This window comes from Prochlorococcus sp. MIT 1318, from assembly GCF_047304505.1.
Classification (GTDB): domain Bacteria; phylum Cyanobacteriota; class Cyanobacteriia; order PCC-6307; family Cyanobiaceae; genus Prochlorococcus; species Prochlorococcus marinus_D.
The window spans coordinates 1,588,963-2,050,335 of record NZ_CP138958.1 but is presented as its reverse complement, the minus strand read 5'-3'; the positions used below and the strand labels follow the sequence as shown (position 1 = coordinate 2,050,335).

Genomic DNA, 461,373 nt, shown 5'->3' with positions numbered 1-461,373 from the left:
GTTATATAAGCCATTCTCTTAATAGTCTTAAGATTTATATGGTAAGCCTTTTTATTTGCCTTTTACTCTCTCTTACGCATCATTTTTCATATTATAAACTTTTCACTTCATTCCAGAAGGTATGAAGCTCTTATCCGAAAGCCATATGTCTTCTATCCATGAAGCTTTACCTGCTTATCCATGCGATAATATCCTAAGGATACCTTTCTATTTAATTTAATTTGTATTTGAATAAGCTATTCTTTCCACATAGAATGTTCGAAAATAAAGTCAACTAATGAAACAAACTGTTTTCTATCGCCTCATTACTCTGATCACATTCTTCCTTTCTTGTTATTCATGGTGGCTTCTTTATAATCAACAGTCTTTATGGTGGATCTTGCTAGGGTTAATGTTGCTTATTACAATACTTACTTTTGTTTATGGTTTAAAGTCTGTTCGTAGGATTCTAGCCGTTCCTGGCCTTAGTCTCCCAATATCAGATTTCCTACTCACGGCTTCTGCCATTGGATATTTTGCTTCAGCTTTGGTTGGATTTATGATTGTAATTTTCCAACTCCCATTTCAGGATAAAAGCTTTATGATCTTCCCCCTAATTATCGCTATTTTAATATTTGGAGGTGCAACCCTTGGCCTTTACCACGATCAAATTTGATTGCCTTTGATCTTTTTATTCCTATTTCTAAGTTTACTTATACTCTGCTGTCCTCATCTGTTTAAATATTCTATCCAGTTTGCTATTGTGATCTTATCTCAAGCATCACTCCCTCTGCGACTTAAGTTTACTCCATGCAAACTGTTGATCCCAATCAACCTGTTTTAATCCTAGGCGGTTTCTTGATCACAGATGAGGCCTATGCCTCTTTGGCTAGCTGGATTCAGAATAATCAAGGTTCGATTGTAAAGGTCGTACCTTCTTCTAAATATGATTGGCTGCTCACTTCATGGGCCATTGGTTGGCGCAGACTGCTTGATCGAGTGGATGCAATCGTTCAAGACCTTCAGTCTCGATCCCATACAGGAAAGGTGACACTTATAGGTCATAGTTCCGGTGGTGTAATGCTTCGCCTTTATCTCGGAGAACATCCCTTTTCTGGTCGTGTTTATAGTGGATATAAATCTTGCAATCGACTCATAACACTAGGTAGTCCGCATCAAGCTGTTCGTGCCAGCCCTCTGCGGTCCCAGGTTAATACTCTCTATCCAGCTTGTTTTTATGCTGATCATGTAGATTATTTTTCTACTGCTGCTCGATTATCACTCGATAGTCCAAACGCCAGCCAGTTTGCCAGGTATACCGCAGCTAACTCCTATCGCAGCATCTCAGATGATCCTCTATTAGAGGGAGACGGCTTAGTCCCTGTCAGCTCCGCACTTCTTCCTCAATCTCGAAATCTTGTTCTCAATGACACAGCCCACGGAGGCCTCTTTGGCGCTACTTGGTATGGCTCAATAGAGCGAATAGAACAATGGTGGCCTTCCGCTATGGGATATGCCTAAGGCATAAAGGTATTAGTTTCCGTACTATTTTGCTGACTACTTGAACAGCTAAACTTATTGTCTCCTTTTATTTCGCAGTATTGGCTAATTTTTTCCATACTATCTTAAAAAGAACAAGAATTATTTCTGAATGTCCCTCTTGTTGTGTTGATCCTCAGCTTCACCGTGAACAATTAATGTTCACTAGATTCCTGTGTTTCTTTCATGCTTAGCATGCGTTGAATAGGAATAAAAGCCTTTTGACGTATCCCCTCTTCGATTTCTATTGATGGCTTCATTGTGCTTAAGCAGCTCCATAGTTTTTCTAATGTATTCAATCGCATATATGGGCATTCATTGCAACTGCATCCGTCAATACCTGGAACATCCATAAATTCTTTCTTTGGGTTCCTCAATTTCATCTGGTGTAGGATTCCTGGCTCTGTTAGTACGATAAACTTTGTGCATGAGCTTATCTCGGTAAATTCAAGTAATTTGCTCGTTGAGCCAATATAATCCGCCAACTCTAGTAAATTTTCTAGGCACTCCGGATGGGCTATTACCTTTGCTTCGGGGTGCATGATTTTTAATTTTAGTAGAGCTTCTTCGCTGAATGTTTCATGCACCATGCAGCGTCCAGGCCAGATCGTCAGTTTTCTTCCGCTCTGCTTTTGAACCCATCTGCCCAAGTTTTGATCTGGAGCAAAAAGGATTGGTTGATCCTTCGGTAATTGATTTACAAGTGCTACAGCGTTGCTACTTGTACATATCAGATCGCTTTGGGCCTTAACAGCAGCTGTGCAGTTGATATAGCTCACCACAATGTGATCTGGGTGCTTGTTTCTGAATGCAGCAAACTCATCGGCTGGGCAGTCATCAGCAAGGGAGCACCCCGCTTCGAGATCTGGTAGCAATACAATCTTTTCCGGGCTGAGAATCTTTGCTGTTTCAGCCATGAAGTGCACCCCGCAGAACACGATTACATCAGCATTTGTGCTAGCAGCTCTACGTGATAGTTCCAGGGAGTCCCCAATGAAATCGGCGATGTCTTGGATCTCTGGATCCTGGTAGTAGTGAGCCAGGATCACGGCATTGAGTTTTTTACGTAGCTCAGCAATGGCACCCTTTAATTCTTTCCTAGTTGATGGCACTGGAGAGACCGTCTTGGCGGTGCAAACAGCGGTCATTCGGACCATCTAGGGCAGTATGGCCATAGCCTAGACATTTGCCACGTCACACCAGAGCCTCGCCATCGTTGGAGACCTCCATGGTGTTTGGACACCTGATGATCAGTACTTACTGACTGAACTTCAGCCAGATGCTGTGTTGTTTGTAGGTGATCTCAGCGATGGTGATCTCAAGTTGGTCAAATCAATACAACAGCTTGCTCTGCCGACAGCTGTCATTCTTGGTAATCATGACCACGGACGTGATCACAGCGGCGCAGTCCTCAGACGTCAATTGACCTTATTGGGCGACCGTCATTGCGGTTGGAGTTTGCGCCAATGGCAGTTTCCACCGATTGCTGTCGTTGGGGCCCGCCCTTGTAGTGCTGGTGGTGGCTTTCACCTTGCCAAAGCCGTTCAGGCGGTTTTTGGCCCGATGTCGGTGAGTGAATCTGCTGACCGGATTGAGGCCGCTGCAAAGCAGGCACCATCCCAATGGCCCTTAGTGATATTGGCTCATTCCGGTCCGACGGGCCTCGGCTCCGATGCTCAGAGCCCTTGTGGTCGCGATTGGAAAGTTCCCGCTCTCGATTGGGGCGATCAGGATCTTGCGATGGCCCTTGATCGGATCCGTAAGGATCGTTTGCCAGATCTGGTTGTCTTTGGCCACATGCATCATGAACTCAAACGCGGAACAGGTTTGCGGCAATCATGTGTTCAGGATCGCTTTGGCACTGTCTTTCTCAATGCTGCTTGTGTACCGCGGCGTGGAAGTGATTCCTCTGGTCGTCAGTTGTGTCACTTGTCCTGGGTCGAGTTCCTTGATCGACAGCTAAGCCAGGTGAGCCACCGTTGGTTTCTTCCAGATTCATCCTTGGCCTATGAACAGATTCTTTTTGAAAGAGCAACACCATTGGTGACACAGTGCTGATTTACCTCTGCGTGAGCAGCCATGGCTATGGCCATGCAGCACGCCAGGCAGCTGTTCTTATAGAACTGCATCGTCTTCAGCCGCAATGGCGATTCGTAGTGAGTACGGATGTGGACTTCCAATTCCTCAACCTTGCGCTGCAAGGTGTCCCATTCGAACACCGCAAACTGCGCTGGGATGTGGGCATGGTTCAGGCGAATGCCTTAGCCATTGACCAAATGGCCACTCTCAAGGCTTTGCAGGAACTTGAACAACACATTCCTGCCCAAATTGCGGCTGAGGTCTCTTGGATCCAGTCTCAAGAGATGTCGGTGCTTGTACTTGCTGACATTCCACCTGCTGCTGCTGAGTTAGCTGATCAGCTTGGTGTTCCTTTGGTATGGATGGGCAACTTTGGTTGGGATGAGATCTACGCCCCTCTAGGAGATTCTTTTCTTACCCATGCTGAAGCTGCGTCAGCTGAATACTCACGTGGGAAGAAGTTGTTACGTTGCCCATTCTCACTTGCAATGGACTGGGGGCTACCTGAACAGAGCCTGGGCATAACTGCGTCTTCACCTCTTTCACTACCGCTAGCACTCCAGCAGAAACTTGAATCTTTTCAAGGTCCAATCGTGATGGTGGGGTTTGGCGGGCTGGGCTTGGCACTCGACTCAGAGTTGTTCCAACGCTGGCCTGATCACCTCTTTTTAATGCCCAAACCACGATCTGTTCACACTTGTCTGAGCATGCAATCACCTGACAATGTTTTGTATCTACCCAGGTCAATTCGAGTTGTCGATGCTCTTCCTTACTGCTCTAGGCACCTTGGGAAGCCTGGTTACAGCAGTTTCTGTGAAGCCATCAGCTTGGGTGTCGGTCTTCATGTGGTTCTTCGAGAAGGCTTTGCAGAGTCGGTGGCACTGATCAACGGCTTGCAAAGCCATGCAGCCCATCGGCTGCTTGAGCGCGACTCCCTCGAGCTTGGAGAATGGGAGTTAGATCAACCCTTGATACCAGCTTCTCAGCAACCGCTGGCTGTCGATGGATCCGTGGCGGCAGCAAGTGCTGTAGTTGAACTGGTCGCTTAATCAGAATTACTAATAAAAAAGCTTAGATCGTTGAATATGCACAACGCTGATTCTTCAACTTGGATTTCAGTGATCTTTGGGCCCAACTGAACCATTGCCGCATGTGGACGGTCTCAGTACCGGCATACGAGGGCTGTTTCTTTGGGCTTGCTTCGTCAAAGTCAACGCGATTGTTAAATTATTTGGTTTAATAATCACCCTTGGATGATCAGCACCTCCCATTCGCTTCTGGGATTTGCTCGAACCTTTTCTCTCCACTCCATGGGTTCTTGTTCTCTGAATGCAACGAATGATCGCTCCCGCATCGACTGTCTATCGTCTTCTCTCAGCAGTCGCAGCTGGTTTTCTCCCTTTCTCCATAGCAGCTGGAGCAGCGCAAGCAACTGCAACTGGAGCAGCGCAAACAATCAATATCCCTCTCCCTCCCCCTATTTCAATTCCCTCTCTTGAGCTAACAGCACGTTCCCAGTCGCTAAGTAATCCAGAACAGGTTCCCTCAGCGGCATTGCCTTATGTGATCACCCCGGAGCGTCGGGCCCTTCTCAACACCATTCGCTTTGCCGAAGGTACTTGGAAGAATGGGCATGACCTTGGTTATCGAGTGATGTTTGGTGGAGGTCTCATGGCCTCATTAGATCGTCATCCCAATCGAGTCATTTACTCCTCTCGATATGCAAGTGCTGCTGCAGGGGCTTATCAATTCATGCCTTTTACCTGGGACATGGTGACCCGCAGTCTTGGTTTGCGTGGTTTTGGTCCAGAAGTTCAGGATCAGGGAGCGCTCTTTCTTGTTCAACGTCGCAAGGCTTTAGGTCTTACCGATTCAGGGTTTATGACCCCTCTATTAGCAGCAAAACTTGCGCCTGAATGGGCTTCATTCCCCACTCTGAGCGGGAGGAGTTACTACGGCCAGCCTGTGAAACGCTTTTCCAGCTTGCTTGGTTTCTACAAGTTCAACTTGGCGCAGCTCAGGTCGATCAGGGATCAGCGCCGTCAAGATCTTGCTGCACCTGGTAATGACGCAGCTAGGAGACCTGTCTGCAAACCCCCCACAATTCTTTGCAGCATTCAAAGTCGCTGATATCAATTGAAGCTAAGGCTCTGACTCTCGATTTTGCCTACCCCCCAATGTTGCTTGAGCAATAACGTATGCCGCTACAGCTCCTCCCAAAAAGCCCAGCCCGTTGCGAAGGAGTGGCAGAAGATCGCTAGTTCGCGATACGACAGGGGCAATCCCGAAGATTCCAAACAACATGATCCATAGCGGGGAAGCGAGCAATAACCAAGGCCAAGCGATCAGTTCACCTTCTTTCCTGGGGTAGGAAGCAAAGCCAGCAACCAAACCACCAAGTAGCGATGTGGTGAATGTCAACAACCATTGCTCCAATGGCAGCCCAGGTACAAATTGACAACCACCTCGATCCAAACAGGTTTCTACGGCATTGAGTGAATCGAGGATTGCGATGTCCTCGCCATGATCCTTCACGTAAAACTGGTTTCCATAGCGGGTTTGCAGCTCTACCCAGTAGGTACGAGGCATCAGTGCATATAACGCATCACCAACGTTGAAGTTGAGCAGATTTCCACCGCGTGGGTCGGCGACAATCAGCAAACTACGTTCATCAAGCCCCCAGTACTCTCGAACTGCAAGCCCAGGAGTTCGTTCGTACTGGGTCAGTACACGTAATTTCCAGCCTGTTCTCGTTTCATAGTCGTCTAGTGATTTTTCCAGGTTGGTGAGTTGCTTTTCGCTGAAGACCTTCGCCAGATCAACCACTGGTGTTTGCTGCTGGGGAAGGAGTTCAGGATTGTCGTAGGCGTAAACCGATCCTGCGCAACAAAGCAAGCAAAATAACCATGCCAACAGGCTTTTCAAGATTTTTCGCCTCTGATGTGCTCCCATGGGCCTGTCTCAGTGACAGGCATTCTCTCGAATGGATCTCTGCTCTGTGCCTTGCCCAGCTTGGTTGGTCAACCGAATAGTTCAGGCTGGAGGGAGCATCAGCTTCCATCAATACATGGACTGGGCCTTGCATGACCAAGTCTATGGGGCCTATGCCTCCGGTCAGCTGCGTATTGGTCGTCAGGGTGATTTCGCGACTTCTCCTTCCTTAGGAGCTGACTTTGCCCAACTTTTGGCCATACAACTGGTTGATTGGTTCCAGCAACTTCAGCAGCGCGTTGATAAGGGAAGGTCTTTATCGTTGATAGAGGTGGGTCCTGGTGAAGGCGATTTAAGTGCTGATCTGATCTCAGCCCTGGAGGATCTGTGCCCAGCGCTGATACCAAGGCTGGAGCTGGTTTTGGTGGAGAGCAATAAGGCCATGGCCTTACGACAACGAGAGCGACTTAAATCTGTCACCAGTGTGCCGATTCACTGGCGAAGTCTTAATGAGTTGGCTCAAGCTCCCGCTATCGGCGTGATGCTTGCTCATGAAATGTTGGATGCTCTGCCGGTGGAGCGGTTGGTGTGGCGCGATCAACGTCTATGGCGGCAGGGTGTTTGTCTTGAGAACGTCGATTCGGTTGCTCATCTTCGCTTCACTGAGCTTTCTCTTACAGACGCTTTGAATTCAGCTTTAACTGAGGCCCGAATGTGTTTGGGCATTCAGATCCCTCCTCCTGATGCTGCTGATGGTTGGTGCAGTGAATGGCATGGTGAACTGAAATCGTGGTTGAGTCAGGCAGCCTCTGCTCTGCTTTGCGGCCCCTTACTTGTCATCGACTATGCCCTCGAGGCCCGTCGTTATTACAGCGTGATGAGACCCTGCGGAACTCTGATGGCTTATCGCCAGCAGAGAGCTAGTGGTGCATTGCTTCAAGATCCCGGTCGGTGGGATCTCACTGCACATCTTTGTCTCGAAACTCTTCAACACCAGGCCGAACAGCAGGGTTGGACCTTTCTCGGTGAGTCTCGACAGGGGCAAGCACTCTTGGCACTTGGCTTGGCAGAGAGGCTTCATGCTCTCCAAAGTCTTCCTACCAGTCAGCTCTCTGCTGCCCTCAATAGAAGGGAAGCACTGTTGCGTCTTGTTGATCCAGTCGGCTTGGGAGAGTTTCGTTGGTTGGCTTTTGAGTTGAGGCCCAAAGCATCTCTTGATGCTGAGGTCGGTGAACTTCGCTGCCGGTTCCTAGAGGACCCAGTTAGCTGAGCTCTGATAGGCATTTTCGGATTTCTTCTCTGCTTACGTCATTTTTGATTTCGACGTTGCCAATGCCGGTGGGAATCACAAAGCGAAGCTTTCCATCTTTGACCTTCTTATCCCCTTGCAGGGTATACAGCACCTCCTCTGGATCTAGCTTGGGCCAAGCAATCGGCAGCCCTGCCTTTGCGATAAGCGACTTTTGCCTGTTGGCATCATCCCTGCTCCAGCTCTGTCGCAACACCGCCAGCTCCCCAACCGCCACCATGCCGATGGCGACAGCTTCACCATGCAGCCAGGTTCCATAGCCACAGAGGGTTTCCACTACATGCCCGAAGGTGTGCCCGTAGTTAAGGATGGCGCGCAGCCCACCCTCTCGTTCATCTGAGCTCACCACTCTCGACTTCGCGAGTGCTGAACGTTCGAGAATTTTCTCCAGAAGGTCTTGATGGAGTTGTGATGGTGTGTCTAGTTCTTGAATACCTTCTAGGAGTTGAAAAAGTGCTGAATCACCGATCACCCCGTATTTGATCACTTCGGCCATCCCTGCACGGAATTCACGTTCTGGCAATGTTTTCAGAGTTGAGGGATCGATTAATACAAGCCTTGGTTGGTGAAATGCTCCGATCAGATTTTTCCCGCCAGGGTGATTGACGCCTGTCTTGCCACCAATCGCGGCATCCACCATTGCCAGAAGGGTTGTAGGAAGTTGCACCACCGAGATACCTCTTAGCCAAGTAGCTGCTGCAAATCCAGTCATGTCGCCCACGACCCCTCCGCCAAGAGCAACCATCAAGGATCCTCTTTCTAGCTTTGCTTCATAGGCTGCATCGTGAATTAACGCCACGCTCACTGGCGTCTTTTGATCCTCTCCGGCCTCGATCACCAGCAGAGTGGGCCTGAAACCGCTCTCCTTAAGGCTTTGGAGGCAAAGATCACCATATAGCTCAGCAACATCAGCATTGCTTACAACCAATACCTTGATTCCCTCTTTCAGCCCAGCACGGCGAAGCTCCTTACCAACACCCCGCAAGCCTTCACCCCCAATGACCACCTCGTAGGGCTGGTGGCTCAGTGCTACTGGGATGCGTTGGGCGTCGATATTCACGAAAGCGGACATGAAAGAGCAAGTCTGCTGATCTCAGTTTGCCGGGTGGCATCAAACGCTTCCACGTAATCTCCTGTCAGTACAGGCATTGTGGTGATGGCTGGCCCTCTGTTTCGGGGATTAAGACAGTCTTGGAGGACCACTCTCGTGGCATGGGGATTCCTCTTGCCTGCGCTCGTCCTGCTCAGCTTGTCGGTGCTGATACCAGCGCTGATGGCTCTTGTGATGAGCTTCACCAAAACAGGTCTCGACGTTACAGAACCCCTTGTCTTTGTGGGTTTGGCCAACCTGCGACGTCTTGCTGGTGATCCGATGTTTTTTAAGGTGCTGATCAATACTTTGATCTACCTGGTTGGGGTGGTTCCACCGATTGTTTTGGGTTCTCTTGCATTGGCGGTGTTGTTGAACCGTTCCTTACCAGGTATTCATTTTTTACGCGGTGTGTTCTACACACCCGTGCTCGTGTCGATTGTGGTTGCGGCCATCGCATTCCGTTGGCTTTATGCAGAGAACGGTCTTATCAATGGCTGGCTTTCCGCCTTTGTTGGCACAGATTTCGTGCCGATTGGCTTTCTCACGAATCCATTCTTGGCACTCCCGGCAGTGATGCTTGTAACCCTGTGGAAGGGGCTTGGCTATTACATGGTGATATTTCTTGCTGGCCTCCAAGGAATTCCTAAAGAGCTTTATGAGGCAGCCGAACTTGATGGCAGTGATGGCTTGCGCAAACACATCGACATCACACTGCCGTTGTTGCGTCCTTACGTAACCTTGGTTGCGGTGGTCTCATCGATTGCGGCCACAAAAGTGTTCGAAGAAGTGTTCTTGATGACTCAGGGGGGACCCGCCGACACCACTCGAACCCTTGTCTACTACGTTTACGACCAGGCTTTTGCTGAGCTTGAGATCAGTTATGCCTGCACGGTGGGCTTGGCGCTTTTCCTTTTGGTCCTGTTGCTCACTGCTGTGCGTTTGGCCTTTGCTGGTGATCAGGGCTTGCTCTGAAATCTCAATTTTGTTGGGATGCAATGCTTGCAGGATTGCGTGGTTGATTTTCTCTGCATGAGCAGCGTTAAAAGCCCAATGATTGGGGTCGTCGGTGGTGGTCAGTTGGCTCAGATGTTGGCGCAAGCAGCAAAAAGCCGCGCTGTGGATGTTGTCGTGCAGTCTGGATCGGCAATCGATCCCGCTGCTCTTGAAGCAACTCGACTTGTCTTGGCCGACCCAGTGGATGTAGAAGCTACTAGCAAGCTCGTGCAGGGCTGTTGTGGCGTCACTTTTGAGAACGAATGGGTCGATATTGAAGCTCTGATTCCCCTTGAACAACAAGGGGTGTGTTTTTCTCCGTCTCTTACTGCGCTTGCTCCATTGGTCGACAAAATCTCGCAGCGTCAGTTGCTTGGTGAGCTAGATCTTCCTAGCCCTGATTGGACTTTGCTGAGTTCGATTTCTTTTGCTCAGCCAGAGCTTCCTAGGGAGTGGAACTTTCCGGTGATGGCCAAGTCAAGCCGGTGGGGATATGACGGAAAAGGAACCAAGGTTCTCAAGAGTGTCGAGGATTTATCGCAACTTCTGCGCTCAGTGGATCCAACTCAATGGCTGCTTGAGAGCTGGGTACCGTTCGAAAAGGAATTAGCCATTGTTGTTAGTCGAGATGCTCAGGGCCGTGTTCGTAGCCTGCCTCTTGCTGAGACTCATCAGTTCCAACAGGTGTGTGATTGGGTGATTGCACCTGCGAGTGTTGATCATGCTGTGGAAATGATGGCCTACAACATGGCAGCGTCTCTTCTAACAGAGCTCAATTACGTGGGCGTGCTTGCTGTTGAATTTTTCTACGGACCAGAGGGACTACAGGTCAATGAAGTTGCACCTCGCACTCATAATTCCGCACATTTTTCGATCGAAGCCTGCAGCAGTAGCCAGTTTGATCAACAACTTTGTATCGCGGCGGGCTTGCCAGTGCCTGCAACCCATCTCAATGCACCTGGCGCCTTAATGGTGAATCTTCTAGGTTTGCAAAAATGGGCTGCGTCCTCTCTAGATGAGCGTCTAGCGAAGCTGCGCAGTTGTGATCGCTTCCATTTGCACTGGTATGGAAAAGATTGTGAAACTCCAGGACGCAAGCTCGGTCATGTGACCGTGCTGCTTAATGGTGTTGATGCGCCCAGCCGTCAGCTCGAAGCGGAATCTGCCTTAAAGCATATTCGCTCAATTTGGCCGACGCAGGACACCGTTTGCGCTTAAATTCTGCTTGAACTGCTGTGTTGGTGACGGCCTTTTTCTAGTGCTCTGATCTGACTCTCTTTCGATTTGGGGAGGCTGTCGTGAAGGTGACGTAGACCGGACTTGCTTCCGGAAACGAAGCCCCACTTTGCTTCCCCTTCTGGTTCTTCCAGGTCGAACACTGGGGCTCGCACGGCATGGCGGTTCACCTCTTCTGAACGCCTGGACGACTGTTATTAAGTCGTTTTAATAATGAAGCTTCGTCCAATTTTGTGACAACAAAAACCTCCTGAGCTGAGCTGCCAAGTCTGGCAACCAGTTTGAAACCACCCTTGATCGGCGTTGTAATTCTCAGGCGAAGTTCTGGACAATGACCTTTGACGCGTCGGATGACGGCTGGTGTAATCGTTTGAATGTTCTTCTCCTCTGCAAGGACCTTCAACCATGGAATTAGACCCTCTACGTAGGTGCTGTGCGTGATTACAACTCGGCCCATCGCAACTTTTTCGCTGTAATTGATCGAAACTAGCCAAAGTCTCAAGGTGAAAGCAGCTCTGTCTAAGAGGCGATATTTAAATCCTTTATTTTTGCTTGCGGCGGTTTCGACCCCAAGCAGTCTACTTTTGCTCCCAGGTCAAGGCCTCCCTGCAAGGTTCATGACGAAGAGATTCACGCGTTGTCTATCCACCCTTTCGAGGTTGTGTTCAATGTGCCTGAGAGGGGTCTAACCCTTTTAATCGAGCCTATAGGTAAATTTTATTTTTCTCAATCTTGCTAGGATCTTCATTCATAATTTCAGATATGTTCTTGGTGCATTGTTAACCCAAAAGACAAGGATTGTTCTTCTTTGAGCAATCCCTCAATAACTATATTGCGAATTAGTTTGTAGGCTAGATTCAACTTTTGCTTGCCAAAGTAAGTATATTGAGATCAGATAGTATTGTTTGTTTGACTATTTTTGATAACTATCGAGCATGAGTCGTGTGGCCATTAGAGCGTTGTAATATTGAGATTTTTACAAATGAGTCTTTGCTGATTTTCTTTGTATTTGTTGATGGAAGTTGAACTATCTATGTTCATTAGGTTGTCGATCCTTTTCATTTTATGGCAGGATCTGTTCCTTTTAAGTTGATTAATCGTGATTCTTTTTATATTAACGCTTCAACGATTTTGTTCAATGCACATTCACCTAGGCATTGAGCGCTGAATGTTTTTGCCGTTGCTGCTCGAAAAGCCTTTTGTCAGTCTTGCAAAAAGCAACAAGTTCATTGTGCTGTATTGAAGGTTGATCAGCTTTGCCTTGTTTCAGCACCGTTCAAGTGGTGCCATTGTTAGCCCCTCCCCAGACAGTTGCTGGTGGTAGAGCTCAGCCTGCTCAAGTGGACCACACCAGACCTCTGCTGAACCTTGACCGTCGATTTGATGCGCAAGATTCCAGGCTCTCTCCTCGCTCATGCCTGGAATGATCCTTCGCAGACAATCAACGACGTGCTGAAAGGTATTTACATCATCGTTGAGCACGATCACTCGAGCTTGTGGATACCTCTGAGTTTGCTTGGCACGTTCAAGAAGTGGCGTAGTACCAGGAGTCGCGAACGTCATGACTGATGAAGGCTTTGACGTGTAAAATGGTTGAAGCCTTACCAGGCTAAGTCAATCTGATTTGCGTCTTCTATGTTGTTCACTCTCGCCTGGGCCTCACTGGCGGCTGTGTTCAGTTTCTCTATCGCCATGGTCGTGTGGGGACGTAATGGCGACGGTACGCTGAACTTCTGAGGTGCCTGAGGCTTTCCAAAGCCTAGGGAGCAATCAGCTTCTCGCCGGAGCAGCTGTCATCCTTTTGGCCTTTGTGACCATTTCGGTTATTTATCTTTCAGTCGTTGATCGGCTAGATCGTCGTCGTCGCAAAAAGACAAATGAGAAAGTTTGATCCCCAGCTGCCATAGGTAAAGGGCGATTGGATGTCTCAGCATTCCCTAGGCCTCTTAAGGCTGAAGAAGATTGTCTACATCCCTTGTCGCTTTCCTGTCAGTTCGGCTGGAATTTGCTCGCTGCTTTTAATCCCAACGATCGTTCTCCTGCTTTTAAAGGGGCATTTGTCATCTAGCCGCACAGAACGGTTAGGGACACTTGCTCGCTTGATGACAGAGATGACCTTGATCCAGAGTTTTCGAGGAGATCCGCAAGGCCAAGCCCCGCGTCTATGGCAGGACCGTCTTGGCATGAACCTGGCCAAGGACCTTTGGCGACGTCAGGGTCGGGGTCTCTGGTGGCAGGCGTGGGCAAATGATGGCGAGGCTTATTTGCTTTTGCCAGAGATCCTTTGGCCAATGAGTGTTAATTCAAGCATTGCTTTTAAGCGTCTTGATGATGTGGTTGTCATCGCTTCAGATGGCTTGCATCGTCAACAGCTACTTCAAAGCCTTGGTGAAGAGTTTGTTCATTCTTCTGCAGCTCAATCGTCTTTACAGCGTTTTTGCAATTCTGTTCTACAACATGGGCCAGCGGTGAGCTGGAGTCCCGATGGCTTGGCTTCAGTGAGTGGAGCAATGGCACCTCTTTTGCAGATTTCACGCTATGGATGTTTGTCCCTGCGATTGGATCTTAATCAACTCAAATGGCAAGGAGTTGTTGGTTATCACCCTTTTGGTTTGGCTCCAGTTGGCATTGATGCGAGCCCTTTTCAGTATCGCCCTATGGCGATCAAATCGCCAGGTAGACCTGATACAGATCAGGCTCTCCTGAATATGCAAGTGAAGAGTATGGACATCCTTTTTGGCAGTTTACTTTCTAAGCAGATTATTCAGGATTCCCTTGATAAGAACTATGGCATTAATCAGCAATTAGGGTTGAGACTCGCATCATTACCACTTGATCTTAGCTTAGCCAAGCAGCGTAAAGGGCCTTTTCAAGCCAGCATTCAAATGCAACTTGATCTACCAGAGGGCTCCTCACGATTGCAACCAGTTATCGATACTGTTAGTCAACGTCTGGAAGAACGAAACTTCATTAAAGAAGATAACTCTGTTGTCAAAAATGATCAAAATACTGACGCTGACTTCTCTGGACTTACGCTCTGGAGACAACCTTACTCAGATGGTAAGAGAGTTGTTGGTGGATGGGTTTGGCAAAAACAAAATGGAAAACCTATTCGTTTTGGTATTGCTATTGGCGACTCACCAATGCTCACTGAGATCTATAATAATACTATCAACCTAGTCCATCCTGATGTTATGAAAATGTCCGCTGATACAGCTGGATTGTATCGTTTAGGTTTACTTAATGGATCCTGGCCAGCCCCAGTTAAACAGGCTAAGTTGTTAACGATGAACCTAAGTTATTTACGGGGTTCCAAACTCAAAAAAACAGACTGGTGGTGGTTGTCAGGTCAGCTGATATTGGAACAAGCTTCAACCCCCTGAGACATTTGCTCTGATGATCCAGTGTTGAGTTTTGCAGATTCATTTTGTTCCCGTTTGCGACGTTCAGATTCTAGAATTTGTTCAGTTAGTTCTACAGCCTGGGCCATCTTCTCGAGGTTGGACTTGTAGAGGTTCAGATCTTTTTCAACTCTGGCTTTGGATAATCCAACTGATTCACTTAGTTCATGGGCGATTTGGCTTAGTTTTTCGGGATCAGAGGATTCATCACCTTGGGCAGATGCGAGAAGGCTGAGCAACCCCACCGCCATTAGGCGTGAGTAATGAAAAGTGGTGCTGCCAGTATTACGCAATGCCTTGGCGAGAGGTTCAGGAGCCCCTTTGCCTTGTTGTTGGATCCAGCCTTGGACCTCCTCAAGATCGTGACCCCGGACCGACTCAAGAGTTTGTTGGGCCTGCTTGCGCAAAGCATTTGGGTCGAAGCCGCAGCTTCGACATAGTGCATCGAACAAGGTCTTGATGTGAGCTTCTGGTCGGTAACCACGCGTGAAGACATCAAAAACTTGGCTAAGGCCAATAGCAAAGAGTGCGTCTGGGTGGAAATGCTTCTGGTGGCTCAGGAGATGCAGCTCGACAAGAAGTTCATCGGTTGTACGTCTGTACAGCGAGGGGATGACATGAGGGAAATCATGATTAAACGCACGTTTGCTGTCAGCAATGGTCTTTCGGTCACTCAAGTTCTTGGCCCGACCTTTTCGCACCTGACCATAGCGCTGCTACGGCGCCGTTAAGATCGTGAAAACCGAGCAGAGCAGCATGATCCCGATTGTGATTGAAGAGTCGGGCCGCGGGGAAAGGGCCTTCGATATTTATTCGCGCCTTTTGCGTGAACGGATCATCTTTCTTGGCGAGCCTGTGACAAGTGATTCGGCAAATCGAATTGTCGCTCAGATGTTGTTCTTGGAGGCGGAAGATCCTGAAAAAGATATCTATTTATATATCAATTCACCAGGAGGTTCAGTATATGATGGCCTCGGAATATTTGACACAATGCAGCATGTCAAGCCAGATGTTCAAACCGTATGTGTAGGGCTTGCAGCAAGTATGGGAGCGTTCCTCCTCTGCGCTGGGGCAATGGGTAAACGCAGCAGTTTGCAACATTCCAGAATTATGATTCATCAGCCGCTTGGTGGTGCCAGAGGGCAAGCGAGTGATATTCGTATTCAGGCTGATGAGATTCTCTTCCTAAAGGATCGATTGAACCGAGTATTAGCAGATCGTACAGGTCAACCTCTAGAGAGAATTCAAGAAGATACCGATCGAGATTTTTTCATGTCTCCCGCAGAAGCTGTTGGTTATGGACTTGTCGATAGTGTGATCGATAAGCGTCCGGTTCATTCAGTCAATTGACAAGGCTGCCTTGTGATAGGTAAGCATTGCAAGGCAAAAGAGTTTCTAATAGATATTTGTCAATCCATTAATCCTGAAGGAACTGATTGACTTGTTTGTAATTACGAAAACATTTATCCAGCTTCATCTTGGTGTTAAAATTGTTTTTATTCTAAAATTAAAGATTACATCTTAAAGCGAATGGGGATGCATTGTCAAGATTCATTCGCTGATGGTTGATTCCCTGGATGATTATTATTTAACTGCTAGTTCTATTAGCTCTGGAGGATAGGTATGCTTCTTTGCTTCTCTGGAACAGATGTAAACTCTGCTACTACTGAAACGAATTCTTCTCCGTCTATGGTTTCCTTTTCGATGAGGATTTCAACGAGTCTATCCATAGCTTCCCGATGTTGCTTGACGATTTTTACAGTTTCGCTATAGCAATGCTTCACCATTTCCCGAACTGCCTCATCTATTTGGCGGGATATTGCATCTGAAATCTCGCTTCGAGTCATCAGGTCTCGTCCAATAAATACTTCTTGATTTCCGCTCTCCAGAGAGACTGGTCCTAAATCGCTCATGCCAAAACGTGTCACCATTTGGCGTGCCATGGATGCTACTTGCTGGATGTCTCCACCTGCACCTGTTGTGATCTCTGCATCGCCAAAAACAACATCTTCTGCTGCTCTGCCTCCTAGTGCTCCCATGATTCGAGCCTTGAGTTGGGCTCGAGTCACCAGCATTTGCTCTTCATCTGGAGCAAACCATGTAAGCCCCTGAGCCTGACCTCGTGGTATCAGAGTCACTTTTTGGACAGGGTCATGATCTTTAACTAATGTTCCTATTAGCGCATGTCCAACTTCGTGGTAAGCGATCAATCTCTTGCTACGTCCATCAGTGAGTGGGCGCCCTTCCATGCCTGCGATGATTCTGTCAACGGCATCGTCAATTTCATCAAGGCTGATAGCCTTTTTACGACGTCTAGCTGTGAGGATTGCCGCCTCATTAAGTAGGTTGGCAAGGTCTGCCCCGGTAAATCCAGGTGTCCTTCGGGCTACATTCTTTAAGGAAAGATCTTCTTCAAGTTTCTTGTCACGTGCGTGCACTTCAAGAATTGCAAGTCGTCCTTTGATGTCTGGTGCATCCACACTGACTTGCCTGTCAAAACGCCCTGGTCGCATCAGCGCAGAATCCAGTACATCAGGACGGTTTGTTGCTGCAATAATGATGATTCCGCTATTACCTTCAAATCCGTCCATTTCTGTTAACAGTTGGTTTAGAGTTTGTTCTCGCTCATCATTCCCGCCACCTATTCCGGCACCACGTTGTCGGCCTACGGCATCAATTTCATCAATAAAGATTAGGCAGGGTGTGTTCTCTTTTGCCCGTTTGAATAAATCTCGGACTCGACTCGCGCCGACACCAACGAACATCTCTACAAATTCCGAACCAGAAAGTGAGAAGAAGGGAACACCTGCTTCTCCTGCAATTGCTTTGGCAAGCAGTGTTTTGCCAGTGCCTGGAGGCCCTACCAGCAGAACACCTCTTGGAATTTGAGCACCTACCGAGGTGAAGCGTTCTGGTTTCTTCAGGAATGTCACCACTTCCTCAAGATCCTGTTTTGCTTCAGTTACACCTGCAACATCATCGAATTTGACTCCAGTTTCAGCTTCCATTGCGAAGCGGGCTTTTGTCTTGCCGAACTGCATTGCCTGCCCTGGGCCTCCAGGCATTGAGCTGGATCGACGGGCCAGCAGAATTAGGCCGCCAATGAGGAGTAGCGGGAAGAGGAGATTGCCTAATAAGCCAAGCGCCGGCGGAGTGGTACGAGCAGGATGAATATCGAAACTGATCCCCTCGCTCTTGAGTGTGTTGATTAACTCCGGAGCAAGACCGGGGAGATCAACTCTTAGCCGTTGTACGCGATTGTCGAGTTCGGGATCTACGGCTTCCACTACTGCATTCCGTCCACCGTCGTAAATATCCACGGCGGTGACTCTTCCTGCTTCCACATAGTCGAGGAAGCGGCCGTAGCTCATCCGAGTTACCGCAGCATTACGCGAAGCCAGAGTTGTGCTAGTTGGCTGCTCTCCTGTGAGCTTGCCATTTCCTAAAATTTGCCAGGCGAGTAGCAAGGCAACACCGATGGGCAGCAGCCAGAGAGCAATGAGACGCCAGCGTTGATTCATCTGCTAGAGGATGGTTCACTGACTGTAACGGTGTCGATGGTTAGATCGTTGGCTGCTAGATCCTCTTCTGGCACCATCTTTCTGAGCTTTTGATCTCAGATTCCCACTTGCGCTTTTAGATGCTGCTTTGAGCAATCAGCATCTTTGAGCCAAAAACCGTTTTGTTTTTTACAGAAAGAACGCGTTGGCTGATTGAGTCATGAATCCCAAGCAATCCGCTTTGCTTGCGTTGGGAGCTTGACCTCATTGTTTTCGCTGCTGGGGAGTTGTGATTGCTACCCCTTTTTTGATTTGCCTATTCTCTGAAAATCAAAAAGGATTTACAGGCGCCGGAGGGCAACGATTGGGTCAAGTCTTGCTGCACGTCTGGCAGGCAAAACACCAAAGATCAAACCAATTGATCCAGAGAGACTAACGGTGATTAGAACGACGCTTATTCCGATTGCTGCCGGGAGAGGGGTCAAAACTCCGATTGTTGTGACGGCGCCAACACCTACAGCTGTGCCAATGACGCCACCAAAGCTTGCAAGAACGAGTGACTCGATTAGGAATTGGCTCAATACATCGCTATTGCGAGCTCCTAGGGCCTTTCTTAGTCCGATTTCCTCAGTGCGTTCACTGACCGCTACCAGCATGATATTCATGATTCCGATTCCTCCTACTAGCAGCGATATCCCTCCGATTGCTGCCAACATGAGGGTTAGTCCTCCGGTGATTGTGTTGACGATGCTGAGGGCATCTTTCTGTGATCGAACTGCAAAGTCGTCATCTCTCAGGATTCGATGTCGTTGACGGAGCAGGTTGGTGATCTGGAATTTTGCTGCCCCCGTGCTTTCTTCATTCTTGGCTTCCACACTGATAAAACTAAGGCTGACGCCATAGGTTGGATCTCTGCCTGTGAGCCGGCTAACCATTGTTGTGAGTGGAATGTACGCGTTTTCATCTTGATTGTTTCCAAACACCGCTCCTTTAGGAGCCATTACACCGATTACTTCAAATGATTGATCCTTAATTCGTAGAGTCTTACCGACTGCAGCACTCGTTGGAAAGAGTTTGTTGACAAGGTCGGGACCAATCACAACCACATTGCGTGCGCTACGAAGATCTAGATCACTAATAAATCTTCCACGGGCTACTTCGAAGTTGCGCACTGGAAGAAACGATGGGGTCACCCCAGAGATTGAACTCGTAGCACTTTGGGCACCCGCTTGAATCACCTCGCTTGAGCTAATCTGTGGTGCAACTTCTTTCACGCTTGGAACTTGCTCAGCGATTGCATCTGAATCTTCGATGACGAGATTTCGCGGGAAGGCCACACCGCGACGACGAGTGTCGTTGTTGCCAGGCACAACAAACAACACATTGGCGCCTAGGTTGCTTAGTTGAGCCTCAGCCAGATTCTGAGCCCCCCTGCCAACCCCTACCAGGGTGATGACAGAAGCATTGCCGATCACAATGCCGAGCATTGTCAGGAGACTACGTAGGCGATTGGCTTTAAGGGTTGAGAACGCCATGCTCACCGTTTCGATGAGCGGAAGTGAGCTATTCATGAGCCCTCAGTCCATTGAGTCGAGCTTCATTGGCAGCTTGGCTCCTGTGCCGCGATGAACTTTGCCATTACTGAGCTGCATTGTTACCACCTCTCCTTCAAGCAGGTTTCTCGTGGCATGTGCTATCCCAATGATGAACGGAATCCCTAGGCGTTTTGAGATCATTTCTGCGTGGTATTCCTCTCCTTCTTGTTCTGTAATCACTCCTGCAGACTTTCTGATTGCATCGAGATAGTCATCGCTTGTTTCATGAATGACCAGAATCTCACCTGGTTCAATTTTTGTTGAGTCGTTTGGGGAGAAAGCAAATCTGACCTTGCCGCTAACGGTTCCATTGCCAATACCGATCCCTTGGCCAAGTACTGCACTGACAATTCCTACTTTGACAAGATCTGTGGACCCGCTCACGCCAGCAAGGGTTCCTGCAGTTTGAATTGTTAGATCTCCTTCTTTGAGAAGACCCAATTCCTGGGCAACAGCAATTGCAGCACTGAAGGTTGCAGTGGTACTTTTTTGGGTTGGGACAAGCAGTGGGGTAACACCCCATGCCAATTGAAGTTTTCTTGCTACAGCCAATTCGTTGGTTACGGCCAAAATTGGTGCTGCTGGGCGGAATTTACTGACGTTGTGTGCAGTTGCACCACTTTCAGTTAGTGGCACGATTGCTGCCGCGTTGAGATGACTGGCGATGCTGCTTACGGCTGAACTAATCGCGTTGGAAATGGTGCTGGCCAGATAAGTTTCGATTGGACGCTGTGGATAGTCCCGTTCAATCCGTCTGGCAATGGTGGCCATCGTTTGAACCGCCTCCACTGGATAGTCTCCTACAGCGGTTTCGTTCGAGAGCATCACTGCATCAGTACCATCAAGGATCGCATTTGCTACATCACTGACTTCTGCTCTGGTGGGCCTCGGGCTTGAGGCCATCGAGTCGAGCATCTGGGTGGCTGTGATGATTGGAATTCCAAGGCTGTTGGCCTTGCGAATCAAATCCTTTTGCAGTAGAGGCACTTCTTCGGCTGGCATCTCAACGCCTAAGTCCCCCCTTGCAACCATGACTCCATCACAGAGAGGAAGGATTGAATCGATTTGATCAATCGCCTCAAATTTCTCGATCTTCGCGATCACTGGGGTGCTGTGCCCATGATCGCGGATGAGTTTGCGGATCTCTTTCATGTCCGAAGGGTTTCGCACAAAGCTCAGTGCGACCCAGTCCACCCCTTGCTGGAGGCCAAAGGCGAGATCTTCGCGATCTTTCTCTGTGAGGGCGCGAACCGAAAGCTGTACATCAGGGAAATTCACTCCCTTGTTATTTGAGAGCACCCCTCCCACCGTGACGATGCAGTGCAAGGTTTGTTCGCTTTGATCGATTTTTAAGACTTTCATCTCCACTCGACCGTCATCAAGCAAGATTCGACTGCCGGTCGTGACTTCGTCTGCAAGCTTGTCGTAAGTGACGGTTGCCACTGACTGATTGCATTGAACTTGTTTGGAGGTCAGTGCGAAGGAGTCGCCATTGACCAGAGTGATAGGCCCCTTATCAAAACGACCCAGGCGAATTTTGGGGCCTTGCAAGTCTTGAAGAATGCCGATGTGCATTCCCAATTCATCAGAAACCTGACGGATGGTGGAGATGCGCTTGGCGTGCTCGTCATGGTCGCCGTGTGAGAAATTCAGCCGGAAGGTGGTAGCACCTACCTGAACGAGTTCTCGGATTCGTTCGGCGCTCTCGGTTGCCGGACCTATGGTGGCAACAATTTTGGTCCGTCGTGTCAGATCAATCTGGGCCATCAACGGGACCTGAAACATCGCGGAAACTACCATCCAGGCCTCAAAACGTAGTTATTGACAGCGTTGCCAATGATTTTCTATGGACATTAATCATTACCAGCATGAAGCTCGAGCTACGGCCCGCTATCCGAATGTGGGTCAGAACCCGATTTATCCAACCCTTGGGCTCACAGGTGAGGCAGGTGAAGTCGCGGACAAGGTCAAGAAGGTCCTTCGCGATCAACAAGGTGTTTTTGACCTGGATACGCGCCAAGCAATCAAGCTTGAGTTGGGAGATGTGCTTTGGTATGTAGCCCAGTTGGCTAGTGAGCTGGGCTTTGATTTAGAAGATGTGGCTCAAGCCAATCTCGATAAGCTTGCTAGCAGGGCATCACGTGGCCAGATCTCAGGAAGTGGTGATCAACGATGAAGGAGAATTTTTTGCAAGGCTCCATCTTGAAGGTAGTGCTCACTGCAGTTTTACTGGTTTTTAATCTGGTTTTCAGTGATCAAGCCTTAGCGGCAACCCTCAGTGTGGATCAGTTGAGTATCGATGCTTGTGATCAAAAGGATCCAGGTGCGCAGCCCAGTCTGACTAGGCCTATCGGCGCCAGTTGCTATGTGCTTTCAGGTGAGGTGACCAATCCAGGCAACTCTGCCGTGATTGATAGCGATGTTTTTGCTCAGATCTTGGATCCAAGTGGTGAACCTGTTTTGCCAAACCGCGCTCGGGTTGGTTCTATTGGCGACGTGCAACCCGGGTCAAGTATTTTTGCAGTGCGGTTGGCGATTCCGGCAGGAACTCCAGAGCCTTTACAAGTGAAGGGGGCAAAGGTAAAGGGATTCAAGGCTCCTGTTCGTACTCGTGCTGGAGACGATGATGAGCTGCTTCCGCTTGAACAGGCTGTAGACCCAGGTCTTTTATGGGGAACCAAGGCAGTGATCCCTTCGGAACACCCGCTAGATCAGCTGTAATAACTCATACCAGCATTAAAAGCGAGTTGAGAAGTGTTTGTAAGCAATCCCTGCATGATTTGCAGGGCAAATATTGCCAGGATCGCAGAGAGATCTATGCCACCTATGGGAGGAATCAAACCTCGAAAGATATTGAGGTATGGGTCAGTGATTGAGCTGATGCTGCTCAGTATTGGATTTGACCAGTCGACATTGGGAAACCAGGTCAGCAGTATGCGCACGATCAGTACGAACGAATAAATCCCAATTGCCTGGACGAGCACTTGTATAACCTCGGACAGGATTTCCAGCGCGTTCATGGAGTCACTCAAGCTTCTATAGACTCTATGCAACCTGCGAAGGTTCGGCTGTACCTAAATCAGGAAGTACTGAGAAGGTCCGATGGAACTTTTCAGAGAGCGTGAGCCAATAAGACCTGCCCTCGCTCTGTCGCTTGCGTTCGATGAAGTTCTGAGCAACGAGTTCTTTGATGTGGTCGTAGGCGCCGGATCCGCGTAGATCCACCAGCTCTGATTGGAGAATCCTTTTTTTCAAGGCAATGGTGGCAAGGGTTCTGAGTGTTGCTATGGAAAGATCAACTGGTAATAGGTTGTGGACCAGCTCGCCAAGGCCTGGACACAATTGAAGGCTATATCGACCATTGTTCTCTTGGATCTCTAAGGCTGTATCTCGCTGTGCATAGCCTGCCATCAGCGCAAGTAGAGCTTGCTCAATCAGATCTTCAGTCTCATTGGCTAGCTCTGCCATCTCTTTGAGCGTTACAGGGCGACCCTTCAAGTAAAGAATGGCCTCTAAACGTGCTGGTAAGGAGAAGCTGGAGACCTCATCCCTCTTTTGAGCTGGGGAATCGGTGGCGATGGCAGGCCCTGCTATGGAATATGCCAAGTTACCGCGATCAAACGGTCTGTGCACCCAGAAATAAGCAGTAGGCGGGGTTGTTTGTTTCTTCCCAGTTTGGGTAGCCCAGATCTTCAAGAAAGCGCTGCCAATCACCCATTTCGTTGTCTTGAACCAACACACCTACAACGATCCTGCCGACATCTGCTCCGTGATTGCGGTAGTGGAAGATGCTGATACTCCATTCAGGGTGAAGGGCACTAACAAAGGTCATAAGAGCTCCTGGGCGCTCAGGGAACTCAAAGCGATAGAGCAGTTCGCGACATCCATCTCGGCAAAGGGTTTTGGCTGAGGCAGGAAGCCGACCACCCACCATGTGACGAAGGTGCCCTTTGGTGAGCTCGTCGTTGCTGAGATCAAGGCATGGGAACCCTGACGACTGCAGTCGCGTTAAAAGCTTGGTTCGATCATTGAGGTCTAAAACCTGTACCCCGATGAATATTTGAGCTCTATCCCCTTCTGCCATTCGGTAACTGAATTCGGTGAGATTTTTCCCTGCTAGGACATTGCAGAGCTTTCGCAGGCTGCCTGCCTGCTCTGGGATTTCCACAGCGAGTATTGCTTCCCTTTCTTCCCCTAGCTCTGCTCTTTCGGCGACAAAACGAAGCCGTTCAAAGTTCATGTTTGCGCCACAGGCCACGGCCACAAGAGTGCGGTCTTGAAGATCACGTTTGGCGATATCTGCCTTCATGCCAGCAATTGCCAGTGCGCCAGCTGGTTCAAGAATTGAGCGGGTATCTTCAAAAACATCTTTGATCGCTGCACAGATTTCATCAGTGCTTACCGTCACCATCGCGTCTACGTGCATCTGGGCTAATGAGAAGGTGAGTTTGCCTACTTGACGTACAGCGACTCCGTCGGCAAATAGGCCAACATTGGGCAGCTGAATACGTTCACCAGCCTCAAGAGAGAGCTTCATTGCTGCAGCGTCGTAGGGCTCGACACCGATAATTTCGACTTGCGGCCACAAGCTTTTGACATAGGTGGCAATCCCTCCGATCAGTCCGCCACCGCCAACTGCGACATAGATTGCATCTGGTGGATCTTGGATCTGGCGCAGGATTTCTAGAGCAATCGTCCCTTGCCCAGCAATCACCTCTGGATCATCAAACGGGTGGATAAACGTGAGTCCATCTTTTTCACTGCGACGCATGGCCTCTTGATAGGCCTCGTCGTAGGTCTCTCCATGAAGTGCGACTTCAGCGCCAAGACCACGGACTGCCCGTACCTTCATTTCGGGTGTGGTAATAGGCATCACAATCACAGCTCTGCAATTGAGATAAGAGGCGCTCAGTGCCACTCCCTGAGCGTGGTTTCCAGCACTTGAAGCAATCACGCCACGCTGCAACTCTTCTTTGCTGAGAAGGGACATGCGGTTATACGCACCACGCAGCTTGAATGAGAAGACTGGCTGTAGGTCCTCACGTTTCAACCAGATCTTGTTCTGAAAACGGCGACTGAGGTTTTTGGCCAGTTCCAGGGGGGTTTCATGGGCTACGTCATAGACACGTGCCCTCAGAATCCTCTGTAGATAATCGTCCATCACGACAGTCTTGCAATATTCAGATCCGTCAACTGTTTGCACTTGCCAGGGTTGCTTTCGTCGTTCTATAGCTGAGAAGACCTAGATTGAATGGGTTGGAGTGGGACAGGAACGCGAATGCGTCTGAGCGAGTTAACCCATCCGAATCAGCTTCATGGCTTGAGCATTGCCGAGCTTGAGGATGTAGCACGTCAGATACGGGAACGCCATCTTGAGGTGGTGTCCACTAGTGGAGGTCATTTGGGGCCTGGGCTCGGTGTTGTTGAACTCACCCTTGCTCTTTATCAAACTCTTGATCTAGATCATGATCGAGTTGTATGGGACGTTGGCCATCAGGCTTATCCACACAAGCTGATTACTGGTCGATATGGCGACTTCAATACCTTGCGTCAGCAGGGTGGTGTAGCTGGCTATCTGAAGCGTTGTGAAAGTTCTTTCGATCATTTTGGTGCCGGCCATGCCAGCACCTCGATATCAGCGGCACTCGGCATGGCCGTTGCTCGTGAGCGTCGTGGTGAATCGTTCAAATGTGTAGCTGTAATTGGTGATGGGGCTCTTACTGGCGGCATAGCACTAGAAGCGATTAATCATGCCGGCCATATGCCCAATACACCTTTTCTGGTTGTTCTCAACGACAACGACATGTCGATTTCTCCGCCAGTCGGAGCGTTGTCGACCCATCTAAACCGCATGCGCCACAGCGCGCCTGTGCAGTTCATCTCGGATAGCGTCGAGGAGAGGGTCAAGAGTCTGCCTTTCATGGGAGGGGAACTGCCTGCCGAACTCGACCTGCTCAAGGGCAGTATGCGCCGATTATCCGTGCCGAAGGTAGGGGCTGTTTTTGAGGAGCTTGGCTTCACCTACATGGGCCCTATTGATGGCCATGACATTGAACGCATGGTTCGAACCTTTGAGACGGCTCACAAGGTTGGTGGCCCTGTACTCGTTCATGTTGTTACGACCAAAGGCAAGGGCTATCCCTATGCCGAAGCAGATCAAGTTGGCTATCACGCTCAATCTGCGTTTGATCTAAGTACTGGGAAAGCTCTTCCCTCAAAAGGAAAGAAACCACCGAGTTACAGCAAGGTGTTTGGTGAGACGCTCATCAAGCTTTGTCAGCAGGACAGCACTGTCGTTGGGATCACAGCCGCGATGGCCACAGGTACTGGCCTTGACCTCCTGCAAAAGGCTGTTCCTGAGCAATACATCGATGTAGGTATCGCTGAACAGCATGCTGTAACTCTTGCTGCTGGGATGGCTTGTGAGGGGCTCAAGCCTGTGCTGGCGATTTACAGCACATTCCTGCAGCGCGCCTTCGACCAATTGATCCACGACGTGGGGATTCAGAACCTGCCAGTGACCTTTGTGATGGATCGCGCAGGCATTGTTGGCGCTGATGGACCGACCCATCAGGGTCAGTACGACATCAGTTATTTCCGGGCCATTCCTAATTTCACAGTGATGGCGCCCAAGGATGAGGCTGAACTTCAACGCATGTTGGTGACATGTCTTCAACATCAAGGCCCTGCAGCTCTCCGTATTCCAAGAGGATCAGGCGAGGGAGTACCTCTGCTTGATGAAGGCTGGGAGCCTTTGGCAATTGGTCGAGGCGAAGTGCTTTGTGAAGGTGATGATCTTTTAATCGTTGCTTATGGAGTGATGGTGCCTGCTGCGATGATCACAGCTCAGTTGTTGCAGGAAGCAGGTATCAAGGCCACTGTGATCAATGCTCGCTTCCTAAGACCACTTGATCAAGCCTTGATTCATCCGTTAGCCCGTCGTATCGGTCGTGTCGTCACGATGGAGGAGGGTGCTCTTGCTGGTGGTTTTGGTGCCGCTGTAGTTGAGTCCCTTAGTGATCAAGATGTCTTGGTTCCAACGTTCCGAATTGGAATCCCTGATCAATTGGTAGACCATGCCAGTCCCCAACAGAGCCGGGAAGCGCTGGGGCTCACACCAACACAGATGTCTGAACGAATTCAAGAACACTTTTGCTTGAATTCGAAGCCTTCTCTTGTAGGGCAGGAAGCACCGCAGGCCCTGTCAACCTGATCAATTGACTGTTTTGGTGGCAGGTGCAGGGCCAGCAGGAGCTCGGCTTGCACAAGGACTTGCTAGCCAGGGGATTGCGGTAACTCTTGTTGAACGCTTAAGAGAAGCCAATCAGAATGCTTTTTCTAGTGCTGCCATCCCTATCCAGGCGGTGTCTGATCTCTGCATTCCTGGTGAAGCAATTGCAAGCCATTGGAAAGGGTGGCAATTGGTGGATCCAGATGGAATTCAACATCAATGGTGGTCTCAAGATGACCTTGGTGTGGTTCTCAACTTCGGCTCGCTACGTCACCAGCTCTGGCAGCAAGCGATAGAAGCAGGTGTTGAATTTTTATTGGGTTGGCGTGTTCACTCCGTTTTTACGGACAATGACGGCGCAAACGTTGAATTGATTGGTCCAAATGGCTTGTGTCAGACAAGGAGAGTGAGCTGGGTGGTAGATGCCACAGGTCATCGCCGCCTTTTATTGGGTTCAACTGCAGGATCCAAGCCTTCTGATACCGATTGCATGCTTGAAGGGGCTGGCGTTGAGTGGATCCTGCAGGGTGATCAAAAAACAACAGCTCACTGGCGTGACCGGGTTTGTTTTTTTTTGGGATGCCAGTGGATTCAACATGGTTATGGCTGGATTTTTCCCATGGCTGGTAATCAGTTGAAGGTAGGAGTTTGCCGTCTGCCTCCTCCACTGAAGGAGTGCCTCGAACCGATGAGCAGCATCTTGAACCGCCTGCTTATCAAGAACCAGCTTGATCAGCTACCAGTTATCGATAGACATGGCGGAATCTTGCGGAGCAGCTTAAGGCGCAGTGAAGCTCACGTTGTTGGCAGGATTGTTGGAGTTGGCGACGCTATTAGTACTGCCAATTTGCTTGGCGGAGAAGGCATCCGTCATGCTCTCGTTAGTGCAGAGGTGCTTACTCCTTTGCTTGTTGAAGCCTGCTGTCATCCATCCAGCTCAAATCAAGACAAAGACAACAAGGTCTTGATGCAATTTGAACGGCTCCTGCGTCTTCGTTTGGGTTGGCGCTGGAATCTTTCAGGTCGCTTGGCAAAGCGAACATGGTGGGGTTTGTGCGATCAAAAAGGCGATCGACGCTTGGCACGATTGATTAATGGGCTGTCAATGCGAGCCAGCGCTGAAGATCTGAGCCGATTGTTGTTCGAATACCGCTTTGAGCGCTACGGACTCCGTCTTCTTCCTTATTTAATGGGCTGGCGATGAATTCGCCAGCCCTAGTGCTGTTCAGAGAACGCCGCGTGAAGCTAATCCGAGGATTGTGCCCATGCCAAGGATGTGGCCTAAGCATTGGGATCCGACAACGGAGGCGTGGCTCATGCCTCCATAGAATTTGTTATTAGGCATGTCGAAACCTTCATTTTGGTGTTCGATGTTGGCCTTAGCAATGACAAATGCGAGCACGTTGCAAGCGATCATCACCATGCCCACCGCAGGCGACCAGGTGAATGTGGAAGGAGCAGCTGCAGCCAGGAGGTGCGTGAACATTTAGACCGTGGAAGCGACGCCTTATTGTCCGACATTGATCGCAGTTCTTGGCATAGAAGCCATACCTCTTAAGAGTTTTTCACCACCTGTTGCTGGCCAGCACGGATAAATCCCAAAACCACGAGGGCATCGCTTACCACCAGAAAGGCTTCTGCTGCCCCGTGATAAGCATCAACTTCTACCAGTTCAAGTCCATAAATTTGATCAGCCAGGATCGCAAAAATGATTGTCATAAACACAAAAAGAAGAGTGAGCCGGAATCCCCAGATGGATAGTCTTGGCAAGCTCTTGCTCTGTTGAGCCCACCACAGGAAACCGAGATAGGGAATTAAAGAAAGGCCATATAGAGGACCTGGGTCCATCTCAATGAGGGAGTTCAAAATCTCAGTAGAACTGGCAAAAATCATGATTGCTGTCGTTCTGAACGCACCAAATTCCAGGTGGCAGCGGCCAAACAGCAGTTGCCAATCAGCGTCAGCCAAGCTTGGAGCACAACAATTCCGCTAAGGGCTTTGCTGTTGTCAAAAATATGCCAGGTGATGGCTGTCATGGCACTCACCAAGTTGGGGAGCATTGCTAGAGCCAACCATGACATTGCCCTGCTTTGGTTCTTTTTCCCCCATTGCACCACCAGCACAATCGCAAGCATCCATTCGAACAAGGATGCGAGGTGGATCCACCAGGTGCCTAGAGATAGGGCGTGCACGTGATTCGCTCGATGGCAGCAGCCTAGGGAGGCTTGGTCGCCGTTAATGTTTGATGCAGCTATTGCTTGGCTATGGCAGTTCAGGCAAAGCAATGCAAGGCAGTGCTGTTATGCGGCTACTACGGCGAGCACAACCTTGGCGATGATGCTCTTTTGCAGGTTTTACTTCAGGAGCTTCCCTCACATTTGCAGCCTTGGGTCACGGCAAATGATTCAAATGTGATTAAGGGCTTAGCTCCGAAGGCTCAACTCATTAACCGACGCTCATTGCTGGAGACCATTAGGGCACTTTTTCAAGTTCAGGGTTTGATTCTTGGTGGCGGCAGCTTGCTGCAGGACAGCACGAGTTTTAAGAGCCTGATCTACTACCTGATCTTGATTGTGATCGCCCAACAACGTGGTCTTCCTGTTGTGCTTTGGGGCCAGGGCCTGGGGCCATTCCGTCATCGCTTGAGTCGATGGATGGTTAGGAGAGTCCTACGTAGGGTGCAGGCGATCAGCTGGAGAGATCCAGAGTCTTTTGAGCTTGCTCAGCAATGGTGCCTACCCTCTCCGATGCTGATGGCACCAGATCCAGTTTGGCAGCTTCCCTCTAGGAGCTGGGAGGGTGGCCAAGCAGTTGTGCTCTGTTGGCGTTCCACCTCAATGCTTGATCGCTTTGGCTGGCAGCATTTGCTCCAAGCCCTTGAGATGATCCTTAGAGATATTGATGCTCCAGTTCATTGGCTTGCTATTCATCAACGTCAGGATGAAGAGCTATTCCGAACACTAGATAGACAAGGATTGATTAGTTCCAGCTTGAGATCAAGAAGTCATTCCTTTGCATTTGATTCACTAACAGAGGTTATGAATCAGTTCACGATGGCCAGATTGGTTCTCCCCATGCGACTGCATGCACTCATCCTGGCCCAATTGGCTGGTAGTCCCACAGTGGCACTCAGCTACGACCCGAAGGTGTCATCTGCAGCTGTGATGGCAAATGTGCCCTTTACTGATTTGCAATCGTTGCCTGACATTCGCTTGCTTGCTGGACTATGGAGGCAGGCCTTAGATGTTTCTCCTGACCTTGGAAAGATCGAAGCAATCCGCAAACAAGCTTCTCAACACAGTAAGATAATAGACAAGGTCTTTGATTAACGTTTACGTTTCCTTCTTTGATTATTGTTAGCCATAGCAATAACATATGAACTTTATTGATCAACACAATTCGCGATATTCTTTGCTAATTAGATCTTGTAAACTATTGTCAGCATCTTTCTCCTGAGCTGGAATCGAATTGATGTTCTTTTTCTGGGGACCAATTGAGCTTTATGGTCTCAGGAATTGCGATCTCGCTAGTGCAAAGCATCCTTAGTGGACCTCTGTTGCTCTCAAGAATGAGCAACTGGGATGTTCCCAGCCACTCCCTGTAGATAAGACGGCAAGCAATACCTTCTGAACTTAGTTGAAGATGTTCTGGTCGAATTGCTTTGATAATGCCTGATTCTGCTGGTAGAAGGTTGATCTGGGGGCGTCCTATAAAGCTGGCCACAAAGAGTGATAATGGATTATGGTAGAGCTCTTGGGGAGTACCGATTTGCTCTATCTTTCCATCTCGCATTACGGCAATTCGATGAGCCATGGCCATGGCTTCATGTTGATCGTGTGTGACGTAGATAACGGGCTGACTGCCTTGAAGAATCAAATTGCGTAGCTGAGGTCGCAGATCTTCGCGCAGTTGAGCATCCAAATTGCTCATTGGCTCATCAAGTAGATACACCAGAGGATCTCTGAGCAGAGCTCTGGCGAGGGCCACTCTTTGACGCTGACCACCTGAGAGTTCTGCCGGATGTCGCTCTGCAAGATCCTCTAATTGCATTAATGCCAGAACAGATGCCACTCGTTGTTTGCGATCACTGGCGGCTATCCCACGAACCTGAAGACCAAGTGCAAGATTGGCAAAAACTGTGAGATGGGGAAATAATGCATAGCTCTGAAACACCATGCCGATGCGTCGGTCAACAGGGGACACCTTCGTGACATCCTCGCCAGCGATAGTGATCGAACCTTCGTTGGGCTGGTCGAGTCCAGCTATCAGCCTGAGAGTGGTGCTCTTGCCACATCCACTTGGTCCAAGTAGGGCAAGGCATTCACCCTCGCCCACTTCAAGGTCTAGATGATGAACAATCCAGTTTCTACCGAAACGGCGACCGATGTTTTGTAGAACAAGATTCATCATTTAATTGCTCCCTGTGTCAAACCGGAAACGATCTGTCGCTGAAAGATGAGCACGAGTAACAAGAGTGGCAGAGCACCTAGAACGGTGGCAGCTGCATAAGCGCCATAGGGAATTGAGTAGACCGATGAACCTGCAATTCGTGCTATGGCAACTGGAAGTGTGAGGAGATCAGCTCGACTAATCCATGTCAATGCGATTGGATATTCATTCCAGGAGAAGAGAAAGACCAAGATGGCAGTGCTTGCGGTTGCAGGGCCTATTAGGGGAATTAATACCCAGCGCAATCTCTGCCATAAGTCAAAACCTTCAAGCCTCGCGGCTTCTTCTAGTTCAGAAGGTAGATCGCGGAAGGCTGATAAAAGCAGCAACACAGCCAAGGGCATCGACAAGCCAGCATAGGGAAAACTGAGCGCAAGCAAATTGTTTCCGAGGTTGAAACTCCTTGCAAGTTCTAATAACGCCAAAAAAAGCAGAACATATGGAAATAGAGCTGCACCAAGCAGTATAAGTTTGGCAACTCTGGCAACATTTTGCGAGACTCTTGAAAGACAATAGGCGGCTGGAATCGCTATAAGTAAGGTTAATCCTGTTGAGCTAATACCAACGATGACACTGTTCAATAGATAACGCCAGAACGGAGGGTTGGCTGTCAATACCTGGCGATAGTTGTCAAGTGTCCACCGCTGATTATGCTCAGCCAATGGATGTAGAAGAGCTTCATGGGTGCAAAAAGATGTATAGAGCTGCCAAAGCAGTGGCGCTAAAGACCAAAGCAGGAGAATAGTGATCCAAAGATTTCGCTGACGAATCATTTCATTGCCTCTCGCCAATGGCAGGCCCGGTTGATGATCAGCCAAACAAGCAGACAGGCAATAACAAGTAGAAGAAACCCGCTGAGCATTACGGTGGCGCTATAGCCAAAATCGAGGAATCGCATTGCGTTTAAATAAGCATATAAAGCAAGGCTTTCCGTGCTTCCTGCAGGCCCCCCACCAGTCATCACCTGAATCAAGTCGAAAACGCCGAAGGCCTGCGCAAGGCGAAATAAAAGACTAAGGAGTAAATAAGGTTGCAAGAGCGGCAAGGTGATCTGAAATAGTGCGGCTCGTGGATGGCCACCTTCGAGATAGAAAGCTTCGTAGAGATCATTGGGAATAGTTTGCAAGCCAGCCAAAAGAATCAGAGCAGCAAATGGCGTGGTCTTCCATACATCACCAACAACCGTGGCAAGCCAGGTGATATTTGGATTCGAAAGGATGTTCAGAGGTTGTAGTCCAATCAGTTCTGTGAACTGCTCAATAGGTCCGTAAGGTGTATTAAAGATCCAACGCCAGCCAAGAGCCATCACAGTAGTTGGCAGAGCCCATGGGAGCAAACTGATGGCCCTTACAACACCCCGACCACGCCAACGCTGATCGAGTAAGAGGGCTATCGCTATAGCAAGTAATAGTTCTAGGCTGACAGAAACGGTTGCGAAGCGGGCTGTCTGATAGGTGTCTTGCCAGAAGCGTTGGTCATGCAGTAGGCGAAGCCAATTCGCACCATGATTGGGAATAGCAACTAAGCCTGTGAGGACTGAATCAGCATGGAAGCTCAACCAGGAATAACGAAGTAGAGGTATAACAAAGACCAAGGCAATTAATAGAGCTGCCGGCAATAGAAGCAATTGGATCATTTAGTTTCTCTTGCCGCCATAAGAATCTTCTCGGTGTTTGCTTGGGCGTTGGCCATTGCATCGCTAACACTGGATTGGCCTGTTAAAATCGAACTAAGATTTCGTTGTAATACATCACTAATCTGTGCATAAAGAGGAGTTGCTGGACGTTGATCAGTGCTTTCTAGGGCTTTAGCAAGCTCCGGAAGAATTTGTGACTTTGAGAGCAGCTCTGGGTCTTTGAATAGTTCAGCTTTGGTTGGCGTATAACTTTCGTTCAAGAATAGTGTTTTTTGTGCAGATGTTGAAGTGAGGAAGGCAATTGCCTCTGCTGCTGCTTGAGGGTTCGATGAGCCCTTGAGGATCGAGAAGCCCCAGCTGCCTAGGGTTGATGTGGATCGATTGCCAGCGGAAGCAACCATCGTGGTTACGCCAACATTGCCTCTAACATCGCTGTTAGGCTTCTGAAGTTCTCCCCAGGCATAAGGCCAGTTACGCATTAGCGCAACATCTCCAGCCTTAAAGGCTTGAAGAGCTTCATTTTCTGCATAGTTGATCACTGCTTCGGGGCTCACTCCACTGCCAATCAGTTCACGCAACCAACTTGCAGCCTTAAGACTTGCGGAGCTGTCGAGGCCAACATTATCGGATTCGGGTTCAAGCCATTGCCCTCCAAATCCGTCAAGAACTTCTAGAAATACACAACTTAGGCCTTCATATTGACGGCCTTGCCAGACATAGCCATTAGCAACACGGCCTTCTTTTTGGAGTTTAAGACTAACTTTAATGAGTTCCTCAGGGGTACGCGGTGGTTCACTCATCAAATCAGTCCGCCAATAAAGCAATCCCATGTCAGCCACAAGTGGCCATCGATACAGTTTCCCGTCGAAATGATTTCCAAGCATTGCCCCCGGAGCAATGGAATCAATCTGTTGTTGGTCGATCCATGGATCCAAGGGAATAAGCCATCCTGCTGCGGCGTATTTGGGCAACCAAGTTACATCAATTAAAAGTGCATCGAATGGACTTTTACCTAAAAGCAGACTGCTGATGGCTAAATCCGATACTGCTTCTGTTTCAAGTGGACCTCGAGTCACCTGAAGTTGGATCCTGCCGTGATGATCTTTGTTGAATTGTTGGACCAGATCAGTTGTTGACTCAGCAAATGGAGCTGGCATCAAGATGTTGATCTGAACAGGGCGAGTGTTCAGGGCCCAGCTTGCAAATAGTGCAACACTGGTCAAAGAGAACAGAAGAGATATTTTCCAAAATGTCCTGTTCTTCATGGTTGCGTAGCTTCTATTTTATCAACCAAGCTTTTCATTTGCTCTTCTGCCCAATCCTTGACTGTGTATGAGTCGACAGTAGCAATCGTTATCAGATGGTTATTTTCTGCCCTTCTATGCATGCTTAGCAATTTCAGACAAGTTAATGACATGCCCTAGCATCTTGCTGGTAACTAGTTTGCTGAATTATTTAGTGATTAGATCTTGTTCAGGTCAATCCCTAACGATTTGGCATAGACACCGAGACCCTTTTTTTGGATGGTTTTGAGTGCACGGGTGCTTACACGTAGTTTCAACCAACGGTTCCCTTCAGCCCACCAGAGGCGCCGCTGCTGCAGGTTGGCCTGTTGCAGCTTCTTTGTGCGGATGTGGGAATGGCTCACAGCCATGCCGTTGTTGGCGCGAGTTCCAGTGAGCTGACACACCCGGGACATGTCTTGATCCTCTACAGAGCTAGGGCGCTGAACCCAAAAATATATTTTATCAAATCCACCTTTCCTTTAAAAAGCTCGATCCATCAGCTGTCCCATTAACACAGCACTACGGCTTTGGAATCCAGCAAGTTCATTGGGCTCCAAACCTCCTACACCGAGGCGAGCCATGTCGTATAGGTGACGGGCTAAGCCTTGTGCCAAGGTTTCGGTTGGAGACACGCCTGAAGTGCTGACCAGCACGGATCCAGATTTGAGTTTCAAAAGTCCTTCGACAAGTGGATGACGACGATTGACAAGAAGGACATGATGCTCGGGAAGACCTGGCAGCCTTTGATCCATGAGAGCTCCAAGGTCGTTCATACGTCGCATCTGTTCTGGCAGCAAAATCATTGCTGGAGGTGCGTTGTCTCCCTTAAGTGCTTGTACTTGTATGGTCACCTTGTCGTTATTTAGGGCTTGCTTCATTAGAGTTCTCAGGCTTTCAGACTTGGTCTCTCCTTCCTGATCAGTTAGTTCAGGTTTGTCGTCTTTAAGAGTGTCATCCAGTTCGGCATCAACGCGCTGGAATCGGAGGTCGTTATGACGAGCTTCAAGCCATGGGAGGAATTGGCTGTCTATAAACGTCTCGGTTTTAAGAATTTCAGCACCCTGTGAAGTCCATAAGCTGAGGGCACTCGCTTGGGCCACTTCATCCGTGCAATAAAGAATGCGATTGTTTGCTTCTGTACTCAGACGACTTTGGTATCCACTCAGCGTAGTAAAGGCTTTTTCCCCACAAGGAATTGGATCTGGAGTGGCCCCATCTGTTTCTGTTGAAGCCAGAGCAGTCGTACCAAACATGATTAGATCGGCAACTTGATCAGCAAACTTCTCATCTTCCATTGATCCTATTTTGACGAAGGGTGCTAATGCATCCCATGCTTCAGCATAAAAAAGAGGTTGTTCCGCCTTTAATCCTCGCAGGCGATCGGCAACTTTCTTTGCAACAAAATTGCCAATAGATCTAACACGTCTGTCTGTTTGTAATGCGCTACGACTGACATTAAGTGGAATGTCAGGTGAGTCGATCACACCTCTTAAGGGAAGCAGGTAGTGTGGTACTACTTCTTTAATTGAATCACTGACAAATACTTGATTGCAGTAGAGTTTTATCTCACCTTTCTCCCAATCTGCGCGACCACCAATTCGAGGGAAATAGAGAATACCTTGAAGGTTATAGGGGTAATCAGTATTTAGGTGTACCCATAGAAGAGGATCACCTTGGAATGGATATAGATAATTATAGAGTTCGATATACTCTTGATCAGTGATTTCTCTTGGGTTGCGCCTCCAAAGTGGATTTCGCTTATTAATTGACTCGCCTTCGAGTTTTACCTCAATAGGCATAAAGTCACAGTATTTTGTGATCAGAGTACGGATTCGACTTGGCTCGATGTATTCCAACTCTTCATCCATTAGATGAAGGATGACATCGGTTCCTGCTTCTTTGCGTTCGGCCTCTTGGATGTTAAATCTTGGCGAGCCATCACAACTCCAACGAATAGCTTTACTCTCGGAACAAGCAGATTTAGTGACTAGCTCTACATGTTTCGACACCATGAAAGAAGAATAAAAACCTAGCCCAAAGTGACCAATAATTCCGTCACTTTCCTGCTTGTATTTTTCAAGGAAGTCTTCTGCACTTGAGAAGGCAACCTGGTTAATGTACTTCTTAACTTCATCGGTTGTCATGCCGATTCCGTTGTCAGAAATAGTGAGTGTCTTTGCTTCTCGGTCAATCTTGATATCAATCACTCCTTCTTCACCTTCACTGCAGTCACCTGCTATGGCTGCCATACGTCTTTTGCTTATTGCATCGACGCCATTGCTGACTAGCTCCCTCAAGAAAACCTCGTGGCCGGAATAAACGGCTTTCTTGATGATCGGGAAAATATTCTCGGTGTGAATCTGGATCTGACCTTCTTCCAGCACAGTCATTGGTTTCACTGTTTAGGATTTGACCTTAGGGAGTCTTTGCCTCAGGTCTCAAGCTGGTTTTAGGTGGGGTGACCGTACCTAGTGATTAACTCAGCTGCTTCGCTGTAGGTCACGTCGCTCCTCGGGAAGGACAGCTCCTTCTACGGGGCAGACCTGGAGGCAGATACCGCAATCAATGCAGATGTCGAAATTAATCAAATAGAAATTTCTTCCTTTGTCGTTTTTGCCTTGACCAGGCTGAATGCAGCCGACAGGGCATGCCTGCGCACAGTCAGCAACCCCTTCACAAATTTCTGTCACGATGCTGTGTGGCATGGCCTTGCAGATCGGACGACGAGACTCTCGAGATCCTAATGATCTAACCAGTCCAGTGTGCTACAGCCCCGATCTGATAGACGGCTGAAGGCATCTTCACGATCGCGACAGGCTTCAAGTTCAACAACGGCACGCTGGCCCTGCTTGTGCCAGTGATGCTGACGCTTGAGTGCATGTTCCAGCGTTGCTTGCTCGCCGTAGGCAACAAGGGTTGATTCCACAGCGTCAGACGCTTTGATCTCTTTTGTCAGCAGTTCACGAATATCGTCTATGGCGAAACTAAAGCCCACCCCTGCTGCTTGAAGCCCTTTGGCACCGCAACGAGCTACAAGGTTGTCGTAACGCCCCCCACGAGCAATCACGACAGGTGCAGCATCGCTTTGACATACCAACTGAAATACCAGCCCGGTGTAGAGCTCAAAATGGGGCTGAAAGGTTGGATCCAGTTGCAGGTCAATCCCCTGATCAGCGGCCAGTGGACCCATCTGCTCAAATAGCCTTTGCAGGTTATTGAGTGCTTGCTGAGTTCCAAATAGGCCTGACAAGCGTTCGAGCACGTCTAGGGGTTCACCACGACACTCCAAGTGATGGAGGAGGCGCTCGAATTGATCATTCGGCAGTTGCAGGTTTTCAAGAGCAAGGCGGTCGTAGTGGATCAATGCTGTTCTTATTTTTTCGCGGAGATCGTTTTGAAATGGCAGCATGATGAGATCCATTAATGCTGTGTGGCCAACGAGTAAACGTGGCTGGTGTCGTTTACTCAGTTTGAGAGTCTCCACTGCTGAAAAGAGCAGGGAAAGAAGTTCCATTTCCGCATTGATGGGTTCGACCCCGAAGAGCTCTACACCGCTTTGAAGGTTTTCTTCGATGCAAAGGCTTCCTTCATCAGCAGTACGGCTTTCAAAAATTGTTCCTGCAGCCCATAGCCTCAAGGGACGAGGTCTTTGTTTAAGCCTTGTACAAGCGGCGCGAGCGATTGATGCTGTCATCTCTGGTCGTAGACCAAGGGGTTCATCGGCCACCAATCGCACGATGTCCTGACTGGCAATAGCACCACCAGCTTTCAAGGTTTCGAGTCGCTCGACCCTTGGAGGAGAGACTTCGTCGTACCCCCATAGTCGATAAACCTCGGCAAGTCGCTGGCTAAGTTTTTGGTTTAGCTCGACCTGCTGGGGGTTTAGATCGCGAGCACCCGCTGCCGGTTGCAGGGCCATCCCTGATTTTCTCGGAGTGACTTCAGGATCCCATGCCCCTGAGTTCGGGAGCACCAAATGAATCTGCTTCAAGGGGTTTTACTTTGCTGAGTTGCTCAAGAAGAAGTTTCTGCATTCCAGGCGGACAGGCCAGCACCCTGCCACTGTTCAGATCAAATGTGTCACCGCGGTAATCAGTCACCGTCCCTCCAGCTAGCTCCACCAGGGCTACTCCAGCAGCAAGATCCCATGGAGCAAGACCGCGTTCCCAATAACCATCGAGTCGCCCAGCAGCCACAAAAGCCATGTCCACTGCTGCTGCACCACCACGTCGTACGCCACGTGTTCGGTGTGTCATCCAGCAGAATTCGGCGTAGTTGTTGTCTAAGCGGTTTTGCCTGTCATAGGCAAAACCGGTCACAAGCAAGGAATCAACCAGGCTTTTGCATGATGAAACCTTGATCGGTTTTTGATTGCAAAATGCACCCAGGCTTGGGGCTGCCCAGTAGATCTCATTAAGGAAAGGCACCGCTATGGCGCCAAGGATTGGTGTTTGCCGCCAAGTGAGGCCGATCGAGGTAGCGAAGAACGGATAGCCATGCGCGAAATTGGTTGTTCCATCTAGTGGGTCAACACACCAACAAAGCGAGCCTTGGCCAGAAAATGATCCGCTTTCTTCTGCGAGAAGGGCAATGTTAGGAGTTTCCTGCTGGAGAAATTCGAGCACACACTTCTCAGCAGCTAGATCTGCATTGGTAACAAGATCGCCAGTTCGCCCCTTGCTTTCGATGCTTTCAAGATGTCCATAGTGGTCCATCAAAATGGCACCACCACATTCAGAGGCCTTACGCGCTACCGCTGCAAGGCGAGCCAGATCTTCATTGTTCAAGCCAGCTTGCTCAGCAGCAAGGGAACAGTTCAGAGGTTTCAAGCTTCACTACCCATCAATTTGGTATCCCATCAGGAATTTGTAGATTGAATGATCGTTTGAACCTCAGTCCACAGTCCTTATATTGATCCTGTGTTTCCGTTTCCAGTGGAGTGATTGCTTTGTGCTCACAAAGTTAGGCCATCTCCTTTGTCGCTAGTGGACTGGGACTCTGTGTTTTGGTGTCATGTATGGGTCAACTGGAGAGCCCTGCTACATTCACGAGGGCCTGAAAGCCGCTGGAGAGGTGGCCGAGTGGTCGAAGGCGCAGCACTGGAAATGCTGTATAGGGGCAACTCTATCGAGGGTTCGAATCCCTCCCTCTCCGTTTCAAAGGAAGTCTGATACCGTCTGATTCGGTATGGGCTTCCTTTGGGAACGCTTTTATAGAAGTCGTTTTCGGGCATTTTCGGGCTGTCATCCGTCTGATGCAATTTCGTTGTGTATGACTGTTTTTTTGGTTTTTATGCGAAGCGTGTCGGTACGAAGACCAAGGCGTTTATGCACGGGCCGCCAAAATTAGGCAATCGATGTTGTGCACCTTTGGTATTAATGCCTTGTATTAAAGGATGCTTTGATATTATTTAGTTCTAGAGATTAACTTATAGCTATTACTCGCCACTACAAATCTAGCTATAAACGTTGCGTCTTTAATAAATACTATCATCCCTTCAACCAAAGCGGCCGGAAATATAATTCTGAGTGGCCTCCTGAGCAGGTGAATGGAAGATTTTCTCTGTTTCATTGAACTCAACAAGATAACCAACTTTTCCTGATCCACCTTCTTGCACCTCAGCATTGAAGAAAGCTGTGAAATCACTAACTCGAACAGCCTGTTGCATATTATGAGTGACAATTACAATCGTAAATCTATTTTTTAACTCATGCATTGTCTCTTCAATTTTAAGTGTAGAAATAGGATCAAGGGCTGAGCAGGGTTCATCCATTAAAATCACTTCTGGTTCAATAGCGATTGTCCTTGCTATGCATAGCCTTTGTTGCTGGCCACCCGATAGAGAACATCCACTTTCTTTAAGCTTATCCTTGCATTCATCCCATACAGCTGCTTGACGAAGCGAGCGTTCAACAAGCTCATTCATATCACCTTTGTATCCATTAATTCTTGCTCCAAATGCAATATTTTCATAGATACTTTTAGGGAATGGATTGGGTTGCTGAAATACCATCCCGATGCGTCGGCGAACCTCAACTGGATCGATATTTGGGGAATATAAGTCGTCTCCATCAAACATCACTCGACCTGTAAGAGAACATCCTTCTATTAAATCGTTCATGCGATTTAGAGATCGCAGAATTGTTGATTTACCACATCCAGATGGTCCGATTAAAGCTGTAATTTTGCCTCGGGGTATCTCGCAGTAAACATGTCGTACCGCTTCAAATTCATTGTAACTTATAGTGACGTTCTGAAGTGATATGCAGGGGTCAGTTGAAATCTGCTTTGGCCGAGGAGAGGAACTGGCTGTCATGGATCAGCACGCGATTAATAATGAAGGTAATTCACTCGTCAAGATAGAAATAGTCTTGTGTAAGTGACTCATTTTGAGGTTAAGTGGCCAATCCAGCGTGAAAGGATATTCATCGCTAGAATAAATACTATAAGAATAAATGATGCTGCCCAAGCCAATTCATTCTGAACTTGATAGGGTTGAGTTGAAAAATTATAAATCAAAACCGAAAGTGTCGCGATTGGATTGAAAAAAGCATCTGAACTACTAGGCCAAAAATATGAAAAGAGTGCTGTAAAAATCAATGGTGCTGTTTCACCAGCTGCTCGCGCAACTGAAAGAACGACTCCTGTAGCGATTGGAGTAAATGCCATTGGCAATGTGATGTGGGCAATGGTTACAAATTTAGAGGCGCCTACTCCAAGTGCACCTTTGCGAAGGTTGTCTGGTACCAGTTTTAGGCCTTCATCAGTGGTTTTTATCACTGTTGGCAACATCAGGATTGAGAGTGCTACTCCGCCAGCTATCGCACTGTATGAACTGTCAAGAATGAGCCGTGTAGAGACAATTATATCGTAGACAAAGACGCCAGTAATAATTGAAGGAACACCTGAAAGAACATTGGTGCCAAAACGTATAAATCTAGAGAATGGTCCTTCACGTGCATATTCGGCAAGGTAGATGCCTCCACCAACACCAACAGGTATAGCGATCATTCCGGCTATGCAGGTGACAATAATAGTTCCCAAGATGGCGTTGCCAACACCTCCGCCATCGAGTCCTGGGGGAGGCGGAAGCATGGTAAAAAGAGAGATACTTAATCTGGTTGCTCCTTTGAAAATTACATAGGTTAAAACTAGAATTAGTGGCAGAATGGCTACGAATGAAAATAATCCCGATAATATTGTACAGATTCTATTAATTCTATTACGCCTCAAGCCTGGCTTATAGTAAAGATTGGAGGATAGATCCCCACTTGTTGAAGTCGCTTCGCTAGTCATTGATTTCATGTTAGTATTTAAGACTTAGTCGTTTGACCATCCATTGTGAAACGATATTTACCGCAAGTGTTATCACCATAAGAATAAATGCTGCATAATAAAGTGATGAGACCTGAGTTCCATCTGCTTCTCCAAACTGATTGGCTAACATCGAAGCGATTGTGTTGCCTGGGCCAAGCAATGACCAGCTAAAATTATTGGAATTTCCTATAATCATTGTTACTGCCATTGTTTCACCCATGGCTCTTCCCAGAGCGAGTAGTACGCCTCCAGCAATGCCCGAAATTGCCGCTGGTAGAATGACATTAATGATCGTGCTCCAACGTGTAGCTCCAACCCCATAAGCTGCTTGACGCAAGCTAATTGGTACTTGATTTAGTGAGTCTCTTGAAATAGCTGTAATGATAGGAAGTATCATCACAACAAGTATCAAGATCGCTGGGGTCATTCCAGGCCCCATTGGCTGAGTACTAAAAAATGGAATCCAGCCAAAATATATATACAGGAAAGAGAGCAAGGGTCTTAGGAATGGCTCCATTACAAAGATTGCCCATAGGCCAAGTACCACAGATGGAATGGCCGCTAGTAGTTCAATCATTACTCCTATGATGTTTTTAGCTCTTGTAGGTATAAAGCTTTCGGTTATAAAAATTGCTGTTCCAATACCTAGAGGAATCGCAATTAATAGTGAAAGCAATGAGGTTACCGCTGTTCCATAGATGGCGGCTAACACACCGTACTCATCATCAACAGGGTTCCAATTTGATGTTACTAGAAATTTCCACCCGTAGCGCCCCATCGATTCAAGTGACCCCCAAAAGACAACGATCAGGATCGCTACAAGTATCAGTGCAACCATGGATGCCATTGATATGGCGATAGTTCTAAAGCTGCTGTCGACGAATTTTTCATAAGCTGGACGTCTTCTGAGCACGTACAGCTCTTTCTGCACACCAGTTGGCATACCACTGCAATACAGACATAAGAAACCTAATCCTGAGAGGGGTGCTTTTGCATTAACAGGCCATTAACAGTCCGCCATCCACATTGCTAAAAAGGCTTGGTTTAGGGTGCTTTTCGCCGTTACCTTGGAGCTTCAGTAAACGCGGCCATGGGGCGGATTGTTGGCATAGACCTAGGGACAACAAACTCCGTCGTGGCGGTGCTTGAGGCTGGTCGCCCTCAAGTGATCGCTAATGCGGAGGGCAGTCGCACCACACCCTCAGTGGTGGGTTACAGCAAAGAAGCAGAGCTACTTGTCGGTCAGTTGGCACGTCGCCAGTTGGTGCTCAATCCAAGAAATACCTTTGCCAATCTCAAGCGCTTCGTGGGACGAGGCTGGGATGAAATGGATGACAGCAGTCTCTCTGTTCCATACACCGTAAGGGCCAATGAACAGGGAAACGTGCGTGTCTCCTGTCAAGTGACGGAGCGTGAATATGCACCCGAAGAACTTGTGGCCAGCATCATTCGGAAGCTTGTGGATGATGCGGCGACATATCTAGGAGAGCCTGTTGAGGCTGCTGTAGTGACAGTACCTGCCTATTTCAATGATGCCCAACGTCAGGCGACTCGTGATGCCGGCAGGCTCGCTGGAATCACAGTGGAACGGATCCTCAACGAACCCACTGCTGCTGCATTGGCCTATGGCTTTGATCGCAGTGCCGCACGCCGTGTTCTTGTCTTCGATCTGGGGGGCGGGACGTTTGATGTCTCACTGATGCGTGTCGCTAATGGTGTTTTTGATGTCAAGGCCACTTGTGGTGATACACAACTAGGGGGCAATGATTTCGATCAACGCATTGTTGATTGGCTCGCTGAAGCTTTTAAGACTAAGCATGGCCTCGATTTACGCCGTGATCGCCAGGCCCTGCAACGCTTGATTGAAGCAGCAGAAAAAGCGAAGCAGGAACTCTCTGGTGTGCTTAGTACTCCGATTTCTTTGCCTTTCATCGCAACGGGGCCTGATGGCCCTCTTCATATCGAGACCAGCCTTGATCGCCCCACTTTTGAAGGCCTTTGCCCCGACCTTCTCGACCGTCTTCTGAATCCTGTGCAGACGGCTCTACGTGATTCTGGCTGGTCTGCTGATGATGTTGATGATGTTGTGCTTGTTGGGGGTGGCACCAGAATGCCGATGGTTCAGCAATTGCTGCGAACCTTCGTTGCCAGTGAACCTTGCCAATCAGTCAACCCTGACGAAGTCGTTGCTGTTGGCGGAGCTGTTCAGGCCGGAATCCTCACCGGTGAGCTTCGAGATCTAATGCTCAACGATGTCACTCCCCTTTCACTGGGGCTTGAAACCGTTGGTGGGTTGATGAAAGTGCTGATCCCACGAAATACACCAATACCAGTGCGCCAATCCGACGTGTTCAGCACCTCAGAGGCCAACCAATCGTCTGTTGAAATTCATGTCTGGCAGGGTGAACGTCAGTTGGCAGCAGATAACAAGTCTTTGGGTCGCTTTCGCCTGTCTGGCATTCCACCTGCACCAAGAGGTGTTCCCCAGGTGCAGGTGGCCTTTGATATCGATGCCAATGGTCTCTTGCAAGTGAGTGCAACTGATCGCACCACAGGTCGCAAGCAATCTGTGAATATTCAGGGAGGTTCCACCCTTAACGAAGAGGAATTGCAAGCCTTGCTCGCCGAAGCTGAAGCCAAGGCAGGAGAAGATCGTCGTCGTCGTGCATCAATTGATAGTCGTAATGGTGCACTCACACTTGTTGGTCAAGCTGAACGAAGACTTCGCGATGCAGCTTTGGAGCTGGGCCCCTATGGGGCTGAGCGGCAGCAGCGGGCTGTAGAGACAGCGATGCGCGATGTGCAAGACCTGCTTGAGCAGAACGATCTACAGGATCTTGAGCTTGCTGTTGCTTCACTTCAGGAAGCCCTTTTTGGCTTGAATCGACGCATTTCATCAGAACGGCGTACTGACGCCAATCCACTCCAGGGCCTACGTAACACTCTTGGCTCGTTGAAAGATGAGCTCTTCTCAGATGATGACTGGGATGAAGATCCTTGGAACAGCCCTGCCCGGTCGTCCGACGGCCGACGCAGCTACAGGGGACGTGAGCTAAATCCCTGGGACGATGACTTCTACCGCTAAACCGGATTACTGGTCTTTGCTAGGAGTCTCTCCAGACAGTGACGCCTCCCAGCTCAAAAGGGCATTTCGTCGCGAAGCTCGGCGATGGCATCCAGATCTCAATGGCAATGATAGCCACGCCGAGGAACGGTTCAAATTGGTTAATGAGGCCTATGCAGTTCTCAGTGATCCAAGACGTCGGGCTGCTTGGCAGGGATCGATGTCGACAGAGCAAGCCATTGCTGATCCTTTCGCAGTTGGTTTTCCAACTTTCGATGAGTATCTGGAAGTGGTGCTCGGTTTGGAGCGCACAGACGAACAGCCTGTTGACGTTGCTGATCCTTTCCCCTCAGAACAAGTCGACTGGCCTGCGACGTCTCCACCACCACCTCCTCCTCCCGTACAGGCCAGTGATGATCTCGAGACGTTGGTCGAGTTGACCCCTGAGCAAGCCCTGTATGGAACTTCAGTGGATCTTGAGCTCGACGACGGCACTCTTTTAGAGGTTGACACACCGCCTTTGGCTGGCGATGGCTGGCGGTTACGCCTTGTGGGCGTAGCCCCTGGTGGACGGGACCACTTCCTTCAGTTACGCGTTCAAACAGAAGACAGATTAAGGATTGACGGACTTCGTGTGCTTTATCGCCTTGAGTTGTTTCCACCTGATGCAGCTCTTGGCTGTGCTGTGGATGTCCCAACTCTGTCTGGTCCTGTCACACTCCAAGTGCCTCCAGCATCATCAAGTGGTCGTTTATTGCGCCTTCGCGGACGGGGACTTGAGCTTGATGGACGCAGAGGTGATCAATTGGTTGAAATTGTGGTGGTTATTCCTGCTGAACTTGCTGAAGCCGAACGTGCCCTCTACCGACGACTTCAAGAATTGGCTCTTGATCCGGATAATCTATAAAGCCGAATTAGATAATCGAGTGAGAGATCCCATCGGTCTGGCCTGATCCACATGCGCGTGTTCGTCCTTCTCTATGACGCCGGTAAAGACAACGAGGGTATTCATTCCCTCGAACTTGCTGGCAAGACAGCTGTGCTGATGTTCGAAAACGCTGATGATGCCGAGCGTTATGCCGGTCTTCTTGAGGCTCAAGACTTTCCTTTACCGACGGTTGAAGAAATTGGCCGTGATGAGATTGAAGATTTCTGCCGCCAGGCCGGATATGAAGCTCGTTTTGTGGAGGTTGGTTTTATGCCAAAAACTGATGAGGAGCGTCTTTTATTTGCTCCACCGGAATCAAATCGAGATGTGAGTCACTGGCAGGATGAGGATCGTTCCGTTGCAGACAGCAATGGATTGGATAAGGAAGTTGAATCAACAGATCTTGAAGAGATTCGTAAGCAGCTTGAGGGGTTGATTTAACCATGGCCAATGTATTTGCAGACCTCAATTTGCATCCTTCAGATAATCGAGGGCATCTGTTGACTGAACAGGTCAATCCCAAAAGTGAATGTTTGGATCAACTAACCACAGAGTCCTTAGTGACACTTTTCTGCGAAGAAGACCGAGAGCCACAGCGCGCCGTCGCAGCGGCTATACCCGAACTTATTGAGGCAGTTGAAGCGATTACGGACCGGCTTCAAAGCGGAGGCCGCCTTTTTTATTTGGGTGCTGGCACCTCCGGACGACTAGGTGTTCTTGACGCCGCAGAGTGCCCACCAACCTTTTGCAGCGATCCTGATCTTGTTCAGGGTGTTCTTGCTGGTGGGAGCGCAGCTTTGCTGAAAAGTTCCGAGGGACTTGAAGACATTGAACAGGCAGGGCAAAAGGATCTTGAGGAGCGTGACTTTAGCCCTGCTGATTGTCTTGTCGGTATTGCGGCCGGGGGAACGACTCCTTATGTCAAAGGAGGACTTGCCTACGCAAAGGAAATCAATGCTTTGGCGATTGCAATTTCATGTGTGCCTATAGAACAAGCTGAGTTGCCATGCAGTATCGATATTCGTCTTTTGACTGGCCCTGAATTACTCACAGGTTCCACGCGCTTGAAGGCCGGTACCGCAACAAAGATGGCTCTAAATATTCTTTCAACCTGTGCGATGGTTCGGCTTGGCAAAGTTTTTGGTAATCGAATGGTTGATGTTGCTGCTACCAATATCAAGCTGATGGATCGTGCCTTGCGAATCCTTCATGATTTAGCTGATGTTGATCGAGATCGTGGAACTGAGTTGCTTCAAGCAAGCGATGGCTCTGTAAAAGTGGCTTTGCTGATGCATACTTGTGGTTTAGATGCTGAGGCTGCCCAGACACTACTGATAGAGCAAAATAATCAATTACGAACAGCTTTGGCGAATTGTAAAAATTGCATTGCTTGACTTTAATTGTGTCTTTGCTAAAAGCAAGATAATAAGATCGTTCTACTCTGTAGGTTCACGATAGCAATCACAGATTCTAAACGATTTGAATGTCTTCAAATGGCATACACAGCTTTGCCATGAATCCTTCCATGCCTTGTTAAATGCTGTTTACATTATAATTGATTTTATTGCTTTGATTTAATTAATATTTCTAGAGATGTCGCGAAAGTTGGCTTCATTGACTAGAGTATTTTTTTGAGCATCCAACTGTGACCAAGGCCCTGATGGACACTGATGCTGGTTTGATTGAGTTGGACCTCTTTGATGATGATGCTCCCAACACGGTTGCCAATTTCACAAAGCTGGTTAAGGAGGGTTTTTATGACGGCCTGTCTTTCCATCGTGTGATCGATGGTTTCATGGCTCAGGGTGGCTGCCCAAATACTCGTGAGGGGGCAAAGGGAATGCCTGGAACCGGTGGACCTGGCTATACGATTAATTGTGAAATAAATAGCAAAAAGCATCTCGCCGGTTCTCTTTCTATGGCTCATGCAGGAAAAAACACTGGTGGAAGTCAATTCTTTCTTGTCCATGATGCTCAGCCTCATCTCGATGGTGTGCATACCGTTTTCGGTCAGGCTGCCAACATGGATGTGGTCTTAGCCTTAAAGAACGGCTCTAGGATCAATAAAGTAACCATTCAATAGGATTGAAAATATACATCTGGTCTCTTTCACGACCAAACGATCAGATTGGGAAAGCTCGAGCCATCCCAATCTCTTAGTGGGGAAAAATCATTATTAAATAGTGTTCCCAACGACCGCTCTTCTCTCTTTAGATCCTGAGGAGGATGCATTGCTTGTTCAGCACGGTCAGTACGCAGAAGACCAATCCGACGGGTCCCTGACCATTGAATCAACTCTTGAAGCAGTAACTCCAGCGATGCTTTTTTAAGTGGATCTGATAAAACCTCAGAAGAGGTTTTGACTCGTGGACATACACGCCATACAAAGAGGGGGCGATCCCATAGGGCAAGTAGACGGGGTGAGCTTTCTGCTATGAGCTCAAGTTCATTGCTTGTGGCCCAATCATGTGCACGGGTCCTCAGCTTAGCCAGCGTCTCTCCGTTCACCTCACCGTCCCAGGCAACCACAACAAAAGGCCCAACTTCTGGAGCTTGATTCTCTGATTTGCCAGCATCAATCAAGTGTCCAAGTTTTTCCCGCTTAACAGCTAAATAAGCGGCGTTGTGATCTCCAGGACAGATCACTAGGGGGACACGACTTTCGACTTGTAAGCCATATCCACCCAGTCCAGCAATTTTGCGTGGGTTGTTTGTAAGTAGACGTAAACGGTGGATGCCAAGGTCAGTGAGAATTTGAGCACCAACCCCGTAGTTTCGCAGATCTGCAGGGAAACCCAAACTTTCATTGGCTTCCACAGTGTCTAGACCGCCATCCTGAAGGCTATAGGCCTTTAATTTGTTAATTAGTCCAATGCCGCGACCTTCCTGGCGGAGATAAACAACCACGCCTTCACCTTCCTGTTCGATGCGAGCTAACGCTGCCTCAAGTTGGGGGCGACAATCGCAGCGCAGTGATCCAAAAGCATCTCCCGTAAGACATTCGGAGTGCATGCGCACTAAAACTGGTTCTTTCAGTTCTCGTGGATCGCCCTTGACAAGAGCAATGTGTTCCGATCCATCCAAACCATTTAAATAGCCGATTGCCTGAAAACTGCCAAAGAGACTTGGTAAATCGGCAGTGGCTTGACGGTATACAAAGCGTTCGTTCTCAAGACGGTAACGAATGAGATCGGCGATGTTGATGAGCTTGAGTCCCCAACGCCGCGCATAGTTTTGCAATTGCGGCAGTCTTGCCATTGATCCGTCTGAGTTTTGGATCTCGCAGATCACGCCAGCTGGAGCAAGCCCTGCCAGCTGTGACAAATCCACGGCGGATTCTGTATGTCCAGCCCTTTTGAGAACTCCTCCTTGACTCGCTCTAAGGGGGAAAATATGTCCTGGGCGGCGTAGATCTCTTGGACGAGTCTCCGGATGTAGGGCCACTTGAATCGTGCGCGCTCGATCCTCTGCTGAAATACCGGTAGAAACCCCTTTTTCAGGGCCTGCATCGATGCTTACGGTAAAAGCCGTTTGGTTGGCATCTGTGTTGCGATCAACCATCAGCGGCAGGTCAAGTTGATCTAGGCGACTGCCTTGCATCGCAAGGCAGATGAGACCACGAGCCTCTGTGGCCATGAAATTGATTTGCTCAGGCGTAGCGAACTGAGCAGCACAAATCAGGTCTCCCTCGTTTTCTCTGCGCTCATCATCAACAACCACAACGCATTCACCGTTTCGGATCGCGGCAAGTGCATCAGAAATGTCGTCGAAGCGGATCTCGACCGATTCAGCGGGTATAGGAGAAGTCCTCAGGGCCTTAGGGATGAACGTACTGGGTTCATTATCGACACCAGTACGATCAGCCGGCGTCCGATGAAGGCAATGGAAAGTCCCCCTCGCTCTCCAGCCTCTGACATTTCTCAGGTTCGAGGTAGCCGAGTAGCGGTTATCGGCGCTACGGGCTACGGCGGTCTTCAAACCATCAGATTGCTTGAGGATCATCCCCAGCTCCATGTCACCTACCTGGGCGGCGAACGAAGTGCCGGCAGGCGATGGAGTGAGCTTTGCCCTTTTTTACCCATCCTTGATGACCCTGAAGTTCAATCTCCCGATCCTGACAAGATCGCTGAATTCGCCGATTACGCAGTCCTCAGCCTTCCCAATGGACTTGCCTGCCAATTAGCACCGCAACTGCTGAAACGCAATGTTCGGGTTGTAGACCTCTCTGCTGACTTTCGCTATCGCTCACTGGAACAATGGAAACAAGTTTATGTCCATGAAGCTCAAAACCTCAATCGAGATGATGTTCAGCTTTGTAGAGAGGCTGTTTATGGGCTACCTGAATGGAAGGGACCTGAAATTGCAGTTGCAAATCTTGTAGCTGCACCAGGATGCTTCCCAACCGCAAGTCTGTTGCCCTTGTTGCCTTTCCTAAAACAGGGATTGATCGAAAACGATGGCTTGATTATCGATGCAAAGACTGGCACCTCTGGTGGAGGGAGGGTGGCCAAAGAACAATTTCTTTTGGCAGAGGCCTCGGAGTCGATCATGCCTTATGGCGTGGTAGGACATCGACATACATCAGAAATCGAACAACTTGCTAGTGAGGTTGCCGGACAACCGATTGAGCTTCAGTTCACACCCCATCTCGTACCGATGGTGCGTGGACTACTAGCGACGGTTTATGGACGCTTGAGAGATCCTGGATTGACCGCTGAGGATTGCACAACTGTGCTTAAAGCGGTCTATCGACATCATCCCTGCATCGATGTTCTTCCTGTGGGAACGTATCCAGCGACTAAGTGGGTGAAGTACTCCAATAAAGCTGTTCTTTCTGTTCAGGTCGACAATCGCAACAGCCGGCTTGTCTTGATGAGCGCTGTCGACAACCTGATTAAAGGCCAAGCTGGTCAAGGGGTTCAATGTCTAAACCTGATGGCTGGATTGCCGCCAACCAAAGGGATGTCTTTACTAACCTTCTACCCTTAATTTTGAGCTGCGTTTCTCCAATTCTGGCCTGCAAGAGCAACAGATAGTGGAAGCAGTTGATGCTCCATGCGCTGGATCCTTTTGCTGAGGCTCTGATGGTCGTCTGAGCTCAAAACTGGCACTGCAGCTTGCGCAAGCACCGGACCGTCATCTACTTGAGGTGTAACCAGGTGAACGGAACAACCACTGATAGGAACTCTCGCTTTAAGTGCTTGCCCAACCGCATCTAAACCGCGAAAGCTTGGAAGCAGAGATGGGTGAATATTAATAAGGCGATTCGGGAAAGCAGAAATCAGGATTGGGGTCACGATTCGCATCCAGCCGGCCATCACAACGCCTTCTACAGCATGGTTGGTGAATGTCATTACCAACGCCTTATCCAGTTCTTCTCGACTACTGAATTCGCGATGATCGTGGATGACACAAGGCACACCTAGCCGTTTGGCCCGGAGACTTGCTTCACAATTAGGGTTGTTAACCACCAATATGGAAATATAAGCATCAAGTTGAGAATTTTGAATGGCTTTAACAAGGGCTTCAAAATTGCTGCCATTCCCTGATGCCATCACGCCAAGATTTAAGCGGGGGTTGAATTTTGGGCTGGCCTGGAGGGGTGGCCAGATCAGCGATCGCTTCGCATCCTTTTCATAGCAACTGTTCTGACGAGGATTCGAAGCAGCACTGGTCAGACAAATCTCATTTTTATCTAAGTTGTTCATCTTGTTGACGATCGAGAAGACCAGCTACATGCTCTAAGCAAATCCAATTCACAACTTAATTCCTATGTGCAGCATCCAATTGGAACCCCAGCTGTGATACATGATCTTATTAGACAAAGTCAAGCCTTCAGATAGCTCAAAGCCATGATCAAGAACATCTTCCATCAAGATACCCTTTACCGGGGCCATTACAGTTGTTGCATAACGTCTGAGCTTGTTTTTGAGGTTGAGTGAGGTGGTCGAGGTTGTTGACGTCCATCTTGATCTGTGTGACAAGGCAAGTCAGACCTTTAAGGTCAGTTTGAAATGGAAGCCAAGAACACATCGTCAGAGCTGGTCTCTGCCGATATGGACCCCAGGCTCATACACCATTAGAGACCATGTTCAGTATCTCCACAGTCTGAGCCTTTCTCAAGCCTCAAATGATTGTCAAGTTCAACGGATCGGCCCAAGTGGTTGGAAGGCTGATCTCGACACTCTTGATCTTGTCACACTTGGCTATGTCATTGAGGCTCGACAGCTCACAGTGCGCACCTGCTACTTAGATCCGGAGTTTGCATCCCTTTGTCTTGCAGCAGCTGTGATGGAAATCGATGGTCAGCGTTGGACTCCTCATTGCCTCACCCTGGCCCTACCAGCGGGTTGGAATGTCTACGTTCCTCTTGCTGGAGAGGAAACACTCTGGGCTAAGGATTTTGATCATCTTGTTGATGCTCCTATTCATGCTGGCTGTTTCGTTTCTCAGCCCTTTGTTGTCAAAGAAAATTCTCATCAACTTCTCTGCATAGGCGATCCTCCTATGGGATGGCCAGCAAACCTTGTGAATGATGTCAGCGCTATTTGTAGAGCTACTTGTTCTCTAATGGATGAACCTCCACCAGCAGGAGATCTCTACCAATTAGTGATTCATATGTTAGAAACGGGTTATGGCGGTCTTGAACATGATTATGGAGCAGTTTTGCATTATTCCTGGCGGGCATTAACTGAACCTGATGGCTATCGGAAGCTCCTACAATTGATAGGGCATGAGTATTTGCATCAATGGAATGTGAGACGTCTTCGACCCAGGGAATATCGACCTTACGATTATTCTCAAGCTGTGATAAGTGATGGACTCTGGTTTGCCGAAGGAATCACTAGCTACCTTGACCTCACCCTGCCATTCCTTGCTGGGCTGAGCGATCGCTCAGCATTACTAAATGATTTATCTCTAGAGTTTTCACCTCTATTAATCAACCCAGGTCGTCAAGTACAGAGCCTGGCAGACAGTTCACGTGAAGCTTGGGTAAAATTATATAAAGCAACACCGGCAAGTGCCGATTCACAGGTCAGTTACTACAGGCTTGGTGCTGCGATGGCCTTTTGCCTGGATGTTCGACTACGTAAACAAAACTCGTCATTAACGCAAGTACTACGTGACCTTTGGCGGAAGTTTGGTGGTAGTCATCGAGGTTATTCCAGGTTAGACATCAAAGCTGCCATCGCCAAGTTCGATCCCAATACTGCGAATGAGGTTGATGCATGGCTTGATCATCCTGACTCTCTCCCGTTGACTTCGACAGTTAAAGATCTTGGACTGAGGCTTGAAGAGAGATATTCAAACAAAAGAGAAACAGGGCTTACTTTAGTTGAACGAGAGGGGCTTATTTACGTGTCAAGAGTTGCTCTATCTAGTCCAGCCCATCATGCAGGTGTTGTAGTTGGAGATGAATTGCTTGCCGTCGGCGGATTTCGATTGCGAAAGGTCGATGATTTATACAAACTTATCTCCAATGAAGAGCCTGTATCGATCACTTTTTCAAGGCGAGGACGAATTAGTGAAACAGCACTTTCGAGTGTTTTACCCCAAGTCGATCACTGGGAGATTGTTATTGATTCTGAGTCACCATCTGAGTTAAGTAATCTACGGAATCGATGGTTTAAGATTATTTAAATACTCTGACTATGTCTATTATGAGCAAAACTAAACGATTCCTAATTATAGGCATGTTTGCATTTAGTGGTTTGATAATATTCATCTGGTATACAAAGAAGAGCATTCCTGATGATCAGTCAAAATTAAATCAAAGTCTCCAAAGTCATATAGAACGACTTGGGCAACTCTCTGAAGAAGACAATCAAATGTCAAATGGCCTGCCATCAACAAGTCAACAAAAACCACCGCGAGCAATATCATGGTCATCTCCACTTTCAAAACAATGCTCTGATATCGATCAAGGACTTAAGAAACGTCTTAACCACCGTCAAGAGCAACTGGCAACTGAACGCAATTATGTAGTCATTGATTCATCGAATTATGGCAAAAGATATCGCTGGGATCTTTATGGCCGTCGAATTAATCCGACTCCTAGTGTCGTAATTCTACATGAGACTACCGATTCGTATCAATCTGCACTTTATACATTTAAAGATTATCATCGTAAGGATGAAGATCAAGTTAGCTACCACACATTGATTACATTGGATGGGCGAATCATTGATGTTGTAGACCCAATTAATAGAGCATATGGAGCAGGAAATTCTGCTTTTCTTGGTGAGTGGGTTGTGACAAATCCACGCTTTAAGGGATCCGTCAATAACTTCGCTTTGCATGTGAGCCTAGAGACACCATGGGATGGTCGCAATGGCTATCTAAATCATAGTGGTTATAGCGACAAACAATATGATTCTCTTGCTCTAGTCTTGGCAGATTGGATGGATCGCTTCAACATTCCCCCAGAAAATATCACTACTCATCAGCATGTAGATTTAGCAGGTGAGCGATCAGACCCCCGTAGTTTTGATTGGTCAAATCTACAGCGAAGACTAGCGGCGATTGGTTATCTTTGTGTAAGTAGCAGTCCCTCAGATTAAGGGCAGCTGGGCTGAAGAACGTTGGGAATAAATCAGACTATGTAGTTCAGTGTCTTGCATATAATGAAGAATTCTTGCGGGATAGTCAAGCTTGCCATTATGAAGATAAGCCAGTGTGGCGATCGCCTTGGCATGTTTATAAGAGCGACTAGCTTGGATTAAGGCATTAGAAGGTAAGCCTAAGTCATCCTTTAGACGTGCAATCTTTCCTGCAAGTAACTCAATATTAGATTCTGGATTGAGAAGCAAATTACGTGCAATTGAAATTTGTTCTGCCGTTGGATGCTGAGGCAAACGTTTTTGATGGATGAGTTCAGAGATGCCTAGTTGGGCTGGCCCATGGGTCTTCAATAGACCGGAATGAGCCACAAAAGGGATGTTTTCGCCTGGTTTTGAATGCTGAATTTCATCAAAAAGGATCGCTGTGACCAGCATTGGGTTGACGCGGTATCGCTTGGACTCGCGCACAATCACAGGTTTTAATTCATTCAGTCGATTGACTGTCTGAGCTCGCAGTGGCCGGAGGTGATCAATTCCTCGTGTGAACAATTGAGCTAAAGGCGTCTGAGGGCCATGTACCCCGAAACGTTTTTGAAGATATCTGAGCTCTTCTGCTGTGAAATCGGTTGGATCAAGGTGATTAACGGTTGCAATATTCAGCGGTGATGATTGACGTGTCTGGCTTGCCTGTCGGCCATGATTCTCTGTCATGAGAACCAAGAAAAGCGAAGCCAGGACTACAAAGTTGGTTAGTCGAAGACCCCTTTTGAGCGTTTGTAGGAGTCTGAAAAGAGTCTTGATCATCGCGCGAGGTTAGCCTGAGTGTCTGAGAAAATGGGCAAGCATTTTGATCGTGGATTGTTTCGAGCTGTGAGCGACGTGCATCAGCTGATTAGTTTCCCGGATTTCAGCGCCAGCGATCCCCAGGTTCAGTGGCAGCGCTTTAACAATTTGCTTTGGTATCACAACGATCTTGGAATTTGGCTGGACATCAGCCGAATGCATATCAATGCAGAAGATTTTGAACGGCTAGGGCCACGCTTTGATCAGGCTTTCAAGGCCATGCAGGCTTTGGAACAGGGAGCTATCGCTAATGCTGATGAACAACGGATGGTTGGTCACTACTGGCTGCGTCAGCCGCAACTGGCGCCTGATCAAGATGTCTGTGATCACATTGCCAAGGAAATTGACCTGATTGAGACCTTTGGCAGCAATGTGGTCAATGGCCTCATCAAAGCCCCCAATGGCAAAAAGTTCACCGATGTGCTTTGGATCGGGATTGGAGGCAGTGGCCTAGGTCCTTTATTAATGATTCGTGCTCTTCAGAATGCAGAGCAGGGATTGCGATTCCATTTTTTCGACAATGTGGATCCTGATGGCATGAGTCGCGTTCTTGGCAATCTTGGAGATGCCCTGAGCACGACTTTGGTGGTCACGGTCAGCAAATCTGGTGCGACTCCTGAACCACACCTCGGAATGGAGCAGGCTCGTCAACGCCTCGAAGCAATGGGAGGTCGTTGGGAGGGTCAGGCCGTTGCCGTGACGATGCTCAATAGCCAGTTAGATCAGCTTGCACAGAAGGAATCCTGGCTTAAGCGTTTTGACATGTTCGATTGGGTTGGCGGTAGAACAAGCATCACGAGTGCTGTTGGCCTTTTGCCGGCAGCTTTGATTGGTTGTGATACCCGCGATTTTCTTGCTGGTGCAGCCCAAATGGATGAGGCCACACGTGTGTCTGATCTGCACAGCAACCCAGCAGCTTTGATGGCCGCTGCTTGGTTTGTTGCAGGAGATGGGCTTGGGCGTCGTGACATGGTTGTTCTTCCATATAGAGATCGCCTTGAGGTCTTTAGTCGTTATCTGCAACAGCTGGTAATGGAGTCGCTAGGCAAGCGTCTAGATCGGGATGGCAATGTTGTTCATCAAGGCCTTGCTGTATATGGCAACAAGGGTTCAACTGATCAGCATGCTTATGTGCAGCAATTACGCGATGGTGTTGACAATTTCTTCGCCACATTTATTGAGGTGCTTGAGGATGTTGAGAACATACCGGCGATCAACAATGAGCATCCAGGTGATTTTCTCGATGGCTTCCTGCAAGGCACTCGCGCAGCGCTCAGCCAGGGAGGTCGTCAGAGCCTCAGTATTTCGATGCGTCGATTTGATCCTCGTCGACTCGGCGCATTAGTTGCTTTGTTTGAGAGGGCAGTTGGTTTATATGGTGAACTTGTCAATATTAATGCGTATCACCAGCCTGGAGTTGAATCAGGTAAGAAAGCAGCCGCTGCCATCCTTAACTTGCAGTCTCGAGTTGAAGACTTGCTTGCGGATGGTGTCGAACGTTCAGCTGGAGAGATCCATCAAGAGATTGGAGATGGGTCAGAAGAAGCCATCTTTTGGATCATGAGGCATCTAACTGCGAATAAGCGTGGTTATGTTGCTGATGGTGATTGGGGAATTCCGACTTCACTACGTTTCAGCAAAGGCTGATCATTTCTATGGCACTAGGTTCACCAATTTGCCTGGCACAATGATGATCCGTCTAGGCGATTGACCTTCTAACCATTTGACGGCGATGTCACTGTTTAAGGCCAATTCTTCTAATGTCTTTTTGTCTGCGTTAGCAGGAACCTGGATTTTTCCACGTACCTTCCCTTTGACTTGAATGACGAGCTCAATTGTTTCGAGTACAAGTGCGCTTGGGTCGATTACAGGCCAGGATTGTTGATGGATGCTTCCTTGCCCATGAAGCTTCAGCCAGAATTCTTCTGCAAGATGAGGAGCAAAGGGTGCCATCAATCGAACTAAAACTGAAACAGCCTCTGCACCCACTTCATTACGGACCTTGTCTAGTTTTCCACTCAAGGAGTTGGATAGCTTCATGAGTTCGGAGATGGCTGTATTCAATTGAATGTCACCACTTAAATCCTCAGTTATTGCTTCTATCGCCATGTGAGTAGCTCTTCTCATGTTGATCTCTTCTTCACTCAGATCAGCTGAATCTATGATCAAGTTTGCCGAAGAAATGGAGGCATTGTTACCATCAGTCTTAGGCCATATAAAACTATCAATCAGGCGAATAAGTCGTTGCAGAAAACGAAATTGGCCTTCAACATCTGCATCATCCCATTCCAGGTCTTTCTCTGGTGGCGCTTTAAAAAGTATGAACATTCTAGCGGTGTCAGCACCGTATCGATCAATTACAACGGCAGGATCAACGCCATTATATTTTGATTTAGACATCTTTTCAAACAGGACCTCTAGTCTGTCTCCAGACTCTGGGTCCCTGGGATCACTGTCATCACTAACAAGTTCAGGAGAAATATAACTGCCATTTTTAGTATTGCGGTAGGTAAGCCCTTGAACCATCCCTTGAGTAAGTAATCGATTAAATGGTTCTCTAAAACCAATCAGGTTTCTATCGTGGAGTACTTTGGTAAAAAAGCGTGCATATAGGAGATGGAGGATTGCATGTTCAATACCACCTACATATTGATCAACAGGCAACCATTCATCAACAATATCTTTATCAAATGGACGTTGACTATTGAGTGGATCAGCAAAACGTAGGTAATACCATGAAGAACACATAAAGGTGTCCATCGTATCTGTTTCCCTGTGAGCCTTTTCACCACAAATAGGACATTTAACCTCAATCCAATCCTGTTCTTGCGCTAAGGGGGATCCTCCTTTTCCTGAAAGATCTATGTCCCTAGGAAGGGTTACAGGTAGGTCCTCTTGCGGAACAGGAACTATTCCACAGCTTGCACAGTGAATGATTGGGATCGGGCAACCCCAGTAGCGCTGACGAGAAATGAGCCAATCGCGCAAACGGTATTGCACTTTGCTTTGAGCCCAACCCTCAGAAGCTCCATGGGTTGTAATCGCAACCTTCGCTTCCTCTGTGGAGAGACCATCAAAGGCTCCAGAATTTACAAGTACTCCGGCCCCGGTCCAGGCTTGTCCATCATTGTGATGCTCGTCTGTATCTGGCATCTGCACCACAATGCGTATCGGTAGTTCGTGGTTGCGAGCAAAGATGAAATCCCGCTCATCATGAGCGGGTACTCCCATGACGGCTCCTGAGCCATAGTCAGCCAATACGTAATCGGCAATCCAAACGGGTAGTGATTCACCATTCACTGGATTGATCACCTGTGCACCGATCGGGACCCCATGTTTTGGTTGGTCCTCAGCGGTGCGATCTTGGACGCTGAGTTGGCTTATAAGGTCACAGAAAGCAGTAACGGCAATACGTTGTTCCGGACTTGTTAGGGATTCCACCAAGGGGTGCTCAGGTGCCAAAACCACATAACTTGCACCGTGAAGTGTGTCTGGCCGTGTTGTGAAGACCGTGATGATTGAGTTGGCTACACCAGCGACTCTGAACTTGATCTCAGCACCATGAGAGCGACCAATCCAATTGGCTTGCATCGTGCGGACACGCTCGGGCCAACCAGTCAATTCATCAAGGTCATCAATTAACGCATCGGCATAGTCGGTGATTCGCAGGAACCATTGGTTGAGTTGTCGCTGTTCCACAAGAGCGCCTGATCGCCATGAACGACCCTCGCCATCTACTTGTTCATTAGCCAGAACAGTTTTATCGACGGGATCCCAGTTGACTGTCGCTTCTTTCTGATAAGCCAATCCACCAGCAAAAAGTTCAAGGAACAACCACTGGGTCCAGCGGTAATAGTCCTCATGGCAAGTCGCCTGTTGTCGGTCCCAGTCAATCGACAGACCCAGTCGATCTAGCTGGGCCCTCATTTGGGCAATATTTTGGTCTGTCCAATCACCTGGATCCACGTTTCTGGCGATGGCTGCATTCTCAGCTGGTAAGCCAAAGGCATCCCATCCCATTGGGTGAAGTACCGCATCACCTCGCATGCGCTGAACCCTGGCAATCACATCGGTAATCACGTAATTGCGTACGTGGCCCATGTGCAGTTTCCCTGATGGATAAGGGAACATCGACAGGGCGTAAAAGCGTTTCTGGTTAGGTTCAGCGACTGGCGTTCGGTCTAATCCTTGTCGTAACCACTCCTTTTGCCAACGCGTTTCAAGCTCAATAGGGTCATATCGAGCTGAGGATTGGCTGGAGGCAGACGTTGAGGGGAAAGACTCCGTCACGTACAAGTTTCACCAACTTTCGATCGTGCCATAACAAGATGACGCTAGGGAGTTGAGTTAGCCCAGTGGACGAATTATCAGTACAGCCCGACGGTTAATCAGTACAGGTTGACTCGATCCAGGCCGTTCCAGGGCAAGGAACTCCGGGTCCTGCCAAAGCAAGCGGCCTTCGAATCGGAGCCCATCAGCTAATTCAAGACTGAGAGGGATCTCGTCCCGAACCCAACTCTGAATCAGACGAATCCCTGGAAGGCTTGGATTGAGAGGGGGGGTCTCCATAGGATTAGGATCGTTAGATGTTGGTTATGTTGCAGTTCAGCAAATATCAGGGACTCGGCAATGACTTCCTCCTGATTGATGGGCGTGAGGATCAGCTGACTCAACAAGTAATCAATCCTGATCCAGCCTGGGTACGAAAAATCTGTGATCGACACTTCGGGATTGGAGCTGATGGGCTGATTCTTGCTTTACCACCTAGGGCTGATGGTGATCTGAGAATGCAAATATTCAATGCTGATGGCAGCCTGGCCGAGATGTGTGGCAATGGCATCCGTTGCTTAACACGTTTCTTGGCTGATATCGAAGGAGATTTGTGTGTTCAGCGGTGGAACATAGAAACCCTAGCAGGAATAATTTGTCCAATTTTGCAGGAAGATGGACAAATTTGCGTCGATATGGGATCTCCATTCTTAGATCCAGAATCGATACCTACCATTCTGACAATCGGTTCTGCTGGATTGCCCCAGGGCGAGTGCCACTTGGGTGGTACATCATTGAATGTTGCAGCTGTAGGAATGGGTAATCCCCACGTGATCGTGCCTGTTGAAGATCTTGAAAGTATTCCGTTTGAAAATTGGGGTCAAAGACTTGAAAAACATCATGCCTTCCCAGCCAAAACAAATGTTCATTTCTTGAAAATACATAGCCCAAATCAACTTGAAATTCGCGTTTGGGAGCGTGGGTCGGGACCAACCCTGGCTTGTGGTACAGGAGCCTGTGCCTCTCTTGTAGCAGCTTGTTTGCTAGGTCTTTCTGATGACCATGCGGAGGTTCTTTTACCAGGAGGTGTGTTACAGATCAGTTGGCCAGGGCGTAGGGGTTCTGTTTTTATGACGGGGCCCGCTGAACCTGTCTTTGACGGGGTTTTAACACCTCTTCTCACACCAAGTCATGCTGAGGTCTTACCTCAAGAGGATTAGTTTATTTGAAGACATCGAATAGTCTACAAACATTTATAGCTCTTGAATTTATAGAGACTCCTATCTTGGATAAGATAAAAACCCTGAGGTTTATTTCCTTAAAACGGTGAATGGTTGTTTAACTAGTATCTTGTTAGAGAGCATGATCACTCCTGCTTTTGATGCATTTGGGCATCACACTCGAATCGGTCTAGGAAAGGATGGACAGTTCTAGTTCGTGCCCATCTGAAATTTATCTGGATGCTTGTGCAACGACTCCGCCTCGACCAGAGGTGATTCAACGCATCTTGGAAGTTCAGGAGAGTGTCTGGGGTAACCCCTCGAGTCTTCATGGCCCAGGCCTGATCGCTGCTGAATTACTTGAACGCAGTCGTCAGAAGATTGCCTCATGCCTAATGGCTAGCTCAACCGAGCTGGTCTTGACCTCGGGAGCTACAGAATCTATTCATTTAGGCCTTTTGGGCATGGCTCGTTCCATGCAGTCGGGCCGTCTAGTGATTTCAGCGGTAGAACATCCTGCCGTTCTTGCTGCAGCTCAGGTCCTCAAGCGTGAGGGCTGGGAGGTGTGTTACTGGCCTGTTGATCCATTAGGTCGCGTCAAACTTGAGGATCTAGATCTGATGCTTGCTCCGCCAACACGATTGGTCTCAATCATCTGGGGGCAAAGTGAGGTCGGTACCATTCAACCAATTAAGACGATTGGCTTAGCTTGTAGGGAAAGGGGCATTGTTTTTCACACTGATGCCACTCAAGTTCTTAGTCAGGGACTACTGCATTGGGCTGATCTGCCAATAGACTTACTTAGCGCATCAGCACACAAGTTTCAGGGTCCTAAGGGAATTGGTTTGCTTCTATTAAGACCTGAGTTGATAGATGTTTTACAACCTTTGCAGGGTGGTGGTGGCCAAGAACAGGGGCTTCGGGCTGGTACTGAATCTGTCGCCTTAGCAGCAGGCATGGCGATGGCCCTCGAACAGTTGAAACTATCCAGGTCAGGGTGCGCTGATGTTGAGCTGGCCGATCAGGTGAAAGTTCAAAGAATGCGTGACGCGTTAAGAATCAACCTGCAGACCTTGCCTGGACTTCACTTCACCGGCGATCCAATCAATCGTTTGCCTCACCATATATCCATGCTTGTGGGATCAGGAGATGACCAGCCGATCTCTGGTAGAGCTGTTGTGCGAGAACTTTCACGACTTGGCGTGGCAACAAGTAGCGGTAGTGCCTGTATGGCAGGGAAACCAAAAAACAGTGCTGTCCTGCAGGCCATGCAGATCAAACCTGAGTGGCTTCAGTCAGGATTACGTTTCTCTCTGGGTTCATGGTTAGACGAAACACAGTTGGATCAGATCCCTGCTCTTCTGCAGCAGGCCATGATTGCAGCAGCCTCGCCTGAATGAACCTTACTTCTAATCCTTAAATCATCCACCCCAGCCTGTGATAAAAACTCTTCCCGCTGACCTTCTCGCTGCCGAGAAAATGGTTTTGGAGGCTCTACAAACCTCTTTAAAGGATCAACCCCTGGGGCGATGGGAGGTGAACTTGAAGTTTGAGGGCTTGAAATTGATGCCCGTGGCTCTACGCCTGATGCAGAATCTGCAAGAAGATGGGTTTGAGATTGTTCTTGTTTGGCCTGATATGGGTGGTGCAGCCCTGGCTAAACACAATGCTCCTGAACTTGCTAATCAGATCTCTTCAATCAATGATTTGCTCGGTGACCAGAATAGAAAAGATGATGATCGTATCTTTTTGGTTGTTGCACCACAACCCAGCGATTACGAGCAGTTTGAACTCCTCTGCAACAAACATTCAGGTGCTGTTGTCATGCTGAACGGCCGTTTGGAAGATAGTGCTGTAGGAATTGGAGGCGTTGCTAGACAACGTAGACGAGGATTTTTATCTTTATGGCGTAAGGCCTATTGGCTTGAACCACTGGAGTCTGGTGCGTTGATGCGTTCGCACCCAGGCGATTGGATCTTGTTTCGTGCTGATATTGATGGGTATCGAGAGACGACGACCTTCGACCAGCGTCCAGATGCTGAAGCCATCGACGCTGCTCTTGTTGGCACTTAGTACATCAAGCGGACATGAGGCAAACAATATTAATCAGTTCATTGTTTGCATCGCTTGAGAGACCAATGGTTGACTTGATCAATCGGATCGGTCTCCGTATGGTGCAGCTCTGAAGAGTTTTTATGAGTCGCCAAACCCTTTTGAAACAATTCACCCCTATTGATGGGATTGCCGCAATAGTGGCACTCATCGCTCTGGGGGGTGTGTTGTGGAGTCCGAAGTTAAGTCATTCATTGGCCAGGGCGACTGGCGTCATGAGGCCTGTGAAGGTTTCTGTCGATGTTCGCAACGTGCCTACAGCTGAGCCAAATGCACTGATCGAAGCTGCATTGGCCCAGGGCAGCACCAGTATCGTTATTCGCAATCAGCCTGCAGGTTCACTGAAACTTAAGGGCATCGAAGACCTCAGAAGCAAGCTCGTGGCGGTCCAGCCAGACGGCTCTGTCGTCATCGCAACAGATCCCAATTTGGCTGCCAACAGTATTCTTGATGCTCGCTTCATACTTGAAGGTGACGGCACAGTCTCCAAGACGGGAGTTGTGTTGGCTGGAACAAAACTTAAAATTGGCACACCAGTTGAGCTAGAGGGATCCACCTATCGAATCAACGGAACCGTGAGTGGTGTCAGTGTTAAATGAGGATTTTCGCTGCATTTTCCCAGATCGCCAAGAGAACCCATTCTCAATTGTTGATCCGAATTCTTGGAGCTGGGGGAATCCTGATCGGTTCAAATGCGTGTGCAGCGCCAACTGTTCTTTCACCACCCCCTCCAGTTGCCGTCCAAGGCTGGCCCTCTCTTCAATCTGAACGACTCTGCCCTTCCTTGCAAAGGAGTTTCAAATCCTTACTCGGCCAAGGCTCATCGGCATGGAGCGTGAGCGTCGTAGATCGTCATGGTCAGCTCCTTGCAGATATCAACGGAACTGTTGCCAAAGTTCCAGCCTCCAATCAGAAGTTGATTACAACTGCCTTTGCGCTCGATAAGCTCGGCCCTGATTTCAAGTTGCGCACCCAACTTTTACGACGCCCTGATGGGGTACTTGAAATCAGTGGTGAAGGAGATCCTGATCTAGGTATCACAGAGATACAACGCTTTGCGATGGCAGCTCTTGGTCAGGGTGGTTCGCGCACTTTTCGTTCCCATGACGATCTCCAATTACTGATCCGTGAGGAGCCTCAACAACGCTGGTGGCCTAGTGATTGGCACCCAGCTGACCGCATTTATGCCTATGGAGCACCGATCACCCGTCTTGCACTAACAAGCAATGCCCTTGATGTGGCTGTCACCAATCCAATTGGTCGTTTACAACGCTTGCTGGAGCGCGAAATACATCGGCAGGGGGGCAGCGCTTACTTAAGTTTTGTCAACCACGACCAGGTGAAGACAAGTTCTGCCCAGTCCGTTCTTCTTCATCAGGAAGATTCCGCACCGATGCATGCCTTGGTGAGTCTTGCTAATGCGGAGAGCCATAACTTCACAGCAGAGGTGCTGCTTCGACACGCCGCAGAAAGCTGGGATGTGAGGCTTGCCTCCAGGGAGGCTATGCGGTGGATGCAACGACAAAATCTTCCTCTGACAGGACTACGCATAGCCGACGGCAGCGGGCTCTCAAGGAACAACCGAATGAGCAGCCAAACTCTGGCGACTTTGTTGATGCGTATGGGACATCACCCTCTTGCTCCCTACTATCAAGCCTCAATGGCCATTGCCGGACAGCGTGGAACGTTGCGCAAACTGTTTAGAGGTACTTCACTAGAAGGGAAGTTCTGGGGAAAAACAGGCACTCTGAATGGAGTGCGTTCTATCTCAGGAATTCTTGAGACAGTAGATGGACCACGCTACGTGAGTGCAATAGCTAATGGCGCCAGCACACCAAATAGAACAATCGGCTTGTTGTTGAAGGCTACCCAACGCTTCAGCCCGTGTTCTTCATCGCTCTCAACTTCGAAGTAGCTCTACGCCCCCGGTTGATCGGCACGGCCTTGTCTGTGTGTTGGTCAGTTGAACCGCGACTGTCATGACTGCTGATAGTTTGAATTTTCACCAGCTCTTGGCGACCAGCAATGATGACTTGAGCGATTTCTTTGAGGCGCTGCTCAAGTTCTCCAAGGGTCTGTTCGGCATAACGGTTTGCACCGTCCTGGACACCAGCAGCTTCTTGACGACTGCGCTGAATAAGTGACTCACATTGCTGGTGAGTTTGCTGCCTGAACTGAAGAGCATCGTTATGTAGCCGTTCAGCTTCGTTCTGAGCTTCCTTCTGGAGTCGTGATCCCTCTGATCTGATCTGATCTAGTTCTTGAATTGCTTGTTGACGGTTTCGTTCGTGCTGTTCGGTCAGCTGCCTCTTGATATCTATGGCTTCACGATCCAGTTGTTGTCGACGCTCCAGGGCCTCCTGCTCAAGTTGCTGTCGACGGCTAGCGAACTGCTGCTCAAGCTGAACAAGTTTCGACTGCATCTCATGTTCCAGCTGAACAGATTGCTGCCTGGTTGCTTGTAGTAGCTGTTCGCATTGTTGGCGACTCTGATCACGAAGCTCGGCAACCTGTTTTTCTGCTTCTTGACGAATGGAAGCTGCATTGACCAATTGCTCGCGCTGTTGATTGGCCTGGTGAACAATCTCTTCGGCTTGTTTTCGCGCAGTTGTGATGAAATCATCACGTTTTTGGAGCAACTGATCGGCCTGGTTCACTTGCCCAGGGAGGGTCTCTCGAACTGCATCAAGCACTTCGATCGCTTCCTGTTCATTCACTAGGCGAGCGCCACTAAAGGGGATACGGCTGCCTTCCAGAACTATCTCTTCGAGTTGGTCGAGCTGTTCGAGAACGGTGAACCTAGGCTCGCTCATCACAGTTTTAGTTTTAAAGCTCAATTAAATAACCTGTGGAGGTCTTGTGCCACCACCTCAGGCACCATGTGATCAATATTGCCACCAAAACGGGCGACTTCCTTCACCATAGAACTACTGAGAAAGCTGTGATGAGCTGCAGTCGCAAGGAAGATTGTCTCAAAATCAGGAGCCAGGGAGCGGTTTGTATGAGCAATTTGGAGCTCATACTCAAAATCACTCATCGCCCGAAGACCACGCAGGATCAGATCAACCTGATTGTGACGAGCACAGCTCACTGTGAGGCCTTCAAAGCTGATCACGCTTACACCCTTGCAATGTGCTGTAGCCACATGAATCTGGTTAAACCTCTGTTGCAAGGTGAATGTTGAGGTTTTGGCAGGGTTGCTTAAAACCGCTACCACAACCTCGCCGAAGAGTGCGCAGCCACGCTCAATCAAATCCAGATGACCAAGTGTTAAAGGGTCAAAGCTGCCTGGGTAAAGGGCCCTCATGATCCAATCAAACCACTTCTGGATCCTATGCAGAGAGGTGCTGCTTAGAGTTGGTAGATCTGATGAGATGTTCAATGACACTGGATCTAGAAGCGAAAAAGGTTTTGCTTCGCAAAATCCCTCATGGTCTTTTTATTTGTGGAGTCCGCGAAGGTGATGAAATCAACGGCTTTACAGCAAGTTGGGTGACCCAAGGGTCGTTCGAACCTCCCCTTGTTGTTATGGCAGTTCGATCAGAGGGAAGTAGTCATGGAATCATTGAGCGAACGAAGCATTTCTCGCTCAATGTGCTTCGGGCTGATCAGAAAGAACTTGCGGCAGTTTTCTTCAAGCCCCAGTCGGCGATGGGAGGGCGCTTTGAGTCAGCCCCCTTTCGTTATGGCGAATTGGGTCTACCCCTACTAGAGGATGCTATTGGAGGGGTTGAGTGTGAACTTGTGGGCCAGGTCGTCCATGGTGATCACACTGTGTTCGTCGGAGAAGTGAGATCAGCCCAACTAAATCAGGATGGGGATGCGCTTAACCTCGCTTCAACGGGTTGGTCATACGGCGGTTGAAAATAATTTGACCAACGCTTCTCAGCGCACCATCCTTCTAAAGGATGAAAATAGACTTGAGCAAAGGCTTAAGGAGATTCCAGCTGAACCTGGTTGTTATCTCATGCGTGATGGAGAAGACAGGTTGTTATATGTGGGCAAATCAAAATGTTTGCGAAATCGAGTAAGAAGTTATTTCCGAAGTAGCAGTGATCATGGGCCTCGTATTCGGTTGATGGTGCGACAAATTGTTGAGATTGAATTTATCGTTACTGATAGCGAGGCTGAATCCTTAGTCCTGGAATCTAACCTGATCAAAAATCAACAACCACATTTCAATGTGTTGTTAAAAGATGACAAAAAATATCCATACCTTTGCATAACATGGAGTGAGGAATATCCACGTATCTTTATCACAAGAAGGCGACGTTTCCGAAATAAGAATGATCGATTCTATGGTCCATATGTAGATGTAGGGCTATTACGTAGAACCTTATTTCTAGTCAAACGTTGGTTCCCGCTGAGACAACGGCCACGGCCACTGCACCAGGATCGCACCTGCCTTAACTATTCAATTGGACGTTGCCCTGGCGTATGCCAGCAGAAGATCACACCAAAGGATTACCATCAAGTTCTTCGCAAAGTTGCGATGGTCTTTCAGGGCAGAAATCAAGAGCTTAAGGTTTTGCTTGAGAAGCAAATGGAACGCTATTCAGATCGAATGGACTATGAGTCAGCCGCTAATATAAGGGATCAGATTAAAGGGTTAGAACAACTTACAGAAGGACAGAAGATGAGCTTGCCAGATTCAAGCGTAAGCCGAGATGTACTAGCTATTGCAAGCGATCATAGGGTTGCGGCAGTTCAGCTTTTTCAGATGCGTGCAGGTAAACTTGTTAATCGTCTTGGCTTTACTGCTGATGCAGTTGATCAAACTCTTGGAAGTGTACTCCAGCGAGTTATCGAAGAACATTACAGTCAAGTAGATGCTGTAGAGGTGCCGCCAGAAGTTCTTGTTCAATACTCATTACCTCAGCAAGAATTGCTAGTTGATTGGCTCAGTGAGCACCGAGGTCGGCGTGTTCAAATCAGTTGTCCTCAACGCCAAGCGAAAGCAGAGTTGATAGAACTTGTTGAACGCAATGCAGTATTTGAACTATCTCGTGCGAAGAGTGCGCAGCAGCAACAGGAATTGGGAACAGAGGACCTTGCCCAGTTGCTTGAACTCACGACACAACCAAGAAGAATAGAAGGATATGATATTAGTCATATCCAAGGAAGTGATGCTGTTGCATCACAGGTTGTATTTATCGATGGGCTACCCGCTAAACAGCATTACCGAAAGTATAAAATTAAAAGTAGTAGTATCAAATCTGGCCATAGTGATGACTTCATGGCGATGGCTGAGATTATGCGCCGTCGCTTTCGTCGTTGGGCAAGGGTGAAGAAAGAAGGATCAAATTTTGAAAACCTGCAGCGCTGCAGTGGCAGCACCTTGCAGACAGATGGTCTCAATGATTGGCCTGATGTGGTGATGATTGATGGCGGTAAGGGTCAGCTTTCATCAGTCATGGAAGCATTACGAGAGCTTGACCTTCATGAGGATCTCGTCGTTTGTTCATTGGCTAAGAAGCATGAACAGATCTTTGTACCTGGACAAAGCAAACCATTGGATTCTGATCCTGATCAGTTGGGTGTTGTGCTTTTAAGGCGGCTTCGGGATGAAGCACATCGCTTTGCCGTGAGTTATCACCGCCATCAAAGAGGGGTAAGAATGAACCGATCGCGGCTTACAGACATCCCTGGACTTGGGCCTAGGCGTGTCCGTGACCTTCTTGCCCACTTTCAATCCATTGATGCTATTCAGTTGGCTAGCGTCCAGCAAATTAGTCAGGCACCAGGGCTTGGACCAGCACTTGCCTTACAGGTTTGGACCTATTTCCACCCTGAAGCCGATATGGCGTTTGAGGAGGTTGCCTGATCAAGACGGATCACTTTTTTTAACTCTCACTACTTGTTCATCTCAGCAGATTGCTAATTGTTATCCATGACTTTTCCGCCCGAGGCATACCTGTGGTTTAAAACCCTCCACATTGTTGGGGTTGTGGTTTGGTTCGCCGGCCTTTTTTATCTTGTGCGCTTATTTATCTATCACGTGGAAGCCGCTGACTTGGAACCAACTGTCAAAAAAGCATTTGAAGAGCAATACACGCTGATGGAGCGTCGATTGGCAAATATAATCACCACTCCAGGGATGATTCTTGCCGTTTCCATGGCTGTTGGATTGCTAATCACCCAACCGAGTTGGCTTAATCAAGCTTGGATGCAAGCAAAGCTTGCTTTGGTGGCTGGGCTAATCGCTTACCACATTTTCTGTTATCGGCTGATGGGTCAGTTGAATCGCGGGGAATGCAGCTGGAGCGGCCGTCAGCTTCGTGCCCTAAATGAACTTCCAACTTTATTCTTAGTGTTAGTAGTGATGCTGGTTGTCTTCAAAAACCAGTTTCCAACAGGTGCAGCTACTTGGTTGATCGTTGGCCTTGTACTATTTATGGCCGCTTCAATTCAGTTTTATGCACGATGGAGACGATTAAGACTTAGTCGACAATTGGAAAGCCCGCTAAATAATGGCTAATGTTTCTCATCCTCTAAGTGAAATCCTCTTGGGTGTTAGTTCTGAGAGTTGTCCAAATATTATGAATTTTCACTGTCATACTATTTGCAGTGATGGCAGCCTTGAGCCTGAGCTTTTAATTGCCCAAGCAAGCCAAAGAGGTTTGCAACATATAGCAATCACAGATCACCACAGCACTCAGGCCTATCATCCCATGACGGAATGGCTTGCTAGGCGAAGTAATCAAGGATTACCAGTTCCAAGACTTTGGAGTGGTTTAGAAATCAGTTGCTTGTTGAAAGGTTGTCTTGTCCATGTCCTGGCTCTTGGCTTTGAGGTTGGGCATCGTGCTCTTCATACCTATTGCCAAAACAACTCTGCAACCGGGGGATCATTACAGGCTAAAGCTGTAAAAGAGGCGATTCATGAGGCTGGAGGATTGGTAGTGCTAGCCCATCCAGCTCGATACCGCGTGAGGCATGAACTTCTTATAGATGCAGCCGCTGAACTTGGCTTCGATGCTGGTGAGGCATGGTATGACTATGACTTTAAGACTAATTGGCATCCAACACCATTCATATGTGAAGCAATCGATGATCAGTTGCAGGGTCTTGGGTTAATGCGTACATGTGGCACTGATACTCATGGATTTGACCTCAGCGGACGCTAAATCCCATCTAGCTCATTAACATGACTATAGCTTTCAGATTATGCTTGGAAATATTGATCGATCAATGGTCTTTTTGCATGCTTAGGATAAGAACACTTATTAAATAGAATCGCTGAAACATGATTACAAATAAGGCAACAAGTAGGTTTTACTTGATGGCATCAGTATGGCATTAATAACCCCAGACAACATCAAAAATAATTCAGGGCCTTTATTAATAATAAATCTCAATAGTTAGTCGATGGAATCAAAAGATAGGCTTTCATTTTCCAATGGGTACCAGGCCTTGCTTTGTAAATCTTTTTGTTACATGATGAGTTTCTTAAACCTTTTCGGCTGGATGCATTGCTTATCCAGAGCTTGAAATGATTACAGCCTTAGCAGTGAGCCGTCTAGCTAGGAAACAATAAGCTGCAAGGTATTTACACTTCTATTTATCCCTTGACAAATTGTTCTCACTGCTATCAATATTGACCCTTAAAGTTAAAAAAGTCAAGCGGTATTCGCATCGAATACAATGGCTAGAGAAAAAATCAGTATGATTATTATTATTCAGGGGATTATTTGACCGGCAAAAAGTCGTCTGGCTTTGATTCAATCTGAGCCTCACTGGTATAAACAAGTTGTTTGAGTATTGCTATCTTGTCGAGCGATGCTGACTCCCACATGCCACGATTTGCAGCTTCCAATAAGCGTTCGGCCATATCTCTAAGAACCCATGGATTATTGTCATGGAGGAAACGTTGAATATCTTTTTCTTCTAACCATTGCTCACATAGAGCGCTATAACACCAATCTGGAATACGATCAGTCGTTGCATCATAAGCGAAAAGATAATCCAAACTTGCGCCCATTTCAAAAGCTCCCTTGTATCCATGTTGTTTCATACCATCGATCCAACGTGGATTCAACAATCGGCTACGTACAACTTTGTCGATTTCCCGTTCAAGTCGACTTAGCCTTGGACGCTCCCGTCGAGAATGATCTCCGAACCAAAGTTCAGGACGTTGACCTGAGATCACTTCCACAGCAGTTGCTAATCCACCGTGAAATTGGTAGTAATCATCTGAATCGAGGAGATCATGCTCGCGATTGTCTTGGTTGTGAAGCACGACCTGGACATCCTGCAAGCTGCGCTCAAGACCCTCTCGATCAAGGCTTGGATTAGATGCACCGTCATATCGCCATTGGCTCCAGCTCAAATAGGCCTCGCCAAGATCGGAACGATCCTCCCAAGAGCCAGAGTCAATTAATGCTTGAAGCCCCGCGCCATATGCCCCTGGAGCAGAGCCATAGATTCTGCCTTGGGGTCCGTGCTTGCGCGTGGTTGCGGCCAAGGGATTAAATTTTTCATCTTCTTCTAGATTTGAGATGAGTTTTTGAGCCTGATGCACCCAACTCACAAGTTGGGGAAAAGCGTCACGAAAGAGACCTGAGATCCTTAGGACCACATCAACCCTTGGACGTCCAAGAAGGCTTAAGGGGATCACCTCTAGATCAATCATTCGCCTACTGGGACCATCCCAAACAGGTCGAACACCGATCAATGCCAGCAGTTGCGCAATGTCCTCGCCGCCATTTCGCATGGTTGCTGTTCCCCATACAGAAAGAGCTAGATGAGTTAGTGGCTCACCATGCTCAAGTAGATGTAAGTCCAACAACTGTTCAGCACTTCGCTGCCCTAGGTCCCAAGCTGCTTCTGTAGGTAGTCCACGCAGATCCACTGAATAAAAATTTCGGCCAGTAGGAAGAACTTCCGGGCGGCCACGAGTTGGTGCTCCAGAAGGGCCACTTTCTATACGACGTCCAGAAACAGCTTTGAGGAGTGCTTCATATTCTTTCCTCGGACTAGTGATAAGGCGAGGCCAGAGATCATCTTCGATTCGTGAAATTAGGGGGTCACTTTTAGCAGACTTAAGCCAATCTCGTAGTGGCTTTACAAGTAAGTCTTCATCATTGCCCTTCCTATTTTCAATCTTCTTTTTGTCTAGAAGAACATTTAAAAACATTAAAGCTTGTTCTTCTATCCAGGCCACTGCATCGCCTTTTCTTCGAGCCTTATCAAGGCCAAGGCTGATTAAAACTTTACTGTCATGGTTAGAAAGTAACTCACCTTCTTCATCACACCAGGGATCACAGTTCAATTCGAGACGCCTTGCGATGGCTTGTGTTAGTCCTGGCTGATCCGAAGAAGGTGACCGTGCTATTGCTAGAAGAAGTTCAATAGCACTCTTATCAGATGGTGCTTGACCAAAGCGATGCAAACCTGTGCGAATTTGAGACTCCTTAAGTTCACAAAGATAGGCCTCAGCTTGTTCAAAACTTGTGATAAGTAAATCACGGCAACTTTTTGATTTATCGAAGACTTCGGGAAGCCCAGGAAAATTATTTAAGCGCAAAAGATTCAATAGTTCTTCCTCTAGTTTGTGCACTCGTTTCGCACCCAGCTGTGTAGCCTCGACATATTCATCCAACAAAGACTCAAGCCTAAGTAAGTCTCCATGAAGACCGGCTCGACCAAGGGGTGGGGTGAGGTGATCAATGATCACAGCAGCTCCACGACGCTTGGCTTGAGATCCCTCTCCAGGGTCATTAACAATGAAGGGATAAGCATGTGGTACTGCTCCAAGAGCAAGGTTTGGATAGCAGGATTGACTAAGACCGACACCTTTACCTGGCAACCATTCGGCACTTCCATGTTTGCCAACGTGAATCAACAGATTGGTTGCATGTACCTCTCGCATCCAAAGATATTGAGCGAGATATCGATGAGGTGGTGGTAGATCAGGTGAATGAAGGTCAGCAATTTCATTGCTGTCGTAGCCACGACTCGGCTGAATCAATACCACGACCTGTCCAAAAAGCATGCCATGAATAGCAAAACCATCGGCTTCGAGATCCTCAGCTTGTTCAGGTAACCCCCAACGTTTAACAATCGGCTCACATGCTTCTACTGGTAAGGTTTTCCACCACTTCAAATACTGTGAAAGTGAGAGATATGAGAGTGGTTGTCGGTTTTGACTCTCTGGATCATTGGTACGCGATCTGAGTAGATATTTCATCAACTCCTTGCCATCGGCAGGAATCGGATTGCAACCGAGGTCATGTCCGCTCTCTTGTAACCACCCCAAAATGGACGCTGTGCTTGCAGGAGTATCCAGCCCCACTCCATTAGCCAGTCGCCCATCACGGACGGGGTAATTGGCCAGAACAAGGCTGATGCGTCGTTGGTTTGGCTGAGATTGTTGAAGCTTGATCCACGCCTTTACATGACTGACCGCCCATGCCAGTCCGTCATCATCAGGCTCCATGACCTGTACAGCTGTTGCGAGTGAGGCATTCGCCTGCACAGTTGAACGAAAAGCACCAGTCCGAGAAGTGATCCGCCCATCTAGTTCTGGCAGAACGACTTGCAATGAAAGATCTAGAGGGTCTAACCCTCTACTGCTGTTGATCCATTCATTGCGGGTGCGACCGCTGCTGAGTACTTGCACAACCGGTACATCCAAGGCCTCCCATAGATCTGAACCAAGCCCAGCTTCTTGAAACTGCACTGATGCAAACGAGGTGGTCGTCATCACTGCAGCGACGTTCTGTTGCTTAAGCAGGTGTTTTACGCCTTGCTGAACGGCAGGATCTCTAAGGCTGCTGACCCAGAGAGCACGCGGGACTAACCCTTGTGCACGAAGTTGCGTATTAAGGGCTTTTGGAAAAGCAAGATCTCCAGCCTGAGAAAGGGCGCGATACAGCACAACTCCCACCTTGGGCCCATCTTCATGTCGCCAATCCCAAGGTGAAGGGTCAACCATGGCCTTCAACACGATCTGATCAAGATCGATGGGAGTGCCTACGAGAAGTTGCTCAATGACTCGAAGAAACATCACCATGTTGTCCACACCACCTTCACGCATCAGCTCTGCGAGCCGATCAGCCAATGGGATGGGGTGGCTGCCGAGGGAATGAAGCTCAACATCCAAATCAGTAGTGCCAGAAAGAATCAGCAATTGACGAGGCGAGGCTCGTTGTTGCCAAATCCCAAGTTGTTCAAGCCCATAGCTCCAGTGACCCCGACCACCAAGAAGGCGAACAACGATGAGCTGGGCTTTAGATGCCGTCGTAGCGAGATAGTGATCAACCTGAGCTGGATGGGAAAGAGCGGCTAGAGGCAGCGCGCGAATACGACCCTTCCATGCCTGCTGTGATGGAAATTCAAGAACAGAGGCAAGAGTAGAAATATCTGTTCTCGCACTTGTCAGTAGAAGGATTTGTGCCTGTGGTTGTTCAACGAGGAGTACCTCCTCGGCTGGTCCTTCACCTGGCAGGCTTGCTAAACGATGCATTGGCTCATTCTTTGATGGAAAATGCCACGTATGAGACGAGGTAATGAGAAGATTTGGCCATTAGGGCCCTATCCAAGTAATGCATCAGTTCCTGCCTTATGCCTGGTTCCAGGGAGCTTGTGTTCCATTCGAAGAGGCCAAGATTTCTGTTGCCACACATGCTTTGCACTACGGCACAGGCGCTTTCGGAGGCATGCGTGCCATACCTGATCCCCAAAACAGCAACACCATGTTGCTCTTTAGGGCAGACCGTCATGCCAAAAGACTCAGTCAAAGTGCTCGATTGTTGCTGACGGAACTCAGCGAGACAAGAATTCTCTCAGCGCTTGAAGCAATGTTGCAGGCGAATCGACCAACCACTCCCATTTATCTACGACCTTTCGTCTACACGAGTGATCTAGGCATTGCGCCTCGACTCCACAATATTGAAACTGACTTCCTTATCTATGGTCTAGAACTTGGCGACTACCTATCTCCAGAAGGCGTGAGCTGCCGGATCAGTAGCTTTACGCGCCAAGAGGATCGCTCACTGCCGCTACGAGGCAAGATCAGTGGTGCTTACATCACAAGCTCTCTCGCGAAAACGGAAGCGGTCTTAAGTGGATTCGATGAAGCATTGTTGCTCAATAGCAGAGGCAAGATCAGTGAAGCAAGTGGCATGAACCTATTCCTGGTCAGGGATGGTCAGTTGATTACCCCCGGTGTTGATCAAGACATTTTGGAAGGGATCACGCGAGCCAGTGTCCTTGAACTGGCACGGGTGATGGGCCTATCTGTGCTTGAACGCCCTGTGGACAAAACGGAACTATTTATTGCTGATGAGGTGTTCCTTACCGGAACAGCTGCAAAAATCACGCCAATACGTCAGATTGAATCAACCATATTGGCTACAGAACGACCGATTATGAATGCTCTTCGAGACCGTCTAATCGAAATAACTCAAGGACGTGATAAGGATTATGAGCACTGGATAACACGTATTTGTATGACTAATGACTGATTCTTGAGAAGAGCAACCGATCTATCAGTAAGGGGCTATCTAGGATCGCATCAAAGCATGAGAGACAGGATGACAGCAGGACCATTGGATATCACCAGACCAGAATCAGCTTTTTTGGCACGCCTCCACTCGTCAGAACGTCCTGTTCTTGTATTTGATGGTGCCACGGGTACATCCCTGCAAAAACAGAATCTCAGTGCTGATGATTTTGGTGGTCCATTACTAGAAGGATGTAATGAGAATCTTGTCGTTACTCGACCAGACGCAGTGAAGGAGGTGCATCGCCAATTCCTTGAATCAGGTTGCGATGTCATTGAGACAAATTCCTTTGGTGCTGCTTCCATTGTTCTTGCGGAATATGGATTAGAAGACCAGGCATTTGAACTGAATAGACAAGCTGCACAGTTAGCAAAATCAATGGCAGTTCAATACAGCACAAAAGATCAACCTCGTTTTGTCGCAGGATCCATCGGACCAACAACAAAGTTGCCAACACTTGGACACATCGCATTTGACGCGATGCGTGACTCCTTCCAAGAACAAGCAGAGGGACTATTAGCAGGAGACGTTGACCTTTTTATTGTTGAGACTTGCCAAGACGTCCTACAAATCAAGGCCGCATTGCAAGGAATAGAATGTGCATTCTTAAAAGCTAATGAACGTCGCCCTATCATGGTTTCAGTGACAATGGAAACCACAGGAACGATGCTTTTGGGGTCAGACATCGCTTCTGTTGTGACAATTCTAGAACCATTCCCTATAGATATTCTTGGTCTTAATTGTGCTACTGGTCCTGAACAAATGAAGGAACATATACGCTATCTGTCAGAACACTCACCTTTTACAATTAGTTGCATCCCCAATGCAGGTCTACCAGAAAATATTGGCGGGGTTGCTCATTACAGATTAAAGCCACTGGAACTAAAAATGCAACTCATGCATTTTGTTGAGGATCTTGGTGTTCAAGTCATAGGGGGATGCTGCGGTACAACTCCAGAACACACTTCTGCATTAGCAGAACTTGCAAAAGAGATGCGTGCTGCTCAAAGGCCATGTCGACAAGGTGAAAACGAACAGCAACGCCAACTCTTCGGGTATGAACCATCAGCTGCTTCAATTTATGGAATTACTCCCTATCACCAAGACAATTCATTTTTGATCATTGGTGAACGTCTAAATGCAAGTGGTTCAAAGAAAGTTAGAGAGCTATTGAATAGTGAAGACTGGGATGGTCTTGTTGGTCTTGCACGAGGGCAGCTTAAAGAGAATGCTCATGTTCTTGATGTTAATGTCGACTACGTTGGGCGTGATGGTGAGAAAGATATGAATCAACTTGTTAGCCGACTCGTAACTAACATTAATCTTCCATTGATGCTCGATTCAACAGAATGGCAGAAAATGGAGGCAGGGCTAAAGGTTGCAGGTGGTAAATGTATACTTAATTCCACAAACTACGAGGATGGAGAGGAACGTTTCTTCAAGGTTTTAGATCTAGCGAAAAAATATGGTGCTGGATTAGTCATTGGCACAATCGATGAGAATGGTATGGCAAGAACAGCGATGCAAAAGGTCGCGATTGCAAAACGAGCTTATCGTGATGCAACTGAATATGGCATACCTGCTCATGAAATATTCTATGATCCACTTGCTCTGCCAATTTCAACTGGTATCGAAGAGGATAGGCGAAATGGCCTTGAGACAATAGAAGCAATACGAGTCATTCGAGAAGAGCTAGAGGCAGTACATGTTGTTCTAGGTGTCTCTAATGTAAGCTTCGGATTATCTCCAGCTGCCAGAATTACTCTAAACTCGGTATTTCTTCATGACTGTACTGATGCTGGAATGGATGCAGCTATAGTTTCACCTGCAAAAATTCTACCTCTCAATAAAGTAAGTGATGAACAACAAAAGATATGTCGTGACTTAATAAATGACCATAGACGTTTTGAAAATGAGATCTGTACCTACGATCCTTTAACAGAGCTAACGAGTCTATTTGAGGGGGTTAGCACTAAGGAAGCGCGTGCTTCAGGGCCTTCATTGGCTGATTTACCTGTTGAAGATCGACTCAAGCAACACATTATTGATGGAGAGAGAATTGGCCTGAATGAAGCCCTCGATGAAGGTTTGGAATCGTACAAGCCTCTACAACTTGTCAATACATTTCTTCTGGATGGAATGAAGGTTGTTGGAGAGCTTTTCGGTTCAGGAAAAATGCAACTCCCTTTTGTTCTTCAATCAGCTCAAACGATGAAGGCAGCCGTTGCTTACCTTGAACCGTATATGGAAAAATCAGCAGGAGATAAATCATCTAAAGCAAAATTCCTAATTGCTACAGTAAAAGGCGATGTACATGATATTGGCAAGAATCTAGTTGATATTATTTTAACAAATAATGGCTATGATGTGATTAACTTAGGGATTAAACAGGACGCGGCTTCAATTATAAATGCTCAAATGACACACCAGGCAGATTGTATTGCCATGAGTGGACTACTGGTAAAATCAACAGCATTCATGAAGAGCAATCTTCAGGAATTTAATGATTCTGGTATTACCGTTCCAGTGATATTAGGTGGTGCAGCTCTGACCCCTAGATTTGTAAACCACGATTGCAGCGAAGTCTATAAAGGGAAGCTTATTTATGGCAAGGATGCATTTACAGATCTAAGGTTTATGGACGCCTATGTCAAGGCACTTTCTAATGATCGTTGGGATGATTGTAGAGGGTTTCTTGACGGCACTCCTGATGGGTTGACACTAGGAGGGCAATCTACTGAATCTGATACACCTCACTCAAGCAATGACGAAGATCCTCAAGAGGAAAACCAAAAGAACATCCAAGATATTAATTTAGCAGTTAATACTAATCGTTCTGAAAAAGTCAGCCAAGAAGATGCAGTCACTCCTCCATTCCTTGGTTCAAAACATCTGAAACTAGACAAAATTCCTCTTGACGAGATCATTCAATATCTAGACCGAAACGCTTTATTTTCAGGGCAATGGCAAATACGCAAGAGAAAGGATCAATCTCGTGAGCAATATGATCAGTATATTAATGATGAAATAGAACCAATATTGCAACATTGGCTCCATAGAATTCGTAACGAGTCACTTTTACATCCTGGAGTCGCATATGGGTATTTCCCTTGTGGTCGGAAAGATAATGATCTTTTAGTTTTCAATAGTGAAGGCCAAAGTTTGCTTGGCAAGTTTAATCTTCCACGCCAAAAAGGTGGTAATAGATATTGTATTGCTGATTTCTATAGAGACCTTGAAGGCGGCTTGCCTAAGGATATTTTACCTATGCAAGCTGTAACAATGGGCGAGAATGCGAGTATTTTTGCGCAGAAGTTATTTGAATCAGATGCATATACTGACTATCTCTTTTTTCATGGACTTGCAGTTCAACTGGCTGAGGCTCTCGCCGAATGGACGCATTCTCGAATACGTTGTGAGTGTGGATTTAAATCAGACGAGCCTAAAACCTTGCAAGATGTACTTGCACAGCGCTACAGAGGCAGTCGCTTTTCATTCGGCTACCCTGCCTGCCCAAACGTTGGCGATTCTCGCCAACAATTGAATTGGTTAAAAGCCGACTTAATCGGTTTGACAATGGATCCAAATGATCAGCTACACCCTGAGCAGAGCACAACGGCTCTGGTTACTCTTCACAGCAAGGCTAGATATTTCAGTGCCTAAACTGCAAAGCCTTTATTCAGCAATTTGAAAAAAGAATCCTGCTTTTCAATTTCAGGACAATCATATATCCCATGAGAAGTGAGCTTTTTGCCTGGTCTAATCCTGGCAAAGCGCCTCCATTGTATCGATCACTTCCTGTTGAAAATCGTCTAGAGAACCTGAGTCGCTGAGGTCAAGTCCTTCGCCTGCAGCGTTTTGGGTCAGTTCATGGAAGTGAAAAGCACCTTCCCCATTAGCGAGGAACTCGATAGCCGACGATTCACCACTTTCGCGAAAGGCATCGCAAAGAGCAAGGAAGGCGGCGTCTTCTGTGAACTCCCAATCCATTGAGGAGGCATATCTGATTGACCTTTAACGCCTGCCCCCCGTCATCCGTCAACCATCTCGAAGAAAAATGTGCCACTACTTCGGCAGACTCCTATGCTCAAACAGAGGAGCTGTAGCTCGATAAAGTCAGTGATAGCAATTGATCTGCAAGGCGATGCGATCTTTCTGACACTGTTTGCCAAGGAATCTTTGGTGAAGCTTGGTCACATCGGATCAAGACGCATTCTTGGCTTTTGTTGCTTTAGCTGCGCTTGCGACCTCCCTGCAACACCTCATAGCCATTAAGCAAGATTGGCCCTGGGAGCCTCTAGGGAGGCTATTCAAGGGGTGGGTGCGGCAAATTCCCCATAGAGGCCTACTGACACGCTTGTGAAGGCCTTGGCGGCGCATCGATGACCATTGGCCTCATCGTTGATCACCATGGTTCTGGCCATTTGCTGAATGATTGGTTTAAGCACGTCTCACTAACCCCAAAAATATCTGTAAATAATCGATTTCGATCTGGCTTTTGGATGCAGCATTGTCTTTCGATCAATTTAAGTGCTGTACTAAAGACTTCAAAAGGCTTTCAGAAATAAAAAGATTTACTAGGCAAGCACTGCATAAGCAAAGTTTTTCTTTGCAGAGATATTCAATAAAGTCACTAACAATAGCGCAGCTTATGAATTACTCTAAACATAATCTGATATCCACTACGCATAGGCTTGCCATCATGATAAGTACTAAAAAAATATCTTTATTTATAAATTAAAGATATATGCAGTAATCCATAATCAAAAGAGGTTGTATTAGTGCTATAGTTTATTTGGTTCTAAGGAATATCAGACTAGACGCTCTTTAATGATTTCAAGCATCAGGTCTATGATAATTATTGAGTGGATCTAACAAAGCATTGATTTTGTCAGATGATATTTCAAAAATATATTCTTATCATAGTTTGAAACCATCTCTAAAATAGTTTTTTGCAATCAGTCAAAAACGCAAAGAATTGATTTGCAGTTAATCTACAATATAACTGCAATAGTGGCACAATTCTCAAATTCTAAGGCTTATGGAATTTATAATGTAATATTCAGGTTGTGTTCAATGCTTGACTTGTAATTCTTGTAATCAAACTCTGAAAAAGATTGACAGTTACGATTTTAACTGCAAAAATAATCGTATTCATTGACTTCAAATGCACCAATCAGCGCAAATCACTAAGATTTTAAATTTTCTGTGAAATTTCATCGTCATAATTTTTTGTACTTTTCACAAGCCATACTAGCTTGTGGGCTGATTGTGGCTATCGCTAATATCCTTCTAATTTCAATTAATAGTTTCCATCAAAGAACAGCAAGAAATCAACTTATGCAGCTCTTTCTGGAGGATAGACATGCCATAAAAGAAGGCAAAACACTTTCAAAGAATGCGAAGGACGTTTCTTCGCAACCGACACCACATTCTGCACTTCTCTCTTCTCGGGATGTCGATTCCTTGTCTTTAGAGTTAAAAGTTGGTCTGATTAGCCATAGTCAACCAATAGAAATAAAGATAAAGGATTCAGGGTTTTGTAAACTTCACTCTGGGAGGCTTATTAATGAGCATACTCTCAATCATATATTGAAGATAAGGTATAATCAGATTGCTGACATCAAATGTTTTACCACAGCCAGTAGCGGGATCCTAGTCAACAATCAGCCTTATAGATCTAAAGTTTATTTAGTTAACCGGGGCAATGGCTGGATTGCAGTTAACCAACTCTCGCTTGAGGATTATGTTGCTTCTGTTGTTGGTGCTGAAATGCCAAGTCTTTGGAATATGGAGGCTCTTAAAGCTCAGGCGGTTGCTGCACGGTCTTATGCCCTTGCCCATATCGCAAGACCTGCGAACAAGGATTTCCATCTGGGTGACACCACTCGTTGGCAGGTATATCAAGGGATATCAAGCCAAACATCACGCTCTACGCAAGCAACTCAAGCCACCAAGGGAATTGTTCTTCGCTACAAGGGAGGAATTGTTGAAAGCCTTTATGCGTCAACGGCAGACATCAGTTTGCAAGCTCATGGCCACCTAGGAGCGAGCATGAGCCAGCATGGGGCCCAGAAATTGGCACGGAGTGGTTTGAAGTTCAATGAAATTCTTGCTAGGTATTACACAGGTGCTTCCTTAGCCAAACTACAAAGCCGTGGCAATTGAGCATTACTGGGATCTGGCGCTTGAACGCAGCACTGCAGCACAACTAAATGGTGCACTGGTACCTCTCAGCACCGAGCTCACCAGAATTCCAGCACGACAAGGAGAACCCTTTGAACTGCGCAAACTAAAAGGCCCCCCTCCATCTCATCTCCTAGCCAGGGGGCCAAAACCTAACCCGTTCTTGCCTTGGGACCCAAGCTTGGAGGTTAGTCAAATTGGCATGAGACATGTGCTAATTCTCAACAAATATCCTGTTCAAAAGGGACACATGTTGTTGATCACACGTGAATGGGCCCCTCAGCATGGTTGGCTTAGTTGTGATGACTGGGAGGCACTGCTAAGTGTTGATCAGGACACCAAGGGGCTTTGGTTTTTTAATAGTTCTCCAACGGCTGGAGCTAGTCAACCTCACAGACACTTGCAATTGCTAAGACGATGCGACGACGATCGCAGTTGTCCTCGACAGGAATGGTTTCAATCATTAGTAAAGACCTCACCCAGGGAAAGCTGTCAACTTACTCAATGCTGTGCTGCAACAGCTAGAGCACAGCATCATGAAGCTCAATTTCATTATCAAGCTTATCTAACGCTTTGCGAAAAGATTGGACTTGGTAATCCGGCAGAGAATCAACATCCAAGACAACCATACAATTTGCTGCTCACGAAGGAATGGATGGCACTGATACTTCGAAGTCGAGAGGGAATTGCAGGCTTCAGCATTAATGCACTAGGATTTGCCGGTTACCTTCTAGCCACAGAAATATCTGATCTGGACTGGCTTAATCATCATGGGCCTGAGGCCTTGCTAGAAGGCGTGGTCAAGACGATTCAGTGATTTTACGGTTGTGCTGCAGGGCAATTACATGGATCTCTAGAGGGACAGGCGATCGCTAAACGACCGCTTTTTACTTCCGGTTCAAATGATGAATGACAAACTCAAACGTCGAAATAAGCAGATCGAAGAACATCTGCAACTCGTTAGGCCAATAGCACTCCACTACGCTTTTCGTTCTGGACAGGACAAAGAGGACCTCACTCAGGTCGGAATGTTAGGCCTTATCCGAGCAGCACAATTGTTTCAAACCAGTAAATTAGTGCCATTTTCTGCCTTTGCAAAACCGCATATACGTGGTGCCATCCTTCACTACCTCAGGGATAGTTTAGGACCAGTTAAATTACCTAGACGAGTTGAGGAGCGAGCTCAGGCACTTCTCAGAGATTCAACCTTGATGGACAGAGCCAATTTTTTTGAAAAGCTAAGTGCTGTCGATAGAACAGCCATAGAGAGCTACAAGCAGAAAGGACGCTGGTACCCTCTCGATCATCAATTCCTAACAGCTGATAAAGATCAGTGGAGTGAACTGGTCAACAGGGAACGCAAACGAATGCTTATGAATGCTCTAGAGAAGCTCGATTGCCAAGAGTCTGCGGTAGTTGATCACGTAGCACTAAGAGGAGAAAGCCTTCGCAGTACAGCTAGTTACCTGGGGATCAGCTGCATGACAGTACAAAGACGTGTGAAGCGAGCGCTTCGGCGCCTGGCTGTTGATTGCTCTGAATTGTCTCCTGAGGCTGATTCCCCTCTCAGGAAGCAGGATTTTGGTCCCTCTGGATCTGTTGCTCCAAGGTCTCTATAGCTGCTTTCACTGCAGACAGGCGACGCTCTAGACCATCACGCAGGAAAAGAAGCATTTCAAGCTTCCTGTTCTGATAGTGACGGCGACGGTCTGCCGAGTCAACATTTGAGCTGAGGCAAAAGGGAGAGAACATGCCGTTCCTACAGTTGGGTGAATCTTCGCGAAATTCTGCCAAGAGTGCGAAATTTCTTTCTTTGCGATGTTGGCTGGTGTGACTAGGTTTGAATTGACGAGTTGCTCTAGGCACTCTCTGATCAACTTAACAAATCCATCCAGCTTAAAGGTGTCACAGAAGATCTCATTACTAGTCTCATTAAGTCTCTCGACTCTTGCCTGTGAGATTGGTTTCGCAAAACCATCATGGTCATACGTGCCCTTAATGGCTGGACAGTCAGCACGTCCTCTCAATGGAAGCTTTAATAAAGTTCCCGTTCTCCACTCCAACCAGCCGGAGACAGTTGTTGGTTCAGGAATACTTGTTAATACAGCTCCGGGCTCAGCAGTAGTCGTCCGTACAGGGCAACAATTAAGAAATGCAGAATTTACCTTTGACGGCAAGTTCGGGATTCATATTCATCATAAGTATTATCCTCGCGACAGACGTAAACTTGGCAACATCCGACAACGTGGATTGCTTACTGTTGCAGCAATAGCAAACAATCCAACAGATTCATCAATTGAACTTAAATTTGATAGAGGTTCAGTTAAAAATAGTTTTGAGGCTCCTTATCATTCGAATAAACTTATGGGTGTGAAGCCCCTGGGACCTCGTCCCTGGAATACAGGTCCGGGGGATGCAACAGCTGTACAGATGCTGCGAGGTAAATTGGACAGAAGATTAGCAGATAATATTATCATTCCACCTCACACTAAAAAAATTGTATTCACAACACAAATACCTGCAAGAGGGATTGCCAACGGACTGCTTAGTGGAACTAGCAACGGGCCTTTTCAATTAGCTGTCGTTGCAGCAGAAGGGGCCACATCAGAAAAGAATCTGATCGCTATTCTTAATTCAAGGCGATTGGCGCCCGGTCGTACTTATCTCAATAGAATCAGTGAAATTGAAACGGGCAAGGTTTTTTCGCGTGTAGCAGGTGTAGCAATTGGTGATCACTATACAGCTAAACTAAATCATGACCTTAACCATGGTGCTCTTCACGTACCTCTTACCAGTACTCGAAGACATCATTTTGGCACAAGAGAGATCCAGGTCAACCCACTGGAAACTCGCATGATTGATTCTGCCGTAAATAATGTAGGCACTTACGGGGTACGATTTGATATCACCCTTAATCTAAAAGGCTCAGGCACTTATCAATTAGTTTTAAGCCACCCTGCAGCAACAGAAAAAAAGAAACCATTCACGGCATTTCGTGGTTCAATCGGAATCAAGACTGAGAATAAATACAAAGAAATTCATGTAGGGCTACGCTCAGGACAAAGTCTTCCTATATCTGACCTAGAGTTGACAGCAAAAAAGGATAATCCTGTTACTATTAGTTTAGTCTATCCTGCAGACAATACACCAGGGCATCTGCTAAGTGTTGTTCCAGTTGAACAGTATACTCAGGCCATGCAAAAAGAAGGAAAGGCAAAGAAAGTAAAGCTGCCTGTGACAGCAAGTAATAATTATCATGCCAACCCATTAACACCAAAGCGTATAGCGAAAACAAAGGTAGTTGAGATGAACAGGAATTCGATGAAACAAAGACATCAAGACAATTACAAATTGAGCACAAACAAAAAGCAACTATTAACGAATGAATCCATTGGTCACAATTCTCCGGTCAACATGCCACCAATACTCATTTCCAGTCCTAGTACAAACAATACTATGCCATCAGCAATTATCAATCCGCAAAGAGTCAATTCGAGCCTTAGAAAACACTACAACGGAGCCATAAAGGCACAACAGCAATGGTTGCATCAACTGCAAAACTAATAGGCTACCAACAGTTGATCGGGTTCAAGTGAAAGCGTCCGAAGACAATTCGAGGCGACGGATTACCGTTGAACTACCAAATCATCTAATCGCAAGACTTGATGAACTTAAAAGGGAATGGGGGTTAAGAGCTAGAGGGGATCTATTAGTACGTTTACTTGAAGAACTTTTTACCCCTCAAGAGAATGATCAAGATGATCAACAGTGTGGAGAACTATATCAAATAAATGAGCAAGCTCCGCTCGAAAATGTTGATAGTGGGTCATTGTCTAGATCTTTACCTACCGAATACGATGAGACAAAAGCACTGGTTTTAATAGGGCGGGGGGCGAATGATAGAGGTAGACCTGGCGTAAAGCCAGAGGGAAACAAAGTAGAAAGTAGTTATGAAGTTAAGACAACACATTCAGTTGGGATTGATTTACCAGGCTTTGTGCGTAAACAAACGGATAATCTTAGAGAAAGTCTTGGCAAAAACAAATCAGGTGAGAATTCGAGGGACTTGCCCTTAGTTACAACAGTTGCTGAGACTGATGTGATTGAAAGTCTTAATGCCGCAAATCGACACTGGATATCACTTTATGGAAATCCCCCAGGGGAGACAGTTGTTGAAGCTGCAATGATCTGGTTAGCAAGGGACATATGGCTTCATGTCGATGGCACTGATGGAAGGCCGTTCACATGGAGTGCAGCAAATCGTCTGATGACGGAACTCTGTTCAAGTTGGCAGGTTAAACCGGCGACCTTTGAGCTTGTGATGGTGGTTGCTGGGATTTTGGAGGATCCGTTTGCCTGCAAAAGCCTTTCAGAGAGAATGCCGACACTAATCCGCAGATTTGTCAATCGCTTTAAACGAAGTCGTCAGGTCACCTCGTTCCAAACACTTGAATCAACAATGACACTTCATGGAGCACTCAAACTACTCAAGCTGCCATCGCATGCTGGTGCACCAATGACACTTTCTACCATTCGAGAGGCCTACAAATTTCAGGCGATAACCATCCATCCGGACGCTGGAGGTTCAACAGAGGCAATGAGAAGGCTAAATGAAGCATATCAATTGCTTAAAGAGCTCTACCGCGAGAAACCCAACTAGTCTCAAAAGTCTGCTCTATGACTCAGTATTAGTCTAATAGCGAGACTATGTATATATATAGTAGATAGACGTGGAGAATCTTTTGTGGTTAAGCCAACATCAAACAACGAAAACAAAAATTGGGCTGAATTATCTCTATAGGGAAAAGTTCCATCTGCCAATGAGCTGCGGCAAAGCCATAAGCAAGCAACTCTCATATGTTTATTTAAAGACTAACAGCGAGACTACCAATAAGACTCATGCAAGATGAAGTAGAGAAGGGATGGGTTATTGCTGTTGTTATCAGTGAAAAAAATAATATTCTCAGATTCAATATTCGCTAATAACTCGAAGGGTGCGACGAGTTTATTGAAAAAACCCGGTTTACTTGTGCTCAAGGCGACCTTGTTCATCGGTCCACGCAGCGTCCAAAGACAGTACTACTCTTCATAAAAGCTTGCTATCAAAGACTTTGTAAGCCTGCGTAACTGCATTTTACACAGGTACGCAGGATTTCCTGTATTGCACTCCCGCCCATGGGGGAATGTGTGGTGGGGCGGAGGGGGGAAGGAAGCTAACCATGCAACGTTCGCGCAATAGCGGGGGCGGGTGGCACGAAACTACGCCTCTTTCTGATCACATATAGGTCTTGAAATGAGACTAGGAAAGAGTCGCATAATATACACGTAAGACATTGCGATGGGTCGCCTTTCCTTTTATAGACTTATTATAAGACTATAATCGAGTCTTATCTAAGACTTTAGAGTCGATGATCATAGTATAAATTCTCAGATCGATGCAGCACGTCATCAGGCTTGCTTGCCCTATTGAGTGGGATGCCAGGCCCGATCCACAATGTTTTCCCCAATTATCCAGCAAGTGGCGATATGCTCAAAAAGCAAAGTCTCAACTGAAATCGTGAACAATGCTTATCAAATCCATTATTTCAATGCCATAGTCCTGGCTAAACAAAACTCTTCGTTGTGAAGTGTCAGTTTTTTGCAATTAATTATCAAAAATAAGACTTGAGGGTCTTCTCCTGAATATTCCACCCTCGTTTCGGTTGAATTTATTAATTGGTGTTCAGACTTATAATCATTGAGCTCACTCTAAGCAATCTATAATGAATTTACATCCGAGCACTTGAAAGGCTCCTGGATCTGTCTAAGATTATATTTAACAAACCCAGTACCACAAATTTGGATACTTATGATTTATTTATAGCCAGCATTGACTTTATTGTTATGCCTAATAAATAGGAAGACTTGCTATGACTAGCTCTACAGACTCAAATTTGACATTAATACCTTCCCCAGGTGATAAGGTTGAGATCACATGCTTAGATTTAGATCGTCATGGTAATGGTCTGGCTCGATGGAACAATTGGGTTGTGATAGTCAATGACCTTCTACCTGGTGAACGTGCACAAATAGAGTTTGTAAGGCGCCATCGAAACCAGTTTTTAGCCCGCAAGGTTCAAACAATTGAGACAGTTGCAAGTCGCAGACCGCCCCCATGCAAAATCGCTAAGGAATGTGGAGGTTGCTCCATACAACATCTTAGTGATCATGGACAAACTTTATTAAAGCAAGGTCATCTGCGGGAAATACTTCTACGTTTAGGTCAAATAGATCATAAGATAGAACCAATCATGACTGATTATAATAGAGCTCTCGGGTATCGAAATAGAGCATTAATTCCTCTATATCGCAATAGTGAAGGACAGTTACATATGGGTTATTACCGACGAGGCAGTCACCAAATTATTGATCTCAATCGATGTCCGGTTTTGGATCGAGGAATCGATCAATATCTGGCCTCGATCAAGGATGATCTTCAACAGCAGAATTGGCCTGCAGATTCTGACCTATCTTCTGGCGAAGGACTCCGGCATCTAGGCATTCGTATTGGCCAAAAAACAAATCAAGTGCTGATCACACTGGTAAGTAGTACCACTCAACTCTCTGGCCTCCATCAACAAGCCAAAGAATGGTATAGTCGGTGGCCGGAAGTAAGAGGAATAACTTTAAACATCCAACGACAGAGGAACAATCTTGTTCTTGGTCAAGAAACTATATTGCTTGCTGGTGATCTTGAAATTGAGGAGTATTTTTACAATCTCTCCTTATTGCTGTCCACCACAACATTTTTTCAAGTAAACACTCTTCAGGCAGAACGGATTGTCTCAAAATTAATTGAATGGCTATCCACTGCTTCGCTCGACATCAATATAATTGACGCATATTGTGGAATTGGCACAATTTCTCTCCCCATTGCAGCAACTGGCTATCGTGTAATAGGTCTTGAAATTCATGCAGAAGCTATTACTCAAGCAAATAAAAATGCCTTACGGAATAGTCTTGATAATGTTTCGTTTTTATGTGGTGATGTTTCCTTATTATTGGCCAAGAAACTTCAACATAATGATGTGTTAGTGCTAGATCCACCGCGTAAAGGTTTAGATCAAATGGTGATTAAAACAATCCTTTCAATTCAACCTGAAAGAGTGGCATATCTTAGTTGTGATCCTGCCACATTAGCTCGTGACCTCAAGCAATTGATCGTACCAAATGGACCCTATCAAATTTATGAACTACAACCCATTGATTTCTTTCCACAAACAATGCATATCGAATGTCTGGCACTGTTAATTCGTATTAGCTCCTAAGCTCTGCAGAAAACTGCTTGACAAGTGCTTGACGTACCTTCTCGTGAATCGGGTTGACCTTGTCTTCACTAAGAGTCCTGTCTTTACTCCGATAGCGCAACCTAAACGCTTGACTGCAAGAGTAAGGATCAAGCTGTCCACCCTCAAAACGATCAATCAGCTCTACATGCTCTAGAAGCGGTTTACCAGCTTTTCTGATGGCCTGGATCAAATCTGAACAACTACATTCCTTTGAAACGATCACAGCTAAATCAAGTTCCATTGCTGGAACTGTCGGGAATGGTCGGAAGGTAGGGTTCCATCGATTAGATCGTGTCGCAGCTTGGATGATGCACTGCAAGTCCAAAGCGAATAGATAGGTTGCTTCAGGTAGATCAAGACGTTCCGATAGTGCTGGATGAAGCTGCCCAAAATCCCCGAGCAGTTTACCTTCGACAAATAACTCTGCAGACCGCCCAGGATGAAGTGAAGGATTGTCCTTGAGTGGACGGTCGTTAATGTCCAACTTCAACCCATGAAAGACTTGGGAAAGCTGACCGCGTGCCTGGTGATATGTCATTGACTTGATCTTGCCGCTTGTACTCCATAGTTCAAACCTTCGCTCTGCACAGATCACGCCACCAAGAACAGCGCGTTGGTTGATGAGCTCGTCAGTGACTGTATAGACATTGCCTATTTCATATAACCAACAACCAGGCTGCGATGACTGGAGGTTGCGTTGGCAAATACGTAGATGCTCCTCCCAAAGATTGGTACGCAGGTGGCTGGTCTCAGCCAATAAAGGGTTGCTAATTGCAATTCGTTGTGGTTCATCACTATCAGCACCAACTAACGACAAGGTCGTGACTTCCTGCAACCCTGCTCCGCACAACATCTGCCTCAATAGGCGTTCAGCTGTTTGAGCAGTCGTTAGCCCACCAGGTTCAAGCGGATCTGGCAGGTTGGCCTTAAAACGATCAAAGCCAACAAGGCGAGATACCTCTTCGATCAAATCAACCTCTCGCGAGAGATCTCTACGTCGTGATGGTGGAACTATGACCAACCATCCTTCGTTATAAGGAGACAACTCGCATCCGAGAGCGATCAGCGAAGTCTCGATAATGTCGTCTTCTAGGTACCTGTTGGCATTCTCATCAGCTATTGGTCCGAGTAAGCGATGGATAGCTTCGCGGCGAAGTTTTACAGGCTCAGCTGATTTTGGGGACTCACCATATACCCAACATCCATTTGATTTAACACCTAAATGTTCCTCCATTAGTGTCACAGCTCGACGGGCTGATGCCAAAGTCATTTCAACAGGCAACCCTTTCTCAAAGCGACTGCTTGCATCGGTCCTTAAGCCAACAGCTCGGCACGTAGTTCTCACGGCCGTTGGGGTAAACATTGCGGATTCCAGCCATACTCGCCTTGTCTTGGCAGACACACCGCTTTCAGCACTACCCATAACACCCGCAAGCGCTATTGGAATGTCATGGCAGGTGACGATCTGGCAATTTTCGTTAAGTTCAAGTTGATGTCCATCTAGGCCATTAAAAAGTTCATTATTTCTTGCTTGTCGAAGGCCAAAAGATTCTGCGGAAACTGTTTGACCTGTGATCATTTCAAGAGCATCAATATCAAAAGCATGCAATGGCTGACCTTGCTCCAACATCACCAGATTTGTAATATCAACGACACCATTCACTGATTTGCATCCTGAACGCTCCAAGCGTTGCTTTAACCAGGCTGGCGAAGTTAATTCACCATCCACATTCTCTAAGGCGGTTAAGCCATAAAGACCACCCTTCAGCATGGACGCAGAGCTGGTGGAATCAGGCTCAAAAGACTTATGGATTGGTGCCATATCAAGTTGCGGAAGCTGCAGGCTTGCGCCTGTTAAAGCAGCAACTTCCCTTGCGATACCAACCATCGACATTCCATCGGGGCGATTGGCTGTGATTGCCAACTCAAGCACTGTGTCATCGAGTCCGACCAGAGGGCCTACAGGCTGGCCGAGGTCTGGAACGTTTACAGCGATCTCTTCAAGGATGGCTATTCCATCACCACTTGATTCCAGCCCTAATTCCGCTAGTGAGCAGATCATTCCTTGACTTGGAACCCCCCGAAGCTCACTGGCCTTGATCTTGATTCCGACAGCAGGCAGGGTTGCTCCAACCATGGCAACAGGTACGTGTATACCAATCCGCACATTTGGAGCCCCACAGACGATCTGAAGACCTTCGCCCGACCCGACATCCACCTGACAGACACTGAGTTTATCGGCATTGGGGTGGGGTTGATGGTCTTTCACCAACCCAACGACCACGCCTTGTGCACGACTAGCTAAATCATCAATAGCCTCAACCTCAAATCCAGCCATCGATAGGCCTTCGGCGAGGATCTCGACGCTCTCATTCAGCTGTACTAGATCCTGCAGCCAGGAGAGAGGAACCCGCATGGATCAGCTAGATGCAGCCAAAGATCTTACGAAGCAAGTGAACGACGGCGTCAAGTCATGTGAGGCTGCCCTGTAGGATCTTAGTTCTTCACTACGCTTCGCATCTGCGGCGCAACGTCCTTTATGGCCAAAAACAAGGGCGTCCGGATCGTGATCACTCTTGAGTGCAACGAATGCCGGTCCAATCCCGCCATCGACAAGCGGTCTCACGGGGTGTCCCGATACACCACTGAAAAGAACCGTCGAAACACCACCGAACGGCTGGAAATCAAGAAATTCTGCCGTTACTGCAACAAGTCAACAACTCACAAGGAGATCAAATGACTTTGCAGTTTCGAAAAGCATCCCAGCGTTCTTAAATCATGTCCAGTTCCTTTTTTAAAAAGCGTCTTTCGCCAATTAAGCCAGGCGATCCCATCGACTACAAGGATGTTGATCTTCTCAAGAAGTTCATTACTGACCGTGGCAAGATCCTGCCTAGACGCCTTACAGGTCTAACGTCTAAGCAACAACGTGACCTCACTAATGCTGTAAAACGTGCACGTATTATTGCACTTTTGCCATTTGTTAATCCAGAAGGCTGATTGCAACAGCTTTGACACCTTCTCTAAAGCAAGGTGATTTAGTTGGCTTTATTTTAAAAGGTCAACCACAAATTGGACTGCTAACTTCACTGAAGGGCAGCCGAGCAATCCTAAGAGTTGCAGGAACACGGCGAGAACAACAGCTAGCCAGTCGAGAGCTGTGCGTTCTCAAGCAAAATCACAACATGGTAGAGGTGGAGACATCTCTACCCACCATCAGTGAAGTTCGCAAACTTAGTCTTAATTCACGCGATTTAATTGCTGGTTGGCGATTGCTCGAAGGCGAAAGGCGTAAAAGTAAGACTTCACCAACAGCACTCAAAATTACAGAACTAGCTGATTTACTACTTACTAATGATGATCCTATCCATCTCGCAGCATTTTGGTTTTGGCTTAATAGCGACCAACCTTTATTTCGAGTTCGACGTGACCACATGGTTGAAGCACGTCAACTTATTGACCTACGCCGCATCCGCCAGCTGCGCCGTAAGCAACAATCTCGAGCGCAGCAACGCCTAGAGTCTCTTGCATTACTAATAGCAGATTCACCTCTGAGCAAAGATCAGTGGCAGGATTTACCCTCGGATCTTCAGTTAACTATCAACCGTTTAATCGAACTGGCTGACGGTCCAGAGGATGCTTTTTTGGCAGATGAACAAGCTCTTGAGCTGATTAAAGATTTAAAATTGGGTAGATCGCTGAGCGACCTCCGTTATTGGTTGATCAAGAAAGGCTGGCGCGATCCACACGATCTAACAACTCTCAAAGGCAGTATCTGGACAAAATCTTTTGATGGGAGTGTACAAGCTCAAGCGGACCAATTACTCAACAAGTTTGAGCAACTATCCTTCGCAAGCGATGATAATCGTATTGATTTGAGTGATTTAAGGACCTACACCCTCGACGATCATCAAACTCAGGAAATTGATGATGCAATCTCTTTGCAGTGTGTTGATCAAGAAAACTGGATTTGGATCCATATCGCCGATCCGGCAAGACTTATTCCTGTGGACAGTCCCTTAGATCTTGAGGCTCGTGCAAGAGCAACCAGCCTCTACTTGGCTGATGGCCTAAGACCAATGCTGCAATTGAGTGTTGCAGCAGACGTTCTCAGTCTTAGAGCTGGCCGTCGCTGTGCAGCGTTGAGTGTTGCTGTGGTTCTAGACGAATCAGGGTGTATTGCCGGCACTCGTGTTTGTCGTACTTGGATTCGCCCCTGCTATCGGCTCACTTATGAAGATGGGGATGAATTGATAGAGCTTGCGCCTCCTGGTGATGAAGATCTTTCAACACTCGCAAGCCTGCTCACAAAACGCCAATTATGGCGTGAGCGACAAGGTGCACTGCTGCTTGAACAATCTGAAGGGCGATTCAAAGTCAAGGATGATCAGCCTGAACTTCATGTTGTTGAGTCAAGTCCAGCCAGACGGCTAGTCAGCGAAGCCATGATTCTGATGGGTACTGTTATTGCTGAATTTGGAAAGCGTCAAAACATTGCTCTGCCCTATCGCAGCCAACCTCCGACTCAACTACCCAGTGCAACTGACTTATCACAGTTGATTGAAGGACCTGTAAGACATGCTGCGATCAAGCGTTGCCTTAGCCGAGGTGTCCTTGGTACTCGTCCGATGGCCCATTTCAGTCTTGGCCTCTCTGCCTACGTACAAGCCAGTTCGCCGATCCGTCGCTATGCAGATTTACTTGCCCATCGACAGGTGGTGGCTCACTTGGGAGGCTCAGTTCCATTAAGCGAGCACGCTCTCATGGAGCAGTTGGATGTACTTGAAGACCCTCTTCGCCAAGCACAGCAAATTCAACGCGAAGACCAGCGACACTGGCAAAAGGTGTGGTTTTTAAAACATCGCCATGAACAATGGCCTGCCCTATTTCTGCGCTGGTTGAGGCCTCAAGACCAGATTGCACTTGTGCATGTGGAATGCCTGGCTATGGATCTTGCCTGCAAGATCCATGGTTTGATCGACCCTAGTCCAGGTCTTGCATTGATCATGAGAGTTCATGTTATTGATCCATTGACTGATCAGATTGAGCTGGTCGCCACGTAGCTTCTCAAATCATAGAAACAAACAAACTACCAAAAGCTGTTATTAATCTAAAACGCGAATCAACCTCAGCCATGGTCCCCATGGATTAGCAACTGCTAGAAGATGTACATTCTGATGGTCTTCACATGATTCTAGCCACCGCTTTAATGCCGGCTCCAGTGTTATTAATCGCCAGGATTTAAACTTGGTATCTAGAGAGAATGTCTGATCAGAATGAACACGAAGGGAACCTGAAAACTTTTTCACATGTTTATTGAGTGGTGTTTGATCTGGCAGTGGCATTTCTCCTACATTTGCTTTAAGATTAAAGCCTTCTATCACGCTATGGTTGCTGAGGCAATCTGGTTGCGCCAAAACAAATTTCTGAGCATTACGCCAGTGAGGATGCCATGCAGGCCAATCCCAAATCGGAACAATAGCGGCTGGGGCATAAATATCATGCAATAGTTCATGCTGTAGTTCTGAAATATCAACTTCTGCTGGTTGAAGCCTCTTTTTCAACGCTATAGCTGCTGCCATTCCAGCAGCCTGGCCAAGATTGAAAATCATTGGCTGTAATCGAGTTGCACCATTGGCTATATGACTCACACTAAAGGCCTTATCAGCTATCAGAATATTCTCCACTTCGCTACTAAGTAGAGCCCCGTAAGGAATGCAGAATGGAGTACCTGTCCATCTCCCACCCCATCTACAACTTTTTGAGGCTAACGGCCAATCTTTATCAGGATAATGATGATCATTAGCGTAAGTCCCTACAGCAATACTGGTGCAACGTCCCTGTTTATCTAAGGGGATTGGTCCTCGGGCTGTACCAGAGGCTAATGGCAGAAGATCTCTTTCCACTAATGTGTATTGACCTTTAAGGCGTCGACCTTCACGCCAGTAGGGCATCAATGCCAGGCTTTGATTGATCCCTGGAAACACCTTGCCAGGATTAAGCCAACCCTCACTAACTGTTTGAAGAGCCTGTAGGAATGACAAGCTATACAGCTGCATTTCAACAGCAAGCTGGTTTTTAATTTTGACGTCTGAGCTGCGAATACGCTCCAAGCCTTTATGCCAGTCGTTTCCATGAAGGGGCCAGTTGAGCATTACTAAACCGCCTGGAAGGCGGCCATAGGTAACGGTGCGCTCAAAACCAAACGCCTGAGTTGCAGCTTCGAATGGTCGAGGCAAGCACCCTGGTGATGAAGGTGATTGTGCATGTTGATCGAGTTGACCCATCACAACCCAAGTAGGGGATTGAACAGGCTGGCTGGCAAAGAATGGATCGCAATTCAATTGTTTTGCCGAAGGGGCGCTTGGCTCATTCCAGAGTTCTTGGGATTCCCAACCCCAGCGATGAGAAATGTCTGCGAGTGAAAAGCTGTCGCCTAAATCACTTCCATCAATGAATAAGTCAAAGCGCAGTTGATGCTGTCGCCCTTCAAGCTCCAGCTCAAGCAAAACAAGGCGATCTCCCTCACGTAACAGTGATTTGAGCTGAACGTCAGACCACCATTCGAGATTGGGGAGATCTACAATCCAGCTCCGCAAAACCTCTTCTGCGCGAGAGGGATTAAAACCAAAGCAACTCACCCAGTTCTGATCCAGTCCATCCTGTTCAACTTTGGCGATGTCTTGAAGGAAGGCCCCCCACAAGCCTGTCTGCCAGCAACTGAGTTCATGGCCGTCTGGAGCCGAAACGCCTGCTGCACTGACCATTCCACCAAGCCACGCGCCTGGTGTTAACAGCAGAGTTCTAATTCCTTGTCGAGCAGCTTGTACGGCTGAGGCGACGCCTCCTGTACCTCCACCCCAGACCACCAAGGGCACCTGCGTAGTGGAAAAAATTTTGTTCGCAGACACTGTCATCCCAAAACATAATCATCTTTGCCAAAAAGCAATTGAGCTTCATAACAAAGGTTGCTTAAACAACGCTGGCGAGGCGCAACAAATTGTTGATAGAGGCGATTTGACTTGATCATCGTCGAAATAAGAAAAATCTCCAGCCCAGCATTGTGCTGTCACTCTCAAAAGAACATTGCCCCACTCTCATGTGCACGATGAATTTGGCGATATAAGGGGGTCATCAGGATCAAATTATCAAGCCAGTGCCAGATGGAAGCTAAAGGTCGAAGGTCTTGATCACTTTCACCAGGCCAAGACTGAGAACATCTGAATATCAAGCGCTGCTGCCAAAACCTTAACCATAGTCAGTTCTTCTGTTCTGATATGGCCATATCTACCATTGGCTCCCACAATCGTTGTACGCAGAATCTCTGCGGAATGAATCGGTGCTGCCGCAAAGTGCTTGAGGAGTTTTTTGTATCGTGTGCTGCTTGAGAATCCCAGGCAAGGGGTGCCTCCGGCTGCATCTCAGCTAGGTTTTCAGCAAGTCGTTGAGGCTTGAGGAGGGCAAAATTTCCGTCGGCTTGCTCTAGCTGCTGATAAACACAACGCTAGGGAGGCGTGGCTTGGTCTCAGAGATGACGGCAGCCGATCAATAAGCTGAAATGAGTTGTTCTGGTTAGGATCCGGCCGCTCTGCGCAGCAGCAGAAACTCCCCACAATGATGACCTATACCATTACGACCCCTCTTTACTACGTCAATGACAAGCCCCATCTAGGCAGCCTGTACACGACCATGGCCAGTGATGCACTGGCTCGTTTCCAGAGACTAGAAGGTAAGCAGGTGATGTTTGTTACAGGTGTCGATGAACACGGCCAGAAAATTCAACGCACAGCAGAAGTCAATAACATCAGCCCCCAACAACATTGTGATCAGATCACAAGCAGTTATCAAAATCTATGGTCTCGCTGGGATATTTCAAATGATCGCTTTATTCGTACAACCAGCCACCGCCATCAGTTACTGGTCGAGGCCTTTTTTCAACGTGTCGAGACCTCCGGCGATGTGTATCTTGGTCGGCAGCAGGGTTGGTATTGCGTCGATTGTGAAGAATACAAGGACGAACCTCCGCAAGCCCAGTCACCCTCCTGCCCTATTCATCAGAAGCCTCTTGAATGGAGGGATGAGGAGAACCTTTTTTTCAGACTTTCTCGTTACCAATCCCAAATCGAAGATCTCATTTCACAGCCAGATTTCATCTGGCCAGTCAGTCGCCGGAATGAAATACAGAATTTTGTAGCTCAGGGTCTTAGAGATTTTTCAATTTCAAGAGTTGATGTTGATTGGGGCTTACCAGTACCTGGTTATCCAAAACACACCTTTTATGTCTGGTTTGATGCGCTTGTAGGCTATTTGAGTGCTCTTTTAGATGATGGTGGCCAGGTTCGAATAGAACGTCTTGAAGAGTGTGGGTGGCCTGCATCAGTACATTTAATTGGCAAGGATATCCTCCGTTTTCATGCAGTCTACTGGCCCGCAATGCTGATATCAGCTGGCTTACCCTTGCCAAAACAAGTTTTTGGCCACGGCTTTCTCACTCGTGAAGGTCAAAAGATGGGTAAATCACTAGGGAATGTACTTGATCCAGAGAAACTGCTTGAAGAGTGTGGTGAAGATGCTGTTCGATGGTATTTATTGCGTGACATCCAGTTCGGTCATGATGGTGATTTTCAGCAGAAAAGATTTATGGATTTAGTCAATAACGACTTAGCAAATACAATCGGAAATCTGCTGAACCGAACTTCGACTATGGCAAGAAAATGGTTTGAAGGATCTGTACCTTCACATTGCAATGAAATAGATTATGCTCATCCCTTAATGACCACTGCTGAAACAACTATTACCATCGTACGTCAATCAATGCCATCCATGGCTTTTCATGATGCAGCTGAGGCGATCCTTAAATTGGCTATTGCGGCCAACGTCTACCTCAATGAAACTGCTCCTTGGAGTCGAATGAAGACGCCTGGTAATGAAGCCGAAGTTGCTGATGATCTTTACTCAGTTTTGGAGGCATGCCGACTTGTAGGACTATTAATTAATCCTCTTCTACCTTCTCTAAGCGAACGCTTGCTCAACCAATTGGGACTAAGTATTGATGGCAACGATTGGTCTAAAGGTTTAGCTTGGGGACAATTGCAAAGTGGAGCTTTATTGCCACCATCTCAACCCGTAATGCAAAGACTAGAACTCTCTTCTTCCCTCTAATGCGATTCAACCTTCTACCATTACGTCATCTTGGCAGTCTGCTGCTGATCTTAACGATGGTGGGATGTCAGGAGTCCCCATCACCACAGAAGAAATCATCAGTTCCTTTCGTATTTAAATCTCTAGAGCTTCGCCACAAGCAAGCTGATGGATCACGAGACTGGGACCTAAACAGCCCCTTAGCTCGCTATGAATTAGGTAGCAGAGTTGTAAGGGCTCGCAACCCAGAGGGTGTTCTTTACAAAGAAAACAAACCATCATTTGAAGTTAGTGCTCAGGCCGCCACAGTTTTAAAAGATGGTGAGACAGTGCTGCTTGAAGGAAATGTAAAGGTTCAGCAGCTTAAAGGAGAAAAAGTGTTGATCACTGGTGATCGTTTGCGTTGGACACCTAATGAATCGAAGATGGTGATTGAGCAACGACCCCAAGCTCTTGATAATCTTTCAAGAATTAGTGCCAAGACAGTATTGTTTCAACAGCTAACCCAAGAAATAGAATTTAAAGGGCCAACAAAATTTGAACGTTGGAAAAAACAACGCAATGACAATCATGAACCCTCCATTGTGATCCGCGGACGCAATGGCCGTTGGAATTTAGACAGCGGCAAGCTTAATGCTATGGGGCCAATCCTTGGCCACCGAATTGTAAATAAAAGTGATATTCCACAGCAACTTACAGCCACAAGCTTGCAAGGAAACACGAAAAAAGGTTACCTCGATCTAATCACACCTGTTACGCTTACGATTCCAGAACAAAAAGCAAGTTTACTTGCACAGACAACGCGATGGAAATTCAATAGCGAAAAGATTGAAAGCAATCAACCATTCACCGCAACTCAGGAAAGATCAACCTATCGCGGAAACAGTTTCAAAGTTGATCTTGCCCGTACAGAAGTAGAAATCCCTCAGAAGTGTGAACTTAGTCAACCTGGCGAACAACTCAAGGCTGAAAAATGTATTTGGAATTGGAGCACGGAGGAGGTTCAGGCAATTGGAGATGTAATCTTAAAGCGAGAAGCAAATAATCATATTACTCGAAGTGATAAACTAGAAGGACGAATTGGAGAAGAGGGAACAGTGTCTTTCTCGTCATCTGATTCTAAAGTGAGATCTCAACTAACAATTGAAGGAGGCAAAGGAAAATCGATCCTTTCCTCTAAGTCCTCTCCTCCAATTCAGTTCTAAGACGTTGCGACCATCCAATCAACCAGAGTTCATCTGAACGACTAAAACATCGCTCGGAACATCCCCCCAGAACAACCCAACCATTAGATGCTAATGGATAGACCATAACAGCAGGCAAGTTCTCAACAATTGGATTAAATTCGATTCTCCCAGGAAACAATGATGTGTTAACTAATGAAATCAATTCGCCTCGATCTCTAGCCTGTCTACAGATTTCACCTGGAACGAATTTACCATTACCACTTATTCCTCGACGTAAAAGAACCTGATTATTCCAATACACTAGGATCACTGCCGCTGGGGTTGCTGTAAGTAATAAATGACTTCCCCAGGCAAGTTCTTTTTGTAATCCATCGTTCAATCCATCTACTAATTCGAATCTCTGATTTCCCTCAAGGATCTGCTTACTGGGAGCCATCGGGCTCGCTTGTGTCCACAACACTGCCATAAGCATCAACCCCACGGCGGCAACGCCAGCCAGGACCTCAGCACGCTGAAAGCTCGGCGTAACAAGGTCCACTGTCAAAGCATTAAATACTGCCAAAGACAGGGTCAACAGCCCAGCAATCAGGGAAATAAGCGCAACTGGTCGCATCGAACGAAACAAAAGCGATGTCAGATGCACGCACTCTTGCTCAAATGGGTTGTGTTGTTCCAGCTTTCATGACCGACGCTGAAGCCTTTGCAGCAGTGGCCCTCGCTGCCGTTTCTTGTGACGGGGTTCTCGGTCGCGACGAAGCCCATGCCCTTCGTCGCCTACTCGAATTCAGATACCCCTATCGGGAGAGCTCGGAAGCCGCTATGGGCGAGCTTTTTAATCAACTCCTAAGCCTGTTGCGCCAGGAGGGTGTAGATGGACTGATTAGCAAAGCCTTACCTGCCCTGTCTTTGCTTCAACAGGAAAGTGCCTTGGCAGTTGCCGCCCAACTAGTCCATTCTGATCGCGTGGTCTCAAAGGAGGAAGCTGCTTTCCTGGAGGATCTAGCTTGCAAACTTGACTTACCTTCTGATCGAGCAAGGATTGTGATTCAAGCAATTTCTGCTCTGAATCGAGACAGCTTGCTCAGCTGACGTCAGACTGCAATATGAGCTGTTGTTGAACCGATGCCTGTGCTGAGATCAAGCCGCTTTCTCGGTGTTCTGATCAGCATCCTCCTGGGTCTGATTCTCCTTGTACCAGGAGCCTTTGCCATAACAACAGAAGATTTTCCTGTTGCAAGGCCTGAAGGCCATGTTGTGGATTCTGCTGATGTCCTCAGCAGAGTGTCTCGTTCTCAGATTGAAGGACGTCTTGTTGAGCTCGGAAACGAAAGACTTGATGCTCGCTTGATTACACTTCGTAAACTTGATTATGGTGTTTCCCTTTCCAACTTCGGTAGTTCGCTGATCGATCGATGGTCCACAAACGCTGGTGAAAAAGAGCTGCCCCTGCTAGTGATGTTGATAGATGCACAAACCAAGCAAACTGTTGTCTTGGCAGATACAAGTTTAAGAAGCATATTACCGGACGCCCTTTTGCAGAGCACTGGCCGTACGACAATGAATAAGCCAGTGGTGGGAGGCGAGCGCTACCAGCAAGCATCCTTTGATGCAATTGCTCGCTTACAAGTTGTATTGGATGGAGGGGAGGACCCAGGACCTCCTATCGAAACGTTTAGTGCAATTAAGGAAACCAATATCCCATCACAAGAACAAACACAAAGCAGTAATGCAACACTAGTTGTCGTTGTCTTGATGGTTGTAGGCACCATCGTTCCGATGGCCACTTGGTGGGTGTTCTCTCGCTGACTCAATCACCATGACGCTTAGGGACTGGATGAGAACATTTGGGGAAGCTCGATCGATAGACATCAATAATGACCTTGAACGTGGTTACGAAGCAGCACTTCTGATCCAGACACTTGAGCTTGAATACTACGGCGATCGGCCTATAAGACCCAACCTGCAACTTTCTGTTCCTCGATCATTACAGTCAACCATATTGCGCAAATTTCATACTGCCGTAAATATCTGTCGTTTAACGTTTGAGGCTATTAAACCTAATGTCAGCCAACTTGACAGTCAGGAATATCGAAAATTTCAGTTAATTGAGACGATTGTTAATCGCTATGCCCCGAAGCGTTCTTCAAGATCAACATCTATAAGCAGGGCACCCGACCCTCTTCCCAGATCACTTCTTGGTTTAGTTGATAAGGTGCGACGACAGCTTGATCCAACATCCGAAGCGACATTGGTTGCAGGTTTTCGCCGCCGTCGCGATTCCACTCTGATCTCACTAAAGATCATCTTGCTGCTAATTCTGGTGCCGTTACTGGTGCAACAGATCAGCCGAACTTATCTCATCACCCCGGCGATTGACTACTTAGCCCCAGAGCTGCCATTTCTGAGTTATCCCAAACCCCAACTTGAAGAACAAGCTGTTGAAAAACTTAGAGTATTTAAGGCAGAGATAGAGTTTGATGCCCTACTCAAAGGTGATTCAATCCCAAGTCAAGACGAACTACATAAGGCTCTGGCAATAAAAGCAATTCAACTTAAGGATGAAGCTGATAAAGAAAGCACACATGCAATAAAAAATGTGCTAGCAGATCTCGCAGCACTTTTTGCTTTTGCTTTTGTTTGTATAATTAATCGGGAAGAGTTGAGAGTTCTCCGAGGGTTTCTAGACGAAGCAATTTACGGCTTAAGTGACTCTGCAAAGGCATTCGCAATCATTCTTTTTACAGATATGTTTGTGGGCTTCCACAGTCCCGAAGGATGGCAGGTATTATTGCAGGGGATTGCAAATCATTTTGGATTTCCAGCTCGAGAAAATTTCATACTTTTATTCATTGCAACCTTCCCTGTGATACTTGCAACCATCTTTAAGTACTGGATTTTCCGTTATCTCAATCGCGTCTCTCCCTCTTCTGTTGCAACCCTACGCGGAATGAATGGTAGTAGCTAACACTATTCCTATACTTAATGGCCTTACCCTAGTTTCAGGCCCAAGCAGAGGTGGAAAGAGTCGATGGGCTGAACACTTGGTCGAACAGTTCAAGTCTGTAACTTATATCGCCACCTCACCGAGAAGAGCTAGCGACCAGAATTGGGAGCAAAGGCTTGAAAAACATCGTAATCGTCGACCAAAGCACTGGTCAGTAATTGAATCTGGACCAGACCTTAAAAAGGCAATCATTCAAATTCCAAGATCAGATGTTGTTTTAATAGAAGCGTTGGGTGGTTTTGTCACATGGCACCTCGACCAACCTTCGAGCAATTGGAAAGCCCTGAAAAACGATCTTCTGCAAACGATTAAACAACATGATGCATCCATCGTGATTGTCATTGAGGAAACTGGTTGGGGTGTTGTACCCAGTACATCCAATGGAGCTCTTTTTAGAGATCGTCTTGGGAAGCTATCTCAGGAACTGGAACCGTTGGCATCAAACAGCTGGCTTGTCATACAGGGTCGAGCATTGAATCTCAAACAGCTTGGTATTGCGGTGCCATGAACGATCCAAATGAACGCTCATCATTACGCGTAGCTCTATACGAGCCACGTATTCCACCAAATACAGGAAATATCGCCAGGACCTGTGCAGCCTTCCGCATTCCACTAGCTCTGATTGAACCTCTTGGGTTCAGCCTTGATGATCGCTATCTACGTAGAGCAGGACTTGATTACTGGCCTCACGTCGATTTATCAGTTCATTCTGACCTGGATACATTTCGCAAGTGCCTGCCATTAAATCATCGACTGATCGGTTGCAGCAGATTTGGAGGAATCCCCCTCCGTTCGATGCGATTCCAAACCGGAGATGTTTTGCTTTTCGGCCGCGAGGACACAGGTCTTCCTAGCAAAGTCCGTCAGCAGTGTGATCAGATCACGACAATTCCCATGCCTGGAGCAGCAAGTGAACAGGGGCAGGGCGGAGTAAGGAGCCTAAACCTGTCTGTGGCTTGCGCCATCGTGAGCTTTGAGGCTGGCCGGCAACTGGGGCTGTGGTGAGTAAACCGAACCAAATTTGCTTCTGCCCCCCTTGCCTAATCGAGGGGAGATCAGCTAACTTCTCCCGGACTCCGGCCAAATTCGGCTTGATAGGGGTTTTGAACATCGACTTTATTGAATGAAGCCCCTGTTGTTGCTTATCTCTTCCTTTGCAGCACCAGTGCTTGCTTTAGGAAACCTTGGGTCCTTACCTGGCTATGCAGATAGTGCTGTACAGGAGAAGGTCAAGATCTCAAGCACAACCTCACAGCAACTGATATGGATAAAAGTTGCCCTGCCAATAACCATAGGGGAACTTGCAGGCAAGCTCGGACTGAAAGCGACTGAACTGTCAAAACTCAATAAAAATTCATCAGATACAGAACTGAACAAAGACAGTTGGGTTGTTTTGCCAAGATCTGTTCATGGCCGCTTGGGTCGAATCAGTTACCTGAATTCAGATGAGACACTGCTGCCTCCCCCACCTCCATTTGATGAAACCAAGAAAAAAAATACGTTCTACTCGTTCAATGATCTAAATAAGAATAAAAATCAAGTACAGATCCAAACAAAAATAAGTAGCAACAACATCCTTAAAAAGGAGTGTTCCCTTGAGTCTCCATGCAATTGCCCCACCTGCTTAGATGTTGAATCACCAGTGAACCCAGCAGATCTATTCACCAGAAGTAATCACATGCTCCAGCTAGGAAGCATTGCTTCTGATTCCTACATATGGCCTACTAAAGGTGTATTCACATCTGGTTTCGGATGGAGGTGGGGGAGAATGCATCAAGGCATTGATATCGCTAATAAAGTGGGCACTCCCGTTTTTGCAGCAAAAGACGGAATCGTCACCTATGCCGGATGGAGGGGGGCCTACGGCTACCTCGTAGAAATTGCACATGGTGGTGGCTCCACAACCCGCTATGCCCATAACAATCAAGTTTTGGTGCGGAGTGGTCAGTTCATACCGCAAGGAGCAACGATCTCGAAGATGGGCAGCACTGGTCGCAGCACTGGTCCACATCTCCATTTTGAGATCAGAAAGAAGGGTGGCTTAGCAATGAATCCAGTTACGTTGCTTCCATCGAATAAGGTCTGACCAAAGAAGGTCCATCGTTTATTGTTGTTTACGACAAGGCTCGGTAGCTCAGCTGGTTAGAGCGTGGGATTCATAACCCCAAGGTCGGGAGTTCAAGTCTCCCCCGAGCCATTTTATCTTCTCAAATAGTCAACCTTGTTCTAATTGATTTATTGTGTTATTGAATCTAAAAACTAAGTATAGCATTAGACGAAATCTCAAACGCAATAATTTCATCTAACACAAATCTAAACGGCTGACGAATAGGACATAATCCTTTTTCATAGAAACCAATGTTCCTTCACCAAAACAAATAAAACAGACCAAAAAAATTGACGGAATTTTATTCCACAAAGTCTATACGCAAATCAAGGGTAAGTAGAAAGTGAATCCAGATGAATATCAGCAAAATTGTCGAAATATCGTGATCGAACTGACATCGAGTGAAAAAAGATATCAAACGCCGGAAAGAAGTGATTGCCAAGGTTTGAGGCTCTTGGCCATTATGTCAGCCTCAACAAGAGATTCAGAAGCGCACTCACCTTAACCAAAACATCAAGGGCTTTATGCTGACAATGGAAAGCAGGCCAAAGCAACGACGACTGCCTGTGGGTAAAAACACCTACAAAGCTTTGATTCGCTCCAGGGGTTAATCGCATTTCGCTCAGTTTCACCCTTGCGGAAAATAACCAGCTTTCCTATGAGATCAAATCATGAATAGCTAATCAAGCACCCCTTGCGAATCACTAATTCAGACGTTAATTTTCGCGCGAACTCCTCAAGGCTGAAAGTCCAAGGAGTACATCACGTTGATTAGCCTCCATGAACTCTCTGCCGTTGCTGATCTCAACCATCGCCGCGCCAGTACTTGCACTCGGGACACTCAACCACCTGCCTGGTGAAGCCAGTAAATATCATCACCCCTCCTCCTATCCATTACCACCTCCTGTTCTCCCTCAGCCTGATGGACAGATATGGGTCAAAATCAACAAACCAGCAACGATTAAATTCATTGCTCATCAGCTTGGCATCTCTTGGCCTGAGATTTCAGCGCTCAATGATCAGCCATCAGCAAACAGGCTGATTGCCGGCAGTTGGATTGTCTTGCCTGTGTCAGCTATGGCTCGCTTGCAGCAGTCCAAGTCTTTAGACATAACGACAGTCAGCCATAACCAGCCGCCAGTGACAGCACCGGCTCCACCCGCAAGCCTGGTCAAAATACAAAGCGGAGACTCGATTGCATCAATTGCCAAGCAGCATGGACAATCACATGAGAGGATTCGTCAGCTAAATCCTGGTCTTGAATTCAATCAACTCACAGTGGGTAGGAATATTCGAGTTGCCAAGGCAACGCTTCCTCAGAAGACGACTCTAACTACAAGTCTTGGCAGTAAAAACCTTCAAAGCCTTTCTTTACTCAGTAATGGAGGTGGATGGATAGATTTAGATGACACGAACTCTTATATTTGGCCAACAAAGGGTGTAATCACTTCAGGGTATGGCTGGCGTTGGGGAAGAATGCATCAAGGTATTGATATTGCGAATAAGGTCAATACTCCTATCCTTTCGGCAAAAGGCGGCATTGTTTCCTATGCGGACTGGAAAGGAGCTTACGGATATCTTGTAGAAATAGCACATGTAAACGGGGAGTCAACTCGTTATGCTCACAACAATCGACTACTTGTTAAGAAGGGGCAGATCATACCCCAAGGAGTCACAATCGCAACAATGGGCAGCACAGGACGCAGCACTGGGCCACACCTACACTTTGAGATAAGGAAGAAGAGTGGTACGGCAATCAATCCAGCAACACTCCTACCCTCAAAAATAGTAACAACAACACCAAATTTTCACTATTGTTATCATCACAAATCCTTCCATGAACATCATGTATGATTAGATATAAAATGCTTTAATCAGCCCATATAGCCTATTTTTACCAGAAAGACATGTGGATATTAACAATTATAATCTCCTTGTCTCAAGTATGCATTCAAGCAACAGATAGGTTCACATCATTCGAATCAAAAAGTGATAACAGTCGTTTCACATGATTAGATTACTCGGCATTAATGAGTTGTTTTCTCACATTCTTTAATCAATCTTAAGAGCCATTGCAAATGCTAGCTCAAGCCATATTTTAAATGCTCAGAAAGGCATTTGAGTCTTCTCTGACGTGATCATGAATCAATCAATTTATATTGGTATTTATTACAGTGAATTCAAATAGTTCATAATCTAAACTCTAACGCATTTCAATTGCATTAAGCCTTTGTCGAAATGAACTCTGGTTCTCTTTCGCTTCTGCAACCTGTGTTTTATCGCTTTGTGATACCTCAGACGTGTAGGGGCGTCTATTGCCTCGGTTGCTTCCAGATCGAATCGGCATCGCCTGCAGGGTTAGCTTTCTAGTGTTGGGATCGCGAATTAGTGGTTGGACCTTAAGTTCAGTCCTAAGCTGATTGAGAAGTCGAAAATGGCCTGTACTACTGAACTTACGTAGCAAGGCTTGGTCCCAGGCTGTTGTTTGTTTGAGCATGTAAGTAGTTTAGATGATTCCCGTTTCAGCCATAATGATTACGATTAGCCCTAGCGATCAAAACAGACATGGCATGATAAATTTGAGTGGCCAACTAGAAGTCATGCCGACTTCACTTTAGCTCTGATTAAGCACATCTCTTGCAGAGCCATCAACTCTTAACTCTCCATCATGACGACCAACGAATGCCTACGGGTGGGTCAGCAGGCCCCAGACTTCAGCGCTACAGCTGTTGTTGATCAAGAGTTTAAGGAAATAAGCCTTTCCCAGTACAGGGGTAAGTATGTGGTTTTATTCTTTTATCCTCTAGATTTCACGTTTGTATGCCCAACAGAAATTACAGCATTTAGTGATCGGTACACTGATTTCTCAAGCCGAAACACAGAGGTATTAGGTGTTTCAGTTGACAGTCAATTCAGCCATCTTGCATGGATCCAGACATCACGTAAGGAGGGAGGGCTTGGTGACATCAACTATCCACTAATAGCTGATCTCAAGAAAGAGATATCTACAGCCTATAACGTTTTAGATGATGATGCTGGAGTAGCCCTACGTGGTTTGTTTATCATTGACCCAGATGGAGTAATAATGCATTCAACAATTAACAACCTACCGGTAGGAAGGAACGTGGATGAGACATTACGTGTACTGCAGGCCTTTCAGTATGTACAGTCACATCCAGATGAGGTATGCCCAGCTAATTGGACACCAGGAGAGAAAACAATGAAACCAGACCCAGTCGGAAGTAAGGAGTTCTTCGCCTCAATAAATTAATCATTAATCTATCAATACATCATTAATTTGATTGATCTGCTGCCTTAATCGGTGGCAGATCATTTCTATTTAAATACACTGCTTTTTTGCTTGATCCGTCAACCAAGGCCCTTAGGCCTTCGCCGAGATCCTCAGCCATGGCAATCCTTTTGCCATCACTAACAACTACCCTGGTAAGGGTTGGTAAACCACCTTGACGTGCCCTTAGGTAAACAGGTTCTACATATAGAAGGGCCTTCCCTAGGGGTACAACAAGAAGGTTCCCCTGCACAACCTCAGATCCAGCACGATCCCAAAGACCAAACTGTTGGCTGATCTGCGGGTCCTGATTGATAAGGGCCTGAATCTGTTCAGGACCGAAGATTGGTGTTTGACTTGGGAAACGTAGCAACACTAATTTTCCATAATGATCACCATCACTTCGGGCAGCCAGCCACGCAGAAAGATTGGGACGAGCAAGTGGTGTTAGTGGTTGTAATAATAGAAATTCTGAACTTTCTTGAGTACCTAATTGTGCAGTGATGTGATAGGGATCAACAGGAACCTGCCGCCTACCATAGAGTTCCTTTGGAACCTGCCAAACATCATCGCCGCTATAAAATATACGAGGATCAGTAACGTGGTATCTAAGTAATTGCTGCACCTGTACATTAAACAAATCAGTAGGCACCTTAAGATGCTCTCGTAAGCTTGAAGGCATCTCCTCAAGAGGTTTAAAAAGATCTGGAAACAATCGCTGCCAACCCAATATTATCGGATCCTGCGGTTCGCTCACATACAAGTGAATACGACCACTGTATGCATCAACAATAGCTTTGACTGAGTTACGTAAATATCGCAACGGGCGACCATCTGGTAGGTTTGCAGCGTAGGGATATGTTCGTGAGCTTGTATAAGCCTCAACAATCCAATATTGGTTTTGCTTAGCTTCATAATCAAGATCTCTAGAATCAACAGATGTAGAGACCAAATATGGATCACCAATGACTTCAAGGAATGGCGCTATTGCACTCACTCTTTGTCTCACTTCTCGCCTAATAAGAAGTTTGGAATTAATCGTAAGCGACCCTGTATTAAGAAGACGGGGTTCAAAAAGGTACATAGCTGCTGCTAATTGTTGCCAGGGATGACCAACCGGCACACCTCCTGTTCCTAAATAGTGATTGTAGATATTCTTATCACCTACTGGATAATCTAGCTCTTTTAGTTTGCTCGGAGCAAGAGCATAAGGAGAGGGAAGCATTCCAAAATAGAGAGCTGCTCGCCCAATAGGGACAGCCTCTTTGACATCTTCACGAGTAATGCCTAGCTCAGAACTGCCTTCAAGACGTGTTGAGGTTCCTAGATCACTGATAAAATAGTCAGGGAGACCATCGGGTGCTCTTGTATTGACTGGACTGAGAGTAAAGCCATATCCATGCGTGAAAACAAAATGACGATTCAACCAAGTACGTGAACGTTTTGGAAGTGCGGCCTGATCAAGTTCGCGTGCTGTGATCATCACCTGTTGCCGGTTCGCCTTGTCAGGCACAAAGCGATAACGATCTACAGCCGCATTTGAAAAGCGGTAGTAAACCCTCAATTGCTGTAATTGACGATTGGTTGCCAAGAGAGGCTGGCTGTCCCATAAACGAATATTCCTTAGGGTGCTTGCACCTTGTTCAAGATCAAGTTGAGTTAACTGAGGTTGAGGATTAATAAGTGTAGTCGTAATCGAGTCAAGCTGAAATGCTTTCCTTGTGGCATTAATTGCTCGATTGATGTAAGGGGTTTCTAGTTTCAGTTCTCTAGGTTTTACGACCATCCACTGGACAAAAGGAGCCAAAAGCACTTCAAGAATAATTGCGCCTACTCCAATAATTGAAGCGATTAATCTCCATAGACGCCTTTGTTGTATCCATGGAAATGGAATCACCAGAAATGCGAGAACCAAAATGGCCAAGCTCGCCAAACTTCGTAGAGGAAGTATCAGGTGAGCATCCAACCAACCAGCTCCGGCTACAGTACCGTTCTGCGTCCACAGAAGTTCATGACGTGACAACCATAAAAGTGCTGAAAGTGTTAAAAGTATGATGCCAATTAATGGCCTCATAACATCACACTGTCTAGGCGATAAACCTTTGAAAACCCAATCCGAAAGAGATTCCGGCTTGGCTAACTTCATCCATATAGTCGTACATGTTGTTAAGACTAGTTGGGCCAATAGAACAACCAAGGCAAAGGCAAGTGCTGGATATTGGCCGAGCCCAAAACTCACATCAGCACCCAGTAGTGGTTCTTTAATACCTGTAGGAGGGATAGCAAGGGCCAGTGACCATAGTCCCCAGCCTCTAGCGATGGAGATACTGAAGCAAAAACAACCCATTAAATGAGCAATCCTTCCCCCTCGGGCATTGCCAAGCATCACGCAAATTGAGATGAATACACAGGACAGCGGAATCACCAGCGCCCAAATGTCTTCAAAAGGTTCACTCCACCAATGCCCAAGCACAAATGGCTTAAAACAAGCTAACCACGCCAATCGACTCAGTAAAACAAGATCACCGACCACCACCACGAAGCAGCCAAGTAGCCCCAAGCCATAACGCCATCCATGCAGGGGAAGGAATGGCTCTGCCAAGTTGCTTGCACCTTCGAGTTTGATCCAGTTGCGCTGCCAAAGCTGACAAGTCGCGACAAGCAGAAGAGCGAGGAGAAGTCCTCCCAGTTGCCAGAGCCAACGGCGGAGAAGCATCCCTTGCCAATCAAATTGACCGAACCACAACCATTCGACTTGGACCCGCATCAATAACCAGAAAGCTGCGATAGAGAGCAAGAGCCAAAGCCATTGGCTCTTGAACCATTGCAAGGGTCGGGCGAAACCAGCCAAGCCCATCGACTCAATCAACACAGGCTAAGTCGTTCTAGTTACATGCCCACTTGCTGTGACTGATCAACAGTCAATCCAGCCAATTGCATAAAACGATCAGTATGGAGAGTTTCCTCTTGAATCAGTGCATCAACCAACAGATCCATCACTTCCCTTCTTGGCGAAAGCAAGTTAATTGCCTGCTCTAGGGCTTCAACCGCTAAAGCTCGTATCTGCTCGTCTATGACTTTGCCAGTCGATTCCGCGTAGCTCGGGCGTGTATGGATCAAATCACGTCCTAGGAAAACCTCTGAACCCTCTGTCTCCAAAGCGATAGGCCCAAGGCTCGAAAAGCCGAACCGCGTCACCATCTCTCGAGCCAGATGCGCAACGCTCTGCAAGTCACCACTTGCACCCTGGGTTATTTCATCGAGTCCAAAAACCACCAACTCTGCTGCCCGGCCGCCAAGGGCAACCACAAGCCTTGCGAAGAGATAACCCTTTGTGACCAAGCCTGAATCAAGGATTTCCTCATCTGGCCAGAAACGAGTAAATCCGCCAACACCTCCGCTACGAGGCAAAAGTGTGACCTTATCAATACGGTCGGCATGAGGGGTTAAAGCTGCAACCAGGGCATGTCCAATCTCGTGATAGGCAATCAACCTCTTTTTTGCACTGTCTTGTAGAGGTGCTGCAGAGAGTCCCATCGTGATCCTTTCAAGCGCCGCTTCAAGCTGTTCAGTGCCAATGCATGCTTTCTCCTGCCTTGCTGTGAGGATGGCAGCTTCGTTCAATAAGTTGGCAAGATCAGCCCCTGAGAAACCAGGCGTTCGACGTGCCCAATCCTGCAAACATACCTCCTCAGCAAGGGGTCGAGTTCGAGCATGAACAGCCAGGATTTCCTTACGGCCCCGACGATCAGGAAGGGAAACTTCAATACGACGATCAAAGCGTCCAGGCCGCATCAGTGCCGCATCAAGCACATCTGGCCGATTGGTAGCTGCAAGAAGAATGACGCCAGAATTATCTGCAAACCCATCCATTTCTGTCAGAAGCTGATTCAGAGTCTGTTCTCGTTCATCGTTTCCACCACCGATGCCAGCCCCTCGCTGTCGCCCCACAGCATCAATTTCATCTATAAACACGATGCATGGGGCTTTCTCTTTAGCTTTGCGGAATAGGTCCCTTACTCGACTAGCACCCACGCCAACAAATAATTCCACAAATTCAGAGGCGGCCATAGAGAAAAAAGGCACGTCTGCCTCACCAGCAATTGCCTTGGCCAAGAGGGTTTTCCCTGTTCCAGGAGCACCCACTAGAAGAACACCCCTTGGGATCAGGGCGCCAAGCTTGATGAAACTCTCAGGTTGCCGCAAGAAAGTAACCACCTCTTGCAGCTCCTCTTTCGCTTCTTTAATCCCCGCTACATCATCAAAGCGAATAGGTAAATCCTCTTGCGGTTTCAACCGAGGTTGACTACGTCCAAATCCCATTGCTCTGTTTGCCACTTGAGCAGAACGACGAAAAAGAAACGTCAAGCCAACAACAACCATCAAGATCAATACAAGATTGCCAGCCATTCCTGCAAATGCCTGTTCCTGACGAATGTCCTTCACCGTCAGAGAGGTATCAGCAGCCTCGGCGACTCGTAGGATTTGTTGGTAATTATCGAAGATCGCCACCTTCTCCTGGCGTCCATCCTTGAAAACCACCACGACTTCTCGCCGAGCTGGTATCAACTCCAACGACTTAACCTTTTTCTCTTTGATCTGATTGAGCAGCTGGCTATAGCTGATTGTGGGTTTCTGCTTGAAGGGCGCAAAGGATACAGCTTCAGATGAATGATGAGACTGATCTGCTTCCAGAGATGAACGCTTCAGAGATGGCGACCCCTGGAGTGCCGATGGACCTGAACTCACAGCAACGTTGCGGTGTTCAGAGCCTAGCTATTTGACGCAAGGCCTTACTAAAGGGGAGGATTATCGTTTGGCTGTTCCTGCCTGAGATGGCTGTACCGAAGAAAAAAACCTCCAAAGGCAAACGTAATCAGCGTCATGCCATCTGGAAAGCTAAAGCCGCCACAGCGGCTCAACGCGCTCTATCAATCGGTAAATCGGTTCTAAGTGGTCGAGCACAAGGATTTGTTTATCCAATGCAAGAGTCTGATGATGATGAGTCTTGATATCCCCTCTGACCGACCCACATCAACTGGCGTGCAGGCGTAAGGGTAGCGACAACATCAGCCTCTATCCCATCGAGACAAGTTAAGGGAATAGAGGCAAGGATCATGCGCACAAAACCCTCAAACGATTCTTGATCAAGGCAAACACCACGATTTAGTTGCATCAAGCTCTCCTGGTTAGCTTTCCAAATTCGTGTAGAGCTTGGGTCGATTGCTTTCAGGTGCCAGAGAGTATCTAAACGGTCCCATATCGGCACATAGCCGTTCAACGCCTCTTGGACAACAAGGCGATAATCATGCTCAAGCTTGTTCAGCGGTGGTACGAGCTGACCCGAAAATTGGCCTGCTTCTGCAAATTTGCAAGGCAAGCAACCAAGGATCCATCCTTCTATGACAAGTACCTTTGGATCAGAAAGGTGCCAGCCATCTCGATCACCTCGACCATGGCGGAGCGCTTTGTCGAACATCGGTGCTTTTAAGTGACCAGTTGACTGCCATGTGTCCAGCACACTGGCCAACAAATCGAGATCATGGCTGCCTGGAAGCGCTCTAGGCACTCTCCAGGGATTACCGCTCATGCTTCGATCAAGCTCAGGGAATGGCCAATAAAAATCATCCAATGAAATCACCTTGATCGGCCAACCAAGTTCTCCAGCAGCAGCTTCGAGCCAACAACCAAGGCTCGTCTTTCCGCAACCTGGGAGGCCTGTTATACCAATCAATGATCGATCGCTTTTGCCAAGACACCCTTCCACAAGTGTGAGTAACGGCAAACCAAGCCCCCAAATCCAATCGGTGCGGGTAGATGGATGCCAGAAAGGCCTTTTTAGCGAGATGCCGCCTCGCTTTTGCCAATGGATAAGCCAAGCTTGTGGATCAGGCCAACCCAATTGAACGAGTAACTGTTCAAGAGGTTGAATTGGAAAAAGAATCTGGGGGTCGGCAGGGTCAGACCAAGGCGTTAAAAATTTATTTTGATGAAGATCAAGAACCAAGCTTGAAGGCCTCGAGGACAACTGCATAAACCGCGCCAATCCTCAGGTTGTCCAAAGCCAACCAGTGCAACGGCCAAGGCTCAATCTCAACACGGCTGCGCAAGAAGACCAATAGCTCAATGATCAAAACCATCACAATGACAACAAGCGGTCTCATATCAATCTTCTGCAGGTAATAGACAGTGAGGTTGCTACCGAGATAAAAACCAAGCAACAAAGCGATCAGAGCAATGCTGCGCCGCCGCCATGATCCAAGCCAAGCTTGAGCAAAATGCCCCCACAGCTGACGCTGGAATCGTGCAAAGCGTGTGTTTTGTAGGCTCATGACGGAGCCATATCGATGAGTCTTTGTAAGTACTCCAGCTTGACCTGCTCTTGAAGACAAGGGGGGCCTACGAGCACTTTGCAGGGCAACCCTTTGTCACCAAGATGGTCGAACACCGCATTGGCTTGGTGGAACTGTGATTTCAGCTCCTGATCCCATGGGGATGGAGTGAGCAGGCATGGCAGATTTGCAGCTCTAGCGGCAGCAAGTCCAGCTGCAGAATCTTCGATCACTATCACCTCATTCTTGTTGAAACCACTGGTGCAAAGTGCATGCAGATAGCCCTCTGGATGTGGCTTGCCAAGGCAAACATCCTCAGCGGTGATGCATCCCTGGAATGGTGAATCACCATGAGGGAAATTCACCTCAAGCAAGGCGTTTACAGAGTCGCGACCGCTTGTGGTTACCACCCATTGCTCCACTCCATTCAGTTGGAGTTCCGTGAGAAGACGCCGCACACCCGGTCTCCAAGGGACGTATCCAGAACGTATTCTTTCGATGTAGTGGTGTTGTTTACGTCTACGCAACTGAGCCAAAAACTCTTCATTGAACTCTTCTCCCAGGCGCCCAGCATAGGTCTCAATACGTTGCCTACCACCTGGTATTCGTAGAAGTTCAGCGTATAGGTGGCGATCCCAAAACCAAGCAAGTTCCGCCTCGGCAAACGCTGCATTAAAGGCCACGCGATGACCTTCCATTTCTGTGTCAGCAAGGGTGCCATCAACGTCCCAGAACACTGAACAAAGCTTGTTCATGTCTAGCGGCGATACAACTCCCTGACAGCTTGAAGCAACGCTAAAAATGCAAAAGATTGCCTAGGACCATTGTCATCATCCGAACATCCCACCTGGAGCTGGCAGCTGCCGAGGCCCATCCCCTCTGATCCTCTGCCAGAAGTTCCTCTTCCTTTACCTCTAAGGGCCGTGCTGGTTCGCAGAGGCGTGCTGGATTCCTCTACAGCTACAACGATCCTGGAACCACCCAAACCACCAGATCCTTGCGATCATTTTCCTGATCTAGCGAAGGCCATTGTGCGTCTGCAGGGAGCCTGTCAAATAGCAGAATCAGTCGCCATCTGTGGCGACTACGACGCCGATGGGATGACCAGCACAGCCTTGCTAATGGTGACGTTGAAGTGTCTTGGCGCTCAACCAATAGCTGCCATCCCGAACCGAAAAAGTGAAGGCTACGGTCTCAATCGCGACATGGTGACAAGGCTTCATGAACAGGGAATTCGACTGATTGTCACCGTCGACAACGGTGTAACAGCCCAAGAGGCACTGCAACAGGCAGCAAACCTCTCTATGGAGGTGATCCTCACCGACCACCACACGCTCCCAGACTCACCTCTTAATGTGCTCTGCCTGCTACATCCATCAGTAACACCTCAAGTCTCACCCTACCGATGCCTGGCAGGCGTAGGTCTGGCATACCTGCTTGCTTCATCTCTTGCTGAAGCGATGGATTGCAAAGAAGCTATAGGGCCTGCAAGAGATTTATTCTGTATTGGAACAGTAGCGGATATGGCACCACTCACTGGTGCAAATCGAGCCTTCTTGAGAGAAGGTCTGAACAATCTGCATCGAACCCAATGTAAAGGCCTTAGAGCTCTCCAACGGCTGGCTGGTATAGAAGAACGTCCCCTTAAAGCCGAAGACATCGGCTTCCAGTTAGCCCCAAGGATCAATGCGGTAGGGCGTCTAGGTGATCCGCAGCTCGTGGTGAAACTTTTAACTGTCGATAACGAAGACGAGGCCATGACTCTTGCTCGTCAATGTGACCAGCTCAACCGGCAGCGCAAGGATCTCTGTAATGCCATTGAGGCAGAAGCTATTGCCCTGGTTGAGGCCGAGGGTGCAACACCTCCACCATTTTTGATGCTTGCTCAGAATCATTGGCACCATGGCGTGATCGGAATCGTGGCAGCTCGTCTAATGGAAAGATATTTTCGCCCAACTGCATTACTTGCTGGTGAGGGAGACGGACGTCTACGTGCCTCTGTACGTGCACCATCTGGGTTCGCTGTGAATGATTCTCTCAAGGCTTGTGCTGTTCATCTTGATCGCTTTGGTGGCCATTCAGCAGCAGGTGGTTTTACGATTCGAGCTGAAAAAGTAGGAGCACTGCATGAAGCATTAAATAAGCTGGCTAGCAATTGGCATGCAACTGTTGGTGGTGGGGTCTCTATTTCACCAGAAACACTTTTAAAGCTTCACGAGATCAACTTGGATCTATGGAATAGCCTTCAGAAACTAGAGCCCTTTGGCATTGGTCACCCAGCTCCACTGTTCTGGTCACGGAATTGTCTTGTTGTTGACCAGCACAGAATGCGTGGTGGTCACCTGCAACTAATTTTGGCCCAAGGTGACTGCCAGAGAAGGGCAATTGCGTGGCGATGGATAAGCGAAGCCCAAGTTCCTGAACGGATTGACTTAGCATTTAGAATCAACATGAACCACTGGCAAGGGGAGGATCGCCTGCAGATGGAGGTTGTCGCCCTACGGGCATATTGCCCTGAAATCAACCTTCATCGCAAAGATAAAACCTATCGCTGCCTTATCGACGAAGAAGGTGAAATGGTACTAGCTAATCCTAAAGGTGAGGTCCTAAGAGCCATCTTTTCAAGCAATGGAAAGCTTAAATGTACTGATAGTCGAGCTAGGCATCCTTACATTCATAATCTGATCGAAGAGGGATTAATAGGTCTGGGACTTCGCCCATGAGTTTTGATCTACGACGGCTCGAACAATTAATCCCAGGAGTGATTGAAAGAAAACAATCTGAGATTATTCGTCTCTTTCAACATCTTCTATGTCTTTTGATTATTGGCCTTCTAATCGGCCTTGCATGCTTGCCACTCAACCTGATTGATGGAATTCAAAAGTCTCTATTTCAGCAGTTACCAGCAACAACAGGAAGTGCCTGGCGGCCAATTGGTCTGATATTGGCACTTTTGCCGATAGGAGTGATGCCAATCCTCTTGTTACTGCAGCGTGGGCCATGGCGAGATGCAGCTGGCTCTGGAATACCCCAGACGATGAATGCTCTTGAAGATGACTCACAGCTAGCCCCTGCTCTCGCTACACCTAGAACAATTCAACGTGGCCTTCTCTGGACTATTGCAACGGTTGCTCTTTTCCCTCTTGGACGGGAAGGGCCAGTGGTGCATGTAGGAGCAGCTGTTGCACGTGCTATTCACAAACGTTTTAAGCGTTGGCTCCCTTCTCTGAATGAGCGTCAGATTGTCGCTATTGGTGGCGGTGCCGGACTTGCAGGAGGCTTCAATACGCCTCTACTAGCACCAATATTCATGATTGAGGAACTCACAACTGAATATTCCCTCACTTTGATTTGGCCTGCTCTTGTGATTGGAATCTCCGCGGCTTGGTTTAGCAGCGTTGGCGGAGAACAAATCTTCGGTCTTGGCATGATCAATGTGATGGCTCCAGAATCCGAGCAGCTCTTAATTGCTATTCCAATTGGGATTTTGGCTGGGCTTGTGGGGGGATTCTTTAATCGAGGCCTTGTCTGGTGCTCTTCATTTCTTGAACCATGGGTGCGTCAACGACCAATCCGCACTGGGCTTTTTCTTGGAATATGCCTAAGCGCCCTGGCTCTAACCAGCTGGGGGACAAGCACAGGTGATGGAGAGGGGATTCTGCAATTGCTGATTCAAAAAGGTATGCCGAACCATTTACCTGATGGTGGCTCTATTTCACAAGGACTAACGTCTATTTGGATTATCTTGGTTCGCGTCTTGGCTCCGATGATTGCACTTTCACCTGGTGTGCCTGGAGGCCTTATTGACCCTTCACTTGCGTTTGGAGGCCTCCTCGGTTACACATTCTGTGGATTGGTTGGTTCAAGCACTCATCTCGGCCTAGCGCTTGGTATGGCTGCTGGTTTAGCTGGTGCCACACAGCTTCCCCTTGTCTCGATTGTGTTCGCCTGGAGACTAGTTGGCGATCAGCAACTTTTTGCAGGTGTGATTCTTTGTTCAGTGCTGGCCGCCTACATAGGACGTTTGGTGGCACGTAAGCCCGTCTATCACGCTCTTGCCGAACTTCAAAGACCTAATCGGTTTTGATAAAAGCATAGAAATATAATTGCTGGACCGGCTAGGGCGACTGCGCCAAGTGGCCCAAAGATCTCGAGAATGCGGATGGCAGTGTCCATAGCGACTTAGAGATGATCCCTTTTGACTGGTAGAGAATACGAGATTGCGCTCACATAAAGTGTGACTGATTACCGACTCTGTGATGCCTTGTCACAGCATGAAGGATGAGCGATGCCTGGACGAAGTGGCAATGCATACAAAATTGCGGAGCCTGCTGCCGTCTAGATCCCACTGATCGAGGAGAAGCGATCGCAGTACTGAATGAAAGGCAGCAAGAGATTTATTTCGGGATGGTCAACCCCGACGGCTGGTGCAAGCATTACGACACTGGTGGACGTCGTTGTCGCATCTATAACTCCCGCCCTGATTTCTGCAGGGTTGGTTTACTGGCATCACTTTTCAATCTGCCGCAGGACAAATCAGAATCATTTGCAATCCACTGCTGCCGCCAGCAGATTCGATCTGTCTATGGCGGTAGAAGCCGAGAGCTACGAACCTTTGAACGTAGCCTGCGCCTGCCATTTCAAAAAGATGGTTAAGGCACCAACTTCTAAGGACACAATTCCAAAACCCGCTCCTGAGAACGGAGCAATGGGTTTCACAACGGTGTTGTTAACAACATTCACCACAGTCTTTTTGGCTGAACTTGGCGATAAAACCCAGCTAGCAACCCTATTGCTATCAGCTCAGTCAGGCCAACCATGGGTTGTGTTTCTAGGTGCTGCCCTAGCTCTCATCTCCTCCAGTTTGGTGGGCGTCTTGGTGGGTCGCTGGCTGGCTGGAATCCTGCCACCAGAACGCCTACAAAAAATGGCCGGGGTGCTGATGGTGGGCTTGGGGTTATGGCTTGGACTACAAGCAACACAGTCTCTGCTAATCGCAAGCCGATAATTAAGTCTATGGATTTCACCCTGCTGTTATCGACATTCATCACAGTGTTCCTTGCCGAACTCGGTGACAAGACACAGCTGGCAACCGTAGCCATCAGTGGAACAACAAACAGACCTTTTGCTGTTTTTCTTGGTTCTGCAAGTGCTTTGGTCTTTGCAAGCCTGTTGGGAGCCTTGGCCGGAGGATCGATGGCTGCTTTAATCCCTGAAAACCTTTTGCAATTGCTGGCTTCGTTAGGCTTTCTGATCATTGGCCTACGCCTTATGTTCTCAAACCTGAGTCTTTCTTCTGCAGAGGAGGAAGCCCCTGAGAAATAAATGCGATTAAATGTCTAGAATTAACTCACAGCCAATGTTGACTCTGCGCTGTCTTCGGATTCCTCTTTGGTGATGGCACCGCCGGTCATGAAGACTGGTCTTCTACCTTCCTATCTCAATGAAGTTCACGGTCGCTGACCTGCTTGACCAGTTACCCCCCACTGGTGGACTGGAGATCAAAAAACTCGAAAAAATTCTCAAGCTCACCACAAAGGCCGATCGCGACGGTCTTGAAACAGCCCTTCAGGCTCTCTTGAAGCTCGGCATTGTCAACAACGAAGAAGCCGGTGCAATAAAGCGTAGTGATGACGAGTCACTGATTGAAGCTCGTTTGCGCTGCAGCAGTAAAGGATTTTGCTTTGCCCTAAGAGATGATGGGGGAGACGATATCTATATTCGCGATCATCAGCTCAACCATGCCTGGAACGGAGATCGGGTACTAGTCCGCATCACAAGAGATGGAGGACGTCGAAGATCGCCAGAAGGTGGGGTGCAATGCATCCTCGAAAGGACCACCACCAGCTTGCTTGGTCATGTTGAACGCAAAGATCAAAATATCCTTGCAATACCTCTTGATGAGCGCATCCTTGCAACGATCCAACTGCCAGATGGTGATCAAGCCCATCTGAATGATGGGGAGCAGACAAGCGTGGTGGAGGTGAAGCTTGATCGCTATCCCATTGCCCAGTTCCCCGCTGAAGGGCATGTAGCACGGTCACTTCCCTTGAATGGAGGCCCCTCAAGTGATCGTGATCTTCTTCTTACCAAAGCCAACCTTCAAGATCGACCTGCTCCACCACGCAGCAGCCTAAAGACCCCAACGGCTAAACATCGGCAAGATCTGAGCTCGCAATCAGCTTTGCTACTGCGCAGCTGGCAGGTATCTGATGCGCCACCCCTACCAGCAGTCTATGTGGAGCCCCATGCAGGTGGCACACGTCTGTGGATTCATGCGCCTGCTGTAGCAGAACGTCTGAGTATTGGGAACAACCTGGATCTCTGGCTAAGAGATAGAGCGGAAGCTCTCTGCCTTGGAGAAGTTTGGCATCCCCTACTCGGCCAAATTCTTTCAAAAGCCTGTTCATTTAAAGTTGGGGAAATTAACGATGCAGTAAGCGTTGCTCTCGACATCTCGGCAGATGGTGAGGTAACTAATTGGCATTTCAGCCTTAGTTCAATCAAGCCAGTAGCCGAAATCGGACCTAAGACCCTCACAGCTCTTAGCAACAGGAAACCAAAGGCAAGAACAGTCCCTGCTGCTCTGAAGTCCGTTAAGGATCACTTAGCCCAACTCGAGACATTGATCTTTTGTGCTCGTACATTGCAAATGGGAGAACAGGCCAGTGGCTCTATAGAGCTGGATCTGGCTGTTCCAGAACTTCAATGTCTTGGCGACCTCCGCTGGGCAGACCCTGATTCATATCATCATCAATGGGCTCTTCCTCTTGATCAAACTGACCCCCAATCAGTTTTGAGCCCAATGATTAGAGCTGCTCATCGTGCCTGGGCGCAACATGCCCAGAACTTGCAACTCCCTGGCCTGGTGATTGAGGCTTCAGAAGCAGACAACAACACCTTGAACGACGTTGCTAAATCAGCATTAGCTCTTGATATTGCCTTGGAACTTGATGAAGAAGGTAGTCCTGCTGCCACAGAGCTTGCAAAAGCATTTTCGACAACAGCCTGTCGAAGAGTGCTGGATCAGCAACTACGCCATGCACTGCCAGAAACGGTTTTAAGACTGGGAATTAATGATAGTCAGAAAGAGAATGGAAACATTGAATCCGACCATGAAGACACAGAGACAAAGGATTCGAACCTACAATCACCTTGGTGCTGTCCAACTATCCATTACACCGATCTTGTTAATCAAGAGGTTATAGTGTCACTTTTAAGTAACGGTAAAGATCGTCCAAATGTCCGACAAAAGGAAAAAGTGGTTCTGGGGTCCCGTGAATGCTGGCAACAAATCAAATGGCCACTATTCAGCACAAGCCAAGCAAAGAACCTAGAAGAAATCTGCAGTAAAAGCCTCGTGCATCGCCTCAACACACTGCGCCGTCAAGCTGAAGAGCTTCGACAAGACCTGATCGCTATGGTTCAGGCACGTATCGTGGAACCCCTTGTTGGGGAAGAGCATCAGGGGGTGATAAGCGGAGTGCAGAGTTATGGGTTCTTTGTGGAAATTCCACCTTCTATGGCAGAGGGCCTTGTCCACGTCAGCTCTTTAAATGACGATTGGTACGAATATCGCTCACGTCAAAACCGATTGGTGGGTCGGAAGAATCGCAAGATCTATCAACTTGGTGATCAAGTAAACGTGAAGGTTGTCAAAGTTGACGCCTTAAGGAACCAAATTGACCTCGAAGTTAATGGATCAGCAATAACTGTTGAAGCCAATATGAATGTTAATTCTGATCTAACAAATCAAGAAACAACAACAAAAAGTGAGGTCAAGGGCAAAATCACCAAGAATAATGAACAACTAGTCAGCTCAAGTGAGGCATAATTTGTGGATCCCTATGTCCTTGCCGTTTCTGGAGCTTCAGCTCAACCTCTAGCTGAAAGATCGCTGCAGCTCTTGCTTGAAAACAACCGTGACGTCCATTTGATTTTCAGCCACGGGGCTCTACAGGTGTGGAAAGCCGAAAGAGGAATTGAAGTTCCAGTGGATCCTTCTGATCAGGAGAAATTCTGGCGCGATCATCTACAAGTAAAAAATGGCAATCTGACATGCCATCGCTGGAATGATCAATCTGCCAGCATCGCAAGCGGTAGTTTCCGCACCCGCGGGATGGCAATTGTGCCCTGCAGTATGGGCACAATTGGTCGAATTAATGCTGGTGTATCAATCGATCTAATCGAGCGTTGTGCAGACGTTCACCTCAAAGAGGGGCGGCCTCTGGTGATTGCGCCAAGGGACATGCCCTGGAGCATCATTCACCTTCGCAACCTCACATCACTTGCAGAAGCAGGAGCCAAAATTGCGCCACCAATTCCTGCCTGGTATACAAAACCAAACACAATTGATGAGATGGTTGATTTTCTTGTTGTGAGATTGTTCGACCTCTTTGATGAAAGGCTCGCCCCCATTAACCGCTGGAATGGTCCTTCACAATGACAAGACTGCAAAAGTACTTACTTTTGCCTTGCCTTAGTCCTCTGCTGGCTGTGGTTGTAGTAGCAGGTTTCAATCTCAACCAACCTGTCAACCTACGGATATTGAATTGGCGATCTCCAACCTGGACACTAGGTGGGTGGATGGTCCTTGGCAGCAGCGCAGGGGCAATTTTCGCCCTAACCACAAGTCTCTCCTTACCACTAAGCAGAGACCCCTTACATGATCATTTCCATCAAGGGGTAAGAGAGGCTTCGCCCAATACCAGCACCACGTGGCAACGAAATTGGCAGGTAGCCAACGATGAACCATCCCAATCAAGACCAAAGCATGATGAGAACCCAGAACGGGATTTAAGAGATCCATCTCCCACGGTGGCTGTGCCATTCCGAGTCGTACGAAGATCATCAGTAAGGCGGCAAACGCATGCTGAGAAATCGCCCCAGCGTCCACCTGTCGAAAGCAACGTTCCACATAGATATTCATCAACAGAAAATGATTCTTGGGGAGATTCACTCAGTGAGGACTGGTAAACCAATAGCGCATCGAACTCAACGGATCGTTGAGTTCGTCGCCAAGCTGTTTAAAGTTCATTCGTCTGTACTGATCCAGTGAACGACAACGACAACCGCGTAAATCCTAATGCTGATGGTCAAAAGCCAGCTGAACAAAAACCAACTCTAGAGAATCCAGTGAAAACCAACCCCACTGAAGATCAACAGGAGGGAGCAAAGCCCCAAACCGCCAAACCTCCAGCTGCAAAGGTAGAAGACAAACCTTTTGAGACCTTTATTCGTGATGACTTTCTTCCAAACATAAAACAAGCACTTACTGAAAGAGGTATGCCACCATCAACTCTTGAGCTGATTCAGGGAGATCGACCAGTTGTCGGTGATCCTTGCTGGATGGTCTGTGGTGAGATCCCCCTCGGTCGTCGCTTTTGGCTTTGCTTTGCAAGTGATTCAATCGCTTCTAAAAAGACTATTTCTCTAGCTGAGACTGGAACAGAACCAAGTCTCATAGAGCCATTCCTAATTGATGAAAAAAAGATGACATTGACTTTATTGCGCTCACGTCTGTTGCAGCGGCTCAATGGTCAGAAATGGTTGACTGCAAACTGAGAGACTTATTAGCCTGTTCAGGCTTTTAAACGTATTTTCGCCGTTTCCGAAGCCACGATGCAGAGAACGAAATAAGCATTTTTTTTGCGGTTCGCCTGGATCGGCGCTGTCCATCTACATATCTACGCAAATTCTCTCCATAATCAACGCAAGCTGCAGGAGAAATGGTTGGTCTCGACCTACACCCCAGATCAAAGCCTGGTGCATAAGGCAGAAGCCTTGAATAGGCACTGGCAACCACAACTGGAATTACTACTAGCGCGTGGTCGAACTGCCGGTGCTGATCTGGTGGAGGTCTACCTGGAGCAAATTGATCATCTCAGCGTCCTTGCTGAACAAGACACCATTACCAGTGTCACTCCATCCTTCGGCAGGGGTGCTGGGATCAGGGTGTTCCTGGGCAAACAAGATGGCTTTGTCAGTACCAATGATCTTTCAGATGCAGGCCTAAAGCATGCATTAGAGCAAGCTCTCAGCATGCTTGGGCTTGAGTTTAATGAGGCTGGTCGCTCATCATTTAATGGTCTGCCGAACCTTCGTGATTTCGCCATCGATAAGGCCGACTGGCTCAACCAATGCCCAGAGCTGTATGAAGCAAGTGATCGCCTTCTAAATGGAACTCAATTGCTTGATCAATATGGAACCCATCTGCAGGTGCGGCGAGGCAGTTATGCCCGCGACTGGCAGGAGGTTCTCGTGGCTGCAAGTGATGGCACCTTTGGACGCGACATCCGTTTGCATCAGTCCATAGGACTTAATGTCCTTGCTACAGATGGCGAGCACCGCTCAAGCATTGGTCGCCGTTATGGCACATCGGGACGTCCAGACGACCTTCGCAAGTGGGATGCCGAAACGAGCGCCAAGGAAGTTTGCGAAAGCGCAGGCACGATGCTTTATGCCGATTACGTGGACGCCGGTCAAATGCCAGCAGTACTCGCCAACCGCTTTGGTGGTGTGATTTTTCACGAAGCATGTGGGCATTTGCTCGAGACCACTCAGATCGAGCGCGGTACAACACCTTTCAGCGACAAGTTGAACCAATCGATCGCCCATGAAGCTGTAACGGCAATCGATGAGGGGATTACTGATGGGGCCTTCGGTTCCATGAGCATGGATGACGAAGGCATGGAAAGTCAGCGAACGGTATTAATTGAAAACGGTGTGCTCAAGCAATTCATCAGCGATAGAGCCGGTGAGCTCCGTACCGGTCACCAGCGCACAGGCAGCGGCCGACGTCAGTCCCACACATTCGCTGCAGCTAGCCGCATGCGCAACACTTATATCGCCGCCGGCCAGCACTCACCGGAACAACTCATCGCCTCGATCGACCGAGGCCTTTACTGCAAATCAATGGGTGGAGGCAGCGTTGGACCCACAGGTCAATTTAATTTTGCTGTAGAAGAGGGCTATCTGATCGAGAAAGGCAAGCTCGGCAAACCTGTTAAAGGAGCCACTCTGATTGGCGAAGCAAAAGATGTGATGCCAAGGATTTCGATGTGTGCCAAGGATCTTGAGCTGGCAGCCGGTTTCTGCGGGTCAATAAGCGGTAACATTTTTGTCACCGTAGGGCAGCCTCATATCAAAGTCGATTCAATCACCGTGGGAGGGCGTTGATGATGTCCGAAATACAAGCAGCAAATGCAATCGAACTCGACACTCATTCTCTACGGGATAAACTCAGTCAACTTGCTAGCCGCGAGAGTATCCACCAATGGGATTTAGGAGCAGCATGCAGCACAGATAGTTCTGTTCAAATTGATCGTGGCGAAGCCAAGCAAATGAAGGGTGCGCAACGCAGCTCAATCACAGTACGTGTATGGAACAACAAAGGGCTTGTAGGAATCACAAGCACGTCAGATCTTTCAGAAAAAGGAATAGAGAAAGCGCTTATTGGTGCTCGTCAGGCAAGTGACTTTGGCAACGCCGATGACGTTCCTGCCTTCTCAACACTCGCTAAATCTCCGTTACCAAAGCTAGAGCGACCTCTAAGACCAGCACAGGGAATTCAACGAATGCTTGAGGTTCTTAAAGAGGCCGAAGCTGATCTTCTTAGTCGACATCCTGCTATACAGAGCATTCCTTACAACGGTCTAGGAGAAGCAACCTACGAACGAGTTTATCTCAATAGCGATGGTGCGCTTCGTCAAATGAAGCGTAGTCAAGCCAGCCTTTACCTTTTTGCCCGCGCAGAAGAAAGTGGACGTAAACCACGCAGTGGTGGTGCAATTCGCCTTGCTCTAGGTAGTCACGATCTGGATATTGATGGATGTATTGATGAAGCAGCAGAACGAACAATCAGTCATCTTGACTATCAGCCGATCGACACTGGGTGTTATCTCGTCTGCTTTACACCAGAGGCTTTCCTAGACTTGATCGGTGCCTTCAGCAGCATGTTCAATGCCAGAGCAGTGCTCGATGGCGTCAGCCTCAGCCAACGAGAAACAATCGGCAAAAATATCGCCGTTCCATTCTTCTCCCTTCATGATAATGGCCTACATCCTGCACATGTAGGGGCCTCTAGTTTCGATGGTGAAGGCACACCTACTCAAAAACTTTGCTTAATCAACGGTGGAAGACTTGAGAGTTTCCTGCACTCGGAAGCTACCGCAAGGGCATTTGGTGTACCACCAACTGGCCATGCCGGACTGGGAGCAAAGGTATCAGTGGGACCCGATTGGTTTGAAGTGAGCAACACTGAAGGTCAAAACAGTGCAAATACTCATCTGCAACACAGCAGGAGCAAAGAAACCTTCGTGTTAATCGAAGGGTTAAATGCTCTACATGCTGGGGTTAAAGCAAGTCAGGGTTCATTCTCTCTGCCATTTAATGGTTGGTTGGTCATCAAAGGGGAAAGGGTGTCGATCGAAGCAGCGACAGTTGCTGGAGACATCCGTACGCTGTTGAATAGCATTGTGAATATGGAAGCTGAACAGGTGATCACACCTGGTGGGGTATCTCCTCATGTGTGGGTCGAAGGCTTATCAATTACTGGTGAAGCATGAGGGTGCTGTTCTGGGGTACCCCCAGCTATGCAGTGCCAACTCTGGATGCCTTAAATGACTCAGGCTATGAAATTGTTGGCGTGGTGAGCCAGCCTGATCGTCGTCGGGGGCGTGGTAATCAGCAAATGGCGTCACCCGTCAAACAACGAGCAATGGATCAGGGGTTGCGTGTATTCACCCCTGAACGGATTAGGGATGAGGGCAACATTCAAGCAGAATTAAAATCACTAAAGGCTGATATTTCTGTTGTAGTCGCCTTTGGGCAGCTTCTTCCTTCAACAGTTCTCAATCAACCTCCTCTCGGTTGCTGGAACGGTCACGCTTCACTGCTACCCCGCTGGCGAGGAGCAGGACCGATTCAATGGAGTTTGCTAAGTGGTGACAGCGTAACAGGCGTTGGAATCATGGCAATGGAAGAGGGGCTTGATACAGGCCCTGTTTTAGTCCAAGAAAGGGTTGCTATCGGCTTACTCGAAAATGCGAATCAGCTGTCTAATCGTTTGAGCTCTATAACAGCAAAATTGTTTTTAGAATCAATGCCAAGGATTGCAGCAGCAGGCCCTGGAGTCGAATCGGAACGTTGGAAACAATTGGAAGTCATCAAGCAGGAAGAGATTGAAGGTGACCCGACATATGCCCGAATGCTCTCGAAAAAAGACCACATTCTTGATTGGAATCAATCTGCAATGGATTTGCATCGCAGGGTTATGGGCCTTTATCCAAACGCATTCAGCAGCTGGAATAACAAAAGGCTGAAAGTACAAGCCACTGAGCCACTTGATGAGGAATTGAAATCCAAGCTTTCTGAAGAAGTAAGGCCACTGGTCGGACGCTGGCAAGATGGAGAACATGAACCAGGAAAGATCCTGGCCTGCGAATCCGATCTGGGCCTAGTCGTAAGTACAAAAACGTGCCCTTTACTCATTCGACAAGGCCAATTGGAAGGCAAAAGCAAGGCGCTTGGAGAGGTATTAATACAACAATTGCAAGCGACTGTTGGCCAGGATCTTGGAGTGGGGTTCAACATCTAACTCAAGGGTTATCATTGCCAGATATCCTCCTTTAGCGTGTTTCAAAAATTGTCATAGGTTCAAACCAGACTTGACCAATCCTGACAGGAGCATGCTTAGAAGACCAATGTCAAAAGGCGAAAGGAATAGAGAAATCACAAACAACGCAGTTATGAGTTGGCGTGGTCAATAATGCCAAGAAAGACTCGCTTTAGCCGTTGGTGATGCAGATCCAGGTAAAGTTGTGCCACACAGACCCAAATCGTTGCATTGTGCACGTTTCGGGTTGGGAAGGTGGTGAGCCTCTAGGAAGTGCCTTAGGAGAGGGACCGACAGCTGAGTCTGCAGAAGACCGAGCAATAGAAAGACTGATCCAACGACTAGCCAACAAGACAAGCCATCTCAATGATAGTGATTTAGTTGAGACTCAAGAAACTGATTCAGATTCAAGCACTAATAAAAGATTAATCAGCGTGCCATTCAAAAAAGATGAGCAGAATCATCAACCAAATAATATAGAACAATTATCAACATCAGAGCAACAAGTAGAGGCTCTAACAGATCCCGAAGACTGGAGTGATGAATTGGCAGCAATAGATCATGAGCTACAAAGAGTCGGATGGGATAGAGAACAAGAGACGCTTTACCTGCAGAAGTGCTTTGGTCACTCAAGTCGTCATCGCATCACTCGTTACAGTGAGTTAAATTCCTATCTTAATCTACTAAAAGGATTAAAGCCTGGAGAAGATCCTAATGAGGCTAGCCAACCATTACGCCGAACAGATCTTCTGAGCCAATGTGATCAATTGCTCGAGAAACTTAGATGGACACCAGAGCAAGGCAGAAGATACCTACAAGAGCAACTAAAAGCGAGAAGTCGACAACAATTAAATGATCAACAATTGCTGAGTTTCAACATGCTTCTAGAAGCAGAGCTGATATCAAATAGGCAATAATCGACATAAAAATATTGTCTGCATGATTCGTATATGTTGACTATTTGATAAAGAAAAAATTTAAAGTTAGCAATCATCGATACAGTCGATGATAAATATATCGTAAAGGCTGTATAAAAGCTATAGAGTGGCATCAATGTAGACCAATTAAGAATGGCTTTTAAGTTTGTTCGGAATTAATATACACAAACGCTAAAGGTTCATAAGATAAATTCAAGAGGTATCAATACGCTAGGTCAACATGAGCTTGATAGATAATCTGAATTGGAAGCCTGAAAGGAGGATTGGATGCCTATAAATAATGCTGTTGAGCATGCGGCAACAATTAGACCGAACTATCATGTTGCATCGGAAAGAATCAATGGCACAGAATCAGCCTCAGGGAATAGCATCTTGCACGATATTATGAATCTAAAACTCTTAAGCTGTCAAAAGATCCACAATAAGTTGTTGTCATCAGTGGCAGCTTAATTAGGAGGACGACATAAGAGTTAAACTGCCAATTGAAATCCAGGAAGAGATACTGCTAGTCTGTTCGCTGATTAGTTTGCGTTGGTATATTGCATAAATTGTTAGCGTTAAATAATTTTAGCCTGAATAATCAACTGAGTCGTCAAAATACGAAGATGCCGCAACCCGTGCCGTCAAGGCAGGAAAGATCTACCAGAAAGCGGTGAGCTAAGTGCTACGAAGGTCCTGTCAGGGGGGGGTGAGGCCCAGGGGTCACCGGTGTGATCGCCTGCAGCGCATGCGTTTATCAGTCTTAACGTCGCATCCAAGAGGCCAATGAGAAGCTCACCAGAATATCAATATTATTACGCCATAACTGCAGAATTTACAAACCAGTTGCCTGCACGATAAAATCGAATTAATAAAAAAAGACCAAGTTGACAGTTGAGTCTCCAATCGAGAAAGCCATACGTCCTTCAGTAGGCCTACTGGGTTGGTATTCCGTCTGTGCCAGTAAGTTATTAAAAGAAAATGAATTATATCATCTGTCCATGTTTAATGAGCCATTAGTGATATACAGAGACAAGAATAACAAGCCGAGGTGTATCAAAGATTCATGCCCGCATCGATCGGCATCTTTTCGTGGAGGAGAAAATCAAAACGGTGAAATTGTCTGTCCATATCATGGAGCTCGCTATACGACATCCTGCAATCAGGATGGATCAGATAGAATAACATGCAACCATATTATTGACTCTCATTATGATAACTTCGCGAAACATTTACACCTCAGGCAATATCCCTGTGTAGAACAAGGTGACTATATATATATTTATTATACAGGAGAAGCACAGCCTAGCCCAAAAGATTTTCAGATAAAATCTCACCTAGAGAATAGTCTTCCAGAGGCATATGGCTTTGACTTGAAAGATTACGAATATGAAGAAGTATTTATAGACTTTAAATGCGATTGGTCTCGCATCATAGAAAATCATTTGGACATCTTACATATCTTTTGGCTACATGGCAATACATTGCCAGGAAATGATGTTAACAGAAAAACAATTAAAAGCTTCAATCAGTTAATTAATAAAGACCAATATCATCTTCGAAGCGTCTATCATGAGAAAGAAAATAACAAGGAAGAATTTATTTCTCAAATCTTTATCCCTCCTGGCCGTGTGATTATTTTCAAGGGAGCAACTGAGAAGGCAAGATATGTACAAGTTTTAGATCATATCCCCTTGTCACATAATAGAGCACGAATCATTGTTCGTCATTATAGAAAGTTTCTCAGGAATAAGCTTCTGTGCAAATTACTTCTCTTTAAACAAAGGCAGCAAAAAGTTTTTTATAAAATTTTCTCTGAAGACTATCTCGTCTTACAAACTCAAACGTTTAATGAGCAAATGGGCTACTTGAACCAAGGTCAAGCCAAACTTTTAGCAGAAGATAAGATGATTAATCTTTTTTGGGATTGGCATCAACACTCACTTGAGAAAGAACACCCATGGGATATACACCCCACAACCGCACATACAAATACAATTCATCAAGATATGTTGATGCTATACCCTCCCGCAAACCCACAGCTATCTCATGATATTAAACGTATAATCGATCGTAAAGTAGCTGTTCGACTATTCTCTATAGTTCTGATCATATTCGCGTTCATTTTTGCGCCAGACTTAGTTCAACAAATAAAGTCTGGCAATGTTTCAATGCCCATGGTTGGAACTCAAGAATAAAGATCTAATTTCCTAGAGATTTTGATTTTTATTGATATGAGTTCTGTTCAAGAATTAGGCCTTGCCTAACAATTGAACAAAACACTTCACTTGGGCCTCACAAGCTATATTTATAACGTGTCAATTTTGATGATTATTTAGCAACCATGCCTCTGAGCTCATTAGTTCGTCAGCTTCAGAAGTCTACTCTCACTGGTGAGTTGGTGGATAGAAGTAATCGGAACGAGCGCTTACTGATGCGGGGAGCCGGGCGAGTCGGTCGCGCATTAATTGCAAGTGCAATAGCTCGTAAGCAGAGCCGTCCACTGGTTGTGATCGTACCGACACTAGAAGAGGCCAATCGCTGGTCTTCGCTGCTTGCAATGATGGGTTGGTCGCATAATCATCTCTACCCAACAAGTGAAGGATCACCATATGAGCCGTTTGACCCCACAACAGAAATCGTATGGGGGCAATTGCAGGTTCTAAGTGAACTTCTTGGAGAATCAACCCGAAGTTGCGATCGAGCCATTGTGGCCACAGAAAGAGCTTTGCAGCCACATCTACCTCCTGTTGATGCACTCGCATCACAGTGTGAAATACTCTGTCGTGGAGAGCATATAGACCTGGAAAGCTTAGCCAATACTCTTACCAAGCTTGGATATGATCGAGTTACAGCCGTTGATCAGGAAGCTACCTGGAGTCGTCGTGGTGACATCGTTGATATATTTCCAGTAAGCAGTGAATTACCAGTTCGCCTCGAGTTATTCGGCGATGAACTTGACAAATTAAGAGAATTCGACCCAGTCAGTCAACGTTCCCTGGATGAAGTTAATGAGCTTTGCCTAACCCCTTCAGGGTTTAGTCCTTTAATTGCTCATCAACTACGAGAGTCCATGCCCGATGGGCTTGACCGTCTTGTTAGTGAGGAGACTTTAGATCAACTCTTCGAAGGTTCTACTCCAGATGGTATAAGAAGGTTAATGGGTATTGCATGGAACAAACCTGCCTCGCTACTTGACTACATTCCTACCAACTCCTTTATCGCAATAGATGAGAAGCGTCATGGCTCTGCACATGGAAAACTATGGCTTGAACATGCAGAAGAGCATCACATTGATGTGGGTCAATCAATGGGCTTGTCAACTGATGAACAAAAAAAGTATTGGCCTCCATTGCTTCATCGCAGCATCGAAGAAAGCTATGCAACCACAGATGGCTTTGCTGGCATTGATCTTGCCGAACTCCATGAAGACGATGGTTATGCAAATAGTTTTGATCTTGCCAGTCGGCCAATTCCAGCCAACCCAAACCAGTTCGGGAGGTTAGGAGAGCAAATCAAAAATTATCAAAAAGAACATCATCCCGTTTGGCTTTTATCTGCACAACCAAGCCGTGCTGTGGCTCTTCTTGAGGAGCATGACTGCATCACACGCTTCGTCCCAAACGCTAAAGATCACCCAGCCATTGAACGTTTGCTCGAGCAAAACACCCCAGTAGCATTAAAGACTACCGGTGCTGTGGATTTAGAGGGGCTGATCTTACCAGCCTGGCGTGTTGTTTTGATGACTGACCGTGAATTTTTTGGTCAAAAAACCCTTGGCTCTACCGGTTATGTTCGACGACGACGACGGGCAGCGAGTCGTAGGGTTGACCCCAATAAAATGTGCACTGGTGACTTCGTCGTGCATCGCAATCACGGCATCGGTCGTTTTCTGAAATTAGAAAAACTGACCATAAGTGGTGAGGTCCGTGACTATTTGGTTATCGAGTATTTGGATGGAACACTCAGCGTGGCCGCCGATCAGCTCGGCAGCCTTGGTCGGTATCGATCAACAAGTGAATCGCCACCAAAACTTAATCGCATGGGAGGAACAGCGTGGCAAAAAGTTAAAGAGCGAACCCGAAAGTTAGTTCGCAAAGTTGCGATGGATCTGGTCAAGCTCTATGCAGAGCGACTCCAGGCCCCTGGATATGCCTTCCCACCAGATGGACCATGGCAGATTGAACTAGAAGAATCTTTTCCCTATGAACCAACACCTGATCAAGTCAAGGCAGTCGTTGATGTAAAACGCGATATGGAAGCAGCACAACCTATGGATCGGCTTGTGTGCGGAGATGTTGGTTTCGGAAAAACGGAAGTAGCAATACGAGCGATCTTCAAAGCAATTACGTCTGGACGCCAGATAGCCATGCTTGCCCCCACAACAGTGCTAGCCCAACAACACTGGAGAACACTTTCAGACCGCTTCGCTCCCTACCCAATCAAGGTCGCCTTACTGAACCGATTCAGAACAAGCTCAGAACGAAAATCAATACTTGATGGCCTCAAAGAAGGGACAATCGATGCAGTTGTTGGTACCCACCAGCTGCTCAGTAAAAATACAACATTCCAAAAACTAGGGTTGTTGGTTGTTGATGAGGAACAACGTTTTGGAGTCAATCAAAAGGAAAAGATCAAAGCTCTTCGTAAGGATGTAGATGTTTTGACCCTTTCAGCCACACCAATTCCGCGAACCTTATACATGAGCCTTTCAGGGGTAAGGGAAATGAGTCTGATCACAACCCCTCCTCCATTACGCCGGCCTATCAAAACCCACCTAGCCGCTTTTGATGAAGAAGCAGTTCGTAGTTCTATTCGCCAGGAACTTGATCGAGGCGGACAGGTGTTCTATGTCGTTCCTCGTGTTGAGGGTATTGAAGATGTAGCTCGTCAACTTCAACAGATGCTGCCCGATTTGAAGTTGTTGGTAGCCCATGGTCAGATGGCAGAAGGCGAACTTGAGAGCTCGATGGTCGCCTTTAATGCAGGGGAGGCCGACTTGATGCTATGCACCACGATCGTTGAAAGTGGCCTAGATATCCCACGTGTGAACACTATTCTCATTGAGGATGCTCATAAATTTGGACTAGCACAGCTCTACCAACTACGTGGACGTGTGGGTAGAAGCGGTGTTCAGGCTCATGCATGGTTGTTCTATCCGGGTGAAGCATCCCTCAGTGATGCCGCTAGACAACGCCTAAGAGCAATCCAGGAATTTGCACAGCTAGGAAGTGGCTATCAACTAGCGATGCGAGACATGGAAATCCGTGGTGTGGGCAACCTTCTCGGGGTTGAACAAAGCGGCCAAATGGAAACCATTGGTTTCGATCTTTACATGGAAATGTTGCAGGAATCACTTGCTGAAATCCAAGGACAGGGCATTCCATCTGTAGATGACACTCAAATCGATCTGCCGGTAACAGCATTCGTGCCAGCGGAATGGATTGTTGATGGTGACGAAAAGATCGCTGCCTACCGAGCTGCCGCAAATTGTGCTTCTCATGAATCACTGATTGAGTTGGCAGCTAGCTGGACAGACCGATACGGAGCCATTCCTGGTCCTGTGCAATCACTTCTTCAACTCATGGAGCTCAAACTCTTAGCTCGTCGCTGCGGGATCTCGAGAATTAAGCCAGAAAAGCCAAATATTGCGATGGAAACGCCGATGGAGGAGCCCGCCTTCCGGCTACTTAGGCAAGGTTTACCGCAACACCTGCACGGCCGACTGATTTACCAGACTGGAAGTGGAAATAAAGCCAAGGTGCTGGCACGAGGTCTAAGCGTCTTGCCTATGGAAAAACAGCTTGAACAACTGATGGAGTGGTTGCGTCTCATGGCCACACAGATTCCTTGCGAGGATGGATTAACTGCAATTCAGCAAAAGCAGCAAGCCATAGAGCGAGACGAGGCCGTCATTACCCCCTAAGCCCTTCCAGCGCAACTATATTAAGAAGTCTTTACAAAAGCGCAATTCTTCGTTACATTTGCGCAAATAGCGAAAAGTGCCTTGGGGGAATTCACTGAGATCGGGAGCAATCAGGGAATGATGGGATTGATGAGCGGATTGTTGAGTCTCGCCGCCATTGCCATTTTTGCTGTTCTTCAAAGCGAAGCAGAAAACGATGACGACGACTCGAATTCAGGTGGAGATGGTGGCTTAATGCAACCTGTTACTTAGAGATCAAACGGGTCGTAATTATTATGCGCTCGTACAAATCCTGCAAGGTCATACATTAATCATTATTTAACAGAAAGCCTAACTGTTTAGATATTATAGCGTTGATGGAATTGCTTGAGGAAGTTTAACTCCTACAGGCTTATACATTGGTCCATCAAGTATTTTGTTTAGGGCTTTAATTAGTGTTGTTTCGGCCACCTTGTATTGACTATCCTTCCCAGAGCCAAGATCCTCAAGCTTAAGATTATTGATTTCTTTTTCAGACATCACGGCCTTAATATCTGGCTTGATGCCATTTTTATGAATGTCCGATCCGCTTGGAGTGAGATACTTAGCGATCGTGACAGTAAGACCAGAGCCATCAGAAAGGCCTCGAACTGATTGAACCAAGCCCTTGCCAAAGGTCTTCTGTCCAACAAGTACACCACGATGATTGTCTTGTAGTGCTCCAGAGAGGATCTCACTTGCGCTTGCTGAGCCTTCATTCACCAAAACCACAACAGGGCGTTGGGTTAAGGCACTTCCATTCGCTCGGCGTACATCTTGAATGCCATCACGAGTTTTTGTTCGAACAATTGTACCTTCATCAAGCCATTGGCGTGCGATATCTACACTGGCTTCAAGCAAACCTCCAGGATTACTACGCAAGTCGAGTACATAGCCTTGCGCACCCTCTATTTCTAAATTCTTGATAGCACTTCGCATTCCTTTAGCTGCATGGGCATTAAACTGTTTCAGGCGGATATAACCAATCTTTGTACCATTTACTGTCGTATTTAACTGGATATCAACTGCCTGTATCTCAATGCGTGCACGTATCAACGGGACCTGGATAACTTCACCCCTGCGACGCAGACCAAGGGTGACCTCACTACCTTCTTTACCACGAATCAACTTAACAGCATCCGCTGTAGACATGCCCTTAGTGGATTGTCCATTAATGAAAACGATCACATCCTTAGGTTGGACACCAGCCTTAGATGCAGGAGTTCCTTCGATTGGTGAAACCACAACTAATTCTTTTGTATCCTTGTCTAGAGAAAGCTGGATGCCAACACCTGTTAATTCTCCTGAGGTGTCGATCTGCATTTCCTTAAATTCCTTTGGATCTAAGAATCGTGTATAGGGATCATCCAAGCTTGCTAACATGCCACGGATCGCTTCATAGGATTCTGAAGTGGCTGAATAGCTCTTGGCTAATAAGTCCTTGCGTAGTCCCTTCCAGACTTCAGGGTTATATTTACCTGTGGAATCCAGATAGTCACGATATACAATCTGCCAGACCTGATCAATCACCTCTTTGGGGCTATCACTAATAGCAGAAGAAGAACTGCTTGGCAAACCCAAACTTGGAGAGGCAAGTGCAATTGCAGTAGCTGCTCCTCCCGCGCCCAGAAGGACCAGCCATGAACTGCGCTGGCGGCCTAATGAGCGAAGACTTCTAGAGATAGGCATAGCGTCCAAATTGGACTGATCTCACACAATAACGACTTCATGGCGGATCCACCCATCGACCGTCATCCTTAATCAACTGGATCAACGCCTCTACACCCTCAGACTCAGAAACCTTACGAATCTCATCTCTGCCCCGATAGAGGGATATGACTCCTGGGCCTTTACCAACATAACCATAGTCAGCATCTGCCATCTCACCTGGGCCATTCACAATGCAACCCATTACCGCAATATCCAAACCAACAAGATGGGATGTGGAATCGCGCACTTTCTGAACAACCTCTTCAAGGTTGAACAATGTTCGGCCACAACTTGGGCAGCTGATGTACTCGACCATCGTTTTGCGCAGCCCGATGGATTGAAGAATCGAGTAACAAACTGGAATTTCTTTCTCAGGCGCCTCTGTCAATGAAACTCGGATGGTATCGCCTAGACCTTCTGCTAAAAGCGTTGCGATGCCCGCTGTACTTTTAATCCTTCCATAATCCCCATCACCAGCCTCGGTTACGCCCAAATGAAGGGGATAATTGAAACCCTCTTGATCCATTGTGTCAGCCATCAATCGATAAGCCGCCAACATCACAGGCGCTCTAGAGGCCTTCATCGAAATCACGATGTTATGAAAATCGAGCGAATCGCAAATTCGCACGAATTCCATTGCTGACTCAACCATGCCAAGAGGAGTATCTCCATAGGCAAAGAGCATTCGTTCAGCAAGCGAACCATGATTCACGCCAATACGAAGGGCTTTGTCTTGCTGCTTGAGACGAGTGACAAGCGGTTCAAAATTCTCGGCAATGCGTTCTCTGATAGAAGCAATCTCTTCGCCGCTGAACTCGGTTCGATCTGGATCAGCTTTATCAAACACAAAAAGGCCAGGATTGATCCTCACCTTGTCGACATGGTTTGCCACCTCAAGGGCAATTTTCATGCCGTTGTGATGGACATCAGCCACAAGGGGTACCGGTTGATAGGTCTCCCTAAGCCGTTGACAAATCTCGCCGACGGCCTTGGCATGGCCAAGAGATGGAACAGTTAGACGAACAATTTCACAACCAGCTTCATGCAAGCGTCGTATGCCTGCTGTTGAACCCTCCACGTCAAGGGTGTCCTCGTTGATCATCGACTGCACCCTGACAGGATGATCACTACCGATCAAGACACCTCCTACGTTGACAGTGCGCGTTACACGTCGGTGGATCTGGGTGTCGTATCTCCTGGATGTGCTGGATTGATACTCAGCCATGGTTGCACTCATGGCAGACGGCGCCTAGATGAATCCAACATTGGCACAACAGCGCACCTATTGACTTGTATGAGCCTTTGGCGGACCTCGAGCAGATCGCCTCTGGTGAGGGCAACAGGAGCACCATCTACTGGAGATGGATTGCGAAGGAGGTAGGCAGGATGCAAAAGCGGCATCAGTAAACGGCCTTGCCAATGCTGCCATTGACCACGAAGACGGGTAATTCCTCCCTTGATACCAAGGATGGCTTCGACTGCTGTCGAGCCAGCCAAGGCAATCACACAGGGATCAACCAACTCAATCTGTTGTTGCAACCAGGGACGGCAAGAAGCAATCTCAACAAGTGTCGGTCGCCGATTCTTAGGGGGCCGGCATTTCACAACATTGCAGATGTAGGCATCAGTTTGAGGGTCAAGGCCAACACTCTCCATCAAACGATCTATAAGTTGCCCAGAACGTCCTACAAAGGGCTTCCCTAGCTCATCCTCGCGAGCGCCTGGCGCTTCTCCGATCAGCATCAAAGAGGCATGTGGGTTTCCACGACTCACAACAACCTGAGGCTGGTTAACAGGCAAGTCACAGGAACCACAGCCATTAGTGCGCTCCATATGAGCCCCATAGACATGGGTCAATCCTTGTGAGTTTTATTTTAATTAATTGCGAACAGCTGCAACGTCTCTCTGATGGAAAGCATCGACTTGCGTTGAGGAGATCTAGGCGAATTCTGACTAAAAAACCGCGAAGAGTCTCCAAAAACAAGCTCTTGGCAAGATCGATTGACCTTCAAAGGACAGTGGTTGTGCGACCCAAGTCAACCATGAGCATTAAAAAGCCAATTAAAAGATGTTGGTTGTCCATGTCAGAGCATCAGGCAAGATGTGGTCCTTACGGGCATCCCGCAAGGGGATGCGGCACCAATGCCACTCCCGCCTCATCTTTCCGACCGAGTCGTTGCCCTTCAGCCCTCACTCACACTGGCAATCAGTGCTCGAGCAAAGGCCCTTCAGCAAGAAGGCCGCGACATCTGCAGCCTGAGTGCTGGTGAGCCAGATTTCAATACCCCTGAATTCATCATTGATGCCACGGTGAAGGCACTCCGTGATGGCATCACCCGTTATGGCCCTGCCGCCGGAGACCCCGAACTCCGTGAGGCAATAGCAACCAAGCTCAGCAAAGAAAACACTGTGCCAACCAATGCAGAGCAAGTGTTGGTGACAAATGGAGGCAAGCAAGCAATCTTTAACTTGTTTCAGGTGATCCTCAATCCGGGCGATGAGGTTTTAATCCCTGCTCCTTATTGGCTGAGTTATCCAGAAATGGCCCGCTTAGCTGGTGCAAAGGTGACAACACTTCCCTCCACTCCAGAAAACGGTTTCTGCCTAGATCTCAACAACCTAGAAGCCTCCATCGGCCCTAAAACCCGTCTTTTATTACTTAATTCCCCTGGCAATCCAACCGGCCGTGTGATGGCACGCAAGGAGCTGGAAACATTGGCTGATCTGCTGAGAGATCATCCCCAGATCCTGGTCATGAGTGATGAGATCTACGAGTTCATTCTTGAAGAAGGGCAACAGCATCACAGCTTCTCGGCCATAGCACCAGATCTTTCAAACAGAACCTTCATCGTTAACGGCTTTGCCAAGGGCTGGGCAATGACCGGTTGGCGTTTGGGTTATCTAGCCGGCCCCGCTGATGCTGTAAAAGCTGCTGCTGCCCTCCAAAGCCAGAGCACTAGCAATGTCTGCAGTTTCGCTCAGCGTGGAGCCTTGGCCGCGCTGCAAGGCTCAAGGGAGTGTGTGAAAAAGATGGTCAAGAGCTACAACACCCGCCGCGAACTCCTCAGCTCTGGCTTGCTTAGCCTTGAGGGAATGAGCCTGGTTCCTCCAAAAGGTGCCTTTTACGCCTTCCCAAAACTGCCACCTGAAAGCCTCGACTCAGTAAGTTTCTGTGAGCAAGCTCTTGAAAACCATGGGCTTGCGATGGTTCCAGGTGCAGCATTTGGAGACGACAGTTGCGTACGCCTCACCTGTGCGGTTTCACCAGAAACGATTTGCGATGGACTAGAACGTCTGCGCAAAGCTCTCAAAAAGAGCTGAACAACAAAGACAACATGCCTTCAAGACAGGGCGGGGCGTTGGTCCGCACTTCATTGATCTGCTTGATTGGGTTGCTGAGCTGCACTAATCAAACTGAGAAGACACTTCGTATTGGGGCAATTCCCGATCAGAATCCTGAGCGTTTGAACCGTTTATACGGCCTACTCTCGTCTGAACTGAGCAAAGAATTAAATGTGCCCGTTCGCTACAAAGCAGTCACGAACTATCCAGCCGCAGTCAGTGCATTCCGCACCGACAGCCTTGATCTTGTTTGGTTTGGAGGCCTAACAGGTGTACAAGCTAGGTTGCAAAAGCCAGGAGCAGAAGTTATCGCGCAAAGAGATATTGATGCCAAATTCACAAGTGTATTCATAGCCAATACAAAGAGCGGAATTAAGCCATTAAAAAGCCAATCTGGGCTTCAGCAACTTAATGGGAAGCGGTTCACTTTTGGCTCCGAAAGTTCAACCTCTGGAAGATTAATGCCTCAGCACTTCCTTCAGCAAGCAGGTGTGCAAATGAATGATTTTTCTGGAAGCAAACCAGGTTTCAGTGGCAGTCATGATGCAACAATTGCTTTGGTGCAAAGTGGTTCTTTTGATGCTGGCGCCCTGAACGAAAGTGTATGGGTGTCGGCTCAAAAAAATGGCCGCATCGATCCAGCCAAAGTGAAAGTGATTTGGAGAACGCCCCCATATGCAGACTATCACTGGCTAGCACAACCCAATCTCGACAAAAAGTTTGGCGATGGTTTCACTGATAAACTAAAGTCTACTCTAACTGGGTTAAAGAAAAGTTCAAAATCACAAGAAAAAATACTTGAACTTTTTGGGGCAAGTAGTTTTGTAGATGCAGACCAAAATCAATACATAACAATCGAGAAAATAGGCAGACAACTAGGAAAGATTCAGTGAGAAGATTGCTCGAAATAAAGGGCGTATTTGTTCACAGTAGTAGAGGGAATCGGCTTAATGATATCAACCTTAGCATTTCTTCTGGAGAGCGTGTTGCACTTGTAGGCAGCAATGGATCAGGAAAAAGTAGCTTATTAGCGGTTGCCAACGGAACTCTTATTCCTGATTCGGGGAAGGTGATTTGGCAAAATTATTCAACCTCAAACTTAGGGAAACGTCAACGAAAAAAAATAGGAACCCTATGGCAAGATCTTCGCCTTGTAGAAGAGCTCAACGTTGCACAAAACATCAACTGTGGTGCGTTAGCTAACAGAAATTTACTATGGGCTCTGGCTAATTTACTCAAGCCAATCGAATTAAATGCCTGCAGTGAATGTCTTAAAAAAGTAGGTCTTTCATCGAGCATCCTTTCTGCAATGGTAAGCGAACTCTCGGGGGGACAGCGACAGCGAGTGGCAATAGCACGCCTCTTACGTCAAAAACCAGAACTCATTCTCGCTGATGAACCTTTATTCAGTCTCGATCCAATCCTTGCAGAGGAAATCCTCCATCTTTTCTTGGACAACACGATGACTAGTGATATGGGCGAAGAAAGAACCCTTTTGATGAGCCTGCATCAACCATCCTTTTTTCGGCACTTTGACAGGGTAATCGCACTTAAGTCTGGGAGAGTTGTCTTTGATCAACCTGCTGAATGTCTTGATGAAGAAGCCTTAGCCTTGATCTACGGATCTGCATGAGTCGCCTCAGTCCAACTCCTCCAATCCTGAGCCTTTTGCCAGCACTGGCTTTATTGCCTGTACTTATTTCTATACTCATAAGTTTCCACAATGGTGGAGTCACTCTCCTATGGGAGTTTATTTGCGCTGCCGTTCATCCATCTATTCAAGCAGAGGTCGTTCAAAGTGCATTTAGAGGAATACAGATCACTTTGGCCACAGCTCTTCTTAGCTGGTCAATAAGTTCAATAGTTGGAATTTGTCTTGGCATAGCCAGCGCCAGGGTGGTATGGGAGACCTTTTTAGGGACAAACTGGCCAGCGATTGTGATTCGCAGACTTTTGGCAATCCCGCGCGCAATTCATGAACTCCTCTGGGGTTTGTTGTTACTTCAAATGGTTGGACTGAGCCCTTGGGTAGCAATTGTTGCAATCGTCATTCCTTACTCCTCACTTGTTGCTCGAGTCGTAAGTGATCAACTTGACACCCAGGATCGTCGAGCCCTAAGGGGCTTAAAACAGGCTGGGGCGGGCTCCTCTTCCGCCTTAATTACAGCTCTTGGCCCTGCGATGGGGCCTGTCTTATTGAGTTATGTCGGATATCGACTTGAATGTGCATTAAGAGGTGCAACCGTGTTGGGGGTTTTTGGATTGGGTGGTATTGGCACTGACCTTCAACTGGCACTTCAATCTCTTCAATTCCATGACGTATGGACAGCTTTATGGTTACTAGCAGCAGTAATATTTAGTCTTGAGCAGATATTAAGTTTGATACGTAGATATTTCAAATTATCGAAGAATGGGATTTGGCAAGTTGCCAGTATATTGATTGTCTTATTGATTCTATGCGCACTAAGTATTCCCTGGCTAAATGCAGTTGATATTGATCTAGGAGAACCTCTTCACTGGAGCCCCCTTCCATTACCAACCGTTGATGAGCTAATAATTGCTATTCACACTCTCCCATGGATCCAATTAATCAGCAGCACGATGTTGCTAACAGTGTTAGCAGCAGGAATCGCTATCGGAACACCGCCACTAGCAATGATGCTTTGGCCAAGCCGACTGGGAATAGCAATACAAAGAATCATCTGGGGCCTGCTAAGACTGATGCCAACCCCTCTTACTGCTCTATTTTTGCTGCTCTTCAGCAAACCGAGTGTGGCTGTTGCTGCTCTTGCACTTGGAGCCCACAACATTGGAGTGATGGGTCGCCTCTTAAAAGAAGGGCTTGACCAACAAAGCGACAACAACTTGAAAGCCTTAAGCGCGACTGGCGCTGGAGCACGATCGGCTTGGCTCTATGGATGCTTTAGCGGCCAAAGCCGTAGCTATTTAGCCTATGCCGCTTACAGAACGGACGTGATTTTGCGAGAAACCGTGGTAGTTGGCATGGTTGGAGGCACTGGACTGGGTTGGCAGTTAATCGAATCTCTTGGTTCGTTCAACTGGGCACAGGTCAGTGTCCTAATCGCGGTGTTCACAGCTCTGACCTTGATCGGAGAATCGATCACTGATCGCTTGCGATATCACTGGACTGGTTCAACTAAAAAGCTACCTATGGTTGTAGACCTACAAAGCTGATCAGGTTCCACTTCTCGATGTGATGGCCAATACATACAAGAGACTCGTTGTCATAGGTGACAGTGGTGTTTATGGATGGGGAGATCGAGAGGGTGGCGGATGGTGTGAACGTCTGCGATGCCAATGGATGAGCCTCCCTGATGCCCCAGTGGTCTACCAGCTTGGAATTCGTGGTGATGGACTGGAAAGTGTTGCCAAACGCTGGCAAAAGGAATGGCAAAGTCGAGGCGAACTCCGTCGTCAGGTTCCTGATGCAGTTCTTGTGGCGGTGGGCCTCAATGACACAGCACGTATTGGACGCCCCGATGGCCGGCCCCAACTCACGGCAGAGGCCTTTCGCTTTGGCCTGCAGCAAATGCTGACAGAGATGAAACACCTCACCAAGGTGATGGTGATGGGCCTCACTCCTGTCGATGAAGCTGTAATGCCATTTGCGCAATGCCTCTGGTATTCAAACCAATCGGGGTCGGTTTATGAAGCCCAGCTTGAGGAAGCATGTCTTGAGGTTGATGTGCCATTTCTGCCGTTGCACAACGCCATGCTCAATGAACCTGCCTGGCTCAGCTGGATCGAACCCGATGGTATCCATCTCAACTCAGAGGGACATGACTGGATCCACCAACGGGTGATGGCATGGACATCGATGCTGGAGTGGGCACAGCTCGAACCACTAACAAACTTCACTCCTACGGTTGGCTGAAATCACCCCTAAGGAATCCGATGTTCATCCTTTAGTTGGTTTACCAGTGCTGCAAAAAAGCAGAAAGTTAAGGATGTTAATAGAAAGTCAAGTCATGGCGCAAACTTCTTGCAAAACCTTGAGAAGAAAGAGAGCAGAGTGCTATGGGAATCAGCGTTCATTTTCATTGCCCAAATCGATACACAAACGCAATCAGGCTGTAGTTGAACACCTTGGATTGGCGCACCTTGCAGCAACTCGCCAAGCCACCCGTGGCGGAGAAGAACTGGATGATCTCATTCAAGAAGCAAGGCTGGGATTAATCATGGCGATGGAGAAATTCGATGCCAATCTTGGATTTAAAGTAAGTAGCTATGCAATGGCCCATGCCAACGGCCAGATCCTCCATTTCCGCAGAGACAGAAGCCAGATTGTGAGAGTGCCCTGGCGACTGAGAGACCTATATACCCGCGGCATGAGACTCCAGCAGAAGCAGCAGAATGATGGCTTAAAACCTTTCACCGAAGAGCAACTGGCTGCACAATTAAATGTAAGTTCAGACCGCTGGCATCAAGCTGCGGAAGCCATATGGCAGACACACCTTGTATCTCTGGATGCCAAAGTGACTTCAACAGGTGGCAATCATGTTGAGAAGAGAGTCCCATTATTGGAACGGCTCAAGTCACCAAAGCAGCAAGAACCGGATCTGCAATACCAATGGCTAAAAAAGGCTATTCAGCGTCTAACATCCCACCAGCAACACTTGCTTTACGCCCATTACATCGATGACATCAGCTTGAGACAGTTAGCAAAGCGCGAAAAGATTAAGGAGAACAAGCTGCGAAGAGTTTTGCGAGGTTTAATTAAACAACTTCAACTTTGGTCCACAAACAAATCTGATTAGCTGATTAAGCAGCCAAACCAAGCCAAGCGGCGATTGCGATGGCAAAAACAGCAGCAAAGCTTGTCTGTAAACCATTAACAAGTTCATTACTCAGCCAACTAATTTTGTTCTGAGCAATTGCGCCTAAAAGGCTCTCCATAAGAGTGGCCAATAAGCCAATCAAAGCAACCAAGATCGCCTGGAAACCAAAAGGCAACAGAGAGAGGGAGACCATCACGAAGGTCATCAAAAGACTGCCAAGGGCACTTGCGAGAGTGCCCTCGAGACTGATGGCTCCATCCGTACCAGCAGGTACAGAACGCAGCGTGGTGATGAGCACAGTGGTTCGGCCCCAACGTTTGCCTATCTCACTGCCGAAGGTGTCAGCAAGTTTCGCAGCAAAACTTGCTGCGAAACCGATCATCAGCAAAGACTGGGAACCAAGGCCCAGTTTGATCAGGATTGCCACTACAGCACCAGTGGCTGCAGATCCCCAGACATTTTCAGGCCCACGCCTGCCACCACGTCCCTCAGCAAGGCCAGCGAGTTTCTTCTGGGCCATGCCAAGACGGGTGACCATCGATCCCAGTACGAGATAAATCACTACCGCAAGCCACCCACGCCAGCCCAGACACCCCCAGAGAATGGTGCCTAGTGCCCCGGCATGAATCCATCCGGAGGAAGTGAGTAATGGCAGCCTCTGGGCCAGCGCAATCAATAGAGCATTGAGAGCAAAAGCCCAGAGCCATTGAACCAGAGTCGGATTAGAAAAAAGCATCAACTTTGATAGCACTGCCTTTGGCCAGATTGGACAAGAGACAGCAAGCGTGGGCTATTGCTTGACGCTGTCTGGCAGACCAGAGCATGAAGCAGAAAAAACAGCCTACGGTTTTGATCTTCTCAATCTCAGCATTGAGAAAATTATCACCTCAAAAGACTGTGCAGAAAATCACTGAAGAAGTCCAAGCCCTCGAGCCAAAGGAAGCCGCTATGAAATGAAGGTTTGCTTGAAAAAGACGCCGATAAGCGCTGACATTCGTGAGTAAAAATGCAGCCGCGGAGATCAAAAACAAGCCTGCAGGAATTCAATCAGATCTTGACTGATCTCTTGACAAGCTGATCCGTCGACTTGAAACCATTGTTTGAGCTGCTGCCACAGCAGCTGTGCAAGTGCGCAGGATTGAATCTCCCAACGCCACAGGCACCCAACCGGCGGCCTCAGCGGCACACTCTTCAAGTGGGCTCCAACCACCCTCAGGACCAATCGCAACTGTGACTTGGTTGATTTCTGGGGTCAATCCTTCCATCAAAAGTTGTAGATCAATCAGTCCCTGCCGACGAGTGGTGGCCAAAGCAAAAACTGCATGATCTGGTGGACTTTTCCACAAGGCTGAAGCTTCTGCTATGGGCAAAAGTTCTGGCTGCCAAAGCTGCTCAGATTGCTCAACTGCTTCCCTAAGGATCACCCTCCATCGCAATGGTCGCTCCTCCGCCTGAGGAGTACACCTATCAGAACGTAGAGGCTGAATCAGGTTGACGCCTAGTTCACAACTCATCCTCAAAACCTCCTCAAAGCCACGCTTTGGGAGAACAACAGCCAAACCGAGTTGTTGACGATGGCGAGGTTGTTGTAGAGAAGGAGACGAAGGTGACGTGTGTAGTTTTAAAAAATCACCTGCTTGTAGATGGGCCTCCCAGAAATGGCCAACACCATCAACAACCGCAACCGCTTGCCCATTGCGAAGGCGAAGCACTCTGCGCAGGTAATGGACTTCGTCTTGCTTGAGAGATAACAAATGGTCAGAAGCAGTGATTTCATCAAACCGCTGCGATTCAACCAAAAGGCGCCTGAGCTCAGCCAAGAGACTGCTTAGGCCTCCACAGGGAAGATGCTGTCGGGATGGGGCTCAACAGGCCAGTCATCATTGACACCACCAATTAACACTTCATCCAACTGCACCACATCGGAGTCAATTTGTTGGAGAGCATTGATCAAGACATCAAGTGCAACAGCATCACTTGTACCAAGATCAACCCAACAACGTGCCCAGCAGCCTTGATATTCCAACTGGCCCATGTTGTGCATCAGCGCAGGGATCACGGATCTGGCGTCTTCATTGTCGTAAGTGATCCAGCTGAGATCAGCACCTTCCTCATGGACTTGTAGGTTCTCAGCATTAAATCCACCCAAACGGCCAATCACGTACCAACTATCAAAGATGCCATCGACGTAATTTTGCTCACCCTGGCTTGGTACATCGGCAAAGTGAAGCCATAGCCAACAGTTGAATGGATCAACCTCGCGGAAACGAACGTCCATGAAAGCTCGACGATGGCTGCATCATCGCGGCATTCGACAAATCCGTCTGCATAAGCAAGCATTCATCAATCAAATTGGAGGATCATTAGCTGCTGTGAGCAGAGAAGTGAGGTGCTCATGCTGGAGCTGAAAGACATTCAATACCGTCCCTCAACATCTGAAGAACCTGTGCTGCAGGGAGTTGATCTCCTTGCTCATGCGAGCCAACCCGTTGTAATAGCTGGCGCTAGTGGAAGTGGCAAAACCAGTCTGCTAGAGGTGATCAGTGGACTTGCAAGTGCTCAACAAGGCGCCATTTACTGGGAACACAAACCCTTAAATCAGCGTCAACGACGCTGGATGTGTGGGGTCGTCTTTCAATTCCCAGAGCGGCACTTTCTTGGATTAACTGTTGCCCAGGAGCTGCGCTTAGGGCATCGGCGACTCACCAGTGTGGAACAAACACAAGCACTACAAAAGGTGGGACTGGCTCAAATCGACATGAAGCAAGCACCGGAACGTCTCAGTGGAGGTCAACAAAGACGGCTTGCCCTTGCTGTTCAGTTGCTGCGCAAGCCAACCATTTTGCTGCTTGATGAACCCACCGCCGGGCTTGATTGGTCAGTACGTGATGAGGTATTGGAACTGCTTTCCAAGCTTGCACGAGAACAGTTGTTAATCGTGGCCACTCATGAGCCAGAACTCTTTGTGGGCTTGTCAAGTGCAGCGTATCGGCTCGATTCAGGTCGGCTTCATAAGCTGCCTCAATAACTCTCAATCAACTTAGATAACTAGCTGCCTTCGCAATCGAAAGTCACAGAAAAGCAATTCACAATGGCCAACCATTGATAAGTAACGCTTCAAAAGCGAATTGGGTCAGCGATCTATAAATATGTCTTGATCTTTAAATCAATAGGTAGTTGTTGAAGTTAAAAAAATTACTTCCAAGACGGCTTGAGGGCCGACAAGTATTGCAGCACTAAGTCTTTTTGCTGAAGAACTCAAAAGCATTCTGCAGGAAGCTCGCAATATTGAATTAAACAACAATTCAAAAGGAATATTTAATTGCTAGCTAAAAGTAAAACAAGAGCTTTTTATCAGTTAATTATATAGTGAAAGCAAGCCATTGTTCACATGGGTCTTATCTAATCAAGCCAAAAGGAGTGCACCAGCCCAAAGCAATAACACTGTTGGCACCGCTTCAAGCTGGTCTCCTGTAATCGGCAGGGTAACGCTTGGTATAGCTGTCATGGCTTGCAGGAGGAGTCCCCCAAGAATCAAGCCGCTAGCAAGCAAGAGAACACTCCAGCCCAATGATGCAAGTGGGCGACGACCTCGTCTGATCTGACTGAGAAACAGAGCAATTGTTGATACAGCAAGGATAAGCTCCGTACTTCCAACAGGAGCAACAATCACAAGCAATAAGGCAAGTCCTCCCAAGACCAATCGAACCGTGAGGCCCTGTCCTTCAGGTAGAGAGAGATTCGGCCAGAATTCTCCTGATTTGTTGTTAGCAGCTGATGAATTGATATTGCGTAGGCGTGTAAGCAGAGCATTGCTTCCACCACTACGAGCAGCTGTCTCGACCTGCAGCTCCTCTCGCTGAGAGGCATTAACTGCAGCATTGCTCACTTTGCCAAGCTGACGTTCCTTGAGACTGGACATGAGAACAGCGTCATAAGACGCTTCAACCCTTGCCCTGGCTTGAAGGTCATCGCCTACCTCTAAAAGCCGCTTTTCCTTTGCTTGTTGCACAGATTCGAAGCTGGCTCCTGGTTCAAGACCAAGGATGGAGTAGGGATCCTGCGACCCTGGATTCGAACTGGAGCCGCTGCCCGAGGCCATGGATCTACGTGAACTACTCTGAGCGTATCGAGACCAGCTCAAAAGAGGGGTGAACCATAGCGATAGCCATGGCTGTTCTGGAGCTGTTTGCAACAAACCAAAGCCTCTTGCTGTCCCATCCACTGCCTACTCTTGAGCAACGGCATCTGTGGTGGAAGGTGGAAGCCAACAAGCATTTCAACCCTTTCAGGTTGATCATTGCAGCTTGCAGCACGAAAGCAAACGTACTCAGTGCCACCATCAACACAGGGGCGTATCAGCCATTGGTTGTCCACTACCACTGAAAACATTCTTTAACGATTCTGGCTAACTAGAGCAGTGAATCGCGAGTTATTTTCGTCAGGAAAGCAGATTTAAGGCCAACGCTCAAAGGCTGATCGGCTCTACACCACTAACCACAGGCGCAACAGCACTAAGTTCCAACGCAGGGTGATCATCAAGAAGCTGGTTAAGATTCCACTCGTTCTTGAACAAGAGAACAGGACGCTGCCAGGCATCCTGAACGGTCTTGCAATTAAAGATCCGTCCCATCTCATCTAGAGCAGGCCAACCATCACTGACCCACCGTGCCACCTGGAACCCCATAGGTTCAAGACGGGTCTGAACGCCATATTCGTTTTCTAAACGATGCTGAACAACATCAAGCTGCAACTGACCTACTGCAGCAAGAATCGGATCCCGCTTGCTCTGATCAGTATCGTAGAGAATTTGTACAGCACCTTCCTCTCTTAACTCATTAACTCCTTTGCGAAAATTTTTAAATGCTGAAGGATTCGGGTTACGTAACCAGCTAAATATCTCAGGACTAAAGCATGGTATACCCTCGTATTCAACTCTAGATCCTGTATACAGAGTATCACCAATCGCAAACATACCAGGATTATTTAGACCAATAACATCACCTGGATAGGCATCATCAACGACCGAACGTTCTTGGCCAAATAACTTCTGTGGGCGAGATAGACGTATGGATTTACCGGTTCGTGCTAGGCGCACTGTCATATCCTTTTCAAAACGTCCGCTGCAGACCCTTACAAAGGCGACACGATCACGATGGCGAGGATCCATATTGGCCTGTAATTTGAAAACAAAGCCACTAAAGGATGGTCGCAGAGGATCAACAGGGCCCTCACTTGTAGAACGAGCTACCGGACGCTGCGCCATCTCAAGAAAGGCATCAAGGAAAGGCCTTACACCAAAATTGGTCATTGCTGAACCAAAAAACACAGGTGTCAACTCGCCTGCATGGACTAATTCCAGATCAAGCTCTGCACCTGCTGCTTCCAAGAGCTCTAACTCTTCCAAAGCTTGGTCCAAAAGCTCCTGCTCGACAAGGCTTGGCAATTCCGGATCGTCAAGATGAAGGTGGCGTTCACTGGCTTGCCGGCCCCTTTCTGCTCTTGTAAAAAGAACAACATTTCTAGTTCGACGATCAATAACACCACGAAACAACTCCCCACTACCAATAGGCCAATTCACGGCCCAAGGTATTAGCTCCAACTCTGCTTCAATCTCATCCAACAGCAACAGAGGATCCCGCCCTGCACGATCCATCTTGTTTATGAAAGTAAAGATTGGAATGTTTCTCATGCGACATACCTCAAACAATTTTCTGGTCTGAGGTTCTAAACCCTTAGCTGCATCCTCCAACATCACTGCATTATCTGCAGCCGCCAGGGTGCGATAAGTGTCTTCGGAAAAATCCTGGTGTCCGGGGGTATCAAGAAGGTTAATTGTGTTATCTGCATAATCAAACTGCAGCACGGTGGAGGTGATCGATATACCCCGCTGCTTCTCCAACTCCATCCAATCGGAGGTCACCTTGCGCTGCTCACCACGGGCTTTAACAGCCCCTGCTTGCTGGATCGCACCTCCGTAAAGCAACAATTTTTCTGTAAGGGTGGTCTTCCCCGCATCTGGATGGGAAATGATCGCGAAATTGCGGCGACGGCTAATGGCCTCAGCCAACGAGGCCTCAAGGACTTGATCTATATCGATTGAAGAGGCCGAATCAATCGGCGGGCTCGTGGAATCGGGAAGAGAGGTCAAGCTGTGACGAAGATCTGGCGGGTGCAAGTGCATATTAAAGGTGCGATAAATGATCAAGCCTTTGACTGGGTCTAAGATTCATAAGACAAGGAATTCACTTCGCGGCAGGTGTAAAGGTGATATTTCAGCCTCTGTCAATGATTGATTGTGATCAGTTTTTCAATCTCAACTCATCTCAGTGAGAAATACTGCTTTGGCAAAGTGCTTAAGCGTACTCAATCATTCTGATCCATAGACGCAACCAAGATCATCGATTTCTAGTACTGAGCCCTACCTGAGGGCCATGGCAGCAACACCAACGTTGATCTCAATACTTTCTTCAGCGACAACTCAATTGTTGGGAAAAGACTTGCGCTCTCACTTGTGAAAACAGGCGAAAAGGCCTCATAAATGAAACTGACCCTATGCAGTTAGATCGTGCCGAATACGTCGAGATACCTGTCCTCAACTTCGATCACATGCAAATGATCTAGACCTGCATGAACAAGCTGTGACTGCACCTCTTCCAAGGTGAAGGCTGCGTGCAGAGACGCCAAATAATCACGAATCAAAATAGAAGGTGCTTCCTGCATGTGTTTTTGTTGAAGCGCAATAGCATGTTTCGTCGATAAGGGTCGACGCAAATCGCGATGAAAAACAAACGCACCTGGGGCTGCTAAATACTTAGTGACCTGCCATAAAAGATTGGGGTCATGAAGGTGGTGAAGCAAGCTATTACTAACAACGAGAGCAGCCGAACATTTCAAATCGACGCATTGGTTCACGAGTGATGAAAGATTGGAACAGCGATAGGTCAGTCGCTTAAGTTCAGCGGCCATCGTTTTTTGCCGTTGCAAAGCGTGATCAAGCATCGCTTGCGCACCATCGATGCCAAGCACCATCACTTCAGGCCAGAGCCGCTGGAGACGCTCGCAAATATTTCCAGGTCCACAACCAAGATCAACGATCATGCTGCCTGGAGAAGGAATCTTGCACAAGCTGATCAGATACTCCTGCAAGCGTTGGATTAATGCCTCATCACCACAAGAGAAATCTGCTTCGGCATAGGCCCTGGCCTGAAGCGGATCATCCATTAACTCCGGCTCAGGCAAACGCTTCACAAGATCTCAATCAGATTTCTCACTAGTCTCAACCAGGCACTGTCGATGGTGTTACTAAAGCTTGCAGACACCATGAGTGGCGGTAGCGTTCCCGTACTTATCGGCATAAGCCAACCTATGACCCTGACTTCGAGCAGACCTGAGATAGCAATGACAGCCTTAGAAGCCAGCGGACAGCGTGGTGATTTCCCTGCCACGGCTCCAGCGGCTAACCCGGTTTTTTATCGCACTTACAGCCGCCGCACCTCGTCGGGACGAGAAAGCTGGAACGAAGTCAGCACACGCAACCTCCAAGGACTGCAGCAACTCGGCAAACTCAGAGCTGAGGAAGTAGCGCTGATGTCGCGCATGCAAGCCGAGAAAAAGGCTCTCCCCTCTGGTCGTTGGCTATGGATCGGTGGAACTGATTGGATCGAAAGAGCAGAGAATTTCTCAGGTGCCTACAACTGCACATCCACCAACCTGGTGGACTGGGAAGCCTTTGGTCTAATGATGGACCTTGCGATGATGGGCTGCGGAACTGGTGCTGTCATTGAACCTCACTTGATTGATCAGCTTCCGGTGGTTCGCAACCCCATCAAAATCGTTGGCGTCACAGATATTGGCCTAACAGCAGCACATCAAAGACAAGAGCAGACAACGCACAGCATTGAAAACGACAACGTCTTGATCAAGGTTGGAGACACACGTCGTGGCTGGGTTGACAGCTATCAGTTATTACTCGAACTATGCAGCGATGAGCGCTTCGCTGGACGAACCATCAATGTGAGTATTGACCTTTCAGACGTAAGGCCAGTAGGCGAGACCCTCAAGGGCTTTGGTGGCATGGCCAATCCAGTGAAGCTGAAGGATCTTTATACCCGTGTCGCTCGACTGCTTGGTAAAGCAGTCGGCCGTCGCCTCACTTCAGTGGAGTGTTGCCTCTTAATCGACGAAGCAGCAGTAACGATCGTGGCAGGCAACATACGCCGCAGTGCTGGCATGCGTCAGTTCTCGGCGGAAGATCTTGCAGCTGCAGAGGCCAAAGAAAATCTCTGGCAACAAGATGCCGAAGGTAATTGGCGCATCGATCCCGAAAAAGATGCGCTACGCATGGCCAATCACACCAGGGTTTACCACAACAGACCGAGCCGATCGATTGTGGTTGAAGCCGTAAGAAAACAATTCCATTCTGGAGAGGGTGCCATTCAATTCGCACCAGAGGCCATTGCTCGCTCCAATGCAGACCTGCTCACCACACAAGAATTACGCCAGGAATTCATTGGGATCTACTGCGATCAGGGAAAAGACGAAGCAGGTCGCTGGTTGCAGACCAACCACGGTCCGATCGATGCCAGCGAACTAGAGCATCGACTAGGCCGCTATGGCCTAAACCCATGCGGGGAAATTCTTGGAGCCGACTTTCACTGCAATTTGGCCGAGATCCATCTCAACCAAATCGACCCTTGCGATGAAGACGGTCAAGCCGATGCTTTCAAAGCTGCTGCTCTATCTGTTGCCTGCCTACTAAACCATCGCTTTGAAGTTCCCAGATATCGCCAAAGCCGTGCCTGGGATCCAATTGTGGGCGTGAGTTTTACTGGTTTATTTGACTTCTTCGTCCATGCCTTCGGTACTGCCTGGCTCAGATGGTGGGAAAACGGTCGACCAGACACAGATGAAGGTCGCCAATTCAAGCAAAAGGAAGCATCTTTTTTGATCCGTTGGAAAAAAATAGTCAACGAAACTGTCTGGGACTATTGCGATCGCCACGAGTTGCGTCGCCCTAGCCGTTGCACCACAGTTCAACCAGCCGGAACGAAAAGTCTGCTTACAGGAGCAGCGCCGGGATGGCATCCTCCTAAGGCCCAGCGTTTCATTCGTCGGATTACCTTCCGCAAGAATGATCCAGTGGCGATGGCATGTATGGACTACGGATACACCGTTGTGCCGTCTCAGTCTGATAAAGATGAGCAGGGGCGCTTGCTGGATGATCCATTTGATCCACGCTGCAGCGAATGGTTGGTTGAAATCCCCACGGAAGTCAGCTGGGCCAACCTGCCTGGAGCCGATGCTGTCAATATCAATAACTTCTCAGCACTAGCTCAATTTGATTTCTACATGCAAGTGCAAAGCCATTACACGGCCCACAACACTTCAGCGACGATCGAACTGCGTGAGGATGAGATAGAGAGTCTGGGCGAAGCATTGCATCAGGCCATTGACAACAGTGAGGGCTACATCTCTGCTGCGCTGCTTGCTCGCTTCGATGCCCACAATGCAACCTTCCCACGCTTGCCGTTTGAACCGATCGATGCAAACACATTCGAGCGCCTGCAAGCAGAGGTGGTTAATCGGAGGGTGAGGAGCAACTTCTTCGAAGCTCTTCACTCCTATGACCAAGGTGAACTGATGGAGGCGGGGCCGGCAGGCTGTGACTCAGACAAATGCCTACTTCCACTTGCCAAACCTGGGAGCTGACAAAAACGCTGATGGGATCCGTGCTGGATGGTTCACCAGAACGGATCTCTAGGCAAGAGGCATAAAATTCTGACGAAACCAAATCAATTGGTTGGTAAAGACCATTGCAACCAAAAGCGATAGGTGGCTATTTATGGGGTGAGGCAAGTTCGATCTACACCTCCTTAAGCCAATGAGCACTGCCAAGATCAAGGTCAATGCGATGAGTAAAAGCACACGCGAAGCAATAGTCGACAAACTCAGGGCTTGTCAAACAGATGAGCAGTTACTTGCATACGATGCTCAATTCAATATTGAATCCAATACAGGCCCCTTATATCTGGTGATTTGTGAATTTCTACATAATCGCACCATCTCTCGTGCGATCGCCGCCAAGTGGCTAAGGACACTACTGGAAGACCGCGAAAATAAACTTCGAATGGTGAGTGTAAAAACCTAAAATATTGCCTTAGATACACGTAAACACGATGCTCATGAACCTGAAGAATGATAGATAGACCAACACATCAATAGTTAACAACTTTTCAACAGGCATGTGACAAGAAGTATGAAGCAGAGACTCCAAGAAGCGTGGAATTCATTCTGCATATTCATCACTGATATCTACGTAAGAAAACCTATCAATCACATGCCTCGAACAAACCAAAAAAACACGTTTAAAAAACTGATATTGCCTTAATCGACGGATAAATACATTAACCATCCTCCTATCTAATTAATTGATTAGTGTTTGGGATGGCTAGAGATAGGCAAGTGGCTTTAGGGTATTACTATTAACGTGAAGCCATACAAGCATGAAGCCCAAAATTGTTGATGGACCGAATCAATCGAAACGAGGAGAAGAGTTTTCCGCTTTAGCAAAGATTTTTGCTATTGGGATTGCTCCGCGTGGAATCATTACAATCGGCATCGTGCCGATGGGCCTTGTAAGTATTGGAGTGGTATCCATGGGTGTAGTGAGCATTGGCTGCTTAGGCATGGGAGCCGTTAGCGCTTGCCTGGTAGGCATGGGGATATGGGCTACGGGAATGAATTTTATGGCTGCTTGGTAAGCAATACTAATCAAAGTACATGGAATATTGGTTAATAGGCATCCTATTCAGATCTATTACAAGCCAAGCAGCCACCATTGATTCGATAAGGAGAAAGGTGACCATTGAGACAATAGGTGCCTCTGAAAAATTTCTTTACTCCGATTTCCCTGGCATGAGCATCAGTTAAGGGAAGTTTTAGCCATTGATCTGGAACCTTGCCTACAAGATACTTTCGATTAAATAGCGCCTGCTTTCTTCTTAAATTCTCCTCACGATCATTCTTATCACAAACAGCCTCAGTTGTGAGTTCACGAGAACATTCAATGCATTCGGTAATATTCTTTTTCTTTCTCAACCGATGAGATAAAGAGTCACTCGGAACTTCACGTTCATTGCCGCAGCTACAACGGCACCACCAATAGCAATTGCCTGCTGCGGTTCTGCGATCGGACGCACGAACAACAGTTAGGCGACCATAAACTTCTCCGAGCCGATCTCGAGGCTTACTAGGCATCAATAACTTCTCAAGTCATTCATTAGCAAACATAATTGGTCAAAGGATCTGAAAGCAATTCAATAGGCTGACATATCGACGGAGTATAGTCAATACACCCCTACAATATAAATGAGATATTGCTTTTACCAAGAAAGGAGAGGGTAAGAGATTAACCCAATCAAAGAACTAGGCACAAAAAGCTTGGGGGGGTGCATTCTCAAGCAAAGGTAAATGTCATGGTTTAAAATATCAAAGCTGACTTGATCGAGTCAGTGGAGGGAGAGGTGGTCGAGTGGTTGATGGCTCTGGTCTTGAAAACCAGCATGTCCGCAAGGGCATCGTGGGTTCGAATCCCACCCTCTCCGTTTTAGTTACCGTAATATCAGATAATTAGATTTCAAAACAGTTTCTATATTGATTGTGGTGAAAGCAAATAGAATATCTACAATTAAAATGGTCTAGTCAAACAGATTGTAGATTTGCTTCTGCAAGGGTGACTAACTTATTGGAGTCTGAGTCCCAAAGAATATAAGCAAAGCAATCTGGTATGTCTAAAATTCGTAATTTCTTTGCTCCATGCAGAAGTGCTTTATTATGTGTATGGCATGCCTTCAATCTATAATTAGGTATCCGCTCGCAAAGATGATGAATGCTGTGGAAAGAAATATCTGCAAAAAACCAATTAAGCCATAGTGGAATATCTAAATTGCTACTCCCTTCAATTGCTGCAGTAAAGTAGCTCCAGTCGTCATTGCCATGAGCATAGGAACCTTCGAAATTATGTTGAACAAAAAAGATGCAAATAAAGATTGCTGCCGAAGCTGTCATCACCAACGAGTAACAAGTCCAAAACAGACCGACTCCAAGCCATCGACTCATTAATAACCAACTTACTAGTACTAAGAGATTATTAGCCAGAAGATCAGCTAATTCTCCAGAGGTATACCAATAACTTGACTGATGCTTCAGTAATTGAGAACGAAAACTATTAATACTGTTCCAGCCATCATCTCGAAGACCTAAAACAAATTGACGGCACTTAGACCAAAAATATTCTATTAATCCCAGGATTAAGGCCAATCGAGGCTTGATTATGAGGTAAAAGAAACCACCAGGAAATAACATCAATGGATGCCGACTTATAAAATATATAAACTTGTTGATTTTAGATAGAGATTGATACTGAGCAAGAGTTAGTAAAGCTGAAGGGCCTCGATAAAGCTGCCAATTTCCATTGTGTTTATGATGATAAGCATGGCCTCGTGACCAAGGGTGCTGAGGTATCGCATTCAGCACTCCAAGAAAAAAACCGGCTGAACGGTTGAGCCATCGGGAGTGAAAAAGAGAACCGTGTCCGCAATCGTGCATTAAAGCAAAGCAACGAGACGACAGCAAAACCAACAGGACAAGAACAATGAAAAATTGAACGGCCTTCAGGCCAACTGGAGAGGATGCATGCCCAATCAATGCCACCATGAGCCATAATCCAGCGATCGGAACAAGAGTGGAGAACAACTGCCAACAAGCCCAAGGGTCACTGCGTTGCAAGTAGGGCTCAATGACGAAATCAGTCCTGTTTAGAGGCCTGTTCTCTGGTGGGATTGGTGGATCGTAGGATTGTGTTGGGATCTGGCTAACGTTTGAAGTGTCCCTCTAATATGCCACTTTTATCAGCAAACTGTGCCTTAGCATAGAGGTGGATGAAATCGCTAAGCGGGTTAAACACATATGGGGCAACTGCTCTGGTGATGTTGGCAAGGCAAGCAGCGCTTAAAAGGTATTGAGAACTTCATTGAGTAACAATACAGGAGAAGCAGAGATCCAAGCCAAATCCTCTTCAAATAAATATAATGACGACAAAGCATCATATTTAAAACTATAATAGATCAGGCAATAAATCGATTTTGATTCATATGCGAATCCGAATTAGAGTGTCAGCGAAAAATTCCAAGAAATTCATGCTGAGATAGGAAAATAATGCCATAAAGACATAATCATCAAGGCAAAGGCAAATCCTTACTGGCCTGCAATAGGCAAAATGCACATTGAAAATAATAGAATGGGGCGTGAAAAGACGATGAAAGAGAATCTTAGTATTTTTGCGGAGTTTTCTTTGTTTTAAAAGAATTCCAGACAGTCGTGAATAGTGTTGTTAAAGTAGAAAATGGAATCAAGCTAACACTTGCGAGAAAACAATGATTGCCGCAAAACATAGTCTATCTAAATTCTAACAAGAATGCAATCGATATATATATAGAACCTAGAGACTGGCTTGTTAAGTTTAAATTGATCAATTAAACTTTAAATAGTTAAAATTCTGCAGCAATAGATTGCAGAATATCTGATGATCTAAAAATGTGATGGCCAAAGCTCGCAAAATAAATCTGAAAGTAGCTTTAGCCGCCTAGGTCTACTGCTACTACTATACAATTTCTGCTGATCACGCAAAATATCTGCTGCGTTATCGCCAAGGGCTGCACAGATGAAATCATTGTCTTCAGCAATCCAACGAAAAACATCTTTATCCTCGACTTCTAGATGAAACTGGAGGCCATAAGCCAATGAGCCAATTCTGAACAATTGCTCACGGCAGCGAACACTACTGGCAAGAACGTTGGCAGTTTTAGGCAGAATTATCCTGTCGCCATGCCAATGCAAGACATCCAGTGGCTGGATTAAAGACCTGATGACTGACTGATTTCCTGCCTTGAGCGTTGATGTAATTGGTGCCCACCCGACTTCCGCAAGTGGTCGCGGTGGATCGCCGCCCAACAGCGGTTCAACGCCACCACCACAAGCATGTGCAAGTAACTGTGCACCAAGACACACACCAACAAAAGGGATCTGATGCTCCAAGGCTTGTTGAATTAAAAGAACCTCATCCTCTAACCATGGGCAGGCGGGGTTATGCAGATCGCCTACGCCCATCGGCCCTCCTAGGACCAGCAAACCATCTCCTTTAACCAAAGAAGGCAAAGGTTCCCCTAGGTCCACACGGATGACATGGACTGCCATGCCGTGTTGTTGTGCAAGGTCTTCAAACAAGCCAGGAGTTTCACGGTCTAAATGTTGAACAACAAAGAGGCGTGTCATTTGAATAGAAAATGAATTTGTCACACTAATATTGTTGAGGTTAACTGCTACAGCAGTAGCAACAGCCTGATTGATAAGGGTTGGCTGCTGAAACGAGCTCAATAAACAAATAAATGCAACTAAAGCAAGAAAAAAACAGTGGCTATAAAATAATACCTTTTGGTTATCAATGACATTTACAAAAGGCAGATTTGATTTATTATAGAATCACGAAAAGCAATAAGGTCATTGGACGAAAGCATTGCGCAAGCATTTCAACCATAAAAAGATATAAGCTGCTGATTACATAATAATTCAGCGTCTGTCTGGAGGATTTAATCAGCATCATGATGAGCATGACTGATCTTAGACCTGCAAAGTGAGAGAATCAAGCAGCCAATTGCAAATGAGCGAGTGCTTCGAGTGAAATTCACAGGGAAAATAAGGTATAGAGTCAGTAGGAGTTTTTTCTTCAATCTCGAGGCTCTGAAAGTAACATCTATTGGAAGATCATGAAGGCCAAATGATCTAAGTAAGCAATATCGAATAGAAAGATTATAGTTAATCAATCGATAAGATTCACAGCAGAAATCATTTTTTATCTTGCATCTATGATCGACAAGTTGCACTCGAATAAAAGCTTCTATAGAGATGCTGGTTTATATATAAAAATCGACCTCACCAAGTAGGTGAAAATCAATGTATAGTCAATGAACAATAGAGTTGATAGTGATAAAGTCTAAAACCGTAATCATAAATAATCGCAGAATATAATTGCTTAGCCGACCCATTACCAAGCCTTGAAGCTAACTGGCTGATATTTAGCAAACTCTAGGGTCCAGCCTCTGTCGGCTATTTTTTTTAAATCCAGAAGGAAGCTCGAGAAGTCTCCGTTTTGGATCCAGGCTGCCTTGATTGCGGGTAGATCCTCCGGTAAACGCTCCATTGGCAGTTCTACAAGTAGGAAGCTGTTTGTTCCAACAGCTCGGTTCAAGGGGCCGTCATCTGTACGTTGCCATATGCGCAGCAATAATTCCAACGCAAGGGCCTTGCCATCATCTGATGGCATGTCATGACGCGCCTGTTGACCACCAACGTCCGCATTGCTCGGTGGGAGAGACTGTGATTTACCTGAAAGTGGTAGTGCACGCTTACCATTTTGCTCAAGCAAGGCCAAGGCGATTAGATAGGGAGCATCTGCCATAAGGCATCATCGGATCCTCCATCATGACGGGTTAACAGGCCTGCAATGGCAAGAAAAGCAAAAAGGCTGTATTGAAATCACTCTAAGGAGACATTGCCAAATCCAGAGAGTGCATCAATTCCTTCATCCAGATTGAATAATGAGGGAATGCTGCCATGATTTGAATTAATCATGAGTACGAGGATGGACAACCCAGAACGCCCTGTATGGATGAACTGGGCATTCCTAGGTATATTTCTTTGGACCAGCTGGCAGTTAGCCGGATTTTGGATGGAACGCCTCAACGGATAAGCCATCAGCTGAGTTAAAGCACAAAGGTATAAAGATTGCTGCCTATAGAGCAAAGCTCAAAAGAATCCTTTAACAATAATCCCCACAACCAATGACAATCCTGATTTCGTTAACCATGAGACATGAATCGAATAATGTCAATACTAGCTTTATTGAAGCTAAATCATTAGAAATTAAATAAACCAAGCGATAGTGAATAAACGCTGTCAGCAGAGGTTGATAATATAAACAAGATGATTATTAATTTAAGAATAAATAGAAAGTCTTACTAACACATTCTGCCGAAGAAGTAAAATCATGGTGAAGGCATATAGAATATTGTTTTGAAGGAACATAAATCACTCATTTGATTCAAATCCTGCAGCTCTTTAAAGGCTAATCTAGCAAGAGCCTCATTCAATTAACAAGCCTCACTAATGATTCAGTTTGTTAAAGAGACAAGATTGAACAAATCATTGCCTGGTCTAACCCTAAATTTCATAAAAACCACATTTCCTTCATTGATAAAATGCCTGCAACAGAGCTTGCTTGCAAAGGAAAATCTTAGAGACGTCTAGAACAATCAATAATTTGTATAAATAAGCACGGCATTGAGTTAATAATGGACGACATTAATAAGCCTTGCTGCATTAAGACTGGTTTGCTTTTATTGAATCCATGGCTGTCGGCATCTACTTTGCAACAACAACAGGTAAAACTGAGGATATTGCTGATCGGCTTCATCCTCTCCTCAATGGCACTAATACACCTCAGGATTTAGCTGATCTACAGGACTTAAGCCCGCTAAACGATTTAGATGCGATTATCTGCGGTATTCCAACATGGAACACAGGTGCAGATAGTGAACGATCTGGTACAGCGTGGGATTCAATGCTCGAAGGCATCTCCAAGCTAAGCCTTAGTGGTAAACAAGTCGCAATCTATGGGCTCGGAGACTCATCGACTTATACCGAAAACTTCTGTGATGCTATTGAAGAGCTGCATCAATGCTTCAAAAATGCAGGAGCGACAATGGTGGGATATGTCTCAAAAGATGGTTATACATTCGAAGATTCAAAGAGTTTAATAGGGGACAAGTTCTGTGGTCTACCCCTCGATGAAGACAGCGAATCGGACATGACGGATGATCGACTGATGTCATGGGCAATTCAGCTCAAGCAAGAGATACCTGCGTTAAATTAATGATACTTACAAGATATCTCTATTAAACAAGAGATCACAATTGCAAACAACTCATCCACTCTTTTTTTTTACATCTCATCGATCGATTAATAGCCTGGTAATAATCGATGAAGAAATAACATATTTCATCACCACAGTAAAGATAAAATTATCAAATATATCTGATTCATGCTTTGCTCTGAGATTATTAGATTGTTCGCGAGCTTAATCAGGCCTGCTAGTTCCTTAAAGCGATAAGCAGGATAATCTATTAAACATTAAATTCGCTAGGTTCTATTACCGTGAAATGTGTAATGCCTATATGGATTAAACAAATAGTTGATCAAGTAAAAATTGCAAACGCCTTTTGCAATCTTCAATTACATATGATAGAGTGTAAAAAAGCTCTGGATTATCTTCAAACACAACTTTGAAATTTCAAGCTGTTGATGCAAGTCAAAGCTTGCTATCTAGAAGCTGAATGTCGTTCTCAATACACCACCAAACTGGTTGAGTGTTTCATCAGTATCCATAAGCCCTGAGGCAGGGCGGCTCAGATAGAGGGGGCCTGGGGTAACAACAATGTTGTCAGTCGCCTGGAACTTATACCAAAGCTCTGAAACATAGTTTCCATCATGAGGTGTGCCACCACCTTTAAGCCTTGTTGCGAATGGTGCCTGGCCGATCGCGAAACCACCAGCGTTACCTTCAACAAACAGATCATTCCATTCGAGACCAACCATCCAGGACTGCGACTGAGAAACTTCTCCCTTGTAAACATCATGGTCATCCTCAAAGCTGGTTGAATTGATGCCCCAGCCAAGGCTAACTGAAGGGATCCAACCATTCTCTTGAGGCATCCAGTATGCAGACAATGCGAAGGCATTTGTATAGCTATCGGTTTCAGAAGTGAATCCGTAGCTATCAGCTACATCCATACTAGAGTAAAGGACAAGATCATTATTTTGAAGATAGCTCTAGGTCGCAGCGACACCCCACTGCTCATCGATATATCCGATTTGAGCAGTTCCTGTTCCAGCTGAACAATTATTAGCTATGCCACCACAAAGATCATCATTGGAATTGGGATCACCGTTACGTCCATTGGCAGCAACATAATTGACACTGATTGCCCAACCATTGTTCTCCCACCAAATACCAGCGCCCTGACCCAGGTTTTTGTTGAAAGCACCAGCTGATGCACCAGGTAATGTGACGACATCCAAAACCGTTGAAGATCCATCACTTGCATAGGCCGTTGGCCAAATTGCAAGCATGTCTTCCTGGCCAACGATTGCGCCAAGAGTTGCGGTGAAGTTCTCACCAATCGGGAATTGGTAAAAAATCTTGTCGATATAAACGAGATCGGCACCAGTTTCTGACTCAGACGCAACTTCCAAGGTCGAGAGGTTTGTGGGTCCATCTCCTCCGAATACAGTCTTTCCGAAGTTACCTGCACGCAAAGTAGTAGACAGTGAGTCCTTACCTGTAAAGCTCGTGTTCAACACAAGCTCAAGGTCATAGTTGAAGCTGGTTGCACCCCACTCTTTGTTATAGATATCTCTTACGTCGGCAAGTGAGCCAGCAAAGCTATTTGCACCGATAACAAAGGAAGCCTGACCAACAAGCTTGGTGGTGGTGGAGAACTGAGTGGCTTCGAGTTCACCAACGCGGGCTTCTAGGCCATCAACACGGCCCTTGAGGATGGCGAGCTCCTGCTCGAATTCCTGCATCAAGCGACGTAGTTCGTCGGTGACTTCAGTGATGCGATCGAGGCAGGCATTCAATAGAGCAGCCGCTTCAAAGCGGGTCATTGCTCTGTTGCCCAGGTAGCTACCGCTTGGATAGCCAGCTACACAGCCGTAGCGCTCAATCAGGTTGCTTAGAGCCTGATAAGCCCAGTCGGTTGGGTAAACATCTTGGAATTGGGAGATGCTGGTGACCTGCTCGCTGGAGGCCGAATAATCGGACACACCTTTGATGTCTAGGTCTGCGGCATTAGCAGCCATAGGGGCCATCAGGCCCAAGGCAGCAGGTGCCACCAGCAATTGCTGGAAGAGTTTCATTTGGTTCCTCACACAGATAGGGGAGAAAGGCGGATGATAATGATCTGTTATTAGCATTAGCCTTTGAAAGACTATTAGTGCCTATACCGACAGAAATTGCGATAGTATCAAGATCAAGCATCGAATTCTGCATATAAAACTTGACATGCAATTGAAGGCGCTCTAATCAATGAATCTCTACGAAAGACCTGGCTTAATTATTGGTTAGACTTGAAAGCTAGCCTTGTAAAAATAAAACTGTCGACACATAGGCAACACCATTAAATTCGGCAAGATAGTATTGAGACTGAGGAGTACTGACTACTATGATAGAAACATTATTAATGGGAGGAGTCCAATAAGATCAATCATAAGGATAGGCATTGGGTACAAAAAACTGCTCATTAATTGGTGGGCGCTCATATTCACCCTGTTCAGGCCTAGCTGGAAGTTTGATGGCCGGCGGTGTCATGTCTTCCCAGGGGACCTTGCTGAGCAAATGCCGAATGCAATTTAGACGAGCTCTACGTTTATCATCAGCCTCTACGGTGAACCATGGAGCTTCAGGAATATTGGTGTGAGTAAACATCACATCCTTTGCTTTGGAAAATTCAACCCAACGATTACGAGCCTCAAGATCCATCTCGCTAAGCTTCCAACGACGCGTAAAATCGTTAATCCTTGACTGGAATCTGGCCTCCTGTTGTACGTCACTAACTGAAAACCAATACTTGAGTAAAAGAATGCCACTTTGTACGAGCATCCTTTCAAATTGAGGACAAGCTTGATAGAAGCGGTCTAGCTCATCTTGTGTACAAAAACCCATGACCCGTTCCACTCCAGCGCGGTTATACCAACTGCGATCAAACACGACAATTTCTCCAGCGCTAGGGAAATGATCAACGTATCGCTGGAAATACCACTGGGTCTTTTGTTGATCTGATGGAGTTCCCAAGGCCACAACACGGCAACCTCGGGGATTCAAAGGTTCTGTCAATCTTTTGATCGTGCCCCCTTTCCCAGCTGCATCACGGCCTTCAAACAGCACAATCATGCGAAAACCAGTGGCTTTTATCCAGTACTGCATCCTCACCAAATCAGACTGAAACTTCTTCAATTCAGACTCATATAGCTTCTTGTTGAGACGTTGAACACTTGAATGAAGACCATCTAAAAGTGCTGATGGATGTTGGATATCTTGATCAGTAGCATCCAGACTTTCCATATCCAGTTCACTGATTCTCTCTGATGACACAGAAGCCTTCTTCTGTTTCTTGTTCTTGTCTTTGCCCATTTCATCTTTCTAGCAAAGCAAACTTGTATTGCCTGCTAAAGTGACAAAAATAAAACATCAATCAAGTTTTCTCAATCCTTGAGCAATCTGACATAAACAATTGAAAATATCAACGGCGTTTTACGCCAATGACTAGTCAGGAGGATTAAAAGGCAATTGAAGCCTTACGGCAAATCGACCAGGTTGATCTTCAGTGGTTCCATCAGAAGCAACAAAACTAAGTTGGCCTGCATGTCGACTAACAACATGAGCAACGATCGCCAACCCGAGGCCGCTATGCCCCTGTTCCCGACGTGATTCATCCAAGCGTTGAAAAGGTTGTAAGGCTCGCTCCCACTGATCCATTGGCATGCCTTTCCCCTGGTCCCAAACTTCGATGTGATAGCTGTGTTCAAAGCCACGCAGCGACACAGTCACGGGGGCTAAACCGTAGGTAAATGCATTGTCGATGAGATTGACAACTGCTCGTCCCAAGGCAACAGGCCTCACCTTGGCCATAAGAGGTTGAAGATCAAGCCTCAGAAAGTCGGCAGAATGAGCAGCGCAGACCTCTGCCATCCACGCCTCTAGAGGCAACTCCACCAAGGCTTCGCTATCACCACCACCGGCAAAAAGAAGAAACTGGCCGGTAATTCGCTCAAGAGACTCTAAATCCCTTGAACATTGCTCACGATCCTTAGCACTGAGGGATGGCAAAGACAGCCGAAAACTGAGTCGAGTTATGGGGGCTCTGAGATCATGGGCGATGCCTGCAAGCATCGTTGCCCTTTCACGGCGGTTGGCCGATAAGCGTAAAAGCATTGCATTGAAACGTTGTGTGAGGCGTTGAACTTCAGGAGCTCCAACTGCTGCTACAGCCTCAGGATCAATACCATCGCCAACACGAGCGAGAGCCCTTTCCAGCCCCCTCAACGGTCGATCAACCTGAAAGAGAAGAAAAAGACCACCACAAATCACCACGGCACCAACCAAAGCCAGCCCAAACATGATTGGCTCCGGTGGCCAACCAAACGCGGAACGCAGTCCAACTCGGAGCCAAACGGGCTCTAAAGGGGAGATAAGTTCAATCCAAGCTCCACGTTGCGCAGCTTCAGCCGAGAAAGGAACCAAAATTGGACAATGGGAGAGTCGTTGGCATAGCTGCCTCTGAAGCGCATCTGTTTGCCGCTGAAGAGAATGATCAAATCGGGGCGGCTCTGGTGGTCGATCGATCACTGCTAGATCCAGCCCTGTTAGCTCAGAAACCAAAGCAGGGGGATACCGCTCAAGAGCTAACTCAGTAAGACGAACGTTGAGTGATAGATCACGACCAAGTTGAACGGTCTGAAGCATCTCTAACTGTCGGCCAAAGAGCACCTGCAAAACCAATAAACAAAGCGCCCAACTGCCAAGAACAACGCCACTCCAGCCCAAAGAAGTGAACACGATCGCCGACCTGCGTTGTGTCCGCGTCATCAGCGAGACCTGGGCTCACCATCAGGGACAAAAACATATCCATAGCCCCATACCGTCTGGATATAGCGAGGTCGACTGGAATCGGGTTCGACCAACCTTCTCACCCTCGAAACCTGAACATCCATGCTTCGACTATCTGTATCACAAGCTGGCCCACGTGCGAGTTCAATCAATCTTTCCCTAGAAAGAGGGCGATGAGGATGTTGTACAAAGGCGGACAACAAGCTGAATTCTCCACTCGTAATCACAACTGGAGAACCATTTTGGGTCAGGGTACGAGCAGAAAGATTCAACACATTCCCACCAAAAACCACATCGCCACCCTCGGCTAAAGGGGTGCCAGCGGGAAGCGCACAGCGCCGTCTCAAAACGGCTTCAATACGAGCAGAAAGCTCTCGTGGAAGGAATGGCTTGCCAAGGTAATCGTCTGCACCTTGCTCGAGACCGATGATCCGATCAACGGCCTCCCCCCTCGCGGTAAGCATCACAACAGGCAAATCATCCCCTGCATCACGCAAACGACGCAGAGCGGAAAGGCCATCATCACCCGGCAGCATCAAGTCAAGGACAACAAGATCAGGTCGTTGAAATTCCAACCGTGCTTCCAGTTGCTTGACATCGCTGAGACAGCGAACGTCATAACCCTGGTCAATCAGATAGGTACCCACCATCTGACGCAGTTCTGGGTCATCGTCCACAACCCAGATCATCGAGGAGCGTTCCATCACTATTGCGTGCTCTAGAAGCCACTGTTCCTCGATGGTATAGACAATCTCTATCGCTTTTTTTAAAGGGGTTGGAGCATGTCACAGCTCAAAGAGCTTTGGTAATAGTTCAGTCATCGACATTGCTGGACACGATCCATAGGCTGATTGCATGACAAATCAGCCAAGGCCCCCTCTTTGCTGGCCGAAATCATTGCAGTCAAAGGTTTTCAGGTTCATCACTGCAGGACTGATCAGCGCTGGAGCTCTGCTGAACCAAACCGCTGCCGAAGCACTACCAGATGGCATTGAGTATTACGGCCAGCGCATGGAAGCCATGTTCTTACGATTGGACCTCAACGGCGATGGTCGGCTGGATGCAAGCGAGGTTGGAGAAAAGACTTACCTGATAAGAAGGCTGAATAGAAACAATTCACGAGGTTATTTAGTTTTAGAGGACTTGCGACCTCCCGGCACTCATCCAAACGGTAAACGTCTCCAACGACGTTTCAAGCAAGCCGATATCGACGGCAATGGGAAACTCAATCGCGATGAAGCTCAGTCAATCCGCTGGCTGGCCAACAACTTCAACAAACTCGATTTAAACAACGATAGAGATATAACGATGGAGGAACTTTGGATGCTGCAAAGATCCCTGGCGCCGCATCCTTATCCTCGCAAGCACTAACGACGGTTATGGCGACGGATTGGCCTTCTGGAAACCTTCTTCGGCCTACTCCATAGTTGTGTAAAAAACCTCAACATCCGCCAGCTGCCACCAAGGAGAAGGGTTAGTCCAAGCATCACGAGTCCAGCCAACAAAATCACCGAACCAAGACCCAAAAGGGCCTCAATCAGATGAGTGATACCGCGAATCAGATCAGCGATTGCTTCGCTGACAATCACCACCCCATCGAGTCTTTGAGGAATCCAGTTCAAAAAAGCTAATAAACCGATGCCGCCAACCAACATCAGCATCGATTCAACACATTGACGCCAAAGAGGAAGCACCTTTCTTGGTCGAGATCTGCGGAAAACCTGACGTTGACGATCTGAGTTATTGAATTTTCGAAGAGGACTGCTCATGGGATAAGTCAGTAGGGGGTCCGCTTCAACAGGACACGATTAATTCGATCTTCAAGCCTGCATACCTGCAAATGGGAGGTATAAAAGTGTTTTCAATAGACCGTAATTCTGGCCTGCAAGATCTGTTCGTCAACGATCAGAACGTGATTGCAACTCTGGCGCATTAGAAGTGGCAGGGGACAGCGTTCCATCTGGATTGCGTGGAACAGGCAGCAACAGACCAAGACCTGCAATCAAAACCAATGCTGCGCCACCAATCAATGGAGCTCCTAAGCGTTGGCCAAGAGGGACTCGCTCGGCCAATTCCTGACGAGGCAATGGGTAATCAATTGGCAACTCCCAGTGAACCTGCACTCGTGAGTCAAGACGAAGTTCATCCAGACAACGCACGAGATCAGCAAGCTCTGCATCATCAAGGTTAAGAGTGAGAGGAGGGACATTCGGCTGACTACTACGCAAAAGCAGTTGATGTCTGTCCCCAACAGGAGAGATAACAACCACACTGGTTTCGTCACCAAAAGCTCGACTGACACCAGAAATGCGGTGGCGTGAATAGGGGAGCACAGCAGCCATCAAGGCCTGCAAATGTTCACGCTTGCCTTCTAGCTCTGGTGAACCAACCAACTGCAGCCGCCATCCCGACAGGATGCCTAGAACACCATCCCCGTGACCTGCGGAGGAATCTGGCAGGCCCTCCACCTGAAGGCGGACTGCCGTTTGGTCATAACGGAAAGAGAGGTTCAGCATCAGGGGGTCGGATCAAGCAGGCTGGCGCGCAGGCGATCGACTCCTCCATTACCAGCAGCAAGAGCAAGCGTAAGCACCAGCTCACGCTGAATAGGCTGAGATTGCTCTGGCCTCAACAGACGCTGAACAGCTCCTCGCCGAGGATTCATCCTCTCCTCGATCAGATCGCGCAGTCGCTGATCAAGCAAAGTCCAGCGCTGCAAATTGAGTTCTTCTGGTTCACGTGAAGAAAGCAGCTGATGAAGAAGGGGATAAAGACGGCTTGCCATAAAACAAAGCAGGCGAAGCAAAGCCTCAGTATCAATAGAACTGAGGTCACCTCGACGGGTAGCGCGTCTCAGTGGATTGTGACAACGTCGCTTCCAAAGCTCAACCCGGTTGGGGAACTGTTTCTGCAAACCCAACTGATTGGTTGCCCAGAGCATCGCCTCACCACCATTGAGATCAAGTGATTCGACCACAAGCAAGAGAAGGTCTAGACGCTCAAGTCCTCTCCTGCCAAGAACGGTGTTGTTCTGCAAGCCGCTCTGCTTTTGCTCAAAGGGTTTCTGTGGCTGAACAGTTGATGAAGGATCTGAAGTGGTTGTTGCATTGATCATGGCTGCGATGATGCCAGGCCTAAGGCCCCTGCGTCACCACTCTTTGGATCTTCGCCACCTCATTCAAGACGTACCAGACTTTCCAAAACCTGGAATTCTCTTTCGGGACATCAGTCCCCTGCTGCGTGATCCCGATGGCTGGGATGAAGTGATGCGACAACTAGGAGATCTCTGCACAGAACTCAAACCCGATTTAATTGTCGGAATCGAATCACGTGGATTCATTGTGGGAACAGCTTTAGCAACGAATCGGAAAATCGGCTTTGTTCCGGTTAGGAAGCCTGGCAAATTGCCTGGTGATGTTCTTGGCATCGACTATTCCCTGGAGTACGGCAGCGATCGGCTCGAGATCCATGCGGATGCTCTGCAAGGTCATCCCCGTGTCTTATTGGTGGACGACCTTCTGGCGACTGGAGGAACTGCAAGAGCCACAGTCGAGTTAATCGAGAAAGCTGGTGGCGATCTGGTGGGATGTGGTTTTGTGATCGAATTAGCCGCTCTGGGCGGGCGGCAGCAACTTCCAGTTGAGATACCAGTGAAGTCACTGATTATCTACTCCTGATCATTTTCCCAATCGAGAACCTGCTGATACTGAGCCAAGCTGAGTAAACCGAAACTCCAAAGCACGACCGGCAGAGGTGCTTGCTCAAGTTCTGCCTGACGCAAGCCCAAGTTCAGAGCGTTCTCGCTAAGGCCGAGTTTCTGTTGCAAAAACTGCAGTAACTGGGGTGAGAATGAGGGCTGCGGATGGCTACTGATCACCATTTAACCAACTGCAGTAGACGATCATTCTGGCAACAATCTGATGACTGTGATGGGTCCATCTGTCATGGCCTTCAAAAGCAACTGACGCAACAACGAGAGGCGAGCCAGAAGAAACATCAGCGGCAGTCGAACCATCAGCAACAGGATGTTTCGACTGGAGAAAAAGCGCACGATCAGATCAGTAAATAAACCAACCAACACGAGATCAAAAATGCGCTTGCGGGCATAGACCTGAGGCAACTTCTCAACAGGCAACTTGCCCTCATCTACATTCTTCACAAGCTTCATCAACGTGCTTACGTCACGCCAACAAAGATTCAACCCTTGTCCTCCGACAGGGTGACAGCGATGCCCCGATTCACCCACAAGGACGCCACGACCTCGCTGCAAACGAAAGGCAAAGGCGAGTTGGAGAGGGAATGCCGCAGGACGATCCAAGAGCACATCTGGCTGAAGGCCATCAGGTAACACCGCAGCAAGATGATCAAGAAAGCACGAAGGAGACAGACCAGCACGTTCTTGGCATCGTCTCAAAGGACCACTCCAAACCATCTGGAAGACCTCACCTCCCATTGGCAAGACAGCTAGAGGACCTTCAGCACGAAAAAGCTCATATGCCATCAAAGGATCAGCACCCCGAAGCAGCACCTTGGCGGTTAAACACCCATTTTGATAAGGATGGTTCCAAGTGTTGATACCCCATGCCTGCCGGGTAAGAGATCTCGGACCATCAGCCGCAACAACCAAATCGTGCCCATCGAGATGATGATCATCAAACCTCCCCAAATTCAAAAGCACCTTTGGAGATGTCTGAAGACGATCAATCAGCAATTCCATTAATGGTCGATGGTCAAGAATCCAGCCGACGGCACCGTGAAGCTGATTTTGGCTTGAAAGATCATCAACCTCAAAATAGGTATGACGATTCAGCTCCTGATCATCTAGCCGCAATCTTGTAAATGGAGCGAGATGAGGAATCAGTGAGGCCCATAGATCAAGTGATTGAAGCAATCGCCTTGATGAATGCGTAAGGGCATAGGCTCTACTTCGTGCTGGCAACTCTTCAACTGTTAAGGGGTCACAGAGGGTGACGCTGTTACCTAGCCGAGCAAGAGCAAGCGCCAAAAGGGTCCCAGTGGGACCAGCGCCAAGGATCTTCACTCGTATGTCAACTGGCAAAGACCCTTTTGCTGCAGAGTGGAACCGGTTCAAGTGGTCAACCAGAAAATGAGAAACAGATCACTAGTGATTTTGCTGCAAGATCGCCAATAGCTGTGAATTGATCAATCATGTTCTAAAGATCCTCAAAGCAGTTTCCCAACCATCTCTGCAAAAAGTGAAGGGCAATGCAATATCCCTGAGCATGGCGAAGCATCCACAGAGATTTTAACTGGCTGGCACCCCCCGGTATTTCAGTAGCAAATCCTAAAAGTGTTCAATCTTAAAAGTATTGATTGATCAACCATCCTCTTGTTGAGAACCTCACAGAGGAATCTACTAATTGTATAAGTCAAACGAACAATGCCATTTGCACTCATAAGACTCTTCAATCTAGTGGCAAGAAAAATCTCTTAGCGCGATTCAGCTGGTCTGGCGAGCAAAACGCAACTGGCACAGCTCCTCAAATGCAGGCCTTAGCAAAAAGGGATACTCCCCGACCCACAACCGCTGCCCTGGCAACCATGCATCAGTCAGTGCAGCGATACGGCTGAAATCCTTGCGATCGCTCAGCACAAGGCAACGAATGAGAGATCCAGCTCGGATGAACTGATGCTTCTTGGACATCGGAAAGCTCAATTGACCCAAATATCCATCTTCATCCTCTAACTCAAGAACAATCCAAGTACGTCTGTTCTCAACAAGCTCCAATTCTCCAAGCTTGTTCGCTTGCTCATGACGTTCCAGCACTCGTTCACGTGTGAACACATTGGCCACCTCACCTTCGAAGATGGCCGCCGCCGGATAACGACGAAGTACTGCATTTCGCTGACCCGCTTCAACGATTGGGCCCCAAAGCACATAGAGCAGAAGAGCCACTCCAACAACAAGCCAGACAGCACCCCATCGGCTCGCCAGCTGGCTCTGACTAATCAATAGTGTGATCACACCTCCAATGGCGGCGATCATGACCCTCTGCAGAATCTTGCGAGGGTTGCCAAGGGCCGCTGCGAATTGATTACTGGTGGCCACTGCAGGGATAAGCCTCTGAAGCTCTCCTTGACGCAAAGGGACCAACATCGACACGCAAATGAATTTCAGATGAGGCGTTCAAGGCCATAAACCAGACCTTGTAGCTGTCGCACCTTACGAACGGTTAGCAACACACCTGGCATGTAGGCCGAACGGTCAATGGTGTCGTGCCGGAGTGTATAGCTCTCTCCAGGAGCTCCGAACATCACTTCCTGATGGGCAACCAATCCAGGCAGACGAAGCGAATGGAGTCTTAAGCCACTAGCTCGTAAGCCACCACGGGAACCAGTCAGCGATTCATGCTCATCAACTTCAGGCGAATTAAAACTTTTACCGAGCTCCTCCATCATCTCTGCAGTTTTTATACATGTGCCACTCGGGGCATCAGCCTTACGGTTGTGATGCAACTCAGTCAGTTCTGCATTGTCATAAAAGCTTGCAGCCGCTGCTGCTGCCTGTTGCAGTAAGACCATGCCAACAGAGAAATTTGGGATCACAGCGCCTCCCATCGATGCTTTGGCTGCAAATTCACTGAGATCAACCAACTGCTGATGTGAGAGTCCTGTGGTGCCTATGACCGGATAAACCCCATAGGCAAACGCCGCCCTGGTGTGCTCATAAACCACTGAAGGATGTGTGAAATCAACAAGCACAGCGCCTTGTCCAGGGCCAGTCCGATGAAAAGACTGGCTGACAGAACAAAGACAAGCCTCAATGTCGGACGTCAAAGCAACATCAAGAACACCAATTCCAAGCTCCTCGCCTATCTCCACACCTTCCTTGCCTGGCGTTGTGTCCACTGCACCAACCAACTCACAATCAGAAGCGAGATGAACAGCTTTGATGACCTCAGCCCCCATGCGGCCTAGTGCGCCAGCAACCACAACAGGAATCAACTCTGGAGGGACTGAGGTCATGGGAGGGCGATCACTGAATAAAGCCTATGGGTCGACTCATTAACACACAGGCAGCGAACTTCACTCTGAGCCCCAGACAACCTAGGCTTCATCGAATTACTTTGCAGTACTCCAATGTTCACGCAGGTTCGCTCAGCCGATCGCCGAGTTGCTCCTGCTGAGGACCACAGCCATCAAGCTGTCATGAAAGCGGTGTATTTGGTACTCGAACCTCAGTACCAAAGTGCGCTTTCCCAGGCCGCAAACAGCCTCAATGCACAAAATGGAGCCATTGGCGTTGAACTGAGTGGTTACCTCATCGAAGAACTGCGCGATCCAAGCAACTTTGCAGACTTCCAAGCCGATGTAGCCGAAGCCGATGTTTTTATCGCCTCGCTGATTTTCATTGAAGACCTAGCTCAGAAAGTGGTGGACGCTGTCACCCCCCATCGCGAGCGGCTCAAAGCCATTGTTGTCTTTCCTTCCATGCCGGAGGTGATGCGGCTCAACAAGCTTGGCACCTTCACCATGGCCCAGCTGGGACAGAGCGATAGTGTTATCGCCAACTTCATGAAAAAGCGAAAGGAATCAAACGGTGCTGGATTCCAAGACGCAATGCTCAAACTATTAAATACACTCCCCAACGTTCTTAAATATCTGCCGGTTGATAAAGCACAAGATGCAAGAAGCTTCGTGCTCAGCTTTCAATACTGGCTAGGAGGTACGCCAGACAACCTGCGCAACTTCCTATTAATGCTGGCGGATAAGTATGTCTTTCCAGCGACAGAAGGGGAAGATCGTCCAAAACTAGACATCGTGGAGCCAGAGATCTTCCCGGACCTAGGTATCTGGCATCCGATGGCCCCGTCGATGTTTGAAGACCTCAAGGAGTACCTCAACTGGACGACCAGCCGCACGGATCTCTCAGAGAAAGCCCACAAAGGCCCAATGATCGGTCTTGTCCTGCAGCGAAGCCACATCGTCACTGGTGATGATGCCCACTATGTCGCTGTCATTCAAGAGCTTGAGTTCCGTGGTGCACGTGTCCTCCCCATTTTCTGCGGTGGGCTTGATTTCTCTAAGCCTGTCAATGCCTTCTTTTTCGACCCAATCAACCCTGACCAACCCCTAGTCGATGGGGTAGTTTCCCTCACTGGATTTGCCCTTGTGGGTGGCCCTGCCAGACAGGATCACCCCAAGGCTATCGAATCTCTCAAGCGCCTTAGCCGCCCTTATATGGTTGCGCTCCCGCTTGTCTTCCAAACAACTCAGGAATGGGAAGTTAGTGACTTAGGCCTGCATCCAGTTCAGGTTGCACTACAAATCGCCATCCCTGAATTAGACGGAGCCATCGAGCCAATCGTGCTCTCTGGTAGGGATGATGCCACCGGCAAAGCCCACACACTTCAAGACCGGGTTGATGCGATTGCTGAACGAGCAATCCGTTGGTCATCTCTAAGAATCAAGTCAAGAGCTGAGAAAAAATTAGCAATTACTATTTTTAGTTTCCCTCCAGATAAAGGAAATGTTGGCAGTGCTGCCTACCTCGATGTTTTTGGTTCCATCCATCGTGTTTTGGAGGAAATGAAGGCTCAGGGCTACGACATCCAAAACCTCCCCAAAGACTCCAAAGCACTGATGGAGGCGGTAATCAATGATCCTGAAGCACTAGAAGGAGCACCAGAACTGGCCATTGCACACCGTATGAGTGTGGCTGAGTACGAGCACCTGACACCTTATTCAGAGCGCCTTGAAGAAAACTGGGGCAAGCCGCCAGGAGAACTCAATAGTGATGGTCAAAACCTACTGATCTATGGACGTCACTTCGGCAACATCTTTGTAGGCGTTCAACCCACCTTCGGCTACGAAGGAGACCCAATGCGCTTGCTCTACTCAAGAAGCGCCAGTCCTCATCACGGCTTTGCTGCTTACTACACCTATCTCGAAAAGATCTGGAAAGCTGATGCTGTGCTCCATTTTGGCACCCACGGATCTCTCGAATTCATGCCAGGCAAGCAGATGGGCATGAGTGAAACCTGCTATCCAGATTCATTGATCGGAGGGCTGCCAAATCTTTATTACTACGCAGCAAACAATCCCTCCGAAGCAACGATTGCAAAAAGGCGTGGTTATGCCTCCACAATCAGCTACCTCACTCCTCCAGCAGAAAATGCAGGCCTATATAAAGGCCTCAAGGAACTGGGCGAACTGGTGGGGTCCTACCAACAACTGCGTGAAGGCGGTCGTGGTGTGCAAATCGTCAATACCATCATTGAAACCGCACGCCAATGCAATCTTGATCGCGACGTAGACCTGCCAGAACAAGACGCGGCAGAGCTAGATCTCGACCAACGGGATGCCGTTGTAGGCGCGGTGTATAGCCAATTGATGGAAATCGAGAGTCGCCTTCTGCCATGTGGACTTCACACGATCGGCAAACCACCCACGGCAGAAGAAGCGATAGCGACTCTAGTAAGCATCGCCGCCCTTGAACGTGAAGACGACGGTCTTCGCTCGCTTCCTGGGCTGTTAGCAGAAGCAATAGATCGCAAAATAGAAGATATTTACAAAGGAAATGATGACGGCATTCTTGCTGATGTAGAGCTCAATCGCACTATCACTGAGGCATCTCGTGTTGCCGTTAGGGCGATGGTGCAATCTCTCACTGGACGAGACGGACGCGTGAATATGAAAGATAATTCCAACTGGTATTTGGATTGGTTTTTTAATCTACTTCAGCGTTTTGGTGTAACACGCCCCAATGCATGGTTGCAAGCCTGTAGAAAAGCTGGATTCGGCAACATTGATTCCATTGAGCTTGACAAACTGTTTGCTTATTTGCGCGGTTGCCTTGAAAAGATATGCGCAGACATGGAAATGCAGAGCCTTCTGCGTGCCCTCGATGGAGAATATGTGCTTCCTGGTCCAGGTGGAGACCCAATTAGAAATCCAGGGGTTCTGCCAAGTGGCAAAAACATTCATGCTCTCGATCCACAGGCCATTCCAACCAGAGCTGCCGTTGCTGCAGCAAAAGGAGTCGTCGATAAATTAATTGAACGTCAACGCCAAGAACAGGGCGATTGGCCAGAAACAATTGCCTGTGTTCTTTGGGGTACAGATAACATCAAAACCTACGGCGAATCACTTGCGCAAATTCTCTGGTTTATTGGTGTAAATCCAGTACCAGACTCTGTAGGCCGTGTTAACAAGCTAAAACTCATTCCCCTTGAAGAGCTTGGTCGGCCAAGGATTGATGTGGTTGTGAACTGTTCAGGAGTATTTCGAGATCTGTTTATCAACCAAATGGCATTAATCGATCAAGGCGTCAAGATGGCAGCTGAGGCCGATGAACCACTTGATCAAAACTTCGTACGCAAACACTCCCTTGAACAAGCAAAGGAACAAGGCACAAGCCTTAGGGATGCCGCTTGCCGTGTATTTTCTAATTCAAGTGGAAGTTATAGCTCAAACGTAAATCTTGCAGTAGAGAACTCAACATGGGAAGAAGAGAATGAACTTCAAGAGATGTATCTTTCACGCAAGACATTTGCCTTTAATGCTGACAACCCAGGAGAGATGAACCAAAACAGAGAAGTATTTGAATCTGTTATGAAAACAGCAGATGTCACTTTCCAAAACCTTGATTCTGCTGAAATTTCTCTTACTGATGTCAGCCACTACTTCGACTCAGACCCCACAAATTTAATCAAGGGTCTTAGAGATGATGGCAAAGCTCCCGCGAGTTACATCGCAGATACAACAACAGCAAATGCGCAGGTCCGCTCACTGAGCGAAACGATTCGATTGGATTCCCGTACAAAGCTACTTAATCCAAAATGGTATGAAGGCATGGTCAACTCAGGCTATGAAGGCGTTCGCGAAGTCGCCAAGCGCCTGAACTTTACCCTCGGCTGGAGCGCAACTAGCGGACAGGTAGATAACTTTGTCTACGAAGAGTCAAACGAAACCTTCATCAATGATCCAGAGATGCGTAAGCGTCTCATGGAACTTAATCCACATAGTTTCCGTCGTATTGTTGGCACCTTATTAGAAGTTAATGGCAGAGGTTACTGGGAAACATCTGATGAGAATATTCAGCAATTGCAAGAGCTTTACCAGGAAATTGAAGATCGAATTGAAGGAGTAACAACGCCAGACAACCAATCGTCTGGCGAATGATTAAAAAGCAACTCAAACCCTAATTACCAGAGTCTGCTAGCCATTTGAAGGGTCTGATGGATTGGGCCCACATCATGCACTCTTACCATTGCCGCCTTCGCCTGCACACAACGGCAGGCCACGGCGGCAGTACCCCATAGACGAGCCTCTGGGTCCGGTTGGTGCAAAACATCTCCGATGAAGCGTTTCCTTGAGGGCCCAACCAAAACAGGGAAGCCTTCAGAGCAAATCCTCTCTAGATGCTTCAACAACATCAGATTTTGTTCAGTGGTTTTAGCAAAACCCAAGCCTGGGTCCCAAATCAACTGATCAGATCGAATACCAGCAGCCAAAGCTTGATCCGTTCGACGAAGTAGTCCAAGACGAACCTCTTCAATCACATCGCTATAAGTGGCGAGTTGATCCATGGATTGACTGTTGCCACGGCTATGCATCAACACATAGGGACATCCTGCTTCGGAAACAACCCTCAGCAACTCAGGGTCACGCCTGCCGCCGCTGACATCATTAATCCAATCTGCACCTGCTTGCAGAGCCGCCTCCGCCACCTCCACAAGGAATGTATCCACAGAGATCAACGCCTGCGGGTGAGCTGCACGTATTGCATGAAGAGCAGGCATCATTCTGTTCAACTCCTCGTGCCAGCCAACCTCCTCGGCCTTAGGCCTCGTGCTCTGAGCACCAAGATCTAGTACATCAGCCCCTTGCTGTATAAGAAGAGTTGCCTGTGCAAGGGCACTAGCAGGCTCTAGATAATTGCCACCATCGCTAAAAGAATCGGGCGTGATATTAATCACCCCCATCACCTTCGTTCGCTGTCCCCATTCCTGAGGCCAAGGAGATTTAACTGGTTTGATAATTGGCAATGCGAGCAAAACTCTCTGGGTCAAGGGAGGCACCACCCACCAACACTCCGTCGATATCACTCATTGACATCAACTCATCAATATTTCCTGGTTTGACCGAACCGCCGTACTGAATGATTAGTTCTGAAGCACCGACCCAACGACGAATGAGGCCACAGATACGATTCGCCTCCGATGCTTCGCACGTCTTGCCCGTGCCAATGGCCCAGATGGGCTCATAAGCAACCACAAGCTTGTCTGGATCGGTGTCTTCCAGTCCCTGTTCCACCTGTCGTCGAATCACACGCTCAGCCTCTCCTCGTTCACGCTGCTCATCACTTTCACCCACGCAGACAATCGGGATCAGACCATGCGCTTGGGCTGAACGAGCACGACGGTTGATCTGTTCATCACTCTCACTGAAGTATTTGCGTGGTTCACTATGCCCAACAATCGCGTATCGCACTTGATGCTCCAGAAGCATCGTTGGCGAAACCTCTGCGGTATAAGCACCATCATCCTCCCAATGCACATTCTGGCTTGACAATTCCAGACGAGTGCCGCCAACGGACTCTGCCAATGAGGAGATAGCGGTGAATGGTGGGGCAATCACTACATGACGGTCATTGGGAGTGGCTTCGATTAATGGCAGGAACATGGCCGTGTACTCCCTTGCCTGAGCACAGGTCATGTGCATCTTCCAGTTGCCAGCGATCACGGGTTTACGCACGCTCGGGTCCTCTGAAGTTCCGCAGGGGCTAACTTACGGCCCTGTCGAAGCATTGCCGACAAAGACCGCCTCATCTGTGCCCAATCGAACCCGGTTGCCTGAACTCAAATTGCGGCCACGCCTTGTTTCAACAGAGCCATTGACAAACACCTGCCCTGACTGGATCAGCTGTTTCGCCTCGCCTCCAGTGGCCACCCAGCCCTGCCATTTAAGAAATTGATCCAACTTCATTGAATAAGCAGAGCGTTCACGCAACTAGTGTGACTCGATGTTTTCCTCCTCCGAAGCCGGCTTCCGCAGACTGCTTCCCCTCTTACGCCCTCACCTGCGCAGGCTGATCTGGGGAGGTGTGTGCATACTGATTTACGTAGGATGCTGGCCGCTACTGGCATGGCTTGCTGGGCAGCTGATTCCAGCGATCGGGGCAGGCAAGCTGGCCCAGGTCGTCCAAGTGATTGCCATAGCACTCACTGTTTTTCTGGTTCAAAAACTGGCTCAATTCGGACAGGACACCATGCTTGCCGGGCCAGCATTGCGAGTGAGCCAAGACCTGCGTCGTGATTTGTTTGCACAGCTGCAACAAGTCGAACTAGGGGCCCTCGAGAAACTGTCTTCAGGAGATCTGACCTATCGGCTCACTGAGGATGCCGATCGGGTGGGAGAAGTGATTTACAAGACCATTCAAGACACCACACCAAGTGCTCTGCAATTGGTAGCGGTATTTGGCTATATGGTTTTTCTTGACTGGCAACTATCACTAGCCACCCTGCTGCTAGCGCCAATTGTGGCGATCTTGGTAAGCCAGTTTGGTGCCAGAGTCATGAGAGCTGCCGAACGCAGCCAGCGTCAGGTGAGCGATCTTGCAGGGCTACTTGGTGAAGCAATCCAAGGGTTGCCTTTGGTGAGAGCCTTTGCTGCAGAACCCTGGCTTCAGAAGCGCTTTGATGCCGAAGTTGATCTTCATCGTCAAGCGCGATACCAAACCCTGCGTCTGCTCGCTCTACAGCATCCTGTCGTGGGCTTTATCGAAGCCGCTGGCATCCTCACAATCTTGGCGATTGGTGCGGCTCGGATTCAAACCGGCGGAATGGATGGCCAAAGTTTCAGCAGCTATGTGGCTGCCTTGCTGATGCTGATCGATCCCATTAGCCACCTCACCACGAATTTCAATGAATTCCAGCAAGGCCAGGCCTCACTGCGACGCCTGCGAGAAATTGAACGCGAACCACAGGAACCTCCTGACATTGACCAAGCTGAACCACTGGGTCACTTAAAAGGTGATCTAGTGCTTCGTCACGTCAGTTTTGCCTATGTCAATGAGCAACAAGTGCTACACGATCTGTCTCTAGAAGTGAAGGCTGGCCAGATCGTTGCACTCGTGGGTCCATCTGGTGCTGGAAAGAGCACTCTGTTTTCATTACTTTTACGCTTCAACACTGCCCAGCAAGGAAAGATTCTTCTAGATGGTCATGAGCTCAGCCAGGTCAAAGCCCAGGAGCTAAGACATCAGGTGGCCTTGGTGCCGCAACGAACAACAGTCTTCTCTGGCAGCGTCGAAGAAGCCATTCTTTTCGGTCGAAGTGTGAGCCAAGAGAAGGTCAAAGAAGCAGCAATCCTTGCCAACGCTCACGATTTCATCATGTCCTTACCGGAAGGATATTCCACTCAATTGGAAGAACGCGGCACAAACCTTTCTGGTGGCCAACTGCAACGCATCGCCATTGCTAGAGCCGTGCTCGGCAATCCAGCCGTGCTGCTATTAGATGAAGCCACTAGTGCACTAGACGCAGAAGCGGAAGCAGCGATACAACTTGGACTACGTCGTGCCATGCAAGGACGAACCGTTCTAGTGATTGCCCATCGTCTAGCAACTGTTCAGGAAGCCGATCAGATTGTTGTCTTAGAACAAGGACGTATCAGTGATCGTGGCAGCCATGACGAACTAATGTCCCGTACGGGTCGCTATAGAGAGCTCTGCGAACGACAGTTCATTCGTGATTTGCAGAGTGTCTCAAAGAAAGACAAAGGAATTGAACGCATCCCATAGGATTAAGATCCAATCTTTGGTTCAATGCTAAAGGTAAAGCTCTGTTTCCCCTAACAATGGCTCCCAAATGGCCCTTAGGTAGGTCCAAAAGTACAAATGACACTCAAGAACAGAACTCAAACACAATGACTGACTCTGCAGCCAATAAATCTGACCCAGTGCTCACCTTCGAAGGCAAGCGCTACGACCTGAATTCACTACCAGATGAACTGAAGGAACTGATCCGTGGCATGCAAGTTGCTGATGCCCAACTACGCATGCACGAAGACACACTAAAAGTGCTGGCAGTAGGACGTCAGACTCTGGCAATGCAATTGAATGAAAAACTCAAAGACGTCAGTCCTATTCCAGACGAGTCTTGAAGTGACGTTTTGAGCCTCACGTCTACACCCATTCAAATCGGTAGGTTTTTCTTTATGCCAAAGAATATTCGCTATCGCACTCACTAGTAAGCCAGTCAGGCTTAGAACAACAATGAGCCCATAAGGGTATGAGCAACAGCCCAGACAAACCCTCGATCAGCAACCAGGACCCTCGATCAGCAACAGGTAGCCAACAGAGACTGACAGCAACAGGGATATGCAACAGGGATTGCACCAGAGAAACCTGAAATATATTGCCAGTGTCATGGCCCATGGCCATGATGGCCCAATGTGATCTCAGCAAAGTCAGCGAGCTATTGATCTAGCCTCATAAAAGCTAAAGCCGAATGACCTGCATGATGAACAGCAATAGCATTGGCGTATCAAGGACATAAAGCCTACCCCTAATATCATCAAGCTGGCTGTGAGCAAGATAAGGTTGACAATTGGTCAACCACAGATGAAATTTTCGTTCGAGTGAAATATTTTAATTACTTCTAAAAACAGATAGACTTAAAAGAATTGATTGGCTTTTCCAGCAGAATCAATGCTTTCAGCACTGACAATCAAGCAAAGGCTGCCTATATTAATCCCGAGTAAATTGACAACCATTATCACTTATTTTAAAGCTGCTCAAGCTCTACGAACTTAAACAACTGCCGTTCAGCAGCCATTCCAGCAAAAGCATCTTTTTCCACTAACCTTTCACTCAATACCCATAAGCCATCATCAGCCAAGGGCACAAAAGTATCAGTGAACTGACTTACTCCACTGGTAGGCTCATTTGTTTTTGGGTCGTGGTATTGACTGCTGTAAGTATGACTTAGGTAGCCACAACCTGTATCCGTCGTACTTTTTGTAAAAATGGTCACCACTGTTCCGTGAATATGGCGATGAACCATCGTCACCACATCATTTTTGATGCGATAACGATCACCAAGATTTTTACCTCCAACGATCACTTCTAAGCCAACTTCATCGTTGTCACCTGCGGTAAAAGTGTTTTCACCATGGGTCTTTTCAAAACTGCGTCGTACTCGATGTATGGCAACTTCCCATAGCTGGGAAGAGACAGCCTTAGCGATCAATTCATCTTCAATACCATCAATATGGGCCTTAAGATCCGCTCCCAACTCAAACTTCCCTTCCACGACAAGATCATCCTTGACCCAGAGACACCGACCCCGATAACCAGAAAAGACCGGATCCCAGGTGTAGCGATTCTCATAAGCCGCCTGAAATAGTTCTCGACAATCACTACCAGGAGCCAAAACAATAGGGGAAGCGTTAGCGATCACGGCAAGAATTTCAGTTGAGCAAGCCTAATGGGAGATCAAACATGGATGTCTTGAAGGGCCGCTACGGATAATGACTGTTGCTGGAGTGCCGTGATTCCCTCGACAGCGGCTCGTGCTCCAGCAATCGTCGTAAGGATAGGCACGGAGTAATCAAGAGCTGCTCGTCGCAAATATTTGTCGTCATGAGCGGCCTGACGGCCAATAGGTGTGTTGATCACCAACTGAATCTGACCAGAGCGAATCAAATCTTCGATATTGGGACGTCCCTCATGAACCTTGAGTACTGGCTGAACGTTCAATCCAGCCTGATTAAGGGCTTGAGCAGTTCCGGAGGTGGCCGTGAGATCAAAACCAAGTTCAATCAGCCTTTCAGCGACAAGTAGTAGCGCTGGCTTATCCCGGTCATGAGTAGAGAGAAAGACAGTTCCACGAATTGGGAGGGGATCACCAGCTGCAAGTTCAGACTTGGCAAACGCCATGCCAAAACTGGAGGCTGAACCCATCACTTCTCCAGTGGACCGCATCTCCGGGCCAAGCACCGAATCGGCTCCAGGGAAACGACGGAATGGCAAGACGGCTTCCTTGACAGACTGAAGAGGCGGTTGAGGCTCATGCGTAAGTCCAACAGCCGCCAAGGTCTCTCCTGCCATGAGCCTAGTTGCGATCCTGGCCAGGGGTACTCCTGTGGCTTTAGCCACAAAAGGAACGGTACGAGAAGCACGAGGATTGGCCTCGATGATGAACACTTGTTCCTCACCCGCTTCATCCCGCTGGACAGCGAACTGCAGATTGATCAACCCCTGAACTTTGAGCGCAAGGGCCAACGCTTCACTCCAGAGACGAATCGTGCGAAGGGCTTGCTCACCAAGAGAGATGGAGGGAAGGCAGCAAGCGGAATCACCAGAGTGAATTCCAGCAGGCTCAATGTGTTCCATCAAACCACCAATCACGACAACTCCATCAGAGTCACAGAGAGCATCAACATCAACTTCCACAGCATTTTCCAGATACTGATCGATGAGCACTGGATGATCAGGTTCGACCTGAACCGCTTCAGCCATATAGCGATTCAACTCTTGTTCATCAAACACCACCTCCATGGCTCGGCCTCCAAGCACATAAGAGGGACGAACAACAACGGGATAACCAATGCGAAGTGCTACGGCTCGGGCATCTTCTTCACTGCGAGCCAAGCCATTACGAGGCTGGCGAATTTGAAGCTGCCGCAGGATCGCCTCGAACTGTTCACGATCTTCAGCCCTATCAATTGATTCTGGTGATGTACCCCATATACGTGTGCCTGTTGACTTTCCGATCGAACTCTCTAGCCAACGAAGCAAGGGAATGGCCAACTTGAGTGGGGTCTGACCACCAAACTGAACGATGACACCATTAGGCCGTTCAGCCTCGATCACATTTAGTACATCCTCAAGAGTAAGAGGTTCGAAATAAAGTCTGTCACTAGTGTCATAGTCAGTAGAGACAGTTTCGGGATTACTGTTAACCATCACAGTGACAAATCGCTTGTCCTGCGCAGCAAATGAAGCATGGCAACAGCAATAGTCAAACTCAATTCCTTGGCCGATGCGATTAGGACCCCCGCCAAGAATCATCACTTTTGCGCGACTGTCTGTAACGACCTCACTTTCCGGCTCAAGTTTATACAATTGGTCATCAGAATCAAGACGGTACAGGGGTCGCTCATAAGTTGAATAATGATATGGAGTAGTAGATGAAAATTCGGCAGCGCAAGTATCGACTGTCTTAAAAATAGGTTTGATATTTAACAGTTCACGACGTGCACGTACAGCGAGCTCTTCAGAACCTGTCGCCCAAGCAATCTGACGATCGGAATAGCCAAGCTGCTTCAAGCAGAGTAGAGACTCCTGATCCAATTCATCTAATGTGCGGCCATGCAGATGCGTTGTCTCAATATTGATCAGGTGGCGTAATTTAGCTAAAAACCAAATATCAATTTTGCTCAAAGAGTAAATATCATTGTCACTGCGTCCGGCCAACATCGCTGTTCTCACTGCCATGATCCGCTCAGGAGAAGGCGTACGCAACAAACGCTCAATTTCTGTAGGCGTAAATTCTGGCTCTTGCCGATCACAACCCCAACCAGCCCGCCCAATTTCCAGAGAACGCATCGCTTTCTGAAAAGACTCTTCGAAACAGCGACCGATCGCCATTGCCTCTCCAACAGACTTCATTGCCGTAGAGAGAACAGCAGGGCTGCCCTTAAACTTCTCAAATGCAAATCGTGGGATCTTCGTGACGACATAATCAATTGTGGGTTCAAAACATGCTGGTGTCTTACCCGTGATGTCGTTGATAATTTCGTCAAGGGTATAACCAACAGCAAGACGAGCAGCAATCTTGGCAATTGGAAACCCCGTGGCCTTACTTGCCAGCGCTGATGATCGACTAACGCGCGGATTCATTTCAATAACAACCACCTGGCCATCATCTGGATTGATCGCGAACTGAATATTGCTACCCCCCGTAGCAACACCTATCTCACGAATAATGGCAATGGATTGATCTCTAAGCCTCTGATACTCACGATCGGTGAGAGTTTGCGCAGGAGCAACAGTGATTGAATCTCCTGTATGAACACCCATTGCATCGAGATTTTCAATGCTACAGACGATCACAACGTTATCCGCCAAATCACGCATCACCTCTAACTCGAATTCCTTCCAACCCAACAACGACTTTTCGATCAAGATCTGAGAAACCGGGCTGGCATCAAGACCGCTTTTGCAGATCGCTGCAAATTCTTCAGGGTTGTAAGCAATGCCACCACCACTGCCGCCAAGAGTGAAGGCCGGTCGGACGATACGCGGAAAACTATTAATCACTTCACCAACCTCTTCTGCCTCCTTGAGGCTGGAAGCAATCCCTGAAGGACAAACGTTGACTCCTATACGCTCCATCGCCTGCTTAAACAGCTGGCGATCTTCGGCCTTTCGAATTGCAGCTAGATCTGCACCTATCAACTCAACGCCAAAACGTTCGAGTGTGTGATTTTCAGCCAATGCCACCGCCAAATTAAGAGCCGTCTGGCCGCCCATGGTTGGCAGCAACGCATCAGGGCGCTCTAACTCAATGACGCGAGTCACCACCTCGGGTGTGAGCGGCTCGATATAGGTGCGATCAGCCATCTCCGGATCCGTCATGATTGAGGCCGGATTGGAATTCACCAACACCACCTCAAAACCTTCATCCCGCAAGGCCTTGCATGCTTGAGTGCCGGAATAATCAAATTCACAGGCCTGGCCAATCACGATCGGACCTGACCCCAGCAGCAGGATGCGACGCAGATCAGACCTACGGGGCATGGAATTTCGGGTGTTGGCCAAACGCGACTAGCTTCCCACGCAACGTCAGAGATAGCTCAGGGAAAACACCCAGGCGCCATGTAGTCGCTAGCTTGATGAGTACGGAGAGAGATCAAGACCATGAGCGAACTCCAGCGCCTTAAGGGGCAGCTGCCGCCAGAGATGCAGAGCTGGGTGTTCGTGGAGGCGGCAGCAGCGGTAGATCCACCGCTCATAACCCTCGAGGAAATCGGACGAGATGAGGTCGAGATCCAAATCGATCTCGAGCAATGGGACAATCTCGCAATCGACCATCGCAACTTGCTCTTTTGGCATGAAGTCGGTCGAGTCCAGAACGACACCATTCCACGCGATGGCTGGGAAATGGCTGCTCTAGCCATCGGCCTCGGCGGTGCAATTGGTGAACTCTGGGTTCAAGACGGATTGTTGCTATTAATGGCACTAGGTCTTTCGGGCTTCGCTGGATATCGGCTCTATTTAAAAAACAACTCTGAAAAGCGGCTTCAGGATGCAATCGCTGCCGATGAACGGGCCATCGATCTGGCCTGTCGTTTCAATTACAGCGTGCCGAATGCCTACAAGAGCCTCGGAGGTGCTCTAAAGGAGCTTGTGGAACAAACCCGCAAAAAGAAGAAGCGAAGCTTCTATGAAGATCGATTGGAAGCCCTTAGAAAAAGTGCTGAAAAAGCTCGAGCAGAGATGGCTGAACAGGAAGGATCTCGCCAATCCGTAAGCAGTGAGAACGTCTATGGATAGTGAACAGCTAGCAGAAATGGCCGCTGAAGCCTGCGACGATCGCAAAGCTACAGAAATTCAACTGATCCGAATCGATGAGGTCTCCAGCCTGGCGGACTGGATGGTGATTGCCGGAGGACTGTCTGAAGTCCAAGTACGAGCAATTGCCAAATCTGTGCAAGATCGCCTTGAGGTAGAAGCCGATCGATTGCCATTGCGAAGCGAAGGTCTTAATGAAGGTAAATGGGCTCTGCTCGATTACGGCGAATTAATCGTGCATGTTCTACAGCCAAGCGAACGAGGCTTTTACGATCTGGAAGCCTTCTGGAGTCATGGAAAGCATCACAGCTTCATAAGCTCGAATCTCTCTAAAGCATCCTGAGACTTAAAAACAACACTTTGAATTAGTAGCAATTAACACCAACTCGAAGTGCCATTGCTTGGTTATTTGGCACGAACCATGGACTTCATCAAAAGCTTCATCATCAAAGGGGGCGAGTCTCTGCCAGGCTCTATGAAGCCCAAAATTCTGCTTGAGCATGAATCTTCCAACCTGGTTCGGAAGCTCCCAGCGTTCGAGCACAACACCTCTTGAAGTAAGCCTTAAGCGTGGCTCCAGCGTGGAGTCGATCCATCGCGTGCATGCTGTGGTTTGCGATGGGCGAGGGCGCGTCTTGATGCGAGCGGGCTATGAAGACTTTGAAACTTTCATCCGTTCAGCCCTAAAGCCCTTTCAAGCACTGCCTTTTTTGAGTAGTGGTGCAGCAGAGCAAATGAACTGTGGGGAAAAAGGATTAGCAATCTGCTGTGGATCCCATTCAGGGACAGCCGCCCATGCCCGCGAAGCCTTCAGGTTGCTTTGGAATGCCGAGCTAGACCCAAGCCTGCTGCAATGCCCGATTCCAACAGGAGGCACGAGCCCGTTAGAGCACAACTGCTCCGGGAAACATGCTGGCTTTCTTGCGACGAGCAAGAAAATGGGTTGGCCCCTTGATTCATACCTGCAAGGCAACCATCCTCTGCAAGTCGAAGTGAATCGACGCATAGCCGAATTGCTTGGGCTACCTGCCGACGAGCTCGTAGCTGCCAGGGATGACTGTGGAGCACCAACCCTTCGCCTACGGCTAGACCAAATAGCTTTGCTCTATGCCCATCTCGGGGAATCACGTCAGGCAGAAATGGAACAAGTGATTAGGGCAATGTTGGCCCATCCTGAACTCGTAGCAGGTGAAGGTCGATTTGACACTGAGCTCATGCAACGAGCTCACGGACAAATCGTGAGCAAGGGTGGAGCAGAAGGTGTCCAATGTCTAAGCCGCGTTGGTGAAGGGATGGGTGTGGCGATCAAGGTAGAAGACGGATCAAAACGAGCAAAACACGCTGTAGCGCTCCACCTACTTCGCCAACTTGATTGGCTCACCCCAACCGGACTGCAAGAATTAGAGGAACAGGTGTTGCTAATTGCTCCAGGTGTGCAGCTGGAAGTGGCCGGCGCTCTTCGATACCAGGAAACCTAAACAAAGACCAGGTTGCACAAGCCTCAAAAGGTATGCTTTGAGGGTCAACGCGGGGTAGAGCAGTCTGGTAGCTCGTCGGGCTCATAACCCGAAGGTCGGGAGTTCAAATCTCCCCCCCGCCACTCTTTTCCAGCCCTGTCCACCAGGGCTTTTTTAGTGTCTGCGACTGGGTTTTCGAGAATCTAAAGGGAATAATTTCGCCCTTTACAAAGAGTCATAATTGCCCTTAAAGACCCCAGTTAGCACAGTTTGGAGTGACAGTGGTGTCACTGTAAAAAAGGCATTTTTGTGGCATGCTGAGCGCACAGAGGAGCACTGATAGGAGATCCTGATGGCTAAAGGAGGCGTCAAATCCGAGTCCGTTTGGGACAGATGTTCAACTGCGCATGGAAGAGGGCTCGAACTAACAGAAGGATTCCTCAGATCGTTAAGAACAGCAAGAGTATTTGCCTAGAAAAAGTATTTTATAAGCCAAAAATATTTAACTCTACTTAGACAAGAAACCTCAAAGACTTTCGTTTACCTCATCGTCGAGCGGTTTCTAAGAGCTTCTACCCAAAAGACAAAAGCCACTGCACAATCTCAAAAAAAGACTGAGTAGAATTGCCCAGAGCCCTTGCCAGCAAAAGCTTTCTAGATCTCAAGAGATTGGATCAAACAACAACCTGAAGGTAAAATAAACTTATAGGCCTTATCTACGGCTGATCCAAGCCCAAACTCCTTCCCCTGGCTGAGGAGGTCTTCATGGTCACCTCCAATCCCAATCAAAACGACCTAAACCTAGACGGTCAAAAAGCTGCTGACGGTGTCACAAAAGCTTGGACCCAGCTATTAGGTACAACTTCCGTTAACGGTGGTGACTGGCCCTATGCGCTAACAACAGGCAGCGACGGCTCGATCTATATCGCTGGTTATACATGGGGCGACCTTGATGGAGAGACGAATAGTGGTTCAAGGGATGCCTATTTAACTAAATATGACCCTGATGGCACGAAGGACTGGACCCAGCTATTAGGTACAACTTCATATGACGAAGCCAATGCACTAACAACAGGAAGCGACGGCTCGATCTATATCGCTGGTTTTACACAAGGCGACCTTGATGGAGAGACGAATAGTGGTAGCTCTGATGCCTTTTTAACTAAATATGATTCTGATGGCACGAAGGATTGGACCAAGCTATTAGGTACTACCTCAGGTGCCGAAGCCAATGCACTAACAACAGGCAGCGACGGATCGATCTATATCGCTGGTAAAACATCAGGCGACCTTGATGGAGAGACAAATAGTGGTAGCTCTGATGCCTTTCTAACCAAATATAATGTGGATGGCACCAAGGATTGGACCCAGCTATTAGGTACAAATGGAGTTGACGGTGCCCATGCACTAACAACAGGCAGCGATGGCTCGATCTATATCGCTGGTTTAACAACTGGTGATCTTGATGGAGAGACGAATAATGGAGGGAATGATGCCTTTTTAACTAAATATGATCCTGACGGCACCAAGGATTGGACCCGGCTATTAGGTTCAACTAAAATAAATGACAAAGTCAATGCGCTAACAACAGGCAGCGACGGCTCGATCTATATCGCTGGTCGTACACCTGGCGACCTTGATGGGAAGCCGAATAGTGGTGACGATGATGCCTTTTTAACTAAATACAAGACGGATGGCACGAAGGGTTGGACCCAGTTACTAGGTACACCATCACACGATGCTGCCTATGCACTAATAACAGGCAGCGACGGCTCGATCTATATCGCTGGTGTTACAGCGGGCGATCTTGATGGAGAGACGAATAAAGGAGGCAGTGATGCCTTTTTAACTAAATATGACCCTGATGGCACGAAGGATTGGACCCAGCTATTAGGTACAACTTCAACTGAAATTGCCAGAGCGCTAACAACAGGCAGCGACGGCTCGATCTATATCGCTGGTTTAACAAGAGGCGACCTTGATGGTGAGGCGAATAAAGGAGGCGGTGATGCCTTCCTAACTAAGTTTGTAGACCAAAGCATTTCTATAACACCCATTCCCAACTTTTCAGTCACCACATCAACTAACTCCCTCAACGAAGGAGAAACTTTAACAACAAATATTGAAACGACAGATCTAAGTCAAGGCTCGGAGGTATTCTGGGCACTGGAAGGGGAAAACATCACTCAAAAAGACCTGCGCAATGGACAAATCAAAGGATCTTATGAATTTACTGTAGAAGAAAAATCAATAATTGCGTCTACGGATATATCTTTTGCCGCCCTAAAGGGCGATGGTTCAGTCGTTACTTGGGGATATGCAGATATCCTGTCGGACCAATTGGACGAAGGGGTTGTCAACATCTACTCAAACTCAACAGCATTTGCTGCTTTAAAAGAGAACGGCTCAGTCGTCACATGGGGAGGGAGTAACTATCACCCAATTAGCGGTGAATATATAGGCATGAATTCGGCGAATGGCAGATATGGAGCTGTCGCACAGCACTACAACACCTCCACCGACGTAGGCGCTCAACTTCAAAGTGGTGTAAAAGAAATATTCTCTACTGACATATCATTTGCAGCCTTAAAAGACGATGGTTCAGTCGTTACTTGGGGATATGCAGATATCCTGTCGGACCAATTGGACGAAGGGGTTGTCAACATCTACTCAAACTCAACAGCATTTGCTGCTTTAAAAGAGAACGGCTCAGTCGTCACATGGGGAGGGAGTAACTATCACCCAATTAGCGGTGAATATATAGGCATGAATTCGGCGAATGGCAGATATGGAGCTGTCGCACAGCACTACAACACCTCCACCGACGTAGGCGCTCAACTTCAAAGTGGTGTAAAAGAAATATTCTCTACTGACATATCATTTGCAGCCTTAAAAGACGATGGTTCAGTCGTTACTTGGGGATATGCAGATATCCTGTCGGACCAATTGGACGAAGGGGTTGTCAACATCTACTCAAACTCAACAGCATTTGCTGCTTTAAAAGAGAACGGCTCAGTCGTCACATGGGGAGGGAGTAACGATCACCCAATTAGCGGTGAATATATAGGCATGAATTCGGCGAATGGCAGATATGGAGCTGTCGCACAGCACTACAACACCTCCACCGACGTAGGCGCTCAACTTCAAAGTGGTGTGAAAGAAATATTCTCTACTGACATATCATTTGCAGCCTTAAAAGACGATGGTTCAGTCGTTACTTGGGGATATGCAGATATCCTGTCGGACCAATTGGACGAAGGGGTTGTCAACATCTACTCAAACTCAACAGCATTTGCTGCTTTAAAAGAGAACGGCTCAGTCGTCACATGGGGAGGGAGTAACTATCACCCAATTAGCGGTGAATATATAGGCATGAATTCGGCGAATGGCAGATATGGAGCTGTCGCACAGCACTACAACACCTCCACCGACGTAGGCGCTCAACTTCAAAGTGGTGTGAAAGAAATATTCTCTACTGACATATCATTTGCAGCCTTAAAAGACGATGGATCAGTCGTTACTTGGGGATATGCAGATATCCTGTCGGACCAATTGGACGAAGGGGTTGTCAACATCTACTCAAACTCAACAGCATTTGCTGCTTTAAAAGAGAACGGCTCAGTCGTCACATGGGGAGGGAGTAACTATCACCCAATTAGCGGTGAATATATAGGCATGAATTCGGCAAATGGCAGATATGGAGCTGTCGCACAGCACTACAACACCTCCACCGACGTAGGCGCTCAACTTCAAAGTGGTTTCGCGATTGGGCAAACAGAAGACAATTTTTCCTTATCCCACTCATTTGCTCAAGATCTCACCACAGAAGGCCTTGAGAGCCTGATCGTCAAACTCTTCTCTGATCAAGCACGCCAGCAACTCGTTGCTCAATCAGCCGCCGTTGATATCAACGACACCTCAACCTTTCCACAGGGGGGTGACAAATTAGAAATCAGCTATGAACTGAGGAAAGCAAAGCGAAAAGATGGGAGCAGCTCAACTGAAACTGACGGCATAGCGCTTGAGACAGATGTAGATACAACAATTAGAGAAGATCCTTTAAAAAGCACTGCTATTAAGGGTATTGGAGCTACAGATAATGATGCCTATATTTTAGACATCCTAGCTAAGAATGTAGCGCAAGGATATACACTTGAATCCACTGATATCACTTTAAAATTCAACACAGATCTTTTCGGCTCAATTGATAAAGATCAAATCCAATTATCCTCTCTATTTCCTGTCGCCAATGCGATTCATATTGATAACACTAAAGGCGAAATACGTATCGCCGGTGCTGGTTTAAATCATATTAGTGGTGCAGGCGCCGGCATAGCATCAGGTGAAAACAAGGTATTCGCTTCAATTGCTCTAAATTTTGACGAGACTGCTTTAGCCAAATACACAACAGGAAGTGCTACTGCTGGCAAATTGCTCACCTATGACGGGACTGCATCCGGTGTGGATGCATTTGATGGAACATTAGAATTTGATCTTTCTGTTAATCGAGATTCCACTGTATTTTCCAAGAGCATTACAGAGACCAGCGGCCTTGAAAATGCAGAAATCAGTACCTTGCGAGATTTAGACGGTAGCGTCAAAGCAATCAAGGACTCTATAGCCCTCTATGAAGGCCAAGTTGACTTGAGTCAAACTGGTGACTTGACTTTCGCCTCCAATCGAACCATTGGCGTTGCATCAGGAGGAATTAAGACCAACTTGATACGAGCTGGTTCAACTGTTTACAGCGATGTCACTTGGAAAAATACTGGCAATGTAGCAGCTACAGATATCACAATCAAAAATCTTGCCACTGATCCTACTGCTGTTGGCAAGGTGATTTCGTCGAAATCTGGATTCTTAAAAACAGCTACCACCACATCAACAGACTACAGTAAAAATGGAATCCTTGATCAAACAGCACTCGATCAGATTGATGCCACTAATAATAAACTTAAAGGTGGCAGCTTTGTTACTACATCGGCAGAAGAAGTTAATGGGCTGAAAATAGGAGACTACGATCCAAATAAACAAGAAGAAAAGACAGTCAGGATTGCTGTAGAAATTGGAGACGATCAAGCAGGCAAAGTGTTTAATGCCGGTAAAAATCTATACAGAATGGAAGTCATTAGGAAAGACCAACATGGTAAGGATCAAACGGATGAATACGATGTTGGTACTAACGTTGGATCAAAAAACCTGATTACATTCCAGGGTGATCTCAACTTTGACGGCACTGTAGGAATGAAAGACCTTGCATTCCTCAATGCAGGAGCAGCGCGTCAGACCCTTAAAGATGTAACCTCTGGGATGAAAGATAATTTGGGCAATGATATAGGCACTCAGACCAAGCAAGCAGAAGCTAACACTTATGCCAGTGACGTTGATGCTGATTTCAATGGAGTCATCGATATCGCTGATCTCAAGATATTAGATAAAGATTGGGGCAAAACCCTTCATACAGGCGAGGAGGCTTTTCATGGAATTTCGAATGGAACAACTGTAGGGGACAATCAAATATCCTGGGCTGATCTAAATGGTCAAACTGGTATTAATGAGTCCTGGGATAATACATCCTTTGAGAAGCAGAATACCCTTGAAGCCAAAGCCTCATCTGGTGGATATGATGCTCCTCTAGAACATGTGCAAAATGCCAATACTTCCAATACAAATATAGATTCTGATAATGCAACCCGTTCCGATGTGGTTACAGGAGGAACAAATAACCCTGCCCCGTCAGTATCCGGCGGGGGTGGAAATTACACAGAGGACATTACAGGCATCGGCCTGAATGATGACATCATGGGGGGTTCTAGTACCTAAACACGCATAAAAACTGGACAAAGATATCATTAAATATATATAATCGACAATCTGAAAGGGAGCAACTCTAAAATTACCCAATGCCTACCTGAATTACAGCAATAAGAGTTCATATTAATGTACTATTTGTACGATTCTGATAAGCGTTGGTGGAATCGATCCTGGAGTGAAAAGGATGGAAGTGACGAGATTGTGGCAGTGGTCTCGTACATAGGAAAGACATGAACAAATACTTAGGTTCAAAAAGCAAGAGCAACCAAATAGCTAAGGCGGGGAGAGATGACCCCCGTGGATGATGGGGAGGGGGCTTTTCTACATCCCCAGTCAGGATCCCCACCTACATTTTTGAGGCCTTTGATACCAAGGGATTTGCCCTTATCCCTTCGGGCTCATAACCCGAAGGTCGGGAGTTCAAATCTCCCCCCCGCCAACACTTAAAAGCCCCTCTCTGTGAGGGGGTTTGTTGACAAGAATGCATCAGAACTTGGCCCTGAAAAATAGTTCTCACCATTGGGCTGAGGTGACCCTCCAACCTTCGCCTTGAAGTCTTTTCCATAACTCTCTTGCATCATCAACGTGGTGATAAATCGTCCTGGTTTTTAAGAGAGCTGGTACACCTTTGATCGGTCGACCTTTGATCACTTCAATGTGGCGTTCCAGGAAACTACGACCAAGGACATCTTTGAACTTTAGATACCAATAACCCTCAGGATCAGATAGCCAGTGCGTCTGGCCGTGTCGCGCAGCCCCAAGCATCGAACGTCATCGATCAGTACCTATGTTCTACAGTAATAGCTTCGGAATGGCCAAGGCAAGAGAGCTGATCCCCGGGCCAGAGTGGGGAGCGATAGTGACTATCTCCGTAAATAGCTTGAAAACCTGCCAAAGAGGCAACCAGACGAGAAACGGGGGGGGGATTAAATGTCGAAAGGAAGCAATTACTTCAGTATCATTTACCAGAGAATTTGTTTGATTCTGTTTAGCTGAAGGTCAATTAAATCAGAGATTGCCGTATCTCTATATAAATGAACAATATCAATGCATTAACGCGGTAAGGCTGTATGTTGTCCACAAAATGCAAATTCTGAAATGATTTTGCTTGCCCGGGCAGCCATTGAGATATCTAGAGGTAGTACGCCAAGCAATAAATCTACATAGAGATAATCCTTTGTATATAATAGGTTTAATACCAAAGCCGATTGGTTCTGATCCCAGCTCCATTACGCACTTCAGTCATTAAGCGAGGAATTTAGATGGCAAGCAATAGCAACGGGCTCACCAATGACTGGACCCAACTATTAGGTACAACCGCCAGTGAATTTGTCACTGCACTAACCACAGGCAGCGACGGCTCGATCTATATCGCTGGTTATACAAGTGGCAACCTTGATGGACAGACAAATAGTGGTAGCAATGATGCCTTTTTAACGAAATATAATGCGGATGGCGCCAAGGATTGGACCCAGCTATTAGGTACAAATTTATATGACAGTGCCTATGCTCTAACCACAGGCAGCGACGGCTCGATCTATATCGCTGGTAAAACAAATGGAGATCTTGAAAACCTTGATGGAAACCTAAATAGCGGTGGAGCTGATGCCTATTTAACGAAATACAATACGGATGGCACAAGGGACTGGACCAAGCTGATAGGTTCAGGACCACATCAAGTGGCCTTCGCTCTAACCACAGGCAGCGACGGCTCTATCTATATAGCTGGAAACACAAGTGGCGGGCTAGACGGGAAACAGAATATTGGCAGTTATGATGGCTTTTTATCTAAATATAAGACGGATGGCTCCAAGGATTGGACCCAGCTATTAGGTACAACTGGTACTGACACTGGCAATGCGCTAACCACAGGCAGCGATGGATCAATCTATATCGCTGGCACTACATTAGGCGACCTTGATGGGAATATAAATAGTGGTAGCTCTGATGGTTATTTAGCTAAATATGATGCGGATGGCACGAAGAATTGGACCCAGCTAATAGGTACAAGTGAATGGGATGGTGCCTTGGCGCTAACACCAGGTAACGATGGCTCAATCTATATCACTGGCTACACAGATGGTGACCTTGATGGGAAGCAGAATAATGGTAATAAAGATGTCTATTTAAGTAAATATAATTCTGATGGTACGAAAAGTTCGACCCAGCTCTTCGGTTCAGCCTCTAGTGACTATGCCACAGCTATCACGACAGCTAACGATGGATCGATCTATATCGCTGGTTATACATATGGAAACCTTGATGGACAGACAAATAGTGGCAACACTGATGCCTTTATAACTAGATATAACGCTAATGGCACGAGGGATTCCACACAGTTATTAGGTTCAGGTCCAACTGGATATGAAGAAGCTCATGCGATAACAGTAGGCAAAGACGGGTCGATCTATATCGCTGGTTGGACAACTGGCAATCTTGATGGAAAAACGAATAGTGGCGGAAGAGATATATTCCTATCTAGATTTATGAACAAAAAATTAGAACTGAGCTACGAACTGAGGAAAGCAAAGCGAAAAGATGGGAGCAACTCAACGGAAACTGACGGCATAGCGCTTGAGACAGATGTAGATACAACAATTAGAGAAGATCCTTTAAAAAGTACGGCCATCAAGGGTATTGGCGCTACAGACAATGATGCCTATATTTTAGACATTTTAGCGAAAAATGTAGCCCAAGGTTATACACTTGAGTCTACTGATATCACTTTAAAATTCAACACAGATCTTTTCGGCTCAATTGATAAAGATCAAATCCAATTATCCTCTCTATTTCCTGTCGCCAATGCGATTCATATTGATAATGATAAAGGCGAAATACGCATCGTTGGAGCTGGTTTAAATCATCTCACCGGTGCAGGCGCTGGCATAGCATCAGGTGAAAACAAGGTTTTCGCTTCAATTGCTCTAAATTTTGACGAGACTGCGTTAGCCAAATACACAACAGGAAGTGCCACTGCTGGCAAATTGCTCACCTATGACGGGGCTGAATCCGGTGTGGATGCATTTGATGGAACATTAGAATTTGATCTTTCTGTTAATCGAGATTCCACTGTCTTCTCAAAAGCGGTTACAGAAACTAGGTCTGATGGTACGACATGGGAAAAGAATGCAGAAATCAAAACCCTACGAGACTTAGGCGGTAGCGTCAAAGCAATCAAGGACTCGATAGCCCTCTATGAAGGCCAAGTTGACTTGAGTCAAACTGGTGACTTGACTTTCGCCTCCAATCGAACCATTGGCGTTGCATCAGGAGGAATTAAGACCAACTTGATACGAGCTGGTTCAACTGTTTACAGCGATGTCACTTGGAAAAATACTGGCAATGTAGCAGCTACAGATATCACAATCAAAAATCTTGCCACTGATCCTACTGCTGTTGGCAAGGTGATTTCGTCGAAATCTGGATTCTTAAAAACAGCTACCACCACATCAACAGACTACAGTAAAAATGGAATCCTTGATCAAACAGCACTCGATCAGATTGATGCCACTAATAATAAACTTAAAGGTGGCAGCTTTGTTACTACATCGGCAGAAGAAGTTAATGGGCTGAAAATAGGAGACTACGATCCAAATAAACAAGAAGAAAAGACAGTCAGGATTGCTGTAGAAATTGGAGACGATCAAGCAGGCAAAGTGTTTAATGCCGGTAAAAATCTATACAGAATGGAAGTCATTAGGAAAGACCAACATGGTAAGGATCAAACGGATGAATACGATGTTGGTACTAACGTTGGATCAAAAAACCTGATTACATTCCAGGGTGATCTCAACTTTGACGGCACTGTAGGAATGAAAGACCTTGCATTCCTCAATGCAGGAGCAGCGCGTCAGACCCTTAAAGATGTAACCTCTGGGATGAAAGATAATTTGGGCAATGATATAGGCACTCAGACCAAGCAAGCAGAAGCTAACACTTATGCCAGTGACGTTGATGCTGATTTCAATGGAGTCATCGATATCGCTGATCTCAAGATATTAGATAAAGATTGGGGCAAAACCCTTCATACAGGCGAGGAGGCTTTTCATGGAATTTCGAATGGAACAACTGTAGGGGACAATCAAATATCCTGGGCTGATCTAAATGGTCAAACTGGTATTAATGAGTCCTGGGATAATACATCCTTTGAGAAGCAGAATACCCTTGAAGCCAAAGCCTCATCTGGTGGATATGATGCTCCTCTAGAACATGTGCAAAATGCCAATACTTCCAATTCAAATATAGATTCTGATAATGCACCTCGGAACGAAGTGGTAACAGGAGGGACAGGTAACCCTAATCCTTCAGTATCACCCCCCGCTGTTGGTAGCTACACAGAGGACATTACAGGCATCGGCCTGAATGATGACATCATGGGTGGGTCTAGTACCTAAACACGCATAAAGACTGGATAAAGATATCATTAAATATATATAATCGACAATCTGAAAGGGAGCACCTCTAAAATTACCCAATGCTAACCTGAATTACAGCAATACGAGTTCATATTAATGTACAATTTGTACGATTCTGATAAGCGTTGGTGGAATCGATCCTGGAGTGAAAAGGATAGAAGTGACGAGATTGTGGCAGTGGTCTCGTACATAGGAAAGACATGGATCAGTACTTAGGTTCAAAAGCAAGAGCCACGAAATAGCTAAGGCGAGGAGAGCTGACCGCCGGGCCAGATTGGGGAGGGGGCTTTTCTACGTACCCACTCAGAGTACCCACCCAAAAATTTGCGTCAGTGACCCACTGGGATCTGCCCCTATCTATTCGGGCTCATAACCCGAAGGTCGGGAGTTCAAATCTCCCCCCCGCCACCAAATAAGACCCCTGTTCAGCAGGGGTTTTTTAATGTCTGCGACGGGGATCTGGGGAATCTAAAGAGAATAATTTCGTGACTTACAAACAGCCACAACTGCCCTTAAAAACCCTAGTAAGCACAATCTACGTACCCGGTACCGGGTACGTAAAAAAGGCATTTTATGGAATCCTGAGCACAGCTAAGAGCACTGACAGGAGATCCTGATGCCAAACGGGAACGTCAAGAGAGAGTCCGTTTGGGACAGATGCTCAATTGCGCATGGAAGAGGGCTCGAACTAATGGAAGGATTCCTCAGATCGTTAAGAACTGCAAGAGTATTTACCTAGAAAAAGTAATTTATAAGCCAAAAATATTTAACTCTACTTAGACAAGAAACCTCAAAGACTTTCGTTTACCTCATCGTCGAGCTGTTTTTTTAAGAGCTTCTACCCAAAAGACAAAAGCCACTGAACAATCTCAAAACAAGACTGAGTAGAATTGCCCAGAGCCCTTGCCAGCAAGTGCTTTCTAGATCTCAAGAGATTGGATCAAACAACAACCTGAAGGTAAAATAAACTTATAGGCCTTAGATACGGCTTAACCAAGCCCAAACTCCTTCCCCTAGCTGAGGAGGTCATCATGGTCGCCTCCAATCCAAATCAAAACGACCTGAACCTAGACGGGCAAAAAGCTGTTGACGGTGTCACTAAAGCTTGGACCCAGTTACTGGGTACACCTTCATCTGACTATCCCAAAGCACTAACAACAGGCAGCGACGGCTCGATCTATATCGCTGGTTCTACACATGGGAACCTTGATGGAGAGATCAATAGTGGAGGAGGGGATGCCTTCTTAACTAAATATGATTCTGATGGCACGAAGGATTGGACCCAGCTTTTGGGTACAACTTTAGGTGACTATGGCTATGCGTTGACAACAGGCAGCGACGGCTCGATCTATATCGCTGGTTCTACAACAGGCGACCTTGATGGAGAGACGAATAATGGAAGCATTGATGCATTTTTAACTAAATATGATTCTGATGGCACGAAGGACTGGACCCAGCTATTTGGTACAACTTCATATGACTATGCCACTGCGCTAACAACAGGCAGCGACGGCTCCATCTATATCTCTGGTTATACACATGGGAACCTTGATGGAGAGATCAATAGTGGAGGAGGCGATGCCTTCTTAACCAAATATGATCCTGATGGCACGAAGGATTGGACCCAGCTATTAGGTACAACTTCATATGACGATGCAAGAGCGCTAACAACAGGCAGCGACGGTTCCATCTATATCGCTGGCATCACAGGAGGTGATCTTGAGGGAGAGGTGAATATTGGAACAACAGGCACGCGAGATGGTGGCCTTGATGCCTTTTTAACGAAATATAATCCTGATGGCACGAAGGATTGGACGCAGCTATTAGGTTCATTACATCATGGTGATTGGCCAACTTCAGGTGACTATGCCTATGCGTTGACAACAGGCAGCGACGGCTCGATCTATATCGCTGGTGATACAAGTGGCGACCTTGATGAAGAGACGAATAATGGAAGCGTTGATGCCTTTTTAACTAAATATGATTCTGATGGCACGAAGGACTGGACCAATCTATTAGGAACAAGTTCAAGTGATTGGGCCACTGCGCTAACAACAGGCAGAGACGGCTCGATCTATATCGCTGGTTCTACAAGAGGCGATCTTGATGGAGAGGCGAATAGTGGTAGCTCTGATGCCTTTTTAACTAAATATGATCCTGATGGCACGAAGGATTGGACCCAGCTATTCGGCACAACTTCAGGTGACAATGCCTATGCGTTGACAACAGGCAGCGACGGCTCGATCTATATCGCTGGTAATACCAATGGCGACCTTGATGGAGAGACAAATAGTGGCAACGCTGATGCCTTCCTAACTAAGTTTGTTAACCAAAGCAAATTAGAAGTTAGCTATGAACTGAGGAAAGCAAAGCGAAAAGATGGGAGCAGCTCAACAGAAACTGACGGCATAGCGCTTGAGACAGATGTCGATACAACAATTAGAGAAGATCCTTTAAAAAGTACGGCCATCAAGGGTATTGGCGCTACAGATAATGATGCCTATATTTTAGACATCCTAGCTAAGAATGTAGCCCAAGGTTATACACTTGAGTCTACTGATATCACTTTAAAATTCAACACAGATCTTTTCGGCTCAATTGATAAAGATCAAATTCAATTATCCTCTCTATTCCCTGTCGCTAATGCGATACATATTGATAATGACAAAGGCGAAATACGCATCGTTGGAGCTGGTTTAAATCATATTAGTGGTGCAGGCGCTGGCATAGCATCAGGTGAAAACAAGGTATTCGCTTCAATTGCTCTAAATTTTGACGAGACTGCTTTAGCCAAATACACAACAGGAAGTGCCACTGCTGGCAAATTGCTCACCTATGACGGGACTGCATCCGGTGTGGATGCATTTGATGGAACATTAGAATTTGATCTTTCTGTTAATCGAGATTCCACTGTATTTTCCAAGAGCATTACAGAGACCAGCGGCCTTGAAAATGCAGAAATCAGTACCTTGCGAGACTTAAACGGTAGCGTCAAAGCAATCAAGGACTCGATAGCCCTCTATGAAGGCCAAGTTGACTTGAGTCAAACTGGTGACTTGACTTTCGCCTCCAATCGAACCATTGGCGTTGCATCAGGAGGAATTAAGACCAACTTGATACGAGCTGGTTCAACTATTTACAGCGATGTCACTTGGAAAAATACTGGCAATGTAGCAGCTACAGATATCACAATCAAAAATCTTGCTACTGATGCTACTGCTGTTGGCAAGGTGATTACATCGAAATCTGGATTCTTAAAAATAGATGCAACCACAGATGCAAACTACAGTAAAAATGGAATTCTTGATCAAACAGCACTCGATCAGATTGATGCCACTAATAATAAACTTAAAGGTGGCAGCTTTGTTACTACACAGGCAGAAGAAGTTAATGGGCTGAAAATAGGAGACTACGATCCAAATAAACAAGAAGAAAAGACAGTCAGGATTGCTGTAGAAATTGGAGACGATCAAGCAGGCAAAGTGTTTAATGCCGGTAAAAATCTATACAGGATGGAAGTCACTAGAAAAGACCAACATGGTAAGAATCAAACGGATGAATACGATGTTGGTACTAACGTTGGATCAAAAAACCTGATTACATTCCAGGGTGATCTCAACTTTGACGGCACTGTAGGAATGAAAGACCTTGCATTCCTCAATGCAGGAGCAGCGCGTCAGACCCTTAAAGATGTAACCTCTGGGATGAAAGATAATTTGGGCAATGATATAGGCACTCAGACCAAGCAAGCAGAAGCTAACACTTATGTCAGTGATGTCGATGCTGATTTCAATGGAGTCATCGATATCGCTGATCTCAAGATATTAGATAAAGATTGGGGCAGAACCCTTCATACAGGAGATAATGCTTTTCATGGAATCGCGACTACAGGGTCAACCGTGGGGGACAATGTAATGTCATGGACCGTGGGGGACAATCAAATGTCATGGACTGAGCTGAATGCACAAAATGGTATTAATGAGTCCTGGGATAATACATCCTTTGAGAAGCAGAATACCCTCGAAGCCAAAGCCTCATCTGGTGGATATGATGCTCCTCTAGAACATGTGCAAAATACGAATACTTCCAATTCAAATATAGATTCTGATAATGCAGCTCGGGACGAAGTCGTTACAGGAGGAACAAATAACCCTAATCCGTCAGTATCCGGCGGCGGCGGAAATTACACAGAGGACATTACAGGCACCGGCCTGAATGATGACATCATGGGTGGGTCAAGTACCTAAACACGCATAAAAACTGAATAAAGATATCATTGAATATATATAATCGACAATCTCAAAGGGAGCACCTCTAAAATTACCCAATGCTAACCTGAATTACAGCAATGCGAGTTTACATTAATGTACAATTTGTACGTTTCTGATAATCAATACTAGAGTCGACTGTGGAGTGAAAAGGATGGAAGTGACGAGATTGTGGCAGTGGTCTCTTACATAGGAAAGACATGGATCAGTACTTAGGTTCAAAACCAAGAGCCAAGAAATAGCTAAGGCGAGGAGAGCTGACCCCCGGGGCAGATTGGCGAGGGGCCTTTCTACTGAGCCGGTTAAAAGAGCCGGTCATTTTTTTGCGTCAGTGACCCACTGGGTTTTGCCCCTGTCTATTCGGGCTCATAACCCGAAGGTCGGGAGTTCAAATCTCCCCCCCGCCACCAAATAAGACCCCTGTCCAGCAGGGGTTTTTTAATGTCTACGACTGGGATCTGGGGAATCTAAAGAGAATAGTTTCGCGCTTTATAAGGAGTCATAGTTGCCCTTAAAAACCCTAGTAAGCACAATTAGGTGAGCCACCGGTGGCTCAGTAAAAAAGGCATTTTCGTGGCATGCTGAGCGCACAGAAGAACACGCATAGGAGATTTTGATGCCCAGCGGGAACGTCAAGAGAGAGTCCGTTTGAGACAGATGCTCAACTGCGCATGGAAAGCCGGACGATCTAAGGGAAGGATTCCTCAGATCGTTAAGTACAGCAAGAGTATTTGCCTAGAACAGAAGAACATTCTAAACCCACATTATTTACCTCAAATTACAAAAGAAAAGCTCAATGATTTGCTTTTAGCTCATCAACGAGCAGTGCTTTAGGGGTTTATTCCTAAAAGGCAAAAGCCACTCATGAATCTCAAAACAAGACTGAGTGGATTTGCTCAGAGCCCTTGCCAGCAAAAGCTTTCAAGATCACAAGAGATTGGTTAAAGCAGAAGCCTTAAGCTAAAATGAAAGCATAGATCTCTCCTGCGGCTGATCTAAGCCCATACTCCTTCCACTGGTTGAGGAGGTCTTGATGGTCACCTCCAATCCCAATCAAAACGACCTGAACCTAGACGGTCAAAAAACTGCTGGCGATCCCACTAAAGCTTGGACAGAGCTATTAAGTACAAATACAGATGAGGGTGCCGATGCACTAACAACAGGCAGCGACGGCTCGATCTATATCGCTGGTACTACATTAGGCAACCTTGATGGACAGGCGAATAGTGGTGGCAGTGATGCCTTTCTAACCAAATATAATGTGGATGGCACCAAGGATTGGACCCAGCTATTAGGTACAAATGCAGGTGACGGTGCCAGTGCAGTAACAACAGGAAGCGACGGCTCGATCTATATCGCTGGTATTACGCAAGGCGACCTTGATGGTGAAACGAATAATGGACTGAGTGATGCCTTTTTAACTAAATATGATCCTGATGGCACGAAGGATTGGACCCAGCTATTAGGTACAACTTCATGGGACGCTGCCCATGCGCTAACAACAGGCAGCGACGGCTCGATCTATATCGCTGGTATTACGCAAGGCGACCTTGATGGTGAAACGAATAATGGACGGGATGATGCCTTTCTAACCAAATATAATGCGGATGGCACCAAGGATTGGACCCAGATATTGGGTTCAACTTCAACTGACTATGGCAATGCTCTAACAACAGGCAGCGACGGCTCGATCTATATCGCTGGTTTTACAACAGGCAACCTTGATGGAGAGACGAATAGTGGTTCAAGGGATGCCTATTTAACTAAATATGACCCTGATGGCACCAAGGACTGGACCCAGCTATTAGGTACAACTTCAGTTGACGGTGCCGGTGCCAATGCACTAACAACAGGAAGCGACGGCTCGATCTATATGGCCGGTTATACCCGAGGAGAGCTTGATGGCAAAACGAATAGTGGTAGCGATGATGCCTTTTTAACGAAATATAATGCTGATGGCACCAAGAATTGGACCCAGCTATTAGGTTCAACTTCAGGTGACTATGGCAATGCTCTAACAACAGGCAGCGACGGCTCGATCTATATCGCTGGTCGTACAGCAGGCGACCTTGATGGAGAGACAAATAGTGGTATAGCTGATGCCTTTTTAACTAAATATGACCCTGATGGCACGAAGGAATGGACCCAGCTATTAGGTTCGACTTCAGGTGACTCGGCCAATGCCTTAACACCAGGCAGCGACGGTTCGATCTATATCGCTGGAACCGCATATGATGACCTTGATGGACAGTGGAATAGTGGTGGCCAGGATGCATTCCTGACAAAGTTTATTGACCACAGCATCAGCATTAACAATGAATCAAACGAGCCCAATATCATCAAGCTAGGTGATGGCGATGTATACCTTAGAGGCGATAGTCTATATACAATTGTCAATGGTGAGCAGTGGGAAGATGCAGAAGTCAATTCAGTAAAATTAGGAGGAAACCTAGTAACAATTAATGATGAAAGTGAAAATCAATGGTTGCACAAAGCCTTTGAAATAGAACCTAAAGTTGATAGCCAGGCCAATCCACTGACCGAACCAACATGGCTTTATACTGGATTTAATGATGTTGCTGTAGAAGGTGATTGGAAATGGTCAAGTGGTGAATCTGTTACATACACAAATTGGTGGGGGTCTGACTGGAATGCACCAGTAGAGGGCTGGCTATCAAATCCTGAGGAAAACTATATGCACCTGGGATTTATTTCACCTGACAAATGGAACGACACTTCTAATAACGGGACTGTTCAAAATAGAGGTGGAATTGCCGAAATCCCAGTCATCCGGAATGGAGATTCTGCTTATGTAGTTGTTGAAGGCCCTACCTGGGAAGAGGCAGAAGCTAATGCTCAAAAATTAGGAGGGAATTTAGTAACTATAAATAACTCTCAAGAGCAACAGTGGCTAAATGACAATTTTGCCGCAGTTAATCCTGGTCAGACTGGTGGTGCATACCATAGGCGTTACTACATAGGCTTGACGGATAGAAAGACAGAAGGTACTTATGAATGGACAAGCGGTGAGCCATTAACCTATACAAATTGGTTCAGTCCTGGAGAGCCAAATGGAGACACATATAACACTGAAGATGACTATACAGAATTTATGCCTGTTGATTGGGAAGGGTCACAACACGGAGCCTGGAATGATTTATCCAACAATATGCTGGAAACTGTTGGAAATTGGAATGCCAAAACCGGCATTGCAGAAATTAAAATACCGCAAGATAAAATTGAAATCAGCTATGAACTTAGGAAAGCAAAGCGAAAAGATGGGAGCAGCTCAACGGAAACTGACGGCATAGCGCTTGAGACAGATGTAGATACAACAATTAGAGAAGATCCTTTAAAAAGTACGGCCATCAAGGGTATTGGCGCTACAGATAATGATGCCTATATATTAGACATTTTAGCGAAAAATGTAGCCCAAGGTTATACACTTGAATCCACTGATATCACTTTAAAATTCAACACAGATCTTTTCGGCTCAATTGATAAAGATCAAATCCAATTATCCTCTCTATTTCCTGTCGCCAATGCGATACATATTGATAACACTAAAGGCGAAATACGTATCGCTGGTGCTGGTTTAAATCATCTCACCGATGCAGGCGCTGGCATAGCATCAGGTGAAAACAAGGTATTCGCTTCAATTGCTCTAAATTTTGACGAGACAGCTTTAGCCAAATACACAACAGGAAGTGCCACTGCTGGCAAATTGCTCACCTATGACGGGACTGCATCCGATGTGGATGCATTTGATGGAACATTAGAATTTGATCTTTCTGTTAATCGAGATTCCACTGTATTTTCCAAGAGCATTACAGAGACCAGCGGCCTTGAAAATGCAGAAATCAGTACCTTGCGAGACTTAAACGGTAGCGTCAAAGCAATCAAGGACTCGATAGCCCTCTATGAAGGCCAAGTTGACTTGAGTCAAACTGGTGACTTGACTTTCGCCTCCAATCGAACCATTGGCGTTGCATCAGGAGGAATTAAGACCAACTTGATACGAGCTGGTTCAACTGTTTACAGCGATGTCACTTGGAAAAATACTGGCAATGTAGCAGCTACAGATATCACAATCAAAAATCTTGCCACTGAGGATAGTGCTGTTGGCAAGGTGATTTCGTCGAAATCTGGATTCTTAAAAACAGCTACCACCACATCAACAGACTACAGTAAAAATGGAATCCTTGATCAAACAGCACTCGATCAGATTGATGCCACTAATAATAAACTTAAAGGTGGCAGCTTTGTTACTACATCGGCAGAAGAAGTTAATGGGCTGAAAATAGGAGACTACGATCCAAATAAACAAGAAGAAAAGACAGTCAGGATTGCTGTAGAAATTGGCGACGATCAAGCAGGGAAAGTGTTTAATGCCGGTAAAAATTTATACAGAATGGAAGTCATTAGGAAAGACCAACATGGTAAGGATCAAACGGATGAATACGATGTTGGTACTAACGTTGGATCAAAAAACCTGATTACATTCCAGGGTGATCTCAACTTTGACGGCACTGTAGGAATGAAAGACCTTGCATTCCTCAATGCAGGAGCAGCGCGTCAGACCCTTAAAGATGTAACCTCTGGGATGAAAGATAATTTGGGCAATGATATAGGCACTCAGACCAAGCAAGCAGAAGCTAACACTTATGCCAGTGATGTCGATGCTGATTTCAATGGAGTCATCGATATCGCTGATCTCAAGATATTAGATAAAGATTGGGGCAAAACCCTTCATACAGGCGAGGAGGCTTTTCATGGAATTTCGAATGGAACAACTGTAGGGGACAATCAAATATCCTGGGCTGATCTAAATGGTCAAACTGGTATTAATGAGTCCTGGGATAATACATCCTTTGAGAAGCAGAATACCCTCGAAGCCAAAGCCTCATCTGGTGGATATGATGCTCCTCTAGAACATGTGCAAAATACGAATACTTCCAATTCAAATATAGATTCTGATAATGCAGCTCGGGACGAAGTGGTTACAGGAGGAACAAATAACCCTAATCCGTCAGTATCCGGCGGGGGAGGAAATTACACAGAGGACATTACAGGCACCGGCCTGAATGATGACATCATGGGTGGGTCAAGTACCTAAACACGCATAAAAACTGGATAAAGATATCATTGAATATATATAATCGACAATCTCAAAGGGAGCACCTCTAAAATTACCCAATGCTAACCTGAATTACAGCAATGCGAGTTTACATTAATGTACAATTTGTACGATTCTGATAAGCGTTGGTGGAATCGATCCTGGAGTGAAAAGGATGAAAGTGACCAGATTGTGGCAGTGGTCTCTTACATAGGAAAGACATGGATCGGTAATTAGATTCAAAAACAAGAGCAACCAAATAGCTAACGAGAGGAGAGCTGACCGCCGTGGATGATGGGGAGGGGGGCTTTCTGCTGAGTCAGTTAGAAAAGTCAGTGAAAAATTTGCGTCAGTGACAAACTGGGTTCTGAGGGAATCTATTCGCCCTCATAACCCGAAGGTCGGGAGTTTAAATCCATCCCCAGAGATCAATCCACTGAGAAGAAATACTTCGCAGGGGGTGTGCATTTCAATCAGCATGGCTAGCGTTTTTCATCTAGCCAGGAGAATTAGAACTGATGCTAACTAGAACTAACATCATCAATGAATGCGTAAGGAAGCACAGCGCGTGACCTTGTAACTCTCGACTAAAAAGATCTGCAAAGATTAGACCGAGAAAAAGAAGGGTTCATTTGTATTTAGAACGACTCTAAGAGCCATTTGTTATAGCTTTTATGATGATGGCCATAGGAACTCGCTCAGATGAAATGGCTAATTAACCATCAAAACTCTATTGATTTGATAAAGTAGCATATGTGTATTCGAAGGATCCTTACCACTCAATAGCTGCCTAATTATGTAAATAGTCCACAATAGTAAAGGCCCTAAAGTACTGGTAGGATGAAGACAATAGAAGGGCAGCACCTTTTGCATACGTGCATCTGCTTTGTGCTTCCACGCTGATTGATCCCAATGGAAGACATCGATCTCAACTCATCAAGCTCTAGCGTCGTCACCAAAGCCTGGACCAAGCTTTGGGGAGGAAGTGCATATGATTTCGCCAATGCGCTAACAACAGGCAGCGACGGCTCGATCTACATCGCTGGACATACAAATGACCACATTCCTGGAGAGACAGCGGGCGGTGATGCCTTCTTAGCTAAATATGATCCTGATGGCACAAAGGATTGGACCCAGCTATTGGGATCTATGGGATGGGACGAGGCCCGTGCACTGACAACAGGTACCGATGGCTCGATCTATCTCGCTGGCATGACATATGGATCCATTGGTGGAGAGCCTCACAGCGGTAGCAGTGACGCCTTTTTAACTAAATACGATGCCGATGGTACGCAGGTTTGGACCCAGCTATTAGGTACAGCTTCATATGACGCTACCAATGCTCTAACAATAGGCAACGACGGCTCAATCTATATCGCTGGAAAAACAGATGACAACCTCGATGGAGAGACGAATAGTGGCGGCTCCAGTGCCTTCTTAACTAAATATAGTGCGGACGGCACAAAGGCTTGGACCCAGCTATTGGGTACAGGACCAAATCAAAAAGCCAATGCGTTAACAACAGGAAGCGAGGGCTCGATCTATATCGCTGGCTTAACAAGTAGCGGTCTTGGTGAAACGATTATTGGAGGATATGATGCCTATTTAACTAAATATGCTCCTGATGGCACTAGGGAATGGACACAGCTATTAGGTTCAACTTCACTTGACGAAGCCACTGCGCTAACAACAGGCAGCGACGGCTCGATCTATATCGCTGGCTATACACAAGGAGACTTTGATGCAAAGACAAATAGTGGTAGTAATGATGCCTTTTTAGCTAAATACAATGCCGATGGAACTAGGAATTGGACCAAGCTATTAGGAACAACTTCATCTGAGGATGCCCAAGCATTGACAACAGGCAGCGACGGCTCGATCTATATCTCTGGTTATACAGGTGGCAACCTTGATGGACAGACGAGAAGCGGTAAATATGATACCTATTTAGCTAAATATGATCCGGATGGCACGAAGGATTGGACCAAGCTATTAGGAACAACTTCAGATGACGAAACCTTTGCCAAAGCACTAACAACAGGTAGCGACGGGTCGATTTATATTGCTGGGAAAACATATGGCAACCTAGAGGGTAAGGCGAATAGTGGCTTAGGAGATGCTTTCCTAACTAAATTTTTAGCTCCAACGCAGACGGTAATCCCTCCTGAAGCTCCACAGGGGGGTGACAAATTAGAAATCAGCTATGAACTGAGGAAAGCAAAGCGAAAAGATGGGAGCAGCTCAACGGAAACTGACGGCATAGCGCTTGAGACAGATGTAGATACAACAATTAGAGAAGATCCTTTAAAAAGTACGGCCATCAAGGGTATTGGCGCTACAGATAATGATGCCTATATTTTAGATATTTTAGCGAAAAATGTAGCCCAAGGATATACACTTGAATCCACTGATATCACTTTAAAATTCAACACAGATCTTTTCGGCTCAATTGATAAAGATCAAATCCAGTTATCCTCTCTATTCCCTGTCGCTAATGCGATACATATTGATAATGACAAAGGCGAAATACGCATCGTTGGAGCTGGTTTAAATCATATTAGTGGTGCAGGCGCTGGCATAGCATCAGGTGAAAACAAGGTATTCGCATCAGTTGCTCTAAATTTTGACGAGACTGCGTTAGCCAAATACACAACAGGAAGTGCCACTGCTGGCAAATTGCTCACCTATGACGGGGCAGCTTCCGGTGTGGATGCATTTGATGGAACATTAGAATTTGATCTTTCTGTTAATCGAGATTCCACTGTATTTTCCAAGAGCATTACAGAGACCAGCGGCCTTGAAAATGCAGAAATCAGTACTTTGCGAGATTTAGACGGTAGCGTCAAAGCAATCAAGGACTCGATAGCCCTCTATGAAGGCCAAGTTGACTTGAGTCAAACTGGTGACTTGACTTTCGCCTCCAATCGAACCATTGGCGTTGCATCAGGAGGAATTAAGACAAACTTGATACGAGCTGGTTCAACTGTTTACAGCGATGTCACTTGGAAAAATACTGGCAATGTAGCAGCTACAGATATCACAATCAAAAATCTTGCTACTGATCCTACTGCTGTTGGCAAGGTGATTTCGTCGAAATCTGGATTCTTAAAAACAGATACCACCACATCCACAGACTACAGTAAAAATGGAATTCTTGATCAAACAGCACTCGATCAGATTGATGCCACTAATAATAAACTTAAAGGTGGCAGCTTTGTTACTACATCGGCAGAAGAAGTTAATGGGCTGAAAATAGGAGACTACGATCCAAATAAACAAGAAGAAAAGACAGTCAGGATTGCTGTAGAAATTGGCGACGATCAAGCAGGCAAAGTGTTTAATGCCGGTAAAAATCTATACAGGATGGAAGTCACTAGGAAAGACCAACATGGTAAGGATCAAACGGATGAATACGATGTTGGTACTAACGTTGGATCAAAAAACCTGATTACATTCCAGGGTGATCTCAACTTTGACGGCACTGTAGGAATGAAAGACCTTGCATTCCTCAATGCAGGAGCAGCACGTCAGACCCTTAAAGATGTAACTTCTGGGATGAAAGATAATTTGGGCAATGATATCGGCACTCAGACCAAGCAAGCAGAAGCTAACACTTATGCCAGTGATGTCGATGCTGATTTCAATGGAGTCATCGATATCGCTGATCTCAAGATATTAGATAAAGATTGGGGCAGAACCCTTCATCTAAGTGATAAAGATTTTCATGGAATATCGAATGGAACAACTGTAGGGGACAACCAAATGTCATGGACAGAGCTAAATGCACAAAATGGTATTAATGAGTCCTGGGATAATACATCATTTGAGAAGCAGAATACCCTCGAAGCCAAAGCCTCATCTGGTGGATATGATGCTCCTCTAGAACATGTGCAAAATACGAATACTTCCAATACAAATATAGATTCTGATAATGCAGCTCGGGACGAAGTGGTTACAGGAGGAACAAATAACCCTAATCCGTCAGTATCCGGCGGCGGCGGAAATTACACAGAGGACATTACAGGCATCGGCCTGAATGATGACATCATGGGTGGGTCTAGTACATAAACTATAAGGAGGAAGATGTTCCTAAGATAAATTGTCATATGGCTTGACTTATTGCTAGATAAGCATAATTTTCAATCAAGCTTCCATAGACCTCCCCAATTTTACCTCAACTTGATGCCAACCTTCTGGTAACTGATAGAGCTATAAATCAGAAGTAGAAACTTTAATTCTGCAAATTAGTGACATGTCATCAAACAGAAACATAGATATTAGTGCCGTAAGATATATTTAGTTTAGAAGGTTAGGCTGAGTGCTCTTGATGTACAATTCATCTTCGGCTCAATTAACCAAAACATACTAATGGCAAGTAACTAACTAACCTCTAATAAAGGCAAGCGGCTGAAAGTTCAACAACTACTAATACCTGAAATAGAAAAACTACGACAAAAGGAACTACAAGCGCAACGAAAGCTAGGTATAAATAAACCAATCAAGCAAGTACCAATGCAGAACATCAAGAAAGCTTTAAAGCTTCACCTAAGCCTAACCGCATAGAAGCTCCTTACGAGAAACCTACAGCTATGACTAAAGCTATGACTACAGCTAAGCCGACAGTTAAAGCTGAAACTAGAACACTAACCTTTGGCGACACAACTATCGAGCTACCAAGTGACCAACACAAGCTAGAAGCTATGAAGCAAGAGGCAGTAGGGTATTGGAGAAACTTACCCGAGATTAGTTAACATCTACCACCTCCGTCACTCCCCTCAGGGAAATCACCGCCAGATACTACCGTCAATGTTGCTTCATCCAGTTCAATAATAGCTTCAATACCATTCTCTGTGCTCTGAAGAAACAAGTTATAGCGCTAACCTTTCTTTTCTGTACTCAATGTCGTCTGTAACTCTTTAAAACATTCTAGAGTAACCATTGGCATAAATCTTCTGTAATTAGTATAGCAATCCTTCGAAGAAATTATCAGAAAAATAATTTCAAAACTGGTCTAGGACTTTTTCTCAAAAGCCGATATCTGGATAGATTCTAATTTTACTGGAAATTAAACTTTTTGGTGTGCACTACCTCTGCCCACCAGTCACACCTTTCAACTTATCATCAGACAGGTTTTGGCGATGAGTGTTTAGGTCTTTAGTGGTAATCGCGAACCCAGCAACTTTGGCAATAGCAACAACATCAGAACCATGTGACTTTAGCTATTCTTCGCTTATTAGTGATATTTAACAGTCTTAAGTATAGCCATGTTTTAGAGGAAGTACCAGATAAATATAAATTCAGACCGGGCTAAGCTTCAATAACACAAATGTCTGAATCGATATGACGTATGTAGACGGACCTAATTTGGCCCATAGCCCCCCTGCAACGCAGGGCTATTTCTTGGAGACGTGATCTGTTAGGGCGAACAAGGTTCGATGAGTCGTTAGCATCAGAGTAAAGCAAGAGGTGTAGCGCAGATTTTTAAGCGTTTGCCAGCTTCTGTGCGATTGACTCCTGGAGAGGTTGCTAGGCAGTTGTAAAAGTAAGGCTCGTTTGCTTATCGGGCGATTAATGAGTGAATCCAAAGCAACAGTCAATCTGAAAAGATGTTGAAAGATATAACGAAATCAATAAAATCAGCAAGTTGATTACTTGCCTAAGTATTAGGCGTACCTTGGAGATTGGAAAGAGTGGTCGTCAACTAGAATAGAATAGTTAGGTTATGTTTAGAGCACAAATAATCAATCGTAGAGCTGTCTGGATTGGAATCAGTGAGATTTCGCTGTCTACTTTAGAATTTTATTACACGAGATTCAAAGCATGGCTGTGGATCATAATAGCTTTTTATTCCGCTTCGTAAGCCTGACAGTAAAAGATCCCAACTTTCTAGTGCTTTTAGATTCTCGTCATAGCCTCCACATTTACTCCATAAAGAACGACGAATAATTGCACATGGATCGATTCTAATCGCTTTTACTAATTCCTCCTCATTCAATGGACCTGGTCTAAAGTATTGATTACTGGCTCCAAAATCGATTCTGTCTCCAAAATACAGGTCAATCTCAAGATGTTTACACATATAACCTAGCCCTTGATTTAGGTATGGTGCTAATAAACGATTGTTATCATTTAATGGGATGAAAAGTTCGGCGTTGCTAGCTTCGATGCCAGTGTTTAGCGACGCAGCTAAACCAGAGTTGTGGCTCCTAATCACCTTATATCCAATCATATCTAGTTTCTCTAGAATCTCAAGTGAGCTGGACTTAGTTGAAGCATTATCGATAATGGTGATCTCGATATCTCTATTAGGGTCCCTATAGCGCTCTACACTGGCTATGGCTTCTATAAGGTGATGGGAAGGGTTTGAGGTGGGAATAACTATGCATAAGACGTAATTTTTGACTTCGTTCATATTTAATAAAGGAATATAGTTGTCATTTTTAGAAGCATCAGTATTCAATAAATCTGCCTTATTTTGAAGTTGTAGCCAAAGCCTTGTTAAATCTGGATAAACTAAGCTATAAAGCGTTTCTATTGGATCAGGCAGCCTTATACTTAGTAACCGATTTTTTCTGATAGGTACTTTAGAATAATTCTCGCGAAACTGTTCATGAATTCGCCAGTCCCAACGGTTTTGGAGGATAGATAGCAGCTTTTCACTATGATTAGCAAGAGACTCAGCATGTAAAAGTACACTTCTAACTGGCTCAGCCTCTAAATACTCTAGAAGCCGTTGATTGTAGATTTTCCAGAGTGAATGGGTAATTTCAGGATGATCACGGAACTGTTGACCATGCGGCCGGCGAACACGTTGCAATGCATCGCTAATATCCCAAGGAGCTCTATAGATACCAATAAGATTCAATTCTGGCCTGAGATGTCGCCAAAATGGCAATAGCAAAGTGGTTCGTGGATCTTTCCATCCCCATTGATCATCGCCAGCGGAATTTTCCCGTATCTTTAATAATTCTTCTGCTTGCCCCTTCCACCTTGCTTTTCCAAGGCTGCTGATTGATTGATTTTGATTCCAGCCACCATCTAACCAACCATCCTCGTCATCTTCTAAAGATGACGCAAACCAATTCCTGTGTAGCTTTAAAAAAGCAATATCCTCTTGGTAACCCTCAGGATTGTCATAGTCCTGAGAAAGCAAATTTTTTCCAAATGAAACACCAAGACTAGTCAACATCCTTGCTAGTAAAGATGTGCCACTACGATGCATACCTGCTACAACGACAGGAGGGTTAGATCTCTTTGTTAAAGTAATTATCTCAGAATCAAGTGAATGGATTAATGCATAGTCTGAATCAAGTTGTCGTCGCTTTAAGGCTTCTCTAGCTGCCTTAAGAGCTTCCTGATGGGTTGCTTCCCTTTGTCTTTGGGACTCGCTATTTGAATGTAAACGATAATTATATAGTGGCTCTGGTAAATGCTTAGGCTCTCCAAGTTCAGCAAGCTTTAGGCATAGATCATAATCACCTGCAAAGTGAAACTCTTTGTCATATCCTCCAACTTCTAAATATGCTGTTCGCCTAATTAGTCGCATATGAAATGTTATAAATTGAACAAGGTCTGCGTCTTTATGCCAGGGAATAAGGGATCGTTGGTCAAGAGAAAGACGAGTTCCATTATTAGCGATCAGATTGCATTGCGTATAAACAAAAGGGCTGGCTTGATGCTTACTAATAACTTGGAATGCCTTGCCAAGTCCGTCGGGCTGGATTGTGTCATCTGCATCAAGTTGAACTAGGTAGTTTGCCTTTGCTTGATTAAATATAACCCGATAACTGCCAAAAGTACCTAAACGTTTCTCCCCCGCTAAGATATTTATTTGAGGATGCTGAGTAGCTAGACTCTTTAACCATATCTCTCCATCTCTCACTATAGCCTTTGGACCATCTAGGCGGATTAGAAGTTGCCAATTTCTATAGTCTTGAGCTTCAACAGATTCTACTGCTTCCTTAATCCATTCCAGAGGTTGCTGGTAGATAGACATCCCTATGCATATCTCAGCATGGAAAGGTCGGGATTCTGAGTTTTTTCTTGTGCTCATCTAATGAAAGAGGATGACATTTCTAGAGAGTTCAGTTTTTAATTATAACAAGTTTAATCTATAATGTCCTTATTGAAAAAAATGTCTTAGAGAAGCTAGCAGCTGATTCTCAGCATGTTTATGGGTATGCCTCTGAATATGGTTGATTAGCTGGGCAACTGACTGGGCATGCACCTTATCAAGAAAATAGTCTTTAGGGCCTATTAATTTCTCCCTCCTAACTTCAGGGAAAGACTACCTTGCCCGTTTCGCCCATCCATATCGATCAAATTCTATAGATACGTACTAATCAAGATCATGAAGGTAGTTGAATTTTTTCAATAACTCCTCTGTTAGCTAGTACTCAATGTGATTCTGAATTTCAATCGATCCCAATCTCTATCCAATGAAATCGCTTTTGAAAGGAAGGCAGAGGGTCAATCATGCAATGCATCTATTTGTTTCATTTTTGCTAGCACTTCATGCTTTAGAAAAGAAATATGATATGGAGCTTATACAAGGTCTTATGTCGAAGCACTCATGGCAAATGGATTTGGTTATGGAACTCCTACAACAACCTCTACCTCCCCGAGCACGTCATCTGGAAGTGGTTATGGAACTCCTACAACAACCTCTACCTCCCCAAGCACGTCATCTGGAGGTGGTTATGGAACTCCTACAACAACCTCTACCTCCCCGAGCACGTCATCTGGAAGTGGTTATGGAACTCCTACAACAACCTCTACCTCCCCGAGCACGTCATCTGGAAGTGGTTATGGAACTCCTACAACAACCTCTACCTCCCCGAGCACGTCATCTGGAAGTGGTTATGGAACTCCTACAACAACCTCTACCTCCCCAAGCACGTCATCTGGAGGTGGTTATGGAACTCCTACAACAACCTCTGGAAGTGGTTATGGAACTCCTACAACAACCTCTGGAAGTGGTTATGGAACTCCTACAACAACCTCTGGAAGTGGTTATGGAACTCCTACAACAACCTCTGGAAGTGGTTATGGAACTCCTACAACAACCTCTGGAGGAGATAGTAATTCTTCCAAGGACAAATTAGAAGTCAGCTATGAACTGAGGAAAGCAAAGCGAAAAGATGGGAGCAGCTCAACGGAAACTGACGGCATAGCGCTTGAGACAGATGTAGATACAACAATTAGAGAAGATCCTTTAAAAAGTACGGCCATCAAGGGTATTGGCGCTACAGATAATGATGCCTATATATTAGACATTTTAGCGAAAAATGTAGCCCAAGGTTATACACTTGAATCCACTGATATCACTTTAAAATTCAACACAGATCTTTTCGGCTCAATTGATAAAGATCAAATCCAATTATCCTCTCTATTTCCTGTCGCCAATGCGATACATATTGATAACACTAAAGGCGAAATACGTATCGCTGGTGCTGGTTTAAATCATCTCACCGATGCAGGCGCTGGCATAGCATCAGGTGAAAACAAGGTATTCGCTTCAATTGCTCTAAATTTTGACGAGACTGCGTTAGCCAAATACACAACAGGAAGTGCCACTGCTGGCAAATTGCTCACCTATGACGGGCTTGAATCCGGTGTGGATGCATTTGATGGAACATTAGAATTTGATCTTTCTGTTAATCGAGATTCCACTGTATTTTCCAAGAGCATTACAGAGACCAGCGGCCTTGAAAATGCAGAAATCAGTACCTTGCGAGACTTAAACGGTAGCGTCAAAGCAATCAAGGACTCGATAGCCCTCTATGAAGGCCAAGTTGACTTGAGTCAAACTGGTGACTTGACTTTCGCCTCCAATCGAACCATTGGCGTTGCATCAGGAGGAATTAAGACCAACTTGATACGAGCTGGTTCAACTGTTTACAGCGATGTCACTTGGAAAAATACTGGCAATGTAGCAGCTACAGATATCACAATCAAAAATCTTGCCACTGATGCTACTGCTGTTGGCAAGGTGATTTCGTCGAAATCTGGATTCTTAAAAACAGCTACCACCACATCAACAGACTACAGTAAAAATGGAATCCTTGATCAAACAGCACTCGATCAGATTGATGCCACTAATAATAAACTTAAAGGTGGCAGTTTTGTTACTACATCGGCAGAAGAAGTTAATGGGCTGAAAATAGGAGACTACGATCCAAATAAACAAGAAGAAAAGACAGTCAGGATTGCTGTAGAAATTGGAGACGATCAAGCAGGGAAAGTGTTTAATGCCGGTAAAAATCTATACAGGATGGAAGTCATTAGGAAAGACCAACATGGTCAGGATCAAACGGATGAATACGATGTTGGTACTAACGTTGGATCAAAAAACCTGATTACATTCCAGGGTGATCTCAACTTTGACGGCACTGTAGGAATGAAAGACCTTGCATTCCTCAATGCAGGAGCAGCACGTCAGACCCTTAAAGATGTAACTTCTGGGATGAAAGATAATTTGGGCAATGATATAGGTACTCAGACCAAGCAAGCAGAAGCTAACACTTATGCCAGTGACGTTGATGCTGATTTCAATGGAGTCATCGATATCGCTGATCTCAAGATATTAGATAAAGATTGGGGCAAAACCCTTCATACAGGCGAGGAGGCTTTTCATGGAATTTCGAATGGAACAACTGTAGGGGACAATCAAATATCCTGGGCTGATCTAAATGGTCAAACTGGTATTAATGAATCCTGGGATAATACATCCTTTGAGAAGCAGAATACCCTTGAAGCCAAAGCCTCATCTGGTGGATATGATGCTCCTCTAGAACATGTGCAAAATGCCAATACTTCCAATTCAAATATAGATTCTGATAATGCATCTCGGAACGAAGTGGTTACAGGAGGGACAGGTAACCCTAATCCTTCAGTATCACCCCCCGGTGTTGGTAGCTACACAGAGGACATTACAGGCATCGGCCTGAATGATGACATCATGGGTGGGTCTAGTACCTAAACACACATAAAAACTGGATAAAGGTATCATTAAATATATATAATCGACAATCTGAAAGGGAGCACTTCTAAAATTACCCAATGCCAACCTGAATTACAGCAATACGAGTTCATATTAATGTACTATTTGTACGATTCTGATAAGCGTTGGTGGAATCGATCCTGAAGTGAAAAGGATGAAAGTGACCAGATTGTGGCAGTGGTCTCTTACATAGGAAAGACATGGATCAGTACTTAGGTTCAAAAGCAAGAGCCAAGAAATAGCTAAGGCGGGGAGAGCTGACCGCCGGGCCAGATTGGCGAGGGGCTTTTCTACAGTGTAAGTATGGAATGTAAGTCAAAAATTTGCGTCAGTGACTCACTGGGATCTGCCCCTGTCTATTCGGGCTCATAACCCGAAGGTCGGGAGTTCAAATCTCCCCCCCGCCACTCTTTTCCAGCCCTGTCCACCAGGGCTTTTTTAATGTCTGCGACTGGGAAGTTCTAAAACTGTCAGGATTAAGGAATCTGTCGCTAATCGCACAGGATGCCCCCTAGTGATCTTGGTAGGTCTGGTGGTTGCAAACTCAAGACCAATCAATCCCGGTACAGTTAAGTGAGGACAGACAGCCATAAAAAGGTTTGCTTACGAAAACCTTTATGAGGGACTCCAGACATTTGCCACGAGCAACATCATTTCGTGATCGTTGTCACAACATAGGCCAAAAAAGTTTGGCTGAATAGGGTCATCCAAAGGAGAGTTATGAGCGTTGAGATGGGATCGGCGAACTGCCTGCATCTGATCGAATCCAAGAGACACATCGAAGCGGCAATGGTTAGTGTTGCTCACCTAGAAGACGCTGAGTCTCTAAGGCATCAATTGCGTTGCATCCATCGCCAGCTGGAAGGCATGCACGAGATGGAAAGAATCCACTCTGCGACTAGATAGCCCGTGGCTGAGGTACTGAAGCCCAGACCCATCCGCTGACACCACGCAGCCTCCAGCATCGAGATCCGCGATTCAGCAACTATCTTCTAAAGCAAAAAACCAGACTCAGATGTCTTCCCTGGTGAATCACCATCTTGTTTTTTTGTCCAGCGATACCAAGTAGGCTTTTGATTGATTTTTTCTTTGATTCTTTTTCTTATTAGTTCAATGTCTTTTGCATTAGGCTCCCAGTCATTATAAAAGTCACTTGGCCACTGTTCTTTTTTGAATTGACGTTCTGGATCTGGACGCATGCCTCTGCTCTTCATTTCATTTATGAGATCTAAATATCTTTTATGCAAATACTTCCCTTTGTTATAGAAGAACTTAACGTGTCCAATATTTAAAGTAAATTCTTTGGGTAGTTGTTCTTTCGTTCTCTCCCAGTTTTTCGACTTTAGTGAGCGTTGGAGTGCGGAGCCAACCATAAAAATTTCTCTATATTCCGCAACTAGATGTTGATCAGATAATTCACTTGGCTTGACCAAGTTGATTCTTGTCATACAAAATTCTATTCTGATATGGGGTTTCAGTTATTCAAAGTTCTCTGTTGGTTGGCCCTTAGCAGGATCGATGCTTTTCTTGCTGGTGGTGACTGGGGACTCAGACGTCTTCTCTGTTGAATCACCGTTATGATTGTGAGAGTGATCTCCAGAACATCCCATCGCGTGAACGGGAGTGCACAGCAATAGAGAGGCAAATACGGTAACTAGAGGATGGACCATTCTTTTGATTGTCAGTACCCCTTTTCTACTAGATCAATGACCGAACTGACTAAGAGCGCACCAAGGGACTGTTGCTTTCCATCGATCGACCATTGATGACTTCAATATGGCGATCCACTTAACTGCGACGTAAAACGTCATTGAACAGAGGAGCCAAAAATCTTCAGGGTCAGATAGCTAGTGCGCCTGGCCAAGTAGTTCAGCTTCCTCATGCACCAAAACAATAGCCATGATTACTGAAATACGTTGAACAGTGAATGACGGTCCAACGCTGCACCTCCTTCTCAGCATCACTGCTGGTGATCACCGCACTGATGCCCTGACCGGCTGCTGCGCAGATCGCCAATACACCGCGCCCAGATACCAGCGGTGATTTCGTTAGCGCCCATTTGCAGGGCACCCGTCAGAAATATCACCAGTTGCTGTAGCTTGTAGGCGCCCATGATCCTGACTGTCTCAACTGCCGATTAGCAGCCGATAACGAAGATGCTCCTGTGAGCCACGAATACGGAAACATTCTCGAGTCTTTTGTCACGAATCCAGCCGGTGATGCAATCGTGATTCACAGCGGAAAGCACTGGTTGAATACAACAGTGACGGACAGTCACATGGGTCGTCGCCAGATGGCATCACCGATCACGGTGCACGACAGACGGCCACCTTCACAGCGCAACAAGCCTCTCACCTGCGTTGTGAGGGCTAATGCGGCATTAATCGCGCCGAGCAACATGAGTTCCTTCCGCGAGCAGCAAGAGCGAGGTGTTTACTTCATCGCTGTGCCGCGATAAGACCATTCCACCAACTTTTGCTGCAAAAAAAAACTTTCAGCCAATGAACGACAACAACACCCAACTACTATCAGATCGAAGCAGATGTACAGAACCAGTCAGGTGAGCGAGTTAAAACTTAAGGCAGTAACTTCCTTGGATCTGGGCCAATACCTTCGAGCTCATATCCCAAAGGAAGGAAGTTCAAATCTCCATCCCGCTACGACTACTTAAAATCCAGGGGAAGAGGTTGATGTTGACCTACAAATGAGATCGGCAATTAACAGGAGAGGACAAACTTGCCGTCTTTATCATATTTACACCAACTTTTAGCAATAGTAACAACAATGACTGTTTTTGCGTTAAAGCCTAACAAGGTGCTCAAGTGTTCCACGGGGTTGGAGTTCATCGGCCACCTCCTTGAAGTAGATGCCGCAGGCGAAAGTGAAAGAAGCAATCAACGACAGGTTTGATCACTTCGGCTCAAAAGAATGTCCCCCGAAGTGCCAGAACTTCCTGATGACATTCAGGCAAACAGAAAAACTGAGCAACTAGGGAAGCTGATGGTCTAGTAGACCACTCCCGTCTTCTGCATGATTTTCGTCTAATGAAAGGTGAACTCAACCAATCCAGCCAGCCAGGTGGGTGGCAGCGTTGGAACGCACCAAACTGCGAGCAGCCGGCAATGCCGGTTCAAGGCAATGACTTGAAAAAGGCGGTAACGCACGACTGCGCAGCCAGGTTCCCCAGCGGAATTCGTGATAAGGGATCAATGGTTCAGGGCCTATCAGCCCTTCACTTTTGAGCTTCCAAGCCAGGCTTCGGTAGGGGTCGTCCTCAAGCTTTAACAAGCTCTTGGGTAAACCCTGCGGCAAAAGGGGGCCAAGGCCACGTCCGTTGTAGAGATACAACCAACCACGTTCGGCCAAAAGGTGAAGGCTGTCTAAATCATCCTCAGAAGGACAATTCTCGATCACATATCCGTAGGTGGTGGCGTCTTGGTCAAGATCCAATAGTGCTCGTAGACGGTGATGACGATCAATCATCCACATTGAGCCTGAACGATTACGTACAAGAGGGACGGGTTTGCCCTTCAAATACTGCTTGTTTTCCTTAGGGCTTTGTCCACGGAAATCGAGTTGACGACTCTTCACTTCCGCTAAGCCCACGCACCACTGGGTGGGCTGGAGTTGAGCCACGGAAACCTCAAAAAGTTCAAAGCCTTTATCAGCACTGGGTATCCGCTTATAGCTGGGCCGATGAGAGGACAAAAACCTAAGGCAGGTGCCTTCATCCTGACAAAGCCACAAAAATACGCCTCTGGACTTACTCAGCTAGGCAGGCCAGAAGCTCACAGACTGAGTTAAAGAGATGAAAGTGACATAAGCATTATGTCAGCACAAATGATTAAAACCGGTTGGTGGAATGATGCTTGGGATGGATTCATTGCCAATCCACTTCTACCTGATAATGCTTGTGTTCTCCTCACATAGTAGGAGTCTTATTGATTTTTAGCGGTGGAATTGAGCGTGTACAATAGAGATACAGAATATTAAAAATGATTAAAAAGTTCTTTCAGTTGAAAAAGCTACTATCCAAAGATAAGCCAAACTGTCAGTTTTTAGGATCTAGTCTAGAGCTCGAATGATTGCTCAGGAAGTCAAGCCTGGTTGACAAATTCAGCAATCTGGACTGTAGCAACTGCTGATCTATGCCCATTACTCACTGCACGGTAATGATCGTCAAGGGCCCAAGCAGTGGGATTAAGATCAAGCTGGAAGCGTGGGATTAGATGCAAATGCAAATGATGAGCGCCTTCTCCAAAGGCAATGGCATAAACCCTGTCGCACTTGGTAAGCCGTTGTACAAGCCCACTACCAATTTGCATTGCCTTCCACCAAGATGCTGCTTGATCGGGTTGGAAATCAATAGTGCCTGCCAAGTGAAGACGTAAATCGAGCAGTAGCCAACCAAGCAAAGGAGCTGGTGCTGGATGATGGAAAAACCTAATAAGTTGTGCGAACAATTTCATAGTCAAATTGATCACTAGCGCTGCGATGTTGGACACAGACTCCACAATTTTGAATAAGTTGAAAAAATACTATTTTTTAAATAAAACAGTTTTAATCGAGGCCTGATGAGATCAAACTACACTTGAATATATTTGTTTATTCACTAAGAATAATTCACAACAGAGAAAGGCATCCTGATAGTTTCTAAGCAATAGATGAGCACCATTGTGGATCAAATCCAAAACATAACCGTTATGAACTGAACCATCGGCGTGATCACATCAGATGAGTTTAGTGATGAAGGTGGGGAGGTATGACAACCAATAAAAGTCTGAGGTTATATGACTCTTGACTACAGCTCTGAGATCCACGCAAACAAACAAGTCAGTAGAAAGCACCTGTGAATCGATTAGGCCTGTGACTGATCTCTAGATCAATGGGGTGAGAGCATACTCAGCCAGTCGACAGGAGATTTCTAAGACAGTGATTTGGGATTGGCTATGTCGGAGGAGGGTCTCGTCACGGGCCAAACCTCGATAAAAAAAGTTGTAGAGTTGATCTGAGCTGAACAAAGTTGTGCGGGGGGTTGTGAAGTTAGAGCCCTGGATGAGCCGCTATTGCCCAAACCAAAGGAGCAGCTCCGGCAAGGATTGCGCTCAGAAGTTGGGCAAGGATCAGAACGACCTGCTTAGAACTCATGAAAGGGGCCTGGGGGTTCTGGGCAAATCCGGTTCACTGGGATCCGGGCACTCGCAGGTCTCGACTTCACCGCATCCAGAGCAATAAATCTCTGCGAAGATCTCCTCGTTGTTGCTCGTTTCGATTTCGCCAATATTGGTTTTGTCAATAGGTGGCGCAAAATCGAGGCCAGTAAGCAACTCCCGAACAATCAGACGAAGTTCTTCAGGGTCATCAGTAATGTCAACCCGAGCATGCGCTCCTTCTACTGCTAGAAGCCTCGTTGCAGAAAGTTGCTCAGATCGGTCTGAAATTGGGAGCCCCATTGCCTGAGGTAGAACTGGTAATCATTACTATTGATAGAGCCCTGAACAAGAACTTGTGTGGACTGTGAGCATCTGAACACTAGACACAGCCTTTTATAGACTTAATTAAGATAGATCGCGGAGATGGGTCGCTATCAGGAAAAATTGAGTGAGCTGCAATAAGAAGATAGTTAGATCATGCGTAGGAGAACTAAAAAAAGCAAATTTGAGTCGATTATATTAGATATAGGCACAGAAATAGGCATAAAAAATTGAATCCCATAGTTTAGTTTCGCTTTAGCCCAAACACCTCAACGATGACTGAGGGTCAATAAAAAGTTACTAATTGAACAGCTAGTCAGGCACTAATGAATAAACTTTGTTGCGCCGAGGGAAAAGCAATTAACTTGCGAAAAGTTTTTGCTGGCTTGGATACTAAAAAACAATAACTCGATGCGCTATGGACGAGGATTTGACAATGCAGGCTATAATGGTGTTATACTGTAACAATTGCCCTCTCTATGAGGGTGGTTGCATTTATCCATGTACTGAGTCATGACTGTAACCAAGTCCAGTCCAGCCAATAAAAACAGCATACGCAAAGTCCAGCTGATACCCAGAAGCTCGCATTCAGAACAGGTCAGACTTGTGAATACAAGCCTTCCGGGCATAAAAGTAATCGCAAGGAAGGATCTATGGAACGACTTTAGGAATCGATTGAAAATAAACAATTATGAAATTGGATTATTAGCAAACGACCTAAACAAACTTGCTCAAAGAATTCAACCAGTGATTATCAATGTAATTGATACAGTAGAAGGCATCATTACAAGTTTCAGAAAAGCACTTCATATGGATTCAAAATAGCACAAAGTTTTCTTGTTGCTGTGAACACAATAGATCTAAAAAATTAATTATGCATAAATAAATTCAGTCGGCAAGATCACTACAAACAACAGAAAATTGATACTTGATCACTTAAACTGAAATCAATTAGACTGAGTAGGTGAATACAATAAATAGATAGAAGCTAATCATTGCCCCTCAAGCATAAAGGGAATAACACCATTAATACAGGAAAGTTGACATCTTCATTCCATTTACAAGGCAACATAAATTAAATCGTCAAGACGTCAAATTGATTTGTTAAGGGATTAAATCAGCATACGAAAGCCACTGGAACAAGAGACATCGAGAGATATCGAAGGTGTACCCATGGAACTCAAGCACTAGTAGCCAATAGATGCAACTTATACCCTCGAAAGATCATCTGGGGAAAGATCTCAAATTTCCAACGCAAATATGATCGGCTTAATAACGTAAACTTTTTAAATATCTAGAATTTCGAAGTTTTGCAGGCTAATACATTATTGAAAACTCATATAAAACAAATGCTAGAAGGATAACCATAGTAAAAAATTCGCTATAAAGAGAACGGATTGGCCTAATGAAGAGGAGGAGAGGAATGATTGATGTGCACGAGATCTACAAGCAAAGGGATTTGGCTAGTCAAGACTTCTCGGAGAAAGAAAAACAACAGAATATTACTAATTACACAACTAATGAAGCATTGGGATAAAAACAACCAAGCAAATTAAGCCGTAGATAAGACCAGCCAACTTCACTGTTTAGCAGTTCTAATCAGATATAAAGTCAAGGCAACAAGCATTCGCCGACTAATACGTTATAATAATGAAAATTTGTTTTAATGATGGGTAAGACCAAGCAACATAAAAAGCTCGTAAGGTTGGCTGAAAAAGCCGAGCTATGCGCGACACGAGAAGAGGCTCAAAAGCTCATACGCAAAGCTGAAAAGGCGCACGCAAAGCTGAAATCTTAAAGCTGTTTGCTCTTGATTTCTAGCAGAGTTGCAAGTATTAAGGCAAATATCTCTAATCAAAAACCTGAAGTTAAATGGATTGCCTGAGACTGAATAACGAAGCAATTGAATGTCGCAGACAAAGAGTTCTCGACTAGGAAATAAATTTGAATAGAACAGATGCAAACCATTGCTTTGCAGAGACCATAAAATCAAGTTCCTTCAGGAAACCGGTCGGTGAATGTGTAAGTTAATCCTGGCATCGGTCTCAAGAATGACTCTGTAGAAATGTCGTTTCAAGGTACATTTTCAAAACTATCGCGTCTTGGGGGATAAGTGCTATCACTAGCCTTGAATGTTGCTAGATATAGCAAAGAAACTATCAATGAAATTGCTGCTGATGTTGCAATGAAATAAGCGAGCATCTGCATCAGATCAACGAATCTAGGTAGTGGGACGCTACATCCAAGCAGCCGCAAAAATCTTCATTCCGTTGTCTTTCTCATTGATATTAGGCATTTGATCATCGAAAAGTAGCTTTCAAACCACAATGATTATCAACGAGAGTCCAGGCGTGCAGCGAAAACCAGCAAAGGCCAGCACGAAACAATATATACACAGTAAAACATTAGAACTTGAGCTCGCCTATTCGAAATCAATCATGGTAATGAAAGTCGAGTAACCAGAATGAGATGTAAAAGCAGAAAATACGGAACGTTATCTACAAATCAACAAGATGGGTGAGTTTAGCTCATTGTAAAGAGCTTATAGAACAGGAAAATATCTTACCTACAAGCTCAGAAGTATCATAGACCTAATGATCAGTTCTGAAGGAATAGTAACACTTTAATGAACAGCTCAGTTCTTATAGAAAACAGATACTATCTTAGGAGTGACATATAATTGCTTGTATTTCAATCACAATAAGAGTATATACCATACAACTGAGAGAAATTGAATTAACAACAATAATGGAAAGTCATTCCACAATAGAAACCCAAAAGCACACACAACTGTAAGAAAGATAAAACCATTTGAATATTTTTTAATGAAAAGAGTCAAGGCAGATATTTCTTGTAAAGCAAAGCATAACTTATGGATAAATTTGATTGCTTATAAGGGATTTGGTAGTAAATTATCTGCGATAAATTAGAATACCATGCAATTGAGCTAACAGGGATACTATTCTGCACATCTCGAGATTTTCAAAAAGTTAATATCATTTGTTGGGGCCATTTATATGTACTAAAAGATTATTTCAGCAATATCCAGGCAAATCTAAAGAGCAACAACAATATCGTCTACACTAGTGTCAGAGGCTAACCCCATCGGCTTAAAACAATCCAAGCTTAACAAGCATACAACCAAGCACCCAAAATTTCTAGCACAATCCAATGACAGCTATTCACATTATCGACAATTTAGAGCCTTTTCTAAACTCTGTTGGGCGTATCTACGAGGTAGGCGGGGGGATTATTACTGTTTTAGCGATCCTTTGGATTATAAACTTCGTTGCAGGACTAATCCGTAACACCTATGCCGCTGGCTACTCATTGGGTAAATTTTACAGATCATATATCCATCGCTATTTAAAGACTATTGTTGTCGCACTTCTATCTCTAATAAAGAAGAAAGTATCAAATGCATCTGATTCTAAAAAAGAAAGTATCAAGGCGTAGGTATGAGTTAAGAAGTACGATAGGAAGCAAAGTAATTTTGCAATAGGTTTGAGTAATAGAAAAAATGGGGCAAACTAATTCAAAGGCCATTAGTGATAAAACTTTAGTCAGTTAATACAAAAATATTATTCTACACAACCACCAAGAAATGGAAAATGCTAGTAAATAAAGCCTTTGTGGTAGTCTATTTGTGGACTAAAATAAATAAAACTAATGCAAAAAATAGTGACTTGAACAAGGCAAGAAGAATTCGCTTGAGGGTGTTTCATCTAAATGCCATGGCTATCGCCACGAATAATCTATTAATTAAGAAACCTTTGATTCGAACAACTGGAAGCCAATTGTAATCAAAGAGTATCCAGATCTGGAAGAATAAACAAAACGAAAAAGTAATATTGGATCAAAATTGGACATTTGCTTTAATCCCTGCAAGAATGATTGGTATTCAAGCCATTTTTGTTGGTTAGACACGCGGCCATCAATGTTGTTTTCAGTCCTGGTCATACTCCACATCCTTGCAGCTACGGTTTGGACTGGAGGACAGTTGCTTTTAAATCTAAGGGTCCTGCCAGATGCTCTCAAAGAAAAGAGTGTGGCTCAAGTGCGCTCATTTGAAAAGATGTTCGAGCCCTTAAGGGTGACATCACTAGCAATTCAAGTCATTAGTGGTCTCTGGTTAACATGGATCTATCTACCAGGAGGCCGAGGACTTTTTACATTTCAGACACCGATTACATCCCTACTAACAACAAAGTTGATCTTGTTGGCTATCGCTTTTGCATTAGCTCTCCATGCACAAATAAGACTCATTCCTAATCTCAATGACGAAAATCTTATTGAATTATCTTGGCATATTCGTAGCATTACAACAGTATCAATTGCCTTTGTGATTGTCGGTGCAGGTATCAGATTAGGAGGATTCTGAGTTAACGAGATCCATAAATGGTTTCGTATATCAATTCTATTGGTTGGATATCTAATCAGACATTAAGACTAGTTAGTTAGCTGGCCGAGTGAAGGGCTAGAGTGAAGGGCTATGAGATTAGATATCCTACCTTCTGTTACAAGATCCTGGCTAGCTCTGAAAAAGCATTTGTTGATAGATTTGAAATAACCATTGGTCATGAACGAAAGGTACTGAAAAAGTACCTTTCCTTTACAACCCCAAAAGTGACGTCGCCCATGAATCTATTGACATTCTTGAAAATCAATTACTAACCCAACAACTACAAAGTTAAAGCCCATTACCTTATCCCTCCAGATGACTCAACAATTGCTTGATATGGAGCGTGCTGAGCTTTTCCCGTGGACAAGTCAAACCCGCTGGGTAGAAGGTCCTTCATGTATGTGTGAAGAGTGCATGCGGGCTCGCAGTCAAGTACGTCATAGTGAGGTTGGATGGGGTCTTCAAAACCAACTATTCGACCTGTAAGCAAGGATTAGACTAAGAGCATGAATCAATGTTAATACTTATTAATATGATGTATTTAGGCCCGCAAGTGATTCTTTGATTACACAACTTAAAAGATTGACTTCGCACCCATTGATATTTTTTCAAAACTTAGTCATGGCTATATTCTACAATAGATTTTCTGTGCTTATGTCTAATGAAGAGAAAGAAGTAAATTGAGGATTCCAACCAGTCAGAATTGGCTTGGAATAATGTCAAAGAGTTAATTATTAAAGGATTTAATTATTGATTACTATCATTCATTCTAATAATAAGGGTCGAACCGAAGGCTAAGTATGTATGGGATTTAAGCCTCGGCCAAGGCAAAGCAAACAAGTGTGGTATGTCACAGGTGAAGACTTCAAATAACCAACACCACCACAACGTAAGCAAACAGATGAACTCTTAGTATGAGAGGGTTTGAGCAAGCAAGGATCTGTCTTGTGGGAGGGCTTGAGTGTTGTCATAATTGTTCTTTGTATGAAACAGGTGTCCAAGGACCTTGACATTGACTTGCTCACCATCACAGGCCAAAGCCCTCTACACAACCCCCAATCGGGGGAATCTTCACCAATAGACTTGTATTAATCCTCAGCAGACAAGAGTCATTATTGCCTTAGGTATTTGGCAAAATCCTTTTTTTGCGGTGCAAATAGTGATAACATCGGCTAATGCCAATATATTGGTGCTATGCATATAAAGCAAAAAACAGTAAATGCCATTAAGATTATGCCACAGATCCCTTCACTATTGCCAAAAATAAACGACATGAAACTCCCAGCAAAAACTGCCCTAACAGCTGGACTTGCAACAGCTGTCATCATGATTCTGCCTTACATACTAAATCTGATATTTACAGTGCTTCCTGGGTTCCTAGGAGCACTTACCAGCGTTGTAACGCCTATTTTCACAGCAGCGGGGCTGGCCTGGTTGATCACCTACATCTGGACAAAGCAGTAAAAGAATATATCTCTAGGCAAGAATGCTTTCAAAAAATAATAAAATTGCAATAATGGTTAATTGCTTCATTGAATAGTTGCTCTGTATATATATTGAGCTTGCTTGCAAAAGCAAAGCAGGCTCACTTGATAAAGCACTGGTTTTGACAATACTCACACAATTAGACCTACAGATTCAGGCTTGAATAGTGATGTCGAAGCATCTCCACGACCCCAATCGATCAAATGAAATAAGTAAATGCAGATAATCGCTAGCTAATATACAAAGTAGAAAGGTAAGTAGTATTAAAACCAAGACTCGCAAATAGATTCAGTATTCTAAGCCGTAATATCCATAAGGTTATTAGCTGCAAATGCATTCGATAAAAGTATCGAGATTGCTACGTCTACTTCTCTCTAGGCACGATCTAAAAGACATGATCATCTTTCTTACGGATAACCTTAATCAATATCAATAATCACTCCCTGCAAACTAAATATCATGACTCAAACAAATAAATTGGCCAAAACCGTTCCAGGAAAGGCCCTAGCTCCAGCAGCCAAAATTGGTTCAAGCCTGGCAAAGACAAAAACACCTGCAGCAACTAAGGTTGTTGCATGAATGAGAGCCGAGGCAGGAACGGGTGTTTTCAATACATCAGGCCGCCAGATATACAATGGAAACTCTATTAATTTTGCAATTGGTCCCATAATCATAAGGAAGCAAAGGAGAAGAGTAGTTGGATTTGAAAGCTTACCGCTGATAATCGCTTCTTCGAGAAGGGGGCCACTTTCATCAAATCCAAAACTTCTGGTCACCCAGAACAAACCAAGACTACCAAGTAGAAATCCAACGTCACCAACAAGGTCTACCAGGAAAATCTTTTGGGTTGTTTTGGAAGAGCCATTGGTGTCGTACCAAAAACCAACTAGAAGGTAAGAAGATATACCAACCAGCAGCCAAAAGACAAACATCTCTAATAGGTTTGGACTTAGGGCTAGACCTAACAAGGCACTAGTTAAAAAGCCTAGATAAGTAAAAAAACTTACATAGTTTTTTTTGCCTGCCATATAAATATGTGCGGACAACATCAACAACATTCCTGCAGTACTAATCAGCGCAAGCATCTCGGCACCAATGCCATCTACAATAAAACCGATCTGTAAATTGAGATCAGTTAAACCTGGCAAGTCGAAGATCACCTTACTGGCAGCAGTTCCAGCCCTTTGTTCCGCCAGAAGGGCGTAACTGAGTACAACTGCTGCACCAACACAGCTAACTAAAAGGAATGAAACCGGCTTACTCAACCGGTTCATGGTGAGCTTGAAACTGATCAACAAAAATCCTACAAAGCATGCACCTGCCAAAGGCAGCACTGGAATTAACCAAGCGAGTTCTGAAGGTAAAGGCATTAGCCGAATTTAGTGATGTTAGAAGTTGCAAGTTTTTTTGTCAGTTCGTCAAGTCCAACCAAGCAAATTAAGCCGAAGACACCAAACATGGAAATTGGAAGAATTTCATCCATCACTAATAGGACGAGTTTCCCTGTTGGAGCAAAGCCTGAGCAAGTCGCCAAATAGATCCTTAGCGTTTGGACATGAGGGCAAGAATATGAAAAGGCACGTCGACTGCATAAGGATTCAGTCAAGCCTGAAGGGAATCATCCGAATTTCCAACAAGATTCTGAATCACAGTGAGTTAATCCAATCCAAAATACCCATCAAAAGCTGGTGAAACGAGGGTACCGTGCGATCCAGTATCAAGATCAGTACCACTAAAGCATTCAAAGCAAATACTGAGACAGAAACGGCTATGCCAAGCTTTTTCTCGCGTGGAGAGATCCGATCGTTGGCTTCTGAATTGTCCTTTGGCGTTGCATCCACCGCAATACTCAGATGATCTTTCAATGTCGATGCTAAAGCAGAGAACAGAAGCCGGCGGATAAATGTAGAGGCTTTTCATCCTTTCTGTATGTCTTGAAATGGAACTCCTATTAGCCGAAAATCAAGCCATATCAGCAAGCTGCCATAACAAGGAACAATTCAGAGCCCCTTAGGCAGGCGTTATCGGTGCAAAGAAAGCGGCATGAGATGGCAGGATGAGGACATGCGTAACTTTGCCGGCAATGATGATCAACAGAATGCGCGAAGCCATCGTGGATCAACTTCGTTCTTGCAGTACACCTGAGCAGCTTCTAGCGCTTGATGAGCAAATAAGAGTCGAGACCGATGCAGGCCCCCTTTATCGCTTGATCTGCAACTTCCTGCGAGATCGCACGGTTGCTCCCGTCGAAGCAGCGAGATGGCTTGACACCTTGATGGACCATCGAGAGAAGCAACTGGACGACTGTCTCAACCTCCACTGTCAGCTTTAAGAACAGGAACACTCTGCAGCAGTTCTTTAGGGGATAAAGCCAATAGCAGAGCACAGTGCTGGTGCCACCCCCCCCTGCAAAACGTTTACCATGCAAAGGATTTAACGCATAGAGGCTCTCGAATGACGATTGCCGAGGCAATCAACGACTTCACTCTCCTAAAACCCGGTTAAATCGACGACGAATCGCTCAACAAAAGAGACGACTGAAGCAACCCAGCGTCGAACAGCCAGCAAGCTGGGTATATTTACTCAGCGGTCAAAGCAGATAGGCCAAAAGCGCTGAGCCAGCTTCAGGCAAATCATTCCTAGTCAAGATTAGGGCTTGAGTCGCAATAATCGCTATGGATAGGCCAATTTGATCTGATTTTTGGTGCGCTTACTATCCTATCGCTAGCGCACACAAAAGCCCTTATCCCTTACGCCATTAAAAGCGTTGAATCCCCATGTGATCAACAACCCTATCCAAAGAAAACAACAAGAAGCTGTTCAGACTTCACGTCCAGACCATTGACTGCCACTGGCAGAAGGCTTGAGGAGAGATAGCCTTATCGCAGACAAGACTACGATGTTAATATTTGCTTAAGATGCATTTGCGCAAATAAGTATAGGCTTAGAAGCCACAGTTTCCCAAAAATTCTTTCTATGCGCCAATCTTTTGCTGGTACGACTGGTGCAGTACAGCCTTCGGCCACACCACGTATCCAATCAATCCGTGAAAAGATCAGCATACAGGAACTGGAGCTACGACTTACAAGGCTTGGTTTAGCAACAACGACCCAGGCTCCAAATCCTAGCTAGCAACAAAGTTATCTTGGAAATTTAGAAAAGACAGACAAAAGATTAAAAATTTATCACCCTAAAATGGATCTGCAGAGAACTATAATCTGTACAAATCTAACCAAAAAATTCTAAATTGCCAGCCACTCCACAGCCCTGGCAATAGTCTTTATCGTTCACTAAACAGTTATTAAGAAAACTCGATTAACAAGAAAGCCTCAAAAAACAGACTCCAACAGAACGACAAATAACGAATCAAGTGACTATGCAAATGCGAGCAATACATTCGTATGATTGGAGCAGGAGTGGAAATTAGGAACCGACAAGAGCTTCGATAACAACAAATTCACCTCTAAGTAGAGCAAAGAAATCGATGGAAGTATTATATAGATCGATAGAGAAATCGCTTGCACCACTACACTAACTGGCCGATCGTGCTCGACAGCGGGGCAATTTGGAGCAAAAGGGCTAACTAGAGAGAGAAGCGAAGGTTGAACGGCAAATACAAGTTGGAGCTATCAAGCCAGAATGACCAAACAACGGCCTGATCCTCAACGCTATGTTCCTTAACCGCCGAGACTTCCTAAGCCTTAGCGGAGCAGGAATGGCCAGCTTGTTTCTTCATAGGGCCCTTGCCGCAAACCTGGTAAGTGCTCCGTCAAAGTCTCTCTTGTCTGACCTGCCAAGGGGAGATCAGCGAATCGCACTGATCAGCGACCTCAACGCAAGTTACGGATCAACCAGCTACGTGTCTCAAGTTCATCGTGGCCTAGAGCTTTTAATCAAACTACAACCCGATCTTGTCCTTTGCGCAGGCGATATGGTTGCGGGACAGAAGCTCGGGCTCACTTCAAACCAGCTCGATGCAATGTGGTCTGCCTTTGATGAACAGATACTGCAGCCCCTAAGAACTGTAGAAGAGTCTTTCGCTCCAACCATGGGCAACCATGACGCATCAAACAGCCGCACACATTCGGGATATGTGTTTGAGCTCGATCGACTGCATGCTCAAAAGTTCTGGCGTGCACGCCAAGAATCACTTGGTCTCACATTTGTTGAAGCCCATCAATTCCCTTTCCGATACAGCATTCGTCATGAAGAAATCTTCTTGCTAGTTGTTGATGCCTCTTCGGCCAACATCTCATCAGATGACTGGGCCTGGGCCGAGAGCCAGCTAGATGGATCAGAAGCTCGCCAGGCAAAGTTGCGAATGATGATGGGCCATCTGCCGCCTTATGCGATTGCAAAGGGACGCGATCGTGCAGGCGAAGTGTTACACGAACCAGAACGTCTGCAGCAACTGCTTCAGCGCAAAAATGTACATCTATACATTAGTGGCCACCATCACGCCTGGTATCCGAGCCATGTGGGTTCCGCCAATCTGCTTAGTCTCGGTTGCATGGGTAGTGGACCGCGTCAAAGACTCAACGACTCACACCCACCACAACAAACCATCGCCTTGCTCGACCTTTTCAGTCAACAGGGCGAACTTGTAGAGACCACTATTGAACTCGATGGCCTGCAAGTCTTACCAGAACAACTACTGCCCAGTTCATTACAACCAAGCGTTGGCCCAAGGCTTTACTTGCGCTCAACCAGAATCAATCTCAACAACAAATCAACTGCCAACAAAACAAAGCTTTCGGTTAAACCTTAATTAGAAAAAGGATTAAAAGCATCGTCTAACCTGAGTAGTGGCCAACTGCACCTCGCGTTGAAAGAGAAGGGACGCTGCCATTAGGCATACCATCGCCATAACGAACAAAGGCACCACAAGTAAGGCAAGATCAAGTTGAGTGACCACACTGATAAAGACAACAGCTACAACCATTGCAACCAATAAAATCGTGACGGTGAGAAGTTCAATCGCTTTCATCACCAACGCCATGCGCCTCTTCAATGCTTGTAACTCTGTTTTGCTCTCACGCTCTGATGAGACAGGTGTATCCCGGCTTTGAGTCAAAGCTTGAAGCTCACGAGAACGGTCAATAATGCGAACCAATCGGCTATTGAGAACTACCAGCAAACCTCCAATACCTGCGAGCAAGAAAACTGGCGCAACAGACATCTGGATGGCCCTCGACAGGTTTTCAGCAGGTTGATGACCCAATTGGGAAACCAGATCAACAAGCCCCAAGACATAAATCATGAGCAAACGTATCGAGCAGTCAAGACAAGCTACCAAGACCCAATCAAAAACAGACGCTTGCCTGATAAACGCCAGCTAAAAGTATGAAAGGGAACTCACTTACTGCAAAGACTGGTGAATAGCTACCTACAGATTTAAGTTAAGAGATTCGTGGACATTGCAAAAGAGACTCTATAACTGGAGAAGCTGATGCCTGTAGGAACAGGCTGAAAGGGTAGACTGGTTCAAATGCAGAGAGATAGGTGAAATTGAATATAATTGATCAGTTAAATATTAATCAATCTAGCTTCAAGACTACAGCGATAATAGGGAGCAAAGTTAATATCATTAGTCAGCAAAAAGAAAGAATAGATCAAAATAACAACCTATTAAACCGAAAAAGAACACAAGGTCTGCAATACGAAAAAGAAGAATGGGGATACATGGTCTAATAAAACTAGAAAATGGGTCAAATATTATGATAAGTTTCTGGAAGATCAAATTTGAACAGGGATAACATAGTCTTAAAAACCAAGTTCGAGTTAATTACAAAATGAGCAAAAATCCCTTGCATCGCGCCTTCGACTTGCTAACAGGGCAATGGTCTATTTTTTTAGAACAACCTGTTCCAATTGAGGTGCTTGATGAGGAACGCATTGCCAACTCTTTACCTTCGTTTGGCTTTTTTGTATTACTTATCACATCAACAATAATCGCAACCTTTGGACTGATTGCCAACAACACTGCCGTTGTAATTGGAGCCATGATCGTGGCTCCATTAATGAATCCAATCTTGAGCATGGCGTATGGGATATCCATTGCAAGCAGCCTGTTGATCAGACGATCATTAGTGACCTTGATCATAGGTACGGGCATTGTTGTTATCACAGCAGCTTTAATAGCAACGTGCATGCCGGTAAGAGTCTTAGGCTCAGAAATACTGGCTAGAACATCACCAAATCTGATCGACCTGCTAGTGGCTTTTGCGGCCGGAATAGCTGGAGCATTTTCTCTAACCCGCAAGCGTATTGCGAGTTCTATAGCTGGGGTCGCAATCGCCGTTGCGCTTGTGCCTCCACTTTGCGTTAGTGGCATTGGGTTAACGCTTGATCCGGAGATCAGTGCCAGATTTTCTAGAGGGGTAATAAGGGGGCTAAACCATGAGGTTGCTACAGGGTCGTTCATACTTTTTCTGGCCAACCTTATAGGCATCACCTTTGCCGCTTCACTGACCTTTCTAAGTCAGTCATATGGATCGATCAAGCGCTCATGGCGTGCATTGTTAGCATGGTTAGCACTTATCATTATAATTTGCGTCCCTCTAAGTTCATCCTTAAGAAAGTTCTTACTTACAAAGAAGATTGAGATGGAACTCTCTGCGATCGGGGCAAATCAACAACAGCCAGGAGCAACAAATATAAAAATGCCAGGAATTAAACAAAAGATGCAGATCCGCTATATGTATGTGAATTTAAAAGAAGATCGTGCTGTTCTAGATCTAGTACTCAATGTCCCAGAAGGTACACTAACTGAGGGGAAAGTAGCCTCTATTAATAAAATACTGTTTGATTCAATAAAAGAGTTTGGAATTAGACAACTCGATGTAGACACAAGAATCGTTCCTTCACGAGTTCATCAGTACAGAGAGACTCTTAAGCAATAGGGTTCACAGCCTATAAATTAGGATTTAGCAATTAAACACTTAAGAAAAATCAGACCATAGGATATGCAAACGATACAACTAACTAACATTGCTTCGATGTGGAATTTATATAATTTGGCTAATGTCAATCTTTATTGACGAGAAAATATCACATTTTGAATAGGAGCACCAAGTGTAATTCCCTCCCGGTCAAAAGCTTCTTTAATCTGCAATCTAAACTCACGGCCTACACTCCACTGAGCCAAGGGTTGAGTTTTTATCCAAACACGGATTAAACAACCTGATGATTGCACCTGATCAATCCCAAGGATCTCGGGAGCATCAAGAAAATAATCACTCCATTGCTTATCATCTCTCATGTTATTGGCTACAAGCCGAACCACATCGAGCACATGGCGAAGGTTCTCGCGAGCTGATACCTTGATATCAAAATTAACTCGAGACCAATCCTTAGTAAGGTTCTCTACGGTTCGTATCTGGCTATTAGGCAGAGTTGTTAGTTGACCATCAGAACCACGAAGTTGAGTGTTGAATAAATTCATATTTTCAACAAAGCCACCAAAGGTGCCGATCGTAACGACATCACCTATTGCAAAACGATCACCAGCCAAGATAAGAACTCCGTTAAGAATATCCTCAAGCACATTACGAGAAAGAAAACCCACGGCAACAGCAATTACCCCAGCACTGGTAAAAACAGAACGGTCGACTCCTATTGTTGTTAAAGTCAAAACGATACCTAGAAAAATAGTGATTACGGTTGCTCCACCTTTAAGAAACTTAGAATATGTACTTGCCCTAAGGGTATAGCGCATCGAACTAACATCCCTGCTAGAAACACGCCTTATCCAATTATTAATATTAAAATCAATGATGATAACAACCAAAAGCCGCAAAATAAAAACACCTAGCCAAATAAAAGGAATCGCAATCGATTGCTGCAGAGCAATAAATGAGTATATACGCATTGAAGGATAAATAGCAGTAGCAGAAAGCAGGACTAAGACTGAAAATGCGATTCGAATAAAGTTACTTGCTAATAGAACGAGTTCTAAGAAGTTCTGGGTCTGGTTCAATAAAGCGTGAGTATATGCAGCCGATCGAGGAAGATTATCGATGGGTTGATTAGGGTGTTGAGTTGCAGACTCATTGACATTATCGACGACAGATGAATCCTTAGATTGATCGAGTGAATCGATATCATTAACATATCCGTCATTACTGGAAAGCGGCATAAGGTTGCCCGAATAAGCAGCCATGACATCGTCTTTAAAAGATTCTGCAAGTGATTCCTGTTTATGCAATAAACGACGATTTATAGAAAGCAATGAAGCTCGTATAGTCTTGAGAAGAAACAAACCTAAAATGGCTGTTAACAATAAGCCCACAGAAAGTAAAACACGTAATCCAGGAAAGGAGGAGGAAAATTCCAGGCCCCAAAGGCGATCACTAAAATTAACTCTTATTCTCTGTTGCCACTCTTGCGCCAACTGAGAGATCTCAATGCCTGCATGCTGAGCATCTGGAGCCGTTACAGTAATTACTGTCTGTTTAAAAAGACGATACTTTGGATTGTCTGGCAAATAGATAACTGTGGCTTTATTTTGGGTGCCGATCTCCACTGCAGGCGTAAGAGGATGAATAGGTTTCTGATGTAAGAACCACCAGAATCGTGGATCATAAATTCGTTGTAGACCGTAGTTAGAAGCCTTACCAGACAACTGGGTCTCTCGCCAAAAACTAACAAGGCGATTTTTGACAGATTTAACAGTTAACTGTACAGATTGCGCTCGCTGTTCAATGTTCTGAGCTGCCTGCTGTGGACTGATATTATTTGAAGCTTGCGCAGCGAGAGTGAGACGATTGTTCTGGCTAAGAATTCGAACAGGAAAAACAACTCTGCTGCAGTAAAGGCGACCACAACGCCAAGGTCTATTAAGGTCCCAGACAGGTCGGTTCATCGGATTACTGATGGGAGCTGCTGGTGATCCGAACGAGATCTGTGAAAAAGCAGGAAAAAAAAGCAGACTGATCAGTAAGCCACAAAAAAGACATACCAACCAACGCAAGGCTAATTTTTTTTTGGAAAGTAGCTGCATTACCAATTCTTATCCATCTAAGGATTGTAGCTAGATTAAATGAGCTGCTGATCGATATCCAGCAAAAACAAGAAAAGTTTGATCCATAAGCATTATCTGTTAAACAGGCATTAGATTTTTCCTGGCATATGTATTTCGCCTACAATTCTAGTAATAAAGAAAACTTAAAAGCAATATAAGAATCGGAGTCTGGCCATACTATTAACTAAAAGATGCTTAATATAGACAAACAATGCTACGTGAAAAAGATGAGTGCGCATATGTCAAAAGAGCAGGTTATAAGCTTTGGCAAAGAGAACTGATCTACAGAAGAGATCTAAAGACAGCGAAGGCAATGAGAATAAATGTTCATCACACTATTCGACATAAACACTAAATAATAAAAAAGATTATCAATACACTAAAGACTTAATAGCAATAACAAAGCAAGCAGTAGCAAGCTAATAGGAAATTTTAAATAATCAAAGTAAGCAAGGCTTAAACTTAAATCGTCATACTTTAAAATAACGAACTGTGAATAGGCAAGAATTAACCTACTCAGGCTTATAAATCAGCCTATGCGATGGATAATCTAAGAAGGGTTAAACAATGGAAGATACTCTGATACTTTCTAAAAGTGGATCTTTTCACAAGATGAATTACTGAATTCGTATATCTTATGCAGAAATGTATTGCCCAACAAAATGGATAAGGCAAACATTAACTTAAAGCTTACTATAACTATTGCAAGGCAGGATGATTACGTCTAGAAAGTTTCGTATTGGTCTAGTTCTATCGGAATTAGTTAAAAAAACAGCAAAAGATTTATCGAGTTAGGCCCCTGACTTTTTTACTGAGGGCTCTAAGCTTGCCAAATCTGCTGTTGCTTCAGCTATATTGTTGCTGAATTTACAAGTTCCCAGATAACAACCTAGAAAACGCTCTCCCTCTCCTTGCTTGGCAGTAAATTTATGGATAGTGCCACCTTGGGCAGTGGAATGAACAAGAATAGCTTGAAGAGCCATAATAGGATGTAAACACTTGCCTATCTTCACGCAATACACCAGCATTGCCATAGGTGGATGTACTGCCTTGAGAGACAGGATTCAATGTGCCAAACAAATTAATAAATTCTAACGGGTTAAGCTTCTAAAAATAATTCTCGGAAAAAAAAGAATCTGGACACAACTTGCTGGCAGACATAAATCAATGAGCATGAGGGTGTATTGGTTTCATCCCAAAAATGCTCGCAAGATTAATCAGTACAATCAAACAGAATAGAACTTTCATCTTTAGTTAAAGGTAAAGCTATAACTCGATAGGCACACAGTTAAATAGTGTGAACTCAAGAAAGGCGTTAATAGCAAATTCTAGTGATCATTGAACTTCGGGAATGTAAAGTGACGCTAGAGATTATCATTCTGATAGGCACTCCTTTACTAAGTTACTAATAGTTTTAAATTCGACTCTATCAGCTTGATGACACCACTCAAACATCACTGATTCTGTAGTTGTTAAAGTCACACCAACAGACTCCATACGTCTTAATGCAAACTCATAGTCAATTCTCCTACGACTACCAATTGCGTCGACAGCTACAAAAACCTGATAATCATTTGAGATAAGATCTAGTGCTGTTTGAAGCACGCAAACATGAGCTTCAATTCCACAGAGAAGAATCTTACTAATACCAGACTTCCTAAATTGTTGAAGGATTTCTGCACATCTAACACAACTAAATGACATTTTTGGGTAAGGCTTATGTACAATCCTTTTCGCAATTAGTTCTATTGTATGACCAAGACGTTGAGGATATTGTTCCGTTAATGCCATCTCTATACTCAGAACATTCGCGGCATCAATCAGACGCCTGACATTCCAAACGATCTGTTTCTGATCATCCACAGCCTGTATCAATCTCTCTTGCACATCAATAATCAAAAGGGCTGTGTCTTTAGATTGCATCAACATTGGGCTATGCAAAAGAGAATCAGTAAACGAAGTCGATAAATCCGAAAATAAGTTTTCGGAATAATCTGTGTTGATAGGGATGCTCAGGTGATACACCAAAAATGGTAGCCAATCAAGCAGAAGCGGTTCAGTGCATTAAGAAACCTAAACTAGTTGTATAAGAGTTTGATGAACTCAAAGCTCACGGCTCTCCAGTGCACTTGCTAAACGTTCAACCGCGTCGGCTAATTGCTGTTGGGTATTTGGACCTGCTGCGGTTTTAGCCTCTTGTTTGCGTTTGAAGCGCTCGATAGCCCTCACCACAATAAATACCACGAAGGCAATGACCAAGAAATTGATTATTGCAACCAGCAAGGATCCGCCGGGCAAGTCACTTAGTGTCTCTACCTTAAGTTTATGAAGTACAGGGTCCATCGCAGCGATAGTGACCAACTTGACAAGTGCATCCACCACCTTGGAGAAGGCACCACCTACGACAACAGCGACCGCTAGATCAACGACATTGCCGCGATTGATAAATTCAGTGAAGTCATGAAGGACGTTGGTTATTTTGCGACGGTATGCCATATGAAGCAATGACTAAGAAGACACCATAATGACCCTCTCAGTGAGATGACGCCACAATCCTAAAAAATTTAAACGATTTACCCCTTCTAAATCTTCAGGGCTTGGTCAGAAGAAATCTTATCAAATAACTAATGAATACATTTAACTGATTAATTCGTCAAAAGAATAAAAATCCCCTGGCCTCCACTGACCAAGGGATCGTTTATGCGTTCCTTGAATAGTATTGCGTATATCCATGAACTACTGAGTAGTCGAAGGCCCACATAGGTGTGCCGGATGTACCAAGCAGAGTAGTCAATCAATCTATTGAGATGGGGTAAGTGATTTAACATCATAGAATTATATGTATTTCTATGATATTAAATAGAACAACTTGTTGGTGGGGGGGGGTGCATTTGCAGGCAAACCTTAGAAACATCAAGCAAGCGATGGATCAGTTTCAGACAATGCCAAGGGGAAAGGTAAAAATAGTATTATAAATACTGGAATCAGAAAAGATTAAAATGAGATTACCATACGATATGTTTTGAAAAGTACAGATCAAGTACGCCAATATCTGGCCAAAATATTTAAATTACTAATAGATGAGTAAGCAAATCTGTCCGTGACATGAGAGAGCATATGTGTGGTCAAAATGATATTCTTATCCGATACATTTTATGTTAATACGTTGTTTTTTTCTCTGGTGCTAGTCTTAAGGAATATCAGCCTGCCAGTCATCAACATCAAAACGTACTTAGAGAGCTGATGATTAGACCTAATCAAAATTGCCTTGCATCCTTTTTGAAGAGGTGTACAAACCTGAATTTCACGAGTTGGATTGAAACGTCCATTTTAGTGATTGGCACCTTTGGTTTCGTTGCCCTGATGCATATAGCGCCTGTAAGGGCAACTCCACTCAAGCTCATGTGCTCTTACATCTATGAAGGCAAAGCATATAAGGAAATATACATTGTCGACCCCGAGAAATTATTAGTAGAGATAAGTTATCCATTTGCACCATCTGAAGAAGATAGAAATATCATCGAGAGACTTATCGTTGAATCAACCTCACCAGTTATTGTTGTTGCTAAACTTCAAACAAGCAACAGTCATTACTTCAAATATGAGATCAACAAAGTAAACCTTGAGATCAAAACATTTTCAGTAAGCCTTGTCGCCGGAGTTCAGACGATGACAACCCGTACTTGCAAGAGAATTAAAGATTTTACTAGCCATCAGATCAAGATTTAAAACTCTAATGGTGGCTTCAATTCACTTAGTTAAGGCTAGGCCAACCTAATTCAGAAAAGCTATACCCAATGAGTAAGTTTGCAGGATTATAATCAGCTTCAGGTATCGTTACCCAAAGATCATTAACAGCTTCATCTAAACTTATGATCACAACAATTAATCTAAATAGACAGAAAAATCAATTACATTTCATCAATTAGTACTCAATAAAATTTAAATATACGCGTAGTCTTGCTACTGACCTAATTTTTTCCATAAACGGAATCCCTGGCAGACCCGATTGGACGATCGACAGCCATAGGGAATGGCGAATTGTGCGATTTGGCTGGAAGGCGATTACAACCAGCGTGAACCAACAGAGCGCTAACGGCTACCTCGACGACATGGAACTTACAACGGCAACTGGGCCGAATAGCACCATGGCTACTAATGGCAGCCTTGCCGACATCAATTGGGAAAATCTTGATGGGGTGAGCTACTACACACAGACTCTCGCAGCACATGCCACAGACGAAGCATCTCACAACCTTTTAGGCAAACAGGGATCAGCACTCTTTGATCAACTTCAAGGTGCTAGCTGTCACGTGCCCAGCCAGCGGACAGGGAACAATCAACAGGCTGTGGCAAAAGTCATCAAGGACCAAACAATCTGGCCCTACACCGACCTTTTACTTCGCGAGATGGGGCCTAGCCGCGAAGAAGCGATCATCTTGCATGCAGGCGAGGCTACAACTGCCTAGTAGCGCTATCAGGCCTAGCCACAAAGGCAGAAGGATCAACTATTGGATTGGCTCAAACAACTTTAAAGAAACAACGCCATCGACCTTCAGAGGCTGCCTTACTTGCAGGAATCTCAAACCATCAATTGCGCCAATCACTCTCATTAGCGGTTACTGTTGAGAAATGCATTGCAGAGGTGGCCTTGCCTACTTCTTCGTCCCTGGCCCGTATCCATGGACAACTTGAGGTTGGCTTGCATCAGGGTGGTCGACGTTTAACGCCTCAAAGACGCCGCGTTCTTGATCTCTTTGAAAGTATTGGTTCTGGCATTCACCTCAGTGCTGAAGAAGTCCATCGGCAACTTCTAGAAGCAAACTCGAAGGTGTCTCTAGCAACGATCTACCGCACGCTGCGCTTGCTTGTCGACATGGGCTTTCTACACGAGTTGGAAATAAGCGATGGCGGACATCGCTTTGAATTAGCAAGTCACGACCATCCTGATCATCACCATTTGGTATGCGTGCGTTGTGGTCGTACTGAGGAGTTTGAGAGCAAGCCAGTACTGGAAGCTGGACGCTCTGCTGCTGAGCGAATCGGGTTCCAACTGATTGAGTCAACCTTGAATGTAAGGGCTCTATGTCCGTCTTGTCAGAGACCCTCTACAACCAATGTCCATTGATGGCTGATGACAAACATCAGTGCTGAGAATGCTGATCACACGGCATCCAATGGGTTCCCATCTGGTGAGCGCCTTTGCATCCCAACTCAAGTGCCTTCGCTTCGGCCTCCAATTGAGTGGGGTAGGCCATCAAGCGAGGGTGCATCTGCGACGCAGACTTGCCACTCACGGGAAGGTGATGCTGATGGGAATTTTCAATCTCCGACCCACCCAAAGACACCAAGCCCATGCTTAATGGACCTGCCGTCCACACTCCCATGGTGCTTACACCAACAGAAAGCAAGCCCATCCCAACGACAGAAGCATTGATCACCCCCATGGCCACAACGCCAATGGAAACAACACCCATGGGAACAACACCAATGCAAACCACTCCCATTGGCACAATACCGATCGAAATTGTGCCTAAGGGAGCTATCCCAATAGCCAGCTTTTTCGGTTTGCTCCCGCAGTGTGCTGATGCTTTGTCATCGCCAGTTTTATCAGCAATGTTCATGGATTGTGTTGAGACTCCATTTGAATGCCGTGCTTGTCACAGACCATCCACATCTGACCCATCTGATGGGCCCCCTTACAACCAAATTGTGGGGCGGCAGCTTCGGCCTCAGCTTGAGTTCTAAACATCGCCTGCTTCGGTTCAGTAGCTGATGTTTCAGCAGCGTTGATCCCGACTTCGCCCATTAAAACTGTCAATCCAGTCGTTGCAGCAATCAATAGTAGCGATCCACTTAATGTAGTTGAGGCTGATCGGCCCATGAGCTCCATTATTTCCACCATCCATGATGCATCCAGATTGAAGGTTGCACCACAAAATCCTCTCGCTCGCTTTTGGCTAGCGAGAGCTCTATCAGGCCCATCGACTGCACCAAAACTCCACAAGCGTCGAGGCTATGGACGCACCGTTTGCTGACTGGTGGCACGAGATCGTCGTGTTCAAACCATTGGTTTTTGAAGAGGTCTTTGAAGCGGTTTTGGCTGTCCGCGAGCAACGCACCGTTTTGCTCAACATCTGTCGGATGGAGCCGGAACATGCCCGGCGCACCATTGATTTTGTGATTGGAGCTGTGACTGCGCTTGATGGACAATATGTGCGCATTGACGAGAAAGTGTTCCTATTTGCACCTTCACTTGTCGCGATCAAGACGTTGCAAGGTTCCCTTATAAGAGATTCAAGCGGCAAATCTATCGAGCGCTAATGATCAGCTTTGATCACAGGTCCTTGAATGATTAACCGATCTCTCCCTCAGATTGAAGGGCGCCGCCACAACTGGATCCATTGCCTGCAGTGCAACCAAAACAATGAGGTCCAACAGTGATTGGTTGACCAGGCCATTGAATTTCGACATCCAGCAAGTCCCTGAGGTGTTGAACAGGCCCCTTAAGGTGAAGACTCAGTTGCTGGTTAAAATCACAGTCAAAAAGCTGGCCCTGCCAATTCACACTGATCAAGCTTCGGCACATGACCGTTTTTAGATTATCGGGATTATGAGCACCTTCTAAAAGCTGCTGATAACTCTCTCGCTGGCCGGACATGGTCAACTGTGTAGCGAAACGTTGAATCGGCATGTTCGCTATCGTGAATAACCTGGTGAATTCGATGCCATAACGTTGTTTTAGCTCTTTACGATAGGCCTCTTCTAGTTGAGCTTGAGGAGGAGGCAGCTGAGGACCCTGGGGGTTAAAAATCAAGTTGAGAATTAGTTGCTCATCGTTTTGCCCATAACCAAGTTGATTCAACTGACGTAATCCAATAAGGCTGCGTTCAAACACTCCTTTGCCACGTTGTTGGTCTACATTCTCCGCCTCGTAACAAGGCAGAGAAGCCACCACAGTGACACGATGTTTGGCGAGAAAAGCCGCCAAGTTTTCCTGGCCTGGCTCAGTGAGGATGGTTAGGTTGCAACGGTCGATAACCTCCACACCCAAACAGCTGGCCTGAATGACCAAATCCTTAAATCCTGGGTGAAGCTCGGGAGCGCCACCGGTGAGGTCAAGACATTCCAGCTGGTATTGATCCAACACCTTTGGTATCAAGGCCATGGTTTGGGGATCCATCATTTCCAGACGGGTCGGCCCTGCATTCACATGGCAGTGGGCACAGCTCTGGTTGCATCGGTAACCAAGGTTGACCTGCAAAGTACGTAGGTTGTCCCGATGCAGCTCCGGGAAAACCTCAGATCGAAACGCAGTTGCTGATGTGTCGTGAGAAGGCAACACAGAAATCATTTGAGTGCAATCATCCTGACGTGGCCAATGGCAAACAAACCACTTAGTTAGTTATTACTGCTGATGTCGAAACAAACTGATGATTCGTTGCAAACAGAACCCTTAGCGAGACGACTTAATAGAAGTGCAATACTTTACTTACGTTCAACGGAAGCTCTCTATTGAAGTTCTCATCCACTAGCACAAGAGCAAAGAGATAACAATAAAACATACACAAGACATCCTATGCTTGCTACATTTGGGCTCAAGTCTGTACAACATTTACTTTCCAACTCTTGCTTTATCGATCGAGAGAGATAAATAGCAAGACGATCAATCATGCTGCAGAGATGATGCAAAATACTCGAGGAGTAGGGCAAGTCTCAATGCCGTGCTTCCCAAGGGGCACCGACAGGCAGCAATGTATATTTACACTAAAAAATGATTAACCTTAAAAAGAATCTCTTTCTAAAAAAGACATGGTTAAAAACAATCATTCAAGGTGAAGGAACTCTATTGCTGATATCTATTCTCACCCTTGAGGCCCAATAGGGACTAAGGAATGGTCTCCTCTTAAGCCTCCCAAAGATTGCTAATTACAGCATTCAACGAGCTGAACGACGTTCAGCAAGTGACCTAAACCAAGCCACGTACGTGCTGGGGCCGCTAGGAACCAGTACATCAAAATGCAAGGGATCCTCAGGATCACTGATCCCTTGTAAACGTTCATCCGCCAAGCTGGGTCGGTATACTTCACCACCACTACTATCGACAAGAACCACTCGATTGGTTCGGTTATAAGTTGCACCTAAATCCTGTAGCAAGGTAAGAAAACCGCGGTCGCTTCCGCCACGTAACCATCCAGTTCCATCTGGAGATGGATTGGATGTAACCGTATCACCCACACCCATCAACAGTGGCATCTGATCAACAGGAATATGTTTGCGGCAGAGATCCAACAATCCCTGATGAGTCTTAGGTGCTGAACGCACATCAAAGTCTTTGCCGAGAGGAGCTGTGCCTTTGTGTTGAGCGATATGCTTGTTAATCAAAACCAATAGTCCGGCTTCCTTAACAGCACCTTTGAGCATGAACTGGATATCAGTAGTGCCTACATCGCCAGGGGCAGCAGGCTTGAGCCTCTCCCGTTGTCCATCACAGCCCATGTTGGGAGCAATATGCAGAAAAAACGAATTAGGCAAACCAGCACTTATTGCACTATTAATCAATTCATTCATCAACTCCTGCAGCATAATTTGCAGGGATTGCTGAATACCAACATCGTCAGGAGACAGGCTAAACAAGCCATTCAAGAGAATTGTGGGCGATAGCTCTGTATCAAGAACTGACATCTTTGCGAGGGTTTGGATCTCATCAGAGGTGATCTGGGGAAGCAATGCAGGGAGACGCTGTTCCAGCAAGGTCTGCATTCGGCTAGGCAGTGCAGCAAGAAAGGCAATTTCTGCATCACTAATGCCGGGATGACTAATCTCGCCATAACAATTCTGCAGTTGCACTCCGCCTGCGGCTAATCCCGGTAAGTAGAGGCCCTGCTTAGCCGGCAGCTGGGGATCACCCAAAGCCCTCTCGACTACACAATTGACTCCACGATGTCCGCCATGCTCTCCATTGGTCAGTACAGAAAAAGACCCCTCAAGCCTTTTGGCTGCCCATACGTAGGCAGGATCCAAAACTCTCGTCAGAGGATCCTTGACAAGAGGGATACAAACGCCGTCAAGATCCTGAACGATCAAGAGGTCTTCAGTACTGACCATCTCAGCCAAAAGCTGATCGAGGTCGATGTGGCCCATGTTTGGTTGCTATGGCCGGGTCTACACACCTTCCCACGTTGAGCACGATGGGCCAAGCCACTGACATGGAAACACTGTGGCTAGCACCTGCTGACTAATGAGCAGCTGTATTGGCGCGAGGTGAAAGTTCAGCTGTTTGTTGAGCAGATCCTGATTGAACTAAAGGCAACAAAAGCAGACCGATCTGAACAGAAGCTGCTCGATTTATCATAGAGATTAAACGTTTTAATATGGTGATATGCAAATTCCCATTTTCCTGAGATCAGCTGCATCCGTAGGGTTAAAGAAGACAACAACAAATCTGCATAGAAGCAAGGAGAAGTGATGAACAACAGTTTTTTCACCAAGTCCCTAAATCCGGAGTTGATTCAAAGCAGAATTAAAGCACTTGAAAAAGGCAATGTCGGGTTCTACAGCGTGGGGCTTTATCCAGCCTCACTGGCATACAACTGTGCGATGCAAACCGCTGGTGTCAGCTTATTGCTTGCCCCGCGTCCAGAACGAGAATTGCTGGGAGCCTTTCCAGAGGGTTCTTTGGATGGAATGGACGAGGCCCATGTTGCATCTGTTATCAAGATGGGCACACATGTAAAAGCTGGAGTTCGTGTCACAAACACACTGGCTGATCTAATTGAACGCTGTGAGCTCGTCGTTCTCAGTGCGAACAGCAACCATGTAGAGCTAGACCTTGAGGAAGCTTGTCGACTACGTGAGGAGATGAAACGAGAACAGGTTGTTCTAGCTTGTCTGGCCGGTTCCTTCTCTCATAACCAGATCAATAATGAATCATATGTCCTATGTGAAAAGCAACCAAATCTAGCTTTCTTCTCAGGATTTCACCGCCATGGAGCATTGCGAAATCCGTTTGATAGCTTCACGGCCAACTTCTGCCATCCAAATGCACTGACAGCGATGCTTGGAGCTCGAATGCTGGATCGATTGTCACCAAATATCCAGGTATCGTCAGGCGTTCACAATATTGAAGGGCAATATATCAAAGCAGCAAAAAATATGGCATCAATATTTGCTGGATTTGGTTATACATATCACCATGATAATCCAGGCGTACTTCCAACTCTACTGACCTTACTTTTAGATCAGTGTCTTGATCAAGCTGCCACAGTATCGATGTGTAGAAATGATCGTCATGGGCTCTACAATCAACAACCATTTTCATTAACTGAGCTTGGTTACGGAGTGCAGCGCATTGAAGCCGCATTGGCTCGAGATGGGGAGATGGAAAAGGTGCGAGATCACACCTTTGCACAACTTACTGCCATGGTTGCAGATGTTAGGGGCAGCATGATGCTTCCGGTTTGTGGCAAACCAACGCGTAACTTTCAAGCTGGGCAAGTACTCGCTAAAAAGATGAAGGAAGAAGAGCGCTGCCCTCATCAAATGGAAGAACTTGAAGAATGGTGTGAATCTGATGGGCTACAAAAGGGAGGGTTAGAAGGCTTGAAGTCTCTGCGTTATTGGCCACAGATTGTTCGTAATTACTCTATTCCTCTGCATGATTCATCGATGGTGAATCTTTTATACATGTCTATCTATGGAAATCAATCCAGCAAAGGAGTTGCTTATTCTGTGATGACAGAAAGCCGTGAACTCACTAATTACTGCCAGGAATCTGTCAGACCAACCCATAGCCGCAGATATGCCGAAGCTCTTCAAAATCTTGACAACCCAGAGGCCATAGATCTAATCGTTAACGCAGTGATTGCCGACAATGGGCGTCGTGCAATCCGAGATGATTCATTCCTTAATGATTCGGAGGCAGTAGACAAGACACCAGCTTATCTCAGAGCGATGAATGTAATCGAGACAAGCCTATAAGTAGGATTCCCCAGCAGATCACCAGTAATTTCAAAACATCTGCTGAATTAAAAGCAAATATCCATTGATTTGAATCATGAGCAAACTAGCTGATCTAGTTATCAGATTATAAGTCTAAGTCAATTAAGGACTTGGCAAGTAAATAGTCTTATCAGCAATTGTTTCGTAAGGGGTTGGGTCGCAACTGAGCACAATCACCTGAAGGCCACGCTTTACCGCCTGGGTCATCATCCTGAGCACTGTCTCGATGCGATCTGGATCAGTATTGGTAAAAGCATCATCAAACAGAATTGGCAAACAGTCGCCATGTCCTCCTTTGAGGGCATCTGCGATCGAAAGACGAAGAGCCCCATTGAGCTGTTCCTTCATGCCGCCACTTAAATCTCGAAATTGTACGTTTTGACCGTCACGTCGAAGGCCTAATTCTCGAAATCCATCATGAGGGTCGAAATTAAGGTGACAACGATCATTTTGGTTGCCAAGCAGGGGCTCTAAGTAAGAACAAATTGCCTGACTAAGTGGAGTCGTATATCGATTTGATAGTTCAGCTTGAGCTTGTTGAAATGATTTTAAGAGTCTTTGCTGTGCATGAGCAAGCATCAATTGTTCACGCTCCTCCAGCTTGGCCTGATTGAAGTTTACGCGGGCTTCCTCAAGAACAGCATAAGGTTCAAGGCTTCCAAGCCCTTCACAGCGTTCACGCAGAGCTCCTCGTTGTCCGCTAAGAAGCTGTAAATGTTCCTGCAAACGTTTTTCTTGGGCATCCAGCTCTGCAAGAGCTGACTTGATGGCTTGTAGAGTTTGTTTTCCGAGCTGTTGTTCTAAATCAGAAACTTTCTGTCCCAAATGAGTCAGTGATTGATTAAGTTTCAGTAGTTTTTCCTCAATCTCTGGCTCAGGACCATGTTCAGCCAAAAGAGATTTCATATGTTGTTTTCGTTCGATTTGTTTTGCACTTAACACCTCAAGCGAAAGTGTAAGCTTCTGTAAGTTCTTGTCTTGCTCATACTCTTCCCTATGCAGCTGCTGAAGTCGCAACTTGATCACCTTAATTGACTCACTAATGGTTCTGTAGCTCTGGCGATATCGCTTAAGCTCAACGCGGATGGTATCGAGATCAAGAAGTTGATTCAAGCTTCCATCATTAGAGAATAAACTATCATCTAGCTTGGAAAGTTCTGATTCTGAGGTCATCTCTTGTTCAATTTCTTGCTGACGATTTTCAAGTTGTTTTTTCTGTAGAGATAGGCTTATATTTCCATCATGTCCATCTTGACATCCATTGAGTTGTTCGTTGATAAGATTCAATTGCTGACTCAACTGATTCCTGTGATTAATCTTTTGTTCGGCTTCCTCCAAAGATTTCACTTGCCAAGCCTTCAGGGTCTCCGTGTACTTCAGAAGATGCCTCTCATGGTCACGTTTTAGTTCTTCAATTCCCGTACCTTGGCCAGGATTAATATGAAAGCGAACTCCATCACCAACATTCACGGTGAAACTTGATATAAGGCGTTTCTTCTCACCCTCCTTCAGGGGAAAACCATCGACAAGTACAGGCTGATCTGCACGTTCTAGATTGAATTCAGATGCCATCGTTTCAATGCGAATAGCACATCCTTTGACTTGGTCATAACAATCACGAAGACGCTGCAAGTTAGCCACACCAAGATCAGGCAGTGCATCGAGTTGAATTTGCAGTGTTTGGAATTGTTTGCGCAAGCGTTGTTGCTCGTTGTGCTGTCGTTGGAGGGATTCGCGTTGAAGCTTGAGCTGTGTGAGTTCTTCTAACCGTCTCATGTGCAGACCCCTTAATTCCCAGTCCGATCGTTGTTGATCCAGATCATCGAGCTCTTGCTGTGTGGTCTCAATCTGCTTTTTGGTCTCACTAAGGCTGTGCTTAAGCAGAGTCTGCTGCTCACTGCCATCCTCAAGATTCTTCTGGCAGAGGAGAAATTCATTGTGGATTTGATGATTGGCATGAAGGACGCTTTGCAGTTGTTTCTTTCGCAGTTGAAGAGGTTCGAGCTGCTGTCGATAAAGGAGCAGAGCAGCTTCGTCCTGGCGGGTCTGCTCCTGTTGCGTTTGCAACTCGAAACGTCGCTTCTTGAGGGCAGGTTTGCGGTCTGACGTGAGCAAGTCAAGCTCATGTTCAAGTTGATCCAACTCTGCACTGGTGGATTCAAAGCTGTCCCGTTGCAGTTCAGCAGTTTTAAGCGCATCTTCCGCTCTCTCTCGTTGTTGCTGACATTGCCAAAGAAGTGAGTTACGACGAACCCCTCGACTCGTGAAAGTGGCTTCCACAAGAGCCTCCAGCTCCGTACTCACCTTTTGATCAAGAGGTGATTGCAAAGACACTTCTGCCCGTTGCTCCAATTGCTGCATCAACCCATTGAGGTCGTAATGCTGGGGTCCTTGATCTAAAAGATTCTGGCCAGCGAGTCCCTGTAACACCCAGAGATGAGCCCATCGACTCGGAAGGACTCGCGCGGCCTGACGACTGCCAACGATCTCATCAACTCCGAGAAGTTTTGCTAGGAGCTCTTCTGCCGCAGAACCGCTGAGTGGAACTTCTTGCCCGGTTCCATCAAGCCTTACGCTGCCACTCTGACCACTAAAGCGTTTGCTCAACGACCAGATCGCACCTTTTGCTTCAAAAGAAAGTTCAATGAGGGGGTGACCTGGAAAAAGATTAGAGCGCAACGCTTCTACTAGCGATCCGCTAGCTGTGGCCTTGAGAAATAAGCCTCGATGCATCGCCTCCACAAGTGAGCTTTTCCCGCTTTCATTGGCTCCAGAAATCAACGTCAATCCGGGCGAGAAGTCGATATCCAAGAGCCGATGACGGCGAATATTTTCAAGATGGCAGTGCAATAAGCGCATAGGGCGATCAGTTATTTAAGGATGACTCACTGCAAAGCCGATGGAGTTCACAAAGAGCCAACTCGATCAGCTCGGCTTCGCTCTGCTGTTCAGTTGTAAGAGTTTTGGTAAGTTCAAGGTTTTCAAGTTCTCCCTGTAGTTGTAAGGCAATAGAACTAATCAAATGATCTTCACTGCGATCAGTCATAGCCCGAAGTTCTTCCTGACCTGGACGTCGATGGCAGGTTCCTTTGATGCGTACATGCAGCAATTGCGTCCTTAGCACCTCGATTAAGGCATCAAAGCGTTGATACTCACGAAGGCTCAGTTGTCCATTAATTTCAAGCCTCAATAGATCACGGCCTACTCGACTTCCAATGCGCTGCTGGAGAGTCCGCTCCAGTCGATCAAGATCGCTAGTGGTTCTGAGCTGTACCCGAAGATTGTGCCAGTGCAACCCAGCCGTTGATACAGACTTCGGGATGGGACATGTCCCTCGATCGATATCAAACACTAAAACCTGCCCACGCTGGTCCTGGTCTCCCTGATCAAAGCGATCCGGTTCAGGGGTTCCGCAATACCAAGCACGATCTCCTACTTGTTTGAGATTGTGCCAGTCGCCAAGAGCGATGTAATCAACCTGCCCATGTTGGATCATGTCAAGATCAATGCGGTTGATCCGCTCCGACTGACCAGCACTGTCATGGTTGTAATCAGTGCTCCCGAATCCGTGCACAGCTCCATGTGCAAGAACAATTCGAGGACAATCTTCAGCTAGATCCTGCCAATCCAGCTGACTGATCCAAGCTGAGGGGTCTTCGCTATTGCGCTGACGTAGCAGAGGGCAAGGCAAAACAAGCGCATGATCAATCAAAACCGGCTCCGGTTTAAGAAGCAACTGCATCAAAGGTGCTCGTTCCTTCAACTGCCTTTGAACATCCTGGCGTTGCCAAACACCTCCAGCTCCACCATGGTCATGATTGCCCGGGATCACCAGGACTGGACGATTCATAGAACCAATCACCTCCAAGACCTCCATCACCACAGCTGATGGGACGGTGCTGGAATCGAACAGATCGCCTGCCACCAGCACGGCATCTACGTTGTGCTCTTCGGCAACAGCAGCGATCCGTGAAACAGACAAGATCCGCTGCTGTTGCAGGCGAAAGCGCTTCTGAGGATCTGTGATATTCCTAAAGGGCTTGCCGATTTGCCAGTCAGCGGTGTGGAGAAATCGGGGCAAAGCTGCAACACACTCCGGGTCCCCATGCTGCCGTGAGTCTGCTCTTTCTGAAGCCCCCTCAGGGGAGATCAACTTGGCAAAGTGGCCCTAAAAGTATGTCAAGCACTGACCTCAAAGGTGTTCTGGGCTGGAGCCAGTCAGACTTGGTCATAATTCCCCGCAGAGATAGTCAGATTTAAAACTGTTCAGCTGCGCAGCATGGTTCTGCCACCCTTAGTGTTCGAAGTGAAATCATTAACGCCTCGGGAACGCTTTGTCCTCCGTCTGGTGTGTGACGGGTTCACCAACCGCGAGATTGGTCACCAGATGTTCATTGCAGAAACAACTGCTCGAGGGCATGTCAACTCAATCCTTCGCAAATTAGATGTCCGTAATCGTGCGGCCGCAGCTGCTGAGGGTATACGACGTCAATGGGTTGCCTAATCAAATCTTGTGTTGAAGAATCTTTGTTGAAATCCTCACTGCGTTCAGCTTGATTCAAGCGGATTGATTCTAAAGCCCAGGAATGATCTACAGAGACAAGGGCGCGCTAGCAAGTCCTGTAGATCACCACAGTTCTCGGTCACATAAGTTCGCTAGAACAAAGCAAAGTGCTTCTTGTATTGTCTCCAGATGTGTAGCGAGATGCCTTGCCTTGACAGATCAGTTGAGCGAGGAATAACAACTCTTTTGAAACGTTCGTAATAGAGGTCACTCCTGATGAATGAAGCTGCCATATTAAATATTTTAGCTTGCGCGCGAGACAAGAATCATATCTATAGACAAGGATTAGAATGTTAAGTTGGAGAAACTGTTGCTGTGAAAGAGCTGCAACAATATGCAGATCAAAAAGGTGGTCTATATGGTTACTCAACCAACCTAACAAGACCCAATGATATAGGCGGTCATAGATTGTCCATGCCTTGATCGACAGGAATAATAAAGCTCGATTAACTATAGATTACTTATCAAGCGATTGCCTGAAAGCCAGACACTGTGATCAATAGCAACCCGCAAACTTAGCCTGTTAACATAATAAATTTACTACGATTAGCATCAATCTCTAGATCTTGAACAAGGCTTGCCGCTCCAACTCAAAACATAACAATCATCCCAAGCATGATGCATGATGCATGATGCACTAAGCAACCATGTCCTAACCTAAAGAATTCAATCCGTGCAGAACTAGCGTGATGCCTGGAGCAAATCATCGAGTCTTAAAGTCAAGGCGAGAGCTGCGGAGATCCACCGCCTGCTTTTCCGCACACTGTTCTCTGGCAAAAGCCTTTAAAAGACATCATCGTTGCTAATAAAGACACAAGTAAGCAGTCTTGGCAAAATCCCCACTCGTGACCATCAATACTCTAATGAGTATTGCTGGTCAGTTTTGTGCTCAAGGAAATATATCAAGTATCGATGTACTGGGATCTGGCAACGTCAATGATACTTTTTTAGTGGCCTTGAGTGGTACTGAAACTCAGAGCTTTGTGCTTCAACGTCTCAACACCCATGTGTTTGATCGACCTGATCTCGTGATGAAAAATATGCTCAACCTTGTTGAACATGTGGAAAGAAAATTAGCCTCAAATCCATCAGAGCTAACCGGCAGGAGATGGGAGATCCCAAGAGTTCTACCAGTCCGTGGCTTAGATGAACATTGGATTGAACAAGATGGACAGTTCTGGCGTTCCATCACCTACATCAACTCCGCTACAACTGTTGAGGTACTCCGCGACTATGAACACGCTAAAGAAATCGGATATGCACTTGGCATGTTTCATTACCTCATCAGTGATCTCCCCAACGATGGATTAGCAGACACGCTTGAGAATTTTCACGTTACTCCTGCTTACTTACAACAGTTCGACATCGCCCAAGCCATAAGGTGCAGTGGTAGCGTTACAACTTTGAAGCGAGACTCACGCCTTAGCTCGGCGATGCATTTCATAGAGAGCCGTCGCGCTGGTGTCGATGTACTAGAAGCCGCACTTTGTCGTGGTGAACTAAAGAAACGTCCCATTCATGGTGATCCGAAGATCAACAATGTCATGATCGACAACCTCACAAGCCAGGCGGTGGGGTTGATTGACCTCGATACCGTCAAGCCTGGCCTGGTTCACTATGACATTGGTGATTGCCTTCGTTCCTGTTGTAATCCAGCAGGAGAGGAAGCTACCGATATCAGCCAGGTTCAATTTGATCTCTCACTATGTGAAGCCATCCTTGATGGATACCTATCTGTAGCAAGAGGCTTCTTGAGTGAAAGGGATTATCACTACATCCCCGAGTGCATCAAATTGATCCCATTTGAACTTGGTTTGCGCTTCCTTACTGATCACCTCAATGGCAACATCTACTTCAAAACGAAACATCCAAACCAAAACCTTGATCGCGCGGAGGTGCAGTTCCGCCTCATGGAAAGTATTGAAGCTCAGTGGACCTCTATTGTTGGCTTGGTAGAGCGCCTGAGGAGCCAAAGCTAAAGATGGCTCGCCATGCTGTCATGACACGCCAAGTATGCACTTTGGTTCCCTATGAACCAAGGCAGAAACCAAACTTACTAGTTAGTGCTGAGTTTGTATGGCATGAAGAAGGGATTCTTGAGCTCAGTTATGGGCTTCGAAGTCGAGGAGAAGCTGGGCTCAACGATCTTCAAATGCCAGCCACTGCAGTTTCACCACAGCGATGTGATGAGCTTTGGTCGAACACGTGCTTCGAGGCATTCCTCGCTCATCCTGGGCAAGAGAAATACTGGGAACTCAATGTTGCCCCTAGTGGTAATTGGAATCTTTACTCCCTTGAGAACTACCGCAACGGACTCAAACCAGAGCTCGGCGTACTCCTCCCAACCATCAGCATCCATGGTGGACCAAAAGATTTTCGCTGTGATGTGCTTCTCAATTTACAGCCCTGGTTTCCAGGTATTTCCTGCCCAGAGTTCTCTCTCACTGCGGTCATGAAACATGCCGATGCAAGTTATAGCTATTGGGCCATTCGCCACACAGGCCAAGGTCCAGACTTTCATGACCGCCGTAGTTTCATTCAACCCTAAATCGTGCACTCCTCCTGGGGACAATGCAGCAGCTCAAAAGCAAAACTATGCCAATGCTCTAGATCAGTCAGATTTAGCATTCGCAGAACTTCATTGAAACATTGAAGTTTCATGTCTAATAGATTCCGAAAGAATCAAGCAGCCGTCGGTTTCTTGATCATCATCACTATAGCCATCATGATTACAGCACGCAACATCAGTAAAAAACAGCTTTTAATGCGAGAAGCAGCCTTAGTCCATCAATGTCTACGAATGGCTGATCTCAGCGCTTGCACATCCATCGATATGGAACGAATCCATCCCAATACGCGTGAACTGATATGGCGGATGATCAAGGAACTGCAGAAGAGCTGGTCGTGAGATAGACAGAAAAGGTTCGCTTCTCTACAAAATAAATACCAACGACTCTGATCACCATGTTTAATAACATCGTTATCATTCAACTTGCAGCCATCCTTGCCGCTTGCTGACATGACAAAGATGAGGCAATTATTAAATGGGGGTGGACTGCTGGTTGCTGTCGTAACTTTGGTTGTCGGCTTTGGTGCAGAGCTGAGCACTAGACAAAAAACAGTCGTTAGCTTCTAGGCGGAAAGAACTCCTACCCAGCCTTTTTCTTGCCTAAAAAAGGAATTGTGGTTGGTCTGAACGCAAAGGATGGTGCAACGAATTCAATTCAGCTCGTAGCAGCCTTGAAGGCCATCCCCTAGAGCAAGGCAACAAGCACCATCTTCTGCATAGGGTGCAAACCATGACCAAAGCCCCCTCGTCAACAGTCCAAAGCCGCCGAATCCTGCTCACAGGAGCAAGTTCTGGAATCGGCTATCAAGCAGCAGTTCGAATGCATCGTGCTGGACATCAGCTAATTCTGCCTTGTCGAGATCGGTCTACAGCTACGGCAACGCTTAAAAAACTCTCAGAGGAGACAGTTCAACATCAGCAAGAGAGAAGCCCAGTTTCAGCTCCAGTCATGGACTTAGCTGATTTGGAAAGCATCAAACAGTGTGCTGATGAGCTATTGAGCATCGGCCAGCCAATCGATACCTTGATCCTCAATGCTGGCCTTCAATACACTGGTGCAGCAAAAGCGCAGCTCTCATCTCAGGGCTACGAACTCACCATCGCGGTGAATCATCTTGGTCATCAGGCCTTGAGCATCCGCCTATTACCGCTGTTAGATGCAGGGATGAGCCCACGTGTAGTGGTAACAGCTTCCGAGGTGCATGACTCCAATTCTCCTGGCGGACGCTTTGGCAAGCCTGCTGGCTTAGGTGATTTGACGGGTCTCAAAACCGGAGCCGGCTTTGAGATGATTGATGGCAGTTCAAGCTTTAATGCAGACAAGGCCTACAAAGACAGCAAGCTTTGCAACGTACTGTTCGCTCGGGAATTGGCAAGACGACTGAGTTTGCGTTCCATACAGATACCAGTGCTGGCATGGGCACCAGGGCTAGTGATACCTCGCAGCTCAGGAGGCTTCTTTCGCTACAGTCGGCGCTACAACGAATGGGGTCAGCGGGTCTTTTCACTAGTGGTGCGAGATCTGTTGCGCATTAGCGAATCAGCAGAAAATGCGGGGTCTCTACTGTCGAGAATTGCGACAGATCAATCGTTAAACACATCTCCATTTAGCTATCGAAGCAATCGGCTTGACGGTCCAGGGCAGCACCGTTTTGAAGAAGCAAATGTAAGCAAGGAAGCACAGGACAACAATCTGGCCAAGTCGCTGTGGGAAGTGAGCGCCGAGCTGATAGGACTACCTACTGAGCTACCACCTGCCTCAGTATCACAATGCTAAGCTTTGTTCAAGAGGACCTAATTAAGTGTATATATAGGCCCTGAATTATCAAAAAGCAGAAGCGACAACATGCAGCATGTATCTCAAATCCACATTCAAAGATTGACAAGTCTTGATCGTAAAACTATTGCGATTTCTTCTAAGCCAACAATAACACTACTGTAATGCCAAAACTCCCCCCTGAACATAAGTTTTGGGACCTGTCAGATTATGCACGTCCAGGGGCAATATGGCTGGTAAAGCGACTGCTGCCTACATCGATAGGCGCTATCACATTAACATGGCTATTTACCGCAGTAGGCCTAGTTAGTGTACTGCTAATTTTTAATCGTTATGCACTTACACTTGCAGGCTCACTGCTGATATTAAAAAGCTTGCTTGATGCGGCAGATGGTGAAATGGCTCGCGCAAGAAATCGACCATCACATACTGGTAGATACTTGGACTCAATAAATGATTTAATCCTGAACGGGCTTGTGTTGTTTGCAATTGGCATCCCGCTGATGATACCTGTTTGGAAAATTGCGCTTACCTGGATCTCATTTCAACTGCAAGGGACAATATTTAATTATTTTTATGTGATTAAAAGGCATCAGGCATCCGGGGATAAAACAAGCCGTATATCCGAAGTGACTTCTCCGGTTCCTTACCCTCAAGAGAACCCAAGAGTGTTATTTATGCTTCATAAGCTATATCTAATTTTTTACGGTTGGCAAGACTGGATTATCGACACAATGTTCAAGGGCAATCAAATAACCAACTCAAGATCTCGCCCAATCCCAAACTGGATTATGAGCCTAATCTCAATCTTTGGATTAGGATTCCAACTACTGATTATAGCGATACTTCTCTGCACCAATAGCCTAGAGCTAACCTTTCCTATCTTCTTGATCGTCTACAACATCATCGCGGCACTGGTTGTCTTTAGTGTTTTAATATTAGGGTCAAAAAAATCACAGAAAAGGGCCGCAAGGCTATAGCTTATACTTTATAGTCAATCTTTCTTGAAGGAGAGGTATTAACTGCAATCCACTAGTTCCAGATCAGCCAAATAACATTTACTGCAAAGAGCAAGTTCCCTAAATTGATTAATCACAGAATTCAAGAAACACCTACAAAAGATATCTCATCGTCAACAAGTTGTCAAACCAAATAACTTTAGATTGCCAAAGGTTATAGCGATACTCCATGTGCGGGGATTAAAAGCTATTGAGTATTCATGGCCTAATTCATACTATGTTAGCCATTGATCATCCTCCTGACAATTATGAATTGATCAAAGTGGTTATCTTGGGCTACTTGCTGGAAACTTCCTTAAATAGGTAGACACAGGAATTGGCTTGTTTTGATTATAACCAACAGGCAGCCATAAATCCCCAGCATCAATGTCAAAATGAATTTCCCAATGATAAAGGCCAGTGAATGCGCGCGGATCTTCCTTCAATAAGGCTGTGTATTCGAGCACGGCCCTTCCGTAATGGTCGCTATTGTTATATCCCCACAACCCTTTACGGATATCTTGCAGCCCGCCGCGGCGTACTAGATAGCGCGCGGCTGCCTGAATCGCGTCATGGGGGTCACGGATGTCCCCTTCTCCAATACCATTCTCTTGCCAAGTTGTTGGCAAAAACTGCATCGGTCCTTGAGCATTAGCTACAGAGACACCATCGATGCGGCCCATTCCTGTCTCAACAAGGTTCACTGCCGCCAAAACTTCCCAATCGATACCAGTTGAACTTTCTGCTTTGCGGTAATAGCTCAATAACTTCTCTGCAGGCTCGGGCGGAATGATTCTCCAGGCCGGCATTAAGCGAGGTCTAAAGGATCTCCTGTGCATCGCAAGAAACTCACGCCTTGCGACTAAATGCCGTTCAGCCACATGACGCCAACGGCTCGGCAAGTGAGCCAGCACCTTATTAGAAGTGGGTAGATCCTTAGACAACACCCGGTAGATGAGCTGTTGTTGATGGCCAAGGCTTGGGAGATCTTCTTCAGGTGTTGATGGTTGAAGCAGCGCTTCTTCTACCTCTTGAAGAAGATCCGCAAGCTTGATCGGATCATCTGGAACGATGGGGTAATGACGTCCATCAGCCATACGTGGCCGATCGGCATCGCTTGGCAGAATCGGACTTTTTGATGCGGATTGGCGTTCCGCCACAAAAACATTCGTGGTACTTAGTGACTTCAAAGCCAAGCCACCCATGAGGCTTAAAACCCCAGCGCTGAAAAGCATTAGAGCGAGGTGGCGTTTCCTCATGACAACCAACTCAAAGGCAAAGATGACGCTACCGGAACTAACCAACAAAGGCTCAATGGCACTGATCAGCCCCCCGCCGCTTACGCTGCCGTCCATTACATGAAACCCTCGCGTGGCCAAGGAATCCACTCACCGAGCTGATGAGCTCAAAGAACTTGGCTGGTCCAGCGAGGATGTAGCCCGCTATGCGGAGCTATGGGACTACCGGCAGCGTTGGGGTGCAATGAACTTGGAGCGAGAGGACCGCCAGTTCCTAAGAAAGGCTGAAGCCGCTCTGCCAGCAATCGTTACTGGCAAGGCTGCAGCCAAAAAAGCCACTGAGGACAAGTCTTATTACCGCAGGCTCCGCTTCTATCTCCAGGCCATGAATGAAGCAGAGTTAGCTCTCGCACTTGAAGAGAACGCTCGTGGCGCATGGCCGATCCTGCTGGAAGAAGAATTGCGAGCTCTCGACTATTACGAACCTGTTCTCGGCCTACCAGACACCCTGAAGGCCAAGAAGTTCGATGCTGTACGTGAATCGATTGCTAACCGTGCATCAAAGCTGGCTGATGAGCAGGGCCTTGTGGTGAGTTTTGATTTTCAGGCCCCCCTCAACGCTCTCAAAGCTCAAGAGCCGACAAAATGGCGCCAATTAAGAGAAGAAGACACTGCAGCCGATCAGAGCTATCCCATACTCAATGCCTCTGTGGTCGAAGGATTCCGCCAGGAAGTGAGGGCCGAATTGGTGCCCTTGATTCGCGAAACACTGCCATCCTTAGCAAAGACAGATAAAGCTGCTCCACCTGACGACTGGAACCGCGCCTGAGACTAAGTTGCTAGAAAGAAGGGACCTTCCTTTTTACGTGTAGTTGACTTCACATCGCTTCGAAACCCTCCAGCTTCATGCCGGCCAGGTAGCTGATCCTGTCACGAACTCACGGGCTGTACCCATTTATCAAACCAGTTCGTATGTCTTTAATGACGCTGAACATGGTGCCAACCTGTTTGGTCTTAAAGAATTCGGCAACATTTACACCCGTCTGATGAACCCCACGACGGATGTGTTTGAAAAGCGTGTTGCGGCTCTTGAGGGAGGGATTGCTGCTGTAGCGACAGCTTCCGGACAATCCGCCCAGTTCCTGGCAATTACAAACTGCATGCAGGCTGGTGACAATCTTGTCTCAACATCCTTCTTGTATGGAGGAACCTACAATCAATTCAAGGTGCAGTTTCCCCGCCTAGGCATTGATGTGAAGTTTGCAGATGGTGATGATGTTGATAGCTTTGCCACTCAAATAGATGCCAACACAAAAGCAATTTATGTGGAGTCGATGGGAAACCCTCGCTTCAATATCCCTGACTTTAAAGGCCTTTCAGGCTTAGCAAAAGACATGGGAATCCCATTAATTGTTGACAACACCCTTGGAGCAGCTGGTGCTTTGCTTCGGCCCATAGAGCATGGCGCTGATGTGGTGGTGGAAAGTGCCACCAAATGGATTGGAGGCCATGGCACCAGCCTTGGTGGAGTGCTTGTGGATGCTGGCACCTTTAACTGGGGCAATGGCAAGTTCCCACTGATGAGTGAGCCAAGCGCGGCATATCACGGTCTGGTGCACTGGGATGCTTTCGGGTTCGGCAGCGACATCTGCTCGATGCTCGGCGTTCCAAGCAATCGCAATGTGGCCTTTGCACTGCGAGCTCGAGTTGAGGGTCTGCGTGACTGGGGAGCAGCTCTTAGTCCATTCAATTCATTCCTACTTTTGCAAGGGCTCGAAACATTGAGTTTAAGAGTGGAACGCCATGCATCCAATGCCATGGCTCTTGCTACATGGCTGCAGGATCATCCCAAGGTTGCCAGTGTCAACTATCCCGGCCTGAAAAATGACCCATACCACGCACAAGCCAAAACATACCTAACGAATCGAGGCATGGGATGCATGCTGATGTTCTCCCTTAAAGGAGGCTTTGATGATGCCGTGAGCTTCATCAATGGTCTTGAATTAGCTAGCCATCTCGCCAATGTTGGTGATGCCAAGACCTTGGTGATTCATCCTGCATCCACCACCCATCAACAACTTTCTGCTCAAGAGCAGGAATCTGCAGGAGTCACTCCCACGATGGTTAGGGTATCTGTTGGCCTTGAACACATCGAAGACATCAAGGCTGATTTTGAACAGGCCCTAGCGGCCATCAGCTGAGACTGGAGGCATCGATGGCGCTGATCCTGCCACGCAGTTATCACAAGATCGCCGCGGTGGAGAAGAACCGGATCTCCTGGATCGAGCCGGAACTTGCAGAACGCCAGGACATCCGGCCATTAAGAATCGGAATCCTCAACATCATGCCCCTGGGTAAGCAGTATGAATTCAATCTGCTGCATCCCCTTGGGCTTTCACCTCTACAGATCGAACCGATCTGGATAAGGCTACGTAGCCATAGCTATAAAACATGGGACCTTGCTCATCTCGATAATCTCTATGTGGGCTGGGAGGAAGCGATGGAACCCAATCCTCTTGATGGTTTGATCATCACTGGAGCCCCAGTTGAACATCTGCCATTTGAGGAGGTGAACTACTGGCAAGAGCTAGTAAAAATCATCGAAGAGGCACGGCAGAACTGTGCAAACACGCTTGGCTTGTGCTGGGCTGGTTTTGCCATGGCCTATCTCCAAGGTGTCGATAAAAAATCATTTGCCAAAAAGTTATTCGGGGTGTTCCCAATGCGCAGCTTGGTCCCCGGCCATGCCCTGATGGGCACTCAAGACGATCGATTTGTGTGTCCGCAGAGTCGCCATGCTGGGTTGCCTGATAGCGCAATGGAAGCTGCACAACGACAGGGACGTCTACGTTTACTGGCCCATGGTGAGAAGGTTGGCTACACAATCTTTGAGACCACCGATCAACGCCAACTGGTGCATCTTGGCCATCCGGAGTACAACGCGGGGCGCCTGTTAACAGAGATGGAACGTGATCAAGCGCGAGGTGATGTTCAGCCCCCTGAAAACTTTGATCCAGACAACCCTCTAACTCTATGGCGATCACATCGCAATCTACTGTTTCAGCACTGGCTATGGTTCTGCTATCAAAGAGTAAGTTTGCGTGACTAAAATGCTGTCATCATGACTACGTATAGCAAAAAGAATAACCCAAAAAGCCAGGGAATCTCTATCAATCAACCTCAAAAGCACTATAGATCCAGGAACTTTCCCATTCACGGCTCATTTTTTTATCACATGTAAATACAATAAAGGCACAATGAATCATTGGCATTCAAGAAGCATTAGAGGCGTCAAAGAATGCATTTCCCTATAAAGCTATGATCCGCTAAAATGTAATAAAACAAAGCGTTCTATCACGAGATCCCCAATGATCAAAAAATATTTACGACCTGCCTGATCTTTTTGTATTGATTATACCTGGAGCAGTTATGTCAGAGCCTATCAATGAGCAATACGAGCAAAAGAACCAAACTGAATCAAACAGAGAGCGTAATATTGAAAGCAGCGATTTCTACACTTCGTTAGACTTGTCTATCGGCTTAACTAGCAATATATCTCTTTAGAGTACCAACGACCAAGCCCCTTAGATATCAGACGAATCTTATCAAATCAACAATACAATAGGTCCAAATATTGCTATAGGTTATATCTTCCCGGGTGCATGGCGTCTCGAGGGTGAATATTTAGATCTTTACCCAACAGCTACGAACAAATTCAAAATACCAGGAAGGAAAGCCTGGAGCGATGGAGATCAAGTCGCGACTAATTTAGTGCAACTCAATGTAATCAAGGACATTAAAAAAATTCTAAGTTTACTCCTTATATCGGCGGAGGATTAGGAATTGCCTTCAGTCAATACAATGTGATGAATGGTGTTCACAAAGGGTCAGCTTCAGGAACAACCTTTGCTAGCCAAGGCAAGGCTGGAATTTCCTATGAGCTTTCCAAGGGTACAAGTTTTTACTTGGGTTACCGCATTGTATGGATTAATGGAGGCAATACTATCGATGTATGGAGCGACAATCCTAAAACTCAGGACCATTTACAGCAGAGTGTAGAGGTCGGCATTCGCATCCGACTCTAGCAATTACTTTAAAAGTGATCTGCCGTAGAAAATTAAATAGTTAATATTGCCATCAAGCCTAATCCATCAGCTTCACAAGCATCTCATTGAAAAATACAACCAAAATCACCATCGACTGTTGCTATGATTACCTAGAGTTAGAGCACAGGCTCATTCCCACTAAAAGGAACCTAATCAGTGTTTGCTATTGCCAATAATTTATCATTATCGCTTCTAGAAGGATTGAGACTTGATGGCGTACCAACCTCATCAAGAACGTCCGCTTGGTCTTGGAAAGTCACAATTGTATGAATGTCTCCAAGGCGGTAATCAATAAATATCGCCTTACTTGTTTAAAAGGCAGTTCATCATTCAGATCATCGTGAAACCCTTCTGAATCTATCTAAAAATGTTAAAAAGACATTCTGTCGATAGAGCCGATCAAGTCGGTAATCAGGCAAGAGTGGTGAAGTCGCTGATGTTGAACTGCCCATCACCACCGAACACAACATCGAAACCAGGGCTACGTGCAATGACCAGATCAGGAGAGACCCCACCACGAAGAAGATCGGACGCAGCACCAATCAAGCTCTGCTCGCCAGAACTATCGCTGGATAATGCCCAGAACATCATTCCGCCCAGCTCAGCTGCATCGACGTAAGCAGCTTTGCCAGCAATTGTGCTTGGGGTCTCGATCGAACTCCAGATCTGCTCCTGGTCGTTGTAGAGATAGGCAGCCTTGGCATCGTCGTCCCAGGCAAGGTCATAGGAGCCATTATTGATGCCAGTAACGAGATCCTTCTGGTCATAATTGCCAGCCTCATAAGAACCGGGAGCAGAGTTTGCAACGCCCAGCTCTCCATAACCCAACTTTTCACCACTATCGACGCCACCCCATGCCCTCGTGTAAGTCGGTACTCCCAATACCACCTTCTCGGGGGCAATTCCAGCATTTCTAAACTGCTGAATGGCAGTCACGACGTCATAACCACCAGCATCCGCGGTCATCGCAGCCTGGTGTCCTGTAACAGACTCCCAGCCGCCATGGAAGTCATAGGTCATCACATTATAAAAATCGACGTAAGCATCAATTGCCGGCAGATTGAGATTAGCCAGCTTCTCTTGACCTCCCGCCGTAGCAATTGAGATCTCATAGTCCTCGCCGGTGCGAGTCTCGAGGAGATCCATCTTCTGACGCAAAACCTTCAGCGTCGCCGCGAAGTTTGCGCCGTCTTGATCACTGAAAGCATTACCGCTAAGACCACCTCCTCCTGGATACTCCCAGTCAAAATCAACGGTATTGAAGAAGTCGTAAGTCTCGAGGGTTGAAATGACGTTGTCAGTAAACCGCTCACGGCCGGCCACATCATCAAAGGCAAGGCTGAACTCGTCAGACAAGGTCCAACCACCAAGGGCCAGGCCAAGACTGATGTCGGGATTCAGCTGCTTCAAAAGGGCAAACTGACGTAGGTTGCCTGCAAGCTCACCGTTGACGTCCCAGCCCACTGGGACACCACTCACGCTCACGCTTCCATTCCCATTGATGAGAGTCGTAAATTCAGAACCAGATGTATAGCTGGAGCGACGTGAATCGTCCAGGGCGGCCCACTCGTCGGCACTAAAGGTACGGCTAACTTGTTCCTCGGCGCTGTAACGTTTGTCGGTGGCAGCCCAAGAATCAAAAAGGTTGACATCTCCATTGGCCTTAACATCGAAAAAGGAGTAGTTGATGTGGGTCAAGTCTTCGACATTGATGTCTTGCACCAAAAAGTCGCGGGAGTAGATGCCCCACTCTTCGAAATAGCCCACGATCCGCTTAGACCCATCTGCGATGTCCGTAGAAGACACCTCCAGCAGATACGCGTCGTCGTTGGTCCCCGTCTCAGGCACAAAATCAGTGGTCGTCGCGGTGCTAGACGTCTCAGACTCCTGAGGCTGCATAGGATCCGCCTCAACACTGATGCCGCCTGATGGAATCTGTGTCTGACCGTCTGCAAAGAACAGTTCGTTGTTCAAACTGCCACTATTTGGCAGACCCACGCTCTGAGCGTTGAAACTCACCTCGATACTCTGGCCAATAGCGATGCTCTGGTTCCAGGATGCAGGTGTCAATGTGATCCGGTTGGTACCATCCGCCAACGACTCAATCTGAGCATCTCCGGCCCAGCTCTGGAAGTTTGTATGCGGAGTCACGAAAGACACCGACCAGCCATCTAGATCTGTATTGCCGGAATTTGTGAGCGTGAGCTTTCCACTCATGCCTCCCCAATACAAGGAACCACTCACCTCAAGCGACAGCGGTCCATTGCTGGCCAACACGGCATCACCAGTAGACATATCAGACCCAATGGCGCTGTGGTCCAAGGCGTTGTGATGCGTGGCGCTGTGATGTGCGCTGTGATCAACCTCGTTGATGATTAGCGTTTCAGCCGCCTGAACCAACTGGCCAGAACGCACCTGGTAGCCATCGGTTGTTGCACCTCCAATTGACTGCGGTGTCAGCAATAACTCCCGACTAACCAGGCTGACGTCATCCTCAGCAACCCCAAAGGGTTCCTCAAGGTTGTCTTCCATGACCTGGTCAAAATGGAACTCCAGGTTGCCTGCATACAAATCAGTACGTTTCACTCCCACCAACAGCAAGCTCTGTGATGAGGGATCCACTGAAATCAGTAGGCCCGCGTCGGTGTCGGTCAATGACAAACGCTCACGCGTGCCTAGATATAGAAAGTTCAGCTTCTGGGTCTGGGGATCAAAGTTCTCGACCCGCTCATGGACGCCATATTCATGGGAACGTATGTAGACCGTGTCCGCATCACGCGGACCGATACCCAACTCCCAGGACATCACACCACCAATGTCCTCCCGCAAGTGTTCATTTCCAACCGGGGCGAAATTTTCAAGCGTTAACTGGTTCCAGCTAATTCCATTGCCGTTGTGATCAAGAATCCTTTGATAATCACTATCCTGCCAAGGATTAACGAGCACCGCCGTGCCATCGACAAGCTTGCCAAGGATTAGACCATGTACGGAGATATCGCCAAAATCAAGACGATCGCGAGATGGATCGAAGCCCGTGATGTCTGCCCCTGAGGCGTTAACCACAAAGGTCTTACCACCAAGTTGAAAAGCCATTGAAGTAAATCCTCCTACGCAAGAATTCTTGTCTTGAATACAGCGCAAGAGAACCCTACAAGTGAAGGGTTTTTCAATGATTCAGATGATTCTCAGAAGCATCTAAGAGTTGATTAAGCCAAGGGAAAGCACAGTCATAGCTATTTCCAAATGTGAATACTAAGAACAAACATACATGAAATAGAATGTCGTTATTATGAACGATATGCGAAATACCTTAAATCATCATTTTTACAAAAACAGAACAACAGAGAAGATCTACAAAAAAGATAAAAAGGTTTTTCTAATCACGAAATGTAGAGCCTGAGAAGGTTACCGAATCATAATGGTCAATGAGCCAAAAGATAAGCCAAGCAAATCATATTCTAGTTATTTTTTTTCTGTCTTAAACGTAGAGCCATACAAAAGCAGCAATCTATGGCCAAAGAATCTTCACCCTTTCTCACCGCAATAGAAGCAAAGTCATACTCTATGGCAAAAGCCAAGTGTATCGGATGCGCTAGGGATTCAGCAAAACACGCAAACGTTCTAGGCCAATGCTGATAGAAGTTTTTTCTGTAAACCTAACCGTCAGATCTTGCTCATAGGTGGTTAGAGGTTCAATCCACGCTTTCTGCAGTTCACGCACGCTTAAATCTGCCTCAGAGGGGTCAGTTCCAATCCCCATCCTTGTAGCGATACGCTGCTGAGCTGTGAAATCACTACATTCACAGGCCACGATGGCAATCGGGCATCCTTGCTGACGCGCCAATGCAAACATTCGCCGTCGTTCTCGTTCGCGTAAGAAGGTGGCATCAACAATTGTGGTGTAACCACTGCTCAAGCAACTTTGAGTTAATGCCGGTAGGCATTGATCAAACAACCACTGGGTGACCTCAGGTCGATAAGGGTCTCCATGAAAAAGTGGTGCAATGCCACCACTTGTCATCGTTCCTTTCTCAAAGCCAAGCAACTTGTGCAGCGGTCGGCGACCGAAAGCACGCTGACGTTCAACATCTGAACGCAATCGTACTGCTGGCAACTGCTGATAGAGCTGCTCACTCAAAAAGGATTTACCACTACCGCTTAGTCCATGCATCAGCACAATACCGGCTGATTTTGTTTGCTGGGCCTCTCTTGCCCGCTGAATGTAGAGGTTGAGATCCTTAAGCAGCCGTTGAAGATGTTGCTGATCAACAGAGTGATGCTGACTCTGGGAGCAGAGTTGCTGCCATTGCAGGCCACTCACTTTGGCGCGCACAAGCGCTCGGTAAGCCGAATACCAAGGCCAAAGATCAAGAGCCTTGTAATCGCCGGTGTGCTCAAGCCATTCGTTGAGTATCACCATGGCATCACCCTGATGATCGTGTACCTCAAAATCCATCACTAGAAATGCAATTTCACTAATCGGATCGATCCAACGAAGACTTGGATTAAAATCAATGGCATCAAAGACTTCTAAACGTTCATCGTTGTTTAAGTGTATATTGCCGACATGAAGATCGCCATGGCATTCGCGTATGGCTCCTGCGTTGAGTCGTTGTTTAAAACGAAAAGCCAGTTCTGGCTGAATCCTCTTAATCCAAACTCGATGCTGCTCAAGCCAAAGCTCTAATGGCTCAGGAAGTTTCAACTGATCCAATACACGCAAATTGGCATGAACAGGATTAATTACCGCATCAAACCCACCAAAATCACCATCTGCAACGGCCGTTTTGACACTGAGATGAAACTCTGCAAGATCGAAAGCAAGCCTTTTTAGTGATTCAGTCTTCAAAACCCCATCACTCAGATAAACACTGAGAAGACGAGAGGCAGGGAACTGACGCATCTTCACAGCAACCTCAACCACACCCTTTGTGGATGGATCATTCGATTCAAAGTTTTCATCGAGAACTTTGGCGCCATCAACTGATTCGAGAATCCTGGTCACACCTAGATAAAGGTCTGGAGCCAAGCGACGATTTAGGCGCAGCTCCTCTTGGCAAAAATGAAGGCGTTGTTTCAGCGTGGTGGCGTCTACAAAGTCAAAATGCACAGCTTTTTTGACTTTGTAGACATAGGAACCGGTCAGAAGCACCCAGGAAATGTGGGTCTCGACAAGCTCCACAACCTTCACCGGATGTGGATAAGCCTCTGGCTTCATTAATGCCTGAATCAAAGCGGGTTGGTTTTGCTTGGTCGTGGTCACCCGCGGAGTGTTTCAGCTATGACTCAACACTGGCATCTGTGACTATTCTCCGCCATCTATAAAGCCAACATGGTTCTGTTCAATGATGTTGGCTAGGAGCTCTATGGCACAGCCATCACAAAGACACGGTTGGGCAGAAGCTCGCCCTTGGACGTGGATGGCCAATTGGTTGAACTGCGCTGATGCTCGATCCTGGCTGCATCGACTACAAGACGGTGTGGCTTGGGAGCAACCGGTTGTTCGAGTCTACGGACGTCATCACGTTGTCCCACGACTGACGGCATTCATGGCAGCTGAGGGGGTCAACTATCACTACAGCGGTGTAAGCCATCGCGGCGAAGGATTGCCTGATTGGCTCTATCCCTTGCTCAGGCGAATGAATGCGGCCTGCAAGGAAAACTTCAACGGTTGTTTACTGAATCTCTATCGCAATGGCAACGACAGCATGGGTTGGCATGCGGATGATGAAGCTGAGATTGAACCAAACACACAGATCGCTTCCTTGTCACTGGGAGCAACAAGGGATTTCTGTTTAAAGCATCGCCATCAACCGTTGCGGGAAGTGCTTCATTTGCAGGGTGGCGATCTGTTGATCATGCACCCTCAATGTCAAAAAGAATGGCTACATGCATTGCCGAGACGAAAGAGAGTGCTTCAACCAAGAATCAACCTGACCTTCCGTTGCTTTATCAAAAGCCAAGGTCTATAGCTCATCAGAATGCTTATGGGTGATTAATTCTATTTGACAACCAAATCGGATGCAGTTAAATAATATCGATTGACATGGGTTTGAGATATTCATCTCAATAAAATACCAGAAAATTGGGATTTAATTGCAGTGCGATTTACCAAAACTAATGGAATTAAAGATGGCGATCAAGAGCGAGGTCTTTGGGGGTTCACTTTGAGTAGATAGATTTATTATCAGAGATAAGAATTGAAGGTATTGTTTTTGCTGCGCCTCAACTATCTGGAGTTTACTGACCAGCTCTGAAGTGGCCAAAGCCAGACAGAAAATAATATCAATCGAGCTAAGTATCGGATGGCGTTATAAGTAAATAGTACGGCAGTTAAAGAAATAAAAAACCTGTAGAAGAAGTAATTGGCAGGACTATATTGTAGAGGAGATTCCTACTGATGAACAGCGAATAGTGTTCAGGGCTTTACCGGCACGGCCGGCGCCTGTATACCGAAAGAGCCCCCCTTCCAGGCTCCGCCTTCGTCCACAGCAGCCAACAACCCCCACTAGCCACGTCTTCCAGTTCTTCATCAGAAAGGTTTTCGCTATCTGCTTCTAAGTCTTTTGTGTTGATCGAGCAACCAGTAGCTTTGGCAATGGCAACAGGGTCAGCTCCTTCTGCTTTGAGTTGCTCTTGTAGTGGGTTATCTTCTTGAACTTTGGCGATGAATGTCTTGAGTTACTCTTCTGACATAGATTGTTGATCTCTGAACATGTCATAGCAGTGAATCATCAAAAAGCCCCGCCATGCTGCGTGGCTTTTCTTATTTACTTTCTCCCCCTAGAGCGGTGGCGACTTTTTGTTTTCATCCTTCACCGCTATCCATAGATTCACTCAACCTCTTTAAAAACGCAGTGACCTGGATCAATGCCAACAGTGAGTTTGTTCACAAGCATCAATAACAGATGCGTTTTCTCTGCAAGTAGAACAAACAACTGACATGAAGATGGGCACCCGCGTTGGATGCCCTCAAGTCCAGGACAGGTTTTTAGGGTTTCTACGTCCTCGGACTCCTGATCTAGGTCTAAGCAAGCAACAACAAGGCGTCAGTAGGCAGAATTGCTCCTTTCCGCTTTTCCCACACAGTGGCTAGCAATGTCCTACTCCAGTGGTCATCGGCATCAGTGAACTTTTTGAGGCTTTGCGGGCTTCAGTTCCTTAAGCAGCTCCCGCAGCCCGACTAGTGCAAGCACAAAACTGATCCCCATGACAACCACAGCAGGTGAGTCCATGCCCTAAAAAGCAAAGCACTTCTCTAATAGCTACCCCTTTGCATGGTCGGGATGAGAGATTTTACTCATTATTGATTCTGAGTTGTACTTTACGTGGAGTAGAACAGAACGGCGACACTCCTCACACAGTTTTTCGTTGGGCGCTCCTCGATGAGGGCGCCCTTTTCTTATGCGCCTGTGATCAATGCTTGAAACAAGGGCAAAGAAGTAGCGGGAGTCCTGCCAATTACCTGCGTCGATAAATCAGGCGAGTTGCGCTTCCTTGAATGGGTTTTGGTATCTGAAGGCTTGGCCCAGCCTGTTGCGCTATTGGTTGGCAGTGGAGAGGATTTCAACGCAAAACTGTTAAGTCCATCGCCGCCCTAGTCGTTAGTAGCGGCGTATTTGGCTCTCTCCGCTCCGCACCTATCAAAGGGCTGTTCAACAGGGATATACCTTGATCCGTGAGGACATCGATCAGGCGAATATCCAAAGAACAGATCTTGTTGCTCAAGCCATTCATCTACTGATGGAGAGCGCAAGGGTTAATTTAAAGTAGAACAACCCCGTTGCTGTTGTTAGCGCTGTAGCTCAATTTGTCAAGTTATGTGGGTTAGGAGTAAGGAAATAGTTAGGAGCTTTAGTCCTGTCCCTCTTTTAATTTATTGATCTCATTGATCCAAGGAGTTCTTCTAAACAGAATGAATTTATCTTCATGACCTGAACTAGAAGTCACGGCTAGCGTGTTGGGAAAGATAGGGATAACGCCTAAGAATTTTGACCAATCCTTTCTTAGCCTATTGATTTCAGAAATTGAGACGATGGTTGCGCCTGTTTGAATGTTGAGCGAATGTGACTCAAAAATCAATCTTGCGGTGGTGAGGTAAAGCATCCCTCCAACGGTCTCAATACCTATTTGATGGTTTGCCAGCGATTTCTTGACAAGCTTTTCTCCAACCTCAAGAACAGTCTTCACGCAAGGAGCCATTTTAATTAAAACTTACACTAGCTTCAATTAAAGAAACTTCAATCCCTCTTTAGTTAAGTCCTAAGAAGTTGTTGCCTTACCGATCCACCCAAAAGATCACCGGCGAATGTTAAATACGCTCAGATATATCCATGCCAACCGAAAAGCGGCTGGGGTAAGAAAAGACTTTTTATGGCCCCTATTCCAATTATGGCCACTCCAGCAGATTGAAGGCAGACGGCATCAGTGAATGGAGCCCTGCCTTTTTAAAGCTCTCGGCCACTCTGAATGTTTGTACCAGGCGCTATGAGCGTTTCTGTCAGCACTATCGCCATCACAGCAAAGCTGCTCCCAAATGCCATTGGGGGAGTCGCTTACTCAAACGACTGGTGAGCAGTGCCAGACCCACTGGCGATCAAAGCACTCCTCCTAGCTGAAATCTCTGAATTTCTTGGGACCGGGACTATTCCAAGACACACAAGTGGTCCGTTGCTAACCAGAAGATGCTTTGCCTCAACTCAGTGCAGCATTACCTGATTGTCTGGACTTTCCCCACTGTTGAGGGGGCCTGGGAGTCGTGTCCTGGATTTGCGGACTACATCAACGCAGGAGGACCTGGCGACAAATTCGAGGGCTTTGAGGTGAAATATCGTGTCTGCGAACCCGTGAGTGGCAGTGGGGTTGCCATCGCAGTAGCTAGCGACATCGGCAAGGTTTGGGCACACCTCGGCCCTTGGATTAAGGGCTATGGCATCCAATTCGAGGTCACTGCTGTGGTGTCAGATGCAGAGTTCGCAGCAATGTGGCCTGGCGTGGAAGCTGTTGCTGCTGTCGAATAAAGACCCACATGCAGCAGACCGGCTGGCTGCTGATGGACGCCAACAAAAGACAGCTCAACCAGTGTCAGGAGCAATGGTTGAGCTAATGGCAGCAGCGATAGGGAAACAGCAAGTGCCGTTCTTCTGCGTGGCATCTCCTGGGTGGTGCTGCTTTAAGGGTAAGTGGGGGTATTGATTCGGTCTGGTGGGGATATTTCTTATCCCCTCATCGCATATTGCGGCACCAGGCACCATCTTCTCTGTTTAACCATTGTACTGTTGATTGACTTTCAAAAGATGCTGCTTTCTTGAAGTCATTACAAGCACTTTGATAATCTTTTAATTTCCACGTGGCATAACCACGATTATTATAGGTGAAGACATCCTGCGGATCAATCTTCATTGCCTCGCTGTAATCAGTAATTGCTCCTTGATTATCTGCTGGTTTACCCTTAACAGCACCTCGGTTGTTGTAGGCAACGGCATCCTTTGAATTAATTGCAATTGCCTTGTTGTAATAAGCAATAGCCCCTTGACAATCCTTTAAATCAAACTTGGCAAGAAATGCCTTGAGTTGCTCTTCTGACATCGATTGTTGATCTCTGAACATGTCATAGCAGTGAATCATCAAAAAGCCCCGCCATGCTGCGGGGCTTTTCTTATTTACTTTCTCCCCCTAGAGCGGTGGCGACTTTTTGTTTTCATCCTTCACCGCTATCCATAGATTCACTCAACCTCTTTAAAAATGCAGTGACCTGGCTCAATGCCACTGGTGAGCTTTAACACAAGCGGTGAATGTGATGCGTTCTCTTTGATGGCGACGCCAAAATCAGCGCATTAAGAAGGGCACCCGCGTTGGATGCCCTCAAGTCCAGGACAGGTTTTTAGGGTTTCTACGTCCTCGGACTCCTGATCTAGGTCTAAGCAAGCAACAACAAGGCGTCAGTAGGCAGAATTACTCCTTTCGATCAAGCGTCTCTAAACGCCCCCGCACTACCTTGCGCACCACTCAGGGGCTGGATCGCACAAGCATTTTTTGCTGCTAAGAGCACAAAAAAGAACGGCCCGAATCTGGATGGGGGATTCAGGTAGTCCTTGTCTTGTTAACGACGATCTCAATAGCCAGTTCTGTCCGTTGAAACCCTTGAGGTCACTTGTCAGCAACTACTAGCTCAGACAAGAGAAAGGGGCCCGCAGGCCCCGTAGAACGACTCGTTGTATCCCAGCAAATATCGGCAGAGGGGTCCCACTCCAGCTGCCGTTAGCGGTCACTCTTTGGTGGCCGCTAACTCTTTGTCTGGCTCAGCTGCTGGTAGGGCAGCTTGAAGTTCACTGATCTGCTCGTTAAGGCGCTCAATCACCTGCGAGTGATGCTCCTTGCGAGCTTCAAGTTTGGCAACTTGGCGCTCGTTTTCTTGCGCACGCAGCTTGTTGTACTGCGAATCAGGAATTACAACAACGCGATCACGAGGAATGCTGTAGCCGAATGGAACGTCAAAGACGGAATCGAATAGTGAATACATGATTGTTCTCTTCAAGACCCCTACAGTTTGACTCCACCAGAATGTTCAACCGAACCAAAAGGGTCGTGAGAACCAGGGCCGGTTGGAGATAGACATCTCTTCGTGAACGTCACAGGTACGGTTTTCTCGAATTAAAATCGATCGTCTCCTCAAGCACTAACCACAGCGTCTTCGCTTAACCAAGATTCAACGCTTACCTCTTCGACTCGCTGTTGTTCTCCTCTTCAGCAGGAGGAGCTTCGAGCCGTTTCTTTGCTCTTTGTACTGTTCGCTTCCTGTTCATGCCTCTTGTGGCCATGCTGAATACAGCAAACGTTTGTCAGTTCTCCGGTATGGAATTAAACGGTGGATATGTAGGCCTTGCGATCATTTGCCTCTATTTCGCTATCTGGCCGTTTTTTGGGATCGCCAAAGAACTGGGGTGGTTCAGAGCAACAAAGGAGGTCAGGCTTTCACAGGAAATCAGTCTAGACACTGAATCAGGACGCGATCACAGCCCAATCAGTCGGGATGATTCATTCAAAAGGGATCTGGAGAAGACCTTCGCGCATAGCCCTTCACAGGTCTCAGATAATTGGAGGCCATTACCAGGAGGGTGAAACGACCCTTCCCACTAGTGGGATGCCGTGGCCATCCAGCCCTCTTCTTGGTGTCTTTTTCGATAGCTCCCTGGCCTCATCCACTTGGAGGTAGATCCTCTTGGTTTTCAGGAGGGCCGGCACGCCTTTCATCGGCCGGCCTGTGATCACTTCAATCTGGCGATCTAGAGAGCTACAGCCGAGAACATCTTTAAAACGCAGATACCAATAACCCTTTGGGTCAGATCAACAGTGCGTCTTGCCATTCCTGACCGCCCTCAGCGTCGAGGCCTGCGCGTCAATATCTATTTACTACTAAAACCCAGTGCTAAAGATGCTCTGCGCTTCTACGGCCCTGACGTTTCTCAACAAAGGAGCTAAGACAAGAAGAGACTGGTCAGAACCTATGGAGGACAACCTTGTTCAGAAAGAATTGCTTTATTTATTCGGTGGGATCGTTGCTATTGGTGCTGCTGGCTTCCTGGCCTGGTTCCGTTCAGGCAGGAGAGGCGACGGCTGATGGTGAATCGGAGGAGATGGCACAGGCGCAGGCGCAGCGAAAAGTCCCTCAAGGTAAAACTGTCACTGACATGTCCTGCATAACAATTGCTGTCGCCATGAGCACTCGCTATAGGTGCACAGCGACGTGGGGTGATTGAACGACCAAAAGAAAACCCCTGGCACTTGGTGTGATCTCATCACTTGTTTTGGGCAGTCAATCACTGAAACCCTTTTGTGTTCTTGGGAACAAATTGTTTTTGCTTCGTTTTCTTGTCGGCTTTCTTGTCCCTTTGAAGCCAGACAGCTAGACCACTACCACCAATAACACCGAGTGCAACCAGCAGATAGCGCAAATTGTCGCCTGCTTGAACAGCATTGTCTTCCATAGTTTTCGAGGTGTCTCCTGATGTCCTAGCTCTTTTAGGAGCGGAGAAGCACTTAGAACACTTACCCAGTTACATCGAACCCATGAGGCCGAGCAAGTCTTTCGAGCTGAACACTGTGAGGTTGGGCCTTCAATCAGCCGTCGTCACCGTTCCCTCCAAAACGCCAAGGAAAGAAGGCAGCAGGACCAATAACAACGATCCCAATCTCAAATAGATAGAGCCTCAATAGTTCAGGTGGAATAGGTTTTTAGGCGGATTGTCTTGTCCTAACTCCTTTGTTGAGAAACGTCAGGGACATGTAAGAGGAGCACCCCTTGGCGAAGGGACACAATAAGACATACGTTACTAACAAAAAGCCTCTGATGGTGAGGGGGTGCGGTATGGCCAACTCTTAACAGATGAGCAAAAGCCGCATTGGGAACGCCAAGTTCACCTGCAATGCGTTCAGCTGTAACTGCTGCGGAGTGCTGGCAGAAGGGAGGGGAAACTCCTGGTGTGATGTTCCCTTCGATGAGCGGCGGGTTGCGGCACTGCTTAGCTCCTAGTCTGATTTCTAAGAAGCTACGGCAGGTTATTCGACCTCTCTATCTCAGCAAACTGATCTGGATCGGCTGGTCTCCAGAACCTTCAGATAAAGCTGCTCGTCAATTTCTCGGATGTCGTACTCCGTTGGCTTTACTCCGTGAGCATGCTCATGAACCACCATCCAGCAGCTGCGCTCCAACTCCCCGCCTGCACTTGCCGAAAGCTCTAAAGCCTTAGTGACAAGGGCGTCTAAAACTGCCGGGTCTGGTTCTGTCAATTCCAGCTCTCTATTGGCACGCATCATCATGCTTAGCAGGCAGAAATACACCAGGGCTTAGCGACTGCGAGAAGACTCCCTGGTATGAAAAAAGGCCGCGCCCTCAGGGCCTTGATCCAGTAACTCCCTAATGTTGACACGTCCAAGGAGTGCTTTGATCACATCCCGATGTGTAGTAAAAACCAGGCCGGCTGATTTTGATGGGCTGCCTCGACGGCCCGTGGCGGATCACAAGCACGTAAGAAAATGGCGGCCCCAACGAGTACCGCCCAACACTCCTGAGTGAGGAGTGTCTTAGCTCTGTGCAACTTCTCCCAAAGACCTTCCTTACAAGCAGAACAGGTACAAGCACTCATCCCTTACCAGTGATGGATGTTGCTAGAGAGTGTGTCGAAAGGACAGGGCCTCCTCCGGGGGGCTTTTTATTGGCCTTTTTTGGACAGGGCCATGTAGTTGGTCATGTTGGTGAGCTTGTGTTCCAGCCTTTGCTTGAGCGTGTCGTGAGCTGAAATGACATTCTTGAGCAGAACTCGCATCTGCTCAATGTCATCTAGTGAATCGACCTGAGAGCGTGCGCTCTCGATCGTGCCATGTGAGGCCTTCTCAAGCCCCACCCAATTCCTCAACACTGCGTCACCCCTTGATATATCAAATGTAGCTCTGAACACAAGGGGCAAGGGGTGAAACCTCGACCCGCAATGGCTGAAACCGCTCACCCTTTGGAGTCCGGCTTCGCACAAGAGGGCAGATCGCGACCCTCCCATGACACTCCAGAAACTTCAGGATCAGTCCTTAGCCTTTGCTCAGGACTCAAAATTAACCAGAATCCAAACCATCCATCGGCCTCACCATTGCGGTGATGGTCCATAAGGGCCACGTCTACAAGTCAGCCTTTGATGTTATTCACAGTGAAAACGCCTTCAGGGTTATGGCTGGCGAGATTGATGACGACAAGCGGCTCCGATTTCTGGTTTGACTAGTTTTAAAAAAGCGAAGATCTGCAGGCCCCACGCCAGGGCCTTTTTTATGGGGTTCCTAAAGAATCAACTGCAAAATCGGTGACAGATCCAAGGCACGTCGAGTTGCTGACTCAATAAGACAAAAAAAGTGTCCGGGATTGACAAAAAAAACTGGAAAATTCCTCGAAGGTTCCACAAGCCGCCACGGAAACGATGTCCAGAAGCGCTTGGCTCAAGCCCCCAACTCGCTGCTCGGCAGCCTCGACCTGGCGGTCCTTTTACCAACCTTCCAAACAGACGTCGCCCTCACCGTCCGTGATTACTTCAAAGGAGTCTTCGTCTATTCCCGAGGACAGCTCAACGTCTCCGAAGTAATCCAGTTCATATAGCCCCCAGACGAGTTTGGAACCGATTCCCTATTGAACCCACTTCAAAAAAGGTGGCAGACTTAGCGTCGCCGGATAGGCCAGGAGATGACATGCGCTTCCTATTGATCGCAGCTACAACCTTGATACTGACCCTGGCTCCTGGCATCAGGGCTTGGTCTTCTTCTGAAGAAGATCCCTGGATGCAGGGAACTGTTGCCTGGAGCAGCCCAATAAAAAAAACCCGCACGAGGCGGGGAATTGATAATTTTATCGGGGCATTGATCGCGCACAACACTTCGCGCCCTGCTTTCCCCATCGAGGGTGTTGTATAGATTTCAGCCGAAGCTTCAGGCTCCCCGACAAAAATTTCTAGCGACTGCGAACATATTGCCCAACAGTCCAATACTGTCCATCTACATAGTCTTGACACCTGGCAGACATAATTGGCTTGCCGGTTTGTTGATCAACTAAAAAGCCATTCCTTAGTCCTGTAAGGCAATCTGGAAGATTTGGATCAATAGGATTTATCTTTTGGCCAGCAGAGACAGAATTGATTAGGGATGCACTGAAAACAGCAGCAGAAGCAGCGGTAAAAGAAAAGAGTTTCATTGATCTGAAGGTGTTGTGAGGCTCTCGCCCCGTGATATCCCGCTCTTGGCGGGGATAATTAATGATTCTTGCGTTGGTGAGCACTGGCGCATAGCACCTTGCTGAGTAACTCTCGACACAGCAAGCAAAACTAATTCAGTAAATAATCCAGCAATTGATAGCTATCTAATGGAAACTACCGTCTGCACCTTCAAGCTGAGCGTCCCCTTTGCGCAGTGGCTCGCAATCTTTGACAGCGAGGACGTGAGCAAAATGCATGCAGCAGCAGGAGTGACGCCGCTTTATCGGGGGGTCAGCACTAAAGATCCCAGCAAGGTGGTGGTGATCCACCAGGCAGCCCCTGGCGTGGCCACAAAACTGATGGAAGACAACAAGGAGCTGATTGAAAGCAGCGGCCATATATGGAATAGCACTGAACTCAGTACCTACACCGCAGAGTGATCAATGCTCGAAACCATTCACTGCACCTTGGAGATCAGCAACTCCTTTGCAGAGTGGACGGAAAGTTAGACAATGCAGAAGCCGATGCACATGAAGCGAAAGTCATCAAGGTTTTGTACAGCACGTTGTTGTCCTAAGGCCCTAGACAAGCAGGTAATCGTTTTTAGAGCTTGGCCACACGCGACAACGTAGTGGCGGCTGCGATGACTGAATTCAGCTGAACTGTACGAAAGCCTTCCTTCATGTCGGCCTTCATCATGTGAACCATCTCAGCGACAACAATCTTGCGGTCATGGTTGACGTCATCAATGACAACCTGACGTGCTTCAAGCAGGTAGTTCCGTGCTTGGCATTCATCGACACCGCACTCTAGGCAGCGTCAGATCATGCGACAAAACCTTTGTGCGTTTCTCAATTGGGCAGTGGTCGAGATCATCTCAAGGCGACCTATTTACCACCTGCTGATGCACCAGAAATTCATAATCCAAAGTATGATGGCTATCCCTTATCTGATGCGCAAATCTTGTGGTTAGTAGAGAACAGCCCTGAGACCATAGGAGTGTCATCGCGAACACAAAATGAGAGTCATGCCTACTAGCGTTTTGCGATTCAGCTTTGTGCTGTCTATGGACTGAAGCCAGAGGAGCTGAGACACCTACTGATTAAGGATGGCCCAAGCGGACCAGAGTTGTGGAGCATCTATCGCAAATCCATGAGTGGTCGTAGAGGTCAGCGCACTGAGCCTCGCAAGCTTCATCCCCTGCCCGTTAAAGACGCAGACGGTAACTACATCGACTGGAATTTGCAGAGTCGTCTACAGATTGGCGAACAACTGCCGCCATTAAGCCAGCGAGGTAAAGCAGGCGAGGCCCTCGGTACTTACCTCAAACGCAGAACAGTATGTATCCAAATCAAAGAAGAGGCAAAGCATGCCGATAAAGTGTTGACTCCCTACTCCTTTCGTCACCGTTACGCCAAGGCGTCACATGCAGCGAATCTGCCTGTCGGCAATATCGCTGAAGGCATGGGCCACACGATTGAAGTGCATCTCGGTAGTTACGCCAGGTTCAAACCAGATGCAACAGCAGACCTCTATTTGCAGGTGAATGCAGTCAAATAAAAAGCCCCATCAGTATTCGAGGCTTTTGATATTCAGTCGTAAAAACTTCTCAGTCTCCTTTTAATGCAGTTGATATGGACTGACAGCTGCAACCCAAAAAATCCCAGATAATGAGTGACCTTTTAAGCGCTTAATCCCAGTGCAGCGTTCGATTCGTCTCTCTTTAACCCTTACCGGTGCGGCGGCTCTTGCCTTAGCCAACTCTCCCATCCATCCAGTCGCTGCTCAAGAAGAAAGCGGCAGTGCAGCAGATCTTGGCGTGATGGAGATCAACCTTAAAGACGCTGTGCAGTTCAACTGGGGTTTTCAAGGAGCCCTACAAGGAGCAGGAACACCAAATCAAGCTGGTATTGGAGCCTTTCTTCCCATTGCCGTTGGCGAGAACAGTGTCTTCTTCCTTGATGCCTTAGCTAACGCCAACTTCTCTGACTACGACGGCTACAGCAGCATCATTAATACCGATGTCGCGGGTACAACCATCTCCACCTCAACCCGCTTGGGTTATCGCTGGCTCAATGGTGATCGCAGCTGGATGTATGGGGTGAATGCTGGCTATGACAGCCGGCCAATGAATACAGGCAATGCTGATGCTTTTATCAGGGATGCCAAATCCGTTAGTGATCGCCGTGATGTCTTCTTCTCTCAAATAGCTGCAGGTTTAGAAGCTGTTTCCGATAGCTGGAACTTCAATGCTTATGGCCTCTTCCCTATTGGCGATACAGAGCATGTGCTTAACGACCATTACCGCGGTGGTGCTCTACGCACCTACGGCTTAGATGTTGGCTATGCCATCAGCCCGCAGTGGGATGCCTCGATTGGTTACTACTACCAGCATGGTGATGACCTGACAGCTAACGATGCCTCTGGTGTTCTTGCCCAACTCTCCTATGAAATCAGCAGTGGATTAACGCTTGGTGTTGATCTCTCTTATGACGAAGCCTTTGATACACGCGTTTCTGGCAATATTGAATATCGCTTTGGCAACAACAACGCACCAACAACAGAAAAGAAAGCCTGGAAAACTCCTGTAATCCAATCACTCACAGAATCAATCAAACATCGTGATGTAAGGGTTCATGATGGGGGCAAGCTTTCGGGCGAGAAGTGTACCGGTACAGGCAAATCAGCACACAAAAAAGATAATGGAAATAAATATCATTGTACAACTGATAAATATAAATACCGGTGGTTCAAGACTTAGAGAAACTGTAGGGAATAAATATCATTGTACAAAAAAACAATTGCAAAACTGTATCCGGAAAATACTCATATCATTGGTATGATCGGCAAGCTTCTGCCAAGAGTAGCGAGTAGTAAGTGGATTGATGAGTGGGTATAGACACATCATCGATGTAGAAGCAATCTGGCCATGAGTTTCCTGTATCCACCAGCAAAACCCATGCAATCACATGGTTTTTTATTTCTCCAATCATCCCATAAGGGCTTAAATCCCTATCCGATACCTGTCACCTTATTACTAACAAGTAACGTGTAAAGACGTAGAGCTGATAGCAGCCTGATCTGAGAATAGTTAAGTGCCACTAAAAATCAACCATCAACTTCTGGATTCTAATCAATACCTATATCTCCTCAGATAAATCCATAATCATCAGAATCTGAACTGAAGATCACCATCTCTGATGTCATTGGCTTTTCTAAATCGCACAGTAACTTGATGCCAATCTTCTGGAATTTGATTGAGGCGAACATCCCAATCCCATGGCAATCGTTGTTGACCTGGAGAAACCTTCTTTTTCTTGCCCGGCCTTCTTCAGTGCTGAAAAGCTTATGAGTAACGCGTTGCATTTGTAACGCTTTCCCTGCCTCTTAAGTCCGCCCAGGAACTCGGAATCAACGGCCCTCCACCTGAAATGCCAGGTAGGCTCGTACCCACCTTTAGTAACACTTGACCGTCAACGATCTGGCATGGCGTTCTATAGGGCGTCCACCATGGCCTCAAGCTTCCGCACGTCCGCTCTGGAGATAAGCCTCGTCTGCATCGATCATCGCTTCCGCATCGTCGTGGAACCAGCAGCCATACATCAAGTTGAGCACCCGATCCACATCAAGATCGCGATCGCTCACGTCCTGCCATAACCTCTGCGTCAGTTCAGCATCAGCCAGTTGAAACTGAGCGTTGGCCAAATTGCTTGCAGATGAGAAGTAAATTTCACGTTCACGTGCCGCAGGCGACGTATAAGTGAGAGGTTTGGTTTGGATCGCTTGCGAAAAAACCACCGTTGTCAAAACAGCTGGTTCTATCTTGAGTATCGATGAATACAAGTACAACCAGCATTAACGTTTGTTCAAGATGAACAGTAGGTCCTATCCAGGCCAAGCCTGGGCTTAGCCCCTCAGGCTTAAAGATCCTTCTCGATGATCATTGGTCTACTTGGCTTATACGTCTAGACGAAGCTGGTCTACGCGTATGAAGGGCTAAGACCCGGCGATGAAGGATATCTAAAGGCCATGTGCAAAGCCAAAGGCATCAAATACACCGAACAGCATTAGTAGCTATACGGGTAAGCAAAAAAAATACCCCACTCGTGAGAGCGGGGCGTTGCAATGTTTTGCCGGGGGTTTGATCAGTCCTCAATTCCATTAACTGCCCTGCTTTCCCTTTTCAGGTCTTGTATGGCTTTCAGCGGTTAAACATCAGGCTCCCCAGCAAAAGTGATTGATCAGATCAGATCAATCTGACTGAAGTTAATCAGACCTTCTGCGAAAAAGTCTTTAACTGTGATCGTGCCACCGCTGGAGTTGATAACAGCGTCGTCTCCTTGCTGAAGTGATCCTGTAAAGAATGCATCACCAACGAAATCTGCATCAATTCTGAGGACATCGCCTTCCTCAAAAGAGAAGTCTTCAATCCAGAGATCGCCTCTAGCTCGAGCATTGACAATATGAAAAGTGTCAGCACCTTCACCACCAATCAGCGTATCGCTGATTCGGCTTTGTGCAAAAAGTAGATCATCGCCAGCGCCAGCATCAATGTAATTCTTTCCACCACCAGCCTCAATGATATCGTCACCCTCGCCACTCCAGATCTTATCATTTCCCTTATCTCCATCGTACATTTCAATTACATCATCTCCACCTCCAGTATTAATTGTGTTGTTTCCTCCCCACGACCAAACAAAATCATTCCCGTCACCCGTCATGACCCAATCATCGCCTCTGGTGGAATAGATTTCGTTGTCACCACCAAAAGAGATAGCGATATTATCTCCTCCACTTCCAACAAAACTAATTATATCATCGCCATGACCAGTTAAGGCAAAGTTGTCTCCACCATTTGAGACGATTTCTTGGTTATCACCTAGCATTATAAATGTATCATTTCCATCCCGAGATTCGACGTAATTGTTATCTCCTGTGCTCAAGATAGTATTGTCTCCACCGTAAACATCAATGTATTGATTGCTGAAGGCAGTGATGACAAAGTCGTCGTCCCAAGTGCCTTCAAAATACTGTTGTTGCGATGTAAGGACGTTGGGTGTAGTCATGGCCAGAATTGAAATTGAGTGATTTTGTTCGTTGGGATCTCTCCCTCCGACACACACACCATCTCCGGCTTCAGCGTCTGACTCAATGACCTGCCTCAAGCAGGGCTGTGATGTTGCTCACACCCCTCAAAAGGCCCCCTGCTTACTGGGATCTGGACCGGTCCCTGCCTTCTACAGAGGGAAACAAAAAAAGAGCTCATGTCGGGGTGTTGATGGTTTTGTCGGGGGATTGATCGCACACAACACTTCGCGCCCTGCTTTCCCCATCGAGGGTTTTGTATAGCTTTCAGCCGAAGCTTCAGGCTCCCCGACTATTAAAGGCATCAGCAGTAGAGGCTGAGCGACATAGAAGAGCATCCCGAATTACTGTTGCTACGGGGAGCAAGTCTGTTCTGATAGAAGCTGTTTGAACCGGGGTTTCCGTAGCGAGGAGCACGGTTATTGCTTCCGAAATCTCCATATGAATTTGATCGTCCATTGTTGTATCCATAGCCCCCGCCGTAATACTGAGCAGAAGCAGGGGTTGAAGTTACGACAAGCGAAGCGCCGATAACAGCAGCAGCAGCGATAGAAGAGAAGAGTTTCATTGATATGAAAGTGCTGTGGAGGTCATCCCTCCTGGACCTCTTCACCATCTCTGAATCAGTCAGGAACTACATCACCTAAATAGGGGAAATCGTTCTGGGCTTATTCCCCCATCTGGGGGATGTTAAAAATGACTCTCCACGGGAAGCTGCGCTTGAACACTTAGTTTCAGCTGAACGATGGATGAGAAACAACAACTACTCAGCTACTTCGAGAAATTCAGAGCTGAAATTCTAGAAAAACTAAACTGCGATACCACAACGGAGATTTTGTCTGACGAACGCAAGGTATGCCTAGCCCACGCTTATCTAGACATCGTCTCAGAGGGCTGATGAAACTGACGTTGGTGAAAAGTCTTTGAGCCCTACTTACCCCACGAAGCGATGTCTGATCGCAAAGACTGCTGCTTGAGTTCGATCACGCACACCGAGCTTGCTGATGATTGTGCTCACATGGCTTTTGACGGTTTCAGTTGAGACAAACAGAAACTCTGAGATTTCCTTATTGGAAAGCCCTCCGACAATTGCATTGAGAACCTCTAGCTCCCTTTCTGTGAGCTGACAGTCGATAACAGGGGCGTTGTTGAGCTGTTTGGTTTCTCGCGCCAGATCACGCACATCAGCTGGGTAGTAGATCCCGCCTTTGAGTGTCGTCAGTAGCGATTGAATGAAGTCGCCATTACCACTCCCGACAGAAGAGACAAACATCACGCCATCAGCACCAGCATCTAAGGCTTCATCGACGACTTCCTTCGTTTCACGTCTAAGAAAGATCAGTGCCTTGATCTCAGTCGCGACAAGCTTTGCTTCTTTGACTAGGTCGATCCCATAACCCTGCTCTAAATCATCAGAGGTGAAAAGGATGTCAGGGCGATGCTTGCCTATGGCTTTTATGCCTTCTGCTTGTGTTGTCGATGCAGCGGCAATGGAGTCATAGATCGGCTTGACAAGGCAAAAGCTATTGAGCGCTAAGCGATCCCCCATGCAAGCAACAGAAGTTTTGCCGGCTAAGGCTTCACGGCACTTCCTGCGCGCAGCCTTTAAAGCTTCTGAATGGTGGTCGAATTCCATAGGGAAACGCTACAGGGCTATATGGATAACCCCCAAATGGGGGAGTGGCTCTTCAATGAAACCCCCTATTTAGGTGATGTAGTTCCTGACTGATTCAGAGATGGTGAAGAGGTCCGAGGGACCCCTCACAACCAAGGCATATGTAATGACTATTAAACAGCAATGGTTTGATTTCGATTATCACAAGTCATTTGAAGATGTAGGGATTAATATTGATGCAGCTTTTAGCAATGCCAGCAATCGAAATACTCACTTTTATCCAGATCCTTATAGAAAAGATAATGTTGGTTCAACTGCGAGGTCAACACAAAGAATCTTGTCAGATGTAACTCTCTCTAGTGAGCTAGCAGGTTTCTCGGACCAGAGTAAAATGCTTTCAGAAGGAGAGATTGGCTTAGTTAAAAATGATAATGGCTCGGTATGGGCAATCCAGATAATCGATAGCAAATCCAGAGTCCATGGAGATCCAGTCAATGGAGTTCTAGTCTCCTATAGGCAAATCTATGATGCTTATATTGAAAACCCACAGCGGAACTCCTCAACACCTACTGGATTGGCTGGAGGTAGCAATTCAAATATCATCAATGGCAACAACAATGTTATAGTTAATGGTGACCAGATAGTTGTAAACAATGTCCTCAGTTATCAGAACGTTAGCTTTAGAATATCTGGAACCGCTATGGCAGATGACTTAAAGGGTTCAGTAGAACAGGCACTAGCGGAATTTCTAGTAGGCGGCGATGGCAATGATGTTCTAACTGGCTTTAGAGGCGCAGATGTACTTTCCGGAGGCAACGGAGATGATGACCTTTACGGTAATCAAGGCTTCGACAAACTGATTGGTGCTGCAGGCGAAGATAAGTTATATGGAGGTAAAGATGCAGACATACTGTACGGAAATCTTGGATCCGATTACCTCTATGGGAACTTGGCAGATGACTCAATGTATGGCGGTAAAGATAATGACTGGATGCATGGCGGCCAAGGTGACGACGAGCTTTACGGCAATAAAGGAGTAGATGACATCTATGGAGGGAAGGGGAATGACTGGTTTCATGGTGGCCAAGGAGATGATGTTCTCTATGGCAATGCCGGTCGCGATTGCTTCTGCTTATCCGAAGGAACCGACAAAGTGATGGATTTCAATGCTTCCGATGGAGACTGGATATCCATGGCTGCTGGTACTAGTTACAACCTTAGTCAGCAGGGAGCTGATCTTTTAGTTAAAGCTGATTTAGGTAGTCTTCTACTCATGAACATCTCACAGGACAGTTTCGATTCAAGTGCGATTATCATTTAATGGACTCCAGTAGGCGATTGGTAGGAACTCTTTACATTTGAGTTTGAAACTTTTAACCCAAACATCTGAATCCAATTAACGATATAGAGGGGATTAATCTCCCCGTATACGCTCTATCCGATTTCCAAGTCGCTGCGGATAAAGATGAATTGTCGGGGAGCCTGAAGCTACGGTTGAAAGCTATACAAAACCCTCGATGGGGAAAGCAGGGCGCGAAGAGTTGTGCGCGATCAATCCCCCGACAAAACCATCAACGCCCCGCCTTGTGCGGGGTTTTTTTATTGGCTTGCTCCACTCAACAGTTCCCCGCATCCATGGGTCTTCTTCAGAAGAAGACCAAGCCCTGATGCCAGGACCCACCGTCAGGATCAACGTTGCAGCTGCGATCAAGAGGAAGCGCATATCAGGTCCTGGCCTATCCGGCGATGCTAAGTCTGTCACCGATTTTTGAAGTGGGTTCAATAGTGAATCGGTTCCCCACTGGGGTGGTGCCTGCAGATCTCCGCTTGTTTAATGCTCTCAGCAACGCTTGATGGATGCGCAAGGCGCTATGAGCGTTTCTGCCAGCACTATCGCCATAAGAGTAAAGGCGCTCCTAAGTGCCACTGGGGCAGCCGCATGCTTAAACGACTAGTCAGTCATTCAAGAACTACAAGTAAGAAGAAGAGGGTTTCACCAGGCCAACAAAGATTGCCATGGGATTGGGATCTAAGGCTCAATCAAATTCCAGAAGATTGGCATCAAGTTGTGGTGCGATTTAGAGAAGCCAATGGCATCCGCGATGGTGACACGAGAATGATGCTTTCATGAATTATTTTCGCGCAATAATAGATAGAGCAAATAAATATATTACTAGAGGAATTAAATGCCGAGGCAATGTTCACTATGCCTGAGTTTTAATGCAACTGTGATATTAAATAAATTGTCCCAAGCAACCTAGCTCTGTACTCAGATGGTGCCAGGTATTGAACAGTTAATTGGCTGCTTTTATGAGAGTTTTGATGAGACGTAACTCCCAGATGGGCCAGTACTCAAACGCGTTCCCAGCCGCCAGGCGTTGCATTAGGCGCGGCAGGGTCCGTACAATGAAATTCAACGAACCGTGGGATACCCCTAATTTCTGGAGCAGCGATGAACTCGATATGCGATGAATGGGGTGCCGATGTGAGCTGGTGGCCATTGTGTGGATCAAATAACTTGCACTTTTTCGTATCTTCTGCATCATGAACGCGGATATTTCTGTGCTTAACGGCTTCAGATAATGCTTTTATCGTTGGCGCCTCCCATGCTTTCTTCTCTCTGATTGATGCTGAACTATTACTACCAAATCGATATTCAATGTTTCCTGAAACCCTGGTTTCAAAGGCTTCGTCATAGGAAACATTGATGCCAGTGGTTAAACCATCAGCGATCTGATAATCCAGCTCGACCTGCACGCCAGAACCATCTGCTTCTCCTAGATCACCGCTTTGGTAGTAGTAACCAACAGAAGCATTGAGGTCAGACGTGATGAAATAACCAACATTTAAACCGTAGGTATCTAAAGCACCGCCTAAATAACGACTGTTAAGGCGCTGCTCTGTATCACCAACTGGAATTAAGGTATAGGCATTGAAGTTCCAAGTGTCTGAGACTGCTTCTAACCCTGCAGCAACCTGAGAGAAGAAGACATCACGCTTGTCAAAAACATTGACGTTGGTATCAACATCCCCAGAATTCATCGGCCTGCTGTCATAGCCGCCATTCAGCCCGTACATCCAGCTGCGATCACCATTCAGCCAGCGGTAGCCAAGCCTTGATGAGGTGCTGATCGTTGTGCCAGCAACCTCGGTGTTGATGATGCTGCTATAGCCGTCGTAGTCAGAGAAGTTGGCATTGGCTAAGGCATCAATAAACCAAACGCTGTTCTCACCAACGGCAATCGGCAGAAACGCTCCAATGCCTGCTTGATTGGGTGTGCCTGCTCCTTGTAGTGCACCTTGAAATCCCCAGTTGAACTGGACAACGTCTTTGAGGTTGATCTCCATCACCCCAAGATCATCTGCACTGCCATCTTCTTGAGCAACAAATGGCTGGATTGGAGAACTAGCTAAGGCAAGAGCAGCAGCACCAGTGAGCGACAGAGGAAGGCGGAAGGAGCGCAGCACTGGAATTGAACGTTTAAAAGGTCACTCATTATCTGGTTGATTGCTGGTTGTAGCCATCAGCCCACATCAACTGCAGTAAAAGGAGGCTGAGGAATCTTGAGGACTAACCATCAACCAAACCAAAAAATCTTGCTAGTAATGAATGCTATTCAAAGTAAAAATGCCAGGTTGGGATTTTGACCTGGTCTTTTGGATGCGTTGATGGTAGTGGAAGTGGGTTGAATGGCATATAAGTCTATTGCGGCAGCATTGAAGAACAACTATAATTCACAAATGAAGATTACCTACAAAGGAAGCACCTATCAAGAACTCCTTGATTTAACCGGTGACAAAGGTAAGACATCTTTTGAAGTTCCAGCAAGTGAAATTGAGTTAATTGAGTTTATCTATCAATCAGGCTATGTGGATAAGGATGACTGTAATTGGCGTGAAGATAAGTTATCCTTTGACATCCCTTCTTGGTGCAAGTTCTCACCCAACTCTTGGGAGATTGATGAAGATGGTTGGGGTGAAGGTGAGGATAAAGATTATTGGGATTGGAAAAAAACAGTTGAAACTCTCTACCCTCACAAACCTGAGCATTATGAAACTCTTATGTATTTAACTGCCTGTCAATGGGTAGAGGGTGACTGGGACGATGAAGAGATTAATTCTAAGAGGTGTAAAGAAGAGATTGAACCAATCCTTCCATTTGTAAAACAGCTATACAAATACAACAACGGCATTGATGTCTAAACCCATCACTCCTTGCGGCAGGCTTAGTGCTATTTCCTTTATTTCTATTTCTCGTAAATGATATTCCAGCATTATTCATTTCGTGATTACTTTTACATATCTTCCAAGCCAGTGACAGCAACGGCTTTGAAGACACATTCCAAACTCATTAGGGTGGGTTGGTTGATTTCTACTAAATCCCTCCCATTATTTTAACTTTCCTCTAACCCTGGTTTCACCCTCAAACACCAGTATGTGACCAAAGGTACCAACCTTTGTTGGTGATAAAGCATCCTCCTCAATCACCGTTCCCTGCTAAACCAACAGCCGCGGGGCAAGAAGAAGAGGGTTTCTCCATGTCAACAACAGCTGCCGTTTGCGTTCGATATTCGCCTCAACCAAATCCCAGACGAGTGGCATCAACTTGCCGGGAAATTTAGAAAAACAAATGGAATTAGAGATAGTGATATTTAGTTCACATTCTGAGAGTGAGTTGAGGAGATAGAGGTATTTCTTAGAACACAGAAGGTCATGGCTTGTTTTGTCGTGCCCAGTCAATATTACCAGAGTTAGCCTCGATCAACTGTACGCCAGCATGAGTATTTGATTCGCAAGAATGCGCCAGGTATCGGATGGCTAATTAGGCAGCCTTGGCGGTCTTGATGAAGATTGTAAGAGCTGCGTTTTTACTTAGGCGTTTTACTGGCGCCTTGCTAGGGTTTTGCCGGAACTTAGTTGAAAGGTGTGTTCTTCGTCCAATTCCTTTAGTCAGAATGGGTACGGTGACGTCCTCTGCCACGTGCTATTCCCTTGAGTGAGATTAGTGAAAGTATTATCATCTATTTGGTGGCCGTGTATAGTTTTTAGCCGTGTACAATGATAGTTATACCCATTAACGTGAATGCTAGTTGATAGTGTGATTGATTCTGAATGCCCGCATGGTTGGCTTTGTATCTTATTCGCATCATGAACTCTTACATCACGATGTTTGACTGATTCTGTGAGTGATTGAATCACTGGTGTCTTCCAAGCTTTCTTTTCTGTTGTTGGTGCTGAGTTGTTGCTGCCAAAGCGATATTCAATGTTTCCTGAAACTCTGGTTTCAAAAGCTTCGTCATAGGAGAGATTAACGCCAAGGGTTAAACCACTACTGATTTCATAAGAGAGCTGGGCAAGAACACCAGAGCCATCGTCTTCTGTGAGGTCATCACCATGCTGGTAGTAGTAACCAATCGAGGCATCCCACTCAGGGGTAATTGCATAACCAACATCCAAGCCGTAGGTGCTTAAGGCACCACCGCGGTAACGGTCATTCAGGACCTGCTCGGTATCGCCAACTGGAAACAAGCCATAGGCATTGAAATTCCAGCTCTCAGAGACTGCTTCTAAACCTGCAGCAACCTGCTGAAAGAAGACATCACGCTTACCAGTGACATCCAACCCGGTTTCAGCATTACCGGTATTCATCGGGCGGCTGTCATAACCAGCATTCAGCCCATACATCCAGTTGCGGTCGCTATTCAGCCAGCGATAACCAAGTCTTGAGGAGGTGCTGATCGTGGTACCAGCAACCTCTGTATTGATGATGCTGCTATTGCCGTCGTAATCAGCAAAGTTGGCGTTGAGCAGCACATCAGCAAAGAACACACTGTTCTCGCCTACAGCGATTGGAAGGAACGCTCCAATACCAGCTTGATTGGGTGTGCCTGCTCCTTGCAGTGCACCTTGAAAACCCCAGTTGAACTGCACAGCGTCTTTAAGGTTGATCTCCATCACGCCAAGATCTGCTGCACTGCCGTCTTCTTCTTGAGCAGCTACTGGTTGGATGGGAGAGTTGGCTAAGGCAAGAGCAGCAGCACCAGTCAGCGATAAGGAGAGACGAATCGAACGCTGCACTGGGATCAACTAAATGCTCAGCTCATAGTGCTTTGAAAACTTGCTTGCAGAGCAGTCCTTGAGGCAGTCGCTTGGTTGGCAGCGAAGGTTTCGGGAGGCGTTGATTCTCTGAAAAAAGAACAAGCCCCGCACGATGGCGGGGCAAAGGCCATCCATTTCTCAAAGAGTGGGTGTTGGAACAGGCGAGATCGAAATGCGCTCATTAGGCATCACTAATTAGGCATCAATGTCTACGTCAAAGTCCCATGGTTTCAATGGTTGATCTTTCTCTCCACGGATTCCACGAGTCCCTATAGGTCCAACAATAAACCCCTTTGTTGCCACCCTTCTGATATTCCTGATGAAATCAGGGTGAATAATGCCGCCAACAATGATCTGGAGTTGATCGAGAGTTAGTTCTTGATTGGTCATGGTTTTGAGGGGTTGAGGAGGTTGTTTCCTCCAATGCATTCACCATCTCTCGAATCAATGGCTGCTGTGTTGATCTAGTTCAAGAGCTGCTGTGAGATTGATCACACCTTTGGGAAATGTACTCAGGCCAAGTCTTTCAGTATCTTCAGGCAGCTTTGGTGATGCTGATAAGGAGAGACGAATCGAACGCTGCACTTGGATTGAACGCTAAAAGGTCACTCATTATCTGGGATGTGTTTGGTTGCAGCCATCAGCCCACATCAACTGCAGCACTCAATCTGAACCGGCACATACCGTTGAGTCTCAAACCCTTGGACAAGACCTGCCTCAACCTTGGACACAGATCCACATCCAGTCTCAGCTAATGAGATCCTGAGATCCTCTAATTAACAGGCCTAACTGTCACAGCTAAACCTGCGTATCTGCATATCCGTCAGTGACGCAGCTCATACATCTACGGCCTGTGATTGGTTCCAATCTTCTGCACTAAGCCTGCCTTGACTTTCACCTTGTTGGATGAAGTCCTTAACGACATTCACCTGAACTGCTTGCATTGATGCATCAGGTGACATCTGGTTATTCAGCTGTCTAGCCCGGCGATCGTGATGAGTAGAAAGCGCACGAAGCAAGGCAGGGTCAACACCTTTCTGATGCGTGACCTCAGTCGTTACTTTCCCGTATGGATCAGTCGTGGTCTTGGTAACGATCCGACCGTGCAAGAGCTGCTCGCTAATTGCATCACGCATTTCTTTCTCACTTAAGTTCCAGCGTTCTTCACTGATCGCCATCCGTTCATCTAGTGAGAGCTGATTAATTGGATGCGCCTTAGCAGCGTTCTTGATCAACTGGCTGACCCTGGCCTGCGTTACGCCAAGCGCATCAGCTATGTCCCATTGCTTGATGCCGTTGATGTGCATCTCCCATGCGCGATTGCGTTTGATCTCTTGATCTTTAGCTCGCGTAATCGAATTCATCTCGTTGTTGCTAACTCGTACCCTGGAAAAAATCATAAGAGCGTATAAGGAAAAACATACCCCAAGGAATGAGCAAGGTCCCTATATAGAGATAGGTCCCCTAGAAGGGTTGATTTGGTTGGTAAGTAGTGGTGGAGAGGGGTTAAGTAGGAGGTTCCAACGGTTGACAACGGTTGGCAACGGTTGGTGTCAACCAAGAGAGTCCAGTGGTGGAGGGGAATCAACCACAACCAACTCTTTTGGCCTAGCTCTCTCCATATAGGGAGACCACCTTTTTGCCCGGTTTTCCAACTATCAGAACGCAGGCATTGATTGGCTTCCAACCGCATCAACCTTCAATGCTCCGATAATTGAAACGAGTGATATTGGCTTTCTTTGTGGGACTTAACAGCTCTTTTTTCACCAGCGCATGGAGCTGCTTTCGGGTGTTCTCAATCTCCGACGGTGTTGGCCGCCGCGGATGAACCATTGCGCTGGCCACTTGACTGGTGGTTACGCCATCTGGCGCTTTCCACAAACCGATGGCAGTTCCAACCCATTCGAGGGTTTGTTTTTGTCCTTCAGTCAGGTCTTCAATTTTTGATACCTTGCGTTTATCGGCGGTGAGTTCACCAAGCTTCTGTTCAAACTTGCCGAGCACTTTGAATGTGCCTTGTTTCCAATCGCCTCGGATTAGAACGTCGATGAATGGACCACGGCCTTCATAAACCATGCGTCGATGTGGATTCTCTTTATCGGCAACCCACTTGCCAGATTGTGGGTCTTTCATTTCTAGGAAGTGCAGTGAAATGCAACCGGAGACGGCACCACCAGCTGATGAATGACCACGGATTGCGTTGATCCCTATAGGGCCGGTTTCCTTGGGTGAATGGAACAGGCAGACGTGTGTAGTTTCCGTCTGACTGAGAAAAGTCTGGACATCGATCAGTGCACCACCGGCTTCAGGTTCTTGATCGCTCCCATGAATCCGTTGAATTGAGTGAAAGAAGGAATCGGTGACGAGAACTGCGCCGGGGTGATCGGAGGTGTCTTGGATCAACTGATCCATGCCTTGGTCATCCCAGGCGAGGTCATCTTCTTCTGTGTAGAGCTTGATGATTTGCGGGTGAAGGGTTTTATCAGGAGTCATCAGGCCCCTGGCCATCAGATAGGTCTCTGAATCAGAACCCGGTTGATCTACCCACCACAGGATCAGCTTGTGGTGGCCAGGAGCAGGCATCCAATCGGGGTTACCCATAAATGGTGTCTGAAAGATCAGGGACGCCACTAACTCAGTAGCGAGCTTGGTCTTTCCGACTTTGTTGAAAGCAGCGATGCCGGTAAGACAACGCATAGGGATCAGGTTGTCGATCAGAAATTCCTTCGGCTTGAACTTGGCTTTCTCACCGCCACGGGTGCCTTTTTCTTGGGTGCCTTTAATCAGATTGCGCTGATGCTGCAGGAGTGTGGAGCGGATGTTTTGAGGGCTGGCGGCAATGCCGATTTCACGAGCTGCAGTTGCTGCTCTGATTTGACGACGGATACTGTTTTTCTCGAAAGAGGGATGGTTGGGATCGACAAGCCCTTTCAAGATCAGATCCCAATCATCAATAGGGGAATTGGGATGAAGTTCATAGACCTCGGCGATGTCAGGGTGACCGTTAGTGGGTATACGTGTCATCAGAAACGCTCCGCTATTTCATGAACAGCCGCCGGGCAAGAGGTAGCAAGTTCATTGATTTGGAAGTACCGGAAGTGTTCAGCGATATAGGCGAGGGACTTGAGCTGGCTATCTACGCGTAAGCGATGAAGTTGATCTAGGTCTGGATGATCACGCCAGATAGTTCTTAGGTGTGGCCTAAGGGCTGCTGCTTTGGCTTGTGCATCGTTGATGACTTCTTCAGCCGCTTTGAGTTGCTCGGGTGTGCAGCTGTAGAAGTCGGGGATATTCCACGCCGCATCAAAGGCAGCAAAGAATTGATCAAAGATGTCAGCCCATTGAGAACGTTTTGCCTGAAGTGAAAGCAGGTCTTGATTGGAATGACGCGGGAAGTAATCCTTTTTGCCCGGTCGTCTTGGTCTATGTGGCTTGAACACGGCTGCTCGACCTGAATGACCACCTTCAAGGCGAATCAGTGCCCATTGCGTTCCGTTGATGGTTGTGGTCTGACCAATCAGGAGATCAGTGCCTGAATGGCAAAGAATGAGGTCTTCATTCCACCGGCAATCTCCATCGCTGGATCTTTGACATGCCGGGCAAGGATTGCGATTGCTGGATGACTGCATCACCCCAACCCCCAAATAGTGAGTTGGGCAAGCAAGCTGATGCCCCGCTGATTAGCGATTCGTTTAACCGCGTAGATCAGAGCTTGGTCTTCAAGTTGTATCTGCTCGGTAATGCGTTGACGCCTGACAAGGGTTGGCTCTTTTACGCCACGCGTGGCTGAATGCTTTTGAAAGGCACCACGCCGGATAATGGGAGATGACATAATTCACTTGGTGAATTGACTTGTGAATTGACTCGTTGATTTGCAATGGCCCGGGGCTGCAACACTTCGGGTAACAAAAAGAGAGAGGGCAGGCGTGGTTGTTTCTTCGGGCCAGAAGAATCCACCCTCTCTCTCTTTTTTTTATGGAGAGATGAACGCGTTTTTGCCGCGCTTTTCCATGTATTCGACGATTGCGTGACGGATCACAGTTGCTTGGCCGACGCGATGTTCAGCAGCAATAGTTTCAAGATGGGCCCGCATGGGGATAGGCGCTCTGAAGCCCAAGGACAAAAGTTGTGGAGGTCCGTATTTGAGTTCATGGCTGGAGAACTCTTTGGGGTTCACGGAAGTCATTGTGGTGTTGGACAATCAGACATTAGTGATTGAAAGAATCCCCTCGAGACAGTCGTTACATGCACTACATTCACCCTGTAGGTGTTACGTAGGCGTAATAGTTATCGATTTAGCGAGATCCCTTTCGGCCCTCTCAATATCACCTGTCAAATGAGAGCGGTTCATGCTTCCCCCTCCGCATAGATCTCGACTTTTTCTTGCTTGTTTTTCAGTCGCGCCTCACGCCTCGCGTCTTCTTTTTGCGTCGCTTCAATCGTTTTCTGAACCAGCAGCTCAATGATGGAAGGCACGCTGTAAAGGACGCTGCCGTGCTTGCCGCCGGTTGAATAGATCCAATCGATGCCAGGGCGAATCGTGCGTCTTCGGCGCATTGCACGAAGAGTGACGGGTTTAATTGCGAGCTGTTCACCTGCAACAACCTCCGGCACCCATAAGGGTGATGGTGTGGTCATGAGTTAGTAGAGCTGCAAACCCAACAGAGGCCTTCCCTTGCCTTGTTGATGGATGCCTTTCTCGCTTCACCGCTGTGGCTTAATTCCTCGGGAGGCGACTACGCCATGCCTCCTTTGACTCACTGAGCTACACCACCTGCCTGATGCCAACGCCGGAGCAGTGAGTCTCTGCGCGTCGATGTATTTAGATCCAGCCAGCAAGGCAGGCGCTGGTGGAAGGGTCGAAGTATGCGGGGAGATTGACTTTGCTTCCTCGAACCTACAAAACCTGTGCCTGTATGGCAACAGGCGTCAGAGAAGTTGTGTGGTCAGCTCTCCCAGAATCAAGCTCTAACCACACTCTGACCACAGAGGCCCTTTTGCTATTCGCTGAGATTCAAGTCGGGGCGACAGGATTCGAACCTGCGACCTAGTGCTCCCAAAGCACCCGCGCTACCAAGCTGCGCCACGCCCCGCCAAGCAAGAATCCTAATCTCTGGGGTGCTTATCAGTAAAACCTTTGCGACCAATAGGTTGGACCTTTTTGTAGAGAATCACTCTGAGTTCGTCTGCGGCTTGGGCGTCACTCAGACGATCGGGCTGATTTTCCTCCCTTGATGCTCTGACAATGGCGGTGACAATCCCTATGGATTCAATTTGCGCAGACGTTTCAGCAAGAGTCGGCAGGAATCACCTAGGCCATTTTTTTTGATAGTCATGACTTTAAAATCGAGCGATTATCCATGATCATGATCACCCCATGCTGATAGGGCTATATCTCGCTGGGCTAAAAGTCCAGAAGCTAATGATGGAGATTGGTCGAGCAGAGATAAGTTTGTGGTTTGGCCAGTACTATTCAGGAACATACTGATGCAATATCCTCCACAAGAATTGATTCGCCGCTTGGAGCGAGTGCTGACTCCGAAAGAAATGGAAGCCTGGCTGGAAAGCTGGCAACAATCCTTGGCAGCTGGGGCAAAACCACCACCGATTCCAACATGGGGGTTGCCATCACCTAGCCCAAATAGGAGTCTCTAGCTTACTGAGAAGTTGCTGTTTTTCTTCTCTATTCTGATTGAATCAGTCCATGGTTGTTGGTGTTTTAGCAGCGATTTCTGGCTCTCTTGCTTGGACATTAAGCAGTAGTCTTTGGCGTTCAATCGAAACGTCTTTAACTGCCTGGCAATTAAATGGTCTTAAGATCGTCATTGCCACATTATTTTTGTGCCCTGTACTTCTATTCTTGCCATGGTCTGAGCAGACCAATGGCTTGATGTTGTTAATGGCCAGTGGCGCTTTAGGTATTGCATTAGGAGATAGCTTCTACTTCGCTGCACTGCGTCGACTAGGAACACGAAGAACATTGACGATTGAAGCGCTAGGACCTCTTTTGGCGAGCTTTTACGGAATGACATTTTTGGCTGAGATAATTAATTTGAAATCATGGTTTGGAGCAATCCTTGTTGCGGCATCAGTTGTGATTGCAGCCTTTCAGCAACCGCCGGAAAAGGGAGTGGCTTTCAATCGACAGTTCTCGTCTCAACGTTTGGGCCTGCTCTTTGCTCTCTCTGGCGTTATTTGCGGCGTTAGTGGTGCCGCACTGTCAAGGCAGGTACTCCTTTCAGGAGAGATCACACCTTTGCAAAGTGCTTCCATTCGCTTACTAGGTGGATTATTGCTTATTATTCCTTGGCTACGCAAATGCATTCGACCAATTCCTTATCCACGCCCGTCGCAAATCCGTTGGCCCAGGATTTTGTTTGCAACATTGTTGGGAACCAACCTTGGGATTATTTTGCAACAGCTAGCTCTGCAAAAGCTTCCCCTAGGAATTGGGGTGACATTACTGAGCAGCTCACCTGTAATGGCTTTAATTCTTTGCCGTTATGAAGGAGACAGACTAAGGCTTGGAGGAATAGCTGCATCTTTTATGGCAGTTTTTGGAATTTGGCTTGCAGTAACTAACTAAATAAAAAAACTTTAACTCTATTAAATAGAATCGTTTCATTTTGTCAGCCAACTCAGGCTCGCCATGGCATCAATCATTACTTAAGAGAAAGTATTTATCAAACATCTCAGAGTTCGCTTTGGTGTCTTAAAGATTGCTAGGATCAAAGCAACAAATTAGGCGTTAGAGAAGCAGATAATTTGATGAAGTTATTCTTGGGAATATTGATGGTAGCTGGCGAAAATCTGATGAGAAGAATCAAGTCTTGACTCTAGCTCTTAGGCTGACATTATTATTTACTAGGTAGCCATGTATAAACTCTGGATGTCATCAATGGACGCATCAGATATTGAGAAGCCTTAATAAAGCAAGGTCTCTCTTGTCGCTTGAAGACAGCCAGAGAATCTAAATCATCGAATTATCAATCAATGCCCATACTGCCCTGCTAATAGATGCTTATTGGGTTTTTACGTCGTTTGGCATCTGCCATAGCTAGGGCAAGAGCAACCTTCAGATGGAAGGTCGACAAATGAGCATTACTTTTTTATTTACTCTATCGCTGTCGATAAAGAGCTACTCAGTTTTGGCTTCAGTCATGTCCCTTATGGGTCGCACTGACTTCAGAGGGCGCATCGTGACCACCAGCCATTTGCTTAAGGGACTGACTAGCGCAGATCGTGCTTAGGGCAATTACAACCAAGGATCCAGTGCGCAGCACCTCCAGAACGATAGGGAGGTGAGCATTGATTCGGTCTCGAACAGTTGTCATCAGATCAATTGAGAACATCCAATTACAGCAAACAATCAACCAAGAAAAAACCCTTGGTGGAATTCTTGAAGGGAGACGTTGCTTGAAAGTCCTGTTTCGAGTATGGAAGGCACAGGCAAATCCTTTCTTCCAACCCTGAGACAGCTCCCATCTGGTCTTGCAATGATCTTGACCAGTCACACCCCAATACTGTTTTGCGCTAGAGGCCAGATGAAACAGAGATCCCACAAGCATCAATGTGTTCGTGAAGATCATGGGAACAACTGTCTACCCTTGCAGTCGACCCAGTTTTGCCTGGTTGAATTTTTGGAGCCCAGTGAAATTGGTTAAAGCTCTGTTCAGCAATAGGTTGGCGTAAGGCGATGGTCAATCACTACAGAGAAAAGCAAGACCTTGCCTGACCAGCCCTGAGAAGATCGCCAGACAAATGCTTACTATTTCAGGTTTGACTGCCAAATTTCATTACGTGGAAAGGGCTTTGCTTGTCTCAGCCAATAGTGTTGCTGAAATCGGGCAAACAACGGAGCCGTTCTCATCACTTGTGGATCGTCAACCCTGAGGCTCAGCAGCTTGGTTCTAGAAGCATTGCTGCGTAGAGCGGAGCAGAGCAGATCGACTCATATCAGAACAAGGAAACAGCCAGGGCTTTGTAGCAACGTAAGACATTCACTCCCCTTGGCGGGCAAGGAAACGGCGATACGAATGCTGTCCTCATTTGTTGTCTTGATGTTGCGATGACGTCAGGCCACTGCAATAGAGTCTGTAAGGCTTAGCCAAAAATTATCCTTATGGCTCAGGAGGCCCTGATGGACTCTCTCTCTTCTATGGATGTTTTGGGATTAATAGCTGGAACACTAACCACAATTGCTTTTGTTCCTCAATTAGTAAAGGTTTGGCGTTCTAAATCAGCAAAAGACATCTCTTACGTGATGTTCATTCTTTTTATCGCCGGCATCATCCTATGGGAAATATATGGCTGGGGGATACATTCCATGCCAGTAATCCTGTTTAACGTGATCACCTTTATACTAGGACTGGCAATCCTAATTCTTAAATTTGTCTTTGACAGGCCAGCTGGCGAGGCGACGGAGACATCAAAATAAAAATTGTGAATGACGAGTTCACTGATTAATTGATTTTTACTAGAAAGACAAACATAATAACATTTTAATGGCTTTAACCTGCTCGTAAAAGTGATTGGGTTGAGTAGCCATGCAGCATTAATTGACCTCAATACTTGGTGCAAAGTTTTTCAATTGCAACCAGTCTTGAAGTTTTTCACCATTGCCTGGGTTTACCTAATCCAAGTTATTCTCTTGCATTTACGGTTCATAGCCTTTGTATCGACGAATATTTGTGTGAGCAGAATCACAGCATACCTTGTCTTTAATCACTCCTGACAAGGCATTATTTGGAGAAACTATCAACATTCAGAGTTTTATGCTTTCTCACTTATTTTAGACAAATAAACAGCGAAACTAACAAAAAACAACAAAAGGCATACATTTTAAAACATGTTAAGCACATCTAACAAATCAAGGACTTCATTATGAAGCACAATTAGTGTTCTCTAAGCATTTGAGGTGAATCAAGACTTGACATGAATTGTCCAATCATTTGGAAGCTTAGAAATGCATGGATAATGAAAGGTTCATTTTTTTAACATTGCCTTGCCTATGGCCAATGAGTCAGTTATAAACAAGTTAAGAATACCAATAGAATTTTCGATTAACCCCATTGTTCAAATGTCAAATCAAAATCCAACCTCATGAGCAACCGAAAGCCAGCGCCGCTTGCCTTAACTAGTTTATCCCTTGCCATGATCCTTTGTAGTGGATGCTTAGGGAGCAGTGAGACTCAACTTTCGTCTAATGAAACGAGCTCTGAGAAGAGGGTAGAAGTTGAAAGAGATCAACAACAGGCGAAAGAAGAGAAGGAAAAGATTGCTAGAGAACCCATCCCAAGAAATGAGAAAGTTTTGGCTTTAGAAGAGCATGAAAATGGACTCGACGTAGCCCTTCTTAGGGTAAAACGATCAAGCGACAATACAGTTACTTTACAATGGCGCTATATTAATAACACAGACGAGGAAGTGACATTGTGTAACTCATATTGTTGGACAAATCTTAGAAGCAGTTGGCTCGCTGATTCATACATAGTTGATAATGATAACCAGAAGAAACATCTTGTCGTTAAAGCAGATGGAAACCCTATGACTACCAAAGTCAACCGTCCAACAAAGTTGAACCCCGGAAGCTCTTATAAAGTTTGGGCTAAGTTCCCTGCTCCGCCAGTTGAAGTAGAGAGTGTTTCGATCTATATCCCTGGCACAATACCTATAGAGGATGTACGGATAGAAGGTTGATCCAATGTCTTTACCAATTAGGTATCAACGTCTTTTCTATTTAATGTCCTTTTCTGTTGCTCTAATGCAATCAGGTAGTATAAAACCTATCCAGGCTTGGGTATATGATTTTCAGCAACCCATGCCTGTTATAGCAACTAGTAAATCCAGTAAGCTCGAAAACCCAACTTATAAAACCAAGCAAAAACTAAACAGTCTTTTGCATGAAACCCATGATTTGGTTTTTGACGTAAATACGATTGAGTACTCTATTGAAGATCTACACATTGTTATTGAGAAAGAACGTGAGATTCTTATTGAACTTGCTGCTGATGTTCTCTTCGATTTCGATAAAGCCAACCTCAAGCCATCAGCTGTTACTTCTCTTGAGACTGTAGCCAAACGTATCCATGAGTCTTCACGGGGGGATGTTCGCATCGAGGGTCATACTGACTCGAAGGGTTCGAATGAATACAATCAAACGCTTTCTGAGAAGCGTGCAATTTCTGTTCGAGACTGGTTTGTCTCTGATGGTGGCCTAAGCAATGTTCAATTCGTCACCAAGGGCTTTGGGGAATTGAAGCCGGTGGTCTCTAACACAACTGAAAAAGGAGGTGATGATCCAATAGGACGACAGCGCAATCGACGGGTGGAAATTATCATTAAGACCGTAGACTAATTTCTACTAGCGAGAAATTTCAATCCGATAATCTTTCTAGTTATTTAATTTTTCCTTGCCAAGCTTAGTCCCGAATCTGTATTCTGTTCTCTCTAATCAGCTAGTTTATTGCTTGACGGCCTTGCTGTTTAAGCCATCTATAGAATGTTCTTTCAAAAAGCAGAAATCAAACTCTAATTTGTGCATGGCTCAAAGTTTTCATTCAATGCTGGGCCACCATCTGCGGGCTGGATACAGCCCAATTGTTGAGTCTGTGGCTCTTCTTTCTTGATTCTATACTGTTGATCGTTGCTTCCATTAGAATTCATTTGCTCACTGATATCAGATAAGAGCATCTGGCCAACCAGCCCTAATTGGCTCCCGATAAATAACGAGATGAAGAAGCTGATCACCAACAAGGGCCAAGGTGCTGACTTGTCGGTCTTGAGTTTGGCCATGTCTAAATTTAGACGCTTAGGGTCTCTAATCAATTGATAGTCGTCATCTTTGACACCACTTAACGCATGCCATTCATTCCTTAGGCTTCCGTTCTCTGCAGCATCCTCGCAGCTTAGACATGGTTTAAAGAGCGTGATTGCCGCGAGACTACCCTGCTGGGTAGATCATAATCCCACTACAATCCCATAAATTTATTCAAGATAGCTCTAGGATTTTCATGGTTAAAGAACAGAACCTCCTGTCTTTGTTTCGTTACTAAAGCTATAGATTCTTTCTATCGACTCCGAATCCTTGGTACAAATGTAACTTCCGATTTTTGCATCGCCTTAGTTTACCTATGAACTGGCCACCCAACAAAGCTTGGACAAGTACAACTTCTCGGCTTGGTTTTCGCCATTTTGTTGCCATCAACTACGGTGGTAAGGGGTCAGATCGATGGGTGAATCTCGTTTCTGTACTTGATGGCCAAGCACGATTACGTGTGTCTTGGCAGGAAATGAAAGACTCCTCTATGTGGAACAGTGGCTGGCAACAGCTGCCTAAACTTGAAACAAAAACACCTGATGATCAGATAGTTAATCAACAAATAGATCAAAATATGCAAGAGGCTTGTCTGCATCCTTCTGAGGATTTTGATGATCGGCAGTGGTTTGATCAAGAAAACAGTTGAGCTGATTAGATGCCTGACTTTTCTTTTTCTATTGATTGATGATTAAATCAAAGACCATTCACTCCCCTTTCTATTTATTAACACCTACTTGTTCCTAGATTGGCCTCTTATCCACTCTTAACCGCTTACCACTTAGTGCTTGCATACTTTATAATTAGAGCTTTGATGTTCAATGAAAAGCAGCTTAATGGAACACAGCTGGCTTAAGTGTTAGTTCCAGAAATCCCTCGAGCTCTGAGATCGGTAGGATCTGTTTCACTGCCTCCCCGATAGGGATGATTAAGCCAGACGCTATCAGCAATGGCATGCGGTCAACTCTCATGCCCTTGCCTATCTTCTGAACGCAAAGTAGTTCTCTAACTCCATCTGAGTTGTTGCGCTCATAGAGCTTGGCATTGTTGATTTGGGCAAGAGCAGATGGAACGAATCCATGTTTTGCTACAACATTTGTGAGTTTCATAGTCCTAGCCTCTCTTTGATCAATGGGTCGAGGTCTTTCTTGAGGAAAGCGGCGTAGGCGAGAGCTAGGTTTAAATCACCTCGCTGCTCTGCATATTCGATTGCATCGAGCACTGCCAACTTGATCGTGTGGATGTTTGTCAGCCCACGCGTTACTGAAGGTCTCTTGATTGTGTTGTTCATTTACTGATTGCGATGGGGTTGTTTTAATGCCGGAGGTTGTCGGCATCCGAATCATCGAACCTATGCGCTGCAAAGTGCAACCCCTTGTGTGTAGGGATACCCCTATACTTCACTTTGGATCCCTTGTAGCTATTGTGTGTTGACTGATGTAGCTTCAGGGCAATGCCTGTCAATCTCACCATCACCAGGCGACTGGCTGTCAACCTTCCGCTTTCGCTTGCGGCAGAGGTGGAACGTTTGGCAAGGAATGAGCGTCGTTCTATTGCCTCATGGCTTCGGAACGCTATTGAGGATCAGGTCTTGCTCGAACTCAATCGCGAGCAGCACAGGTCTTGAATCGTCTCAAGCCATTTTTAATCAAGCTGATCACGTAACGGTCAGACCTTATCCCTATCGTCTCCTCTACAAGGCCCTTCGAGCAGACTGGTTTCCTACTCATTCAGTGAAGGAAACTCGTGTCGATAACGATCATTTGCGAACGGTTTTTTAGCCCTCTTTTGAGAGCTTGAATGCGAACTCTCTACATCAGTGAACAGTGCAAATCATCATGCTGAGATGACCAGGAGATGGTCAACCCAGCTCGCATGAAGAACTGGGTTTTGGTTCTGTCGATCATCTCCTTGCCATTTTTAGATTATGCGGCCTTGCTGGAATGATGCAGATCAAGACGCTGCCAGCAACCGCTTTGGAATTTCGGAAGTTGCCAGACTCTCTGGGCTTCCTTTTGTTGACTTCGAATCTGACAGCAATGCTCGCAAAGGCATGGCTCTAGCTCCACCCCAGTTGCCTGTAACAGTGTTGCCATTGTGCTTTGGCAGTTACCCAGGGATAGCAAAGAGGCACGCCATTCGCCAGTCCTCCTTTTTTCTAAGGCCACGAATCAGCCAAGGCTTTGTGCATGCCCTGCAACGATCATGGCCTAAGCGAGCGGCCCAGGCTTGTTACCAGTCCGATCGATAGCCAACAGCCCCATCGGCGTGACCATGCCGTACTGATGCATCCTTTTTCTATTGAGTGAATCAATCACCATGAATCTCTTGGAACCCCAGGATCTGCCAGATCTTCCCAAGCTGAAGTTGGCCGTTGTGGGCCACGTTGAATGGGTGACCTTCCTGTCTACAGATCAATTACCCCAGCCTGGGGTAATCAGCCATGCAGATCATTCTTTTGAAGAGCCCGCTGGCGGTGGAGCTGTCGTCGCGGTGCAATTGGCTCGGCTCGTTAAACAACCCGTTCAATTCATAACAGCTCTAGGTCGAGATTCATACGGTGAAAAGAGTTTTCAAAGACTCCAGCAGCTTGGCTTAAGCCTGACTGTGGCTTGGCGTGATCAACCCACTCGTCGGGCGATCAGCCTTGTTGATTCTCATGGGGAACGGGCAATTACAGTGATTGGTAAGCGTTTACAACCCAGAGCAAAAGATGCGCTGGGCTGGGGAGCCCTTGCTGGTTACGACGGTGTTTTTGTGACCGCTGCAGATGCCCCTGCACTGCATCATTGTCGTCATGCTGGTGTGATGGCAGCTACTCCTCGCGTGCGTCTTGAGACACTTGAGCAGGCGAATATTCAGCTTGATGCGCTGATTGGTAGTGGTCTTGATCCAGGCGAACACGTTCCAGATAAAGCTCTCTTTCCAACTCCCCGGCTGAGAATTGCAACTGAAGGAGCTTTAGGCGGTCAACTATGGCCTGGCGGACGCTATCAGGCTGTTTCACTGAAATCTCCAGTCGTGGATGCTTATGGCTGTGGCGATAGCTTTGCCGCTGGGGTAACTGCAGGTTTGGCTGCTGGTTGGACTGATGAACAGGCGATCAGCCTAGGGGCTCACTGCGGTGCAAGCTGTGCGACTCATTTTGGGCCTTACTCCAGTGATGAGTGAGTCTGAGAGTTGGGCGTTGATTCGACCTTCAGACTTGAAGGCAAGCCTGCCAATAACTTGTGAGCAGCTTGAAGTGAGGATCAACCTGATTCACTTAGGCAATCGCGATCAGATCTTGATCAGCAAAATTAGAGATAGCGCTCAGCTTGATTCAGAAAGATGGCGCTTGGTTTGCAGAGGCAATTGGCCGGGAGGATGATCAGCCTATAAATCCAAGAAATCACAGCTGATTGATGTCCAAGATCTGCGCTGTCCCTGAGCACTTTTTTGCTTGTTAGCAAGACGTCTTATCGGCTTTGATCAATTGAGCATCTACCCATTCACCCTTTGCATTGTTCTCAACCGATGGGCAGCTCAGCTGCTGGATCAGGACTTTCGAAGATCGAGGCAATCCTTGCGACAAGAAGATCAATGCGTTAGAAGCTTGAGTACTACCGAATTGGAAGACGATCAATGAGATCCTCTCCACACCCTTACGAGCTGACCATTGTTGTTGGCATTGCAATATTGCTCGGAGGGCGCTTTTCAGTTTTTACTTTGCGCCCCGTATTTATTAGCGCAATCGCATTGTTGATCACCTTGACTGCATCGCGCTCCCAACGACGGTTAAAGCCTTCCCGCTCATCGTTAACTCCAATCCGTTCAACGCATGTCAATCGGAATGCACAACCTGCACCTATCCCCGAGTGGGGTCCACATGCCCATCAATTGTCCAGCAGTGCACCGACTTCACGGTTGAGGGTGTCGCCGCCTCGCGCCAGGAAAAAGCTTCATCCCCTTTCTTCTGGCCTGACCAAGGCTGGCAATCCTGACTAGATCAAAAGAGAGGCAGGCTGTCGCAGATGTTTGTACTTAGATTTTGATTCGCTAAGAAAACTATTGGGTTATTAATCTCTAAACAGAACACCCTTTGATCAAACTGACTGAATCTGATCAGTAGTTTGATTCTTTCTTGTCATTTTTTTACGGGTATAATATTGATTCCTCGTTAAAATTTCAGCGTATTCCAGCAATATCATTGACATACATATTTCCAGGATATCGATCTTAAATTGGTTAGGCAACTGTCAAGTCTTGTCTATTGCTCGGTTGATATTGTTGGCGTCATTATTTTCCCTCATCTGCAATTCCTTCAACCCAGTGTTGATATACTTTATTTTTAGTTCCGTCAAACCCCTGCAGCTTTAGCCAATGATTCCAAACCCTCGAAAGCTCAATCGCATCTTCAGGAACTTGTCTTGCGGTCGGCAAGCTTTTTGTAGGTTTTGGTACGAGTAATGTGAGGCTTGGTTCGAGTACATTCCAAGCAGCACCCTTCTGGGCCGAAATGATTACTGCATCAAGATTATCATTTTTGAGTTCCTTGAGTAGCTCGGCCGTTCCTTTCGATGTATTCAAGATAGCGTGCGGAAGCAATCGTTGCACCCAATTGATACTGTACGGGGAATGAGCTTCGAGGCCAACTCGAAAACCTTTTATAGCCTTGATCTCTTTCCATCTATATTTACTACTGAATCGACTCCCCTTTAACAGCAATCCTATGCCGTAGCTTTGATTGGTTGAAGTGTACAACACCTCAGCAGACTCCTGAGGTACAATGATATCACTGGATAGCTTTAGGTCACATAATTCATTCTTCAGTGCCTCGAGTCCATTTGGTCTAACCTTATTTGGATTACCCAAGTGATCGATTTGAATAAAACTTGCTTTCATACCCATATCTTCTGCAAATAAGAGCCCAGTTTCTACATCAGCACCAACTAACTCTTGTTTTGCATTGCGATAAGCCATTGGATAATCCTGCTTATGGATGCAGTAACGGATTGCTCCTCTAGCCTGCATTAACGGCCAGATACCGGCTTCTTCGAGAGGCTTGGGTTGCTTGATTAGCTCTGCTTTCTCTTTAGCCAGAACAAAGCCTTGAGTCTCGAGTTGACTTCGGTATGGATTGCTTGGTTGCGGAATTTGATTGAGGATAAACCGACTCACACTGATGAATATTGGTATGATTAGCATTGAGATAGCAACTGGTAAAAGTTTCGATAATCTGTATCGAAATCCCTCAAGGCTGATCCATGTCCCAACAAGTACAAGGCTGATCACACTCATGCATGCGAGCAGCGTGCCAAGACGTGCTACAGCCAACTGATCAAGGGCAATGTAGAGATTCACCATGTCTGTAGGCAGGCCCATCTTGCTCAGCAGGAATGTCATCGCAAGCACTCCTTCAAGAAAAGTGCTTGCCAGACCTGTGATGAGGAAGCTGGGCATTTGTTCGACTGTTAACGGATTGCCTGTAAGCCAACCTGCAAAAGGGACGAAAGCAAGCGACAACACTCGGCCCATATCAGGAAAGACCAGGGCAAGAGGAGTCAGCACCTCAACCGGTAATTCGATCGACTGAGCTAACTTTTTACGGCTTTCACGATCTTCTAAGCCAAGGGAACGTTGCCTTGCCATTCCCTCAATCAAGAGCTGTTTGCCTTGATTGATTAGTAATGGAAGTACCACCAGTAAATTTGCTGTTGAGAACGCAATCAAAAGCGGTGTACGGAAAGACTTGATCAGTTCCCCGGCCTTGATAGGGATGACTGCTTGAACGAGGTAGGGAAGGAAGAGAAATGTAAGGACAACTGCAACTCCGCCCTGCAAAACAATGTAAATGGCGAGTCGAGGGAGCTCTGATGGTGAAACTTGAGACGTCGTGCTTGCGAGGATCGCAAACACTCCAAGTGGTGTATACCTTGCGATGTATGCAGAGATCTTCAACAGCGCTGATTGAACCCGATCCAACACCTCGATCAAGCCCTGCCTTTTTGGAACTGAAATCAGAGCGATGCCGAGCGCAATGGAAAACAGCACCACTGCTGGAATTTGTGTGTCTGCAAATGCTGCGAATGGATTGACTGGAATAAACAGTTCGATGAGGTTCATCGGCTTAGCAGCCTCTAAGAGGCTTGGCCGGAAGAACGATGCTTCCCGCCAATCTGGAAAGCCAAGGGGAATCAAAAGCACTGCCCCGAGCACGACCACCCAGAACCCCATCAGCACAATCGCTGCTCGGCCGAGTAGCCGACTTGCTTGAGCAAGTTCAAGGCGTCCCACTCCAGCCACGAGCGAAATGCTCAAAAACGGCACAACTGGCATCTGGAACAGTCGAAGGAAGCCTTCCCCTATTGGTGCAAGCAGGCTCACCAGGGCTACGGGAAGCATCAACCCAGCAATGACCCCTGCCAGCAAACCTTCAAGGATCTGCATCGATAGGCTCTGACGCAGAAAGCGGCTCAGTGGCCAGAGAAGCCATCGCAGTCCGGCAACCATCTCGGCAACTCCATGTCCCGGAGGGCGTTTCACGTCAGTAAAACGATTTCTCACGGTTAGCCATTAAAGGCAAGCACAGAGTTGAGGACCTGTCACTCAAGATTAATGATCAGTTGATCAATGAGTAGTGCTTAAAATCTCAGCGTTTAAATTTATCAACACAGAAATCTCTTTTTGGCAATAGAAGCCTCAATACTTATGTGTTTATTATAGACCCAATCGTGCTTTTCAGCATTGCCTCAATCGTCTTAATTCGCTATTAAAAGCTAAATACCAGAGGGAGCATGGCTTCACGACTGATCTTCTATTCACAAATTTACGATATGGCTTGCTTCTACTTATCGAGGTGTTAAGCGGCAGCGAACCGACTCATATTCTTCCGCATAATTTGCTGACAAATTCTAATTATTCACCGTGATGATAACTCCTTTCTAATGAGTCTAATAACTCTTCTTTTTGATTGCCGTGCTATTGCCACAATCAATTTAACGGCAATAGTGCGTATTGGGATGCGCCCCAACACTGCGATTAAATACTTGGAAATTTAATCAGGGCTTTTATTATCTTTTAACTGGCTTTTAACTAGCTTTTTGTCTGGTGGTGATTTTTCATCTTCGGTTCTTACCACAGTTGAGAATTAGGCTGATCTGATTAATGATCAACGTCCCCCTACGATCACAGGCGTCCCGGCTCCTTTTGATCCTGGCAAAGCGGGCACAACCTTCGTGCTGCCGTCCCATTTGTCGAGGAACAGTTTGAAAAGCACCTGGTCGTCGAGGGTGCGGTTGAGGGTTTCGTATCGCTGTGCTTCCTGCTCAGCAATTTTAACTTCAGTTTGCGCTCTGAGAAGTTGTTGCTCTGCAATCTGCTTTTGTTCGATAGCGGCTCTGTACTCTTCAGCGATGACAAGGCCAGTGAGATCAAGGCCACGAACTTCTACATAGTCAAACTTATCGAGTTCATCAGCGACAGCCCGTTCCACAAGCTCTGAGATGTCGCTCCACTTGCTGGCAATAGTGACAAGTTCGTATTGGGAGAACACTGATTTAAGTGCCTTGAGCAGGGAGGGTTGAATGATGCGTGGATAGATTTCGCGGTCATTGCTGGCGATTGTGCTGTACACACGCCCGGCTTCATTCGGCCGTACTGCATATTTCACCGTGGCAGTGGCCTCAATGACTTGAAGATCCTTTGTTAGGGAGGCGAATTTCTCAGGCCTCACCTGCGTGCGAACATCAAAGGGAGCTACTGCTTGGATGAACGGAATTTTGAGGTTTAGCCCAGGCAGACGAGACCCCCCACTGACTTTGCCCAACGTGGTAACAACTGCAACTTGACCTGCTGGGACAACGAACAGAGCCTGCGTGATCAAGATAAAGCTGGAAAACAAGAGAGCGATCAGAAGTGATGCCGCACCTCCGGGGGTATTGGGAGTGACGTTACGAAAGGGGGTTTCCATGTCTAAATCGCGATTGCTAAAGCCTATGGAGCTTTCCTGCATTTTGTTGATACTGGGCGCTTCGATTGAGGACCTCAACACCATTGAGCTCTTTGGCCCTCAGCCAAGCAGTAGATCTACCGAAACTCTGGCGGACTCCTTTAAATACATCGACCATGCAGCCGTAGGTGACCAAATGCATTCATCTAAGGATGAGTTATCTGGAGGATTACCTTCATTGTCATGGACATTCCATGATGGTCAGAACTCATCAATTACTCAATAAGTCTTCTCGCGTAGATATAAAATAGGATGTAAATTCATCCACATCAGTTTGGCTATTTAGCCCAAGAGGGTCACCACATTTATCGACAACGATTGATGCAACAAGGGATGCAATTTTGTTTTCGTCTATACTTTCTAGCTGCTTGTCATTGGAGATGACAGCAGTCCATAACGAGGGATTGAATGAGGGTTTGCGATTTTCAGCAATTGCAATTTTAAGAGCACTTTCTTGCGTAAGGCCCATGGCAACTCCATTGCAAAATTTGCCTGCATAGCCTTGTGCGACTTTGAGCTCTAATGGCGTAGGATCTTCTACATCAACAATCTCAGAAGCGAAGACTGCTGTAGGGGAGAATATTGTCAAAACAAATGCTAGTAAGGCTATTAGAGTCGCTGTTCTCTTCAGCCTGATCATGAAGGTCTTAAGAATTGTCATGGCAATCCATTTGTCTTGTTGATGGTGCCACAGCTGCTGGGATTGGCTCAATGGCACGAGTAGCTTCAAAGACGATCAGGCAGTACATGAAGCCTGAATCAATATCAAGTTGATTTAGGTATTTTGATCAAGTTCACAGGCAAGATCGCATTGGGTCAGTGCCGGGTTGGTCAATCGCTCGAGTACTCGTGCCATATCCACCGAAGACAACTCTCCGTTGCTGTTCCACTTGAAGGTGGTTTTGCGTTGGGGAGGGCTTTTGTCGGGTTTTGGTGTTCTGGAGTTTTGGGTGCTCATGATTGGCTCCCTGTATCGGGTGATACATATAAGCCTGAGAAGCACTGCTGAAGCTCAATTCTTACCCAACCTTTACTCAGCTTTTCTTTAGATTTGCCCTCTAGGAGCTCCCTCTGCCTGTTTTTGCAGCTGTTTCAGCAGGTTTGGCTTGAGTGCATTGGCTGTCATGGCCTTTGATGACGTTGATGGACGAGGGGGGTTGTTCAGTGCTAGAAGTGGCAGCGATTTTGAAATGGTCGTCATGGACGTGGTTATGCCTGCAGTGCTCTTTGCCTCAGCAGTCGGCCCCTCAATCCGTCCCGAGATAGCACTGCTTATCGCTGGAGGACTGTTCCTGCTTGCCACGCAAGTCTTCGTCAAAAAAGAAGGCTGAACCTTCTTTTCATAAGGCGAGCATCTAACTGGGCTCAGCCTGAAATGGCCCTCCATGGTTCATGGAGGGAATTGCCATAACGTCTTAAAATGCTCATGCTCTCTAGAAATAAATACTGTTTTTTTGTTGATCTCGCTTCAGCACATCTAAATCATTTGGGTCAGGCTCAAATTTTTGCTCCTTTTGAATTCCCTAATTTGGTCTAACCATCAAAGATTTGCTGACTCGGCATTGTCGGTCTGCATAAATTCTTTTCAACATCAGGGTTTCTTCTCCTCTATCGACAGCTGGGCTGGTGCTTTGCACAATGCGGTCTGAGCTCTCCGAGACCTGGCCATTGAAGGAAGGTCGGTATCTCATTGGCAGTCTTGGGTTCTTGAAAATTCTGATAAGGAGAGCAAGCGACCGTTCGCTGCCTATGGGCAAGTCTTGGCTTTGACCTCTTTGCTGAGTTTGAGTTTTTACTCTGGTGAGGATTTCGCCAGCCATCTCAACCAGGTGAAGCAGGAATTGCTATCTATTGAAAGAAGAGTGGTGAATCAATCATGTGTTTAATCGGCTTGCTTGGACTTCTAGCCCCAAGAGTTGTGCTGATTGCACTTTGGTTCTTTTATCAACCATTTATCATGAGCCCATTTGCTGGCGTTTGGATCTGGCCATTGTTAGGGCTGTTTTTGCTTCCAACAACGACCCTTGCTTATTGTTGGGCAATCGCACTGGATGGTGGATTCAGCAGCTTTAGTGGATTGTTGATTCTTGCAATGGGCATTCTGTTTGATATTGGTTTCCTTGGTGGAGGAAGAGGAGTGCTGCGTCGTTAATGCGAATGTACCGCTTGATTGATAAGGAGGTTGGAGAGTACTTTCTCAATCTCCATCAGGATCTAAGTTTGCCTAGCTCATAGCCGCTCCAATCAAGATGATTGATTAGCTCGACGATCGCTGATAATTTTGGCCAGCTCCAGAACGTAACCTGCCACTACAAACTTGCCACGATTGTTTCGACTAGAGTCTGGGTCGCTGCGAATCGTTGCGGTTTCGGCCATTAGGAGATCAAGTTCACCTTGAGAGAGTTCGTACAACTCTGAGAGGTTCACCTCCCGTCGAAGTAAATCTGACTTGAACCAGCGGTCCTGAGATTCTTGTGGAGGGACACCTGGTTCAGTTGAGTGGCTACCTACAATCGGACTCAATGGATTGGAAACATAGACATTTCAATTCAGATTACTTCCCGTCGCAAGTTTTAAGGCGAGCACGAGACTTTCAACTCCCTATTGCAGCAGCACATCCATTCTCCAAGGCATCAAGTCAACGCGCAGGTCTGTGAGATCCAGATGGTATCTATGCACGTGAGGGGCGAAACTGTCTTGATGTTGTCTATGCAAGCGTGATTCAGCACCCTTATGAGGTGATCGTGATCGGCTCTGGTGCTACTGGAGGGGTTGCGGCTCTAACCCTTGCAGAAGCTGGCGTACGTGTACTCGTGGTAGAAGCTGGGCCAGATTTGTCTGCTCAAAAAGCCCTGGGCTCAGAACCTGGAAACACCCTTAGACGTTTGGATGGTTTATGTAGCGGCAAGCATCGATCTCAGGCTCAACATCCTGGCTATTGGAAAGCGAATCCGTTGCTCTACGCGAATGAAAAAGAGAATCCCTATACCTATCCTTCTGAACACCCCTTCATCTGGACCCAGGGTCATCAGGTGGGGGGGCGCAGCCTCACTTGGGGTGGAATCACTCTTCGCCTTTCAGATCAGGACTTAAAGGCTTCACGCAGAGATGGATATGGGCCTGAATGGCCACTGCAATACAGCGAATTAGCCCCTCATTACTCCGCCCTAGAAGAGCGCTTGAAGGTTCATGGTCATGTGGATGGGTTGGAACAGTTACCGGATGGCAACTACATCGCCCCATTACCGTTCACAGCTAGCGAACAACAGTTCGCTAGCGCTGTTGATACGGAACTTGGTTATCCAGTCATTCATTCACGAGGGTTCGGACCTCACCAGCCTTCAGTTGATGGACCTTGGCCTCGTTCAAGCAGTCCGGGCAGCACCTTACAGATGGCACTTGCCACAGGCAAGGTAGAGATCCTGAGCAACCACAAGGCTGAGCGGTTGCTGATGCATCCAGATCATGAAGCAGCCCGAGGGGTGCTGGTGATTGATCAGCACAACGGCAAACGACAAGAGCTCAATGGTGAGCTTGTGGTGCTTTGTGCATCGACAATTCAGAGTCTTCGACTCCTGCTGAGTTCCGAAGTGAACCATTACAGCGAGGGGTTTACTGACCCCTCGGGCAACCTCGGTTGCTATTTGATGGACCACGTCTCCACCTGTCGTTTCTTTGCTCTGCCACGTAGCCAAGTGAAGCAGGTGTCTGAGACTGACTCAACAGCAAATGTGCTTTCTGGAGCTGGCAGTTTTTTTCTTCCTTTCGGTGCTTGCTTAGAGCCTAAAAATCAGTTGAAGTTCTTGCGGGGTTATGGACTCTGGGGAGGGATTGATCGCTTTGAACCCCCAGATTGGTTGAAACGTAAACCAGAGACGGCTACAGGTTTTCTGATTGGGCATGGTGAAGTGTTGCCTTCACCTCACAACAAAGTGACGCTTTCAAGCACTTTGGATCGCTGGGGTGTTCCGGTACCACATATCGATTGTCGATGGGGGGAGAACGAGCAGGCCATGGTTGATCACATGCAAGGCACGATCAAGGCAGCGATCCAGTCAGCTGGGGGAACAATATTGCCGCTCAAGGAGCTGTTTAATTTGATGTTTCTCGAACCCCTTCTCGATGGTGCGCTAGCTCTCAGTGAAAAGTCCCCACCGCCGGGGTATTACATCCATGAAGTTGGCGGTGCTGCGATGGGAGAAAGTGAAGATTGCAGTGTGGTGGACCGTTGGAACCGTCTTTGGCGATGTCCAAATGTGCTTGTTGTGGATGGAGCGTGTTGGCCAACATCCGCCTGGCAGAGTCCCACTCTGACAATGATGGCGATTACAAGAAGGGCTTGTCTAGAAGCCCTTAGGCCTCGGCGTGGCTGAAAAGGTCATTGAGATACCGCTCAGTAACGGCTCGATCCCCGCAGCCGTTTTGAAAGAGGAAATGGGCGATGGCTGAACTCATCACACGGTATTGGTCCCAGTTGGGATGTGACCCGATGAATTCCTTCATGCCTCGATAGAGCACTTCTGGAATTTCTGCTTCAAGGCTCACATAGGTGGAAGTGGCCTCAACTGATTGGCAAGCATCATTGATTTCAACGCAGCGCTCGAGGTGATTTCGATCCATAGAACGCCTTCAGCGAGTTTTTTTCTTGACACCAGGAAGCCACACTCTTGGGCTTAGCGTCAATCGTTGCAAGCACTTAGCAAGCTGTCCCGTAGAAAGGCAAGACTCATGTGCTTACAGGCGTTCCGGCTTCATTGGGCTGAGCAGGGAGCCGAACGCAGTCCAAGGCTTACTGATGTAACGCAGATCAGTAACAAAGCTGTTAAACCACAGAGTCACCTTCCCATCAAGAGTGTTGCCCAAGAGGCCGTGGAAAACCCTCTTAGAACTGTGGAAAGCAGTCGGAGAAAAGCCCCCCCTGACGACTGATCAGCCTTACTTATCTAAGTCGAGTCGCGTCTATCGCAAGTGAGAAAGCTGCTGACGATCCTTGCGTTCTATAAGTGATTTTAGGTTTCAGTTTCGCTTGATTTTCTCAGGCTGACTGGACCAAATGGATGCTCAGCATGGGGATAGGGGTAGTGACCATGGCTGTGGTCATGGTCATGGTCATGGTCATGGTCATGGTCATGGTCATGGTCATGAGCCTTTTCCTTTAGGGACACTGGTATGCCGTCGGGCTGACAGGCACCAGTGCACTCCTTTTTGCAAAGGGTGCAGCTCTCTGTAAGGCCTTCGACGTGATGGTGATGGCTTTCCTGCGCAAGACCAACTTCGTTTTCAAAGCCGAGAAGCTCAGACCTGTATTTACATAGCGAACAGTTCATTGCGGTATCTCCGCCACGCAAGATCTCGTCAATGCGATCCCGAAAGGTCTCGATGACAAGGGGGTGGTCTCCGAGGTATTTGGCCGCAAGAAACTCAATATTGGGATGATCATCTGCAACCCGCTTTGTGTGCTCTCGAATCCGACTCACCAACACCCCTGAGAAGAGGAAGTAAGGAAACACGATGATGCGGCGGAAACCGAGGCGTACTAGGTAACGCAAGCCAGGCTCCACAAGGGGGAAGGTGACGCCGGAATACACGGTTTCACCCCAAGCGAATCCGAAGCCTTCCACCAACATCCTGGTGATTTTGGCCACATTGGAATTGGCATCAGGATCTGAGGAGCCACGACCTACGACCACCAGGAGCGTCTCGCAAAGTGGGACTTCAGGAGCAGATTCAAGCGCCTCTTTCAAGCGGGCGCCGGCCGCACCGATCATTAAGTCGTTGATGCCGAGTTCGCGACCGTAATCAATGATTACCCCTCTTTCAGCTGCGTAGTTGTTGAGTACGGAGGGGATGTCATTTTTGGCATGGCCTGCGGCAAACAACATCGCCGGGACTGCAAGAACCCTCTTCACGCCTTGTTCAAGTAGCCGATCAAGGCCTTCTCTGAGCACTGGACGGGCAAATTCCAGGTAGCCGTATTCAACGGGAATTGTGGGGAATTTTGGCTTGAGCGCCTTGACTAATTGAGCAAACTCCTCAACGGCTAAGCGATTCCGACTGCCATGCCCACAGATCAGGATGCCGAGATGACCATCTGGATGATCTAAGGATGCAGGATTCACAGTGAGGAGCGACCTAGAAAGACCCTATCTGTTGTCGTGAAGCAAGAGAACCAACGCAAAGTTCGATGTCTTCAATGAGATCTTGACTGAAGCCTGATGAGCAAGGGCTTTCTCCTCAAGACAGAGATAGTTACGCTGATCAATGAGGGTTAAGAGGCCGCCATTCATCGTCGCCTCCATGTTCCAAACGCACTTGCAGAGGATGCTTGCATCGCAGGAGTCTTCAATCCCAAAGCGGATGACATTCCTGCGCTGATGCGCTCGCTACAGCTCAAACGTAAACCCTTAATAGTTTGCAGCGGAGGCACAACCAGTCGCTGTGCAGCTGAAGGACACTGGACTCTGGATCTGCGCCAAAGCTGTCGCCAGATCCATTTCGATCCCAGCACCCAACACGTGGAGATTGGGGCTGGTCAGACAATGGAGAGTCTTCTCAGGGAACTCGCCAAGCACGGACGAAGTTTTCCCACAGGGCTATCAGGACTGCCAGGCCTCGGTTACATCCTCACTGGAGGAGTCAGCCCTTTGAGTCGCAGTCAAGGATTAGCAATTGATCAAATCCTTGAGATCAAAGGTGTATGGGGCGATGGAGAAAGCTTTGTTCTCTCCAATCCGGAAGCTGCTTGCTGTTCTGAAGATCAATTGGCTTGGCGTGGCCTCTGCGGAGCAGCTCCTTTTCTGGCTGTGATCACAGACCTGAAGCTTCAGACACATCTGCTGCAACCGCTGCGTATCTGGCAATCAAGGTTGACGTTTGAACAGCTGTTGGAGCTTATCCATCAGGCTGAAAGCTGGCCTGATTCGTTAAGCCTGCAGTGGATCTGGGGGGATGAAATCCACGCTTACGGAGTGATGCTTGCGAACGATGCTGCCGCTGTTGCGACATTCAATCAGCTGCAAAAAACAACTCTCTGCACAAACGTTGTTGAAATTGACGATGTTGCTGGCATACATGAATTGCCACCATTTGCATTGCCTGTTGTTTCAAACGCAGTGATTGGGCGTTGCCACTCTGAAGTCGTTGCATTGCTTGGCCCTGCTTGGGGGTCTGCCTGTCAGGGAGTGATCACGGCCCTTGCCGAACTGATGGCAGAACGCCCAGATCCAAGGTGTTCCTTGGCTGTTCAACAACTCGGCGGAGTCGCCAGTCGGCAGCATAAGGATGTCAGTTCTTTGATTCACCGTGAGGCGATCTGGAAACCATGGATCACGGCAGCCTGGCCGGCTGGAGATATCCATATCAGAGCGCTAAGTCTCAACTGGCTAGAGAAGGTATGGGAAACGCTTGAGCCTTATTGCGCAGGAGTTCATCTGGCTCAGATGCATCCGCATCTGCCATGGCATCAGCGGGAGCTGAAAGCAGCATTCGGCGAATGGTTACCAGGTCTTCAAGAACTTAAGGCTCGTCATGACCCAAACGGTGTTTTGCCGTCGCTTTGAGATAAGGTCTGCCGTCAAAGCCAGCCTTTTTAATGATTAACCGGTCAGAACCATCGTTGATCAAACAGTGGTTTGGCAACCCTCCAAAAGATCTCCTCTCTGGGCTGGTGGTTGCCTTCGCAATGATCCCAGAGGCGATTGCCTTTTCAGGCATCGCTGGTGTTGATCCGCAAGTGGGCCTCTTTGGAGCGTTTTGCCTTTCAGTCACCATCGCCATAGTCGGCGGACGTATGGGGATGATCACCTCAGCGACTGGCTCGACAGCACTGTTGATGACAGGGCTTGTGGCGACTGGTAATGCCGTTGGTGAAGGCCTAGGCCTTGCCTATTTGATGGCAGCCGGCCTATTGACTGGGCTCTTGCAAATCCTTTGGGGTTATTTGAGACTTGCCTATCAAATGCGTTTTGTTCCTCAAGGGGTTCTAAGTGGATTTGTGAATGCACTCGCCTTATTGATTTTTCAAGCTCAATTACCCCAATTAGGCCTGAATCTGCATTACGGAGAAGCTGTAGTTAGCGATCATGCCACCCAGATTTTGCCTACTGGTGGACAGATCCCTTTGGTTTGGGGGTTGGTGATCCTTGGCTTGGTGATTATTTATGGCTTACCACGCTTGACTCGCTTGCTGCCTTCTCAGCTCGTGGCCATCATTGTTTTGACGATCATTAGCATCGGCTTCGGCTTCGATATTCCAACCGTTAAAGATTTAGGACATCTCCCGACTGGTCTTCCTAGTTTCACACTTCCATTTGGGTCATTAGCAGATGGGAAAGTGCCATTCAACCTCGAAACATTTGGATTGGTGTTACCCACAGCTCTCGCGGTTTCCTTGGTTGGGCTGATTGAGACGTTCCTCACCCAAGACATCGTTGATGATTTAACTGATACCACATCAAACAAGAATGTTGAGGCTCGAGGCCAGGGAATCGCAAACGTTGTCTCCTCTCTTTTTGGAGGAATGGCCGGTTGTGCACTTGTGGGCCAATCGGTAATGAATACAGAGAATGGTGGGCGTAGCAGACTTTCAACATTGTTTTCTGGCGTCAGTTTATTGTTAATGATCTTGGTGGGTCGAGTCTGGTTAGAACAAATCCCTATGGCGGCGTTAGTGGCTGTGATGATTGCGATTGCTGTCAGTACTGCTGATATCCGCGGACTCCGACAGCTGAAAAAGATTCCTCGTAGCGATACAGCTGTGATGCTGATGACTTTTGCCGTCACCATGCTCACCACACCCCATAATTTGGCGCTGGGAGTTTTAGCGGGTGTTGCACTCGCAGGAATACTCTTCAGCCGTAAAGTTGCCAAAGTGATCCGTGTCAGTGTTATTCAAGTCAACCCTGATGAGCTTCGTTATGAAGTCAGTGGACAATTGTTCTTCGTGAGCAAGGTTTATTTTTTACAGGGATTTGACATTCACAGGCACCCTGCCAAAGTGACGATCGATATGTCGCGAGCACACATCTGGGACCAAAGCGGAGTTGCTGCATTGGATCAGGTGATCCGCAAGCTTCGCCTTGGAGGATCAGAAGTCGAGGTAGTGGGCCTTAACAAGGAAAGTCTTGATCTATTTGAACGCATAGGCGGTAATCAAGAGCCTGCTCATATCTAGAAGGGTTGTATTTGAGATGATGCCCAAGATTTTCTAAGCCGTCTTATCGTTAGAGTTGTTTGCAGCGCCAATGATTTCAAATCCTGAACTAGCTTAAAGGTGTTAGATTCATCTAAACCATTATTCTTTAGACACGATGATATTTTGTTAACGCAATAACTTCTCGAGAATATTCCAGCAGGGCTTTGTTTTTCGTCATCCACCAAGCGCGCTACTTTACAAAATCAGTTGTTTAATCTGTTGCTGAAAAAATGATGTCTTGGCTCATTTTGAAATTCACACATACACCTACTCTGAGCTGCTATAACTATTTAGCTCACCAATGCTTTTCATGGCGAACTTCGATGCTTCTACGCCCTTTCTTCTGCTGGCTCGCATCCATGTAAAACCAGGCTGTGTTGACGATTATCTTTCATTGGCTGCGAAGACAGATGCAGGGGTTAAGGATTCTGAGCCTGGGATGTTGCATCACACCTTTGATCAAGATCCAGATGATCCCCTCGCTTTTGTTTGGTCTGAGGTCTATGCAAATGATGCAGCCTTTTTGACTCATCTATCGAACCCCATCGTTGGTGACTATCTCGCTAAGCATGCAGAACTTGGTGATGGTTTTAGTGTTGAGGTCTACGGCACCATTGGTGCTGAGTGTCGAGCTGCAATGGCAGCAACTGGATTACCCCTAAAAATCTTCGAGACAAGATGTGGATACAGTCGTTTCTAAGTTTTGTCTGATCGCTTTCTGTTGCGATACAATTGGCATTACAGAAAAAATCATACGCGCATATTAAGTGATCAGCATGAGATCTATTTTTAGCATTTAATCCAGCTAAGAACCATAAATACCATTTGATTACCATTAGGCTATAGCGCAGAAGGCATGAGGAGCTTCTAGACTTTCTTTGCGCCATGTGGCTTTCTTTCCTGTCATTGATTATCATATAAAATCATTATTGGTATCGAAGCAGACAAAAGATCGTAAGCCGCAAAAGAGCTTTAACGATCTATTAAAAGCATTATGTCATGCATCTAGTCAACCTAGAAGTCTCTACAAGCGAAATAACTGATTAAATAAGGGAGGGATTGGCTCTTGAGCCCTTAGCCTATACTTTCTAGGAATCTCCACTTCATCCAAAGCAGACTTCTGACCAATGATGAATCGATAATGCTAGCGATTCAATATATACCATACCATTAACATGGAACGAAGATCTTTACCCTGTTCATGAAAGAGCTAATAGCGGCAAGATCACTCACTTGACTTTTATTTAATTACCGCAAAGCCTAGCTGTTCACATCAAGTCCCATTCCTCCCTCGGTCCAAATGAGCAACAAATCCATTTTAATTACAGGCCATAAAATATTTCTGAAGACATCCACTTCATACAAGAGTCAGTCTTCGGAATTTAAGATGAGTCATTCTATTCTCTAGTTCTATTTTGAACCAAGGAATGTTTTAGTTACTGCATTGCGTCAGGTGGTAATCAATTATTCTCAAGCTTTGCCAAAGATCTGAGAGAATGAGTCTGAATTGCATAGTTACAACATGATGAGGCGTTTAACCACAGGTCTAGTCACTCTGTCTTTGCTTGCCACAGGATGTGCCTCGATTGATCAAGGTGGTGGTTCTCGGCTGGAATTGATCAGCAAGCGCGGCCAATTGCATTGTGGTGTTAGCGGCAAGATCCCAGGCTTTAGTTTTCTACTTGGCGATGGTCGCTATGAAGGCCTAGACGTTGATATCTGCCGCGCTATGGCCGCTGCAGTTGTTGGCGATGCCACGAAAGTGCAATATCGCCCTCTTACAGCTCCCGAACGCTTCACTGCTTTAAAAACAGGCGAAATTGATCTGCTTTCACGGAATACCACATTGAATCTCAGTCGGGATGCAGCAGGAGGTAATGGTCTCACCTTTGCACCGGTGGTGTTTCACGATGGCCAGGGGTTGATGGTCAAGCGAAGTAGCGGAATTAAGGGCCTTCAGGATTTGAAAGCCAGCAACATCTGTGTGGGCTCAGGCACCACGACAGAACAGAACCTCAACGATGCATTTCAGGAGCGAAAGCTTTCTTATACGCCGATCAAGTATCAAGATCTCAATCAGGTTGTCGCCGGTTACCTTCAGGGTCGATGTCTAGCGATGACTTCCGATCGTTCTCAGCTAGCAGCGGCCCGATCTGGTTTTCCTGATCCTGAACAGCACATCATTCTTGATGTTGTGCTGAGTAAGGAACCGCTTGCCCCGGCTTCAGTGGGTGGAGACCAGCGGCTTGGTGATGCCATCCGATGGGTGGTCTTTGCTCTTTTTGCCGCTGAAGAATTTGGTATTACTCAAGAGAATGTCGACAGCAAGCTTGAACAAGCCCAGACAAACCCACAGATGTCGTCGCTGAGACGCTTTCTAGGCGTTGATGCTGGCCTTGGTCAAAAGCTTGGTCTGGCAGATGACTTCGTTGTCAAGGTGATCCGAGCCACAGGCAATTATGGAGAGATCTACAACCGCCACCTCGGTCCAAACAGTTCTGTGCCAATTCCCAGAGGCCTAAATCGCTCCTATCGGCAAGGTGGCTTACTGATCGCGCCACCATTTAACTAACCCCCCCCATGAAGCGCTCGCAGCACTTTTGCTTGCAAGTTGGCGTCGCTCTCGCTCTGCTGACCATTCTTGGCGTGTTGATCAACAATCTCGCTGTGAATCTGATCCGCACGGACATGGGGCTCAGCTTTCTTTGGTTAGGACGACCTGCAGGCTTTGCTCTAGCTGAACATCCTCTGTCTTATAGGCCTTCGGATAGTTATGCCTGGGCTCTTTGCATGGGCTGGCTAAACAGCCTCAAGGTCATCCTTTGCGGCCTTATTCTGGCCACGGTGATTGGAGTGCTTGCAGGCGCTGCCAGAAGTAGCCGCAATCTGCTGTTACGAGCACTGTCGAGCGGATATGTGGCCTTGATCCGGCAGATCCCTCTGTTGCTTCAGCTGTTGTTTTGGTATTTCGTTGCTTTCTTAAGCCTTTCCGGGACCCCCTTGGCGCCATTAGGAGCCTTGATACGTGTCTCGAACCAAGGCATCGAATTGCTTGGCCTACATCTGAGCGTTGAATTTTCGGCTTTATTAGTGGGCCTAAGCGTCTTCACAGCAGCATCGATTGCTGAAATTGTCCGCGGTGGATTGAATTCTGTTCCGAGTGGTCAATGGGAAGCGTTTCGCAGTCTTGGTTTACCAGAACGTTTTGGGTTACGTCGGGTTGTGTTACCTCAAGCTTTACCAGCCATCCTGCCTGGCCTGACAAGCCAATATCTCAACTTGGCCAAAAACAGCACATTGGCGATCGCCGTAGGTTATGCCGATGTCTATGCGGTAAGTGATACGACAATCACACAGACCGGCAGAGCGATTGAAGGATTCTTCTTGTTGTTAATCAGTTTTTTGCTGCTTAACCTTCTGATCACTGGAGGGATGGAAGTTCTCAATCGGATTGTGATCAGATCCCAGCAATAGCCTTAAGCTCAATTAGGTTTTTGTTTTTCATGGATTCTTTACTTCAACGGCGCATCGCAGCAGTGCTCTTGTTTATTGCAGCTGCCATTGCCATCCTTTTGCCTTTTGCCTCGGCCACCTTGCTAACCATTGCCCTCGGGGGGGCTGCCTGTGCCGCAGGCATTGGCCAATTATTGCGTCTTGGCGGTGAAGCGGGCTTGCAGGGCAAAGTGTTTAGAGGCTTCAGTGGCGTGCTTTATGTCGCAGCTGCTCTTTGGATTTTGATCGACCCGGTCGATAGTGAAATCAGCCTTACCTTGTTTGCAGGGGTCTTGCTTCTCATAGAAGGCTTGATGGAATTGGCTGGAGGTGCAGCATCTCCAGGCCCTTTAGGTGGATTGGTGGTCTTCGATGGAGTGATCACTGCAATCTTCGGTCTCTTACTTGTTATTGAATGGCCATCAGACAGCATTTGGGCTCTGGGAACATTATTCGGGGCAGCATTGTTCCTATCTGCAATCAACCTGCTGAGGGGCCCTAAGCCTGCTGAGACCACTTAGCAAGTGGATCTCATTGGCGACATCATCAAATATCGCCAATGAGACCAGTCTCGATTAATAAGCTGAGATCTCAACATTCCCATAGGGATGCATTGAATCCTTCAATGTTTGTACTACTACTACTTAGCTGTAGACAATGCACTCCGAGGCAATGCAGAAGCCAAAATGATCATTAACCTCACCTAAGTACCAAAGCAGGTGTCAAGCAGAAGAGGATGATCATGATTTCGTAAATCATCATTCCGCCGTCGTGGAGGCGATGATAACTATTATTTGGCTTTTTTATTTCTTTGCTAAATGATTGGAATATCTTTTTGCATCCATGCACGCATATACAAATGATCCAAGTGGTACCTAAAAAGCCATCAAGGATCACTTAAGGTTGAAACATGAGAGATAGAGAGGCCATCATGATTTTGTTAACCAACGATTTTCCACCCTACAACTCCTTAAGCTTAAAGACATTTCAACCATTTCTTGTGCTTTTCTATAACTTGATTTATTCGTGAATTTCGCTTGTTTGGAGTGAATGGCGAGCTATTCAAAAGCAGTGTGATGTAAAACACAGTTCACCGTGTCTCAGCTCATCGCAGAGAGCCTATAGATAGGCGATGGTGGTTGTATCGAGGCAAAAGACCTCGCCCCATACAACCTTGCATCAAAACCAATGAAACCCGCAATTGCTTCTAATAAGACTAATCACCAAATCGCTGATGATCTTGTCATGAAAAAAGGTTCTCTTCTTCTTGCCCTACTCGTTGTTGGTACAAGTGCCTGCGCAGCGGCTGACTCCTTAACGAGGGTCGCAGAAGCAAAACCGATGCATAGCCCGAAAATATTATATTTACCTACAACAAACTCGAACAAGTCAAGCTCTTATATCAAGACTTATAATAAAAGCTCAACGACCAAAGAAAATAATAGATCAAATTTTAGCAATTACCCTTATATTAATCCTGCAATTTTGAATCTTAAGAGTGATAAGTCAAGTCCTAAGAGCAAGACTGACTCTAAATCAACTCCTAGCAAATATCACCTTATAAATCCTGCAGCTCTGAAAAGTACTATCAAAATTAAGCCTTACATGATGCAACAGACGAGAGTTCAGGGATTTAGCTCAGAATCAGTCGAAGCTTTGAAACAGCTTGGTGCTAAGGCTAAGTCTGGGAATGCTAGTAATGATGAAATGGCACAGTTGAAGGAATTTTGCAATATTGCTGCAGATATGAGTAGTAATAATCAAGGCGGATTCAATAGGGACCGTAGAAATGAGGGTTCATTCAATAGAGATGGAACTAGGAACAATACTGGAACATATGATGCTGATAGGTCAAGGCGAAAAGAAAACACATGGGATATTACGAAGAACTCGTCAGGCAAAGGGGGAGGGGGTCTAAAAGTTGATATTCTTAAATTACAGTTTGGTGGTAGTGGATCTGGAAGTAAAACCAGTTCTAGCACCAATAAAGGAACTGCTAAAGACTCAAGAACCAACACTAGAAATGAAACATGGGATCAAAATTCAACTCAAAACAACAATGCCAATTCGAAAAATGAGCAGAACAACAATGCCAATTGGAACAATACACAAACTGACATAGCGAAACAAGAGTGCGATAGTGTTGTGGCGCTATTGGGGACTAAGGACACTAATAAGACTAATTTGGAAATCAAAGAAATGGAATTAGCAGACAGAGAGAAGCAACGTGAGCATGAAGCAAAGCTGGCAAGACGATTGGCAGAGCAACAGCAAACAAATTCATATGTCCAAATGGGTGCTGGTTTGCTCAATTCATTACTGGGCGGCTTAGGCCAGAATTCCTCCCAACCATCTTCAGCTGGTTCAGAGACGGCAGAATTGAAGGAGGTTATTCGCAAACAACAGGAGCAGATCGATATGTTGATGCAACAAAGCGTGGGTCAATAATTGACACGCTTAGCATATATCTGAGTGGGTCGCTAATGACCCACTCTATTATTTGACTTTTAAAATACGAACATACTTTTAGTAAGGGATTGATTTAATTCCAGTTTTGAATGACTTCTTTTTCTGGTTACGAAGAGGTGTTGAGGTGATCGAAAAGGATCCTTGACCTCACCTAAGTGCCAAAGCAGGTATCAAGCAGAAGATGATGGTCATGATTTCGTAAAGCATCATCCCACCGTCGTGGATACGATGATATCTATTGTTGGGCTTTTTTATTTCTTTACTAAATGACTGGAATATCTTTTTACATCCATGCACGCATATACGAATCATCCAGGTGGCACCTAAACAGCCATCAAGGATCATTTAAGGTTAAAACATGAGAGATAGAGAGGCCATCATGATTTTGTTAGCCAACGATTTTCCACCCTACAGCTCCTTAAGCTTAAAAACATTTCAACCATTTCTTGTGCTTTTCTATAACTTGATTTATTCGTGAATTTCGCTTGTTTGGAGTGAATAGCGAGCTATTCAAAAGCAGTGTGATGTAAAACACAGTTCACCGTGTCTCAGCTCATCGCAGAGAGCCCATAGATAGGCGATGGTGGTTGTATCGAGGCAAAAGACCTCGCCCCATACAACCTTGCATCAAAACCAATGAAACCCGCAATTGCTTCTAATAAGACTAATCACCAAATCGCTGATGATCTTGTCATGAAAAAAGGTTCTCTTCTTCTTGCCCTACTAGTTGTTGGTGCAAGTGCTGCATCAGCAGCACTCTTGACTATAGCTCCAAAAATCTCATATGCCGAGGAATATCTAAATCAGTGCGACCCTGACGCACTTTATTCAGATCCACTTTGTCCACCATCAGATTCGATCGAAAAAGAAGCGATTAATTCAAGCATAAGAACATCACGAGCTATTGCGAGCAAGGTCCGTCACAGTTTAATTAATGGTCAACCTCTTTATTTAGATGGTAACGTGATGCAAGCAATAAAATTCAGAGCTAAAACTCTTACTGCTGGAGCTTGTGGATTACAGGTATCTGTCAATACAAGCAGCAGAGGAGGGCGCGCAGTTCAAACTCAGCTGCTGGCCCCACCAATTGTATGGTCCAGGTGGGTATCTCTTGAACATGCAGTACCCATTAGTTACGCAAAAGTCTCTTTCAGGAAAGTTTGCAGTAATGTACCAGTTGTTGCAGAAGTGAAGTACATAGCTGATCCCAATAGACAATGAAATAAATTCGGGAGAGGCATTAGTATTCACTTAGGGATGGATCTACTCTCATCTATGTTTTGAAAGCTTCTAATATCTGATTGTGATCATGAAATTATCCGTCTGATTCATAATAAGAGTCATTGACTTCAGCGAAGCACCAAAGCAGGTGTCAAGCAGAAGAGGATGATCATGATTTCGTAAAGCATCATTCCGCCATAGTGGAGGCGGTCAAAGCTTCTCTTGCTGAGATCGATGAACCAGCGTGAATGCCAGCGGAAGCCCCATTCACGATGCCGTATGAAAGCAATCAGCCAGAAGGTCAAGAGTGCGAAATTCAGCACCGTTGCCTTGGCAAAGATTTCAGCGAATTCAGCTCTCTCCATTGCCTAGATCTTGGTTGATCTCTAAGCAATAGCAATGGCTTTTGCTTCTGTCCATGCTTGGTTCAACAAGGGCAACAGAACCTCTGTCTCAACAGGATGTACAAATGGGCTTACGTTGATGATCTGCATCGATGGCCTATGCGTTTGAGCCTGTCCCTTGATCGTTTCTATCCCAAGAGAAGTGGTCCGAATTGAGTTTCTAGTTCTCCTGAGTACACCTGCTAAATCCTGATGCAGTCTGGGCCAAGCCCTTTTAAACGTCTGAAACGGCACCTATTGGCCACCCCTCTGGATGGCTTGATGACTGTTTTGCTGCTTGCCCTGCTTGGTTGGGTTGCGACCACAACCCTGCATTGGCTTTTTGTTGATGCGGATTGGCAAGTCGTTAGCCAAAACCTTCCGCTCTATGCCTTTGGTAGCTATCCACCTCATCAACGTTGGCGCCCATTTCTTTGGATTGCGCTGCTGATAGGCCTCACCTTTTTAACGCTGTTAGGGCCACGTCGGGGTTGGATTCGGAAGGCCTTGCCTTTGGTATGGATTGCGATGGTGCCCTGTGGTGTGGTTCTTCTTGCTGGTGGCCTCGGTTTACTGCCGATCCCTTCTCATGCCTGGGGTGGCCTAACCCTCACCCTGCTGCTAACCGCCTGCAGCGGTGCTCTTGCTCTACCGCTGGGCATCCTTTTGGCACTCGGGCGTCAAACCAGGCTGGCCGTGATCCAACGAAGTTGCAGCGTCTATATCGACGTGATGCGGGCTGTTCCTCTAATCGCAGTGTTGTTTTTTGGTCAGCTGTTGATTCCCCTTTTCCTTCCCATGCATCTAGAAGTAAATCGAGTCCTGCGTGCTGTGTTGGCCTTCGCATTATTTGCTGCTGCATACATCGCTGAAGACGTACGAGGTGGATTGCAGGCGATCCCACGAACCCAGCGTGAAGCGGCTGCTGTTCTGGGCCTGAGTCCTAAGCAAATGATTCAACTTGTGGTGTTGCCGCAGGCACTTCGTACAGCTCTACCGGCTCTGACCAACCAAGCAGTTGGATTACTTCAGAACACCAGCCTGATGGCCATCTTGGGTTTGGTGGAACTCCTGGGGATCAGCCGCAGCCTGTTGGCCAACCCTGATTTCATTGGTCGGTATCTGGAGGTGTATGTGTGGCTAGCAGGGGTTTACTGGTTGGTTTGCACTGCTATGGCCTTACTTGCCCGTCATCTTGAACATCAACTGAGCCCCACAAAGTCTACTACTTCAAAGCGATGATTCCAGCCATTCAAGCCACGGGCCTTGTTAAATCCTTTGGTGATCATCAGCGAGCTCTTGATGAGGTGTCGTTGCATGTTGAAAGCGGAGAAGTTTTGGTCGTGATGGGTCCTTCGGGTTCTGGTAAAAGCACCTTGATTCGAACCTTCAATGGACTCGAGTCGCTTGATGAAGGGCGACTTGAGGTGCTTGGTATCCCCTTAGATGCAGACCACGATGAACATCAAATAAGACGAATCCGTAAACGTGTGGGCATGGTGTTTCAACAATTCAATCTCTTCCCGCATCTATCCATCCTCGACAACATCACCCTTGCACCAATTCGTGTGCAGCGTCGGCCTCGAAAGGAGGCGGAGGCACGCGCTAATGATTTATTAACTCAGATGGGAATTGCCGAGCAGGCAGGTAAATACCCTGGCCAGCTGAGTGGAGGGCAGCAACAACGAGTAGCCATTGCACGTGCACTCGCACTACAACCTGAAATCATGCTTTTTGATGAACCTACAAGCGCTCTCGATCCGGAACGGGTCAAGGAGGTTCTTGATGCGATGCGATCGCTAGCGAATGATGGGATGACCATGGTGATTGTCACCCATGAGATGGGCTTCGCCCGTGAGGTGGCAGATCGGGTGCTATTTATGGATGAGGGCAAGGTTGTGGAGACCTCATCCCCAGATGAGTTTTTCGCGAATGCTCGTGAAGAACGCAGCCGCCGTTTTCTCAATCAAATGATGTGAATTTCTCCAGGGATTTTTAGTATTGAAACAATTTCGACATCAGCGATTGGAACTAACACATAGGCAATGAAATTCCAGTTGTTACTGAAAGCTTCTAGTCCTGATGCAACATACGAGAAGAAGACATCACGGTTTTCACTAACGGAGTTAGCTCCCTTCATATAAGTATCAACATCGCCTGTATTCACCGGCCTGCTGTCATCATCAGCATTCAACCCAAACATCCAAGAGTGGTCTCCGTTCAACCACTGATACCCAAGCCTTGTTGAAATCCTAATCAAGAAGAGTTTTGCTTTGTCATTGCTTTGATGCCTTTGCTACACAAGCAATTGGGTCAGGCGAGAACGATAACTTCTCTATAAAGCTTGGTAATTCATTACGCCACAGTCATTCTCAGTCGTCCGTTCCTGATGCGCTATCAGCAAAGGTCTTCTCCAATCGCGCTTTGATTGTCTCGTCCTGGCTGATCTTTGGTTGATAGGGAGGCTTTCGTTGAGAGCTGACCTTTGTCCCAGCCCCAAAGTCAAACAGCCCTCCTGCCTTCATTTGTCCGAGTGGACCTCTCTCGATTGGGCCGTTCTTGAACATCGCAGTTTTTGCCAAATAGCCAACACCAAGGCCAACCAACACCGCCATTGAGATCAACGTGAGTAGAGCAGTGTGCGTCTCCATCTAGATCACATGTCCATCCCAGCAGCCTTGCACACCTCTAATGAGTTCGCATGGCCAGAGGTGGCAAGAAGATGATCTTGTGGTCAGTGATCATTCAGCTCTTGATTGCTGGTTGCAGCTTCACGTTTGCTCTTCCCCAAAGGGGGCTTAATAATGGTCAGCGAATGAAATTTCAAGCCATTCCTCCTACAGATCAGGCCTGGAAGCCCTGATCAGATGACTGCAATTAATCCTGGGGGGGGCTTGCCGTAGAGCTGGAGCCAATTCTTGATCGCCTGTTCGGCTTCCTTCGGAATGGATCTCAGCCTGCGCTAAAAGGCTGAGCTAAACAAGATCCTCCATGGCTAAGGCCAGGTGCTTAAGGAGCTCGAGAACGCAGGGGAAGCTCTAGAAGAGGCTTTTGAGGAGAACGGTTCTTGGGGTCTGTCCTCTGGGTCTACCTTGATTGAGACTGTGCGGGCATTTATCCACACCTTCAGCCTTGCAATGGATCAGGCGAAGGAGGCACGGCTTGCTCGGCGTGAGGCCGCCAAGGAGGTGGTCGATGTCGATCGCTGATGGGTTACTCGCAGCCATTGAGGAGGTCAACAACCTCGACAAGAAGCTGGCTCGTGACATCGGGGAGCACATCGACTCCCAGGCCCGCACGCTTCAGGCTCTGAAAAATGAGGTGGAGGCCAAGGCATTCGCCCCACACGCCTTTAGATCGTTACCTCCAGCAAAGAAGGAGCAATTCGAAAAGCTAAAGGTCACAGAGCTTAGAGCCATTGTGTCACGCATGGCTCTCCATGGACGAAACAAATACACAAGGAAGGCAACCATCATCTAATTCCTTATCGAAAACAAAGCACCACTCGCTCCTTCATATGAACAGCTGTTGGCGTTTTGGGTTGAGCACAGCCGATAAGGGATTGGTTGCAGAGGAGCGCTTAAGCAAGGAGCGTCTTGCCAAGGCACTCCCAAAAGCTATTGGGGTGTACCTCTCTAGATAGGCAAAGCTGCTGTGCAATTACACTGAGAGAATTAATTTCTAAAAACTAATTCTTAGAGTTCTAAATGGGCATTGATCAACCAATAACTCCTAACACCTTCGGCTTTATAGCTGCTGCATTAACGACCATTGCATTCTTACCGCAGGTCATAAAGACATGGAAAAGCAAGAAGGCTGATGATGTATCGATAGTAATGCTCTTGATGTTTATCACTGGCCTCTTATTTTGGATCATCTATGCAATAGAAACGAATGCTCTTCCTGTTCTTATTGCAAACATCATTACCTTCATCCTCAACGTAACAATCCTTACCTTGAAGTTAATCTACGCGAAGCAACCCACTACAGCAGGCTAAAAGCATATGGCATCAGTGAATAGCAGCCAGCTTTTTTAAAGCTATTGACAACGCACGATGGCACCGCCAAGCGCTATGAGCGTTTCTGCCCGCGCTATCGCCATAAGTGCAAAGGGGCTCCCAAGTGCCAGTGGGGTAGTCGCATGCTTAAACGGCTAGTCAGTCATTCAAGAACTAGAAGCAAGAAGAAGAGGGTTTCACCAGGCCAACAGCAATTGCCATGGGCTTGCGATATTCGCACCAACTAAATCCCTGAGAATTGGCATCAAATTGCGGTGAGATTACGTAAGGCGAATGGCATCTGTGATAGCGATAGAGAGGGAAGTCTTTGGTGGTTACATTGAAGAGGTAGATGTATCGGCAGAGATAAGGATTGAAGGGCTTGGCTTTTCTGTTCCTGAAGTATCTGGTATTTATTAGTTAGCTCTAAAGCAACCGAGGTAAGTCAGCGAATGATCTCAATCGTGTCAGGTGTCGGATGCGTGATTCGTGTAGTATTGATGGTCTTGATGAATAATATAAGGACTTTATTTTTAGTTTTTTTGGTTTATCGCCTCCATCGTCTTCTCCCCTTCCTCCGTTGTTCGCTTGGGTCTCTACTGATGGCCCTCTCGAAGGGCACCCGCGTTGGATGCCCTCAAGTCCAGGACAGGTTTTTAGGGTTTCTACGTCCTCGGACTCCTGATCTAGGTCTAAGCAAGCAACAACAAGGCGTCAGTAGGCAGAATTACTCCTTTCGATCAAGCGTCTCTAAACGCCCCCGCACTACCTTGCGCACCACTCAGGGGCTGGATCGCACAAGCATTTTTTGCTGCTAAGAGCACAAAAAAGAACGGCCCGAATCTGGATGGGGGATTCAGGTAGTCCTTGTCTTGTTAACGACGATCTCAATAGCCAGTTCTGTCCGTTGAAACCCTTGAGGTCACTTGTCAGCAACTACTAGCTCAGACAAGAGAAAGGGGCCCGCAGGCCCCGTAGAACGACTCGTTGTATCCCAGCAAATATCGGCAGAGGGGTCCCACTCCAGCTGCCGTTAGCGGTCACTCTTTGGTGGCCGCTAACTCTTTGTCTGGCTCAGCTGCTGGTAGGGCAGCTTGAAGTTCACTGATCTGCTCGTTAAGGCGCTCAATCACCTGCGAGTGATGCTCCTTGCGAGCTTCAAGTTTGGCAACTTGGCGCTCGTTTTCTTGCGCACGCAGCTTGTTGTACTGCGAATCAGGAATTACAACAACGCGATCACGAGGAATGCTGTAGCCGAATGGAACGTCAAAGACGGAATCGAATAGTGAATACATGATTGTTCTCTTCAAGACCCCTACAGTTTGACTCCACCAGAATGTTCAACCGAACCAAAAGGGTCGTGAGAACCAGGGCCGGTTGGAGATAGACATCTCTTCGTGAACGTCACAGGTACGGTTTTCTCGACTAAAAATCCATCGATCAATAGGTCGGATCATCAAGGGAATACAAAAGTTGCATGGCTTGAGCAAGGTTCAAGCCTGGAGGCTTCTCTGCTATGAACTCCTCGAGCACCTAGAACTGCCCCGCGCTTGGCTCCTATAGCTCGCCGTTGCCTTGAAATTCAGCAATAAGGTTCGCGAGCTATTTCTTCTCACGCTGCGCACGTTTACGCCTGTTCTTGCCATCGCTGGCCATGTGAGACCATCAGCTGAGCGAGATTTCCCGCGCCTCGATGCTCAGTAAGTCCATAACTGGGATGTTCGGTCGTCGAAACAAAAAAGATGCTCCCAAGGAGGAACCCACAGAAACAGATCTCGAAAGGGGCTACAGGCTCGCTGCAGCTAGGCAAAAGGAGATCTTGAAAGAACTTCTCGCACAAAAACCAAAGCCCTGACTTTCCACTACTGGTCTAGGGACAAAGGGGTTGCAACGACCCTCACCACTCGGCTGACGTGGCCCTCCAGCCCACTTTTTGCAGTCTTTTCCATCGCTCCCCTGCCTCATCCACGTGGTGATCAATCGACCTGGTTTTCAGCAAGGCGAGCTCACCTCTCTTCAGCCGACCTTTGATCACTTCGATGGGGTGGTCGAGATGTCTACGCAAGGGAACATCTATCAAGTACAGATACCCTTTAAACACCCAACTGGGAAGCGCTCTGATGCAAAGGCCCTTTTCACGCATGAGATGGAGATAAAGGCAGCAGGGATCCCTTTCGAAATTTGAGAAGGTCATGACGATGAATGAGACCTACTTCGCTGAACTATTCGAACGCTGGCAAGCGGCCGATGAAGTTGACGCTGAGTTGATCCAACTGATCAAAGAGACTGTTCGATTTAGCGAAGAGACTGGAGACGACACTTTGCGTGATCGTGCGCGTGAGCTGCTATCTGGTGCTTTCCACCTGCCGAGCACTCCTCAAGAGATTGCTCTGGTCGGAGACGCGTTAGAAGGCACAGGCACAGTGCCTCCTGAAATACCTCCTGAAGACGACGAAGCTCGATAAAGACAGAAAGCCACCCGAAGGCGGCCAGTCGAGGGGCCTCAGACGCCGACTCGGCATTGCAACTCCGGCCTCGACACCAGCTCTTATCTGTTGAAACCGTTTCCCTATTGGAACCCACTACAACATTGGTGACAAACCCAATACACGAATAAAGTGCGAAGCTCTAGGGGTTTCTAGAAGCTATGCATGGACAAGAAAGGCGCTAAGGGTTATTGGATCAGCACTTCAACAGTCACCAATCCAGCTTTATTTGCTGAGTACGTTGAGAAGGTTGGGCCTTGGCTCAAAGAAGTTGGTGGAGTGGTTTTTGCTAAAGACACAGAACCTCAAGGGAAAGAGAAGACAGAAGGAGCGAACTTGGCAGTTATTTGTGAGTTCCCTTCGATGAGAGCAGCAGTCGATGCTTATGAATCAGCTGAGTATCAAGAGCTAAGCAAAATACGTAACGCAGCCACAGAGAATGCAACCTTCACGATCATGGAAGGTATGGATGAAGCGGCAAAACTAAGGAGAGCCATGGGTAAGTAGTCGTTTCTTGAAACTGTTACTTGGGTGACATCGCCTTTGATGTAAATCGACTAGAAGGCTGATGCTTTTTTTGTTTGACATGACCTTTCTGATGCATTGGAGCTTTAAAACTGGCTATCACGAGAAAGCAGCTCGTCAGTTCCTTGCTACAGGTGCCCCTATGCCTGAGTGCAAGTCTTGGAAGCGCTTCCACGCACCAGGCTCTGTACAAGGCTGGATCATTGTCGAAACCAACGACGCTGGAGTCTGCTATGAGCATGCAGCTGAGTGGGCTGAGTTCCTTGACTGGGACGTGACTCCCGTCTTCACGGATGATCAGGCAGGCCCATTGATTGGAAAGGTTTATAGCTAACTTCTCTTGCAAGGAGTGATGCAAGGTCCTAGCCCAGTTGGAACCTCCGAGGTTCCTGGGGAAGCTGTAGCTGACCTCGTCTCTTTCTCCCTGAATATTCACCAACCCTCCCCGATCTGGGGGAGGGCAAGACAAACGCATGAATCCACATTGAACAAAGCGCCTCTTTCCCCATGGCTCCTGCTCTGCTGTGTATAACCGCCGTGCTAGCCGGTGTGATCACCGGCTTGATCCACAGCCGCCTGTTCATGCGCGGGAACACTGCTGATGACACCAGTGAGAGCAAGCTCCTAGAAGCGCTCGCTTGAAGCAGACAACGACCCGACACGGGCATAGGTGCCATCACTGATCAACATCCACACGTTGGAGGTGAACAGACCTGGGATGTTGTCCTTGTAGGTCTGAAGTTGGTTAACGCTGCCCAGATGTCTACCTTCTCATCGGCGTGATTCTTCAGTTCCAAAACCACGACCCGCAGACCGTTCAGGTGGACGACGACATCATGACGACGTGTGCTTCGAGCCCTGAATCATCAACTGGGAACTGCAGCGAATGATCCGATCTGTGCCTTCAGCAGGACAGGACAGATCAAATCAGGTTGTCGTCCTGGGCTGGAATGATATGTAAATGGGCCGGTTCATGAGCCAGAAACGCATCCCTATGCACATTCAGAAGCAGGGTGCGGATATCGTCTCCGGCACGGATCAACAGTCCCTCTCCTTTGCAGGCCTGATCACTTTTGACAGCCTCGCCTTTGACCAGTCTTATGAGAATAAACAGCCTGGTCGGTTCAAAACGAGATAACTCAGGGCTCAGCGATGTTTGAAATTCCCAAACCGATTCACCGCAACAGGGTTCGACAACTGTTGGGCCGGGAATATCACATCACCAGACGCAAAGCCAACTGGCTGTTCGATTCCAGGCAATGGGCCACAACACGCGACGTCCTGGCGGCAAGCCACCGCAAATTCAGCCATCAGTCTCTGATCCTGCGCCCTTTAAAGGATGTGGATATGGTGCTTCAGCACAACAAGCGCAGGAATCTGGAGCTAGCGCTTGCGCAACTGGATCGAATCCTGATTCGTCCGGGAGAAACAATGTCCGTGTGGAAGCTGGTCGGACGACCCACTAGACGGAAAGGCTATCTAGAGGGTCTGGTGCTGAATCAGGGCAGGGTGTCCAGGGGGACAGGAGGAGGGCTTTGTCAGCTGGGAAATCTGCTGTTCTGGATAGCGGCCCACAGTCCGCTCACGATTTCAGAGCGATGGAGGCATGGTTTTGATGTGTTCCCGGATGTGAATCGAACCATTCCCTTTGGTGCCGGAGCAACGCTGGCGTACAACTATGTGGATCTGCAGATCACCAACAACACGCCCTATTGCTTCTCGATTCATCTATGGCTGGATGACATCCATCTGCATGGTGAACTCTGCTGTGATGAGGATTACGACTGCATCTACAGCGTCGAGGAGCGTCATCACAGGATCCAGCAGCAGATCTGGGGCGGCTATTCGAGGCACAATCAGCTCTATCAGATCTGCACAGCATCCGATGGTGGTAAAACGGAACAACTACTGGTGGAAAATCACGCGATCATGATGTACGAGCCGTTGCTGAAAGCGGCGTCATGATGACGTGATCCTGAACCAATCTCAGCCTGTTGAATCGTCATCGCCAATCCCTTGAGAATCGCCAGCTAGCTAGCTAGCCAACCAAGGCCACTGGATCCCGAAGGCCTCGAGGGGGTCCATCACCAACTTGTTAAGCGCACGCCCGAGCAATACCTGCGGTTCATCGGCGCGGATGGGGATCACAGAGTGCTGCAGGGCCCTGGGCAGGTCGGCGCCCCTCACGATCCCGCGCCTGAGCAGGGAGTTGCCCGCTTCCAGACCACACACGTAAGCGCGTTCCTGGCAGAGGCCTTTAGCACCATGTTCCTTCTCGCCCATCCGCACCCAGTCGCCGGCGCAGACCACCGAAGCCAGTGACGTCTCCATTGGTGGGCGCTTACTGAAACTTCCCGGCGAGAAGAGAGATACCGAACCCGGATAACGCCGCACCTCCTGATCCACGACCCTGGCCCCCCTGAAGGCAGGCTGCGCTATGGGCAGCAGATCCTGCATCAGGCAGTCGACGATCTCCTGATCGCTCAGCTCGGCAATGGCCGAGGCGTTGTAGAAGTCGCTGGCGATCACCGAGCCCTGCGGTAGCTGATCACCCCAGAGCGCCTGCTCCGACTCCCGCTGCAGTTGATCCAACATGAAGAAGGTGGCGCCGGCGCCTCTTAGTGCGCTGAAACGTGAGAACACATTGGCGGGATCGGCGACCGGCACGGTGCGATCCAGCCACAGACGGATCGACACCACATCGATCGATCCGAGCGTGGAGGCACGCACAAGCTCTGGCGCCAGCGCGCCGCACTGCGGGGATTGCGCCATCAAAGCACCCATTCCTTTGGCACTCACCGCAAGCACCACGGCATCGACATCCTCGATTAAACCGGTGCTCCCGCTTGTTACGGAACGGGTTGCCACCGAGCGGATGGCCTGAGTCTCCGGCGAGACGTTCAGCCGGGTGGCCAGGGTGCCGCCCAGCACCTCAAGCTGATGCTGCTCCTGCAGCCGCTCACTGAGCGGGGCAATCAGCTGTTCGGCGATGCTTTTCGACCTGATCCAACGCACATCGAAGGAATCCTGATGCGCCAGGGCGTAGTAGTAGAGGAGCTCCATCGTGACAGCGGCCGACAGCTCCTCCGGCGGCTTGAACAGCCCCACCAGCAACGTTGGCCGCAGGAAATCATCGATCATGCGATCACTGATCCTGAGCTGTCTAAACAGCGTCAGCGCATCGATCGAGTCGTAGCTCGTGTATACCGCATCGCTGCGGTTCAGATCGAGCATGGCGTAGAGCAGGCCGGCGATGCTGAGCCGATCAGCAACAGGCAGGCGCTTGAAGTTATTGATCGTTGCAGCAACCTGACCCAGGGGACTCGGCCACAGCGGAGCGTCACCGAAGACAGGAGCCGTCGCCTCCAGGCCTTCGGGTGACCAGAACGCACTAGTGGTGAACTCCGTAAAGATCGAGCCGAGCCCGAGCTCTGCCGTCAGGGCATTGATGTTGGGATAATCCTTCCAGAACCCCCGGGTGCCTGCCTCGAACGGTTTGCCGCTTGGCGTGGTGAGGGGCTGACTACCGGTTGGATCCGCCATCCCATCCATCAGGGTTACGCGAACACCCGCTTCGCAGAGTGCCTTGGCCGCACCCCAGCCAGCCCAGCCGGCCCCGATGACAACCGCATGAGATTGCTTTTTACCCGGAAAACCTTCGGCCATGAAGCTGTTTTACATCGGCCCAACCTAAAGAGATGAACTCATGAACCATGGGCTTCCTTAGCCACCTTGTGACAAAGGCAACTCTTGAAGGAAGTCTTCATTGTCTCCACAGAGCAACTACTATTTCTTCGTCTCTCCTTACAGGGGGGAGCGCAGCAAGACCCCTCTCTCTCGTTAAGAGCGCCTAAAAACTGACCTAAATTGGGTTAACGCTTAGGAGGGCTGTTTAAAAAAAATGGTTTTTCGCACCCTGAGAACAGACACTCGTAGACGTGTTGAGGAGATCATCCATCGCTTAGCGACTGGAGAACCTGTCAGCCTCGAGGAGCGGGCTCAACTGCAGAAGTATGCACTCCACATTCCTTTTGTTGCAGGCCAATTGAGAAGAGCCCTTAAGCATCGAGAGGAACTGGAGGCAGATGGACTTATTGAATGATCAGAGGGTTAACTCGCCACCGTCAGTTCTCTTTCTGATCTTGCCACCACACTCTTAACTTAAGGAGGCGAGAGTTGTCTGCGCTTATGCATTCTAGAAACTCAAGGATGTGGTTTTGCTATTGCTCAACATGTTTGCAATGGGTATGAAGACCCTCAATGAGTTGTTCTTCTGACATGAGATTAGAAATTGGTTGTTATTTGTAAGTTTAAGCTGCCAACTATCGAATGTCATTTTAAGCAAAGAGTGAGGTGGTTAAAGCAATACAAAGCCCCTGCAGTTGCAAGGGCTTTGTATTGCTTTTGAACCGTGATGCCATACCAACAATCGGCTTGGGTGGTTGACGCCGCCGAAATGGCGTCTGTCGAACGATCAAGATTGCGCCGCAAGCGTTCTTAGCGATGACAACAGGTAACGACAGCAAGGGAACTAACACATAAGTGCATGGCGTTTCAGGGCATGGGCACACCTGCTCTAGTTGTCATGGCTATTAATTCTATGCTTCCCATATTCTTGCTTCGATGGCTCCACAAGCAACTTAAGAAGCCCACAAACACTAAAAGGGTATCTCCAATGGAGGAGGACGTTATGAGCCACTGCTTGGAAAAAGCAGAAAGAACAAACCAGCCCCTAGGGGGGCTCTTTTTTTAGCCGCATGCCAGGATTCCTGATGTGGAGATTGCTCAATGACTGAAACCAAGAAGCCAAGTCCTATGAAGGACTTCACAGACAAGCTCTTCGATCTGTGCAGGGAATATCAGCAAGAGATCCCACCGCACAAAATTGCAGAAGTGTTAAGAGACTACGCAGAGCGGTTGGATTGATGGTGCGTTTCTCGTGCTCTTGTCCTCAACGATCGCTGAAATGTGCACACTAAAAATACCCTCTGTGTGAGAACAGAAGGAATCAACAACTAACAAACGACCAGCTGATCGCCAGCATCCGCCCAGCGATCACTCCTTGGTGGCGGCAAACTCTGTATATGGATCTACTTCATGTAGGGCAGGCTGCAATTCGGCAATCTGCTTCTCGAACTGATCAACAACTGAAGGATGCTCTGCTCTGCGTGCTTCAAGACGAGCAACGCGCTGTGCGTTTTGACACTCCTGAGCAGCCTTGTACTCAGAATTAGGGATCACAACAACGCGATCACGAGGAATGGTGTAGCCAAAGGGAGCATTGATGCCTTCGTCGAATCGTGAGTACAGGTCGTGCAATTCAAGACCTGTACAGCATGACGCCATCAGAACGTGAGAGCGAACTACAAAGGGCGTAAGAACCAGGGCCGGTCGGGGCTAGGCATCACCTCCTGAACGTCTCGAATACGGTTTGCGTCAATAAGAATCCATCGATCAACCCATCGCATCTTCGAGGGCAGGCCAGGGCTTCTCTCCTGTGATCTTGTCGATGACGAAGACCTGACCCTCACTTGGCTCGCTGGCCTCGCCGTTGTTCTGACATTCAGCAATACAAGCCTCGATCCCCTTCTTCTAAGGTTGGGCACAACTTTTTGTTCTTGCATTCCTGGCCATGTGAGAACATCAGCTTGACGAGCCCTTCAGTATCTAGATGAGCAGCAAGGAAAGCGAGCAGGAGATCGATCTTCGGATTGCTCGTATCAAGAACGAATTGGCTGAGGCAGAGGCTCGTCTAAAAAACGAAATCGCTGAGATATTGGCTCGTCTAAAGAAGGAATTGGCGGAGGTAGAAGCTCCTCTAAAGAAGGAATTGGCTAAAGCAGAGTTACAAAGGGGTTATATCCGTGCTGCTGCTAGGCAAAAGGAAATCCTGAAAGGTCTTCTCGAGCAGAAGCCAAGAGCTTGACTTGCTAGCTCTGAACTGGTGCAAGAGGGTGACACAACCCCTTGCCAATGGCTGACGTGGCCATCCAACCCTCTTTTTTCAAAAAGCTCTCGCATCTTCGAGGTGTCCTAAGCTGCTAGAAATACCGATGGGATAGCGGGTGACCCTTAAAACGACTCGCCGCTAGACATGTGAATGTAGCGTCTACTGACATCTGGTCTATAAATGAACTATCAAATGTTGCTCGAATGCCATGCCGCAGGGACAGCAATAACTGTAAAAGAGGCACAGCTATTGGATCTAGAGCTTGACTCTCAAATCGCAAGTATCAAAGTTTCTCGAACGCAGGGTTGTATTGAAGTCGCTCCTGATCACATTTGCCAATCAGCTGGTGTCTGCAAGGGTAGTTTCTGGATCACTTGCTTTGCCGCTGTACTTGATCAGATAACTCCTGTATCAGCTGGGAAGAAAGCAAGAGGGGCAACAGTCTTTGATGAGTTAATCAACAATCGTTATCTAGTTGATCGTTAGGCACTTGAGAACACACAGCTGCTATGCGATGAACAGACAGCCGTTGTGCCCCATGAAGTCAAAGGAGGACTATCTCACTCTTTATTCATGACTACAATTTAGGTGCCCTGATAGCTGCAGCCAAAAGGGAAGTGGATAATGAATCACCTTTTGAGCATGCAGCCATCCCACAGGCCAGAGAGACTAAGCCCCTATAGATCTTTTGAAGCGTTGCTCTGGTATGAATTTTAGATTAAAAGTTTGTTTATATGTTTAATAAGACATACAACGCATTCGTCTTCTTAATGAAATCGAGCAAAAACAAACTTCTATTCCCTGACTCAGTCCATCTAAGTAAATGATGCCTGGCCCACCTCGGACAGTAAACCAGTCAGACGAAAGATAGTTAATAGTCTGTCAGACAGGACATAGCTCAAGTAGAAGACTGAAGGCAGACTTTCAGACGGATTGAACTCTTTGGCTTTCTGAGTACTTGATTGATGCCGTAGCATTTGCAAATCGCCTTGAGATAAGTGGACATCGGCTAGCTTTAGGCCGTCGAATTTGGTGCTGGTATCTCCAGGCTCCCATACATACTCTCAAGTCCAGCAATGAACCTGCCAAGGTTGTGATCTTTAGAACTGAATTGCTTTGCCAAGGCTGCATGATCTAGTAGCCCACTCTCTTATGCTGTTTTTATGATTTTCTGCCGGATTGGTGGAAGAACACTATCAGGCAATAGGACTAAATCGGCCCCAAAGAAACTACAGCCTTTTTCTTTGTGTTGAAAAAATACTTGCTTTCACGACACAAAGGATATGATTAGGATCAATGGACTAAAGGCATGGATTTATTGCTAGCGCTAGGCATTCCGATGGTGGTCTTGGGTCTAGCCTATCTACTGATCAATAATGCTTCAGGATTTCCTGTTTGGTTAGAGAGGCTAACGAATAGAAGTGGAGCAATCTGGACATATGGTGTAATCATTATTGCCGTTATTTCCATAGTTAGATACGCCAGTGGAAATTAATCATGGGTTCATACCTTTGTAAATGAAATCATGCAAGAGTTCTCGAAAGCTAGTTTCATCACACTATTTCCTTCTCCCAGATACGCTCTAGCGATGCTCTGAAGTCTTCTGTTGCGAATGATCCATTCAGTGTCTTCTGGAAGAGTAGATGGGAGAGTCTTCGTAATTTCATGCCAACAGCGAAGCAAGCAACTGCCCAAGCAAGGATTACCCAAATGGGATGTTGCATCGCTAAAGCGCCTCCGCTCAGACAATGCTCTATCAGGCTCCTATCGGCACGAAACCGTCATCAAGTTGCAATCTGCCGCCTGATCGACTCACATGCATCCCCGTCCTGATCCCCATCTAGATAAAAGTGCCCTTGCCTGAGCAGTTCCTGCGCTGCACTCCATGAAATGATGTCCTTCAGCGATAACGCGTTCCCTTGCTGTTGCTCTGCTTATTTGTCCTGTAGTGTCATGGACGCTGGATCCCAGCAGAAACAGGCCACATTCCCATTCCTCCTTGCCTGACAGTGATCTCTAGAGCTCAGTAGGTCTGTGATCACACCCTTTGATGTACTGCCAATAGACAAACGCATTTCCCGACTTCACTAATGACTGGTTGATGTTGCTGCCATTAAGGATCACCTCTGCCACGGTTTTTTCATAGCGGTCAGTTGCCTTGGAGCGGAGAGTCACATCAGACCCAACCGGCAGAAGACTGTTGAGTGCTTGTCGTGCTGTTATGCCATAGTGCGATTGTGAAGTCTTTGGGGCATCTACGCAGGCAAGGCGTACTTTGATCCTTTGGCTGCCTTCTGTGACGGTCAAAGTGTCGCCATCCCCTATCGCAAGCACTTCTGCTGCATTGGAAGGGACTGCCCAAAGAGTAAGAAGCAGAACTAGAAGTGTCTTGCCCATATCCGCTCCAAACACTTAGCGAACTGCTTTTCAGTCAACGGTTTAGCAAGCTCTTGCTTTCTCTTAGCTCTCCTGATCCACCAAATCATCAAACCCCAGTAGAAAACAACCAACAAAACAACTTCGAGATAACTCCAGTGCAAGTGCCCCATCAGTTCTCTCCCAGTCCTTTTAGTTCCTTCAGAAGGGCACGGTTGAGGTTGTCATGGCAGCCAATGATCATCTGCCTGTAAATCGTGCCTTGCCTATAGGCGGCACATCCCTTGGAACAAAAATCATTAGTTATCTGCTTCCATCGATCAAAGGTTCCCGAAGGCAATTGAGGTTTCAAATTCTTATTGATCTTTTCAAAGGCAAGTGTCTCAGTAGTGAGGCGGCTTTGAATCTTCAACTGGAAAGTAAGCACGTTCTTCCTCATCAGATTCTTGGCTGCTGAGGTACTCATCAACTTCGTCATAGGAATCATCATCGACATCTCTTTCGTGAACAGTCACGCCTAAACCTCCATTTGATCTGATCTAACTCAATTTTGCCTGATCACATCTCATGGTGATAGGAGGAAGAAGCGTAGGTCCAGTAATAGAAGGGGTCTATGGCATTGCTGGTGAAGATGCCGGTGCCCTATATCACAAGTCACGAGGCGCTATCTAGGTTTAAGACAAGGCCGTGTCATAGAAGTCCCGCCTTAGCTCAAGCCTGCTCCTGATGCTGATCTCACTGAATAACTCACAGTAGATGCCACGTTTGTGTTCAGGGTTGGCATCTAAGGAGTGGAGGTCCAAAAGTGGTTAGAAATCGCGTTTTGAAAAAGTCCAATCCGGTGAGCTGCTTTCGCTCGTGTAAAAACCAGACAATCATCTTGCTAACGCCGTGAACGCAAATGCTCTGTCTGCAAGCTGCTTGAACATCTGAGCGTGAATGAATTAAATGATCGGAGGTTAAGTGGAGAATTTCATTCAGCTCACCTACTAGACAGTCATCATCATCTGATTCGTGTGTAGCATGGCTAGCGAATAGCAAAACAAAGGAAACATCAAGCATCACAATCGCCACCATCTTAGGTAATTTGCCCAGCCGTCTGGTGGAGCAAATCTTATTCGCAATCAAAGGGCTAGTGTCCTTCTGCAGTTGGTGTAACGAGAATGTCTTTAGAGCTGCTCAACCATATTGCAAAGGCCTTACATCCCCACGAAGTTCATTCATAGAGATCTTAGCTTTGATGTTGTGCGACTCACCGGTATCGAAACGATGACTAAATTTTGACTAGCGTTGCATTATTGGAAACCTACTTCTGAGCATCTTTTGTTGAGCTGCTTTTCATACTCCTTTGGATCAGCAAAGCCTTTCCCATAAGCACCTCGATTAAAGACAATCCCATGCACTAGAAAGTTGTAAGCAAACTCCGAAGTCATCTCTCCATTTCGCCACTGCTCGCAGTAAAAGCGAGCTAATTCATCTTCTGTCATTTGATTTCCGCACCCAGCCACGTTGATGGCAAGTACAACAAGCGTGAGCATGATTTTTTTTACTATGCTGACTAGAAGCAAAACATCTCCTTTCCGCAAAGCTCTATTGCGTTAAAATGGATATGAGCTTCTGGCAAGTCTATATTCACACCTACAACAAATCAACCAATGCCTAACGCCTTCTTGGCTTCATGGTTTCTAAATCAATTAATCATTCTTAAATCTAAAGTCTACAACGGCTAAAGCATAACGCTCAAGAGCGGAGTATTCTAATTATGATAAAATATACAAATGATCTTCAAGCCTCTATATGCGATGCACGCCAATCTCAGATTTCATCTTCAAATCTGCATTGGCCGGCATATTACTCTGCACATTAACAATCTCTGCGGAGGCAAAGGATAAAGTCATTGAAGGCACAACTTATAGCTATAATTGCAGAGAAGGGCTATGGAAAAGCAAAATAATTGGTCGTGGAGTCAACGACAAAGAATGGATTACAATTGAAAGACTGGAGGAGCTTTCAGGTACTCGACAAGTAAATGTTAGGAATGATATTGAAAAATTATGCCAATCCTCTTCACTAATCTCTAAAGCCAAAAGAGCATTTGGAGCCGATTGTGAGCTAGCAAGTGATTCTTTTGATCCCAGGAATTGGCAAATTGATTATGCAAGTAGAATCAACGCTCATGGAAATAAGTACTTGATCTTCGCAATAAGACATGGTGATGGAAGCAGGAAGCTCTGCCTTTCGAAGAATAATTTTAGAGACAACTCACCCATCAAAACCCCTGGCAGGAGCCTGTTTCTCCATAACATCGAAAGACAAGCGGGTTCATCGTTTATTGAATACGAATATCATCCTGGGAATGGATGGGGCTACGAGGTTAAAAAGTACCGACTAGATTTTAGTGATCCAGAACGACCAAGTTTTAGCGTGGTTGATAGTTGGATCCATCAGCGGTAAATAGAATTCGGCTTAACTGAGGCAGGCAGAATACTACTTATGCTTATCTCAAAGCAAATGCTAAGGCTCGGTTGCTATTGCCTTGCAGCTTTAAACCTATAAGATTTAGCTAACCAGTCATTTGCCAATGGATCGAAATGTTTTAGGCGAACCTCTCGAGATTTGTAGTTGTGATCCGAACACGGGTTGGTATCGAGACGGAAAATGTAGAACTGATGGATATGACCTTGGTCAGCATACGGTTTGCTGCGTGATCAGTGAGCAATTTCTGACCTATAGCAAAGCTCAAGGGAACGATCTATCAACGCCAATGCCTCAGTATGGATTCTCAGGGTTGAAACCAGGTGATCATTGGTGTGTATGTGCATCTCGTTGGAAACAAGCCTATGATGATGGCATGGCCCCAAATATTCGATTAGAGGCAACGAATATTGAGGTTTTGGCAGCTATAGATCTTCAGATACTCAAGCAATACAGTCATGCTTGAGCTGCATAGATCTTTGAGAATTGAGAGCGCTGAGAAGCATGATCGATATCTCGGATGCGCCAAGGAATCATTATTTAATACTCTTTTAAAAATACTTTGGCATCCATCAGATTTATGTATGTTGAAGAACTAAATACTTCCCAGTACTTTAAGGGATAGTGGCCATGGTTGTTATCAATCCTCCCTTTCTGAAGGGCTTTCAGCAAAGGTCTGCTCCAAGCGCCTTTTAAATTCGACGTCCCGACTGATTGGACTAAGATCCCTTTGCGGCTTGAAGTTTGTGCCGACTTCCTTTGGAGGCTTGAATTCGACTTGCAAGTCCCTTCTTTTACTGAATAGTCCCATCGTCATACCTAGCCACCAGAACTGAAGTCCAGCGAAAACAAGAAAACAGAGCCCAAGCCCTATGTAGCCAGCGTTCATCTCCATACAGGAAGCCTTGCATACAACTGGCATGGGCTCGATATGAGCGGCTTTGGCAAGAACAGGCGAATGCCTGCCAAACGAGAGAAAAAGTGAATCAAAGCTCGTGAACTCGACCAGCTCGCAGTTGTTGACCAGCTCGCGGAGCAGATTGCTGACCGCTGGCTGCTAATGATGTGGGATCAGCCTGGCGCTGCTTAGGTGGGATAAAACAAACAGGGACCAGGGATCTTGGATCAAAGAGAACGTCTACTCCCCCCTGTTGCTATGCGAGTGGGCATTTGATACCTAAGCTTGTTGCCTTGGTGCGTGCAAACGCCTTGTGACTTAGCCAAAGTTGGAACGAACGCATGAGCTGCCCTCTGTACCTACCAGAGGGCCTTTTTTTATGGCAGAGGAGATAGACCTCGATCTGCTCAATCAACGTCGCCCTGCTTCCAGCCAGTGCCATCGATAGAAGGAGCCCAAACCTTGATGCAGTCGGTTCTCGTCGCCTCTTCCCATTCCTTACTCTCCTCATTCTGCAGATATTGACTCCACTCTTTGATTGAGTCGCCCTATCTTTCTCCGACGCACCACTGTGGGCATAGGTCGAAGTATTTTTCTGATAGTCAAGGTTGGCGTATAGATTTCTCAGCTCTAGAAGGAGCAGCCAGAGCTCCGATCAGCAAGAAGAGCATCAGAGCTTGAGCCGCATTGGCGAATGTATTTCTTTGGTTCTCCCAATAGCCTGAAGGGAGCCTTCTTTCTCTTGGGGCCTCAGTTCACATAAAGCCAGCGCGCCTGATCAAGCACCTGCTTCAACTGGTCGTCATCGAGAGCAAGGGCTTCTGGCCAAACATCAGAGAGCCAAGCACGTAGCTTGATGCAATCGATTCCAGCCTTGCTCTGCCAGGGTGTAAAAAACTCCTCCTGAGCAGCCAGAACTCGGAACTTCAGGAACTCCAGCAAGCGGGCTCGCAGCCGCTGTTGGTTAGGCATTCAATGGATCGTTCCGGTCTGTTAAAAATACAACTCCGATCCAAGAGAAAAGAAGTCAAGAAAAAACAGTAAGATTGAGATGGATTAGCCGGCCTATCAGTGCCTCTAACCGGTGAACAGACGCAAGCATGCAAGCAGCAATCAACAACTGGATGATCACCAAGCATCAGAGCAAGCTCCTTTAGATCATCGATAAAATCGGCTTGGGAGAAGAGAACAAGCTGAAGACTGAATCATTTCACCTCGTTTACTGAGCCATTTGGTCAGAAAAATCTGCTGATTCATTTTGAATTAATCCAAGCTGACTTTTCCCTTGTTGCTCAGCAACTCACCTCTTAAAGCCATGGTGTTGATCTTGTGGAGGTGTGCACCATCACGCTGCAGTTCAAGATTCCCTTAGGAACAAAAGACCCCCGAGGAACCAGGAGGTCTTTTCTCTCCCACACCCATAGGTGCTAGCGGTCAGGTTTCAGCTGCCGCCAACCCTTTGTCTGGCACTGGTTCTTGCTGAGAAGGCTGCAATTCGGCAATCTGCTTCTCGAGCTGATCAACAACTGAAAGATGCTCTGCTCTGCGTGCTTCAAGACGAGCAACGCGCTGTGCGTTTTGACGTTCCTGAGCAGCCTTGTACGCAGAATCAGGGATCACAACAACGCGATCACGAGGAATGGTGTAGCCAAAGGGAGCATTGAAGACTTCGTCGAATCGTGAATACATGTCATTCAGTTCAAGACCCCTACAGCATGACGCCATCAGAATTTCCGACCGAACCAAAAAGGTCGTAAGAACCAGTGCCGGTCGGCGATAGACATCACCACCTGAACGGCTCGTGTACGGTTTTCGCGAATCAAAATCCATCGATCAATCCATCGCATCTTTGAGGGAACCCCAGAGCTTCTTTGCTTGCGCAAGGTTTCAAAGCAAACGCTTCTCTCCTGTGATCTTGTTGATGACATAGAACCGCTACTCGCTTGGATCGCTGGTTTCTCCGTTGTCCTTACATTCATCAATACAAGCCTCGATCCACTTCTTCTCAGATTGGGAGCAACTTTTATTGTTCTTGCTCTATCTGGTCATGTAAGCCCATCAGATGTGTGCAAGGCTTCTCTTATGCAACACGCTCTGAGTTGAGATGAATGCTGGCTATATCGCTCTTGGGATCTGTTTGCTTGTCTTCCTTGGCCTTCAGTTTTGGTGGGTAGGAATGACGATGAGAAATGGCCGTGGTGGGGCAAACGGATGGGGGAGAACAGGTCTTTTTGACTTCAGGTCTCAACAAGAGGTCAAACCAAAAGACAGCATCCAGAGCTACAAAATCAGAAAACAGTTAGAGGAAACCTTCTCTAAAAGCCCTTAAAGGCCCTCGAACACCTCGGTGGTCACTCCACCGGTCTTTCGATTTACGCAGATCAGATGTCTGCAAGGCTGCAGGTGTACAACAGGTGGTCTAAGTTTCAATACCCCCTTGGCCTGCTATGGAGACGAACGCTGCTTTAGCACTTCTTCTCTCTTTGCTTGTCTTATTTGGCCTTGGTTTTTGGAGGTTGTTCAGACTGACGATCAGGAAAGGCCCTGATCGGGCCAGCGAAGTGAGAAAAGCAGGAGGGCTCTTTAACTTCAGTTCTCAACAGAAGGGCAGCTCGCGGCGAAAGATCGCACCAAACGACGCAATCAAAGAGCGATTGGAAAAAACCTTTGCTGATAGCGCTTCACGAATGGAGGACTAAGACGCCTTAACCCTGAGGAGGGGTAGAACTCCTGCCACCGATCTTTCTTGCGCTGCTTCCATCGCTCACGCGGGTCATCCACGTGGGGATTGATCATCTTGGTTTTCAGTAAGGCAGGCTCAGCCTTCATCGAGCGGCCTTGGACAACTCGATATCGCGATCGAGATCGCTAGGGCCAGCGCAATCCATGAATTGCAGAAACCTCTAGCCCTTGGGGGCAGCCAACAAATACGCCACGCCGCGCCACATCTCACTCATCATTGTCAGTCGCCCATCAAGATCTTGCCTGCGCCATACGTCTCTGGCGGATCAGGGATGGGCTGTTCCTCTGGGTTTTGTGGGATGGCTTCTTCCATCCCTAAATCGATCTCAATAAAAAGAAGAGATAGGGCACCAGTGAGTAGAACAGCTCCTGCGAGTAGAGACCAATGGCGACGGTCCATAAAGCGATGAGGCAAGCACATGGACCTCTACTAATGGATTTTGCCCTCACCCCTATTGAGCCAACGAATCAATCTCTTGATGGGGGTGGACAGGAGGGAATCAAACCAGTCATGATGAGAATGATTCCCATTCCCATCCTTGGTTTTGGTTCTCCGTCTATCGGCCGAGGCCACGGATGGAGACTCAGGGGCCTTTCAGGGCGGCGGGTTGGACCAACCCCAAATGATGACCATGCGAGTTCCACGCAATCAGCCAACAGCCTTGTTGCGACAACCATGAGCAAAACTTGGCTGATCTCAGGGCCTCCCGGCTGCGGCAAAACAACCTGGATCCTCAACACGATGCAGAGCCACCCAGGCTCTTGCGGATACCTGCGACTTGAGGGTTGCGCCGATGAAGGCCTTGAACAGGCCCCCGACACGGGGATAGATCTTGCCTTTCTCCAAGATCAGATTCCTCAACTGAGAGACCTCACTGATCCGCATCTAGACCTCGCATCCCAACCGGACGACTTGCTGGCATTGATCGAAGTTCCTCAGTTCCGCCCTCCCAAGGAGAGTGGTCTGATCGGGATCGATCCTCGCGTCAAAGCTCAGCTCGAAGCATTTCAGCTGCTCCCTGATCGCCATCTCCACTTCGGCCAAGACCCTGAATTACCGAAGCGAGACACCCTGGAATTCAGCAAGCTCGAGTCCTGGACCATCAGCCTTCACAAATATGTCTGGGACCCCAGCAGCCTCAACAGCTTCTGGTTCGAACTTGTGAACGGTGCCTATGGCGATGTTTACCGAGCCAAGGCATTAATGAATCTGCCTGATGGTCGTGCATTTTTCTGCAACTGGATGATGACTCAGGACGGTTCACAGTTCCTGCCCCTGCAAGCAGTTGCACCACCAAATGGCCGCCCCACTCGAGTGTCTGAATTGGTGGTTCAAGGCAAAGCGCTCGATGCAGTCGGCGCTCAGTCGACGATCGACGACTGCCTGCTCAACGATGCCGTATTGGAGATGCATCAGGCACCTCTGCGGGATCGGCAACCAGAACTCACTCACTCACGCTGATTGTTATGGCTCATGCTGTGATTTCGTGTCTGCACGCCAACCTCGCTGCATTCGAGGCGGTGCTGGATGACATTGATCAACAAGGGATCGAGACGATCACCTGCCTTGGCGATTTAGTGGGCTACGGCCCCCAACCCAACGAAGTTGTGGAGCTGGTGCGAGAACGTGCCATACCCACTTGTCAGGGCTGCTGGGACGAGGACATCATCGATGGACTGAATGCATGCGAGTGCAGTTACCCATCTCAGCTGGCTGAACGGCGCGGACACCTGGCCCATCAGTGGACAGCCGAGCGGATGACGGATGAGAACAAGGCCTTTCTGGCCAGTCTGCCGACATCGTTACGTCGAGATCGGCTCCTGTTTGTGCACGGCAGCCCCAATAGCCAACACGAATATCTGCTGCCAAATATGGATGCCTTTGCAGCACTCGAAAGGGTGGAAACGGCAGGAGCCGAGACCCTTTTCTGTGGACACACTCATCAGCCTTATGTGCGTGAACTGCGGAATGGATCAATTCATGTGCGCCTGCAAAACGCCGGCAGCCACAGCGCAGGGGAGCACGAGCTCAATTTGCCAATGCGTCGAATCGTCAATGCTGGCTCTGTGGGCGAGCCACGTCACGGGAGTACCAGCGCCACCTATGTGATTCACAACGATGCCACTGATGAGGTTGAGATCAAAGAGGTGAGCTATGACGTTGGGCGAACCTGTCAAGCCATTGTTGAAGCGGGGCTACCTCCAGTGTTCGCCTGGCGCTTGAGCCATGGCTTCGAATATGCCGAACAAGCAGAAGACGCCAGCCACGTGTGTGAACGCTGATGGATCGCTGGGCACTCGTAAGCGGTCTCCGCGGAGATTTGGAGGTTTATAACCTCATCCAGCGAGACTTAAAGAAAACCCGTGGGGTAGAGACCCTCTTTGTCTTGGGAGATCTGATTGGTCCTGATCGCAACTGCAACGCACTGTTGAACCGTCTGCAAAACCCTCATCGCAATGAATTAAAACCCCAATGCATCTATGGGTGGTGGGAAGAACAATTGCTTGCAGAGCGCGGGTTTCGTGGTGATCGAAATGCCGAAGCACTACGTCTCAACCAAGGAGAAGATGCTGTGCATGCACTTGTCAATGCTGTTGATTCTGCTCACTTGAACTGGCTGGCCTCTCTTCAATTCGGCTTCATTGAACTGGATTGTGGTCTCATCCATGGCAGCTCGGCGGACGTTGGCGACAACCTGACGCCAGAGAGCTCACCGTTAGTACTCCTTGATCGCCTCACACGACTCGATGTGAACAGACTGTTCACTGCACGCAGCACTAAGCAATTTCGTCTTGAGTTAACAGGTGGAGGTATCGACTCACAAGTCAAGGATTTGGAGGGTCAACAGCAACATCAACAGACGGTTCCCAAACGGAGCGTGATCGGCATCGGAGCTGGCCCTCATTACACCCTGTACGACCCAGGCAGCGATCAAATCGACTTCCTCATTGCCGGAAGTCAAACGCCATCCAAGCATCGCGGTTTTGCTTGAACTAACCCTGCCCAACAGGCCAAGTTAAAAGTTCAGTGAAAGAAAGGAACGCCTAAACCCTTGATGGCAATGGGGTTTAACACTCTCTTACGATCCAATGCTTAGAAAAGCGAAAGCTTTTAAACGCTCAAGCAGTTCCCCTTTGAAGCAATCATTGGCTCCTTTCCCTAAGCATTCCTTGTCTGCTGAAGCCACAATAAAAAAACCTGGAGCTATGAGGAGGATTCAGGTAGGCATTACCTTTTTAACGACGATCTCAACAACCGGTTCTATCCGTTGCCCCCCTTCCTGTCACTTGTCAGCAACTACTAGCTCAGACAAGAGAAAGAGGCCCGCAGGCCCCGTAGAACGACTCGTTGTATCCCAGCAAATATCGGCAGATGGGTCCCACTCCAGCTGCCGCTAGCGGTCACTCTTTTGTGGCCGCTAACTCTTTGTCTGGCTCAGCTGCTGGTAGTGCAGTTTGCAGTTCGCCGATCTGAAGGAAGACTGCTTAGGGTACCAATCTCATTCCAGTCTTCCAGTCATTACTAGATGCTGAATGCGATAGCAAATTTTCTTCTCTTGAACAGAACAGCTATTAAATGAACCCCGCATTTGGCGGGGTCATAACTTGTTTGTTTGATGCTATTAAACAGCACTGCGGGGTGGAAGCTTGGCAAACAGATCTTTGTGCGCATCAACTACATCTTGACAGCTCATAACAGGTGTAAATTCCATCACAATTCCGAATTGAGCACGCCAGGGAGCGAAATGTGTGAACAGTTGCTTGTCGCTCTCTGCCCTGCACAGGATGACGACACGCCCTTCGCCTGGAGCATGAACACGGAAAAGGAGTTCAAAACCTTCAAATTTATCTTCCTTTGCCATGGCTCCACTTTCCCATAGTTCAATAAACTGGGCATAGGCGGCTTTCTGAAGCTCAACATCTTCGAACTGGGCATCACATAGAAAGAGCTGCATTGTCTGTGAGTCGAATGACTTTACTTTCTACATGAGTTAAAAGATGTTTTTACAGTTCGTCAGGGTATTAAGACTCAGCTCTCTACTAGACAGGACTGGCAGATGCGCTTTTAAGTCTTCTTTTGTAGTCGCAAACCCAGCAGCTTTGGGAATAGCTGTAACATCAGCACCTTCTGCCTTGGGCTATTCCTCTAGTGAATCCTCGGCTTTAACGTTAGCGACAAATGCCTTGGGTTTTTCCTCTGACATTGGTTTAGAAATTGGTTGTTGTTTGTAAGTTTAAGATGCCAAGTATCGAATGGCGTTATAAGCAAATATTGAGGTAGTTAAAGAAATAAAAAGCCAGCTCATGGCAGGGGCTTTTGGCGGATATAGTCATAAGGCACATCACCGCTGGCACCAGAAATCGACACCCTGGCACTCACGCAACGCGGCCGGCAGATAACGCTAACACCCATCATTAATATTCCACCATGTACAATCATGCACCCTTACATCCCGATTGACTGGTGTTGCAGATAACGCCTCAATAGCAGGAGTCTTCCACTCTTTCTTGCTACTTGGTGCTCCATAACCATTGCTGCCAAAACGATATTTAATGTCTGCTGTAAAGCGTGTATCAAAGGCTTCGTCGTAAGAAAGATTGGCACCAAGGGTTAAACCATTGCTGATGTTGTATGCAAGCCTTCCTTTAACACCAGAACCATCAGCCTCACCGAGATCACCACTTTGGTAGTAATAACCAACAGAAGCATTGAGATCTGGTGTGATGTTGTAGCCAACATCTAAGCCGTAGGTATCAAGAGAGCCACCGTCGTAATGGCTATTTAGCCTATGTTCAACATCACCAATGGGAACCAGTGCATAGGCATTGAAGTTCCAGGTTTCTGAGACTGCTTCTAATCCTGCAGCAACTTGAGAGAAGAAGACATCACGCTTATCAAAAACATTGATGCTGGTATCAGCATCACCTGTATTCATCGGCCGGCTGTCATAACCAGCGTTGATGCCATACATCCAAGAGCGATCACCATTGAGCCAGCGGTAACCAAGCCTTGTTGATGTGCTGATGTTGGTACCAGCGACATCGGTATTAACGATGCTGCTTTCACCCTCACGGTCAGCAAAGTTGGCATTGGCTAGAGCATCAATAAACCAGACACTGTTCTCACCAATGGTAATCGGTAGGAAGGCGCCAATGCCTGCTTGATTAGGTATACCTGCTCCTTGCAGTGCTCCTTGAAAACCCCAGTTGAACTGCACAGCGTCTTTGAGGTTGATCTCCATCACCCCCAGATCTGCTGCACTGCCATCCTCTTGAGCAGCGACTGGCTGAATGGGAGCACTCGCTAAGGCTATAGCAGTAGCACTTGCAACAGATAGAGGAAGCCGAAGGGAACGCTGCACGGGGATTGAACGCTTAAAAAGTCACTCATTATCTGGTTGATTGCTGGTTGTAGCTATCAGTCCACACCAACTGCAGTAAAAAAATACTGAATAACTTCGATGACTAACCATCAAAAAGCCCCGCCATGCTGCGGGGCTTTTCTTATTTACTTTCTCCCCCTAGAGCGGTGGCGACTTTTTGTTTTCATCCTTCACCGCTATCCATAGATTCACTCAACCTCTTTAAAAATGCAGTGACCTGGCTCAATGCCACTGGTGAGCTTTAACACAAGCGGTGAATGTGATGCGTTCTCTTTGATGGCGACGCCAAAATCAGCGCATTAAGAAGGGCACCCGCGTTGGATGCCCTCAAGTCCAGGACAGGTTTTTAGGGTTTCTACGTCCTCGGACTCCTGATCTAGGTCTAAGCAAGCAACAACAAGGCGTCAGTAGGCAGAATTACTCCTTTCGATCAAGCGTCTCTAAACGCCCCCGCACTACCTTGCGCACCACTCAGGGGCTGGATCGCACAAGCATTTTTTGCTGCTAAGAGCACAAAAAAGAACGGCCCGAATCTGGATGGGGGATTCAGGTAGTCCTTGTCTTGTTAACGACGATCTCAATAGCCAGTTCTGTCCGTTGAAACCCTTGAGGTCACTTGTCAGCAACTACTAGCTCAGACAAGAGAAAGGGGCCCGCAGGCCCCGTAGAACGACTCGTTGTATCCCAGCAAATATCGGCAGAGGGGTCCCACTCCAGCTGCCGTTAGCGGTCACTCTTTGGTGGCCGCTAACTCTTTGTCTGGCTCAGCTGCTGGTAGGGCAGCTTGAAGTTCACTGATCTGCTCGTTAAGGCGCTCAATCACCTGCGAGTGATGCTCCTTGCGAGCTTCAAGTTTGGCAACTTGGCGCTCGTTTTCTTGCGCACGCAGCTTGTTGTACTGCGAATCAGGAATTACAACAACGCGATCACGAGGAATGCTGTAGCCGAATGGAACGTCAAAGACGGAATCGAATAGTGAATACATGATTGTTCTCTTCAAGACCCCTACAGTTTGACTCCACCAGAATGTTCAACCGAACCAAAAGGGTCGTGAGAACCAGGGCCGGTTGGAGATAGACATCTCTTCGTGAACGTCACAGGTACGGTTTTCTCGACTAAAAATCCATCGATCAATAGGTCGGATCATCAAGGGAATACAAAAGTTGCATGGCTTGAGCAAGGTTCAAGCCTGGAGGCTTCTCTGCTATGAACTCCTCGAGCACCTAGAACTGCCCCGCGCTTGGCTCCTATAGCTCGCCGTTGCCTTGAAATTCAGCAATAAGGTTCGCGAGCTATTTCTTCTCACGCTGCGCACGTTTACGCCTGTTCTTGCCATCGCTGGCCATGTGAGACCATCAGCTGAGCGAGATTTCCCGCGCCTCGATGCTCAGTAAGTCCATAACTGGGATGTTCGGTCGTCGAAACAAAAAAGATGCTCCCAAGGAGGAACCCACAGAAACAGATCTCGAAAGGGGCTACAGGCTCGCTGCAGCTAGGCAAAAGGAGATCTTGAAAGAACTTCTCGCACAAAAACCAAAGCCCTGACTTTCCACTACTGGTCTAGGGACAAAGGGGTTGCAACGACCCTCACCACTCGGCTGACGTGGCCCTCCAGCCCACTTTTTGCAGTCTTTTCCATCGCTCCCCTGCCTCATCCACGTGGTGATCAATCGACCTGGTTTTCAGCAAGGCGAGCTCACCTCTCTTCAGCCGACCTTTGATCACTTCGATGGGGTGGTCGAGATGTCTACGCAAGGGAACATCTATCAAGTACAGATACCCTTTAAACACCCAACTGGGAAGCGCTCTGATGCAAAGGCCCTTTTCACGCATGAGATGGAGATAAAGGCAGCAGGGATCCCTTTCGAAATTTGAGAAGGTCATGACGATGAATGAGACCTACTTCGCTGAACTATTCGAACGCTGGCAAGCGGCCGATGAAGTTGACGCTGAGTTGATCCAACTGATCAAAGAGACTGTTCGATTTAGCGAAGAGACTGGAGACGACACTTTGCGTGATCGTGCGCGTGAGCTGCTATCTGGTGCTTTCCACCTGCCGAGCACTCCTCAAGAGATTGCTCTGGTCGGAGACGCGTTAGAAGGCACAGGCACAGTGCCTCCTGAAATACCTCCTGAAGACAATGGCTATGGCCTATGACGAAGCCCGATAAAGAGAGAAAGAAAAACCCCTCGACGCTGCCAGTCGAGGGGCATCAGGCGCCGACTTAGCAATTGTCACTCCGGCCTCGACGCCAGATCGTATCTGTTGAAACCCTTTGCTATCACTTGTCAGTGACTGCTCACTAAACCAATAAAAAAGGCCCCGTAGGGCCAGGGGCAAATCTTGTGGTTCTCACAGAGCTCGATGAGGTTTGGCGACTGCAAGACCGCGCAGTCCGAAAAAGGCAAAGACGGAGCAGATGCCAGTGAGAAGTACAAGGGTCGAGACCAAAGTAGGGGTCAGTTCATAGCAACTACCCCAAAAGCTGATACCCATGTCATTGACAGCAAGACTTTTAGTTCATAGCAACAACTCAGCCAATCGCCAATAGGGCCTGGTTGATCGTTGCTGATCAGGTCAATCGCAAAGTGAGCGGCGCCAACGATCAACTAAGCAAAAAGACCAGCTTTAACAGGCGTGGGGAAACGACAGAGCCACCTCAGCACACCTCAATCGTGTGGTTCATAGCAACTGCGAGATTGTCAATCAAAGAACCAACAAAATCCAATATTTGCGAACCATCCATCCTGGTTGAAGCCGCTAAACCCTGGTCTTAAAGGGATTGGACGCTATGGATCGTTCAGACAGCCTCGCCAAGATGGCAGTTCAGGCCACTTAAGCAGTACACCACTACAGAAAAAAAAGATCACTCCAGCAACACACGCTGCGCGACCCACAAACAAGAACCAAGACCGATATCGCCCGTCAGCGAATGTTCTGATGCCTTAGTTGGTGGACAGCATCAAGTCATACCAGTGGGTTTGCCAGCATATAAAAAAGACCCTTGGTTGCTTTGCATTCACAGCAAGGGTCTTGGCGTTCTCTTGTGAGGTGGGGTTAGCTCGCAGTACGGGCTAGCTCCTTAGCCTTGTCTGACAGAGCTCCCTCAAGAGTCAACCTTGCGATCTGAATTTCAAGACGTTCAAGGGCGCTGAGGTATGCAGCCTTGGTTTGCTCGAGGTCTGCAACACGTGCAGCCTTCTGAGCGTCGTAATGAGCCTTGTACTCACCATCACTCATTGCATAGAAGGTGGGTTTTACAGAGGCACTGGAGGAAGAGAAATAACTGTCGAGGACCTCGCCTTTGTCCTGATAGTCAGCAATGCGGTTATCTAAGGAGGTCATTGGAGGGAGAGAAAAATCGTTCCTTATCGGGCTGCATTTAAAGGGCCATCCAGGAGGCAGTGGGTACGGTTTCCGCGAATAAAACTCGATAGGCAGATACTTGCTGTCTGCCAACGTCACCGAGAGCACCTTGACTTGTGCCTGGTTTAACTGCAGCGGTTGTTCCTCTGCTCTGCGGCGATGCGGTTCTAGAACCACTTCTGCTCAGTCGTGCGCGTCGCTGCTTGTGTACACCTCTTGCCATGAGAGCCGATCAACTAGGCAAGGGATCTTGTCAGTCAGAGCTCATCCCAACTCAAGCAGGTTGGAGGGTTCTAAAGAGCAGGGATTCATACACAGCTATCGCCAACAAGATCAAGACGATTCCGCTCACCAGTACTTTGCCGTTCATCGATGTCTTAGAGACAGGCACTTCCCTTTCTACTTTCTGCGCAAGTGCTGTGCTAATCGAGTTTTGCAAGAACCTGCCACCCTTGCGCTGAGAATGCTGGCCTGGCCATCTCAACCCAAAAACTGGGCAAGGCTTTCGGTCTGCACCAATTGAAAATGAGGCAAAGAAGAGCAGCCCAAAGGATTGCACCGTTTAGGAATCATGCGTGCTCAAGTCGGGCCAAGGTCCCCATTGGCAAACCTGGCGATTCCTTCCAAGCTGACCCCGCCAACCAGCACAAATTCATAAGCAGCGATCCCCACAAGGGATAGGACGATGGCCAGAACCACAACTTTGCCGTTCATCGATGCACCACTTGAAAGCATGAAGGATTGATCAAAACTCAACCTGGTTGGAGAAATCTGACGATCAAAGGTTCACATAGAGCGACACCAACCAGGAGCAGGGCGATTGCCAGAAAAAGAGCTTTGCCACTCATCTATGGCATTGGGGCGTGTCGTCCCTTTCTACTTTCACCTCAAGTGCTGTGAAGCATTGATCGATCGGTGCACTCATCACCACTGGGGTGGCGCAGCGCTCCAAAACCCCTTGATGCCTTGTGTGCATCGCTCCATGAGCTCCATGGCGCCTTCGATGCAATCGTCAAGCCTCCTTTCGTGAGCAGCAACAGAGGCTGATGAAACCATCAATCAAGTGTGCTGAAGCCTCGAGGCTTCCTTCTACTGCAACTGATCAACGCCTACTTTCAACTCTCAGTTCTCAACGCTCTTCTGATCAACATCGATCTACGGCCTGGCTGAAGAGGCAACAACAGAGCCACTCAACACATCTCCTGACAGACATCCGAGCGGATCGGCAAGGGACTGACGAACCAAGCGCTAGCCACCGATGAGATATATCAAGTTTTCTTGATGGATTGCTAACTTTTCCTCGTTTCATCTACCTGAACGGACTTCGCAGCGTTGTTACTGCTTCTATCGCTGGTTCACTCTTGGCCGCTGGCGGTTTTTGGGCTGTAGAAGACCTCCTGGCAAACGGAGCAGAGGCAGGCATGATCATTCTCACCAATAGCTACACCGCAGCCACGAGATGCAACTGATCAACCGCCCCTCAGGGGGCTTTTTTGCCCTGATACGCGTAGACCAGCTTCGTCTAGACGTATAAGCCAAGTAAACCAATGATCATCGAGAAGGATCTTTAAGCCTGAGGGGCTAAGCCCAGGCGAGGCCTGGATAGAACCTGCTGTTCATCTTGAACAAACGTTAATGCTGGTTGTAGTTGTATTCATCGATACTCAAGATGGAACCAGTTGTTTTGACAACGGTGGTTTTTTCGCAAGCGATCCAAACCAAACCTCTCACTTATACGTCGCCTGCGGCACGTGAACGTGAAATTTACTTCTCATCTGCAAGGAATTTGGCCAACGCTCAGTTTCAACTTGCTGATGCTGAGCTGACGCAGAGGTTATGGCAGGACGTGAGCGATCGCGATCTTGATGTGGATCGGGTGCTCAACTTGATGTATGGATGCTGGTTCCACGACGATGCGGAAGCGATGATCGATGCAGACGAGGCTTTTCTCCAGAGCGGGCGTGCGGAAACTTGAGGCCATGGTGGACGCCCTATAGAACGCCATGCCAAATCGTTGACGGTCAACCGCCCCTTCGGGGGCTTTTTTTTGCCTTATCCGCACCGGCCGTTTTCATCTCGACGGATAGGGCGGATAACCCTCGCCTACAGGCATTACCTGTGAATGCCACCAGCGCCGTTCTTCTTTTGGCAGCCGGTAGCTGAAGTCTGTTTTGACGTCATGCCATTGATTGCCCGCACGATCAACACCGATGACTGAGTAGCTCGGAGACGTACGTGTGGCGATGTCTTCGACATAGCGCAGACCAAAACGATTCCAGGAAGGCTCCTTGCCCTTCCAGCAGCTGAGCCAGCCAAAGAATTCGTGTCAGGTCGGTGTGCGCCTGAACGCTGAAGCAAAGGTCAATGGAGAGCAGCCTAGATCTGATGGCTGCGGGTAGAGCTGTGTATGGAAGCCTGTTTTTTTGAACACCCAATAAGCTTGCGATTGCGATTTAAATTCAGATGAGTCTTGTGAATTCAATCAAGAAAAACCTGACCTTTGGTAACGGTAAATACATCTTTGATGGCTCAATATCTTGAGGCCAAGACATCAACCCTTCCAGGTAGTTTCCCTGTAATTTCTAATACAGCCTTGATGAATCTCTATGTGTATCATTTGAAAGCCATCTATATGGAGCAAGTTCATGCCCATCAGTGATTTCTTAAAAGAGACCATTAATGATTGCATGACCAATAAGGCAGAATCATTGAATGGCAGGATTGCAATGGTTGGTATGTTGGCTCTTATGGTTACGTACCTTGCAACGGGAGACATTATCCCAGGTGTTTTTTAGTCTGGCGATTCTCCAATTGATGGGGAGCGATTAACTGGGAGTCATTCTTAGATTAAAACTTATATAAAACTCTAATGAATGGGCTCCCGATTTTCCTTAAATGAATCATTTTCTGATTGATATTTGAAGGTTATTGATCTCTCTTCTGTAGACCTGTAGTAACATGATTCCCTCAGTTATGCAGTAGAGGCCTCTGTTGAATTTAATCATCTAGCTTGGTCACACAATGCATGTATTTGCCTTCATGATGCTCAGACGGATCAAGCCTTTGCGGGCAATAGTGGTTGCTGTGTCTTGATTCTTTCAAAGGCTTTTATTCTTTCTTATGATCTCATCAGCCATTTCAAATGGCAGCCTTTAGGGCGTTGATGGTGTTAGATAGCAAGCAGCATCTCCATCTGAAATTTTCAGGAGTAGTTTTTGCATGACAGGGTCAACTAAATTAAGCTTTGATTCGTTCAAAGTGAATCAATTGATGCAGACAGAAAAGCGCCTTTTGGCCTAAATAGAGTTAGACGAGAAGACTTTCCATGACTGAAATGTTAAATTTTGATCTGCGGCAGAAAGCTCTGAAACTCCTCAGCAGAAAAAGAGCTTTGAAAAATGAGCTCAAGCTTTACCTTGTTTTCAATCAATTGCTTATCTGGGTTTGGGTGTTTACTAAAATTACCTTTTTTTGGCCCATTTGGTCTATTTTGGCTGGAGGTATTTATCTTCTTTCTAAGTCACATAAACTCTCTCGTATACAGAAGCAGCTTATCCATGCAAAAGCGAGGCAGCGTATGGGTGCCTCGACTCTTCTAAAAGACGAACACATTTCGAAACTTGTTGAAGCATCGTGAATCTTGGCGCTTCATCTTCGTAATGGAGGAGATCGACAGAAACCTTGCAGAAACTATCAAGGCAGCTGAGGGCACGCCCTTTGCGGACCCGAAGAAGATGCTACCGAGACCAACAATTTCTAGATAATTCTGAGGATAAATCTTGATTCAGTCAGAAGAATATTAGATACGAAAAGATCCCATGATATTTTTTGCATTATTAAAGACCGAAACATTGAATATGGATAATAGTAGTTTTATTGATTGGTATTCGAACTAAAAAGCTTGAATATAGATCAAGTGTATTTGAGTAGCCTTGCGATTTTAGCTAGACAAACAATGCCTCAAGTATCAATATGAAATAGATGTAGGTAATAGCAAGTGTCTGCAATGATGCTCATGATGAAAGGTTGATGTATGAAAAGGATTTCAATTCATGCTTGCCGCGAGTTTGTCTTATCTTGAATCAGTTGGCAATTTATAAAGTCGGCCGTCTTAAACTAAGCCAATTGGTTTAATAGAGCTTTTATTCCTACATTTACTAGAAAGCAGCTAAGACCTGCTTCATTATTCTTGGCTTGTCTTGCTGCTTCATGGCTGCGTTTGGGCAAGTCAATTGATTGACGACCACTTCCTCACTAAAAAGGTAATATCACAATAAATTTTAGTTGCCATAGAAGTCAATGCATGGATATTTTCAATTGGCCAATAGAACCTATCTTTTGTAGTTATAAGCACAGGTTTGTTGATTGTAAGTCTTCAAACCATGGCATAGTCAACTTTTGCGGCTGTATTGTGAGGTTTTATACAGCATTCTTTTATAGTTTTTCTTATCTTTATCAAGTCACATATTTTGAGCAAGACCATGACGATCGCTGATTTCATGAGCAACAAGGCAGAGACTTGGAACGGAAGAGTCGCAATGCTTGGCTTTTTAGTGGCCATCGGTACATATGTAGTAACAGGAGAAATTATTCCCGGTATTTTTTAGTGAACTTATAGGGAGCTTTCTTGAGCTATTTTTATATTCAAGTGGCTCCCTATTATTTAAACCAAAAGGCTCTTCATCTATTGCATTGGGGCGTGTAATCCCTTTCTACTTTCACCTCAAGTGCTGTCCAGCATTGATCGAACCCTGCACTCATCACCACTAGGGTGGCGCAGCGCTCCAAAACCCCTTGATGCCTTGTGTGCATCGCTCCATGAGCTCCATGGCGTCTTAGATGCAATCGTCAAGCCTCCTTGGCGTGATCAGCAACAGAGGCTGATGAGGCCAGCAATCAAGCGTGCTGCAGCCTCGTCGCATCCTTCTACTGCAACTAATCAACGCCTACTTTCAACTCTCAGTTCTCAACGCTCTTCTGATCAACATCGATCTACGGCCTGGCTGAAGAGGTAACAACAGAGCAACTCAACACATCTCCTGGTAGGCATCCGAGCGGATCGGCAAGGTACTGACGAACAAAGGGCTAGCAACCGATTAGATATATCAAGATTTCTTGATGGATCGCTAACTTTTCCTCGTTTCACCTCCGCGCTGCTCTAGTTATGGAACGCCTAACAGCGCTAAAGCTCATGATGACCATTCTCAAGAAGGGCTTTCTGCTTTCTTCACTGGTCGCTCTCGGTGTTGGCATCACGGCTTGCAGCACCTCAGGCACCTCAGGGTCATCCGGCCGTCTCAGCGGAGCTGGTGCCACTTTCCCTGCAAAGATCTATACCCGTTGGTTCTCTGAGCTGGCCAAGGCTGAGGGGCCGCAGGTCAACTATCAGGCTGTTGGCTCTGGATCTGGTCGTAAAGCCTTCATTGATCAGACCGTGAGCTTCGCGGCATCGGATGATCCGATGAAGCAAGAAGATATTGACAAGGTTCAGCGTGGCTTGGTGCAAATCCCCATGGTGGGAGGCACCATCGCCTTTGGCTACAACCGAGACTGCGATCTGAAGTTGACCCAACAGCAAGCGGTTCAAGTTGCTCTTGGCAGCATCAATGATTGGAATCAACTCAATTGCCCTGCAGGCAAGATCACCTGGGTGCATCGCTCTGATGGCTCTGGCACCACCAAGGCATTTACAAATTCCATGCAGGCCTTTTCTCAACAATGGACCCTGGGAACCGGGAAATCAGTGGAATGGCCAACAGGGGTGGGCGCTAAAGGGAATTCAGGTGTTGCTGGTGTGATTACAAATACACCTGGCGCGATCGGTTACGTGAATCAGTCATTCATCAAAGGAAAGGTCAAAGCTGCTGCACTTGAAAATCTCTCTGGCGAGTTCCTCAAGCCAACTGTGAATACAGGAGCTGCTGCCCTCAATGGCATCCAGTTAGACGCCAATCTCGCCGGTACCAATCCAAATCCCACAGCCAAAGGGGCTTATCCGATTGCCACTCTCACCTGGTTGTTGGCATACAAAACTGGTAATGGCAGCAACCTTGACGCACTCAAAACAACCTTTGACTACATGTTGAGTGATGAGGCTCAGGCGCAAACTGATGGGTTGGGTTTCGTTCCCCTGCAGGGTGAAATTCTCTCCAAGGCTCGAGCAGCAGTTGAAAAGGTAGGCAAATGACTATTGCACCTTCAAAGGTCTTACCTCCTCAGTCATTGTTTATTAGCGCTCGTTAAGAATGTTTTGGCTCTGGCAACCTTAAGCTGCTTAGCAATGAGAGAAACACCAATAAAGATGAGCACCATAAACATAACTGCATTCCCTGCATTGTCGTCTTACCGATCATGAATACAGAGCCTGATAAAACTGTACCTATTAATCTACCTGCGGCATTAGCCATATAATAAAATCCTACATTTAGGCTTACATTCTCACTATCTGTATAAGCCAAAATCATGTATGAGTGTATAGACGAGTTCATCGCAAAAACAACACCAAAAGAAACCAGGCCCAATGTTATAGCTATTGCAGAATCAGTTTCTCGCCATAATGCAATCGCAATCAGTGCTGGAATCGCTGTCAAAGCAGCACTCCAAAACTGAACGGAAGAGACACCGGGAGTTTTTGAGCTGGTCCACAGTTTTCGGATACCTGGTGCAGATGCCTGAACAATTCCGTAGCCAATCACCCATAACCCCAAGAAGCCTCCGATTTCCCAAAACTTCCAGTTCAATGATTCTTCTAGAAAAACAGGTAATGCAACTACAAACCATACATCTCTTGCGCCAAACAGGAAAAGGCGAGCTGCTGACAAAATATTAATACCTTGCGATTTAGAGAAGACACTCATGATTCCCAGCTTCTTTTTGATGATTCCCATATCGTCTGGAAGCTTTAGCGTGACTAGAAAACTTATTGACAAGCCTATCGCCATTATTTCTACTGACTTATTAAAACCTACACTCGTTAAAAGTAATCCACCTAGAAAAAAACCTACTCCCTTTAAAGCATTCTTTGATCCCGTAAGAATAGCCACCCACTTGAACAGCCTCCTGCCCTCGCGATCGGCATCTCCTTTTCTCTCTGCAACTATGGTTTTTATGGCACCTTTAGCCGTCATTTTATTAAGATCTTTTGCTATGCCACTAATTGCTTGTGCGAACATCACATACGCTACACTTCCTATTTTAGACCAACTTGCTGAGACAGGAATCAACATCAGCAAGGCCAAGATCTGCAACAAAGTTCCAACCCAAAGAGTTAGACGTAGGCCATAACGTGCCCCTATCCAACCGCCACACAGGTTGGTAATAATACCGAAGAACTCATAAAATAAAAAAAGAAATGCGATTTCAAGTGTCGTATAACCAAGCTCATGGAAGTGAAAAACCACAAGCATACGTAATGCACCATCAGTGAGCGTAAAGGCCCAGTAGTTTGTGGTTACAACACCATATTGATTGAGAGGCGAAAGCATCATTTAAAAGGTATTACTAGTATTTTCAAGATTAGAAATATAACACGTAAGATCTGCCATTCGACTGCTATATCCCCATTCATTGTCGTACCATGCGTAAACCTTTAGCTGAGAGCCGTTAACAACCATTGTTGACAATCCATCGACAATTGAGCTTCGAGAATCGTTAACGTAATCAATAGAGACAAGAGGCTTGTCTTCATAGCCAAGGATTCCCTTTAACTGATGTTCTGCTGAATGCCTGAACGCTTCATTGGCATCCTTCACCGTAATTGAGCGCTTTAGCTCAAAAACTGCATCGGTCAATGAAGCATTGAGCAAAGGTACTCTTACCGCATGTCCATTGAGTTTTCCCTCTAGATCTGGAAAGATCATTGCGATTGCTTTGGCAGAGCCTGTCGTCGTTGGGATCAGACTTTGTAGACAACTCCTAGCCCTACGTAAGTCCTTTTGGAAACTATCAATCGGAACTTGTGTGTTAGTAGTATCATGAAGAGTTGTTATGCAGCCATGTGAAATACCAAAGTTTTCATGCACAACCTTGACCAACGGAGCCAAACAGTTTGTCGTACATGATGCTGCTGTCACTAAATGATCAATCTTTGGGTCATAAAGATGATGATTAATCCCATAAACGATATTCAACACTTCTTTGCCAGCTAGTTTTCCTTTAACTGGGCAAGCAACAATCACACGTTTTAAAGCATGTTGATCGAAGTAAACGCTGAGAGTTTCTGGTGATTTAAATTTACCGCTGCATTCCAAAACGATGTCAATGCCAGCGTCATTCCAAGGCACAGCGCCAGGAGTGCTTCCTTGGGAGTAACTGATGGTTTGTTGATTCACCAACAGTTGGTTCTCGCTGCCTCCAACAAGCTGATCCCAGCGTCCGTGTACAGAATCGAACTTAAGCAGGTGTGCTGCAGTGGCTGCATCCCCAGATGGGTCGTTCACATGGCAGATCTCGATCCCTGGTCTCCCCCATAGAGCCCTGAAGACCAGCCGCCCGATACGCCCAAAACCGTTGATACCAATACGCATTGGCCCTTGCTTGGCCATAAGGATCAATCAAAATATCTTGATGTATCAACCATAGTCGATGCAAGCGCTCTTTTCCCTTTCTTATATTGTCCTTAAAGTAAAAAACGTCTTACATTAATCATGGGCACAACGATTGCCCCGCCACATTTGCTTGATTCAAGTCGTGCCAGAACTTTAATGAAGGCACTTGCAGACCCTATTCGTCTGCAAGTGATCGAGGAGCTTGCCTGTAGTGAACGTTGTGTGTGTGATCTCATTAATGAGTTAAGTCTTGGCCAATCACGCCTTTCCTTTCATCTCAAGGTCTTAAAAGATGCTGGTTTGATTGTTGATCGGCAGAGTGGTCGTTGGGTTTATTACCGCTTAGAGCCAAAAGCCCTTGGTATCTTGCAAGATTGGCTTTCATCTTTAGCCGAGCAATGCCAGAAGCCAACGATTGACTGCGAGTAATGATGTTGTTGCTAGTCATGAGCCTGATCAGCAGACCAAAGCAAAGGCCCCATCGGCTTGAGGATGCAGCCGCAACACTGTTGAATTGACAAGAACAATCCAACAGCTTGTGGTGCAACAGGATCCCAATGGCCGATAAGTCAGCGAAATGGATCACAGCCCTGCGCGACAGGATCCGCCGACAATGTGGCGATGGCTGGATGGTTCGCGGTGTTGGTGACGGTCTTCTCCAGAGGGTTCAACTGACTGTGCGCTTCGACGATGGCACCCGCACCAGCATCATCCTCGGTCCAAAGGCCAAGACCGATCCTGATTTCGTTCCATGGGTCGCAACAAGCGCTGATTGGATCTTGAAAATTTCAACTGAGATCTCTGAGTTAATGAAAGATCAGGGAAAAGGATTGACTGATGCCTACGAGTTGGTGAAACAAAGAAACGAGTCTGGAGCTGATGGTGAATTCGATTGGGAAAGACTACTAAAAAAATTCAAATCACATAAAACAAGTAAAAGCAAAAATGGAGCCCGGGTTTGGAACCGTAACTACCGCACTCCCCTTGCCCGTACAGTCGTTATTCTCACAAGCCAGCCTGAACCCAGCTCCGGCTACACGCTCTTGAAAGCATTGATTGAACGTCATGGAGGAGAGCCCGGCTCCACAAGCAGAAGACTTCGCATTCAGTACGCAGCAGAATTCCTTCGCTTCGCGTTTAAACATGGCGCCAACAGGCGTTGGCTACCACCGGAAGATCTCAAGACATTGATCGGCGAAAAAAATGTCGATTTCACTCAGAACAACGTCAACACGGTGTAGGGGTGTAGGGAACCAAGCCGCTTCGCCACATTCCCGCTGACAGGAAACCCGTTAGCCCCCCTTCAGGTCTCGCCTTGATCAGCACCTGCTTGAAGCTCTACCAGGCCCGTACTACCGCAAACAAAAGTTGATGCCCAAGCAAAGCTTGCCTGCGATCGCTGGCTACGAAGCCGAAATTATTGCCCTCGTTCAACAAGCTAATCCCGCTGTGCTCACGCATAGCAATCTCAATCTGGAGCAATTTCAGTCAGCCTTTGCCTGTGCTCTCCACATGCATCAGCCCACGATTCCAGCAGGTGCGAATGGAGAACTGATCTCGCATCTGCAATACATGCTGGAGCACAGCGAAGAAGGCGATAACCACAACGCCGAACCGTTTGCCCATTGCTACAAGCGCCTCGCAGACATCATTCCCCAACTGATTGAAGAGGGATGCAACCCTCGCATCATGCTGGATTACTCGGGCAACTTGCTCTGGGGTGTTGAGCAAATGGGCCGTGTCGACATTCTCGAGGCGCTTAAACGTCTGGCATGCGATCCCACGCTTCAACCCCATGTGGAATGGCTCGGCACCTTTTGGAGCCATGCCGTTGCACCCTCAACTCCTATTCCAGATCTGAAGCTACAAATCCTGGCCTGGCAGCATCAATTCGCTGCCATGTTTGGGCGGCAAGCATTGCAACGGGTGAAGGGTTTCTCGCCACCGGAAATGCACCTTCCCAACCATCCAGACACCCTCTATGAATTGGTGAAAGCCCTCAGAGATTGCGGATACCGTTGGCTCCTTGTTCAAGAAAACAGCGTTGAAAACTTCGATGGCTCATGCCTTCGCCATGCACAGAAATACGGCCCCAATCAACTTGTGGCTCGTAACTCCAGAGGGGAAACAGTCAGCATTGTGGCGTTGATCAAAACCCAGGGCTCAGACACCAAATTGGTAGGACAGATGCAGCCCTATCACGAAGCATTAGGCCTGGGCAGACAATCACTGGCAGGCAAATCGATTCCATCATTGGTCTCTCAAATTGCCGACGGAGAAAATGGAGGCGTAATGATGAATGAGTTTCCAGCCGCCTTTATCCAAGCCCATCAAACCATTGCTTCCCAGGTTGATCCTGTAAGCACAGTTGCGCTCAACGGCACTGAATATCTGGAGTTACTGGAGGCCGCCGGTGTGGAAGCCTCTGATTACCCAAAGATTCAGGCGATACAGCAACACAAGCTGTGGCATAACACTGACAGCCCCATCAACCCCGAATCAATCGAAGCGGCCATCAGCAACCTCAAAGAAACAGATCCCTCCTTCTCAATGGACGGCGCATCCTGGACCAACAATCTCAGCTGGATCAAGGGCTATGAAAATGTGCTGGAACCGATCAACAGCCTCAGCGCAAAGTTTCACCAGCTGTTTGATCCCTTGGTGACAAAGGATGCAGCAATCACGCACACCCCGCACTATCAAGAAGCTCTGCTCTACCTGCTACTGCTAGAAACCAGTTGCTTCCGCTATTGGGGGCAGGGCCAATGGACCCAGTATGCAACTGATATCTACGACCGTGGGATGAAGCTATTAGAGGAATAGTGTGCCCTTTAGTGTGACTCTTAGCGTGACCTAGCCAATCGCTCAATAGGTCCCATCGCACGCAATGAATCTGCTGAACCCATTTGTCAAAGAACTGAATCGACGCAGGAGGCGGCATCACGTGTCTTGAGAAAAGAAGGCTAACCATCAGGCATTGGACGACCAAGAGCAACCATCAACCGCACGCAGAAGAAAACGGAACAGATCGCAAACGGCACAAAGCTGGATCTCTGTAAGGACAGAAGGGGACATGGGAGGCTTTCAGCATCCGTGCAGTTAAGTACATGAGGCTTCAGATATTTCTGCTGGGAGCTAGGCGATTAAAGCCAAATGGCTGATGCTCTGGAATATGCCTGCATTGCGATCCAGAAAGGACTGCTTCCCTGGAACTTTGGTATTACTGGCTTCCGCGTAAACTGTGCCGTATCCGCTCTGACTGGAACGGTGCCGACCAACAGCAAAGTACGGCGTTTTTATTGCTATAAATTATCCCATGCAAATGCTGCAAAAGTGATTACATAAGCAGAAGAAATAGCCGTCCCACAAAAAGCAGTTATACGTCGCTTGGACTTTTGAAAGATGCCAACAAGTCCTAAAGCTAGTGCCCCTGCCACTGGCAATATACCTACAACAAATACGTAGAGACTCATTAGTATTGGAAAGCCAGTAATGAGCAAGAGGACAATAAGCACTATTGGTATAAGTGCAAATACTAGAGAGAGATTGCCGCACCAAGATTGACCTGTTCTTTCCAATTGCATTCGTATTGAATAAATTTACTATGGCACGATTGATCATACTTGTCACATCTGATTGATTCGTGAACTCCTCACACCAATCACGCCCCGACCAGTGCGGGTATTTTATCTTCAGTCCTGCAGGATTTCACAAGAGGCTTTTTCTTATTACGATCAACACGAATGCAGACAACTTTATCGTTTCTATCGAAATATCTCGAAGATTTATTTTAGCATCGCCATTACTAGAAAGTGCATACAGCTGGTGTTTCTGTCCAAATGTATTCCCTATCTTCACCGATGCTGCTTGCAAGTCTGAACTGGGCTTCTATTGCAGGTCTGCTCCTTCTGGCGCTCTAGATTCCTGCTCTTGTCGCTTCATTGCGTCGCTTTGATGGTCTGATGCGCCGTGATCAATCCAGGGTGTCATTTCAAAGGTGGGGATATGCACTGTTATTAATCAATGTGGCTGGGCGTGCTATGGCTCTGCCGCTGGTCGCTGGCATTCTCTTTTTCCAGGGTTGCTGGCTGGATCCCATTCTTCAGTTCGGAGTAGGACTGCTGACATTGGGCATGATCTTTGAGTCAATCAGAACCATTGGCATAGACAGTCATGAATTTGACCGGGTCAGTCAAAGGGATACTCAGCAATCCGTCCGTCAGCTAGCACTGGAACGCCGTCTGCAGGGCCGTGTCTGGCCTTGGTCAATCGCCCATTATTTGCTGCCATTTGCAAGCATTTATTATGCTGTTACACGACGCACAATCACCCCATTGCTGTGGGATTTCATAGCTCGCTTTGTAGTGCTGCTGGCTTCTGCAGGGATCTTGGTACTCACCAACGTACTTCTCCCAGTTGATAAGGAGCTAATGATCCAGGGGGCGTTGACGAGTACAGACTGGGTGAAGGCTTGGGTTCATTTAATTGAGTTTTTGCTCGTAATTCTGGTCAATATCGTTGCTGGTGTTCTGACTGTGAGAGCCGCTATTCGTCGGACACAGGTCGATGCTCGGCGCCGCCTGGAACCCTGTGCATGAGCCCACACCCAGTTCACTCCACCAAGTGAAGGGGTTTTTATTACCTACTCTGCAGCAGAAGATGGGCTGGGGACCTTAGGCAAGGTGAGTTAAGTCCGCAGTGGATTCAGCGGCAGCCATCAGCTCCAACTCCCTGGCATTGGTGCCGTAGTGCTGCATCAAAACTTCTAGATCATGGGGAGAGGCTATTGACATCTATATGGTCAGTCCTGAGCACAGAAGGTTTCTGTTTTGCTCTTGTGCTAATAACTTGAGGTTCAGAGTCAATATAAATCTCAACGTCATACTTATATCGCTCTCTTATATCTTCGTGTGGATTGGCATTCATTGATTCAATTAGAATGAATGAATATGTAGGTATTTCAACTACATCCCAGTCATCGAATGATGATGGTTTGTTTATTGCAGGCCTAGTAGACGTACCAATAACAATGCAGTGAAGCACTTCAACTTGCAGTCACCCTTGTCTATGCCATCGTTACTGTCATGACTGGAGTTGAGTTCAGTCACACCTTCTGACTCGCCTAGTTAAGTCAGAATTGATAGAGATTGAAGACGTTATCAAGATACTTCTAGGGTTCAACCATACCGAACAGCAGCTACTACCGAAGTCATTTGCTGCTGCTCATTATCTTTTATAGTGTTTAGCGTCACTACGAAGGTATGAAAGGACATACTCTTCTTCATATACGGGACATTTATTCCAAAATGCATTGTAGTGCAGTTCATTAAAGCGATTTAGCGAGGTGTCGCTTATTCGCATCAGTCCTCAGTCTCTTTAAAAGCCTTCTCAAATACAGAAGTATCTGCAGCCTAACAAACACCCTTCCTATTCATTGTCATTGAACTATCATCATCGAACGAAATCAAATCAATAGACATGTTTCCAGGCGGAGAATACTTCACAGATAATGCTCCTGAACCAGTAATACCACCCTCATTATGATTGACCTTATAAGAAGCAGTGCCATCAACGATATCCGCTTCTTCCCATAAATACATATATGAGTTCCTGATTCGACCATTGACAGTATCGATCTTGAAGTGAACCAATTCCGGAATATTTTCGATCATTGTTATCTTATTTAAGCTGAGTTACCTAATTACACGAAGCATTTTAGTGTCACATTTCAAATAAACAAAGTCATCAGCGATGGCAGGTGACGCTGAGAGGAGTAGAGCACCGAGGACTAAAAGAACCTTCATTGATAAACACCTTTACAAACATCTGCTTTTTTTATATTTTCATATGCCTTGTTTATAGAGGGTGTATAGCCTTTGTTTCTTGGATCCTTTAACAAGGATTCAACTAGACTTGGCAAGAAATACTGTGCATACTCTTTTGTAATTTGTTTGTCTTCTAACGCGCCGCATAAGGTAGCTCCTGATCCATAAACAAAACCGTAGAAATAAACTTTTTTTTGGTTAAGCTCATCTGCTGCTTTGACTGGTACAGCAGACATAAGCAGTGCAGCAAGGACTAATAGAGATTTCATAGACAGATGCGAGATTCCTAAAAAGTAGCAACGTCTCGCATCCTCACCAATAAGAAAATAGTCAATTGAACATATTTAAAGCGATCGCAACCACAATTAATCGGCATCGTGCCTAGAGCATTACAAAGTCCTGAACTCCTATTTAGGGGGGACAGGGAGGCACATCCCACAAATGCCAAACAAACCCCTGTAGACTCTTCCCAACCGTTGGCCCCGTTCCGGGGCGCAGTCAGACTTAAGCCAGGCAACGGGGGCTTAAGCACTGCAGGAGCGTTCGATGAACATCCTCTCCATGATTCAGCGCAAAGCGCAAAAGCAAGCTGCCCTGTCTCATTCCCAGTTCCTGATGGCGAAAAGCTATCGAGGAATTGACTACACCTCCGCTCATCAGTCCCCAGCGAAACTCGCTGTCCACACACACACCAATCGAGGGGTTGACTACACCATATAAATCACTTAAATCTCCTACAAATCACACCACCTCAGCGGTTTTCCTCAAGGAAACCGCTTTTTTATTTCCTATGCGCGCTCTCATCGTCTCGACCATCTGCCTCACTGGTTTATTGGCCGTCAGTTGCAGCAACAGGAAAGATCAAGCCAGTGCACCGATCAAATCTGATGTCTTGGTGTCTTCAACAGAATCATGGGATGGGGAGCGGGTCAGCTATCCGCAAGGCAAAGCTGAGATGACATTGATAAGAGCTGTTTTTCCGCCTGGCGCCAAAACCCCAATCCACACACACCCTCAACCTGGTGTCGTGTATGTCGAGAAAGGTTGGATCAAGTGCACACTCACAGAGTCTGGTAAGGCAAGGGAGTTCAGACGAGGAGAAGCCTTTGTTGCCTCTACCGGAGACACCCAACACGCCTGTGAAAACATTGGCAATGAAGATGCCGTTGTGTTTGTTGCCTGGGCAGGGGTAGAAGGAGTGCCGCTCAAGCAACCTGTCAAAGCTGAATGAAGTCAGAACTGTTGGCAGTGTTGCGGCCAACCCCTCTTGCACATCGCGCCTGCGCAGGTTTTTATATAGGCAATAAAAGAGCCCCCCAGCTAACAAGGGGGCGGATTTGTGCAAAAACCGACTGATCCCCATCACCCGGCCACGCAAAGAGAATAGTGGCTGTCAAGGGTGATAGTGATGGTCTTCACACTATATTTAGGTTTGAATGCATTTATATTGACTTTCTGACACCACCTGTAGCGGAAGCTTGTTTTTTTGATCATTTTTGCCTAAAAGTTGATTTCCCCATCACCCAGACCCGTCGCTCTCCTGCGAGGGTCTTTTTTATTGCTTGCCATAGAGCAGCCGCTGCCTTTGTGCCCCAAAATCTTTGCCCTGTTGGCATGAACAGAGGTTGGAGATGATTGTCGATTGGATCGACCACAAGATCTTGAACAAACCAATGTCCTTCTCGCCCACAACGCTGAGCTCAGCTCAAGAACTCAACAACTCTGCTAATGAGTATGAATATCAAGGCGGTGTGTCCTCCAAGTCTGCTGAGTGATTGACTCACGATCAAGGATCACCAACAAGGCCCCTAACCCCTAACCCCTAACCCCTAACCCCTAACCCCTAACCATCTTGCGCCAAGTTCTGCCTGGCTTGCGTCAAGCACGACAACAGTCTCAAAAAAAGAGAATGCTGCTGGTTCATTCAATCGCGAGTTTCAATCATGCAGAACAAAAGCCATCGCTTGCAGCAGGAGCCCTTTGTACCCCCCTCACCAAGTGTTCCCACCACCTGGTGCTAGCTGTCAGATCTCAGCTGCCGCCAATTCTTTATCCTTCTCTGCTGCTAGCAGAGAAGACTGCAATTCAGCAATCTGCTTCTCGAGCTGTTCAACAACTGCGAGATAATCTGCTTTGCGAGCCTCTAGGCAAGCAACGCGTTCAGCGTTCTGACGCTCTTGGGGCTTTTCGTACTCAGATGCAGGGATCACAACAACGTGATCACCTGGATGATCAGGCGAGTGATTGAACTCTGTTGTATTAACGATGACAGCAAGACCGCCTGAGACCGCTTGAAACCACTTCGATAGTCGATGCTTTGGGCTTAGATAAGTAGCAATAAAGCCTCGGCTATCCGTACCAACGCAGGCCCCAAAGCCCCCACATTGGCGTTGTTTTTTTGTCATTGTCATGGAACGTCTTTTGGCAGGCACATTCAATGCCTCAATCAAAGCTCACCCTCTCCTTCATCCTCTTCACATCACTCTGGATTGTTTGGTCCGCTTGGGATGCAGTGCAGCCTGTTCTGAGTAGTGGTCAACTGGCTGCGCTATTCCCTTTACTGCCAGTAAGTGCTCTTTTATTAGGCCTCTCTTTCTTCGACAACGAAGATGATGATGATCACAACGGTGGGACGCTTCAACCCATCTATGCCAAGGCTAGAGCTTAATCAGGTGGATTTTTACACGATCACACTCGGCGTTTTTATCGCGCTGTTTTGCCTCGCTATATACAGGATTGCTGATCAGCCTGCCTAAGCAGCACGGATACAGGTAGCGACACAATTCCATTCTGATTCAGTGGTGTCATCCCAATTCTCTGGTTCGGCACTTAAGTACACCGTCTTCAAGAGGTTCACTGACTCATCAACGCTTGTTGCTTGAGGATCTCTTGCACGAGCCAATGCTGCCTTTTGCTCTTCAGTGAGTGTTACTGGAGAGTAGTTATCAAGGAGTTTGAGTGTTGCTGGCATGTCGAAGAATTTTTGTTGGCTCTTAATAGCAACAAAAAAGCATCTCAGCTAGGGGTCTAGATCTCAATTCAATGTGAGCTCGCTCACACATCAGAGCCTGACCATCTGCCAGAGCGATGATCAGGGGCAGTTCGGTGAGCAGAAGGAGTGTTATCAAGCAGGCGCACTCAATCAAATCTCATCGGGGAGAGCGTCGCTGCGAACTTGGCATGCTTAGGCTCGAGCAAAACTTGCTGCATCGACGCATTCGCGGCCATTGACAAGCTAACCCTAGAGCAAATACATGCATTAACAAAGAATCTACGTAACTGGCATATCACACCAACACATGCCTAAAGCATTAAAGCCTTCCATGGGCTAGCGCCCTTGGACCTCCCGCCCTATGGGCCAAAGCATGAATTTCAGCCGTCTAGGCGATGCGATTCGCCAGCGAGGCCAAATCCAAGCAAGAAGTGCAAATAAGCTATCGCTCTAAACATTGGCCCTAAACATGGTGCGACCAACGCGAGCACCCTTGCCAACACAAAAGATCTGGCATCAATTGACATTCCTCCCGGCCTCTTACCTCTTCCTTGAGTGATGGATTGATGCCACAGCTGTCGCCAGGGGCAGGCCGCCGGTCCACATGTAGCCAATACATGTGTACTATGCTTGTTCAAGTCGCCGATAAAAACACCATGGCTGCAAACACACCAATCCCCAACAACCCCACCACGGGTAAAGCCTGGACACGCAATGAACTGCTTACAGAGCTGGAAGTAGAGCGCAAAAGAAACTCAGAGCGAACCAGTGGAATTGTCTCCTGGGCTGAGCAAGTTTCAAATGTGCAAGCTCGTTGGAGCATCCATCTCAAAGAGTGGACAATCCTCACCCACCAAGTCTACGAACTGGGCCGCGAATGCCGCGTCTTTGCAGAGACCCGCCTGCTCTCGAGCACGAGTACCTCTCTAACGCGATCGAATTGATACCAACTAGCAAAAACAAAAGAGTGCCGATGGATCAGGATGGATTAATGCTGTGACCGATGTCATTTTTTTCTGCGAATCGTCGAGACCATTGATCATGAGCAAGACAACTCGAACCATGCCCTACTAAATCCACCGAGAAGGTTCCAGAGAGCTGATGGGCCAGTCAAGGCTCATTGCCCGCGGGAGTCGAACATTCTTTTGCCGCTACGAATCGCACGACCCCTCAGCCCTTCAACAAGGCATGGTTGTCGCTGGATTGAAAGCGTCGTTTCCAGGAGCCTTCAAGATCAATTCACTTGTTGATGCAAACCAAGAGCCCTAGTCAAAACCAGGGCTTTTCCTTCGTCTTCTGCAGAGTCTCTAGGCCTCGATCCCATACTCAATTGCGATTTGATGCAGCTCATCGAGCGTCAATTCAGAAAAATAACTCCGCAAGCAAAGCAAGGATTCAAAGCTCTCTAAGGTGCCACCACCCTCTTTAAGCAGCAATAGTCGAGCCAATCTCATGGCGAGTTCATTCTGGGTCATGCGGCGATCTCTTCTATGAACTGAGGATCTGGGTCTTCCCCGCACGGAGTTGTCAGTTTTTGCCATCCATCAAGAAGCATCTGACCACATAGTTCAAGGGCTTGATCCAAAGGAAGCCTCAGGCGCTGTTTCATCTGCGATGGAGTTCCATCCATTTGTGCACTCCATTGATCAACAAAAACGAAGGGGTTTCTGATCCAACTGTTGGCATCGCGGTGGAAGCGATAGCAGAAATGGCCATCAGGGCTGATCAGCCAGCCATTGACCTGTTGCACTGGAGGACCTTGCATAACACAAGCAAAAGTACACCTGTACTAGCCTCGCTTCTGGGGTCTGTCAATAGTGACGATGGGCTACACGCTGATCTTGTTGGCTACGCCCCTACATGCCCTTGATTAGAGCTTCCTCCGGACGATCGCGACGACCCGAAAACCCATTTCAAAATCGCGCTGTGAGATTTGCGCCTTGCCCAGGTTTCAAAAACACTCCTTAGCAAAGTGTCCCAGCTTCACGCTACGCATCTGGCCTAGTTCTCAAAGGTAAAGCCCATCCACTGGAAAATTTTGATCAACCCCATAGCCGTCATTGAGCCCTGCAACGACTTGGCAGGGCAAGTTACCAGAAGCTATAGACAGCGCTGAAGAATGCAGAAAATTTTTTCAGCACAACAGAATAAGAACCCACGAAGTAAAGCCTCACTTTCCACGGGGGCTTTACTTATTGCGATGATTTAAAAATCATTACCTTGAGAGCACGTATTTGCCATGCTATCAATCAGTTGACCCTATTAGTTTAGTCAGGACAGAGTTAATGATGACATTCCTTGGCTTCATGATGAGTTTTCTAATCAGTGTTTCACCAGTAGTCCCAAGTGCATTAGCTCCGGAATCAACCTCATTTACATGTGATGGAAGTCTTGTCGAAACAACAATCTACAACAATGAGAATGGAGCATACAGCAGAGTAGAAGCATATGAAGAGCTTGATGCTGGAGCTTTTATCGTGATCAACCTAGTAAATTCAAAGCTGATGCTACCAAGAACCTTCAACGTTGGCGAAACCAGTTTTACTGATGGTAAATGGTGGTGGAGCTATGAAGATCATCAACATCCAACCTTCCGGGGGCTTACACCACTCGGTGAAATTCAAGAATTTAACTGTGAAGCTCTATAAGCTAACATTGGCTTAGGAATAGCTAGCACCATGTCTCGCGTATTAGGCATTAGCTAGTAACAAACAAGTGGATGGATCCTAAGCTTTGCTGAAAATAGTTCATCCAAATTGTCAAAGAATGTCCTCCAATGAGCAATGTATAAACAGAACAGCGCTTAAGAAAAATCAGCGAAAGCAAACTAGTGTGAGGGATAGGAGATCACACATCCTTTTAATGAGCCTGTGTGAACCTGGCGCCATTGCTGTAGGGGTTAGTGGGTCTGCTGCTGTTGCGTTGTCACTGTTGAAGGAGTCTTACCAATGACGAAGGCGGGGTTGAAAGTCAAAATCAATGCGTTGCCAGACAACCACATCTCGATAGAGCTAGAGGTTCCAGCGGCACGCTGCAAATCAAGTTATGACGCAGCCTTATCGCGCCTGGGTAGCGCGATAAGGCTGCCAGGCTTCCGTCCAGGAAAGATTCCTAAGCAAGTGGTCATTCAGCAGATCGGTATCGCACGTATCAAAGCAGCGGCACTAGAGAAGCTGATCGATATGACATGGAAGGAAGCCATCGTTCAAGAATCAATCGAACCAATTTCTGAGGCGCAGCTCAAAGAAGAACTTCAAACTCTTGTGGATCGCTTCAGTCCTGATAAAAGTGTGACATTTACTCTTGAAGCAGAGGTAGCTTCAGCAAGCAAACAGGAAGAAGAGTGAAAAGCCGACCGGACAGAACTTGAAAAGAGTAAAGAGACAAAGAAGATCAGAGCATGATTAATAACTGTTGTTATTCTTATGGGGGGGACTAAGGTATAGATTCCAATTCAACGCAAGATGTTAGTCAGCTAGCTAAAAATTAGTGGTGCTTGACTCATGAATCCAATTCAACTGGTTGAGATCACAATCGTCAGATTCATTTGCCAGATTAGCTCCGCCATGAAGTTGTTCTGACTAATCTCTTCTGCAGTTGGCTTGATACCGGTGAAACGATCTGAACTCTTGAGAGTCATAACAGGGGCGGCAGTGTTGAGTATCAGCCAATGTCTTGGGCGCCCAAGCCAAGCCTTGGCCATGGAGGGAAAGCTTCCTGCTCTAGACGCTCAAGCCCCAGACTTTGAGCTAGAGGCCGCTGCTCAAGAAGGTGCGCTGGCTGAGAAATTACAACGTGATGCCTTTCTAGGCAGTTGGCTGGTTCTTTACTTCTACCCTCGCGACTTCACCAGTGGCTGCACACTCGAGGCGCGTGGATTCCAGCGAGATCTCTCAGACTTTAAAGCTGCAGGTGCGGCTGTGGTGGGAGTCAGCGCTGATGGCACCGAAGAGCACGTGAGCTTCTGTAGCAGCGAAGGCCTTGGATACACACTGTTGTCTGACCCAGGTGGAGTCGTAAGCGAAAGGTATGGATCATGGAGTTCACCATTTAGCCAACGTCACACATTTCTGATTGATCCCGATGGCATCCTTCGCGCTCGCTGGGAAGACGTAAGTCCATCTCGCCATAGTCAAGATGTGCTACGAGCATTGAAGGAACTTCAGCAGTCATAAATGAATCGCGAGAGAAAGAGACCATCTACCTTCTGCCCAAACGGCGAAAAGCTTATCGCAAACAGGCAAAATAATAACGCAAATATCTTGAAGTTACCTGCAATATTGTGCACACCGGAAAGCGTTGATACTGTAAGGATTCACTCCTTCTATCAAGCAATTCTAAAAATAGATAGAATGGTGCACTACTCAGCATAGGTGAAGTCATGCTCTTTAATCCGGCTCGAAAATACAAGACAGCTAAACATTTCATCTGGATAACTTCTCCTAGAATCAGCTTATTGAGTTTTGCTCTGATAGTAAGCCCTTGGTCTAATCCTGCCTTAGCGGAAAAACTAGTTCCAATAACGACATCAGAAGGAATGGTCTTGTTGCAAAGCAGCAAGTCTGTATCAGATTACGGCTCGTTAATGGAAGCTTTTCTGACCCAATCAAACCTTGCCTATTGCGGGGTTGCCAGTGCCGTAATGGTTTTAAACAGCCTAGCAATTCCGGCACCTCCAGTAGATGGTTTCAGAAACTACCACTTCTGGACCCAAGACAATATCTTCGACTCGGATTCATCTCAAGCAGTCATTAGCCCAACCAAAGTCAGGCGTCAAGGCATGACACTTCAAGAAGTTCAAAACCTACTCAGTCATCATGGTGTTTCTTCTAAGCGTTTACACGGAGATATTCTTAGTCTGTCAGCATTTAGATCACTTGTGAAAGCTAATCTTGACGATTCTAATGATCGCTTGATTGTCAATTATGACAGGAAGGTTATTGGCCAAAAAGGGGGTGGACACTTCTCTCCACTAGCAGCTTATGACGCTGTTACTGACAAAGTTCTAATTCTAGATGTTGCCAGATATCGCTATCCTTCTGTATGGGTAAAAACACATGATCTATGGAAAGCAATGCGAACATTAGACGGCATATCAGGATTGCAGAGAGGAATACTCGTTATTGAATAGCGTGCAAGATTAGGGAGAATCATTTATAAAATCAGTGCTCATGACACTTATCCCTTTACGCAAAGAAATACTAATACAATAGATCAATCATTGTCCCTATAAATTCTGACTTGACAAGATTATCCCTAGCCAAGAGCCAGCAGAACCATGAAATGAAACCAATCCGGGAGAATGCTGATCAAGTGATAACCCAGTAGCCACTCCAGTCGGGTTTGATGCCATCATGTCGCCCCTGAGGATCGATCTCCAGGACGACTGAATATCCCTGTAGACGAATGATCGCGGCATGATCATCCTTGTGGATCTGATCCATCGGCTCGAACCAGCGGCGGCGTGCCTTGGCCTTGGCAATCTGGGCCGAGGGTGCGACCACAAGTTCCAAATGATGCTGTTCAAGCATTTCACCAGCCTTATAACCTCCCAGGTTGATGAACCAGAGCTTGTTGGCTTCGTTTGCATTGACTTTGCCGGCGCTAGCCATTGTGATCCGGTAACCATCCACGAAGCGGATGCGCATGTAGCTGTCCACATGCAACCCTCGAGGATTACCAATCCATTGTGATTTCAGCTGGGGCACTGTTGCTTCAATCGTTTCACCCACCACCCAGCGCACATCGTGCATCTCCACGTGTGCTCCGCGAGTCCTCCCACCCAACACGACAAGGTAGAGATTCATCTCTATAAAAGATTAATCAAGGAAAAGATCATTTTTGATGCTTAAAAATGAATACAGATCGGAAGCTTCACTTAAGCCAGCATGCCAAAAGAAAAGACCAAAAAATAGTTTAAGAATAGACTATCAGCTATTCCTTTTGAGGTTTCCAAAGCAACAATACAACCCAAAGAGTAGATGAGACAACGATCAATGCCTCAACAAGATATGTGTGCATACTAAACCCTCTCGTTCTTCCCAAGCTTAGCAAGCATTTTCAAGAAAAGAAAGCAAAAATGCTTAAACCGGATTAACGGGTAAAATTTGAATTAATCCCAATATTCAATCATTAATCTATCCTTATTCCATTCATCCTTGCTCTACGATCAAAGCCTCCTGGAGTGAAGAGCCGGGGCCTATAGGCATACGAATAAAAACAACATCGAGATTAATTATCAACAGACTAGAGGGGGAGAACTCGCTCTAGATGTTTTGTTAATCCTATCGATCAAGTCGATTCATTATTGCGCGCACGTTTTACCGCTAAACCAGCTTCTACAGCAGTTGTTCCAGCTACAAGCAAGAGACCTATAAGACCCACTAATTGGTTTCTTTGATCATTAACAGGATCAATGTCTTGACCCAAGACAGCACCAAGAACAATCCAAATACTAACGACCGCGGAAGTAATCCAATAGGCCTTCCACCTACGTTGGTAGAGGTAGCCAGCTCCAATACCTGGCAAAATATTTAATGAAACAGCAACCCAACCAGCAGAAGATGCAACAATTTGATCTTTGGTCGACTTATCCATGTGAAAGTGACAAACAGCTCATATCATAGCAAATCAAAATGATGCAATAGACGACATGCAATTAAGCATAAAGAGCCTTGCCGGTACAAGATAAAAGCAATCTATATAAATTTAAAGCAGATGAATGTTAAACGACTAATTTACTTTGACCTCCTCCTCCATCAACAAATATAATACTTCTAAGTCTAGAATGGATTCAGCAACTTTACGCCTTAAAGAAACGAGTGATTCAGTGTCCATAGCAGACTCTGCAATCATCAGCTTTGCCTGTTGAACAGCATGCTCTAGGTTTCTAACTTTAAGCTTGCAAATGTGCTTATTGGCTTTGCACTGCTGCAGCGTATAAGAGTCAATCATAGAATCAATACATCAAACAAAGGAAATCTTAGTTTTAGTCTCTTTCTATTTTAGCTCTCATGAAAGAGTCACTGTTTAATTTTCAACTCCTCCTAGCAGTCCTAAGGTCATTGATAATAATAGAGTGACTTAGCCTTCGTCTTTTGTATAAATCATGGCCCATTAGGAAAAAGCAATACTCTCAGGAAGCAAGCAAACACTAGTTCAAACTAATGAAGAGGTCATGGATTAGCAATCTGTGCATAGAGTCTGGATTAATTGTAGCCTTCATGCAAAGAGTTTCGTCTTATTTGCCAACTCAGATTGCTTCCTTTGTTGGCTTTACTGCAGTCAAGGCTTTGTCGCGATCACTGCAAAAAATGGATCTCCTTTGCCGCCTAGCAACCCCAAGACACCTGTTGAGCGAGTCTCCTCTGCGATGATCTCAGGCTTTGGCCAACCCTGAGCCATCAGCACCTTAGAAACGTAGGTGAAATGATCACGGTCATCGCCATCCCTCCAGATCTGCGGAGCTTTTGTGAAAAACATACGATTCGAGAAAGCAACGATGACTTGGCCCTTCGAGCGCGTCACACGCAATAACTCCGCAGCCATATCCTCAGGCTGCTGAAGGTATTGCCAACCCGCAACGATGAGAGTCGCATCAATACTCTCATCCTTAAGCGGAATGGACTGGTTGAGATTGAAATTCTGAACCCAATGGCTATCAAGCCGGTTGTTGGCCACGAGTTCCTTTTCATTGAGGCCATGGCCGATCACACGGTCATAGATGACGTCATCAGGCAGGTGAGACACCCAGCTCGACATCAAGTCGAGCACCGTGGAGCAAGACGGAATCATCTCGCGATAAAGCCGCGTCAAACGCCCCCGAAATGCCTCGTCCAGATGATGAACGAAACGAGGCTCAGCATAAAAAAGCACGTCATCGTTCTGATCGAGCTTGGAACGTTGTTCGTTTTGAAGAACTTGAACCGCCAAGGGGATTGCGAAGCGATGCTCAGTCTCGCCTGCTGCGAACCATTCCGCGAGTCAATAACCTCAAGGCCTCACAAGATTCAACTAAGCTGATATCCGCAAAACATGCTCACTATCGTCAACTTTTGCGAGTTTCTCTATATAGATTATGTCAGTGCTAATCCACTCGAGCAGATGATTTTTAAGCTGCCACAGGGGAACTTTTAGGAGCATTATCAATTAATTTTCTTACCAACCATTGCAGCTACTTGCAGGAAATAGAAAGCCCCCGCACTAGCAGGGGCTTCATGAATCGCCACTGAGCTTGTAGTGGTTCCTTCCTCCTTGCCATAAAAATTCTTGTCATGCCGAGCGCGAGCAGGTCTCCTTTGCTGCGGCAGGCTCAGCGATAGGTGCCTTGATCGCTTGCTTGGCTTGCGGCAGTGCTGTTTGAAGCGCCTCAATCTGTGCTTCAACTTTGTTGACTGAATCGAGCAAATCGGCCCTTACATTCTCGAGATGAGAAACACGTTCTGCGTTCTGGCGATCCTGATCAGCCTTGAACTCAGAATCACTGATCACAGAAACGCGAGGACGTGTTTTATAGAAGCTTGCACTAGAGAAAAACTCGTCAAAGAGGGAGTACATGGTGTTCTATGAGAGATTTTTACAGCTTGGTCGGCGTAGATGCCTAGACCGAACAAAAACAGTACGGAGAACCAGGCCCGGCTGGGATTAAAAAGCCACTCCAAAGTGATATTTGTACGGTTTTCGCCAATCAACTTGCATCGGGGAATAGATGGCTTGATCAAAAGCACTCCACAACAGCTGGACCTCGTCGTTAGAGGCACTCCCTTGACGGTGATGCTCATCAGCGACGCAGCAAAAACGACTGAGATCTCTTTTTTTCACTCCTGGGCGTGAAAAACCTCATCCCTATGAGGCAGAAATGCCCCTCCCCAAGGCATTTTCTAGTTGCACATCTGTGGATCCCACCGCTCCATATCAATGTCAGGGCCTTGATCTAGAGGTCTGCTACTACCTCCTGACCGCCATCCCAGAAAGGCATTTTTGTGACTGCATCAGTTCGTTCATGCCGATCACCACATTGCCCATTGGGTCATCAGTGATGCCTTCCACACCAATTTCACCATTTGACGATTGGCCATCCGCTCGCCAAATCTCAAAGCAATAGACGGGCCTTTAAGGATCAGCCAAGCGGATGGCCCTTGTTTTGCAAGGGTTGATCAAAGCTCACTTGATCGCGTAAATGTTCGATCACTCCAACATCATCAACCAAGTGGTAATCACGAATACATGTCTTTGGATCATTGCCTACATCGGTTTTTTCTGGATCATTCATGATCTGTATGCGTGGAGATACAGCGACTCACTCCCTTGGGTACCCGGATCATCCAAGGGTCTTTTCTTGCTCCCGCACGATCCATAAGTTGATCTGGAAGGAACGGCAGAAGCTTTTTTCGATCAACGTCAGTCGATCGTGTTTAAAAACCAAGTTTTGCAGCTCTGGCGACTTACACTCTCCAATCAGGTTCTTTCCATATTTCTATGGGAGGCCATAGTTTGTATTAAGCACTTCTAAGCAATAGCTTCTCTTTATGTTAGCCAGACAAAAGAAGTCTAGACGAGCATCAAGGTTTTAAATTCCCCTTTTTAAATTATCCTTACAGAACTCTAAGATTAATCTTTAAGGATGCCTTGATGGAAGCTCAATAACATCGCAAACACTACGATACTTTGCCCCAAAGTACAATCATCAACAAGTTTGACATATGCGATCGAACTCAAGCAGCTGTCTTTGCAATCAGGCATGGCTGCGTGGAGTGAGAAAGGCTCAAAGAGGAATGAGCTGGATAACAAATACTGCCGATCAGGCTATAAAGATAGCGGACAGTATTGAGAATCAAAATTGTTGATCATGGTGATGGATATTGATTGTTTTGTCTATCAAAAGAAAGAAGTTAGTTCTTCGAAATCATTGTGTATTTAACGGAATTGCCAGAGTCTTTCCCTACCTAGGGTCACAAAGATTTCAGCCACTAAAGCCTTACTTTGGTGACCTCGGCCTGAATCGCTGATGGTCCAGTGGAAACCTTGATAGGACGTCTGGTAAAAATCTCAACACGAATGCCCGCGCGAGTAATCGCGATTAAAGCCTTGCTTAAAAAGGCTGTGCTCACGATAAAGGCTAGCGGCCAACGCCAGGCCAGCAACAGCTCAAAAATGCCCCTCATCTATCGCCTCAGTTAGGAGCTAGTCGTAGCTCACCTCACCTATGACCAGCAAGCCCTGAATCATGAGTAGCAACAGTTCCGCCTTCGCCTTATTTTCTATGCAAGTAGCCCCATCTGATGCGCATGACTGAATTGCCTTCGACTTAGCTCTTCCTTTCAACATCTGCCAAAAAGTAGCTCTTAGCCTTTAGGCAAGCCAAAACCAAGGCTAGGCAAGCGAAATTTGATTCAACCGATCAGCATTGCGGAGCTAATCAAAGAACGTATCTCGTTCATTCGCCACTCGACTCAAAACCTCCCCCAAGCCCCTTATTCATGTATTGGTTTTGATGCGGACTAATAACAGCAGCAAAGTATCGCCACAATCACAGGCTCAGTTCTTCACTCGAACCCCATTGACAATTTCTGGCCTATGCTCATGATCGCTCCTGCTTATATCAGCAAAGACATGGCACCTCAGAAACATTCCTGATGGCTTGACCTACATCCTCTTCGATTCCAATCAAGTTCTATTCATCACTGTTGCAACGGCAAAGGGGTTTGAACTAATTCAAAATGCTTACTCAGCTAGCCAAGCAGCGAAAATAATCATTCACTCTCAAGAATTAGGCAGGTTTGTAGAATCACTGAGTAACATCAACCACCTGAATTCCCATAAGCTCCTTCGATAGGAAGAGAATCAGGGACCCAGAAACGGAGAGATTCTCTATCCAGTTCAACTCAATAAGCTCTAAGCGATGGCGTGCAGGCTTTTAGCACCATTGCTAAATCCAATTGTGTCTCCCTTTTGATTCCCCGACCAGACCCTCACCATGCAGACCCTTGACTGGATCTGGTTGCTACACCCGATTTTCGCCGTAGCCTTGATCTACCCCCTACTGGGGATAGTCCTAAACCTGTCACTTCAAACCCGCAGTCGTCGGCTCAAACGTCAGAACGAAAGTCCAGCCAATGTCGGGAGTGTGCACAGCAATCTCGGACGATGGCTCTCAGCCGGAGTGATCGCAATCGTGCTGCTTGCTCTGGTCGTGATGATCAGCACTGAACATCCGCTAACGGAGTTTGAGGGAGGTCTGATCCGTGCTGGATTGCTTCTACTGGTACTCATTGGAAGTTGCATCGCCTTGCTGACAACCTGGCGAGACAAAAGACCCGCCTATCGAGCAGGCTTCTCCTTACTCTGCTGGGCAGGTGTCATCGTCCTTGGGATGCAGCCGGAAGTATTCCGCCTCAGTGACAACCCCCTCAAAGCAGAATTCTGGCAATCGCATTTCTGGGGTGGCATTGGTCTCGTTGGGCTGATGCTGTTCTCGCTGGCATCCCGACAAGAAATCCTGCGTGATCTGCGCTGGCGATGGCTGCACATCACAGCCAATAGTCTTGCGGCGGTGATCTTCCTGGCAGAAGCAATCACCGGCCCCAAAGCCCTACTAGAGATCCCCCTGCGCTGGCAAAAGCCTTACATCCAACAGGCAAAAGCCGAGCGGGTAGCTAATTACACCGCGAATGCTCCTCAACCGTAGGAGTTGTTGTGCGCGCCCGCTCGCCAGTGCTGGAACAAACCTCACGCCGCCAAACAGACCAACGATGCGCTCTAAGCCCTCCTGGTCTTTCAATTGATCCCTATCGAGCGCTTTCCATAGTTGCCATTGGAGAAGAAGGTGTCCATGCCATCAGCATTCTTCAAACTGGGTCAACGCAGCAAACAAATGTAGAAGTTCTGCAAACAAAAGATTCTCAAAAGGGATACAAATGATCACTGTTGCCAGCTCAATTAAGCACTCAATCAGCTCTCAGACCTAAGCCGATAATCAACGAGAAAAGCGAATCCATAGAGAACTGCATCGTGTGAGGAGTGAAGGCAACAAGACAAATCAAATGGCTGCTGAAACGGCTGCTGTGATGGAAGCAATCAAATTGGAAACGCTTGGTTGAGCGTTTTTCATCAACGAAAGTTGACCATGAACAAAGCTGGCAGTGCAACGCCTTTTAGGCATGAGACTTCAATGCCACAAACCGGTTCAGTCTGCAGTGCCAGAGCGCTGAGATCAGGCTCAGTGCTGAACTTGATCCAAGCCAATGCATTTCTACAGAAGCGAGCAGAACCTATGGTCACAGGTCAAGGACAACAAGAAAAAGGGTTCACTGCCCTAAGGGTGGAACGAATAAGCAAACCCCCGTCTTAATAGCAGGGCTTTTGCCTGCGCTTCAACAAAAACCCGCACGGCCATTGATGGTTGAGGTAATTGATGCTGCTAGGCAGAGCGATTTATATCTTTAACCAACGGGGCTATTGATCGCAGCCCAAACGAATAGAAAGACATTTGCGGCAATTGCCAAGCCGACGGAGGAGACCTTCTTCATGGATCATCCAGGTAACCCTTCCACTGCAGCAAATCACGATGTGCCTTTGCCAGAGTCTGTCAGTAAGCCCTCACAAGGCTATAGAAAGAGGCCCACGCTCAATAGAGGAATGGTCACTGATCCGGAAGTTGATGTGGTGAAGAAGAGCATTGAAAAAGTTTGGTTCTTGTGCATTCGCTCACTTCTTTGAACAATTAGTGGCAACTCCATACTCTGCTGAGCAAGGATGTAAATGATCAATTGAATGGCTGGACTAATGAGCCGCCACGGTTACACCATCAGCTATCGCGATGCTCAGAGTCATCGGTGCGAATTCTGTGCCTATGCGAATGACTCTTTTGAGGCAAGACAGGTTGCCATGGAAACGATCAAATTCGTCCATGAGCATCCAAATGCGATTGATCACATTCTTCGCTCAAGCTAAAACAACAATTTGAGCCTTAGGGCTCAGCCTTCGTCAACCATCCAGCTGGTGGCTAGAGGTCAGGGATATCCTTGAAGCTCTTGCCCCTTGTTTAGGGCTGTTTTGCAACACCAATACCATATTTAGCGTACTGGCTAAGGAATAAGAGCTTTTCGCCCTGCTGATGGTGCAATGGTAGCCATGGTTGATTGCCTAGGGGACCACGTGCCGCGCAAAGATTCGTTCGCCTCCCCTCGGCCGAAACACACCCAGAGACAGAACAGCTCATAGGAACTTGATCTCAACTTGACCAGCTGGGATTGAGCGTTCCACCGCCAGTGACAACCATTCACACAAGCCGTGCAGAAACGACGTTCCCCTTTGTCTCGGCGCACCGCTTACACCTCTAACAAGGAGCTGGCGCTAGGAGGTATGGCTTCAGTTGAAGCATCAAACCGATCAGATTCACCTCCAGCTCAATGTGCGCCAATAAGCAATGGATTCGTCAATGCTGTCGCATCACTAATAGCAAATCAGCAAAAAAATCATTCCCAGGAGAATCTTCTTGGACCCAACCAGCAGACATTGGTCATCAAGGCAAGAGCTACCAGGAGGGATCAACTGCTCGATTGGAGTGGACTCAACGTCTGCGACTACGACGACGTTGCTGAGCCTTGCGTTTGTACTTCTCGACTGGGGTCTCGTGGTGACGAATGCGCTTGAGATCAGAAAAAATCCCAGCCTTAGAGACTGCTCGCTTAAAGCGACGCAGGGCCGATTCAACGCCCTCATTCTCCCCTACCGTGACCTGAGCCATAAGCAAATTCAACCAATCAACGAATTTACCAGGCCACCTCTCTTGAGAAATTCACCAACACAACAAAAAGGTGTGCGGCATCACCTTAAGAATTGGAGATCTGATCAATAAAGCAAGCCTATGCAAGGCATCAGGATTTGGTATTTCCATTGATCCAAGGCCACTTCTGTCGGTATTTTTACCTACATGAAGAAAAGCCAATTCAAAGCCAGGAACAGCGATCTCTACGAGGCCATCCTGATTGCCTCAGAGAGGGGCCATCTTTGGGGTCTCGATCGCTCCAGAACAGCAAACCAGACACGCCTGGTTCCTGATTTTCACCAACATGGCTAGGCAGTGAACCGCTGATTGCTCTCTTCACTCTTGCTTAACAGGATCATTTCGCTCAGACATTCCTTTGCTGATTCCGCTAAGACCTTAGTTCGCTACAAATCGGTCGCGATCGATCCCAAGAGAGACCAATTTGACAACCAAAGACCAAAGGCAAGTGTTGTTTACGAGACAGACACCTTATTTATGCAAAATGTCTTCTCAGGCAAGCCCTAGTCCGCTCAAGATCCACTGCTGCATCCTGCCAAGTTCTAACCAGGCAAAATCTGCCAAAACCCACCGACTGTTCTACTGAACTCACCACTTGTTCAGAAAGACCTGCACCCTGAGCTGTTTTGATGGGCCCACACATCTTGAGAAGTTCTATCAAGACAAGGACCTATCAAGGCAGCAACGACCCCCATCTAATTTGCCAAACCTCGTCCCAATTGCTTCGGGCAAAAATCATGGCGAACGGGTTTCCAAACGAATAAAGCACACCCCCCGGCAACAGGTTCAGGGGGACTGTTCTCACTCATTCAAATTGAGAACGCACAATTGATGTGAATAGGTTGAGGCACAAGTCTTGCCGGCTACTTGCTCAGCTCATGCTTGGCGGAGTGCGTTCATCAGATCTCCTGAAGTCAATCCGGGCAGCGAGGCGATACTAGACCCTATCGCACGACTGCAGATCTAAACAAGAGAAGATTGGCAATCATGCGCTTAAGTAATACTTAAGCACTTAAGCCTTGCGTGATCTATCAGTTCTTAATCAATCCCTGAAATCCTTTAAATCATTATTTAAGCCTTTGCTTCACTTAGCCCAAATGCTGATCAGGCTATTTCGCTGAGAGGTGTCTCAGCAATAGCTTTGTGGTGGGCAATCAAATCCAATCTCCACTCAGAGAATGCTGCCATTGCAGAAGACATAAAAAACAAATAAAGTCAAAGCCACTGATGGTTCAATTCAAGCGTTATAACGAACCAAATAACTGCTGAGCGATTGAGGTGCACTAATTAGCAATGGTCACTTTATTTAGGCCTCCGACCAATATGGTGCTGGCTGGATGCAAAAGACCTGTAAAAAATGGTCATAATGTTTTCAGTTAAAAGTGGTTTCTTGAGTATTGAAAACACCAACTTTAAACAACAACCACGATTGGCAATAGCCCTTAGGCATCCATTCTCAGACAAGGCAACGTAATAACCATAACCACTATTGATTAGGCATGAGATGTTGCCTAATCTATTACTTAAAGAAAGAAAAGTATCGTTTAGGATTGCTTTATTTCTCACCTTTTCTTCTGATCACCTGGCTTCTCCTGGGTCCAATCGAAGATTCCCTGATAGCCACCAAATGCCGAGCTAATCCCGAACATCGCAATGAATAATACTCCGACAACCACAATCACTCCAATCGTCAGTGGACTCAAGTCAAGAGCCATCGCAAAAACAAGACCACGCATAACAATCCGCAAGACATCTTCATCATCCTCTCAGATCGAGGTCAAAGCCGAAGAATTAAGCAAACTAAATCCTTGCTCACTCCTGCCAGGAAAGCTCCGCACAACTGGCACGCTAAGGCTCGATTGAGCGACCCGTGCCTAGGATGGATTGAAATCAAAAGGGAGAGGGAACCTTGGGGACCATCATGGGATTCCGCCTCAAACTGCATGAACAGGTAATCAATCAATCCACAGGAGGCAATACATCGATATTCAATAAGTTAAGTGGCGCAACAATTGCTGTTTCAATCTTTTTTGCAGTTCTAAGCACTGAAAATCAAATTGATTTTCAGTTTGGCGGACAAATAGATGCAATCGATTGGATCATTGGCTGTCTGTTTTGTATTGAATATTTTTGTCGAGTGTGGACTGCCCCACTTGAGGGCAAATATGGAGAAGGTGTAGAAGGCGCGATTCGCTACATGTTCTCACCAATGGCCATTGTTGATCTGATTGCAATTATCCCCTCCTTTATCGGCGTAAGAACAGAACTAAAGATCCTGAGAATTATTCGTCTTCTTACGATTCTAAAGGTTGGCCGCAGCGAAAGATTCAAGCAAAGCATGCTTCATTTCAACTATGCACTCAGATCCAAGAGCCAAGAGCTGCAGATATCTACTGTTTATACATTATTACTTTTACTCATTAGCAGCACATTGATGTATCTTGCAGAGTCATCTATTCAGCCTGATCTATTAGGTTCAATACCTAGATGCCTCTGGTGGTCAATTAATGCAGTCAGCTCGGTGGGGCATGGAGATTCAGTGCCAATTAGTGCGGTAGGCAAGATTATCGCTTCAGTAACTTCTCTTATGGGAATTGGCGCCATCGCCATACCTACCGGAATTCTTGCCGCAGGTTTTAGCGAATCAATTGCTGTACAAAAGAAGAATCTTGAGGAATCTGCTTAGGAAAGCATTACTTGCAAACCAATTCATAGAAATTGATTCATATTAAACAATCAAATCCTAGATCCTAGGCAGAATTGGGAGGATGAGAACTGTATCTTAAGCCTGACGAAGCAAAGGAAAGCATCACTATCTCGCAGCCTATTCTCTTCTAACCAATCAATTAGCCAAAGGTGCGCAGCCTCTGCAAACGAAGCTCACAATGTTGACTTCAGGCAGAAGAGGCCACTATTGCCGCAGGAAGCTTCCTATAAGATCGCCAACTATGAGTTAAATAGACCAACAATTGCCATCACCAGAAGAACTGCGCTGGCAAGGAGGCTAATGGCAAAGCCTGGCCCTCTCAGCTTGGCCGCTTTCCAATAGCCAATGCCATAAGCAATACGTGCGCCCACCCAGATGAAGCCAATCAAGCAGGCAACAGACGTGTTGCTAGAAAGAGCTGCTAGCCAGAACACCGGCAGGAAGAACATCATCTGTTCAAGGGTGTTCTGCTGAACACGTAGCACTCGCTCAAATTCTTCTGGCCCACTCGTTGCTGGAGCTTTTACTTTGTGATGGCTTCGTGCAAATGCCACTGCAAACATGGTTCCTTGGTAGACGATCGCGGCAGCCAAGGTGACAACGGCTGGAAGCACAGGAATGGTCATGAAATTGGTATCAGCACAATGACTTTAAGGATGCCATCTGAATTCCAGCCTTGATGGCCAGCGAGTGGGGCTGTGCCTCTCTGATAAAGAGCAGTGTTTGTCTCTGCATAGCCGGTTGGTTCAAGCAACTAGCTGACCAGAGCACCGACATTCATAGTTGTCCAACTGAGGGGAAAGCGCCTCCATGAAGTCGCGCACTTGACCAAGGTGATCATCATCGTTGAACTAGCGGCTGCCATCCCCCCTCAATTTCCCTAAAGCCCAACAAAGAGAGAGTCCTGTCATGCTGTCTTGGCAAGGGATCGGCCTACAAGATCTTCTGCATGGAAATTCCGCAAAACCTCAAAATATTGCTCCACACAACCTGGCTTCAGTCTGTATCTGAGAACTGACGCTGCAGCACGATATCCAGGCCTGGCGCAATCGGTCTGCACTCCCTAAGTCTGGGGCTCCAGATAGCACCACTCGCCAGCTCCTCCATATTCGCCAGGGTCATATCCTGACCCTCAAGCAACTGCAATTGGCCAAGGGAAACACACAGTGGCCCTCGAAATACATGTACCACAAGCGTGCTGCTGTGGTTGCTGAACCAAGGAACGAGGAGATTTTCAGGTGCCCAGTTGATTTCCTCGACAAGTTCACGCTTCACGGCCTGAAAAGGCGTTTCCCCTGCATTCAAGTGACCTCCAAATAATCCCCAATGACCTGGAAACAAGATTCCTTCGATGTCATCACGAAGCTGAAGGAGCCAGTGACCATCCCTTTCCAGCACAGCAAGAGAGACCTCGTGCGTCATCTCTTCATTTCGAGGAGTCGTTACCCATAACGCCAGCCTGCCGCACCCTTGTACTTAACGTCTTATAGACCCGCCAAAAGGTTCAAAAATTCGGCTCATCAAGTTTTGTTCCGGCAACAGATGTGTTGTCCAGAGCTATTGACCTTGGAGAAGTCGTGACCACCGCTCCAATCATGACCAGCACAGCAATCGGAAACAAAAAGCAGCTAGCCAATTCCTGGAATGTGAAAAGGGAGCTTGTTGTCAAATGCCACTAGCCAACGCTGCACCGCAGGCACACGCAACAAAGCCAAAGGCACAACAATATTCAGAGCAATCCAGGCAAAACCAAGGATTGCGCCGATTCGTCCACTCTTCTTGAGCAAACTCTCTTTCGGCTGCGGTTCGTTCATCGAATCACCGCTCATCAAGCTTTCTGCATTATGCCCTCCACCAAGAAGGAAGCTCATTGCAGTCCCATGGGGGGGGGGCTGATCAACAAAAAAAAAGACCCTCGCGTGACGCGACGGGCCTGGGTGATGGGGAGCTTTATTTCTAAGGGAAAGAGCTTATTGACGCAAGCCCCTACAAATAGCGCTTCGGCTTAAAGAAAGTACAAGTGGCACCAGCAGTAGTGTTTCTACGCATGGCAGGTTCCAAGCCTGTTCCTAGTGTCAACGTGGCTGGGTGATGGGGAGCAGTCGGCTTTTTACTTCAGTGCGCCTCCATCAAGCAAAGGGGCTCCTTTGTTCAATGCGCAAGGTTCAACGACCAACCACCGAGCCGTGCTGAACTGATAACTAGAACAAACTGATCCCATTGACTTTCCCCACTCTTCTGGCCTACGCCACAATCGGCGACGCACGCAATGCAGGCGTACTTGGCCTAAGCATGGGGACATGGATGATCTTGACGTTGATCTTCCTAGGCATCTCGTCGGTTTACTTCATTGTGCTGTGGTTCAAGATTGCCCAACAGGAATCAAGCAAGAAGAGGAGCAGCTAAGCCCTCCCGCTTTAATTCAGGCATTTCAATAGGTTAAGAGTATAACAGTAACGAAAACAGGTTGATCTCATTTAAGTCTTTCAATCCTTTTCAAGCCATGTTCATCTGTACGACCTAGCAGGTCTCAGAGCAATAAGATTTACGGCCATATCAACCGGCGATCAGACTACATAGACTAAAGAATCAGAGATAAAAGATGATTAGAGCGATGGCTTTCTTTTGTTAGCGCTATGTTCGTAGAGTTTAGTCCGGATTGATAATAAGACGGGAAATTTGTATTAACATATAGCCTGGTCGTCAACAGCAGCGGTGGGCATTAAGTGTCTTCAATACCAGACAGGAGCCACAAGAACAGATCAACCAGAGACAAACGGACTCCGAAATCTCCAGTACTGAAGTCTGATATTGCATGCGACTTCAATTCAACGATACAAGTGACCAGTTATTGATTCGTGCCTGCCACCGGGAGCCATACCACCAGCTACATATTGGTAGCGCTTTGCACTGGCTTATGGCTAGAATATGAGCAGCCAAAAGATCAATAATTGACCAACACCTCTAGCTGGAACGATTTCTTTGCGGGCAATGCAACAATACTTACAGAGTTTACAGTCGCACTAGCGACAGTTGCTTGGCTCTATATCCTGAGACAGCGACCTAAGGATAAAGAGTAAGAGCAACTAACTTTAGAGACATGCTATTGCCGTGAATTTATCACTTAGCACTTTAATCCTACTATTGTTAGTGATGCAGGACGGTGTCAATGCTCAGGGATTTAAAAACTCAATCCGTCAATGTAGCGTAGAAGTATATAATCTAATAGAAGGAGAGCATCAATACGTATGCATTACTAAATCAGCATTAACACAATCAGAAGCTAGAGGGAAAGTCTTCCTATAGGAATGTAAGACCACATATGCAAGAAGGCTTGACAGATGGTCTAGAACTTTAGTAGAAAAAGTGGTCAAAGAAGAGTGTACCTCTAAGCCTAAGGATCCTGAAATAATTATTGAGTATCCCAAAGTCTGGCCTTAGCTCAATACTTACGGTTTAACACTACTTAGGAATAGTCCATTATCACAAATATCTAACATCTAAGCAAAGTTTATGACTTCCGAGTTGATCAATACGAAGCAGCCTGATATAGAATTACTTGAAGATAGATTAGAGAAGTAAATTGTATCAAATATGGAGATTCAATCGCTCTCTTTTCTCGCTCATTCACATCACTATCAATAAAGAAGACTCAGTCAATCTAATCTCTCTTCTTGAAGGCATCTGGGACTTGTGAGCGAGTCAACCTCTCCAACGTATTGATCAGATGAGTGTGTTCGAGGCGGGTGGCTTGGAGAGCAAGATGAATTGACTCTCTTCTGACTCTAGTAAATTCTAGCAATATCTCTTAGCATTTCAATGGCAATTTCTAAACACTCAAAAACAAATTAGAGATAGAATGAATTCCTTGAGATTGGCAATCCGATTGTATTGATGGAACTCAATGATCTCTTGATCACTAAGCACGTCACACCATGACTGATACTGCCCCATTACACCTAGGTCGATGGTGGTCGCAAGATGGTGAAAAAATCCGATGCGATCTCTGCCCACGTCATTGTCGAATGAAACCAGGCCAGCGAGGGTTTTGTTTTGTGCGACAAGCCACTGCTGAAGGCATGGCCCTAACCACTTACGGCCGGTCAAGTGGTTTTTGCATCGACCCGATCGAAAAGAAACCGCTGAATCATTTTTTTCCTGGTTCTTCGGTGCTTTCGTTCGGAACAGCAGGCTGCAATCTTGGTTGCAAGTTCTGTCAAAACTGGGACATCTCGAAATCTCGAGAGATGGATCGTTTGATGGATGCTGCCTCACCCGAGCGGCTAGCTGCGACTGCTCAACAACATGGCTGCCGCTCAGTAGCTTTTACCTACAACGACCCTGTGATCTTTGCGGAATATGCCATCGACGTGGCACAAGCAAATCGAGCGCGCGGGATCAAAAATGTGGCCGTCACTGCCGGCTACATCACCGCAAATGCTCGAGCAGAGTTCTTCGAAATGATGGATGCAGTCAACGTAGATCTCAAAGCCTTCACTCAACGCTTTTACCGAGACTTATGTGCAAGCGAGATTGAACCAGTCAAAGACACCCTTCGCTATCTGGTGCATGAAACCAATACTTGGGTTGAGATCACAACCCTATTGATCCCGGAAGAAAACGATGGCGATAACGAAATCCGTAAACTCGCTGAGTGGGTCCGCGAAGAGCTACGCCCAAATATTCCAATTCATTTTTCTGCTTATCACCCAGACTACAAGCTCAATCGGCCCAAAACTCCTCCATCAACATTGACCAAGGCAAGGTTGATCGCTATTGAGGAAGGCCTGCAATTTGTCTACACAGGTAACGTACATGACCCAGCCGGAGACAACACACGTTGCCCTAATTGCAACCATTTGCTCATCGAGCGCGACTGGTATGCATTGGGTCAGTGGGGCCTCTCCACAACAGTGAAAGGAACATGTGCACAATGCGGCACCAGGATCCCTGGTCACTTTGATGCCACTCCAGGTCAGTGGGGCAGGCAGCGGCAACCGGTAAAAATTTGCCAATAAACGCATCGATGGGCATTGGCAACCCATCTCGAACAATGCCGCCGAAATGAACGTATTTGAGCTGATTTCGAGGCTGCATTAATCATGAAACTTTCCAAGTTAGACTCAAATCAAACATCCTCTAATCAGATCGAATCGATATGGACTATTGCCGACGGAACTGCATAGAGGGGGGAATGCCACGAATCAACGCCTTCCAGTACAAGCCTTTGGCCAGCTAAGGAAAGAGCCTTAAAACAATGCGTAAGGTGAGATCCTCTGCAGTAGCTGGAGTTTTTTACTCAGCTGATAGAGAAACGCTCGCAAGCGACGTCGCCAGATTGATCGCGAATGCTGACACAACAAGTCCCTTGCAGCCCAAGGCGCTAATCGCTCCACATGCAGGTTACGTTTACTCAGGCCAGGTCGCGGCCAATGCATATATCACCTGGCAAAGTCAAAAAGACAAAATTGAACGTGTTGTTTTGATCGGCCCTGCTCATCGCATCGCCCTACAGGGCATTGCTGTTCCATCAGTGGATGCCTTTCAAACACCGCTGGGAGAAGTTGAGATTGACCGTGAGGCCATCACCGCAATTCTTGACTTACCTCAGCTCAGCGTCAATGACGAAGCACACCGCCCGGAACATTCACTTGAGGTCCATCTTCCATTTCTCCAGAAAGTTCTTGGCGACTTCAAATTGCTACCACTTGTGGTTGGTGCCGTTTCCGGCAAACAGGTTGCCGAAGTCATTGAACGTCTCTGGGGCAGTGATTCAACACGGTTTCTCATCAGCACTGATCTCAGTCATTTTAAGGACTACAAAAATGCCCAGAAGATTGATAGAGAAACGGCTCAATCTATCGAAAGTTTGAATCCAGATATGCTTAGCCCAGAAAAAGCATGTGGTTATATTCCAGTTTCCGGAATGTTGATTGCAGCACGTAAATATGGCCTCTCTGTTAAGCAACTTGCTTTGCAAAACTCTGGTGACACAGCAGGCAACAAAGAACGAGTCGTTGGTTATGGTTCCTGGGCCGCATGCAAGAAAATCGATCAAAGCAATTCTCTACGAGTGGAAGATGATTGGGGTCTACTGAATCGTGAAGCAGGGCGTCTTATCCGAATTACAGCACAGACCGTGGCCTATTCGATTAAAAATGGCCATCCTCCTGCTGTAGACATCGCTTCTTTCTCGCCAGAACTTCAAGAAAAGCGCGCCACTTTTGTCACATTAAATAAAAACGGAAATTTACGAGGCTGTATCGGTACAGTCCAGGCCTATCGACCACTCATAGCGGATGTCGTCGATAATGCCTATAAAGCTGCAGTGAAAGATCCGCGGTTTTCTCCTATAGAGTTAGAAGAGACCTCAGAACTTGAGATCTCAATCTCGCTTCTCAGCCCTTTTGAAAGAATGACATTCTCAGATGAAGCAGATTTCATGCAACAACTGCGTCAAAATGTCGACGGGCTGATCATCGCTGACCAAGGGAAACGTAGTGTTTTTCTACCACAGGTCTGGGAAAGTCTTCCGGAGAAGACTGAATTCGTAGGGCAGCTCAAAAAGAAAGCTGGTCTGCCTAGCAATTACTGGGGGGATACATTGCAAGCCTGGCGGTTTACGGCCATTTCAGTAAAATCATCAACGGAAACTCAAATCAACAACAAAGATTGAGCAATAAAAAACAAATCAATAAATACACAATCACAATTACTTCTTTGAAAATGATACAAAAAGATCAATAAATAAGGGAAGATATAAACGACTGACACAAATAGATCCACACATGTACGCAGGCAAATGAAAAAAACCAAAAACACCTGTTTTTTTTAAGACTTACAAATTTTTTATCATCACTTGATACTTCTCAAACAGTAATCAAGCAGAGACATTCGAATGTCTCGAATAAATTCAACTCAGGCCCTTATAGCAATTACCGCTTAAGTGTAAATATTTAAACTAATATCGAAGATAGCGGAGATCTAAAGTCTAAGCAGCGTAAATTATGCTTATTTAAGCTATCAATCTAATATTTGAGTCTCCCAAAAGAAATGTTCTTGTTAGCCAGCCATGAAAGCTGAGATAATGATGAAAATGTTACACATTGGCGAGGGAGCCATAAGGCAGATATCAAGATCTTCCACTTGGCTCTCACGCTATTGGCTGTTCTAAACTTCCAGAATAAATGAAGTGATAGAGAAATTGCCCCGGCAATGACTCCAGCCATAGTTTGTTTTTCATTCACTCCATTATCTAGCTTTGTCAAGTTCCAGGGCCTTCTCCTATGGAGCCCCTCAAAGAACGAGGCCTGAGTAGACCTGTCTAAGGGAGGGATCGCTCGTATTGAGTATTCCCTCCGATCGCGCATTGCAGGTTGATGCGCTTTCATTCAAGCAAAGAAAATACATGAGTAGATGGCACATCAAGCAAGACAAAGAGAAGACCACTACGAATCCATCATTGAGGCCTACAACAGAGGAGAGCTTTGGCCGACAGGCTCATGTCGTAGCACAGGCTGCTCAGCAGAAAACCCAGTCAACATCGAGTCGTTCAGAGAAAGAATGAGCAATGCTTCAGATCAAGCAACAGCAAGGTGATCTCGATTGGCTTAGCCATTGGCATGTGTGATTACGCTCCGTCTTCACCCGTGGCCTTGATGTGAATACAGCATTGATTCTTAGCAACGCGAAGAACGTCAGATGAATCTTGAGTAGGCCAAGCAAAAAGCACAAAAGCTATGTGCCAAAACTGAACGACGAAAATGCCCCCTAAGCTCGCAGCTTAGACTGCAGCACTACTACATAGTACTACTGTTATTCATCTATCTGGTCTGCTTGATGGTTCCCGAGAGCAATCAACGAATCATTTGCATTTCTTAGACCATGCATTGATCCCGTCTTCAGCGAGGTCACTTCACAGCTAGCCGTCATACCTCATAGATCAACCAAAGCGATAGTGCTTACGAACTGCCTGATGAACCTCCCAAATGCATGACATTCCAGCAGGGAACACCACCAGATCACCTGCACCAAAGCGTACGGGCTTTCCGCCTTCGGGCTTAACGGTCACCTCGCCTTCCAACAACAGGCAGGTTTCCTGTTCATCATAGGTCCAAGGAAAGGTGCTGGCCTCACATGTCCAAATGGGCCATTGCCGGATGCCCAGTTCATTAATTGTGCTCTCTGGACATGCAGAGGTAACGCTAATCGCCATGGGCAGGTCGAAGGGAAGCTCTCTTGAACCTAGTAGCAGACCTGATGAATTGTTTAACAAGAACAAGGAGCGGAAGCTTCAGGTTTCTGTAAAGATGACGAATAGAAGCAAAGATGCTAACGAGAACAAACTCTTATATGCAGCTAAGTTTGTCTGTTGAATGAGACAAACCAATCATTTGCTCAGTTATGCCAAGACCTCATTCAACAGAATCAAACCACTTTGCGGTAGCAGCTAACGTGGATCAATCTGCGCTCCAACGCCAAGAGTAAGAAGATGAGGAGACCCTGCAGCAAGCAAAAACAGCCACGGCAAGACTTGGGCAAGTCATTGGCAGCAGGGCCTAGGTGTTGTCACTGGTCAGACAAGCTGCACATCAGAGTTGCCACTTTATTAAGCCTATGCGTGTCTATCAGCTAGTATTCAAAAATCGTTCTGTGTTTTCTGAGGTCACATGTCAAAGAAAGACTGGTTCGGCATTGGATATGTGTCTGCATGGGTATTGATTTGGGGAACTATAGGCTCTCTGATTGATTTGCCATTTCTGAACTCTGAAATCTACTTGCCAGGTTCAATAGGCCAAGTCACAACATTCATTGTCACAGCGATCATATCGGTAATCGTTGGCGTATTGCTATATCCAAAGGTATTAGAAAATACCCTTATTGTGTCAGCATTAGGCTTGGATACTGACGAGAAAAAATAATTTCAATCATCGAAGTTAGCCTGACACAATAGAGACATGTAGAATTGCCAAAAGGTCTAAATTTATTTGCATACGAGAAGAGAATGGGTAGAATTAGACATCTAAGGATGAAAACAAAAGCCTCTAAAATTAGATCCATGCATTCTCGCAGCATTATTGATGTTCTCATCAACAGACGAAGGCTTTATCACTTCATTGGTTCTCAAAGAGTGATGACGAAAAATAGTCAACATTGCCAAAAAGCATGCTAGACAAAGGCAATCAGCCCCTACAATCATTCCCATAGAGTTAGGAGCAAGAATTCTGATCACTATTTACCTTCCAATCAATTATGGTAAAAAGCCATAGGAGGCATTATGGCTAGCAATAAGCGGATCAAATCAAAGACTTACTTAAAAAATTGAATTGCTTAACAGGCAAGAAAGTCATTAAATCATATCTACAAAATGATGCAAGTGTTTACGGCAATGGATAGAAGCTTATAGCAATAAAAGCATTCTTTAATAATATTAATATCATTGACTTGTTGCATGATTTGAGTAAGCTTGCAACAACAAAACTCGCTGCTGCAGAGCTGATCAAAATTCACCACGCAGTTGTTACTCAACAAGTGCTGATTGCTATTTTCAATAAAATAAAAAAATAAATTGGAATTAACTTTATTATTCAGGTGGTACGGTCTCCTTGTTGAACGGCATTAAGCAAGCCTGCTTCCAAGCGATCAAAGGCATCTATCAATTCAGCGCCTTCAAGCATCCCCACGCTGATTCGCAGCACACAACTCTCGCTCTTAAAACCAAAACTACAACCTCCAATCGTGGCAACTCGATAATCTCTTACCAGCTGACGCATCAAGGTGTCTCCATTGCAACCACAATCCACTTCAAGTAAGGCATAAAAAGCTCCATTGGGTTGATGTAAAAAGCGCCAGGGTTGATCGTTACTAGCGGCAAAACGCTTCAAGAGCAACTGATATCGACTCATCAGTTTAGAGACATTCTGCCGCACCCAATCAGAACCATTCAACAAGGCCGCAATCGCTGCTCGTTGGCAAAAACGAGGTGGACAGATCAAGACTGTGTCTTGAACCTTGGCCAAAGCCTTACTCCAGCCACTAGGAACAGACATATAACCAAGACGCCATCCTGCCATGCCATAGGCCTTGGAGAACGAATAGAGCGAAACAGTATGGTTCCCTGCGCCAGGAAGAGATCCAGGGCTCCAATGAGGTACATCACCAAACACAAAATCCTCATAAGCTTCATCGCTGATGTGCAGAAAACCATGCTGGGCACAGATCCCATTGATGGCGGCAAGTAAGGTTTGAGGGAAAACAATTCCGCTTGGATTATTAGGGCTTATCGTGACAATGGCACGGGTGCGTTTTGTAATCGCAGCCTCTATAAGCTCAGGGTTAGGTATTAAACCAGCATTCACAGGCACAGGCACTCCACCGGCCAACTGAATAGCCATAAAATGATTAAAGTAATAAGGCAGCGGCAGAATGACCTCATCGCCAGGGTCACAGAGAACCTGAGCAATGGCATGAAATGCCATGTTGCTACCTGCAGTGACCATGACCATGCTTTCGGCCAAATCCAAACCGTTCTGGATCATCAATTTTTGCTTAATTAGCTCAAGCAGATCAGGATCACCTCGAACCGGGCCATAACGGTTAAGGCTTGATTCTTGATTCAACAGAGCATTGTTCATTGCCAGTTTTACGGCAACTGGTGGAGCCCAATTCACCATGCCCTGGGCCAGCGAAAGGGTCCCTGGCGTGTTCGCCACCAACTCGTTAAGTTCTGGAATCACAGGATCCAGCACAGCATCGATCTGCGTGCCAGGTTGAGGGTGTTTGATTGAGGACAAAGAGTTCACGTCGATCGAGTTAAAGGTTCGTCCATTATTTACCAGAATGGAATGGAAATCTCAAATGACCAAATCCAAAAGATATTGACCGACTAAAAGAGAAGAACCACCTTCTCAACATGAAGTTATGAAAGCATTGATCATTCCTGAAATAATCCGTCTTACACGAGGCAATCTCAGCCCAGTATAAGTAGCCTACCCAAGAAGCCTGCTGAAATCGAACCCATTGCTGATCGCGATCTGCTGCCAATAGAGGTACTTACAGATCATAATACCTGGCATAGAATTAACATCTGCGGTTCAATTAGACCTGTAAATGTTAGCAACAAAATCAATTAGTTCCGATCTTTATGTCTCTTCTAAACACTGCCATTGGAATCTTTACTGTTGCTAACCCTATTGGCAATCTGCCGATCTATCTTTCATTCACAGATGGAGATCAAAAAACCGACAAGGCAATCGCACGCAACAGTGCCTTCACCTTCTTGATCGCACTTCTCTTGGCTACATGGCTCGGGAATGATTTGCTGGCAATTTTCGGCATAAGCCAAGGAGCCTTTCAAATATCTGGTGGGTTAATTGTTATCTTGATCGGCCTTTCAATGCTCCGATCCAAACCACCAGAGGAGCACCATGACCCAGCCTCGATTGATCGGGACAAGAGTTCTTCAGGGAAAGGAATCGTGCCTATCGGCATTCCCCTTCTTGCAGGCCCTGGCACACTGACGATTGCAATAGCCGACCCTGTGAATTCTTCCATCTATGGCAAAATTTCATTGAGCTTAATAGTCTTACTACTATCTTTGATAATCTATCTTATTTTTGATGCAGCCGAGATACTTTCGTCCAAGATTAGTGTATCAGCCCTGCAAGTGCTAACAAAAGTAATGGGAATAGTGCTTACATCTATTGCTGTTCAGATGCTGCTTGATGGCCTAAAAATCTCGTTCCCAAGCATTTCACAATGATCTATATATGATCCTCAAGGCAATGAAAAATTCATAAGCTCGCCGCTTGAACCAGTAAACACCTCCATCGAGACAACCAAAACAACAAGCTTGTGACAGCTCATCGTCTTGTCACCTCAACTCGGATATATGGCTCATCGATTGGCTTTTGAAGCTTAAGCAGCATCTGTTTGATTGCATAAACAGCAACACCAAAGATCACCAGTGCCCCGATGGCCTGAACAAAAACAACATAAGTGGCAGCAAAAGTGTTCATTCCTCTTCCCTCTTAAACCAGCCAAGCTCAGATCTGGCGCGGATCAATGCAGTGATGAGTGCGCCTCCAAAAAAAAATCTCCAACCGCTGTTATGACAAGCAGGATTGCTAATGGAAGGTGTGTTCCGGTCTGGCTTAAAGGGTCTAAAAGATCCATCAAGCCATTAAATAGCCTCAAAACAAATATGGAGCAAAGCTTTGATGAAATGGAATCTCACCAGATTGCTGAGTAGTGACTAGCCCAAAGTTCGCCATCACCAGCAAGGAGACCGGTCTTCGTTTACGAATCGTCCCAAGCAAGGGCAGTCTTAAGAGCTACGAGCTCCACAAGCCATTGAGTCCATCGGCACAATTGGTCAGAGAAGAGGCTCTTTGAGATCTAAACAAGATCACAAAAGCCCTTATCAAGGCAAACCACCCACTCCTAGAAAGCCTGGCACATCAACCCAGTGAACTAGGCAAAGCAACTCCTAGATCAGCCAGCTAAAGGCCCCATACTGCAGAAATCTGGCAGAAGGCTTCGCACCGACGACTCATGAGACAGCTACTCAAATGAAAAGCGAATGGATTGTGATCAAAGAAGGCTCAGTCCCCCTGCGCTGCTGGTGGTCAAAACCTAGTCAAGGTCGTGATGAAATCGTTGAAGGACCGAATCGTGTTGCCCTGGTGTTACCAGAAATCTTCGGAGTCAATAGCTGGGTTCGCAGTGTGGCCGATCGCCTCGCCACCAGAGGCATCCCAGCCCTGGCGATGCCACTATTTTCTCGCACCGCACCGGAGCTAGAGCTTGGCTATAGCGAAGACAACCTGATCGAAGGTCGACGACACAAGGACTCAACCTCAATGGAGCAAATCCTTACCGATACCTACACAGCTATTTGCTGGCTTAACAAACAGCTTGATCAACCACAAATCACTGTGATTGGCTTCTGTTTCGGCGGACACGCTGCTCTGATCACTGCAACCATGACAGAGGTGAGCGAAACCTTCAATTTTTATGGTGCCGGTGTAAGCAAAACCCGCCCGGGAGGTGGTGCACCAAGCCTCGAATTATTGCCGCAAGTCTCAGGCCGACTGACATGTCTCTGCGGTACAGCAGATCCGTTGATCCCAACTTCAGATCGGCAAGCAATCCAAGCGGCATTACGCATGCAGGATCCTGATGAAGAGCGACTGCGATATGTAGAGATCATTGGCGCCGATCATGGTTTTATGTGCGAAGAAAGAGAAAGCTTCGCCTCTGAAAGCTTCCGCCCTAGGTTGGCGCCTACTGCTAGAGAGTCTCGAACGCTAATCATTTGGCAGCTTCTGGCGTCATCCTTGCGACGAACCAATTCTGCTTGAAAGGCCTGGTTTTTAACCCTTTTGTCAAAGCCCAGTCCACGACATCTCTGGCATTTGCAACCAGGCTCAAATGTCATCACTCACCCCCTGAAACAAAGTCACTATCTCAACAGAGAGCTAATGAGTCTTGAAATTGTTGCTGAGTACCCACGTCCGCCAGCTCTTGTGGCCTGCTCAGACCACGTCATTGTGGAGGCCCTCGGTACGCGTATCTGTGAAACACATGACTGCCTGCGTGTGCTGGAGACATTCCATCCGCCCACCTACTATCTTCCTCCAAAGGCGATGCGAAAGGATCTACTGATACGCAGCCGTCGCAGGAGTTTCTGCGAATGGAAGGGAATCGCAAACTACTGGGATCTGGTGATTGCAGACAAACGTCTCGAGGGCGCAATCTGGTCATATCCAGATCCCACCCCAACATTTAGTGCCCTTACGGGCTGGTACGCGCTATACCCCGGACGCATGGATCATTGCAGCGTCAATGGAGAGACAGTGATCCCCCAACCCGGACAATTCTATGGAGGATGGATCACATCCCAAGTGGTCGGTCCATTCAAAGGTGATCCTGCACATCCGCAGTTAATTTGATCCATGAGAGCACCTCAAAAGGAATCGAGGCTGAGTGCCACCATGGAGACTCTGCATCAAAGTCAGCAGCGACTACTCCCTAGGCATTGATAGTGATCCACCATTGCAGTAGCGAGTCGCCCACAACTTCGAAACCAACTGTGGATCCGCTGGGAACGTTTTGCGGTCCCAACGAAAAGACTCCTGAAAACATCCGTTCCAGCGTGTTGCCTGCCTAGAGATTGGAACAAGAGACCAGGCAATCACGATCAAGCTAACAGTACATAAAGTAGCCAAAACTACATAAGAGTGAGATCCAAACCCTTCAATCGGCTTGAAGTTCTGTTCTTTACGGTCGGGGTCTTGCATCGATAAAGAGACGTTGTCTGAGAGAGGTTTTTGAACGGTCATCGGTGGATGCCAACTATCACTCATTGCTCCAATCGAGACATCAGACAAAGTTGTATACTTAAAATACGGCTTGAAAACAGCCTACAACCTGTGGGTTTCTGTTAAATGATTTCTTTTCAATGAAACCTCTAGCATACTGTCTGCTTCCTTGCCTTTTCATAACGCTCATCACCATTCATAGTAATTCCGCCATGGCATTCACTATGGAAGGAAGTTTATCCGAATGCGCAGTTGACACAAACTGTGTGCTTGTTGAACGGGAAGTCAACGACCTGAAGCAGTCCTATGAGAATCTTTTAGGCGTTGCTTCTCAACTACCAAGAACTAAAGTCCTCGAGCAAACTAACAATTATTGGCATGCTGTCGTTAGAAGCTTAGTTTTTCGATTCCCAGATGACCTGGAGATTCTTCAAATACCAAGCCAAAAGGTTATCCAAGTTCGATCAGCTTCAAGAATTGGTGTTTCAGATCTAGGCGTGAATAAACAAAGAGTTGACAGTCTCTTTTCTAGCTTGACTAAGGATTAGAGCAGCAAGTAATCCCGATACGAATATTGAGAGGAATAGTCTAGACTTATTATCAATCAAAACAGGTCTAAGCAAAAATCATTCATTAAACCTATCGACTCCATTCTCCAACCACTACAAGCGATCGAAACGGGCTGGACCTCGAAGAACTCACTATCAAGAATGAAGAACTTGATTAGCTCTTTGGCCGCTAATCATCACACTGATCTTTAGGAGTGCTGATGCGTCGTTGAATAATAAGGTCTCCTTTCTCAATTCGCTCCACGCACTCCAGGCAACTCCGACTAGCGATCAGAGCCTCGAGCTCCCATTCGCATGACGCCGTTATAGGAATTTCACAGTATCGGCATCTGATTATGCTAGTCATAGACCTCGATGAATACACCTCCCTTCTAGCCAGAGATCGCTGGTTCAACAGGTGGTCCAAGTGAACAACTGGAGCCGCTTGCATGTAAAGAGCAGGCCCCCTCAAAATAGGTGCTGGGCATGTAGAAACCCCTCAAAACCATCAACCCTGTTTCTCAAGCCTTGAAATGAAATCAGAATGTAGGCTTTTAAAAGAAAATAAGCAGAAACTCATCAAAGCATTTGAGGAAAAACAAGGGAGGCCATCAAGCTAATCAGAAGAAGTGCTAGCAAAACACTATTCAAGGAGCTTTTGCTATCAGTGCGTCTGGCAAGGGCAGGGGCAGATCGCTAGGGAAATCATCCGTTTAGCAAAATTCGGTCTAGAACGAACCAATGCTTGGAAGGACATATGGTTAGCACTGGGTGCAACAAGAGGCGAGTCGAGCAGAGCCTATGGGCAGCGCAACTCAAAACCACCAAAAGCTACGACGGTTAGAAACAGTTCAGACACAACCAAGAGTTTCCTGTCTAATCATGGGTATCGAACTCCGTCAGCCATGGCCTCACCAGTCGAACAGGCACTATCTCTCTTATCGACTATCAAGCATCCCGTGGAGGGGATGGCCTACCTCTTCTATTTGGCTCTAATGTTTCGCTGGAGGTGGCCAAAAGCTTGGAATAAGTTCCTTGATCGATGCAAGGCGCGTGAAGAGATCAAATCCCTATAGATGGCAATGCCATCATTACTGAGCTAATTTCTATTATCTGAAAACTCTCTAGCCGCAACACTTATCACTAACTGGAAGGCCCAAAAATGCCAGCCTATTGATATCTACACATTTATCAGATTAAAATTTCTTGTAACAAAAAATGACTTCATGGAAAAATTTTAAGCAATTTGAATTATCAATTAATCACCAAGTCTAGCTAACTAGAAGACTAGAGGATAAATGTCTACAACTATTGACCAGGCTCTTGTGGTAACGCATACTCAAGTCAGCCCTATCAATGCTAGTAAAAAGTAGAATTGGATCAATAGGTATTTAGGCTATTTCTTAGGCTAAGGCTTTTTCGGATAGAGACTGGCTATCTTTTTTGCTCTCATCTCATCCTGATAGGCTTTGCTACCTTTGTCTGGGTTAAAATCATCACTTTTAATCAAAAAGAATGGAATACAAAAGGTAAAAACCACCCCAAAAGTTAAAAGTGCGATTCCCCAAGGAGAGAAAGGATCTAAGCCATTTGAAAGATCAGGCACAAGCAAGCTTGATTAAATCAGACACTCATTCTAGCTGTGTATCTGCCTGGACAACATCGCCGTGAATCGGCGGCCAAGGTCTATCAGGCATGGGTAAAAACCCCTATGTGCTATAAAGGCCTTCATCTCAAGACATAAAATGCAGTCAACAGGTTCACTGTCTGAAGCCTCTCTCAAGGAACGTATCACCGCTTTTGGCAATCAGAGATGGGAGCGCCTTACTGATCCTCAAAAGGCTTACGCCAAAAAGGCCTGGGGTATCCTGACCTTCAAATGGCGTTGGCAAATCGCGATGAACATTCCATATCTAGCAATTTTTATTCTGGATCGCACCATTCCAGCCGTCCACAAGTTCAATATGGATCTTCTTTCTTCACTCATGGCCAAGCTGCCAATCCCGGAATTTTTATCTTCAATGATTGCGGCTGGCTAGAGGGTAATATAATATTAAAGCCAACTAAAATCACAACAATCGCAAGCAAGCATACACTTAAAAGTTTACCTCAACAAAATCATATTCTATGGGCTTCATTCAATAATGGTTGAAGCTCATAGAGAGGCTGATCAAATAAAATCAAAACCACAACTGACTCATAGATATTTTTTGTTATGCTAAATACACAGAAAATGATCTTAAGCCGATAACATAGATACTCGAAGCAACTCTTTCAATTTTCATCCAAGCAGAGCCCTAAAGGTTCTCTTCATGGCTAATTTGTACTTGCTTATCAACAGAGAACCTTTACCAACTTTGAAAGCTTTTCTGAATATGCGAAAGAAGTTTTGCCTTGGATTAATTCAGTAGGCGGTCGCATCCTTTCTAAAGACTTAAAATCTGATATCTGTCAAGGCATCGGTGTTCTCTTGGAACTACTCATCGAATTCCCTTCTAAATAGGATGCTCAAACGGCTTATCAGGCCCAATCAATTCTTGCAACTTACGCAAAAATAGTCAGACTTCGTTTACTTCCTTGGCATTGGTAGAGAGCCACCATTGCAGTAGCGAGTCGCCCACAACTTCGAAATCGTTTTGGACTCCTTTGGGAAGTCCCTACGTTGCCAGCGTAAGGATTCCTCAAAACATCCGTTCCAACGGGCTGCCTGTCTAGAAATTGGGATCAGCGACCAGGCGATCACGATGAGGCTGATAGTACTTAAAGCAGCCAATACGGGAAAAGCATGGGATCTAACCATTTCGCGTGGGGTCAGTCTCCTGCCTTCCTGGGAAGGGGCGCTCATCGATGCAAGGGGAACATCAATAGCAGTATCAACCTTGAGCGGCGGTACCAATCAGGTCTCCTTGTCAACGACGTCGGATCCTGAGCCAACGTCATCGCCAGAAGTGGCAATGCCTGGTCGCCAACCACTGGACCAGATTGCTCTGGTCTTGGCATTAAGGGCTTCACGATCAAAACCCCAACTCTTAACCACCTTTGTCAGATCTTCCTGCAAGTCCATCGCACCTTGGAAGCCGTCGTAACGGTTTAGAAGCATCGCTGCCGTGGTGAGCTGGTCTTCGTTGGGATGCCCCTTATGCCCTAAGAGAGCATCAACTCGATCACGATCACTCGCATAGAGGGGGTGGTTTTGATCTGGAGGTGAAGTCTCCTCTTGTTTTTTCTTTTCCATACCAACAGGATATTTGAATGGGCCGATACAAAAGCCTGATTTGTATTGATCCATCTCTAGTTAGTAGGCCTTAAACAATGAGCGCCATAGCGATTGGGCTTACTTGAGGTTGAATCCAAGATGATCAGATCAGATCAACCTTATTTGATCAAGAGTTTAATTAATCGTTGCAGGCTACTGGGGCCTTTGATTTTTTATTCGATGAGGTTCTCAAAAACATCCAATCGCAGAATAATCAGTTCAGAGCTTAATGACGATGACCACAATCTCCTGTTGCTACAAGGGCAATCTGCGCTGTGAAGCCCTACATACTCCCTCTGGGGATCGTCTTAGCACCGATGCCCCTATCGATCACGAAGGTAAGGGCGAGGCCTTCTCACCTACAGACCTAGTCGCAACAGCTCTTGGCACCTGCGTGCTCACCGTGATGGGCATCACTGCCCGTCGCAAGGGCTGGAGAATCGAGGGTGCAGCAGTTGAAGTCGAGAAGATCATGACCAGTGAAGGCCCGCGCAGTATCAAAGCCCTGAAGCTTCGAATTAGAATGCCGCCTGAGCTAAGCGATGAACAGGTCAAGCTGCTTCAAAGGGTGGTTGATACCTGCCCAGTAAAACGGAGCCTCAAAGAAGGGATCGCTATGGAGTTCAGCTGGAGCTGATTAACTTCCCTCGTACGACAAGCCTGTCTAAAGCAGTTCTAAGCAGGGGGTCCACTGATACGACTTCACTTCACTCCCATAGATATCTTCCCTGAAAGGCCCCAAGTGACCTTCTTCAATGCATACCTGCAGGTTTCAAACCTTACTGATGTTGTGAAGCCTGCAGGTTGAGCCGCCTCACCTCCTGATGACCGTGAATATGAGCAGTACTGCGTACATCACCAGCAAACAGATCACAACCTCGTCAAAGGAGAGCGGCACAAGCTCACTCTGCTCAACAGCCTTATCGTCGCGAGTGCACCAGAGGGTGCATCATCTATGACAAGCAATGCCTGCACTTTGATTACCAATCTGCAACTATCAGCGAATGATCTTGCAGCATTCTTCACTGCACCAAGAAAACTGAATAAAATGCGCTTTAGGAAGCGAATAGATCGATGAGCCGTCGCCATCCAACATTTCTCGATCGATTCATGCATCAGTGGCGACGCGTCCGACGGCATGAGTTAACTCGTACCCTTCGTCATATGCATTACCAACAGAAGCGAGCTGCTTACGTAAGAACCTATGTTGAGAAATCCTTGAGTTCACTTGATCGAGCAGAAGGCAAAATTCAAGACGATCAGCAGGCCCCCCTAGCGGATCAGGACTACTTCGACGAATGGCCCTAACCAAGTTGTCAAAGGACAAATTGGGGAACGAAGCTGCAGAGAAAATGATTTCAGCTATTAATCTAAAAAAACATTGACAGGTAACAAATTACCCTAGGTATTATCACATTAGTACAATAAAGAAAGAGAATATTTTTAGAGAATTGATCTTAAAGAAGGCATATGAAAGTACCTGAAGAAGGTTGACTATCAACTGAATGATACATTCTAAAGGGTGTCGCCGCTAGGCATGCCCTTAAAAGCATGAACCTGTACAGGAAGGTCGATGAGGACAGGCTTATTTACTCAGGTCCGATTAGACTGTGTTGTGCCATCGTGCGCAGAACCGTCCAAAGGAAAGCAGAAGAAATACGAATCAAGACTGAAAAGTTCCAGAAAGTCTTATGATGTCTAAATTAATAATAATAACAAATCAATGGTGATTAAGGAGAGGATTTATGACAGATAGAGAGCCGCTCATAAGCGACATTTCTCTGCATCTGAGCTTCCAATGTGCTCAAGGCTACCTTAATTGCTTCTAATTCACGCTCCATACGTTCACGTCTATAGAGCAATACCCCAAGCCGTTTTTTCAAATCCAGGCGACGAATCTCACGGTAGTCAGCTTTAAGGGCATCGTTTATTGAATAAAAAAACTGATTGTCTAGGTTTTCGTTTGCTATCTGAGCTTTGGCTTGCCATTGCTTGACTCCAAACGTTGTTAGCGGGGGCCCACAAAGTAGGCCCCTAAAGCCTTTCAGGACCGACCTCTCCATCCATCACCCTGTCCTTGGCTCTAATTCCGTTTTAGTCAGCAGCAAAACGAACGTCATGAGTGGATGCGCTGGAGTGTTTACACTCCCCCAGGCACTACCAATGGTGTTTTAGCGCGGCTGGACGGATTCTAAAAAACCTGTGTTTAAAGCCGACTCAGGCAGACTCAACACATACATGGCTAAAGCTCCCAACCAGTGGAGGACCATAGAGGCCTAGCTATAGAACGTGTTGACTAGCACACCCATAATGTAAGGGTCCGGAACCAACCATTTGCGCCTCATTCAAGGGATTTTTAGCAGACCCAACAAAGTCGTCGCCCTGCAAAGGATCGACCTCTCGCGCAATGCTGACACTGTGCAGTCTTTGCAGGCTCGACTAGAGAGGATCGATCGAGCAATCGGCGAAACCAGCCGTGCACTCATTCAAGCTCAAGCGGTTAGTGTGCGCTCAATGTTTTCTGGCTCCTCAGATTTCTTGGGAGGTATACAGAAAAAGGTCGTTGAATCATCAGCTCGAAACTCAATCTCCTGGCATCAGAGTCGTCTGCAGGAGATGACTCAAGAACGTAGGGAGCTACAGAATCAACTAGATCGACTAACCGGGCAAGTATGGCCGAAAAGACTGCGTCGCTGGTTACTTTGGGCTGGAATCGGAGCCGCAATAATTGTTGCCTCTACTGTTTTCATAATGGGGGTTTTTACCGCTATTTATCTATTACCAATCTGGGGAACACTGTTGTTGGTATTGTTCTTATTCCAAAGGGAGAGGTGATAAAGATGTAAAGAATAAATAAACTTTTGACGGCAAGTGTCAAACATCAGATTTATCCTATGATTAAAAAAGGTGCCGTTCATTCTATTAAAATCAAGAACTGACTTCATCTCAGTCTATACTCCATCATCTGTGCCAATATCATCCTTGTACTTAAGACACAGATCAGAGCAAACATGAAAGTCGGCTTCGTTACCATTATTGTTCTCGCCGCTGGCGTGATGCTTTTTTTATTTTTTACTAGTTACCGTTCAGCCTTTGAAGCAGACCAAGCCTGCCACTTCATAAAGTGGGAATCCTATAAGGAAAGCCTTGAATTTGGCTGTGATCATGATCTAGAAACGAACCAATGGATCCTCTATCAAGAGGGTTCTAACCATGAACCAGCAAAAGTAATTAAACGCTTCCGCTATTAACAAGAGCGTTAAGATTTGAAGTCCTCAAGTATTACTAAAAAGCTTGACATTATAGACTCTAGCTCATCAAGGATCTTCAAAAGAACTCTAGACATGATGAGCTAGCACTTGATAGTGATTTACACAGATGTAAGAATGGTTAAGGACTAAAAGTTAAAGGCACTAAGCTTTCTTAAGAGCTAACTATTAAAATTTAATTTTTAGACCTCCATCAACCAACTCAACAGTTCCTCTGGGTTCACGTCGGTTTTCAAAACAACGCTAATGGCTTCTTCCCTGATACCAAAGCCCGTTGCGGCGACAAACACCACCGCCAACATAGTGGTACCCAATAGCAAATACATAATGATCATGGTGATGACGATTATGTTTTCCGACTGCGGACATCGGCACTCCAATGAAAACAAATGTTGTTGCAAAGGCAGATGTCATGAGTTTGACAATTTTCATTCGTTGTTCCAAAAGGTTGCCATCCAACTGTTCAGAAGGATGCCAGTATTATCTGGTTAAAACTGCTATCATATAAATTAGGCCCTAACGGTTAAAGATCAGATAGTTGTTGGCACATCAGATATAGGAGAACTATGAAGTTGTTAAATCATTGGCAATGATCTAAACGAAATGGGAATTCCTACTATAATGAGCTTATAAGTCTTTATTGAAAAGTCAGATTAGCGGTGGTCGCTCAGATCAACCATCTCAACCTGACTAGACCTGCACCAATAGAATAGACTAGAGGAAACTTCAATTAGCAATCACCTTAAAATTCTAATTTGCGGTTATTTGATGTGAATTTCTCAAACCATCAGCAAGGAAGATCATCAATTGATGTGCACTAAGTGGAGCTAAAGACATCTTCGGGAAAAGCGTACATGTTCAAAGAATTCGAACAAGACGAATTGAAGATTCTGGTCATCAGGCCCCTAAATCCAAAGATACATGTTTGATATGAGAATCCATAAACCGAGGAATCGTCGGTCCAGTATCACCAAAGACGCTGGGAAGACTAGGCGGCTTATATTGTTCAAATCAAGCGGTTGGCCCCCAGCAGAGATGTAAAATATCCAGTTCGAAAAATAGTTAAAATGAGGGTTATTGAACTAAATGTAAAGTACTGCGGCGAGGCTCATCGCTAAAAAAGTATGATCGCAACGAACCTCCATTAGCAAGTGATCGAGATGAGGGGTCCCGACCATTTTTACCAGATGAATTATGGGATCGCAGAAATAGTGACGGTCGCGATCAAAGGGGCGACAAGGATAGCCTGGAGATCATTTCAATCATGCGGCTATTGGTTCAGGATACTATCGGACTCTATACATGCACAATTAGCAAGCATCATTGCTAAAAAGCTTGCATTATCAAGTGCATCGGTGAAGCAAGATCAAAAGGGTTTTCTGTCTTGACAAGAAAGCTGAGTGGCAATGAAATGACTCCGCTACTGATGTCTTACAATTGAAGTAATACAGGCTTTTCTCCTGAAGAGACAAATCGACGTTCAAAGCGACTACTCACAAAGGATGAAATAAGCTAAAAGGAGGCATGACCAAAGAAACAACCCCGGACTTTTTCGAAGACAGACGCCGCCTGGCGATGGAGCTCAGTGATGCCTTGAAAAGCCTGCGCTCGTTATTTGTTGCGGCTGTCTCACTTGTGATCACCATTGCAGGATGGAGGCCACGATCAGAAACTTGTAAATCAACGACTAGCAACGATGATCAGATCCCTCAAATGCAAGCAATTCCTGCCTCTTCATATCCAATCCTTACCTCTCGATCGACTCATGATTCAAGGCCAATAACTAACTCGCGAACAAAACTCAACTCAGATCTAATCCCTACCTCGCAAACACGGTTTGACTGGAAGGCAATTGAGGCCTCCCCAAAAAGCACACAGCTAGAACGCCGTAAAGTTAACAAATTAGAAATTGCCAAAGATCTCGCCTACACATTGATGGCGGCAATCAGTACGATCGCCCTAGTCGTTGGTGTCTCTAGGCTTGAGCCGATTGCTGAGAGGCTTGAGCCTATTGCTCGTTGGGCTAAGTCACAGAATGAATGTATTGAATCTTCTCCTAATAATGATGAAATGAATAAAGCTGATCTTCCGATAAAAGTGATGAGTTGTAATGGTGGCCACGAATAAATGTGAAATCAACTAATCCTGCAAAATAAGCATTCCTCAATAGAATACCTAAAGCTACAATAGACTATTTACAGACTGATCAAGCAAAGTAATACGTTGCTCCAAAACAAGACTCATACAAATGAAAGTCTAGACCAGCCATTATTTATAAATAATCATAACTTCAAGTTCTCGCTTTGAATCGATTTCGCTAAAAAAACTTAAGTATAATATCTACAAGATAAGCACAAAGGTTGTGTATATAGAGATGGAAGCTATAAATTAGTTTATTTGAATCTCAGTATTTATTTCTGCAATTCAAAAATTTCTATGGATTAGATACAAGTCAAACGAAGAAGACTCAGAGCATCTCAATATTAGTAAAAGCTAACAATGAAAAGAGTATCATCTCTGCACGTCATGTGCGCATCCATCTCCATCATACAAATCACTGTCGTAATATCCATTTCTAGTTCCAAAATAAAGCGTTATCAGTGCAAATGGCAAAGAAGCCCATAGAAGTACTGTTGACAAATCCATGGCGTAAACGAATGGTTGGTTCCTTAACAGATTAATTTAAACGAATCAGGCCCGTGTTGTCTAATAATTATAACGCAACAAATTGATCCTATGGCAAGCGCTCCTTACTAGTGATGTCGGCAATAGAACACAAACCAAACAATTTGGGATAGCTCCTCAGGCCAATGATAGGCTAGCTATAAACTTAATCGGGGAGTAAAGATGCTTAAATTTCATTTTTCTATGTTCAAGACAGACATGAAAGTCTCGTCTCTCTAACCCAAAAGATACTTGTTAATAGAGTGATCGAAGCACTGCCCGCTACCCAGTAAGCAGGGCTAATTGGATTGCCACTTCCCTGAATTAACCAGGTCGCTATTAATGGTGTTGTACCACCAAAAATTCCCATAGAAGTGTTGTAGGCAAAGGCCAGGCCGGTACAGCGAACCACCTTAGGCATTAGCTCCACATTCGCGACATTTAATCCTCCCGAAAGAGTTGCGAGTGCAATCACAAATCCAAGCTGCCCTGCGAAAATTCGTGAAGGATCAGTGGTGTGAATCAATTCAAACAGTGGAATCGAGCCAAACATCAACATGCCACCCCCAGCGAGCAACAAGGGCTTGCGTCCAATACGGTCTGAAAGCCAAGCTGTTAATGGATAAAGTAGTAAAAGTATTGCCATAGAAACTGTATTTATATTCAAAGCTATGCGTTCAGACACCATATCTATTTCTTTTATATAACTCACAACATACACAAAAGCTGCATAGAAGCCAACACCACCACCAATATTAAGCAAGAACAAGCGTAATACCTGCATACGGTATTTTCCAAAAACCTGTTGTACTGGGTCTCTGGATACTTCAGTAGATACATCGCTAACAAGGCCACGACGAATTAAAAGTCCTATTAATGCCACAAGAGAACCAAGAGCAAAAGGCACTCTCCAGCCCCAGATATCTAGCTGTTGATGATCTAGAATATTCGCAAGAAAACTGGCGACTGCTGAAGCCAACAGAATTCCCAATACTGCACCCCATAGCCCCCAAATAGCAAAGAAGGCCCGTCGTTGATCAGGGGCATTCTCAACGAGATAGACAATCGATGTTGTGTACTCGCCGCCGACTGATAATCCTTGAATGATACGCAACAAAACAACTATGATCGGGGCGGCTATGCCAATCCTGCTGTAGTTAGGCATACAGGCCATTAGCACTGTTGGTATAGCCATAGCCATCAAGGTAAGGATAAGAGCTTGTTTTCGTCCCAGCAAATCAGCGATACGTCCGAACAAAAGCCCTCCAAAGGGCCGAACTAGAAAGCCGACGGCAAACGCTCCGAAAGCAGCAATTAGAGAAACAGAAGGATTACTTGAGGGAAAGAACTGTTGTCCAATAACGTTGGCAAAGTATCCATACAAAGCAAAGTCATACCACTCGATCACGTTACCAACGAGTCCCGCTAGTATCACACGCATGTTAGATGTTTCTTGGGCTTTTGCGATCATGCCAAACAACTAAAAGAATGGTCTTTTCAGATGAGTCTCCCCTCATGCTTAAGCAAGAAATTCTGACCTAAGGCTCAAACATAAATGGTGTGATTAAGACTTAAGAAAAGGCAAAAGCGTTTCTTGTATGTCGACAAAAAAGAGAATTCATTGATGTACTCTTCATATCTTACTTAAACACATCCGCAAATGCTGTCTGACCTGAATTCTGTGTTCAAATCACAATTCATTCATGAATAAAAGGCAAAGTTCTATACAGGCAAAGGTCTAAGATTGATCAAAAAAAGTTCCCTAACTGGTATCATTTACGGTTATACCAACAAGGAAATAGAGTGATTTTTACACACTAAGCTATTAAAGGTATACCTTGCTATATATTAAGAAAATTTTGATTCGTGTAACTGCATGAGATTCTAGTATCTCTAGCCTTCAGAGCAGTTCTGTTTTCTCAAGATGAAGTCAAGCAAAGAGCTTTTTACACATCAGGAGAGAATCAAATTTTCCCAGCTTTTGAAAATGAATTTAGCAAAGGTTTTCTATGGATAAGTTCCAAGAAACCATACAAGAATCAAAAAGAAATTGGGCAGAGAAAGACTCTGCCCAATTAAGCAATTTATTTTCAGGCGTCTGCTGGATCGTTAACGGCCAACCAGAAGAAGAAAGCAAAACCAAGAATGCCAAGGACTCCAAGGATTGCAGCTGAAGGAATCATTTGAATTAGAATGCAAAGCCGGTTAATTATACACTATAAAACCCAGCCTTAAGCACCATTTCTACCATGTTTTCGAATCTGCTTGGTTTCATAAGCCTTATACGATCGTTATCGCTTAGGGCATTAGGCGAGCTGCACATAATGGATTCGTTGTAAGTCGCAAGGCAAGAAGCCTTATGGGCGTGCCAAAAAACTCAAGGGCAAGCCAGTCCGAAAAGCCAATTCGTGCTGCAAGGACCCTTCGATAAAAAATCACCAAACAGTGCTGCGATGAAAAAACAATCCAGATCATTTAAACAGCGCATACAAAGGCATTGCTTGTAAACAGTCCATCCCCAATCTGCTATCAAGATTATTCTGATAAATTTAGGCCTACAGATGGGGCATCACAAGCAATGAAGAGTAACTTCAACTTTGCAATCAGATAATTCTAATTCGCCCAAGAAATGCTAGAACTATTAGGTCTTCGCTCACCCCTGGAATTATGGGACGAAATGTAGGTGATCCAATTGACCCACTCGACGGTGCTCCCAAGTGGATGCAGCGGTGGCTGGCTCCACCTATTATTTGGTGGCGTGGTGTAGAGGATCAACAAGTTAGTGCCATTCATGCACTTTTACTTGGTGGGCCTGCTTTATTTGTAATGATCCTTTGGTTCTTTGGCGTAAATGCTGATCCCAATGGCATTGGATCCGTTGCAAGTTGCCCGGCAGAATGGAAATGCCTAGGGCTAGGCTGGCTGTTAAATTTCAGTGGTGCCTGATAACAAGAGAATCCACGATAAGTCCTAATGAATTTAAAATTCAAATAGGTTTAATTAAACCCTGCACTTATGTGTAGGGTTTTTCTTTTGCAAAAAAAACAAGCCATCTATCCACAAAAGGGAGTAAAGCTACGCCCCCACCAAGAAGAAGAAGGAGGCAGGTGGGTTAGTGGGTTTAAGCCATAACCAACAAAGCCATAATCTACAAAACCAAAATAGTCCAACCCTATTCGTGAGAAATAAGACTGGAGGCTTTTAAAAATGATGAGTTCTTTAGATGTGTTCTGTTTAACTTGAGAGTTATACATTCATAAAATCAGAAACAGCAAAACCATTCCAAGTATTTTGCTTGAGGCCAGTTTAGCCCTGAACTTCATAGATAGCAGGATTGAGCTTAGAAAAATCTGTAAAAACGTAGAAAGGAATATTCAATCAATGGACAAATCAGACTATTCCTAAGCAAAAAAAAGCCCTGCACATGAGTGCAGGGCTTAATTTAATTACTGGAGAACTAATCAGTTCAGAGTAATTGTTGCGCTGTCGGCATTGCCGATTGCATTGGAAACTCTCTTGAAATCAAATCCGAGAGCTCTGAGGGCATGCCACAGATGACCTTGGATATAGAAGAATCCCAAGTAGTAGTGAATGTTGGTCAACCAAGCACGTGATGTGTAGGTTCCTTCAGGAAGATTTGCAGTGTCAACCCAATAAGGAGAGATACTGAATTTGAGATCTAGAACTTCACCGAAGAATGTATCTGGATAAATGGTTGTGTTAGAAGCACACCAGAAGGCAGCAACTAAAGCCATCCAACCTACACCTGCAAGGGCCCATGAGAGCTGAGCTTCAGCACTAAGGATTCCTTTGCCTTTAAATGTGGTGTACTCACCGGCTTGCTTGGTAACAATGTGCCAAAGGCCACCAGACATCATGAATAATGCGAGGAAGGCATGGCCGCCCATTACATCTTCAAGGCTATTAATAGCTAGGAAATTAAACTGAGCATTCCATACCATGCCAATGTTCAGGTTTGGTACTACAGTTCGTACTACCCCTTCTGCATTGTCATACAAGCCGTAATACTTAGCCCATTCAACAAATTGAACGTTGCCAAGGCCTAATAGGAATAGGTGATGACCAAGAATAAAGGTCAACTTGTCTGGATCATCCCACTTAAAGTCAAACTTTCTAGCCCACTTAACTCCCATTTCGCCAATGTCTCCATTGAATAGGAGGGAGTGCATAAGTCCGCCAGCTGCATAAACCATGGATAGAACCAGGTGCAGGACTGCCGTCACAACAATTGGGTAAGTATCAGTTATGACACCACCATCACCAACGCCTATTCCAAGAGTTGCCAGATGAGGGAGGGCAACCAGAGGCTGATGCCCCATGGGTACTGAGGGGTCATAACGGGAAAGTTCAAATAAAGTGAACGATCCTGCCCAGAAGGCCATCAAACCTGTGTGGGCAATATGCGCTGCCAGGAATTTTCCTGATCGATTTGTAGTTCCAGCATTTCCTGCCCACCACCCATAGGTGGGGTTAGGATTTCCATAAGTTTGCACGAGAACGGAGCAAGAGAAACGCCAGCAGCATTATGAACCTTTACTAAGGGATTCACCTAGAACCTGTAACAAGACTCCACTTGAGCAGCAAATTAGTGCTAATTACCTAGGCGTTTATGCTAAAAAAATCGATTTTTTAGGCATAATTGCCTACTGTCGGTCAATTTACTGGCACACTCTGCTGACGATAAGAGGTGATTCTTGCTAAAGGGCGCATCTCTCACAATTCACTCATAAGGCCTGCCATGTTTCATGCAAGATCAAGTCTTGAAGACTTAGGCCTTCCAGGTCCAGAAAATAAGGTGCGTTTTTTGCTAGAGATTCAGTTCAACCGTTTCCAGAGGAGAGGTTCCAAACCCTCGCTGGAAATCGATTCCCCAATCGTTTGAGAATCAGCTTTTGTCATCGTTCACTTTCTATACGTGTCTTAACAACGCTATAAAAAAGCATCTGATCTGATTCCGAGAAAATCCACTAGTGGCACTTCAATAATCTGTTGAAAACAGCCAAGCTAATAAGCCACACATAGTTCATGGTGGATTCTTAGCTAAATCAATGTAAAAACAATTTATTAGCTCATCAGCTCATCAGCTCATCAGCTCATCAGCTCATCAGCTCATCAGCTTAGATCAAGCTAACATTAACCATGCCATAATGACTTACTAGTAAAAAGACTCAAATTACGAGGTTTTCTACATACTTGTGAAGGGATAAATCTCTTGGATCGCCAAAGGGATCCATTCAGGCCCTTTGATTGGATGTGTCTTATAAAAAGAATCAAGTCAATAAACATGATTAGAAAAACAATATTAGTCCCGATGCCAATCATTGTTTTTACTAGGCAATGAATTGAAAAAGTGTATGGCTCATTGATTCTCAAAATCAATTTTTTCGCCAAGTAAGGTTATTTTTTACTTTTGGTGAGGAGGGTTATCAATGCGCCAAACAACCAACTTGAAGTAAGGATAGCAATCACCACTGCGGCAATAGTAAGAGTGCTTGGACCACCCGCTTCGTTCAATAAGTACATTTCATTTCAGCTCCGATCGATTTCGAATGGCTTTGCTCAAAATGACAGCAATAAACGGAATGTGAATTGCATACTTCTGCAATTTGATCCTCTCCTCCAGGCTCACTACTTCCCCAGAGGCTAAGCGATCAATGATTTCCTTAACTCGATTAAGGGTAACTGTAGTAAGCGAGCCAACAGCCATTGCTTTAATGAGTTATGCACCACTAAACAAATATCGCCACAAATCCACTAAGTCGCAACCAAGTCTCAACAAAAAGATGGGCTCGGAAGCACCAAGACTCCGTTACGGTCTAACAATGAATCACGGAACTAGATCCGCATCCTCTTGAAAATACCCAAACACGATGCTGATGAGATCACCCTGAGCGGACTCCTCAGAGATCCGTCAACGTAAGCGAAGCCTCCTCAACAGGTCAAACCGCAATTAGGCAAAGGATTAGCCCTACTCCTTTGCGGTACAAGAGCGGAGTTCAAACAACTCTCAGGAAAAAGATTCACGAATGCATTGCCCGAATTTCTCCCACTGAAGATCGGTCATGTTGTCGGTGCCAAATGGGATGCCAATTTGCTTTGAACAAAGAACTCTGCGCGACTCTGCTTTAGCGTTCATCTGTTGGGGATATTGGTCCTGAATACATATTCCCATGGCAATTAAAAGACATGTGACGGCGAGCTGTGATTTCATCTTTTGGAAAGCGTGAGGGCTCTATGCCCGATGTCTACCAGCCTGATTTCATTAAGCAGAAGAAACCTTGTTGCCTCCCACTTATCTTCGTGATCTTGATCACATGATGGGTGTAAGAAGAAGAATGCAAGGTCTCCCCTTTGCAAAATCTTTTGAAAACCCCTTCCCAAGGCAAATTATCACCTGCAAAAGCTTTGCTCTTTGCGCATGATTAGAACACCAAAAACCCCTCAAAAAAGTCATTAACTGTTAGGGAAATTCGTAAACCTTTGAGGCATTACTACGCAGACTTCAGATCTCGAGCAATCAAGCGCATCATTCTTCTACATCTCCTCCTTAAAATTATTTTCTCCTATACGCTGCAATTGATCTTGCAAGGAATTCCATTGCTCCAATCAGTCTCAATGATCAATTAAACAACACACCGGGAGCATGTATTGCCAAGATCCTTTTAGACTAAATAACCAAAGCTATCGGCTGCGAAGGATCAACACAGGGTTTGATCGGTGTGTCTTCAAACTAGAGATGGATACAACAAAGGTCATAAGCGTGGATCCATCACCAGTTCAGGGGACGTAGTGGTTCTGCAATCCGCAGCAATGGGCCCTGGAAAGCAGGCTCTGTCTGTCAGTTATTAGGGTATTTTAGATAGCACTGCAAGCAAGTTCAGAGTTTATCTTGAGCCTGCTTATAATCTTTCATGTCACTAAAGAGAAGCTTTCCAAGGTTGGCTCTCCTCATCACCCGCCAACCAGCCAGGGTCTCTTTATTGCCTCTCAAGCAGCCTGGAGGCCTACCAATTGTTGATTTTCAACATGCTATTTAGCACTTTAGCAAGCCAACAAGATCAACTGCCAACAACCTCAGTGCCAAAGTCAATATGTAGCAGGCGTTTAAATCTTTAATCATTAATTTTTATAGTTTTGTTCCAAGATTTAAATCATTGCGCAAAGGTCAACGTAAAAAAAGTTTGTTCAAGGGAAGTAACGATGTCCAATCTAAAGATAAAAAACTAACAGAGACAATGCCTATAAGAGCTTGATAGATCTTGAAATTTCAGGCTATTACAGTTGCAAGTAATCCTCTCAGTACCCCCTTAAACGGTTCTTTTTAATGCATGCATCACTCCTCATGCAGGACATAAATCTGGGTTCCACCCCCTAGGGCTTCTGATTTGCTTTCAGCACCAAATTTTTCCTTGCTTAACAATGAATACAGAAAACCCAACCCCATAAACTGGAATTTGCCCACACAAGCCTCTGGAAGCATTGGATCAGCTTGGGGCATCATTCTCACAGCAAAGAGATGCAAGTAGAGCTCAACAAATCAGTCAGATCCATCGAAGTGGATCCAGGCTCACAGCTGAGCACAGTTCCGAATAGCTCATGCCTACAACAGTGAGGATTGACAGAAAACAGCTCTAAGTCATTTGGCTGACTCTTTCGACTTCGATTTTCTAGCTGACTTGCTTTCTAACAGTTCGAGTAGAGCTTCCAACTGGGCCATAGCAACTCAAACATCACCAGGCTCAGGGAGCAGTGTTCCGTCAAGCACCCCTGCATGCATGACCCCCAAGGCCTTGCGGAGGCCCTGAAGCTTGACCTTGACCTCTTCTACGTGTCTCACTTGCTGTAGACATCGAGAAACTCTTTTCCGATAAGGCCTCTGCAATTTGTCGGGAAGTGTGTCGGCTAACACTCATGAGCACAAATACGCAACAGAGTGCATTTGTCCACCAGAACCGAGAACTGGATTGAAAAACGAGCTACTCCATGGGTCGGTCAAAGGGGAAAGAAGCTATTCCCTGGGCTATGACGTTGAAATAGCCATTGACCCCGACAAGCCAATCAAAGAAGAAGTGGCAAGAACCTTCGAAGAGGCGACGCAACTCAAGCCAGTCCTCATCGAAAATCCACTCGTAGCAATCGACGCATCAAGCTGGAGCTGGGTCGTCGAAGATGACGAAGATAGTGACGAATTCCTAGTGGTCTTCAAGAAAGTCGCTCAGGAGTGACAAGGCACGCACGAGTTTTGCAAGCTGACCAAAACAATCTCAACAAAACCACCATCCCAGCGTTCAAACGCAAAAGGGCCAACTTTTTGGCCCTAGCCCCTTGTTGTGATTGAGATGGGTCGTCTGCGATTCGAACGCAGAGCCAGCCAGTTTAAAAAGCCGGATGGAAACCCTGAGATGCACTGCTACAACGAAACAGTACGACAAAACTTACGCGTCCATTGACACGAACGCGATACCCTCCCCCTTACCCAAAGGGGTTTATCCCGTTGCCTTAGGTATTCCGAAGCTACTTAAGCTAGGCATTTTAACTTATCAAAAGGTTTGGGCTTGGAATATGGCACTCAGGCCGGGGGAGCTAAAGACCAGAGTGGATGTGAGCAAGAGCCGAGAACTGGATCAACAAACGAATCAAGGATGATCGAAAGAAATCAAATGACTCAACTCCCAGAACTATGACGTTGCAATAGCCATTGACCCCGACAAGCCAGTCAAAGCCGAAGTGGCAAGAGCCTTCGAGGAGGCGACGCAACTCAAGCCAGTCCTCATCGAAAATCCATGAGTAGCTCTCGACGCATACCGCTGGAGCTAGGTCATCGAAGATGACTAAGACAGTGGCGAAGTCCTAGTGGTCTTTAAAAATCCTCTCAGGGATGTCAGCTCATAAGGTTTACTTCTTCGACTTCTTCGCTGACTTGGGTTCAAGTACTTCAAGCAGCTCTTCCAATTTGGCCATCGAGGCACGCACCTCGCTGGGTTCGGGCATCGTGCTTTCCTCCATCACTTTCGAATGGATCTCCCGCAATTCCTTGCGCAGAATTTGGAGCTTGCTTTTGATGTCCTCACGTTTTTCAGCTGCTGTCGCCATTGTTCCTTTTGATACGACTTTAGCCCTCAAGTTAAGGGTTGATTCTTCCTATCCCCTGCCAAAGTCCATATCGAAATACGCGACATGAGCCGATTCCCAACGAAGCCCTCCGAAGTCTTTGATGGCTCTTCAGCCCATGAAAAAAGCCAGTGACTTCAAGGGTGTTCCCTGAGGTCCACTGGCCTGACTGAAGTGGGTCGCCTGCGATTCGAACGCAGGACCAGTCGGTTAAAAGCCGAATGCTCTACCGCTGAGCTAGCGACCCGCCCTTTGGGCATGCCATTCAGGCACGCAAGAAAATTATCATGCAGCCTATCGAGCAAAAAGGACACCTTGGCAAAGTATCCATGCAGCCACCGCATCAACTGAAGATTAAGGACCTAAAGTGGTTGATGAAAATTCGATCAGCTGCTGAGGCCAAGCATGCTTGGCCTTATATAAGCCCGTAGAATCGGTTCTCTGCAAAATCCACTAAGCGATCAGCCCCCTCATGATTCTCATCGTTCTCCTCCCTATTTTACTTGCCGCCACCTGGGCCTTTATCAATATCCGCGGTGCTGCTTTAAAGCAACAGGGCTTGGGGCTTGTCAGCAAAAACAAAGGCTAAAAATCCGCAATGGCCATCCCCAAATGGCCACTACCTAAGCTCGAGTTCAGGCCAAATGCCGAATGACCTGAACTCTTGAGTTCCCTCCCTACTGTGCTTGTCATAGGAGCTGGCCTGGCTGGTTCCGAAGCTGCTTGGCAAATAGCACAAGCAGGCGTGCCTGTCAGGCTGATAGAGATGCGGCCGATCAAGCACTCACCAGCTCACTACAGCAGTGAATGTGCAGAGCTGGTCTGCAGTAATAGCTTTGGCGCTCTGAGTAGCGATCGTGCAGCCGGCCTACTCAAGGAAGAGCTGCGCCGGCTGGGCTCAATCGTGATCCGCACAGCCGACAGCCACGCCGTACCTGCTGGTGGTGCACTAGCTGTCAATAGGGCTTCCTTCAGTGCATCCCTTACCAAAGAACTCTCGACCCATCCACGCATCACGATCGAGCGCCAAGAGCAGAAACACCTTCCAGATGAAGGACAAATCACTGTTCTGGCAACGGGTCCTCTGACCAGTGAATTGCTTGCAGAAAACCTACGCACCTTCACCGGCCGTAGCGAATGCCACTTCTTTGATGCCGCCAGTCCAATTATCGAAGGCGAAAGTATCGATCTCACGCTGGCATTTCGGGCAAGCCGCTACGACAAAGGTGACGCTGACTACATGAATTGCCCGATGGACAAAGGGCAATACCTTGCCTTTCGGGAAGCACTGCTCAATGCTGAGCAAGCCGAACTCAAAGAGTTCGATAAGGAATCTGCCAAGTTTTTCGAGGGCTGCCTACCAATCGAAGAGCTTGCTCGTCGCGGCGAAGACACAATGCGCTACGGCCCACTCAAACCAATCGGACTCTGGGATCCCCGTTGGGGCGATCTCAATGATCGAGACGTGCGTCGCTCCAAGCGGGCTTATGCAGTTGTGCAACTGCGCAAAGAAGATCACGAGGGTCGTCTCTGGAATCTGGTGGGCTTTCAGACCAATCTCAAATGGAGCGAACAAAAGCGAGTTCTAAAAATGATTCCAGGCCTGCACCAGGCTGAATTCGTGCGTTTTGGGGTCATGCACCGCAATACCTTTCTCGAAGCCCCGCAGCTACTTGAACCAACCCTGCAATTCAGCAAACGATCCAACCTCCTCGCTGCTGGACAGATCACCGGCACAGAGGGTTATACCGCTGCAGTAGCTGGAGGCTGGCTTGCTGGAAACAATGCAGCGAGATTAGCAATGGGTCTCAACACCATTACGCTTCCTTCTACAACAATGATCGGTGCCCTTACAAACTTTGTGAGTGACAGCGACTGCTTTAGGGGCCGCAAAGGTGAGTTCCAGCCGATGCCCGCAAATTTCGGCCTTCTGCCAGAACTTGCAGAGCGAATCCACGCTAAACGCGCACGCTACGGTGCCTACCGAGATAGGGCGCTCACGATGCTTGAGGAAGCCCAGCAACAATGGGGCACGAGAAAGGTCCCTATCCAGATAGGGAGTTCATAATCTTCTCGAGCAGGGCAAGCATCAAACTGATTCTTTAATCTCTCCAGCAAAGCTGCCGCAAACTTCACAGTCAGAGTTGACGGGTTCAGAGTTGCATGCAAGCCCTTAGCGTCAAGCTGTTGAGACCATGCCATGGAACCTATCCGCATCGAAAAAGACGCAACACAGCCCTGGGATGCTGTGGTTATCGGTTCGGGCATCGGCGGCCTGGTCACCGCCAGTCAGCTAGCTGTCAAAGGTGCCAAGGTTCTTGTTCTGGAGAGCTACACAATCCCAGGTGGTAGTAGCGGCTCATTCCAGCGAGAGGGCTACACCTTTGATGTAGGTGCATCAATGATCTTCGGGTTCGGAGAAAAGGGATACACCAACCTGCTCACCCGAGCCTTGGCCGATGTGGGGGAGCACTGTGACACCCTGCCTGACCCCGCCCAACTCGCCTACCACCTTCCTGGAGGATTAGAGCTCGCAGTTGATCGGAAATACGAGCAGTTCATTGCTGATCTCACCGCACGCTTCCCCCACGAAGCGAAGGGGATCCGTCACTTTTACGACATCTGTTGGCAAGTTTTCAACTGCCTGGATGCAATGCCACTGCTATCGATCGAGGATCCCACTTATCTGGCCAAAGTTTTTTTCAAGTCCCCCCTGGCCTGTCTCGGTCTTGCGCGCTGGTTGCCCGTCAACGTGGGTGATGTAGCAAGGCGTCACATCAAAGACCCAGAACTGTTGCGGTTCATCGACATTGAATGCTTCTGCTGGTCAGTGATGCCTGCCGACCTCACACCGATGATCAATGCTGGCATGGTGTTTTCAGATCGCCATGCCGGTGGCATCAACTACCCCAGAGGAGGCGTTGGTGTGATAGCCCAAAAGCTCGTCAAAGGCATGCAACGTCATGGTGGTGAGATCCGCTACAAGGCACGGGTCACACGAGTGGTGCTGAAAGATAATCGTGCCGTTGGTGTACAGCTAGCAAATGGAGAAATCATCCACGCCCGCAGGGTGATATCCAACGCCACTCGCTGGGACACATTCAGCGGTGAGGGGTCCAAACAGGCCCTGGTGGATGCAGAACACACACCCGCAGCGGAGCAGACCTGGCGACGCCGCTATGTGCCATCGCCATCCTTCCTCTCTCTTCACCTTGGAGTTCCTAACGAGGCCATTCCAGCCAACAGCCACTGCCACCATCTGCTCCTAGAAAGCTGGGATGAAATGGAGAGTGAACAGGGTGTCGCATTCGTCTCTATGCCGACTCTCCTGGATCCATCCCTGGCGCCAGAGGGACATCACATCGTCCACGCCTTCACACCATCCTCAATGCAGGCATGGCAAGACCTAAGCCCTGCGACCTACAACAGCAAAAAGCAAGCTGATGCTGACCGTCTAATCAGGAAACTCGAAAAAATCCTGCCTGGCCTAAGTCAAGCCATCGTTCACCGAGAGGTGGGCACTCCTCGTAGCCATCGACGTTTCCTAGGACGATTTCAGGGTAGCTATGGGCCAATCCCCTCAAGTCGTTTACCAGGACTTCTCACCATGCCTTTTAACCGCACTGGACTCAAAGGGCTTTATTGCGTCGGCGACTCTTGTTTCCCTGGCCAAGGCCTAAATGCAGTTGCTTTTAGTGGCTTTGCCTGCTCCCATCTCATCGGTGCCGATTTAGGGATCAACCCCTGGGCCCTGCCCAATTGAGCCATCTTCTAGATCTTCATAGAAGACAATCGCTACCCAAACGACCTTGAAGTACAAGGCAGCAGCAGAAATTGTTCCGCGGTATGGCTAGCACATCTCAATTGATGTCATCAGGAAATTAGCGAGGAAGCTCAAGCTCAAAAATCTCTACAAACAATCACTCCCCCATGACAACAGCAACCACCCGATTAGCAGATTACAGGCCATATCCCTTCCAGATTCCTAACATTGAACTGGATGTTGTTGTCGAAGAACAGCACATCGCGATCTCCAGCTCCATGCAGATCGAGCCTGCCTTGACAACCAAAGTTCCTTTAGTCCTTCAGGGGTTAAACCTGGAGTTGGACTCCATTGTTATAAACGGCAGTTCTGTACCAACGGATGCCTACAGCCTATCTAGCAGTGAGTTAGTTCTCCATCAGCCACCAATTCATCCTTTTGAATTGAAGATCATCTGCCGAATTGATCCCTTCAACAACACCTCACTAGAAGGGCTTTATGCCAGCGAGAGCATGCTCACAAGCCAATGTGAGGCAGAAGGCTTCCGTCGTATTTGCTTCCATCCTGATCGTCCGGATGTGCTCAGTCGCTATCGAGTACGAATTGAGGCGGATCGGACGCGCTATCCAGTGTTGCTCTCGAACGGAAATCTTTTGAGCAAAGGGCCTTTAGCTAAAGATCCAATGCGACATGAGGCAATTTGGGACGATCCCTATCCCAAGCCTGCCTATCTCTTTGCTTTGGTTGCAGGGGCACTTCAGGAAGTTCAGGCTCATTTCAAAACCACATCTGGACGCTCAGTTCTATTGCGTTTGCATGTTGAAAACGGAGATGAGCCCTACACCTATCACGCCTTGGATTCTCTGAAAAAAGCTATGACCTGGGATGAAAAGGTCTATGGGCTGGAGTACGACCTGGATGAATACAACATTGTGGCAGTGCGCCACTTCAACATGGGTGCAATGGAGAATAAGAGCTTAAATATATTCAACTCAAAACTTGTATTGGCTGATTCCGAATGTGCCACCGATGGTGAACTTGAACGAATCGAAAGTGTTGTTGCTCATGAATATTTTCACAACTGGACTGGCAACCGTATCACCTGCAGGGACTGGTTTCAGCTCTCCCTAAAAGAAGGTCTCACTGTATTTCGGGATCAGAGCTTCACAGCCGATCTGCATTCAAAAGCAGTGAAACGCATCGAGGATGTCTCAATGCTGCGAAACACCCAATTTCGTGAAGATTCAGGCCCTACATCTCATCCAGTTAAGCCTAGTGAGTACAAGGCAATTGATAACTTCTACACCACAACTATTTATGAAAAAGGTGCAGAGTTAATCCGCATGCTTCACACCCTGCTTGGGCAGCAACGCTTCATGGCAGGAATGGCGTTATATGTGCAGCGTTTTGATGGCACTGCTGCCACCACAGAAGATTTTATCCACTCCATTGCTGAAGGAGCCTGCGCAAATGGGGAACAACTTGGGTTTGATCTTGATCAATTTCAGCGTTGGTATCACCAAAGCGGAACTCCTCAAGTCTGCGTCAAACGCCACTGGGATTCTCAAGTCGGAACACTCACACTTGAGGTCAGCCAATTCACACCACCAACGCCTGGTCAACCCTCAAAAGCACCTCTAGTCATTCCGATGGCCCTCGCCGTAATCGGCCCAAATGGACGCATGGGCGAAGAGAAACTGGTTGTGTTGGACCAAGACACACAGAGCGTCTCACTAAGGGATCTACCAAGGCAAGCAAAGCCTCCAGCTCTATCGATATTTCGTCGTTTTTCAGCTCCGATCACGTTGCAGATGGACGTCTCAGTCGACGAATCGTTGCAGCTACTTGCTCTTGATGACGATCCCGTTGCTCGATGGGAAGCAGGCCAGAGATTATGGAGAAAGATCCTTTTAGCAAGGGCTCGCAAGCAAGCTGACAAGCCACTTGAAGAACGTTTAGCTCTAGCGCTAAATCAACTGATCACCAGTGGAGGGGAGAGTGATCCCTCTTTTCTGGCGATGTTATTTGGCATGCCAGGACTAGCTGAACTGGAGGCCGCCCAGGATGTCGCCGATCCATTGATGCTCTTTCAGGTCTATCAATCACTCAAGTCATGGTTGGGAGTCAAGCTTTCAGATCCGCTCCAGAATCTGCTTGAACGTAGTCGATTGAATTGGGGGGCTCAATGGCCAGCTGGACAAGGTGAACGCATGCTCACAGGACTGACCTGGAGCTGGTTAGCGGCTGCTGGTGATTGCGAAGTTCGCAAGGAAGCAGTTGAAGCAGTCAACGGACCCTCGATGTCTTTGGCTCGAGCGGCCCTTCGGGCACTACAACCCGTTGAATGTACTGAGCGAGACGAAGCTCTCAAAAGCTTTTACGAGCGCTGGCAAGATCGACCAGTGATCTTAGATACCTGGTTTGCTCTGGAGGCATCCACTCCACGGTCAGATGGGCTTGAACGAATCAAACAGTTACTAGATCATCCCCGCTTTGACCCAATGGCACCCAACGCGATAAGGGCTGTCCTTGGTGGTCTCGCTTCAAATCCACCTGTATTTCACGCTATTGATGGAAGTGGTTACAACTTCATGGCTGAACAGCTCATCGCCATTGATCAACGCAACCCAATCACTGCTTCACGCATGGTGAAAGTGTTCAGTCGTTGGCAAACTTATGCTCCCTCAAGGAAAGAGGCGATGCACCGGGCCATCGATCAACTGGCCAGTGCAGAGCTGTCTGCAAACACCAGAGAAGTGGTCACGCTCATGCAGCCAGAACACTAGAAGTAAGCCTAGTTTTTCTTCTCATGCAATTGCTTGAACTGCCTGAGGCGCTGAATTCCACCCTCTATCCCAGCGTGCTGTCCCCAGAGCCCCTCCCAATAAAAATAAATCACTCCATGGCCGCGCTCAGCTGCCATTCGAACCTTTTCAGCCAAAATCGGCATGGGCGTGGTGCGTTTGCCGAATCCTGCCAGCACACCAATATGCACAGGGACACCCAATTGAGGTGCTTTGCGTAAGGCCGGCTGGTCGAGATCCTTCGCAAATCCCTTGAGCGAGTAGGCGTAGTTCTGCACAACCAACTCGTCTATCAATTTGCCTACAGCCCAAAGCTCCCAGTCTTGAAGCCAGTTGTTGTAAGCAAACCTGAAAGGCCCAGGGGCAAGGCTGATGTTGACAGGTAGCTTTTCCTTCTCCAATGCTTGCCTCAGTTCTCTAAGCAAACCGGTCAGTTTCCGCCTTCTCCATTGCATCCAAAAGCGGTCTCTGTAGTCCCGGGGCGGAGAGGAGCCGGTTTCTTGTTGATAAAGAGCCACGGTATAAGGGTCATAACCAAGCTGCACCGGCCAAGCAAAATGATCATCAAGCTGAACGCCATCCATCTTGCAGCGCTTCATGACCTCAATCACTACGCCAATGAATCGCGCACGAACCTCTGGATGGGCTGGATTAAGCCAAACCCGCTGGTGATTCCCATGCATCTTCACAACTGGGTTGCCATCAGCTCTGGCAAGAACCCAGTCGGGATGAAGCTTAACCACCTCTGCGTCATCAGGCTCCATCAGCCCGTATTCAAACCATGGCACCACCTTCATGCCGCGGGCATGACCTTCTCTACTCAGGGTGCAAATAGGGTCGAGAGCCAAGCCTGCTTTCTGAAGGGGCCCTTCTACAGGGGCATAGTTGCTGCGATGGAAGGTGGACCCCCGACTCCAAACATTGAGATAGAGCGCCGTAAAGCCTGCGCTATAGAGATCTTTCACCGCCTTATGCATCAAGTTACGGCTGTAATAAAGAGGGCTCGGACTATTGGTCATCCAAACACCAACAATCGGCAACTGATCACTTAAATGACGCAAGCTTGATTGAGCCACTGATGGGGAAGTTGATGCCTGCGCTGAAATTGTGCATGGTTGAGAAGTCATCAACAACACAACCACTAACACTCTCAAGTAGGGATAGCGCCACCAAAAGCTGAGTGATGGCATCGTGTTATCAGGGCATGGCATATTTCTTGACATCTCGCGAGATTCAACCAAAAACAGGATTTAAGCAAAGCGTGGAGAAGGGTTGAAGTTGTAGAAAGGTATCTAGTACTGAAAGATGAGCATAAATAGCCTGCTTGCTAGCAAAGAAGCAAAAGATATGAAAGAACGAAACCAATCGCCCTTAATCGTTATTGAGACCCTACATATCCTTGCTAACACTCAGACCAACGGACAATCCAAAAGGCATTGATCGCAACAAGTGTTTTTGTCTGGCCTATGGGCAAAGGTCTACCTGAGGACCACGGTCAAACTTAGTCATGCTTTGCAGTGCTTCTGGTCAGATTTTTGCATGTGCATCCGCGCAAGATAAAAAGGTCAACTTTTGGAGTACTCGATGAACTTTTCCATACGTTCCAAAGCCCTTTGGCTGATTCCTTGTTTTGCCCTTGCTGGTTCGGCCTTTGTCGTCCGCGATGCTGACGCCAACAAAGGTGGCCAAAGTTTTGGAGCCAAACTTAGCGAAGCTCAGCAGCAGAAGCTTTTTGAGGCCCGCAAAGAATGGGAACTAAGTAGCGCAGACAATCGGATTGCCATCATCAACGCTTCCCAGAACTGTATTGATGCTGCCCAAACACCAGAAGCTTTTCGAAACTGTAAACAAAAAGGACGGCAATCTTATAGAGCATTAAAAGAGCAACGCCGCAAAAAAATCAATGCCACCCTAAAGATCATGGGTCTAGAGCCTATGCAATCACACCTTAAGCATGGCCATCGCAAAGGCAGAGCAAACAATCAAAGAATTGGAGCTAAGCTGAGATCAAATCAACTTTAAAGCCTCAAAATTGGCTTCTTATTTACTGCTTTAGATCAGTTAGGCATATATGGCTCCAACTCTCATGGATTTAAGAGAGTTGGAGCCATATATGCTACTTACCTTTCCTCGAAGAAGATGTTCCGGCAGAAAAATACTGAGTCTCTAACCAGACTTCTCTAATCAAAGCAAACAAGCGATTCATTCAACATTGCAAGATTCATTGCTCGAACAAAACCAACTGTTAATGCATCCATTTAACTAGCATTCCTTCATGAGAGTAGCCAACAAAAAACTTCACTCCAATAAGAGCCTCATTACTGGAAAGCCTGCTTGGAGATATTCAACTGCTCTTGGCATAAACTTAGCCAATCTCTAACTAAAAACCATACAGACACACTTTCTTCATCGCTGTGTTGTCTACTTCCTAGAAGTGTGTTCCATCTGCCGTTGTCTTTCAGCAAAACGAATACGGTCCGTATCACTAAATTGATCCACGCAGTGGCGACATTGAACACCAGGCAGATAACTATTCATCGTCTGATCCTCAGGGGTGAGGGGCATTCCACAGGCATGACAAAGACAATGGACACCAGGTGAAAGCTGATGATTCAAAGCCACACGTTGATCAAAAACAAAACACTCTCCTTGCCAGCGACTTTCAGCTTGAGATACCTCCTCAAAATAACGAAGGATGCCACCACGAAGATGATGGACGTTAGTAAAGCCCTTCTCAATCAGATAAGACGTAGCCTTCTCACAGCGAATGCCACCTGTGCAATACATGGCTATTCGTGCTGGAGTTTGTGCTTTAACCATCAAACGCAACTGCTGTTCTACCCAAGCAGGAAAGTCGCGGAAGCACTTCGTTTTGGGGTTTATTGCTCCTTTAAATTCCCCAATCGCAATCTCATAGTCATTTCGCGTATCAATCAAAAGAGTATCTGGATCATCAATTAGATCATTCCATTCATGAGCGTCCACATAAGTCCCCACCGTGTTTGATGGATTCAGCCCGGCAAGACCCATGGTCACAATCTCTGCCTTACGGCGAACCTTGAAGCGACGAAAAGCCTGCTCAGGCGTCCAGCTAATTTTCAGTTCAAACAAACCCTTGATCAAATCGCGTTCTAACCTCTCAAGCAAAGCGCTAACACCACCAACCGATCCACAAATCGTTCCATTCACCCCTTCCTCTGCTAAAAGCACAGTTCCCATCAGTTGATGTTCATCCCCAAGGCTCAGCAGATCCTGCAATAAGCAGGCAATGGTGACCTCAGGCCAAGCAGTAAAGGAATAGAAAGTCGCTACCTGAAATAGATCTGCAGAGGTCTGATCATCTTGCAGATTCATTCGTCACTCTCCTCCCAATTCGCATGAACTCCTGCCTGAGAGAGAAGTTCGCGATCAGTTTTTACATCAGGATTGCTGGTAGTTAGCAAACTATCGCCGTAAAAGATCGAATCAGCTCCCGCTTGGAGACAAAGGATCTGAGCCTCTCGACCAAGCTGCTCACGCCCTGCGCTTAGACGGACACGACTGCGAGGCATCAGAATTCGAGCCGTCGCAACCATGCGCACCATCTCTAAAGGATCCACCGCAGGGAGGTCCTGCAATGGCGTGCCCTCCACTGCCACCAGACCATTAATTGGAACACTCTCAGGATGAGGGTTGATATTGGCTAGTACACAAAGAAGAGAGGCTCGATCCAGCGTTGATTCCCCCATCCCGATGATGCCCCCACAGCAAAGAGTGATGCCAGCTGAACGAACCTTCTGAAGGGTTTCGATTCGCTCTTGGTATGTGCGCGTTGTGATGATCTGGTCGTAGTACTCAGGGCTGGTATCAAGATTGTGGTTGTAGGCAGTCAATCCCGCATCTGCCAACCGAGAAGCCTGCTTTTCAGTCAGCATGCCGGCAGTAACACAGGCCTCTAGTCCCAACTCCCGTACACCACTCACCATCGCAAGCATGGCTTCAAACTGGGCACCATCTCTGATCTCCCGCCAAGCCCATCCCATGCAGAAGCGATCCGCACCAGCATCTTTGGCGGCCCGTGCGCGCTCAAGCACTGTTTGGATCTGAACCACTAGATCGGGCTGCCCTTCAACATCACTACTGTTGTGCATGGACTGGGGGCAATAAGCGCAATCCTCCTGGCATCCTCCCGTCTTCACGCTGAGCAAAGAAGCCAGCTGAACCCGATAGCCAGGATTTGCCGTCCGATGCACAAGCTGGGCCTGCCAGAGCAAGTCCATAAGTGGTCGCTCCAAGAGTTCCCGCACCTCATCCACTGTCCAGTCATAACGATGAACAACGGGTTCAAAGGTGAGATCCTTGGCAATAAGCACGGTCATGGAACGACTGGAGCCAACGGTCAAGATCCCAGATGATTCGCTGCGATTGGATCCAAACCGCCGAAACGACGACAGCGTGACTGGTAATCAAAAAGAGCTTTTGTCAAAGCTACTTCATCAAAATCAGGCCAGCACACATCGGTGACGTGAATTTCTGCATAGGCGAGTTGCCAGAGCAGAAAATTACTGATCCGTCGCTCACCACTGGTGCGGATCAGAAGGTCTGGATCAACCTCACCAGCCGTGAGCAACTCAGCCTCGAAACTGTTCTCATCAATCAAAGTTGGATCAAGATCCCCTCTTGCAGCGCGTTGTGCAAGTTTCTGTGCCGCTAGCACCAGTTCACGTCGACCACCGTAATTGGTGCAAACATTGAAGTGAATGCCATTGTTCCTAACAGTGAGCTCGGTGGCCTCACTGATCAACTCCTGCAGACCTGATGGGAGACCCTCAAGGTCTCCCAGGAAACGAATCCGTACCTTTTCACGCTCAAGTGACTCCAACTCCCTCTGGAGCACACGCTCAAACAGAGTCATCAAGAAATTCACCTCATCTCCAGGGCGAGACCAATTCTCCGTAGAAAAGGCATAAGCCGTAAGGGCGCCAATACCCCAGTCACTGCAAAGACGAAGGGTTCTCTTGAGAGCTTCTACGCCAGCGCGATGGCCAACCATCCTAGGCAGGCCCCTGGCCTTGGCCCAGCGTCCATTCCCATCCATAATCACAGCCACATGGTTAGGTAGCCGATAGGGATCAAGCCCCGAGGGACATGCACAGACCTTTGGATGGCCTGAACTAGTGGCCGAACGGCGGCTCACGGGAGTTGTTCCTCTATAGAGCTGCTCACGCTAAGCCTGGATGAAGCTTGTGTAGCAACAGACGAAGCTTTGACTGGACTAGAGGTCCCCTTCGTGGCCGCTGCTCCTAATGAGGAACCAATAAACGTCTTAAGCAAATCCTGCAGACGACTACTGGTGATAGGCCGTTCAAGCCGGCCCTGGCTTGCAAGAGACAATGTTCCAGTCTCTTCGGAAACCACCACACAAATACAGCGATCAAAACGTTCTGTTATCCCCAAAGCTGCTAAATGTCTCGTGCCATAACGGCTGATGCCCTGCCGCGAGAGGGGCAGAATCACACCAGCAGAAACGATCCGATTCCCCTTTACAAGTACTGCCCCGTCATGAAGGGGCGTATCAGATGCAAAAAGATTCAGCAGCAACTCACTACTTAGCTGGGCATCGATCAGCACACCAGGGTTAAGGAAGTCTTCTGGACGAAGATCACTACCCATATCAACAACAACCAATGCTCCACGGCGGCTCTGAGATAAACGTCCAGCCGCCTCAGTAAGCTGGGCAACGGTGCTGGCGGTGGCCCGTAACTCGTTCTGAGGATTGCCTAGGAGAACGGCCAAGCGACCTGTTCCCAGTAATTCCATCAAACGTCTCAGTTCCCCCTGCCAAAGGATCGCTAATGACAAAGAACAAGCCAAAACCAGCGCATCCACCAACTTGGAAGTGAGCGGAAGATTTTCAAAGCGCTGCACAAACCAAGCCAAGGCAACCAAAAAGAGGTAGCCCCTCAACAACCACAGGGTGCGCCGCTCATTGACCCTAGAAAAAAGCAAGACGCCAAGGGCCGAAGCAAACAAAACATCGAGCAGGCGCGGATCTACCACCCCCCACAAGTTCACTCCCACTCCCCAGCCTTGCCTGATCAGCCTAACGCTAAAAATCGTTCCGGCATAACGTCATATCGCAGAAGATCTTCTGGCTGCTCCCGCCTCTGCACCAACTCCGAGTGGCCTGAATGAACAAGTACCGCTGCAGGTCGTGGGATGCGGTTGTAGTTAGAACTCATAGAGACGTTGTAAGCCCCTGTTGCAAACACGACCAAGACGTCTCCACTGCTGGCATATGGCAAAGCAAGGTCCTTAAGCAGAACATCCCCAGATTCACAATGCTTGCCAACCAGAGTGATCGTCTCGTCTGGCGAGGCCAAAGGGCGGTCAGCAAGGCAAGCCGTATAGAGAGATTGATACGTGATTGGGCGGGGGTTATCACTCATGCCGCCATCGACAGAAAGATAGGTGCGCAGCCCTGGGATGGTCTTGCGTGATCCAACCCGATAAAGGGTGACTCCGGCAGCAGCGACCAGAGAGCGACCCGGCTCACACATCAACCGGGGCAAATCCAGGTTGCGAGAACGACAGGCTTGATTCACTGCCTGGGCAACCACCTTGACCCAGTTATCAATTGAAGGTGGATCATCAGAGCTGACATATCTGACACCTAGGCCTCCTCCAACGTTGAGATCAATGACTGGATGCCCCAGGCGCCTAGCCAGTTGCAGAGCACCAGCCATCACATCTGCCAGATCCTGATGAGGTTCCAATTCAAAGATCTGCGATCCAATATGAGCGTGGAGTCCCGTTAACCGTGCCCATCGACAGCCGAGTAACTGATTCAGAACCGATTCCAGCTGATCTGGATCAAAACCAAACTTGCTATCAAGATGACCGGTGCGGATGTACTCATGAGTATGGCATTCGATGCCCGGAGTGAAACGCAACATCAACTTTGCAGGATCTGCTCCAACAGGCACCAGTTGTGAGAGGCGATCCAGATCATGCTGATTATCAGCAACGATTGTGACTCCATTGCGATAGGCAAGCAGCAGCTCCTGATCAGATTTGTTGTTGCCATGAAGCACAATGCAATCGCCTGGCACACCTCCCTTCAAAGCGGTAAGCAACTCACCTGCTGAGACCACATCCAGCCCAAAACCTTCTGAAGCCACCAGGCTGGTCATCATCAATGAGCTATTGGCCTTAGAGGCATAGATAGGAAGAGATGGCCCTGGATAGTGACGCTGTAATGCCCCAAGGTATGACTGACAAGCTGCCCTCAAAGTGGCTTCATCAAGCACATAGAGAGGGGTGCCATAACACTCCGCCAATTCGCTCAGTTGACAGCCTCCAACGATCAAGCGTGATTGCGCATCAAGTTCGGTTGTAATCGGCGCGAGGTTGCAATTGGGGCTAAGGGGATCCCGCCCAGGCTCATAGGGGCTGGATGACATCATGGCGATGGACGAGGAAATTAGTTAGAGGGATCAATGTAGGCATCAATCCCCCCAAGGAAGGGGTTAGGCATGTTGAAGCACGACATCCAAGCAATGGAAGTCATCCATCTAGGGCCGGAACAGATCAATGCGTGCATGGAGCTGAATCAACTCGCACTCAATGGACTCTGGAGCAAACAGCAATGGATTCAGGAATTGATCGATTCCCGCAGTCTTTGCATGGGAGTGCTCAAGTCTTCAACACTGCTTGCTTTGGCCTGTGGCTGGCTAGTGGTAGACGAACTTCATCTCACCGCAATAGGCGTTCATCCTCAACATCGCAGACAGGGCCTTGCCCGTCTGCTGCTATCAAAGTTGCTTGAGCAAGGGCAACGAACAGGAGCCATCCACGCCACACTCGAAGTTGCCAGAAACAATTCGGCGGCCAGAGGGCTTTACGAAAGCTGCGGATTCAAGACAGCAGGATGTCGTCATCACTATTACAGCAACGGCCAAGATGCTCTGATTCAGTGGCGAAGCTTAGGGAAGAAGGCTGAGCCAAGACAAAAGATTTGAATAAGTACGGATTACCGTCCGTGAAATACAACGAAGGCAAACATCTTAGCTACTTCATTGTTACTATTGAAACCATTAACTCCCTTGCAGTAAAGGGACAAGGCCAAATAATCCAACAGCTCACATTCCAACACCAACCCTGATAAGTTAGAGATAGATTCACGTGCCCCGGACCATGTTCGAGCGGTTTACCGAGAAGGCCATCAAGGTGATCATGCTGGCCCAGGAAGAGGCCCGGCGTCTTGGTCATAATTTCGTGGGCACCGAGCAGATTCTTTTGGGATTGATCGGTGAGGGCACAGGTGTGGCAGCGAAGGTTCTCAAGTCAATGAGCGTGAACCTTAAAGACGCCCGCGTTGAAGTTGAAAAGATCATTGGCCGTGGTTCAGGCTTCGTCGCAGTAGAAATCCCCTTTACACCCAGAGCAAAGCGCGTACTAGAACTCTCTCTAGAAGAAGCCCGACAACTTGGCCATAATTACATTGGTACAGAACATTTACTGCTTGGTCTCATCCGAGAAGGAGAGGGTGTAGCAGCCCGAGTCCTCGAAAACCTTGGTGTAGACCTAGCAAAGGTGCGCACCCAAGTAATCCGCATGCTCGGAGAAACCGCCGAGGTCACTGCAGGCGGAGGTGGAGGCAAAGGCTCAACGAAGACAGCCACACTTGATGAATTCGGCAGCAACCTGACCCAGCTAGCCAATGAATCCAAGCTTGATCCTGTTGTCGGGCGACAAAATGAAATCGATCGTGTTATTCAGATCCTCGGAAGACGCACAAAGAACAACCCTGTACTGATTGGAGAGCCCGGAGTTGGGAAAACAGCAATTGCTGAAGGCCTCGCTCAACGCATCCAACAGGGAGATATTCCCGACATCCTTGAAGAAAAGAGGGTTCTAACCCTCGACATCGGCCTGCTAGTTGCTGGAACCAAATACCGGGGAGAGTTCGAAGAGCGGCTCAAAAAGATCATGGAAGAGATTAAAGCCGCAGGCAACGTGATCCTGGTCATCGATGAAGTGCACACACTGATTGGAGCAGGCGCTGCAGAAGGTGCCATCGATGCCGCCAACATTCTCAAACCAGCGCTAGCTAGAGGAGAACTGCAGTGCATTGGTGCTACCACTCTTGACGAATATCGAAAACACATCGAACGGGATGCTGCCCTAGAACGCCGATTTCAGCCGGTCATGGTTGGCGAGCCATCGATCGCTGAAACCATTGAGATCCTGCAAGGATTAAGGGAGCGCTACGAACAGCATCACCGCCTAAAAATCACAGACGAAGCCCTAGATGCCGCAGCAAACCTAGGCGATCGCTATATCTCTGACCGCTTCCTGCCGGATAAGGCCATCGACTTAATCGATGAAGCTGGCAGCCGCGTGCGTTTGCTTAACTCCAAACTTCCCCCTGCGGCAAAAGAGGTTGACAAAGAATTACGCAAGGTTCAAAAGGAAAAAGAAGATGCCGTTCGTGATCAGGACTTCGCCAAAGCCGGGGAATTACGTGAAAAAGAAGTTGAGCTAAGAGAGAAGATCCGCACTCTGCTTCAAAGCAGTCGCCAAGTTAGTGAGGAATCGCCCCCCGCTGAGGCGGAAAATGCTGTTCCTTCCAGCGATGAGACGCCAACGCCTCAACCTGAAAAAGAGACAACAGCTGCATTAATTCCTCATCTCACCACACCACTGGTGACAGAAGAAGATATTGCCAACATCGTGGCGGCTTGGACCGGAGTACCTGTACAAAAGCTCACCGAAAGCGAATCAGTGAAGCTCCTAAACATGGAGGAAACACTCCACCAGAGGCTGATTGGCCAAGATGAAGCCGTCAAAGCAGTCTCGAAAGCCATCCGTCGAGCCAGGGTGGGCCTCAAAAACCCCAATCGCCCCATTGCCAGTTTCATCTTTTCAGGCCCTACTGGCGTGGGCAAAACCGAACTAACCAAAGCTCTCGCTACCTACTTCTTTGGTAGCGAAGAAGCCATGATCCGACTAGACATGTCGGAATTCATGGAGCGACATACGGTCAGCAAGCTGATCGGATCACCTCCTGGCTATGTGGGGTTCAACGAAGGGGGACAACTCACAGAAGCTGTTCGTCGCAGACCTTATACCGTTGTGCTCTTCGACGAAATCGAAAAGGCACACCCAGATGTTTTTAACCTGCTGCTTCAATTATTGGAAGATGGTCGACTAACTGACTCCAAAGGAAGAACAGTGGACTTCAAGAATACTTTGATCATTATGACTTCGAATATCGGTTCAAAAGTGATTGAGAAAGGAGGCGGAGGACTTGGCTTCGAATTCTCAGGTGAAAACGCAGAAGACAGTCAATACAACCGAATCAAATCCCTTGTCAACGAAGAACTAAAACAATACTTCCGTCCTGAATTTCTGAACCGTCTCGATGAAATTATCGTCTTCCGCCAACTCAGCAGAAATGAGGTGAAAGAAATCGCTGAGATCATGCTTGAAGAAGTGTTCTCTCGCATGCAAGACAAAGGGATCACTCTCACTGTTTCAGATGCATTCAAAGAACGATTAGTGGAAGAGGGATACAACCCCTCTTATGGAGCGAGGCCGCTACGAAGGGCTGTCATGCGACTCATGGAAGACAGTCTTGCCGAGGAAGTGCTTACTGGCCGCATCAAGGACGGTGATGCTGCAGAGATGGATGTGGATGACAACAAGCAAATCGTTGTACGCCATGTCAGCAAAACTGCTGCCACACCGGAACTCGCTGGAGCAGGCGTCTGACACCTCTCCAACATCAATGAACAAAAAGAATTTGCCTGAGGAGGTCTCTCACTGCGCTCACTCCATCGCCCCCGCAAAGGTTGTTAGGGGAGAAAGGGCGTGGCAAGAAAGCCATCAACTCATTGCCTCGATTTGCCGCTCACCTTTACTTCTTGGACGCAGCGTCGCCACGGCTGAGTTACGCCAGGGATTACTCAACAACCTCAGGGACATTGGACTCAACACAGTTTCTGCTGAGCTCAAGCACGATTGCTGCGAGATGGATCTCAAGCGGATCAATGCTCTTGCCTTGGACAACTCCTGCGACGGTGTGATTGCCGCAGGTGGGGGCAAGGTGCTAGATGCCGGGAAGCTTTTGGCCCATCGGCTAAGCATCCCATGCATCACAGTTCCACTGAGTGCAGCCACCTGTGCCGGTTGGACCGCCCTCGCCAATATCTATTCACCAACAGGTGCTTTTCAACGCGATCAAGTTCTGGCTCGATGTCCACATCTGATGATCTTTGATCATGGTCTCGTGCGTCAGGCTCCTCCCAGGACTCTCGCAAGCGGCATCGCAGATGCAATCGCCAAATGGTACGAAGCGTCTGTCTGCAATGGCTCCAGCAACGATGGCTTAATTCAACAAGCTGTTCAGATGGCAAGGGTCTTGCGCGATCAGCTGCTGCTTGATGGGCCTGAAGCGCTGAAAGATCAAAACAGCCTGGCCTGGATCAGGGTTGCCGAAGCCTGCGCACTAACTGCAGGGCTGATCGGAGGGATTGGCGGTTCTCGCTGCCGTACTGCCGCTGCCCACGCGGTACACAACGCACTCACGCAATTAAAAGATTGCCATGAGGTCCTTCATGGAGAAAAGGTGGGTTACGGGATTCTCGTACAGTTGCGTCTTGAGGAGATTATTGGTGGCCATCAACTGGCCGGACAAGCAAGGCGGCAGCTGATTCCATTCCTCAAAGAACTTGATCTGCCTGTAAATCTTGAGGATCTGGGCCTATCGAATTTGAGTCTTCACGAGCTGCATGAGGTCTGCCAATTCGCCTGTCAAAAAGGCTCTGACCTATACCAACTGCCGTTTCCCGTCAATTCCAGCGCCCTACTCGAAGCACTCCTCGGCGCTAGCGACAATGGCCCGGTCCCCGTCGGATCCACAGTCCCCAAGCGAATGGCAGCCTCTTGAACCTCAAAACTGGAATGGCAGCTCAAACAATCGCCTCGTCAGAAACCCTTTTACGTCAGCTCACACCACAACTTCTGGATCCATTAGCCCGTGACCTGGCCAATCAAGTTCAGTGGTGGTCTTTACCGGGGCTTGTCCCATGCTCGAACTCAGAGCCTGAGTCCTACCCAGTAGCCATCACTGGCGAGGGAGCTCCAGTGCTGCTGCTGCATGGGTTTGATAGCAGCTTCCTTGAATTCCGACGCCTAGCTCCGTTATTAAGCCCTCACCATCAGCTTGTGATTCCGGATTTGTATGGTTTTGGCTTCACTCCCCGTCCCCCTGAAGCTGACTATGGACAAGAGGCGCTCATCCGTCACCTCGATGAACTGCTAGCCCATCTGCCCTCTAATACTTCAGTGGGAGTCATCGGAGCATCAATGGGAGGTGCTATTGCCATGGAGCTTGCTCGACGTCATCCAAAACAAATCAACCGCTTGCTCTTACTTTCGCCTGCAGGATTAACAGGACGGCCAAAACCTATCCCTCCAGGCCTAGATCAACTGGGCGCATGGATCCTTAGTCAACCGGCCGTGCGACGCAGCATCTGCCGCCAAGCCTTCGCTGATCCCAAAAACTCTGTCGGAGATGCTGAGGAACAAATCGCTTCCCTTCATCTACAGGTATCAGGCTGGAGGAGATCACTAGCTGCCTTTGCCCGCAGTGGAGGGATCGCCAATTGCGGAACACCGCTACCCCAGCAACCACTTCATGTGATCTGGGGTGCCAACGACCGTATTCTAAATGGACCTCAGAGACGGGAAGCCCTCACCCTGCTGGGGTCTCAAGTGGAAGAACTTGACAACTGCGGCCATTTACCACATCTCGACCATCCCAAGATTGTCGCCCAACGCTGGCTTCAAGCTTTGTCCTAGCCATGGGAGATCCTCCATACACCACCACCAGTAGCGGCCCTTTACTGCAACTCCTCGCCAATGGTCTAAAGATTTGGGTCCGCCGACAATGCGATGCCGTTGGTGAACTGAAGCTGGAACTGCACGGATCTGCTCTGGAGCTGTTGAGAGGTCGTCTTTCAGGAGTCAGTCTCATGGCCAAGGAGGTGATCTTTCAAGGCCTGCCATTGCATTACGCCGAATTAAAAAGCGGCCCCCTCAGGCTGAACATGAACCTCGGCAAATCAGCCCAGGCTGTGACTCTCGAGCAAAGCTTCGATCTTCAGGGAACTGTATCAATCACGGACAAAGACCTCAATCAGGTCCTGCTATCAGATCCATGGAGATGGCTTGGCGATTGGCTAGCAGAAGAGCTCATTGGCATAACGCCTCTTGGAGGACTTCAAATCAACAACGACACCTTGGAATTACAGGCTCCAGTGATTGGTCAACAAGAACCGGCAAGACGACGTTTTCTAATCAGAGCGGATCAAGGAACCGTGCTGATTAGACACCAGGATGTGGATCTAGAAGCTTCACTACCCATGGACCCTGCTATTCACATTGAAGAAGCCGTTCTGAACGGTGGACAACTTCACCTCAAGGGTCGCGCATCAGTAACACCCTGATTGCATTAACTCATGACAGGCAGGATCAGCGTTACTGCGTAATACACCACTGCAGGAGTGAAGAGATAGCTATCAATGCGATCAAGGATGCCGCCATGACCAGGCAGAGCATCACCAGAATCCTTAAGACCCGCATCTCGTTTCATCATCGACTCGATCAGGTCTCCAACCAGCGCAAATAATGCAACCAAAACTCCAAGCAGCACGCCCAGCAAAATCCCCAATGGCCAAGCCAAAAGCTCACCGGCAACTGCCCCTATAGTCATTGCGCAAACCAGGCCTCCGACAGCACCTTCCACAGTCTTGCCAGGCGAAATAGACGATAAAGGTAGGCGTCCAAAACGACGTCCCAATTCATAAGAGCCAATATCACTAGCGACGATCATCAGGCAAGCCACCAAAGTGATCGCCATCCCAGAAGTCAACCAGCCTGCACACCAGCCAGGAAGCTGACCCAGCCCAGGAGCAAGATCGATAGCACTCAAATTACGCAATCGCAACCAATGACTGGGTAAAAAACCCAAGTAAAACAACCCAAAGATCGAGGCGGCGATATCGGCAATGGAGCCGGTGATCGGCTGAAGCAACAACCAACCGCAAATGGCGGCTCCAGAGAGAGGCAGCACTGCTGCAGCAAGATCAGATGGCAACCCGCCAACCACTCCCCACTGTGTACTGATCAGCAACAACTGACAGGCCACAAGAGTCGTTTTCGTCGCCGGCCTGATTCCGGTGAACTTCGCCATGCGGAAAAACTCAAGCAAAGCAAGGTGCACGATCACACCCAAACCAACCGTGAACCACCAACCCCCTAAAGCAACCACCACTAAACCGAAAGCTCCAGCAGCCAGGCCACTGCTAATCCGCTGGCTGGAAGATCCGGCTGCAACCAATCTCCATCGAAAGGCCTCTGCTCTCACGCCCACACCATTGATGGTCTTACAAGGCCAGAACTTTTACCGTACCAGCGATCTGCTCGGGCCAAAGGTTCTGCTGCTCTAAAAGCCAGTCCACACGTCTGTGATCCAGCTTCTCACCCGGCACTAGCAAGGGAATCCCTGGAGGATAGGGACAGATTAACTCCGCCGCGACTCTCCCTACCGCATCAGCAATCGACACTCTCCGACTTTGAGCGCGCCAAGCCAAGCCACAAGCCATTGCTGGTGCTGTAATGCGCGGCAGTGGCGGGGGCGTAAAGACTGGCAAGGGTAGGCCCTTACCTTGGGCCGCAAGGAGTCCCCGCCAGCGACGATGCATCAGCCTGACCAATCCACGCTGGGGCGCCAAGCCAAGACAGAACGTTAGGCAGCCTGGTTCTGGAAGTTCGCCCACCAGCCCCCTGGCCATCAGCCAAGCATCTGCTTCAAGTCCGCTGATACCCTCTGCAGCGGTGTGCAAAATCAACCGCAAGGGATCTTGGTTTTCAAGCAAAGGCAATCCCAACTGACGAAGTTGAACCGCTAATTCGCGAGCATCCTTGAGGCGCGTTGCCAGCTTGTGCAAGCCTGCAGGCTTGCACAAGTCACTCAGCGACGCTTCACAAGAAGCCAGCAAGAGTGCGCTTGGACTGGTGGTTTGCAACCAGCCGAGACTGCGCTCGACAGCTTTGGGATCCACGCGATCCCCTTGACTCCAAAGCACTGCCGTCTGAGTCAAACCGGCAGCAGATTTGTGCAATGAGTGGACGATTAAGTCAGCACCTGCTGTGATCGCAGAATCAGGTAAAGATGCATCCACCCGAGTGGCGAAATGAGCACCATGAGCCTCATCCACTAATACCGGCCAACCCCGAGAATGAAGCTCAACAACCATGGGCTTGAGATCCGTCGCATAGCCCTGATAAGTGGGATGCACCAACACAGCTGCAGCGATCTCAACACCAGCGATGGGAAGTTCATTCAAAACGTCCTTCAACCAAGGTCCATCAGGGGGAAACACATGACCCCGATCAACCATGAAAGGCAGGTCAAACAAGACAGGCGTGAGATCGCCCAAAACACAAGCCTGAATGAGGCTGCGATGGACATTGCGAGGCATCAACACAGCCTGACCAGGCCTTGCTATTGCCAAGAGAGCAGCCTGCAAGAGGCCTGTCGCGCCATTGACGCCATACCAACCCCGCTCAGCCCCGATAGCAATCGCTGCCTGCCTTTGACTCTCTGCCACCGCCCCCTGCTGCATCAATGGCCCACCCAACTCAGGAAGTTCCGGCAGATCCCAGATGCCAGCTCGATGGCGCAACATTGCACGCAGATCATCAGGCAAGCCAGCCCCACGACCATGAGCGGGGAGATGCAAGCTGCGACCACGGTCGCGAGTCAACAAGGGAAGAAAGCCCATGAAGGTGAATCGCCGTTTCTAAAGTCTGATGATCAACGTGCCCGGGCGGTCTGTTGAACAGCTCCAATCCATCGTCCGCTTCAGCATCCCGCAAAGCACCGATGCGTTACGACGCCAATCAGGATCTGCTCTGGTTGCTAGCCAGGCCCTGGGTGTGGATACCTCGATTGATTCATGTGCTCACCTCACTGCTCACACTGGCGGTGAGAGTGCTGGCTCAGGGCTCTAACAACGACGAAGAGACACAAAAAAGGCTCGCAAAAAAACTGCTCATCACCCTCACCAACCTCGGGCCTTGCTTTATCAAGGTGGGCCAAGCCCTTTCCACCCGACCAGACCTAATCAAGCGTGAATGGCTCGAAGAACTAACCAGCCTCCAAGACAATTTGCCCGCCTTCAACCATGCCACGGCCCTCGCCACGTTGGCAGAAGATCTTGGGGCTCCAGCTAGTCAACTGTTTGAAGAGTTTCCTAGCCAACCAATTGCTGCAGCCAGCCTGGGCCAGGTCTACAAAGCTCGCCTACACGGCAATCAATGGGTAGCCGTGAAAGTACAACGTCCTCAACTGGCGTTCATCTTGCGCCGCGATCTGGTCATTATCCGCCTGCTCGGCGTGCTGTCAGCACCAGTGCTCCCGCTCAACCTGGGCTTTGGACTAGGCAACATCATTGATGAATTCGGTCGCAGCCTATTTGAGGAGATTGATTACGAACAAGAAGCTAACAATGCTGAACGATTTGCGGCTCTTTTCGCCAAAGACCCAACGGTGACGGTCCCGAGGGTGGAGCGATTGCTGTCATCCCGTCGTGTACTAACCACAAGCTGGATCGAGGGCACGAAGCTACGAGACCGCAAGGAGTTAAAAGCCCAACGTCTTAATCCAACAGCACTGATCAGGACGGCCGTCATCAGCGGTCTTCAACAACTTTTTGAGTTCGGCTATTTCCATGCTGATCCTCACCCAGGCAACATTTTTGCCCTCAGTGGTCAAAGTAAAAAGATGGGCCATCTTGCCTACTGCGATTTCGGCATGATGGATTCAATTAGTGATGACGATCGTCTCACTCTTACTGGAGCAGTAGTTCACCTAATCAACAACGATTTTAATGCGCTAGCTAAAGACTTTCAAAAGCTGGGCTTCCTTAGTCTAACAAGTGATCTAACGACAATCATACCGGCACTAGAAGAAGTACTTGGTGGCTCTCTTGGTGAATCAGTGGAGTCCTTCAACTTCAAGGCAATCACCGATCGTTTCTCAGAACTGATGTTCGATTACCCCTTCAGAGTCCCGGCGAGATTTGCCTTGATCATCCGAGCTGTTGTTAGTCAAGAAGGTCTTGCATTAAGGCTAGATCCAGAGTTCAAGATCATCGCAATTGCCTACCCATATGTGGCCAAACGTCTACTGGCAGGAGACTCAATGGAGATGCGAGAGAAACTGATGGAGGTGATTTTTGATAATCATGGGCACCTGCGCCTGGAGCGAATTGAAAGTTTGCTGAAAGTGATAAGCCAAGACGCTGTAGCACCAGATGCAGAACTAATCCCTGTAGCAGGAGCAGGCCTAAAACTGCTACTTGGCCCAGATGGATCCACTTTGCGTAGTCGTCTACTGATGACATTGATCAAAGACGAGCGTTTAAGCGCATCTGACATCAAGGCCTTAATGAGCCTGCTAAGGCAAACCTTCAGCCCTCGCAAGGTCGCAAATGGCATGTTGCAAACCCTTACTCCACGAACCACCTAAATATGGGCATAAACAATAACAATCTCTAGGGGAAAAGAAACCACTCCACAATACAAGTCTCTGCCATTCTTCAATATTATGATTCCACAATAGCTATCTATCGATTGGCACAAAGATTTAGCAATAATCCAACTAAGTTATATTCATCCCATGCTAAACAGGCAATGACAAAGGGAAGAGAATATGCAACTGATACAAACGAGAGCTGGGATAAATTAATCCAGGAATAATCCCTAAACCTTAGCTTTGGTTGTCGACTCTCAAAAAACTAAAAAGCAAGTTTCAAACCGCCATATAAGCCTCAAGTTCAAACGAAGAGGTTCGCATCAACGCCAAGCCTTCCCTCTCCAGACGGCGTGTTCGATCGCGACTCATTCCTAAAGTCTTAGCAATCCCGGTGAGGTTCATCGGCTCCCCTCCGTCGATTCCATAACGCATCCGCAGCACACGACCCTGCAGCTCGGGCAACTTTTCTAGCAAGGTACGTAAATCGCCTTTCATGCAATCCACTTCCACCTTCTCACTCGGTAACTCCTCTTCCCCGGCAAGCAACTCAAGCAACTCCGTTTCATCCCCATCTCCCACCTTCATCTCCAAACTCATCGGCTGACGGGCACGGCACATCAGATCCTTCACCTCCTCCTCGGGCAACTCCACAAACTCTGCAAGTTCGCTCACTGTTGGCGTGCGCCCCATCTCCTGACTTAACTCTCGCTGGCCTTTCTTGAGCTTGTTCAGCATCTCCGTGATGTGGATCGGCAGACGGATCGTCCGGCTCTTCTCCGCAATCGCACGCGTGATCCCCTGACGAATCCACCAATACGCATAGGTCGAAAACTTGTAGCCACGGGTTGGGTCGAACTTCTCCACTCCCCTCACCAAGCCGATCGTTCCCTCTTGGATCAAATCAAGCAGCTCCATATTCCGTTTGGTGTACTTCTTGGCAACACTCACCACTAAGCGCAGGTTCGCAGACACCATCCGCTCCTTCGCACGTCGTCCGCTCTGCAACTTCTTCTTGAGCTGCAACGCACTCAAGCCAGCTGCCTTCGCTAGCTCTTTATGACTCGCTGGCTCACCTTTTTTACCTTCCAGTTCAGACTCAAGCTGCTCTAAAGACATCAACTCCTGCACCTGACGACCCAGCGTGATCTCCTGCTCATGGCTCAGCAGCGGCACTCGACCGATATCGCGCAGGTACGAACGCACCAGGTCGACATCTGAAAGCACAGCCAACGGAGCCATACTGAATAACGAAACAACCGGGTTTCCTAATTTACCATCGTTTGCCACGAGCAAATCAATGCCTTGCGGACGAATTCCACACCATTGCCAAAATGAAGAAGGCTTTAAAAACGAGAATTAACGTTTTATCTTCAAGCGCCATCAATAGAGACAGTCTTTTGATGCTCCAAGCACTTGCAAATCCTTATCTATAATGATGCCCTCGAAAACCTCACCACATCTTCCAAAACACTCTTCCAACTATTAAATGTTTGGAGATGGATATGGTGCAGCTGGTTCTCGGCGCCCGCTGAAAACCATGCTGACAACATTGGCATGAAGCAACAAAGACTGCAAAAGCTGATTGCAGCGTCAGGACTCTGCTCCCGGCGCCATGCCGAGCAGCTCCTCCTGCAAGAGCGGGTAACGTTGAATGGCCATCTTGCCAAGCTTGGCGACAAGGCCGATCCAGAGCTTGACAAGATCTCTGTAGATGGGCGTGTGCTCAATTCCAACACCGAAACAAGAGTGTTGCTGTTCAACAAACCTGCGGGGGTGATCACTAGTTGTCATGATCCCCACGGGCGAGTGACTGTCTTCAGCATGCTGCCCGACAAACTATGCAAGGGTCTTCATCCTGTTGGCAGACTTGATGCCGATAGCCGAGGAGCTCTGCTAATCACCAACCAAGGAGAGCTCACGCTGCGATTGACCCATCCACGCTATGCCCATGACAAGACTTACCAAGTCTTGGTGGAAGGTAAACCCTCAGCCCTAGTGCTCTCAAGCTGGCGACATGGCGTCATGCTTGATGGGAAAACAACCTTGCCCGCTGAACTAGAGCTTTTGCAATCACACTCAAGCCAAAGCCTTTTGAAGATTGTTCTAAGGGAAGGCCGCAACCGGCAAATCCGTCGCGTAGCCGAACAACTAGGTCACCCCGTATTAGACCTTCAACGCACTGCGATTGCAAATGTTGCCCTAGACGCATTACCAGAAGGGTGCTGGCGCGCTCTTGACGAGAGAGAATGGACTCCCCTACTGAAAATCACCAAGCCCTCAATGTGTTGATGCGCTTGATAAAGCCATCCAATTGAAACGCCGATGCGACTAAACCTTCCATGGCAAAAATCAAGATCTGAAGTCGAAACCAGACAAGATCCACAACAGATATTCCAGAGTTCATTACTGGAAGCTGGTCGACAACTCAGAGAGCGTCGCGAAGAGTGTGGAATGAGCCTGCGTGATTTAGCTGAAGAAACACGAATCACGACCCCCGTTTTAGAAGCAATTGAACGGGGATGGGTCAAACGACTACCAGAGCCAGCCTATCTGTGCTCAATGCTGCCGCTGCTGGAGCAGCATCTTGAACTAGCCCCAGGCAGCCTCAACGGGGCCATGCCAGAACGCAATGCCAGGAACCAAACTCATGCCAACAGGGGCCTGACGCGATTCACCCCCGGCAGCATCGATGTCTTCACCACCTGGCAAGGGAGTGTGATTTATGCCGTGGTCATGCTCAGCAGCCTCTTGGCCCTCAATCACCAGCAAAAGCATCTTGCTGCACTCAACAGTCAAACACTCTCGCCAATCACAGTCAGCCTTGAATCCCTTGATGATCAGCACGCAAGCGAGACAGCCAACCCCGCCCTTGATGGCCTAAGACCCCTGGAAGAAGCACGACAACGATCTCCAGAACAATGGCTCAACGCAACCCTTATCCAGCACCAAGCTCAGGATGAGATGGGTCTACTGGAGATCAATCTCAGTCAGCCACGTATGCTCAAAATCAACAGTGCTGGAAAAGATCTCACAAATCTCAGAGAAGCTCAGGGGACACTCACTCTTCAATTGCGGCCACCCCTCCTACTAGAAATCAAGCCTCCAGCTGCTCCTGAGGACAGCGTCATTTGGAAGGGCCAGGCGCATACTCCCGAACCCAATCATCCTGGGATTTACCGACTCGCAGATGCCGTCAGCAAACCGGCTGCCGATTCAAGCGAACGTCCCCAGACAGCTCCTCTCTCGCCATAGCCGCTCAGGGCTCCATCAAGAGCTGAATCAAAGCAAGACAACCGCCAACACCAATTTCCCTCGACAGTGCCAGGGGTGTTGAAACGAGCTGCATCATCTAAATGAAGCAAATCCTGCACTGGGGTCATCACTAAACACGCCTCTGTCGCTAGGCCCAGCTCCAGCAACTGCCAACCAGGGGCATCAACTGCACCCTTCAATCGATTTGCGACCCGCTCACGGGCGTCGAGATCAAGCTGCTGCCACCAACCCAGCGTCGTTGGATTGTCGTGAGTGCCTGTATAAACCACCCAGTGATGACCCTGAATATTTTCAGGTAGATAGGGATTACTGGGATTGCCATCAAAAGCAAACTGGAGAATTTTCATTCCAGGCAAACCAAATTGGTCTCGTAGCGCTTCCACATCAGCAGTAATCACTCCCAGATCTTCTGCAACCAGTGGCAAGCTGCCACCAGCATCACGCCTTAGCCGCTTCAATAGAGCTGCCCCTGGAGAAGACCGCCACTCCCCGTGCTCCGCTGTCGAATCGGATCCAGGAACTGCCCAATAAGACGCAAGCGCCCTGAAATGGTCGAGGCGCAAAAGATCCACCTGTTGCCATTGACGCACAAAGCGGCTACGCCACCAATGGAATCCACTCAAGCGATGCCGCCACCAGCGATAAACAGGCGTGCCCCAGAGTTGTCCTGTACTGGAGAAATAATCAGGGGGAACACCACTTTGGATCTCAAGCTCCCCACCTTGAAGAATCGAAAACAGGCCCTGATGACTCCAGACGTCAGCGCTATCGCGCGCAACATAGAAAGGCAGATCACCAAACAACAAAACGCCAAGCTCGCCTGCTAGATGTCTCAGTGCTTGCCACTGCCGATCTAGCTGCCATTGCAGCAAACGATGTTCAAGCAGAGCCTCCTGATGATGACCTTTCCAGGCATTAAGGGCACTACGTTGATGAGCTGCCAAGCCTTCTGGCCATTCCCACCAAGGAAGGCCTTGATGCTGACGACGGAGCTCCATAAAAAAAACATGGTCCTCAAGCCAGAACTGCTTGCCACACCAACTCTCAAAGGCAAGATGATGATCTCTAGCCTGCTCAGACCAAGCCTCCCTTAAGGCTATGCCAAGTCGCTGACTGCGAAGGTCAGCCAGAGCAAAATCAACCGAGGCGCAAGGCTCCTGGATAGGAACAGTTCCTGGCAACTCACGCAGAACGGATGCGGACAGGAAATCCTCATCAACAAGATCATCGGCATCAAGCAACCAAGGGTTCAGAGCAAAGCTTGAAGGGGAGCTGTAGGGAGACCCTGTCGCATCAGGAGGAGCCAAAGGCAACAACTGCCACACACCGATGTCATGGCGAGCAAGTGATTGCAACCAAGCCCTTGAAGGGGCACCGAAACTGCCGCAAACTGGACTAACAGGCAGTGCCGTGGGATGAAGTAACACCCCGGTCGTGCGGACTAACGCTGAACTGCCCTCAACCATCAAAAAGCACCAGAAAATAAAAACAACAGTGGAATCTGATCGAAGTCAGCATCTAGATCAGCCATTAGCCCCAATCAATCTTGGAAGGGCTTAGGCCGGGTCGTTACATACTCGCAAGATGCCTTGTCAGAAGTCTCGGTTAGTCCAAAAGCCATTGGACTTTTAACCCTAAAGAGCTGTAGTTGAGCAAGACTGTGATGCCGCTGTCCTCAACACGGTTGATGCCTAAACAACATTCAGGCAAAACGCCAACGCCATCAAGCGTGGGTCACTGGATGGGGAAATATCCAGGCCGTACCTTGCTACGCCTGGCTGCGACCCTGGGTGGTCTTTGGCTGGCAAGCACGGCCCTGGGGCTGCTCTGGCCGAAGCCCGATCAAGTCGCCAAAGGCGATCCATCAGTGGACAAAGCAACCTCCCTAGCGCCGCTTCCCAAACAACCAATCATCATCTTGTTAGTGGGCATTGATTCGGACCAACTGAACGATCTCACAAACCAAGCTGCACCGATGGGTTCAGCCAATGCAGACAGCCTGATGCTCGTGAAGGTAGCGGCCAAGCAACCTGTTGAAGTGCTTCAACTGCCTATTGAACTCGCTGTGACCCTGCCTGGAAGCAATGGGATGCAACCACTAGCGTCAAGTTACGGGCGGGGGGGGATTGCCCTTACCGCCGATGTGATTGCGGAAATCCTCGGCCTTAGAAAAGGACAACCCCACCGCTTTGTGGTGATCCCCCGCAAAGCTCTAAGAGTCCTTGTCGATGGGCTCGGAGATGTGGAGGTGAACCTCAACGCGCCTTTTAAACACCAAGACAATACCCAGAACTATGCGGTGGACTTGCAAGCAGGACGGCAGAGACTCAATGGAGGCCAGGTAGAACAACTGGTTCGCTACCGCGCTGGTCCTGAAGAAGAAAGCGGTCGGCGTCAAAGGCAACAATGGATCCTGAACGGTCTGTCTAGACAATTGCGACAGCCAAACACCCTCGCAAAACTCCCCAAACTTCTGAAAGAGTTTTCAAAAGAAGTGCAAACCGATTTAACCCCTCGTGAGTTGTTAAGCCTCACGGCAGCGGCTCTTAGCAACAATCAATTCCCAATCATCAGCGAATTACCTTTAGCCCCACGAGCCGGGGAACAAACCCTGCGGCAACTCAAGGCAAGCCACCCCATGCCGCTCTGGCCGCAGGGCAACTAACAGGGCCTCATCAATCGGAATCGGACGACAGCAGCAGCCGTCGTCGCAATTGCACCACGACCTCCTCCAAAGAGGGCCCCTGCTGCAAGCCGCCCCCATTAGGGACTGCTGACAAAGCTGAGGGATCATCTGGAAGCAAACCGAACCAAGGCAAACCATCCGAGCGGCGAAGGCTGAGGTCCCATGGGCCACCCAATTGCAGAACCCCAATCAGAGGAACATTGAGGGCCGCACAGAGCGCTACATAAGCAGGTGCCACTCCAGGAATCTCCCCAGAGGGCAAAGGCGACACCAACAAAATGGTGGGCTGGCGCCATGCTCCCAGAGCCTCCAGCCAGCTACCACCATCTGGATGAAACATGGCTGGATCACCACTCAGTTGCACCATTCCCCCCTCCGCAGGCAACAAACCAAGAACCTGATGGGGATTTTCAGAACAGCGATGATGGCTCAACTCAACTCCCCAAGCGCTAGCCAAAAGCAAGCAACCAGCCCGCATCCGAGCATCAGGGAGGGGGCCTGCACCAACCAGAAAAGGGATGGGAGCAATCATCAGGCGACCCTACATAGAGAAGAAGTTGAGATGAGAGCCTTTGCACCACTAGCATCGGAGTACAGCTGATATTGCTCGCTGGCGACGTGACGAGTTTTCTGACCGCAGCCCGTACCGAACAAGAGAGCATCAGCTATGACATGCAGCGTCTGCGCTTGTTCAGCGGCACCTCAAATCCAGCTCTTGCAAGAGAGATTGCGGCCTACCTAGGTGTTCCCGATGGTCCAAGGATCTGCAAACGGTTCGCAGATGGTGAGCTCTATGTACAAATCCAGGAATCGATCCGAGGTTGTGACGTCTTCCTGATTCAGCCCACCTGCGCGCCAGTGAACGACAATTTGATGGAGCTGCTGATCATGGTTGATGCCTGTCAGCGCGCCTCTGCCAGGCAGATCACTGCAGTAGTTCCCTATTACGGCTATGCAAGAGCCGACCGCAAAACGGCTGGCCGCGAGTCAATCACTGCCAAGCTCACAGCAAACCTGCTGGTGAAATCTGGCGTGAACAGAGTCCTCGCCATGGATCTGCATTCCGCCCAAATCCAGGGCTACTTTGACATCCCTTGCGATCACATCTACGGCTCACCAGTCTTGGTTGATCACCTCGCAGCACAAGAACTAAACGAAGTCGTGGTGGTCTCTCCAGATGTTGGAGGAGTCGCACGAGCCCGAGCCTTTGCGAAACAAATGAGGGATGCGCCACTGGCAATTATTGATAAGCGCCGATCAGGTCACAACGTTGCCGAAAGTCTCACAGTGATCGGCGATGTGGCTGGGAGAACAGCCATCCTGATCGACGACATGATCGACACTGGGGGAACCATTTGCTCAGGGGCTCGCCTTCTTCGACAACAAGGAGCTAAACGGGTGATTGCCTGTGCCTCCCATGCCGTGTTTTCGCCCCCCGCCTGCGAACGATTATCCGAAGAAGGCTTATTCGAACAAGTCTTGGTTACCAACAGCATTCCCATCGCTGCGGAACGACACTTCCCTCAATTGCAGGTACTTTCAGTGGCCAATATGCTTGGCGAAGCGATTTGGCGCATCCATGAGGAAAGCTCTGTGAGCTCAATGTTTAGAGGAAAACCCTGAGGTTAAGTCTAAAATTAGCTGGCTAAGCAACAGAGATAACTCTTCTTAGAGCAGCTCATCAATGTTTTAGGCACTAAAATCGAAGCAAAATCAATAAGCCTTAACCCTCTAGGCCTTTGCAATTAATCCCAACTTGCCTGCTCTTTAAATGCTTCATTATTAGGCCAAAGGCATTTCAACTAGATAAGACCATAAGACCTATGAGCAAGGCCCTTGCTTACCGATAAAAGTGTGGCGAAAGAAGAAACTCAAACAGACTCTTGAGAAACCTTCTATAAACACTGTAGAACAGCCTAATTACTCGTTTCCACAACCTGCAATTCAAAGCCATCAAAAGAAACTGGCTTGACTTGACTAGTGATCAGCTAGGCAATAAAAATATTAAGCATTGCCGTTTCACGCTCATTACTCAAGCAACCTTGATGACTTGCATTACTGACCTCAATACATCTGATTCCTTTCGCAAAAGATCGTTTGTATTTAGAGTTTCAATAGACAGCCAATAAGCTTAAAACCAGACTAGCAAAAACAAGACTCCATTTTCATACCAATCTGTTACTTGGTAAAATTCTATGCTGATATTGCGTATATAGAGCGTTGGCTTAATTTGAGAAGATGATGGCTCTGAGCATATATTGCAGTTAAATGCTGCTCTATTATTCTGAACTTAGACATAATATCTTCAAGAACCACTAAATCAACTTCTGCCGGAAAAAGTCCGCCAATTAACAAAGACAAGCAGCAGAGAGTAGAAGCTGAATTTCATCTTGAATTCTACGATTACTGTGATCAGCTTGCCATTCGTAACTAGGCTGTATTGACTTGACTCCTCAAGAATTTGTCACTCTCATTCCCTTGCCATGACTCAACTAAGTCTAATTGAGTTAGAAAAGCAGGCCTCTGATGCCGGCCTGCTCTTGAGGCTGCAGGTGAGAAGACCACTCAATCTCTGGTCCTTAAAATTAGTTGTCGCACAAGCTCTCGATGAGGAACGTATACAACTTTGGGGTGAGATGAAGGCTTGGGCCTATGCAGGCGAGAAGGGATTACAGCTCGACACAATGCGTGTTCATCCTGAAGCACCCGCCGGAGTAGGGGATCTCATCTGGGTTGGCACCATGACCTGGGCACTTGAAGCCACTCCTTGTAAACAGGCTCGACTACTGGCAATTTGTGATGAAGGGCGCCAGCACCATCGCTTAATTCGTTATTTCCGGCAACGTGGATTTCTTACTATCCGAGAGCTAGGAGCAGCCCCAATGGATTTCCCACTCAGGATGATCTGGGGGGGAGCCGGAGCGTTAATGGTTGGAAGCTGCAGTGAGGTGCTGGAACGTAATCAGCGTCGTTGGCAAACCTGCCGGGAATTGGATCACAGAGATCATTCTTCACCAGCGTGATAACTACTTCGCACTAGAGGCCCACTACGCACCTGAGAAAATCCAAGCTTGCGAGCAACTTCAGCCAAGTTCTTGAAATCCTCAGGATGCCAATAACGATGCACCGGAATATGTGCCAATGAAGGGCGCAGATACTGACCCAATGTGACCCGTTGACAGTCAACAGAACGGAGATCCTCAAGAGTCTGAATCACCTCTTCTTGCTCTTCTCCTAGTCCCAACATCAAGCCTGATTTGGTAGGGATGTTGGGAGCAAGTTCCCGCGCTGCAGCCAGCAGATTGAGAGAATGGTGGTACGTAGCTCCCCGTCGAACCTTGCTCTGAAGCCTTTCAACGGTTTCGAGGTTGTGGTTGAAACAAACTGGTGCAGCCATGAGCAACTGCGTGAGCCGTTCTCTCTGGGCCTCTAATGCCTTGGCCAGATCAGCGACTCCGCCCCAAAAATCCGGCGTCAGCACTTCTATCTCAATAAGAGGATTGCGCTGGCGAATGGCCGCCATTGTCTCAGTAAAAATACTGACACCATGGTCGGGCAAATCATCCCTTGCTACTGAAGTAAGAACCACATAACGAAGACCCATCTGCTGCACCGCATCGGCAACTCGCTCTGCTTCGAGTGGATCGATTGCCTGAGGAGATTGGCCTTTCATGACCTGGCAGAAAGCACAACTACGCGTACAGATCGATCCGCCTAGGAGAAAAGTTGCTGTACCGGCTGCGTAACACTCGCCGCGATTGGGACAACGCCCTTCCTCACAAATGGTGTGAAGCTGATTCCCCTTCACCAGCTGCTGCATCTGCTCCAATTGGGAGACGCTGCCGATGGGGCGCCGCAACCATTCCGGAAGGCGCTCCGCAGGCAAAATGGAGCTGTATTGGGTTGGGCGATGGGTGGAAGACATTGCTTTATTGCATCGCTCGACGCCCTTCAAGCGCACGAGTCAGGGTGACTTCGTCGGCATACTCCAATTCACTACCAACAGGAAGGCCGTAGGCGATTCGACTCACTTGAGTAAACGGCTTTAACAAACGTGCCAGGTAAAGGCTAGTGGTGTCACCTTCCACACTGGGAGTAAGAGCGAGAATGACCTCGCTAATGCCATCACGATCAACGCGTTGAATCAAGCTGGGGATCTGCAACATGTCCGGCCCGATACCATCCATTGGTGAGATCAGTCCGCCGAGGACGTGATAACGGCCCTTATATTCCCTGGTTCTTTCGAGAGCTAACAGATCTCGGGAATCAGCCACCACACAAAGCAATTGATCGCATCGCTTGCCATCACGGCAAATGTCGCAAAGAGGCTCCGCGCTGAGATGAAAACAGGTCTGACATTGACCCACTTGAGAACGGGCCGCGAGAAGTGCATCAGCAAAAGCGCGGATTTGATCTTCTGGTTGTCTCAACAGATGCAGGGCAAGTCTCTGGGCCGTTCGTGGCCCAATCCCAGGCAGACGCTCGAACTGGTCGATCAAGCGAGCCAGGGGTCGAGTAAAGCCGCTCAGGGGTCCGCCGCAGATACTGAGAATCTTGGCAGTTCACCAGGTGGCAATTGTTGATCAAGTCAAGACCGTACGCCGGCAGAATGGTCAGCAAGTCCGGCTCTGTTCCAATGCTTGAACTTGTGCGAACCATTTCACGCGTGGGTTTCGCTTGTGCGCTTGTGATGCTGCTCGCTGCCTGCAGTGGTTCATATGCAGGCATGAACTCCTTCCAGAGCCCAGATGGTCGTTATGCATTCCTTTATCCCAATGGATGGAGCCGTGTGAGCATGAATGGAGGGCCTCAGGTGGTATTTCACGACTTAATCAACAGCGACGAAACACTAAGTTTGGCTGTTTCGAAAGTTGACGAAAAGGGAGATCTGCAAGCCCTAGGGAGTCCAATCGCAATTGGGGAACGTTTAAGCCGTGAAGTGATTGCACCTCAAGGCAGTGGGCGAGAGGCTGAGTTAGTAGACGCCAATCAGCGTGAAGCAGGAGGACACATCTTTTACGATTTGGAGTATACCGTTCACCTTGAAGATCGAGAACGCCATGAGCTAGCAACAGTGGTCGTTGATCGGGGACGTTTATATACATTAGCAGCAAGCACTAACGAGTTTAGATGGAATAAAGTCAAGGGGCTTTTCGAAGAGGTAATCACATCATTTACATTCTTAATCTGATCATTAAAGGCCGTAAAAGAAAACACATCATAGGAATACCTTATTGTTCAATACCAATAAATTGGATGCAAAAGCCAACTACTAACTCTATTCTTTATTGCTATTTCTTGCCTATCATGGAGTTGAAGTTGAACAAACATTTCATGGCAAGTTTCCCATTAAGAACTCAAGGAAAATGATTCAGTTTTGATCTGCCACCGATCGATTTAAAATAGGAATCGGTAAAGTGAGCCATTGGCTTCCGCAGCATCTGGCCATTCAGTATCTAGGTAACTGATGCCATTACTAAAGAATGGCGTAGCTGCTAGACGCGTTGTTTCAAGTTCAGTTGTACCCATTGCTGTCATTAAGCCTCCAAGCTCCAAAGGGCCCATATCTGTCTTGATGTTACGGCCTGCAGCACTTATCAATGCTGGCAGTCGAATAAGATTCTCAGCTCGAGTGAGCTTACTAAAGAGACTCTTTAGGACTAGTTGTTGACGACCCAGACGACCAAAGTCGCCTTCACCATCATGGCGCCACCGCAAAAACCCCTCGAGATCTTTACCTTTCAAGACCTGAGGGCCAGCTTGAAGATCAATATAAAGACCCTGGGATTGATCTTGGTAATAAAGACGCTTAGGCACATCAACCTCAATGCCTCCCAATAAGTCTGCAATAGTTCTGATTCCTTCAAGATTAACAAGGATGTGATGGCTAATGGGACGATGCATCAGCC

458 protein-coding genes, 8 tRNA genes, 1 other RNA gene and 4 pseudogenes (1 of these 471 only partly in view) are annotated in these 461,373 nt (G+C 47.1%); 253 read left to right on the top strand and 218 right to left on the bottom strand.

Translation table 11 applies throughout. The annotated features are described in order from the left end of the window. Window positions 1–277: 277 nt before the first annotated feature. Window positions 278–655, top strand: a complete 378-nt coding sequence (locus tag SIB66_RS10350; protein ID WP_063406788.1) for a hypothetical protein — start codon at window positions 278–280, stop codon at window positions 653–655. A 134-nt stretch (window positions 656–789) separates the two neighbouring features. Continuing rightward, the gene (locus SIB66_RS10345) at window positions 790–1,500 is read left to right on the top strand and encodes a lipase family alpha/beta hydrolase (protein ID WP_063406790.1); all 711 of its coding nucleotides are present in this window, start codon (window positions 790–792) and stop codon (window positions 1,498–1,500) included. 173 nt (window positions 1,501–1,673) lie between these two features. On the opposite strand, the gene nadA is transcribed toward SIB66_RS10345, so the two are convergent. Then, the gene (gene nadA / locus SIB66_RS10340) at window positions 1,674–2,666 is read right to left on the bottom strand and encodes a quinolinate synthase (protein ID WP_413410351.1); all 993 of its coding nucleotides are present in this window, start codon (window positions 2,664–2,666) and stop codon (window positions 1,674–1,676) included. A 112-nt stretch (window positions 2,667–2,778) separates the two neighbouring features. Here nadA and SIB66_RS10335 point away from each other — a divergent pair, with 112 nt between their 5' ends. From SIB66_RS10335 to SIB66_RS10325, 3 genes are all read left to right on the top strand, one after another. Continuing rightward, window positions 2,779–3,576 (top strand): TIGR04168 family protein, encoded by a 798-nt coding sequence (locus SIB66_RS10335; protein WP_063406792.1) that lies wholly within the window; start codon window positions 2,779–2,781, stop codon window positions 3,574–3,576. Then, window positions 3,570–4,646 carry a hypothetical protein gene (locus SIB66_RS10330; protein WP_063406794.1) on the top strand — a complete coding sequence of 359 codons (1,077 nt, stop codon included), beginning with the start codon at window positions 3,570–3,572 and terminating at the stop codon, window positions 4,644–4,646. The genes SIB66_RS10335 and SIB66_RS10330 overlap by 7 nt, the downstream gene beginning before the upstream one ends. Window positions 4,647–4,926: 280 nt before the next feature. Next, window positions 4,927–5,727 (top strand): glycoside hydrolase family 104 protein, encoded by an 801-nt coding sequence (locus tag SIB66_RS10325; protein WP_063406796.1) that lies wholly within the window; start codon window positions 4,927–4,929, stop codon window positions 5,725–5,727. Window positions 5,728–5,739: 12 nt separating this feature from the next. Here the strand turns inward: SIB66_RS10325 and SIB66_RS10320 are convergent, their stop codons facing one another. Next, on the bottom strand, window positions 5,740–6,549 hold the full coding sequence (locus tag SIB66_RS10320; RefSeq protein WP_063406798.1) for a TPM domain-containing protein: 810 nt from the start codon (window positions 6,547–6,549) through the stop codon (window positions 5,740–5,742). A 31-nt stretch (window positions 6,550–6,580) separates the two neighbouring features. Here SIB66_RS10320 and SIB66_RS10315 point away from each other — a divergent pair, with 31 nt between their 5' ends. Further along, the gene (locus SIB66_RS10315) at window positions 6,581–7,798 is read left to right on the top strand and encodes a class I SAM-dependent methyltransferase (protein WP_063406800.1); all 1,218 of its coding nucleotides are present in this window, start codon (window positions 6,581–6,583) and stop codon (window positions 7,796–7,798) included. Here the strand turns inward: SIB66_RS10315 and aroB are convergent. Beyond that, window positions 7,791–8,909 (bottom strand): 3-dehydroquinate synthase, encoded by a 1,119-nt coding sequence (gene aroB, locus SIB66_RS10310; RefSeq protein ID WP_063406802.1) that lies wholly within the window; start codon window positions 8,907–8,909, stop codon window positions 7,791–7,793. The two genes, SIB66_RS10315 and aroB, sit on opposite strands and share 8 nt — an antisense overlap. Before the next feature lie 84 nt (window positions 8,910–8,993). Between aroB and SIB66_RS10305 the strand changes: the two genes are divergently transcribed. From SIB66_RS10305 to ssrS, 3 genes are all read left to right on the top strand, one after another. After that, the gene (locus SIB66_RS10305; RefSeq protein ID WP_063407063.1) at window positions 8,994–9,902 is read left to right on the top strand and encodes a carbohydrate ABC transporter permease; all 909 of its coding nucleotides are present in this window, start codon (window positions 8,994–8,996) and stop codon (window positions 9,900–9,902) included. Between the two features lie 57 nt (window positions 9,903–9,959). After that, a complete protein-coding gene (locus SIB66_RS10300) occupies window positions 9,960–11,141 on the top strand; it encodes a 5-(carboxyamino)imidazole ribonucleotide synthase (protein ID WP_236070323.1) in 1,182 nt (393 codons plus the stop codon). A gap of 6 nt (window positions 11,142–11,147) precedes the next feature. Then, a non-coding RNA gene (ssrS, locus tag SIB66_RS10295) (6S RNA) lies at window positions 11,148–11,331 on the top strand. Here the strand turns inward: ssrS and SIB66_RS10290 are convergent. Together SIB66_RS10290 and clpS are read right to left on the bottom strand one after the other, a co-directional pair. Beyond that, on the bottom strand, window positions 11,326–11,616 hold the full coding sequence (locus tag SIB66_RS10290; protein ID WP_063406804.1) for a DUF2103 domain-containing protein: 291 nt from the start codon (window positions 11,614–11,616) through the stop codon (window positions 11,326–11,328). The genes ssrS and SIB66_RS10290 overlap by 6 nt on opposite strands. A gap of 809 nt (window positions 11,617–12,425) precedes the next feature. Next, on the bottom strand, window positions 12,426–12,722 hold the full coding sequence (gene clpS, locus SIB66_RS10285) for an ATP-dependent Clp protease adapter ClpS (RefSeq protein WP_011130051.1): 297 nt from the start codon (window positions 12,720–12,722) through the stop codon (window positions 12,426–12,428). A 72-nt stretch (window positions 12,723–12,794) separates the two neighbouring features. Between clpS and petN the strand changes: the two genes are divergently transcribed. From petN to SIB66_RS10270, 3 genes are all read left to right on the top strand, one after another. Further along, window positions 12,795–12,896, top strand: coding sequence for a cytochrome b6-f complex subunit PetN (gene petN / locus SIB66_RS10280; protein WP_006041398.1), 102 nt, complete (start codon window positions 12,795–12,797; stop codon window positions 12,894–12,896). Between the two features lies 1 nt (window position 12,897). Next, complete coding sequence (locus SIB66_RS10275; RefSeq protein WP_167523912.1) at window positions 12,898–13,050, top strand: hypothetical protein; 153 nt, start codon at window positions 12,898–12,900, stop codon at window positions 13,048–13,050. Between the two features lie 400 nt (window positions 13,051–13,450). Next, a complete protein-coding gene (locus tag SIB66_RS10270; RefSeq protein ID WP_236073773.1) occupies window positions 13,451–14,542 on the top strand; it encodes a hypothetical protein in 1,092 nt (363 codons plus the stop codon). Here the strand turns inward: SIB66_RS10270 and psb29 are convergent. Further along, window positions 14,509–15,237, bottom strand: a complete 729-nt coding sequence (gene psb29 / locus SIB66_RS10265) for a photosystem II biogenesis protein Psp29 (protein ID WP_063407067.1) — start codon at window positions 15,235–15,237, stop codon at window positions 14,509–14,511. The genes SIB66_RS10270 and psb29 overlap by 34 nt on opposite strands. A 79-nt stretch (window positions 15,238–15,316) precedes the next feature. Here psb29 and clpP point away from each other — a divergent pair, with 79 nt between their 5' ends. After that, window positions 15,317–15,910, top strand: coding sequence for an ATP-dependent Clp endopeptidase proteolytic subunit ClpP (gene clpP / locus SIB66_RS10260; protein ID WP_011130054.1), 594 nt, complete (start codon window positions 15,317–15,319; stop codon window positions 15,908–15,910). A 254-nt stretch (window positions 15,911–16,164) separates the two neighbouring features. Here the strand turns inward: clpP and ftsH (SIB66_RS10255) are convergent, their stop codons facing one another. From ftsH (SIB66_RS10255) to pyk, 4 genes are all read right to left on the bottom strand, one after another. Next, window positions 16,165–18,081, bottom strand: a complete 1,917-nt coding sequence (gene ftsH / locus SIB66_RS10255; RefSeq protein ID WP_063406808.1) for an ATP-dependent zinc metalloprotease FtsH — start codon at window positions 18,079–18,081, stop codon at window positions 16,165–16,167. A gap of 115 nt (window positions 18,082–18,196) precedes the next feature. Next, on the bottom strand, window positions 18,197–18,328 hold the full coding sequence (locus SIB66_RS10250) for a hypothetical protein (protein ID WP_413410350.1): 132 nt from the start codon (window positions 18,326–18,328) through the stop codon (window positions 18,197–18,199). A gap of 73 nt (window positions 18,329–18,401) precedes the next feature. Continuing rightward, window positions 18,402–19,631 carry an ABC transporter permease gene (locus SIB66_RS10245; protein ID WP_063406810.1) on the bottom strand — a complete coding sequence of 410 codons (1,230 nt, stop codon included), beginning with the start codon at window positions 19,629–19,631 and terminating at the stop codon, window positions 18,402–18,404. A gap of 6 nt (window positions 19,632–19,637) precedes the next feature. Continuing rightward, window positions 19,638–21,422 (bottom strand): pyruvate kinase, encoded by a 1,785-nt coding sequence (gene pyk / locus SIB66_RS10240; protein WP_063421742.1) that lies wholly within the window; start codon window positions 21,420–21,422, stop codon window positions 19,638–19,640. Window positions 21,423–21,501: 79 nt separating this feature from the next. On the opposite strand from pyk, the gene SIB66_RS10235 reads away from it, so the two are divergent. Together SIB66_RS10235 and SIB66_RS10230 are read left to right on the top strand one after the other, a co-directional pair. Next, window positions 21,502–21,831 carry a nucleoside triphosphate pyrophosphohydrolase family protein gene (locus SIB66_RS10235; RefSeq protein ID WP_063406812.1) on the top strand — a complete coding sequence of 110 codons (330 nt, stop codon included), beginning with the start codon at window positions 21,502–21,504 and terminating at the stop codon, window positions 21,829–21,831. After that, complete coding sequence (locus SIB66_RS10230; protein WP_063406814.1) at window positions 21,828–22,376, top strand: hypothetical protein; 549 nt, start codon at window positions 21,828–21,830, stop codon at window positions 22,374–22,376. Before SIB66_RS10235 ends, SIB66_RS10230 begins: the two co-directional genes overlap by 4 nt. On the opposite strand, the gene SIB66_RS10225 is transcribed toward SIB66_RS10230, so the two are convergent. Genes SIB66_RS10225 through ilvA form a run of 3 tightly spaced genes read right to left on the bottom strand, consistent with a single transcriptional unit; the run spans window position 22,367 to window position 24,816 of the window. Further along, window positions 22,367–22,675, bottom strand: a complete 309-nt coding sequence (locus SIB66_RS10225; protein ID WP_231901311.1) for a YggT family protein — start codon at window positions 22,673–22,675, stop codon at window positions 22,367–22,369. The genes SIB66_RS10230 and SIB66_RS10225 overlap by 10 nt on opposite strands. 25 nt (window positions 22,676–22,700) lie before the next feature. Further along, the gene (gene scpB / locus SIB66_RS10220; RefSeq protein WP_063407071.1) at window positions 22,701–23,234 is read right to left on the bottom strand and encodes an SMC-Scp complex subunit ScpB; all 534 of its coding nucleotides are present in this window, start codon (window positions 23,232–23,234) and stop codon (window positions 22,701–22,703) included. Window positions 23,235–23,271: 37 nt separating this feature from the next. Next, complete coding sequence (gene ilvA / locus SIB66_RS10215) at window positions 23,272–24,816, bottom strand: threonine ammonia-lyase, biosynthetic (RefSeq protein WP_063406816.1); 1,545 nt, start codon at window positions 24,814–24,816, stop codon at window positions 23,272–23,274. Window positions 24,817–24,933: 117 nt separating this feature from the next. Between ilvA and dxs the strand changes: the two genes are divergently transcribed. Continuing rightward, a complete protein-coding gene (gene dxs, locus SIB66_RS10210) occupies window positions 24,934–26,868 on the top strand; it encodes a 1-deoxy-D-xylulose-5-phosphate synthase (RefSeq protein ID WP_063406818.1) in 1,935 nt (644 codons plus the stop codon). A 4-nt stretch (window positions 26,869–26,872) separates the two neighbouring features. Further along, on the top strand, window positions 26,873–28,090 hold the full coding sequence (locus SIB66_RS10205; protein ID WP_063406820.1) for an NAD(P)/FAD-dependent oxidoreductase: 1,218 nt from the start codon (window positions 26,873–26,875) through the stop codon (window positions 28,088–28,090). 21 nt (window positions 28,091–28,111) lie between these two features. Here the strand turns inward: SIB66_RS10205 and psaK are convergent, their stop codons facing one another. The 3 genes from psaK to SIB66_RS10190 all read right to left on the bottom strand — a co-directional run bounded on the left by psaK (window position 28,112) and on the right by SIB66_RS10190 (window position 29,078). After that, window positions 28,112–28,372: a photosystem I reaction center subunit PsaK gene (gene psaK, locus SIB66_RS10200; RefSeq protein ID WP_011130065.1), complete on the bottom strand. Its 261-nt coding sequence runs from the start codon at window positions 28,370–28,372 to the stop codon at window positions 28,112–28,114. 68 nt (window positions 28,373–28,440) lie between these two features. Next, window positions 28,441–28,734: a DUF3593 domain-containing protein gene (locus tag SIB66_RS10195; RefSeq protein ID WP_413681280.1), complete on the bottom strand. Its 294-nt coding sequence runs from the start codon at window positions 28,732–28,734 to the stop codon at window positions 28,441–28,443. A gap of 41 nt (window positions 28,735–28,775) precedes the next feature. Beyond that, window positions 28,776–29,078 carry a DUF2499 domain-containing protein gene (locus SIB66_RS10190; RefSeq protein WP_063406824.1) on the bottom strand — a complete coding sequence of 101 codons (303 nt, stop codon included), beginning with the start codon at window positions 29,076–29,078 and terminating at the stop codon, window positions 28,776–28,778. A 72-nt stretch (window positions 29,079–29,150) separates the two neighbouring features. On the opposite strand from SIB66_RS10190, the gene csaB reads away from it, so the two are divergent. Beyond that, window positions 29,151–30,215 (top strand): polysaccharide pyruvyl transferase CsaB, encoded by a 1,065-nt coding sequence (gene csaB, locus SIB66_RS10185; protein ID WP_063406826.1) that lies wholly within the window; start codon window positions 29,151–29,153, stop codon window positions 30,213–30,215. A gap of 109 nt (window positions 30,216–30,324) precedes the next feature. Here csaB and SIB66_RS10180 read toward each other — a convergent pair whose 3' ends face one another. The 9 genes from SIB66_RS10180 to SIB66_RS10140 all read right to left on the bottom strand — a co-directional run bounded on the left by SIB66_RS10180 (window position 30,325) and on the right by SIB66_RS10140 (window position 39,086). Next, complete coding sequence (locus SIB66_RS10180; RefSeq protein WP_063407073.1) at window positions 30,325–31,293, bottom strand: ABC transporter ATP-binding protein; 969 nt, start codon at window positions 31,291–31,293, stop codon at window positions 30,325–30,327. Next, window positions 31,293–32,108, bottom strand: coding sequence for a carbohydrate ABC transporter permease (locus tag SIB66_RS10175; protein WP_063406828.1), 816 nt, complete (start codon window positions 32,106–32,108; stop codon window positions 31,293–31,295). Before SIB66_RS10175 ends, SIB66_RS10180 begins: the two co-directional genes overlap by 1 nt. Then, window positions 32,105–32,971 (bottom strand): carbohydrate ABC transporter permease, encoded by an 867-nt coding sequence (locus tag SIB66_RS10170; RefSeq protein ID WP_063406830.1) that lies wholly within the window; start codon window positions 32,969–32,971, stop codon window positions 32,105–32,107. Before SIB66_RS10170 ends, SIB66_RS10175 begins: the two co-directional genes overlap by 4 nt. Beyond that, window positions 32,968–34,236, bottom strand: coding sequence for an ABC transporter substrate-binding protein (locus SIB66_RS10165; protein ID WP_063421683.1), 1,269 nt, complete (start codon window positions 34,234–34,236; stop codon window positions 32,968–32,970). The genes SIB66_RS10170 and SIB66_RS10165 overlap by 4 nt, the downstream gene beginning before the upstream one ends. A 197-nt stretch (window positions 34,237–34,433) precedes the next feature. Further along, window positions 34,434–34,670 (bottom strand): 50S ribosomal protein L28, encoded by a 237-nt coding sequence (rpmB, locus tag SIB66_RS10160; RefSeq protein WP_011130073.1) that lies wholly within the window; start codon window positions 34,668–34,670, stop codon window positions 34,434–34,436. 66 nt (window positions 34,671–34,736) lie between these two features. Next, entirely contained in the window at window positions 34,737–36,647 is a 1,911-nt protein-coding gene (htpG, locus tag SIB66_RS10155; protein WP_063407074.1) for a molecular chaperone HtpG, read from the bottom strand. Between the two features lie 90 nt (window positions 36,648–36,737). Beyond that, entirely contained in the window at window positions 36,738–36,962 is a 225-nt protein-coding gene (locus SIB66_RS10150) for an indolepyruvate ferredoxin oxidoreductase subunit alpha (RefSeq protein WP_011826161.1), read from the bottom strand. A 35-nt stretch (window positions 36,963–36,997) separates the two neighbouring features. Then, on the bottom strand, window positions 36,998–38,176 hold the full coding sequence (locus tag SIB66_RS10145) for an ATP phosphoribosyltransferase regulatory subunit (protein WP_063421681.1): 1,179 nt from the start codon (window positions 38,174–38,176) through the stop codon (window positions 36,998–37,000). A gap of 22 nt (window positions 38,177–38,198) precedes the next feature. Then, the gene (locus tag SIB66_RS10140; RefSeq protein ID WP_063406835.1) at window positions 38,199–39,086 is read right to left on the bottom strand and encodes an inositol monophosphatase family protein; all 888 of its coding nucleotides are present in this window, start codon (window positions 39,084–39,086) and stop codon (window positions 38,199–38,201) included. Window positions 39,087–39,324: 238 nt separating this feature from the next. On the opposite strand from SIB66_RS10140, the gene SIB66_RS10135 reads away from it, so the two are divergent. Next, window positions 39,325–39,411 (top strand) — tRNA-Ser (locus tag SIB66_RS10135). Between the two features lie 343 nt (window positions 39,412–39,754). Here the strand turns inward: SIB66_RS10135 and pstB are convergent. The 3 genes from pstB to pstC all read right to left on the bottom strand — a co-directional run bounded on the left by pstB (window position 39,755) and on the right by pstC (window position 42,517). Next, entirely contained in the window at window positions 39,755–40,573 is an 819-nt protein-coding gene (gene pstB / locus SIB66_RS10130; protein ID WP_063406837.1) for a phosphate ABC transporter ATP-binding protein PstB, read from the bottom strand. A gap of 68 nt (window positions 40,574–40,641) precedes the next feature. Further along, the gene (pstA, locus tag SIB66_RS10125; protein WP_063406839.1) at window positions 40,642–41,562 is read right to left on the bottom strand and encodes a phosphate ABC transporter permease PstA; all 921 of its coding nucleotides are present in this window, start codon (window positions 41,560–41,562) and stop codon (window positions 40,642–40,644) included. 1 nt (window position 41,563) lies between these two features. After that, entirely contained in the window at window positions 41,564–42,517 is a 954-nt protein-coding gene (gene pstC, locus SIB66_RS10120; RefSeq protein WP_063421679.1) for a phosphate ABC transporter permease subunit PstC, read from the bottom strand. 147 nt (window positions 42,518–42,664) lie between these two features. On the opposite strand from pstC, the gene dnaK reads away from it, so the two are divergent. The 5 genes from dnaK to SIB66_RS10095 all read left to right on the top strand — a co-directional run bounded on the left by dnaK (window position 42,665) and on the right by SIB66_RS10095 (window position 47,649). Next, a complete protein-coding gene (dnaK, locus tag SIB66_RS10115) occupies window positions 42,665–44,659 on the top strand; it encodes a molecular chaperone DnaK (RefSeq protein WP_063406843.1) in 1,995 nt (664 codons plus the stop codon). Then, window positions 44,643–45,545, top strand: coding sequence for a DnaJ domain-containing protein (locus SIB66_RS10110; protein ID WP_063406844.1), 903 nt, complete (start codon window positions 44,643–44,645; stop codon window positions 45,543–45,545). The genes dnaK and SIB66_RS10110 overlap by 17 nt, the downstream gene beginning before the upstream one ends. A 51-nt stretch (window positions 45,546–45,596) precedes the next feature. Next, entirely contained in the window at window positions 45,597–46,007 is a 411-nt protein-coding gene (locus tag SIB66_RS10105; RefSeq protein ID WP_063406846.1) for a DUF3110 domain-containing protein, read from the top strand. 2 nt (window positions 46,008–46,009) lie between these two features. Then, window positions 46,010–46,960 carry an N-acetylmuramic acid 6-phosphate etherase gene (gene murQ, locus SIB66_RS10100; protein WP_063406848.1) on the top strand — a complete coding sequence of 317 codons (951 nt, stop codon included), beginning with the start codon at window positions 46,010–46,012 and terminating at the stop codon, window positions 46,958–46,960. A gap of 266 nt (window positions 46,961–47,226) precedes the next feature. Then, window positions 47,227–47,649, top strand: coding sequence for a peptidylprolyl isomerase (locus SIB66_RS10095; RefSeq protein ID WP_063407076.1), 423 nt, complete (start codon window positions 47,227–47,229; stop codon window positions 47,647–47,649). A 26-nt stretch (window positions 47,650–47,675) separates the two neighbouring features. Here SIB66_RS10095 and ribBA read toward each other — a convergent pair whose 3' ends face one another. Then, window positions 47,676–49,568, bottom strand: a complete 1,893-nt coding sequence (gene ribBA / locus SIB66_RS10090; RefSeq protein ID WP_236073771.1) for a bifunctional 3,4-dihydroxy-2-butanone-4-phosphate synthase/GTP cyclohydrolase II — start codon at window positions 49,566–49,568, stop codon at window positions 47,676–47,678. Between ribBA and argC the strand changes: the two genes are divergently transcribed. After that, window positions 49,449–50,555 (top strand): N-acetyl-gamma-glutamyl-phosphate reductase, encoded by a 1,107-nt coding sequence (argC, locus tag SIB66_RS10085; RefSeq protein ID WP_063421677.1) that lies wholly within the window; start codon window positions 49,449–49,451, stop codon window positions 50,553–50,555. The genes ribBA and argC overlap by 120 nt on opposite strands. Here the strand turns inward: argC and purN are convergent. Beyond that, a complete protein-coding gene (purN, locus tag SIB66_RS10080; RefSeq protein ID WP_063421675.1) occupies window positions 50,552–51,274 on the bottom strand; it encodes a phosphoribosylglycinamide formyltransferase in 723 nt (240 codons plus the stop codon). The two genes, argC and purN, sit on opposite strands and share 4 nt — an antisense overlap. Window positions 51,275–51,509: 235 nt before the next feature. Here purN and SIB66_RS10075 point away from each other — a divergent pair, with 235 nt between their 5' ends. Beyond that, window positions 51,510–53,207: a PDZ domain-containing protein gene (locus SIB66_RS10075; RefSeq protein WP_063421740.1), complete on the top strand. Its 1,698-nt coding sequence runs from the start codon at window positions 51,510–51,512 to the stop codon at window positions 53,205–53,207. A 53-nt stretch (window positions 53,208–53,260) separates the two neighbouring features. Continuing rightward, complete coding sequence (locus SIB66_RS10070; RefSeq protein ID WP_413681276.1) at window positions 53,261–54,127, top strand: N-acetylmuramoyl-L-alanine amidase; 867 nt, start codon at window positions 53,261–53,263, stop codon at window positions 54,125–54,127. Here SIB66_RS10070 and SIB66_RS10065 read toward each other — a convergent pair. Next, entirely contained in the window at window positions 54,119–54,931 is an 813-nt protein-coding gene (locus tag SIB66_RS10065; RefSeq protein WP_063421671.1) for a hypothetical protein, read from the bottom strand. The two genes, SIB66_RS10070 and SIB66_RS10065, sit on opposite strands and share 9 nt — an antisense overlap. A gap of 87 nt (window positions 54,932–55,018) precedes the next feature. Here SIB66_RS10065 and SIB66_RS10060 point away from each other — a divergent pair, with 87 nt between their 5' ends. After that, window positions 55,019–56,617 carry a glucose-6-phosphate isomerase gene (locus tag SIB66_RS10060; RefSeq protein ID WP_063407084.1) on the top strand — a complete coding sequence of 533 codons (1,599 nt, stop codon included), beginning with the start codon at window positions 55,019–55,021 and terminating at the stop codon, window positions 56,615–56,617. 6 nt (window positions 56,618–56,623) lie between these two features. Here SIB66_RS10060 and leuS read toward each other — a convergent pair whose 3' ends face one another. Beyond that, window positions 56,624–59,260: a leucine--tRNA ligase gene (gene leuS / locus SIB66_RS10055; RefSeq protein WP_063407086.1), complete on the bottom strand. Its 2,637-nt coding sequence runs from the start codon at window positions 59,258–59,260 to the stop codon at window positions 56,624–56,626. Between the two features lie 57 nt (window positions 59,261–59,317). After that, window positions 59,318–59,539, bottom strand: coding sequence for an Hfq-related RNA-binding protein (locus SIB66_RS10050; protein WP_063406855.1), 222 nt, complete (start codon window positions 59,537–59,539; stop codon window positions 59,318–59,320). 17 nt (window positions 59,540–59,556) lie between these two features. Between SIB66_RS10050 and dapF the strand changes: the two genes are divergently transcribed. The 5 genes from dapF to SIB66_RS10025 all read left to right on the top strand — a co-directional run bounded on the left by dapF (window position 59,557) and on the right by SIB66_RS10025 (window position 64,486). Then, window positions 59,557–60,459, top strand: coding sequence for a diaminopimelate epimerase (gene dapF, locus SIB66_RS10045; protein WP_063406857.1), 903 nt, complete (start codon window positions 59,557–59,559; stop codon window positions 60,457–60,459). A gap of 200 nt (window positions 60,460–60,659) precedes the next feature. Further along, window positions 60,660–61,859 carry a cysteine desulfurase family protein gene (locus tag SIB66_RS10040; RefSeq protein WP_063406859.1) on the top strand — a complete coding sequence of 400 codons (1,200 nt, stop codon included), beginning with the start codon at window positions 60,660–60,662 and terminating at the stop codon, window positions 61,857–61,859. A 37-nt stretch (window positions 61,860–61,896) separates the two neighbouring features. Beyond that, complete coding sequence (locus SIB66_RS10035; protein WP_074160860.1) at window positions 61,897–62,532, top strand: DUF1995 family protein; 636 nt, start codon at window positions 61,897–61,899, stop codon at window positions 62,530–62,532. A gap of 122 nt (window positions 62,533–62,654) precedes the next feature. Continuing rightward, the gene (locus tag SIB66_RS10030; RefSeq protein ID WP_063406861.1) at window positions 62,655–63,170 is read left to right on the top strand and encodes a DUF4330 domain-containing protein; all 516 of its coding nucleotides are present in this window, start codon (window positions 62,655–62,657) and stop codon (window positions 63,168–63,170) included. Beyond that, the gene (locus SIB66_RS10025) at window positions 63,167–64,486 is read left to right on the top strand and encodes a D-alanyl-D-alanine carboxypeptidase/D-alanyl-D-alanine-endopeptidase (protein ID WP_063406863.1); all 1,320 of its coding nucleotides are present in this window, start codon (window positions 63,167–63,169) and stop codon (window positions 64,484–64,486) included. Before SIB66_RS10030 ends, SIB66_RS10025 begins: the two co-directional genes overlap by 4 nt. On the opposite strand, the gene SIB66_RS10020 is transcribed toward SIB66_RS10025, so the two are convergent. After that, complete coding sequence (locus tag SIB66_RS10020) at window positions 64,449–65,384, bottom strand: hypothetical protein (protein ID WP_063406865.1); 936 nt, start codon at window positions 65,382–65,384, stop codon at window positions 64,449–64,451. The genes SIB66_RS10025 and SIB66_RS10020 overlap by 38 nt on opposite strands. A gap of 20 nt (window positions 65,385–65,404) precedes the next feature. Next, complete coding sequence (coaD, locus tag SIB66_RS10015; protein ID WP_063407090.1) at window positions 65,405–65,878, bottom strand: pantetheine-phosphate adenylyltransferase; 474 nt, start codon at window positions 65,876–65,878, stop codon at window positions 65,405–65,407. A 74-nt stretch (window positions 65,879–65,952) separates the two neighbouring features. On the opposite strand from coaD, the gene SIB66_RS10010 reads away from it, so the two are divergent. The 4 genes from SIB66_RS10010 to SIB66_RS09995 all read left to right on the top strand — a co-directional run bounded on the left by SIB66_RS10010 (window position 65,953) and on the right by SIB66_RS09995 (window position 69,698). Then, window positions 65,953–66,435 (top strand): flavin reductase family protein, encoded by a 483-nt coding sequence (locus SIB66_RS10010; protein WP_063406867.1) that lies wholly within the window; start codon window positions 65,953–65,955, stop codon window positions 66,433–66,435. Further along, window positions 66,392–68,395, top strand: coding sequence for an excinuclease ABC subunit UvrC (uvrC, locus tag SIB66_RS10005; protein WP_063406869.1), 2,004 nt, complete (start codon window positions 66,392–66,394; stop codon window positions 68,393–68,395). Before SIB66_RS10010 ends, uvrC begins: the two co-directional genes overlap by 44 nt. A gap of 66 nt (window positions 68,396–68,461) precedes the next feature. Continuing rightward, window positions 68,462–69,049 carry a protoporphyrinogen oxidase HemJ gene (gene hemJ / locus SIB66_RS10000; protein ID WP_011130103.1) on the top strand — a complete coding sequence of 196 codons (588 nt, stop codon included), beginning with the start codon at window positions 68,462–68,464 and terminating at the stop codon, window positions 69,047–69,049. Beyond that, on the top strand, window positions 69,042–69,698 hold the full coding sequence (locus SIB66_RS09995) for a PHP domain-containing protein (RefSeq protein ID WP_063406871.1): 657 nt from the start codon (window positions 69,042–69,044) through the stop codon (window positions 69,696–69,698). The genes hemJ and SIB66_RS09995 overlap by 8 nt, the downstream gene beginning before the upstream one ends. A 560-nt stretch (window positions 69,699–70,258) precedes the next feature. Here SIB66_RS09995 and cobN read toward each other — a convergent pair. Continuing rightward, entirely contained in the window at window positions 70,259–74,038 is a 3,780-nt protein-coding gene (gene cobN, locus SIB66_RS09990; protein ID WP_063421669.1) for a cobaltochelatase subunit CobN, read from the bottom strand. 79 nt (window positions 74,039–74,117) lie between these two features. On the opposite strand from cobN, the gene SIB66_RS09985 reads away from it, so the two are divergent. Together SIB66_RS09985 and metH are read left to right on the top strand one after the other, a co-directional pair. Continuing rightward, a complete protein-coding gene (locus tag SIB66_RS09985) occupies window positions 74,118–75,038 on the top strand; it encodes a branched-chain amino acid transaminase (protein ID WP_063406875.1) in 921 nt (306 codons plus the stop codon). A gap of 69 nt (window positions 75,039–75,107) precedes the next feature. Beyond that, a complete protein-coding gene (gene metH / locus SIB66_RS09980) occupies window positions 75,108–78,740 on the top strand; it encodes a methionine synthase (RefSeq protein WP_413681274.1) in 3,633 nt (1,210 codons plus the stop codon). A 96-nt stretch (window positions 78,741–78,836) separates the two neighbouring features. On the opposite strand, the gene SIB66_RS09975 is transcribed toward metH, so the two are convergent. After that, window positions 78,837–79,067: a hypothetical protein gene (locus tag SIB66_RS09975; RefSeq protein ID WP_011130108.1), complete on the bottom strand. Its 231-nt coding sequence runs from the start codon at window positions 79,065–79,067 to the stop codon at window positions 78,837–78,839. Window positions 79,068–80,348: 1,281 nt separating this feature from the next. On the opposite strand from SIB66_RS09975, the gene SIB66_RS09970 reads away from it, so the two are divergent. From SIB66_RS09970 to rlmD, 6 genes are all read left to right on the top strand, one after another. Further along, window positions 80,349–81,245, top strand: coding sequence for a SpoIID/LytB domain-containing protein (locus tag SIB66_RS09970; protein ID WP_413410346.1), 897 nt, complete (start codon window positions 80,349–80,351; stop codon window positions 81,243–81,245). Continuing rightward, entirely contained in the window at window positions 81,235–82,080 is an 846-nt protein-coding gene (locus SIB66_RS09965; RefSeq protein ID WP_063421665.1) for an ATP adenylyltransferase, read from the top strand. The genes SIB66_RS09970 and SIB66_RS09965 overlap by 11 nt, the downstream gene beginning before the upstream one ends. An 85-nt stretch (window positions 82,081–82,165) precedes the next feature. Further along, a complete protein-coding gene (locus SIB66_RS09960; protein WP_236070328.1) occupies window positions 82,166–82,882 on the top strand; it encodes a sigma-70 family RNA polymerase sigma factor in 717 nt (238 codons plus the stop codon). A 199-nt stretch (window positions 82,883–83,081) separates the two neighbouring features. Then, window positions 83,082–84,827 carry a DUF3370 domain-containing protein gene (locus SIB66_RS09955; protein ID WP_063421663.1) on the top strand — a complete coding sequence of 582 codons (1,746 nt, stop codon included), beginning with the start codon at window positions 83,082–83,084 and terminating at the stop codon, window positions 84,825–84,827. A 28-nt stretch (window positions 84,828–84,855) separates the two neighbouring features. Continuing rightward, window positions 84,856–85,923 (top strand): hypothetical protein, encoded by a 1,068-nt coding sequence (locus tag SIB66_RS09950; protein WP_063406886.1) that lies wholly within the window; start codon window positions 84,856–84,858, stop codon window positions 85,921–85,923. A gap of 1,249 nt (window positions 85,924–87,172) precedes the next feature. Next, on the top strand, window positions 87,173–88,570 hold the full coding sequence (gene rlmD / locus SIB66_RS09945) for a 23S rRNA (uracil(1939)-C(5))-methyltransferase RlmD (protein ID WP_063406888.1): 1,398 nt from the start codon (window positions 87,173–87,175) through the stop codon (window positions 88,568–88,570). On the opposite strand, the gene pheT is transcribed toward rlmD, so the two are convergent. Continuing rightward, complete coding sequence (gene pheT / locus SIB66_RS09940; protein ID WP_063406890.1) at window positions 88,560–91,007, bottom strand: phenylalanine--tRNA ligase subunit beta; 2,448 nt, start codon at window positions 91,005–91,007, stop codon at window positions 88,560–88,562. The two genes, rlmD and pheT, sit on opposite strands and share 11 nt — an antisense overlap. 123 nt (window positions 91,008–91,130) lie before the next feature. Between pheT and rpmG the strand changes: the two genes are divergently transcribed. From rpmG to SIB66_RS09925, 3 genes are read left to right on the top strand one after another with little or no spacing between them, the layout of a single operon-like run. Further along, window positions 91,131–91,331, top strand: a complete 201-nt coding sequence (gene rpmG / locus SIB66_RS09935) for a 50S ribosomal protein L33 (RefSeq protein WP_011826119.1) — start codon at window positions 91,131–91,133, stop codon at window positions 91,329–91,331. A gap of 38 nt (window positions 91,332–91,369) precedes the next feature. After that, complete coding sequence (gene rpsR / locus SIB66_RS09930) at window positions 91,370–91,591, top strand: 30S ribosomal protein S18 (RefSeq protein WP_011130118.1); 222 nt, start codon at window positions 91,370–91,372, stop codon at window positions 91,589–91,591. 11 nt (window positions 91,592–91,602) lie between these two features. After that, window positions 91,603–93,654: a ribonuclease catalytic domain-containing protein gene (locus tag SIB66_RS09925; protein WP_063406892.1), complete on the top strand. Its 2,052-nt coding sequence runs from the start codon at window positions 91,603–91,605 to the stop codon at window positions 93,652–93,654. Between the two features lie 42 nt (window positions 93,655–93,696). Here the strand turns inward: SIB66_RS09925 and SIB66_RS09920 are convergent, their stop codons facing one another. Further along, on the bottom strand, window positions 93,697–95,508 hold the full coding sequence (locus SIB66_RS09920; RefSeq protein WP_063421661.1) for an FAD-dependent oxidoreductase: 1,812 nt from the start codon (window positions 95,506–95,508) through the stop codon (window positions 93,697–93,699). A 700-nt stretch (window positions 95,509–96,208) separates the two neighbouring features. On the opposite strand from SIB66_RS09920, the gene metG reads away from it, so the two are divergent. Then, the gene (metG, locus tag SIB66_RS09915; protein ID WP_063407092.1) at window positions 96,209–97,753 is read left to right on the top strand and encodes a methionine--tRNA ligase; all 1,545 of its coding nucleotides are present in this window, start codon (window positions 96,209–96,211) and stop codon (window positions 97,751–97,753) included. Beyond that, window positions 97,753–98,937 carry an LPS export ABC transporter periplasmic protein LptC gene (gene lptC / locus SIB66_RS09910; protein WP_063406896.1) on the top strand — a complete coding sequence of 395 codons (1,185 nt, stop codon included), beginning with the start codon at window positions 97,753–97,755 and terminating at the stop codon, window positions 98,935–98,937. Before metG ends, lptC begins: the two co-directional genes overlap by 1 nt. Here lptC and SIB66_RS09905 read toward each other — a convergent pair. Continuing rightward, the gene (locus SIB66_RS09905) at window positions 98,909–99,532 is read right to left on the bottom strand and encodes a cofactor assembly of complex C subunit B (RefSeq protein WP_063421659.1); all 624 of its coding nucleotides are present in this window, start codon (window positions 99,530–99,532) and stop codon (window positions 98,909–98,911) included. The genes lptC and SIB66_RS09905 overlap by 29 nt on opposite strands. 17 nt (window positions 99,533–99,549) lie before the next feature. Here SIB66_RS09905 and SIB66_RS09900 point away from each other — a divergent pair, with 17 nt between their 5' ends. The 8 genes from SIB66_RS09900 (at window position 99,550) to SIB66_RS09865 (ending at window position 105,884) form a co-directional block, all read left to right on the top strand. Next, a complete protein-coding gene (locus SIB66_RS09900) occupies window positions 99,550–100,008 on the top strand; it encodes a tellurite resistance TerB family protein (RefSeq protein WP_236070330.1) in 459 nt (152 codons plus the stop codon). A gap of 33 nt (window positions 100,009–100,041) precedes the next feature. Beyond that, window positions 100,042–100,725 carry a photosystem II repair protein Psb32 gene (gene psb32, locus SIB66_RS09895; protein ID WP_063406898.1) on the top strand — a complete coding sequence of 228 codons (684 nt, stop codon included), beginning with the start codon at window positions 100,042–100,044 and terminating at the stop codon, window positions 100,723–100,725. A gap of 10 nt (window positions 100,726–100,735) precedes the next feature. Next, window positions 100,736–101,884 (top strand): proton extrusion protein PcxA, encoded by a 1,149-nt coding sequence (pxcA, locus tag SIB66_RS09890; RefSeq protein ID WP_063421657.1) that lies wholly within the window; start codon window positions 100,736–100,738, stop codon window positions 101,882–101,884. Then, on the top strand, window positions 101,871–102,431 hold the full coding sequence (gene cobU, locus SIB66_RS09885) for a bifunctional adenosylcobinamide kinase/adenosylcobinamide-phosphate guanylyltransferase (protein WP_063406902.1): 561 nt from the start codon (window positions 101,871–101,873) through the stop codon (window positions 102,429–102,431). The genes pxcA and cobU overlap by 14 nt, the downstream gene beginning before the upstream one ends. Further along, on the top strand, window positions 102,428–102,928 hold the full coding sequence (locus tag SIB66_RS09880) for a tRNA (cytidine(34)-2'-O)-methyltransferase (protein ID WP_063406904.1): 501 nt from the start codon (window positions 102,428–102,430) through the stop codon (window positions 102,926–102,928). The genes cobU and SIB66_RS09880 overlap by 4 nt, the downstream gene beginning before the upstream one ends. 118 nt (window positions 102,929–103,046) lie before the next feature. Continuing rightward, window positions 103,047–104,009 carry a M23 family metallopeptidase gene (locus SIB66_RS09875; protein WP_063421655.1) on the top strand — a complete coding sequence of 321 codons (963 nt, stop codon included), beginning with the start codon at window positions 103,047–103,049 and terminating at the stop codon, window positions 104,007–104,009. A gap of 37 nt (window positions 104,010–104,046) precedes the next feature. Continuing rightward, window positions 104,047–104,120: transfer RNA gene (locus SIB66_RS09870), tRNA-Met, on the top strand. Between the two features lie 690 nt (window positions 104,121–104,810). Beyond that, window positions 104,811–105,884 (top strand): M23 family metallopeptidase, encoded by a 1,074-nt coding sequence (locus SIB66_RS09865; RefSeq protein ID WP_063406908.1) that lies wholly within the window; start codon window positions 104,811–104,813, stop codon window positions 105,882–105,884. Window positions 105,885–106,233: 349 nt separating this feature from the next. Here SIB66_RS09865 and SIB66_RS09860 read toward each other — a convergent pair whose 3' ends face one another. Next, window positions 106,234–106,527, bottom strand: coding sequence for a hypothetical protein (locus tag SIB66_RS09860; protein WP_063406910.1), 294 nt, complete (start codon window positions 106,525–106,527; stop codon window positions 106,234–106,236). A 171-nt stretch (window positions 106,528–106,698) separates the two neighbouring features. Here SIB66_RS09860 and SIB66_RS09855 point away from each other — a divergent pair, with 171 nt between their 5' ends. Beyond that, complete coding sequence (locus SIB66_RS09855) at window positions 106,699–107,301, top strand: peroxiredoxin (RefSeq protein ID WP_063406912.1); 603 nt, start codon at window positions 106,699–106,701, stop codon at window positions 107,299–107,301. Between the two features lie 22 nt (window positions 107,302–107,323). Here SIB66_RS09855 and SIB66_RS09850 read toward each other — a convergent pair whose 3' ends face one another. Both SIB66_RS09850 and ftsH (SIB66_RS09845) read right to left on the bottom strand, forming a co-directional pair. Beyond that, window positions 107,324–110,176 (bottom strand): UPF0182 family protein, encoded by a 2,853-nt coding sequence (locus SIB66_RS09850; RefSeq protein WP_063406914.1) that lies wholly within the window; start codon window positions 110,174–110,176, stop codon window positions 107,324–107,326. Window positions 110,177–110,208: 32 nt separating this feature from the next. Continuing rightward, complete coding sequence (ftsH, locus tag SIB66_RS09845; RefSeq protein WP_063406916.1) at window positions 110,209–112,068, bottom strand: ATP-dependent zinc metalloprotease FtsH; 1,860 nt, start codon at window positions 112,066–112,068, stop codon at window positions 110,209–110,211. Between the two features lie 86 nt (window positions 112,069–112,154). Between ftsH (SIB66_RS09845) and rpmF the strand changes: the two genes are divergently transcribed. Next, window positions 112,155–112,331, top strand: coding sequence for a 50S ribosomal protein L32 (rpmF, locus tag SIB66_RS09840; RefSeq protein ID WP_011130135.1), 177 nt, complete (start codon window positions 112,155–112,157; stop codon window positions 112,329–112,331). Here rpmF and SIB66_RS09835 read toward each other — a convergent pair. From SIB66_RS09835 to SIB66_RS09825, 3 genes are read right to left on the bottom strand one after another with little or no spacing between them, the layout of a single operon-like run. After that, complete coding sequence (locus tag SIB66_RS09835) at window positions 112,295–113,326, bottom strand: kinase (protein ID WP_413681272.1); 1,032 nt, start codon at window positions 113,324–113,326, stop codon at window positions 112,295–112,297. The genes rpmF and SIB66_RS09835 overlap by 37 nt on opposite strands. Further along, the gene (locus SIB66_RS09830; RefSeq protein ID WP_011130137.1) at window positions 113,316–113,651 is read right to left on the bottom strand and encodes a DUF565 domain-containing protein; all 336 of its coding nucleotides are present in this window, start codon (window positions 113,649–113,651) and stop codon (window positions 113,316–113,318) included. The genes SIB66_RS09835 and SIB66_RS09830 overlap by 11 nt, the downstream gene beginning before the upstream one ends. After that, window positions 113,648–114,406, bottom strand: a complete 759-nt coding sequence (locus SIB66_RS09825) for an HAD-IA family hydrolase (protein WP_063406919.1) — start codon at window positions 114,404–114,406, stop codon at window positions 113,648–113,650. Before SIB66_RS09825 ends, SIB66_RS09830 begins: the two co-directional genes overlap by 4 nt. Before the next feature lie 69 nt (window positions 114,407–114,475). On the opposite strand from SIB66_RS09825, the gene recJ reads away from it, so the two are divergent. The 16 genes from recJ to SIB66_RS09745 all read left to right on the top strand — a co-directional run bounded on the left by recJ (window position 114,476) and on the right by SIB66_RS09745 (window position 134,361). Further along, window positions 114,476–116,374: a single-stranded-DNA-specific exonuclease RecJ gene (recJ, locus tag SIB66_RS09820; RefSeq protein WP_063421651.1), complete on the top strand. Its 1,899-nt coding sequence runs from the start codon at window positions 114,476–114,478 to the stop codon at window positions 116,372–116,374. Further along, window positions 116,371–117,738 (top strand): chloride channel protein, encoded by a 1,368-nt coding sequence (locus tag SIB66_RS09815; protein WP_063406922.1) that lies wholly within the window; start codon window positions 116,371–116,373, stop codon window positions 117,736–117,738. Before recJ ends, SIB66_RS09815 begins: the two co-directional genes overlap by 4 nt. Window positions 117,739–117,932: 194 nt before the next feature. Next, window positions 117,933–118,307, top strand: coding sequence for a YkgJ family cysteine cluster protein (locus SIB66_RS09810; RefSeq protein WP_063395924.1), 375 nt, complete (start codon window positions 117,933–117,935; stop codon window positions 118,305–118,307). A gap of 52 nt (window positions 118,308–118,359) precedes the next feature. After that, complete coding sequence (locus SIB66_RS09805; protein WP_063407098.1) at window positions 118,360–118,659, top strand: TMEM165/GDT1 family protein; 300 nt, start codon at window positions 118,360–118,362, stop codon at window positions 118,657–118,659. A gap of 8 nt (window positions 118,660–118,667) precedes the next feature. Then, complete coding sequence (locus tag SIB66_RS09800) at window positions 118,668–118,976, top strand: TMEM165/GDT1 family protein (RefSeq protein ID WP_063406923.1); 309 nt, start codon at window positions 118,668–118,670, stop codon at window positions 118,974–118,976. A 118-nt stretch (window positions 118,977–119,094) separates the two neighbouring features. Then, complete coding sequence (locus tag SIB66_RS09795) at window positions 119,095–121,485, top strand: RNB domain-containing ribonuclease (RefSeq protein WP_063421650.1); 2,391 nt, start codon at window positions 119,095–119,097, stop codon at window positions 121,483–121,485. Window positions 121,486–121,488: 3 nt separating this feature from the next. Further along, window positions 121,489–122,097: a flavin prenyltransferase UbiX gene (locus SIB66_RS09790; protein ID WP_063406927.1), complete on the top strand. Its 609-nt coding sequence runs from the start codon at window positions 121,489–121,491 to the stop codon at window positions 122,095–122,097. Next, complete coding sequence (locus tag SIB66_RS09785) at window positions 122,094–122,627, top strand: hypothetical protein (protein ID WP_063420246.1); 534 nt, start codon at window positions 122,094–122,096, stop codon at window positions 122,625–122,627. The genes SIB66_RS09790 and SIB66_RS09785 overlap by 4 nt, the downstream gene beginning before the upstream one ends. A 78-nt stretch (window positions 122,628–122,705) precedes the next feature. Next, window positions 122,706–123,215, top strand: coding sequence for a DUF2996 domain-containing protein (locus SIB66_RS09780; RefSeq protein WP_011130147.1), 510 nt, complete (start codon window positions 122,706–122,708; stop codon window positions 123,213–123,215). 168 nt (window positions 123,216–123,383) lie between these two features. Next, on the top strand, window positions 123,384–124,829 hold the full coding sequence (locus tag SIB66_RS09775) for a TldD/PmbA family protein (protein ID WP_063407100.1): 1,446 nt from the start codon (window positions 123,384–123,386) through the stop codon (window positions 124,827–124,829). After that, window positions 124,829–126,217, top strand: a complete 1,389-nt coding sequence (locus SIB66_RS09770) for a TldD/PmbA family protein (protein ID WP_063406931.1) — start codon at window positions 124,829–124,831, stop codon at window positions 126,215–126,217. The genes SIB66_RS09775 and SIB66_RS09770 overlap by 1 nt, the downstream gene beginning before the upstream one ends. Continuing rightward, window positions 126,214–127,248 (top strand): methionyl-tRNA formyltransferase, encoded by a 1,035-nt coding sequence (fmt, locus tag SIB66_RS09765; RefSeq protein ID WP_063406933.1) that lies wholly within the window; start codon window positions 126,214–126,216, stop codon window positions 127,246–127,248. Before SIB66_RS09770 ends, fmt begins: the two co-directional genes overlap by 4 nt. Before the next feature lie 452 nt (window positions 127,249–127,700). Next, the gene (locus SIB66_RS09760; RefSeq protein WP_236073763.1) at window positions 127,701–128,183 is read left to right on the top strand and encodes a hypothetical protein; all 483 of its coding nucleotides are present in this window, start codon (window positions 127,701–127,703) and stop codon (window positions 128,181–128,183) included. 1,001 nt (window positions 128,184–129,184) lie between these two features. Continuing rightward, window positions 129,185–130,381, top strand: coding sequence for an aromatic ring-hydroxylating dioxygenase subunit alpha (locus tag SIB66_RS09755; RefSeq protein WP_236070332.1), 1,197 nt, complete (start codon window positions 129,185–129,187; stop codon window positions 130,379–130,381). A 146-nt stretch (window positions 130,382–130,527) separates the two neighbouring features. Then, complete coding sequence (mfd, locus tag SIB66_RS09750; protein WP_063406938.1) at window positions 130,528–134,109, top strand: transcription-repair coupling factor; 3,582 nt, start codon at window positions 130,528–130,530, stop codon at window positions 134,107–134,109. Between the two features lie 129 nt (window positions 134,110–134,238). Further along, entirely contained in the window at window positions 134,239–134,361 is a 123-nt protein-coding gene (locus tag SIB66_RS09745; RefSeq protein WP_255454360.1) for a hypothetical protein, read from the top strand. Between the two features lie 93 nt (window positions 134,362–134,454). Here the strand turns inward: SIB66_RS09745 and SIB66_RS09740 are convergent, their stop codons facing one another. The 3 genes from SIB66_RS09740 to SIB66_RS09730 are packed head-to-tail and all read right to left on the bottom strand — an operon-like array spanning window position 134,455 to window position 137,670. After that, window positions 134,455–135,816 (bottom strand): S41 family peptidase, encoded by a 1,362-nt coding sequence (locus SIB66_RS09740; protein WP_063406940.1) that lies wholly within the window; start codon window positions 135,814–135,816, stop codon window positions 134,455–134,457. Window positions 135,817–135,853: 37 nt separating this feature from the next. Next, window positions 135,854–137,074, bottom strand: coding sequence for a (E)-4-hydroxy-3-methylbut-2-enyl-diphosphate synthase (ispG, locus tag SIB66_RS09735; protein WP_063406942.1), 1,221 nt, complete (start codon window positions 137,072–137,074; stop codon window positions 135,854–135,856). Then, window positions 137,071–137,670 carry a uracil-DNA glycosylase gene (locus tag SIB66_RS09730; protein WP_063406944.1) on the bottom strand — a complete coding sequence of 200 codons (600 nt, stop codon included), beginning with the start codon at window positions 137,668–137,670 and terminating at the stop codon, window positions 137,071–137,073. The genes ispG and SIB66_RS09730 overlap by 4 nt, the downstream gene beginning before the upstream one ends. A 309-nt stretch (window positions 137,671–137,979) precedes the next feature. On the opposite strand from SIB66_RS09730, the gene SIB66_RS09725 reads away from it, so the two are divergent. The 6 genes from SIB66_RS09725 to SIB66_RS09700 all read left to right on the top strand — a co-directional run bounded on the left by SIB66_RS09725 (window position 137,980) and on the right by SIB66_RS09700 (window position 143,957). Continuing rightward, window positions 137,980–139,158 carry a pyridoxal phosphate-dependent aminotransferase gene (locus SIB66_RS09725; RefSeq protein ID WP_063406946.1) on the top strand — a complete coding sequence of 393 codons (1,179 nt, stop codon included), beginning with the start codon at window positions 137,980–137,982 and terminating at the stop codon, window positions 139,156–139,158. 14 nt (window positions 139,159–139,172) lie between these two features. After that, window positions 139,173–140,072, top strand: a complete 900-nt coding sequence (locus SIB66_RS09720) for a putative selenate ABC transporter substrate-binding protein (protein ID WP_063406948.1) — start codon at window positions 139,173–139,175, stop codon at window positions 140,070–140,072. After that, window positions 140,069–140,812, top strand: a complete 744-nt coding sequence (locus tag SIB66_RS09715; RefSeq protein ID WP_063421646.1) for a phosphonate ABC transporter ATP-binding protein — start codon at window positions 140,069–140,071, stop codon at window positions 140,810–140,812. Before SIB66_RS09720 ends, SIB66_RS09715 begins: the two co-directional genes overlap by 4 nt. Then, window positions 140,809–142,374 carry a hypothetical protein gene (locus SIB66_RS09710; RefSeq protein WP_063406956.1) on the top strand — a complete coding sequence of 522 codons (1,566 nt, stop codon included), beginning with the start codon at window positions 140,809–140,811 and terminating at the stop codon, window positions 142,372–142,374. Before SIB66_RS09715 ends, SIB66_RS09710 begins: the two co-directional genes overlap by 4 nt. Window positions 142,375–142,396: 22 nt before the next feature. Further along, complete coding sequence (locus SIB66_RS09705; RefSeq protein WP_063404030.1) at window positions 142,397–143,074, top strand: GDSL-type esterase/lipase family protein; 678 nt, start codon at window positions 142,397–142,399, stop codon at window positions 143,072–143,074. Between the two features lie 166 nt (window positions 143,075–143,240). Then, complete coding sequence (locus SIB66_RS09700) at window positions 143,241–143,957, top strand: sigma-70 family RNA polymerase sigma factor (protein WP_236073761.1); 717 nt, start codon at window positions 143,241–143,243, stop codon at window positions 143,955–143,957. Between the two features lie 4 nt (window positions 143,958–143,961). Here SIB66_RS09700 and SIB66_RS09695 read toward each other — a convergent pair whose 3' ends face one another. The 3 genes from SIB66_RS09695 to SIB66_RS09685 all read right to left on the bottom strand — a co-directional run bounded on the left by SIB66_RS09695 (window position 143,962) and on the right by SIB66_RS09685 (window position 146,256). Next, window positions 143,962–144,714, bottom strand: a complete 753-nt coding sequence (locus SIB66_RS09695) for a DUF92 domain-containing protein (protein WP_063421735.1) — start codon at window positions 144,712–144,714, stop codon at window positions 143,962–143,964. A 307-nt stretch (window positions 144,715–145,021) separates the two neighbouring features. Then, window positions 145,022–145,798: a 16S rRNA (uracil(1498)-N(3))-methyltransferase gene (locus tag SIB66_RS09690; protein WP_063406962.1), complete on the bottom strand. Its 777-nt coding sequence runs from the start codon at window positions 145,796–145,798 to the stop codon at window positions 145,022–145,024. A gap of 8 nt (window positions 145,799–145,806) precedes the next feature. After that, a complete protein-coding gene (locus SIB66_RS09685; protein WP_011130165.1) occupies window positions 145,807–146,256 on the bottom strand; it encodes a DUF3531 family protein in 450 nt (149 codons plus the stop codon). A 117-nt stretch (window positions 146,257–146,373) separates the two neighbouring features. Here SIB66_RS09685 and SIB66_RS09680 point away from each other — a divergent pair, with 117 nt between their 5' ends. Continuing rightward, a complete protein-coding gene (locus tag SIB66_RS09680; RefSeq protein WP_011130166.1) occupies window positions 146,374–147,006 on the top strand; it encodes an ABC transporter ATP-binding protein in 633 nt (210 codons plus the stop codon). A 378-nt stretch (window positions 147,007–147,384) separates the two neighbouring features. Here SIB66_RS09680 and SIB66_RS09675 read toward each other — a convergent pair whose 3' ends face one another. From SIB66_RS09675 to SIB66_RS09660, 4 genes are all read right to left on the bottom strand, one after another. Then, window positions 147,385–148,080, bottom strand: coding sequence for a CPP1-like family protein (locus SIB66_RS09675; protein WP_063406964.1), 696 nt, complete (start codon window positions 148,078–148,080; stop codon window positions 147,385–147,387). 38 nt (window positions 148,081–148,118) lie between these two features. Beyond that, complete coding sequence (locus SIB66_RS09670) at window positions 148,119–148,370, bottom strand: hypothetical protein (RefSeq protein WP_041374804.1); 252 nt, start codon at window positions 148,368–148,370, stop codon at window positions 148,119–148,121. A 76-nt stretch (window positions 148,371–148,446) separates the two neighbouring features. Continuing rightward, complete coding sequence (locus tag SIB66_RS09665; protein WP_370520991.1) at window positions 148,447–150,129, bottom strand: peptide chain release factor 3; 1,683 nt, start codon at window positions 150,127–150,129, stop codon at window positions 148,447–148,449. 410 nt (window positions 150,130–150,539) lie between these two features. Next, window positions 150,540–151,220: a class I SAM-dependent methyltransferase gene (locus SIB66_RS09660; RefSeq protein ID WP_063407104.1), complete on the bottom strand. Its 681-nt coding sequence runs from the start codon at window positions 151,218–151,220 to the stop codon at window positions 150,540–150,542. A 126-nt stretch (window positions 151,221–151,346) separates the two neighbouring features. Here SIB66_RS09660 and nrdJ point away from each other — a divergent pair, with 126 nt between their 5' ends. The 3 genes from nrdJ (at window position 151,347) to SIB66_RS09645 (ending at window position 154,741) form a co-directional block, all read left to right on the top strand. Next, the gene (gene nrdJ / locus SIB66_RS09655) at window positions 151,347–153,689 is read left to right on the top strand and encodes a ribonucleoside-triphosphate reductase, adenosylcobalamin-dependent (RefSeq protein WP_197524598.1); all 2,343 of its coding nucleotides are present in this window, start codon (window positions 151,347–151,349) and stop codon (window positions 153,687–153,689) included. A 172-nt stretch (window positions 153,690–153,861) separates the two neighbouring features. After that, complete coding sequence (locus SIB66_RS09650; RefSeq protein ID WP_011130172.1) at window positions 153,862–154,128, top strand: spectrin repeat-containing protein; 267 nt, start codon at window positions 153,862–153,864, stop codon at window positions 154,126–154,128. Window positions 154,129–154,483: 355 nt separating this feature from the next. Continuing rightward, window positions 154,484–154,741: a hypothetical protein gene (locus SIB66_RS09645; RefSeq protein WP_063406968.1), complete on the top strand. Its 258-nt coding sequence runs from the start codon at window positions 154,484–154,486 to the stop codon at window positions 154,739–154,741. Between the two features lie 43 nt (window positions 154,742–154,784). Here the strand turns inward: SIB66_RS09645 and SIB66_RS09640 are convergent, their stop codons facing one another. Continuing rightward, the gene (locus SIB66_RS09640; protein WP_063421642.1) at window positions 154,785–155,237 is read right to left on the bottom strand and encodes a hypothetical protein; all 453 of its coding nucleotides are present in this window, start codon (window positions 155,235–155,237) and stop codon (window positions 154,785–154,787) included. A 260-nt stretch (window positions 155,238–155,497) separates the two neighbouring features. Here SIB66_RS09640 and SIB66_RS09635 point away from each other — a divergent pair. Beyond that, window positions 155,498–155,584 (top strand) — tRNA-Ser (locus SIB66_RS09635). 97 nt (window positions 155,585–155,681) lie between these two features. Here the strand turns inward: SIB66_RS09635 and SIB66_RS09630 are convergent. The 3 genes from SIB66_RS09630 to SIB66_RS09620 form a co-directional block, all read right to left on the bottom strand. Next, window positions 155,682–156,767: a fatty acid desaturase gene (locus SIB66_RS09630; RefSeq protein ID WP_063406972.1), complete on the bottom strand. Its 1,086-nt coding sequence runs from the start codon at window positions 156,765–156,767 to the stop codon at window positions 155,682–155,684. 801 nt (window positions 156,768–157,568) lie between these two features. Beyond that, a complete protein-coding gene (locus SIB66_RS09625) occupies window positions 157,569–158,312 on the bottom strand; it encodes a type 1 glutamine amidotransferase (RefSeq protein WP_063407106.1) in 744 nt (247 codons plus the stop codon). A 769-nt stretch (window positions 158,313–159,081) separates the two neighbouring features. Then, window positions 159,082–159,495: a hypothetical protein gene (locus SIB66_RS09620; protein ID WP_063406974.1), complete on the bottom strand. Its 414-nt coding sequence runs from the start codon at window positions 159,493–159,495 to the stop codon at window positions 159,082–159,084. 948 nt (window positions 159,496–160,443) lie between these two features. Between SIB66_RS09620 and fldA the strand changes: the two genes are divergently transcribed. After that, entirely contained in the window at window positions 160,444–160,968 is a 525-nt protein-coding gene (fldA, locus tag SIB66_RS09615) for a flavodoxin FldA (protein WP_011130179.1), read from the top strand. 449 nt (window positions 160,969–161,417) lie between these two features. On the opposite strand, the pseudogene SIB66_RS09610 reads toward fldA, so the two are convergent. The 4 genes and pseudogenes from SIB66_RS09610 to SIB66_RS09595 all read right to left on the bottom strand — a co-directional run bounded on the left by SIB66_RS09610 (window position 161,418) and on the right by SIB66_RS09595 (window position 166,466). Further along, window positions 161,418–163,013 (bottom strand): annotated as a pseudogene (locus SIB66_RS09610) (iron uptake porin). A 343-nt stretch (window positions 163,014–163,356) separates the two neighbouring features. Beyond that, window positions 163,357–164,286, bottom strand: coding sequence for a polyphosphate kinase 2 (gene ppk2 / locus SIB66_RS09605; RefSeq protein WP_063406976.1), 930 nt, complete (start codon window positions 164,284–164,286; stop codon window positions 163,357–163,359). 132 nt (window positions 164,287–164,418) lie between these two features. Continuing rightward, complete coding sequence (locus SIB66_RS09600) at window positions 164,419–165,741, bottom strand: ATP-binding protein (protein ID WP_063406977.1); 1,323 nt, start codon at window positions 165,739–165,741, stop codon at window positions 164,419–164,421. After that, the gene (locus tag SIB66_RS09595; protein ID WP_011130183.1) at window positions 165,741–166,466 is read right to left on the bottom strand and encodes a response regulator; all 726 of its coding nucleotides are present in this window, start codon (window positions 166,464–166,466) and stop codon (window positions 165,741–165,743) included. The genes SIB66_RS09600 and SIB66_RS09595 overlap by 1 nt, the downstream gene beginning before the upstream one ends. Window positions 166,467–166,659: 193 nt before the next feature. Between SIB66_RS09595 and SIB66_RS09590 the strand changes: the two genes are divergently transcribed. Further along, window positions 166,660–167,133, top strand: coding sequence for an EF-hand domain-containing protein (locus tag SIB66_RS09590; RefSeq protein WP_063407108.1), 474 nt, complete (start codon window positions 166,660–166,662; stop codon window positions 167,131–167,133). Here the strand turns inward: SIB66_RS09590 and SIB66_RS09585 are convergent. The 3 genes from SIB66_RS09585 to SIB66_RS09575 all read right to left on the bottom strand — a co-directional run bounded on the left by SIB66_RS09585 (window position 167,130) and on the right by SIB66_RS09575 (window position 168,877). Next, complete coding sequence (locus SIB66_RS09585) at window positions 167,130–167,531, bottom strand: hypothetical protein (protein ID WP_063406978.1); 402 nt, start codon at window positions 167,529–167,531, stop codon at window positions 167,130–167,132. The genes SIB66_RS09590 and SIB66_RS09585 overlap by 4 nt on opposite strands. A 129-nt stretch (window positions 167,532–167,660) precedes the next feature. Further along, window positions 167,661–168,278 (bottom strand): DUF4335 domain-containing protein, encoded by a 618-nt coding sequence (locus tag SIB66_RS09580; RefSeq protein ID WP_063406979.1) that lies wholly within the window; start codon window positions 168,276–168,278, stop codon window positions 167,661–167,663. After that, a complete protein-coding gene (locus SIB66_RS09575; RefSeq protein ID WP_236070335.1) occupies window positions 168,278–168,877 on the bottom strand; it encodes a DUF3038 domain-containing protein in 600 nt (199 codons plus the stop codon). The genes SIB66_RS09580 and SIB66_RS09575 overlap by 1 nt, the downstream gene beginning before the upstream one ends. Window positions 168,878–168,920: 43 nt before the next feature. Between SIB66_RS09575 and SIB66_RS09570 the strand changes: the two genes are divergently transcribed. Then, on the top strand, window positions 168,921–169,439 hold the full coding sequence (locus tag SIB66_RS09570; RefSeq protein ID WP_011130188.1) for an adenine phosphoribosyltransferase: 519 nt from the start codon (window positions 168,921–168,923) through the stop codon (window positions 169,437–169,439). On the opposite strand, the gene SIB66_RS09565 is transcribed toward SIB66_RS09570, so the two are convergent. The 4 genes from SIB66_RS09565 to dapB all read right to left on the bottom strand — a co-directional run bounded on the left by SIB66_RS09565 (window position 169,430) and on the right by dapB (window position 172,749). Continuing rightward, window positions 169,430–169,642 (bottom strand): DUF2949 domain-containing protein, encoded by a 213-nt coding sequence (locus SIB66_RS09565; RefSeq protein ID WP_011130189.1) that lies wholly within the window; start codon window positions 169,640–169,642, stop codon window positions 169,430–169,432. The genes SIB66_RS09570 and SIB66_RS09565 overlap by 10 nt on opposite strands. 21 nt (window positions 169,643–169,663) lie before the next feature. Next, a complete protein-coding gene (locus tag SIB66_RS09560) occupies window positions 169,664–170,854 on the bottom strand; it encodes an FAD-dependent monooxygenase (protein ID WP_081218001.1) in 1,191 nt (396 codons plus the stop codon). Window positions 170,855–171,223: 369 nt separating this feature from the next. After that, complete coding sequence (locus SIB66_RS09555) at window positions 171,224–171,880, bottom strand: hypothetical protein (RefSeq protein ID WP_063406981.1); 657 nt, start codon at window positions 171,878–171,880, stop codon at window positions 171,224–171,226. Between the two features lie 17 nt (window positions 171,881–171,897). Beyond that, a complete protein-coding gene (gene dapB / locus SIB66_RS09550; protein WP_063406982.1) occupies window positions 171,898–172,749 on the bottom strand; it encodes a 4-hydroxy-tetrahydrodipicolinate reductase in 852 nt (283 codons plus the stop codon). Between the two features lie 114 nt (window positions 172,750–172,863). Between dapB and SIB66_RS09545 the strand changes: the two genes are divergently transcribed. After that, window positions 172,864–176,907, top strand: coding sequence for a magnesium chelatase subunit H (locus SIB66_RS09545; RefSeq protein ID WP_063406983.1), 4,044 nt, complete (start codon window positions 172,864–172,866; stop codon window positions 176,905–176,907). 23 nt (window positions 176,908–176,930) lie between these two features. On the opposite strand, the gene folP is transcribed toward SIB66_RS09545, so the two are convergent. Genes folP through SIB66_RS09530 form a run of 3 tightly spaced genes read right to left on the bottom strand, consistent with a single transcriptional unit; the run spans window position 176,931 to window position 178,713 of the window. After that, window positions 176,931–177,710 carry a dihydropteroate synthase gene (gene folP, locus SIB66_RS09540; protein WP_063406984.1) on the bottom strand — a complete coding sequence of 260 codons (780 nt, stop codon included), beginning with the start codon at window positions 177,708–177,710 and terminating at the stop codon, window positions 176,931–176,933. Between the two features lie 40 nt (window positions 177,711–177,750). Then, window positions 177,751–178,482 carry a triose-phosphate isomerase gene (gene tpiA, locus SIB66_RS09535; protein ID WP_063406985.1) on the bottom strand — a complete coding sequence of 244 codons (732 nt, stop codon included), beginning with the start codon at window positions 178,480–178,482 and terminating at the stop codon, window positions 177,751–177,753. Window positions 178,483–178,515: 33 nt separating this feature from the next. Next, window positions 178,516–178,713: an RNA-binding S4 domain-containing protein gene (locus SIB66_RS09530; protein ID WP_063406987.1), complete on the bottom strand. Its 198-nt coding sequence runs from the start codon at window positions 178,711–178,713 to the stop codon at window positions 178,516–178,518. A 37-nt stretch (window positions 178,714–178,750) separates the two neighbouring features. Between SIB66_RS09530 and SIB66_RS09525 the strand changes: the two genes are divergently transcribed. Beyond that, window positions 178,751–180,529: an ABC transporter ATP-binding protein gene (locus SIB66_RS09525; RefSeq protein ID WP_063421640.1), complete on the top strand. Its 1,779-nt coding sequence runs from the start codon at window positions 178,751–178,753 to the stop codon at window positions 180,527–180,529. A gap of 125 nt (window positions 180,530–180,654) precedes the next feature. Further along, a complete protein-coding gene (locus tag SIB66_RS09520; protein WP_236070336.1) occupies window positions 180,655–180,891 on the top strand; it encodes a DUF6447 family protein in 237 nt (78 codons plus the stop codon). A gap of 623 nt (window positions 180,892–181,514) precedes the next feature. Here SIB66_RS09520 and SIB66_RS09515 read toward each other — a convergent pair. After that, on the bottom strand, window positions 181,515–182,189 hold the full coding sequence (locus SIB66_RS09515) for a DUF3386 domain-containing protein (protein WP_063406996.1): 675 nt from the start codon (window positions 182,187–182,189) through the stop codon (window positions 181,515–181,517). A 35-nt stretch (window positions 182,190–182,224) separates the two neighbouring features. After that, on the bottom strand, window positions 182,225–185,533 hold the full coding sequence (carB, locus tag SIB66_RS09510; RefSeq protein WP_063407110.1) for a carbamoyl-phosphate synthase large subunit: 3,309 nt from the start codon (window positions 185,531–185,533) through the stop codon (window positions 182,225–182,227). Window positions 185,534–185,653: 120 nt separating this feature from the next. Between carB and SIB66_RS09505 the strand changes: the two genes are divergently transcribed. From SIB66_RS09505 to SIB66_RS09480, 6 genes are all read left to right on the top strand, one after another. Beyond that, the gene (locus tag SIB66_RS09505; RefSeq protein WP_063406998.1) at window positions 185,654–186,289 is read left to right on the top strand and encodes a DUF3318 domain-containing protein; all 636 of its coding nucleotides are present in this window, start codon (window positions 185,654–185,656) and stop codon (window positions 186,287–186,289) included. Further along, window positions 186,282–186,650 carry a ribosome silencing factor gene (rsfS, locus tag SIB66_RS09500; RefSeq protein WP_063421638.1) on the top strand — a complete coding sequence of 123 codons (369 nt, stop codon included), beginning with the start codon at window positions 186,282–186,284 and terminating at the stop codon, window positions 186,648–186,650. Before SIB66_RS09505 ends, rsfS begins: the two co-directional genes overlap by 8 nt. Before the next feature lie 157 nt (window positions 186,651–186,807). Further along, the gene (locus SIB66_RS09495; RefSeq protein WP_063407002.1) at window positions 186,808–187,785 is read left to right on the top strand and encodes an asparaginase; all 978 of its coding nucleotides are present in this window, start codon (window positions 186,808–186,810) and stop codon (window positions 187,783–187,785) included. Window positions 187,786–187,833: 48 nt separating this feature from the next. Next, window positions 187,834–187,907 (top strand) — tRNA-Met (locus SIB66_RS09490). A gap of 622 nt (window positions 187,908–188,529) precedes the next feature. Next, window positions 188,530–193,587: a hypothetical protein gene (locus SIB66_RS09485; RefSeq protein WP_413681269.1), complete on the top strand. Its 5,058-nt coding sequence runs from the start codon at window positions 188,530–188,532 to the stop codon at window positions 193,585–193,587. 297 nt (window positions 193,588–193,884) lie between these two features. Beyond that, window positions 193,885–194,017, top strand: a tRNA-Met gene (locus SIB66_RS09480). A gap of 74 nt (window positions 194,018–194,091) precedes the next feature. On the opposite strand, the gene SIB66_RS09475 is transcribed toward SIB66_RS09480, so the two are convergent. Continuing rightward, entirely contained in the window at window positions 194,092–194,343 is a 252-nt protein-coding gene (locus tag SIB66_RS09475) for a DUF1651 domain-containing protein (RefSeq protein WP_063421290.1), read from the bottom strand. 497 nt (window positions 194,344–194,840) lie between these two features. Between SIB66_RS09475 and SIB66_RS09470 the strand changes: the two genes are divergently transcribed. The 5 genes and pseudogenes from SIB66_RS09470 (at window position 194,841) to SIB66_RS09450 (ending at window position 211,445) form a co-directional block, all read left to right on the top strand. Further along, entirely contained in the window at window positions 194,841–197,972 is a 3,132-nt protein-coding gene (locus SIB66_RS09470; protein ID WP_413681268.1) for an SBBP repeat-containing protein, read from the top strand. Between the two features lie 1,052 nt (window positions 197,973–199,024). Further along, complete coding sequence (locus tag SIB66_RS09465; protein ID WP_413681267.1) at window positions 199,025–202,240, top strand: SBBP repeat-containing protein; 3,216 nt, start codon at window positions 199,025–199,027, stop codon at window positions 202,238–202,240. A 1,054-nt stretch (window positions 202,241–203,294) separates the two neighbouring features. Then, window positions 203,295–203,486, top strand: a pseudogene (locus SIB66_RS09460) (hypothetical protein); the annotation flags it as partial. A 36-nt stretch (window positions 203,487–203,522) separates the two neighbouring features. After that, complete coding sequence (locus tag SIB66_RS09455) at window positions 203,523–207,377, top strand: lectin-like protein (RefSeq protein WP_413681462.1); 3,855 nt, start codon at window positions 203,523–203,525, stop codon at window positions 207,375–207,377. Window positions 207,378–208,289: 912 nt separating this feature from the next. Further along, complete coding sequence (locus tag SIB66_RS09450; protein WP_413681266.1) at window positions 208,290–211,445, top strand: SBBP repeat-containing protein; 3,156 nt, start codon at window positions 208,290–208,292, stop codon at window positions 211,443–211,445. 1,016 nt (window positions 211,446–212,461) lie between these two features. Here SIB66_RS09450 and SIB66_RS09445 read toward each other — a convergent pair. Together SIB66_RS09445 and SIB66_RS09440 are read right to left on the bottom strand one after the other, a co-directional pair. Further along, a pseudogene (locus tag SIB66_RS09445) lies at window positions 212,462–212,596 on the bottom strand (Nif11-like leader peptide family RiPP precursor); the annotation flags it as partial. 572 nt (window positions 212,597–213,168) lie between these two features. Further along, entirely contained in the window at window positions 213,169–215,430 is a 2,262-nt protein-coding gene (locus tag SIB66_RS09440; protein ID WP_413410337.1) for a glycosyltransferase, read from the bottom strand. A 519-nt stretch (window positions 215,431–215,949) separates the two neighbouring features. On the opposite strand from SIB66_RS09440, the gene SIB66_RS09435 reads away from it, so the two are divergent. Both SIB66_RS09435 and SIB66_RS09430 read left to right on the top strand, forming a co-directional pair. After that, complete coding sequence (locus SIB66_RS09435) at window positions 215,950–218,358, top strand: hypothetical protein (RefSeq protein ID WP_413681265.1); 2,409 nt, start codon at window positions 215,950–215,952, stop codon at window positions 218,356–218,358. A 362-nt stretch (window positions 218,359–218,720) separates the two neighbouring features. Next, window positions 218,721–218,786: transfer RNA gene (locus SIB66_RS09430), tRNA-Leu, on the top strand. Window positions 218,787–219,212: 426 nt separating this feature from the next. Here the strand turns inward: SIB66_RS09430 and SIB66_RS09425 are convergent. The 3 genes from SIB66_RS09425 to SIB66_RS09415 all read right to left on the bottom strand — a co-directional run bounded on the left by SIB66_RS09425 (window position 219,213) and on the right by SIB66_RS09415 (window position 220,449). After that, the gene (locus tag SIB66_RS09425; RefSeq protein ID WP_268963828.1) at window positions 219,213–219,344 is read right to left on the bottom strand and encodes a hypothetical protein; all 132 of its coding nucleotides are present in this window, start codon (window positions 219,342–219,344) and stop codon (window positions 219,213–219,215) included. 27 nt (window positions 219,345–219,371) lie between these two features. Beyond that, a complete protein-coding gene (locus tag SIB66_RS09420) occupies window positions 219,372–219,827 on the bottom strand; it encodes a pyrimidine dimer DNA glycosylase/endonuclease V (protein WP_063405729.1) in 456 nt (151 codons plus the stop codon). Between the two features lie 430 nt (window positions 219,828–220,257). Continuing rightward, window positions 220,258–220,449 (bottom strand): hypothetical protein, encoded by a 192-nt coding sequence (locus tag SIB66_RS09415; RefSeq protein ID WP_236070095.1) that lies wholly within the window; start codon window positions 220,447–220,449, stop codon window positions 220,258–220,260. A gap of 94 nt (window positions 220,450–220,543) precedes the next feature. Here SIB66_RS09415 and SIB66_RS09410 point away from each other — a divergent pair, with 94 nt between their 5' ends. After that, window positions 220,544–220,837 carry a hypothetical protein gene (locus SIB66_RS09410; protein WP_236073590.1) on the top strand — a complete coding sequence of 98 codons (294 nt, stop codon included), beginning with the start codon at window positions 220,544–220,546 and terminating at the stop codon, window positions 220,835–220,837. Between the two features lie 599 nt (window positions 220,838–221,436). Here SIB66_RS09410 and SIB66_RS09405 read toward each other — a convergent pair. The 3 genes from SIB66_RS09405 to SIB66_RS09395 all read right to left on the bottom strand — a co-directional run bounded on the left by SIB66_RS09405 (window position 221,437) and on the right by SIB66_RS09395 (window position 223,832). Continuing rightward, window positions 221,437–222,087: a ParB-like protein gene (locus SIB66_RS09405; protein ID WP_063405737.1), complete on the bottom strand. Its 651-nt coding sequence runs from the start codon at window positions 222,085–222,087 to the stop codon at window positions 221,437–221,439. Between the two features lie 389 nt (window positions 222,088–222,476). After that, on the bottom strand, window positions 222,477–222,794 hold the full coding sequence (locus tag SIB66_RS09400) for a hypothetical protein (RefSeq protein ID WP_413681263.1): 318 nt from the start codon (window positions 222,792–222,794) through the stop codon (window positions 222,477–222,479). A 729-nt stretch (window positions 222,795–223,523) separates the two neighbouring features. Continuing rightward, the gene (locus SIB66_RS09395; RefSeq protein ID WP_063421331.1) at window positions 223,524–223,832 is read right to left on the bottom strand and encodes a hypothetical protein; all 309 of its coding nucleotides are present in this window, start codon (window positions 223,830–223,832) and stop codon (window positions 223,524–223,526) included. A 3,192-nt stretch (window positions 223,833–227,024) separates the two neighbouring features. On the opposite strand from SIB66_RS09395, the gene SIB66_RS09390 reads away from it, so the two are divergent. Next, on the top strand, window positions 227,025–227,309 hold the full coding sequence (locus tag SIB66_RS09390) for a hypothetical protein (RefSeq protein WP_063421329.1): 285 nt from the start codon (window positions 227,025–227,027) through the stop codon (window positions 227,307–227,309). A gap of 544 nt (window positions 227,310–227,853) precedes the next feature. After that, window positions 227,854–228,234, top strand: a complete 381-nt coding sequence (locus tag SIB66_RS09385) for a CopD family protein (protein ID WP_236073585.1) — start codon at window positions 227,854–227,856, stop codon at window positions 228,232–228,234. A gap of 1,970 nt (window positions 228,235–230,204) precedes the next feature. Here the strand turns inward: SIB66_RS09385 and SIB66_RS09380 are convergent. After that, on the bottom strand, window positions 230,205–231,110 hold the full coding sequence (locus tag SIB66_RS09380; protein ID WP_063405722.1) for a proton-conducting transporter membrane subunit: 906 nt from the start codon (window positions 231,108–231,110) through the stop codon (window positions 230,205–230,207). Window positions 231,111–231,386: 276 nt separating this feature from the next. Beyond that, window positions 231,387–231,605 (bottom strand): hypothetical protein, encoded by a 219-nt coding sequence (locus tag SIB66_RS09375; RefSeq protein WP_063404064.1) that lies wholly within the window; start codon window positions 231,603–231,605, stop codon window positions 231,387–231,389. Between the two features lie 233 nt (window positions 231,606–231,838). On the opposite strand from SIB66_RS09375, the gene SIB66_RS09370 reads away from it, so the two are divergent. Both SIB66_RS09370 and SIB66_RS09365 read left to right on the top strand, forming a co-directional pair. After that, on the top strand, window positions 231,839–232,072 hold the full coding sequence (locus tag SIB66_RS09370) for a hypothetical protein (RefSeq protein ID WP_236068998.1): 234 nt from the start codon (window positions 231,839–231,841) through the stop codon (window positions 232,070–232,072). Between the two features lie 1,338 nt (window positions 232,073–233,410). Then, window positions 233,411–234,508, top strand: a complete 1,098-nt coding sequence (locus SIB66_RS09365) for a metallophosphoesterase family protein (protein WP_063405721.1) — start codon at window positions 233,411–233,413, stop codon at window positions 234,506–234,508. 12 nt (window positions 234,509–234,520) lie between these two features. On the opposite strand, the gene SIB66_RS09360 is transcribed toward SIB66_RS09365, so the two are convergent. Then, the gene (locus tag SIB66_RS09360) at window positions 234,521–234,919 is read right to left on the bottom strand and encodes a DUF2721 domain-containing protein (RefSeq protein ID WP_063421333.1); all 399 of its coding nucleotides are present in this window, start codon (window positions 234,917–234,919) and stop codon (window positions 234,521–234,523) included. Window positions 234,920–235,532: 613 nt separating this feature from the next. Between SIB66_RS09360 and SIB66_RS09355 the strand changes: the two genes are divergently transcribed. Beyond that, on the top strand, window positions 235,533–236,642 hold the full coding sequence (locus tag SIB66_RS09355) for a TIGR00341 family protein (RefSeq protein ID WP_063405719.1): 1,110 nt from the start codon (window positions 235,533–235,535) through the stop codon (window positions 236,640–236,642). Window positions 236,643–236,773: 131 nt separating this feature from the next. On the opposite strand, the gene SIB66_RS09350 is transcribed toward SIB66_RS09355, so the two are convergent. The 4 genes from SIB66_RS09350 to mscL all read right to left on the bottom strand — a co-directional run bounded on the left by SIB66_RS09350 (window position 236,774) and on the right by mscL (window position 241,258). Further along, the gene (locus SIB66_RS09350; RefSeq protein WP_413681262.1) at window positions 236,774–238,603 is read right to left on the bottom strand and encodes a mechanosensitive ion channel family protein; all 1,830 of its coding nucleotides are present in this window, start codon (window positions 238,601–238,603) and stop codon (window positions 236,774–236,776) included. A gap of 950 nt (window positions 238,604–239,553) precedes the next feature. Next, window positions 239,554–239,796: a hypothetical protein gene (locus SIB66_RS09345; protein ID WP_236070090.1), complete on the bottom strand. Its 243-nt coding sequence runs from the start codon at window positions 239,794–239,796 to the stop codon at window positions 239,554–239,556. Window positions 239,797–240,136: 340 nt separating this feature from the next. Beyond that, window positions 240,137–240,787, bottom strand: a complete 651-nt coding sequence (locus SIB66_RS09340; protein ID WP_413681260.1) for a hydrolase — start codon at window positions 240,785–240,787, stop codon at window positions 240,137–240,139. Between the two features lie 78 nt (window positions 240,788–240,865). Then, on the bottom strand, window positions 240,866–241,258 hold the full coding sequence (gene mscL / locus SIB66_RS09335) for a large conductance mechanosensitive channel protein MscL (RefSeq protein WP_063405716.1): 393 nt from the start codon (window positions 241,256–241,258) through the stop codon (window positions 240,866–240,868). An 837-nt stretch (window positions 241,259–242,095) separates the two neighbouring features. Between mscL and SIB66_RS09330 the strand changes: the two genes are divergently transcribed. From SIB66_RS09330 to SIB66_RS09320, 3 genes are all read left to right on the top strand, one after another. After that, the gene (locus tag SIB66_RS09330; RefSeq protein WP_236070089.1) at window positions 242,096–242,491 is read left to right on the top strand and encodes a hypothetical protein; all 396 of its coding nucleotides are present in this window, start codon (window positions 242,096–242,098) and stop codon (window positions 242,489–242,491) included. Between the two features lie 314 nt (window positions 242,492–242,805). Next, window positions 242,806–243,231 (top strand): di-heme oxidoredictase family protein, encoded by a 426-nt coding sequence (locus tag SIB66_RS09325; protein WP_063421325.1) that lies wholly within the window; start codon window positions 242,806–242,808, stop codon window positions 243,229–243,231. 176 nt (window positions 243,232–243,407) lie between these two features. Beyond that, on the top strand, window positions 243,408–243,890 hold the full coding sequence (locus tag SIB66_RS09320) for a Fur family transcriptional regulator (protein ID WP_370520960.1): 483 nt from the start codon (window positions 243,408–243,410) through the stop codon (window positions 243,888–243,890). Window positions 243,891–243,906: 16 nt separating this feature from the next. Here SIB66_RS09320 and SIB66_RS09315 read toward each other — a convergent pair whose 3' ends face one another. Both SIB66_RS09315 and SIB66_RS09310 read right to left on the bottom strand, forming a co-directional pair. Then, entirely contained in the window at window positions 243,907–244,386 is a 480-nt protein-coding gene (locus SIB66_RS09315; RefSeq protein WP_063405713.1) for a hypothetical protein, read from the bottom strand. Further along, window positions 244,383–244,571, bottom strand: a complete 189-nt coding sequence (locus SIB66_RS09310) for a DUF3721 domain-containing protein (protein WP_236070088.1) — start codon at window positions 244,569–244,571, stop codon at window positions 244,383–244,385. The genes SIB66_RS09315 and SIB66_RS09310 overlap by 4 nt, the downstream gene beginning before the upstream one ends. Before the next feature lie 209 nt (window positions 244,572–244,780). On the opposite strand from SIB66_RS09310, the gene SIB66_RS09305 reads away from it, so the two are divergent. After that, entirely contained in the window at window positions 244,781–245,086 is a 306-nt protein-coding gene (locus SIB66_RS09305; RefSeq protein WP_063405712.1) for a cell division protein SepF, read from the top strand. A 31-nt stretch (window positions 245,087–245,117) separates the two neighbouring features. On the opposite strand, the gene arsS is transcribed toward SIB66_RS09305, so the two are convergent. Both arsS and stpA read right to left on the bottom strand, forming a co-directional pair. After that, window positions 245,118–246,116, bottom strand: a complete 999-nt coding sequence (gene arsS / locus SIB66_RS09300; protein WP_063400595.1) for an arsenosugar biosynthesis radical SAM (seleno)protein ArsS — start codon at window positions 246,114–246,116, stop codon at window positions 245,118–245,120. Between the two features lie 584 nt (window positions 246,117–246,700). Further along, window positions 246,701–247,906: a glucosylglycerol 3-phosphatase gene (gene stpA / locus SIB66_RS09295; protein ID WP_063405711.1), complete on the bottom strand. Its 1,206-nt coding sequence runs from the start codon at window positions 247,904–247,906 to the stop codon at window positions 246,701–246,703. A gap of 324 nt (window positions 247,907–248,230) precedes the next feature. Between stpA and SIB66_RS09290 the strand changes: the two genes are divergently transcribed. After that, window positions 248,231–249,742: a hypothetical protein gene (locus SIB66_RS09290; RefSeq protein ID WP_063405710.1), complete on the top strand. Its 1,512-nt coding sequence runs from the start codon at window positions 248,231–248,233 to the stop codon at window positions 249,740–249,742. A gap of 123 nt (window positions 249,743–249,865) precedes the next feature. Here SIB66_RS09290 and SIB66_RS09285 read toward each other — a convergent pair whose 3' ends face one another. Then, window positions 249,866–252,622 carry an AAA family ATPase gene (locus tag SIB66_RS09285; protein ID WP_063405709.1) on the bottom strand — a complete coding sequence of 919 codons (2,757 nt, stop codon included), beginning with the start codon at window positions 252,620–252,622 and terminating at the stop codon, window positions 249,866–249,868. A gap of 7 nt (window positions 252,623–252,629) precedes the next feature. After that, the gene (locus SIB66_RS09280) at window positions 252,630–253,844 is read right to left on the bottom strand and encodes a metallophosphoesterase family protein (RefSeq protein ID WP_063405733.1); all 1,215 of its coding nucleotides are present in this window, start codon (window positions 253,842–253,844) and stop codon (window positions 252,630–252,632) included. A 198-nt stretch (window positions 253,845–254,042) separates the two neighbouring features. Here SIB66_RS09280 and SIB66_RS09275 point away from each other — a divergent pair, with 198 nt between their 5' ends. The 6 genes from SIB66_RS09275 to SIB66_RS09250 all read left to right on the top strand — a co-directional run bounded on the left by SIB66_RS09275 (window position 254,043) and on the right by SIB66_RS09250 (window position 259,653). Next, window positions 254,043–254,267, top strand: coding sequence for a helix-turn-helix domain-containing protein (locus tag SIB66_RS09275; protein ID WP_063395174.1), 225 nt, complete (start codon window positions 254,043–254,045; stop codon window positions 254,265–254,267). 923 nt (window positions 254,268–255,190) lie between these two features. After that, window positions 255,191–256,306 carry a phosphotransferase enzyme family protein gene (locus SIB66_RS09270; RefSeq protein WP_063405708.1) on the top strand — a complete coding sequence of 372 codons (1,116 nt, stop codon included), beginning with the start codon at window positions 255,191–255,193 and terminating at the stop codon, window positions 256,304–256,306. Window positions 256,307–256,326: 20 nt separating this feature from the next. After that, window positions 256,327–256,875, top strand: a complete 549-nt coding sequence (locus SIB66_RS09265) for a DOMON-like domain-containing protein (RefSeq protein ID WP_231901385.1) — start codon at window positions 256,327–256,329, stop codon at window positions 256,873–256,875. Window positions 256,876–257,028: 153 nt separating this feature from the next. After that, window positions 257,029–257,235, top strand: coding sequence for a hypothetical protein (locus SIB66_RS09260; RefSeq protein ID WP_413410329.1), 207 nt, complete (start codon window positions 257,029–257,031; stop codon window positions 257,233–257,235). 391 nt (window positions 257,236–257,626) lie between these two features. After that, window positions 257,627–258,673 (top strand): SDR family NAD(P)-dependent oxidoreductase, encoded by a 1,047-nt coding sequence (locus tag SIB66_RS09255; RefSeq protein WP_063405706.1) that lies wholly within the window; start codon window positions 257,627–257,629, stop codon window positions 258,671–258,673. 164 nt (window positions 258,674–258,837) lie between these two features. Beyond that, complete coding sequence (locus SIB66_RS09250; protein WP_063405705.1) at window positions 258,838–259,653, top strand: CDP-alcohol phosphatidyltransferase family protein; 816 nt, start codon at window positions 258,838–258,840, stop codon at window positions 259,651–259,653. A 305-nt stretch (window positions 259,654–259,958) separates the two neighbouring features. On the opposite strand, the gene SIB66_RS09245 is transcribed toward SIB66_RS09250, so the two are convergent. Beyond that, window positions 259,959–261,026 carry a transglycosylase SLT domain-containing protein gene (locus SIB66_RS09245; RefSeq protein WP_063405704.1) on the bottom strand — a complete coding sequence of 356 codons (1,068 nt, stop codon included), beginning with the start codon at window positions 261,024–261,026 and terminating at the stop codon, window positions 259,959–259,961. A gap of 16 nt (window positions 261,027–261,042) precedes the next feature. Between SIB66_RS09245 and SIB66_RS09240 the strand changes: the two genes are divergently transcribed. The 4 genes from SIB66_RS09240 (at window position 261,043) to SIB66_RS09225 (ending at window position 264,994) form a co-directional block, all read left to right on the top strand. Next, entirely contained in the window at window positions 261,043–261,738 is a 696-nt protein-coding gene (locus SIB66_RS09240) for a hypothetical protein (protein ID WP_063405703.1), read from the top strand. A gap of 43 nt (window positions 261,739–261,781) precedes the next feature. Beyond that, window positions 261,782–263,110: an O-acetylhomoserine aminocarboxypropyltransferase/cysteine synthase family protein gene (locus tag SIB66_RS09235; protein WP_011130253.1), complete on the top strand. Its 1,329-nt coding sequence runs from the start codon at window positions 261,782–261,784 to the stop codon at window positions 263,108–263,110. Window positions 263,111–263,124: 14 nt separating this feature from the next. Then, window positions 263,125–264,018, top strand: coding sequence for a homoserine O-succinyltransferase (locus SIB66_RS09230; protein ID WP_063405702.1), 894 nt, complete (start codon window positions 263,125–263,127; stop codon window positions 264,016–264,018). A 757-nt stretch (window positions 264,019–264,775) separates the two neighbouring features. Then, complete coding sequence (locus SIB66_RS09225; protein WP_063405701.1) at window positions 264,776–264,994, top strand: hypothetical protein; 219 nt, start codon at window positions 264,776–264,778, stop codon at window positions 264,992–264,994. Between the two features lie 432 nt (window positions 264,995–265,426). Here the strand turns inward: SIB66_RS09225 and SIB66_RS09220 are convergent, their stop codons facing one another. Both SIB66_RS09220 and SIB66_RS09215 read right to left on the bottom strand, forming a co-directional pair. Next, window positions 265,427–268,108, bottom strand: coding sequence for a glycosyl hydrolase family 18 protein (locus SIB66_RS09220; RefSeq protein WP_063421323.1), 2,682 nt, complete (start codon window positions 268,106–268,108; stop codon window positions 265,427–265,429). 499 nt (window positions 268,109–268,607) lie between these two features. Beyond that, window positions 268,608–270,278 carry a bifunctional aminoglycoside phosphotransferase/ATP-binding protein gene (locus SIB66_RS09215; protein ID WP_236070085.1) on the bottom strand — a complete coding sequence of 557 codons (1,671 nt, stop codon included), beginning with the start codon at window positions 270,276–270,278 and terminating at the stop codon, window positions 268,608–268,610. 103 nt (window positions 270,279–270,381) lie between these two features. Here SIB66_RS09215 and SIB66_RS09210 point away from each other — a divergent pair, with 103 nt between their 5' ends. Then, window positions 270,382–270,987 (top strand): alpha-ketoglutarate-dependent dioxygenase AlkB family protein, encoded by a 606-nt coding sequence (locus SIB66_RS09210; RefSeq protein ID WP_063405699.1) that lies wholly within the window; start codon window positions 270,382–270,384, stop codon window positions 270,985–270,987. A gap of 454 nt (window positions 270,988–271,441) precedes the next feature. On the opposite strand, the gene SIB66_RS09205 is transcribed toward SIB66_RS09210, so the two are convergent. Both SIB66_RS09205 and SIB66_RS09200 read right to left on the bottom strand, forming a co-directional pair. Then, window positions 271,442–271,684: a Nif11-like leader peptide family RiPP precursor gene (locus tag SIB66_RS09205; protein WP_236070102.1), complete on the bottom strand. Its 243-nt coding sequence runs from the start codon at window positions 271,682–271,684 to the stop codon at window positions 271,442–271,444. Between the two features lie 1,185 nt (window positions 271,685–272,869). Continuing rightward, on the bottom strand, window positions 272,870–273,205 hold the full coding sequence (locus SIB66_RS09200) for a GRAM domain-containing protein (RefSeq protein ID WP_236073583.1): 336 nt from the start codon (window positions 273,203–273,205) through the stop codon (window positions 272,870–272,872). Between the two features lie 85 nt (window positions 273,206–273,290). Here SIB66_RS09200 and SIB66_RS09195 point away from each other — a divergent pair. The 3 genes and pseudogenes from SIB66_RS09195 to SIB66_RS09185 all read left to right on the top strand — a co-directional run. Beyond that, window positions 273,291–273,600: pseudogene (locus tag SIB66_RS09195) on the top strand (hypothetical protein); the annotation flags it as partial. 99 nt (window positions 273,601–273,699) lie between these two features. Next, on the top strand, window positions 273,700–274,035 hold the full coding sequence (locus SIB66_RS09190) for a DUF3303 domain-containing protein (RefSeq protein ID WP_236070084.1): 336 nt from the start codon (window positions 273,700–273,702) through the stop codon (window positions 274,033–274,035). Then, window positions 274,019–274,210, top strand: a complete 192-nt coding sequence (locus tag SIB66_RS09185) for a hypothetical protein (protein ID WP_236070083.1) — start codon at window positions 274,019–274,021, stop codon at window positions 274,208–274,210. The genes SIB66_RS09190 and SIB66_RS09185 overlap by 17 nt, the downstream gene beginning before the upstream one ends. A 30-nt stretch (window positions 274,211–274,240) precedes the next feature. On the opposite strand, the gene SIB66_RS09180 is transcribed toward SIB66_RS09185, so the two are convergent. Together SIB66_RS09180 and SIB66_RS09175 are read right to left on the bottom strand one after the other, a co-directional pair. After that, window positions 274,241–274,603 carry a tetratricopeptide repeat protein gene (locus SIB66_RS09180; RefSeq protein ID WP_236070082.1) on the bottom strand — a complete coding sequence of 121 codons (363 nt, stop codon included), beginning with the start codon at window positions 274,601–274,603 and terminating at the stop codon, window positions 274,241–274,243. A 679-nt stretch (window positions 274,604–275,282) separates the two neighbouring features. Continuing rightward, entirely contained in the window at window positions 275,283–275,537 is a 255-nt protein-coding gene (locus tag SIB66_RS09175) for a guanylate-binding protein (RefSeq protein ID WP_011130332.1), read from the bottom strand. Window positions 275,538–275,749: 212 nt separating this feature from the next. Between SIB66_RS09175 and SIB66_RS09170 the strand changes: the two genes are divergently transcribed. After that, complete coding sequence (locus SIB66_RS09170) at window positions 275,750–276,136, top strand: hypothetical protein (RefSeq protein WP_063407737.1); 387 nt, start codon at window positions 275,750–275,752, stop codon at window positions 276,134–276,136. On the opposite strand, the gene SIB66_RS09165 is transcribed toward SIB66_RS09170, so the two are convergent. Beyond that, complete coding sequence (locus tag SIB66_RS09165) at window positions 276,122–276,337, bottom strand: DUF1651 domain-containing protein (protein ID WP_236070452.1); 216 nt, start codon at window positions 276,335–276,337, stop codon at window positions 276,122–276,124. The genes SIB66_RS09170 and SIB66_RS09165 overlap by 15 nt on opposite strands. 30 nt (window positions 276,338–276,367) lie before the next feature. On the opposite strand from SIB66_RS09165, the gene SIB66_RS09160 reads away from it, so the two are divergent. Both SIB66_RS09160 and SIB66_RS09155 read left to right on the top strand, forming a co-directional pair. Beyond that, window positions 276,368–276,496: a hypothetical protein gene (locus SIB66_RS09160; protein ID WP_413410325.1), complete on the top strand. Its 129-nt coding sequence runs from the start codon at window positions 276,368–276,370 to the stop codon at window positions 276,494–276,496. 68 nt (window positions 276,497–276,564) lie between these two features. Continuing rightward, complete coding sequence (locus SIB66_RS09155; RefSeq protein ID WP_236070451.1) at window positions 276,565–276,774, top strand: hypothetical protein; 210 nt, start codon at window positions 276,565–276,567, stop codon at window positions 276,772–276,774. 60 nt (window positions 276,775–276,834) lie between these two features. Here the strand turns inward: SIB66_RS09155 and SIB66_RS09150 are convergent, their stop codons facing one another. Next, entirely contained in the window at window positions 276,835–277,002 is a 168-nt protein-coding gene (locus SIB66_RS09150) for a hypothetical protein (protein ID WP_236073558.1), read from the bottom strand. Window positions 277,003–277,012: 10 nt separating this feature from the next. Between SIB66_RS09150 and SIB66_RS09145 the strand changes: the two genes are divergently transcribed. Next, on the top strand, window positions 277,013–277,216 hold the full coding sequence (locus tag SIB66_RS09145; protein WP_236073557.1) for a hypothetical protein: 204 nt from the start codon (window positions 277,013–277,015) through the stop codon (window positions 277,214–277,216). A 375-nt stretch (window positions 277,217–277,591) separates the two neighbouring features. Here the strand turns inward: SIB66_RS09145 and SIB66_RS09140 are convergent, their stop codons facing one another. From SIB66_RS09140 to SIB66_RS09130, 3 genes are all read right to left on the bottom strand, one after another. Beyond that, complete coding sequence (locus SIB66_RS09140) at window positions 277,592–277,834, bottom strand: hypothetical protein (protein ID WP_011825930.1); 243 nt, start codon at window positions 277,832–277,834, stop codon at window positions 277,592–277,594. 128 nt (window positions 277,835–277,962) lie between these two features. Next, window positions 277,963–278,160: a hypothetical protein gene (locus tag SIB66_RS09135; protein WP_236070448.1), complete on the bottom strand. Its 198-nt coding sequence runs from the start codon at window positions 278,158–278,160 to the stop codon at window positions 277,963–277,965. Between the two features lie 66 nt (window positions 278,161–278,226). After that, a complete protein-coding gene (locus tag SIB66_RS09130) occupies window positions 278,227–278,568 on the bottom strand; it encodes a hypothetical protein (protein WP_236070447.1) in 342 nt (113 codons plus the stop codon). A gap of 422 nt (window positions 278,569–278,990) precedes the next feature. Between SIB66_RS09130 and SIB66_RS09125 the strand changes: the two genes are divergently transcribed. Both SIB66_RS09125 and SIB66_RS09120 read left to right on the top strand, forming a co-directional pair. Next, entirely contained in the window at window positions 278,991–279,152 is a 162-nt protein-coding gene (locus SIB66_RS09125; protein ID WP_236070446.1) for a hypothetical protein, read from the top strand. A 50-nt stretch (window positions 279,153–279,202) separates the two neighbouring features. Further along, window positions 279,203–279,463 carry a hypothetical protein gene (locus SIB66_RS09120; RefSeq protein WP_236070445.1) on the top strand — a complete coding sequence of 87 codons (261 nt, stop codon included), beginning with the start codon at window positions 279,203–279,205 and terminating at the stop codon, window positions 279,461–279,463. Between the two features lie 37 nt (window positions 279,464–279,500). Here the strand turns inward: SIB66_RS09120 and SIB66_RS09115 are convergent, their stop codons facing one another. Next, a complete protein-coding gene (locus SIB66_RS09115; RefSeq protein WP_063407734.1) occupies window positions 279,501–279,824 on the bottom strand; it encodes a hypothetical protein in 324 nt (107 codons plus the stop codon). 84 nt (window positions 279,825–279,908) lie between these two features. Between SIB66_RS09115 and SIB66_RS09110 the strand changes: the two genes are divergently transcribed. The 3 genes from SIB66_RS09110 to SIB66_RS09100 all read left to right on the top strand — a co-directional run bounded on the left by SIB66_RS09110 (window position 279,909) and on the right by SIB66_RS09100 (window position 282,502). Continuing rightward, window positions 279,909–280,181 carry a DUF3764 family protein gene (locus SIB66_RS09110; RefSeq protein ID WP_063407733.1) on the top strand — a complete coding sequence of 91 codons (273 nt, stop codon included), beginning with the start codon at window positions 279,909–279,911 and terminating at the stop codon, window positions 280,179–280,181. A 712-nt stretch (window positions 280,182–280,893) separates the two neighbouring features. Beyond that, window positions 280,894–281,301: a hypothetical protein gene (locus SIB66_RS09105; RefSeq protein WP_063407732.1), complete on the top strand. Its 408-nt coding sequence runs from the start codon at window positions 280,894–280,896 to the stop codon at window positions 281,299–281,301. Between the two features lie 139 nt (window positions 281,302–281,440). Further along, entirely contained in the window at window positions 281,441–282,502 is a 1,062-nt protein-coding gene (locus tag SIB66_RS09100) for a carbamoyl-phosphate synthase (protein ID WP_413410321.1), read from the top strand. A 389-nt stretch (window positions 282,503–282,891) separates the two neighbouring features. Here the strand turns inward: SIB66_RS09100 and SIB66_RS09095 are convergent, their stop codons facing one another. The 3 genes from SIB66_RS09095 to SIB66_RS09085 form a co-directional block, all read right to left on the bottom strand. Next, a complete protein-coding gene (locus SIB66_RS09095) occupies window positions 282,892–283,107 on the bottom strand; it encodes a hypothetical protein (protein ID WP_063405596.1) in 216 nt (71 codons plus the stop codon). A gap of 150 nt (window positions 283,108–283,257) precedes the next feature. After that, window positions 283,258–283,563: a hypothetical protein gene (locus SIB66_RS09090; protein ID WP_063421394.1), complete on the bottom strand. Its 306-nt coding sequence runs from the start codon at window positions 283,561–283,563 to the stop codon at window positions 283,258–283,260. Between the two features lie 419 nt (window positions 283,564–283,982). Beyond that, window positions 283,983–284,906: a calcium-binding protein gene (locus SIB66_RS09085; protein WP_063405594.1), complete on the bottom strand. Its 924-nt coding sequence runs from the start codon at window positions 284,904–284,906 to the stop codon at window positions 283,983–283,985. On the opposite strand from SIB66_RS09085, the gene SIB66_RS09080 reads away from it, so the two are divergent. Beyond that, the gene (locus SIB66_RS09080) at window positions 284,893–285,090 is read left to right on the top strand and encodes a hypothetical protein (protein ID WP_236073627.1); all 198 of its coding nucleotides are present in this window, start codon (window positions 284,893–284,895) and stop codon (window positions 285,088–285,090) included. The genes SIB66_RS09085 and SIB66_RS09080 overlap by 14 nt on opposite strands. A gap of 40 nt (window positions 285,091–285,130) precedes the next feature. Here SIB66_RS09080 and SIB66_RS09075 read toward each other — a convergent pair whose 3' ends face one another. Then, window positions 285,131–285,394, bottom strand: coding sequence for a hypothetical protein (locus SIB66_RS09075; RefSeq protein WP_236073625.1), 264 nt, complete (start codon window positions 285,392–285,394; stop codon window positions 285,131–285,133). Between the two features lie 366 nt (window positions 285,395–285,760). Beyond that, entirely contained in the window at window positions 285,761–286,462 is a 702-nt protein-coding gene (locus SIB66_RS09070) for a response regulator transcription factor (RefSeq protein WP_063421392.1), read from the bottom strand. A gap of 145 nt (window positions 286,463–286,607) precedes the next feature. On the opposite strand from SIB66_RS09070, the gene SIB66_RS09065 reads away from it, so the two are divergent. Then, window positions 286,608–287,762 (top strand): calcium-binding protein, encoded by a 1,155-nt coding sequence (locus tag SIB66_RS09065; protein WP_236073621.1) that lies wholly within the window; start codon window positions 286,608–286,610, stop codon window positions 287,760–287,762. A 180-nt stretch (window positions 287,763–287,942) separates the two neighbouring features. Here the strand turns inward: SIB66_RS09065 and SIB66_RS09060 are convergent, their stop codons facing one another. Continuing rightward, window positions 287,943–288,203 (bottom strand): hypothetical protein, encoded by a 261-nt coding sequence (locus tag SIB66_RS09060; protein WP_236073619.1) that lies wholly within the window; start codon window positions 288,201–288,203, stop codon window positions 287,943–287,945. Window positions 288,204–288,275: 72 nt separating this feature from the next. On the opposite strand from SIB66_RS09060, the gene SIB66_RS09055 reads away from it, so the two are divergent. Further along, a complete protein-coding gene (locus SIB66_RS09055; RefSeq protein ID WP_063421386.1) occupies window positions 288,276–288,572 on the top strand; it encodes a hypothetical protein in 297 nt (98 codons plus the stop codon). A 221-nt stretch (window positions 288,573–288,793) separates the two neighbouring features. On the opposite strand, the gene SIB66_RS09050 is transcribed toward SIB66_RS09055, so the two are convergent. After that, window positions 288,794–289,909 (bottom strand): hypothetical protein, encoded by a 1,116-nt coding sequence (locus SIB66_RS09050; RefSeq protein WP_063421384.1) that lies wholly within the window; start codon window positions 289,907–289,909, stop codon window positions 288,794–288,796. 222 nt (window positions 289,910–290,131) lie between these two features. Here SIB66_RS09050 and SIB66_RS09045 point away from each other — a divergent pair, with 222 nt between their 5' ends. After that, on the top strand, window positions 290,132–290,644 hold the full coding sequence (locus tag SIB66_RS09045; protein WP_063421382.1) for a hypothetical protein: 513 nt from the start codon (window positions 290,132–290,134) through the stop codon (window positions 290,642–290,644). Between the two features lie 747 nt (window positions 290,645–291,391). Here SIB66_RS09045 and SIB66_RS09040 read toward each other — a convergent pair. The 9 genes from SIB66_RS09040 to SIB66_RS09000 form a co-directional block, all read right to left on the bottom strand. Then, complete coding sequence (locus SIB66_RS09040) at window positions 291,392–292,519, bottom strand: carbamoyl-phosphate synthase (protein ID WP_074160808.1); 1,128 nt, start codon at window positions 292,517–292,519, stop codon at window positions 291,392–291,394. 216 nt (window positions 292,520–292,735) lie between these two features. Beyond that, a complete protein-coding gene (locus SIB66_RS09035) occupies window positions 292,736–292,930 on the bottom strand; it encodes a CCRG-2 family RiPP (RefSeq protein ID WP_413681254.1) in 195 nt (64 codons plus the stop codon). Window positions 292,931–292,984: 54 nt separating this feature from the next. Further along, entirely contained in the window at window positions 292,985–293,125 is a 141-nt protein-coding gene (locus SIB66_RS09030) for a hypothetical protein (protein ID WP_236073617.1), read from the bottom strand. A 251-nt stretch (window positions 293,126–293,376) separates the two neighbouring features. Then, entirely contained in the window at window positions 293,377–293,904 is a 528-nt protein-coding gene (locus SIB66_RS09025) for a hypothetical protein (RefSeq protein WP_236073615.1), read from the bottom strand. Window positions 293,905–294,232: 328 nt separating this feature from the next. Further along, window positions 294,233–295,564, bottom strand: a complete 1,332-nt coding sequence (locus SIB66_RS09020) for an AAA family ATPase (protein WP_063421376.1) — start codon at window positions 295,562–295,564, stop codon at window positions 294,233–294,235. After that, entirely contained in the window at window positions 295,564–296,169 is a 606-nt protein-coding gene (locus SIB66_RS09015) for a hypothetical protein (protein ID WP_063421374.1), read from the bottom strand. The genes SIB66_RS09020 and SIB66_RS09015 overlap by 1 nt, the downstream gene beginning before the upstream one ends. Continuing rightward, window positions 296,169–296,372: a hypothetical protein gene (locus SIB66_RS09010; protein ID WP_063421372.1), complete on the bottom strand. Its 204-nt coding sequence runs from the start codon at window positions 296,370–296,372 to the stop codon at window positions 296,169–296,171. Before SIB66_RS09010 ends, SIB66_RS09015 begins: the two co-directional genes overlap by 1 nt. Before the next feature lie 515 nt (window positions 296,373–296,887). Then, window positions 296,888–297,178: a hypothetical protein gene (locus SIB66_RS09005; RefSeq protein WP_063421368.1), complete on the bottom strand. Its 291-nt coding sequence runs from the start codon at window positions 297,176–297,178 to the stop codon at window positions 296,888–296,890. A 381-nt stretch (window positions 297,179–297,559) separates the two neighbouring features. Further along, a tRNA-Pro gene (locus SIB66_RS09000) sits at window positions 297,560–297,633 on the bottom strand. Between the two features lie 366 nt (window positions 297,634–297,999). On the opposite strand from SIB66_RS09000, the gene SIB66_RS08995 reads away from it, so the two are divergent. After that, entirely contained in the window at window positions 298,000–298,176 is a 177-nt protein-coding gene (locus SIB66_RS08995) for a hypothetical protein (RefSeq protein ID WP_236070059.1), read from the top strand. A 68-nt stretch (window positions 298,177–298,244) separates the two neighbouring features. Continuing rightward, window positions 298,245–299,126: a DMT family transporter gene (locus SIB66_RS08990; protein WP_063405578.1), complete on the top strand. Its 882-nt coding sequence runs from the start codon at window positions 298,245–298,247 to the stop codon at window positions 299,124–299,126. A 568-nt stretch (window positions 299,127–299,694) separates the two neighbouring features. On the opposite strand, the gene SIB66_RS08985 is transcribed toward SIB66_RS08990, so the two are convergent. Next, complete coding sequence (locus SIB66_RS08985; protein WP_063405601.1) at window positions 299,695–299,874, bottom strand: hypothetical protein; 180 nt, start codon at window positions 299,872–299,874, stop codon at window positions 299,695–299,697. Between the two features lie 788 nt (window positions 299,875–300,662). Here SIB66_RS08985 and SIB66_RS08980 point away from each other — a divergent pair. The 3 genes from SIB66_RS08980 (at window position 300,663) to SIB66_RS08970 (ending at window position 302,897) form a co-directional block, all read left to right on the top strand. Next, window positions 300,663–300,977, top strand: coding sequence for a SemiSWEET family sugar transporter (locus SIB66_RS08980; RefSeq protein ID WP_236070058.1), 315 nt, complete (start codon window positions 300,663–300,665; stop codon window positions 300,975–300,977). Between the two features lie 665 nt (window positions 300,978–301,642). Then, the gene (locus SIB66_RS08975; RefSeq protein WP_063405577.1) at window positions 301,643–302,239 is read left to right on the top strand and encodes a hypothetical protein; all 597 of its coding nucleotides are present in this window, start codon (window positions 301,643–301,645) and stop codon (window positions 302,237–302,239) included. Window positions 302,240–302,243: 4 nt separating this feature from the next. Next, a complete protein-coding gene (locus SIB66_RS08970) occupies window positions 302,244–302,897 on the top strand; it encodes an OmpA family protein (RefSeq protein WP_063405576.1) in 654 nt (217 codons plus the stop codon). Window positions 302,898–303,070: 173 nt separating this feature from the next. Here the strand turns inward: SIB66_RS08970 and SIB66_RS08965 are convergent, their stop codons facing one another. After that, a complete protein-coding gene (locus SIB66_RS08965) occupies window positions 303,071–303,334 on the bottom strand; it encodes a hypothetical protein (RefSeq protein ID WP_236070057.1) in 264 nt (87 codons plus the stop codon). A 338-nt stretch (window positions 303,335–303,672) separates the two neighbouring features. Between SIB66_RS08965 and SIB66_RS08960 the strand changes: the two genes are divergently transcribed. Then, entirely contained in the window at window positions 303,673–304,005 is a 333-nt protein-coding gene (locus tag SIB66_RS08960; protein ID WP_011130291.1) for a TIGR02450 family Trp-rich protein, read from the top strand. A gap of 184 nt (window positions 304,006–304,189) precedes the next feature. Here SIB66_RS08960 and SIB66_RS08955 read toward each other — a convergent pair whose 3' ends face one another. Then, a complete protein-coding gene (locus SIB66_RS08955; protein ID WP_063405574.1) occupies window positions 304,190–304,465 on the bottom strand; it encodes a hypothetical protein in 276 nt (91 codons plus the stop codon). Further along, window positions 304,462–304,647: a hypothetical protein gene (locus SIB66_RS08950; RefSeq protein WP_063405573.1), complete on the bottom strand. Its 186-nt coding sequence runs from the start codon at window positions 304,645–304,647 to the stop codon at window positions 304,462–304,464. Before SIB66_RS08950 ends, SIB66_RS08955 begins: the two co-directional genes overlap by 4 nt. A 162-nt stretch (window positions 304,648–304,809) precedes the next feature. Here SIB66_RS08950 and SIB66_RS08945 point away from each other — a divergent pair, with 162 nt between their 5' ends. Then, window positions 304,810–304,983, top strand: a complete 174-nt coding sequence (locus SIB66_RS08945; protein ID WP_011825888.1) for a hypothetical protein — start codon at window positions 304,810–304,812, stop codon at window positions 304,981–304,983. A 298-nt stretch (window positions 304,984–305,281) separates the two neighbouring features. Here the strand turns inward: SIB66_RS08945 and SIB66_RS08940 are convergent, their stop codons facing one another. After that, window positions 305,282–305,452 (bottom strand): hypothetical protein, encoded by a 171-nt coding sequence (locus SIB66_RS08940; RefSeq protein ID WP_155724971.1) that lies wholly within the window; start codon window positions 305,450–305,452, stop codon window positions 305,282–305,284. Window positions 305,453–305,675: 223 nt separating this feature from the next. On the opposite strand from SIB66_RS08940, the gene SIB66_RS08935 reads away from it, so the two are divergent. After that, entirely contained in the window at window positions 305,676–306,527 is an 852-nt protein-coding gene (locus SIB66_RS08935; RefSeq protein WP_063405571.1) for a carbohydrate kinase family protein, read from the top strand. A 473-nt stretch (window positions 306,528–307,000) separates the two neighbouring features. Here SIB66_RS08935 and SIB66_RS08930 read toward each other — a convergent pair whose 3' ends face one another. From SIB66_RS08930 to SIB66_RS08905, 6 genes are all read right to left on the bottom strand, one after another. After that, window positions 307,001–307,183, bottom strand: coding sequence for a hypothetical protein (locus tag SIB66_RS08930; RefSeq protein ID WP_157859821.1), 183 nt, complete (start codon window positions 307,181–307,183; stop codon window positions 307,001–307,003). Between the two features lie 451 nt (window positions 307,184–307,634). Further along, entirely contained in the window at window positions 307,635–309,881 is a 2,247-nt protein-coding gene (locus SIB66_RS08925; RefSeq protein ID WP_236070056.1) for a cation:dicarboxylate symporter family transporter, read from the bottom strand. 625 nt (window positions 309,882–310,506) lie between these two features. Further along, window positions 310,507–311,307: a prohibitin family protein gene (locus SIB66_RS08920; RefSeq protein ID WP_063405599.1), complete on the bottom strand. Its 801-nt coding sequence runs from the start codon at window positions 311,305–311,307 to the stop codon at window positions 310,507–310,509. 16 nt (window positions 311,308–311,323) lie between these two features. Next, window positions 311,324–311,488, bottom strand: coding sequence for a hypothetical protein (locus tag SIB66_RS08915; protein ID WP_413681250.1), 165 nt, complete (start codon window positions 311,486–311,488; stop codon window positions 311,324–311,326). A gap of 69 nt (window positions 311,489–311,557) precedes the next feature. Beyond that, window positions 311,558–312,058 (bottom strand): hypothetical protein, encoded by a 501-nt coding sequence (locus tag SIB66_RS08910; RefSeq protein WP_236070055.1) that lies wholly within the window; start codon window positions 312,056–312,058, stop codon window positions 311,558–311,560. A gap of 63 nt (window positions 312,059–312,121) precedes the next feature. Continuing rightward, the gene (locus tag SIB66_RS08905) at window positions 312,122–312,304 is read right to left on the bottom strand and encodes a hypothetical protein (protein ID WP_063405567.1); all 183 of its coding nucleotides are present in this window, start codon (window positions 312,302–312,304) and stop codon (window positions 312,122–312,124) included. 148 nt (window positions 312,305–312,452) lie between these two features. On the opposite strand from SIB66_RS08905, the gene SIB66_RS08900 reads away from it, so the two are divergent. Both SIB66_RS08900 and SIB66_RS08895 read left to right on the top strand, forming a co-directional pair. Then, window positions 312,453–312,677: a hypothetical protein gene (locus SIB66_RS08900; RefSeq protein ID WP_236073611.1), complete on the top strand. Its 225-nt coding sequence runs from the start codon at window positions 312,453–312,455 to the stop codon at window positions 312,675–312,677. Window positions 312,678–313,303: 626 nt separating this feature from the next. Further along, window positions 313,304–313,498 carry a hypothetical protein gene (locus SIB66_RS08895; RefSeq protein ID WP_413410315.1) on the top strand — a complete coding sequence of 65 codons (195 nt, stop codon included), beginning with the start codon at window positions 313,304–313,306 and terminating at the stop codon, window positions 313,496–313,498. Window positions 313,499–313,590: 92 nt separating this feature from the next. On the opposite strand, the gene SIB66_RS08890 is transcribed toward SIB66_RS08895, so the two are convergent. Further along, window positions 313,591–313,869 (bottom strand): hypothetical protein, encoded by a 279-nt coding sequence (locus SIB66_RS08890; RefSeq protein ID WP_236069033.1) that lies wholly within the window; start codon window positions 313,867–313,869, stop codon window positions 313,591–313,593. 194 nt (window positions 313,870–314,063) lie between these two features. On the opposite strand from SIB66_RS08890, the gene SIB66_RS08885 reads away from it, so the two are divergent. Next, window positions 314,064–315,719 (top strand): GMC oxidoreductase, encoded by a 1,656-nt coding sequence (locus tag SIB66_RS08885; RefSeq protein ID WP_063405564.1) that lies wholly within the window; start codon window positions 314,064–314,066, stop codon window positions 315,717–315,719. Here SIB66_RS08885 and SIB66_RS08880 read toward each other — a convergent pair. Both SIB66_RS08880 and SIB66_RS08875 read right to left on the bottom strand, forming a co-directional pair. Continuing rightward, complete coding sequence (locus tag SIB66_RS08880) at window positions 315,700–315,966, bottom strand: DUF2811 domain-containing protein (RefSeq protein ID WP_011130280.1); 267 nt, start codon at window positions 315,964–315,966, stop codon at window positions 315,700–315,702. The genes SIB66_RS08885 and SIB66_RS08880 overlap by 20 nt on opposite strands. Before the next feature lie 389 nt (window positions 315,967–316,355). Next, entirely contained in the window at window positions 316,356–317,465 is a 1,110-nt protein-coding gene (locus tag SIB66_RS08875; RefSeq protein ID WP_063421362.1) for a sirohydrochlorin chelatase, read from the bottom strand. Between the two features lie 255 nt (window positions 317,466–317,720). Between SIB66_RS08875 and SIB66_RS08870 the strand changes: the two genes are divergently transcribed. The 6 genes from SIB66_RS08870 (at window position 317,721) to SIB66_RS08845 (ending at window position 324,552) form a co-directional block, all read left to right on the top strand. Further along, window positions 317,721–318,905: an FAD-binding protein gene (locus tag SIB66_RS08870; RefSeq protein ID WP_236070054.1), complete on the top strand. Its 1,185-nt coding sequence runs from the start codon at window positions 317,721–317,723 to the stop codon at window positions 318,903–318,905. A 32-nt stretch (window positions 318,906–318,937) separates the two neighbouring features. Further along, window positions 318,938–320,518: a SulP family inorganic anion transporter gene (locus tag SIB66_RS08865; protein WP_063405560.1), complete on the top strand. Its 1,581-nt coding sequence runs from the start codon at window positions 318,938–318,940 to the stop codon at window positions 320,516–320,518. A 331-nt stretch (window positions 320,519–320,849) separates the two neighbouring features. Next, window positions 320,850–321,239 (top strand): putative quinol monooxygenase, encoded by a 390-nt coding sequence (locus SIB66_RS08860; protein WP_063405597.1) that lies wholly within the window; start codon window positions 320,850–320,852, stop codon window positions 321,237–321,239. 822 nt (window positions 321,240–322,061) lie between these two features. After that, window positions 322,062–323,111 carry an amino acid ABC transporter substrate-binding protein gene (locus tag SIB66_RS08855; RefSeq protein ID WP_063405559.1) on the top strand — a complete coding sequence of 350 codons (1,050 nt, stop codon included), beginning with the start codon at window positions 322,062–322,064 and terminating at the stop codon, window positions 323,109–323,111. 8 nt (window positions 323,112–323,119) lie between these two features. After that, window positions 323,120–324,013 carry an ABC transporter permease subunit gene (locus tag SIB66_RS08850; RefSeq protein WP_063405558.1) on the top strand — a complete coding sequence of 298 codons (894 nt, stop codon included), beginning with the start codon at window positions 323,120–323,122 and terminating at the stop codon, window positions 324,011–324,013. A 29-nt stretch (window positions 324,014–324,042) separates the two neighbouring features. Beyond that, window positions 324,043–324,552 carry an HdeD family acid-resistance protein gene (locus SIB66_RS08845; RefSeq protein ID WP_063421360.1) on the top strand — a complete coding sequence of 170 codons (510 nt, stop codon included), beginning with the start codon at window positions 324,043–324,045 and terminating at the stop codon, window positions 324,550–324,552. Window positions 324,553–324,730: 178 nt separating this feature from the next. Here SIB66_RS08845 and SIB66_RS08840 read toward each other — a convergent pair whose 3' ends face one another. Next, a complete protein-coding gene (locus SIB66_RS08840) occupies window positions 324,731–324,880 on the bottom strand; it encodes a hypothetical protein (protein ID WP_413681461.1) in 150 nt (49 codons plus the stop codon). 339 nt (window positions 324,881–325,219) lie between these two features. Between SIB66_RS08840 and SIB66_RS08835 the strand changes: the two genes are divergently transcribed. Next, window positions 325,220–326,479 carry a hypothetical protein gene (locus SIB66_RS08835; RefSeq protein WP_063405556.1) on the top strand — a complete coding sequence of 420 codons (1,260 nt, stop codon included), beginning with the start codon at window positions 325,220–325,222 and terminating at the stop codon, window positions 326,477–326,479. A 168-nt stretch (window positions 326,480–326,647) separates the two neighbouring features. Here the strand turns inward: SIB66_RS08835 and SIB66_RS08830 are convergent, their stop codons facing one another. Further along, window positions 326,648–326,812, bottom strand: coding sequence for a hypothetical protein (locus tag SIB66_RS08830; protein ID WP_413410359.1), 165 nt, complete (start codon window positions 326,810–326,812; stop codon window positions 326,648–326,650). Window positions 326,813–327,136: 324 nt separating this feature from the next. Here SIB66_RS08830 and SIB66_RS08825 point away from each other — a divergent pair, with 324 nt between their 5' ends. Then, window positions 327,137–327,721, top strand: a complete 585-nt coding sequence (locus SIB66_RS08825; protein WP_063405554.1) for a hypothetical protein — start codon at window positions 327,137–327,139, stop codon at window positions 327,719–327,721. Between the two features lie 128 nt (window positions 327,722–327,849). Here the strand turns inward: SIB66_RS08825 and SIB66_RS08820 are convergent, their stop codons facing one another. Further along, window positions 327,850–328,086, bottom strand: coding sequence for a DUF6868 family protein (locus tag SIB66_RS08820; protein WP_063405553.1), 237 nt, complete (start codon window positions 328,084–328,086; stop codon window positions 327,850–327,852). Window positions 328,087–328,317: 231 nt separating this feature from the next. On the opposite strand from SIB66_RS08820, the gene SIB66_RS08815 reads away from it, so the two are divergent. Both SIB66_RS08815 and SIB66_RS08810 read left to right on the top strand, forming a co-directional pair. Next, complete coding sequence (locus tag SIB66_RS08815; RefSeq protein WP_063405552.1) at window positions 328,318–329,346, top strand: amino acid ABC transporter permease; 1,029 nt, start codon at window positions 328,318–328,320, stop codon at window positions 329,344–329,346. Then, window positions 329,343–330,083: an amino acid ABC transporter ATP-binding protein gene (locus tag SIB66_RS08810; RefSeq protein ID WP_063405551.1), complete on the top strand. Its 741-nt coding sequence runs from the start codon at window positions 329,343–329,345 to the stop codon at window positions 330,081–330,083. Before SIB66_RS08815 ends, SIB66_RS08810 begins: the two co-directional genes overlap by 4 nt. On the opposite strand, the gene SIB66_RS08805 is transcribed toward SIB66_RS08810, so the two are convergent. Both SIB66_RS08805 and SIB66_RS08800 read right to left on the bottom strand, forming a co-directional pair. Continuing rightward, window positions 330,071–330,307 carry a hypothetical protein gene (locus tag SIB66_RS08805; protein ID WP_063405550.1) on the bottom strand — a complete coding sequence of 79 codons (237 nt, stop codon included), beginning with the start codon at window positions 330,305–330,307 and terminating at the stop codon, window positions 330,071–330,073. The two genes, SIB66_RS08810 and SIB66_RS08805, sit on opposite strands and share 13 nt — an antisense overlap. 169 nt (window positions 330,308–330,476) lie before the next feature. Continuing rightward, window positions 330,477–330,755 (bottom strand): hypothetical protein, encoded by a 279-nt coding sequence (locus SIB66_RS08800; RefSeq protein ID WP_063405549.1) that lies wholly within the window; start codon window positions 330,753–330,755, stop codon window positions 330,477–330,479. A 71-nt stretch (window positions 330,756–330,826) separates the two neighbouring features. On the opposite strand from SIB66_RS08800, the gene SIB66_RS08795 reads away from it, so the two are divergent. From SIB66_RS08795 to SIB66_RS08770, 6 genes are all read left to right on the top strand, one after another. Further along, entirely contained in the window at window positions 330,827–330,967 is a 141-nt protein-coding gene (locus SIB66_RS08795; protein ID WP_236070053.1) for a hypothetical protein, read from the top strand. A gap of 142 nt (window positions 330,968–331,109) precedes the next feature. Next, window positions 331,110–331,313, top strand: coding sequence for a hypothetical protein (locus tag SIB66_RS08790; protein ID WP_236070052.1), 204 nt, complete (start codon window positions 331,110–331,112; stop codon window positions 331,311–331,313). Beyond that, window positions 331,300–331,584 carry a hypothetical protein gene (locus SIB66_RS08785; protein ID WP_236070051.1) on the top strand — a complete coding sequence of 95 codons (285 nt, stop codon included), beginning with the start codon at window positions 331,300–331,302 and terminating at the stop codon, window positions 331,582–331,584. The genes SIB66_RS08790 and SIB66_RS08785 overlap by 14 nt, the downstream gene beginning before the upstream one ends. A 37-nt stretch (window positions 331,585–331,621) precedes the next feature. After that, window positions 331,622–331,747: a hypothetical protein gene (locus SIB66_RS08780; protein WP_413410310.1), complete on the top strand. Its 126-nt coding sequence runs from the start codon at window positions 331,622–331,624 to the stop codon at window positions 331,745–331,747. Window positions 331,748–331,811: 64 nt separating this feature from the next. After that, entirely contained in the window at window positions 331,812–332,102 is a 291-nt protein-coding gene (locus tag SIB66_RS08775) for a SemiSWEET transporter (protein WP_063405548.1), read from the top strand. A 44-nt stretch (window positions 332,103–332,146) separates the two neighbouring features. Then, window positions 332,147–332,350 (top strand): hypothetical protein, encoded by a 204-nt coding sequence (locus tag SIB66_RS08770; RefSeq protein ID WP_236073608.1) that lies wholly within the window; start codon window positions 332,147–332,149, stop codon window positions 332,348–332,350. A 792-nt stretch (window positions 332,351–333,142) separates the two neighbouring features. On the opposite strand, the gene SIB66_RS08765 is transcribed toward SIB66_RS08770, so the two are convergent. Then, window positions 333,143–333,397, bottom strand: a complete 255-nt coding sequence (locus tag SIB66_RS08765; RefSeq protein WP_011130332.1) for a guanylate-binding protein — start codon at window positions 333,395–333,397, stop codon at window positions 333,143–333,145. Window positions 333,398–333,677: 280 nt separating this feature from the next. Between SIB66_RS08765 and SIB66_RS08760 the strand changes: the two genes are divergently transcribed. Both SIB66_RS08760 and SIB66_RS08755 read left to right on the top strand, forming a co-directional pair. Beyond that, window positions 333,678–333,806, top strand: coding sequence for a hypothetical protein (locus SIB66_RS08760; protein WP_268873702.1), 129 nt, complete (start codon window positions 333,678–333,680; stop codon window positions 333,804–333,806). Then, window positions 333,796–333,957: a hypothetical protein gene (locus tag SIB66_RS08755; protein WP_413410307.1), complete on the top strand. Its 162-nt coding sequence runs from the start codon at window positions 333,796–333,798 to the stop codon at window positions 333,955–333,957. Before SIB66_RS08760 ends, SIB66_RS08755 begins: the two co-directional genes overlap by 11 nt. Before the next feature lie 42 nt (window positions 333,958–333,999). On the opposite strand, the gene SIB66_RS08750 is transcribed toward SIB66_RS08755, so the two are convergent. After that, window positions 334,000–334,296, bottom strand: a complete 297-nt coding sequence (locus SIB66_RS08750) for a DUF1651 domain-containing protein (RefSeq protein ID WP_236070476.1) — start codon at window positions 334,294–334,296, stop codon at window positions 334,000–334,002. Between SIB66_RS08750 and SIB66_RS08745 the strand changes: the two genes are divergently transcribed. The 4 genes from SIB66_RS08745 (at window position 334,295) to SIB66_RS08730 (ending at window position 335,755) form a co-directional block, all read left to right on the top strand. Continuing rightward, the gene (locus tag SIB66_RS08745) at window positions 334,295–334,567 is read left to right on the top strand and encodes a hypothetical protein (RefSeq protein WP_236070475.1); all 273 of its coding nucleotides are present in this window, start codon (window positions 334,295–334,297) and stop codon (window positions 334,565–334,567) included. The two genes, SIB66_RS08750 and SIB66_RS08745, sit on opposite strands and share 2 nt — an antisense overlap. Window positions 334,568–334,753: 186 nt before the next feature. Then, entirely contained in the window at window positions 334,754–335,095 is a 342-nt protein-coding gene (locus tag SIB66_RS08740; RefSeq protein WP_011130326.1) for a DUF1330 domain-containing protein, read from the top strand. A 79-nt stretch (window positions 335,096–335,174) separates the two neighbouring features. After that, entirely contained in the window at window positions 335,175–335,447 is a 273-nt protein-coding gene (locus SIB66_RS08735; RefSeq protein ID WP_063407780.1) for a DUF3303 domain-containing protein, read from the top strand. Between the two features lie 173 nt (window positions 335,448–335,620). Next, window positions 335,621–335,755, top strand: coding sequence for a hypothetical protein (locus tag SIB66_RS08730; RefSeq protein WP_268873701.1), 135 nt, complete (start codon window positions 335,621–335,623; stop codon window positions 335,753–335,755). Between the two features lie 41 nt (window positions 335,756–335,796). Here the strand turns inward: SIB66_RS08730 and SIB66_RS08725 are convergent, their stop codons facing one another. Beyond that, complete coding sequence (locus SIB66_RS08725) at window positions 335,797–335,916, bottom strand: hypothetical protein (protein ID WP_328585310.1); 120 nt, start codon at window positions 335,914–335,916, stop codon at window positions 335,797–335,799. Window positions 335,917–336,086: 170 nt separating this feature from the next. Between SIB66_RS08725 and SIB66_RS08720 the strand changes: the two genes are divergently transcribed. Together SIB66_RS08720 and SIB66_RS08715 are read left to right on the top strand one after the other, a co-directional pair. Next, a complete protein-coding gene (locus SIB66_RS08720) occupies window positions 336,087–336,251 on the top strand; it encodes a hypothetical protein (protein WP_236073572.1) in 165 nt (54 codons plus the stop codon). Between the two features lie 14 nt (window positions 336,252–336,265). Further along, entirely contained in the window at window positions 336,266–337,078 is an 813-nt protein-coding gene (locus SIB66_RS08715; RefSeq protein ID WP_063407776.1) for a VanW family protein, read from the top strand. 69 nt (window positions 337,079–337,147) lie between these two features. On the opposite strand, the gene SIB66_RS08710 is transcribed toward SIB66_RS08715, so the two are convergent. Beyond that, window positions 337,148–338,779, bottom strand: coding sequence for an FAD-dependent oxidoreductase (locus SIB66_RS08710; protein WP_063407775.1), 1,632 nt, complete (start codon window positions 338,777–338,779; stop codon window positions 337,148–337,150). A gap of 235 nt (window positions 338,780–339,014) precedes the next feature. Here SIB66_RS08710 and SIB66_RS08705 point away from each other — a divergent pair, with 235 nt between their 5' ends. Continuing rightward, complete coding sequence (locus SIB66_RS08705) at window positions 339,015–339,215, top strand: hypothetical protein (RefSeq protein ID WP_063395349.1); 201 nt, start codon at window positions 339,015–339,017, stop codon at window positions 339,213–339,215. 230 nt (window positions 339,216–339,445) lie between these two features. Here the strand turns inward: SIB66_RS08705 and SIB66_RS08700 are convergent, their stop codons facing one another. Both SIB66_RS08700 and SIB66_RS08695 read right to left on the bottom strand, forming a co-directional pair. Then, the gene (locus SIB66_RS08700; RefSeq protein WP_236070473.1) at window positions 339,446–339,604 is read right to left on the bottom strand and encodes a hypothetical protein; all 159 of its coding nucleotides are present in this window, start codon (window positions 339,602–339,604) and stop codon (window positions 339,446–339,448) included. 564 nt (window positions 339,605–340,168) lie between these two features. Further along, complete coding sequence (locus SIB66_RS08695; protein WP_236070472.1) at window positions 340,169–340,459, bottom strand: guanylate-binding protein; 291 nt, start codon at window positions 340,457–340,459, stop codon at window positions 340,169–340,171. 325 nt (window positions 340,460–340,784) lie between these two features. Between SIB66_RS08695 and SIB66_RS08690 the strand changes: the two genes are divergently transcribed. Continuing rightward, a complete protein-coding gene (locus SIB66_RS08690) occupies window positions 340,785–341,039 on the top strand; it encodes a hypothetical protein (RefSeq protein WP_063395351.1) in 255 nt (84 codons plus the stop codon). A 2,040-nt stretch (window positions 341,040–343,079) separates the two neighbouring features. Here the strand turns inward: SIB66_RS08690 and SIB66_RS08685 are convergent. From SIB66_RS08685 to SIB66_RS08675, 3 genes are all read right to left on the bottom strand, one after another. Further along, window positions 343,080–343,460 (bottom strand): thermonuclease family protein, encoded by a 381-nt coding sequence (locus SIB66_RS08685; RefSeq protein WP_236070471.1) that lies wholly within the window; start codon window positions 343,458–343,460, stop codon window positions 343,080–343,082. Window positions 343,461–343,611: 151 nt separating this feature from the next. Further along, on the bottom strand, window positions 343,612–343,905 hold the full coding sequence (locus SIB66_RS08680; RefSeq protein WP_413681245.1) for a chorismate-binding protein: 294 nt from the start codon (window positions 343,903–343,905) through the stop codon (window positions 343,612–343,614). Window positions 343,906–344,734: 829 nt separating this feature from the next. Next, complete coding sequence (locus tag SIB66_RS08675; RefSeq protein WP_063407769.1) at window positions 344,735–344,977, bottom strand: hypothetical protein; 243 nt, start codon at window positions 344,975–344,977, stop codon at window positions 344,735–344,737. A gap of 301 nt (window positions 344,978–345,278) precedes the next feature. Between SIB66_RS08675 and SIB66_RS08670 the strand changes: the two genes are divergently transcribed. Beyond that, the gene (locus SIB66_RS08670; protein ID WP_236070469.1) at window positions 345,279–345,893 is read left to right on the top strand and encodes a hypothetical protein; all 615 of its coding nucleotides are present in this window, start codon (window positions 345,279–345,281) and stop codon (window positions 345,891–345,893) included. A 127-nt stretch (window positions 345,894–346,020) separates the two neighbouring features. Next, window positions 346,021–346,380, top strand: a complete 360-nt coding sequence (locus tag SIB66_RS08665) for a DUF2237 family protein (protein ID WP_063407778.1) — start codon at window positions 346,021–346,023, stop codon at window positions 346,378–346,380. Window positions 346,381–347,562: 1,182 nt separating this feature from the next. Here SIB66_RS08665 and SIB66_RS08660 read toward each other — a convergent pair. The 4 genes from SIB66_RS08660 to SIB66_RS08645 all read right to left on the bottom strand — a co-directional run bounded on the left by SIB66_RS08660 (window position 347,563) and on the right by SIB66_RS08645 (window position 349,969). Next, window positions 347,563–347,784 (bottom strand): hypothetical protein, encoded by a 222-nt coding sequence (locus SIB66_RS08660; RefSeq protein ID WP_011130345.1) that lies wholly within the window; start codon window positions 347,782–347,784, stop codon window positions 347,563–347,565. A gap of 462 nt (window positions 347,785–348,246) precedes the next feature. After that, window positions 348,247–348,642, bottom strand: a complete 396-nt coding sequence (locus tag SIB66_RS08655) for a guanylate-binding protein (RefSeq protein ID WP_236073570.1) — start codon at window positions 348,640–348,642, stop codon at window positions 348,247–348,249. Window positions 348,643–349,455: 813 nt separating this feature from the next. Continuing rightward, window positions 349,456–349,641, bottom strand: a complete 186-nt coding sequence (locus tag SIB66_RS08650) for a hypothetical protein (protein WP_236070467.1) — start codon at window positions 349,639–349,641, stop codon at window positions 349,456–349,458. Window positions 349,642–349,774: 133 nt separating this feature from the next. Further along, on the bottom strand, window positions 349,775–349,969 hold the full coding sequence (locus SIB66_RS08645) for a hypothetical protein (RefSeq protein ID WP_236070466.1): 195 nt from the start codon (window positions 349,967–349,969) through the stop codon (window positions 349,775–349,777). 261 nt (window positions 349,970–350,230) lie between these two features. Here SIB66_RS08645 and SIB66_RS08640 point away from each other — a divergent pair, with 261 nt between their 5' ends. Genes SIB66_RS08640 through SIB66_RS08630 form a run of 3 tightly spaced genes read left to right on the top strand, consistent with a single transcriptional unit; the run spans window position 350,231 to window position 352,547 of the window. Then, window positions 350,231–351,016 (top strand): GTP-binding protein, encoded by a 786-nt coding sequence (locus SIB66_RS08640; protein ID WP_063407777.1) that lies wholly within the window; start codon window positions 350,231–350,233, stop codon window positions 351,014–351,016. Between the two features lie 5 nt (window positions 351,017–351,021). Then, a complete protein-coding gene (locus tag SIB66_RS08635) occupies window positions 351,022–351,837 on the top strand; it encodes a metallophosphoesterase family protein (RefSeq protein ID WP_011130339.1) in 816 nt (271 codons plus the stop codon). Next, a complete protein-coding gene (locus SIB66_RS08630) occupies window positions 351,837–352,547 on the top strand; it encodes a hypothetical protein (protein WP_063407761.1) in 711 nt (236 codons plus the stop codon). The genes SIB66_RS08635 and SIB66_RS08630 overlap by 1 nt, the downstream gene beginning before the upstream one ends. A gap of 630 nt (window positions 352,548–353,177) precedes the next feature. Here SIB66_RS08630 and SIB66_RS08625 read toward each other — a convergent pair. The 3 genes from SIB66_RS08625 to SIB66_RS08615 all read right to left on the bottom strand — a co-directional run bounded on the left by SIB66_RS08625 (window position 353,178) and on the right by SIB66_RS08615 (window position 355,923). Continuing rightward, window positions 353,178–353,510, bottom strand: a complete 333-nt coding sequence (locus SIB66_RS08625) for a DUF3303 domain-containing protein (protein ID WP_011130337.1) — start codon at window positions 353,508–353,510, stop codon at window positions 353,178–353,180. Between the two features lie 447 nt (window positions 353,511–353,957). Then, window positions 353,958–354,917 carry a hypothetical protein gene (locus tag SIB66_RS08620; protein WP_063407760.1) on the bottom strand — a complete coding sequence of 320 codons (960 nt, stop codon included), beginning with the start codon at window positions 354,915–354,917 and terminating at the stop codon, window positions 353,958–353,960. A 751-nt stretch (window positions 354,918–355,668) separates the two neighbouring features. Continuing rightward, window positions 355,669–355,923 carry a guanylate-binding protein gene (locus SIB66_RS08615; protein WP_011130332.1) on the bottom strand — a complete coding sequence of 85 codons (255 nt, stop codon included), beginning with the start codon at window positions 355,921–355,923 and terminating at the stop codon, window positions 355,669–355,671. A 280-nt stretch (window positions 355,924–356,203) separates the two neighbouring features. Between SIB66_RS08615 and SIB66_RS08610 the strand changes: the two genes are divergently transcribed. Together SIB66_RS08610 and SIB66_RS08605 are read left to right on the top strand one after the other, a co-directional pair. Continuing rightward, window positions 356,204–356,332, top strand: coding sequence for a hypothetical protein (locus SIB66_RS08610; protein WP_268873702.1), 129 nt, complete (start codon window positions 356,204–356,206; stop codon window positions 356,330–356,332). Further along, the gene (locus SIB66_RS08605) at window positions 356,322–356,483 is read left to right on the top strand and encodes a hypothetical protein (protein ID WP_413410307.1); all 162 of its coding nucleotides are present in this window, start codon (window positions 356,322–356,324) and stop codon (window positions 356,481–356,483) included. The genes SIB66_RS08610 and SIB66_RS08605 overlap by 11 nt, the downstream gene beginning before the upstream one ends. A gap of 42 nt (window positions 356,484–356,525) precedes the next feature. On the opposite strand, the gene SIB66_RS08600 is transcribed toward SIB66_RS08605, so the two are convergent. Then, entirely contained in the window at window positions 356,526–356,822 is a 297-nt protein-coding gene (locus SIB66_RS08600; protein ID WP_236070476.1) for a DUF1651 domain-containing protein, read from the bottom strand. Here SIB66_RS08600 and SIB66_RS08595 point away from each other — a divergent pair. Then, a complete protein-coding gene (locus tag SIB66_RS08595) occupies window positions 356,821–357,096 on the top strand; it encodes a hypothetical protein (protein ID WP_236073669.1) in 276 nt (91 codons plus the stop codon). The two genes, SIB66_RS08600 and SIB66_RS08595, sit on opposite strands and share 2 nt — an antisense overlap. A gap of 195 nt (window positions 357,097–357,291) precedes the next feature. Here SIB66_RS08595 and SIB66_RS08590 read toward each other — a convergent pair whose 3' ends face one another. Then, window positions 357,292–357,435 carry a hypothetical protein gene (locus SIB66_RS08590; protein WP_236070460.1) on the bottom strand — a complete coding sequence of 48 codons (144 nt, stop codon included), beginning with the start codon at window positions 357,433–357,435 and terminating at the stop codon, window positions 357,292–357,294. 561 nt (window positions 357,436–357,996) lie between these two features. Beyond that, entirely contained in the window at window positions 357,997–358,284 is a 288-nt protein-coding gene (locus tag SIB66_RS08585; RefSeq protein ID WP_063407746.1) for a hypothetical protein, read from the bottom strand. 137 nt (window positions 358,285–358,421) lie between these two features. On the opposite strand from SIB66_RS08585, the gene SIB66_RS08580 reads away from it, so the two are divergent. Beyond that, entirely contained in the window at window positions 358,422–358,766 is a 345-nt protein-coding gene (locus SIB66_RS08580) for a hypothetical protein (protein WP_063421441.1), read from the top strand. Between the two features lie 118 nt (window positions 358,767–358,884). Here the strand turns inward: SIB66_RS08580 and SIB66_RS08575 are convergent, their stop codons facing one another. Continuing rightward, window positions 358,885–359,040, bottom strand: coding sequence for a hypothetical protein (locus tag SIB66_RS08575; protein WP_236070461.1), 156 nt, complete (start codon window positions 359,038–359,040; stop codon window positions 358,885–358,887). 109 nt (window positions 359,041–359,149) lie between these two features. Then, window positions 359,150–359,314, bottom strand: a complete 165-nt coding sequence (locus SIB66_RS08570) for a hypothetical protein (protein ID WP_236070462.1) — start codon at window positions 359,312–359,314, stop codon at window positions 359,150–359,152. Between the two features lie 37 nt (window positions 359,315–359,351). Between SIB66_RS08570 and SIB66_RS08565 the strand changes: the two genes are divergently transcribed. From SIB66_RS08565 to pstS, 7 genes are all read left to right on the top strand, one after another. Next, on the top strand, window positions 359,352–359,567 hold the full coding sequence (locus tag SIB66_RS08565) for a hypothetical protein (protein ID WP_236070463.1): 216 nt from the start codon (window positions 359,352–359,354) through the stop codon (window positions 359,565–359,567). A gap of 24 nt (window positions 359,568–359,591) precedes the next feature. Further along, complete coding sequence (locus SIB66_RS08560) at window positions 359,592–359,774, top strand: hypothetical protein (RefSeq protein WP_063407748.1); 183 nt, start codon at window positions 359,592–359,594, stop codon at window positions 359,772–359,774. A gap of 200 nt (window positions 359,775–359,974) precedes the next feature. Further along, the gene (locus tag SIB66_RS08555; RefSeq protein ID WP_063405595.1) at window positions 359,975–360,280 is read left to right on the top strand and encodes a hypothetical protein; all 306 of its coding nucleotides are present in this window, start codon (window positions 359,975–359,977) and stop codon (window positions 360,278–360,280) included. A gap of 1,350 nt (window positions 360,281–361,630) precedes the next feature. Then, window positions 361,631–361,942: a 2TM domain-containing protein gene (locus SIB66_RS08550; RefSeq protein ID WP_063395370.1), complete on the top strand. Its 312-nt coding sequence runs from the start codon at window positions 361,631–361,633 to the stop codon at window positions 361,940–361,942. Between the two features lie 844 nt (window positions 361,943–362,786). Next, window positions 362,787–362,912, top strand: a complete 126-nt coding sequence (locus SIB66_RS08545) for a high light inducible protein (RefSeq protein ID WP_011130364.1) — start codon at window positions 362,787–362,789, stop codon at window positions 362,910–362,912. A 120-nt stretch (window positions 362,913–363,032) separates the two neighbouring features. Beyond that, the gene (locus tag SIB66_RS08540) at window positions 363,033–363,320 is read left to right on the top strand and encodes a hypothetical protein (protein WP_063407750.1); all 288 of its coding nucleotides are present in this window, start codon (window positions 363,033–363,035) and stop codon (window positions 363,318–363,320) included. Window positions 363,321–363,499: 179 nt separating this feature from the next. Further along, window positions 363,500–364,492, top strand: coding sequence for a phosphate ABC transporter substrate-binding protein PstS (gene pstS, locus SIB66_RS08535; RefSeq protein WP_063407757.1), 993 nt, complete (start codon window positions 363,500–363,502; stop codon window positions 364,490–364,492). A 52-nt stretch (window positions 364,493–364,544) separates the two neighbouring features. Here pstS and arsJ read toward each other — a convergent pair whose 3' ends face one another. Continuing rightward, window positions 364,545–365,792, bottom strand: coding sequence for an organoarsenical effux MFS transporter ArsJ (gene arsJ / locus SIB66_RS08530; RefSeq protein WP_063399326.1), 1,248 nt, complete (start codon window positions 365,790–365,792; stop codon window positions 364,545–364,547). Continuing rightward, window positions 365,793–366,830: an ArsJ-associated glyceraldehyde-3-phosphate dehydrogenase gene (locus SIB66_RS08525; RefSeq protein ID WP_063407758.1), complete on the bottom strand. Its 1,038-nt coding sequence runs from the start codon at window positions 366,828–366,830 to the stop codon at window positions 365,793–365,795. Window positions 366,831–366,950: 120 nt separating this feature from the next. Between SIB66_RS08525 and SIB66_RS08520 the strand changes: the two genes are divergently transcribed. The 5 genes from SIB66_RS08520 (at window position 366,951) to SIB66_RS08500 (ending at window position 371,449) form a co-directional block, all read left to right on the top strand. After that, entirely contained in the window at window positions 366,951–367,280 is a 330-nt protein-coding gene (locus tag SIB66_RS08520) for an ArsR/SmtB family transcription factor (protein ID WP_063407751.1), read from the top strand. 128 nt (window positions 367,281–367,408) lie between these two features. Then, window positions 367,409–368,092, top strand: a complete 684-nt coding sequence (locus tag SIB66_RS08515) for a hypothetical protein (protein ID WP_063407752.1) — start codon at window positions 367,409–367,411, stop codon at window positions 368,090–368,092. Between the two features lie 130 nt (window positions 368,093–368,222). Next, window positions 368,223–369,674: a hypothetical protein gene (locus tag SIB66_RS08510; RefSeq protein WP_063407759.1), complete on the top strand. Its 1,452-nt coding sequence runs from the start codon at window positions 368,223–368,225 to the stop codon at window positions 369,672–369,674. A gap of 330 nt (window positions 369,675–370,004) precedes the next feature. Further along, window positions 370,005–370,196 carry a hypothetical protein gene (locus SIB66_RS08505; protein WP_155724603.1) on the top strand — a complete coding sequence of 64 codons (192 nt, stop codon included), beginning with the start codon at window positions 370,005–370,007 and terminating at the stop codon, window positions 370,194–370,196. 596 nt (window positions 370,197–370,792) lie between these two features. After that, complete coding sequence (locus SIB66_RS08500) at window positions 370,793–371,449, top strand: hypothetical protein (RefSeq protein ID WP_063421439.1); 657 nt, start codon at window positions 370,793–370,795, stop codon at window positions 371,447–371,449. 813 nt (window positions 371,450–372,262) lie between these two features. Here SIB66_RS08500 and SIB66_RS08495 read toward each other — a convergent pair. Next, a complete protein-coding gene (locus tag SIB66_RS08495; RefSeq protein WP_063407755.1) occupies window positions 372,263–372,523 on the bottom strand; it encodes a hypothetical protein in 261 nt (86 codons plus the stop codon). Window positions 372,524–372,651: 128 nt separating this feature from the next. Next, entirely contained in the window at window positions 372,652–372,945 is a 294-nt protein-coding gene (locus SIB66_RS08490) for a hypothetical protein (protein WP_063403216.1), read from the bottom strand. 277 nt (window positions 372,946–373,222) lie between these two features. Here SIB66_RS08490 and SIB66_RS08485 point away from each other — a divergent pair, with 277 nt between their 5' ends. The 3 genes from SIB66_RS08485 (at window position 373,223) to SIB66_RS08475 (ending at window position 374,032) form a co-directional block, all read left to right on the top strand. Next, window positions 373,223–373,396: a hypothetical protein gene (locus tag SIB66_RS08485; RefSeq protein WP_196757588.1), complete on the top strand. Its 174-nt coding sequence runs from the start codon at window positions 373,223–373,225 to the stop codon at window positions 373,394–373,396. A 70-nt stretch (window positions 373,397–373,466) separates the two neighbouring features. Next, on the top strand, window positions 373,467–373,907 hold the full coding sequence (locus tag SIB66_RS08480; protein WP_063407756.1) for a cupin domain-containing protein: 441 nt from the start codon (window positions 373,467–373,469) through the stop codon (window positions 373,905–373,907). Beyond that, entirely contained in the window at window positions 373,904–374,032 is a 129-nt protein-coding gene (locus SIB66_RS08475) for a hypothetical protein (RefSeq protein WP_413681236.1), read from the top strand. The genes SIB66_RS08480 and SIB66_RS08475 overlap by 4 nt, the downstream gene beginning before the upstream one ends. 668 nt (window positions 374,033–374,700) lie before the next feature. Here SIB66_RS08475 and SIB66_RS08470 read toward each other — a convergent pair. Then, window positions 374,701–375,081 carry a hypothetical protein gene (locus SIB66_RS08470; protein WP_413681235.1) on the bottom strand — a complete coding sequence of 127 codons (381 nt, stop codon included), beginning with the start codon at window positions 375,079–375,081 and terminating at the stop codon, window positions 374,701–374,703. A 32-nt stretch (window positions 375,082–375,113) separates the two neighbouring features. Here SIB66_RS08470 and SIB66_RS08465 point away from each other — a divergent pair, with 32 nt between their 5' ends. Next, a complete protein-coding gene (locus SIB66_RS08465) occupies window positions 375,114–375,344 on the top strand; it encodes a hypothetical protein (RefSeq protein WP_155724601.1) in 231 nt (76 codons plus the stop codon). Window positions 375,345–375,428: 84 nt separating this feature from the next. Here the strand turns inward: SIB66_RS08465 and SIB66_RS08460 are convergent, their stop codons facing one another. Continuing rightward, window positions 375,429–375,647 (bottom strand): hypothetical protein, encoded by a 219-nt coding sequence (locus tag SIB66_RS08460; protein ID WP_063399322.1) that lies wholly within the window; start codon window positions 375,645–375,647, stop codon window positions 375,429–375,431. 677 nt (window positions 375,648–376,324) lie between these two features. On the opposite strand from SIB66_RS08460, the gene SIB66_RS08455 reads away from it, so the two are divergent. Then, window positions 376,325–376,612, top strand: a complete 288-nt coding sequence (locus tag SIB66_RS08455) for a hypothetical protein (RefSeq protein WP_413410303.1) — start codon at window positions 376,325–376,327, stop codon at window positions 376,610–376,612. A 157-nt stretch (window positions 376,613–376,769) separates the two neighbouring features. Continuing rightward, a complete protein-coding gene (locus tag SIB66_RS08450; protein WP_236070116.1) occupies window positions 376,770–376,937 on the top strand; it encodes a hypothetical protein in 168 nt (55 codons plus the stop codon). Window positions 376,938–376,975: 38 nt separating this feature from the next. On the opposite strand, the gene SIB66_RS08445 is transcribed toward SIB66_RS08450, so the two are convergent. Next, entirely contained in the window at window positions 376,976–377,143 is a 168-nt protein-coding gene (locus tag SIB66_RS08445) for a hypothetical protein (RefSeq protein ID WP_169189793.1), read from the bottom strand. Further along, window positions 377,140–377,433 carry a DUF1651 domain-containing protein gene (locus SIB66_RS08440; RefSeq protein ID WP_063405784.1) on the bottom strand — a complete coding sequence of 98 codons (294 nt, stop codon included), beginning with the start codon at window positions 377,431–377,433 and terminating at the stop codon, window positions 377,140–377,142. Before SIB66_RS08440 ends, SIB66_RS08445 begins: the two co-directional genes overlap by 4 nt. Window positions 377,434–377,953: 520 nt before the next feature. Here SIB66_RS08440 and SIB66_RS08435 point away from each other — a divergent pair. Both SIB66_RS08435 and SIB66_RS08430 read left to right on the top strand, forming a co-directional pair. Continuing rightward, window positions 377,954–378,316: a hypothetical protein gene (locus tag SIB66_RS08435; RefSeq protein WP_063405783.1), complete on the top strand. Its 363-nt coding sequence runs from the start codon at window positions 377,954–377,956 to the stop codon at window positions 378,314–378,316. A 300-nt stretch (window positions 378,317–378,616) separates the two neighbouring features. Then, window positions 378,617–379,015 (top strand): trigger factor family protein, encoded by a 399-nt coding sequence (locus SIB66_RS08430; protein WP_063405782.1) that lies wholly within the window; start codon window positions 378,617–378,619, stop codon window positions 379,013–379,015. A gap of 167 nt (window positions 379,016–379,182) precedes the next feature. Here SIB66_RS08430 and SIB66_RS08425 read toward each other — a convergent pair whose 3' ends face one another. Continuing rightward, window positions 379,183–379,371 carry a hypothetical protein gene (locus SIB66_RS08425; protein ID WP_236070119.1) on the bottom strand — a complete coding sequence of 63 codons (189 nt, stop codon included), beginning with the start codon at window positions 379,369–379,371 and terminating at the stop codon, window positions 379,183–379,185. Here SIB66_RS08425 and SIB66_RS08420 point away from each other — a divergent pair. Next, a complete protein-coding gene (locus tag SIB66_RS08420; RefSeq protein WP_413410302.1) occupies window positions 379,370–379,843 on the top strand; it encodes a peroxiredoxin in 474 nt (157 codons plus the stop codon). The two genes, SIB66_RS08425 and SIB66_RS08420, sit on opposite strands and share 2 nt — an antisense overlap. Window positions 379,844–380,049: 206 nt before the next feature. After that, complete coding sequence (locus tag SIB66_RS08415) at window positions 380,050–380,799, top strand: phytochelatin synthase family protein (protein ID WP_063405780.1); 750 nt, start codon at window positions 380,050–380,052, stop codon at window positions 380,797–380,799. 178 nt (window positions 380,800–380,977) lie between these two features. Here SIB66_RS08415 and SIB66_RS08410 read toward each other — a convergent pair whose 3' ends face one another. The 4 genes from SIB66_RS08410 to SIB66_RS08395 all read right to left on the bottom strand — a co-directional run bounded on the left by SIB66_RS08410 (window position 380,978) and on the right by SIB66_RS08395 (window position 384,224). After that, the gene (locus SIB66_RS08410; protein WP_063405779.1) at window positions 380,978–381,475 is read right to left on the bottom strand and encodes a DUF1543 domain-containing protein; all 498 of its coding nucleotides are present in this window, start codon (window positions 381,473–381,475) and stop codon (window positions 380,978–380,980) included. Between the two features lie 484 nt (window positions 381,476–381,959). Then, window positions 381,960–382,265 carry a hypothetical protein gene (locus SIB66_RS08405; RefSeq protein ID WP_063399315.1) on the bottom strand — a complete coding sequence of 102 codons (306 nt, stop codon included), beginning with the start codon at window positions 382,263–382,265 and terminating at the stop codon, window positions 381,960–381,962. 687 nt (window positions 382,266–382,952) lie between these two features. Next, window positions 382,953–383,600 (bottom strand): methyltransferase domain-containing protein, encoded by a 648-nt coding sequence (locus SIB66_RS08400; protein ID WP_063405777.1) that lies wholly within the window; start codon window positions 383,598–383,600, stop codon window positions 382,953–382,955. A 339-nt stretch (window positions 383,601–383,939) separates the two neighbouring features. Continuing rightward, the gene (locus SIB66_RS08395; RefSeq protein ID WP_063405776.1) at window positions 383,940–384,224 is read right to left on the bottom strand and encodes a hypothetical protein; all 285 of its coding nucleotides are present in this window, start codon (window positions 384,222–384,224) and stop codon (window positions 383,940–383,942) included. 39 nt (window positions 384,225–384,263) lie between these two features. Here SIB66_RS08395 and SIB66_RS08390 point away from each other — a divergent pair, with 39 nt between their 5' ends. Beyond that, window positions 384,264–384,500, top strand: coding sequence for a hypothetical protein (locus tag SIB66_RS08390; protein ID WP_063405775.1), 237 nt, complete (start codon window positions 384,264–384,266; stop codon window positions 384,498–384,500). A gap of 286 nt (window positions 384,501–384,786) precedes the next feature. Here the strand turns inward: SIB66_RS08390 and SIB66_RS08385 are convergent, their stop codons facing one another. Further along, window positions 384,787–384,939: a hypothetical protein gene (locus SIB66_RS08385; protein WP_155724598.1), complete on the bottom strand. Its 153-nt coding sequence runs from the start codon at window positions 384,937–384,939 to the stop codon at window positions 384,787–384,789. A 697-nt stretch (window positions 384,940–385,636) separates the two neighbouring features. Further along, the gene (locus tag SIB66_RS08380) at window positions 385,637–385,831 is read right to left on the bottom strand and encodes a hypothetical protein (RefSeq protein WP_063399308.1); all 195 of its coding nucleotides are present in this window, start codon (window positions 385,829–385,831) and stop codon (window positions 385,637–385,639) included. Between the two features lie 812 nt (window positions 385,832–386,643). Between SIB66_RS08380 and SIB66_RS08375 the strand changes: the two genes are divergently transcribed. From SIB66_RS08375 to SIB66_RS08360, 4 genes are all read left to right on the top strand, one after another. Further along, window positions 386,644–387,354: a DUF4079 domain-containing protein gene (locus SIB66_RS08375; RefSeq protein WP_063405774.1), complete on the top strand. Its 711-nt coding sequence runs from the start codon at window positions 386,644–386,646 to the stop codon at window positions 387,352–387,354. Window positions 387,355–387,362: 8 nt separating this feature from the next. Beyond that, window positions 387,363–387,587 (top strand): hypothetical protein, encoded by a 225-nt coding sequence (locus SIB66_RS08370; protein WP_063405773.1) that lies wholly within the window; start codon window positions 387,363–387,365, stop codon window positions 387,585–387,587. A gap of 205 nt (window positions 387,588–387,792) precedes the next feature. Then, entirely contained in the window at window positions 387,793–388,017 is a 225-nt protein-coding gene (locus SIB66_RS08365) for a hypothetical protein (protein ID WP_413681231.1), read from the top strand. 107 nt (window positions 388,018–388,124) lie between these two features. Next, window positions 388,125–388,385, top strand: a complete 261-nt coding sequence (locus tag SIB66_RS08360; RefSeq protein WP_236070114.1) for a hypothetical protein — start codon at window positions 388,125–388,127, stop codon at window positions 388,383–388,385. A 63-nt stretch (window positions 388,386–388,448) separates the two neighbouring features. On the opposite strand, the gene SIB66_RS08355 is transcribed toward SIB66_RS08360, so the two are convergent. From SIB66_RS08355 to SIB66_RS08340, 4 genes are all read right to left on the bottom strand, one after another. Continuing rightward, window positions 388,449–388,577, bottom strand: a complete 129-nt coding sequence (locus SIB66_RS08355) for a hypothetical protein (RefSeq protein WP_268873682.1) — start codon at window positions 388,575–388,577, stop codon at window positions 388,449–388,451. A 661-nt stretch (window positions 388,578–389,238) separates the two neighbouring features. After that, complete coding sequence (gene rpsU, locus SIB66_RS08350) at window positions 389,239–389,415, bottom strand: 30S ribosomal protein S21 (protein ID WP_011130394.1); 177 nt, start codon at window positions 389,413–389,415, stop codon at window positions 389,239–389,241. 202 nt (window positions 389,416–389,617) lie between these two features. Continuing rightward, window positions 389,618–389,776, bottom strand: coding sequence for a hypothetical protein (locus SIB66_RS08345; protein ID WP_236070113.1), 159 nt, complete (start codon window positions 389,774–389,776; stop codon window positions 389,618–389,620). 1,240 nt (window positions 389,777–391,016) lie between these two features. After that, the gene (locus tag SIB66_RS08340) at window positions 391,017–391,202 is read right to left on the bottom strand and encodes a hypothetical protein (protein ID WP_236073663.1); all 186 of its coding nucleotides are present in this window, start codon (window positions 391,200–391,202) and stop codon (window positions 391,017–391,019) included. A 173-nt stretch (window positions 391,203–391,375) separates the two neighbouring features. Between SIB66_RS08340 and SIB66_RS08335 the strand changes: the two genes are divergently transcribed. Beyond that, a complete protein-coding gene (locus tag SIB66_RS08335) occupies window positions 391,376–392,140 on the top strand; it encodes an ion transporter (RefSeq protein ID WP_063405771.1) in 765 nt (254 codons plus the stop codon). Window positions 392,141–392,400: 260 nt separating this feature from the next. Here the strand turns inward: SIB66_RS08335 and SIB66_RS08330 are convergent, their stop codons facing one another. The 4 genes from SIB66_RS08330 to SIB66_RS08315 all read right to left on the bottom strand — a co-directional run bounded on the left by SIB66_RS08330 (window position 392,401) and on the right by SIB66_RS08315 (window position 394,032). After that, entirely contained in the window at window positions 392,401–392,787 is a 387-nt protein-coding gene (locus SIB66_RS08330) for an MAPEG family protein (protein ID WP_063399301.1), read from the bottom strand. Next, complete coding sequence (locus SIB66_RS08325; protein ID WP_268873681.1) at window positions 392,784–392,915, bottom strand: hypothetical protein; 132 nt, start codon at window positions 392,913–392,915, stop codon at window positions 392,784–392,786. Before SIB66_RS08325 ends, SIB66_RS08330 begins: the two co-directional genes overlap by 4 nt. 242 nt (window positions 392,916–393,157) lie before the next feature. Further along, window positions 393,158–393,583, bottom strand: coding sequence for an NUDIX hydrolase (locus SIB66_RS08320; protein WP_063405770.1), 426 nt, complete (start codon window positions 393,581–393,583; stop codon window positions 393,158–393,160). Between the two features lie 206 nt (window positions 393,584–393,789). After that, a complete protein-coding gene (locus SIB66_RS08315) occupies window positions 393,790–394,032 on the bottom strand; it encodes a Signal peptidase I (RefSeq protein WP_413410300.1) in 243 nt (80 codons plus the stop codon). Window positions 394,033–394,233: 201 nt separating this feature from the next. On the opposite strand from SIB66_RS08315, the gene SIB66_RS08310 reads away from it, so the two are divergent. The 5 genes from SIB66_RS08310 (at window position 394,234) to SIB66_RS08290 (ending at window position 399,728) form a co-directional block, all read left to right on the top strand. Beyond that, window positions 394,234–394,359 carry a hypothetical protein gene (locus SIB66_RS08310; protein ID WP_413410299.1) on the top strand — a complete coding sequence of 42 codons (126 nt, stop codon included), beginning with the start codon at window positions 394,234–394,236 and terminating at the stop codon, window positions 394,357–394,359. 22 nt (window positions 394,360–394,381) lie between these two features. Next, window positions 394,382–394,567: a cytochrome B6 gene (locus SIB66_RS08305; protein WP_236070111.1), complete on the top strand. Its 186-nt coding sequence runs from the start codon at window positions 394,382–394,384 to the stop codon at window positions 394,565–394,567. A gap of 1,529 nt (window positions 394,568–396,096) precedes the next feature. Further along, window positions 396,097–397,179 carry an AmmeMemoRadiSam system radical SAM enzyme gene (gene amrS, locus SIB66_RS08300; RefSeq protein ID WP_063405769.1) on the top strand — a complete coding sequence of 361 codons (1,083 nt, stop codon included), beginning with the start codon at window positions 396,097–396,099 and terminating at the stop codon, window positions 397,177–397,179. 239 nt (window positions 397,180–397,418) lie between these two features. Beyond that, window positions 397,419–398,837 (top strand): AmmeMemoRadiSam system protein B, encoded by a 1,419-nt coding sequence (gene amrB, locus SIB66_RS08295; RefSeq protein WP_063405768.1) that lies wholly within the window; start codon window positions 397,419–397,421, stop codon window positions 398,835–398,837. Between the two features lie 732 nt (window positions 398,838–399,569). Next, window positions 399,570–399,728: a hypothetical protein gene (locus SIB66_RS08290; RefSeq protein ID WP_413410298.1), complete on the top strand. Its 159-nt coding sequence runs from the start codon at window positions 399,570–399,572 to the stop codon at window positions 399,726–399,728. Window positions 399,729–400,103: 375 nt separating this feature from the next. Here SIB66_RS08290 and SIB66_RS08285 read toward each other — a convergent pair whose 3' ends face one another. Beyond that, window positions 400,104–400,376, bottom strand: a complete 273-nt coding sequence (locus tag SIB66_RS08285; RefSeq protein ID WP_063399294.1) for a cupin domain-containing protein — start codon at window positions 400,374–400,376, stop codon at window positions 400,104–400,106. Window positions 400,377–400,830: 454 nt separating this feature from the next. Here SIB66_RS08285 and SIB66_RS08280 point away from each other — a divergent pair, with 454 nt between their 5' ends. Beyond that, window positions 400,831–401,082 carry a hypothetical protein gene (locus SIB66_RS08280; protein WP_063399293.1) on the top strand — a complete coding sequence of 84 codons (252 nt, stop codon included), beginning with the start codon at window positions 400,831–400,833 and terminating at the stop codon, window positions 401,080–401,082. 666 nt (window positions 401,083–401,748) lie between these two features. Here the strand turns inward: SIB66_RS08280 and SIB66_RS08275 are convergent. Beyond that, on the bottom strand, window positions 401,749–402,963 hold the full coding sequence (locus SIB66_RS08275) for a pyridoxal phosphate-dependent aminotransferase (protein WP_063405766.1): 1,215 nt from the start codon (window positions 402,961–402,963) through the stop codon (window positions 401,749–401,751). Window positions 402,964–403,304: 341 nt separating this feature from the next. On the opposite strand from SIB66_RS08275, the gene SIB66_RS08270 reads away from it, so the two are divergent. Then, a complete protein-coding gene (locus SIB66_RS08270) occupies window positions 403,305–403,922 on the top strand; it encodes a MarC family protein (protein ID WP_063405765.1) in 618 nt (205 codons plus the stop codon). 100 nt (window positions 403,923–404,022) lie between these two features. On the opposite strand, the gene SIB66_RS08265 is transcribed toward SIB66_RS08270, so the two are convergent. Beyond that, on the bottom strand, window positions 404,023–404,178 hold the full coding sequence (locus tag SIB66_RS08265) for a hypothetical protein (RefSeq protein WP_236073659.1): 156 nt from the start codon (window positions 404,176–404,178) through the stop codon (window positions 404,023–404,025). Between the two features lie 552 nt (window positions 404,179–404,730). On the opposite strand from SIB66_RS08265, the gene SIB66_RS08260 reads away from it, so the two are divergent. Further along, a complete protein-coding gene (locus tag SIB66_RS08260) occupies window positions 404,731–405,522 on the top strand; it encodes a dienelactone hydrolase family protein (RefSeq protein ID WP_328585315.1) in 792 nt (263 codons plus the stop codon). A gap of 120 nt (window positions 405,523–405,642) precedes the next feature. Further along, window positions 405,643–406,113, top strand: coding sequence for a DUF427 domain-containing protein (locus SIB66_RS08255; protein ID WP_063405763.1), 471 nt, complete (start codon window positions 405,643–405,645; stop codon window positions 406,111–406,113). Between the two features lie 72 nt (window positions 406,114–406,185). Here the strand turns inward: SIB66_RS08255 and SIB66_RS08250 are convergent, their stop codons facing one another. Continuing rightward, the gene (locus SIB66_RS08250) at window positions 406,186–406,527 is read right to left on the bottom strand and encodes a hypothetical protein (RefSeq protein ID WP_063405791.1); all 342 of its coding nucleotides are present in this window, start codon (window positions 406,525–406,527) and stop codon (window positions 406,186–406,188) included. Between the two features lie 95 nt (window positions 406,528–406,622). Between SIB66_RS08250 and SIB66_RS08245 the strand changes: the two genes are divergently transcribed. After that, window positions 406,623–407,030, top strand: a complete 408-nt coding sequence (locus SIB66_RS08245) for a DUF1499 domain-containing protein (RefSeq protein ID WP_236073657.1) — start codon at window positions 406,623–406,625, stop codon at window positions 407,028–407,030. Window positions 407,031–408,438: 1,408 nt separating this feature from the next. On the opposite strand, the gene SIB66_RS08240 is transcribed toward SIB66_RS08245, so the two are convergent. After that, window positions 408,439–408,642: a hypothetical protein gene (locus SIB66_RS08240; RefSeq protein ID WP_011825682.1), complete on the bottom strand. Its 204-nt coding sequence runs from the start codon at window positions 408,640–408,642 to the stop codon at window positions 408,439–408,441. Between the two features lie 133 nt (window positions 408,643–408,775). Here SIB66_RS08240 and SIB66_RS08235 point away from each other — a divergent pair, with 133 nt between their 5' ends. After that, window positions 408,776–409,069, top strand: a complete 294-nt coding sequence (locus SIB66_RS08235) for a hypothetical protein (RefSeq protein ID WP_063405760.1) — start codon at window positions 408,776–408,778, stop codon at window positions 409,067–409,069. A 530-nt stretch (window positions 409,070–409,599) separates the two neighbouring features. On the opposite strand, the gene SIB66_RS08230 is transcribed toward SIB66_RS08235, so the two are convergent. Together SIB66_RS08230 and SIB66_RS08225 are read right to left on the bottom strand one after the other, a co-directional pair. Further along, complete coding sequence (locus tag SIB66_RS08230) at window positions 409,600–409,875, bottom strand: Ets-domain-containing protein (protein WP_236070107.1); 276 nt, start codon at window positions 409,873–409,875, stop codon at window positions 409,600–409,602. Window positions 409,876–409,926: 51 nt separating this feature from the next. Further along, window positions 409,927–410,265, bottom strand: coding sequence for a DUF3288 family protein (locus SIB66_RS08225; RefSeq protein WP_063405790.1), 339 nt, complete (start codon window positions 410,263–410,265; stop codon window positions 409,927–409,929). Window positions 410,266–410,515: 250 nt separating this feature from the next. Between SIB66_RS08225 and SIB66_RS08220 the strand changes: the two genes are divergently transcribed. Together SIB66_RS08220 and SIB66_RS08215 are read left to right on the top strand one after the other, a co-directional pair. Then, window positions 410,516–410,923, top strand: coding sequence for an OsmC family protein (locus tag SIB66_RS08220; RefSeq protein WP_063405759.1), 408 nt, complete (start codon window positions 410,516–410,518; stop codon window positions 410,921–410,923). Between the two features lie 437 nt (window positions 410,924–411,360). Further along, entirely contained in the window at window positions 411,361–411,594 is a 234-nt protein-coding gene (locus SIB66_RS08215; protein WP_063405758.1) for a hypothetical protein, read from the top strand. Window positions 411,595–412,016: 422 nt separating this feature from the next. Here the strand turns inward: SIB66_RS08215 and SIB66_RS08210 are convergent, their stop codons facing one another. Next, a complete protein-coding gene (locus SIB66_RS08210; protein WP_236070106.1) occupies window positions 412,017–412,349 on the bottom strand; it encodes a hypothetical protein in 333 nt (110 codons plus the stop codon). A gap of 271 nt (window positions 412,350–412,620) precedes the next feature. Between SIB66_RS08210 and SIB66_RS08205 the strand changes: the two genes are divergently transcribed. Together SIB66_RS08205 and SIB66_RS08200 are read left to right on the top strand one after the other, a co-directional pair. Further along, window positions 412,621–413,121 carry a hypothetical protein gene (locus tag SIB66_RS08205; protein ID WP_063421435.1) on the top strand — a complete coding sequence of 167 codons (501 nt, stop codon included), beginning with the start codon at window positions 412,621–412,623 and terminating at the stop codon, window positions 413,119–413,121. Between the two features lie 176 nt (window positions 413,122–413,297). Continuing rightward, a complete protein-coding gene (locus SIB66_RS08200) occupies window positions 413,298–413,537 on the top strand; it encodes a hypothetical protein (protein ID WP_063399282.1) in 240 nt (79 codons plus the stop codon). 200 nt (window positions 413,538–413,737) lie between these two features. Here the strand turns inward: SIB66_RS08200 and SIB66_RS08195 are convergent, their stop codons facing one another. Then, window positions 413,738–413,881 carry a hypothetical protein gene (locus tag SIB66_RS08195; RefSeq protein ID WP_413681228.1) on the bottom strand — a complete coding sequence of 48 codons (144 nt, stop codon included), beginning with the start codon at window positions 413,879–413,881 and terminating at the stop codon, window positions 413,738–413,740. A gap of 1,198 nt (window positions 413,882–415,079) precedes the next feature. Here SIB66_RS08195 and SIB66_RS08190 point away from each other — a divergent pair. Continuing rightward, window positions 415,080–415,682 carry a hypothetical protein gene (locus SIB66_RS08190; protein WP_063405754.1) on the top strand — a complete coding sequence of 201 codons (603 nt, stop codon included), beginning with the start codon at window positions 415,080–415,082 and terminating at the stop codon, window positions 415,680–415,682. A gap of 745 nt (window positions 415,683–416,427) precedes the next feature. Here the strand turns inward: SIB66_RS08190 and SIB66_RS08185 are convergent. After that, a complete protein-coding gene (locus SIB66_RS08185; protein WP_063405789.1) occupies window positions 416,428–417,690 on the bottom strand; it encodes an MFS transporter in 1,263 nt (420 codons plus the stop codon). Window positions 417,691–418,886: 1,196 nt separating this feature from the next. Here SIB66_RS08185 and SIB66_RS08180 point away from each other — a divergent pair. Next, window positions 418,887–419,165 carry a hypothetical protein gene (locus SIB66_RS08180; protein ID WP_011130417.1) on the top strand — a complete coding sequence of 93 codons (279 nt, stop codon included), beginning with the start codon at window positions 418,887–418,889 and terminating at the stop codon, window positions 419,163–419,165. 515 nt (window positions 419,166–419,680) lie between these two features. Here the strand turns inward: SIB66_RS08180 and SIB66_RS08175 are convergent. Both SIB66_RS08175 and SIB66_RS08170 read right to left on the bottom strand, forming a co-directional pair. Further along, window positions 419,681–420,733 carry a chlorophyll a/b binding light-harvesting protein gene (locus SIB66_RS08175; RefSeq protein ID WP_011130418.1) on the bottom strand — a complete coding sequence of 351 codons (1,053 nt, stop codon included), beginning with the start codon at window positions 420,731–420,733 and terminating at the stop codon, window positions 419,681–419,683. Between the two features lie 2,840 nt (window positions 420,734–423,573). Beyond that, window positions 423,574–423,720, bottom strand: a complete 147-nt coding sequence (locus SIB66_RS08170) for a hypothetical protein (protein WP_236070104.1) — start codon at window positions 423,718–423,720, stop codon at window positions 423,574–423,576. A 484-nt stretch (window positions 423,721–424,204) separates the two neighbouring features. Here SIB66_RS08170 and SIB66_RS08165 point away from each other — a divergent pair, with 484 nt between their 5' ends. Then, window positions 424,205–424,465, top strand: coding sequence for a hypothetical protein (locus SIB66_RS08165; protein WP_063403168.1), 261 nt, complete (start codon window positions 424,205–424,207; stop codon window positions 424,463–424,465). 670 nt (window positions 424,466–425,135) lie between these two features. On the opposite strand, the gene SIB66_RS08160 is transcribed toward SIB66_RS08165, so the two are convergent. Continuing rightward, window positions 425,136–425,333, bottom strand: a complete 198-nt coding sequence (locus SIB66_RS08160; protein WP_063395417.1) for a hypothetical protein — start codon at window positions 425,331–425,333, stop codon at window positions 425,136–425,138. Window positions 425,334–425,526: 193 nt separating this feature from the next. Next, a tRNA-Lys gene (locus SIB66_RS08155) sits at window positions 425,527–425,598 on the bottom strand. A gap of 225 nt (window positions 425,599–425,823) precedes the next feature. Here SIB66_RS08155 and SIB66_RS08150 point away from each other — a divergent pair. The 4 genes from SIB66_RS08150 to pepN all read left to right on the top strand — a co-directional run bounded on the left by SIB66_RS08150 (window position 425,824) and on the right by pepN (window position 431,900). Further along, window positions 425,824–425,940: a photosystem II protein Y gene (locus SIB66_RS08150; protein WP_011130420.1), complete on the top strand. Its 117-nt coding sequence runs from the start codon at window positions 425,824–425,826 to the stop codon at window positions 425,938–425,940. Window positions 425,941–426,015: 75 nt separating this feature from the next. Further along, on the top strand, window positions 426,016–427,419 hold the full coding sequence (gene trmFO, locus SIB66_RS08145; protein WP_063405750.1) for an FADH(2)-oxidizing methylenetetrahydrofolate--tRNA-(uracil(54)-C(5))-methyltransferase TrmFO: 1,404 nt from the start codon (window positions 426,016–426,018) through the stop codon (window positions 427,417–427,419). Window positions 427,420–427,551: 132 nt separating this feature from the next. Continuing rightward, a complete protein-coding gene (crtH, locus tag SIB66_RS08140; protein ID WP_063405749.1) occupies window positions 427,552–429,114 on the top strand; it encodes a carotenoid isomerase in 1,563 nt (520 codons plus the stop codon). A gap of 167 nt (window positions 429,115–429,281) precedes the next feature. Further along, window positions 429,282–431,900: an aminopeptidase N gene (pepN, locus tag SIB66_RS08135; protein ID WP_063405748.1), complete on the top strand. Its 2,619-nt coding sequence runs from the start codon at window positions 429,282–429,284 to the stop codon at window positions 431,898–431,900. A gap of 8 nt (window positions 431,901–431,908) precedes the next feature. Here pepN and SIB66_RS08130 read toward each other — a convergent pair whose 3' ends face one another. Beyond that, a complete protein-coding gene (locus SIB66_RS08130; protein ID WP_063405788.1) occupies window positions 431,909–433,141 on the bottom strand; it encodes a glycoside hydrolase family 10 protein in 1,233 nt (410 codons plus the stop codon). 361 nt (window positions 433,142–433,502) lie between these two features. Here SIB66_RS08130 and SIB66_RS08125 point away from each other — a divergent pair, with 361 nt between their 5' ends. Next, window positions 433,503–433,940: a hypothetical protein gene (locus SIB66_RS08125; RefSeq protein WP_063405747.1), complete on the top strand. Its 438-nt coding sequence runs from the start codon at window positions 433,503–433,505 to the stop codon at window positions 433,938–433,940. A 399-nt stretch (window positions 433,941–434,339) separates the two neighbouring features. On the opposite strand, the gene SIB66_RS08120 is transcribed toward SIB66_RS08125, so the two are convergent. From SIB66_RS08120 to lysA, 5 genes are read right to left on the bottom strand one after another with little or no spacing between them, the layout of a single operon-like run. Then, the gene (locus SIB66_RS08120; protein WP_063405746.1) at window positions 434,340–435,272 is read right to left on the bottom strand and encodes a rhodanese-related sulfurtransferase; all 933 of its coding nucleotides are present in this window, start codon (window positions 435,270–435,272) and stop codon (window positions 434,340–434,342) included. Beyond that, window positions 435,269–436,276, bottom strand: a complete 1,008-nt coding sequence (bioB, locus tag SIB66_RS08115; RefSeq protein WP_011825650.1) for a biotin synthase BioB — start codon at window positions 436,274–436,276, stop codon at window positions 435,269–435,271. The genes SIB66_RS08120 and bioB overlap by 4 nt, the downstream gene beginning before the upstream one ends. Before the next feature lie 20 nt (window positions 436,277–436,296). After that, a complete protein-coding gene (locus tag SIB66_RS08110; RefSeq protein ID WP_011130429.1) occupies window positions 436,297–437,094 on the bottom strand; it encodes an isoprenyl transferase in 798 nt (265 codons plus the stop codon). Continuing rightward, complete coding sequence (cdaA, locus tag SIB66_RS08105; RefSeq protein ID WP_063405787.1) at window positions 437,091–437,972, bottom strand: diadenylate cyclase CdaA; 882 nt, start codon at window positions 437,970–437,972, stop codon at window positions 437,091–437,093. Before cdaA ends, SIB66_RS08110 begins: the two co-directional genes overlap by 4 nt. A gap of 23 nt (window positions 437,973–437,995) precedes the next feature. Next, window positions 437,996–439,363 (bottom strand): diaminopimelate decarboxylase, encoded by a 1,368-nt coding sequence (gene lysA / locus SIB66_RS08100; RefSeq protein ID WP_063405745.1) that lies wholly within the window; start codon window positions 439,361–439,363, stop codon window positions 437,996–437,998. Between the two features lie 69 nt (window positions 439,364–439,432). Between lysA and rimI the strand changes: the two genes are divergently transcribed. The 5 genes from rimI to SIB66_RS08075 all read left to right on the top strand — a co-directional run bounded on the left by rimI (window position 439,433) and on the right by SIB66_RS08075 (window position 445,411). Beyond that, complete coding sequence (gene rimI, locus SIB66_RS08095) at window positions 439,433–439,918, top strand: ribosomal protein S18-alanine N-acetyltransferase (protein WP_063405744.1); 486 nt, start codon at window positions 439,433–439,435, stop codon at window positions 439,916–439,918. 175 nt (window positions 439,919–440,093) lie between these two features. After that, window positions 440,094–442,673, top strand: coding sequence for an ATP-dependent Clp protease ATP-binding subunit (locus tag SIB66_RS08090; RefSeq protein WP_063405743.1), 2,580 nt, complete (start codon window positions 440,094–440,096; stop codon window positions 442,671–442,673). A 16-nt stretch (window positions 442,674–442,689) separates the two neighbouring features. Next, entirely contained in the window at window positions 442,690–443,850 is a 1,161-nt protein-coding gene (locus SIB66_RS08085; RefSeq protein WP_063405742.1) for an iron-containing alcohol dehydrogenase family protein, read from the top strand. Window positions 443,851–443,864: 14 nt separating this feature from the next. Continuing rightward, on the top strand, window positions 443,865–444,764 hold the full coding sequence (locus tag SIB66_RS08080; RefSeq protein ID WP_063405741.1) for an alpha/beta fold hydrolase: 900 nt from the start codon (window positions 443,865–443,867) through the stop codon (window positions 444,762–444,764). Window positions 444,765–444,766: 2 nt separating this feature from the next. Beyond that, window positions 444,767–445,411, top strand: a complete 645-nt coding sequence (locus SIB66_RS08075) for a DUF2993 domain-containing protein (protein ID WP_063405740.1) — start codon at window positions 444,767–444,769, stop codon at window positions 445,409–445,411. A gap of 5 nt (window positions 445,412–445,416) precedes the next feature. On the opposite strand, the gene SIB66_RS08070 is transcribed toward SIB66_RS08075, so the two are convergent. After that, window positions 445,417–446,331 (bottom strand): phosphatidate cytidylyltransferase, encoded by a 915-nt coding sequence (locus tag SIB66_RS08070; protein ID WP_063405786.1) that lies wholly within the window; start codon window positions 446,329–446,331, stop codon window positions 445,417–445,419. 19 nt (window positions 446,332–446,350) lie between these two features. After that, on the bottom strand, window positions 446,351–447,751 hold the full coding sequence (locus SIB66_RS08065) for an aminotransferase class I/II-fold pyridoxal phosphate-dependent enzyme (RefSeq protein ID WP_063421427.1): 1,401 nt from the start codon (window positions 447,749–447,751) through the stop codon (window positions 446,351–446,353). A 101-nt stretch (window positions 447,752–447,852) separates the two neighbouring features. Here SIB66_RS08065 and SIB66_RS08060 point away from each other — a divergent pair, with 101 nt between their 5' ends. After that, entirely contained in the window at window positions 447,853–449,499 is a 1,647-nt protein-coding gene (locus SIB66_RS08060; RefSeq protein WP_063405738.1) for an ABC1 kinase family protein, read from the top strand. A 282-nt stretch (window positions 449,500–449,781) separates the two neighbouring features. Here the strand turns inward: SIB66_RS08060 and SIB66_RS08055 are convergent, their stop codons facing one another. Next, the gene (locus tag SIB66_RS08055) at window positions 449,782–450,744 is read right to left on the bottom strand and encodes an RpoD/SigA family RNA polymerase sigma factor (protein WP_413410296.1); all 963 of its coding nucleotides are present in this window, start codon (window positions 450,742–450,744) and stop codon (window positions 449,782–449,784) included. A gap of 315 nt (window positions 450,745–451,059) precedes the next feature. Between SIB66_RS08055 and SIB66_RS08050 the strand changes: the two genes are divergently transcribed. Both SIB66_RS08050 and SIB66_RS08045 read left to right on the top strand, forming a co-directional pair. Continuing rightward, complete coding sequence (locus SIB66_RS08050) at window positions 451,060–451,794, top strand: pseudouridine synthase (RefSeq protein WP_063406608.1); 735 nt, start codon at window positions 451,060–451,062, stop codon at window positions 451,792–451,794. 33 nt (window positions 451,795–451,827) lie between these two features. Beyond that, complete coding sequence (locus SIB66_RS08045; protein ID WP_063406563.1) at window positions 451,828–452,757, top strand: helix-turn-helix domain-containing protein; 930 nt, start codon at window positions 451,828–451,830, stop codon at window positions 452,755–452,757. Here the strand turns inward: SIB66_RS08045 and malQ are convergent. After that, window positions 452,679–454,244, bottom strand: coding sequence for a 4-alpha-glucanotransferase (malQ, locus tag SIB66_RS08040; RefSeq protein ID WP_063406562.1), 1,566 nt, complete (start codon window positions 454,242–454,244; stop codon window positions 452,679–452,681). The genes SIB66_RS08045 and malQ overlap by 79 nt on opposite strands. Window positions 454,245–454,441: 197 nt before the next feature. On the opposite strand from malQ, the gene SIB66_RS08035 reads away from it, so the two are divergent. After that, on the top strand, window positions 454,442–455,443 hold the full coding sequence (locus tag SIB66_RS08035) for an LCP family protein (protein ID WP_236070282.1): 1,002 nt from the start codon (window positions 454,442–454,444) through the stop codon (window positions 455,441–455,443). Between the two features lie 10 nt (window positions 455,444–455,453). On the opposite strand, the gene SIB66_RS08030 is transcribed toward SIB66_RS08035, so the two are convergent. Continuing rightward, window positions 455,454–455,996: a hypothetical protein gene (locus SIB66_RS08030; protein WP_063406560.1), complete on the bottom strand. Its 543-nt coding sequence runs from the start codon at window positions 455,994–455,996 to the stop codon at window positions 455,454–455,456. Window positions 455,997–456,082: 86 nt separating this feature from the next. Between SIB66_RS08030 and SIB66_RS08025 the strand changes: the two genes are divergently transcribed. Together SIB66_RS08025 and SIB66_RS08020 are read left to right on the top strand one after the other, a co-directional pair. After that, a complete protein-coding gene (locus SIB66_RS08025) occupies window positions 456,083–457,087 on the top strand; it encodes a ribose-phosphate pyrophosphokinase (protein WP_063406607.1) in 1,005 nt (334 codons plus the stop codon). Window positions 457,088–457,947: 860 nt separating this feature from the next. Next, window positions 457,948–458,487 carry a hypothetical protein gene (locus SIB66_RS08020; RefSeq protein ID WP_063421354.1) on the top strand — a complete coding sequence of 180 codons (540 nt, stop codon included), beginning with the start codon at window positions 457,948–457,950 and terminating at the stop codon, window positions 458,485–458,487. Here SIB66_RS08020 and lipA read toward each other — a convergent pair. After that, window positions 458,469–459,389, bottom strand: a complete 921-nt coding sequence (gene lipA, locus SIB66_RS08015) for a lipoyl synthase (protein ID WP_063406558.1) — start codon at window positions 459,387–459,389, stop codon at window positions 458,469–458,471. The genes SIB66_RS08020 and lipA overlap by 19 nt on opposite strands. A gap of 4 nt (window positions 459,390–459,393) precedes the next feature. Continuing rightward, window positions 459,394–459,963 carry a recombination mediator RecR gene (gene recR / locus SIB66_RS08010; protein ID WP_011130449.1) on the bottom strand — a complete coding sequence of 190 codons (570 nt, stop codon included), beginning with the start codon at window positions 459,961–459,963 and terminating at the stop codon, window positions 459,394–459,396. Window positions 459,964–460,100: 137 nt separating this feature from the next. Here recR and psbP point away from each other — a divergent pair, with 137 nt between their 5' ends. Then, the gene (gene psbP, locus SIB66_RS08005; protein WP_063406606.1) at window positions 460,101–460,655 is read left to right on the top strand and encodes a photosystem II reaction center PsbP; all 555 of its coding nucleotides are present in this window, start codon (window positions 460,101–460,103) and stop codon (window positions 460,653–460,655) included. A gap of 206 nt (window positions 460,656–460,861) precedes the next feature. Here psbP and SIB66_RS08000 read toward each other — a convergent pair whose 3' ends face one another. Next, window positions 460,862–461,373 carry the 3' portion of an LCP family protein gene (locus SIB66_RS08000; RefSeq protein ID WP_063406557.1) on the bottom strand. It continues 385 nt past the right edge of the window, so only the last 512 of its 897 coding nucleotides appear in the window; the start codon falls outside the window, past its right edge; it ends in the stop codon at window positions 460,862–460,864.

Bases quoted from the DNA above. Each gene is read 5' to 3' on its own strand.
- SIB66_RS10350 (WP_063406788.1), top strand. From the start codon at position 278: ATGAAACAAACTGTTTTCTATCGCCTCATTACTCTGATCACATTCTTC.
- SIB66_RS10345 (WP_063406790.1), top strand. From the start codon at position 790: ATGCAAACTGTTGATCCCAATCAACCTGTTTTAATCCTAGGCGGTTTC.
- nadA (WP_413410351.1), bottom strand. From the start codon at position 2,666: ATGACCGCTGTTTGCACCGCCAAGACGGTCTCTCCAGTGCCATCAACT.
- SIB66_RS10325 (WP_063406796.1), top strand. From the start codon at position 4,927: ATGCAACGAATGATCGCTCCCGCATCGACTGTCTATCGTCTTCTCTCA.
- SIB66_RS10320 (WP_063406798.1), bottom strand. From the start codon at position 6,549: ATGGGAGCACATCAGAGGCGAAAAATCTTGAAAAGCCTGTTGGCATGG.
- SIB66_RS10315 (WP_063406800.1), top strand. From the start codon at position 6,581: ATGGATCTCTGCTCTGTGCCTTGCCCAGCTTGGTTGGTCAACCGAATA.
- aroB (WP_063406802.1), bottom strand. From the start codon at position 8,909: ATGTCCGCTTTCGTGAATATCGACGCCCAACGCATCCCAGTAGCACTG.
- SIB66_RS10305 (WP_063407063.1), top strand. From the start codon at position 8,994: ATGGCTGGCCCTCTGTTTCGGGGATTAAGACAGTCTTGGAGGACCACT.
- SIB66_RS10300 (WP_236070323.1), top strand. From the start codon at position 9,960: ATGAGCAGCGTTAAAAGCCCAATGATTGGGGTCGTCGGTGGTGGTCAG.
- SIB66_RS10290 (WP_063406804.1), bottom strand. From the start codon at position 11,616: ATGGGCCGAGTTGTAATCACGCACAGCACCTACGTAGAGGGTCTAATT.
- clpS (WP_011130051.1), bottom strand. From the start codon at position 12,722: ATGACGTTCGCGACTCCTGGTACTACGCCACTTCTTGAACGTGCCAAG.
- petN (WP_006041398.1), top strand. From the start codon at position 12,795: ATGTTGTTCACTCTCGCCTGGGCCTCACTGGCGGCTGTGTTCAGTTTC.
- SIB66_RS10270 (WP_236073773.1), top strand. From the start codon at position 13,451: ATGAGTGTTAATTCAAGCATTGCTTTTAAGCGTCTTGATGATGTGGTT.
- clpP (WP_011130054.1), top strand. From the start codon at position 15,317: ATGATCCCGATTGTGATTGAAGAGTCGGGCCGCGGGGAAAGGGCCTTC.
- ftsH (WP_063406808.1), bottom strand. From the start codon at position 18,081: ATGAATCAACGCTGGCGTCTCATTGCTCTCTGGCTGCTGCCCATCGGT.
- SIB66_RS10250 (WP_413410350.1), bottom strand. From the start codon at position 18,328: ATGAGGTCAAGCTCCCAACGCAAGCAAAGCGGATTGCTTGGGATTCAT.
- SIB66_RS10245 (WP_063406810.1), bottom strand. From the start codon at position 19,631: ATGAATAGCTCACTTCCGCTCATCGAAACGGTGAGCATGGCGTTCTCA.
- pyk (WP_063421742.1), bottom strand. From the start codon at position 21,422: ATGGCCCAGATTGATCTGACACGACGGACCAAAATTGTTGCCACCATA.
- SIB66_RS10235 (WP_063406812.1), top strand. From the start codon at position 21,502: ATGGACATTAATCATTACCAGCATGAAGCTCGAGCTACGGCCCGCTAT.
- SIB66_RS10230 (WP_063406814.1), top strand. From the start codon at position 21,828: ATGAAGGAGAATTTTTTGCAAGGCTCCATCTTGAAGGTAGTGCTCACT.
- SIB66_RS10225 (WP_231901311.1), bottom strand. From the start codon at position 22,675: ATGAACGCGCTGGAAATCCTGTCCGAGGTTATACAAGTGCTCGTCCAG.
- ilvA (WP_063406816.1), bottom strand. From the start codon at position 24,816: ATGGACGATTATCTACAGAGGATTCTGAGGGCACGTGTCTATGACGTA.
- dxs (WP_063406818.1), top strand. From the start codon at position 24,934: ATGCGTCTGAGCGAGTTAACCCATCCGAATCAGCTTCATGGCTTGAGC.
- psaK (WP_011130065.1), bottom strand. From the start codon at position 28,372: ATGTTCACGCACCTCCTGGCTGCAGCTGCTCCTTCCACATTCACCTGG.
- SIB66_RS10195 (WP_413681280.1), bottom strand. From the start codon at position 28,734: ATGGACCCAGGTCCTCTATATGGCCTTTCTTTAATTCCCTATCTCGGT.
- csaB (WP_063406826.1), top strand. From the start codon at position 29,151: ATGGCAGTTCAGGCAAAGCAATGCAAGGCAGTGCTGTTATGCGGCTAC.
- SIB66_RS10180 (WP_063407073.1), bottom strand. From the start codon at position 31,293: ATGAATCTTGTTCTACAAAACATCGGTCGCCGTTTCGGTAGAAACTGG.
- SIB66_RS10175 (WP_063406828.1), bottom strand. From the start codon at position 32,108: ATGATTCGTCAGCGAAATCTTTGGATCACTATTCTCCTGCTTTGGTCT.
- SIB66_RS10170 (WP_063406830.1), bottom strand. From the start codon at position 32,971: ATGATCCAATTGCTTCTATTGCCGGCAGCTCTATTAATTGCCTTGGTC.
- SIB66_RS10165 (WP_063421683.1), bottom strand. From the start codon at position 34,236: ATGAAGAACAGGACATTTTGGAAAATATCTCTTCTGTTCTCTTTGACC.
- rpmB (WP_011130073.1), bottom strand. From the start codon at position 34,670: ATGTCCCGGGTGTGTCAGCTCACTGGAACTCGCGCCAACAACGGCATG.
- htpG (WP_063407074.1), bottom strand. From the start codon at position 36,647: ATGACTGTGCTGGAAGAAGGTCAGATCCAGATTCACACCGAGAATATT.
- SIB66_RS10150 (WP_011826161.1), bottom strand. From the start codon at position 36,962: ATGCCACACAGCATCGTGACAGAAATTTGTGAAGGGGTTGCTGACTGT.
- SIB66_RS10145 (WP_063421681.1), bottom strand. From the start codon at position 38,176: ATGGCCCTGCAACCGGCAGCGGGTGCTCGCGATCTAAACCCCCAGCAG.
- pstB (WP_063406837.1), bottom strand. From the start codon at position 40,573: ATGACAGCCAGTTCCTCTCCTCGGCCAAAGCAGATTTCAACTGACCCC.
- pstA (WP_063406839.1), bottom strand. From the start codon at position 41,562: ATGAAATCAATGACTAGCGAAGCGACTTCAACAAGTGGGGATCTATCC.
- pstC (WP_063421679.1), bottom strand. From the start codon at position 42,517: ATGCCAACTGGTGTGCAGAAAGAGCTGTACGTGCTCAGAAGACGTCCA.
- dnaK (WP_063406843.1), top strand. From the start codon at position 42,665: ATGGGGCGGATTGTTGGCATAGACCTAGGGACAACAAACTCCGTCGTG.
- SIB66_RS10110 (WP_063406844.1), top strand. From the start codon at position 44,643: ATGACTTCTACCGCTAAACCGGATTACTGGTCTTTGCTAGGAGTCTCT.
- SIB66_RS10105 (WP_063406846.1), top strand. From the start codon at position 45,597: ATGCGCGTGTTCGTCCTTCTCTATGACGCCGGTAAAGACAACGAGGGT.
- murQ (WP_063406848.1), top strand. From the start codon at position 46,010: ATGGCCAATGTATTTGCAGACCTCAATTTGCATCCTTCAGATAATCGA.
- SIB66_RS10095 (WP_063407076.1), top strand. From the start codon at position 47,227: ATGGACACTGATGCTGGTTTGATTGAGTTGGACCTCTTTGATGATGAT.
- argC (WP_063421677.1), top strand. From the start codon at position 49,449: ATGGAAAGTCCCCCTCGCTCTCCAGCCTCTGACATTTCTCAGGTTCGA.
- ribBA (WP_236073771.1), bottom strand. From the start codon at position 49,568: ATGATCCTCAAGCAATCTGATGGTTTGAAGACCGCCGTAGCCCGTAGC.
- purN (WP_063421675.1), bottom strand. From the start codon at position 51,274: ATGAACAACTTAGATAAAAATGAGATTTGTCTGACCAGTGCTGCTTCG.
- SIB66_RS10070 (WP_413681276.1), top strand. From the start codon at position 53,261: ATGTTTGCATTTAGTGGTTTGATAATATTCATCTGGTATACAAAGAAG.
- SIB66_RS10065 (WP_063421671.1), bottom strand. From the start codon at position 54,931: ATGATCAAGACTCTTTTCAGACTCCTACAAACGCTCAAAAGGGGTCTT.
- SIB66_RS10050 (WP_063406855.1), bottom strand. From the start codon at position 59,539: ATGGAGACCCCCCCTCTCAATCCAAGCCTTCCAGGGATTCGTCTGATT.
- dapF (WP_063406857.1), top strand. From the start codon at position 59,557: ATGTTGGTTATGTTGCAGTTCAGCAAATATCAGGGACTCGGCAATGAC.
- SIB66_RS10040 (WP_063406859.1), top strand. From the start codon at position 60,660: ATGGACAGTTCTAGTTCGTGCCCATCTGAAATTTATCTGGATGCTTGT.
- SIB66_RS10030 (WP_063406861.1), top strand. From the start codon at position 62,655: ATGAGTCGCCAAACCCTTTTGAAACAATTCACCCCTATTGATGGGATT.
- SIB66_RS10025 (WP_063406863.1), top strand. From the start codon at position 63,167: ATGAGGATTTTCGCTGCATTTTCCCAGATCGCCAAGAGAACCCATTCT.
- SIB66_RS10020 (WP_063406865.1), bottom strand. From the start codon at position 65,384: ATGAGCGAGCCTAGGTTCACCGTTCTCGAACAGCTCGACCAACTCGAA.
- coaD (WP_063407090.1), bottom strand. From the start codon at position 65,878: ATGAGGGCCCTTTACCCAGGCAGCTTTGACCCTTTAACACTTGGTCAT.
- SIB66_RS10010 (WP_063406867.1), top strand. From the start codon at position 65,953: ATGACACTGGATCTAGAAGCGAAAAAGGTTTTGCTTCGCAAAATCCCT.
- uvrC (WP_063406869.1), top strand. From the start codon at position 66,392: ATGCGCTTAACCTCGCTTCAACGGGTTGGTCATACGGCGGTTGAAAAT.
- hemJ (WP_011130103.1), top strand. From the start codon at position 68,462: ATGACTTTTCCGCCCGAGGCATACCTGTGGTTTAAAACCCTCCACATT.
- SIB66_RS09995 (WP_063406871.1), top strand. From the start codon at position 69,042: ATGGCTAATGTTTCTCATCCTCTAAGTGAAATCCTCTTGGGTGTTAGT.
- cobN (WP_063421669.1), bottom strand. From the start codon at position 74,038: ATGCATCGTTTAGCAAGCCTGCCAGGTGAAGGACCAGCCGAGGAGGTA.
- SIB66_RS09985 (WP_063406875.1), top strand. From the start codon at position 74,118: ATGCATCAGTTCCTGCCTTATGCCTGGTTCCAGGGAGCTTGTGTTCCA.
- metH (WP_413681274.1), top strand. From the start codon at position 75,108: ATGACAGCAGGACCATTGGATATCACCAGACCAGAATCAGCTTTTTTG.
- SIB66_RS09975 (WP_011130108.1), bottom strand. From the start codon at position 79,067: ATGGATTGGGAGTTCACAGAAGACGCCGCCTTCCTTGCTCTTTGCGAT.
- SIB66_RS09960 (WP_236070328.1), top strand. From the start codon at position 82,166: ATGATGAATGACAAACTCAAACGTCGAAATAAGCAGATCGAAGAACAT.
- SIB66_RS09955 (WP_063421663.1), top strand. From the start codon at position 83,082: ATGTTGGCTGGTGTGACTAGGTTTGAATTGACGAGTTGCTCTAGGCAC.
- rlmD (WP_063406888.1), top strand. From the start codon at position 87,173: ATGACTAGCTCTACAGACTCAAATTTGACATTAATACCTTCCCCAGGT.
- pheT (WP_063406890.1), bottom strand. From the start codon at position 91,007: ATGCGGGTTCCTCTCTCCTGGCTGCAGGATCTAGTACAGCTGAATGAG.
- rpmG (WP_011826119.1), top strand. From the start codon at position 91,131: ATGGCCAAAAACAAGGGCGTCCGGATCGTGATCACTCTTGAGTGCAAC.
- rpsR (WP_011130118.1), top strand. From the start codon at position 91,370: ATGTCCAGTTCCTTTTTTAAAAAGCGTCTTTCGCCAATTAAGCCAGGC.
- SIB66_RS09920 (WP_063421661.1), bottom strand. From the start codon at position 95,508: ATGACAGTGTCTGCGAACAAAATTTTTTCCACTACGCAGGTGCCCTTG.
- metG (WP_063407092.1), top strand. From the start codon at position 96,209: ATGACCTATACCATTACGACCCCTCTTTACTACGTCAATGACAAGCCC.
- lptC (WP_063406896.1), top strand. From the start codon at position 97,753: ATGCGATTCAACCTTCTACCATTACGTCATCTTGGCAGTCTGCTGCTG.
- SIB66_RS09905 (WP_063421659.1), bottom strand. From the start codon at position 99,532: ATGCGACCAGTTGCGCTTATTTCCCTGATTGCTGGGCTGTTGACCCTG.
- SIB66_RS09900 (WP_236070330.1), top strand. From the start codon at position 99,550: ATGTCAGATGCACGCACTCTTGCTCAAATGGGTTGTGTTGTTCCAGCT.
- psb32 (WP_063406898.1), top strand. From the start codon at position 100,042: ATGCCTGTGCTGAGATCAAGCCGCTTTCTCGGTGTTCTGATCAGCATC.
- pxcA (WP_063421657.1), top strand. From the start codon at position 100,736: ATGACGCTTAGGGACTGGATGAGAACATTTGGGGAAGCTCGATCGATA.
- cobU (WP_063406902.1), top strand. From the start codon at position 101,871: ATGGTAGTAGCTAACACTATTCCTATACTTAATGGCCTTACCCTAGTT.
- SIB66_RS09880 (WP_063406904.1), top strand. From the start codon at position 102,428: ATGAACGATCCAAATGAACGCTCATCATTACGCGTAGCTCTATACGAG.
- SIB66_RS09875 (WP_063421655.1), top strand. From the start codon at position 103,047: ATGAAGCCCCTGTTGTTGCTTATCTCTTCCTTTGCAGCACCAGTGCTT.
- SIB66_RS09865 (WP_063406908.1), top strand. From the start codon at position 104,811: ATGAACTCTCTGCCGTTGCTGATCTCAACCATCGCCGCGCCAGTACTT.
- SIB66_RS09860 (WP_063406910.1), bottom strand. From the start codon at position 106,527: ATGCTCAAACAAACAACAGCCTGGGACCAAGCCTTGCTACGTAAGTTC.
- SIB66_RS09855 (WP_063406912.1), top strand. From the start codon at position 106,699: ATGACGACCAACGAATGCCTACGGGTGGGTCAGCAGGCCCCAGACTTC.
- SIB66_RS09850 (WP_063406914.1), bottom strand. From the start codon at position 110,176: ATGGGCTTGGCTGGTTTCGCCCGACCCTTGCAATGGTTCAAGAGCCAA.
- rpmF (WP_011130135.1), top strand. From the start codon at position 112,155: ATGGCTGTACCGAAGAAAAAAACCTCCAAAGGCAAACGTAATCAGCGT.
- SIB66_RS09830 (WP_011130137.1), bottom strand. From the start codon at position 113,651: ATGAGCCTACAAAACACACGCTTTGCACGATTCCAGCGTCAGCTGTGG.
- SIB66_RS09825 (WP_063406919.1), bottom strand. From the start codon at position 114,406: ATGAACAAGCTTTGTTCAGTGTTCTGGGACGTTGATGGCACCCTTGCT.
- SIB66_RS09815 (WP_063406922.1), top strand. From the start codon at position 116,371: ATGAGTTTTGATCTACGACGGCTCGAACAATTAATCCCAGGAGTGATT.
- SIB66_RS09810 (WP_063395924.1), top strand. From the start codon at position 117,933: ATGAGCGATGCCTGGACGAAGTGGCAATGCATACAAAATTGCGGAGCC.
- SIB66_RS09805 (WP_063407098.1), top strand. From the start codon at position 118,360: ATGGGTTTCACAACGGTGTTGTTAACAACATTCACCACAGTCTTTTTG.
- SIB66_RS09800 (WP_063406923.1), top strand. From the start codon at position 118,668: ATGGATTTCACCCTGCTGTTATCGACATTCATCACAGTGTTCCTTGCC.
- SIB66_RS09795 (WP_063421650.1), top strand. From the start codon at position 119,095: ATGAAGTTCACGGTCGCTGACCTGCTTGACCAGTTACCCCCCACTGGT.
- SIB66_RS09785 (WP_063420246.1), top strand. From the start codon at position 122,094: ATGACAAGACTGCAAAAGTACTTACTTTTGCCTTGCCTTAGTCCTCTG.
- SIB66_RS09770 (WP_063406931.1), top strand. From the start codon at position 124,829: ATGATGTCCGAAATACAAGCAGCAAATGCAATCGAACTCGACACTCAT.
- fmt (WP_063406933.1), top strand. From the start codon at position 126,214: ATGAGGGTGCTGTTCTGGGGTACCCCCAGCTATGCAGTGCCAACTCTG.
- SIB66_RS09755 (WP_236070332.1), top strand. From the start codon at position 129,185: ATGTTTAATGAGCCATTAGTGATATACAGAGACAAGAATAACAAGCCG.
- mfd (WP_063406938.1), top strand. From the start codon at position 130,528: ATGCCTCTGAGCTCATTAGTTCGTCAGCTTCAGAAGTCTACTCTCACT.
- SIB66_RS09745 (WP_255454360.1), top strand. From the start codon at position 134,239: ATGAGCGGATTGTTGAGTCTCGCCGCCATTGCCATTTTTGCTGTTCTT.
- SIB66_RS09740 (WP_063406940.1), bottom strand. From the start codon at position 135,816: ATGCCTATCTCTAGAAGTCTTCGCTCATTAGGCCGCCAGCGCAGTTCA.
- ispG (WP_063406942.1), bottom strand. From the start codon at position 137,074: ATGAGTGCAACCATGGCTGAGTATCAATCCAGCACATCCAGGAGATAC.
- SIB66_RS09730 (WP_063406944.1), bottom strand. From the start codon at position 137,670: ATGGAGCGCACTAATGGCTGTGGTTCCTGTGACTTGCCTGTTAACCAG.
- SIB66_RS09725 (WP_063406946.1), top strand. From the start codon at position 137,980: ATGCCACTCCCGCCTCATCTTTCCGACCGAGTCGTTGCCCTTCAGCCC.
- SIB66_RS09720 (WP_063406948.1), top strand. From the start codon at position 139,173: ATGCCTTCAAGACAGGGCGGGGCGTTGGTCCGCACTTCATTGATCTGC.
- SIB66_RS09710 (WP_063406956.1), top strand. From the start codon at position 140,809: ATGAGTCGCCTCAGTCCAACTCCTCCAATCCTGAGCCTTTTGCCAGCA.
- SIB66_RS09705 (WP_063404030.1), top strand. From the start codon at position 142,397: ATGGCCAATACATACAAGAGACTCGTTGTCATAGGTGACAGTGGTGTT.
- SIB66_RS09695 (WP_063421735.1), bottom strand. From the start codon at position 144,714: ATGCTTTTTTCTAATCCGACTCTGGTTCAATGGCTCTGGGCTTTTGCT.
- SIB66_RS09685 (WP_011130165.1), bottom strand. From the start codon at position 146,256: ATGGACGTTCGTTTCCGCGAGGTTGATCCATTCAACTGTTGGCTATGG.
- SIB66_RS09680 (WP_011130166.1), top strand. From the start codon at position 146,374: ATGCTGGAGCTGAAAGACATTCAATACCGTCCCTCAACATCTGAAGAA.
- SIB66_RS09675 (WP_063406964.1), bottom strand. From the start codon at position 148,080: ATGGCCTCGGGCAGCGGCTCCAGTTCGAATCCAGGGTCGCAGGATCCC.
- SIB66_RS09670 (WP_041374804.1), bottom strand. From the start codon at position 148,370: ATGTTTTCAGTGGTAGTGGACAACCAATGGCTGATACGCCCCTGTGTT.
- nrdJ (WP_197524598.1), top strand. From the start codon at position 151,347: ATGACCCTGACTTCGAGCAGACCTGAGATAGCAATGACAGCCTTAGAA.
- SIB66_RS09650 (WP_011130172.1), top strand. From the start codon at position 153,862: ATGAGCACTGCCAAGATCAAGGTCAATGCGATGAGTAAAAGCACACGC.
- SIB66_RS09645 (WP_063406968.1), top strand. From the start codon at position 154,484: ATGAAGCCCAAAATTGTTGATGGACCGAATCAATCGAAACGAGGAGAA.
- SIB66_RS09640 (WP_063421642.1), bottom strand. From the start codon at position 155,237: ATGCCTAGTAAGCCTCGAGATCGGCTCGGAGAAGTTTATGGTCGCCTA.
- SIB66_RS09625 (WP_063407106.1), bottom strand. From the start codon at position 158,312: ATGACACGCCTCTTTGTTGTTCAACATTTAGACCGTGAAACTCCTGGC.
- SIB66_RS09620 (WP_063406974.1), bottom strand. From the start codon at position 159,495: ATGGCAGATGCTCCCTATCTAATCGCCTTGGCCTTGCTTGAGCAAAAT.
- fldA (WP_011130179.1), top strand. From the start codon at position 160,444: ATGGCTGTCGGCATCTACTTTGCAACAACAACAGGTAAAACTGAGGAT.
- ppk2 (WP_063406976.1), bottom strand. From the start codon at position 164,286: ATGGGCAAAGACAAGAACAAGAAACAGAAGAAGGCTTCTGTGTCATCA.
- SIB66_RS09600 (WP_063406977.1), bottom strand. From the start codon at position 165,741: ATGACGCGGACACAACGCAGGTCGGCGATCGTGTTCACTTCTTTGGGC.
- SIB66_RS09595 (WP_011130183.1), bottom strand. From the start codon at position 166,466: ATGGAACGCTCCTCGATGATCTGGGTTGTGGACGATGACCCAGAACTG.
- SIB66_RS09585 (WP_063406978.1), bottom strand. From the start codon at position 167,531: ATGAGCAGTCCTCTTCGAAAATTCAATAACTCAGATCGTCAACGTCAG.
- SIB66_RS09580 (WP_063406979.1), bottom strand. From the start codon at position 168,278: ATGCTGAACCTCTCTTTCCGTTATGACCAAACGGCAGTCCGCCTTCAG.
- SIB66_RS09575 (WP_236070335.1), bottom strand. From the start codon at position 168,877: ATGATCAATGCAACAACCACTTCAGATCCTTCATCAACTGTTCAGCCA.
- SIB66_RS09565 (WP_011130189.1), bottom strand. From the start codon at position 169,642: ATGGTGATCAGTAGCCATCCGCAGCCCTCATTCTCACCCCAGTTACTG.
- SIB66_RS09555 (WP_063406981.1), bottom strand. From the start codon at position 171,880: ATGTTGGTCCCTTTGCGTCAAGGAGAGCTTCAGAGGCTTATCCCTGCA.
- dapB (WP_063406982.1), bottom strand. From the start codon at position 172,749: ATGACCTCAGTCCCTCCAGAGTTGATTCCTGTTGTGGTTGCTGGCGCA.
- SIB66_RS09545 (WP_063406983.1), top strand. From the start codon at position 172,864: ATGTTCACGCAGGTTCGCTCAGCCGATCGCCGAGTTGCTCCTGCTGAG.
- folP (WP_063406984.1), bottom strand. From the start codon at position 177,710: ATGGGGGTGATTAATATCACGCCCGATTCTTTTAGCGATGGTGGCAAT.
- SIB66_RS09530 (WP_063406987.1), bottom strand. From the start codon at position 178,713: ATGAAGTTGGATCAATTTCTTAAATGGCAGGGCTGGGTGGCCACTGGA.
- SIB66_RS09525 (WP_063421640.1), top strand. From the start codon at position 178,751: ATGTTTTCCTCCTCCGAAGCCGGCTTCCGCAGACTGCTTCCCCTCTTA.
- SIB66_RS09520 (WP_236070336.1), top strand. From the start codon at position 180,655: ATGACTGACTCTGCAGCCAATAAATCTGACCCAGTGCTCACCTTCGAA.
- carB (WP_063407110.1), bottom strand. From the start codon at position 185,533: ATGCCCCGTAGGTCTGATCTGCGTCGCATCCTGCTGCTGGGGTCAGGT.
- SIB66_RS09505 (WP_063406998.1), top strand. From the start codon at position 185,654: ATGAGCGAACTCCAGCGCCTTAAGGGGCAGCTGCCGCCAGAGATGCAG.
- rsfS (WP_063421638.1), top strand. From the start codon at position 186,282: ATGGATAGTGAACAGCTAGCAGAAATGGCCGCTGAAGCCTGCGACGAT.
- SIB66_RS09495 (WP_063407002.1), top strand. From the start codon at position 186,808: ATGAATCTTCCAACCTGGTTCGGAAGCTCCCAGCGTTCGAGCACAACA.
- SIB66_RS09485 (WP_413681269.1), top strand. From the start codon at position 188,530: ATGGTCACCTCCAATCCCAATCAAAACGACCTAAACCTAGACGGTCAA.
- SIB66_RS09475 (WP_063421290.1), bottom strand. From the start codon at position 194,343: ATGCTTGGGGCTGCGCGACACGGCCAGACGCACTGGCTATCTGATCCT.
- SIB66_RS09470 (WP_413681268.1), top strand. From the start codon at position 194,841: ATGGCAAGCAATAGCAACGGGCTCACCAATGACTGGACCCAACTATTA.
- SIB66_RS09465 (WP_413681267.1), top strand. From the start codon at position 199,025: ATGGTCGCCTCCAATCCAAATCAAAACGACCTGAACCTAGACGGGCAA.
- SIB66_RS09450 (WP_413681266.1), top strand. From the start codon at position 208,290: ATGGAAGACATCGATCTCAACTCATCAAGCTCTAGCGTCGTCACCAAA.
- SIB66_RS09440 (WP_413410337.1), bottom strand. From the start codon at position 215,430: ATGAGCACAAGAAAAAACTCAGAATCCCGACCTTTCCATGCTGAGATA.
- SIB66_RS09435 (WP_413681265.1), top strand. From the start codon at position 215,950: ATGGCAAATGGATTTGGTTATGGAACTCCTACAACAACCTCTACCTCC.
- SIB66_RS09425 (WP_268963828.1), bottom strand. From the start codon at position 219,344: ATGCTGGAGGCTGCGTGGTGTCAGCGGATGGGTCTGGGCTTCAGTACC.
- SIB66_RS09420 (WP_063405729.1), bottom strand. From the start codon at position 219,827: ATGACAAGAATCAACTTGGTCAAGCCAAGTGAATTATCTGATCAACAT.
- SIB66_RS09395 (WP_063421331.1), bottom strand. From the start codon at position 223,832: ATGGGGCTCCCAATTTCAGACCGATCTGAGCAACTTTCTGCAACGAGG.
- SIB66_RS09390 (WP_063421329.1), top strand. From the start codon at position 227,025: ATGACAGCTATTCACATTATCGACAATTTAGAGCCTTTTCTAAACTCT.
- SIB66_RS09380 (WP_063405722.1), bottom strand. From the start codon at position 231,110: ATGCCTTTACCTTCAGAACTCGCTTGGTTAATTCCAGTGCTGCCTTTG.
- SIB66_RS09370 (WP_236068998.1), top strand. From the start codon at position 231,839: ATGCGCGAAGCCATCGTGGATCAACTTCGTTCTTGCAGTACACCTGAG.
- SIB66_RS09365 (WP_063405721.1), top strand. From the start codon at position 233,411: ATGTTCCTTAACCGCCGAGACTTCCTAAGCCTTAGCGGAGCAGGAATG.
- SIB66_RS09360 (WP_063421333.1), bottom strand. From the start codon at position 234,919: ATGTCTGTTGCGCCAGTTTTCTTGCTCGCAGGTATTGGAGGTTTGCTG.
- SIB66_RS09355 (WP_063405719.1), top strand. From the start codon at position 235,533: ATGAGCAAAAATCCCTTGCATCGCGCCTTCGACTTGCTAACAGGGCAA.
- SIB66_RS09350 (WP_413681262.1), bottom strand. From the start codon at position 238,603: ATGAACCGACCTGTCTGGGACCTTAATAGACCTTGGCGTTGTGGTCGC.
- SIB66_RS09345 (WP_236070090.1), bottom strand. From the start codon at position 239,796: ATGGCAATGCTGGTGTATTGCGTGAAGATAGGCAAGTGTTTACATCCT.
- mscL (WP_063405716.1), bottom strand. From the start codon at position 241,258: ATGGCATACCGTCGCAAAATAACCAACGTCCTTCATGACTTCACTGAA.
- SIB66_RS09315 (WP_063405713.1), bottom strand. From the start codon at position 244,386: ATGAACATTGCTGATAAAACTGGCGATGACAAAGCATCAGCACACTGC.
- SIB66_RS09310 (WP_236070088.1), bottom strand. From the start codon at position 244,571: ATGGGCGAAGTCGGGATCAACGCTGCTGAAACATCAGCTACTGAACCG.
- SIB66_RS09305 (WP_063405712.1), top strand. From the start codon at position 244,781: ATGGACGCACCGTTTGCTGACTGGTGGCACGAGATCGTCGTGTTCAAA.
- arsS (WP_063400595.1), bottom strand. From the start codon at position 246,116: ATGATTTCTGTGTTGCCTTCTCACGACACATCAGCAACTGCGTTTCGA.
- stpA (WP_063405711.1), bottom strand. From the start codon at position 247,906: ATGGGCCACATCGACCTCGATCAGCTTTTGGCTGAGATGGTCAGTACT.
- SIB66_RS09290 (WP_063405710.1), top strand. From the start codon at position 248,231: ATGAACAACAGTTTTTTCACCAAGTCCCTAAATCCGGAGTTGATTCAA.
- SIB66_RS09285 (WP_063405709.1), bottom strand. From the start codon at position 252,622: ATGCGCTTATTGCACTGCCATCTTGAAAATATTCGCCGTCATCGGCTC.
- SIB66_RS09275 (WP_063395174.1), top strand. From the start codon at position 254,043: ATGGTTCTGCCACCCTTAGTGTTCGAAGTGAAATCATTAACGCCTCGG.
- SIB66_RS09270 (WP_063405708.1), top strand. From the start codon at position 255,191: ATGAGTATTGCTGGTCAGTTTTGTGCTCAAGGAAATATATCAAGTATC.
- SIB66_RS09265 (WP_231901385.1), top strand. From the start codon at position 256,327: ATGACACGCCAAGTATGCACTTTGGTTCCCTATGAACCAAGGCAGAAA.
- SIB66_RS09255 (WP_063405706.1), top strand. From the start codon at position 257,627: ATGACCAAAGCCCCCTCGTCAACAGTCCAAAGCCGCCGAATCCTGCTC.
- SIB66_RS09250 (WP_063405705.1), top strand. From the start codon at position 258,838: ATGCCAAAACTCCCCCCTGAACATAAGTTTTGGGACCTGTCAGATTAT.
- SIB66_RS09245 (WP_063405704.1), bottom strand. From the start codon at position 261,026: ATGGACGGCAGCGTAAGCGGCGGGGGGCTGATCAGTGCCATTGAGCCT.
- SIB66_RS09230 (WP_063405702.1), top strand. From the start codon at position 263,125: ATGGCGCTGATCCTGCCACGCAGTTATCACAAGATCGCCGCGGTGGAG.
- SIB66_RS09225 (WP_063405701.1), top strand. From the start codon at position 264,776: ATGAATGGTGTTCACAAAGGGTCAGCTTCAGGAACAACCTTTGCTAGC.
- SIB66_RS09220 (WP_063421323.1), bottom strand. From the start codon at position 268,108: ATGGCTTTTCAACTTGGTGGTAAGACCTTTGTGGTTAACGCCTCAGGG.
- SIB66_RS09210 (WP_063405699.1), top strand. From the start codon at position 270,382: ATGGCACAGCCATCACAAAGACACGGTTGGGCAGAAGCTCGCCCTTGG.
- SIB66_RS09190 (WP_236070084.1), top strand. From the start codon at position 273,700: ATGCTTTGCCTCAACTCAGTGCAGCATTACCTGATTGTCTGGACTTTC.
- SIB66_RS09180 (WP_236070082.1), bottom strand. From the start codon at position 274,603: ATGTCAGAAGAGCAACTCAAGGCATTTCTTGCCAAGTTTGATTTAAAG.
- SIB66_RS09175 (WP_011130332.1), bottom strand. From the start codon at position 275,537: ATGTATTCACTATTCGATTCCGTCTTTGACGTTCCATTCGGCTACAGC.
- SIB66_RS09150 (WP_236073558.1), bottom strand. From the start codon at position 277,002: ATGGAAGACAATGCTGTTCAAGCAGGCGACAATTTGCGCTATCTGCTG.
- SIB66_RS09140 (WP_011825930.1), bottom strand. From the start codon at position 277,834: ATGATGATGCGTGCCAATAGAGAGCTGGAATTGACAGAACCAGACCCG.
- SIB66_RS09135 (WP_236070448.1), bottom strand. From the start codon at position 278,160: ATGAGTGCTTGTACCTGTTCTGCTTGTAAGGAAGGTCTTTGGGAGAAG.
- SIB66_RS09130 (WP_236070447.1), bottom strand. From the start codon at position 278,568: ATGGGAGGGTCGCGATCTGCCCTCTTGTGCGAAGCCGGACTCCAAAGG.
- SIB66_RS09110 (WP_063407733.1), top strand. From the start codon at position 279,909: ATGGAAACTACCGTCTGCACCTTCAAGCTGAGCGTCCCCTTTGCGCAG.
- SIB66_RS09105 (WP_063407732.1), top strand. From the start codon at position 280,894: ATGAGTGGTCGTAGAGGTCAGCGCACTGAGCCTCGCAAGCTTCATCCC.
- SIB66_RS09095 (WP_063405596.1), bottom strand. From the start codon at position 283,107: ATGCAACGCGTTACTCATAAGCTTTTCAGCACTGAAGAAGGCCGGGCA.
- SIB66_RS09080 (WP_236073627.1), top strand. From the start codon at position 284,893: ATGACCTGCCTCAAGCAGGGCTGTGATGTTGCTCACACCCCTCAAAAG.
- SIB66_RS09075 (WP_236073625.1), bottom strand. From the start codon at position 285,394: ATGAAACTCTTCTCTTCTATCGCTGCTGCTGCTGTTATCGGCGCTTCG.
- SIB66_RS09070 (WP_063421392.1), bottom strand. From the start codon at position 286,462: ATGGAATTCGACCACCATTCAGAAGCTTTAAAGGCTGCGCGCAGGAAG.
- SIB66_RS09065 (WP_236073621.1), top strand. From the start codon at position 286,608: ATGACTATTAAACAGCAATGGTTTGATTTCGATTATCACAAGTCATTT.
- SIB66_RS09055 (WP_063421386.1), top strand. From the start codon at position 288,276: ATGCTCTCAGCAACGCTTGATGGATGCGCAAGGCGCTATGAGCGTTTC.
- SIB66_RS09045 (WP_063421382.1), top strand. From the start codon at position 290,132: ATGGCATATAAGTCTATTGCGGCAGCATTGAAGAACAACTATAATTCA.
- SIB66_RS09035 (WP_413681254.1), bottom strand. From the start codon at position 292,930: ATGACCAATCAAGAACTAACTCTCGATCAACTCCAGATCATTGTTGGC.
- SIB66_RS09025 (WP_236073615.1), bottom strand. From the start codon at position 293,904: ATGAATTCGATTACGCGAGCTAAAGATCAAGAGATCAAACGCAATCGC.
- SIB66_RS09020 (WP_063421376.1), bottom strand. From the start codon at position 295,564: ATGACACGTATACCCACTAACGGTCACCCTGACATCGCCGAGGTCTAT.
- SIB66_RS09015 (WP_063421374.1), bottom strand. From the start codon at position 296,169: ATGCAGTCATCCAGCAATCGCAATCCTTGCCCGGCATGTCAAAGATCC.
- SIB66_RS09010 (WP_063421372.1), bottom strand. From the start codon at position 296,372: ATGTCATCTCCCATTATCCGGCGTGGTGCCTTTCAAAAGCATTCAGCC.
- SIB66_RS09005 (WP_063421368.1), bottom strand. From the start codon at position 297,178: ATGACCACACCATCACCCTTATGGGTGCCGGAGGTTGTTGCAGGTGAA.
- SIB66_RS08990 (WP_063405578.1), top strand. From the start codon at position 298,245: ATGGTTGTTGGTGTTTTAGCAGCGATTTCTGGCTCTCTTGCTTGGACA.
- SIB66_RS08985 (WP_063405601.1), bottom strand. From the start codon at position 299,874: ATGACAACTGTTCGAGACCGAATCAATGCTCACCTCCCTATCGTTCTG.
- SIB66_RS08980 (WP_236070058.1), top strand. From the start codon at position 300,663: ATGGCTCAGGAGGCCCTGATGGACTCTCTCTCTTCTATGGATGTTTTG.
- SIB66_RS08975 (WP_063405577.1), top strand. From the start codon at position 301,643: ATGAGCAACCGAAAGCCAGCGCCGCTTGCCTTAACTAGTTTATCCCTT.
- SIB66_RS08970 (WP_063405576.1), top strand. From the start codon at position 302,244: ATGTCTTTACCAATTAGGTATCAACGTCTTTTCTATTTAATGTCCTTT.
- SIB66_RS08965 (WP_236070057.1), bottom strand. From the start codon at position 303,334: ATGGCCAAACTCAAGACCGACAAGTCAGCACCTTGGCCCTTGTTGGTG.
- SIB66_RS08960 (WP_011130291.1), top strand. From the start codon at position 303,673: ATGAACTGGCCACCCAACAAAGCTTGGACAAGTACAACTTCTCGGCTT.
- SIB66_RS08955 (WP_063405574.1), bottom strand. From the start codon at position 304,465: ATGAAACTCACAAATGTTGTAGCAAAACATGGATTCGTTCCATCTGCT.
- SIB66_RS08950 (WP_063405573.1), bottom strand. From the start codon at position 304,647: ATGAACAACACAATCAAGAGACCTTCAGTAACGCGTGGGCTGACAAAC.
- SIB66_RS08945 (WP_011825888.1), top strand. From the start codon at position 304,810: ATGCCTGTCAATCTCACCATCACCAGGCGACTGGCTGTCAACCTTCCG.
- SIB66_RS08940 (WP_155724971.1), bottom strand. From the start codon at position 305,452: ATGGCAACACTGTTACAGGCAACTGGGGTGGAGCTAGAGCCATGCCTT.
- SIB66_RS08935 (WP_063405571.1), top strand. From the start codon at position 305,676: ATGAATCTCTTGGAACCCCAGGATCTGCCAGATCTTCCCAAGCTGAAG.
- SIB66_RS08920 (WP_063405599.1), bottom strand. From the start codon at position 311,307: ATGGAAACCCCCTTTCGTAACGTCACTCCCAATACCCCCGGAGGTGCG.
- SIB66_RS08915 (WP_413681250.1), bottom strand. From the start codon at position 311,488: ATGCATTTGGTCACCTACGGCTGCATGGTCGATGTATTTAAAGGAGTC.
- SIB66_RS08905 (WP_063405567.1), bottom strand. From the start codon at position 312,304: ATGAGCACCCAAAACTCCAGAACACCAAAACCCGACAAAAGCCCTCCC.
- SIB66_RS08895 (WP_413410315.1), top strand. From the start codon at position 313,304: ATGAGCCCATTTGCTGGCGTTTGGATCTGGCCATTGTTAGGGCTGTTT.
- SIB66_RS08880 (WP_011130280.1), bottom strand. From the start codon at position 315,966: ATGGATCGAAATCACCTCGAGCGCTGCGTTGAAATCAATGATGCTTGC.
- SIB66_RS08870 (WP_236070054.1), top strand. From the start codon at position 317,721: ATGCGCTCGCTACAGCTCAAACGTAAACCCTTAATAGTTTGCAGCGGA.
- SIB66_RS08865 (WP_063405560.1), top strand. From the start codon at position 318,938: ATGATTAACCGGTCAGAACCATCGTTGATCAAACAGTGGTTTGGCAAC.
- SIB66_RS08860 (WP_063405597.1), top strand. From the start codon at position 320,850: ATGGCGAACTTCGATGCTTCTACGCCCTTTCTTCTGCTGGCTCGCATC.
- SIB66_RS08855 (WP_063405559.1), top strand. From the start codon at position 322,062: ATGATGAGGCGTTTAACCACAGGTCTAGTCACTCTGTCTTTGCTTGCC.
- SIB66_RS08850 (WP_063405558.1), top strand. From the start codon at position 323,120: ATGAAGCGCTCGCAGCACTTTTGCTTGCAAGTTGGCGTCGCTCTCGCT.
- SIB66_RS08845 (WP_063421360.1), top strand. From the start codon at position 324,043: ATGGATTCTTTACTTCAACGGCGCATCGCAGCAGTGCTCTTGTTTATT.
- SIB66_RS08835 (WP_063405556.1), top strand. From the start codon at position 325,220: ATGAAACCCGCAATTGCTTCTAATAAGACTAATCACCAAATCGCTGAT.
- SIB66_RS08830 (WP_413410359.1), bottom strand. From the start codon at position 326,812: ATGATTCGTATATGCGTGCATGGATGTAAAAAGATATTCCAGTCATTT.
- SIB66_RS08825 (WP_063405554.1), top strand. From the start codon at position 327,137: ATGAAACCCGCAATTGCTTCTAATAAGACTAATCACCAAATCGCTGAT.
- SIB66_RS08820 (WP_063405553.1), bottom strand. From the start codon at position 328,086: ATGGAGAGAGCTGAATTCGCTGAAATCTTTGCCAAGGCAACGGTGCTG.
- SIB66_RS08815 (WP_063405552.1), top strand. From the start codon at position 328,318: ATGCAGTCTGGGCCAAGCCCTTTTAAACGTCTGAAACGGCACCTATTG.
- SIB66_RS08810 (WP_063405551.1), top strand. From the start codon at position 329,343: ATGATTCCAGCCATTCAAGCCACGGGCCTTGTTAAATCCTTTGGTGAT.
- SIB66_RS08805 (WP_063405550.1), bottom strand. From the start codon at position 330,307: ATGTTTGGGTTGAATGCTGATGATGACAGCAGGCCGGTGAATACAGGC.
- SIB66_RS08800 (WP_063405549.1), bottom strand. From the start codon at position 330,755: ATGGAGACGCACACTGCTCTACTCACGTTGATCTCAATGGCGGTGTTG.
- SIB66_RS08795 (WP_236070053.1), top strand. From the start codon at position 330,827: ATGATCTTGTGGTCAGTGATCATTCAGCTCTTGATTGCTGGTTGCAGC.
- SIB66_RS08785 (WP_236070051.1), top strand. From the start codon at position 331,300: ATGTCGATCGCTGATGGGTTACTCGCAGCCATTGAGGAGGTCAACAAC.
- SIB66_RS08780 (WP_413410310.1), top strand. From the start codon at position 331,622: ATGAACAGCTGTTGGCGTTTTGGGTTGAGCACAGCCGATAAGGGATTG.
- SIB66_RS08775 (WP_063405548.1), top strand. From the start codon at position 331,812: ATGGGCATTGATCAACCAATAACTCCTAACACCTTCGGCTTTATAGCT.
- SIB66_RS08765 (WP_011130332.1), bottom strand. From the start codon at position 333,397: ATGTATTCACTATTCGATTCCGTCTTTGACGTTCCATTCGGCTACAGC.
- SIB66_RS08755 (WP_413410307.1), top strand. From the start codon at position 333,796: ATGCTCAGTAAGTCCATAACTGGGATGTTCGGTCGTCGAAACAAAAAA.
- SIB66_RS08745 (WP_236070475.1), top strand. From the start codon at position 334,295: ATGACGATGAATGAGACCTACTTCGCTGAACTATTCGAACGCTGGCAA.
- SIB66_RS08750 (WP_236070476.1), bottom strand. From the start codon at position 334,296: ATGACCTTCTCAAATTTCGAAAGGGATCCCTGCTGCCTTTATCTCCAT.
- SIB66_RS08740 (WP_011130326.1), top strand. From the start codon at position 334,754: ATGGACAAGAAAGGCGCTAAGGGTTATTGGATCAGCACTTCAACAGTC.
- SIB66_RS08735 (WP_063407780.1), top strand. From the start codon at position 335,175: ATGACCTTTCTGATGCATTGGAGCTTTAAAACTGGCTATCACGAGAAA.
- SIB66_RS08730 (WP_268873701.1), top strand. From the start codon at position 335,621: ATGGCTCCTGCTCTGCTGTGTATAACCGCCGTGCTAGCCGGTGTGATC.
- SIB66_RS08720 (WP_236073572.1), top strand. From the start codon at position 336,087: ATGAGCCAGAAACGCATCCCTATGCACATTCAGAAGCAGGGTGCGGAT.
- SIB66_RS08715 (WP_063407776.1), top strand. From the start codon at position 336,266: ATGTTTGAAATTCCCAAACCGATTCACCGCAACAGGGTTCGACAACTG.
- SIB66_RS08710 (WP_063407775.1), bottom strand. From the start codon at position 338,779: ATGGCCGAAGGTTTTCCGGGTAAAAAGCAATCTCATGCGGTTGTCATC.
- SIB66_RS08705 (WP_063395349.1), top strand. From the start codon at position 339,015: ATGGTTTTTCGCACCCTGAGAACAGACACTCGTAGACGTGTTGAGGAG.
- SIB66_RS08695 (WP_236070472.1), bottom strand. From the start codon at position 340,459: ATGGCGTCATGCTGTACAGGTCTTGAATTGCACGACCTGTACTCACGA.
- SIB66_RS08690 (WP_063395351.1), top strand. From the start codon at position 340,785: ATGAGCAGCAAGGAAAGCGAGCAGGAGATCGATCTTCGGATTGCTCGT.
- SIB66_RS08685 (WP_236070471.1), bottom strand. From the start codon at position 343,460: ATGGGCAAGACACTTCTAGTTCTGCTTCTTACTCTTTGGGCAGTCCCT.
- SIB66_RS08680 (WP_413681245.1), bottom strand. From the start codon at position 343,905: ATGAGTACCTCAGCAGCCAAGAATCTGATGAGGAAGAACGTGCTTACT.
- SIB66_RS08675 (WP_063407769.1), bottom strand. From the start codon at position 344,977: ATGCTCACGCTTGTTGTACTTGCCATCAACGTGGCTGGGTGCGGAAAT.
- SIB66_RS08665 (WP_063407778.1), top strand. From the start codon at position 346,021: ATGGATCGAAATGTTTTAGGCGAACCTCTCGAGATTTGTAGTTGTGAT.
- SIB66_RS08660 (WP_011130345.1), bottom strand. From the start codon at position 347,784: ATGCCTAACCAACAGCGGCTGCGAGCCCGCTTGCTGGAGTTCCTGAAG.
- SIB66_RS08655 (WP_236073570.1), bottom strand. From the start codon at position 348,642: ATGGATTTTGATTCGCGAAAACCGTACACGAGCCGTTCAGGTGGTGAT.
- SIB66_RS08650 (WP_236070467.1), bottom strand. From the start codon at position 349,641: ATGAAGGCTGAGCCTGCCTTACTGAAAACCAAGATGATCAATCCCCAC.
- SIB66_RS08640 (WP_063407777.1), top strand. From the start codon at position 350,231: ATGAGCAAAACTTGGCTGATCTCAGGGCCTCCCGGCTGCGGCAAAACA.
- SIB66_RS08635 (WP_011130339.1), top strand. From the start codon at position 351,022: ATGGCTCATGCTGTGATTTCGTGTCTGCACGCCAACCTCGCTGCATTC.
- SIB66_RS08630 (WP_063407761.1), top strand. From the start codon at position 351,837: ATGGATCGCTGGGCACTCGTAAGCGGTCTCCGCGGAGATTTGGAGGTT.
- SIB66_RS08625 (WP_011130337.1), bottom strand. From the start codon at position 353,510: ATGCAGCTCTTTCTATGTGATGCCCAGTTCGAAGATGTTGAGCTTCAG.
- SIB66_RS08615 (WP_011130332.1), bottom strand. From the start codon at position 355,923: ATGTATTCACTATTCGATTCCGTCTTTGACGTTCCATTCGGCTACAGC.
- SIB66_RS08605 (WP_413410307.1), top strand. From the start codon at position 356,322: ATGCTCAGTAAGTCCATAACTGGGATGTTCGGTCGTCGAAACAAAAAA.
- SIB66_RS08595 (WP_236073669.1), top strand. From the start codon at position 356,821: ATGACGATGAATGAGACCTACTTCGCTGAACTATTCGAACGCTGGCAA.
- SIB66_RS08600 (WP_236070476.1), bottom strand. From the start codon at position 356,822: ATGACCTTCTCAAATTTCGAAAGGGATCCCTGCTGCCTTTATCTCCAT.
- SIB66_RS08590 (WP_236070460.1), bottom strand. From the start codon at position 357,435: ATGGGTATCAGCTTTTGGGGTAGTTGCTATGAACTGACCCCTACTTTG.
- SIB66_RS08585 (WP_063407746.1), bottom strand. From the start codon at position 358,284: ATGACCTCCTTAGATAACCGCATTGCTGACTATCAGGACAAAGGCGAG.
- SIB66_RS08575 (WP_236070461.1), bottom strand. From the start codon at position 359,040: ATGCTTTCAAGTGGTGCATCGATGAACGGCAAAGTTGTGGTTCTGGCC.
- SIB66_RS08565 (WP_236070463.1), top strand. From the start codon at position 359,352: ATGAAACCATCAATCAAGTGTGCTGAAGCCTCGAGGCTTCCTTCTACT.
- SIB66_RS08555 (WP_063405595.1), top strand. From the start codon at position 359,975: ATGGAACCAGTTGTTTTGACAACGGTGGTTTTTTCGCAAGCGATCCAA.
- SIB66_RS08550 (WP_063395370.1), top strand. From the start codon at position 361,631: ATGACTGAAATGTTAAATTTTGATCTGCGGCAGAAAGCTCTGAAACTC.
- SIB66_RS08545 (WP_011130364.1), top strand. From the start codon at position 362,787: ATGACGATCGCTGATTTCATGAGCAACAAGGCAGAGACTTGGAACGGA.
- pstS (WP_063407757.1), top strand. From the start codon at position 363,500: ATGACCATTCTCAAGAAGGGCTTTCTGCTTTCTTCACTGGTCGCTCTC.
- arsJ (WP_063399326.1), bottom strand. From the start codon at position 365,792: ATGATGCTTTCGCCTCTCAATCAATATGGTGTTGTAACCACAAACTAC.
- SIB66_RS08525 (WP_063407758.1), bottom strand. From the start codon at position 366,830: ATGCGTATTGGTATCAACGGTTTTGGGCGTATCGGGCGGCTGGTCTTC.
- SIB66_RS08520 (WP_063407751.1), top strand. From the start codon at position 366,951: ATGGGCACAACGATTGCCCCGCCACATTTGCTTGATTCAAGTCGTGCC.
- SIB66_RS08515 (WP_063407752.1), top strand. From the start codon at position 367,409: ATGGCCGATAAGTCAGCGAAATGGATCACAGCCCTGCGCGACAGGATC.
- SIB66_RS08510 (WP_063407759.1), top strand. From the start codon at position 368,223: ATGCCCAAGCAAAGCTTGCCTGCGATCGCTGGCTACGAAGCCGAAATT.
- SIB66_RS08505 (WP_155724603.1), top strand. From the start codon at position 370,005: ATGGCTGATGCTCTGGAATATGCCTGCATTGCGATCCAGAAAGGACTG.
- SIB66_RS08495 (WP_063407755.1), bottom strand. From the start codon at position 372,523: ATGATCGAAAATATTCCGGAATTGGTTCACTTCAAGATCGATACTGTC.
- SIB66_RS08490 (WP_063403216.1), bottom strand. From the start codon at position 372,945: ATGAAATCTCTATTAGTCCTTGCTGCACTGCTTATGTCTGCTGTACCA.
- SIB66_RS08485 (WP_196757588.1), top strand. From the start codon at position 373,223: ATGAACATCCTCTCCATGATTCAGCGCAAAGCGCAAAAGCAAGCTGCC.
- SIB66_RS08480 (WP_063407756.1), top strand. From the start codon at position 373,467: ATGCGCGCTCTCATCGTCTCGACCATCTGCCTCACTGGTTTATTGGCC.
- SIB66_RS08475 (WP_413681236.1), top strand. From the start codon at position 373,904: ATGAAGTCAGAACTGTTGGCAGTGTTGCGGCCAACCCCTCTTGCACAT.
- SIB66_RS08470 (WP_413681235.1), bottom strand. From the start codon at position 375,081: ATGACAAAAAAACAACGCCAATGTGGGGGCTTTGGGGCCTGCGTTGGT.
- SIB66_RS08465 (WP_155724601.1), top strand. From the start codon at position 375,114: ATGCCTCAATCAAAGCTCACCCTCTCCTTCATCCTCTTCACATCACTC.
- SIB66_RS08460 (WP_063399322.1), bottom strand. From the start codon at position 375,647: ATGCCAGCAACACTCAAACTCCTTGATAACTACTCTCCAGTAACACTC.
- SIB66_RS08455 (WP_413410303.1), top strand. From the start codon at position 376,325: ATGGCTGCAAACACACCAATCCCCAACAACCCCACCACGGGTAAAGCC.
- SIB66_RS08450 (WP_236070116.1), top strand. From the start codon at position 376,770: ATGGGCCAGTCAAGGCTCATTGCCCGCGGGAGTCGAACATTCTTTTGC.
- SIB66_RS08445 (WP_169189793.1), bottom strand. From the start codon at position 377,143: ATGACCCAGAATGAACTCGCCATGAGATTGGCTCGACTATTGCTGCTT.
- SIB66_RS08440 (WP_063405784.1), bottom strand. From the start codon at position 377,433: ATGCAAGGTCCTCCAGTGCAACAGGTCAATGGCTGGCTGATCAGCCCT.
- SIB66_RS08435 (WP_063405783.1), top strand. From the start codon at position 377,954: ATGATGACATTCCTTGGCTTCATGATGAGTTTTCTAATCAGTGTTTCA.
- SIB66_RS08430 (WP_063405782.1), top strand. From the start codon at position 378,617: ATGACGAAGGCGGGGTTGAAAGTCAAAATCAATGCGTTGCCAGACAAC.
- SIB66_RS08420 (WP_413410302.1), top strand. From the start codon at position 379,370: ATGGAGGGAAAGCTTCCTGCTCTAGACGCTCAAGCCCCAGACTTTGAG.
- SIB66_RS08425 (WP_236070119.1), bottom strand. From the start codon at position 379,371: ATGGCCAAGGCTTGGCTTGGGCGCCCAAGACATTGGCTGATACTCAAC.
- SIB66_RS08415 (WP_063405780.1), top strand. From the start codon at position 380,050: ATGCTCTTTAATCCGGCTCGAAAATACAAGACAGCTAAACATTTCATC.
- SIB66_RS08410 (WP_063405779.1), bottom strand. From the start codon at position 381,475: ATGAATCTCTACCTTGTCGTGTTGGGTGGGAGGACTCGCGGAGCACAC.
- SIB66_RS08405 (WP_063399315.1), bottom strand. From the start codon at position 382,265: ATGGATAAGTCGACCAAAGATCAAATTGTTGCATCTTCTGCTGGTTGG.
- SIB66_RS08395 (WP_063405776.1), bottom strand. From the start codon at position 384,224: ATGTACTCCCTCTTTGACGAGTTTTTCTCTAGTGCAAGCTTCTATAAA.
- SIB66_RS08390 (WP_063405775.1), top strand. From the start codon at position 384,264: ATGCCTAGACCGAACAAAAACAGTACGGAGAACCAGGCCCGGCTGGGA.
- SIB66_RS08385 (WP_155724598.1), bottom strand. From the start codon at position 384,939: ATGAATGATCCAGAAAAAACCGATGTAGGCAATGATCCAAAGACATGT.
- SIB66_RS08380 (WP_063399308.1), bottom strand. From the start codon at position 385,831: ATGAGGGGCATTTTTGAGCTGTTGCTGGCCTGGCGTTGGCCGCTAGCC.
- SIB66_RS08375 (WP_063405774.1), top strand. From the start codon at position 386,644: ATGCAGACCCTTGACTGGATCTGGTTGCTACACCCGATTTTCGCCGTA.
- SIB66_RS08365 (WP_413681231.1), top strand. From the start codon at position 387,793: ATGAACAAAGCTGGCAGTGCAACGCCTTTTAGGCATGAGACTTCAATG.
- SIB66_RS08355 (WP_268873682.1), bottom strand. From the start codon at position 388,577: ATGGACGAATTTGATCGTTTCCATGGCAACCTGTCTTGCCTCAAAAGA.
- rpsU (WP_011130394.1), bottom strand. From the start codon at position 389,415: ATGGCTCAGGTCACGGTAGGGGAGAATGAGGGCGTTGAATCGGCCCTG.
- SIB66_RS08335 (WP_063405771.1), top strand. From the start codon at position 391,376: ATGGGATTCCGCCTCAAACTGCATGAACAGGTAATCAATCAATCCACA.
- SIB66_RS08330 (WP_063399301.1), bottom strand. From the start codon at position 392,787: ATGACCATTCCTGTGCTTCCAGCCGTTGTCACCTTGGCTGCCGCGATC.
- SIB66_RS08320 (WP_063405770.1), bottom strand. From the start codon at position 393,583: ATGACGCACGAGGTCTCTCTTGCTGTGCTGGAAAGGGATGGTCACTGG.
- SIB66_RS08315 (WP_413410300.1), bottom strand. From the start codon at position 394,032: ATGAGCTTCCTTCTTGGTGGAGGGCATAATGCAGAAAGCTTGATGAGC.
- amrS (WP_063405769.1), top strand. From the start codon at position 396,097: ATGACTGATACTGCCCCATTACACCTAGGTCGATGGTGGTCGCAAGAT.
- amrB (WP_063405768.1), top strand. From the start codon at position 397,419: ATGCGTAAGGTGAGATCCTCTGCAGTAGCTGGAGTTTTTTACTCAGCT.
- SIB66_RS08290 (WP_413410298.1), top strand. From the start codon at position 399,570: ATGAGTAGATGGCACATCAAGCAAGACAAAGAGAAGACCACTACGAAT.
- SIB66_RS08285 (WP_063399294.1), bottom strand. From the start codon at position 400,376: ATGGCGATTAGCGTTACCTCTGCATGTCCAGAGAGCACAATTAATGAA.
- SIB66_RS08280 (WP_063399293.1), top strand. From the start codon at position 400,831: ATGTCAAAGAAAGACTGGTTCGGCATTGGATATGTGTCTGCATGGGTA.
- SIB66_RS08270 (WP_063405765.1), top strand. From the start codon at position 403,305: ATGTCTCTTCTAAACACTGCCATTGGAATCTTTACTGTTGCTAACCCT.
- SIB66_RS08265 (WP_236073659.1), bottom strand. From the start codon at position 404,178: ATGAACACTTTTGCTGCCACTTATGTTGTTTTTGTTCAGGCCATCGGG.
- SIB66_RS08260 (WP_328585315.1), top strand. From the start codon at position 404,731: ATGAAAAGCGAATGGATTGTGATCAAAGAAGGCTCAGTCCCCCTGCGC.
- SIB66_RS08255 (WP_063405763.1), top strand. From the start codon at position 405,643: ATGAGTCTTGAAATTGTTGCTGAGTACCCACGTCCGCCAGCTCTTGTG.
- SIB66_RS08250 (WP_063405791.1), bottom strand. From the start codon at position 406,527: ATGAGTGATAGTTGGCATCCACCGATGACCGTTCAAAAACCTCTCTCA.
- SIB66_RS08245 (WP_236073657.1), top strand. From the start codon at position 406,623: ATGAAACCTCTAGCATACTGTCTGCTTCCTTGCCTTTTCATAACGCTC.
- SIB66_RS08235 (WP_063405760.1), top strand. From the start codon at position 408,776: ATGCAGTCAACAGGTTCACTGTCTGAAGCCTCTCTCAAGGAACGTATC.
- SIB66_RS08230 (WP_236070107.1), bottom strand. From the start codon at position 409,875: ATGAGCGCCCCTTCCCAGGAAGGCAGGAGACTGACCCCACGCGAAATG.
- SIB66_RS08225 (WP_063405790.1), bottom strand. From the start codon at position 410,265: ATGGAAAAGAAAAAACAAGAGGAGACTTCACCTCCAGATCAAAACCAC.
- SIB66_RS08220 (WP_063405759.1), top strand. From the start codon at position 410,516: ATGACGATGACCACAATCTCCTGTTGCTACAAGGGCAATCTGCGCTGT.
- SIB66_RS08215 (WP_063405758.1), top strand. From the start codon at position 411,361: ATGAGCCGTCGCCATCCAACATTTCTCGATCGATTCATGCATCAGTGG.
- SIB66_RS08210 (WP_236070106.1), bottom strand. From the start codon at position 412,349: ATGGAGAGGTCGGTCCTGAAAGGCTTTAGGGGCCTACTTTGTGGGCCC.
- SIB66_RS08200 (WP_063399282.1), top strand. From the start codon at position 413,298: ATGAAAGTCGGCTTCGTTACCATTATTGTTCTCGCCGCTGGCGTGATG.
- SIB66_RS08195 (WP_413681228.1), bottom strand. From the start codon at position 413,881: ATGTATTTGCTATTGGGTACCACTATGTTGGCGGTGGTGTTTGTCGCC.
- SIB66_RS08190 (WP_063405754.1), top strand. From the start codon at position 415,080: ATGACCAAAGAAACAACCCCGGACTTTTTCGAAGACAGACGCCGCCTG.
- SIB66_RS08185 (WP_063405789.1), bottom strand. From the start codon at position 417,690: ATGATCGCAAAAGCCCAAGAAACATCTAACATGCGTGTGATACTAGCG.
- SIB66_RS08180 (WP_011130417.1), top strand. From the start codon at position 418,887: ATGGGACGAAATGTAGGTGATCCAATTGACCCACTCGACGGTGCTCCC.
- SIB66_RS08170 (WP_236070104.1), bottom strand. From the start codon at position 423,720: ATGCTTCCAGAGGCTTGTGTGGGCAAATTCCAGTTTATGGGGTTGGGT.
- SIB66_RS08160 (WP_063395417.1), bottom strand. From the start codon at position 425,333: ATGGCGACAGCAGCTGAAAAACGTGAGGACATCAAAAGCAAGCTCCAA.
- SIB66_RS08150 (WP_011130420.1), top strand. From the start codon at position 425,824: ATGATTCTCATCGTTCTCCTCCCTATTTTACTTGCCGCCACCTGGGCC.
- crtH (WP_063405749.1), top strand. From the start codon at position 427,552: ATGGAACCTATCCGCATCGAAAAAGACGCAACACAGCCCTGGGATGCT.
- pepN (WP_063405748.1), top strand. From the start codon at position 429,282: ATGACAACAGCAACCACCCGATTAGCAGATTACAGGCCATATCCCTTC.
- SIB66_RS08130 (WP_063405788.1), bottom strand. From the start codon at position 433,141: ATGTCAAGAAATATGCCATGCCCTGATAACACGATGCCATCACTCAGC.
- SIB66_RS08125 (WP_063405747.1), top strand. From the start codon at position 433,503: ATGAACTTTTCCATACGTTCCAAAGCCCTTTGGCTGATTCCTTGTTTT.
- SIB66_RS08120 (WP_063405746.1), bottom strand. From the start codon at position 435,272: ATGAATCTGCAAGATGATCAGACCTCTGCAGATCTATTTCAGGTAGCG.
- bioB (WP_011825650.1), bottom strand. From the start codon at position 436,276: ATGACCGTGCTTATTGCCAAGGATCTCACCTTTGAACCCGTTGTTCAT.
- lysA (WP_063405745.1), bottom strand. From the start codon at position 439,363: ATGATGTCATCCAGCCCCTATGAGCCTGGGCGGGATCCCCTTAGCCCC.
- rimI (WP_063405744.1), top strand. From the start codon at position 439,433: ATGTTGAAGCACGACATCCAAGCAATGGAAGTCATCCATCTAGGGCCG.
- SIB66_RS08090 (WP_063405743.1), top strand. From the start codon at position 440,094: ATGTTCGAGCGGTTTACCGAGAAGGCCATCAAGGTGATCATGCTGGCC.
- SIB66_RS08085 (WP_063405742.1), top strand. From the start codon at position 442,690: ATGAACAAAAAGAATTTGCCTGAGGAGGTCTCTCACTGCGCTCACTCC.
- SIB66_RS08080 (WP_063405741.1), top strand. From the start codon at position 443,865: ATGGCAGCTCAAACAATCGCCTCGTCAGAAACCCTTTTACGTCAGCTC.
- SIB66_RS08075 (WP_063405740.1), top strand. From the start codon at position 444,767: ATGGGAGATCCTCCATACACCACCACCAGTAGCGGCCCTTTACTGCAA.
- SIB66_RS08065 (WP_063421427.1), bottom strand. From the start codon at position 447,751: ATGGGCTTTCTTCCCTTGTTGACTCGCGACCGTGGTCGCAGCTTGCAT.
- SIB66_RS08060 (WP_063405738.1), top strand. From the start codon at position 447,853: ATGCGTTACGACGCCAATCAGGATCTGCTCTGGTTGCTAGCCAGGCCC.
- SIB66_RS08055 (WP_413410296.1), bottom strand. From the start codon at position 450,744: ATGGCTCCGTTGGCTGTGCTTTCAGATGTCGACCTGGTGCGTTCGTAC.
- SIB66_RS08050 (WP_063406608.1), top strand. From the start codon at position 451,060: ATGAAGCAACAAAGACTGCAAAAGCTGATTGCAGCGTCAGGACTCTGC.
- SIB66_RS08045 (WP_063406563.1), top strand. From the start codon at position 451,828: ATGCGACTAAACCTTCCATGGCAAAAATCAAGATCTGAAGTCGAAACC.
- malQ (WP_063406562.1), bottom strand. From the start codon at position 454,244: ATGGTTGAGGGCAGTTCAGCGTTAGTCCGCACGACCGGGGTGTTACTT.
- SIB66_RS08035 (WP_236070282.1), top strand. From the start codon at position 454,442: ATGCCGCTGTCCTCAACACGGTTGATGCCTAAACAACATTCAGGCAAA.
- SIB66_RS08030 (WP_063406560.1), bottom strand. From the start codon at position 455,996: ATGATTGCTCCCATCCCTTTTCTGGTTGGTGCAGGCCCCCTCCCTGAT.
- SIB66_RS08020 (WP_063421354.1), top strand. From the start codon at position 457,948: ATGACTCAACTAAGTCTAATTGAGTTAGAAAAGCAGGCCTCTGATGCC.
- lipA (WP_063406558.1), bottom strand. From the start codon at position 459,389: ATGTCTTCCACCCATCGCCCAACCCAATACAGCTCCATTTTGCCTGCG.
- psbP (WP_063406606.1), top strand. From the start codon at position 460,101: ATGCTTGAACTTGTGCGAACCATTTCACGCGTGGGTTTCGCTTGTGCG.